Annotated in this window: 416 protein-coding genes, 11 tRNA genes, 1 other RNA gene, 1 pseudogene and 1 riboswitch (2 of these 430 running past the window's edge); of the genes and pseudogenes, 217 read left to right on the top strand and 212 right to left on the bottom strand. The window is 35.1% G+C overall.

Features of this window, described 5'->3' with window-relative positions:
* From RHP76_RS12695 to RHP76_RS12660, 8 genes are all read left to right on the top strand, one after another.
* Positions 1–258, top strand: the 3' end of a protein-coding gene (locus RHP76_RS12695) for an energy transducer TonB (RefSeq protein ID WP_062675757.1). The gene continues 585 nt to the left of window position 1, outside the view; the window shows 258 of its 843 coding nt (coding positions 586–843); its start codon lies beyond the left edge, outside the window; the stop codon is at positions 256–258.
* Positions 259–333: 75 nt separating this feature from the next.
* Positions 334–531, top strand: a complete 198-nt coding sequence (locus RHP76_RS12690; RefSeq protein ID WP_171006307.1) for a DUF308 domain-containing protein — start codon at positions 334–336, stop codon at positions 529–531.
* Entirely contained in the window at positions 521–1,393 is an 873-nt protein-coding gene (locus RHP76_RS12685) for a PstS family phosphate ABC transporter substrate-binding protein (protein WP_311228345.1), read from the top strand. The genes RHP76_RS12690 and RHP76_RS12685 overlap by 11 nt, the downstream gene beginning before the upstream one ends.
* Positions 1,394–1,484: 91 nt before the next feature.
* Positions 1,485–3,137 (top strand): tetratricopeptide repeat protein, encoded by a 1,653-nt coding sequence (locus tag RHP76_RS12680; RefSeq protein ID WP_311228344.1) that lies wholly within the window; start codon positions 1,485–1,487, stop codon positions 3,135–3,137.
* Between the two features lie 82 nt (positions 3,138–3,219).
* Entirely contained in the window at positions 3,220–3,939 is a 720-nt protein-coding gene (gene bshB1 / locus RHP76_RS12675) for a bacillithiol biosynthesis deacetylase BshB1 (RefSeq protein WP_062675760.1), read from the top strand.
* A 35-nt stretch (positions 3,940–3,974) separates the two neighbouring features.
* Positions 3,975–4,050 (top strand) — tRNA-His (locus RHP76_RS12670).
* A 256-nt stretch (positions 4,051–4,306) separates the two neighbouring features.
* On the top strand, positions 4,307–6,622 hold the full coding sequence (locus RHP76_RS12665; protein WP_311228343.1) for a hypothetical protein: 2,316 nt from the start codon (positions 4,307–4,309) through the stop codon (positions 6,620–6,622).
* A gap of 37 nt (positions 6,623–6,659) precedes the next feature.
* Positions 6,660–8,942, top strand: a complete 2,283-nt coding sequence (locus RHP76_RS12660; protein ID WP_311228342.1) for a hypothetical protein — start codon at positions 6,660–6,662, stop codon at positions 8,940–8,942.
* A gap of 124 nt (positions 8,943–9,066) precedes the next feature.
* Here the strand turns inward: RHP76_RS12660 and RHP76_RS12655 are convergent, their stop codons facing one another.
* Together RHP76_RS12655 and RHP76_RS12650 are read right to left on the bottom strand one after the other, a co-directional pair.
* Positions 9,067–9,402, bottom strand: a complete 336-nt coding sequence (locus RHP76_RS12655) for a DUF3276 family protein (RefSeq protein WP_002976288.1) — start codon at positions 9,400–9,402, stop codon at positions 9,067–9,069.
* A 99-nt stretch (positions 9,403–9,501) separates the two neighbouring features.
* Complete coding sequence (locus tag RHP76_RS12650) at positions 9,502–11,163, bottom strand: ABC transporter ATP-binding protein (protein ID WP_311228341.1); 1,662 nt, start codon at positions 11,161–11,163, stop codon at positions 9,502–9,504.
* Positions 11,164–11,254: 91 nt separating this feature from the next.
* On the opposite strand from RHP76_RS12650, the gene RHP76_RS12645 reads away from it, so the two are divergent.
* From RHP76_RS12645 to RHP76_RS12625, 5 genes are all read left to right on the top strand, one after another.
* Positions 11,255–12,160, top strand: coding sequence for a transcription antitermination protein NusB (locus RHP76_RS12645; protein WP_062675764.1), 906 nt, complete (start codon positions 11,255–11,257; stop codon positions 12,158–12,160).
* A gap of 1 nt (position 12,161) precedes the next feature.
* On the top strand, positions 12,162–12,668 hold the full coding sequence (locus tag RHP76_RS12640) for a DUF1573 domain-containing protein (RefSeq protein WP_120232725.1): 507 nt from the start codon (positions 12,162–12,164) through the stop codon (positions 12,666–12,668).
* Positions 12,669–12,678: 10 nt separating this feature from the next.
* Positions 12,679–13,041, top strand: coding sequence for a preprotein translocase subunit YajC (gene yajC / locus RHP76_RS12635; protein ID WP_062675766.1), 363 nt, complete (start codon positions 12,679–12,681; stop codon positions 13,039–13,041).
* Between the two features lie 183 nt (positions 13,042–13,224).
* A complete protein-coding gene (locus tag RHP76_RS12630; protein WP_288440985.1) occupies positions 13,225–13,959 on the top strand; it encodes an SDR family NAD(P)-dependent oxidoreductase in 735 nt (244 codons plus the stop codon).
* 274 nt (positions 13,960–14,233) lie between these two features.
* Positions 14,234–15,079, top strand: a complete 846-nt coding sequence (locus RHP76_RS12625) for a mechanosensitive ion channel family protein (protein ID WP_062675768.1) — start codon at positions 14,234–14,236, stop codon at positions 15,077–15,079.
* A 54-nt stretch (positions 15,080–15,133) separates the two neighbouring features.
* Here the strand turns inward: RHP76_RS12625 and ligD are convergent, their stop codons facing one another.
* From ligD to RHP76_RS12610, 3 genes are all read right to left on the bottom strand, one after another.
* Complete coding sequence (ligD, locus tag RHP76_RS12620) at positions 15,134–17,005, bottom strand: DNA ligase D (RefSeq protein ID WP_311228340.1); 1,872 nt, start codon at positions 17,003–17,005, stop codon at positions 15,134–15,136.
* 71 nt (positions 17,006–17,076) lie between these two features.
* The gene (locus RHP76_RS12615) at positions 17,077–17,682 is read right to left on the bottom strand and encodes a DNA polymerase ligase N-terminal domain-containing protein (protein ID WP_062675770.1); all 606 of its coding nucleotides are present in this window, start codon (positions 17,680–17,682) and stop codon (positions 17,077–17,079) included.
* Positions 17,682–18,467, bottom strand: a complete 786-nt coding sequence (locus RHP76_RS12610; RefSeq protein WP_311228339.1) for a non-homologous end joining protein Ku — start codon at positions 18,465–18,467, stop codon at positions 17,682–17,684. Before RHP76_RS12610 ends, RHP76_RS12615 begins: the two co-directional genes overlap by 1 nt.
* Positions 18,468–18,613: 146 nt before the next feature.
* On the opposite strand from RHP76_RS12610, the gene RHP76_RS12605 reads away from it, so the two are divergent.
* Together RHP76_RS12605 and RHP76_RS12600 are read left to right on the top strand one after the other, a co-directional pair.
* On the top strand, positions 18,614–19,183 hold the full coding sequence (locus RHP76_RS12605) for a Crp/Fnr family transcriptional regulator (protein WP_062675772.1): 570 nt from the start codon (positions 18,614–18,616) through the stop codon (positions 19,181–19,183).
* Positions 19,184–19,355: 172 nt separating this feature from the next.
* Positions 19,356–20,627, top strand: coding sequence for an adenylosuccinate synthase (locus tag RHP76_RS12600; RefSeq protein WP_120232731.1), 1,272 nt, complete (start codon positions 19,356–19,358; stop codon positions 20,625–20,627).
* A gap of 66 nt (positions 20,628–20,693) precedes the next feature.
* Here RHP76_RS12600 and RHP76_RS12595 read toward each other — a convergent pair whose 3' ends face one another.
* The 3 genes from RHP76_RS12595 to RHP76_RS12585 form a co-directional block, all read right to left on the bottom strand.
* Positions 20,694–22,025 (bottom strand): M12 family metallopeptidase, encoded by a 1,332-nt coding sequence (locus RHP76_RS12595; RefSeq protein WP_277693463.1) that lies wholly within the window; start codon positions 22,023–22,025, stop codon positions 20,694–20,696.
* Between the two features lie 516 nt (positions 22,026–22,541).
* Positions 22,542–24,296 carry an aspartate--tRNA ligase gene (aspS, locus tag RHP76_RS12590; RefSeq protein WP_062675775.1) on the bottom strand — a complete coding sequence of 585 codons (1,755 nt, stop codon included), beginning with the start codon at positions 24,294–24,296 and terminating at the stop codon, positions 22,542–22,544.
* Between the two features lie 138 nt (positions 24,297–24,434).
* Positions 24,435–24,797 carry an ankyrin repeat domain-containing protein gene (locus RHP76_RS12585; protein ID WP_120232733.1) on the bottom strand — a complete coding sequence of 121 codons (363 nt, stop codon included), beginning with the start codon at positions 24,795–24,797 and terminating at the stop codon, positions 24,435–24,437.
* A gap of 112 nt (positions 24,798–24,909) precedes the next feature.
* Here RHP76_RS12585 and RHP76_RS12580 point away from each other — a divergent pair, with 112 nt between their 5' ends.
* Both RHP76_RS12580 and RHP76_RS12575 read left to right on the top strand, forming a co-directional pair.
* On the top strand, positions 24,910–26,304 hold the full coding sequence (locus RHP76_RS12580; RefSeq protein ID WP_288440998.1) for an MATE family efflux transporter: 1,395 nt from the start codon (positions 24,910–24,912) through the stop codon (positions 26,302–26,304).
* A gap of 120 nt (positions 26,305–26,424) precedes the next feature.
* Positions 26,425–26,544, top strand: a complete 120-nt coding sequence (locus RHP76_RS12575; protein ID WP_065119703.1) for a 30S ribosomal protein THX — start codon at positions 26,425–26,427, stop codon at positions 26,542–26,544.
* A gap of 58 nt (positions 26,545–26,602) precedes the next feature.
* Here RHP76_RS12575 and RHP76_RS12570 read toward each other — a convergent pair.
* Positions 26,603–27,262, bottom strand: a pseudogene (locus RHP76_RS12570) (DUF937 domain-containing protein).
* A 111-nt stretch (positions 27,263–27,373) separates the two neighbouring features.
* Entirely contained in the window at positions 27,374–27,883 is a 510-nt protein-coding gene (locus RHP76_RS12565; protein ID WP_120232735.1) for a DUF2480 family protein, read from the bottom strand.
* A 78-nt stretch (positions 27,884–27,961) separates the two neighbouring features.
* Between RHP76_RS12565 and lpxB the strand changes: the two genes are divergently transcribed.
* The 12 genes from lpxB (at position 27,962) to RHP76_RS12505 (ending at position 48,154) form a co-directional block, all read left to right on the top strand.
* Positions 27,962–29,065 carry a lipid-A-disaccharide synthase gene (lpxB, locus tag RHP76_RS12560; RefSeq protein WP_123279063.1) on the top strand — a complete coding sequence of 368 codons (1,104 nt, stop codon included), beginning with the start codon at positions 27,962–27,964 and terminating at the stop codon, positions 29,063–29,065.
* 39 nt (positions 29,066–29,104) lie between these two features.
* Positions 29,105–30,196 (top strand): glycoside hydrolase family 99 protein, encoded by a 1,092-nt coding sequence (locus RHP76_RS12555; RefSeq protein ID WP_311228338.1) that lies wholly within the window; start codon positions 29,105–29,107, stop codon positions 30,194–30,196.
* 141 nt (positions 30,197–30,337) lie between these two features.
* The gene (locus RHP76_RS12550) at positions 30,338–32,110 is read left to right on the top strand and encodes a ComEC/Rec2 family competence protein (protein ID WP_311228337.1); all 1,773 of its coding nucleotides are present in this window, start codon (positions 30,338–30,340) and stop codon (positions 32,108–32,110) included.
* A 145-nt stretch (positions 32,111–32,255) separates the two neighbouring features.
* The gene (locus RHP76_RS12545) at positions 32,256–32,918 is read left to right on the top strand and encodes a succinate dehydrogenase cytochrome b subunit (protein WP_062675783.1); all 663 of its coding nucleotides are present in this window, start codon (positions 32,256–32,258) and stop codon (positions 32,916–32,918) included.
* 15 nt (positions 32,919–32,933) lie between these two features.
* Positions 32,934–34,946 (top strand): fumarate reductase/succinate dehydrogenase flavoprotein subunit, encoded by a 2,013-nt coding sequence (locus tag RHP76_RS12540; RefSeq protein ID WP_120232739.1) that lies wholly within the window; start codon positions 32,934–32,936, stop codon positions 34,944–34,946.
* Between the two features lie 24 nt (positions 34,947–34,970).
* Positions 34,971–35,738 carry a succinate dehydrogenase/fumarate reductase iron-sulfur subunit gene (locus RHP76_RS12535; protein WP_062675785.1) on the top strand — a complete coding sequence of 256 codons (768 nt, stop codon included), beginning with the start codon at positions 34,971–34,973 and terminating at the stop codon, positions 35,736–35,738.
* Positions 35,739–36,046: 308 nt separating this feature from the next.
* A complete protein-coding gene (locus RHP76_RS12530) occupies positions 36,047–37,588 on the top strand; it encodes a TlpA family protein disulfide reductase (protein WP_062675786.1) in 1,542 nt (513 codons plus the stop codon).
* A 108-nt stretch (positions 37,589–37,696) separates the two neighbouring features.
* On the top strand, positions 37,697–39,109 hold the full coding sequence (rlmD, locus tag RHP76_RS12525; protein WP_311228336.1) for a 23S rRNA (uracil(1939)-C(5))-methyltransferase RlmD: 1,413 nt from the start codon (positions 37,697–37,699) through the stop codon (positions 39,107–39,109).
* Positions 39,110–39,140: 31 nt separating this feature from the next.
* Positions 39,141–39,617, top strand: a complete 477-nt coding sequence (locus tag RHP76_RS12520; protein ID WP_123279067.1) for a DUF6452 family protein — start codon at positions 39,141–39,143, stop codon at positions 39,615–39,617.
* The gene (locus tag RHP76_RS12515) at positions 39,583–40,248 is read left to right on the top strand and encodes a DUF6048 family protein (RefSeq protein ID WP_120232742.1); all 666 of its coding nucleotides are present in this window, start codon (positions 39,583–39,585) and stop codon (positions 40,246–40,248) included. The genes RHP76_RS12520 and RHP76_RS12515 overlap by 35 nt, the downstream gene beginning before the upstream one ends.
* Positions 40,249–40,526: 278 nt before the next feature.
* The gene (locus RHP76_RS12510; protein ID WP_311228335.1) at positions 40,527–43,559 is read left to right on the top strand and encodes a reprolysin-like metallopeptidase; all 3,033 of its coding nucleotides are present in this window, start codon (positions 40,527–40,529) and stop codon (positions 43,557–43,559) included.
* 167 nt (positions 43,560–43,726) lie between these two features.
* Positions 43,727–48,154, top strand: a complete 4,428-nt coding sequence (locus RHP76_RS12505) for a GEVED domain-containing protein (protein ID WP_311228334.1) — start codon at positions 43,727–43,729, stop codon at positions 48,152–48,154.
* Between the two features lie 138 nt (positions 48,155–48,292).
* Here the strand turns inward: RHP76_RS12505 and coaE are convergent, their stop codons facing one another.
* Genes coaE through ruvB form a run of 4 tightly spaced genes read right to left on the bottom strand, consistent with a single transcriptional unit; the run spans position 48,293 to position 51,487 of the window.
* Complete coding sequence (coaE, locus tag RHP76_RS12500) at positions 48,293–48,922, bottom strand: dephospho-CoA kinase (protein ID WP_216443816.1); 630 nt, start codon at positions 48,920–48,922, stop codon at positions 48,293–48,295.
* An 8-nt stretch (positions 48,923–48,930) separates the two neighbouring features.
* On the bottom strand, positions 48,931–49,797 hold the full coding sequence (locus RHP76_RS12495; protein ID WP_062675793.1) for an MBL fold metallo-hydrolase: 867 nt from the start codon (positions 49,795–49,797) through the stop codon (positions 48,931–48,933).
* A 13-nt stretch (positions 49,798–49,810) separates the two neighbouring features.
* Complete coding sequence (locus RHP76_RS12490; RefSeq protein WP_062675794.1) at positions 49,811–50,422, bottom strand: FMN-binding negative transcriptional regulator; 612 nt, start codon at positions 50,420–50,422, stop codon at positions 49,811–49,813.
* A 42-nt stretch (positions 50,423–50,464) separates the two neighbouring features.
* Positions 50,465–51,487, bottom strand: a complete 1,023-nt coding sequence (ruvB, locus tag RHP76_RS12485) for a Holliday junction branch migration DNA helicase RuvB (protein WP_062675795.1) — start codon at positions 51,485–51,487, stop codon at positions 50,465–50,467.
* A gap of 259 nt (positions 51,488–51,746) precedes the next feature.
* Between ruvB and hutI the strand changes: the two genes are divergently transcribed.
* The 3 genes from hutI (at position 51,747) to RHP76_RS12470 (ending at position 55,395) form a co-directional block, all read left to right on the top strand.
* Positions 51,747–52,970 carry an imidazolonepropionase gene (gene hutI, locus RHP76_RS12480; protein ID WP_062675918.1) on the top strand — a complete coding sequence of 408 codons (1,224 nt, stop codon included), beginning with the start codon at positions 51,747–51,749 and terminating at the stop codon, positions 52,968–52,970.
* A 73-nt stretch (positions 52,971–53,043) separates the two neighbouring features.
* Positions 53,044–53,964 (top strand): formimidoylglutamase, encoded by a 921-nt coding sequence (hutG, locus tag RHP76_RS12475; protein WP_123279070.1) that lies wholly within the window; start codon positions 53,044–53,046, stop codon positions 53,962–53,964.
* A 138-nt stretch (positions 53,965–54,102) separates the two neighbouring features.
* On the top strand, positions 54,103–55,395 hold the full coding sequence (locus RHP76_RS12470) for an aldehyde dehydrogenase family protein (protein WP_120232746.1): 1,293 nt from the start codon (positions 54,103–54,105) through the stop codon (positions 55,393–55,395).
* A gap of 205 nt (positions 55,396–55,600) precedes the next feature.
* Here the strand turns inward: RHP76_RS12470 and pyk are convergent, their stop codons facing one another.
* The 6 genes from pyk to RHP76_RS12440 all read right to left on the bottom strand — a co-directional run bounded on the left by pyk (position 55,601) and on the right by RHP76_RS12440 (position 62,220).
* Positions 55,601–57,046 carry a pyruvate kinase gene (gene pyk, locus RHP76_RS12465; protein ID WP_062675798.1) on the bottom strand — a complete coding sequence of 482 codons (1,446 nt, stop codon included), beginning with the start codon at positions 57,044–57,046 and terminating at the stop codon, positions 55,601–55,603.
* Positions 57,039–57,512: an IPExxxVDY family protein gene (locus tag RHP76_RS12460; RefSeq protein WP_311228333.1), complete on the bottom strand. Its 474-nt coding sequence runs from the start codon at positions 57,510–57,512 to the stop codon at positions 57,039–57,041. Before RHP76_RS12460 ends, pyk begins: the two co-directional genes overlap by 8 nt.
* On the bottom strand, positions 57,490–58,254 hold the full coding sequence (rnc, locus tag RHP76_RS12455) for a ribonuclease III (protein WP_311228332.1): 765 nt from the start codon (positions 58,252–58,254) through the stop codon (positions 57,490–57,492). Before rnc ends, RHP76_RS12460 begins: the two co-directional genes overlap by 23 nt.
* Before the next feature lie 9 nt (positions 58,255–58,263).
* On the bottom strand, positions 58,264–59,508 hold the full coding sequence (gene fabF, locus RHP76_RS12450; protein ID WP_311228331.1) for a beta-ketoacyl-ACP synthase II: 1,245 nt from the start codon (positions 59,506–59,508) through the stop codon (positions 58,264–58,266).
* A gap of 35 nt (positions 59,509–59,543) precedes the next feature.
* Positions 59,544–59,783 (bottom strand): acyl carrier protein, encoded by a 240-nt coding sequence (locus tag RHP76_RS12445; RefSeq protein ID WP_002976354.1) that lies wholly within the window; start codon positions 59,781–59,783, stop codon positions 59,544–59,546.
* A gap of 757 nt (positions 59,784–60,540) precedes the next feature.
* The gene (locus tag RHP76_RS12440) at positions 60,541–62,220 is read right to left on the bottom strand and encodes an NUMOD4 domain-containing protein (RefSeq protein ID WP_311228330.1); all 1,680 of its coding nucleotides are present in this window, start codon (positions 62,218–62,220) and stop codon (positions 60,541–60,543) included.
* 208 nt (positions 62,221–62,428) lie between these two features.
* Between RHP76_RS12440 and RHP76_RS12435 the strand changes: the two genes are divergently transcribed.
* The 3 genes from RHP76_RS12435 (at position 62,429) to RHP76_RS12425 (ending at position 66,552) form a co-directional block, all read left to right on the top strand.
* Complete coding sequence (locus RHP76_RS12435; RefSeq protein WP_311228329.1) at positions 62,429–63,655, top strand: MutS-related protein; 1,227 nt, start codon at positions 62,429–62,431, stop codon at positions 63,653–63,655.
* A 153-nt stretch (positions 63,656–63,808) separates the two neighbouring features.
* A complete protein-coding gene (locus RHP76_RS12430; protein WP_311228328.1) occupies positions 63,809–65,263 on the top strand; it encodes a lipopolysaccharide biosynthesis protein in 1,455 nt (484 codons plus the stop codon).
* Positions 65,264–65,451: 188 nt separating this feature from the next.
* Positions 65,452–66,552: a serine hydrolase domain-containing protein gene (locus tag RHP76_RS12425; RefSeq protein WP_311228327.1), complete on the top strand. Its 1,101-nt coding sequence runs from the start codon at positions 65,452–65,454 to the stop codon at positions 66,550–66,552.
* 233 nt (positions 66,553–66,785) lie between these two features.
* On the opposite strand, the gene RHP76_RS12420 is transcribed toward RHP76_RS12425, so the two are convergent.
* The 8 genes from RHP76_RS12420 to RHP76_RS12385 all read right to left on the bottom strand — a co-directional run bounded on the left by RHP76_RS12420 (position 66,786) and on the right by RHP76_RS12385 (position 76,475).
* Complete coding sequence (locus RHP76_RS12420) at positions 66,786–68,939, bottom strand: peptidase domain-containing ABC transporter (protein WP_311228326.1); 2,154 nt, start codon at positions 68,937–68,939, stop codon at positions 66,786–66,788.
* 55 nt (positions 68,940–68,994) lie between these two features.
* Complete coding sequence (gene gwsS, locus RHP76_RS12415) at positions 68,995–70,098, bottom strand: grasp-with-spasm system SPASM domain peptide maturase (protein ID WP_311228325.1); 1,104 nt, start codon at positions 70,096–70,098, stop codon at positions 68,995–68,997.
* A gap of 185 nt (positions 70,099–70,283) precedes the next feature.
* A complete protein-coding gene (gene gwsG / locus RHP76_RS12410; RefSeq protein WP_311228324.1) occupies positions 70,284–71,270 on the bottom strand; it encodes a grasp-with-spasm system ATP-grasp peptide maturase in 987 nt (328 codons plus the stop codon).
* A 78-nt stretch (positions 71,271–71,348) separates the two neighbouring features.
* Positions 71,349–71,522 (bottom strand): hypothetical protein, encoded by a 174-nt coding sequence (locus RHP76_RS12405; protein WP_165790574.1) that lies wholly within the window; start codon positions 71,520–71,522, stop codon positions 71,349–71,351.
* Positions 71,523–71,615: 93 nt separating this feature from the next.
* On the bottom strand, positions 71,616–71,789 hold the full coding sequence (locus RHP76_RS12400) for a hypothetical protein (RefSeq protein ID WP_165790575.1): 174 nt from the start codon (positions 71,787–71,789) through the stop codon (positions 71,616–71,618).
* A 93-nt stretch (positions 71,790–71,882) separates the two neighbouring features.
* Positions 71,883–72,056 carry a hypothetical protein gene (locus RHP76_RS12395; protein ID WP_165790574.1) on the bottom strand — a complete coding sequence of 58 codons (174 nt, stop codon included), beginning with the start codon at positions 72,054–72,056 and terminating at the stop codon, positions 71,883–71,885.
* A gap of 103 nt (positions 72,057–72,159) precedes the next feature.
* A complete protein-coding gene (locus RHP76_RS12390; protein ID WP_311228323.1) occupies positions 72,160–74,538 on the bottom strand; it encodes a TonB-dependent receptor domain-containing protein in 2,379 nt (792 codons plus the stop codon).
* Positions 74,539–74,759: 221 nt separating this feature from the next.
* A complete protein-coding gene (locus RHP76_RS12385; RefSeq protein ID WP_311228322.1) occupies positions 74,760–76,475 on the bottom strand; it encodes a helix-turn-helix domain-containing protein in 1,716 nt (571 codons plus the stop codon).
* 203 nt (positions 76,476–76,678) lie between these two features.
* On the opposite strand from RHP76_RS12385, the gene RHP76_RS12380 reads away from it, so the two are divergent.
* The 4 genes from RHP76_RS12380 to RHP76_RS12365 all read left to right on the top strand — a co-directional run bounded on the left by RHP76_RS12380 (position 76,679) and on the right by RHP76_RS12365 (position 82,116).
* Entirely contained in the window at positions 76,679–76,849 is a 171-nt protein-coding gene (locus tag RHP76_RS12380; protein WP_311228321.1) for a hypothetical protein, read from the top strand.
* Between the two features lie 12 nt (positions 76,850–76,861).
* On the top strand, positions 76,862–79,039 hold the full coding sequence (locus RHP76_RS12375) for a prolyl oligopeptidase family serine peptidase (RefSeq protein WP_311228320.1): 2,178 nt from the start codon (positions 76,862–76,864) through the stop codon (positions 79,037–79,039).
* A complete protein-coding gene (locus RHP76_RS12370) occupies positions 79,039–81,261 on the top strand; it encodes a lantibiotic dehydratase family protein (RefSeq protein ID WP_311228319.1) in 2,223 nt (740 codons plus the stop codon). The genes RHP76_RS12375 and RHP76_RS12370 overlap by 1 nt, the downstream gene beginning before the upstream one ends.
* A gap of 75 nt (positions 81,262–81,336) precedes the next feature.
* Positions 81,337–82,116, top strand: a complete 780-nt coding sequence (locus RHP76_RS12365) for a thiopeptide-type bacteriocin biosynthesis protein (RefSeq protein ID WP_311228318.1) — start codon at positions 81,337–81,339, stop codon at positions 82,114–82,116.
* Positions 82,117–82,209: 93 nt separating this feature from the next.
* Here RHP76_RS12365 and RHP76_RS12360 read toward each other — a convergent pair whose 3' ends face one another.
* Both RHP76_RS12360 and RHP76_RS12355 read right to left on the bottom strand, forming a co-directional pair.
* Positions 82,210–83,412, bottom strand: a complete 1,203-nt coding sequence (locus RHP76_RS12360; RefSeq protein ID WP_311228317.1) for an IS256 family transposase — start codon at positions 83,410–83,412, stop codon at positions 82,210–82,212.
* 250 nt (positions 83,413–83,662) lie between these two features.
* Positions 83,663–83,914 carry a helix-turn-helix domain-containing protein gene (locus RHP76_RS12355; protein ID WP_105704237.1) on the bottom strand — a complete coding sequence of 84 codons (252 nt, stop codon included), beginning with the start codon at positions 83,912–83,914 and terminating at the stop codon, positions 83,663–83,665.
* Between the two features lie 671 nt (positions 83,915–84,585).
* Here RHP76_RS12355 and RHP76_RS12350 point away from each other — a divergent pair.
* The 3 genes from RHP76_RS12350 (at position 84,586) to RHP76_RS12340 (ending at position 91,475) form a co-directional block, all read left to right on the top strand.
* The gene (locus tag RHP76_RS12350; RefSeq protein WP_311228316.1) at positions 84,586–87,453 is read left to right on the top strand and encodes a SusC/RagA family TonB-linked outer membrane protein; all 2,868 of its coding nucleotides are present in this window, start codon (positions 84,586–84,588) and stop codon (positions 87,451–87,453) included.
* 109 nt (positions 87,454–87,562) lie between these two features.
* The gene (locus RHP76_RS12345; RefSeq protein ID WP_311228315.1) at positions 87,563–88,948 is read left to right on the top strand and encodes a RagB/SusD family nutrient uptake outer membrane protein; all 1,386 of its coding nucleotides are present in this window, start codon (positions 87,563–87,565) and stop codon (positions 88,946–88,948) included.
* On the top strand, positions 88,935–91,475 hold the full coding sequence (locus RHP76_RS12340) for an alpha/beta hydrolase family protein (protein WP_311228314.1): 2,541 nt from the start codon (positions 88,935–88,937) through the stop codon (positions 91,473–91,475). The genes RHP76_RS12345 and RHP76_RS12340 overlap by 14 nt, the downstream gene beginning before the upstream one ends.
* 38 nt (positions 91,476–91,513) lie before the next feature.
* On the opposite strand, the gene RHP76_RS12335 is transcribed toward RHP76_RS12340, so the two are convergent.
* The 4 genes from RHP76_RS12335 to RHP76_RS12320 are packed head-to-tail and all read right to left on the bottom strand — an operon-like array spanning position 91,514 to position 93,734.
* On the bottom strand, positions 91,514–91,783 hold the full coding sequence (locus RHP76_RS12335) for a DUF6520 family protein (RefSeq protein ID WP_050022320.1): 270 nt from the start codon (positions 91,781–91,783) through the stop codon (positions 91,514–91,516).
* Positions 91,784–91,806: 23 nt separating this feature from the next.
* Positions 91,807–93,312, bottom strand: coding sequence for a MauE/DoxX family redox-associated membrane protein (locus RHP76_RS12330; protein ID WP_311228313.1), 1,506 nt, complete (start codon positions 93,310–93,312; stop codon positions 91,807–91,809).
* 9 nt (positions 93,313–93,321) lie between these two features.
* On the bottom strand, positions 93,322–93,489 hold the full coding sequence (locus RHP76_RS12325) for a hypothetical protein (protein WP_311228312.1): 168 nt from the start codon (positions 93,487–93,489) through the stop codon (positions 93,322–93,324).
* Between the two features lie 17 nt (positions 93,490–93,506).
* Complete coding sequence (locus RHP76_RS12320; RefSeq protein WP_311228311.1) at positions 93,507–93,734, bottom strand: hypothetical protein; 228 nt, start codon at positions 93,732–93,734, stop codon at positions 93,507–93,509.
* Between the two features lie 305 nt (positions 93,735–94,039).
* Between RHP76_RS12320 and RHP76_RS12315 the strand changes: the two genes are divergently transcribed.
* The 9 genes from RHP76_RS12315 (at position 94,040) to RHP76_RS12275 (ending at position 101,252) form a co-directional block, all read left to right on the top strand.
* Positions 94,040–95,686, top strand: coding sequence for a helix-turn-helix domain-containing protein (locus tag RHP76_RS12315; protein ID WP_311228310.1), 1,647 nt, complete (start codon positions 94,040–94,042; stop codon positions 95,684–95,686).
* A gap of 67 nt (positions 95,687–95,753) precedes the next feature.
* Positions 95,754–96,605 carry an RteC domain-containing protein gene (locus tag RHP76_RS12310; protein ID WP_311228309.1) on the top strand — a complete coding sequence of 284 codons (852 nt, stop codon included), beginning with the start codon at positions 95,754–95,756 and terminating at the stop codon, positions 96,603–96,605.
* A gap of 163 nt (positions 96,606–96,768) precedes the next feature.
* Entirely contained in the window at positions 96,769–97,029 is a 261-nt protein-coding gene (locus RHP76_RS12305) for a helix-turn-helix domain-containing protein (RefSeq protein ID WP_311228308.1), read from the top strand.
* A 19-nt stretch (positions 97,030–97,048) separates the two neighbouring features.
* The gene (locus RHP76_RS12300; RefSeq protein ID WP_311228307.1) at positions 97,049–97,585 is read left to right on the top strand and encodes a hypothetical protein; all 537 of its coding nucleotides are present in this window, start codon (positions 97,049–97,051) and stop codon (positions 97,583–97,585) included.
* 23 nt (positions 97,586–97,608) lie between these two features.
* Positions 97,609–97,860 (top strand): DUF3853 family protein, encoded by a 252-nt coding sequence (locus RHP76_RS12295; protein ID WP_311228306.1) that lies wholly within the window; start codon positions 97,609–97,611, stop codon positions 97,858–97,860.
* A 2-nt stretch (positions 97,861–97,862) separates the two neighbouring features.
* A complete protein-coding gene (locus tag RHP76_RS12290; protein WP_311228305.1) occupies positions 97,863–98,570 on the top strand; it encodes a hypothetical protein in 708 nt (235 codons plus the stop codon).
* A gap of 56 nt (positions 98,571–98,626) precedes the next feature.
* The gene (locus tag RHP76_RS12285; protein ID WP_311228304.1) at positions 98,627–98,833 is read left to right on the top strand and encodes a hypothetical protein; all 207 of its coding nucleotides are present in this window, start codon (positions 98,627–98,629) and stop codon (positions 98,831–98,833) included.
* 66 nt (positions 98,834–98,899) lie between these two features.
* Positions 98,900–99,997 (top strand): hypothetical protein, encoded by a 1,098-nt coding sequence (locus tag RHP76_RS12280; protein WP_311228303.1) that lies wholly within the window; start codon positions 98,900–98,902, stop codon positions 99,995–99,997.
* A 421-nt stretch (positions 99,998–100,418) separates the two neighbouring features.
* Positions 100,419–101,252: a DUF8464 domain-containing protein gene (locus RHP76_RS12275; protein ID WP_311228302.1), complete on the top strand. Its 834-nt coding sequence runs from the start codon at positions 100,419–100,421 to the stop codon at positions 101,250–101,252.
* Positions 101,253–101,334: 82 nt separating this feature from the next.
* Here the strand turns inward: RHP76_RS12275 and RHP76_RS12270 are convergent, their stop codons facing one another.
* From RHP76_RS12270 to RHP76_RS12255, 4 genes are all read right to left on the bottom strand, one after another.
* Positions 101,335–102,174 carry an IS3 family transposase gene (locus RHP76_RS12270; RefSeq protein WP_311228301.1) on the bottom strand — a complete coding sequence of 280 codons (840 nt, stop codon included), beginning with the start codon at positions 102,172–102,174 and terminating at the stop codon, positions 101,335–101,337.
* A gap of 23 nt (positions 102,175–102,197) precedes the next feature.
* A complete protein-coding gene (locus tag RHP76_RS12265) occupies positions 102,198–102,626 on the bottom strand; it encodes a transposase (RefSeq protein WP_311228300.1) in 429 nt (142 codons plus the stop codon).
* 85 nt (positions 102,627–102,711) lie between these two features.
* Positions 102,712–104,382 carry an IS1182 family transposase gene (locus RHP76_RS12260; RefSeq protein WP_311228299.1) on the bottom strand — a complete coding sequence of 557 codons (1,671 nt, stop codon included), beginning with the start codon at positions 104,380–104,382 and terminating at the stop codon, positions 102,712–102,714.
* Positions 104,383–104,477: 95 nt separating this feature from the next.
* A complete protein-coding gene (locus RHP76_RS12255) occupies positions 104,478–104,654 on the bottom strand; it encodes a BF3379 family histone-like protein (protein ID WP_024568772.1) in 177 nt (58 codons plus the stop codon).
* A gap of 760 nt (positions 104,655–105,414) precedes the next feature.
* On the opposite strand from RHP76_RS12255, the gene RHP76_RS12250 reads away from it, so the two are divergent.
* The 21 genes from RHP76_RS12250 to RHP76_RS12150 all read left to right on the top strand — a co-directional run bounded on the left by RHP76_RS12250 (position 105,415) and on the right by RHP76_RS12150 (position 121,948).
* The gene (locus RHP76_RS12250; RefSeq protein ID WP_311228298.1) at positions 105,415–105,813 is read left to right on the top strand and encodes a single-stranded DNA-binding protein; all 399 of its coding nucleotides are present in this window, start codon (positions 105,415–105,417) and stop codon (positions 105,811–105,813) included.
* 245 nt (positions 105,814–106,058) lie between these two features.
* Positions 106,059–106,277 carry a DNA-binding protein gene (locus RHP76_RS12245; RefSeq protein WP_311228297.1) on the top strand — a complete coding sequence of 73 codons (219 nt, stop codon included), beginning with the start codon at positions 106,059–106,061 and terminating at the stop codon, positions 106,275–106,277.
* 3 nt (positions 106,278–106,280) lie between these two features.
* Positions 106,281–106,745: a hypothetical protein gene (locus RHP76_RS12240; protein WP_311228296.1), complete on the top strand. Its 465-nt coding sequence runs from the start codon at positions 106,281–106,283 to the stop codon at positions 106,743–106,745.
* 11 nt (positions 106,746–106,756) lie between these two features.
* Positions 106,757–107,311, top strand: a complete 555-nt coding sequence (locus tag RHP76_RS12235) for a PRTRC system protein E (protein ID WP_311228295.1) — start codon at positions 106,757–106,759, stop codon at positions 107,309–107,311.
* Complete coding sequence (locus RHP76_RS12230) at positions 107,308–107,481, top strand: hypothetical protein (RefSeq protein ID WP_311228294.1); 174 nt, start codon at positions 107,308–107,310, stop codon at positions 107,479–107,481. The genes RHP76_RS12235 and RHP76_RS12230 overlap by 4 nt, the downstream gene beginning before the upstream one ends.
* Positions 107,482–107,509: 28 nt before the next feature.
* Positions 107,510–107,728, top strand: coding sequence for a PRTRC system protein C (locus RHP76_RS12225; RefSeq protein ID WP_311228293.1), 219 nt, complete (start codon positions 107,510–107,512; stop codon positions 107,726–107,728).
* A 78-nt stretch (positions 107,729–107,806) separates the two neighbouring features.
* Positions 107,807–108,997: a hypothetical protein gene (locus RHP76_RS12220; RefSeq protein ID WP_311228292.1), complete on the top strand. Its 1,191-nt coding sequence runs from the start codon at positions 107,807–107,809 to the stop codon at positions 108,995–108,997.
* Positions 108,998–109,008: 11 nt separating this feature from the next.
* A complete protein-coding gene (locus RHP76_RS12215; RefSeq protein ID WP_311228291.1) occupies positions 109,009–109,200 on the top strand; it encodes a hypothetical protein in 192 nt (63 codons plus the stop codon).
* Between the two features lie 46 nt (positions 109,201–109,246).
* Positions 109,247–109,537, top strand: coding sequence for a hypothetical protein (locus RHP76_RS12210; protein ID WP_311228290.1), 291 nt, complete (start codon positions 109,247–109,249; stop codon positions 109,535–109,537).
* Complete coding sequence (locus tag RHP76_RS12205; protein WP_311228289.1) at positions 109,534–109,914, top strand: hypothetical protein; 381 nt, start codon at positions 109,534–109,536, stop codon at positions 109,912–109,914. Before RHP76_RS12210 ends, RHP76_RS12205 begins: the two co-directional genes overlap by 4 nt.
* Before the next feature lies 1 nt (position 109,915).
* Positions 109,916–110,167: a hypothetical protein gene (locus RHP76_RS12200; RefSeq protein WP_311228288.1), complete on the top strand. Its 252-nt coding sequence runs from the start codon at positions 109,916–109,918 to the stop codon at positions 110,165–110,167.
* Between the two features lies 1 nt (position 110,168).
* Positions 110,169–110,462, top strand: a complete 294-nt coding sequence (locus RHP76_RS12195) for a hypothetical protein (RefSeq protein ID WP_311228287.1) — start codon at positions 110,169–110,171, stop codon at positions 110,460–110,462.
* A complete protein-coding gene (locus tag RHP76_RS12190; protein WP_311228286.1) occupies positions 110,396–113,755 on the top strand; it encodes a tape measure protein in 3,360 nt (1,119 codons plus the stop codon). The genes RHP76_RS12195 and RHP76_RS12190 overlap by 67 nt, the downstream gene beginning before the upstream one ends.
* A complete protein-coding gene (locus RHP76_RS12185; protein WP_311228285.1) occupies positions 113,742–116,936 on the top strand; it encodes a hypothetical protein in 3,195 nt (1,064 codons plus the stop codon). Before RHP76_RS12190 ends, RHP76_RS12185 begins: the two co-directional genes overlap by 14 nt.
* 101 nt (positions 116,937–117,037) lie before the next feature.
* Positions 117,038–117,865, top strand: a complete 828-nt coding sequence (locus RHP76_RS12180) for a hypothetical protein (RefSeq protein WP_311228284.1) — start codon at positions 117,038–117,040, stop codon at positions 117,863–117,865.
* Positions 117,865–119,673 carry a glycosyl hydrolase family 28-related protein gene (locus RHP76_RS12175; RefSeq protein WP_311228283.1) on the top strand — a complete coding sequence of 603 codons (1,809 nt, stop codon included), beginning with the start codon at positions 117,865–117,867 and terminating at the stop codon, positions 119,671–119,673. The genes RHP76_RS12180 and RHP76_RS12175 overlap by 1 nt, the downstream gene beginning before the upstream one ends.
* Positions 119,674–119,682: 9 nt before the next feature.
* Complete coding sequence (locus RHP76_RS12170; RefSeq protein WP_311228282.1) at positions 119,683–120,162, top strand: phage holin family protein; 480 nt, start codon at positions 119,683–119,685, stop codon at positions 120,160–120,162.
* Complete coding sequence (locus RHP76_RS12165; RefSeq protein WP_311228281.1) at positions 120,134–120,634, top strand: hypothetical protein; 501 nt, start codon at positions 120,134–120,136, stop codon at positions 120,632–120,634. The genes RHP76_RS12170 and RHP76_RS12165 overlap by 29 nt, the downstream gene beginning before the upstream one ends.
* Positions 120,631–121,041: an N-acetylmuramoyl-L-alanine amidase gene (locus RHP76_RS12160; RefSeq protein WP_311228280.1), complete on the top strand. Its 411-nt coding sequence runs from the start codon at positions 120,631–120,633 to the stop codon at positions 121,039–121,041. Before RHP76_RS12165 ends, RHP76_RS12160 begins: the two co-directional genes overlap by 4 nt.
* A gap of 159 nt (positions 121,042–121,200) precedes the next feature.
* The gene (locus RHP76_RS12155; protein ID WP_311228279.1) at positions 121,201–121,386 is read left to right on the top strand and encodes a type II toxin-antitoxin system HicA family toxin; all 186 of its coding nucleotides are present in this window, start codon (positions 121,201–121,203) and stop codon (positions 121,384–121,386) included.
* Between the two features lie 160 nt (positions 121,387–121,546).
* Positions 121,547–121,948, top strand: coding sequence for a type II toxin-antitoxin system HicB family antitoxin (locus RHP76_RS12150; RefSeq protein ID WP_311228278.1), 402 nt, complete (start codon positions 121,547–121,549; stop codon positions 121,946–121,948).
* Between the two features lie 145 nt (positions 121,949–122,093).
* Here RHP76_RS12150 and RHP76_RS12145 read toward each other — a convergent pair whose 3' ends face one another.
* From RHP76_RS12145 to RHP76_RS12135, 3 genes are all read right to left on the bottom strand, one after another.
* Positions 122,094–122,555, bottom strand: coding sequence for a hypothetical protein (locus tag RHP76_RS12145; protein WP_311228277.1), 462 nt, complete (start codon positions 122,553–122,555; stop codon positions 122,094–122,096).
* Between the two features lie 8 nt (positions 122,556–122,563).
* Positions 122,564–122,812, bottom strand: coding sequence for a DUF8108 domain-containing protein (locus tag RHP76_RS12140; RefSeq protein ID WP_311228276.1), 249 nt, complete (start codon positions 122,810–122,812; stop codon positions 122,564–122,566).
* 90 nt (positions 122,813–122,902) lie between these two features.
* Positions 122,903–124,063 carry a tyrosine-type recombinase/integrase gene (locus RHP76_RS12135; protein ID WP_311228275.1) on the bottom strand — a complete coding sequence of 387 codons (1,161 nt, stop codon included), beginning with the start codon at positions 124,061–124,063 and terminating at the stop codon, positions 122,903–122,905.
* Positions 124,064–124,350: 287 nt separating this feature from the next.
* On the opposite strand from RHP76_RS12135, the gene RHP76_RS12130 reads away from it, so the two are divergent.
* The 6 genes from RHP76_RS12130 to RHP76_RS12105 all read left to right on the top strand — a co-directional run bounded on the left by RHP76_RS12130 (position 124,351) and on the right by RHP76_RS12105 (position 131,182).
* Positions 124,351–125,592 carry a tyrosine-type recombinase/integrase gene (locus tag RHP76_RS12130; RefSeq protein ID WP_311228274.1) on the top strand — a complete coding sequence of 414 codons (1,242 nt, stop codon included), beginning with the start codon at positions 124,351–124,353 and terminating at the stop codon, positions 125,590–125,592.
* 15 nt (positions 125,593–125,607) lie between these two features.
* Entirely contained in the window at positions 125,608–126,342 is a 735-nt protein-coding gene (locus RHP76_RS12125) for a hypothetical protein (protein WP_311228273.1), read from the top strand.
* Between the two features lie 80 nt (positions 126,343–126,422).
* Positions 126,423–126,701, top strand: a complete 279-nt coding sequence (locus tag RHP76_RS12120; RefSeq protein ID WP_311228272.1) for a helix-turn-helix domain-containing protein — start codon at positions 126,423–126,425, stop codon at positions 126,699–126,701.
* Positions 126,702–126,775: 74 nt separating this feature from the next.
* Positions 126,776–128,014, top strand: coding sequence for a primase-helicase family protein (locus RHP76_RS12115; protein ID WP_311228271.1), 1,239 nt, complete (start codon positions 126,776–126,778; stop codon positions 128,012–128,014).
* 343 nt (positions 128,015–128,357) lie between these two features.
* Positions 128,358–129,335 carry a DUF8464 domain-containing protein gene (locus RHP76_RS12110; protein WP_311228270.1) on the top strand — a complete coding sequence of 326 codons (978 nt, stop codon included), beginning with the start codon at positions 128,358–128,360 and terminating at the stop codon, positions 129,333–129,335.
* A 686-nt stretch (positions 129,336–130,021) separates the two neighbouring features.
* Positions 130,022–131,182 (top strand): hypothetical protein, encoded by a 1,161-nt coding sequence (locus RHP76_RS12105; RefSeq protein WP_311228269.1) that lies wholly within the window; start codon positions 130,022–130,024, stop codon positions 131,180–131,182.
* A gap of 84 nt (positions 131,183–131,266) precedes the next feature.
* Here the strand turns inward: RHP76_RS12105 and RHP76_RS12100 are convergent, their stop codons facing one another.
* Entirely contained in the window at positions 131,267–132,241 is a 975-nt protein-coding gene (locus RHP76_RS12100; protein WP_311228268.1) for a hypothetical protein, read from the bottom strand.
* Positions 132,242–132,396: 155 nt separating this feature from the next.
* Between RHP76_RS12100 and RHP76_RS12095 the strand changes: the two genes are divergently transcribed.
* The 5 genes from RHP76_RS12095 to RHP76_RS12075 are packed head-to-tail and all read left to right on the top strand — an operon-like array spanning position 132,397 to position 141,104.
* Positions 132,397–132,837: a T9SS type A sorting domain-containing protein gene (locus tag RHP76_RS12095; protein WP_311228267.1), complete on the top strand. Its 441-nt coding sequence runs from the start codon at positions 132,397–132,399 to the stop codon at positions 132,835–132,837.
* Positions 132,838–132,852: 15 nt separating this feature from the next.
* Complete coding sequence (locus tag RHP76_RS12090) at positions 132,853–139,389, top strand: polymorphic toxin type 23 domain-containing protein (protein ID WP_311228266.1); 6,537 nt, start codon at positions 132,853–132,855, stop codon at positions 139,387–139,389.
* Complete coding sequence (locus tag RHP76_RS12085) at positions 139,383–139,928, top strand: hypothetical protein (protein WP_311228265.1); 546 nt, start codon at positions 139,383–139,385, stop codon at positions 139,926–139,928. Before RHP76_RS12090 ends, RHP76_RS12085 begins: the two co-directional genes overlap by 7 nt.
* 24 nt (positions 139,929–139,952) lie before the next feature.
* The gene (locus RHP76_RS12080; RefSeq protein WP_311228264.1) at positions 139,953–140,408 is read left to right on the top strand and encodes a hypothetical protein; all 456 of its coding nucleotides are present in this window, start codon (positions 139,953–139,955) and stop codon (positions 140,406–140,408) included.
* 51 nt (positions 140,409–140,459) lie between these two features.
* The gene (locus tag RHP76_RS12075; protein WP_311228263.1) at positions 140,460–141,104 is read left to right on the top strand and encodes a porin family protein; all 645 of its coding nucleotides are present in this window, start codon (positions 140,460–140,462) and stop codon (positions 141,102–141,104) included.
* A 263-nt stretch (positions 141,105–141,367) separates the two neighbouring features.
* Here the strand turns inward: RHP76_RS12075 and RHP76_RS12070 are convergent, their stop codons facing one another.
* Entirely contained in the window at positions 141,368–142,462 is a 1,095-nt protein-coding gene (locus RHP76_RS12070; RefSeq protein WP_311228262.1) for a hypothetical protein, read from the bottom strand.
* Position 142,463: 1 nt separating this feature from the next.
* The gene (locus RHP76_RS12065; RefSeq protein WP_311228261.1) at positions 142,464–143,279 is read right to left on the bottom strand and encodes an RNA polymerase sigma factor; all 816 of its coding nucleotides are present in this window, start codon (positions 143,277–143,279) and stop codon (positions 142,464–142,466) included.
* Between the two features lie 346 nt (positions 143,280–143,625).
* On the opposite strand from RHP76_RS12065, the gene RHP76_RS12060 reads away from it, so the two are divergent.
* The 6 genes from RHP76_RS12060 (at position 143,626) to RHP76_RS12035 (ending at position 149,370) form a co-directional block, all read left to right on the top strand.
* Complete coding sequence (locus RHP76_RS12060) at positions 143,626–143,865, top strand: helix-turn-helix domain-containing protein (RefSeq protein ID WP_311228260.1); 240 nt, start codon at positions 143,626–143,628, stop codon at positions 143,863–143,865.
* Positions 143,866–144,121: 256 nt separating this feature from the next.
* Positions 144,122–144,361, top strand: coding sequence for a helix-turn-helix domain-containing protein (locus RHP76_RS12055; RefSeq protein WP_311228260.1), 240 nt, complete (start codon positions 144,122–144,124; stop codon positions 144,359–144,361).
* Positions 144,362–144,604: 243 nt separating this feature from the next.
* On the top strand, positions 144,605–145,615 hold the full coding sequence (locus RHP76_RS12050; RefSeq protein ID WP_311228259.1) for an IS110 family RNA-guided transposase: 1,011 nt from the start codon (positions 144,605–144,607) through the stop codon (positions 145,613–145,615).
* A gap of 221 nt (positions 145,616–145,836) precedes the next feature.
* Positions 145,837–146,118 carry a helix-turn-helix domain-containing protein gene (locus RHP76_RS12045; protein WP_080780217.1) on the top strand — a complete coding sequence of 94 codons (282 nt, stop codon included), beginning with the start codon at positions 145,837–145,839 and terminating at the stop codon, positions 146,116–146,118.
* A 254-nt stretch (positions 146,119–146,372) separates the two neighbouring features.
* Positions 146,373–147,602, top strand: a complete 1,230-nt coding sequence (locus tag RHP76_RS12040) for a DUF4297 family anti-phage-associated protein (RefSeq protein WP_311228258.1) — start codon at positions 146,373–146,375, stop codon at positions 147,600–147,602.
* A 4-nt stretch (positions 147,603–147,606) separates the two neighbouring features.
* Positions 147,607–149,370, top strand: coding sequence for an ATP-binding protein (locus RHP76_RS12035; protein WP_311228257.1), 1,764 nt, complete (start codon positions 147,607–147,609; stop codon positions 149,368–149,370).
* Positions 149,371–149,944: 574 nt separating this feature from the next.
* Here RHP76_RS12035 and RHP76_RS12030 read toward each other — a convergent pair.
* The 3 genes from RHP76_RS12030 to ssrA all read right to left on the bottom strand — a co-directional run bounded on the left by RHP76_RS12030 (position 149,945) and on the right by ssrA (position 151,544).
* Positions 149,945–150,235: a helix-turn-helix domain-containing protein gene (locus RHP76_RS12030; RefSeq protein WP_311228256.1), complete on the bottom strand. Its 291-nt coding sequence runs from the start codon at positions 150,233–150,235 to the stop codon at positions 149,945–149,947.
* 156 nt (positions 150,236–150,391) lie between these two features.
* On the bottom strand, positions 150,392–150,904 hold the full coding sequence (locus RHP76_RS12025) for a hypothetical protein (RefSeq protein WP_027380793.1): 513 nt from the start codon (positions 150,902–150,904) through the stop codon (positions 150,392–150,394).
* Positions 150,905–151,142: 238 nt separating this feature from the next.
* Positions 151,143–151,544, bottom strand: a transfer-messenger RNA (tmRNA) gene (gene ssrA / locus RHP76_RS12020).
* 270 nt (positions 151,545–151,814) lie between these two features.
* Here ssrA and rpsU point away from each other — a divergent pair.
* From rpsU to RHP76_RS11965, 11 genes are all read left to right on the top strand, one after another.
* Positions 151,815–152,012 carry a 30S ribosomal protein S21 gene (gene rpsU / locus RHP76_RS12015; RefSeq protein ID WP_034693154.1) on the top strand — a complete coding sequence of 66 codons (198 nt, stop codon included), beginning with the start codon at positions 151,815–151,817 and terminating at the stop codon, positions 152,010–152,012.
* Between the two features lie 78 nt (positions 152,013–152,090).
* A complete protein-coding gene (locus tag RHP76_RS12010) occupies positions 152,091–152,978 on the top strand; it encodes a tyrosine-type recombinase/integrase (RefSeq protein ID WP_311230261.1) in 888 nt (295 codons plus the stop codon).
* Positions 152,975–153,265, top strand: coding sequence for an HPF/RaiA family ribosome-associated protein (locus tag RHP76_RS12005; protein ID WP_047435429.1), 291 nt, complete (start codon positions 152,975–152,977; stop codon positions 153,263–153,265). The genes RHP76_RS12010 and RHP76_RS12005 overlap by 4 nt, the downstream gene beginning before the upstream one ends.
* Before the next feature lie 109 nt (positions 153,266–153,374).
* Positions 153,375–153,448: transfer RNA gene (locus RHP76_RS12000), tRNA-Thr, on the top strand.
* Positions 153,449–153,466: 18 nt separating this feature from the next.
* Positions 153,467–153,547: transfer RNA gene (locus tag RHP76_RS11995), tRNA-Tyr, on the top strand.
* Positions 153,548–153,635: 88 nt separating this feature from the next.
* Positions 153,636–153,708 (top strand) — tRNA-Gly (locus RHP76_RS11990).
* A gap of 87 nt (positions 153,709–153,795) precedes the next feature.
* Positions 153,796–153,872: transfer RNA gene (locus RHP76_RS11985), tRNA-Thr, on the top strand.
* A gap of 18 nt (positions 153,873–153,890) precedes the next feature.
* Positions 153,891–153,971, top strand: a tRNA-Tyr gene (locus tag RHP76_RS11980).
* A gap of 85 nt (positions 153,972–154,056) precedes the next feature.
* A tRNA-Gly gene (locus RHP76_RS11975) sits at positions 154,057–154,129 on the top strand.
* 42 nt (positions 154,130–154,171) lie between these two features.
* Positions 154,172–154,243: transfer RNA gene (locus tag RHP76_RS11970), tRNA-Thr, on the top strand.
* Positions 154,244–154,350: 107 nt separating this feature from the next.
* Entirely contained in the window at positions 154,351–155,607 is a 1,257-nt protein-coding gene (locus RHP76_RS11965; protein WP_311228255.1) for a tyrosine-type recombinase/integrase, read from the top strand.
* A 32-nt stretch (positions 155,608–155,639) separates the two neighbouring features.
* On the opposite strand, the gene RHP76_RS11960 is transcribed toward RHP76_RS11965, so the two are convergent.
* From RHP76_RS11960 to RHP76_RS11785, 36 genes are all read right to left on the bottom strand, one after another.
* A complete protein-coding gene (locus RHP76_RS11960; RefSeq protein ID WP_311228254.1) occupies positions 155,640–156,419 on the bottom strand; it encodes a GLPGLI family protein in 780 nt (259 codons plus the stop codon).
* Between the two features lie 67 nt (positions 156,420–156,486).
* Positions 156,487–156,696, bottom strand: coding sequence for a hypothetical protein (locus tag RHP76_RS11955; RefSeq protein ID WP_311228253.1), 210 nt, complete (start codon positions 156,694–156,696; stop codon positions 156,487–156,489).
* A gap of 61 nt (positions 156,697–156,757) precedes the next feature.
* A complete protein-coding gene (locus RHP76_RS11950) occupies positions 156,758–156,988 on the bottom strand; it encodes a hypothetical protein (protein ID WP_311228252.1) in 231 nt (76 codons plus the stop codon).
* Between the two features lie 311 nt (positions 156,989–157,299).
* Positions 157,300–157,845, bottom strand: a complete 546-nt coding sequence (locus tag RHP76_RS11945; RefSeq protein ID WP_311228251.1) for a glycoside hydrolase family 19 protein — start codon at positions 157,843–157,845, stop codon at positions 157,300–157,302.
* On the bottom strand, positions 157,835–158,380 hold the full coding sequence (locus RHP76_RS11940; protein ID WP_311228250.1) for a hypothetical protein: 546 nt from the start codon (positions 158,378–158,380) through the stop codon (positions 157,835–157,837). The genes RHP76_RS11945 and RHP76_RS11940 overlap by 11 nt, the downstream gene beginning before the upstream one ends.
* Entirely contained in the window at positions 158,349–158,852 is a 504-nt protein-coding gene (locus RHP76_RS11935; RefSeq protein ID WP_311228249.1) for a phage holin family protein, read from the bottom strand. The genes RHP76_RS11940 and RHP76_RS11935 overlap by 32 nt, the downstream gene beginning before the upstream one ends.
* Positions 158,849–160,723 carry a pectate lyase family protein gene (locus tag RHP76_RS11930; protein ID WP_311228248.1) on the bottom strand — a complete coding sequence of 625 codons (1,875 nt, stop codon included), beginning with the start codon at positions 160,721–160,723 and terminating at the stop codon, positions 158,849–158,851. The genes RHP76_RS11935 and RHP76_RS11930 overlap by 4 nt, the downstream gene beginning before the upstream one ends.
* Positions 160,724–160,831: 108 nt before the next feature.
* Positions 160,832–161,509, bottom strand: coding sequence for a hypothetical protein (locus tag RHP76_RS11925; RefSeq protein ID WP_311228247.1), 678 nt, complete (start codon positions 161,507–161,509; stop codon positions 160,832–160,834).
* A complete protein-coding gene (locus tag RHP76_RS11920) occupies positions 161,493–162,890 on the bottom strand; it encodes a phage portal family protein (protein WP_311228246.1) in 1,398 nt (465 codons plus the stop codon). The genes RHP76_RS11925 and RHP76_RS11920 overlap by 17 nt, the downstream gene beginning before the upstream one ends.
* Positions 162,817–163,110 (bottom strand): hypothetical protein, encoded by a 294-nt coding sequence (locus RHP76_RS11915; RefSeq protein ID WP_311228245.1) that lies wholly within the window; start codon positions 163,108–163,110, stop codon positions 162,817–162,819. Before RHP76_RS11915 ends, RHP76_RS11920 begins: the two co-directional genes overlap by 74 nt.
* A 9-nt stretch (positions 163,111–163,119) precedes the next feature.
* Positions 163,120–163,713 carry a hypothetical protein gene (locus tag RHP76_RS11910; protein WP_311228244.1) on the bottom strand — a complete coding sequence of 198 codons (594 nt, stop codon included), beginning with the start codon at positions 163,711–163,713 and terminating at the stop codon, positions 163,120–163,122.
* A 27-nt stretch (positions 163,714–163,740) separates the two neighbouring features.
* A complete protein-coding gene (locus RHP76_RS11905) occupies positions 163,741–164,766 on the bottom strand; it encodes a hypothetical protein (RefSeq protein ID WP_311228243.1) in 1,026 nt (341 codons plus the stop codon).
* Between the two features lie 3 nt (positions 164,767–164,769).
* On the bottom strand, positions 164,770–165,147 hold the full coding sequence (locus RHP76_RS11900; RefSeq protein ID WP_311228242.1) for a hypothetical protein: 378 nt from the start codon (positions 165,145–165,147) through the stop codon (positions 164,770–164,772).
* 9 nt (positions 165,148–165,156) lie between these two features.
* Positions 165,157–166,071 (bottom strand): ATP-dependent Clp protease proteolytic subunit, encoded by a 915-nt coding sequence (locus RHP76_RS11895; protein ID WP_311228241.1) that lies wholly within the window; start codon positions 166,069–166,071, stop codon positions 165,157–165,159.
* 68 nt (positions 166,072–166,139) lie between these two features.
* A complete protein-coding gene (locus RHP76_RS11890) occupies positions 166,140–167,717 on the bottom strand; it encodes a terminase large subunit domain-containing protein (protein WP_311228240.1) in 1,578 nt (525 codons plus the stop codon).
* Position 167,718: 1 nt separating this feature from the next.
* Positions 167,719–168,132, bottom strand: a complete 414-nt coding sequence (locus RHP76_RS11885; protein WP_311228239.1) for a hypothetical protein — start codon at positions 168,130–168,132, stop codon at positions 167,719–167,721.
* A gap of 9 nt (positions 168,133–168,141) precedes the next feature.
* Positions 168,142–168,351, bottom strand: coding sequence for a hypothetical protein (locus tag RHP76_RS11880; protein ID WP_311228238.1), 210 nt, complete (start codon positions 168,349–168,351; stop codon positions 168,142–168,144).
* Positions 168,352–168,353: 2 nt separating this feature from the next.
* Positions 168,354–169,244 carry a GREB1-related protein gene (locus RHP76_RS11875; RefSeq protein WP_311228237.1) on the bottom strand — a complete coding sequence of 297 codons (891 nt, stop codon included), beginning with the start codon at positions 169,242–169,244 and terminating at the stop codon, positions 168,354–168,356.
* Complete coding sequence (locus RHP76_RS11870) at positions 169,234–169,842, bottom strand: ParB N-terminal domain-containing protein (protein WP_311228236.1); 609 nt, start codon at positions 169,840–169,842, stop codon at positions 169,234–169,236. Before RHP76_RS11870 ends, RHP76_RS11875 begins: the two co-directional genes overlap by 11 nt.
* A gap of 100 nt (positions 169,843–169,942) precedes the next feature.
* The gene (locus RHP76_RS11865; RefSeq protein WP_311228235.1) at positions 169,943–170,527 is read right to left on the bottom strand and encodes a type II toxin-antitoxin system HicB family antitoxin; all 585 of its coding nucleotides are present in this window, start codon (positions 170,525–170,527) and stop codon (positions 169,943–169,945) included.
* A gap of 5 nt (positions 170,528–170,532) precedes the next feature.
* A complete protein-coding gene (locus RHP76_RS11860) occupies positions 170,533–170,790 on the bottom strand; it encodes a type II toxin-antitoxin system HicA family toxin (RefSeq protein ID WP_311228234.1) in 258 nt (85 codons plus the stop codon).
* Positions 170,791–170,883: 93 nt separating this feature from the next.
* Positions 170,884–171,321 (bottom strand): ASCH domain-containing protein, encoded by a 438-nt coding sequence (locus tag RHP76_RS11855; protein ID WP_311228233.1) that lies wholly within the window; start codon positions 171,319–171,321, stop codon positions 170,884–170,886.
* 103 nt (positions 171,322–171,424) lie between these two features.
* Positions 171,425–172,753: a PcfJ domain-containing protein gene (locus RHP76_RS11850; protein WP_311228232.1), complete on the bottom strand. Its 1,329-nt coding sequence runs from the start codon at positions 172,751–172,753 to the stop codon at positions 171,425–171,427.
* Positions 172,754–172,756: 3 nt separating this feature from the next.
* On the bottom strand, positions 172,757–173,194 hold the full coding sequence (locus RHP76_RS11845) for a Cas9 inhibitor AcrIIA9 family protein (RefSeq protein ID WP_311228231.1): 438 nt from the start codon (positions 173,192–173,194) through the stop codon (positions 172,757–172,759).
* Positions 173,191–173,439, bottom strand: a complete 249-nt coding sequence (locus tag RHP76_RS11840) for a hypothetical protein (protein WP_311228230.1) — start codon at positions 173,437–173,439, stop codon at positions 173,191–173,193. Before RHP76_RS11840 ends, RHP76_RS11845 begins: the two co-directional genes overlap by 4 nt.
* 2 nt (positions 173,440–173,441) lie before the next feature.
* A complete protein-coding gene (locus RHP76_RS11835) occupies positions 173,442–175,961 on the bottom strand; it encodes a DEAD/DEAH box helicase family protein (RefSeq protein ID WP_311228229.1) in 2,520 nt (839 codons plus the stop codon).
* A 13-nt stretch (positions 175,962–175,974) separates the two neighbouring features.
* Positions 175,975–176,421 (bottom strand): RusA family crossover junction endodeoxyribonuclease, encoded by a 447-nt coding sequence (locus RHP76_RS11830; RefSeq protein WP_311228228.1) that lies wholly within the window; start codon positions 176,419–176,421, stop codon positions 175,975–175,977.
* A 66-nt stretch (positions 176,422–176,487) separates the two neighbouring features.
* A complete protein-coding gene (locus RHP76_RS11825; RefSeq protein ID WP_311228227.1) occupies positions 176,488–176,898 on the bottom strand; it encodes a hypothetical protein in 411 nt (136 codons plus the stop codon).
* Positions 176,886–177,113, bottom strand: a complete 228-nt coding sequence (locus RHP76_RS11820; protein WP_311228226.1) for a hypothetical protein — start codon at positions 177,111–177,113, stop codon at positions 176,886–176,888. Before RHP76_RS11820 ends, RHP76_RS11825 begins: the two co-directional genes overlap by 13 nt.
* Before the next feature lie 2 nt (positions 177,114–177,115).
* Positions 177,116–178,120 carry a PD-(D/E)XK nuclease family protein gene (locus RHP76_RS11815; protein WP_311228225.1) on the bottom strand — a complete coding sequence of 335 codons (1,005 nt, stop codon included), beginning with the start codon at positions 178,118–178,120 and terminating at the stop codon, positions 177,116–177,118.
* A gap of 2 nt (positions 178,121–178,122) precedes the next feature.
* A complete protein-coding gene (locus RHP76_RS11810; RefSeq protein WP_311228224.1) occupies positions 178,123–178,830 on the bottom strand; it encodes an ERF family protein in 708 nt (235 codons plus the stop codon).
* The gene (locus RHP76_RS11805; RefSeq protein WP_311228223.1) at positions 178,817–179,113 is read right to left on the bottom strand and encodes a hypothetical protein; all 297 of its coding nucleotides are present in this window, start codon (positions 179,111–179,113) and stop codon (positions 178,817–178,819) included. Before RHP76_RS11805 ends, RHP76_RS11810 begins: the two co-directional genes overlap by 14 nt.
* 51 nt (positions 179,114–179,164) lie before the next feature.
* Complete coding sequence (locus RHP76_RS11800; RefSeq protein ID WP_311228222.1) at positions 179,165–179,476, bottom strand: hypothetical protein; 312 nt, start codon at positions 179,474–179,476, stop codon at positions 179,165–179,167.
* 4 nt (positions 179,477–179,480) lie between these two features.
* The gene (locus RHP76_RS11795) at positions 179,481–179,858 is read right to left on the bottom strand and encodes a hypothetical protein (RefSeq protein ID WP_311228221.1); all 378 of its coding nucleotides are present in this window, start codon (positions 179,856–179,858) and stop codon (positions 179,481–179,483) included.
* 56 nt (positions 179,859–179,914) lie between these two features.
* Positions 179,915–180,112: a hypothetical protein gene (locus tag RHP76_RS11790; RefSeq protein WP_311228220.1), complete on the bottom strand. Its 198-nt coding sequence runs from the start codon at positions 180,110–180,112 to the stop codon at positions 179,915–179,917.
* 1 nt (position 180,113) lies between these two features.
* Positions 180,114–180,356: a hypothetical protein gene (locus RHP76_RS11785; RefSeq protein ID WP_311228219.1), complete on the bottom strand. Its 243-nt coding sequence runs from the start codon at positions 180,354–180,356 to the stop codon at positions 180,114–180,116.
* Between the two features lie 120 nt (positions 180,357–180,476).
* Between RHP76_RS11785 and RHP76_RS11780 the strand changes: the two genes are divergently transcribed.
* The 7 genes from RHP76_RS11780 (at position 180,477) to RHP76_RS11750 (ending at position 190,136) form a co-directional block, all read left to right on the top strand.
* Positions 180,477–181,172 (top strand): LexA family transcriptional regulator, encoded by a 696-nt coding sequence (locus RHP76_RS11780; RefSeq protein ID WP_311228218.1) that lies wholly within the window; start codon positions 180,477–180,479, stop codon positions 181,170–181,172.
* A 10-nt stretch (positions 181,173–181,182) separates the two neighbouring features.
* Positions 181,183–181,701 carry a DUF4468 domain-containing protein gene (locus tag RHP76_RS11775; RefSeq protein WP_311228217.1) on the top strand — a complete coding sequence of 173 codons (519 nt, stop codon included), beginning with the start codon at positions 181,183–181,185 and terminating at the stop codon, positions 181,699–181,701.
* Positions 181,702–182,371: 670 nt separating this feature from the next.
* Positions 182,372–183,052 carry a response regulator transcription factor gene (locus tag RHP76_RS11770; protein ID WP_047435426.1) on the top strand — a complete coding sequence of 227 codons (681 nt, stop codon included), beginning with the start codon at positions 182,372–182,374 and terminating at the stop codon, positions 183,050–183,052.
* Positions 183,053–184,417, top strand: a complete 1,365-nt coding sequence (locus RHP76_RS11765; RefSeq protein WP_288441015.1) for a sensor histidine kinase — start codon at positions 183,053–183,055, stop codon at positions 184,415–184,417.
* Positions 184,418–184,636: 219 nt separating this feature from the next.
* Positions 184,637–185,878, top strand: a complete 1,242-nt coding sequence (locus RHP76_RS11760) for a TolC family protein (RefSeq protein WP_288441017.1) — start codon at positions 184,637–184,639, stop codon at positions 185,876–185,878.
* A 4-nt stretch (positions 185,879–185,882) separates the two neighbouring features.
* Positions 185,883–186,968 (top strand): efflux RND transporter periplasmic adaptor subunit, encoded by a 1,086-nt coding sequence (locus RHP76_RS11755; protein ID WP_062675920.1) that lies wholly within the window; start codon positions 185,883–185,885, stop codon positions 186,966–186,968.
* Between the two features lie 69 nt (positions 186,969–187,037).
* Positions 187,038–190,136, top strand: coding sequence for an efflux RND transporter permease subunit (locus RHP76_RS11750; protein WP_311228216.1), 3,099 nt, complete (start codon positions 187,038–187,040; stop codon positions 190,134–190,136).
* 80 nt (positions 190,137–190,216) lie between these two features.
* Here the strand turns inward: RHP76_RS11750 and RHP76_RS11745 are convergent, their stop codons facing one another.
* The gene (locus RHP76_RS11745) at positions 190,217–191,716 is read right to left on the bottom strand and encodes a DUF4394 domain-containing protein (protein WP_288441021.1); all 1,500 of its coding nucleotides are present in this window, start codon (positions 191,714–191,716) and stop codon (positions 190,217–190,219) included.
* 327 nt (positions 191,717–192,043) lie between these two features.
* On the opposite strand from RHP76_RS11745, the gene tuf reads away from it, so the two are divergent.
* From tuf to RHP76_RS11600, 29 genes are all read left to right on the top strand, one after another.
* A complete protein-coding gene (tuf, locus tag RHP76_RS11740) occupies positions 192,044–193,231 on the top strand; it encodes an elongation factor Tu (RefSeq protein WP_062675815.1) in 1,188 nt (395 codons plus the stop codon).
* 63 nt (positions 193,232–193,294) lie between these two features.
* Positions 193,295–193,365, top strand: a tRNA-Trp gene (locus tag RHP76_RS11735).
* Positions 193,366–193,377: 12 nt separating this feature from the next.
* Positions 193,378–193,584 carry a preprotein translocase subunit SecE gene (secE, locus tag RHP76_RS11730; RefSeq protein WP_002976410.1) on the top strand — a complete coding sequence of 69 codons (207 nt, stop codon included), beginning with the start codon at positions 193,378–193,380 and terminating at the stop codon, positions 193,582–193,584.
* 19 nt (positions 193,585–193,603) lie between these two features.
* A complete protein-coding gene (gene nusG / locus RHP76_RS11725; protein WP_002976412.1) occupies positions 193,604–194,146 on the top strand; it encodes a transcription termination/antitermination protein NusG in 543 nt (180 codons plus the stop codon).
* Between the two features lie 494 nt (positions 194,147–194,640).
* Positions 194,641–195,261 carry a hypothetical protein gene (locus RHP76_RS11720; protein WP_062675816.1) on the top strand — a complete coding sequence of 207 codons (621 nt, stop codon included), beginning with the start codon at positions 194,641–194,643 and terminating at the stop codon, positions 195,259–195,261.
* A 13-nt stretch (positions 195,262–195,274) separates the two neighbouring features.
* Positions 195,275–195,922, top strand: a complete 648-nt coding sequence (locus RHP76_RS11715; RefSeq protein WP_123279078.1) for a hypothetical protein — start codon at positions 195,275–195,277, stop codon at positions 195,920–195,922.
* A 7-nt stretch (positions 195,923–195,929) separates the two neighbouring features.
* Positions 195,930–196,598, top strand: coding sequence for a hypothetical protein (locus RHP76_RS11710; protein WP_123279079.1), 669 nt, complete (start codon positions 195,930–195,932; stop codon positions 196,596–196,598).
* Positions 196,599–196,863: 265 nt separating this feature from the next.
* Positions 196,864–197,307: a 50S ribosomal protein L11 gene (gene rplK / locus RHP76_RS11705; protein WP_047435399.1), complete on the top strand. Its 444-nt coding sequence runs from the start codon at positions 196,864–196,866 to the stop codon at positions 197,305–197,307.
* An 11-nt stretch (positions 197,308–197,318) separates the two neighbouring features.
* Complete coding sequence (gene rplA / locus RHP76_RS11700) at positions 197,319–198,011, top strand: 50S ribosomal protein L1 (protein ID WP_002976422.1); 693 nt, start codon at positions 197,319–197,321, stop codon at positions 198,009–198,011.
* 17 nt (positions 198,012–198,028) lie between these two features.
* The gene (gene rplJ, locus RHP76_RS11695) at positions 198,029–198,616 is read left to right on the top strand and encodes a 50S ribosomal protein L10 (protein ID WP_062675819.1); all 588 of its coding nucleotides are present in this window, start codon (positions 198,029–198,031) and stop codon (positions 198,614–198,616) included.
* Positions 198,617–198,662: 46 nt separating this feature from the next.
* Complete coding sequence (gene rplL, locus RHP76_RS11690) at positions 198,663–199,031, top strand: 50S ribosomal protein L7/L12 (protein WP_062675820.1); 369 nt, start codon at positions 198,663–198,665, stop codon at positions 199,029–199,031.
* Between the two features lie 273 nt (positions 199,032–199,304).
* Entirely contained in the window at positions 199,305–199,775 is a 471-nt protein-coding gene (locus tag RHP76_RS11685; protein WP_311228215.1) for a hypothetical protein, read from the top strand.
* Positions 199,776–199,905: 130 nt separating this feature from the next.
* Positions 199,906–201,039, top strand: a complete 1,134-nt coding sequence (locus RHP76_RS11680) for a phage tail-like protein (protein ID WP_120232788.1) — start codon at positions 199,906–199,908, stop codon at positions 201,037–201,039.
* A 34-nt stretch (positions 201,040–201,073) separates the two neighbouring features.
* Complete coding sequence (locus RHP76_RS11675; protein ID WP_311228214.1) at positions 201,074–203,668, top strand: T9SS type A sorting domain-containing protein; 2,595 nt, start codon at positions 201,074–201,076, stop codon at positions 203,666–203,668.
* Positions 203,669–204,109: 441 nt separating this feature from the next.
* Entirely contained in the window at positions 204,110–207,931 is a 3,822-nt protein-coding gene (rpoB, locus tag RHP76_RS11670; RefSeq protein ID WP_062675824.1) for a DNA-directed RNA polymerase subunit beta, read from the top strand.
* Between the two features lie 122 nt (positions 207,932–208,053).
* Entirely contained in the window at positions 208,054–212,319 is a 4,266-nt protein-coding gene (rpoC, locus tag RHP76_RS11665; RefSeq protein WP_120232790.1) for a DNA-directed RNA polymerase subunit beta', read from the top strand.
* An 87-nt stretch (positions 212,320–212,406) separates the two neighbouring features.
* Positions 212,407–212,712, top strand: coding sequence for a DUF3467 domain-containing protein (locus RHP76_RS11660; RefSeq protein WP_027375539.1), 306 nt, complete (start codon positions 212,407–212,409; stop codon positions 212,710–212,712).
* Between the two features lie 261 nt (positions 212,713–212,973).
* Positions 212,974–215,811, top strand: a complete 2,838-nt coding sequence (locus RHP76_RS11655) for a T9SS type A sorting domain-containing protein (RefSeq protein ID WP_288441027.1) — start codon at positions 212,974–212,976, stop codon at positions 215,809–215,811.
* A gap of 3 nt (positions 215,812–215,814) precedes the next feature.
* Positions 215,815–216,285, top strand: coding sequence for a hypothetical protein (locus tag RHP76_RS11650; RefSeq protein WP_311230249.1), 471 nt, complete (start codon positions 215,815–215,817; stop codon positions 216,283–216,285).
* Between the two features lie 13 nt (positions 216,286–216,298).
* Positions 216,299–216,862: a hypothetical protein gene (locus tag RHP76_RS11645; RefSeq protein WP_311230248.1), complete on the top strand. Its 564-nt coding sequence runs from the start codon at positions 216,299–216,301 to the stop codon at positions 216,860–216,862.
* Between the two features lie 23 nt (positions 216,863–216,885).
* Complete coding sequence (locus tag RHP76_RS11640; protein WP_311230247.1) at positions 216,886–219,072, top strand: TonB-dependent receptor; 2,187 nt, start codon at positions 216,886–216,888, stop codon at positions 219,070–219,072.
* A gap of 193 nt (positions 219,073–219,265) precedes the next feature.
* Positions 219,266–219,916 carry a Crp/Fnr family transcriptional regulator gene (locus tag RHP76_RS11635; protein ID WP_062675830.1) on the top strand — a complete coding sequence of 217 codons (651 nt, stop codon included), beginning with the start codon at positions 219,266–219,268 and terminating at the stop codon, positions 219,914–219,916.
* A 125-nt stretch (positions 219,917–220,041) separates the two neighbouring features.
* On the top strand, positions 220,042–220,884 hold the full coding sequence (locus RHP76_RS11630; protein WP_120232794.1) for a DUF5777 family beta-barrel protein: 843 nt from the start codon (positions 220,042–220,044) through the stop codon (positions 220,882–220,884).
* Between the two features lies 1 nt (position 220,885).
* Positions 220,886–221,233: a hypothetical protein gene (locus tag RHP76_RS11625; protein ID WP_065119704.1), complete on the top strand. Its 348-nt coding sequence runs from the start codon at positions 220,886–220,888 to the stop codon at positions 221,231–221,233.
* 10 nt (positions 221,234–221,243) lie between these two features.
* Positions 221,244–221,789 (top strand): YceI family protein, encoded by a 546-nt coding sequence (locus RHP76_RS11620; protein WP_311230246.1) that lies wholly within the window; start codon positions 221,244–221,246, stop codon positions 221,787–221,789.
* Positions 221,786–222,310, top strand: a complete 525-nt coding sequence (locus RHP76_RS11615; protein ID WP_311230245.1) for an ankyrin repeat domain-containing protein — start codon at positions 221,786–221,788, stop codon at positions 222,308–222,310. The genes RHP76_RS11620 and RHP76_RS11615 overlap by 4 nt, the downstream gene beginning before the upstream one ends.
* Positions 222,311–222,314: 4 nt before the next feature.
* Positions 222,315–223,100, top strand: coding sequence for a T9SS type A sorting domain-containing protein (locus tag RHP76_RS11610; protein WP_311230244.1), 786 nt, complete (start codon positions 222,315–222,317; stop codon positions 223,098–223,100).
* A gap of 175 nt (positions 223,101–223,275) precedes the next feature.
* Positions 223,276–224,121 (top strand): GNAT family N-acetyltransferase, encoded by an 846-nt coding sequence (locus RHP76_RS11605; protein WP_311230243.1) that lies wholly within the window; start codon positions 223,276–223,278, stop codon positions 224,119–224,121.
* Positions 224,122–224,231: 110 nt separating this feature from the next.
* Complete coding sequence (locus RHP76_RS11600; RefSeq protein WP_311230242.1) at positions 224,232–225,515, top strand: alkaline phosphatase family protein; 1,284 nt, start codon at positions 224,232–224,234, stop codon at positions 225,513–225,515.
* Between the two features lie 270 nt (positions 225,516–225,785).
* Here the strand turns inward: RHP76_RS11600 and RHP76_RS11595 are convergent, their stop codons facing one another.
* Complete coding sequence (locus RHP76_RS11595) at positions 225,786–226,664, bottom strand: NAD(P)H-binding protein (protein ID WP_311230241.1); 879 nt, start codon at positions 226,662–226,664, stop codon at positions 225,786–225,788.
* Between the two features lie 82 nt (positions 226,665–226,746).
* On the opposite strand from RHP76_RS11595, the gene RHP76_RS11590 reads away from it, so the two are divergent.
* Complete coding sequence (locus RHP76_RS11590; protein ID WP_082798840.1) at positions 226,747–227,175, top strand: winged helix-turn-helix transcriptional regulator; 429 nt, start codon at positions 226,747–226,749, stop codon at positions 227,173–227,175.
* A gap of 52 nt (positions 227,176–227,227) precedes the next feature.
* Here the strand turns inward: RHP76_RS11590 and RHP76_RS11585 are convergent, their stop codons facing one another.
* A complete protein-coding gene (locus tag RHP76_RS11585) occupies positions 227,228–228,283 on the bottom strand; it encodes an NAD(P)-dependent alcohol dehydrogenase (RefSeq protein ID WP_311230240.1) in 1,056 nt (351 codons plus the stop codon).
* A gap of 257 nt (positions 228,284–228,540) precedes the next feature.
* Here RHP76_RS11585 and RHP76_RS11580 point away from each other — a divergent pair, with 257 nt between their 5' ends.
* From RHP76_RS11580 to RHP76_RS11570, 3 genes are all read left to right on the top strand, one after another.
* The gene (locus tag RHP76_RS11580; RefSeq protein WP_216443832.1) at positions 228,541–229,443 is read left to right on the top strand and encodes a helix-turn-helix domain-containing protein; all 903 of its coding nucleotides are present in this window, start codon (positions 228,541–228,543) and stop codon (positions 229,441–229,443) included.
* A gap of 316 nt (positions 229,444–229,759) precedes the next feature.
* Complete coding sequence (locus RHP76_RS11575; RefSeq protein ID WP_311230239.1) at positions 229,760–231,100, top strand: carboxylesterase family protein; 1,341 nt, start codon at positions 229,760–229,762, stop codon at positions 231,098–231,100.
* A gap of 240 nt (positions 231,101–231,340) precedes the next feature.
* A complete protein-coding gene (locus tag RHP76_RS11570) occupies positions 231,341–231,508 on the top strand; it encodes a hypothetical protein (protein ID WP_157885789.1) in 168 nt (55 codons plus the stop codon).
* Positions 231,509–231,566: 58 nt separating this feature from the next.
* Here RHP76_RS11570 and RHP76_RS11565 read toward each other — a convergent pair whose 3' ends face one another.
* The 6 genes from RHP76_RS11565 to lpxK all read right to left on the bottom strand — a co-directional run bounded on the left by RHP76_RS11565 (position 231,567) and on the right by lpxK (position 237,484).
* A complete protein-coding gene (locus RHP76_RS11565; RefSeq protein ID WP_062675840.1) occupies positions 231,567–233,039 on the bottom strand; it encodes an alpha-amylase in 1,473 nt (490 codons plus the stop codon).
* A gap of 44 nt (positions 233,040–233,083) precedes the next feature.
* Entirely contained in the window at positions 233,084–234,181 is a 1,098-nt protein-coding gene (gene dinB / locus RHP76_RS11560) for a DNA polymerase IV (protein WP_311230238.1), read from the bottom strand.
* Positions 234,182–234,383: 202 nt separating this feature from the next.
* The gene (locus tag RHP76_RS11555) at positions 234,384–234,839 is read right to left on the bottom strand and encodes a GNAT family N-acetyltransferase (RefSeq protein WP_277695579.1); all 456 of its coding nucleotides are present in this window, start codon (positions 234,837–234,839) and stop codon (positions 234,384–234,386) included.
* Positions 234,840–234,927: 88 nt separating this feature from the next.
* Complete coding sequence (locus RHP76_RS11550) at positions 234,928–235,443, bottom strand: TlpA family protein disulfide reductase (RefSeq protein WP_311230237.1); 516 nt, start codon at positions 235,441–235,443, stop codon at positions 234,928–234,930.
* A gap of 216 nt (positions 235,444–235,659) precedes the next feature.
* Positions 235,660–236,475: a purine-nucleoside phosphorylase gene (locus RHP76_RS11545; protein WP_311230236.1), complete on the bottom strand. Its 816-nt coding sequence runs from the start codon at positions 236,473–236,475 to the stop codon at positions 235,660–235,662.
* Complete coding sequence (gene lpxK / locus RHP76_RS11540; RefSeq protein ID WP_123279095.1) at positions 236,459–237,484, bottom strand: tetraacyldisaccharide 4'-kinase; 1,026 nt, start codon at positions 237,482–237,484, stop codon at positions 236,459–236,461. The genes RHP76_RS11545 and lpxK overlap by 17 nt, the downstream gene beginning before the upstream one ends.
* A gap of 108 nt (positions 237,485–237,592) precedes the next feature.
* Between lpxK and truA the strand changes: the two genes are divergently transcribed.
* The 3 genes from truA (at position 237,593) to RHP76_RS11525 (ending at position 240,672) form a co-directional block, all read left to right on the top strand.
* A complete protein-coding gene (gene truA, locus RHP76_RS11535) occupies positions 237,593–238,324 on the top strand; it encodes a tRNA pseudouridine(38-40) synthase TruA (protein ID WP_062675846.1) in 732 nt (243 codons plus the stop codon).
* 29 nt (positions 238,325–238,353) lie between these two features.
* Positions 238,354–238,698: a hypothetical protein gene (locus RHP76_RS11530; protein ID WP_062675847.1), complete on the top strand. Its 345-nt coding sequence runs from the start codon at positions 238,354–238,356 to the stop codon at positions 238,696–238,698.
* 216 nt (positions 238,699–238,914) lie between these two features.
* Positions 238,915–240,672, top strand: coding sequence for an ABC transporter ATP-binding protein (locus RHP76_RS11525; RefSeq protein ID WP_062675848.1), 1,758 nt, complete (start codon positions 238,915–238,917; stop codon positions 240,670–240,672).
* Between the two features lie 94 nt (positions 240,673–240,766).
* On the opposite strand, the gene RHP76_RS11520 is transcribed toward RHP76_RS11525, so the two are convergent.
* The 5 genes from RHP76_RS11520 to RHP76_RS11500 form a co-directional block, all read right to left on the bottom strand.
* Positions 240,767–241,381 (bottom strand): class I SAM-dependent methyltransferase, encoded by a 615-nt coding sequence (locus RHP76_RS11520; protein ID WP_062675849.1) that lies wholly within the window; start codon positions 241,379–241,381, stop codon positions 240,767–240,769.
* A complete protein-coding gene (locus tag RHP76_RS11515; RefSeq protein WP_311230235.1) occupies positions 241,378–241,971 on the bottom strand; it encodes a hypothetical protein in 594 nt (197 codons plus the stop codon). The genes RHP76_RS11520 and RHP76_RS11515 overlap by 4 nt, the downstream gene beginning before the upstream one ends.
* Complete coding sequence (locus tag RHP76_RS11510; protein ID WP_123279098.1) at positions 241,961–242,431, bottom strand: RNA polymerase sigma factor; 471 nt, start codon at positions 242,429–242,431, stop codon at positions 241,961–241,963. The genes RHP76_RS11515 and RHP76_RS11510 overlap by 11 nt, the downstream gene beginning before the upstream one ends.
* Positions 242,431–243,282 carry an alpha/beta fold hydrolase gene (locus RHP76_RS11505; RefSeq protein WP_311230234.1) on the bottom strand — a complete coding sequence of 284 codons (852 nt, stop codon included), beginning with the start codon at positions 243,280–243,282 and terminating at the stop codon, positions 242,431–242,433. The genes RHP76_RS11510 and RHP76_RS11505 overlap by 1 nt, the downstream gene beginning before the upstream one ends.
* A gap of 216 nt (positions 243,283–243,498) precedes the next feature.
* Entirely contained in the window at positions 243,499–244,173 is a 675-nt protein-coding gene (locus RHP76_RS11500; RefSeq protein WP_311230233.1) for a DUF4919 domain-containing protein, read from the bottom strand.
* 218 nt (positions 244,174–244,391) lie between these two features.
* Here RHP76_RS11500 and RHP76_RS11495 point away from each other — a divergent pair, with 218 nt between their 5' ends.
* Positions 244,392–244,607, top strand: a complete 216-nt coding sequence (locus RHP76_RS11495; RefSeq protein WP_311230232.1) for a hypothetical protein — start codon at positions 244,392–244,394, stop codon at positions 244,605–244,607.
* Between the two features lie 59 nt (positions 244,608–244,666).
* On the opposite strand, the gene RHP76_RS11490 is transcribed toward RHP76_RS11495, so the two are convergent.
* Entirely contained in the window at positions 244,667–245,959 is a 1,293-nt protein-coding gene (locus RHP76_RS11490) for an MFS transporter (RefSeq protein ID WP_120232929.1), read from the bottom strand.
* Between the two features lie 112 nt (positions 245,960–246,071).
* The gene (locus RHP76_RS11485; protein WP_062675924.1) at positions 246,072–246,824 is read right to left on the bottom strand and encodes a hypothetical protein; all 753 of its coding nucleotides are present in this window, start codon (positions 246,822–246,824) and stop codon (positions 246,072–246,074) included.
* Positions 246,825–246,994: 170 nt separating this feature from the next.
* Here RHP76_RS11485 and RHP76_RS11480 point away from each other — a divergent pair, with 170 nt between their 5' ends.
* Positions 246,995–249,079: an outer membrane beta-barrel protein gene (locus RHP76_RS11480; protein ID WP_311230231.1), complete on the top strand. Its 2,085-nt coding sequence runs from the start codon at positions 246,995–246,997 to the stop codon at positions 249,077–249,079.
* 116 nt (positions 249,080–249,195) lie between these two features.
* Here RHP76_RS11480 and RHP76_RS11475 read toward each other — a convergent pair whose 3' ends face one another.
* The 26 genes from RHP76_RS11475 to RHP76_RS11350 form a co-directional block, all read right to left on the bottom strand.
* Positions 249,196–250,194 carry a T9SS type A sorting domain-containing protein gene (locus RHP76_RS11475; RefSeq protein WP_062675855.1) on the bottom strand — a complete coding sequence of 333 codons (999 nt, stop codon included), beginning with the start codon at positions 250,192–250,194 and terminating at the stop codon, positions 249,196–249,198.
* A gap of 134 nt (positions 250,195–250,328) precedes the next feature.
* Complete coding sequence (gene ribB, locus RHP76_RS11470) at positions 250,329–250,976, bottom strand: 3,4-dihydroxy-2-butanone-4-phosphate synthase (protein ID WP_311230230.1); 648 nt, start codon at positions 250,974–250,976, stop codon at positions 250,329–250,331.
* Between the two features lie 92 nt (positions 250,977–251,068).
* A riboswitch (FMN riboswitch) is annotated at positions 251,069–251,195 on the bottom strand.
* A gap of 147 nt (positions 251,196–251,342) precedes the next feature.
* Entirely contained in the window at positions 251,343–251,696 is a 354-nt protein-coding gene (locus RHP76_RS11465) for a DUF2200 domain-containing protein (protein WP_311230229.1), read from the bottom strand.
* A gap of 9 nt (positions 251,697–251,705) precedes the next feature.
* The gene (locus RHP76_RS11460) at positions 251,706–252,482 is read right to left on the bottom strand and encodes an alpha/beta fold hydrolase (protein WP_311230228.1); all 777 of its coding nucleotides are present in this window, start codon (positions 252,480–252,482) and stop codon (positions 251,706–251,708) included.
* A gap of 102 nt (positions 252,483–252,584) precedes the next feature.
* Positions 252,585–253,424: a hypothetical protein gene (locus tag RHP76_RS11455; RefSeq protein WP_311230227.1), complete on the bottom strand. Its 840-nt coding sequence runs from the start codon at positions 253,422–253,424 to the stop codon at positions 252,585–252,587.
* 642 nt (positions 253,425–254,066) lie between these two features.
* Entirely contained in the window at positions 254,067–254,840 is a 774-nt protein-coding gene (locus RHP76_RS11450; protein WP_311230226.1) for a hypothetical protein, read from the bottom strand.
* Between the two features lie 57 nt (positions 254,841–254,897).
* Positions 254,898–255,401 (bottom strand): DinB family protein, encoded by a 504-nt coding sequence (locus RHP76_RS11445; protein ID WP_062675861.1) that lies wholly within the window; start codon positions 255,399–255,401, stop codon positions 254,898–254,900.
* A 36-nt stretch (positions 255,402–255,437) separates the two neighbouring features.
* Entirely contained in the window at positions 255,438–255,821 is a 384-nt protein-coding gene (locus RHP76_RS11440) for a 5-carboxymethyl-2-hydroxymuconate Delta-isomerase (protein WP_311230225.1), read from the bottom strand.
* Positions 255,822–255,952: 131 nt separating this feature from the next.
* Entirely contained in the window at positions 255,953–257,563 is a 1,611-nt protein-coding gene (locus RHP76_RS11435; protein ID WP_311230224.1) for a serine hydrolase, read from the bottom strand.
* An 84-nt stretch (positions 257,564–257,647) separates the two neighbouring features.
* Positions 257,648–258,082: a hypothetical protein gene (locus RHP76_RS11430; RefSeq protein WP_311230223.1), complete on the bottom strand. Its 435-nt coding sequence runs from the start codon at positions 258,080–258,082 to the stop codon at positions 257,648–257,650.
* Positions 258,079–258,588, bottom strand: a complete 510-nt coding sequence (locus RHP76_RS11425) for a hypothetical protein (RefSeq protein ID WP_311230222.1) — start codon at positions 258,586–258,588, stop codon at positions 258,079–258,081. Before RHP76_RS11425 ends, RHP76_RS11430 begins: the two co-directional genes overlap by 4 nt.
* A gap of 23 nt (positions 258,589–258,611) precedes the next feature.
* Positions 258,612–259,403 (bottom strand): hypothetical protein, encoded by a 792-nt coding sequence (locus RHP76_RS11420; protein ID WP_311230221.1) that lies wholly within the window; start codon positions 259,401–259,403, stop codon positions 258,612–258,614.
* 21 nt (positions 259,404–259,424) lie between these two features.
* Positions 259,425–259,964: a dihydrofolate reductase family protein gene (locus tag RHP76_RS11415; protein ID WP_062675865.1), complete on the bottom strand. Its 540-nt coding sequence runs from the start codon at positions 259,962–259,964 to the stop codon at positions 259,425–259,427.
* A 91-nt stretch (positions 259,965–260,055) separates the two neighbouring features.
* Positions 260,056–260,823 carry a phosphodiester glycosidase family protein gene (locus RHP76_RS11410; RefSeq protein ID WP_311230220.1) on the bottom strand — a complete coding sequence of 256 codons (768 nt, stop codon included), beginning with the start codon at positions 260,821–260,823 and terminating at the stop codon, positions 260,056–260,058.
* 44 nt (positions 260,824–260,867) lie between these two features.
* Complete coding sequence (locus RHP76_RS11405; protein WP_311230219.1) at positions 260,868–261,584, bottom strand: netrin-like domain-containing protein; 717 nt, start codon at positions 261,582–261,584, stop codon at positions 260,868–260,870.
* Positions 261,556–262,197: a DUF6563 family protein gene (locus RHP76_RS11400; RefSeq protein WP_288441090.1), complete on the bottom strand. Its 642-nt coding sequence runs from the start codon at positions 262,195–262,197 to the stop codon at positions 261,556–261,558. The genes RHP76_RS11405 and RHP76_RS11400 overlap by 29 nt, the downstream gene beginning before the upstream one ends.
* A gap of 104 nt (positions 262,198–262,301) precedes the next feature.
* Complete coding sequence (locus tag RHP76_RS11395; protein ID WP_216443845.1) at positions 262,302–262,850, bottom strand: hypothetical protein; 549 nt, start codon at positions 262,848–262,850, stop codon at positions 262,302–262,304.
* A 32-nt stretch (positions 262,851–262,882) separates the two neighbouring features.
* The gene (locus RHP76_RS11390; protein WP_288441092.1) at positions 262,883–263,395 is read right to left on the bottom strand and encodes a hypothetical protein; all 513 of its coding nucleotides are present in this window, start codon (positions 263,393–263,395) and stop codon (positions 262,883–262,885) included.
* Positions 263,396–263,492: 97 nt separating this feature from the next.
* Positions 263,493–264,152 (bottom strand): DUF2461 domain-containing protein, encoded by a 660-nt coding sequence (locus RHP76_RS11385; protein ID WP_311230218.1) that lies wholly within the window; start codon positions 264,150–264,152, stop codon positions 263,493–263,495.
* A gap of 97 nt (positions 264,153–264,249) precedes the next feature.
* Entirely contained in the window at positions 264,250–264,846 is a 597-nt protein-coding gene (locus RHP76_RS11380; protein WP_120232826.1) for an SMI1/KNR4 family protein, read from the bottom strand.
* A 35-nt stretch (positions 264,847–264,881) separates the two neighbouring features.
* Complete coding sequence (locus tag RHP76_RS11375; RefSeq protein ID WP_216443848.1) at positions 264,882–265,577, bottom strand: hypothetical protein; 696 nt, start codon at positions 265,575–265,577, stop codon at positions 264,882–264,884.
* A 135-nt stretch (positions 265,578–265,712) separates the two neighbouring features.
* A complete protein-coding gene (locus tag RHP76_RS11370) occupies positions 265,713–266,363 on the bottom strand; it encodes a DUF4919 domain-containing protein (RefSeq protein WP_216443849.1) in 651 nt (216 codons plus the stop codon).
* Between the two features lie 89 nt (positions 266,364–266,452).
* Positions 266,453–267,001: a hypothetical protein gene (locus RHP76_RS11365; RefSeq protein WP_311230217.1), complete on the bottom strand. Its 549-nt coding sequence runs from the start codon at positions 266,999–267,001 to the stop codon at positions 266,453–266,455.
* Between the two features lie 30 nt (positions 267,002–267,031).
* The gene (locus RHP76_RS11360) at positions 267,032–267,964 is read right to left on the bottom strand and encodes a Kelch repeat-containing protein (RefSeq protein WP_147367611.1); all 933 of its coding nucleotides are present in this window, start codon (positions 267,962–267,964) and stop codon (positions 267,032–267,034) included.
* Between the two features lie 147 nt (positions 267,965–268,111).
* Positions 268,112–269,044, bottom strand: coding sequence for a Kelch repeat-containing protein (locus RHP76_RS11355; RefSeq protein ID WP_311230216.1), 933 nt, complete (start codon positions 269,042–269,044; stop codon positions 268,112–268,114).
* A 69-nt stretch (positions 269,045–269,113) separates the two neighbouring features.
* Positions 269,114–269,659: a hypothetical protein gene (locus RHP76_RS11350; protein ID WP_311230215.1), complete on the bottom strand. Its 546-nt coding sequence runs from the start codon at positions 269,657–269,659 to the stop codon at positions 269,114–269,116.
* 454 nt (positions 269,660–270,113) lie between these two features.
* Here RHP76_RS11350 and RHP76_RS11345 point away from each other — a divergent pair, with 454 nt between their 5' ends.
* The gene (locus RHP76_RS11345; protein ID WP_062675879.1) at positions 270,114–270,542 is read left to right on the top strand and encodes a CBS domain-containing protein; all 429 of its coding nucleotides are present in this window, start codon (positions 270,114–270,116) and stop codon (positions 270,540–270,542) included.
* 323 nt (positions 270,543–270,865) lie between these two features.
* On the opposite strand, the gene RHP76_RS11340 is transcribed toward RHP76_RS11345, so the two are convergent.
* From RHP76_RS11340 to RHP76_RS11275, 14 genes are all read right to left on the bottom strand, one after another.
* Positions 270,866–271,501, bottom strand: a complete 636-nt coding sequence (locus RHP76_RS11340; RefSeq protein WP_311230214.1) for a hypothetical protein — start codon at positions 271,499–271,501, stop codon at positions 270,866–270,868.
* 135 nt (positions 271,502–271,636) lie between these two features.
* Positions 271,637–272,086: a hypothetical protein gene (locus RHP76_RS11335; protein WP_311230213.1), complete on the bottom strand. Its 450-nt coding sequence runs from the start codon at positions 272,084–272,086 to the stop codon at positions 271,637–271,639.
* A gap of 26 nt (positions 272,087–272,112) precedes the next feature.
* Entirely contained in the window at positions 272,113–272,520 is a 408-nt protein-coding gene (locus RHP76_RS11330) for a helix-turn-helix transcriptional regulator (protein WP_311230212.1), read from the bottom strand.
* A gap of 123 nt (positions 272,521–272,643) precedes the next feature.
* On the bottom strand, positions 272,644–273,459 hold the full coding sequence (locus RHP76_RS11325) for a DUF6602 domain-containing protein (protein WP_311230211.1): 816 nt from the start codon (positions 273,457–273,459) through the stop codon (positions 272,644–272,646).
* A 282-nt stretch (positions 273,460–273,741) separates the two neighbouring features.
* Positions 273,742–274,623 carry a hypothetical protein gene (locus RHP76_RS11320; protein ID WP_311230210.1) on the bottom strand — a complete coding sequence of 294 codons (882 nt, stop codon included), beginning with the start codon at positions 274,621–274,623 and terminating at the stop codon, positions 273,742–273,744.
* A gap of 206 nt (positions 274,624–274,829) precedes the next feature.
* Positions 274,830–275,189 (bottom strand): hypothetical protein, encoded by a 360-nt coding sequence (locus RHP76_RS11315; protein WP_311230209.1) that lies wholly within the window; start codon positions 275,187–275,189, stop codon positions 274,830–274,832.
* A 597-nt stretch (positions 275,190–275,786) separates the two neighbouring features.
* Positions 275,787–276,206 carry a hypothetical protein gene (locus RHP76_RS11310; protein WP_311230208.1) on the bottom strand — a complete coding sequence of 140 codons (420 nt, stop codon included), beginning with the start codon at positions 276,204–276,206 and terminating at the stop codon, positions 275,787–275,789.
* 217 nt (positions 276,207–276,423) lie between these two features.
* Positions 276,424–278,349 carry an RNA-dependent RNA polymerase family protein gene (locus RHP76_RS11305; protein ID WP_311230207.1) on the bottom strand — a complete coding sequence of 642 codons (1,926 nt, stop codon included), beginning with the start codon at positions 278,347–278,349 and terminating at the stop codon, positions 276,424–276,426.
* 229 nt (positions 278,350–278,578) lie between these two features.
* A complete protein-coding gene (gene groL, locus RHP76_RS11300; protein ID WP_062675889.1) occupies positions 278,579–280,204 on the bottom strand; it encodes a chaperonin GroEL in 1,626 nt (541 codons plus the stop codon).
* Between the two features lie 103 nt (positions 280,205–280,307).
* Positions 280,308–280,586 carry a co-chaperone GroES gene (gene groES, locus RHP76_RS11295; RefSeq protein WP_002976538.1) on the bottom strand — a complete coding sequence of 93 codons (279 nt, stop codon included), beginning with the start codon at positions 280,584–280,586 and terminating at the stop codon, positions 280,308–280,310.
* 116 nt (positions 280,587–280,702) lie between these two features.
* Positions 280,703–281,494 (bottom strand): MeeY/MeeF family manganese export membrane protein, encoded by a 792-nt coding sequence (locus tag RHP76_RS11290; protein WP_311230206.1) that lies wholly within the window; start codon positions 281,492–281,494, stop codon positions 280,703–280,705.
* Complete coding sequence (locus RHP76_RS11285; RefSeq protein ID WP_311230205.1) at positions 281,481–282,692, bottom strand: cation:dicarboxylate symporter family transporter; 1,212 nt, start codon at positions 282,690–282,692, stop codon at positions 281,481–281,483. Before RHP76_RS11285 ends, RHP76_RS11290 begins: the two co-directional genes overlap by 14 nt.
* A 46-nt stretch (positions 282,693–282,738) precedes the next feature.
* Positions 282,739–284,001: a CitMHS family transporter gene (locus RHP76_RS11280; protein ID WP_311230204.1), complete on the bottom strand. Its 1,263-nt coding sequence runs from the start codon at positions 283,999–284,001 to the stop codon at positions 282,739–282,741.
* A 48-nt stretch (positions 284,002–284,049) separates the two neighbouring features.
* The gene (locus tag RHP76_RS11275; protein WP_062675893.1) at positions 284,050–284,742 is read right to left on the bottom strand and encodes a DUF2490 domain-containing protein; all 693 of its coding nucleotides are present in this window, start codon (positions 284,740–284,742) and stop codon (positions 284,050–284,052) included.
* 296 nt (positions 284,743–285,038) lie between these two features.
* Between RHP76_RS11275 and RHP76_RS11270 the strand changes: the two genes are divergently transcribed.
* Positions 285,039–286,007 (top strand): sensor histidine kinase, encoded by a 969-nt coding sequence (locus tag RHP76_RS11270; protein WP_288441124.1) that lies wholly within the window; start codon positions 285,039–285,041, stop codon positions 286,005–286,007.
* Entirely contained in the window at positions 286,000–286,698 is a 699-nt protein-coding gene (locus RHP76_RS11265; protein WP_311230203.1) for a LytR/AlgR family response regulator transcription factor, read from the top strand. The genes RHP76_RS11270 and RHP76_RS11265 overlap by 8 nt, the downstream gene beginning before the upstream one ends.
* Positions 286,699–286,754: 56 nt before the next feature.
* Here RHP76_RS11265 and RHP76_RS11260 read toward each other — a convergent pair whose 3' ends face one another.
* The 4 genes from RHP76_RS11260 to RHP76_RS11245 all read right to left on the bottom strand — a co-directional run bounded on the left by RHP76_RS11260 (position 286,755) and on the right by RHP76_RS11245 (position 290,581).
* Positions 286,755–286,889 (bottom strand): hypothetical protein, encoded by a 135-nt coding sequence (locus RHP76_RS11260; protein WP_262486832.1) that lies wholly within the window; start codon positions 286,887–286,889, stop codon positions 286,755–286,757.
* 234 nt (positions 286,890–287,123) lie between these two features.
* On the bottom strand, positions 287,124–287,261 hold the full coding sequence (locus tag RHP76_RS11255) for a hypothetical protein (protein ID WP_167348788.1): 138 nt from the start codon (positions 287,259–287,261) through the stop codon (positions 287,124–287,126).
* Between the two features lie 286 nt (positions 287,262–287,547).
* Positions 287,548–289,935, bottom strand: coding sequence for a M1 family metallopeptidase (locus tag RHP76_RS11250; RefSeq protein ID WP_277695538.1), 2,388 nt, complete (start codon positions 289,933–289,935; stop codon positions 287,548–287,550).
* A gap of 67 nt (positions 289,936–290,002) precedes the next feature.
* Positions 290,003–290,581: a HupE/UreJ family protein gene (locus tag RHP76_RS11245; protein ID WP_120232843.1), complete on the bottom strand. Its 579-nt coding sequence runs from the start codon at positions 290,579–290,581 to the stop codon at positions 290,003–290,005.
* A 151-nt stretch (positions 290,582–290,732) separates the two neighbouring features.
* Between RHP76_RS11245 and RHP76_RS11240 the strand changes: the two genes are divergently transcribed.
* Together RHP76_RS11240 and RHP76_RS11235 are read left to right on the top strand one after the other, a co-directional pair.
* Positions 290,733–293,948, top strand: a complete 3,216-nt coding sequence (locus RHP76_RS11240; RefSeq protein ID WP_311230202.1) for a S8 family serine peptidase — start codon at positions 290,733–290,735, stop codon at positions 293,946–293,948.
* Between the two features lie 80 nt (positions 293,949–294,028).
* Complete coding sequence (locus RHP76_RS11235; protein ID WP_311230201.1) at positions 294,029–294,544, top strand: DUF6702 family protein; 516 nt, start codon at positions 294,029–294,031, stop codon at positions 294,542–294,544.
* A 5-nt stretch (positions 294,545–294,549) separates the two neighbouring features.
* Here RHP76_RS11235 and RHP76_RS11230 read toward each other — a convergent pair whose 3' ends face one another.
* Together RHP76_RS11230 and radA are read right to left on the bottom strand one after the other, a co-directional pair.
* Complete coding sequence (locus RHP76_RS11230; RefSeq protein WP_311230200.1) at positions 294,550–295,143, bottom strand: acyl carrier protein phosphodiesterase; 594 nt, start codon at positions 295,141–295,143, stop codon at positions 294,550–294,552.
* Positions 295,144–295,265: 122 nt separating this feature from the next.
* Positions 295,266–296,615, bottom strand: a complete 1,350-nt coding sequence (gene radA, locus RHP76_RS11225; RefSeq protein WP_062675900.1) for a DNA repair protein RadA — start codon at positions 296,613–296,615, stop codon at positions 295,266–295,268.
* 138 nt (positions 296,616–296,753) lie between these two features.
* Here radA and RHP76_RS11220 point away from each other — a divergent pair, with 138 nt between their 5' ends.
* The 3 genes from RHP76_RS11220 (at position 296,754) to yidC (ending at position 301,134) form a co-directional block, all read left to right on the top strand.
* A complete protein-coding gene (locus RHP76_RS11220) occupies positions 296,754–297,323 on the top strand; it encodes a YceI family protein (protein ID WP_120232846.1) in 570 nt (189 codons plus the stop codon).
* A gap of 225 nt (positions 297,324–297,548) precedes the next feature.
* Complete coding sequence (locus RHP76_RS11215; RefSeq protein WP_110008139.1) at positions 297,549–299,156, top strand: CTP synthase; 1,608 nt, start codon at positions 297,549–297,551, stop codon at positions 299,154–299,156.
* 178 nt (positions 299,157–299,334) lie between these two features.
* Positions 299,335–301,134 carry a membrane protein insertase YidC gene (gene yidC, locus RHP76_RS11210; RefSeq protein WP_062675903.1) on the top strand — a complete coding sequence of 600 codons (1,800 nt, stop codon included), beginning with the start codon at positions 299,335–299,337 and terminating at the stop codon, positions 301,132–301,134.
* A gap of 132 nt (positions 301,135–301,266) precedes the next feature.
* On the opposite strand, the gene RHP76_RS11205 is transcribed toward yidC, so the two are convergent.
* Positions 301,267–301,851 (bottom strand): ribonuclease HII, encoded by a 585-nt coding sequence (locus RHP76_RS11205; RefSeq protein WP_120232847.1) that lies wholly within the window; start codon positions 301,849–301,851, stop codon positions 301,267–301,269.
* A gap of 487 nt (positions 301,852–302,338) precedes the next feature.
* Between RHP76_RS11205 and RHP76_RS11200 the strand changes: the two genes are divergently transcribed.
* From RHP76_RS11200 to argS, 3 genes are all read left to right on the top strand, one after another.
* Entirely contained in the window at positions 302,339–305,290 is a 2,952-nt protein-coding gene (locus RHP76_RS11200) for a SusC/RagA family TonB-linked outer membrane protein (protein WP_120232848.1), read from the top strand.
* A gap of 8 nt (positions 305,291–305,298) precedes the next feature.
* Complete coding sequence (locus RHP76_RS11195) at positions 305,299–306,726, top strand: SusD/RagB family nutrient-binding outer membrane lipoprotein (protein ID WP_120232849.1); 1,428 nt, start codon at positions 305,299–305,301, stop codon at positions 306,724–306,726.
* Positions 306,727–306,855: 129 nt separating this feature from the next.
* Positions 306,856–308,613, top strand: coding sequence for an arginine--tRNA ligase (gene argS / locus RHP76_RS11190; RefSeq protein ID WP_062672545.1), 1,758 nt, complete (start codon positions 306,856–306,858; stop codon positions 308,611–308,613).
* Positions 308,614–308,709: 96 nt separating this feature from the next.
* Here the strand turns inward: argS and RHP76_RS11185 are convergent, their stop codons facing one another.
* The 5 genes from RHP76_RS11185 to ccoN form a co-directional block, all read right to left on the bottom strand.
* Complete coding sequence (locus tag RHP76_RS11185) at positions 308,710–309,651, bottom strand: YihY/virulence factor BrkB family protein (protein WP_120232850.1); 942 nt, start codon at positions 309,649–309,651, stop codon at positions 308,710–308,712.
* 1 nt (position 309,652) lies between these two features.
* Entirely contained in the window at positions 309,653–311,980 is a 2,328-nt protein-coding gene (locus RHP76_RS11180) for a translocation and assembly module lipoprotein TamL (RefSeq protein WP_311230199.1), read from the bottom strand.
* Positions 311,980–317,013, bottom strand: a complete 5,034-nt coding sequence (locus tag RHP76_RS11175) for a translocation/assembly module TamB domain-containing protein (protein ID WP_311230198.1) — start codon at positions 317,011–317,013, stop codon at positions 311,980–311,982. The genes RHP76_RS11180 and RHP76_RS11175 overlap by 1 nt, the downstream gene beginning before the upstream one ends.
* A gap of 291 nt (positions 317,014–317,304) precedes the next feature.
* Positions 317,305–318,192, bottom strand: a complete 888-nt coding sequence (locus tag RHP76_RS11170; protein WP_062672552.1) for a cbb3-type cytochrome c oxidase N-terminal domain-containing protein — start codon at positions 318,190–318,192, stop codon at positions 317,305–317,307.
* 19 nt (positions 318,193–318,211) lie between these two features.
* Positions 318,212–320,491 (bottom strand): cytochrome-c oxidase, cbb3-type subunit I, encoded by a 2,280-nt coding sequence (gene ccoN / locus RHP76_RS11165; RefSeq protein WP_120232932.1) that lies wholly within the window; start codon positions 320,489–320,491, stop codon positions 318,212–318,214.
* 184 nt (positions 320,492–320,675) lie between these two features.
* On the opposite strand from ccoN, the gene RHP76_RS11160 reads away from it, so the two are divergent.
* The 10 genes from RHP76_RS11160 (at position 320,676) to RHP76_RS11115 (ending at position 332,173) form a co-directional block, all read left to right on the top strand.
* Entirely contained in the window at positions 320,676–320,969 is a 294-nt protein-coding gene (locus RHP76_RS11160; RefSeq protein ID WP_062672554.1) for a type II toxin-antitoxin system RelB family anti-toxin, read from the top strand.
* Between the two features lie 287 nt (positions 320,970–321,256).
* Positions 321,257–324,223, top strand: a complete 2,967-nt coding sequence (locus RHP76_RS11155) for a sensor histidine kinase (protein WP_311230197.1) — start codon at positions 321,257–321,259, stop codon at positions 324,221–324,223.
* Positions 324,220–324,834, top strand: a complete 615-nt coding sequence (locus RHP76_RS11150; RefSeq protein WP_062672558.1) for a response regulator transcription factor — start codon at positions 324,220–324,222, stop codon at positions 324,832–324,834. Before RHP76_RS11155 ends, RHP76_RS11150 begins: the two co-directional genes overlap by 4 nt.
* A 384-nt stretch (positions 324,835–325,218) precedes the next feature.
* A complete protein-coding gene (locus RHP76_RS11145; protein ID WP_034696101.1) occupies positions 325,219–326,637 on the top strand; it encodes an amino acid permease in 1,419 nt (472 codons plus the stop codon).
* Between the two features lie 224 nt (positions 326,638–326,861).
* Entirely contained in the window at positions 326,862–327,494 is a 633-nt protein-coding gene (locus RHP76_RS11140; RefSeq protein ID WP_062672539.1) for an HdeD family acid-resistance protein, read from the top strand.
* A gap of 321 nt (positions 327,495–327,815) precedes the next feature.
* On the top strand, positions 327,816–328,856 hold the full coding sequence (locus RHP76_RS11135; RefSeq protein WP_311230196.1) for a hypothetical protein: 1,041 nt from the start codon (positions 327,816–327,818) through the stop codon (positions 328,854–328,856).
* Between the two features lie 40 nt (positions 328,857–328,896).
* Positions 328,897–329,352 (top strand): hypothetical protein, encoded by a 456-nt coding sequence (locus tag RHP76_RS11130; RefSeq protein WP_311230195.1) that lies wholly within the window; start codon positions 328,897–328,899, stop codon positions 329,350–329,352.
* 530 nt (positions 329,353–329,882) lie between these two features.
* A complete protein-coding gene (locus RHP76_RS11125) occupies positions 329,883–330,146 on the top strand; it encodes a hypothetical protein (RefSeq protein WP_311230194.1) in 264 nt (87 codons plus the stop codon).
* A 12-nt stretch (positions 330,147–330,158) separates the two neighbouring features.
* Positions 330,159–331,346 (top strand): tyrosine-type recombinase/integrase, encoded by a 1,188-nt coding sequence (locus RHP76_RS11120; RefSeq protein WP_311230193.1) that lies wholly within the window; start codon positions 330,159–330,161, stop codon positions 331,344–331,346.
* A gap of 530 nt (positions 331,347–331,876) precedes the next feature.
* Positions 331,877–332,173, top strand: coding sequence for a hypothetical protein (locus RHP76_RS11115; RefSeq protein WP_311230192.1), 297 nt, complete (start codon positions 331,877–331,879; stop codon positions 332,171–332,173).
* A gap of 32 nt (positions 332,174–332,205) precedes the next feature.
* Here RHP76_RS11115 and RHP76_RS11110 read toward each other — a convergent pair whose 3' ends face one another.
* Both RHP76_RS11110 and RHP76_RS11105 read right to left on the bottom strand, forming a co-directional pair.
* Positions 332,206–332,793, bottom strand: coding sequence for a recombinase family protein (locus RHP76_RS11110; RefSeq protein ID WP_311230191.1), 588 nt, complete (start codon positions 332,791–332,793; stop codon positions 332,206–332,208).
* A gap of 59 nt (positions 332,794–332,852) precedes the next feature.
* Positions 332,853–333,395: an antirestriction protein ArdA gene (locus RHP76_RS11105; protein WP_311230190.1), complete on the bottom strand. Its 543-nt coding sequence runs from the start codon at positions 333,393–333,395 to the stop codon at positions 332,853–332,855.
* 516 nt (positions 333,396–333,911) lie between these two features.
* On the opposite strand from RHP76_RS11105, the gene RHP76_RS11100 reads away from it, so the two are divergent.
* The 10 genes from RHP76_RS11100 (at position 333,912) to RHP76_RS11055 (ending at position 348,089) form a co-directional block, all read left to right on the top strand.
* Positions 333,912–335,003, top strand: a complete 1,092-nt coding sequence (locus RHP76_RS11100; RefSeq protein ID WP_311230189.1) for a hypothetical protein — start codon at positions 333,912–333,914, stop codon at positions 335,001–335,003.
* On the top strand, positions 335,000–336,733 hold the full coding sequence (locus RHP76_RS11095) for an ATP-binding protein (RefSeq protein WP_311230188.1): 1,734 nt from the start codon (positions 335,000–335,002) through the stop codon (positions 336,731–336,733). The genes RHP76_RS11100 and RHP76_RS11095 overlap by 4 nt, the downstream gene beginning before the upstream one ends.
* A 326-nt stretch (positions 336,734–337,059) precedes the next feature.
* Positions 337,060–337,269: a hypothetical protein gene (locus tag RHP76_RS11090; RefSeq protein WP_311230187.1), complete on the top strand. Its 210-nt coding sequence runs from the start codon at positions 337,060–337,062 to the stop codon at positions 337,267–337,269.
* A gap of 3 nt (positions 337,270–337,272) precedes the next feature.
* Entirely contained in the window at positions 337,273–337,731 is a 459-nt protein-coding gene (locus RHP76_RS11085; protein ID WP_311230186.1) for a hypothetical protein, read from the top strand.
* A 20-nt stretch (positions 337,732–337,751) separates the two neighbouring features.
* On the top strand, positions 337,752–338,099 hold the full coding sequence (locus tag RHP76_RS11080) for a hypothetical protein (protein ID WP_311230185.1): 348 nt from the start codon (positions 337,752–337,754) through the stop codon (positions 338,097–338,099).
* A 404-nt stretch (positions 338,100–338,503) separates the two neighbouring features.
* Positions 338,504–340,039, top strand: coding sequence for a T9SS type A sorting domain-containing protein (locus RHP76_RS11075; RefSeq protein WP_311230184.1), 1,536 nt, complete (start codon positions 338,504–338,506; stop codon positions 340,037–340,039).
* A gap of 5 nt (positions 340,040–340,044) precedes the next feature.
* Positions 340,045–343,311, top strand: coding sequence for a hypothetical protein (locus RHP76_RS11070; protein ID WP_311230183.1), 3,267 nt, complete (start codon positions 340,045–340,047; stop codon positions 343,309–343,311).
* Positions 343,312–343,316: 5 nt separating this feature from the next.
* On the top strand, positions 343,317–346,853 hold the full coding sequence (locus RHP76_RS11065; RefSeq protein WP_311230182.1) for a DUF6443 domain-containing protein: 3,537 nt from the start codon (positions 343,317–343,319) through the stop codon (positions 346,851–346,853).
* Between the two features lies 1 nt (position 346,854).
* Positions 346,855–347,415, top strand: a complete 561-nt coding sequence (locus RHP76_RS11060) for a hypothetical protein (protein WP_311230181.1) — start codon at positions 346,855–346,857, stop codon at positions 347,413–347,415.
* A gap of 407 nt (positions 347,416–347,822) precedes the next feature.
* Complete coding sequence (locus RHP76_RS11055; protein ID WP_311230180.1) at positions 347,823–348,089, top strand: hypothetical protein; 267 nt, start codon at positions 347,823–347,825, stop codon at positions 348,087–348,089.
* Positions 348,090–350,361: 2,272 nt separating this feature from the next.
* Here the strand turns inward: RHP76_RS11055 and RHP76_RS11050 are convergent.
* The 5 genes from RHP76_RS11050 to RHP76_RS11030 form a co-directional block, all read right to left on the bottom strand.
* Positions 350,362–351,891, bottom strand: coding sequence for a hypothetical protein (locus RHP76_RS11050; RefSeq protein ID WP_311230179.1), 1,530 nt, complete (start codon positions 351,889–351,891; stop codon positions 350,362–350,364).
* Between the two features lie 73 nt (positions 351,892–351,964).
* Entirely contained in the window at positions 351,965–352,378 is a 414-nt protein-coding gene (locus RHP76_RS11045) for a hypothetical protein (RefSeq protein WP_311230178.1), read from the bottom strand.
* Positions 352,379–352,444: 66 nt separating this feature from the next.
* The gene (locus RHP76_RS11040) at positions 352,445–352,753 is read right to left on the bottom strand and encodes a helix-turn-helix domain-containing protein (RefSeq protein ID WP_311230177.1); all 309 of its coding nucleotides are present in this window, start codon (positions 352,751–352,753) and stop codon (positions 352,445–352,447) included.
* Between the two features lie 195 nt (positions 352,754–352,948).
* On the bottom strand, positions 352,949–353,212 hold the full coding sequence (locus RHP76_RS11035) for a helix-turn-helix transcriptional regulator (RefSeq protein WP_311230176.1): 264 nt from the start codon (positions 353,210–353,212) through the stop codon (positions 352,949–352,951).
* A gap of 631 nt (positions 353,213–353,843) precedes the next feature.
* Positions 353,844–353,917, bottom strand: a tRNA-Gln gene (locus RHP76_RS11030).
* 100 nt (positions 353,918–354,017) lie between these two features.
* Between RHP76_RS11030 and RHP76_RS11025 the strand changes: the two genes are divergently transcribed.
* From RHP76_RS11025 to RHP76_RS11005, 5 genes are all read left to right on the top strand, one after another.
* A complete protein-coding gene (locus RHP76_RS11025) occupies positions 354,018–355,046 on the top strand; it encodes an AMP-binding protein (protein ID WP_311230175.1) in 1,029 nt (342 codons plus the stop codon).
* Positions 355,047–355,076: 30 nt separating this feature from the next.
* Positions 355,077–355,469 carry an alternative ribosome rescue aminoacyl-tRNA hydrolase ArfB gene (gene arfB / locus RHP76_RS11020; RefSeq protein WP_311230174.1) on the top strand — a complete coding sequence of 131 codons (393 nt, stop codon included), beginning with the start codon at positions 355,077–355,079 and terminating at the stop codon, positions 355,467–355,469.
* Positions 355,470–355,517: 48 nt separating this feature from the next.
* The gene (locus tag RHP76_RS11015; RefSeq protein WP_148045392.1) at positions 355,518–356,159 is read left to right on the top strand and encodes an outer membrane beta-barrel protein; all 642 of its coding nucleotides are present in this window, start codon (positions 355,518–355,520) and stop codon (positions 356,157–356,159) included.
* Between the two features lie 296 nt (positions 356,160–356,455).
* The gene (locus RHP76_RS11010) at positions 356,456–356,836 is read left to right on the top strand and encodes a GreA/GreB family elongation factor (RefSeq protein WP_123279149.1); all 381 of its coding nucleotides are present in this window, start codon (positions 356,456–356,458) and stop codon (positions 356,834–356,836) included.
* 307 nt (positions 356,837–357,143) lie between these two features.
* Positions 357,144–358,118, top strand: a complete 975-nt coding sequence (locus RHP76_RS11005) for a deoxyhypusine synthase family protein (RefSeq protein WP_047097747.1) — start codon at positions 357,144–357,146, stop codon at positions 358,116–358,118.
* A 149-nt stretch (positions 358,119–358,267) separates the two neighbouring features.
* Here RHP76_RS11005 and RHP76_RS11000 read toward each other — a convergent pair whose 3' ends face one another.
* A complete protein-coding gene (locus RHP76_RS11000; RefSeq protein WP_183037440.1) occupies positions 358,268–358,414 on the bottom strand; it encodes a hypothetical protein in 147 nt (48 codons plus the stop codon).
* Positions 358,415–358,487: 73 nt separating this feature from the next.
* Here RHP76_RS11000 and RHP76_RS10995 point away from each other — a divergent pair, with 73 nt between their 5' ends.
* On the top strand, positions 358,488–358,784 hold the full coding sequence (locus tag RHP76_RS10995) for an MGMT family protein (protein ID WP_062676292.1): 297 nt from the start codon (positions 358,488–358,490) through the stop codon (positions 358,782–358,784).
* Positions 358,785–358,873: 89 nt separating this feature from the next.
* Here RHP76_RS10995 and RHP76_RS10990 read toward each other — a convergent pair whose 3' ends face one another.
* Positions 358,874–359,266, bottom strand: a complete 393-nt coding sequence (locus tag RHP76_RS10990; protein WP_062676291.1) for a helix-turn-helix transcriptional regulator — start codon at positions 359,264–359,266, stop codon at positions 358,874–358,876.
* 391 nt (positions 359,267–359,657) lie between these two features.
* Positions 359,658–361,550 carry a molecular chaperone HtpG gene (gene htpG, locus RHP76_RS10985; RefSeq protein ID WP_311230260.1) on the bottom strand — a complete coding sequence of 631 codons (1,893 nt, stop codon included), beginning with the start codon at positions 361,548–361,550 and terminating at the stop codon, positions 359,658–359,660.
* Between the two features lie 158 nt (positions 361,551–361,708).
* Between htpG and RHP76_RS10980 the strand changes: the two genes are divergently transcribed.
* Together RHP76_RS10980 and RHP76_RS10975 are read left to right on the top strand one after the other, a co-directional pair.
* Positions 361,709–364,603, top strand: coding sequence for a S9 family peptidase (locus RHP76_RS10980; protein ID WP_311230173.1), 2,895 nt, complete (start codon positions 361,709–361,711; stop codon positions 364,601–364,603).
* Positions 364,604–364,744: 141 nt separating this feature from the next.
* Positions 364,745–366,178, top strand: a complete 1,434-nt coding sequence (locus RHP76_RS10975) for a hypothetical protein (RefSeq protein ID WP_311230172.1) — start codon at positions 364,745–364,747, stop codon at positions 366,176–366,178.
* Positions 366,179–366,489: 311 nt separating this feature from the next.
* On the opposite strand, the gene recA is transcribed toward RHP76_RS10975, so the two are convergent.
* Positions 366,490–367,491: a recombinase RecA gene (gene recA / locus RHP76_RS10970; RefSeq protein ID WP_062676286.1), complete on the bottom strand. Its 1,002-nt coding sequence runs from the start codon at positions 367,489–367,491 to the stop codon at positions 366,490–366,492.
* Positions 367,492–367,975: 484 nt separating this feature from the next.
* The gene (locus tag RHP76_RS10965) at positions 367,976–369,160 is read right to left on the bottom strand and encodes an oxygenase MpaB family protein (protein ID WP_311230171.1); all 1,185 of its coding nucleotides are present in this window, start codon (positions 369,158–369,160) and stop codon (positions 367,976–367,978) included.
* 158 nt (positions 369,161–369,318) lie between these two features.
* On the opposite strand from RHP76_RS10965, the gene RHP76_RS10960 reads away from it, so the two are divergent.
* A complete protein-coding gene (locus tag RHP76_RS10960; RefSeq protein ID WP_123279154.1) occupies positions 369,319–370,209 on the top strand; it encodes a hypothetical protein in 891 nt (296 codons plus the stop codon).
* An 84-nt stretch (positions 370,210–370,293) separates the two neighbouring features.
* On the opposite strand, the gene gap is transcribed toward RHP76_RS10960, so the two are convergent.
* The 4 genes from gap to RHP76_RS10940 all read right to left on the bottom strand — a co-directional run bounded on the left by gap (position 370,294) and on the right by RHP76_RS10940 (position 373,692).
* Positions 370,294–371,298, bottom strand: a complete 1,005-nt coding sequence (gap, locus tag RHP76_RS10955) for a type I glyceraldehyde-3-phosphate dehydrogenase (RefSeq protein ID WP_047096698.1) — start codon at positions 371,296–371,298, stop codon at positions 370,294–370,296.
* A 32-nt stretch (positions 371,299–371,330) separates the two neighbouring features.
* Positions 371,331–372,317: a 6-phosphofructokinase gene (gene pfkA / locus RHP76_RS10950; RefSeq protein ID WP_062676282.1), complete on the bottom strand. Its 987-nt coding sequence runs from the start codon at positions 372,315–372,317 to the stop codon at positions 371,331–371,333.
* A gap of 83 nt (positions 372,318–372,400) precedes the next feature.
* Complete coding sequence (locus tag RHP76_RS10945; protein WP_288441178.1) at positions 372,401–373,279, bottom strand: DUF4846 domain-containing protein; 879 nt, start codon at positions 373,277–373,279, stop codon at positions 372,401–372,403.
* 62 nt (positions 373,280–373,341) lie between these two features.
* Positions 373,342–373,692 (bottom strand): winged helix-turn-helix transcriptional regulator, encoded by a 351-nt coding sequence (locus tag RHP76_RS10940; RefSeq protein ID WP_311230170.1) that lies wholly within the window; start codon positions 373,690–373,692, stop codon positions 373,342–373,344.
* A 94-nt stretch (positions 373,693–373,786) separates the two neighbouring features.
* Between RHP76_RS10940 and RHP76_RS10935 the strand changes: the two genes are divergently transcribed.
* Positions 373,787–374,587 (top strand): DNA alkylation repair protein, encoded by an 801-nt coding sequence (locus RHP76_RS10935; protein ID WP_311230169.1) that lies wholly within the window; start codon positions 373,787–373,789, stop codon positions 374,585–374,587.
* A 323-nt stretch (positions 374,588–374,910) separates the two neighbouring features.
* Here RHP76_RS10935 and RHP76_RS10930 read toward each other — a convergent pair whose 3' ends face one another.
* Together RHP76_RS10930 and RHP76_RS10925 are read right to left on the bottom strand one after the other, a co-directional pair.
* Entirely contained in the window at positions 374,911–375,669 is a 759-nt protein-coding gene (locus tag RHP76_RS10930; protein WP_311230168.1) for a TIGR03915 family putative DNA repair protein, read from the bottom strand.
* A gap of 146 nt (positions 375,670–375,815) precedes the next feature.
* A complete protein-coding gene (locus RHP76_RS10925; RefSeq protein ID WP_311230167.1) occupies positions 375,816–377,075 on the bottom strand; it encodes a putative DNA modification/repair radical SAM protein in 1,260 nt (419 codons plus the stop codon).
* A 156-nt stretch (positions 377,076–377,231) separates the two neighbouring features.
* On the opposite strand from RHP76_RS10925, the gene RHP76_RS10920 reads away from it, so the two are divergent.
* The 3 genes from RHP76_RS10920 (at position 377,232) to RHP76_RS10910 (ending at position 380,185) form a co-directional block, all read left to right on the top strand.
* Positions 377,232–378,560, top strand: a complete 1,329-nt coding sequence (locus RHP76_RS10920; protein WP_311230166.1) for a hydroxymethylglutaryl-CoA reductase, degradative — start codon at positions 377,232–377,234, stop codon at positions 378,558–378,560.
* 229 nt (positions 378,561–378,789) lie between these two features.
* Positions 378,790–379,797 carry a hypothetical protein gene (locus tag RHP76_RS10915; RefSeq protein ID WP_311230165.1) on the top strand — a complete coding sequence of 336 codons (1,008 nt, stop codon included), beginning with the start codon at positions 378,790–378,792 and terminating at the stop codon, positions 379,795–379,797.
* 1 nt (position 379,798) lies between these two features.
* On the top strand, positions 379,799–380,185 hold the full coding sequence (locus RHP76_RS10910; protein ID WP_216443887.1) for a DUF423 domain-containing protein: 387 nt from the start codon (positions 379,799–379,801) through the stop codon (positions 380,183–380,185).
* 221 nt (positions 380,186–380,406) lie between these two features.
* On the opposite strand, the gene RHP76_RS10905 is transcribed toward RHP76_RS10910, so the two are convergent.
* From RHP76_RS10905 to RHP76_RS10895, 3 genes are read right to left on the bottom strand one after another with little or no spacing between them, the layout of a single operon-like run.
* A complete protein-coding gene (locus RHP76_RS10905) occupies positions 380,407–381,810 on the bottom strand; it encodes a TolC family protein (protein WP_311230164.1) in 1,404 nt (467 codons plus the stop codon).
* A complete protein-coding gene (locus RHP76_RS10900; protein ID WP_216443889.1) occupies positions 381,794–383,107 on the bottom strand; it encodes an HlyD family secretion protein in 1,314 nt (437 codons plus the stop codon). Before RHP76_RS10900 ends, RHP76_RS10905 begins: the two co-directional genes overlap by 17 nt.
* A gap of 4 nt (positions 383,108–383,111) precedes the next feature.
* Entirely contained in the window at positions 383,112–384,782 is a 1,671-nt protein-coding gene (locus RHP76_RS10895; RefSeq protein WP_277695517.1) for a peptidase domain-containing ABC transporter, read from the bottom strand.
* A 455-nt stretch (positions 384,783–385,237) separates the two neighbouring features.
* On the opposite strand from RHP76_RS10895, the gene sucC reads away from it, so the two are divergent.
* Positions 385,238–386,428 carry an ADP-forming succinate--CoA ligase subunit beta gene (sucC, locus tag RHP76_RS10890; protein ID WP_062676270.1) on the top strand — a complete coding sequence of 397 codons (1,191 nt, stop codon included), beginning with the start codon at positions 385,238–385,240 and terminating at the stop codon, positions 386,426–386,428.
* 381 nt (positions 386,429–386,809) lie between these two features.
* On the top strand, positions 386,810–389,011 hold the full coding sequence (locus RHP76_RS10885; protein WP_311230163.1) for a reprolysin-like metallopeptidase: 2,202 nt from the start codon (positions 386,810–386,812) through the stop codon (positions 389,009–389,011).
* Positions 389,012–389,066: 55 nt separating this feature from the next.
* Here RHP76_RS10885 and RHP76_RS10880 read toward each other — a convergent pair whose 3' ends face one another.
* Positions 389,067–389,951: a mechanosensitive ion channel family protein gene (locus RHP76_RS10880; RefSeq protein WP_062676268.1), complete on the bottom strand. Its 885-nt coding sequence runs from the start codon at positions 389,949–389,951 to the stop codon at positions 389,067–389,069.
* A gap of 94 nt (positions 389,952–390,045) precedes the next feature.
* Here RHP76_RS10880 and RHP76_RS10875 point away from each other — a divergent pair, with 94 nt between their 5' ends.
* Complete coding sequence (locus RHP76_RS10875; protein WP_277695515.1) at positions 390,046–390,681, top strand: peroxiredoxin; 636 nt, start codon at positions 390,046–390,048, stop codon at positions 390,679–390,681.
* Between the two features lie 99 nt (positions 390,682–390,780).
* Here the strand turns inward: RHP76_RS10875 and RHP76_RS10870 are convergent, their stop codons facing one another.
* From RHP76_RS10870 to RHP76_RS10860, 3 genes are all read right to left on the bottom strand, one after another.
* Positions 390,781–391,371 (bottom strand): outer membrane beta-barrel protein, encoded by a 591-nt coding sequence (locus RHP76_RS10870; protein WP_047435061.1) that lies wholly within the window; start codon positions 391,369–391,371, stop codon positions 390,781–390,783.
* Between the two features lie 269 nt (positions 391,372–391,640).
* Positions 391,641–392,156, bottom strand: coding sequence for a hypothetical protein (locus RHP76_RS10865; RefSeq protein ID WP_311230162.1), 516 nt, complete (start codon positions 392,154–392,156; stop codon positions 391,641–391,643).
* 102 nt (positions 392,157–392,258) lie between these two features.
* Positions 392,259–394,544 carry a TonB-dependent siderophore receptor gene (locus RHP76_RS10860; RefSeq protein WP_311230161.1) on the bottom strand — a complete coding sequence of 762 codons (2,286 nt, stop codon included), beginning with the start codon at positions 394,542–394,544 and terminating at the stop codon, positions 392,259–392,261.
* 180 nt (positions 394,545–394,724) lie between these two features.
* Between RHP76_RS10860 and RHP76_RS10855 the strand changes: the two genes are divergently transcribed.
* Positions 394,725–395,780 carry a Gfo/Idh/MocA family oxidoreductase gene (locus RHP76_RS10855; protein WP_311230259.1) on the top strand — a complete coding sequence of 352 codons (1,056 nt, stop codon included), beginning with the start codon at positions 394,725–394,727 and terminating at the stop codon, positions 395,778–395,780.
* A gap of 124 nt (positions 395,781–395,904) precedes the next feature.
* Here RHP76_RS10855 and RHP76_RS10850 read toward each other — a convergent pair whose 3' ends face one another.
* Positions 395,905–397,797: an ABC-F family ATP-binding cassette domain-containing protein gene (locus RHP76_RS10850; protein ID WP_288441191.1), complete on the bottom strand. Its 1,893-nt coding sequence runs from the start codon at positions 397,795–397,797 to the stop codon at positions 395,905–395,907.
* 216 nt (positions 397,798–398,013) lie between these two features.
* On the opposite strand from RHP76_RS10850, the gene RHP76_RS10845 reads away from it, so the two are divergent.
* Together RHP76_RS10845 and RHP76_RS10840 are read left to right on the top strand one after the other, a co-directional pair.
* Complete coding sequence (locus RHP76_RS10845; RefSeq protein WP_062676310.1) at positions 398,014–398,526, top strand: 5' nucleotidase, NT5C type; 513 nt, start codon at positions 398,014–398,016, stop codon at positions 398,524–398,526.
* A 121-nt stretch (positions 398,527–398,647) separates the two neighbouring features.
* The gene (locus RHP76_RS10840; RefSeq protein ID WP_311230160.1) at positions 398,648–400,303 is read left to right on the top strand and encodes an alpha/beta fold hydrolase; all 1,656 of its coding nucleotides are present in this window, start codon (positions 398,648–398,650) and stop codon (positions 400,301–400,303) included.
* A gap of 138 nt (positions 400,304–400,441) precedes the next feature.
* Here the strand turns inward: RHP76_RS10840 and RHP76_RS10835 are convergent, their stop codons facing one another.
* Positions 400,442–401,305, bottom strand: coding sequence for a glycoside hydrolase family 25 protein (locus RHP76_RS10835; protein ID WP_311230159.1), 864 nt, complete (start codon positions 401,303–401,305; stop codon positions 400,442–400,444).
* Positions 401,306–401,371: 66 nt separating this feature from the next.
* On the opposite strand from RHP76_RS10835, the gene RHP76_RS10830 reads away from it, so the two are divergent.
* The 5 genes from RHP76_RS10830 to deoC all read left to right on the top strand — a co-directional run bounded on the left by RHP76_RS10830 (position 401,372) and on the right by deoC (position 405,866).
* Positions 401,372–402,634, top strand: coding sequence for an NAD(P)/FAD-dependent oxidoreductase (locus tag RHP76_RS10830; protein WP_311230158.1), 1,263 nt, complete (start codon positions 401,372–401,374; stop codon positions 402,632–402,634).
* Positions 402,631–403,302 carry a tRNA (guanosine(37)-N1)-methyltransferase TrmD gene (gene trmD / locus RHP76_RS10825; RefSeq protein ID WP_062676259.1) on the top strand — a complete coding sequence of 224 codons (672 nt, stop codon included), beginning with the start codon at positions 402,631–402,633 and terminating at the stop codon, positions 403,300–403,302. Before RHP76_RS10830 ends, trmD begins: the two co-directional genes overlap by 4 nt.
* 382 nt (positions 403,303–403,684) lie before the next feature.
* Positions 403,685–404,620: an endonuclease/exonuclease/phosphatase family protein gene (locus tag RHP76_RS10820; RefSeq protein WP_311230157.1), complete on the top strand. Its 936-nt coding sequence runs from the start codon at positions 403,685–403,687 to the stop codon at positions 404,618–404,620.
* Between the two features lie 27 nt (positions 404,621–404,647).
* Entirely contained in the window at positions 404,648–405,118 is a 471-nt protein-coding gene (locus RHP76_RS10815; RefSeq protein ID WP_002976659.1) for an Lrp/AsnC ligand binding domain-containing protein, read from the top strand.
* Positions 405,119–405,122: 4 nt separating this feature from the next.
* A complete protein-coding gene (gene deoC / locus RHP76_RS10810; protein ID WP_123279170.1) occupies positions 405,123–405,866 on the top strand; it encodes a deoxyribose-phosphate aldolase in 744 nt (247 codons plus the stop codon).
* A gap of 50 nt (positions 405,867–405,916) precedes the next feature.
* On the opposite strand, the gene dusB is transcribed toward deoC, so the two are convergent.
* Entirely contained in the window at positions 405,917–406,912 is a 996-nt protein-coding gene (dusB, locus tag RHP76_RS10805; protein WP_110008089.1) for a tRNA dihydrouridine synthase DusB, read from the bottom strand.
* 149 nt (positions 406,913–407,061) lie between these two features.
* A complete protein-coding gene (locus RHP76_RS10800) occupies positions 407,062–410,289 on the bottom strand; it encodes a DUF8818 domain-containing protein (protein ID WP_311230156.1) in 3,228 nt (1,075 codons plus the stop codon).
* 156 nt (positions 410,290–410,445) lie between these two features.
* Here RHP76_RS10800 and RHP76_RS10795 point away from each other — a divergent pair, with 156 nt between their 5' ends.
* Both RHP76_RS10795 and RHP76_RS10790 read left to right on the top strand, forming a co-directional pair.
* Positions 410,446–411,219: a T9SS-dependent surface endonuclease, AS87_RS02955 family gene (locus RHP76_RS10795; protein WP_311230155.1), complete on the top strand. Its 774-nt coding sequence runs from the start codon at positions 410,446–410,448 to the stop codon at positions 411,217–411,219.
* 156 nt (positions 411,220–411,375) lie between these two features.
* Entirely contained in the window at positions 411,376–412,185 is an 810-nt protein-coding gene (locus RHP76_RS10790) for a T9SS type A sorting domain-containing protein (RefSeq protein WP_311230154.1), read from the top strand.
* 63 nt (positions 412,186–412,248) lie between these two features.
* Here RHP76_RS10790 and RHP76_RS10785 read toward each other — a convergent pair whose 3' ends face one another.
* The 8 genes from RHP76_RS10785 to RHP76_RS10750 form a co-directional block, all read right to left on the bottom strand.
* Positions 412,249–415,071, bottom strand: coding sequence for a gluzincin family metallopeptidase (locus RHP76_RS10785; RefSeq protein WP_065119727.1), 2,823 nt, complete (start codon positions 415,069–415,071; stop codon positions 412,249–412,251).
* A 53-nt stretch (positions 415,072–415,124) separates the two neighbouring features.
* Positions 415,125–416,504, bottom strand: coding sequence for an orotidine-5'-phosphate decarboxylase (gene pyrF / locus RHP76_RS10780; protein WP_120232887.1), 1,380 nt, complete (start codon positions 416,502–416,504; stop codon positions 415,125–415,127).
* 121 nt (positions 416,505–416,625) lie between these two features.
* Complete coding sequence (locus RHP76_RS10775; protein ID WP_062676251.1) at positions 416,626–416,967, bottom strand: YkvA family protein; 342 nt, start codon at positions 416,965–416,967, stop codon at positions 416,626–416,628.
* An 82-nt stretch (positions 416,968–417,049) separates the two neighbouring features.
* Complete coding sequence (locus tag RHP76_RS10770) at positions 417,050–417,589, bottom strand: TlpA family protein disulfide reductase (RefSeq protein WP_288441207.1); 540 nt, start codon at positions 417,587–417,589, stop codon at positions 417,050–417,052.
* Between the two features lie 9 nt (positions 417,590–417,598).
* Positions 417,599–418,162: a thioredoxin family protein gene (locus tag RHP76_RS10765; RefSeq protein WP_216443899.1), complete on the bottom strand. Its 564-nt coding sequence runs from the start codon at positions 418,160–418,162 to the stop codon at positions 417,599–417,601.
* Between the two features lie 17 nt (positions 418,163–418,179).
* On the bottom strand, positions 418,180–419,250 hold the full coding sequence (aroC, locus tag RHP76_RS10760; RefSeq protein ID WP_311230153.1) for a chorismate synthase: 1,071 nt from the start codon (positions 419,248–419,250) through the stop codon (positions 418,180–418,182).
* Between the two features lie 50 nt (positions 419,251–419,300).
* Entirely contained in the window at positions 419,301–420,935 is a 1,635-nt protein-coding gene (locus RHP76_RS10755) for an LIC_10190 family membrane protein (RefSeq protein WP_311230152.1), read from the bottom strand.
* A 55-nt stretch (positions 420,936–420,990) separates the two neighbouring features.
* Positions 420,991–421,542 carry a glycine zipper domain-containing protein gene (locus RHP76_RS10750; RefSeq protein ID WP_062676246.1) on the bottom strand — a complete coding sequence of 184 codons (552 nt, stop codon included), beginning with the start codon at positions 421,540–421,542 and terminating at the stop codon, positions 420,991–420,993.
* Between the two features lie 352 nt (positions 421,543–421,894).
* Between RHP76_RS10750 and RHP76_RS10745 the strand changes: the two genes are divergently transcribed.
* Positions 421,895–422,335 (top strand): hypothetical protein, encoded by a 441-nt coding sequence (locus RHP76_RS10745; protein WP_288441215.1) that lies wholly within the window; start codon positions 421,895–421,897, stop codon positions 422,333–422,335.
* Positions 422,336–422,788: 453 nt separating this feature from the next.
* Here the strand turns inward: RHP76_RS10745 and RHP76_RS10740 are convergent, their stop codons facing one another.
* The 9 genes from RHP76_RS10740 to thrA all read right to left on the bottom strand — a co-directional run bounded on the left by RHP76_RS10740 (position 422,789) and on the right by thrA (position 432,287).
* Positions 422,789–423,622, bottom strand: a complete 834-nt coding sequence (locus RHP76_RS10740) for a glycosyltransferase family 2 protein (protein ID WP_062676243.1) — start codon at positions 423,620–423,622, stop codon at positions 422,789–422,791.
* Between the two features lie 959 nt (positions 423,623–424,581).
* Positions 424,582–425,025 (bottom strand): CPBP family intramembrane glutamic endopeptidase, encoded by a 444-nt coding sequence (locus tag RHP76_RS23440; RefSeq protein WP_062676241.1) that lies wholly within the window; start codon positions 425,023–425,025, stop codon positions 424,582–424,584.
* Between the two features lie 90 nt (positions 425,026–425,115).
* Positions 425,116–425,186, bottom strand: a tRNA-Cys gene (locus RHP76_RS10735).
* A 58-nt stretch (positions 425,187–425,244) separates the two neighbouring features.
* On the bottom strand, positions 425,245–425,754 hold the full coding sequence (locus RHP76_RS10730) for an RDD family protein (RefSeq protein WP_062676240.1): 510 nt from the start codon (positions 425,752–425,754) through the stop codon (positions 425,245–425,247).
* Positions 425,755–425,808: 54 nt separating this feature from the next.
* Complete coding sequence (locus RHP76_RS10725; RefSeq protein WP_311230151.1) at positions 425,809–427,173, bottom strand: DUF4403 family protein; 1,365 nt, start codon at positions 427,171–427,173, stop codon at positions 425,809–425,811.
* Positions 427,174–427,209: 36 nt separating this feature from the next.
* Positions 427,210–427,578, bottom strand: coding sequence for a dihydroneopterin aldolase (gene folB, locus RHP76_RS10720; RefSeq protein ID WP_311230150.1), 369 nt, complete (start codon positions 427,576–427,578; stop codon positions 427,210–427,212).
* 4 nt (positions 427,579–427,582) lie between these two features.
* Positions 427,583–428,887: a threonine synthase gene (thrC, locus tag RHP76_RS10715; RefSeq protein WP_311230149.1), complete on the bottom strand. Its 1,305-nt coding sequence runs from the start codon at positions 428,885–428,887 to the stop codon at positions 427,583–427,585.
* Between the two features lie 15 nt (positions 428,888–428,902).
* The gene (locus RHP76_RS10710; RefSeq protein WP_280213859.1) at positions 428,903–429,829 is read right to left on the bottom strand and encodes a homoserine kinase; all 927 of its coding nucleotides are present in this window, start codon (positions 429,827–429,829) and stop codon (positions 428,903–428,905) included.
* Positions 429,830–429,839: 10 nt separating this feature from the next.
* A complete protein-coding gene (gene thrA / locus RHP76_RS10705) occupies positions 429,840–432,287 on the bottom strand; it encodes a bifunctional aspartate kinase/homoserine dehydrogenase I (RefSeq protein WP_311230148.1) in 2,448 nt (815 codons plus the stop codon).
* A 41-nt stretch (positions 432,288–432,328) separates the two neighbouring features.
* Here thrA and RHP76_RS10700 point away from each other — a divergent pair, with 41 nt between their 5' ends.
* From RHP76_RS10700 to RHP76_RS10685, 5 genes are all read left to right on the top strand, one after another.
* Entirely contained in the window at positions 432,329–432,505 is a 177-nt protein-coding gene (locus tag RHP76_RS10700; protein WP_157885798.1) for a hypothetical protein, read from the top strand.
* A gap of 117 nt (positions 432,506–432,622) precedes the next feature.
* The gene (locus RHP76_RS23435; RefSeq protein WP_062676234.1) at positions 432,623–432,817 is read left to right on the top strand and encodes a bacteriocin-like protein; all 195 of its coding nucleotides are present in this window, start codon (positions 432,623–432,625) and stop codon (positions 432,815–432,817) included.
* 46 nt (positions 432,818–432,863) lie between these two features.
* The gene (locus RHP76_RS10695) at positions 432,864–433,034 is read left to right on the top strand and encodes a bacteriocin-like protein (protein WP_157885797.1); all 171 of its coding nucleotides are present in this window, start codon (positions 432,864–432,866) and stop codon (positions 433,032–433,034) included.
* Positions 433,035–433,073: 39 nt separating this feature from the next.
* Positions 433,074–433,271, top strand: coding sequence for a hypothetical protein (locus tag RHP76_RS10690; RefSeq protein ID WP_062676232.1), 198 nt, complete (start codon positions 433,074–433,076; stop codon positions 433,269–433,271).
* 68 nt (positions 433,272–433,339) lie between these two features.
* Entirely contained in the window at positions 433,340–433,549 is a 210-nt protein-coding gene (locus RHP76_RS10685; protein ID WP_062676231.1) for a bacteriocin-like protein, read from the top strand.
* 263 nt (positions 433,550–433,812) lie between these two features.
* On the opposite strand, the gene RHP76_RS10680 is transcribed toward RHP76_RS10685, so the two are convergent.
* The 4 genes from RHP76_RS10680 to RHP76_RS10665 form a co-directional block, all read right to left on the bottom strand.
* Entirely contained in the window at positions 433,813–433,974 is a 162-nt protein-coding gene (locus RHP76_RS10680; RefSeq protein ID WP_157885796.1) for a bacteriocin-like protein, read from the bottom strand.
* A gap of 51 nt (positions 433,975–434,025) precedes the next feature.
* Entirely contained in the window at positions 434,026–435,045 is a 1,020-nt protein-coding gene (gene nadA, locus RHP76_RS10675; RefSeq protein ID WP_034694934.1) for a quinolinate synthase NadA, read from the bottom strand.
* A gap of 104 nt (positions 435,046–435,149) precedes the next feature.
* Positions 435,150–435,713 carry a guanylate kinase gene (gmk, locus tag RHP76_RS10670; RefSeq protein WP_311230147.1) on the bottom strand — a complete coding sequence of 188 codons (564 nt, stop codon included), beginning with the start codon at positions 435,711–435,713 and terminating at the stop codon, positions 435,150–435,152.
* Positions 435,714–435,795: 82 nt separating this feature from the next.
* The gene (locus tag RHP76_RS10665; RefSeq protein WP_082798853.1) at positions 435,796–436,653 is read right to left on the bottom strand and encodes a YicC family protein; all 858 of its coding nucleotides are present in this window, start codon (positions 436,651–436,653) and stop codon (positions 435,796–435,798) included.
* Between the two features lie 174 nt (positions 436,654–436,827).
* Here RHP76_RS10665 and miaA point away from each other — a divergent pair, with 174 nt between their 5' ends.
* Positions 436,828–437,748 carry a tRNA (adenosine(37)-N6)-dimethylallyltransferase MiaA gene (miaA, locus tag RHP76_RS10660; protein WP_288441225.1) on the top strand — a complete coding sequence of 307 codons (921 nt, stop codon included), beginning with the start codon at positions 436,828–436,830 and terminating at the stop codon, positions 437,746–437,748.
* A 233-nt stretch (positions 437,749–437,981) separates the two neighbouring features.
* Here miaA and RHP76_RS10655 read toward each other — a convergent pair whose 3' ends face one another.
* The 4 genes from RHP76_RS10655 to RHP76_RS10640 form a co-directional block, all read right to left on the bottom strand.
* Entirely contained in the window at positions 437,982–439,394 is a 1,413-nt protein-coding gene (locus RHP76_RS10655) for an efflux transporter outer membrane subunit (protein ID WP_311230146.1), read from the bottom strand.
* A gap of 169 nt (positions 439,395–439,563) precedes the next feature.
* A complete protein-coding gene (locus tag RHP76_RS10650; RefSeq protein WP_241280119.1) occupies positions 439,564–442,746 on the bottom strand; it encodes an efflux RND transporter permease subunit in 3,183 nt (1,060 codons plus the stop codon).
* Positions 442,747–442,786: 40 nt separating this feature from the next.
* Positions 442,787–443,947, bottom strand: a complete 1,161-nt coding sequence (locus tag RHP76_RS10645; protein ID WP_062676224.1) for an efflux RND transporter periplasmic adaptor subunit — start codon at positions 443,945–443,947, stop codon at positions 442,787–442,789.
* 363 nt (positions 443,948–444,310) lie between these two features.
* Positions 444,311–444,907: a TetR/AcrR family transcriptional regulator gene (locus RHP76_RS10640; RefSeq protein ID WP_034694942.1), complete on the bottom strand. Its 597-nt coding sequence runs from the start codon at positions 444,905–444,907 to the stop codon at positions 444,311–444,313.
* Between the two features lie 303 nt (positions 444,908–445,210).
* Here RHP76_RS10640 and RHP76_RS10635 point away from each other — a divergent pair, with 303 nt between their 5' ends.
* The gene (locus RHP76_RS10635) at positions 445,211–445,765 is read left to right on the top strand and encodes a thioredoxin family protein (RefSeq protein ID WP_311230145.1); all 555 of its coding nucleotides are present in this window, start codon (positions 445,211–445,213) and stop codon (positions 445,763–445,765) included.
* Between the two features lie 89 nt (positions 445,766–445,854).
* On the opposite strand, the gene RHP76_RS10630 is transcribed toward RHP76_RS10635, so the two are convergent.
* Both RHP76_RS10630 and RHP76_RS10625 read right to left on the bottom strand, forming a co-directional pair.
* Positions 445,855–446,145, bottom strand: coding sequence for a DUF3892 domain-containing protein (locus tag RHP76_RS10630; protein ID WP_311230144.1), 291 nt, complete (start codon positions 446,143–446,145; stop codon positions 445,855–445,857).
* Positions 446,146–446,236: 91 nt separating this feature from the next.
* Positions 446,237–447,142 carry an AraC family transcriptional regulator gene (locus tag RHP76_RS10625; RefSeq protein ID WP_311230143.1) on the bottom strand — a complete coding sequence of 302 codons (906 nt, stop codon included), beginning with the start codon at positions 447,140–447,142 and terminating at the stop codon, positions 446,237–446,239.
* A gap of 123 nt (positions 447,143–447,265) precedes the next feature.
* Here RHP76_RS10625 and RHP76_RS10620 point away from each other — a divergent pair, with 123 nt between their 5' ends.
* From RHP76_RS10620 to RHP76_RS10610, 3 genes are read left to right on the top strand one after another with little or no spacing between them, the layout of a single operon-like run.
* Positions 447,266–448,495 carry an MFS transporter gene (locus RHP76_RS10620; RefSeq protein ID WP_062676222.1) on the top strand — a complete coding sequence of 410 codons (1,230 nt, stop codon included), beginning with the start codon at positions 447,266–447,268 and terminating at the stop codon, positions 448,493–448,495.
* 2 nt (positions 448,496–448,497) lie between these two features.
* A complete protein-coding gene (locus tag RHP76_RS10615) occupies positions 448,498–449,979 on the top strand; it encodes a trehalase family glycosidase (protein WP_311230142.1) in 1,482 nt (493 codons plus the stop codon).
* A gap of 23 nt (positions 449,980–450,002) precedes the next feature.
* Positions 450,003–452,444, top strand: a complete 2,442-nt coding sequence (locus RHP76_RS10610) for a TonB-dependent receptor (RefSeq protein WP_280213869.1) — start codon at positions 450,003–450,005, stop codon at positions 452,442–452,444.
* 365 nt (positions 452,445–452,809) lie between these two features.
* On the opposite strand, the gene RHP76_RS10605 is transcribed toward RHP76_RS10610, so the two are convergent.
* Entirely contained in the window at positions 452,810–453,448 is a 639-nt protein-coding gene (locus RHP76_RS10605) for an MBL fold metallo-hydrolase (RefSeq protein ID WP_311230141.1), read from the bottom strand.
* 70 nt (positions 453,449–453,518) lie between these two features.
* On the opposite strand from RHP76_RS10605, the gene RHP76_RS10600 reads away from it, so the two are divergent.
* Entirely contained in the window at positions 453,519–454,736 is a 1,218-nt protein-coding gene (locus tag RHP76_RS10600; RefSeq protein WP_311230140.1) for a type IX secretion system plug protein, read from the top strand.
* A gap of 353 nt (positions 454,737–455,089) precedes the next feature.
* Positions 455,090–457,042 carry a M4 family metallopeptidase gene (locus tag RHP76_RS10595; protein ID WP_123279192.1) on the top strand — a complete coding sequence of 651 codons (1,953 nt, stop codon included), beginning with the start codon at positions 455,090–455,092 and terminating at the stop codon, positions 457,040–457,042.
* A gap of 79 nt (positions 457,043–457,121) precedes the next feature.
* Here RHP76_RS10595 and hemH read toward each other — a convergent pair whose 3' ends face one another.
* From hemH to RHP76_RS10580, 3 genes are read right to left on the bottom strand one after another with little or no spacing between them, the layout of a single operon-like run.
* Complete coding sequence (gene hemH, locus RHP76_RS10590; protein WP_062676217.1) at positions 457,122–458,150, bottom strand: ferrochelatase; 1,029 nt, start codon at positions 458,148–458,150, stop codon at positions 457,122–457,124.
* A 15-nt stretch (positions 458,151–458,165) separates the two neighbouring features.
* Positions 458,166–458,693, bottom strand: a complete 528-nt coding sequence (locus RHP76_RS10585; RefSeq protein ID WP_311230139.1) for an NADPH-dependent FMN reductase — start codon at positions 458,691–458,693, stop codon at positions 458,166–458,168.
* 10 nt (positions 458,694–458,703) lie between these two features.
* Complete coding sequence (locus RHP76_RS10580) at positions 458,704–459,582, bottom strand: NifU family protein (RefSeq protein ID WP_062676215.1); 879 nt, start codon at positions 459,580–459,582, stop codon at positions 458,704–458,706.
* A gap of 156 nt (positions 459,583–459,738) precedes the next feature.
* Between RHP76_RS10580 and RHP76_RS10575 the strand changes: the two genes are divergently transcribed.
* Complete coding sequence (locus RHP76_RS10575) at positions 459,739–460,275, top strand: gamma carbonic anhydrase family protein (RefSeq protein ID WP_034694954.1); 537 nt, start codon at positions 459,739–459,741, stop codon at positions 460,273–460,275.
* Between the two features lie 179 nt (positions 460,276–460,454).
* Here RHP76_RS10575 and RHP76_RS10570 read toward each other — a convergent pair whose 3' ends face one another.
* Positions 460,455–460,907: a hypothetical protein gene (locus RHP76_RS10570; RefSeq protein WP_311230138.1), complete on the bottom strand. Its 453-nt coding sequence runs from the start codon at positions 460,905–460,907 to the stop codon at positions 460,455–460,457.
* 82 nt (positions 460,908–460,989) lie between these two features.
* Between RHP76_RS10570 and RHP76_RS10565 the strand changes: the two genes are divergently transcribed.
* Positions 460,990–461,373, top strand: partial view of a helix-turn-helix domain-containing protein gene (locus RHP76_RS10565; protein ID WP_311230137.1) — the 5' portion only. Its footprint extends 1,743 nt past the window's final position; the window shows 384 of its 2,127 coding nt (coding positions 1–384); its start codon is at positions 460,990–460,992; its stop codon lies off the right edge, out of view.

Below are 461,373 nucleotides of genomic sequence, written 5' to 3'. Positions count from 1 at the left end.
AGAAAGTTCCTGGGTGATAACTTTGATACTTCTTTGATGGAAGGAGGTGAAGGAACACTTAAAGCGAAGCTTAAGTTCGTTGTAGAAAAAGACGGTACTGTTTCGAATGTAACGATTGAAGAGAAATCTCCAAACGGCGACTTCAACAGTGAAGCGATGCGTGTAGTTAAGAAACTTAAAAAATGGACTCCTGCGAAAAGAAACGGGGAGAGCGTTAGATCTTACTATAGCGTACCATTTACTATGAACTTTGAATAAGACTTATTTATTCAAAATATAAATAAAAAGAGAGGCTTATGCTTCTCTTTTTATTTTTTTTGGTATTTTTGTTACATGATGTTCAATTGGTTATCCCTGGTTACGGGATTGTTTTATATCGTTTTAGGAATTGTAGTGATTGTCTACAAATTCTTCTTTACTATTTTAGAGCCAGCTGTTGCTTATGCATTGGGAGTGGTGCTTATTATTTATGGTATTTTTAGAATTTACAGGGCGATCTCAAGAATTAAAAAATCGAGAAATGAAGAATAGTTTCAAGCTTGCAGTAATTTTTGTATTGACTATGATGCTTGCAAGTTGCAAAAAGGAGAAAAACACTCCTTCTTATCACAAAGGTGATCTTACAATTTTTACTGACGAATCTTTTCAAAGCGTTACAGAAGCATTAGCTGACGGCTATATGATCAACTATCCTGAGACACACATCAAAGTAGAAACCAAGAAAGAAGATTTAGGACTTCTTGATCTTTTGAAAGGAAGTGCTAAAGTGGTAGTAATGTCCAGAAATCTTAATCCTGAAGAAATAAAAACATATGAGGAAAGAACAGATTTAAAGTTTCTTCCTGCTAAATTTGCTGCAGATGCAGTAGTTTTTGTTGTTCCTAAAGATTCTCCGAAAGAAAGTATTTCAATAGAAGAAATCAATAGCGGGTTGATGTCTGATAAAAAGGAATTTATTTTTGATGGAACGAACTCCAGTAACCTGAATTTTGTTGCTGAGAAATTAAAAAAACAGCCAAAAGACATGAAATTTTCCATTATTCCGGGAAATCAGAAGATTATAGAGGAGTTAGGAAAATATCCCGATAAAATAGGCGTTATTGGATTGAATACTTTTAGCCGTCCTTATGATAAAACGTCTGAAAAATTGAGAGAAATGGTAAAGATTCTTCCTGTGGTTGAGAAAGGAAAATTATACAATGCGGATTTTGAAGGACTTCGTACAATGGAATATCCGTTTACAAGAGTGCTTTATTTCCTGATTAACGAGGGTAATTTTAATATTGCCAATGGATTTATAAGATTTTCATGTACCCATTTAGGTCAAAAAATTGTACAGAAAGAAGGGTTGCAACCTTATAATATTTATAAGAGAGAAGTGCAGATGCGTTAAAAAATATTAAATTCACAATTTATCCTCATTAAAAATTTTGATTTGGTCTGAAAATTGTGTAGAATAAAACTCAATTATTTGAAAATATAAAATGAAAGATATAATGAATATGAATGTAAAGAAGATTGCTTTTGGAGCAGCCGTGGTATTTTTTACCGGTTTTGCCTCTGCACAGACATTGCAGGATGGTATCAACAGTATAGACAGTGATAAATTTGCGCAGGCAAAAACAAACTTCACTGAAATGATCGCTAAAGAGCCCACAGCTGATAACTACTTCTATTTAGGAAATACTTTCTTAAGACAAGGAGAGCCAGATTACGCTAAAGCAACTGAAAATTTCAATAAAGGCTTAGCGGCTGATGGTAAAAGCTATCTGAACAAAATTGGTTTAGCTGCTGTTAAATTGGGTAAAGGTGATAAAAATGCCATTGCTGAAATTCAGAAAGTAGTTACTGATTCAAGAGAAAAAGATGCTGAAGTTCTTTTCAGAGCAGCAGAAGCTTTAACTTTATTCGAGAAAAACAGTTCACCGGACCTGGCAATCCAGTTTTTGACTAAAGCTATTGAAAAAGCTGAGAAAAAAGGTGTTCCTGCACATTATTATTATACATTAGGAGATGCTTACAGATTGAAAAGATCTCCGGGAGAAGCCATGTCTGCTTACGACAAGGCGTTACCTGTAGCAAAAAATAAAGCTTCAGTTTACACGAGAATGGCTACTTTATGGATGGCTGCTCAAGTGTGGCAAAAAGCGAAAGAAAGCGTTGATAAAGCAATTGCTGTAGATCCTACATACGCTCCTGCGTACAAAGCATTGGCTGGTTACGATATCAGATACCAACAGAATGCAAAAGCTACACAAGATCTTATTAACTATACCAAATATGCTGATGAAGATCCGTATACTCAATTAGAAATTGCAAAACTATACTTTACAAACGAAGATTATGCAAACTCTAAAATGGTATTAGATAAGATTTTTGATAAAATTGATGATCCTATCAAATTCAAATTGAGAGCTTATAATGCATATGCAGATAGAAATTATGCAGACGCCAAGCAAAATATGGATACTTTCGTTTCTCAGGCAGAGAAAACAAGAGTATTGCCTGCAGACCAAGGTTTACAGGGACTTATTGCTGCCGGTTTAGCAAAAGATGAAAAAGATGCTGCTAAAAAATCTGCTTTAATGGCTGAAGCTCAGCAAAAAGTAGGTATTGCAAAAGCTGCTAAGGATGAAACAATGAAGTGGGATCTTGAATTGGCAAACATCGCAGGTGGTGGTGGAGCTTCTCAGGCAGAAGCTGATAAAGGACCTACTAATCCTGAAATTGAAGCATTGAAACAGAAAGTTGCTGCCAACAGCCAGGATTCTGATTCATTATTTAAGTTAGCAACAGCTTACCAGGATGTTAAAAACTGGAATGGAGCAATCCTTACATGGCAAAAAATGTCAGCACTTCTTCCTGATTGGGCTCCGGCATATTACAGCCAGGGATATTCTTACCAGCAGGCAGGATACAATGAAGCTGCAAAATTGGCTTATGAGAAATTCATCAGCACGGTAAAACCTGCTGATCAGGAAGCTAACAAACAGACTCTTGCTTACGCTTACTTTGCAGTAGCATACATGAGCAAAGATTCTGATATGGCAAAAGCAAAAGATTATGTAGCTAAATCTTTACAGCTAGACCCTACTTATCAGGATGCCGTAAAACTAAATGCCGAAATCAACAAGTAATTTAAAATTTAAATTATAAATATTAAAACTTCCCATGCGTAATGTTTGGGAAGTTTTTATTTTAAATCCTATCTTTGAGTTTATGAAAACTGATATACTTGCTTTTGGAGCGCATCCTGATGATGTAGAATTGGGGTGTGGAGGAACTATTGCCAAAATGGTTTCTGAAGGAAAAAAATGCGTTGTTGTAGATCTTACCAGGGGAGAGCTTGGAACAAGAGGTACAGATGAAACCAGAAAGACTGAAGCAGCAGATGCAGCCAAAATACTTGGGCTTTCCGCAAGAGAGAATCTTGGAATGAAAGATGGATTTTTGGTAAATTCCGAAGAATATCAAATGAGGATTGTAAAAATGATCCGCAAATACAGGCCAGAAATCGTCTTGGCTAATGCAATTGATGATAGACACCCGGATCACGCAAAAGGAGCGAAATTAGTATCGGATGCGTGCTTTTTGTCCGGACTGAGAAAAATTGAAACCGTACTGGAAGGCGAATCTCAGGAAGTGTGGAGGCCAAAACATATTTTTCATTATATTCAGTGGAAAGATATTAAACCGGAATTTGTTATTGACATTTCAGAATACCTGCCTAAAAAACTGGAAGCTTGTATGGCGTACAAAACTCAGTTTTATGACCCAACTTCTAAAGAACCTGAGACTCCCATTACCACAAAAGACTTTTATGAAAGCTTAACCTACCGGGCACAGGATTTAGGGCGGTTATCGGGAGTTGCTTATGCTGAGGGCTTTACGTCTGAAAGATTAATTTCTTTGAAAAATTTTGATGGAATTGTTTGGTAGTTGAGGAAATTGTCCTATATTTGCACTCAGAAAACGGTGATTGTAGCTCAGTTGGTTAGAGCGTCGGATTGTGGTTCCGAAGGTCGTGGGTTCGAGACCCATCATTCACCCAAAGAAAGTACACTTTTTGAAAGTGTACTTTTTTATTTTGTACTAATTTCAGCAGTCGTTGAAAGTTTCTTTTTTTACTTTTTTCTCTAAAATTTTTCATGTATTAAGTTTATAATCTTGAGCCAACGCATAAAAATGGTATTCTTTGATCCTTTAAAATAAATTCATGGATTGATGATTGAAACTTTTATATTTGTCTAGCCGGCTTCAAGGGAAATATTTCTCTTTAAGATGATCAAAAATCAAAACTATTACTATGAAAAAACTCTTTGCAATTCTCACGTTATTATTTGTTCTACAGTCTTATGCTCAATCTTACTATAAAAATCTATTTGATGAGAAGCATTATGATACATCTTTAGGCAATTCAGACAGCCCTGATCAGGCTGAATTTGCTTGGGGTGTACCTGCCCATATGGAAGCATTAGTATTAATGTATGAAAAAACGCATGACCCTAAATATGCTAATACTTTGATACAATGTATGGGTAATGTAATTGATAGAAGGGACGATCTTAGAGGCCAGGTGCCTGGTCTAAATCAAATTTTTGATTATCGTAATGTTTCAGGTGCTGCCTGGTCGCATAATCACTACAATTATCCAAAGGCGGATTCGGGAAAGACTTACGCTCATTTAGTACATAGTGCAAACATAATTTATCCTATGGCTAAGTTTGCTGCTATTGTTAAAAATGATAGTAGTATTCAAAATATATTATATCAATCAGGAGGGCGTTATAATGATATGACTTTTAAAAATATTGCTGATGATCTTAAACAAAAGATAAAAGAAACGCTTCTTTATCACAAAGGCCAATGGTTTACAGAGTATAATTCTAATCCTAATGATAGTATAGGTTATTATAAAGAAAGAGATTCTCTTAATGTTAATAGTAATCCTCCAATAAAGTATAAAGGTGTAATTGCTCCCTTTAATATGCAAAGCTCTATGGGAAGGGTTTTGGTACAAATGTATAGAGCAACAGATGATCAAAGTTATCTTAAACAGCTTAATAAAATTGCTAATTTTTTAAAATTAAATACTTCTGTTAATAATAATCTGGGGTCATATACTTGGATGTATTGGAATCATTTTTATTTACGTGATGATATATCCCATGCAGGTTTAACGGTGAGTTTTCCATATGAATGCTATAAATATAATATAAAGAATAACTCCAACGATTCTCTTTATACATCTTTAGATATGGAGAGATATGTTAAAACTTATACAAAAGATATTTATCAGGGACCTTTATCAATAAATGATGCAGTGAATTATAATGGGTTAAAATGGAATATTAAATATAGTACTATAAATAATCTTCCAACAGATATTAATACTAAATATGGCGCATATATTTCCTACATGTGGTTATATCTCTCAGCGGAATATGATAAAAAGATATATCAGATAATCGCAGACTTACAAGCGGCAAAAAATTATTATGATCATATCAATGTAGAAGGGTCTGCTTTGACACTTGCACTTTTAGCAACTTATGAAAAATTTATTGTACCTGTGAATACTTATCATTTGTGGGGAGAAGATTCTGATTGGAGAGGTGTGGCAAAGGGTAATTTTGATGGAGACAGTGATGATGAGTTTGTGAAAATCAGGAATTATGATGGGTTGATAGGTACTTTGGAACCTGATGGTAAGAGCTTTCATACTGTTACAAACAGCATCGCTTATGGAGGTAATTATAATTGGAAAGGATTGGGTGCTGGTGATTTCTTTGGAGATAGTAAAAGCGAAATCATTGCATTAAGTGATCATGCTGATTTTAATAAGAATGGCTTTTATATTTTTAAAATTGAAAATAACCAAATTGTTGAGCAGTCAAAACTTACAGGGTTTGGAACAGACTCAGATTGGATAGGAACCACTGCCGGAAATTTTATCAGTGGAGGCAAAGATGATTTTGTTGCAGTGAGAAATTATAACAAAGAAGTAAGAGTGTATAAATTTAATGGTACTGATCCTGAATTGGTTTATTTTAATCAGCTCAATCTGCCTGCAAATTCTAAAATTAAAGCGGTGGCAGCCGGTAATCTTGATGGAGTTGGTAAGGATGAAATTGTATTGCTGGTTGATGCTGATGATTATATGCAGAATGGGGTGTATGTTTATAGTATTGATGATAATGGAGTAATGACTCTTATTGATAAATCTATAGGGTTTGGGGCAGCTTCAGACTGGAAAGGATTGGCTGTTGGAAATCTGGATGGTGATGAAGCAGATGAAATTATTGCTCATAGAAACTTTGATGGAGATTATAAAGTTTTTAAAATGAAGGAATCAAATGGGGCTAAATATTTAGATAATATTGGGCTTGAAAGCTTTCCTGCAGTGCAAACCCAAAATAATGTAATGTGTTTTGGAAACTTCGATTCAAGTTCAAAAAATGATGAACTGGTTACTCTTAGAAAAGATGGCGGTATAGTGATGTTTTCGGCTGCAAAAGTTGTCAAAAATCCTCCTGCTGCCAGTAAGCAAGCAGATCCATGTCAGAATGAGGTACCGGAAGTATTATTTAGCTTCCTGAATCCGGATTACTATAATAACTAAATTGCTCTAAAATTCATTTGAATTTTAAAATTATAATATGAAAAAACTTTTTACCGTTCTCACCTTATTATTGATATTAAAATCTCATGCTCAATCCTATTATAAAAATCTATTTGATAGTAAGCAGTATGATGTTGTGCCTCTTAATTCAACAAGCCCCAACCAAGCAGAGTTTTCATGGATTGTATCTGCTCATATGGAAGCATTGGTGTTGATGTACGAAAAGACACATGATGTAAAATATGCTAATGTTTTAATAGGGACTATGGGCAACGTGATTGATAGGAGAGATGATCTTAGAGACCAATTACCACCTAATATAGGTGTAAGTAATATTTCCGATTACCGTGGAATTTCTGGTGCAGCCTGGTCTACCAATCATTATAATATAACCCCGGATTCAGGAGGAACTTATGCTCATGTAGTACATAGTGCTAACATAACTTATCCTATGGCTAAGTTTGCAGCTATAGTAAAAAAAGATACTACTATTCAAAATACAATGTATAATTCTGGTGGCCGTTATAATGGGTTGACTTTTAAAGTTATCGCTAATGACCTTAAACAAAAGGTAAGTGAAACACTTATTTATCATAAAAATCAATGGTATACAGAACCCAATAATATGATAGGTTACTATAAAGAACGTAATGATAATCCACCAATAAAGAATGCAGGTGAAATTTTACCTTTTAATATGCAAAGTGCAATGGGAAGAGTATTAGTACAGATGTATCTGGCAACAGATAACCTGGATTATCTTACACAAATTAACCAAATTGCCAATTTTTTAAAAGCAAATACTTCTTTTAATGCTAATTTGCAGTCTAATAAATGGACCTATTGGAAAAAAGATACTTCGCGGGAAGATATTTCTCATGGTGGTTTAACCATATCTTTTCCCTATGAGTGCCATAAATATGGTGTTTTGAATGGTAGTACACCTATATATACGGATTCTGATATGAATGCCTATGCTAATACTTTAACGAGAGATATTTATCAATCCCCTTTGTATATAAATAATGGAGTAGATTATTCACTAATTTCTTGGAATGTAAAGTCTGGACCTGCTAGTGGCGTGGACATAAGTACCTATACTTGTTTTCGATGGGCGTGCTTATCTGTATATGATAAAAAAATATATCAATTACTTGCTGAGATACAAACGGCAGAAAATTATTATACGCCATTAACACCTGAAAATTCTCCCTTAGCAGTTGCTTACTTAGCTTATTATGAAAACTTAATTGTACCTGTCAATACGGAACATGGGTGGGGGTCGGGCTCTGATTGGAGAGGAGTAGCAAGTGGTAATTTTGATGGTGATGATGCCCATGAATTTGTTGTTATTAGAAATTATGATGGGATGATAGGGACTATGGAACCCTATGGTAAAAAATTTCATTCTGTTACAAACGATAAATATTATAATGGTCAATATAATTGGCGAGGCATAGCAGCAGGAGATTTTTTTGGTGACAATAAAAGTGAGATTGTAACATTAAGTAATCATGCCGATCCTGGTAATAATGGAGTCTATATTTTAAAAATTGAAAATAATAATATTGTTGAACATACAAAATCTACCGGTTGGGATGGACAATCTGATTGGGTAGGTACTGCAGCAGGAAACTTTATTACCGGAGGAAAGGATGATTTTATTGCTGTCAAAAATTTAAATAAAGAAGTACTTGTTTTTGATTTCAATGGGACTACTCCTCAACTGGTTCATACTAACGCTCTCAATCTGCCATCGAATTCTAAAATTACGGCGGTAGCATCAGGTGATCTTGATGGTGCAGGTAAAGATGAAATTGTTTTGCTTGTAGATGCTCAAGATTCTGCTTATAATGGGATCTATGTTTACAATATAGATGATAATGGTGTAATGACAAAAATAGTTCAATCTACAAATTGGGGTTCAGGTTCAGAATGGAGAGGATTAGCTGTTGGAAATCTGGATGGTAATGGAGCAGATGAAATTATCGTTCATAGAAATTATGATGGTGAATATGTAGCGTATACACTAAATGGGAATATTTTGAATAGTACAGGTGTTGAAAGATTTCCTATCCTACAGACCCAAGACAACATCATGTGTACTGGAAATTTTGATTCAAGTTCAAAAAATGATGAACTGGTTACTCTTAGAAAAGATGGCGGTATAGTAATGTTTTCTGCAGCCAAAGTTATCAGAAGTAATTCTAGTAGTAATAAGCAATTAGATCCATGTAAGAATGAGGTGCCGGAAGTATTATTCAGCTTTAAATCAGCATCTTTTAAAAGGGACGATATAAAAGAAATATCTGTAAGATAACAAGATGCGGGAATAAAAATATAATATTAATAGAACGGGCTGAAGCCCGTTTTTTATGCATAGATAGTTTTAGCGCATAAAAAAAGCATCTTTTTCAGATGCTTGTGTTTTTAGATATTCTTTTTTAAACCTCGTCGTCAGAATCTATTGTGTAAGATCTGCTTTTGAAGTCTTTGTCATGTTTTTCTGAAATTACATCCTCACCCTTTTCATTAATGATGAAATCTGTGGACTCATTAAACATCTCCTGGAAACTCTTAAAATCTTCCTTGTAAAGGTAAATTTTATGCTTCTCGAATGTAGCTTCCCCATTCTCTCCGAAATTCTTCTTACTCTCAGTGATTGTAAGATAATAATCTCCTGCTTTCGTCTCGCGCACATCAAAGAAATAAGTTCTTCTCCCTGCTTTTAACACCTTCGTGAAAATCTCATTTTCATGGCGTTCCTTGTATTCACTCATTGTTAGATATTTTTTAATCTTGTTAAGAACAAATATAAAAGAATTCTTTTAATCACAAAATTTTTTTTATGATTTATTTAACAATTGAGAATGAAATGGCTAAGCGGTTACAGAATTAGCAATTTCGGTTAGGTTGATAATCTGATGGGCTTTTTGTGCGCTAGACTCTCTGTGTGTGATAATTATGGAAGTTGCGTTACTGATTTTTTTGTCAATATTTTCCAGAATATTCTGCTCCGTTTCTGTGTCTAAAGCGGAAAGAGAATCATCAAAAATAATGATATTAGGATTCTTAATTAAGGCTCTTGCGATACAAATTCTTTGCTTTTGCCCCCCCGAAAGCATGACTCCGCGTTCACCTACAAGTGTTTTATATTGGTCTTTAAACTCTATAATATTTTTGTGAACATCCGCAATATTGGAATACTCTACTACTTTCTCGTGAGAAGGATGATCAATGGCAAAACCAATATTATTTTCAATAGAATCAGAGAATAAGTAGCTCTCCTGAGGAATATATCCGATAAAGTTTCTGTAGTTCTCCAGATTATGGTCTTTCAGGTTTTTACCATCAATTAAAATTTCCCCTTCTGTAGGATCTATTAATCGGCATAATAGCAAGGCAATTGTTGATTTTCCACTACCGGTTTTCCCCATAATAGCTAATGATTCTCCGGCTTTTACTTTAAAACTTAGATTGTCCAGGGCTTTGATTCCTGTATTTGGATATACGTAAGAGACATTTCTGAATTCTATATCTCCTTTGATTGGATAATTTTCAAAATTAGTGTTAATAATCTCCGATTTTTTATCCATAAATTCATTGATCCTCTGCATGGATGCTTCAGCTCTCTGGTTGACAGAAGTTACCCAACCTACCATGGAAAAAGGGAAAATCAGGGTGTTGATATACATAAAAAAATCAGCAATCTTACCAATGCTTAATTCTCCGGCAATATATTTTGTACCTCCAATCCAGATAATAGCAACATTTAATAATCCGATGACAAAAAGAATAATGGTGAAGAAATAGGCTTCTGTTTTGGCAAGATCTAAAGCTTTATTCTGATAATCGGTGACTTTGATTCCGTAGTTTTTTTCAATGTATTTTTCTCTGGCGAAAAATTTTACCACACGGATTCCGGAAAAACTGTCCTGAACAAAAGTTGAAATCGCAGACTGGCTTTTCTGCATGATCTTTGATTTTTTATTGATAATAGAACTTACCTTATAAATGGCAAAAGATAAAATAGGAAGTGGAAGTAAAGTCCACATCGTCATGGAAGCATCCGTTTTTACCATGTAAATAGCTGTAATAATTACCAGTACAATGAGGTTGGCTACATACATTACCCCGGGACCAAGATACATTCTTACTGCCACCACATCTTCACTTAATCTGTTCATCAAGTCTCCGATAGTAGTTTGTTTATAATCCGTTAAAGATAGATCCTGATAATGTCTGTAGATTTTATTTTTAAGTTCGTATTCTATTCTTCTGGATGCAACAATGATGGTCTGTCTCATCATAAAGGTAAAGAATCCGGTTAAAAGAGAACATCCTACAATAATTCCAACATAAATCAGAACCTGATTGTTAAAGCCAAGATTCCCATTTTTTGTAAGTTCATCCACAGATTTTCCTACAAACTGAACCTTATATATATTAAAGAAATTACTGGCAATGATAAAGAGTACCCCCCAAAACAATAGTATTTTGTGTTTCCAAAAATAGGGGTTTAAGGTTTTAAGCGCTTTCATATAGTTGCACAAAATTACAAAAATGTCATCACACTACGAATTTCATCAATTTTAAATTTCGTATCTTTGCAGCCATAAAAAAGCTCTTTGAATGTTAGGAAGACGACAAATCCGTGAAAAAGTAGTACAGACCGTGTATTCTTACTACCAAAATCCTGTAAAATTTGATGTTTTAGAGAAAAACATGTTTGCCGGGATAGAGAAAATCTATTATCTATACATCTATCAGCTCAACTTTTTGGTGGGTTTGAAAGATTTGGCAGAAAATCAGATCGAAATTGGTAAGAATAAATTTCTTAAAACTGATGCTGATATTAATCCTAACCAAAAATTCATCAACAACCAGGTATTGCTTAAGCTGGAAGAAAATCCTGAAAGATTATTTTTTACAGGGCAGCACAAGCAGTTGAAATGGGATATGCATGATGATTTATTGGTAAAAACTTTCCAGAGAATTACTGCTGGGAAACGTTATCAGGATTTCATGAAAGAAGAAGGATATTCTTTTGAAGAAGATCAGAAATTTATAGGTAAATTATTTCTAAGGTATATTGCTGAAAATGAAGATTTTCATGACTATTTAGGTGATAAGGAACTTTCATGGTATGATGATATCCATATCGCCAATTCAATGGTACAAAAAACAATCGGTTTCCTGAGAGAAGATGAAGAAAGCAGAACTCTGATCAAAATGATTAAAGATGAAGAAGATAAAACATTCGCTTCAAAATTGCTAAGAGATACCCTGAATAACTGGGAAAACAATGAAAAGAAACTGGAAGAAAGACTGGAAAACTGGGATCTGGAAAGAGTTTCTCTAATGGATAAAGTAATTTTATCTACAGCCATTGCAGAGCTTGATAACTTTGCTTTCACACCTTCAAGAGTGATCATTAATGAATATATTGAAATTGCAAAAGTATTTGCTACAGACCGTTCCAATATCTTCATCAATGGTATTTTAGATAAATATTGTAAAGATCAAAATAGAATATAAAATGAAAAAGACGTTATCAATTATCGCCTTGTCAATTATAGGCTTTGGGTTAGTTTCATGTAAAAAAGAAAACAAAGAAACTCAAAGTGCTGAAACTGCAACTATTGATTCTGCAGCTGTTGCGGCTCCGGTTACCACTGATTCTGCAGCAGCACCTGTAGCAGGTGAAACAGTTGCTCCGGTTTCTAACGAACCATCTACTTCTGTAGCTTTATCTGAAAACAGCTTCGATTTTGGAAAAATCAAAAAAGGAGATAAAGTAGAGCATGTGTATGAAATTACCAACACAGGTAAAAACCCATTGATTATTTCTGAAGTGAAGCCAGGATGCGGATGTACAGCTCCTGATTTTACAAAAGAGCCTATCATGCCTGGTAAAAAAGGAAAAGTTACTTTACACTTCGATTCTTCAAGCTTCGACGGAAACGTTCAGAAGTATGCAGACGTTTTTGCTAATGTAGAAAAAGCTCCAATCAGATTAACTTTCACGGCGAACATTCAGCCATAATATTTTAAATATGTTGACACTATTTTTACAGGCACAGGGTGGTTCTTCACCTATGATGCTGATCATGATGGGGGTAATGTTTGTAGGATTTTATTTCCTGATGATCAGACCTCAAATGAAAAAGCAAAAGCAGGAGAAAAACTTTCAGGAAAACCTTAAAGTGGGAACAAGAGTAGTTCTTACATCAGGCCTTCACGGAAGAATTGCTCAGGTTCAGGATGACGGTTTTGTTATCGAAACATTATCCGGAAAACTGAAATTCGAAAAAGCTGCAGTTTCAAGAGAAATGACTGAGGCTCGTTTTGGAGATAAAGCAAAAACTGCTGAAAAGGCAGATGACAAAAAAGAAACAGCAACTGAAGAAAAGAAATAATTCAGTCTGAAAATATTAAGCTGCGGCGGGTGAACAAAGTTCACCCGCCGCAGCTTTTTATAAGATTTTGATCTCATAAGTCGTATTTACTTCCCATATTTTTAATATGTTTGGCTGCTTTTGGGTCCAATTGTGAAAGCAATGAGTGGGAATAGTGTTTAATAAAAAAATTATCTTTGCTTCATGAAGCAAAACACAAACAAAACGGTTCTTATTCTGGGAGCCAATTCAGATGTAGCGAAACAATGTATAATACAATATGTTGAAAAAGGATTTTCCGTAATTGCAGCTTCCAGGAATATAAACTCTTTGAATGATTTTATTGGATCAAACAATCTGGACCGCTCCAAAGTTTCTGTTTTGTATTTTGATGCTGCAGATTTTGATTCTCATCATCAGTTTTATTCCAGTCTTTCTGTACAACCTCATATTGTGGTTTATTCCGCAGGTTTTTTAGTAGACAATCAAAAGGCGCTGGCTGATTTCAAGGGAGCCAGACAAATGATGGAAGTCAATTATATGGGGGGAGTTTCTATCCTGAGTATTATTGCAATGGATAAAAGCAATACCAACCTGGAAAGAATAATCGGACTCTCTTCCTTGTCAGGAGTAAGAGGAAGAAAAAGTAATTTTGTCTACGGAAGCACAAAGGCTGCATTTACTCAGTTTCTTGCGGGATTGAGACAGGAACTAGCTTCCCGAAAAATAATTGTGAATGCCTTGGTTATTGGTTATATCAGAACAAAAATCAACGAAGGGCTGGAACTGAATGAATCTCTGATCATGGAGCCGGATTATGTGGCGAAATTTATTGTCAATGCTGGAAATTCCTTTACCATTGTTCCGAATTTTAAGTGGAAAATTATCTACCATATTCTTAGGCTTTTACCGGAAAGTCTGGCTGCAAAATTACCTTAGAGAATGTTTCTTGATATTATTTTCTTTGAAAACACTCACACTTCGGTATCGTTTTTGTAATTCTATGACCCAAAAATTATTTCTTCCTGCAAGATTCAATTTCTGAATGATTATTGAGTAAAGCAGAAATATTCTTTTCTGCTGTCAATCTATTTTTAAGGATAAAATATAATTTACTTTCACTCTACAGTGCAAGGTGAATTTCTTTTTTTTCGGATCCTGCAGAAGATGTCAATGCTTCATTGATATAAATAGTAAAACACATAGTATAAAAATGGACGATTTAGAACTGAACAAGATTCAACAACACTGGGATACCTTAATTTCTTCAGCAATTTCATGGGCACCGAGAATCTTTACTGCAATCATTTCTGCATTATTAATTTATCTTATCGGATCATGGATGATCAGAATGATTAAGAAACTGGTGGAAAAAGCTTTCAAAAAAAGAAATATGGAAGCTTCACTGCAGCATTTTCTTTTAAATATTATCAACTGGGGACTTAATATTCTTTTGTTTATTGTAGTTGTAACGCAGCTTGGAGTACAAACCTCTGCATTTGTTGCAATGATTGGTGCCGCAGGTTTAGCGGTTGGTTTAGCTTTACAGGGGTCCTTAACAAATTTTGCAGGCGGAATCTTAATTCTACTATTAAAACCTTTTAAGATTGGTGATTTTATTTCTACCAATTCAGGGGTTTCAGGGACTGTAGATGCTATTGATATTTTTCATACAAAGCTGATCACCCCACAAAACCAGCTGATCGTTATTCCTAACGGAGTAGTTTCAAATAACAGTATTACCAATTTTACCCAACTGGGTACAAGAAGAACATCACTGGATATCGGAATTGCCTATGATGCAGATCTTAGACATACCAAGGATATTTTAATGAATGTTATTAAGAATAATCAATATGCTCTTGCAACACCTGCTCCACAAGTGGTAGTTACTGAATTGGGAGACAGTGCTGTCAATGTATCTGTAAGAGTAAGTGCTTCCACTGAAAATTTCTGGACGATGAATGAAGAACTAATCATCGGTTGTAAAGAAGCTCTCGATAAAGCTGGAATCGGAATACCTTTTCCTCAAAGAGATGTGCATATTTACAATCAATAATTATATTTAATTTTTTTAAGAAACTCCTGCGTTATACTATGTGGGAGTTTTATTTTATTCCATATTCTGCAGGAGTTCCAACGCCTTCATCATATCAATTCCCTTACCCAAAACCGGTTTAAACAAATCTCCTTTCTCCTTAATTCTGTCAAGAGCATTGTTAATAGTAAAATCTGTTGGTTTCACACCAGGCTTCAACTCATCCCAATCCAAAGGCATAGAAACGGAAGCACCTTGTTTAGGTCTCAGGCTGTAAGCACTTGCCAGAGTCTGCCCCGTTCTGTTTTGCAGGTAATCAAGGTAAATTTTTTTGTTATCCCTTTTTTGAAGACTTCTTTCCAACGTGGTAATCTTAGGCAGTTTTTCGTTTACCTGTTTCATGAGAATATGGGCGAAATCTTTTACCTGGTCAAAATCATAATGAGCTCCCATAGGAATATAGATATGAATTCCTGTACTTCCGGAAGTTTTACAATAGCCTTTTATTTTAATAGTTTTTAAAACTTCATTCACCTGAAGTGCTGTTTCAATCACCTCATCAAATGTATTTTTTGAAGAAGGGTCAAGGTCTAAAACCAGATAATCCGGATGCTCAAGATCTGGTAAAGAACTGTTCCATGGATTGAAATCAATGCAGCCTAAATTATTAAGATAAGCCATAGTAGCTTTGTCATTACAGTAAATATAATCGATATGTTTATCATTGGATTCCGAATATACCTGTGTGGTTTTTATCCAGTCAGGAACATGATCTCCTGCATCTTTCTGATAAAAGCTCTGCTCTTCAATTCCATTGGGAAAGCGGTTGAGAGAAAGCGGACGATTTTTTAAATAAGGGAGAATATAACGTGCTACAGACTGATAATATTCAATAACATCTCCTTTTGTAATGCCATCTTCAGGAAAATATACCTTATCCTGATTGGTAAGCTTTACGGAATGCTTGTCTAAGGTAATCTCTTTCTCTTTTTCAGAAGTCTTTGTCTTTTTTGATGAAGCTTTCGTATTCATATCTTTAGATTTTTCGGTGAAGGATGGAGCTTTAGTATCTTCCGGGCTTTTGTCATCCCTGATTGTGATAAAAACCGGATGTCTGAAGATTCCGTCCTTGGTAATTTCAGAATATTTGATTTCACATACTAGCTCGGGTTTTACCCACGTTACCGGCATATTGGTCTTCGGAGCTGTTTCGAATGGAGATGACTTTACAATTATTTTCTGAAGTCTCTCATACACTTCTTTCAAAGAAGCCGTATTGAAACCTGTTCCTGTATGACCACAGTAAGTAAGCTCCCCATCAATAAATTTTCCTAATATCAATGCTCCGAAGCTTTCCCGTGATCCTCTGGGTTCTGTAAAACCACAAATAATGACCTCTTCTGTATTGGAAAACTTGATTTTAAGCCAATCAGTGGTTCTGTGATTTTCAACATACAGACTGTCTGCCCGTTTTGCAATCATTCCTTCCAGCTGCATTTTCTTCATTTGTTCAAAAAATTCAATGCCCTTTTCAGGAATATGATCACAATATCTGATCCGTTCGGTTTCAGTTAATGCTTCTTTTAAAAGTTCTTTTCGTTGAATTAAGGGAAGATCTTCTGTAGAATGTCCATTGAGCCATAAGATATCAAAAACCTGATAGGCAAGGGCGGCACCAGGGTTATCCCCAATTTGCTGTAAAAGCTGAAAATCAGGCTTTCCCTGTTCATTATAGACCACAACTTCGCCATCCAGGATCATACGATGCTTTTGTTGGCCGAAGTCCTGAGCAATTTTGTCAAATTTAGATAAAAATGAAATTCCATTTCGGGAATAGAAAAGCGGAGGATCATGGCTGAGGTCTGCAATAGCTCTGTAGCCATCCCATTTTATTTCAAAGATCCAGTCTTTATCATTGAAGGCTTCCTCTGAAAGTTTAGCCAGCATGGGTTTAATGAAAGACTTAAGCTTTTTTTCATTCGTTAACGAATTGAAATTCCTGAAGGTTTTTTCAGAAGTTATGACTTCTTTTTTTCTCTTATTTTTAGGCTTTTTTTTTCCTCTAAAAATTGAGTGACCAGTGATTTTGGTGAAGTATTTTCTTCGGCATTATAAGGACTTTCTGCAAATTCATCCTTATGTTTGATAAGCAACCATGAGTTGTCATCCGTATTTTTCATTTTTACAAGAGCAAATTCACCTTTCAGCTTTTTACCGTGTAAAATAAATTTTAAAGAACCGGCATGAAGTTCCTTCAGAAGTTCTTTTTCATCAGAAAGTTTTGAATTCTCCTCCAAAGGTTCATAGGTTCCGCTGTCCCATACTTCCACTTGTCCGGCACCATAATTTCCTTCCGGAATATTTCCTTCAAAATCTTTATAGTCGTAAGGGTGATCTTCTACCATCATGGCAAGACGTTTATCTTTTGGGTCTAATGACGGACCTTTCGGAACGGCCCAGCTTTTCAGTACACCTTCCATTTCAAGCCGGAAGTCATAATGAAGTCTGGAGGCAGCATGTCTCTGAATCACAAAAATCAACTTTTCTTTGCTTTTCTTTGTTTTTCCTTTAGGTTCGCTGGTTTCATCGAACTTTCTTTTGTTATGATAATCTTTGAGAGCCATTATGATGCAGATTTGGATTTAGAAGTATTCAGGCTGGCTTTTAACTGCGCCATAAGGTCAATCACTTTACCTTCCTTAGCAGGCTGCGCTTTTTGGGCTTTTACGTTTTTGCCTTTTGCTTTCTGCTTGATGATCTTCATCAGCTCATCAGAATAAGTATCTTTATACATTGCGGGATCAAATTCCTGGGAAAGCTGCTCAATCAGGCTGACAGCCATCTTCAACTCTGCAGGTTTCGGAGCTTTTTGGGCAGGAATTTTTAAATCTGAATAGTCTCTTATTTCCTGATCAAATCTCAAACGATTCAAAACAAGTATGTCGTCATTATAAGGACGAATCATGCCAATGGCTGCACTGTCACGAAGCACAAAAGTTCCTATACCTACCATGGCAGTTTTTTCAAGAGCTTTTAATAAAAGTCTGTAGGCATTTTCACCATTTTTCTGAGGTTCCAGATAATACGGAGTCTCAAAATACATACTGTCTACTTCTACTTCCTTTACAAACTGGTCAATAGAAAGTATTTTTGTTTTTTCAGGGCTTGCTGCTTCGTAATCTTCTTCGTCAAGAACAATATATTTGTCGTCCATGAGATAACCTTTGACGATATTTTCCCATTTTACTTCTTTCCCCGTATTTTCGTTTCCCCGTTTGAAACGGATGTTTGAAAAATCAGATTTGTCGAGCATATCGAGATCCAATTTTGTGGTTTCCGTTGCGGAATAAATTTTAACAGGAATGTTGACTAATCCGAAGCCAATTGCGCCGTTCCAAATTGCTTTCATTGTCTTACGTTTTTAAAAATCAAGCAATTAATATGCCGGCAGAAGCCCGTGTGGTACCTTTCATGGACTTTGTTGCCAAATGACAATTGTTTTTATCCGCGACTTTTATACCTTTATATTTCCGCAATCCGTGGTTATATCAAAATATGGAAGAGCTTTTTACTTATATCAAAAAATTCGGGACACTGAATCCTCAGGACGAGCTGTTGATTGCTGAAGGAATTCAGGAAATAACGGTCAAAAAGGGAGATCCTTTCATAGAAGCCGGAAAAGTAAGTCAGAGAATTGCTTTTGTGAAGGAAGGTGTTTTCCGGTCTTTGTATTATAACAAGCAAGGTGATGATTTTACACGGTATTTTATTTATGAAGGACGATTTATTGGGGACTTTCAGGGCTTTACCGATCAGCTGCCAGCGCATGAAGACATTGAAGCGATTACCGATGCTGTATTGCTGGTCATTGACCGTGAGCATTTTAAAATCCTGGAAGAGAAAATTGCGGTATGGCCTATTTTATTTGCAAGAATTCATGCCTTTGTAGTAGAAAATAAACTGAAGGTCGCCAGTATCATGCTTAATCAGGATGCGAAATCACGGTACATTCATTTTTTAAATCACTATCCCGGCCTCGCCAACAGAGTTCCGCAATCTATGCTGGCTTCTTATCTTGGCGTGACACCTTCTTCACTTAGCAGGATCAGAAGAAATATAGTTTAAGATTATTACTGATAGATGATAATTGATTAATGATGTAAGTGGGAGTGTTGTGAATTGCTTCTAGGCTCTAATATTTAGCTTCTTATTTCTGGTCAGATCTCTTTTTGTCAAATGGCAATGGTGTTTCATGCTGACTGTCATAGCTTTGCTTCATAAAATTTAAAGTACGAATATGGATATTGTATTAGGACTACAATGGGGAGATGAAGGAAAGGGAAAGTTTATTGATCTGATCAGTGAAAATTACGACATTACAGCTCGTTTTAACGGCGGATCTAATGCTGGGCACAGTATTGAAAGAAACGGACGCAGAATAACGCTTAAAATGATTCCTTCGGGAATCTTTATGAAAGGAGTACAGAATGTGATCGGTACGGGAACTGTTATTGATCCGGTAAGTTTTAAAAAAGAAATTCTGAATCTTCAGGTATTTGATAAAACCGTTCAGCCAGAAAACAATATCATTATTTCCCAAAAAGCACACCTGGTAATGCCAACGCATAAGCTTCTGGATATTTTTATGGAGGAAAGTCCCGAGTATACCACTATCGGAACTACAAAAAATGGGATTGCTCAGGCGTATTCAAACAAAATATTAAGACAGAATCTGAGAGTAGGGGATATATTTTCATCGGATTTTCAAAGCAGGGCACAGCACATTTTGGATAGAGATTACAGAATGCTGGAAGAAGAAGGAATGCTTGTTTTGCCTGCTTTGGAAGAAATCAGTAAAGAGTTTTTTGATGCGGTGGAATTTCTTAAAAAATTCAATTGTACAGAGACTGAAATTTATATCAACAAAGCTTTATCTGAAGGTAAAAAGGTATTGGCAGAAGGATCTCAGGCAGCGATGCTGGATATTGATCATGGTACTTATCCGTATGTAACGTCTTCCTCCACGACAGCATCAGGGGCGAGTAGCGGTTTAGGTGTGTCACCGAAAAAGATCGGTGAGATTTACGGTATAGCAAAAGCGTATTGTACCCGTGTGGGAAATGGTATATTTCCAACGGAACTTTTAGATGAATTTGGAGATGATCTCAGAATGAAAGGAAATGAATTTGGTTCCAATACAGGACGTCCTAGAAGAACCGGATGGCTGGATTTACCTGCTTTAAAATATGCGGTAATGATCAACGGGGTTACTCAGCTGGTTCTGACAAAAGCGGATGTTTTGAGTGGATTAAAATCTGTAGCAGTCTGTACCCATTATGAACTGGAAGATGGAAAAACAGTGGATGTTTCAGGTTTACTTCCTGAAAATGGAAAACCTGTATTGAAATGGATGAATGGCTGGAATGCTGATTTCTCTGCAATGAAAAGTCCTTCTGAGCTGCCAAAAGAAGTCCTCGGGTTTCTGTCATTCCTGGAAGAAGAATTGGGAATTCCTGTGGCTTATCTTTCAACCGGGCCGGGAAGAAATGAAATGTTAAAATTACTCTAATAAATAGTAATAGAATAGAAAGAGGTTAGAAAATTTATTTCCTAACCTCTTTTTGTATGAAGAAATTTAGTTAACTTTTGTAAGGATGAAGCGTTGTTTTGTAGAAGGCTGAAGCGTTTGATCAGTTGTTCCGATTACAATAGGGGTAAGATTGGTTGTTGTGCCATTTTTTACCTCTAATCTCAATGCTGGTGCATTCTTCGGAGCAAATCCAAATCCATTATTTCCTAAGTTGAATAATAACCATTTTTGAGAATCCGTATTGGCATTGGTTCTTAATTCAACAGCTGTTCCATTCGTTGTCCCATTACTTTTCACGGTTAACACCTTGGTAGGATCCAATATGGATTTGATGGTATAGTAACCATGATCTGATTTGGTGAAAGTAAATCTCTGGTTATTCCCTGTAGAAGCAGAATACAGAATGATGCTGGTGCCGTCTGTAGTTGAACTTCCTGAAACATCTACATTTTTATCACTTGCTAAAGCTGTTCTCATTGTATACGTTCCGTTGATGGCAGAAGTAGCATTAACAGGTCCGTACAGATGATTGATACCAGCATAATCACCTGCAGACAATCCTGTTCTTTGCTTAGTGAATGTGGAACCATCCAGCTTAGTCATTACAGGCTGACTTGAGTCTATAGCAAAGTCTGTAGACTGATACATCATAACTGAACCGAAATCAAACGCCCCGTGTCCTGCGTAATCATTGTAAAGATTGAAGTTATGACGGCTTCCTTCTACGGCTTTATTAACATCTACAATGATGTACTGATCCCTATCCGGGCGGCACTGCTCGTGCATGATTCCCATCGAATGCATGATTTCGTGAGCAATAATTGCCGGATAAGTGATATTATAGATTTTAATACCATTAACTCTATTTTTCTGCCATCCAAGCGGAGAGCTGTTGGATGTTGTATAGGTAAAAGTAATATATTCTGTTTGGTTGGTTCGTTCAACAAACTGCATACTGGTTTGTGAAGAAATCATATCAAATGCTTTGTTGATATTGGTCAGGAACGTATTATAATTCTGGGTACTCAGACTTCCCTGGCTGGGTAATGTATAATAGACGGTTGCATTCGGCCATGTCTTAATAAAAGAGCTTACAATGGTACTTTTCTCTGCTGTTGATGTTCCGGAGTTGGCCTGCTTTTGTAATACATTAAACTGTTCGGGGCTGATCGTAATATCTTCTGCATAAAAATATTCACCATTTATTTCATTAACATAAGTGAATTTTCCGTCAATAGATAATTTGTGAATCTTTGCATTGTCGAGCTTCGTGGTTGCAGGATCGATTGAATCAGCTTGAGGATTTTCAATGTCTGACCTACATGAATTCAGTGCCAGAACAAGGCATCCTGATAATAGTAATAGTTTGCTTTTCATATTATTTAATATTGGTTTGGTGATCAAGGTTTAAAATATGAACAGCTATATTATTATCATACGCATGAGATTATAAAAATACATCAATTTCTAAGTTTTGATTAAGTCTTCATTATAATTCAGCTGTGTAACGTAAATATATTAATAAAAATCATATTTACATATAACATAATATAATGATTGTTTTGTTGTTTTTTTATTTGAAAAATGTATTTATTTCGTTAATGTAATTGTTTTAATTTAATTTTTACTATTAAATTTTAAATTAGATTATTTCACGAATATTTGACATAGTGTGTAAAAATGTATATTTCACTAGTGTAAAGTTTGTTTTGTTAGTAAATTGATAAATTACAGTGGAATTTGTAATGTTTTTTGATTCTAAATAATACTACTTTATTACTATTTGTTTTTCAAAAATAATATTGTCAGTATAAAGCATCAGGAAGTTCAGGGTAAACTTAAGGCTCCTGTATAAGAATATAAAAAAAGCGAGGCATTTGCCCCGCTTTACATTTATGCTTTTAAATTCAATTGTAATTCTAATTCGTCGAGCTGTGCATCAGCAATCGAAGCAGGCGCATCGATCATTACATCTCGTCCTGAATTGTTCTTAGGGAAAGCAATATAATCTCTGATTACTTCGTTTCCGTCAAGAATCGCTACCAAACGGTCAAATCCGAATGCTAAACCTCCGTGTGGTGGTGCTCCGTATTTGAAGGCATTCATAAGGAATCCGAACTGAGCTTCTGCTTCTTCTCTGGTAAATCCTAATAAATCGAACATTTTAGACTGAAGATCTCTGTCAAAAATTCTGATAGATCCACCTCCGATTTCGTTTCCGTTCAGAACCATATCATAAGCGTTAGCCCTTGCTTTTCCAGGATCAGTTTCCAATAAGTGGATATCTTCCGGTTTTGGAGACGTGAAAGGATGGTGCATTGCATGGTATCTTTCGGTATCTTCATCCCATTCCAATAGCGGGAAGTCTACTACCCAAAGTGGAGCAAACTCATTTCCTTTTCTTAATCCCAAACGGTTTCCAAGTTCCATTCTTAATGCAGAAAGCTGAGCTCTTACTTTATTTTCGTTTCCGGAAAGAATCAACATCAAGTCACCTTCTTTTGCTCCGAATTTTTCGATGATCTTTGCTAAATCTTCTTCGTTGTAGAATTTATTTACCGATGAGGTTTTTACACCATCATTCTGGAATTTTGCCCAAACCATTCCTGAAGCACCAATCTGAGGACGTTTAACCCAATCCACAAGTTCATCAATCTGCTTTCTTGTATAGTCTGCACACCCTTCTACATTGATTCCGACTACTAATTCAGCATCATCAAATATCTTAAAGTCTTTTCCTTTTACCAGTTCATTCAGTTCTACGAACTCCATTCCGAAACGGATATCCGGTTTGTCATTTCCATATTTTCTCATCGCATCTGCGAAAGTCATTCTTGGGAAATCTCCGAATTCCTTACCTGTAATGTCTTTTAATAGAGTCTTAGTCATTCCTTCGAATACGTTCATAACGTCTTCCTGCTCTACGAAAGCCATTTCACAGTCGATCTGCGTGAATTCCGGCTGTCTGTCTGCTCTTAAATCCTCATCACGGAAGCATTTTACAATCTGGAAATATTTATCCATCCCACCTACCATCAAAAGCTGTTTGAAAGTTTGTGGAGACTGTGGCAATGCATAAAACTGTCCAGGATTCATTCTGCTTGGTACAACAAAATCTCTTGCTCCCTCTGGAGTAGACTTGATCAAAACAGGTGTTTCCACTTCAATAAAACCTTCTTCAGATAAATAATTTCTTACTTTCTGTGCCATTTTGTGGCGGAAGATCAGCTTATCTTTTACCGGATTTCTTCTGATATCCAGATAACGGTATTTCATTCTTAATTCTTCACCACCATCCGTTTCATCCTCAATGGTGAAAGGTGGAAGCTGAGAATCGTTCAGAATAGTCAGTTTTTCTACCAGAATTTCAATTTCCCCGGTTGGAATATTAGGGTTTTTGCTTACTCTTTCAATAACTCTTCCGGTAGCCTGAATCACAAATTCACGGCCCAGTTTTTTAGCTTCCTCCATCAATTGAGCAGAAGAGCGGTCCTGGTCAAAAACCAGCTGGGTAATTCCGTAACGATCTCGAAGATCTACCCAAATCATAAATCCTTTATCACGGATAGTCTGTACCCATCCTGATAGTGTAACTTCTTCATTCAGATTTTTCAGAGATAGCTCTCCGTTGGTGTGTGATCGAAACATAATTATTTGTTTAAAGTTCAATGTTTAAGGTTCAATTCCGAACCTTGAATTTTTCGTTGGCAAAGATAAGATTTTTGCAGGTTTTATAAATAAAAAAAACTCCCTTTCGGAAGTTTCATATATTGTTTTTGGATTTTTTTAAATTCTGTTACCACCTTTTGCGATCAGAATTCTCTTTACATCCTCACTGCCTTTTGTTTCATCAGCTACTTCAAGAGGTGTTTTATTCTGACATTTTTTATTCACATTTGCCTTATTGTCCAAAAGGAAGTTGATAATATTCTTTCTGTCAGACATTACACTGAAGCCAAGGGGTGAATAAAGTATATCTCCCACAAGAAAACATTTGTTGTAATCTCCCGGAGCAAACTGTTTTTTAAATGTTGCTATATCATCAGAATAAATGGCTTTCATCTTTTCCTGACTCATCTTCTGGGCAGAGAACATGCTGCCGGACAGTAACATTCCAAATAGAAAAGTAGTAGAGATTATTTTTTTCATAAGGATAATTTTTAAGAATATACAAATCTAAATTAAATTTTATTACCAATTGCTAAGTTTTTCTAATAATTGGATTTGTATTTTTGGGATTACATAAAATATTAATTGCGAAATGACAAAATATATTGAATTTTTGAAAAAAGCATTCAGTGGTGAAGAAACTGATTTTACGAAAGTGAATATCAGAAGTGCTGTGCTGCTTTTAGCCATTCCCATGATGCTGGAAATGGCTATGGAATCCGTATTTGCTCTTGTGGATCTTTATTTTGTCGGCCATCTGAAAGAAAGCGGTTTTGCGATTCAAACGGTAGGGCTTACCGAATCTGTACTTTCGATAATGTATTCTATTGCTATTGGGATGAGTATGGCGGCCACAGCTTTGGTAGCGAGAAGAATTGGTGAAAAAAATCCGGAACAGGCTTCCAGAAGCGCAGCACAAGTATTACTCGTTTCCTTTGCGATTACTTTTATTTTAAGTTTGCTTGGAGTAATTTATGCTGAAGAAATTCTGATTCTGATGGGCTCAAAACCGGAAGCGGCTGCTTATGGAAAGAGTTTTACCAGAATTATGATGGGAAGCAGCACGATTATTATGCTTTTATTTTTAATTAATGGGATTTTCAGAGGGGCCGGAAATGCTATGATTGCTATGAAAAGTTTATGGATCGCGAATATTGCGAATATCATTCTCTGTCCGATTCTGATAAAAGGCCTTGGGCCTGCTCCTGCTTTGGGACTAACGGGAGCTGCTTTGGCAACAACAATAGGACGTAGTATTGGTGTTATTTATCAGCTGTATCATCTTTTGGTTGCTGATACTCAGATAAGAATTAAACTTCCTTATTTTAAGCCGAATTATTCATTAATTAAATCCATTATAAAAATTGCAACTCCCGGAATTTTTCAGTTTGTCATTGCCTCATGCAGCTGGATTTTCCTTGCAGAACTTGTAGCAACTACAGGAGGAGAGAATGCATCGGCTGGTTATCAGACTGCTTTAAGACTGATGATGTTCTTTATGCTTCCAGCTTGGGGATTGAGTAATGCAGCATCCACTTTGGTAGGACAGAATATGGGAGCAAATGAAATGCTGAGAGCAGAACAGTCGGTGATGAAAACCGTGAAATATAATGTCATTTTTATGCTGGTGGTAAGTTTAATTTTCCTTTTTATGGGGAACTTTTTAGTTAGTTTTTTTACTCAGGAAATGGCGATTAAAGATTTTGCTAAAAATGCACTTCAGATTATGAGTATAGGATTTATTTTCTATGGAATCGGGATGGTGATGATCAATGCCTTTAATGGAGCTGGTGATACATGGACACCTACCTGGGTTAATCTTTTTGGTTTCTGGCTGTTTCAGATTCCGCTGGCCTATTTTTTATCAAAATATCTTGACCTGGGACCCAAAGGAGTTTTTATATCAATTCCAGCCGCAGAAACATTGATTACCATTGTTGCCTTTATCTTATTTAAAAAAGGAAAATGGAAGACAATAAAAGTGTAGAAAGCGTGGGTGATGGAATTCTCCAGCTTTCCTCCCTAATTTATAAAACTTTAACAGCTTCACTAATTGGATTTTAGTATTGTATTTTCTAAATTCGTGGTACAACAAATACATAATACTATGGGAAAAGGAGATAAAAAATCTAGAAGAGGGAAAATCAATTCAGGAAGTTATGGTAAAAGAAGACCTAAAAAAGCCTCAAAATCTTTTGCTGCTTCTGAAGAAAAATCTAAAAAGTAATCAAAAATAAAAAGACCGAAGATCATATCTCCGGTCTTTTTTATGAAAATTAAATTAATTATTTACCTCCCAAAATATTACCAAGGATGCTGCCTAAACCACCGCCGCCTTGTTGTTGGTTTCCACCACCACCCAATACACTTCCCAGTATATCGTTCAGTGGATTTCCTGATGATTATGATTGTCCGCCACCTCCTAAAACACTTCCAAGAATGTCATTCAAAGGATTAGACTGCTGAGCTTGTGCCTGATTGGAAGCATTACCAAGGATCCCTCCCAAAAGATCTCCCAGGCCGCCTGCTCCTACATTGCTCTGTTGTTTCTGCTGTCCGATGTAACCCATTACTACTGGTGCCAGCATCGCAAGGATAGGACCAATTTTGTCTATTGAAATTCCTGTGTTCTGTGACAGTTGGTTTTCAACGTTGCTTTTTTGCCCACCGAAGATATGATCAAGAATAGATCCTCCTTCAGCCTGTCTTGCTTCAATTTGTGAAGCATCATTTAAAATACTTCCGTTGTGGTCTTTATCTAAAGCATTATTTAAAGCTTCTGCTTCTTTAGCATCCTGAGATTTATTTCTAAGATAAGAAATGATAAGAGGGGTAGCAACAGCTAACAGGGCAATTACCTGGTTTTTACTGATTCCGAATTTGTTTTCAGCCTGTTCAGCAACCTGATTGCCTGTGTTCCCTGTAAGTAGGTCAATTAAACTCATTTTTTGTGTTTATTTAGTATTAAGTACACCAAAGTTATCAAAAAATATGCCTCACAAAATCACCGCCCTTCATAATTATTGTTAAAGTTTCTGAGCGTGTTTCAGAAGACCTTAGTTTTTAATGATAGGAACGTTTGAACACGCTTCTCCGAACATCAGAGATTTTACAATAGGCTTTAGCTGTTCTACCAATTCGATATAAGCATTTTCAGGAATTTCTTTATCTGAACATCCTTTCACCAGTACTCTTTTTCCTCTCATTTCTTCAAAATCATGAGTCTGGATGGCATTATGCATTAAAATAACTTCCAGATCCTCGCGGTTTCCAAAAACTACTTTCTTTGCGACATCGGTAATTTTTGCTGTTAAAACAAAATAAGCCCATAGAGGAATAATAGTGTCTACAGAATTGTAAATATATACGTAAGCGTCTTTATATTTTTCCGTATCGATAGCATCTACCTTTTCGCGGAAATCTTTTTCTTTCAGGATCAATTCCTGAAAAAGGAAATCTTTAAGGTCTATACCTTTTCTTTCCCCTTTTGGCAGTAAAGTGGTAAGGTCAAAATTGATAAGGCCGCTTTCTGCAACTTTATTCCGGATTTCAAATTCTTCTGACATTTTTTATCATTATCTTTGAACAAATTTACGAATTAAGATCATATCTGTCTTAATTTGTTCTCTATCCTTACTATAGAAATGAAGTATTATATTATTGCAGGAGAAGCTTCCGGTGATTTACATGGAAGCAATCTGATGAAAGCCTTAAAACACAAGGATCCCCAAGCGGAATTCAGATTTTGGGGTGGCGACCTGATGAAAGCTCAGGGCGGAACGTTGGTGAAGCATTACCGTGATCTTGCTTTTATGGGATTTCTGGAAGTGGTGATGAACCTCCGTACTATTCTGAATAATATTAAATTCTGTAAAGAGGATATTCAGAAGAACAGACCTGATGTTTTGATCCTGGTGGATTATCCTGGATTTAATCTGAGAATTGCCAGATTTGCCAAGGAATTGGGAATCAAAGTCGTTTATTATATTTCTCCCCAGCTTTGGGCTTGGAAAGAAGGCCGAGTAGAGATTATTAGAAAATATGTGGATGAAATGATGGTCATCCTTCCATTTGAAGAAGACTTTTACAGAAAACATGGAGTTCACTCCCATTTTGTAGGTCATCCTTTGCTGGATGCTATTTCAGACCTTGAGGAAATAAGTATTGAACGTTTCAAATCGGAGCATGGCTTGAATGAAAAAGAAATCATTGCATTGCTTCCTGGTTCCAGAGAACAGGAAGTAGAAAAGATGCTTGAAATAATGCTTTCCGTAAGACCGCAGTTCCAAAACTATCAGTTTGTGATTGCCGGTGCGCCAAGTCTTCCAAAAGAATTTTATCAGAAATATGTAGATGATAATGTTCATTTTGTTTCTAATAAAACCTATGATCTGCTAAGATGTTCAAAAGCTGCTTTGGTGACTTCCGGAACAGCTACGTTGGAAACCGCTTTGTTGAATATACCTGAAGTAGTTTGCTATCGTGGAAGTAAAATTTCCTATGCTATTGCTAAAAGATTGGTGAAAAATATCAATTATATTTCTCTGGTTAATCTGATTATGGACAGAGAAGTGGTGAAAGAATTGATTCAAAATGATCTCAATACCAAAAATCTGGTTGAAGAGCTCAATAAAATTTTGTCAGGAGAGAGAAGGGAACAGGTTCTGAATGACTATCATCTTCTCAGAGAAAAGCTTGGCGGAAAAGGAGCCAGCGATCATGCTGCTGAGGTGATATTGAAAGTGTAGTTTGTATTGATTTTCTGATTATTAATCTACTTTTTAACTATGAATTATTGTAACCGTTTTCTGTTATTACTGACTTTTACTTTGTTTTTCACAAACAGTTTTGCCCAGCAGAGCAGTGTAAGAGATAAAGTCCAGATATTTTATTACGGCTGGTACGCCAATCCTGCAACAGATGGAGAGTATCAGCATTGGAATCATGAGATCCTTCCTCACTGGAGCAATCCGAAGTGGAACAATCTGGGACATCATAAAGGAGGAGATGATATCGGAGCTAATTTTTATCCGGCTCTTGGCAATTACAGTTCCAACGATGCGAAAACCATCGAGCAGCATATGAAAATGATCAAAGACTCAGGAGCAGGAGTGGTTGTCGTAAGTTGGCTGGGAAAAGATTCGTTTACGGATAAAAGCCTTATCAAATATCTGGATATTGCAGATCGGTATGATTTAAAAATAGCATTTCACATTGAGCCATTTTATAAAAACACTTCAGAATTAAAAGAGCAGCTTTCTTATCTGGTAAAAACGTATTCTAATCATCATGCATTCTATAAAAAAGAAGGGAAACCTCTGTTTTATGTCTATGATAGCTATAAAATACCTAAAGAAGAATGGGTGAAAATACTATCTACAAATGGAGAAAAAACAGTCAGAAATACAGATTTAGATGCCCTTTATATCGGACTTTGGGTTGAGAAAGATGATGCTGAATTTTTTGATTCGGCAGGCTTCGATGGTTTCTATACCTATTTTGCCAGCGAAGGATTTGTATACGGAAGTACAACTTCGAATTGGGATTTTATGGCAAACTTCGCTAAAGATCACCATCTGATTTTTATTCCTTGTGTGGGTCCTGGTTATTCCGATACAAGAATTCGTCCATGGAATGAAGCGAACTTCAAAAGCAGAGACAATGGAAAATATTATGAGAAAATGTTTGATGCTGCTATTAAAGTAAATCCGGAGTTCATTGGCATTACATCATTCAACGAATGGCATGAAGGAACACAAATAGAGCCTGCTGTTCCTAAAAAAGCCGGTGATTTCAAATATGAAGATTATGGGAAAGATCCTTTATTTTATATCAAAGAAACGAAGCGTTTAACGGATAAATTTTTGAAAAAGAGATAATATACTTTTAATCCTAATTTTTAGGAAAAAAAATTAAGCGTTCTGTTAACATTTTTAATGATGACAGAGCGCTTATTTAGTTTTTAAAGAGATCATGAATTTCCCATTCATTGCCTATTTTAAAAGGATAATTAATGGATTTTGAACAAACAGCCTCTTCTTATTTTGGCAATATGCTTTATTCTTGGAATTCTTTTTCAGGATAAAATGGTATTGCCAGAGACCATTGTTGGTGGAGTTGGAATGACCTGCTCAATATTGTTGATTTTAATCTGCTTTCATTCTTATCTTCTGCATAAAACCAAAACAGTTTTCCTGATGCTTCTGCTGTTCGGAGCAGGAATTGTTCTTCATTTCTATAACACTTCTTCACTAGTTGGTAAACATTTGGTGAAGAAGCATGAAACGATTTCATTTAAGATCTCTCAGAAATTAAATTCTTCGGAAAAATATAGAAAATATGAGGGCATTGCACAGTCAGATAATGCATGTTTCACTTCAATTTTTTATGTTCCAAAAGAGAGTAAAGAGCTGGATTTTATTCACTACTACAAAGCTGAGGCTTACATTACACAACCTCAGGTTCCATCGTATGATTTTCAATTTGATTATGCTCAATATCTGAAAAGAAAACATATTGATTACCAGGTTTATCTTTCAAAAGAAATTATATCTGCAGAACGGAATGATTTAAAGTGGGCAGATCAGCTTAGGCAGTATAGGTTTGAGGTTCTTAACAAAATAGATAAAACAGAAATTTCTGAGAAAACTAAAGAATTTCTAAAAGGTATTATTCTGGCAGACCGAACAGAGATTGACACGGGTACTGTTAGAGATTTCAATAGATCAGGGCTGGTTCATTTTCTTGCTATTTCCGGAACTCATATTGTGGTTGTTTTTGGGATATTCTATTTTTTTCTGATTCGGTTTGCTCCTTTACAATTCAGAAAATATGCTGCTATTTTTAGTTTGATTTTTATCTGGTTGTTCGCCGCTTTTATTGGATTTGGGAATTCAGTATTACGATCTTGCATTATGCTGAGTGTTTATTTCATTTTTGTTTTGCTTCAGCGAAAGACGGATTTGCTTCACTCACTGGCCCTGTCTGCTTTTTTTATTCTAATCGGAGATACACAACAGCTTTTTGATGTAGGTTTTCAGCTTAGCTTTTCGGCTGTTTTAGGCATTTATTGGCTGAATCAGCCTTTGTTGAAATACTTCCCAGAACAGGATAATTATATTAAAAAACTCTTGTTTAACACAATTACAATATCTTTATCCGCACAGTTGGTAACTCTACCTCTGGTGTTGTATTATTTTCATCAGTTTTCATTGATATCAATCCTTGCCAATTTTGTTATTGTTCCTTTTTCTGAATTAATTATTATTTTCTCTTTTTTAATAACAGTTCTTATTTCTTTTGGGATTGATTTTGAACTTATAAATGGTCTGTATGATGAGATTATTCAGGTTTTACTGAAGGTGATCCATTGGTTTGCTGAAGTGGATGTGCTGTTCTTTGAAAATATTCCAATGAATGGGGTAGAAGTGATGTCCGTATCAATGTTTGTCTATTTACTAAGAGCAGCGATACTGAAATTCAATGCGAAAAACACGATGAGGCTGATGATGGCAGCAATACTATTTCTCATGATAAGAAACGGAATCACAGCTTTTGAAAATCGGAAGGAAGAGATATTGGTTCATCATTTTAACAGAAACAAAATTTTTTCAGTGAAAAATGGTGACCGAGTCTGTTTCTGGATTTCGGATATGAAAAATAAGACGAAGATTTTACAGTATATAGTCAATCCATATTGTGCTTCCAGAAGAGTAGATCATTTTGAGATAAAAACCTTGTCACCCTCCATTCAAAAAGTAGTTTTCAGGAATAAGATTTATGATCTGAAATGATGGTTCTGAATTTAGCCATTTTCCTGTATTTATAATGGGTGAAAATCTTATTTAGAAAGATTACAAACTGTCTATTTGTGAGATTTCTCACTTTTCGATATTGTTAAACTTTCTTAATTTTGTGGAAATTCAAATTTAAACTTATATGGCAGGTTTAACGAGTTCTACGATAGGTAGAAAATACGCTATGGCATTATCAGCTCTATTTTTGCTGATTTTTCTTATACTGCATTTGACAACCAATTTGTTATCAGTTCTAAACAAGGATGCATTCAATACAGCATCTGACTTTATGGGCTATAATCCTTTTGTGCAGTTCTTAATGCAGCCTATTCTTGGTTTTGCAGTAATTTTCCATTTTGTAATGGGATTTGTGCTTGAGATCAAGAATAATAAAGCGCGTCCGGTAAAGTATGCAGCAAACAATGCATCAGTGAATTCTTCATGGATGTCCAGAAATATGATTATTTCAGGAGCTGTTATTTTAGCTTTCTTGGCGCTTCACTTATATGATTTCTGGCTACACGAAATGAATTACAAGTATGTAGAGGGATTGACTCCTGATGCAGAACGTTTCTGGCCTGAGCTTCATGAAAAGTTTGCTGACCTTTGGAGAGTAGCTTTATATGTAATCTCTTTTGTTTTGTTAGGATTACACTTAGCTCACGGATTCCAGTCTTCATTCCAGTCTATCGGTGCCAGACATCCAAAATATACGCCGGTGATCAAAGCTTTCGGGAAATGGTATTCAATTCTTATTCCTGCAGGATTCATCATCGTAGCAGTTTTCCATTTTATAACTCAATAATATCAATATACTAATATGAGTAAATTAGATTCAAGAATTCCAGCGGGTCCTCTTAAAGACAAGTGGAAAAATCATAAAGACCATATGAACCTTGTTGCACCAAACAACAGAGATAAGATTGATATTATTGTTGTAGGTACAGGTTTGGCAGGAGGTTCTGCTGCAGCTACATTAGCTGAGCAAGGATACAACGTAAAAGCATTCTGCTATCAGGATTCTCCAAGAAGAGCTCACTCGATTGCAGCTCAGGGAGGGATCAACGCAGCTAAGAATTACCAGGGAGATGGTGACTCTACTTACAGATTATTCTACGATACCATCAAAGGTGGTGACTATAGAGCAAGAGAAGCTAACGTTTACAGATTAGCTGAAGTTTCTGCAAATATTATTGACCAGTGCGTTTCCCAAGGGGTTCCTTTCGGAAGAGATTACGGTGGTCAGTTGGATAACCGTTCATTTGGTGGGGTTCAGGTAAAAAGAACTTTCTACGCAAAAGGACAAACCGGACAGCAGTTATTATTAGGTGCTTATTCTGCAATGAGCCGTCAGATCGGTAAAGGAAGAATCAAGATGTACAACCGTCATGAGATGTTGGATCTTGTTATTGTTGACGGAAAAGCAAGAGGAATTATTGCAAGAAACCTTGTAACAGGAGAAATTGAAAGACACTCTGCTCACGCAGTGGTAATTGCTTCAGGAGGATACGGAAACGTATATTTCCTTTCTACCAATGCAATGGGATCTAACGTTTCTGCAGCATGGAAAATTCACAAGAAAGGAGCTTACTTCGCAAACCCATGCTACGTACAGATTCACCCTACTTGTATTCCTGTTCACGGAACACAGCAGTCTAAACTGACTCTGATGTCTGAATCACTAAGAAACTCAGGAAGAATCTGGGTTCCTAAGAAAATTGAAGATTCAGTAGCGATCAGAGAAGGTAAATTAAGACCTGAAAATATTAAAGAAGAAGATAGAGATTATTATCTGGAAAGAAGATATCCTGCATTCGGTAACCTTGTACCTAGAGACGTTGCTTCTAGAGCTGCTAAGGAAAGATGTGATGCCGGATACGGAATTGAAAATAATGATACTAAAGAAGGTGTTTACCTTGATTTCTCTACAGAGATCATGAAAAAAGGTAAAGAAGCCGCTATCGAAAAACATATTCATAACCCTACAGATCAGCAGATCTATGATCTTGGTAAAAAGTGGGTTGAGGAGAAGTATGGTAACCTATTCGTAATGTACGAAAAAATTACAGCTGATGATCCTTACAAAACTCCAATGAAGATCTATCCTGCAGTTCACTATACAATGGGTGGTGTTTGGGTTGATTATAATCTTCAGTCTACGATCCCTGGATGTTTCGTAATCGGTGAGGCTAACTTCTCAGATCACGGGGCAAACAGATTGGGTGCTTCTGCATTGATGCAGGGTCTTGCTGATGGATATTTTGTACTTCCTTACACGATTGCAGATTACCTTTCTGCAGATATCAGAACAGGAGCTATTCCTACCAATTCAGCAGCATTTGACGAGGCTGAAAAAGGAATTAAAGAGAAAATTAATTTCTTCTTAAACAATAAAGGAACTCATTCTGTTGACTATTTCCACAAGCAGTTAGGAAACATTATGTGGAATAAAGTAGGTATGGGAAGAACTCCTGAAGGGTTAAGAGAAGCGATCAAGGAAATTGAAGAAGTAAGAAACAACTTCTGGAAAAACGTAAAAGTTCCGGGAGAAGGAGAAGGAATGAACACTGAGCTTGAAAAAGCATTCAGAGTAGCAGACTTCCTTGAGCTTGGACAATTAATGGCTATCGATGCACTGCACAGAAACGAATCTTGTGGTGGACATTTCCGTGAAGACCATTCAACTCCGGACGGAGAAGCGGAAAGAGACGACGTAAACTACAAATACGTCGGAGCTTGGGAATATCAGGGAGACGATATCAACGCGGAAGTGTTGCATAAAGAAGAACTGATCTACGAGAACATCGAGGTTAAAACTAGAAGTTATAAATAATCTCCAACCTATAAATATAACATTATGAGTGCAAAAAAAGGCTTACATCTTACGCTGAAAATTTGGAGACAAAAAAATAGTAAAACTAAAGGTCAGTTTGAGACCTATAAAATATCAGATGTATCTACAGACTCTTCATTTTTAGAGATGTTAGATATCCTGAACGAAAATTTAATTAACGAAGGAAAAGAACCAATCGCTTTCGACCACGACTGTCGTGAGGGAATCTGCGGTATGTGTTCTCTTTACATCAATGGTAGAGCTCACGGACCTGATACAGGTATTACAACTTGTCAGCTTCACATGAGAATGTTCAAAGATGGTGAGACGATCGTTATTGAACCTTGGAGAAGTGCTGCTTTCCCTGTAATCAAAGATTTGATGGTAGACAGAAGCGCATTCGACAGAGTAATGGCAGCAGGAGGATTCATTTCTGTGAACACTTCCGGTAATACACTGGACGCTAACGCGATTCCTGTGCCGAAAGAAGATGCAGATAAAGCAATGGATGCTGCAGCTTGTATCGGATGTGGAGCTTGTGTAGCTACATGTAAAAACGGGTCTGCAATGTTATTCGTTGGAGCAAAAGTTTCTCAGTACGCATTACTTCCACAAGGTAGAGTAGAAGCTAAGAGAAGAGTTCTGAACATGGTGAAAGCTATGGACGAAGAAGGATTCGGAAACTGTTCAAATACCGGAGCATGTGAGGTAGAATGCCCTAAAGGTATTTCTCTTGAAAACATTGCGAGAATGAACAGAGAATACATGGCTGCTCTTGTAGATCAAGGATAGAATTGATTCAAATACATAGAAAATCGTCTTCATTTTTGGAGGCGATTTTTTTATGGAAAAGTTAACCCTGTTAAAGTTTGTTAACTTATTAACTGATCTTCGTTATTCTTTATTTATTAAGTATATATTTGAAAGGTAATTGAATCGTTTTCTGAAAAAACTTTCAAATACTTTTTACCTCCAAAAAGATGATTTCCAATAATTGGAATATCTCTTTTTAATGGTAATAATAAAATTTTTAAAAAAAATAATTAGTGTGAATTAGCAAGCCCTAAAAAGCGTATTTTTGTGTAATATTAAAAATTGAAATGAAAAAATATCTTTTATTGTTTATCATCACATTCTTTGTGATGTCTTGTTCAAAAAAAGTAGAAGTAAAAGGAAAAATTACCGGAAGCTCACCATTAGAAAGAATTGAATTTGTAGAAGCTTCAGGAGTAGGAACCCTGCCTTTGATTAATATAGGTCTTGATAAAGACGGAAACTTTTCAGGGAATTTTGACGCTCCTAAAGATGGAATGTACGTAATCAATTACGCGGGCAGACAAAGCCTGATTTATCTTGAAGGTGGCCAAAAAGTAAATATCTCAGGAAACGGAGCTACTTTCCCAAATGAATATGTGATTACCGGAGATGCTAAAAAGAATAATGACTTCCTTACGGCAAGTATGAAGTTCTTGGCAGACTATGGAGGTAAAGTTAATTTACCTGTATTAATGGGTGGTGACGAAGCTGCATTTTTGAAAGGTATGCATAAAATTGAAGCAGATATTAATAAAAATGTAGATGACCTTGCCAAGAAAAATAATCCAAGCAAAGGACTTTTGGAATGGAAGAAAAACGATGTGAAAGTAACCATTCTTAACTTGCTTGCCAACTATGAAATGTCTCATGGTCCAATGTCAGGGAACCCATCTTTCAAAGCTTCTAAGGCCTTCAAAGATTACGAAACTCAGCTGGAAACAGACAAAGATGGAATGGTAAAAACTATTCCTCTTTACAGACAATATCTTCTTGTAAAAATGACTCCTGATTTCCAGAAATATGCTGAAGCAAACAGCAAAGGAAAAACAGGGATTACAACTTCTGAGATGTTCGCCCAGTATTTAAAAACAAAAAAAGATTTATCTCAAACTGCAAAAGATTATCTTCTTGCATTTGTAATGGCTCAGGCTGATATTCATCCAACAACTCCAGCTGCCAATATTGACAAGATTAAAAAGATCATCGATTCAGATATTAAAGATGCTACGATTAAAAGTGACCTTTTAAAAATGCAGGTAGCTATTACAGGACTTAAAATCGGAGAGACAGCTCCTGAAGCAGCGTTAGCAAAACAAGACGGAAAAACATATAAACTTTCTGAAAACAAAGGAAAACCTTATATGTTGTTCTTCTATGCTTCATGGAATCCTTACATTAGCGAAGCTACAGTACCTGTATTAAAAGAAGTGGTAAACTTTTATAAGTCTAAAATGAATTTTGTATTTGTAAACGTAGACGATACAAAAGATCAATTCATTAAGACAAGCAATTCTTTATTAAAAGGAATTCAGGGAGTGAATGTTTATGGAGAAGGAGGATTGAACTCTGACATCGCTAAGAAATATGGAGTATACGGGTTCAAGTTACCTTGCTTTGTCATTATCGATAAAGATGGTAAAATTGCCAGCAGATCTTTCGTAAACCTTGGTGAGCAGGAACTAGTGACTATTTTGGATAAACAAACAGGTCTTTCAGCTCCGAAGGTAGATCCAAATGCACAAATGCAGCCACAATTACAGCTTGATCCATCTGCAATGCAACAAGCGCCACAGCCAGCAAATCCACAGCCGGCTCCAACAAAATAATAAACTTTAACACAGTATAGAAACCTTATCTTCGGATAAGGTTTTTTTTATTGTATTTTTGCAAACCGGAACGTAAAAGTTCCCATTAGGAAAATAGAAAATTTTAGAATGAGTAGGAAGAAAAAAAGAGATCTAACTCTTGAAAATATAAAATTGTTGACAGCCGGAGCAAAAGGCGTGGCAATAGGAAAAACAGAGGAAGGTAAAACGGTAATGGTAACAGGCGCAATTCCAGGTGATATTGTGAATGTGAGAGTGAAAAAAGCAAAGTCTAAATACTATGAAGGCGAAGCCATTGAAGTACTTGAAAAATCACCGTACAGAGTTGAGCCTAAATGTATTCATTTTGGTACTTGCGGAGGATGCAAGTGGCAGAATATGAGCTATGAAAAACAGCTTGATTTTAAACAGGAAGAAGTCTATAATAATATCAAAAGGATCGGAGGAATTGATGACTTTGAAACGGTTCCGATTCTAGGATCTGAAGAACAATATTTTTACAGAAATAAAATGGAGTTTTCCTTCTCCAATGCGAGATGGCTTACTCAATATGAAATAAGCTCCGAAGAAAATTTCGGGAGCAAAGATGCCTTAGGTTTTCATATTCCGGGAATGTGGAGCAAGATTCTTGATTTGAAGGAGTGTTTCCTTCAAGAAGATCCTTCCAATGCCATTAGACTGGCTGTAAAAGAATATGGCGTTAATACTGGCCTTGACTTTTTTGATGTGAGAAATCAGGAAGGATTCTTAAGAACCTTAATGATGAGACAGAACTCCAAAGGAGAATGGATGGTTCTTTTCCAGCTTTACAGAGAAGAAAAAGAAAACAGAGAGAAACTTTTTGAATTCTTATTAGAAAAATTCCCACAGATTAAAACATTGGTATATGCCATTAATCCTAAACAGAATGACTCTATCTATGATTTAAATATCAACGTATATTTCGGAGAAGGGTATCTTATGGAAGAAATGGATGGGCTGAAGTTTAAGATTGGACCGAAATCATTCTTCCAGACCAATTACAAACAAGCGCTAGAATTATACAGAAAAACACTGGAGTTTGCAGACCTGAAAGGTGATGAAGTAGTATATGACCTTTATACAGGAACAGGAACAATTGCTCAGTATGTAGCAAGAAATGCAAAACAGGTAATCGGAATAGAATCTGTACAGGAAGCAATAGATGCAGCAATAGAGCATGCAGCATTGAACGGTTTAACAAATACAACGTTCTATTGTGGAGATATGAAAGACATTTTCAATGATGAATTCATGGCCAGCCACCCTAAAGCAGATGTATTAATCACAGATCCGCCAAGAGACGGGATGCACCAGAAGGTTGTAGAGCAGATTCTTAAGCTTTCACCGGAAAAAGTAGTTTATGTAAGCTGTAACTCTGCTACACAGGCAAGAGATCTTGCTTTAATGAAAGATCATTATACTTTAGTAAAGATCTTACCAGTAGATATGTTCCCACAAACACACCATGTTGAGAACATTGCATTACTGATTAAAAAATAAATTTATTTAAATTTGAATTTCAAATCTTAATATGAAGTACTTTAAATTTCTTATAGCGATCTGCTTTTTAGGAATGCTTGTTTCCTGTGGGGGTGACGATGATATTTGTGAAAGCGGAGAAGGAACTCCCAGAATGAAGGTGGCCTACAGAGATAAGGATAGTGGAAAAGAGACTACTCTGGATTCACTCTATGTTGCAGTAGATTATGGTGCAGGAAAGGTAGATCTCGGAGTCGCTGTAAAGACTGATTCAAGGTTAATTCCTCTACGGGTAGACAATTCACCTTATACAGACGTTTATTTTAAACTTACTAAAAAGGGGAAGGAATCTAAAGTAAGAATTAATTATACTACAAAGTCAACATACGTTTCTCCCGGATGCGGAATCAAAAAGTATTACGAGAATTTAACTTCAGAATTAGTAACTCCGGATCCAGTTCAGAAAGTGGAGGTCGGACAAAATCAAATCGAAAATGAAGACAAGACTAATCTTTACCTTTCTTTTTAGTTTATTTGGAATAATAAGCTGGGCACAAGACAAAAAAAAGGAAGCAGAGAAGAAGGTTCAGGAAAAATATGAACCTAATTTTATGGTTGGCCTTGATGTATTGAATACCGGAGCCGGATTTTTTTCAGATAGAAAACTGTATCAGGGATTTATTTCCTCCAAGATCAAAGGAAATGTTCATGCTATTGCAGAAGCAGGTTTTGAGAAAAACGTATATCAGAAAAATGGCTATGATGCTAAGGCAAACGGACCTTTCGTGAAGTTAGGTGCGTTCTATATGCTGGCAAAAGATGCTGAAAATGAATTCAACGGATTTTATGCCGGAGGAAAAGTGGCAGGATCATTCTATAATCAGGAATATATGGCGATTCCTGTTCGTGGATTTGGAGGAAGTAATTCTTCTGAAGCATTTCCTTCATCCTCGCAGTCTTCTTTTTGGCTGGAGGGAACTATTGGAGGTAGAGTACAGTTATTCAGCTCTAATTTTTATATAGATGTGAATCTTCAGCCAAGATATATGGTATACACTACCAAGCAGGATGACATCTCTCCGATGATAGTTCCCGGGTTCGGAAAAAGTTCCTCAAAGTTTAATATGGGATTTGCATGGAATATTGCTTATAAGTTCTAGAAATAACTGCTCTTACCGTTTAAGATAAAAAAAACACAAACTTTAGATTGTTCTAAAGTTTGTGTTTTTTTTAATGAATGTTACTTATAATTTCTATAAATGATAATTCTTGAATTGTACAATAATATAGAATATAAAATTAATCATATTCTTTGATTTGTATTTTTTTTAATGAATATGTTTGTTAGGTGTATAATATTAAAAAATATTAAGTTATTTCATTTGTGTGATTTATAAAATAGCTATATTTGGCGGAAATTATAATTGTGTTTTAATTTATGAAAAAAGTATTTACTGCTTTAATGTTTACTTTTATAGGAGGAGCAGTGTTCGGCCAATGGACACCCACCTCTCTTAAAAAAGGAGACGATAACAAAAGAAGTACAGGATTTAGAGTAGATCAATCTAATGTAAGAAGTAACGGGTATTATAAACTGGACCTGAACTTACTAAGATCTCAGCTGAAGAATGCACAGGAAATGGGAGCAAATTCCACTCCTGTAGTAATTTCTCTTCCTACAATGAGCGGGAAGATTGAAAGGTTTAATGTATATAGTTTTCCAGTAGTTGTAAAAGAACTGGCAGACAAGTATGAATTAGGATCTTATGTTGGAACTAGTGTCGATGACCCTACCAAATACTTAAGATTCAGTATCGCTCCTAATGATTTTCAGTCAATGATCATCCATGGAGATAAATATGAATTTATAGACCCTACAGCCGCAGATAAAACAGTGTATGCTGTTCATCCTAAAACAAAAAAGGAAAAGAACGGTTTCTTGTGTTCTACAGAAGAATCTCCTGCTGCTAAGAAGGAAATAGATGCTTTATTAAAAAATGAACAGTCGTTCACTAATCAGCCGACAACTTTTAACAAAAGTTCTGATAAGAAATACAGAACAATGAGACTGGCAATGTCTGTTACAGGTGAGTATACGCAATACTTTATGGGACTTGCTGGTGTACCTGCTACTGCTACGGATGATCAGAAAAGAGCTCCTGCACTTGTTGCTATCAATAATACTCTAACCAGAGTAAATGGAGTTTTTGAGAAAGACTTTGCATTGCATTTGAATTTACAGAACTTTCCTAATGTAATTTATATTGATCCTGCTACTGATCCATATTCTGCAGCTGCAACCGGAGCACAGGGAGCGTGGAACGCGCAGTTACAATCAGCTTTGACAGCCAATGTTGGAAATACCAACTATGATATCGGACACTTATTCGGTAAATCTGGAGGTGGAGGAAACGCCGGATGTATCGGATGTGTATGTATTAATCCTACAACTTCAGTTCCTAAAGGAAAAGGTTCAGGATTTACTTCTCCTGCGAATGGAATTCCATCAGGCGATAGCTTTGATATCGACTATGTAGCCCATGAGATGGGTCACCAGTTAGGAGCTAATCATACTTTCTCTCATAATCTTGAAGGAAGTGGAGTAAATATGGAACCTGGTTCTGGAACTACTATTATGGGATATGCTGGTATTACCGGTCCTGATACAGATGTTCAGCAAAACTCTGATCCTTATTTCCATAAAGCAAGTATCGGTCAGGTACAAGCGAACTTAATTGCAAAAACTTGTGACGTAGAAACGACAATTACCAATAACCCACCGGTAATTGCTGATCTGCCAACATATACTATACCAAAAGGTACTGCTTTTGCTTTGACGGGTAGTGCTACAGATCCTGAAAATGACCCAATGACTTATTCTTGGGAAGAGGTAGATGATGCCTTGGTTTCTATTGATAAATATAACTTAGGAAACACAACATCAGGAGCTTCATTCAGATCTGCTGCTCCAAATGCAAGCCCAACAAGATATTTCCCGAAATTTACGTCTGTAATGAACGGAGTATTAAATAATGCAAACAATACTTGGGAGGCAGTGTCTACTACGGCAAGAACTACAAATTTTGCATTAACGGTAAGAGATAATAATTCCAATGTAGCTCAACAGCAATCTGCTTTTAAAGTTCAGACTATTGTTGTAGGAGATAATGGTCCTTTCAGATTAGCTAACCAATATGCTGATGTGAATACTCCAACTCCAGTTCAATGGATTGTTGCCAATACCAATGCAGCTCCTTATAATGTTGCTAATGTAAAAATTGATTACACTACAGATAACGGAACAACCTGGACGGTATTATCAGCATCAACACCTAATGACGGATCTGAAAACTTCACTTTCCCTTCTTCATTGAACGGTCAGACAATTAAAGTAAGAGTTTCTTCAATAGGAAATGTTTTCTATGCGGTGGGACCTGTAAGTATTGCACCTCTATCTGCTTGTAGCAGTGCTGCTCCAACCAACGTTGTTGTAAGTAACATTACAGTGTCTTCAGGAAGTGTATCCTGGATGTCTTATACAGGCGCAACTTATAAAGTACGTTACAGAAAAGTAGGTACAACTGTATGGACTGAAGCTGATACAGCAGTTCCTTCAATCAACTTAAGTAACTTAATTGATGGTACAACGTATGAAGTTCAGGTAGCTTTAGTTTGTGGTACTACAGTAGGAACATATTCTGCATCCGTAAACTTCAGTACACCTGCACTTGCTTACTGCGCAGCTGCTTCAACAAGTTCAGACTATGAGTATATTGCCAATGTGACACTTGCGAATGTAAATAACACTTCTGTAAATAGTACATATACAAACTATACAACAAATACAGCACTTCAAATTAACTTAACAAAAGGGAATGTTTACCCTATGTCTGTTACCGTAGGGAACTCCGGTAGTGCTGATTATGATACGGTAGCTGCATTTATAGACTTTAACAAAGATGGTGTTTTCAGTGATTCAGAAAGAGTATTGAATTATCCTGTAACATTAACGCAGCCATCAACTGTAGTAAGCGGAAACGTTACAATTCCAGCGAATGCAGTAGAAGGACAGCCATTAAGAATGAGAGTTGTAGCATTCTATGTAGGTGCTGGAACTGGAGGGGGTAACGTTGGTTTATCATTACCTTCAGATTATGTTTGTGGAGAACTTTTCGATGGTGAGGTTGAGGATTATAACGTAGTTATTACGGGTAACCTTGCTACTTCTGAAAATACTATTAAAAATAATGGCATTCAGATTTATCCAAACCCTGCAACTGATGTTCTGAATATTACTAAGGTTTCAGATAAAGCAACTTATAAGATCTATAGTGCTGCCGGACAATTAGTAGATAGAGGAAATATCAATAATGGAAAGGTTAATGTTTCAGCTTTAGTTAAAGGTGGTTACATTATTACAATAGATGATAAAGGAATTGAACAGTTCAAATCTAAATTTATCAAAAAATAAAGATAACCTTTAAATATTAGTAAATCCCCGGGAACTCCCGGGGATTTCTTTATTTAGAGCATAAGTGATGAATTTGTTATTTTTTTATAAAAAAAACATAAATGCACTTATAAATTAATAATAAAAAATGATTAGATTTGTGTGATTAATATTATAATGAAAACATTATGAAGAAATTCTTTACCTCTTTAATTCTGTTTCTCTGTTTGATTTGTACAGGCTTTGTATCCAAAGTCTCGGCTCAGGCAGGACAGATCGGGACAGGAACGGGTACCTCTGTGTATCTCCCCATACGTTCCTATTATGGGTATAGTTATTCCCAGCAGATTTATACAGCTGCGGAACTTACGACTGCCATTGGTACGTCGAACTATATCACAGCTATAAAGTTTTATTCTACCACCGTCGCAGCCTCTCAGGCTGTTTATAAGGATTGGGTGGTATATATGGGAAACACCACCCAGAATAGCTTTACATCCAATACAAACTGGGTTCCGGTAAGTTCTATGACTCAGGTGTTTGACGGAGTTTTACCTAACTTAACGAATGGAAGCTGGGTAACTCTTCAATTGTCTACACCATTTTTATGGAATGGAACAGACAATCTTGTGGTTGCTGTCAATGAAAAAACTCCCGATTATGCATCTTCTCCAGGAACGGCTTGGGGATCATATAATGCTGGAGCGAACCGTGGGATCATCTATTATGAGGATTCTACAAATCCAGATCCTGCATCACCGCCTTCTGCAAAAGACAGGCTTGCAGATATTCCGAGAATACAGTTGGAAAGCCACCCGCTTCCAGCTTGTTCAACGGCGCCACCTACCAACATTACAGTTTCAAACCTGACAACAACTTCTGCTAATGTAGGATGGTACCTTTCCTCGGGTGCCACTTATGTGGTAAGATACAGACCTGTTTCTGGGGGAGCCTGGACAACAATCAATGTTACAACTCCTATGGTCGCAAACCAGATTATTACCGGATTAACTGAGCAGACTCAGTATGAAGTTCAGGTAGCCACTGTCTGCGGAGGGACACAGGGAGCATTCTCTTCCAGTGTCAACTTTACAACTCCGGCTCTTACATATTGTACTTCCGGTGCTACAAGTACCTATATTGACGGATATATCAATCAGGTTTCTGTTAATGCACAAGGTGCTCCGTCTATGTACAGCAACTCTGGTCAGAGTGGATATACAGATTACAGTACGGATCCTACAAGAGTAGTTACTTTGGTAAGAGGAGGTACAGCTACCGTTTCAGTTTCAAAAGCTTGGCCAGGTACTCAGTATAGCTTCTTAACAGGAGTTTGGATTGACTTTAACCGTAATGGTGTTTTTGAAGCAACTGAAAGAGTGCTTACTTCACCAAGTAACACAACTACTCCGGTTACCGCTACATTTACAGTACCCAATGGAGGTGGTGTATATACAGGAAACCTGACTACAAAAATGCGCGTTGTATTAAATGAATACAGCCCTATTAGTGCTTGTGGAACTTACTATTATGGTGAAACTGAAGATTATGCTGTGAAACTGATCGATTTGGCAGGATGTTCTACAGCCCCGCCATCTAATATTATGGTTAATAACGTAACTCCTTCTTCAGCGAATGTTACTTGGACATCTACTACAGGAGCTACTTATATAGTAAGATACAGAGTGTCTCCTTCAGGAGCATGGCAACAGATTGCAGTAAATACACCATTAATCAGTAACCAATTACTTACGGGATTATTGGAGCAGACTGCATATGATGTACAGGTTGCTACTGTTTGTGGAGGTACTACAGGGGCATTCTCACCAACCGTTACCTTTACAACACCTGCTCTTACTTATTGTACAGCAGGTCCTACAAGTAATACTGCAACAAGCGGATATATTAATAATGTAACTGTTACTCCTACGAATACTCCTATTATGATGAGTAATTCCGGATCTGACAATTACAAAGATTATACAGCGGATGCTACAAGAGTAGTAATCTTTGAAAGAGGTTCTGCAAATAATAAAATTTCTGTAAACAAATACTGGCCGGGTTCTCCTTCTTCATATGCAGTTTCAGCATGGGTAGACTTTAACAGAAACGGAACATTTGAAACCAGCGAGAGAATTCTTAATACAACCTATAATACAACTACACCGGTAACAGCTACTTTTGCAGTACCTACGGTGGCAAGTGGTAACGTGTATACAGGAAATCTTCCTACCCGTATGCGTGTAGTAATGAGATATTTTGATAATGCTAATCCATGTGGAACATTCACTCAGGGAGAAGTAGAAGATTATGCAGTAAAATTTGTAGATGCTCAGCCTTGTTCAACAGCTCCTCCAACAAATATTACAGTAAATAATATTGGGGCAACTACTGCAACAGTGTCATGGGTTGCTACTGCAGGGGCTACTTATAATATCAGATGGAGAGTTTCTCCAAGTGGGGTTTGGCAAACTGCTACAGTTCCTGCTGGTCAGAACTTCTATGGAATTACTGGTCTTACAGAGCAGACTAATTATGATGTTCAGGTTTCTACAACTTGTAACGGTTCTACAGGATCTTACTCATCAACAGTAACATTCACAACACCTCCATTGACTTACTGTCAAATGACAGGTACCGGTACAAATGACCATATTTCGAATGTAACAGTTACCTCTTCGAACCTTGGAGTGCCACCAATGAATAATACTTCGGTACAAACCAATTATACCAGCTATACTACTCCGGAGACGCTTATAACTTTAGATGTAGATTCTCAGAATAATAAAATCTCTGTAGCGAAAGGTTGGACAGGTGCCACAGGTAACGATGCTGTAACAGCATGGATCGACTTTGACAGAAACGGACAGTTTACAGATGCCGAGAGAATTTTAATTTCTCCAGCCAATACAACTACTCCGGTAACGGCTACTTTTGCTGTTCCTTCAAATTCTTACACAGGACCATTGACAACTACAATGAGAGTTGTATTAAAACGTACAAATGCTCCAGTAATGTGCCAGAATGCAGTGGATGGGGAAGTGGAAGATTATAGAGTAAGAATCAGACCTTGTAGTAATGCAACTCCTAACGCTCCAACATTTACAACTACACATACAACAGCTACTGTTACCATCACGGGAGCAGGAGTGAGCTATGTGGTGAGATACAGAGCTCAGGGAACAACAGCTTGGACGCAAGTATATGCTTCAGCACAATTGGGTAACCTTCCGTTAGTAATCACCGGACTGACACCAGCAACTACTTATGAAGTAGAGGTAGCAGCAATTTGTGGAGATATCGTTGGAACAGCAACACCAATCAAGACATTCACTACAAGATGTGATCCTACTCCTCCAAATGTAACAGTAAGTAACATTACTCCAACAACAGCATTGATTACATGGGCTCCGCTTGCAGCAAGCTCTACGTATACAATGAGATGGAGAAAAGTAGGTACTACTACATGGGCAACTATAAGTTTACCAGCAGCTCCTGCAAATACTTATGTATTGGGAAGTGCAACTCCTTTAGAGCCATATACAACTTATGAAGTACAGATTGCTAACCAGTGTAATGGTGAAACAACATTGAATCCATATTCTAACCCTAAAGTATTTACTACAGAAAGAATATGCCAAATTCCGCCTCCAGGATTGACAATTACTCAATTGCTTCCTACATCAGCGGCAATTCAGTGGGATCCGTTCCCTGGAGCAACGTATGTTCTTAGATATAGAAAAGTAGGTATTCCAAGTTGGACAGAAGTACCATCATTAGTTAATAACCTTGTATTGACAGGTCTTACAGAATTAACAAAATATGAAATGCAGGTAGTGAATATCTGTAACGGTACGCCAGGAAACTATACTCCTCCTTACTACTTTACAACACCTACAGTAATCTACTGTAAGATGAAAGGTGAAAACTCTACAGGAGAGCATATCTCTAAAGTTACTGTGAAGCCTACAGGTAAGAAAACAATGGAGAATGAATCCGGAGCTTCTACTTATACAGATTATACTGGAGTTCCTAAAACATTTATCGAGATGATCCAGGGATCAACTGACAATGAGATCATCATTGAGAAAAAATGGACAGGAACTACTTACAATGAAGGAATCGCAGTTTGGATTGACTTCAACAGAAACGGAGAGTTTGACATCAACGAAAGAGTATTTACTTCTTCACCTAATTCAAACAGCCCTGTTTCAGGTAAATTCAATGTACCTGCAGATGCTTTTGTAAGTATGACAGATTATAAGTATGTAGTGATGAGAGTAGCAATGTCTAGAGACGGTATCCCTGTGAACTGTACTGACTTCAAAAACGGAGAAGTAGAGGATTACACGGTAAGAATCTCTAAACCGACTGTTGCTAATCCAATTGATCAGACAAGTGTTATGATTTATCCTAACCCGGTAAGCTCAGTATTGTTTGTGAAAAATGTTAGCAAGAGAGCTAAATACAAAATCTACAATGCTGCTGGGCAGGTAATTGCTGACGGTATCTTACTAAACAACCAGATCAATGTAAGCAGATTGATTAACGGTGTTTATGTAATTGATATCGACGATAACGGTAATACTACCCAAAAGAAATTTATCAAAGAATAAGTCATTTAAATTTCACATAGAATAAGCCTCCATTTTTGGAGGCTTATTTTTTATTAAATTATCTCATTGGAATAATGTCTCAGAAATTATTTTTTTGCAGAAAAAAACTCGTTAGAAAAACTTCTAACGAGTTTTTATTTATTCAATACTGAAAACTACTTTTTCAGTTTGTTCTTTTAATTCTTCGAGATTGGTATTGTTATAGATAATACAATCTGCCATTTTTATTTTATCCCTTTCAGGCATCTGTTTTTCCATGACAGCTTCTACCTCACGATAAGTTTTGTTATCCCTGTCCATTACTCTTTTAATCCTGATATTATCCTCGGCTGTTACCAGAAGAGACTTATAACATTGTCTGTTAAGTTTCAGTTCAAACAATAAAGCTGTTTCTTTAAAAACTAAATATTTGCTTTGTTTCTTAACCCAGTTTTCAAAATCAATTCTTACAGCGGGGTGGATGATCTCATTCAATTGCTGAAGCAGATCTCTGTTATTAAAAACTTGATCAGCCACAAATTTTCTGTCATATAACCCATTTTCATCATAAGATTCTTCGCCAAGAAGTTCCTTGATTTTTGTTTTCAGGTCTTCACTCTCATTAACAATGGCTTTAGCTCTGTCATCGGAATAATAAACCGGAAAGCCGAATTCCTCTATAAAGCGCGCTACTGTGGTTTTTCCAGAACCTATTCCTCCTGTTAAACCAATGATCTTGGGTGCTGGTTCCGGCTCTGTCTGCTGTGTTTCTGAATGTAATTCTTCCATGATTAAAATTAATATCCAAAAACATCATTAAAGCTAAACGTCTCATCAAGTCTCACTCCTTTTTCGGTCATTTTAAGACTTGCCAGCTCATGATGAGCATCGTGTTCAAAGAACAGTAAATATTCATTGTCTACACATTGCTTCAGGAACTTTGCTTTCTCTTCCATTGTTAAAAGAGGCCTGGTGTCATATCCCATCACATACACCGGGTTGATATGTCCTGCTGTAGGAATAAGGTCAGCCGCAAAAACAACAGTTTTTTCCTGATACTGGATGACCGGAAGCATTTGTTTTTCTGTATGTCCGTCTACAAAGATAACGTCCATTTTAAGATCAGGAGCGAAACCGTAGTTTCCGGTAGTAGGAAGTGGCAGATAGTTAAGTTGTCCGCTTTCCTGCATTGGCATAATGTTTTCCTTCAGGAAACTTGCTTTTTCTCTTGCATTGGGTTCTGTTGCCCATTGCCAGTGATTTTCATTCGTCCAGAAATTAGCATTTTTAAAGGCAGGTCTGTATCCGGTTTTATCGTCATTCCATTCTATCGCTCCACCACAGTGATCGAAGTGAAGGTGAGTAAGGAATACATCCGTAATGTCCTCCTTTATAAAGCCATATTTTTTAAGATTCTTATCAAGAGTATCATCTCCCCAAAGAGAGTAGTGACCGAAGAATTTATCATCCTGTTTGTTACCAAGACCACAGTCTACCAGGATCAGTTTTTTTCCATCTTCAATAAGCAGAGAACGTGTCCCCAGCTCAATCAGGTTTTTTTCGTCTGCCGGGTTCGTTTTTTCCCACAGACTCTTCGGGACGACTCCGAACATAGCACCGCCGTCCAGTTTAAATTTTCCACATTGTATTGGATATAACTTCATATGTATATTTTGATTATTTCTTTATTAATTTCATTTTCTCTGCAATTTTTCTCGCGTTATCATCAGATTGCTCAAGTTGAGTAATGATGTTGTTAAAATCATCCTCTTTTCTGTTCTGAGAAAGTTTTTGCTTGATAAATATTTCGGTTGGAATAACTTTAATCCCAAACGCGCCCTTCATTTCCTTTTCCACAAATTCCTTTCCCATATCTTTTACCATCATGGGACATTGCTGAAAACTTTCATATTTGGACGTTAATTTATCCAAATGAGCATATAGCTCATCATGATTCATTATTTCAACTTTTCCGTGAATCTGTACTGCCTCATAATTCCAGGTGGAAACATTGATATGATCATACCAGCTGCTGGATATATAAGTATGAGCCCCTAAGAAGTCACAAAGAACTTCATCACCATTTTGTAAGGCTTTGGCCTGGGGATTAGCTCTTGAAATATGAGTTTCAATATAGGCATTTTCAGGATCATCTTCATTAAGCATCATCATAGAATGAGTAGCCCGTATCTTACCGACAGAAGAAATCAGTAAAGCAAAAGAATTTTCTTTGATAATCTCTCTCATCAAATCGTAATCTTCACTTCTGTATAATTTAGGTATAAACATAAACTAATCAATTCTCATTAACCTTAAACCTTAAACTTTGAATTAAAATAACTCTCCCGGGTTTTTAGGTCTTGTAATGTTTAAATGTTTGTAAGCTTTATCAGTAACTTCTCGCCCTCTCGGAGTACGGATAATAAACCCTTCCTGAATCAAAAATGGTTCATATACTTCTTCCAGGGTTTCCGGATTTTCAGCAATAGATGTTGCAAGAGCCGAGATACCAACTGGTTTTCCTTTAAAATTTTCAATCATGACGCGCATGATTTTATTGTCCATTTCATCCAGACCAAATTCATCCACATTTAAAGAGTCCAAAGCATATTTTGTAATCTTGATTTCAATTTCACCATTCCCTTTGATCTCAGCGAAATCACGTACTCTTCTTAATAATGCATTCGCAATCCTTGGCGTTCCACGGCTCCTTCTTGCAATTTCTATTGCTGCATCTTCATATATAACTACGCCTAAAACCCTTGCACTTCTCTGAATAATCATAGACAGAAGTTCAATAGAATAATATTCCAGCCTGCTTTGAATTCCAAATCGGGCAAGCATTGGTTTTGTAAGCATACCACTTCTTGTCGTAGCACCTACGAGAGTAAAAGGATTTAGCCCTATCTGTACACTTCTGGCATTAGGGCCTGTTTCCAGCATAATGTCAATCTTGTAATCTTCCATTGCAGAATACAGGTATTCCTCTACCACAGGAGAAAGACGGTGAATCTCATCAATGAAAAGAACATCATTTTCTTCCAGATTGGTCAGTAAACCAGCTAAACTTCCGGGTTTATCCAATACAGGGCCCGAAGTAACCTTGCAGTTTACCCCAAGTTCATTAGCAATAATATTGGCTAAAGTCGTTTTACCAAGTCCCGGCGGACCATGTAATAAAACATGATCCAATGCTCCTCCACGTCTTTTCGCAGCGGTAACAAAAACCTCAAGGTTCTCCAGCGTCTTTCTCTGCCCCGCAAAATCTTTAAAGCTCTGTGGACGGATCTGTTCTTCCTGCATCAGCTCCTCTCGTGAGTAGTTTTCCTTATCTGGATGTAAAAAATCTGGCATTAATTCATTTCATTTACTTCAAAGATAGCAAATTTAGACAAAGGTTGAAGGGCAGATTGAGAAAACGTTGAGATTGATAGAGAGGTTTAAGCCAGGGTTGAAAATGAGAACAGCTAAGATTTAAATAATTGGGATATTTTAAGTATTTTTGAGAGAAGAAATTATTAATAAAAATTAATGAAATTTTGAATGTTTGGAAAATTGAGTTTGATATAAAATGGATCAGCTTACATCTAAACATCGCATTAACTTTAAACTAATGAAATTAATAGGCCCATTTAAACAGGTGGTAACGCTTGCCAACTTACCTTTAAGAGGAAAAATTTCTGATGAGCAGCTGGAAATTATTGTAGACGGAGGAATTGTAGTAGATCAGAATACCATCAGGAAAGTTGGAAATTTTGAAACATTGAAAACAGAAAATCCTACTATAGAAATCGAACAGATTGAAGGAGAACAGATTGTTCTTCCTGCTTTTGTAGATTCACATACCCACATTTGTTTCGGAGGAAACCGTGCGAATGACTTTGCCATGCGTAATGCAGGAAAAACCTATCTGGAGATTGCGGAAAGCGGTGGTGGAATCTGGAGTTCCGTACAGCATACAAGAAATGCTTCAGAAGAAGAATTGTTAAAAACTTTAGGAGAAAGAATCAACTTTTTGATTGATCTGGGAATTACGACCATTGAAGTGAAAAGTGGATACGGTCTGGATGTGGAAAACGAGTTGAAGATGCTTAGAATTATTAAAAAAGCACAGAATGTAACCAAAGCCACTTTAGTTCCAACCTGTCTTTCAGCTCACTTAAAACCAAGAGATTTTGACGGAAGCAATCCCGAATATCTGCAATATATCATCACCGAAATTTTACCAAAAGTAAAAGAAGAGAGCTTAGCGAACAGAGTAGATATCTTTATTGAAAAGTCTGCTTTTCAGCCGGAAGAAAGTAAAGAATTCTTGCTTAAAGCAAAAGAATTAGGTTTTGAAATTACGGTTCACGCAGATCAGTTTACCCCTGGAAGTTCAAGAATTGCCGTAGAAGTAGGAGCGAAGTCTGCAGACCATCTGGAAGCAACAATAGATGAAGATATTCAGTTTCTGGCAGAATCTGATACGGTGGCAACAGCCCTTCCGGGAGCGAGTTTAGGATTGGGTGAGAAATTTACCCCGGCAAGAAAATTATTAGATGCAGGAGCTATTGTAGCTATTGCTAGTGACTGGAATCCGGGATCTGCCCCAATGGGAAATTTAATTACCCAGGCTTCTATTTTAGCCACCTTCCAAAAGCTTACTACAGCTGAAGTTTTGGCCGGGATGACCTTCCGTGCTGCTTATGCATTGAATCTTGAAGACAGAGGACAACTGGAAGTAGGGAAAAAGGCAGATTTTGTCACTTTCAAAACCAACAATTTCCAGAATGTACTGTATAACCAGGGAAGCCTGAAAGCAGAACAGGTTTATATTGATGGAAATCTGATATAAAATTATAAATTAACAATATTTGTTCTTCAATCATAATCGATTGAAGAACAGACAATAGGCAAATGACTGAATAATGAGTACTATTTGGCAAGGCAGATTGGACGGAGAAGAACTTCTCTATCACAGATTATTTCAAAGAGTTAAAGAAGAACGTAATTACGACAACATTGCTGCAGGAGATTTTGCATTGCATGGTTTTGCTGTGGATGAAGGAGTAAGGAGAAATAAAGGCCGTCAGGGAGCGAAAGATGCTCCTGATGTGATCAGGAAAAATATGTCTAATTTTCCGGTAATTCTTCCGGATTTTTCTCTGCTGGACTTTGGAAATCTTACCTGTGAAGACGGTAATCTGGAAAACGCTCAGAATAATCTTGCTAAAAATGTCTCAAAAGTCCTTCTAAAAGGAGGAAAATCCCTTGTTTTGGGCGGAGGACATGAAGTTACCTATGCTCATTATTTAGGCGTTAAAACAGCCTTCCCGGAACAAAAAATTGGAATTATTAATATTGATGCCCATTTCGATAACCGACAACCAGAAAATGGAGTAGGGCCAAGCTCAGGAACCGGATTCTGGCAGATTGCCCAGGAAGGTCCCATTAATTCTTTGCATATCGGAATTCAGAGAAACTCCAATACACTTAAGCTTTTTGATACAGCTCATCAGCATGGAATGAAATATATCCTGGCAGACGAATTATTTTTTGAAAACCTGACCTCCATCTATCAGCGTATTGATGAATTGCTGGACAATGTAGATTATGCCTATCTAACAATTTGTATGGACGTTTTTAATGCATCAATCGCTCCCGGAGTTTCGGCTGCTGCTTATAATGGTATCTTTGCAGATGCTGCATTTATGCATTTTTACAGGCATATCTTAAAAAATAAAAAATTGGTGGCGCTGGATGTGGCAGAAGTTAACCCTTCTTTCGATATCCAGGACAGAACAGCAAGACTGGCAGCATGTCTTGTAAATGAATGGCTAATGATGTAAGATAAAGTTATATTCTTCCGATAGAGAAAATCATTATTTTATTAACCCTTAAGGAATGGAATTTGCTGATTTCACCGTGCTTTTAAAATAAAAGCGCTCATAAATTCATTAGCTGAATTTAAAACAGAAATTTATATTATGGAACAATTAATTGAAAGCAAGCTTATTAAAGCAGATAAAGCGTTTTCAGTGTGGAGAAAAGTGCCGTTTGAGGAAAGGCAGAAGTTAATTGCAAAAGCAGCGGAAATTTTAAAGAATAATTCGGAGAAATTTGGGAAAATAATTACTACAGAAATGAATAAACCCATTTCAGAATCTATTGCTGAAGTGGAAAAGTGTGCTTTAATGATGAATTATTATGCCACTGCTGAAAATATATTAAAACCAGAAAAAGTTGAATCAGAATTTTCTTATTCTGAAGTTCATTATGCTCCGAAAGGGGTAATCTTAGGTGTAATGCCTTGGAATTTTCCTTTCTGGCAGGTGCTGAGATTTGCTACTCCTGCGATTTTAGCTGGGAATACAATCGTTTTGAAGCATGCTTCAATTTGTTTCGGAAGTGGAAATGCCATTGAAGAAGTACTTCTGGAAGCAGGTTTTCCTGAAGGTATTTTTCAGAATCTTGAAGTAGGACATAAAGCTGTAAAAGAAATCCTTGAACATGATACTGTAAAAGGAGTAAGCTTGACAGGCAGCGGAAAAGCCGGAGGAGAAGTAGCTTCAATTGCCGGTTTAAATATTAAAAAATCTTTACTTGAATTAGGCGGAAGTGATGCTTTCATTATTTTCGAAGATGCGGATCTGGAGGAAGCAGCAAAAGCAGGAGCAAAATCCAGACTTCAAAATTGTGGACAAACCTGTACTGCAGCAAAAAGATTTATCATTGATGAAAAGATTGAAGATGCGTTTTTACCAATATTCATTGAAGAATATAAGAAATATGAGATTGGAGATCCTTTAGATAAAGAAACCAAACTGGCAGGAATGGCAAGACCCGATCTTGCCGATGAATTGGAAGCTCAGTTCAACAGGGCATTGGAAAACGGTGCAGAAATTATTATTCCTTTGGAAAGAGTTTCTGAAAATGAATTTAATCCTGGTTTAATCAGAGTTCAGGAAGGAAATCCTATTTTAAAAGAAGAACTTTTTGGTCCTCTTGGTATGGTGATGATTGCAAAAAATGATGAAGAAGCTTTACAGATGGCCAATGATATTCCTTTCGGACTTTCCAATTCTGTATGGACTAAGAATAAAGACCGCCAGTTATTTTTCATTGAAAACCTTGAATCTGGAACAGTCAATATCAACCGTATGACAAGTTCTGATCCACGTTTTCCATTTGGAGGATCAAAAGCTTCAGGATATGGAACAGAACTATCTTTATTAGCTTTAAAAGAATTTGTGACCGCTAAGACGATTGTAGGTAACTAAATCAGGTATAATGTCATTCTTGGGAATCGAGGAATCTCAGAGGTTTTTCACTTCAATACGTTTCGTTCAGAATGACAAATTATCACACATAGAAAAAAAACTCCCGGAAATTCATTTCCAGGAGTTTTTTTATGCTTTGACAAAAAGTAATTTTGCTTATTGCTTATTGCTTATTGCTTATTGCTTATTGCTTATTGCTTATTGCTTATACTGTAGTAAGTCTCAATGTATTCGTTTTTCCACCTTCATATGATGGAGTAGCATTGATGTTGATTACGAAGTCTCCGGTTTCAATATAACCATAGTTGTGCGTTAGCATATTGACCTGGATGATCGTTTCGTCAGTAGACTTTTTCATATCATAGTAATAGGCATGTACACCCCAAAGAAGGTTCAGCATCGTAATTACTCTTCTGTTACCACTATATACGATGATGTGTGAGTTGGGTCTGTGTGCTGCAAGCTGGAAGGCTGTATATCCTGAATGAGTAAGGGTTACAATAGCAGAAACATTGGTTGTTTTAGCAATTCTTACTGCTGCAAGACAAACCCTGTTGGTAATGAATCTTTCATCAATACAGTTATAATCTTTCTCGATAGGCTCATTTTTGTGTTGGTAGAAATGAGTAGTTTCGATATTTTTTACAATTTTAGCCATGTTTTCCACAACCTGTACCGGATATCTGCCTACAGAAGTTTCTCCGGAAAGCATTACCGCATCAGCACCGTCCAATACAGAATTGGCAACGTCATTTACTTCCGCTCTTGTTGGTGTTAAACTGTTGATCATGGTTTCCATCATCTGAGTAGCAATAATTACCGGCTTGGAATAGAATCTTGCTTTTTCTACCAGGTTTTTCTGGATCGCAGGAACTTCCTCCATAGGAACTTCTACCCCAAGGTCTCCACGTGCAACCATTAATCCGTCGCATTCAAGAAGGATTTCATCAATATTTTTAACGCCTTCAGGTTTTTCAATCTTCGCAATAATAGGAGTCTTGAATTTACCGTTCGGGTGGTTTGCAATTAATTCTTTCAGGTCAATAATGTCCTGTGCGTGACGTACAAAAGAAAGAGCAATCCAGTCTACCTCCATGTCAAGCATGAAATTAGCATCCTGAACATCTTTTTCTGTCAAGGCAGGAAGAGAAACATTTGTATTAGGTAGATTAACTCCTTTTTTAGAACTTAACGGACCTCCCTGAATAGTTTTTGCTTTTACAGTATCTTTTTCATTGGTTTCGATAACCTCCAGCATTAGTTTCCCATCATCAATAAGGATTCTTTCACCTACTTTTACGTCTTGTGGAAACTGTTGGTACGTCATGTATACCTTTGTGGAATCTCCCTCCATCTTTTCATTAGTGAAGGTAAGAATATCACCTGGGTTCAGGTAAGATCCCTCCTTTACAACTCCCACTCTCAGTTTAGGCCCCTGAAGGTCTCCAAGGATTCCTACAGAATAACCATACTCATTGTTTAGCTCTCTAATTATTTCAATATTTTTTCGAACTAAGTCGTAATCTGCATGGGAAAAATTTATTCTGAAAATATCAACACCCGCTTTCATTAAATCTAACATTACCTCCTTCGACGATGAAGCAGGCCCTAGTGTTGCGATAATTTTTGTCTTCTTTAAATACTTATTCATAATACTGGATAATTTGATAAAGTTCCTCATCAGAACTCAATGTATAATCTTGAATTGGAAATACAAGATTTTCAGGGAGCAAAATTACGGAAAAATCAGGAAACTGTTCCGAACTATGCAGAATATATTCCACATCTACCTGATTATTTAATAAAAATTTAATGTTTTCTTCTTCTGTAAAGAGTTCTGTCTGAATTTTTTTTTGCTTACTTTCAGAAGATTTATTGGAAATGAAGGTAAAACAAGTCTTCGTATACTTGTGGTAGGCTTCAAATCTTGGAAAAAAATAATCATAATAACCTCCATGAAAGACAAGATCTTTCTTTCTTGAAAAATTGAGGTTGTTGATTTGATTTATTTTGTAGAAAAACTCGTGAGCAGGTATATCTTTGGCTAATCTTACCAATCCTATGGCAATATCTTCAAATTCTATATCATCAAGATCATAAAGTTTTTGAATTTCCAAGTATATTTTCTTTTTTGTTTAAAATATAAAATGCTCTCTGTGCTGCTTTTTCCTCTGCTTTCTTTTTGGAAGTCTCTGTTGCATTAGCAATTTTTTCATCTCCCAGCCATACATGGCATCTAAATACGATAGATTTATTAGCCTGTATTTCTTCGCAGGTTTCGTACTTTATATTGACCTTCTTCTTCTGACTCCATTCGAGCAGGAGACCTTTATAACTTACAATTTTGTTTTCAAGCTTATTGATCTCGGAAGGGGTCAGCAATTTTTCCAAAATAATCCTTTTACAGGTATCATAATGGAAGTCTAAATAAACGGCACCGATTAAGGCTTCAAACAAATTTCCAGAGATATTTTCTCCTAAAGCTGATGAGCTGTTTTGCTTTTGCAAAAGGCTGGTAAGCTTGAGATCTTCTCCTAATTTATTGAGGTTTTTCCTATTAACAATCTTAGATTTCATTTGTGTCAGATATCCCTCATTAGCCTGAGGGTAAGTCTGGAACAAATGACAAGAAATAATTGTACCCAAAACAGAATCTCCCAAAAATTCAAGTCTTTCGTAATTGCTGTCTTGATTTTTAGAAGAATTTTTCAAAGAAAAAGCTTCACGGTAAAGAGCGATATTCTGTACCTCTGTACCCAAAACTTTTCTAAGCTCGGTAATGAGAAAATATTCTCTCTCCGTTAATTGTCTTTTTCTTTTTTTGAGAAGGAATTTAGAAAAGTATTTCTGTAACTCCATTCATTGAATTTAGATTTTCTTAAATAGAACGCAAGCATTATGCCCGCCAAATCCAAAAGTATTGCTCATGGCTACTTTTACATCTTTCTTAACAGCAGTATTGAACGTAAAGTTGAGTCTGCTGTCAATATTTTCATCATCAGTAAAATGGTTGATGGTTGGAGGAACAGTACCATGAATAATAGTTCCCAATGCAGCGATAGCTTCAATAACACCTGCAGCACCTAAAAGGTGGCCAGTCATTGATTTTGTAGAATTAATCTGAATGTCATAAGCATGCTCGCCTAATAATTTCGAAATTGCATTGGATTCTGCGATGTCTCCTAATGGAGTAGATGTACCATGCATGTTGATATGATCTACTTCATCAGCAGTTAAGCCTGCATCTTCCAAACAGTTTTTCATTACCAGATAAGCGCCAAGGCCTTCAGGATGTGGAGCAGTCATGTGATGTGCATCAGCACTTAAACCACCTCCCAGTAATTCTGCATAAATTGTAGCACCACGTTTTACGGCGTGCTCATATTCTTCAAGAACAATACATCCTGCTCCTTCACCTAGCACAAATCCATCTCTGTCTTTGTCAAAAGGTCTTGAAGCTGTTGTAGCATCGTCATTTCTTGTAGAAAGTGCCATCATTGCGTTGAATCCACCGACACCACTTGCTGTAACGGCTGCTTCAGAGCCTCCGCACACAATCACGTCTGCTTTTCCTAACTGGATCAGCATTTTGGAATCAATTATAGCATTTGCTGAAGATGCACATGCAGATACAGTCGTATAGTTTGGTCCGTGGAAACCGTATTCAATTGAGATATGTCCTGGAGTGATATCCGCAATCATTTTTGGGATAAAGAAAGGGTTAAATCTCGGAATTTCGGTATTGGCCCATCCTAACACTTCAGTTTCAAAAGTCTCTAATCCTCCGATTCCGGAACCCCAGATTACACCAACTCTGTTTTTATCTACATTGTCTTCAATAATGCCGGAATGCGCTACTGCTTCTCTTGCAGCAACAAGTCCCAATTGAGTATTTCTATCCATTTTTTTAGCCTCTTTCTTATCGAAATGCTGTAACGGATCGAAATTTTTTACCTCGCAAGCGAACTTTGTTTTAAAGTTTGTGGCATCAAAAAGAGTAATCGGAGCGGCACCGCTCTCACCTTTCACAAGATTTTCCCAGTATTCTTTTGCATTATTTCCTATTGGTGTTATTGCTCCAAATCCGGTTACAACTACTCTTTTTAATTCCATAAACTTTGTTTAATTTCTTTTTTTGTTGAAGAATATTATTTATTTACTACTTCTTCGATGTAAGCGATAGCGTGTCCTACAGTAGTAATTTTTTCAGCTTGGTCATCAGGGATCTGAATGTTAAATTCTTTTTCGAATTCCATGATTAACTCAACTGTATCTAGTGAATCAGCTCCTAAATCGTTAGTGAAGCTAGCTTCAGGAGTTACTTCTGTTTCTTCAACGTCAAGCTTATCAGCGATGATAGCTTTTACTCTTGATGCAATGTCTGACATAGTAAATTATTTTTTTAATTGTTAGATGGTGCAAATATATAAAATTCTTTACGATAAAACATTTTTTTAGTCTTTTTTGTGGACCGGAAGCTTTCATTTTAGATTGTTTTGCTTTAGTCTTTTCGTTTTCAGGAGGTTATATTTATAGTGTTCAGGGAATATAAAATCAATCATGGAATGACTGAGAGAGAAATGGAAGATAATTCTTTTGAACTTCATTATTGTTAGGTTTGATTGATGAATAGCAGGTCAAAAAAATACGCGTTACAATAAAAAACGATTTCAAATTGGGTTTATCAATCTCAACAATTTTTTTATAAAGTCATCATACATATATATAACAGTTAGTTTTATTGTTGAAGTTTGAAATAAGCTTGTTTTAAAGTAAAAAACCACTGAATAATCAGTGGTTTTAGTGGAGTTGGAGGGTTCCGAACTGTCTCTTTAAATCTCTTTATTTATCAACCTTTTTAAAAGATGAGGCTTCGGCTACTCACCGAATTACTCACTTTGAAAATGTAGGTTTATGATTCGTTTTGTATGTCAAATATAATAATTTCCACTGTATTTTAAGGAATAACTACTGAGGTTTTTAAGATTACAACTTGATCGAACTCACAATTGCAAGTTTTTTGCTCCAATAATTGTATGAAGCAAGGTTTGAAAAATTCTGGAATGCATCTTATCTACTGCTTTACTTTCTATGTAATATTAGATCATCTGTCAGATCAGAAAGATTTTGTGAAATTTTCCTATTCTACTTTTTAATTATCGTTTTATTAAATGCATCCGCAATAGAGCGTAATGATAACTTTGACAGATCTATATCCCAGAGAGGCTCATTTTCATTAATTACCCGCAATGTTTTATCATTAAGATCAAATTGTTCGACAAAGCAATAGTAAAGCAGCCGTAAAAGCATTTTGGGGCTTGTATCTTCCTTTGGGTGCAACTTAAAATAAAGGTAACCGGATTTATCTTTCTTTATGACGTTGAGTGAGATAATCTGTTCTTCTCCGTAAAATTGATACCCCGCGCTCCAGTCACTTAATCGTTTTATTCTTCCTTTATTTGAAATTACATATTTCCCTTCAAAGCCGGGTAATGGTTTCCATTGTTCATCCGGCAAGTCTTTTATCGATAAATTGAAAACAGCAGGTGGATTCTTCTTATTAATTTGTGGCTTACCCAGCTTTTTCCAAAGCGAATCGTTAAATACTTTTTTGGAATTAAATATTGTTCTCACCTTAATCACACCAAAATCTTTATTTCTCTCTCGAAGAACATAAGAAGCGGGACGTAATGAAAGTTTTGACAGGTCTATATTCCATTGCGGATTACTCTCATTTACCACAGCAAGCCTTCTATTTTTAAGATCAAACTTTTCTACAAAACAATAATAAAGTAATTTGCTCATTACAGGCAGGACTTCTTTACCTTCATTATTTAATCTGCAATATAAGGAATACGTTGTATCGCTATTGCGTATCATGAACTGGGATAATATCTGTTCTTTCAAAAATATTTTTCTTCCTTTTGAAGTCCAGCCTTTTAACCGTTTTACTCTGCCTTTGTTAGAAATCATAAAACGATTTTCAAAATTTGGGATTGGTATTGGAATCCAGGATTCTCCGGGAAGATCTTCAAGTGACAGATTCATGCATGGAGGAGGATTATCTTTGTCAATTAAAGGTTTACCCAGCTTCTCCCAAAGAAACTGATTAAATGAGTCAGCTGAAATATCTGATGGTGTAGCGATGATAAAGTCTTCTTTTTTAGGAGGATTACTTTGCAAAAACCATCGAAATGTTCCTGCTGTTAGAAATCTTTTATTAACTACATCCAAAATGCTTTCTGGGGCAATACCTAATTTTTTTCCTGCAACGTAAATACTTTTAAAATCAGCGATGAAAACTCCTTCAGCAGTGTATTGGCTGATGGGCTGTAGGTAGTCAACATGTAGATTCCTTGCTCTATTTTGGCGAAAGGTTTTTAGTCTTTTTTCGCTGGCTGAAATTTTTTCTAGATTATTGCAATGTATATGAAGGCTATTTCCATCTTTACATGAAATAACAATTAAACGGTTATTCAGGTCAAATTCTTCAACAAAATGATAATATACCAAACGTGCTACTGATCTTGTATGCTTACGACCATCCCATATAAATCCACAATGAACATTAAAAACATCAGCTTGAAGATAGTTATTAAACTGTTTTACAAAAGTCAGCTTTCTTATAATTTCCGGAAGCCAGCGTTCTTTACCGAATAATGACAAAGATATACGTTCTAAGCTCTTCACCCGTCCATAGTTAGAGATCGCATAATTCTCAAAACCTTTAATCAGCCTCCATTCTTCGTCCGGAAGATCTTCTAAAGATCTATTATAGAGTACTTTTTTTACGTATTGGTCTTCTAATTCAGGAGGTAGCTTCATGGATTCATCTCTTTATTCATAAAATTAGTGCTATTCGCATGATAAAAATAAAGAAAAAGTACAAAATCGTAAGCAAATAATAAATATCCGATCCATTAATCACTAGTGAAACTAAAAGTGTCTCATTAATATAATTTTAGGATTTTTTTAAAACATGCTTGAGATTTAATTACATAGTTTTACATATATAAATTCAACTACATGAATCATGGAAAACATTGCTGAAATAATAACCCATTTTACTTTTACTCAGACAAGAAAATCTAAGCAATATTTAATATCATTTTTCAATCAAAAATCCTTTAACAAAAAACAGACACTATATGTCCAACAAAAGCTGAAACTGTTCTTGGATAATTTTCAAATTATTAATAGTTATGAAATCAAGGAGAATAGAGTTTCTGCAATTCAAAAATTTTTGGATGAAATTGATGTCAGCCAATACAATTATTTCACAAGCATTAAATACCGAGAATATTTTAAAGAAATAAATACTAATATTTCTTTGTTAATAGACTTTTTTTATCATTTCGGATTATTATTAAGAAATTTCCAAAAGAAAGAAACTTGTCTAGAGTATTCTTATGAGATTGAAAAAATGATTGTGTTCATCAACTCACTGCCCATCAATGAGTTTTATAACAAAGAACTTGATTTTAAACAAAGAAAGAATATTTTAGTCAAAATTGCACCCGAAATTGATAAGGGCAATTTTGACTTATTCTGGGATTTTTTTTACATGTTTGATGTATATTCCAGTATTGCGAAAGGAATTAAGTTGAACAATTTGATATTTCCACAATTCAATTCTGAAAATACTTTTGCAATTGAAAATTTCTACCATTTAGACCTTACCAATGCTGTTAAGAATACTTTAAATGTAAAAAATAAAACTATTGTTGTTTTCACGGGAGCCAATATGTCTGGGAAATCCACTACAATGAAGTCGATTAGTATTATTGTTCTACTCGCTCATTTAGGAATTGCGGTTCCGGCCGAATACTGTAATATCCCTTTTTATGACAGTATTTTCCTTTATTTTTCCGTTAATGATAACCTCAAAGAAGGTTATAGTCATTTTGCTCAGGAGATTATAAATGTAAAAGGTGTTTTATTAGAACTAAAATCTAAAAATTGTTTTGTTGTATTTGATGAGATTTTTAGCGGTACAAATATAAATGATGCTGCGCAGATTACTGTAAATACAATAAATGGCTTATCAAAATTTAAAAACTCTCTCTTTATTTTTTCCACACATTTAAATCTTATCGAAGATCATTTAACTGAAAATGAGAATGCTTTATTGCTTCATTTAGAATGTTTTTTAGAAAATAATGAACTGTCATTTACCTATAAGTTAAAAGAAGGCTGGTCTAAACTTGAAATTGGAAAATTATTATTTGATCAATATGGCTTGAATGAACTTTTAAAATGAATACATATAATCAAATGTTATCAATCTTAGGGGCTAACATTTAATTTAAGTAAATTTCAACAGACCAGTAATATTTTTTTATTTTAGTAAAAAATATTTCTTTGAAAGTCCAGTAAATTAGATAGGCGTTTTTATTAAAAACAGTAAAAAGAATTGTTAAAAAAATTATTTTATCAAACCGTAACTTATGGTTTTAGTACAGTTTTGGTCAAACTATTTCCATTTATTATATCTCCATTTATATCCCAGAGGTTTGGCCCAAGTGCGATAGCTCCATTTGTTGATTTTTATTCTGTGGCGGGTATCATAATTGTTTTGCTAACACACGGAATGGAAACCTCTTTTTTTCGTTTTGCTCAAAAAAATATTAGCTCTAGAAAGCTAATATCGACAGCTTCCTTAAGTGTTATTGGAGCTTCGTTATTTTTCATTATTATTTCTTTATTTTTCAGGCAATCATTAGCAATAGCATTTAAAACACCGGATCAGGTTAGTTTTTTAGTAATAATGCTAATTATATTAGGTGTAGATGGAATATGTGCCATGCCTTTTGTAATTCTTAGAAAAGAAGGAAGATCAAAAAAATATACATTAGTTAAAACTGTGAATGCAGTTATGAATTTTTTATTTGTTATTTTCTTCATTGTTTTGTTTCCAAAATTTTCTAATGGGCTATTTGGATTTCACTATGATCAAAAATTCGGAATTGGTTATGTTTTTATAGCTAACCTAATAGCCAGTATATTTTCTTTAATTCTATTATTTGGTGAGTTTAAAAAGATAAATATAAAAGAGTTTGATTTTAATTTATGGAAAGAAATGTTATCCTATTCCTGGCCTATAATGCTTGCCGGTTTATCCGGGGTTGTTAATGAAACAATGGATAGACAGTTTCTAAAATACCTCTTGCCTAATGGGGAGAATGTAATTCAAATGGCAATTTACGGTACTGTATGTAAGTTAGTAACATTTATTACTTTATTTAGACAGGCGTATTTGCTTGGCGTAGAACCTTTTTTCTTTGCACATGCAAAAAATGAGAACTCTGCTCAAACATACTCCAAGCTAATGACTTGGTTTATTATTGTGAACTGTGTGATATTTTTAGGATTATGTGTTAACCTCAACTGGATTTCAGAACAGTATATACGAAACTCCTCTTTTTATGTTGGTTTACCTATTGTTCCAATTGTCTTGATTGCAGCTGTATTTTTAGGTATATACTTAAATCTTTCGATTTGGTATAAACTTTCTGACAAAACCAGATTTGGTGCATATATTTCAATTATTGGGGCAATAGTAACAATAAGTATTAATTACTTTTTTATTCCCTCATATGGTTATTGGGCTAGTGCTTGGGCAACATTTGTCTCATACTTGATAATGATGATAGTTTCTTACTATCTAGGACAAAAGTACTATCCAATACCATACGAAATAAAGACCTGTATTATTTATGTATGTTCAGGAATTGTAATAGCATATATTTCTTATTACTTATTGAAAGGGAATATTATCTATGGGAATATTTTGTTTCTGTTATATTTGCTATTTATATTTTTTGAGCGCAAACTTATTATAGGCGCAAAAAATTATATAAAAAAATAACTCCACAAAAGTTCTCCAACCTTTAAATGTGAGGGTAAAAAAAACTATCAGTTGCAAATGTAAAATTTTATAAATTAATCATGAAATTTGTATTTTAATGAAATGTGTTTAAAATTAACACCGATATCATTAGTATAAATGTGTAATGTATGACTTGATTAATTTTATTTTATGAAAAAATATAATTTATGAAAAAGTTTCTATTTTTGTTTAATCTCATTTTGCTGTACCCCTTAAATGCAGTTGCACAGAATTATCTTGATAAGGCAACTGTAATAAGTAAGAAAAAAATTGAACTGTTTTGCAAACAGAATGATATTCCAGGAATGGCTATTTCTATTTCATATAGTGGGAAATTTATTTTATCGGAAGGTGTAGGCTTTGCAGATTTAGAGAAGAAAATTAAAGTAAATCCGTCTTCAACAAAATTTAGAATAGCAAGTGTCACAAAGATTATTACTGCCCTTACATTAATGAAGTTAAATGAATTAGACTCCCTAAATATAGACAATTCAATTCATTTTTATTTGGACAATCTTCCACATGACAAATATAATTTTTCACTAAGACAGCTTGCAGGTCATCTTTCAGGGTTAAAGAGAAACCCCAGTAAAGAAAGATGGGATAGTTATAATACATATAGCGAAGATGATTTATATCAAAGCTTGAAAGATGATGACTTGGATAGTAAACCAGGAGTCCAGTTTTCGTATAGTAATTATGGTTATAAAGTATTGGGCTTAATAATTGAGAAAAAATGCCACAAGACGATAGTTGAATGTCAGGAAGAGTTTATCCTTAATAAATTAAATATGACTAATACTATTCCTGATACAGGCTTATCCAGTCCTAATACTACAAATTTTTACCTAAAAAAAGATGGGCTAATCCAACAGGCCCCATATATGGATTGTAAGTTAAAGTACGCACAGGGATGCCATCTGTCTACTTCGGAAGACCTAATGCATTTAGGAAATCTTTTTTTTCAGCCTAACCTAGTTTTTAATAATATTAGACCATTGCAAATTATGACTAAGCAACAAGTTTTGTTTTCAGGAAGTAAAACCGGTTACGGACTGGGAATTATATCTAATAAAGATATGTATGGAAATTTTTTTTTAGGTCATAATGGGTTAGAAAATGGATCAAGAGCTATTTTCAGAGTGTATCCTAAATATAATCTGGTTATCTCAATACTTATAAATAATCAGGAACCTCCATTAGAAGATTTGATTACTGAAATAGCGTATATTTATATTGAAAATTTAAAGAAAATTAAAAAAAATTAGTTTAAAGGAAATATTATTATGAATTTCAGAGAATGTAAATAAAAGAAAAGGATAACTTGACAAAAATGTAAGAAAAAAAGTCCCTTAGCTTCATTAAAATTGCGAGAAATAAGAGGAATAATATTCCACATGAAAGATATATAATACAAAATTGAGTATTAATGAGATATAAGCTAAATGTAAGCTGAAATATTATTATGAACCACGATAATGTAAGATTTAATAACTACTTCTTAATTGCCAAGCTCCAGTTGATTTTTGACCAAACGATAGTATTCACCTTTCAAGGTTACCAGTTCATGATGATTTCCTTCTTCAACTACCTTTCCTTTATCCAACACAATAATTTTATCAGCATTTTTTACTGTAGAAAGACGATGGGCAATAATTACTGCTGTTTTACCTTTAAGAAATGGTTGCAATTTTTCATGAATATGCTTTTCGTTATCAGCATCTAAGGCACTGGTTGCCTCGTCGAAAAATAAGTAATGAGGATTTTTATATAATGCACGAGCGATCAAAATACGTTGTTTCTGTCCTCCGGAGATTCCATTTCCTGAAGCTCCTATTTTTGTTTTGAGGCCGAGTGGAAGTTCATCTACAAAAGCTTTTATATTGGTTATTGTTAATATCTCATTTAGTCTTTGATAATCAATGCGAACATCATTGGTCGCAATATTCCGTTCAATCGTATCAGAAAAAATGAAGCCGTCCTGCATCACAACACCGCATTTTTTTATCCAGTTTTCAAAAATATGGTCCTTTAGATTGGTCTCGCCGATAGAAATGCTTCCGAGGTTTGGAACATAAAATTTCAGCAGCAGTTTCATTAAGGTTGTTTTCCCGCTGCCACTTATTCCGACAATTGCTGTAGTTTTGTTTCGGGGGATCAGCAGGTTGATATCTTTTAAAATATATGCCGAATTTTTTGTTTCGTACTGAAAAGACAAGTTTTCGATTTTGATATCCGAGTGTATTGTTTCATCTTCAGCAAAACCGTCTGTGGGAGATTCAGTGTTCTGGTAATTGTTTATTTCATTAATTCTTGAAAAGCTAAGTTTAGCATCCTGCAATGATCTGAAAAAACTTACGAGATGACTTATGGGAGAGTTCATTTCTCCAATGATATAAGATATACTTAACATGCTTCCCAGGGTCAGGTGCCCGGAAACTACATTCTGAGCAACGATGTAAGTGACAATAATATTTTTTAGACTGTTGATACATTCATATCCAGATAACTGTATTTGATCAATATTCAACACCTTAAAATTAATTTTAAACAGTTTTTCCTGAGTATCTTTCCATTTATTTTTTTTGTAATCTTCAAAGCTGTTCAGTTTTATTTCCTGCATTCCGGTAATCAATTCCAGTGTATTTTCTTGGTTTTCAGAATTAAGATTGAATTTTTCATAATCAACAACCTTTCTTTGCGACTGGAAATACAGTATCCATAAGATAGACAGTCCTGTAATGAAAACGTAGTATATGAGTATTGTCCAGTCGTAGTATGCCAATACAAAGAAAAAAACACAGAAATTAATCATCGAAAATAAAGTAAGAATACTTTGCGAGGTCAGGAAGTTTTCGATTCTTTTATGGTCATAAATTCTCTGTATAATATCGCCCACCTGTTTAGAATCAAAAAACTGCAAAGGCATTGTCATCAGTTTTCCTAAGAAATCCGAGATAATATTGATATTTATTCTGGATCCGAGATAAATTGATATTCTACTTCTGATAATTTCTATAATGGTTTGACCAATAAAAAGAGATAATTGAGCAATCAGAATTAGGAGAATAAAGTTGAGATCCTTATTGTTTATACCTTTGTCTACCAATTTTTCTGTTAGGAAGGGGAAGGCGAGGGTAAGAATACTGCCTAAGATTAAGGTGATGAAAATCTTTGATAATTCCCATTTGAAAGATTGTACATACTTTAATAAATGCTTGGAATTAATCTCTTCAAGATTATTATCATTACTGTAAAATTGTTCAGTAGGCTCTGTATATAATGCAAATCCGGATCTAGTGTCGGCCCATGATTTTTTAAAATTAGTTTCATTTAATCTGATAAGACCATGTGCCGGATCAGCTATATAAAATGTCTTTTTTGGGGTAAAAATGTTTTTTCCTATCTTATATAGTATGACAAAATGTTTCTCGTTCCAGTGTAATACGCATGGAAGCATATCTTCATCAATAAGACTATTCAGGTCTGTTTCTACCACAGCATTATCTATACCTAGCTCATGGAAAGCATCGGAAATATTCAGCATGCTAACCCCTTCCCGTGAAACGGCAGAAATTTCTTTTAAATAAGTATATCCAAATTCTTTTCCGTAATGTTTACAGATCATGCTGATACATGCAATTCCACAGTCCATCTGATCTTTTTGAGGGACAAAAGGGAATTTAGAAAAAAAAATGGATTTTACTATGTTACTCATATACTTTGCCTCTATTCTTTAATGGATTAGCACTCCAATCTTCCCAAACACATGTTTCTGGGTTGTATCCGCATTTTAAAGGTTTACTGTATACATCACTACTATCCTGTAAAAAAGCTCTGCAGTCTGTACATGCATATCTGAATTCACAATCCTGGCAGACTGCGATCTCATCTTTTTTTATGTTTCCAAAAAACTGGAACTCATCCTGTTTTATAATATTTTCTATAAAGGCATTTTTAATATTACCATATTTTTTTTTCATGGATGGGCAGTTTTTAATGTTGCCCTCTTTGTCAATCGTTACTTTTTTATAAAGGCATCCATTTTTTTGCTTAAGTTCATTGTATTTCAAAATGTTGTCAAAATTCATAGATTCTTGCGTAATGATTCCGCAGCAACTTCCACTGTTCAGAGGAGTCTGGGCGTAGTAAATATTTCCGAGGAGCAAAGGATAATAATGATCATGCTGAATCTTATGCTGATATATTCTGTTCTCGGGTGCGTTATAGACAAAAATATGAGAGAGGGAAGGGTAGTCCTCAATCAGGCTGAGCAGAAATTCTCTACTGATTTTTTCATCATATTCGAAATGGAGTTCTATATAATTAATGTCCGTATTATTTATCGAACAGAGAAGTTCATGAATAAAATCTGTAGAAAATTCCGAATATAATCTTAGCTGGATATCATTGCATCTCAAGCTGTTTAATTGCTGAACTGTTTTTGAAAAAACGTCTGCAATAAAATTTTTAGGGTCAATTTCAATAATAGAATCTCTGATGAGTTCAAAATCATCAGTTTCTTCGGACAGCTGAGGAAATAATTCCGGTGTCTTGGAAAGCATGATGATTTCATTTTCCAACAAATATTCTATAAACTCAGAAACAGAATTGTGATCTTCAGAATCTACCATACTAAATGCATGGCTTACTGGTTTTCTATCGATTTCTTTCAGTAGTTGATAATAATCGTTCGAAATAAAGAAAAGTTCATTCCTTAAATAGTCTACAATAAGACTTCTGCTTTTTCCTTTTGTAATCTTACAGCTTGAGGTAAGAATTATGGTTTCATTGGTGTAGGTACTACTCTTCATTTTCAAAAAGTTTAAAATCTAATGTCTTGCAGATTCTTCGGCTGGAATAATAATGGCGCATAAACGAACATTGAAGAATTTCATTATGTTTGAACAGCTTCATTTCATCATTAATATTGGTAACTTGGTTATAATAGATTGTTTTAAAGAAAAGCGGCAGGTTATGAATTTTTTCTTTCTTTAATTTAATTTTCTGTAATCCTTCCATTGATTAGATATTTAGCTATTTTTTTGTCTAATGAGTAATTGCATGGATCAGATACCATTCCATACTGACCAACAGGGTTTATTTCCAGAAAAACAAATTCATTTTGATCATCTAGAATCAGATCTACGGAGCCGCAATTCAGTCTCAGTTCTCTGAACATATCGGTTATTTTTTCTTCAATTGAGGCGGGAAGTTTATAAGGTTCCACCTTATTGGGCTTTTTATGGTTGTACTTTCTGAAATCTATACTGGTCTGGTCTGATGATTGTGAAAAGATAGCCATCGAAAAAAAATGTCCTTCAATGAAAAAGACTCTGGCCTCCATAGTTTTCTTTATAAGATCCATTTTCAATGATGGGAATAGAGGAGCTTTTACATCTTCTTCATATTCAATAAGTTCCGTGTATGAGTAAAAACTGTAATTATTGACTACTTTATAAATTCCGTTCGATATAGCCTTTGTTATGCTCAGGTCATTTTGCTTTATTTGATCGGTATTTGTTATGATCTCGTAATCAGGAGTCTTCAGACCGCAATTTTGAGCAATATTCATGGTGATGAGTTTATTCAAATTGAATTTTGGCCGTCCAAGATTTATTTCTGTATTCTGGTAAACGGAATGGTAAATAAAATTCTTGAGATCCTCCGCTTCATTACTGATTAGGTCTTTTTTTATAGAGGTTAGATCAAAATCATTCATCATTAGTTCTTGATAATCAGAATCATGAAGGAACGAGTTTTTGCTGATTCCATTTCTTCTCCACCAACAGCTTTTGGCATCAAGTAAATTAATGATAGCGGACGATCTTGTATTTTTGAAAAATATTCCTTTGCTGTCTATTTTAAAGAGTTTGTGCAGTCCATCATCGGAATTAATACGCACTACTTTTTCGCCATAATGAGTCAGCCATTTAATGACGTTCGATGTAGAGAAGTCATTTTGGATAGTAAATATTAATATCATAGAAATAGTGTTGGGAATAGTAAGAATAAGTGAGTAATATTTCTATTACTCACTTATAGAAATTTTGACATGATTTGATTAGTCGCTATCGTGTCTGCTTCCGTCATGATCAGAGCCTGTACAAGAAGTAGAGTGTCTGTTTGATTGAGTAGAACCTTCTTCAAGCTCCATTTCCATCTGCTTTAGACCTCCTTTAATACCTCTTAGAGTAGCCACAGATAGCTGATCTTTTTTGAATTTAGATAATTTCATATCGGTACATTTTGTGATTAGACAATATTCTTTCTTTTTATTTAGGCAAAGATTCTTCCTTAATGTTTTTTTAGAAATTTTGACATGATTTGATTAGTCACTATCATGTCTGCTTCCGTCATGATCAGAGCCTGTACAAGAAGTAGAGTGTCTGTTTGATTGAGTAGAACCTTCTTCAAGCTCCACTTCCATCTGCTTTAGACCTCCTTTAATACCTCTTAGAGTAGCCACAGATAGCTGATCTTTTTTGAATTTAGATAATTTCATATCGGTACATTTTGTGATTAGACAATATTCTTTCTTTTTATTTAGGCAAAGATTCTTCCTTAATGTTTTTTTAGAAATTTTGACATGATTTGATTAGTCACTATCATGTCTGCTTCCGTCATGATCAGAGCCTGTACAAGAAGTAGAGTGTCTGTTTGATTGAGTAGAACCTTCTTCAAGCTCCATTTCCATCTGCTTTAGACCTCCTTTAATACCTCTTAGAGTAGCCACAGATAGCTGATCTTTTTTGAATTTAGATAATTTCATATCGGTACATTTTGTGATTAGACAATATTCTTTCTTTTTATTTCGGCGAAGACTCTTCCTTATGTTTTTTAATTAGGAGAAAATTATCTGATCTCCTTTTTATTTATAACCTGCTTTGCTCTAGGTTTTCTATTTTTTTGTTAGTGGTTTTTATTTTTTTGTTTCCAAAACTGTAGCTTATTGATAAATTGAAACTTCTCATATCGTTGTAAATGGTAGAGAAATAATTATACGTAGGATAGTATTCCGTATTTTTATTTCTGTTCTGAGCAAAAATATCGCTTATTAAAGCATTAACCTGTAAACTTTTATCCAGGAACATTAATCTTAAACCTAAATCTAAGCTAGCCCTGTTAAAAGATTTAACGAAGCCTTCCTTGGTAGGTAAGTTTTGAAAAAAGTTCAATACCAAGAATGATGTTTTTTTATCATTCAATGTAAAGGTATTTTTTGTTGAAACAAAGGCTCCATATCCACTAAAGCTAGGTATTGTAAGCTGTTCCATATAAGATTTTGAATCATTATAATATCCGCTTAAACTATTATAACTATTGAACCATTTATAAGGTTTGTAGGTATAGCTGATATCTAATCCCAATGTATTTTGATTGTAAAAATTCATTGGTTGTGAAATCGTCGCATTAGAATTATCTGAAACAGTTGTGATATAATCCTTACCTTGTGCCAAACGAGATCCATACAATGTGACAGAAAGGTTGTTTTTATACAAATAAGACAATTCTATATTATGAGTGTAGGAAGGAATCAAATTAGGATTCCCTGAATCATAGGAGTAAAAATCTGTATATATTCTGAATGGATTCACTTCATAAAACCCAGGTCTGTCAATTCTTTTGGAATAGGCAATAGAAAAAGAGTTGTTTTTGTTAGGCGTGTAGGTTACAAATACACTCGGGAAAAAATTGTCGAATTTATTGTGTTGTGTTTGGTTAAGTGTTTTTGAATATCCTCTGGTAGAGGCGTTCTCGTATCTAAGTCCTATCTGAACTTCCCATTTTTCTGCAATTTCCTTTGTGGCTGAGAAATATAGAGCGAATATGTTTTCTTTGTAGTTAAATTCGTTACTCTTAGATGGATTAAAAATAGAGGCTCCGTTTATTACATTGAAATAGGAAATGTCACTATTATTTGTGATAGAAGTATATTTTACTCCGGCTTCTATATCTGCGAACTCATATGGTAGTGTAAAATCTGCATTTCCTGAATATATACTGTAATCTGCCTTTGATCCGTATAATGCTGCATTATTTAAACTACTGCTGGTTGTGGTGGAAAAATCTCTGTCAGATCTGTTATTTTTCCCAAGATAATTAAAATATACACTCATTTTTTTTCCCAAGGTGTCTAATTTTAAATCATAATAAGTGGACAAAGAGTGATAATTATATTTTGTCACATTCTTATAAGGAGAATGCTGCAATGAGTCAAGTTGGTTAAGAGGTTTTGACATAAAATAATTCATAATATTCCCTTTCTGATCGTTCTTGATAAAACTGCCATTGTAAATCAGACCGATGTCATTCTTTTCATTGATGGAATAGTTAATGTTCATATTTGAATTTACTCCTGTATAATTTTCTTTTTTCTGTTCAGATGATTTTCTGTAAGTTGAACTAAATTCGATTTCTCTTCCAGAGGTTGGGCTTTTAGCCTCTGCATTTCCGGATAAACTAAATGCTACGCTTAATTTTTTACCGGTGTAATATAAGTTTGCTGAAGGCGCAATTCCAGCATAGGATCTTTGGGTGTAGGAAAGTGAAGTATTTCCTTTCCATCCTAAATTTGCATTTTTCTTCAACACGATATTAATAAGGCCACTATTTCCTTCTGCGTCATATTTTGCAGGGGGATTGGTAATTACCTCTATTCTGGCAATATTATCAGATCTCATAGATTTGATATAGTTTTCCATATCAGCTCCAGTTAGATTAAGAAGGCGTCCGTTTACCATTATTCCTACACTACTTTTTCCAATAAGTTGAATACCTCCCCGTGAAAGATCTATTTTAGGTGTATTCTGCAAAACTTCTATTCCGTTTACTCCTTGGGATATAATACTGTTTTCCACATTAAAGATCAGCCGGTCTACCTTCCTCTCAATAAGCTTCTTTTTTCCTTGTATAACTACTTCTTTTATTTCTTTTACGTTTCCTGCTTTTATGTTTCCAAGATTAATATTACTTTCCAGGTTAACATTTCGTGAATAAATAATATCTTTTAAATGTTTAACTTGCAAAATATAGTTGGAATTGGCAGTTCGTATAGAAAATATCCCTGCTGCATTTGAAAGTTCACTTTTAACAGCTACAGAATCTTGGTTTAAAAGCAATATTTCTGCAAACTCAATTGGATGATTTTTTTCATCAACAATTTTTCCTGTTATTTGAAACTGTTGTGAGAATAAAAAATTACATAGAAATAATCCTGTAAATAGAATGCTTATTTTTAGAGTCATTTTCATTTTTTATTTTAATCTAAATATAAAAATTTACCATTTAAACTTATTTAGAAATTAAATCTCTTTCTACATGGTTTTTATATAATGAAAATTTTTGTTTCATCTTGGACAAACTTACATCGGAATTGTTCGTAAAAAAAGCATATGTATAATGGATTTATAAATTCATATTATGAATTTATAAATTGTTGAAATTAAAAACAGTTGAAAATCAGTTTGTTAAACTATTTTTGAGTCTCGATTTCTTTAATATAAATTGATGGGGTAGTTCCGGTTTTCTTCTTGAATGCAGTTGCAAATGCCTGCACATTATTATAACCAATTTCTTCCGCAATAGCCGGTAATTTATAAGTACGGAATTTTTTATCTTTTACAAGTCGCTCCAAAACATAATCAATACGCAGATCATTAAGATAAGAAGTGAAATTCTTCCCTTTATGATTATTGATCGTTTCAGACAAATAAGATGTGTTAGTTTTTATATTTTTTGCAAGACTGGCTAATGTAATGCCACTTTTTAGAAAAAGCTGCTTATTTTCAAAGATTTCCAATTCCTTTAGAATAAATAGGGTCACCTCTTCAGGAGCAGTCTTAGTTATTATATTTTCTGTTTCAGCATGTTCAGAAATTTGAGACAGCTCGGGAATTTCTTTTTTAATATCTGTAGTAGATTCAAAATTTCTTTTTTCAATACTATGAATCAGTTCCTGGGCAATTTTCCGGTGTTCTTTTGCTGTTTTCTTTGCTTTATAATAAAGATAAAGAACCAATAAAAGAATTAATAATAAAAAACCAATAGAAGCATATAAAATTATTTTCCTGTTTTTTAAATCGTTGATAATCTCTTCTTTTTCTTGTAAAAGATTAGGGGTATCATATTTCTTGGGTAGTTCTGTGGACAAATATTGAAACTGCTCATCAAGTTTTTTGTCTACTTTTAAAAATCGATCTATATAATACAATTGTTTTTCTTTATCATTCTTTTCTTTGTAATAATCTATAAGATAAGTATATACTTCTCGAAGCTCTGGGAAAGTGATATTAGTTTTTTGTATATTAGAGTCTAATCTGATAAAATATTCAACAGCCTTTTCTTTATTATTTAATCCATCATAACATTTGCCCAAACTATATAATGCATAATTGGCATTATTATCATTGATACTGGAAAAAAAATTGTAAGTCTTGGTTAATTCGTTTATGGCAATTGTATATTTTTTTTGTTTAAGATTAGAATATCCAGAAAAGTATAAATATTGATTAACACTATATTTGCTTTTACCTGTAAACGGAGATTTTTGACCTTCTTTGATTAAAATATTGGCAGAATCCAATTTGTTAAGCTCAATATAACAATTGATAAGACTTACCCTTATTTGATTATGCTGGGATTCATTGGTTATATTATTAGGATTATATAGGTAATACCTGAATGTTTTGGCAGCTTCTGCATACTTACCCAAGTAATTATTTAAATAAGCAATATTTATATTAGCATAAGCAATTTGCTTTTGATCTTTTTGGTCTTTTGCATACTGTAAAGCTATAATATAATTGTCTAATGCTTTCTTTAAATAATCATACTTGAAATATAAATTTCCTTTCATCAAGTATGTTCTGGTAGGGTATAAGTTTCCTTTTATGTTTTTTGTAATAATCTCAAGACTATCAATATATTTTAAGGCTGTAGGAAAGTCTTCATTAAAATGTATTAGGATATAGCCTTCCGCAATTTGGAGGTTGTTTTTCTCTTTCTTTGCTTTTTGTAAATAGTATTGTGCAATTATTTTAGATTCAGAAACTTTATCATTATCATAGTAATCATCAAACTTACTTTTCAATTGAGAATAATTGAATTCACTTAAAGTATCAACTATATTTTTTTGAGCATAAATAAAGCCACTCAATAATAGTAAAATATAAAATATTACTTTCATCATTTTTGTAAAATACTACAAATTTACACTTTTCTTAATCAATAAAGTTATTAATGTAAATTCTCTTGTGAGTGTATATAAATATTTGAAAATTAATTTATTATGATTTGTTTTAATAGGAAGGATTTATAAATCTATAGTGCAATTTTATTGATAATTTAAAAAATATCCTTTTATTTGCATGTAAATTTAAATATAAATTACAAATGAAAAAACAAGTCAAAAAAGAAAAAAAATTATCTTTAAACAAAGTTCGTTTGATGAAGATTACTGACATGAAAACAATTAATGGAGGTAGTGGAGCCCAAGCAGGTTTTAATCTTGATGGAAATGATGACCAACATCCTACCATTCGTAATACTATGGGTCAACAATAATTTAAGTTTCTAATGAAAATAAAAATATTTATCATTATTTGTTTTTTTTCGATTTTTTCTTATTCCCAGAAAACTAACTTATCACCTTCTAAACCAGTCACAGAAAGTTATTTTGGAACTAAGGTCATTGATGAATACCGAAATTTGGAAAGTTTAGAAGATCCTAATACTATTAATTGGATAAAATCTCAAACAGCTTATACCAACACAATTCTTGATCAAATTCCCAAAAGGAATTATTATGTAGAGAAAAGATTAGAACTTGATAAAAGGCAAGGATATTCTGTATCTGATTTGAAAATAACAGGTAATGATAAATACTTTTATTTAAAGAAAAACGAAAATGAAAAAGTCGCTAAGCTTTATTATAAGGATGGACTTTCAGGAAAAGAAGAATTGCTCTATGATCCTGTTAATTATAAAAATAACAAACGCAATCATGATTTCGTTATTAATTACATAAGTCCTAGTTGGGATGGTAGTAAAATTGCTATTTCTATGTCTGAAAAAGGGAATGAGTTAGCAGATGTAATTATTATGGATGTTAAAACAAAATATATTCAGCCAGAAATTCTTACTAATACAGCACCTGCTTCTTTTGATGGAATTAAATGGCTAAATGATAACACTGGCTTTTTTTGCGTAGCTTTTTCTACAATTGATTCTAAATCTAAAGATTTTTATAAAAATACACGAACTGTTTTATACAAAATTGGGACAGATCCAAAGAAATTAATAGAAATTTTTTCTGCTAAAAATAATCCTGAATTAAAAATAACTGAAGATCAGTTCCCAATGCTTTTAGATTTTGATCAAGAAGATCAGTATTATATAGGTATGGTTGTTGACTATAGTTATTACAGAAAAACCTTTATCATTAGCAAAAAAGATTTATTAGAGGGTAAAAAAAATTGGAAGCCTTTATCTGATCCAAATGATAAAGCAAAAAATTTAGAGATATGGAATAATGACATTGTTTTTGTTTCAGGCTATAATTCATCTTTTAATAAACTATGTAAAACGAGTATTAATAATTTCAACTTTAAAAACCCAGAAGTTTTAGTTCCTGAAAAAAAAGGTGAAATCATTAAAAGTTATAGAATCACCAAAGATGGTATTTATTATACCACCACCAAAAACGGAGTAGAAGCAAAATTATATGTATACAAAGATGGAAAAGATAGTCCTATTCAGCTTCCTTATCCATCTGGAAATATTAATTTAGAAAATAAAGGAGTAAATTACTCTGATTTTTGGATAACATGCTCAGGCTGGGCAAATGAGGGACAACGTTTCAAATATGATGTAAAGATTAATGCTTTGAAGCCTGAGAATCTTACACCTATTACAGAATATCCTGAATTCAAAAATATAACAGTCAATGAAATTTCCATAAAAGCTAGAGATGGAGAAGAAATTCCGGTATCATTAATATATAGTAAGAATCTCAGAAAAGATGGTAAAAATATGGTGCTTATTGATAGCTATGGTTCATATGGAATATCCTATACTCCTTTTTTCGCAAAAATGTATTTATTATGGATTAGTCAGGGAGGAATGGTTGCAGTAGCTCATGTGAGAGGTGGAGGAGAAAAAGGAGAAAAATGGCGTTTAGGAGGATACAAAGAAACAAAACCTAATACTTGGAGGGATTTAATAGACTGTACAGAATATTTGATAAAGGAAAAATATACCTCAAAAGATAAAGTTGCTATTTGGGGAGCCAGCGCAGGAGGAATTACAGTAGGAAGAGCAATGACGGAAAGACCAGATTTATTTAAGGCGGTTATTGCAGAGGTTGGCGTAATGAATCCTCTTAGAGATGAGACAACACCGAATGGGCAGCCAAAAGAATTTGGTACAATAAAGGATCCAAAAGAATTTAAAGCTCTGCTAGAAATGGATTCTTATCACCATATTAAAAAAGGAGTAAAATATCCTGCAACTTTTATATCTGGAGGAATAAATGATCAGAGAGTTACCGTTTGGGAACCTGTAAAATTTGCAGCAAAGTTAATGGCTAATAACGCTTCTAATAATCCTACTTTATTGAAAATAGATTTTGAAGGAGGTCATGGAGGTAATATTCCTCCTGCACAACGATACGCTAATTTAGGAGATATGTTTGCCTTTGCATTCTGGCAGTTGGGACATCCTGATTACCAACCAAAAGAAAGCACAAAAAAATAATGTCACGTTTTCCGTATCAATTTTTTGATGAGTATGTAGTGCGTACTCATTCATTTTCACGCAGAAACTTTCAACAAGCAATAAGTAGTAAAGGTGAAATTACAGATGCAGAACAGAAAGAAATCTGCACTAATCCCATATTTCAGGAAGCTATTTATTTAGCTTCACCCAATCTGTATGAAGAATTAACTAAATGGATTAATTCAGAAAAACAGTTTTTACCAAAAGAACATCAAAAACTAAAACATACTCTATTAAAATATTACAGTCGAATAAGTACACGATGTACTCCATTCGGCTTATTTTCAGCAGTTGGGTTGGGAAACTTCAGTTTAGACATTCCCAACACTTTCAATAACAAAACTGAAAATCATCAATTCTCAACTGATAATCTCTTGCGGGATACCAAGCTGGATATGTACTTTCTTGTTTCCTTAGCCCAATATTTTGTGCAGCAACCGGAGATAAGAAACAAGCTTTTGTTTTATCCTAATAACAGTATTTATAAAGTAGGAAGCAGGATCCGCTACATAGAATACCAGTACACCAGAGGAAAAAGGGAATATATTATTTCTTTAGCCCCACTTTCTGAGGAATTACAGCAGATATTGAATTTTTCTAAGGAAGGAAAAACGATACAGCAAATTGCAGAAATTTTGATTAATGAAAAAATCACACAAGAAGAAGCAATAGAATTTGTAGAAGAACTCCTTGATAATCAGGTTTTGATAAGTGAATTGGAGCCTAATGTTTCAGGAAACGATTTCTTAGATGAAATAATTTCTGTTTTAAATAAAATAGAAGCTAAAGATGCAGCCGAAATTTTAATTTCGATAAAAAATAAACTGAATGAATTAGACCAAAACATTAGTAATCCAATCTCCAGGTATGCTGAAATTGATGAATTAATACAATCTTTTGCAATAGAATATGAACGAAAATATCTTTTTCAAGCCGACCTTTACAATAAAGCGTTGTTTCATTTGCCTCTTGAATGGAAAAAGAAATTAAAAAAAGGAATAAGCTTTTTGAACAAAATCACTTTGAGTCAAAGGGAAGGTGAGTTTTCAAAATTTAAAAAAGCGTTTAGCGAAAGATTTGAAGGACAGGAATTGCCATTGCTGTATGTTCTGGATAATGAAGTAGGTATTGGCTACAAACAAAATGTTTCCTCAAAAGGTATTCACCCTTATTTAGAAGATCTTATATTTCCGGCTTCACTGAAAAATCAAAACAAGAATATTGAGCTTACTTCGGTTCATCAGATTCTAAATGAAAAAGTGCAGGAAGCTTTATTTGAGAATCAATACAGTATTGAATTATCTGACGAAGACTTTAAAGATTTTGAAGAGAACTGGGATGATTTGCCGGATACGATTTCCATCATGACAGAAATTTTTTCGGATAATAATCAGGAAAAATTATTCTTTAGCAGTATTATCGGAAGTACTGCTGCTAATTTTCTCGGACGATTTTGTTCAGAAAAATCGAAAGTTCGGAACCTCACAAAAGACATTACCAAAAAAGAGCAGGAACTCAATCCTGAAGAGATTTTGGCAGAAATTATCCATTTGCCGGAAGCAAGAATAGGAAATGTAATCAGAAGACCAACTTTAAGGCAATATGAAATTCCTTATTTAGCCCAATCTCTTTTACCTGCCGAAAATCAAATACCCGTAGAGGATTTGTATATTTCTTTAAGAAATGACAGGATTGTTCTACGTTCAAAAAAGCTGAACAAAGAAGTAAAGCCCTATCTTACCAACGCTCATAATTATTATACAAATACGCTCCCTGTTTATCATTTTTTGTCTGATCTATATTCTCAAAATATTAGATCCGGACTTTATTTCAGTTGGGGTGGATTAGAACATATTTATACATTTTTGCCAAGAGTAGAATATGATAATATTATTCTTTCAAAAGCCAGGTGGAAGGTTACTGAAAAAGATATTTCTTCTTTAGAATTGTTAAGTTCAGACAAAGAGGATTTTTTACTGGAACTAAAAAATTGGAGAAGCAAAAGAAAAATTCCTGCATGGATTCAATGGGTAAAGTTTGATAATACGCTAACAATGAATTTAGAGAATTACGATATGGCAAAGCTTTTTATTCAAGCTGTAAGAAATGAAAAGTCAATTATTATAGAAGAATTCTTATATAATGAAAATGATGATTTTAAAAGAGAATTCATTTTCCCCATGTATAGAGAGAAGAAATAAGAGCAAAGAATTATGGCTACAAAAAGAAAATTTGTTCCGGGAAGTGAATGGCTGTATCTTAAAATTTATACAGGAGTGAAAACTGCCGATCTCATTTTAGAAGAAGCAGTACAGCCCTTAGTAGGATATTTACAGGAAAATAATTATATTTCAAAATGGTTTTTCATCCGTTATCATGATCCGAAGCCGCATTTGAGGGTGAGATTTAGGTTAAATAATACTAATGATTACGACAAGATTCTTAATAAAATTAACAAAAGTCTAAAAGAATATATAGAAAGTGGAGAAATTTCGAATATTCTGATTGATACTTACAACCGGGAAATTGAACGTTATGGTGAAAATACCATTGAAGAAGCTGAAACCTTATTTTGTATAAACAGCGATTTTATCCTACAATGCCTACATTACGATGATGAGGAAAAAATCATTGTTTCTCTTTTTTATATTGACGAAATTCTGAGTAGGCTCAATCTTTCAGTTGAAAAAAAACTAGATTGGATAAAAGATTTTAATACGGCCTTTAAACAGGAATTTAATACAGATAAAAAGCTTAACTCACAGCTTGATAAAAAATATAGGAATTTTAAACCAAAATATTTATATTTTACTCAATCAGCAGAATTTTTGGAAGAGCGGAATGTAATTATCTCTAATATTGAAGAGAGCAATTTAGTATTACAGAATATTATCAGCCATGAAGAAAACGAATCTTTGGGAATGTCTTTGCAAAGCTTTTTCAGTAGTATATTCCATATGAATATTAATAGACTTTTTGTTTCTAATCAACGATTGTTTGAATTGATGATTTATGATTATTTACTGAGATACTATAAAATGAAATTGTATTGTTAGGAAAGTGCCACGAGCTGTGTCAGAGATAATTTAGTTATTTCAAAAAGACACTCTCCCATAAAGTGTGTAAGTTAAAAAGTTATGGCTTGGATTTTATAATCTGAGCCTTTCTTCAAAAATAAGCATAAATTGGTTGAGAACAATGCCCCAATTTTGGATAGGCATTGTCCATTTCTTAGTGGCTTCTTTTAATGCCAGATACACTGATTTCATTACGGCCTCATCAGTAGGGAAAGACATTTTATTTTTGGTGTATTTTCTTATTTTTCCGTTGAGATTTTCAATTAAATTTGTGGTATAAATGATCTTACGGATCTCTAAAGGAAATTCAAAAAATACAGTAAGCTCATCCCAATTATTCCGCCAGGAGGCGATAGCATAAGAATATTTGCTTTCCCATTTTCCTGCAAAATCATTGAGAGCTGCTTCAGCCGCTTGTTTTGTTGGGGCGGTGTAAATATGTTTCATATCTGCAGAAAATTCTTTTCTATCCTTCCAAACCACATATTTGCAGGCATTTCTGATCTGATGAACGACACAGATTTGGGTTTGAGATTGTGGGAAAACTGAGCGAATAGTCCCAGTAAATCCGTTCAGATTATCTGTTGCCGTAATGAGGATATCTTCCACGCCGCGAGCTTTGAGATCCGTTAAAACACCCATCCAGAAGCTCGAACTTTCATTCTTACCGAGCCACATTCCAAGAACTTCTTTTTTCCCTTCACGATTTAATCCTACTGCCAAATAGATGGTTTTGTTAATGACCTTGGAGTTTTCACGAACCTTGAATACGATCCCATCCATCCAGACAATTAAATACAAATCTTCTAAGGGGCGGTTTTGCCAGCTCACCACTTCGGTGGCAACGGCATTGGTAATCCTGGAAATGGCAGAGGAAGATATTTCAAAATCGTATAGTTCTTTAACCTGCTCTTCGATATCGCTCACACTCATCCCTTTGGCGTAGAAGGAGATAATAATATTCTCCAAACCTTCGATGATGTTATGCCTTTTTGGAACTAATGCAGGTTCAAAACTGCTTGCCCTGTCTCTGGGAACTTTGATTTCACTCTCTCCAAAAGAGGATTTTATTTTCTTGGTTCCATGTCCATTGCGATAGTTCCCTTCTTTGGTTTTTTCATGTTTTTCATTGTCCAGATGAGCATCAAGTTCTGCTTCCAGCATATGTTCAACGGCACGTTTGTGCATCTGTTTGAAGAAAAAGGTTAAATCTTCTCCATTTTTAAAGGACTTATAGAAATCCTTGTTGTTTAATAATTCTTCTTTGTCGATCATAACTATATAGGTTAAAATTAATAAAAAGTTATTTCCGAAAATTATTTTTGAGCTTTAGAGGGCTCAAAAATTTTTCAGAATAACTTTTTAACTTACACAGTTAGTGAGACACTACCTTCAAAAATTACTTAATGCTGCCTTCAAATCGGACTTTATTATTATAGGCAATAAAAGTTTTCACATTATAATTTTAGGAGTTTGTTTTTTATATGATATTTTACAAACAAAAACTCCAAACTTTCGTCAGGATTTAATCTTCTATTTTGTATTTTGTGATATCAAGTTCAAAATCAAATAATTCTTTTGGATGAACTTGTAATGCAACCGCAAATTTTAGAAGTGTTCTTAATGTTAAATTTATCTTGCCCGATTCGTACTTGCTTATATCAGCTGTATCAATTCCTGTTAAAAATCCCAACTCTTGTTGGGTTAGTTTCTTTTTAGTTCTAATAATTGAAATTCTCTTTCCAATATGAATTCTCAAGTCTTTACTAATATCCATACTTGCTAATATTTAAAGCAAAGTGCAATATTTTAATAAAAATTATATTGGGATATATCCCAATATTGGAAAATATTATTATATTTGTAAAACATTATATCAAAAAGATGTAATTTTGCGATACTTCAACGAAAAATAGAAGCTATTGCTTAGAATCTCAATTCGAAAACTGGTAATTTTTACATGCGAGAGGATAAGTAAGTAAGCTCACGACCTAGGCGTGGGTTTCTTCCTCTTATCTGCATGTAGGTATACCAGTACCCCGAATTAGATAATGTAGAGTACCCATGCCGTTTTTGTTTCTATGCAGTTCCATACATTCTACACTATTAAAAACTCTAAGTTCAACTTTTGAAAATATAAGAGTATGCATTGACAGGTACAATGGTTGCGCAGCCATTGAGAGCTTTACAGGCTTTTTAAGAAAAACATACATGTTAATATTTTTCGGAGCTTTCTTAAGCTGCCGATGCTAAGGAAGTATCTGGAATTTTTGCAAAACATAAAGTAACCATAAAAAACCCATGAAAACGAGTATAGAATATAACAACGATTCGTAGAAGCCAATTATCAGATTGATCAGAAAATAGAAAAGCCCTTTCCGCAAAAGTTGACAGCTGGTGCAGGAAAGAGCAGTTAGTTATAATAAGTTTATTAAACCCAACAAATTTATGAAAAAATCCTATACCAGCATAGGGCGCGTTTTATGTGTCCTTATGCTGACGGTAGCAGGCGTCTCTTTTCATGCACAGGTACAGAGCAATTCTGATACTATTTCCCGAAAGAATACCCCTGAAGCTTCCGTAATCAGGGAAAAGACCGATACCTTATCCCCTTTAAATAAACCTCTTTCGGAAAAAGTAAGCAGCATTGAAGAAGTACTGCTAAATGCAGGATATTATAAGGTCAAAGATAAAGAACGCACCGGAAGCATAGCCAAAGTTTCAGCTAAGGATATCGAAAACCAGCCCGTCACCAATGTGCTATCCGCAGCTCAGGTAAGAATGTCAGGAGTAAGCATTACCCAGAACACCGGAACTCCCGGAGGCGGATTTGATATCCAGATCAGGGGAAAGAACAGTATCCGTCGTGAGGGCAATGAGCCTTTATATATTATAGACGGTGTTCCCCAGGCTTCCGAAACCCCTTCGTTGTATTCTAATAAGATCCTTCCGTGGTCCTCTATCAATCCCCTGAATGCTATCAATCCGAATGATATTGAGAGCTTTGAGATTTTAAAAGATGCTGATGCAACAGCCATTTACGGATCAAGAGGAGCCAACGGGGTGATCATTGTAACCACTAAAAGAGGAAATAAAGGACGATCTGAGCTCAAGCTTAATACCTCGTATTCCTTAAGCAGGATTACCAGGTCTATGGAAATGATGAACACGGAGCAGTACATCAGTATGCGCCGGCAGGCATTCCAGAATGATAATGTAGCCTATCCCGCTACCATGTATGACATCAACGGAACCTGGGACCAGATGAGGTACACCAACTGGCAGAAGGAACTGATCGGAAACATGGCAGATGCCTACGGCGTTCAGTTGTCAATGAACGGGGGGGGTGAAAATTTTTCTTACCAGATCAGTTATGGCCATAATGAGCAGACCTCTGTTTTGCCTGCTGATTTCAGGTATAAAACCAATAACATCAATGCCAATTTCAGTTATCTTACTCCCGACAGGAGAATAGAATTTAGCCTGGTAAATACCTTCTCTTTTCAGCAGAACAATGTGCAGAATGATGACCTTACCTTGAAAAGTATTATGCTGAGCCCCAATGCTCCGGCACTTTATACCGCAGACGGGAGCATCAACTGGGAGAACGGAACATTTAACAATCCCGTGGCTTCGCTTCTGAGCGAGTATTCAAATAAGATCGCCTACTTTAATAACGGCCTTAATGTGTCCTATAAGCTGTTTCCTTTCCTATCATTAAAAATGAACGCCGGAATCAGCTATCAGAATTTCGAAGAACGTTCGATAAAGCCCCATACGATCAATAATCCTTCATTCGGACAAACCAGCATGAATTCTACCTCTTCCAGGAATAACCAGGTCAATTTTTCCTATATCCTCGAACCCCAGCTGGTGGGAGCCTACAAAATAGGAAATCACCAGTTTGAATTTTTATTGGGAGCAACCCTGCAAAAAACACAATCGGAACAGGGAGCTATCCAGGGAAAAGGCTTTGAGAGCAACACTTTGATTGATAATATCGGAGCCGCCAGCGTAAAAACCATCTCCGATCAGGTTCGCAGCCAGTATAACTATACAGCCGTTTTTGCCCGCTTTAACTACCAGCTGAAAAAAAGATATATTGTGAATCTTACCGGAAGGCGTGACGGTTCCAGCCGTTTTGGAGCTAATAACCGTTTCGGAAACTTCGGAGCCGTAGGCGCGGCGTGGCTTTTCTCAGAAGAACCATTTCTGAAAGATGTAAAATGGCTGAGTCTGGGTAAGCTTCGGGGAAGCATCGGAACCACAGGAAATGATAAAATAGGAGATTACCAATATCTCAATACCTATATTATTTCATCGGGTATCTATAACGGGCAGACCGGTTTAAATCCGGCCCGTTTGTATAACCCTGATTTCAGCTGGGAGAAGACTCTGAAAAAAGAATTGGCTCTGGAATTAGGGCTATGGAATGGACGCTTTAATTTTTCCACGGCCTATTATGAAAACATTTCTTCCAACCAGCTGGTGGGTATTCCCCTTCCTGCCACCACTGGCTTTCCTTCCGTGCAGTCCAATCTTCCGGCAAAGATCAGGAATACAGGCTGGGAATTCGATACCTCGTTGCAGGTTTTGCGAAAAGGAAAATTCAGGTATGAAACCTCTTTTAACCTGAGCATTCCTAAGAATACGCTTGTAGAATTCCCGAATCTCGAAGGCTCTACATATTCCAATCAGTATGTGATCGGATATCCTACCACCATTGCCAAAGTCTACCAGTATGAAGGCATAGACCCTGCAACCGGGCTTTACAAGTTTACAGATTTCAATGGTGACGGCAAGATTACTTCCCCTGACGATAATAAGACAGTAGAAAAGCTGGGTGTCCGGTTTTTCGGGGGATGGTCGAATCAATTCAGATGGGGAAACTGGTCAGCATCTTTCCTGTGGCAGTTTGTAAAACAGAGAAACTGGAATTACAACCGCCAGATGCTTCTGCCCGGAGCACTCAGCAATCAGCCTGTAGAAGTACTGGATGCATGGTCACCATCTAACCCGGGAGGCAGCTATATGGAATATTCAGCAGGGTACAACCCCCAGAAGCTTTCCCTGCATGGGTTCTTCCAGAACTCAACAGCGGCAATAAGTGATGCTTCCTATATCAGGCTGAAGAATGTACAGCTTAACTACCGCATTCCCATGCAAAAGCTGGGCATCAAAGAAGCTATGATCTATGTGCAGGGACAAAACCTTCTGGCCATCACCAATTATTTTGGAATGGACCCGGAGTTTTATCTCGTAGGCTACCTTCCACCCCTTAAAACCTATTCCCTGGGATTCCAGGTGACTTTTTAACGATTAAGATTGATGATTAGTGATTAAAAATTAAAGATAAAGATTTGGGATCATTAACGATTGAGATGATTGAAGATTTATATGTAATAACTCCAAATAACCAACAACAATGAAAAATATTATAGACTCTATCATAGCGCTTCTTTTGATGCTTTATGCTGCTTTAAGCGCAGTATCGTGTGAGAAATTCATAGAAACAGATTTTCCGAACAACCAGCTCGCCACAGAGCAGGTATTTGAAGATGAGAAAACCGCAGATGCTGCGCTCACGGGACTGTACTCAGGACTATGGACCGGTTCAGTGATCAGTGGCACGACAGACGGTTCCGGTGCTTTACTGGGAAATTATACCGATGATATTATCTGTGTTTTCACCACTGCCGGAAACGGAATCCTGGATATCTACCATAACCAGCCACTGGCAACCAATGCTACCGTGAGCCAGGTATGGACGACGGCTTATCAGCAGGTGTATATGGCCAACAGCATCATAGAAGGCGTAGAAAAATCCAAAAGCCTTTCTTTAGCAGCAAAACACAGGATAAAAGGCGAAGCCATGCTGATCCGCAGTCTTATTTACCATTACCTGTACCAGATGTATGGTGAGATTCCCTACACTACTATGACAGATTATGTGTATAACTCAACCTTAAGCAGAATGCCTAAGACTGAATTCCTGTCAAGGCTGGAAACCGATATTTCGGAAGCGGTGAACCTTCTGCCTTCAGCATACCGAAATGCAGAAAGAATTTATGTGAACAAAGCAGCAGGCTTGGTTTTACAGGCCAAAATGAAAATGATGCTGGGAAAATGGCAGGAAACAGAAGCTTTATGCCAAACGGTCATCCAGAATACTGACTATGTTTTTCAAAATGACCTTTCCAAAGTATTTCAGAAAGCAGGAAAGCATATTATCTGGCAGCTGAAACCTAAGAACAATACTGACCCGACAAGCGAAGCTGTACTTTATAATTTTGTGGGCGCACCTACCTCATTTATTTTGAATCCGGATCTTATAGGTTCTTTTTCAGCCATCGATCTTCGAAGGCAAAACTATTTTACCCCTGTCGTATTTGGTTCGCAGACCAATTATAAGCAGACTAAATACAAAGTAACAACCACTACTAACATGACAGAGTATTCCGTCATTTATAGACTGGAGGACGTGTACCTGATGCTGGCAGAAGCTTTAACCATGCAGAGCAAAACAGCCCAGGCGGTTCCTTTGATCAATCAGACAAGACAAAGGGCAGGATTAGCACCGCTTGGTACTGCCATTTCACAGACTCAGGCGATGGAAGAAATTAAAAATGAAAGAAGAAAAGAATTTTTTGCAGAACACGGAAGCCGGTTTATTGACCTTAAAAGATGGGGACAATTGGACCTTTTACAAACGGTAAAGCCTAACTGGAAAACAACCAATCAATATTTGCCGTTGCCGCAGAAAGAAATGCTTTTGAATAGTCACTTAACACCACAAAATGATGGATATTAAGGCGTCACATATTGATTATATCACTTTCAAATCTTTCCTAAGGCGAAATTTCTCTGTAGTAGTATGGATATTATGGATATTTCTTCTCTTTATTATACCACAAAACCTTTCAGCCCAGCGGTATGAGCATCTGGAAAAGCTGGTTAAGGATACCGAAGAAATGAAATTTCCCGAGGCTTCTGATAACGGTAAATGGCTGGCATGGTATATATTCTCTGCTGACAGGACAAAGAATATGATACTGCAAAGCACAGGGGAGAAGGGTTATAGATTGGAAAGAAAAAATATTGATTTTATCATGTTTGTGGGGAACGATCTCGCGATACAAGAAAAAGTTACATTGGAGTATCTTAATCCCGAAACCGGAAAATCCCGTTTTTTTCAACACGTAAAAAAGTTTATCTACAATAAACAGCAGCATACCTTTATGGTGCTGTATACTGAAAAAGATGGAAGCAGGCTGGAAGTTTATGATACTGATCTTAGCTTTCGACAAAGTATTTCCGGTATTCAGCATATCTATTCTGAAGGGGATGAGACCATTGCCAGGAGAAAGACAGGTGATCTGAATGAAGCATTAATTTTAAAGAATGGAGTTTTTGAAACGATCTTTTCGACCCATGATGAGCTGAGCAATATTTTACCTTCAGGAATGAAACAGAAAGGCTTTGTGATTCAGACCCGAAAGAAAGGCAAGACCAACCTCTATTATGTTTCTCAGGATAAAAAACAATATGTGTTTGACGGAAGCAGGTACGCTGACTATGATCAGATGATGCTGAATCCTTCGCGTTCTGACAATAGTGTTGTTCTTAAGTTAGGAAAGAGAATCCCGCCTGCAAAAGGAATGGTTGATATCTGGTACGGAACGGACTTCGAACTTAAGAAACATGCAAAGGCGGTAACCGAATACATCCAGTTGGACTGGGACCCGGTAAGCGGGAGACAGGTTCTGATAACCCGTCCCGGATATTTCGGGGAGACTGCTATCGGGAATTCACGCTACCTGATGTATGAAACCGATAAGCAGCAGGTGGATAAAATGGATAAAGCAGGAGGAAATAGCTTTGACAGGCTGTATCTCTGGAATGCGGTAACCGATACCTATACCCTGATTACGGACCTGCAGAAACGGATGGTAATCTCACCATCCGGTCAGTACCTGTTAATTCAGAAGGAAAAAAACTGGCAGCTGTGCAATACGCTAACCCTGGTGATGGAAGATGTAAAGGTTTCTGCGGCCATGGTTCCTTATTTTACCTCCGAGAAAGAGGTTGTGTGGGTAGGAGGAAACAGGATTACTGAATATAATCTGGCTACTCAGAAAATGAAAGAAGTATTTATCGCAGGCGAAGAATCTGAAGTTGAGCTGGTGGATTTTACAAGAGCCAGTACGGAATTAGGATACGGTAGAGACTTCAGAACCGTAGATATCAAAAAGAGCTTGCTGTTAAAAATCACTGATCCGAAGACCAGTCATATCACTTATGCCGGTTTAAGAAACAGGCAACTGCAAATCATCCAAAAGCCTACCCCTAATGAGATCACGGCATTTAAAAAGCTGAATCAGGGTGAAAATTATTACTGGATTGAGGAAAGCTATAATAAACGGCCAAGGCTTGTAGTAAAGAAAGAGAAAGAAAATCCAAAAGTTCTTTATGTTTCAGATCAGAAGAATCAGAAATTTGAACAGGCAGAGCTTATTAAAATTTCCTACAAAGGCTCGGATGGAAAAACCATAAGCGGAGCTTTGTATATGCCGATGAATTATGACCGCTCAAAAAAATACCCCGTTGTTATCCATGTGTATGAGAAGCAGGATTATATGACCAAAAGATTCCTGCGACCTTCCTTCTCGAATCCCACAGGGCTGAATATCCCGCTGTTGATGGAGGAGGGCTTCGCCGTACTGCTTGCTGATATCTCGCAATCTGATAAAGGAGCAGGAATTTCATCACTGGAAAGCATTAATAATACCTTAGACGAATTACAAAAGATTAGGAATGTAGATATGACAAAGATTGGACTCATGGGGCAATCTTTTGGCGGGTATGAAACTAACTTTATTGCGGGTCATTCAAACCGTTTTGCAGCCTATGTCTCAGGATCAGCAGTTTCTGATGTGGTACGGACTTATTATGCGTACAATTATCATTTTAATGCTCCCGACTATTACAGGTATGAAGGACGCCAATATTGGTTTAAAGCTACACTGGCAGAAAATCCTGAAAAATATATCAAAAATAATCCGATAATGTTTGTTCAGAATGTCAGTGCGCCGATGCTGTTGTGGACAGGGACTGATGATGGAAACGTAAGTCCTGAAGGGACCAAATCGATGTTTATTGCCTTAAGAAAATACCGGAAACCGGTTATTGCCTTGTTTTATGATAAAGAAGGTCACAGTCTGAGTAAGGCAGAAGCACAGAAAGACCTGACCCTGAAAATTCTGGATTGGTTTAATTATCATTTAAAGGATGAAAGAAATATCCCCTGGATACAGAAATACATAAAGGGTGCTCAATAAAGTGCACCCTTCTTTTAGTAGTTAGTAATAGCTAACAGTTAAGGAATTCTGAATAATTCTGTTTCGCAACTGGATTCATACAGGTCATGGACACCAGAAGCGTCACTTACTGTACAGACAATACCAGTATTATCTGTCGTACAAAGCTGACTTGTCATGACACAAGGCTGTTCCGGATTTTCAAGATCAATTTTCCATCCAGGAATATCAGCTTTTTTAGTCTCTGATGCTACATTAGTAGCATACGCGCTGCCTGCTCCGATTAACAGGATAGCCAATGGCAATGCGATTTTTCTCATTTTTTTCATTGTTATAAATTTATTATTGGTGCCTACTCTTTGTACAGGTTTTCGGCTTCCCCTGAAATGAAATTTTGAGTGATGTTTTGCGCAAAACGATATCTGATCAGTTCATTTTCTATCATTACATACAATTGGTTTCCCTGTATGGTAAATTGTACACGTTGCTCCTTATTTCTGTTGGGAATACTGATACTTCCAAGGTACTTCTGCTCGTGAATGGAATATAGATCAAGTATAATGGCTTTTTTACCCCTGTCTTTTTCCAGCTTTCCTTTGCGGTCCGACTCCACAAACAGAACTCCTTTATAGGCAATTGACCTTTTGTTGACCACCAGCGGATTGTTAAGCTTTCTGCTGCCATCGGCTAAGTGGGAAAGACCTAGCTGCGGGATGCTGACGGTATCAATAGTCCTGAATACATGTTTTGATTTCAGATTTCGATCAGTAACTACAAACATGTTCTTATAATGGTAAACATAAACAACCTTACCAGTAAAAGAATCATAATTTAATTGCCCATCGGGTTCAAAAAAACCTTCTTTATTCTTTTCCAAAAGCTCTGGATTAAACATTACAGAATCCTTGTTTCCTCTACTGATAGTCCCAAGGCTCTGAATCTGCTTTTTGCGGTGGAAAGCACCTATGAGAAAGTTATTATGATCAATTCTTTTGGCTTTCCTGAAATAGGTCTTTCCTATATTTTGCTCAGTGAGCTTATTGCTTCCGGTTGTTCCTTCAAAAATGATCGGGATTGTTCCGTCATATAATGTGATTAGCCCGTTTGTTACTTCAAGTAGGGGGGATCTGAAATTAATGTCTGTACGGTTGAGTTGCAGATTCCTCCGTTCTATTCCTGTAAAATGGGTAATCTTTGTGAGTGAGAACGGTGCTGTGTAATTCCCAAGATATAGGGTATCGCTTGAAAAGCCGGCAAAATAATAGGAGTTCAGTTTTAAATCATACGTACCATTTTTAAGAATAGGATGCTGTAAAAATCTTCTTTGAAAACCATTATCTTTCTTAAGAATATATTCTGACTTTTGATACATGATGAGCATTGCGGTGATACAGAGCCCTGCTGTGATTAGAAGGCTGAAGAAGAGCTTTCCTTGTTTTTTGTGGTTTGCATACGTGTTGATACTAAGGGCAACTACAGCAACCAGGACACATATCAGATTAAAAATGAGATGTGTTTGCCAATCCATTTTTTCAAGAATTCCACCGCAGGAACAGGGAATAAACTCACTATAATTGAGGATAAGATAAATATAGATACTAAAGAGAAGCATCAGTATGTAGGAACCGTACAATCCAATGAATCTCGTTTTATCAAATATCAAAAAGAAGCAGACCAAAAGTTCAAGGAAAAGTATTCCATAGGTAATTATTATAGCATAAGCACTTAACAATGGAGACTGGGCGATTTGAACCTGAAAGTTTTCAAAATCAAATATTTTGCTGATGGCTGCGTAGCAAAACAGAAGGATAAAAAAATAAGCAATCCATATGGCAAGTTGTGTCAGTTTCTTTTTCATAATAAGATTTTAACAATGGTATAACAATATCCAGCGTACTTTTACGCCACAATAGGTAGGCATAGCAGATTTTTCGTTTACCGTGATAGTCGTAGTGAAAGTCCCTGTGATTTTCCATATTCCACTAACGGGACATTCTTTTCCCGATTCAATGATGAGTAGCGGCTGAGTTTCCATATTGGTTCAAAGTTTGGTTACTTACTGATTTTCCAGTTATCCCGATCTTTTGGAGGGTCGGTTTCACCGATTTCCGATTCTTTTTCAAGTTGAGCACTGTCTGATTTTAAGACGATTCTTTCAGTCGTAATGATAGGTACATCCGGATACGGAATATGCGGTAGGCTTTCTTCGCGACAGGATGAAATGACAATTGAAAGTAAAATTCCTGCAACAATATGCAGTGTTAATATTCTGGTTTTCATGATTAAGGGATTAAAAAATTAACAATCCCCGGCCGGTAGTTTTTTAGAATTCTGAAAGCGAATTTAGAGCATGAATTTTTCGAAAAAAAAGGTTGATAGAGCCCATTTATAAATTTTTAGGAGCCTATTTATAAATAGGCTCCATATGTAGTAATAATATAATTAATTGTAAATCAGATGTTTTTATTGAATTTGTTAAGTGTAATTCCTAAAGTGAAGAAATAATTTTTTGCTTGATTCATTTTGCTTAATTTTGAATGATATTTATAATATCATTGACATTATATTGTTAAATTGTTTTTATTTTGAAAATAATATTCTGTTTTTTCGTGTTCTTTTCCTTTTTAGTTAATGGTCAGGAATATTCTGATTACAGGGTACGTTATGATAATTTTGAAGAAAACGATGAACGTGCTCTTGAGTTTGTCAATGCATATATTAAAGAAGCGAAAGTATTTAAAAATTATAAGGAGCTAACCCAGGCGTATCGGGACGCTGTCAGCTTTTCAAGAAATAAAAAAATAGAATATGCAGATAGTGCTGTATGGGCGGCATCCCAAGCAAGTGACCCTGATCTTATTGGAAATTCCTACCTAACAAAAGGAAGTGTTTACTATTTTACCTACAGAAAGTATCAGAAGGCTCTTGATGAGTATCTGAGGGCTTGGCAATACTTAAGCAAAAGTAAGGATCCCTATCTGTATTATAAAAATATGTACCATATAGGAGTTGTCAAAAGTTATCTTGGATATTATGAAGAAGCTTTTACCCTTTTTTCAAAGTGCCTTTCTTATTATAGAGATACAAACATTCCTGCGGAATTTTCCAACCTCCGGTATAATATGAAGAAGGGATATCTGAACAGCCTTCACCAGATGGCTATTTGCCTGTTTTATATGAAAAAAATAAAAGAAGTTTCCCAGCTCATTAATGAAGGATTACAAGCTTCAGCCGGAGATAAAAATTTTTATATAGAAAGAAGCTATTTTTATAAGCTCAGCGGGATTTTAGCTTATCTAAGGGAAAATGACAAAGAAGCCTTATATGACTTTAACATCGCTTTAGCAGGGATTGAAAAGAAAAGTGATTTTACTAATACATCGCTGATCTATTATTTAAAAGGTAAAATTCTATTAAGAAGCCGCAAAGAAAATGAGGGTATGAATTATTTAGAAAAAGTAGATAGTATTTTCCTGAAGCGAAATTTTGCCCATCCTTCGGTAAGAGAGGTGTTTGAGCTGCTTATCACACATTACAAAGATAAAAATGACAATAAAAAAGAATTGTATTATACCAAACAATTATTGCAGTTTGACCAGGTGATGCATAATGATTTTAAATACCTCTCAGGAAAAATCATTAAAGAATATGATACCAATGACTTACTTACATCCAAAAAAAGACTGGAATCCTCAGCATTTTACGGATATATTGTGGCCGGGATTTCTTTCGGAGCTTTGCTTTTAATTTCTGTAAGATATTTCAAGGTGAAAAGAAGGGTTAAAAAGTACCAGATTGCCGGTGACCAGACTTTAGGAGAAGAGAACCATAAAGATATGGTTTCGACCAAACTATCTAAGTTGCCTGAGAACCTAGCAGATGAAATATTGGATAAGCTCAAAATAATGGAACAAAACAAATTTTATTTAGAAAAAGGGCTTACCCAAAATGAGCTTGCAAAAAGGCTAAAAACGAATACTGCTTATTTATCGGCGGTTATTAATGAATATAAAGGAACAAATTATAATACATATCTTAATAACTTGCGGATTGAGTATGTTAAGGAAATGCTAAGAACCAATGCGCAATGGAGGAAGTATTCCATTGATATCATAGCTTATGAATGCAGATTTTCGAACAGATCCCATTTCGCCAAAATCTTTACTGAGTTAACTACTTTCAGTCCCCTGGAGTTTATTCAAAAAATTAAGGATGAGACCGGTAATCCTTAGCTTTATTATGGCTAATCACCAATTTATCATTTTTAACAATTAAAAATTTCTACTTTTTATTTAAAATATGCAGACGAACTTGTTTTTTAAAAAGTGTAAGCGATTACAACTGAGTTTAGAGAAAAGACTTGAACAGATCGGTTTTGAGCAGAAAAATAATCCTATTGATTTATATGAGAGATCATTGATGGAAATTGATTCTGTAATAAGAATCATTAAACAGGAAGTAAGCTTATATGAGTTTTCAACTGTTGCAGACGAAGTTTATTTCTTCAAGGAAATCAAACCTGCTTTTATTTCGCAGTTTATTTATTTTTCAAAGCTTTTGTCGATTGAAGCCGCTAAACCTAATGCAGGAGAGTTAAGCCTGAAAGAATATTTTGAATGCGAATTGGAAGTATTGAAAAGCTTTTATGAAGATCATATCGATTTTTATGAGTACTATAGGCGTAAAGCCACCTATCTTGATCAAAAATATTTTGTCCGAAATCAGTTTGATCTGAAAACAAAAATAGAATCCGGTCTTTATGATTATGATGAAAAATTTGCTACCTCACATGACCACCTTATTTCTCAAATCATTGCCAATGATCGATTGGAAAGATATCTTTTGAAATCTATTGCTGAAATTAATGTATATGTATATGAAAAGATAGCTGATAAATCCCCGCTCCAATGGTCGGCTTCAAAATCTGCGCTGGTGGAACTTTTGTATGCGCTCCACAACACCCGGTCATTTAATGGGGGCAATATTGAGTTTAGCGAGATTATTAAATTTACTGAAAAGTCACTCAATATTAACCTGGGAAACTTTTATAAGACACTTCATGAGATAAAAAGCAGGAAAACCAACCCTACTAAATTCCTTCAGCTGCTCAGTGATCATTTGAATCAATCATTCCAGGATGGTGATCAATAGGCGTTTTTCCCTGTTTGTACACAATAAATCAAATTATTAGTACTTTTCCCACAATTCCTTTATTGATAAGGGGTATATAAAAATCTTTCGGTAGTACCGAAGACCTACCGAAAGAAATCCAGCCTGATTCCGAAAATTTGTCAAATAAACAATTTTTGAAATCATGGCAGTATCCATTATCACCAAAGAAGACCTTCAGCAATTCAAAATAGATCTGCTGGAAGGGATTAAAGAATTACTTCAGGTAAGAACGACAGAACAAAAATTATGGCTCCGTACTTCGGAGGTCAAAAAGCTTCTGAATATCTCTTCCGGGACCTTACAGAATCTTAGAATCAACGGAACCCTTTCTTATACGAAGATAGGGGGGATCTTGTATTATAATTACAAAGACATTGAGAAGCTGCTTACGGATTCTAAATAATCACAGAAAATAGGAAATCATGAATCAGACTAAAGATATCATTAGTTTTTTTGCGCATGTGATTAAAGATAACCGGCTACATCCATCCCATATCAGTATTTATGTTGCACTTTTTCAGTGCTGGAGCATGAACCGGTTTCAAAGCCCCTTTCGTATTTATCGTGGTGAGGTCATGAGATTGGGTAAGGTAAAATCCCTTGGAACCTATCATAAGTGTATTAAAGAATTACATCTGGCAGGATTCATTATGTATTCCCCTAGTTACGACCCTTATATTGGAAGCCTGGTTGATATTGTTGACTTTGAGGAGTCTGGAATTTCTGTACATAAAGCATTTCCGGAGCAAGAATTATTACTACCAAAAGAAAACAACTTTTCTGCACCTGAATTTCATGAAGTAGAATTATATTTTAATGAACGTGATCTACCTTCTGCTCAGGCATATGGGTTTTATTCGTTTTATGATTCTCAGGGTTGGAAATTAAGTGACGGGAAATTAATGAACAGCTGGCAGGCTGCTGCAAGGAATTGGATTTCTAAGGAAAAAAATAGGTAGCTAAAATCAATAAAAGAAAGTAAATGAAAAAGATAGATCCGCAAACACCCCTTTGGAAGCTGACGGTCGAGGAATTTTTGGAAATTATCAAAAACTTTGATTCGGAAAACAGGCATGAATACGGGCTCAAAGGATTAGCAAAAGTTCTGGGATGTTCCGTTTCAAAAGCTTCGGAAATAAAATCCTCCGGAATGCTGGATGAAGCCATTATCCAAAAGGGGAAAATTATCATCATTGATAAGCAAAAAGTACTGGAAATTTTTGGCCGGAAGTAGCGATGTATTATCAGGAGCTTATACAAAAATTTTGGGAATTTGGCCCAAAAGCGCAATTGGGTACCACTGCTGTTGCAATATACCTGTATCTGCTGAAATTGGCAAATGATAATAACGGATACGATGTTACTGTTTCCGACGTAGCGATTGGTAATGCACTAGGACTAACAAGAAAAACGGTAAAATCTGCAAGAGAAGCGCTGCGGAACTCAGGGCTGGTCCGGTACGAAAGTAAAAATGGGTACTCCTCTTCTTACAGAATAGTTCCAGATTATCCTTTATCAATCCAAAAGGATAAAGAAGACCAAAAGGCAAAAAGAAAAAATAACCCTCGGATTCCGGTAATAGAAAAAATTGAAAATTTACCATCGGTTGGTTTATCTATAAGTATTCCTGAAACTACCGGGCAAAAAGTGAAAGCATCTTTTGATAATGATGCTCCTCAGCCTTTTAAAACAGTAGTCGGTAATCCTTCTTTAGAGGAATTTATGGCATACGCCTATACACTGAGTGGTTATGAAGAATCTATGGAATCTGATATTAAGGAAAAATATGCTTTGTGGGCAGGTCAAGATTGGTGCAATAATTTAGGAAAACCGATAACTAACTGGAAATCCTCATTGAAAAATCTTTTGCCCTATATAAAAAACAGGACTGATAATGAACAACTGTCTTTAGAGTCAATCCCTGTTATTAAACCTCCAAAGTGATCCTTAAAAAATGTAAGTGTTGATGTTTATCTATTTAAAATTTTAAAACTGTAAAAATGAAACTATCAGAATTAAATCCTGGACAGAAAGTAAGTCTCAATGGAATTCTTGCCCAGTATCAGGGAATTCAAAAAGTTAGAATACCCAATTTCGGGAAAGTGGAGAAAAGAGTTTTCAGGGCAGATGAGACAGGAGATTACCTGTATTATAATCTTAATGAGGGTTCAAAAACATTAAAAAGTGAGAAAATTAAATTGCTGTAAGATTTTTCGATCAGAATGAAGTTACCCTAAGCAGAACAAAATTAAAGTACACAACAAAAATAGATTATGGCTATTCCGGAAAAAGATTTAAGACTTGTTAGAAAGATTTTTGAGGATAAAGACGAGAGAATTCCCGAAAGAATACGCCTGGGTAATCATTTTGTGGACGATTTTATTTTTGAAGGCCAAGAGGCCGCTGATATTCCCATCAATGCGCTTCGTGTTATTTTTAATATTATCTCGATTATCAGTAGTGAGCAGTTCCGCCCTGAAGACCGTCCAAAGCAGCTCTCTTTATTTGATGAAGAATTTGAAACCGAAAATAATATTTTTGCCTCTATTAAAATCAGGAACAGTAAAATCTCTCCGAGTGGCTCAACCAGGCAGGTTGTGGAAGCCTATGAGTTTCTTGCCCGGTTCAAAATGGGCTGGTATAAATCTGTAAACTCAAAAGGAAAAGAGATTAGAACATTCGGTGGGCTTATTTCCAACCCGAGTTACGACCAACGTGGATATACCAGCTTTCTGATCAGCAGCTACTGGTTGAAAAAGCTGATGATTATACCTGAGTATAACTACATCCTTTACAATCTGGTGTATAACATCAGAAACAACAAGCATATTATTTTTGCCATCTGGCTTTCAAAACTTCCAGAAGGTGGAACCACCATGAAACTTTCGTCACTGAACAAAAAGTTTGGGCTGAACTATAAAACCGCGAATGATTTTTGTTTCAAGTTCCTCAAAACTGCAAAAATAAATTTCAACAGGTATAATACTCTTTCATTCAATTATCATTACAAAGATGATTCTATTTTCATTCATCCTTTTTACAATAAAATAGTAGGCGGTACCGATATGTCGGAGCAGACAGCAGAGAAATCAAAAATTGCAAAGAGGCTCTATTATTTTCAGAAAAGGTATGGCCTGGGACAACGGGAAATGCTCCAGTTTTCCTACCAATACAAGACTATTCCGCAAACCCGTCAACTTATAGAAAAGGCTTTTGGCGAATTTATAAGGATGAACAGGCTGAAAGGGACAAAATCCACGAATTATCAAGGAACGGCTTTTTTAAACAAAATACAGGAACTTATTATACGGCTATACAGGGAAACAAAAATGGGGGAAATACTGCCTAATGGTTATCCCGTGATTCTCTGATTTCGGAATTGCGCTCATCCGTATTTCGGATTTGTACTCATTCTGAATTCGGAATTGCACTCACTGAAGTTAAGAAAATGTTAAAATTAGACATTTTATGAAGCTGATTTCGGAATTGCACTCATTTCGGAATTGTAAAGCTGGTGAAAATGGTAGATAAAGTGAAAACAAGAGATGAAATTAGGATTCTATTCGGAATTGCACTCGTCTGATAAAAGACATTTTTTCGGAATTGGACTCATCTATCTTTCGGATTTGTACTCATTTGGAATTCGGAATTGCGCTCATTTGAAAATCATTGCAAACGCTTTGCGACAGGCAGATACCACGAACTATTAAAAGTTTATTTAAAAGATAATAAAAGTCTTTTTTTTATTAAAAGGAAAATCCAGGGTAAAAAATTGCTTTAAAAAGAAAAAAAATGAATTGCGAAAAAATCAAACAAAAAGTCGGAATCCGGACGGTTTTAGAATCCTTCAATCTTTTTCCGGTGAAAGAAAACGGGAAAACTGCCTTTTATTTTGCGCTCGACAGGGACGAAAAGATTCCCAGTCTTTCTGTCGATTTTATAAAAAATGTTGCATTCGACTTTGGAACAGGAAAGAGTTATGATGTCATTTCTATTGTTCAGCAGGTAAGTCAATGTTCTGTTTCGGAAGCTTTGAAATACCTTGGAAAATTTGATTTTTCAATACAGGATCAAAAACAAAAGGAAGAGATTACAACACGGCCTCATTACAGGATATTGGAAGTAAAAAGAATCGGGCATCCGGTTTTAATTCAATATCTGAAATCAAGGAAAGTTTATCAGCAGGTAGATCTGGTTAAAGAGTTGCATTATGAATTAAATGGGAAAAATTATTTCGGAATTGCCTTTGAAAATAATTCAGGTGGTTTTGAAATCCGCAATGCGTATTCAAAAATCTGTTTAGGTAAGAAAGATCTGACTTTGATTCAGGGCGAACAAAATAATAAAGAAATTGCAGTATTTGAGGGTTTTTTAGATTATCTGACCTTCAAAAATATAGAAAAAACTAAAAATTCTGATTATCTGATTCTTAATTCTACGGTAATGCTTTTCAAAGCAATGAAAAGGCTTAATGAATATGACAAAATTTACCTTTTTCTTGATAATGATGCTAATGGAAATATCACTAAAAACAAAATATTAACGAAGTATGAAAATGTGGAAGATTGTTCTTTAATTTATCGAGATTTTAAGGATCTTAATGAGTGGTTTTGCCAAAGTATATAATGAGTAACTAGTCTTGAATGCTTATTATAGAGTGTTGTAACGTCCTGAAAAACTGATACAGGATTAAACAAATAAAAAATATTTATTGAGCAGTGCAGATACTTTTATTTGCACTGCTTTTCTTTTTATAAGATTTTGGTATTAGAACCTGCTGCTGATGCATCTGTGTAGGTGTTAAATAATGATTTGATAAGTGAGGTCTTAGCTCATTATAAATTTTAACTACCTGTTCAACCAAAATCTTTTGGGTATTCAAATCTACATTAAATTTATCAATATCATACTCTTGTTTTAAAATTCCGTTGACCCTTTCCGCTATGGCATTCTCATAAGGGTCAGATTCCTGGGTCATGCTGCAAAGGATCTTACTTTTGTTCAGTATCTTTTGATAATCATTAGAGCAATACTGTAAACCTCTGTCTGAATGATGGATAAGCTTTGTTGGTTTTTCTTTTCTTAAAGCCGTTTTCAAGGCTCTCAAAGCAGATTCTGTTGCCAGAGAATCTGATACATCATAACCGACAATTTTTCTGGAATAAGCATCGGTTATCAGACTTAAATACGATGGGTTTTCCCTATTTCCCAGGTAAGTAATGTCTGATACCCATACCTCATTTGGCTTTTGAATGCTGTATTCTTTGATCAGATTTTTGTGCTTTTTAAAACGGTGATACGAATTGGTAGTCTTATGATAACTTCTTTTAGGAATGACCAACAAATGATTGGCCCTTAATATATCAAAGAATTTATCTCTGCCTATTCTCAGATTCTCAAGCTTGTTTCTTAAAAGAAAATACAGTTTTTTGCCACCCATTTTGGGGTGAATCATTCGTAATTGCTCTACCCAAAAGACAATGTCCTGTGCCATTTGCCTTCGGCTGTTTTTGCGTTTAACATTGCGGTAATAAACCTGTCGGTCCACCCCGAACAACTGACAGGCGAAACTTATGGTTTCTTTTTGTTGTTTCCGGAAAGATTCGATAGTTCGGGTGGTGAGTTTTTTCTTATGTCAATATGGTATTCCTGCTCGGCAAGTTCAATCATCATATCGAAGATGATGGCCTTCTTATCGGCTATATAAGATTGTTTCTCAAGTAGTGTTTTCTGTTTTTCCAAAAGCTTTACTTTCGCTTCCAGCTCCATGACTTTTTGTTCCGGTGATTTTGGCATATTCGATGGTGTTTGGTTTTCCCAATCAAAGTTACCAAATTTTCTGAGCCAGTTTACAACCGTGCTCCTTGACTGAATGCCATATTTGCGACAGACCATAACAGTCGAAACTTCACCTGACTCAATTTCCCTTACAACGCCAAGCTTAAATGACATACTGTAATCGCATTGAGTACGTTTTACATAATTTGGTTTTTCTTCCATAATAACGATTCTTTTTTTTGTATCGCTATTTCAGGACATGACATGTTACAAAAATAAAGAGGCTGTCCAAAAAGGGCAGTCTTTTTTATGCTGCGTATTTTTCACATTGTAAATTATGTTTTGCTTTTTTTCTTTGTAGTGTCTGAAAACGTACAATAAAAAATATTTCTGTTTTTAAAACGATGCCTGAGCCTTCTCTTACAATTTTTCTGTTAATTTTCATGGCAGTGCCCCCTTTGGCTGCCATTTTTCTGAAGTTATGTCCAAGAGCCATCAGTAAAAACTCCATTTCTACTTTTTCTAACCCTTTAAAGGTAAACCGGTTAAATTTATTGTTTGATTTCAATTGCCCAAAAACGGCTTCTACTTCTACAGGACGTTTACTTCGGTGTTTAAGTCCTTCTTCTCCGGTGAGTAAATTTCGGGCTCGTTCCTTTAGTGCCTTCAACCGATGATTGACTTCTATTCTCCGGTTGCCTTTTGCATTATGGCAGCTCCCACGAAGTGGACAATTATTGCAGTTTTTAGCCTCATAATATGTGATTTGAGATTCATAGCCATTGCCTGATCTTCGCTTTCCCGTGCCTGCATTTTCCATTCTTTGCCCCATCGTACAGACATAAAAATCCTGTTCCTTGTTGTAAAACAGATTTTGAACCAGAAAAGGATTGTTTTTCATCTTCTTTTTCTGTTCAGCATGGAAATAATTATACTTCACATACGCTGTAATATCTTTATCTTCAAGCATTTCATAGTTTTCTTCACTGCCATATCCTGCATCAGCTACCACTTCTTTGCTTTGTTTTCCGTAGGCTTTTTCAAAACCGTCAAGATGGGGTTTCAGGGTCGTGGTATCGTTTGGCTTTTGATGGATGGAAGCATGGGTGATGAATTGATTTTCGGTCGAAATTTGAGGATTATAGGCCGGTTTGAGCTGTCCGTTTTTCATGTGGTCATCTTTCAGACGCATAAAAGTAGCATCAGGATCGGTTTTGCTGTAGGAGTTCCTTTCTCTTAAAACGGTTAAGTCTTTTTCATATTTCTGTAATTTGGGCAGGTGTTCTTCCTGTAGTTTCTGAAGTTCCTTTGTTTGCTTTTTGGTAGGTTCTTTGAGCCTTTTATTGAGTTCGGATAATTTTTCTTTGAGTTCTTCGGAATTGATTCTTTTTGGCAGTTCTTCCTGGTTAAGCTCCTGATTATCGGATTGAATACTGTTTTCGATGTCACATAAAACAGTATTAATTTTCAGCTCTAATTTTTCTTTGTATTTTTCTACTGAGCCCCGCCAAACGAATGTGTATTTGTTAGACTTCGCCTCAATTTTTGTTCCGTCAATATACTGAACATCAAGGCTGATGTAGCCTAATTGCACGAGCATTTTTACCACTTCTGCAAACAAATCTTTGATTTTTTCTTTCAAAATTTTTCCTCTAAACTCATTAATCGTTCTAAAGTTGGGGGTATAATTGCCCGAAAGGTACATAAAGTGGATGTTTTCGGTAAGGGCTTTAGCGATTTTCCTGCAAGAATAAATGTTGGACAAATAGGCGTAAAATATCACTTTTATCATCATTCTCGGGTGATATGCTGAACAGCCTCCGCCTAAATAAAGATTGGTAATTTCACTGATAACCAACTGATTAACAACGGAATCTACTAAGCGGGAGGGATGATTTTCAGGGATTAAATCAAATATATTGATGGGAAAAAGTTCAGGAAAGTTGCCCGGTTGTGTTTTAAAGCTTATCTTAGCCATAGTTGTGTATTTGTGCAACTCTAAGATAGCTTTTTTAGAGATAATCTCAACAAAAAAATTGAGGCTGCCCAAACTTTTTGGACAGCCTCTTTTGACTATTTCTTGCTTTCTTCTACAGAAATTTTTCTAAAATCTTTTAGAATCTTTGCTAATTCCAAAGCAGCTTTTCTAGCTCTTGTTCCGGCCGCTTTGTTTCCTTTTTCAAGCTGAAGATTGGAGTCTGTTTTAAAAGTTTCAAATTCTGCGTTGATTTTTTCTAATAGTTCTTTCATAAAAAATGGATTTTTAAGGTTGCAAATATAGAATAATCTTGTTTATTTCCATATTTGCAAATAATTTACTTGTGATTTTTTATATACCAGTCTTCTAATTCAGGAGGTAATTTCATGAGTTGAAAATTTTTTTCAAATTAATATACCTAATTTTTTCAGGTTCATCAGCTAACAAAAATATAAAACCTTCAATAAAACTGTTAATTTTTAGAATTTCGGTCTTGAATGTTGATGAGGTTGATAAGAAAATAGACTTCAAAATCACATCAACACAAGGAAAAATCCAATTATTCATTATTGTTTTAGATCATTCCAGGGTTAAATATCACCTATTCAATTCATATATATAACTGTGGTTTTTCACTTTTTACTGTAGCAAATGTAGTACAGGTCATTCACTCAAAAAAATCTTTTTGGGTTTCTACAAAAATTCTCTCCACTCCGCTCCAACAATTTTTCCAGACACTCCTGAATCCTTCGGACAAAAAGATTTCGGAGCCTTCATTTCATTTTTCCATTCAGGTTTTAAGTGCCTGATCCTGTACTATGGTCATTTAGCAAAGAAAAAGTCGGAACCTCAGTTATACGAATCAAACAGTCGCTCTTTAACATAAGAATAATCAAACAAAAAAAATAAATAATGCTTTTCCCATTGGAAAAGATGAAAAGAAAGAAGCCGAGTGTCCTCGATACCGAATCAAAGCACTCGAAATTTTACAACTGTAAAAAAAATAATGATTAACAATTAAAACAAAATATTATGAACACAATTGTCGGTAGAATTACCAAAAACGCAGAAATCAACACATTGAATAACGACAGACAGGTCGTGAACTTTTCAATAGCCATCAATGACAGCTACAAGACCAAGCAGGGGGAACGCAGAGAGCTGACCACGTATTACAATTGTTCGTACTGGATAAGCCCGAATGTTGCCAAAATCCTTACCAAAGGAACTTTGGTAGAATTAACAGGCAGGGCAAGCTCAAGCGCATGGATAGGGAAAGACGGTGAAATCCGTTCAGGATTGAATTTTCATACTTCATACATTCAGGTTTATGGAGGTGGAAGAAATGTTGAAAATGAACCGAAGCAAAATGCAATGCAGGAATCAAGTAACCCTTTTGCAGGGGACACAGATGATGATTTACCATTTTAATAATTAACCCAAGATTATCTTAAAAAAGCATTTATGGAATCACAATATAATTTTCAGATGAAGTCCCGAAATGACCGAATAGAATGGGAGCAGGTATCAATATACCTCAAAATCCATTGTGACAGGACAACAGCGATACACTATGCAAGAAGCTTGTCATTGAAATTTGGCAAGGAAATCCGATTGACACAGGGTGCAGACCCTCTCAAAACAAGTGGAACATATATTTATGAAAATCCCTGAAAATGAAAACAAAATCAAGAACCGAAGCCAAAAAATTGGCAAAAGCGTATAGCTATAATAAAGAGTACGCAGATGTGCCTGTATATATCATTTACTGTAACCGATCAGAAAAGTATTATGTGGACACGAATAGCTTAATACAGTCTTGGGAAAGACTCATAGGCTACTGTATCAATGGGGTTTTTACTCCTGAAAAGCAAAATAATAACATAAAAAAATAAAAAATGAAACGATCTGATATACCAACGGAATATTTACTTGTAAAAGCAAAAACCAACAGTGAATGGGATGCTTGCGACTTTGCCATTATCAACATTACAGGGGAGTGGAAACAAATCCAAAAGAAACGCCTTGAAGTTATAAAAATCATTGAAAATGATGAAGATATAAAATCGCTGAACTATTTTGACACCTATGTGGAGTTCTTTAGATTTTCGAAAGTATATTATCCTGTGGTTGAAGAGTGGCTCTCTGAGAGAAACAGAGTTTTCATTGAATTAGAGAAAGAGGATTTAAAAGAACTGAAACAACCTAAAAATAGTCTGTGTCATTACCAAATGCAGGTATCTAAGGATGGAAATGCCATTTATAAAGCCTATGGAAAGCATACGGAAGAAGAATTTAGGACGGTGGAGTTTTCATTACGGGAACTAATAGACTTCAATACTCATTTAGTAATTAATCCATAACCCAACAAATTATGCAAACCAATTTTTTCAATCTGATAGCCAAAATGGATATTAACAGTAAGCTGATTCTAACCATTACCAAAGCCAACGAAAGCCAAATAGTAGCTTCCATATTAGTACAAAATGATGGATGTGGAGATAAAGCAAAAAATATCATTCCTCCTCTTAATCTTAAAGGAACGGCAGACGAGCTTGATGCCGGATTTTTTGAACACATTAAAGCCCCATTACAAACTGCTTCAGGACTGATGGTCGATATGGAAAGCTTTATGAAGCAATTAGAAGAAGCCAAAAAGCAATCCGTAATGGAAAAAGAAAAATCCGATAAGGAGAAAAAAGAAAAGGAAGCCAAAGAAAAAAAATGCAAAGATGCTTTTCAAAAAGCCGAAGAACTCGAAAAGGAAGGCAACTACAAAGGCGCATGGTCAGCACTTCCAAAGGCTTCTGAATATCCCGACTATGCAGAAACTATCCGCACAAAGCAAGATGAATATGAAAGACACTTTGCACATAACCTTTTCAGTGAGGAAAAAACGGCTACCACAACCATTAATCCACAGCCATGATTATAGAAACCTATATAGCAACCTTACAACATGGTAAGGGTAGAATAAGATTCCAAATAAATTCTATGAGTGGAAAACAGGGAGCCATACAACAGATAATGGCAATAGAAAATTGCCCAATGAGAGCCATTATCGGACTAAAGATGAAGGGCAGGAAATTAGTAAAATAAAATACATCAAATCAGAAAATCAACAATTATGTTACTTGCAACCCAATTAGAAAGAGTTTTTATCCTGAGAGATAACGGACAGGAAATTCGATTGACAGACCCCGAACCGAAATGGAGTGTAGAAGCCGTGATGAGCTTTTATGCTAATACTTACCCCATTTTAACCACAGCAAAAGTCTCTGCACCACAGATCAGGAATGACACGGTAGAATACCGTTTTGAAAGTGTAATGGGTACGAAAGGCTGATGCATTATTATGGTTGGATTTTTAGTAATCTGCTTTAAATCCAACCAATATTTACGAAATATCAATCACAAAATTATCATGAATGCAACGAAAAATCATATCGGGAAAAATACAGCTTCCCGAACAGCAAAAACAAAGGCAACTACACAAACAGTTGGGAGAGTTCGCCCATTGGATGCAAAGACCAAAGGATGCAGGCGAAATACAGAAAGACAAAATGAAAGCAGTACCGATAGCAATGCTACCCATGCTTTTCTAAAATGTTCATTTCTGCCAAAGCTGAAAGACACACCATCCATACAGGATTGGAAGGAAACAGACAAAATGGGAAGGGATTTTTATCAGTCCCTTTCCCAATTGACTGAACATTACGGAATCATACCTACACCGTCAAAACATTTAGGTTTTCCCTATAATATTGCTTTTGCTTTAGAGGATATCAAAAAGCAGTTAAAAATTAAAGTAAAGAATTGGGAGAAAATTCGTTTGGTACAGGATAAAAAGAAAACGTATTTGTTGAGCGAAGAAAAATATAATACAGGAGCTACATTATATTACATTCCGATAGTTCCCCTGTACCGATTATCTAAAAATCCCAATTATAAACAGGCTGCACAGCTTTTACAGTCCGTTTGTTCATACCTGTATCACATTGCAGATGTCCCTTATTACAGAAAGCAGGACAGCTACCTGTACTGGATGTACGAAATGATTTCGGAATGGCTCATTAATGACGAAAATGAAGATACCCTTGAATATTTACGTGAAATGAAACAAAGTGAATGGATTGGTGACTATATGGAACAAAAAATATTTAATCCTCAGAATTTAACCTTGTTTAAAGAGAGAATCAATCGTTTTGAAAATAGAGATTCTTTTGAAACCGATTGTCTTTTATTAGCCTGTAATTCCCTCGCTCTTTACGAAATGTTTCCCAGTGCTACTATTTACAGAAATATTCAACAGGACAAAAGAAATGCAGATAAAGTATCCGTATCGGAGCGAACGCCGGAAAAAGAAGGTGATTACTTCTGTGTAATAGCTAATGGACCATCAATCATGACTTGTAGAAGCATGTATTTTGAAAGGTTTAAAGGTATTACCCACTGGCTGGAAGAAAAGCCAGACTATGAGGATGAGATGAAGGAGATGCTGGAAGAATGTCAACTTCAATTGGAACATTTAAACAATCCAAGTCGTGGGACTACAAACTCCGTTTTATCTAGGCTTGAAACTTTACTAACCAAACTAAGCAACTTTAACCAATAAATAATAAAGCAATGAAAGTAAAATTATTAATAACAGAAAAACGACTTGGAATCAAGGAGGGTCAGATATTTTCCGCTGAAAAATATTCTTTAGATCCGGGTAAAGTCACATTGAAGCAACGTTTAGACAAGAGTGGCAAGCCAGTAGGCAAGCCTGTAATGTGCAATGAATACTTGTGTAATGTAATAATATTAGAGGATTAACCTTTAACCCCGTGCCATCTTAGGGTGGCACTTTAATACAAGAATTATGGAAGAAAAGAAAATAAAAATTATGGGACTTGGTCTTAGTGCGGTTTCAATTGCTGCAACATTGCCAAAAAGCATTCAAGTAATTGCCACAGATTTAGAACAGGAAAGAAAGAAGGTAGAAGATGCTGGAATTAGAAGTATTAATAAGTTGAATCAATCCGCAATTGAAGATACATTCAATTCTCTTTCAAACATATATATACCTCACAAATCACACGTTAGTACAGTAAAACACCGTCTTGGAAATAATTCAAAAAGACCCAAACCACGTAAAAAGAAAAGAAAATGATAGCACCACAAGAACTTAGACAGAATAATTTAATAAGAGATATTGAATCCGGAAGAATCGGAGCGGTACTAACCATTGGAGAAAAGAAATGTACAATAAAAATGCCTTACTCTAAATTGAGTCAATCATATGAAGAGTTTGAGCCCATAGAGCTAACAGAACACTGGCTTTTGAAGTTTGGCTTTGAGCATACTACGCCGGACGGTTGGTTATGCCTCAATATTTGTAATTACTGGACTTTTCTATATTGGCAAAAAGGCTTATTAGAACTATCTGTTAATAGACATTCTGTCGTTTTACAAAAAATATTATACGTCCACCAACTTCAGAACATTTTTTTCGATTTCACAGGGGAAGAACTTAAAATTAAAGAATAACATGGAACTATTTATAAAATTTCCAGATCAGTCACAAAGCTTTTCTGCAGGTGTTGAATACGGTAGACTGTATGGTAGAATAGAAAAAGGTGATCCTGTTGTAACAAATGATGGTTTTCCTGTTAGAATCGAAAATAAAGAACTGCTACAGAATACATGTACTAAGTATGGATATACTTGCAATTTTGGAGCTGAATATTATGGTGAATGGATAGAGTTCACGGCTATAAAAACAACAAATTCAAAAAATTAAAATGAAACAGCTAGAGATAAAAACAAATAAAAGACTCCTTATTGTGGAGACAGATATGGCGGAATTTGTCGCATCATTGCTAATAGGGGATTTCTTTCCAAAATACGAATTAGAATTCATCTGCAAAGGCTCCGATCTTACTGAGGATATTGCGAAGGGATTTCTGCATCAGTCAATTCACACTGGTCTATTTGCTCATTATGTAAAAGATATTCCCGTAAATACCTATTGTTACAAAACGGCTTTAGAAGCATTTGGCGCTGTAATTTACGCTTCCGGCTTACGGATATCTTAAAAGGTGTTGTAGGTGCTAGTGCTATCGGTAATATTGCCAATGGAATTGTTGGAATTGCTACAGATGCATATGAGACTGTAAAAGCGTTAGATGCTCAAAATCTAGCGTTAAAAAGCGTGTTTGAGACTGAAGCTCAAATGGCATTCCAGAAAGAATATCTATCTGAATTAACCAATAAGTATGGATTAGAGCTTGTATCTACTACAGATGCTTATGTGAAGTATTCGGCCGCTGTAAAAGGTACATACCTGGAAGGTGAACAGGCCCGAAAAATATTTGATAGCTTTTCCGGCGCTTCTGCAAAATTAGGATTATCAGCTGAACAATCTACTGGGATATTCAAGGCTTTGGAACAGATGATTTCCAAGGGCAAAATTCAAGCTGAAGAATTACGCGGGCAGTTAGGCGATAGAATGGCAGGTGCATTCAAATTGTTTGCTGATGGTATGGGAGTTTCCACGGCTGAACTGGATAAAATGTTGAAAGCGGGAACTGTTGTGGCAGATAATGTACTTCCTCAGGTAGCGGAAAGACTTTCTGAGGTTTACAATTTAGATACTGCAGGAAACATTGACACGATTGCCGCCGCTCAAAACCGTCTAAAAAACGAGTGGACATCTTTCTTAAGTGATTTCACTGATAATAAAGATAATGTAGATTTCCTCGCTGGTAGTATAGATGTTTTGTCATATGGGGTTAAATTCTTACTTGACACACTAGTTAAAGACGGTTCAGCGGGTAAAGAAATAGTTACAGGTTTAGTTGATTTGTTGGGGGCGTTGTTTGAGGTTTTAAATGCATCTGCTGGAATCACAGATACTACTTCCACAAAGATGGAAAAGTTTCAAGCTACATTGCAATTTGTAAGTGCTGATGTTAATATTTTAGCATCTGCTATTAAATACCTTACAAGTATTGTTTCTAACTTCTTTTCAACAATGTTTGAAGAGAATGGCTGGGATAAGTTCAGTCAAAAGATGGAGAAAAGTGCCGACAGCCTTATAAATTCGTACAAGAAGTGGGATAAACTGACTAATGATGCAGACAGATTGTTTTCCGGATTAACCCCAAATGAAAGAGCTATACGACAAAGAGAAGAAGAAACCAATAGGTATAAAAAAGCTTGGGATGATGCAAAAGCTTCTAAGGCAGCATACTTTAACTACCAAGGCAAATATTTCTCCACTTCAACAGGTAGAAATACAGGTAAAAGCCTTGATGAATACATTGATAGAGGAGATAAGCTTGAGAAAAAAACAACAGCAAAAAGAACCGTTTTACCGGGCGATAAAAAACCAACAAGGCAAAGAGGTTCATCATTGACAGGAGGGCAAAAAGATTTCCTCATGACTTTGGATGGTGAAAGGGATATGGAATTGGCAAATCTGGAACGTAACCGCCTTGAGTTAAAAATCGGTTATGAAGATTATCAGCAAGAGAAAGAAAACATTGCTATCAGATATGATCGAAAACTCCAAGAATATTTAAAAGGATCAAATGCGAAAGAACTTAAATTAAAAGGCGCTTCTTACAAAAAGGCTATTGAAGCTGCAGTACAATCAAACGAAAAACTATATAACGAAAGATCTAAAAACTTAGAAACTAATTTTAATAAGGAAAAAAATATTATTGAGGGTAAGAATAGAGATATTCAAAAAAACCAAAATATAAGTGATGCTGATCGGCTAAAGCAGCAAATTGATATTGATTCTGAACTTATTCAGAAAACAGCTGATTCCTATGAAAAAAGAATCCAGCTGGCGGCCAGTATGGGACAAAGAGTGTTAGAGCTGGAACGTGACAGGGATGAAGAGATTGCTAAAATAGAAGATCAAAGGCTTCAGCGTATGGCTGCTATTCCTGAAGCGATCAGAAGTGAGATAGAATATCAAAGTGAAATTCTTTCTGCAAACAAGGATGTTTCTTATGAAAAACAAAGACAATTAATCCTTACCAATAAAAAGCTAAATGCGGAAGAAAGGTCTTATCAGTTAGCAGTTCTGGATAAGCAAAACCAGATCAAAACGACTGATCAGGAAATTGAAAAGCAGAAAAAACTTAGAGATTCAATTACTAACCGTTTGCTTGCCGAAAAGTCAATTGGATTACCTGGAATACCGACCAAAGAAGATATTAAATTACTGGCCGAATATGGAGCTGAAATCGAAAGGCTTACAAGTGAAAACATTCAAAATACGAAAGATCTTGATCTTTTAAACTTTGAAAAATTAGCAAAGGGATTTGAGCCTATTGTGAACATGATTTCCAGCGGATTAAATGATCTGGGGCTAAACCGGGTTTCGGATCAGTTCACTAAAATGTATCAAAAAATTCTGACTGAAGGAAAAGACTTCTCAATGTCAACAAAGGAAATTTTTGAGGCTGCAGGAGCTGTTGTTGCTGACTTTGCTCAAATTTTCACTAATGCTCAAAAAGAGCGAACTATTTCGGCGCTGGATGAACAACTTGCTTATTCACAGCAAACCACCGAACAGGAGCTTAAGTTTGTTAATGACAGGCTGGAAGCATTAAATCAACTTGATGAACTAACGGCTGAACAGATCAGTGAAAGAAACAGGCTTGAAGATGAAGCAAGAGTATATCAGGATCAACAAAGACAACGTGAAAAGCTAATCGAAGCTCAAAAGGCAAGAGCTGAACAAAAGGCTGCAGCGCAACAGGCTTTGATAAACGGTGCTTTGGGGGCTTCATTAGCTATTGCAACCTATCCTTTCCCTGCCAGTTTAATTCCGGCCGGTTTAGCATTCGGTTTTGGTTTAGCCCAATCGATTGCCATTATGTCTAAAGATCCGGTTCCGAAATACTGGAAAGGTAGAACAGGAGGTAAAGCAGAATTCGCAATTACCCAGGATAGAGGGCGTGAGATTATTGCAGGTGAAGACGGACGTATTAAATCATTAGGATCTGATTCCGGTGATAAAATGACATGGCTTGACAAAGGTGATACAGTTTATACAGCTGATGAAACAAAGCGAATCCTTAAGACAATGGGTCCGTCAGCTAAAATCGGGAACAAAATATTTAGCAACATAGCAAGAGAAAGCATGATAGCCCCTCAAGTTTCCATCATAAATAATTACCGGGATAATTCGGATGCTATCGCAGAAAAGCTAGGGAAAAAGTTTGATAGATCATTTGAGAGGTATACACACCCTACTGTGATAGAAGTTAACGGTAAAATTATTCTATATAGGGGAGCTAATCACGGGCAACTTATAGCTTATAGAGACGAAAATGGAGAATATAAATCAGTAAATAATGATACCAATTAAGCATATATTATTAGAAAACGGAGTTAAGGAGATTTTTAAATTTATTGTTCCTTCCGGAACTTTTCAGGGCGAATATATCATAGATAAGCCAGGCGGATGGGATGAAGTAGATTCTGTGGTTAATATTGATGATGAATCAATGAACGTTAACGATTTTATCATCGGAAATAACACAAAGCTTAGGTTTTATCAGGAAAAAAGTAAAACAGCATACAACCTGCTTAAAAATGTTTATGCTGAGCAGCAGGGTGATGGACGTATTATTTTTAAATGGTTAGCGGTGAAGGCTGGAATCGAGTACGATTTACTCAAAGATAATTTTGAGGTGAATATGAATAAATATTATCATTCATATGATAAGTTCTATTTTAAAATTGAAGTGGAATTAATCAAAAGCGAGTCTCAGAATAAGCTTATAAACAGGGATGATGTAACGATTGATTTATTCGCTGATAAAGATCTGGATGAAAACCCCATTACGCCAGTTGAAACTTTTAATCTGGGATATAAAAAAGGTGCTGCAAAACAGTCTAATTTTTATTCATGGGATGTGTCTCAGTTACATGTAAACTTTGATCCAAGAACAGCGCATTTCTATTCTTTCCATAGATCTGATGATTATCAGTTTGGAAACAATACCAATGAATATGCAGGAATAAAACCTGTTACTACAACACAGACTATTGATCAGGGACCATTTGTATCAACAAACATTACATTAAAATCTATTAAAATACGCATTAGTAATATGCATATCATATGTGGCAGATTAGACAACAATATTCCAGTTCCGCCCGATGTCGGGTTGTATGCTGTCGTTTCTGGAGCCGGGTTCTATTATACTCAATTGCTCCAAAAATTTACGTCACAGGAAGGTAATTCTTCTATAATAGAAATAGACAACAAAATTTTCAACTTCCATATAAACAATAGTTCGAATCTGATGTCGGGGCAAAATCTGAGCTTTCTAATACTGAGTAATAGTGTTGGAGATAAGTTTATTACAACATCCTTAAAACTAAATACCAGTATCGAGATCACTACTAATATGGAATCTCCAATTGTCAGTACAAAGGGAATTCGTTTGATTGACAGTATTAAGCAGGTTGTGAAAAATTATACTGCTTCCGGGCTTGGTGTATTAAGTAATTATATAGGGTCTGGCGGAATTTATTACAACACATCAATTTCAACAGGAATTTATTTGAGGGGATTGCCTGACAAATATACTACAGGTCAAAAAGTAAAAACTTCATTTAAATCTCTCATGACTGATGGAGCTTCTAAATTATTGGCTTTAGGTTATGATATTTTAGATCAAAATATCATTATTGAAGATATAGGATATTTTTTCAAGGACGTGAAATGCTATGATCTTTCGGATAAAAAATTTATTCAGGATGGATATAAATTTGAAAATGACAAAGATGTCGTTTATAACACCATGATATTCGGGTCAAAGAAATACTCTAAAAATGTTAAGGATGATATTCAGAATTATATTACTTCAGCAGAATTTACAACACCGATTGTAAGGGCAAAGAACAAACTGGATAAACAAACCGAGTTGATTATTGATGAATACAAAATACAAGAGCTGATAGAGGACAAAAGTTCATCAACCAATGACAATGATGATGATCTGGTTATGATTGATATGGTTGAAGAAACTAATTACTCCGATACAGGCGTTTTCGAAAACTGTGTTCATGCCAATAAGAATGGAAAATTAGTTCTTACATGTACCTCAATAGCATTCGACACAACTTTTATGGAAGTAGGAAGTACAGTTAATATAAACGAAGGACTTAACCAAGGAGGTCCATATAACATTCTTAATATAAATAATATAGAACTAACATTAGATAAATCTTCAGGAATCCAAGAAGGTATAAATGATACGCCTATTACATATACAATCCCTTCACTAATTAAGAACAGATCTATAAATGATGGTTTTACAGAGCCTTCTTATATTAGAGATCCTGCAACTTCTACAAATGCACGTCATAATCCAAAATACCATATGGCAAGATGGTTTCAGTGGTTTGGCAGCGGTTTAAGAAAAAAACAAAATGGTGAATTTATAAAAGTAACAAGTTATAAGAACAACGAAAAAGCCAGAATGAAGGCGAATTCAGGTGATCTTTTAAACGAACTTCCGGGATTGGTAGAAGTGGGAGCAAACGAACCATTAAGCAGATTAAGAAGTTATAAGACGCCTTTCTTTTCTGGTGAAGTCATAGAAATTAAATTCTTAAATGTCACCTTTCAGGAATTCATTATGATGTACGAAAATTGGAGATATGGAATTTCAGGAGATAGGTCGACCAGCCGTGGATATTTAACAATACCAACACCACAAGGTATTTATGATGCTTATCCTTTCGGTGATGCTGCGTTTTCTCATGATAGAAAGACAAATGTATTAAGCTTCAAGGGAAAAATTAAAAGTAAATCTGCAGAAGATCCGGTTCTTTTATCTGTCGTTCAGGACAGCAAAAATACTGTTACTCTTCATTGGGACTATACAGATGATTATATTAATCCGATAGTTGATGTTCAATATAGTATTGACGGTGTAAACTGGATTACCATTAGACAGTTTGGGAACACAAAGCAAGGCGTTATTGTAGATGATGCATTTTTAGAAATCCTTTCTGGAACAAATGTTAGTTTCAGACTTATAGTAAATACTTTGGATTTCATTAATAAGATATCAAATACAATATCTGTAAACTGGAAGTATAATCCTTATGCCATAGTAGCCCGTAATAAGTCTGAAAACACAGATTGTGGATATAGTAGAATTGTTTTTGATTTGAAAGGGAAAGCTAATTTTGAAATTGAATACAGCTATGAATTTACTCCAAGTGGTGGTAAACTTTGGGCAACCAATCTAAATGGAACAGGCGGCAATTTAGTTGTTGAAACTAATTATGGACAAACATCTGTAAATGGAGTAGAGACCAGAAATATAAATATAGATGGAAGTGATGTGAGATTATATATCGACCTATTCAACTCTGATAAAACAGAAGCATTACAGCCTTTAAATTGTACTTTTGGAGATTATCAATATTCCGCATCTGGTATTCTAAATATAAAATTCACAGATACTATTACCAATACAATCCAAAATTTTGATTTAAAAGCTGAAACTATAAAATTGTACAGCTAACCAGATCGACTATCCTCATAAGAACCACAATGACATAATTCTAATTTTGTTTCATGCCTAGGATGTTTTCATATTATAGCCCTGTCAGATTTTACAGGACAATGGAGGAACTGGAAGATATGACCAATCCGGAAAACGCTCAGTATTTCGGACATAAAGAGCCATATCCATTAGAGGTAAATGCATACCATAGATTTTTAATTCCTCAGTACAAAAACGAAGTTGATACAACAGAGTTAAAATTGTTTTTGGTTGGGGATGAAGAAACAGAGATTGATTCCAGGTTAACTATTGATAATAACAAATTGTTTGTTGTTACATTAATATCATTTGAAGAAATTCAGGGGCATTTTGAGATAAGAGATTCTTCAGGTACTGTCCTTTTCTATTCCAACTGTGTTAAATTCGTGAACAGCACGGATAAAGAAGGTAGGAAATATATCAGGATAGCAACTAAATGTACGTACAATAGGAATCTATTCTCTTATTCAGATGGTGAACATGACTGGATGATTACAAATTTGCCAGCTTATTGCCTGGGAGAATTTGAAATAGATGAAGATATTACATTGGAGCGTACCGGCAATTTATTAGGTTCTGAGATTTCGGGATCGTGGTACGAAGAGAATGTTAAGTATAGAATTTTAGCACAAGGAGATAATAACATACTTGCATTCATTGCCGTACACTCGGCAAATCAAGACTTTTACATTGATGGAACAAAAATGACCCGAAAAGAAAAGCCAGAAGTTACTGATAACACACAGGAAGTAATTATGAAATTTTCTTATCAGAAAGATGAAAACGGTCTGAATATCATTCTGGATGAAAAAAAAATATTTTCAGATGCATTTAAATATGCATTAGGAAATAAAGAGAAGACGAAAGTTTATGTATATGACAATAACAAAGCTATAAAAACAAGATAATGGGAAATTCAATTCCAATACCATTTTTAGAGGTGGAATCAATAGATGGACTACCTGAAAAAACATCACTGGAACCAGATGGTAACATGTTGTATCAAGCTGCAGATGGTAAAGAGTACAGGATAAAGACAGATTCATTCTACCAATTGATTCATAGTGTTGCAAAACCTATTTTGCCCTCTGATTCAGGATCATTTATTCCCAATTCATGGTACAAACCTTCTGTATATTCAGCAGATCCAGGCACAAATTATCCTAATGCTGGAAACCTTAAAGCAATTGAAGGATTTGACACTCTGTTCTATTATAATGGTAGTACGTGGTCTAAAGTAGTTAATAAATTACCCATTGATCAAGATCCCCGAAAGGCCTTAAAGAGTTTTATGTACCCTGAAGGAGATGGTCCATGGGTATCAATGGCATTCCCATCAAACGAAAATCAGGGATATATTTTGAATCAAAATGGCGTTGGGGAAGTTCAGCCCAATGGAGCTTACGGAGATATTTACGCCTCCGATCTTGTAGGAGTTTCTAGTCTAAGGATTACAGCACCTGGGATGGATCAATTTGGAACAACAATATCATGGTGGATAGGCTACCGAGCTAATAATACATTTGACGTTTTAAAGAGTGGTATTATAGTTAACGGAATAGCTCAAATAAACACAGATCCACAATACACACGTTATAAGTACTCACGTCCTTTAAATGGAGCAGTGCTTGAGAAAAGATCAAAGGTTGCGTTACCTGTAGAAGAAGATAGCGTTATAAAGGCGATAGAATCTATGGGATCAGGCTATTCTGGTGTACTGGATTTAACGACTTTAGGTGTTAGTACAAGTAACACAGCGGTTCAAAATACAGAAATTATCAACACTGCTTTGGAAGCTGAATATTCAAACCCAAATCCTCGAACTTTAAAATTACCCGCTGGAATATTTAAAGTAAATGAAATAATTTCAAAGCCGGGTATAGAATTGAGTGGTGCGAGTAATCTTAGAACCACACTTACTACAGATGTTGGAAGCAACGCAAGATATATTATCATGTTACCTGACGGTCTTATAGGAAGGGGATTTATAAATAACTTGGTAATAGATGCGAGAAATACAACAGAAGGAGGTATATATATTAATAACACTTTTGATTTTCAAATACGCAATTGTGCGATTTTCACCAATGCATTAGCAGGGATAAAATTAAAAGGATGCTTATATCATGCTATTTCAGACATATACTTTGATGGTGGTGATATAGGCTTACAAATTATAAATGCTCAAGCTTCAAGTTCAACGGCTATGGCTACCAATCTTATTAAATATGACAGGTTGTATTTTGTTAAGTCGAAAAAGAAATGTGTAGAACTTAATGCAGGTTCAAATTATGTATTTAATTCCTGCAACTTTGAAGATAGCGGAATTTCAGGAGATGATACTACAGGCGGTGTACATGCTATAGGACTTTCTCCAGGAGGTGAAGGGGTTGATGTTGCCTTTAACAATTGTTGGTCTGAAGGAATCAGAGGTGGTTTCATTTACAAGTTTGATAATTGCAAAGGAAATTCTGTTATACGTGATTGCATGATGGGCAAAGGCGGTAATGGTACTGGTACTATTTCAAATGCGATAATTAATATCGGTTCAAGATTAGTTTTATCCGGTGCTACCAGATTTTCTACAGCTCCGCATTTTAACGCATTTCCAACTAATATCCGTACGGAATCAGGGGGGATTACTCTTGTCGACAATCCAAACATCAATACAGGAGTTAACAATGTAGGAGCGTTCAAAATAGCTCAATATTCATAAAAAAAATAAATGGAAAAAATATTTGTAATAATTTGGATTTTATTTGGCCTCAATATCGAGGTGTTTTTAATCGTAATGGCAGATCTTTGGTCTGGAGTCCGGAAAGCGAAAAAAAACGGTGTAGCGAGATCGAGCTATGGATTTAAAAGAACGGTTGAAAAGCTCGGAAGATATTACAATGTTATGTTTGCGTTGATGGTTATCGACTCAATGCATATGACAAGCATTTGGTATCTAAATTCTTTCCATGGGTACAATTTAATATTCTTTCCTTTTATTACGCTTTTAGGATCGATTGGGTTAAGCCTTATTGAATTGAAATCAATATATGAAAAAGCTGAAGATAAACAGCGTTTTCATGAAGCCGGGGCCTTAATTACCACAATAGCAAAAAACAGAACCGATATTGAACAAATAGCACGTGAAGTGCATGAGTATTTAAATTCTCAAAAAACAAACGATGAAAGCAGCAATAGTACTACTGATTAGCCTTTTCCTCATTGGATGTGGTTCCAGGTCAAGAAATGTTTATAAGACTGAAGAAAAAACAACTTTTGACAATGAAACCAGTATACAAGAAACTAAATCAGTCACATCAGAAATATCATCCATAACAGATATCAGAAATTTTCTGTTTAGCAACGGTTTGAAAATAAAATCAAACGGGCAGAATTATGAGTTAAAATATGGTGATCTGACTTTTTCCGGATCTGCAGATATTGAATTTTCTCAGAGAAAAGAAGAAAAGGTTATACATAATGTATATAAAGTACACACAACTTACATAACTGAAACTAAATTTCAAACAAAAACCTTTTTCAAAACTGATAAGACAACCAAAAACCTTAATGTAGAAAGAAGTGGAGTTTCTTTTGGCTCTATGGTATGGATTGTTATTTTTTCTTTGATATCCGGTGTTGTTTTATGGGAATTAGCTAAACGATTAATCTTAAGAAAATGAGAAATATAAATTACCTGGTTGTGCATTGTACAGCAACACAGCCAGATGTTAAAATAGAGAGTATTAAAAGGTACTGGAAGGAAAACCTGAAATGGAAAAGCCCAGGCTATCACTACATGATAAAAGCAGATGGTGAAATAGTCAACACATTACCCATAGATCAGGTATCCAATGGAGTTGCAGGGTGGAATTCTCAAATTATCAATATCTCATACATTGGAGGTGTTGACAAAAATAACCAGCCAAAAGATACAAGGACAGTTGAACAAAAAGCCTCTCTATTGAAGCTGTTAAAAGAATTAAAATCAAAGTTTCCTAAAGCTAAAATTCAAGGACATAGAGATTTTCCAAATGTGCATAAAGCTTGTCCCAGCTTTGACGCAAAGAAAGAGTATTCTGGTATATGATATTTATTAATGGTTAAAATAAAATCTTGTCAGGAATGATGAGATTTTTTTGTTTTAAAAATTTAGATTAAAAAAAAGTAACAAAAATGTTTCTAAATATTTGGAAGTAACAAAAATGTTACTTATCTTTGTACTGTTATAAAAGATGATCTTTAAATTATGAAGTCGAATGAGATGTTAAAAATCCTTAAAAAGGATGGGTGGGAGTTGTTGAGACACGGTAAAAAGCACGATTTGTACGTGCATCCCACCAAAGACGGAGCGATTCCAATTCCCAGACATCCGGCAACGGAACTTAAAAAAGGAACTGAGGAATCCATTTTAAAAGCTGCAGGGTTAAAATAACCCTGCTTTTTAAAGATCTTTTTAAATAACAGAGATAATAATAATTAACAACAAAAAATCAGAAAAATGGCAGTAAAATCAAAAATTAATTTTAAATCACGAATTTAAAACAAACATCAATCAAACAGAAAAATTCCTAACAAATCAAACACCCCAAAAAATGGACATCAAATTGATCTTAGAAAAAAGTTCAACTGGATACAGTGCTTTTTCTGAGAATTTACCAGGACTTGTAACTGCTGGTGAAAACATCGATGAAGTAAAAGAAAACTTCAAAGAGGTTTTAGAAATGCAAGCAGATTATTTAGAAGAGAAAGGTAAAAATAAAGAATCTGAAGAATTAAGAAACGCAAATGTGACTTATTATTTAGATCTTAAGACGTTCTTCGAGTATTATTCTTTATTTAATAAAAGTGAATTAGCTAAATACTTGGATATAAATCCAAGTTTACTAAGGAGACTTTCATCCGGAAGGGAAGAATTATCAGATAAAAAAGCCTTGCAGATTAAAAATGGTTTACATAAATTAGCCTCAGAATTAAATCAGTTCGACTTTGCTTAATTTAATTCAGTAACAATACATCTTTATAACAAAATTGAGTGCCAATATTTTTGGCACTTTTTTTTGTGAATAACTTTTATAATAGTCCAGGACTACAAGGCCGTTTTTAAATAAAGAATCCCCACTATTAAGAGGGGATTTTGTTTTATTGTTTGGTTCCGATTAAAATCATGTCATAAAATCCACCTTTTGATGGGTATGAGATCCTAAATTCAACCTGACCTGGATGTAATGAAGATTTTTGACAAGCAATAGATTCTGGAATATTGTTAATATATATCGTAATCATATCAGATAAATTGCCTGAGCCAACTTGTTTAACCGAAACTTTATTTACTGTACTAACTCCACCGAATTTATTACCATCTTTATATTCTATTGTATTATCAGAATTAAACTTGATATAAGCTCCAAATGAGTTACCATCATATTCATTTCGATCATTAGCAAAAGTAGCAATGTTAATCTTCCAAGTTCCAATTAATTCAGCCGGAACTTCTTTATTAACAGGCCATTCTTCTTTGACGTCTATGTTATCTCTGTCACTAGAACAGCTATACAATGTCAAAGCAAACGTAAATGAAATTAAAAGTAATATATTTTTCATAATAAAATTTATTGAACTAAAATTGTTATAGTTTTTGATTTATTACTACTTGTAAGTAAAACTAGTGCATAAATTATAAGCCAAAACCCTGCTGTAAGTAATGACAGGACTATATGTAGGCCATGATTAATTTTACTTTTCTTCTCTAAAACACACATTCTGGTTTCATCATTTTTATCCACAATGGTGTAGCCTTTAGCAATCATATTTGAAACTTCAGTATTAAATTTTTTTAGTTTTTCGTAGTCTTGTACCATTTGTATTAGTTTTGTAATTAAACATGGACAAATATAAAAACTTTAAAATAAATCAAAATTACGGGAACCCGTATTGATAAATATTTTATTTTAATTAAATTTTGGCATTAATTTTCTGGCTATTTCAAATTCTTTTTCTTGATGTTTAGTTGCATAAATTTCAGTGGTTTTTTCCTTTGAATGCCCAAATATCGTGGCAATTACCGGTATTGACATACCACATCCTTCTTTATCATTCGCTCCTTTATGCTTAAACCAGTACATTTTTTTGTGAATATTAAGAATTTTATGAACATTATCACGCCACATATTACCTGCAACATTTACAGAAAGCTGATAAGGAGAAACAATAAATAATTTATTTTTTCTTCTACAATAAGGGCTTTGTATTCCAAACAGGAAATTATCAGAATTAGAAAGGTCTATTTTTAGTAAATCTTCTTTAAGATCATAAGAGAAAGGGACCTTTCTTGCTTTTGTTTTTGTAATTTCTTTTGGTAAAATAAAAATTTGTTTGTTCAAATCTATCATTGAACATTTTATCTGTCTTATTTCATTAGGTCTAATTCCACACTGATAAATAATCTTTAGAAATACATTAAAGCTAGGACAAACAATTTTAAAATGATTAATTATTTCAGTTTGTTCTTTGTCAGTAATAACGTCAATAAATTGAGGTTCTTCATCTTCTAAATATTCCAGACCTTGAGCCGGATTGTTTTTGACAATGAATTCTTTTTTCAAGACTGAAAATATTGAACGTACAACATTAGATCCTTTGTTATATCTAATATTTGACCAATTTTGAGTTTGTTTTGTGGCTTCTAATAATAATTTGATATGGTATGTTTCAAATTCTTTTATATTGTGATTTTGCCATCCTAATTTAATTATTTCGGGTTTAATTGCTCTATAAATAGAAGTGTAATCTTGACAAGTTTTTTTTGCAAGTTTTTTATTGAATACATCAAATGCTAAATCAAATGCCTGGATAATATTATACCCCAGATCTTCCGGTTGTGGTAGTGTTTTACTTATACTTTTAGGAACCCAACCTTTTTTTAATCGATCAGCAATAACTTCTGCAAGGGCTAATCCATATTGTTCGCGTTCTTGATAGTCTTTAATTTCTTTAAGACCTTCCTTTACTCGAATGGGATTACCACCATTGAATCTAAACCATACATACCATTCTTTACCACTTTCTAAAGGGTAAGTTTTTAATTTTGGAGTTGTCCATCTGTTTTTCATTCTCTGAATTTTTTTAATTTCAGATACCGGGGGCGGTGAAAATCAGATATATTGTGCACTTTGTGCTTTTTTGTGCTTTTTATCTTTGTGGCCACTATCAAAAACGTAGTATTAATAGTGGTTTACAAAGATATTGTGGAGTTGGAGGGAAATGAACCTTATTAAAATTATCATAACTTATTTTGTATAAGTATGTTGTTTTTCAGTATTTTACATATATTTGTGTAAATCTATATACTTCGTTTTTATGTCTAATTATAGAAGTATTAGCACCTAAATTGGCACCTATGAATTATACATTTAAATTAAAAGAACCGAACTCCCAAAAAGAAACTCTAATTTATTTTCGGTCATATTTTGGTAATGAAAATAAGAATTTTATTTATTCCACAGGTGAAAAAATAATACCAATCGAATGGGATTTTGAGAACAGACAACCTAACGACCTTAATGGACGAACCAAAAGGGCAGAAAATCATCGAAGCATAAAAAAGCAATTGGATAGGTATAGTGGTTTTTTTACAGAAATCGTCAATCGTTATAAAAATATTAATGAGGAAATGACAATCGATATTGTAAGACAACGGTTTGATGAAGAATTTAAGAAAGCTACAATTAAGGATGATTTTTTTAGAATATATCAGGAATTTCTGGATGAGAAAGAGAATGATTATACAGGCAATGCAATTTCAAACTCAACACTTAAGAGATATAAATGCAATAAAACCTTGCTTGAAGATTTTCAAAAGGAATACAAAATTAAGGTTACACTGGGCAAGTTTGATGATAAGATTTATAATAAGTTCTTAAAATATTGTATTGAGAAAAAAGAACATTCAGCCAATACGGTACACCGTAACGTTGGATTATTAAAAACCTTTTTGTCGTGGGCATTAGAAAAGAAATATACATATAACAACCGTTTTCTTACTTTTAAAAAGCCTCCAAAATTCCGCACTGATGAAATTGCATTAAATTATCAGCAGGTTGAAGAGATATACCAATATGATTTCAGTAAAAACAAGAGACTGGAAAAAGTGAGGGATCTTTTTATTTTTGGTTGTGTAACCGGATTGCGTTTTGGAAATTATAGTCGTGTTTCAAAACAGGATATTCAGGGTGATTTTATCAGAGTAATTGATTTGAAAAGTAAAACAAAGAATCTATCCATCCCCCTCAACAGTATTTCTCGTGCTATTTTAGAAAAATATGATTATGAGCTTCCCAATATTTCCAATCAAAAAATGAACGAATTTATCAAAGAAGTCTTTCAGGAAATGGAATTTACGGATGAAATAAAGAAAACCATGAGATATGGGGATGAATTGGTAGAAAAGAAAACAGAGTTCTATAAACGAATTTCATCTCATACTGCAAGAAGAAGCTTTATTACGATCATGAAAAATAAAAGGGTTCCGGATAAAATAATTATGTCTTACACAGGTCACAGAAGTTTGGAGGTTTTCAATAATTATTATCGGCCAAGTGAAGAGGATAAGATAAATTATATGAATGAGGTTTTTAAATAATCATTAATTTTGATTATGGATCAAAAGAAAGTATACGGACGGTGGAACTTTTGGGAAGAATTGGCAGGTTATCCCATGATGATCTATTACTGGATTAAGGGTGAAAGAATTAAGAAAATGCTTTCTAAACGGATTGAAAAGGCAAGATTTCGAGCCAATCAAATTATTTTGACAGAAAAAATAAAACAGGAATTTATAATTGATTACAAAAAGACAGATAATTTCTTTAGCTATCATTTTAAAAATATTGATGATTCGAGAAATCATAATTTTGAAGAAAAGATTACCTATTGTTTACAGCAGTATAGAAAAGAATCATCGAGGCTTATAAGTTCAAGCAACCTGATGAAGCTTCAGGAGAATTTTTTGAGTGGAGCAGAAGCTACCCTTTTTCTCTATTTTGCTTTAAATCATAAAGTAAAAAGAGAAATCCGATTGTCAGACATTATGATCGGAGAAAACAGCTCACGAATTTTTACCAACTTTTTGAAAGAAAAAAAATTCATAGACGAAAATCATAATTTGCTCGTAGACCAAAAATCTTCACTGATAAGAATTCATAGATTCTTAAAAGATAATCTTATTATTAATCCAGAATTTCAGGATATTACGATTATCGAAGCTATGGAAAATGAATACAATACCAATTTCGATAAAGGAACATTTTCAAGAGCTGTCATTGTTAAACCTACTGATTTTGAAGAAGGTATCTATAAAGAATTATCTAAATTGCTTAATATCAAGTCTTAAACTTTACACAATTGAGTAAAATTGCATAATTAGTTATTTCAATCACACACTTTTGCCTGCAAATTTAAATACTACAAATTATGCAGACAACCAACCCATTTCAAACCATTCTTGACGAACTAGGAGAAATAAAAGACTTAGTTTTTTCCCTAAAGAAAGAACCTGAAATTGAGCTAAAAAAGAAATTTTATTCTATCAAAGAATGCTCAGAAATTCTAAAGCTCGATTATCAGACCGTACGCTCCCACATTTTAAAAGGCAATATCAAGGCTGAACAAATAGGGCGGTTCTACCGAGTCAATCATTTAGACTTGATGAACGCTTTACATGAAGTGAAATCACTTAAATACAAAAGGTAAACAGTTTCAATTGTTTATTTGAACCCCTATTGTTTAACGATTCGTATTTCCTGTACGGAATTAAACCTTCAAAAATGAGCGAAAAAATTCCTTATCTGAGAGTTGGAACCGTCTATTATAAGACAATAGAAAAGCCTTTGATCTCAGGTGATAAAATATCCATCCTTGTTCGCTGGAACCGTGAAACCATTATCGGCGATCATGGAAAGGTATATGTTTCAAAAGTCCCAAAATATGACGGATTCTGCTGTATACCATCCCATTTGCAGTATCAACAGATTATTGCAGATTTTTATAATCTTTACAATGAAATTCCCTTCCAGCCCATTAAAGAAAATATCAGTCCGGCTTCCCTTGTAGAAAAGATTCCGTTTTCCCTTATGTTTATGGAACATATTTTTGATGAACAGCTGGAACTGGGGTTAGATTATATCAAAATCCTGCTTCAGTATCCTGTGCAAATGCTTCCAATCCTCTGTCTCGTCAGTAAAGAAAGAGCCACCGGAAAGTCCACATTCATTAAATGGCTCAAAGCAATTTTCGGACTTAATATGACCTATATTAAAGGGGATTCCTTCAGTAGCCAGTTTAATTCAGACTGGGCTTCCATGCTCCTTGTTGCAATAGATGAAGTATTCTTCGACAAAAAGGAAATTACCGAACGGCTAAAATATCTTTCCACCACCAATAAAGATAAGAAAGAAGCCAAAGGAAAAGACAGGGAAGAAATAGAATTCTTTGGAAAATTTATTTTGTGTTCCAATAATGAAGATAATTTCATCCAGATTGATGAGAACGAAATCCGCTTCTGGATCATCAAAGTAAAATCCATTCAGACTGAAAATATCGAGTTCCTACAAAATCTAAACAAAGAAATCCCTTATTTCCTGCGCTATCTGATTGAGCGCCCATTTCACAGTCATAATAAAACAAGAATGTGGTTTACAGATTCTCAGATCAGAACCAAAGCCCTTGAAAAGCTAGTCTGGAAGAATAATAACAAACTGGAATCAAAGATCATTGAGCTTATGTACGAATTTTTTGAGAGTACAGAAGAGCTTGTAATTCATTTTATCCCACAGGATATTTTCAATATGCTGGGTAAAATGTTCAGGAATCAATATTGGACAGTTAACGATATCAGAAAGCTCCTGAAAGAAGTATGGAAACTGGAACCTCAAAATAACTCATTGGCCTACGTCAAATATGATATTGATTATAGCGGAAGCTTTTACCAGCAGAATAGAACCGGAAGATATTTTACAGTGGAAAAGAATTTTATTCTCCAAAAATTTGATGAAATGATGAGTTAATTGATAATGAAAAGAAAATCAATCAATTACATCACATTAAAAGCCTCATCAAATTTTTAAGACCCTGAATTTTGATGAGGAACTGATGAGCAGAAAAAGATGACTTTGATGAGATGATGAGGGTTTGATGAGGGAGTAACTTTGTGTATTACAGCGAGATATAGTGTATTCTTATCAATTTATCAAAATTTCCAAAATTCAAACCCGGACACACAAACCACTATATTACCTGAACCATTCAGACAAAATCAGTGTACCCGGAAATTATAATAAAAGGTTATAAAAAAATCAAAATACATAATAGTATAAAAGTATAAATCAACAATTACATAATTATATCAATATGAACTGCAAACAATTTAACATCATTCCGTTGGAAGAAGTCCTCCTTTCTCTCGGACACCTTCCCACAAAACAAAATGAAAAAGAAGCTTGGTATCTCAATCCATTTGCCAAAGAATACCAAGCCTCTTTTAAACTGGATAAACGCCAGAACCTTTGGTTCCTTCACTCTGAAGGTATTGGTGGAAATAATACCGATTTTATGCAAAAATACCTGAATGCTTCCGTAAGTGAAGTTTTATCATGGGCAGAAAAACAGAATTTTTCTTCTTTTCACCAGCAGGATAAACTATTAACCTTTCCAAAAACCATCCAAAAACCTGAATATCAAATTGCAGGAATTCATGATCTACAAAATCAGAATCTTAAAAACTATCTTCAGGAAAGAGGATTTTCACCATTTGTCTATCTATTTATAAAGGAAGTACATTTTACCATTGGTGATAAAAATCTTTATGCGATCGGTTTTGAAAACCAATCAGGAGGTTTTGAACTGCGAAATTCCTTTTATAAAGGATCATTACTGAAAAAGGATATTTCGATCATTAAGATGAACAACGAACATAGTTATTATCAAGGAAAACGCCAAAAAACAGCCGTTTTTGAGGGCTTTATGGACGCATTATCTTTTATTGAGATGAAAAAGCACGCCATTGGAGATATTATTGTCATGAATTCCATTGCGCTTATCGGCAAAGTCAAAGAGCAGTTGAAAAACTATTCAATAATAGCTCTCTACCTTGATAATGATCATGCAGGACTTCAATGTAAGAATGAGATTTTACAATCTTTTCCCCATGCTGTAGATTGCTCGGAACTATATTCCAACCATAAAGATCTCAACGAATATTTGATACATAAAATTAAAACAGAAAAGAATCTTAAAGCTGAACACCCGTCCGAAAGCTTACAGGAATCCAGAGAAAAAATCGAAAAGCAGGAAGAAGAAAACAAACAAAGTTTTAAAAGAAGAAGATGATAAAACACGTGCTATATTTTTTACCAACTATCTGCAAATTTTTGTGCTCAGTGCTTAGTGCAAAAAGTACCCAAAGTTTACAATAAGCATAACCGCTGATTGTAAAATTGAGATTTTTGGTTTTCTCCTATCGTCGAAAACAGGAATTATTCTGTACAGAGATTTATGAAAACTCGAAAGATGAATAAAACAAAACGAACAGGCGGGGTGCATCAAATTACGCAGGGATATAGAAGGAAAAGATGATAAAGCGTGTGGTATGTTTATTACCAACTGTCTGCAAAAGTTAGGAGCTCATTCGCAACTTTGAAAGTCCTTACGTCCTAACAAAGTTGCTGCTTCGCTCTGCCGAGGGTTTTTTAACCTAAATTTAAGACAATATAGGAATTATTTTTCTGAACGTGCGTAAAAATTACCCACCTTTTTGTATAACGTGCGTAAAATAGTATAGGGTTATGATCTAGGGTGAGTAAAATATATACAGGTTGTTTCAGACCCTGCGTAAAAATTACCCACCTTTTGGTATACCCTGCGTAAAAAAGATATAGGTTATCTCTGAGCCTGCGTAAATGAGTATACCACCTCTCTTTAAATGTATAAAATGAGTACAGCCTATTGAGGTAATATTACAATAATCACTATGATAGGAATATATAATAATGTAAAAGTACAAATATGTAAATCTCATGAAAACCTCCATTAATTTTAAAGCCGTAAAGTCCGATTCTGAAAGCCATAATTTCAGGAAAAAGACTTTTGATTATATCCGAAAAGATTTAACTCCAAAAAATGAATACTGGCTCGAAGATAAAATAGCCGACCGACAAAGAAAGATTGAAACCTATTGCAAAGAAAAATCGGGTAGAAAATTACAGAAAAATGCTTTTCCCATTCGTGAAGCCGTTGTAGTTATCAAAGAAAACACTACCATGCAGGATTTGCATAACCTTTCCAAGAGACTTGAAAAAGAATTAGGAATCAGGGTGTTTCAGATTGCCATTCATAGGGATGAAGGACATTATGATAAAGATACTAAAGAATGGAAACCTAACTTACACGCTCATCTAGTTGCCGACTGGCAGGATGTAAAGACCGGTAAAACCTTAAAGCATCACCCTCGTGAATATTCCAAAATGCAGGATATTACCGCAGAATGTCTGGAAATGGAAAGAGGAATTTCGGGATCAAGAAGAAGGCTGGAAGCCATTGAGTTTAAAATCCAGAAAAAGGAGGAGGAATATAAAGCTCTGGAAGAAAAAATTGAAGCTATAAAAACTGAATTATCTTCCACCAAATCCGAAGATTTAATTGTAAAAGAATCTGATTTTCTAGGATTCCAGCATATTAAAACGGATAAAACCATTGAAAATTACAAAAAAATGTTTAAGACTTATAATGCTCAAATTTTGAAGAATAAGGCTGAGCTAGAATCCAAATCAAAGCAGATTGCAGGGCTTCAAACTAAAATTGACAGTTTAAAAAAGGAAGTCAGTATGCTTAAAAATAAGAACTATGTTCTATTTTCCAATCCAAATATTTTTGCTGGTGAAAGAAAAAAATATCTGGATTCTGTTTTAAATACCCTTGAAAAATCAATAAGATATGAAAGGCTTAAAAATCCTTATCTCGATCGGGAGGATTCTCAAAAACTTCTTGACGAAATAAGCCTGATCTGTAAAAAAACAGCAGAGGACAACAATATCTCCTTATCTGCTTTTAATGAGATTCTTAAAGATTCCAAAATTGCAGGAGCTCTACTGTCTTTGTTAAAGTTTGGGTATCAGAAAAATCAGCAACAACCCGAAGAAGCTCCGGATCAGACAAGGAAAAGGAAGTTAGGGCGGTAATTTTTAAGTCTCCTTTGTTTGGAGGCTTTTTGTATCTATCAACTTATAATGTCAAATTTTAGCAACAGTAACTACATGAAATTATTATAATCTTATCTCTATAAGCCTTCTCAATTCATTTATTTTTTTATACATTTTATTGAAGAATATATTTCTGGCTTTATTATTAGCAGAAAGGAGCTCAGAGTTTTTCAGAATTAGTTCGAGGCTTTTTTCATAATTATTACAAACTCTTTCATCCAATGTATAATAATAGCTTAGAATATTATATGGTAAAAAAAGCATTTTCTGATCTAGAAACTTTATGAAAACCGTATTATTCATAATTAGCAGATCATTCTGATATAGTTTAAAATATACCTGTTTTCCATCTTTCCTCTCATTTACGGCTTCATTTTCTATCTGTTTCAGAACTTTCATCACTTCATCACAAATTTTCATCACACTTTGTGTACTAATCATCTCTAATTGATGAAAATAGATAAGCTGTTCAAGCATGGCATAAATGGTGACATTACTCCATATTTCTGTAGAGCTTACATCATGGTATACTTGGGAGAGTAGAAGTCCTTTTTGTTTAATCTTTTCAGGTACTTCAAACTCTTCAAAACTTATTCTTTTTGAAAAAAACTCAGCATCCATAAGCTTCAGCCATGTATAAATTTTGAATTTCTGCAAATTCTCAAACTTCATAAAATAAAAAAGAGGTATATCTTTAGCTGCGTAGATGAACTCGACCTCAGGAGTTGCTTTCACTTTTTGAAGATTTCCTATAGAAGATTCAAAATATTTTTCCAGATCATCTATATTATAAATGTCATGGACTTTGCTAACTACAGCATTATTAACATTGGAATCATGGATTGAATCTAAAGAAACACCAAAATGTGAAGCCAAAGAAATCCCTTCATTGAGTGTAATATGGCTTTTCCCACTGATTCTTCTATAGGCAGTATCATTGGATAATGCCAGCTTATCAATCATAATGTCAACTAGCTCCTTTCTTCCTCCAGATTCTTTTAATAGCAGATCAAAAAGATTTTTTTGATAATTTTTCATGTCTTATTGTGTTTTATTAGCAAATATATCTAAAAAAACAGAATAGTATTTTATTTTTTAGACAATTTGTCTATTTGATAATATTGGTTAAGACGCATTGTCCTTTTATAAACTATTTATTTTAGTGATTTTTGCATGTATATAAAATCAATTACATGGGAAAAAACGTATTTTTTATTTTTCTCTTATTAACATCAATAGGAGGATTGAAATCACAAACACTTATATTTGAGTATGAAGACGGAGGAAATCAGGTTATCAGGCAATACTGTGCCACCTGCTCTCCAACCAATAAATCTGCTAATAAAACAAATTTAGTGGACAAAAAAGAATTTCCACCCGCAATTTATCAGGTTAAAATTTATCCCAATCCTACTAAGGATAAAGCTAATCTTGTTTGGTCTCCTGAGTTGGGAGATATGATTCAGAAAGTTGAATATGTAGCGTATAACTTTACACAATACCGAGAAATTCCTTTTAATAAAAGGGAAAATAAGGTCACATTAGATTTATCTGATCAACCTATAGGAATGTATATAGTCATTTTTCATCTGAATACAGGAGAAAAACTGACCTATAAAGTTTTAAAACAATAATCCAAATTTAAGAAAATGAGAAAAGAAAATTATTTTTTACTTGCCTTTTTCTTTCTGGCAAGGCTGTTGAATGCCCAAGCAGTGGGACAGACAACGGGTGAATTCTCTGTATCTTCAACAGGAGGTGCTAACTATACCATACCTATTGCCAATCTTCCAAGTGTAAAGAATGCTGTACCTAATATCACTTTAAACTATTCCAGTCAGAGTAAGAATGGAATTGCTGGCTGGGGTTGGAATGTGTCGGGAGCATCCTCTATCACCAGAATTCCGGCAACAAAGTTTCATGACGGAGTAATTGATGCAGTTAATTATAATGATAAAGACAGATTTGCATTAGATGGTCAGAGATTAATATTGAAGTCTGGAACATATGGCGGAGACGGAGCAGAATATCAAACCGAAAATTATTCTAATATTAAGGTAAAATCTTATGGAGTTTCTTCTTACGGAGCAAATTACGGTCCTTCTTATTTTATAGTGTATTATCCCAATGGAAATACTGCTATTTATGGGAATAATCCAAATTCCCAGAATCAGCTTGAATGGAAAGTCAATCACATTGATGATGTAAAGTACAACAGAATAGAATTTTCCTACTTCAAAGACAATGATAATATTTATCTATCTTCTGTTAAATATGGCGGAAATCCATCTGTTGGATCTTATACTCCTGTGAACACTGTAAATCTTGTCTATAAAAATAGAACAAGAAACGAGCAAATGTATGTGTATGGAAATACCAGTTATGTCATTACCAAAGAATTGGATAAGGTTGAAGTTTTAGGAAACGGACAGCTTTTCAGAAAATACCAGCTTACTTATGATACAACCTCATTGGGCTACGAAAGATTAACCCAAGTACAAGAGTTTAATGGAAATGGGGAATCTGTAAAACCAATCATCTTTGAATATGATACTACTGAAAACGGAGTTATTAATAATCCTAATGCTGTTATCAGTAATGTTACTCCTGCTTATGATTCTAATAACTGGAAATATCTGGCAGGATATTTTGATAATGATGCTTCAATAGATTTCTTTACTTATCCTAATTCAAAGGATAAACTTTATAGATTTAATTCAAGCCAATTATTAACAACGAATTCTAATGTTTCGGGAAACCTTATTAACGTAGAAAAGTTTTCTGATATTTTTCCAACAAAACTACTTTTAACCAATAATAAATTTAATAATCTTGATGCAGTAACTACAATTGGAACGGGAAGTATTGTCAGTGGCCAAGAGGTTATAAAAGTTAATAACTATGTTTCCAATTCAGGCTACAGCTCTTTGGATTTAATAGATACTAAAACGTATTCTTTTCCTGTAGCACAAAATCAAAGTTGTGTAATTATTGGAGGTAATGATACGAGATATGCAACAATTCCAAAAAAATTCTTCACAGGAGATTTTAATGGTGATGGGTTGTCAGATATTATTGCACTTACGTTACCATATAACCAAACTTATACCTACTACTGTGGTAGTACCAAATTAGACCCTAATGGACGTCCTGACCCCAATTGTTGTGAAGGAAACTCTACCATTGAATATTCTCAGGCTTATCTGTTAGACTTAAAACCTAATTCTCCACAGGTCCCTATAAGCATTGGAGGGAATTACGTTGTGAAATCTTCTTCCAGAATTTATGTTGGAGATCTTGAAGGAGATGGAAAAGCAGATCTATTTATTCTAAATGGAGGGCAGATAACAGTATATGGTGTAGAGAATAATGCTCTTGTTCAAAAAACGGTAGTCAATAATTCTGCCATCAATTTTGATTATCCATCTTACCTGACAGATTTAAACGGAGATGGAAAAACAGATATTGTAATTCCTACTGCTGAGGGTAGCAGTAATTGGTTTCATTTAATATCCAATGGACAGTCTTTTACCCAAGCTACAAAGGATATTTCAATGGTTTTTAGAAAATCTTATGTTAAAAATACTTGCTATGATGCAGCTAATGGTAATCTGGACTGTGGTTATGTCCAACAAGTCATTTACTACAATTTTGCTGATGTCAATGGCGATGGGAAGGCAGATTTATTCTATCATTCCATTTTTGCTCCTTATAATTATGATGTACCAGGAGGGGCTCAGTGGAATTATCCATATAATACGTATGGAGCTAACTACGCTATCAAAGAATTTGGAAGTGTAAAATACAATATGAGTAATAATCCGGATGGTACAGCTAATTTCTCAGGAGAAAACATCATGTGGAATAATATGTACACCTATAATGGTTGTACAGCTAATGGAACTCCCATGTTTTTATCTAACCAGAATATTGTAAACCAAAACTTAGATTATGCCTTTTTTGGAGGAGATAAAATAAAATATATTTCCTTTAAGAAAGATAACAGAGTAGATACTTCTTTAAAAAGAATAAAGGAGAATGACCTTGTAACAAATATTACGTATGATTCTGTTATGGATAATGGAACTTCCTCCGGAGCTTATGTTTCGGACAATTCCGAGCAATATCCAAATATCAGCCTTAATCTTGCTCCATCCATAAAGCTGGTAAAGAAAATAGAGAAAAGCTTTAACGGAGAAATCAAGATACAGGAATACAGATATAAAGGAGCTGTAGTTAATATGGAAGGTTTAGGATTCATAGGATTCAAGGGACTTGCCAGATCATCTGTATATGGGGGGAGTGTTCAGCCTTTTTGGACAATATCTTTACAAGATCCTCAAAAAAGAGGAGCTGTGTCCGAAAGCTATGTACTAAAATCTGTTGTTGATTTTAACTCACCAACCTCATTTATATCAAAAACCATCAATAGCTATAATACATCTTTATCACCAAATAAGGTTTTTACCAATCTACCGGCACAGGTACAACAAATAGACAATTTATCAGGTGTTACAACTAATCAGTATTATGATATTTACGATATTTATAATAATCCTAAAAAAATAAGAACTGTAGCTAGTGGAGGTGAGAAAACAACATTAATTGATTATGAAGATAACCCTTCAGGAGTCAGTAATCAATATTATATTGGAAGACCTGTTAAGAAAACAGAAACTCAAACGTTGGGAAATGATACTTTTTCTACGGAAGAACTCTTTTCTTACACGAATGGTTTACTAATCCAAAGTAAGAAAAAGGGCAATAATACAGATTATATCACCGAAGATTTTGTATATGATGCTTTTGGTAACAATATAGAGAAAACACTATCTGCTACTGGTGTTTCTCCAAGAACAGAAAAAAATCAATACGATCCTTCTGGTAGATTTGCTATTAAAACAACTAATATTCAGGGAATCTCTACTTCATATAATTATGATAGTGCCTTTGGTCTGCTGCTTTCAACAACCAATCATTTAAATCAAACATTATCATATACTTATGATAACTGGCAGAGAAAAGTACAGGATAAAGACATTTATAATAATATTACAACATACTCTTACGAATGGATTACTTCAGGTGATTTTTCGGGTGGAATCAAATTAAAAGCAACTGAAGCAACCGGAGCGACTAAAGAAACGTTATCCGACAACTGGGGAAGAATACGTGTAGAAAGAGGATTGTCACTTAATGATAAATGGATAGAGAAAAGAACAGATTATGATATTTTGGACAAGCCTTTTAAGGTAAGTGAACCTTATTTTTCTACTTCCTCCCCTAGCAAATGGACTGTTACAGAATATGATGATTATGGAAGAATTATAAAAACCACCTATCCAACAGGAAAAATTATTATTTCTTCTTATAATGGACTGTCTGCTACTGTAGTTGATGGGCAAAAAACACAGACTATTACAAAAGATGCTTGGGGTAATAAGATAAAAATGTCTGACAATGGAGGTGATATTAACTATACCTACTTTGCTAACGGAGGTTTAAAGTCGTCAAACTATGCAGGGCACGTTGTAAGTGTTGAACAGGATGGATGGGGCAGAAAAACAAAACTGTCAGACCCCTCTGTAGGAGGAGATTATACCTATTTATATGATAATTTAGGACAAATCCTAAAAGAAGAAAATCCTAAAGGTAAAACAGAATATACCTATGACCAGTATGGAAGAGTAAGTAAGAAAAATGTTATTGGTGACAATACAGATATAAAAATCAATTATAGTTATAATGCTCAGGGGTTGATAGAAGCCGAAACAGGAACATCCAATGGGGTAAATAACTCATATACTTATAAATATGACAATTTCTATCGTTTATCTGAACGAGAAGAAAACAATGGAATTGCCATTTTCAAAAAACGCTATACTTATGATAACTTTGGTAGAGTAAAGAAAGAAATCAAAGAAACCCTTTATGGCTCTGCTTCCAGTATTGTTGAAGCTCAAAATAATTATGCCTTGTGCGGAATGCTGGAAAGTATTACCGACACTAATGGAAAATTAATTTGGAAGTTGAGTCGCATTAATGAGAAAGGACAGGTATTATCTGCAATCTTTGGAAACGGAACAGAAATTAACAATACTTATGATGGAAATGATTTTTTAAGTTCAGTAAGACATAAAAATACTGTAAGTGGTATTATTTTAGGAAATGATTATACTTTTGAAGCTCCTACAGGACTTCTGAAAAATAGAAATAATATTGCTGTTCAGAATGGTTGGTATGAAAGTTTTGAATATGATAGTTTACAACGATTAATATCATGGACTGATCCTAATGGTACACAATCTCAAACTTATGATAATTACGGAAGAATTGACAATAATAGTGATATAGGAGATTATAAATATGTAGATGGGAACAGATACAGAAAAAAAGAAATTAATTTAAATCTGTCTGGTAATGCCTATTACAGTGTAAATCAACTACAGAAGATTTCCTACAATTCTTATAAAAGCCCAGTCAGCATCATGCAGGATGGATACGAGATGGTAAAGTTTGATTATAATATTCATCAGACAAGGTCATCCTCAATGTATGATTATGATAACGGACTTTTACTATACAAAAAAAATAAAATTTACTCTGATGATAATAATGTTGAAATTATTAACTATTCTTTTATTGGGAAACCTTCTAAAGATTTTGTAAACACCAGAATTGTTACTTATATTGCGGGTGATCCCTATTCTGCGCCGGCAATGCATATTAAAGAATATACGGCAGGAGGATCAGTTAAGGAAGGAATACACTATTTACACAGAGATTATCAGGGTACTATTTCTGCTATTTCAGATCAGGCAGGAAAAGTTGAAGAAAGAAGGCAGTTTGATGCGTGGGGAAATTTAGTATATCTTGAAAGAAATGGATTAAAAGTTGATCTGAAAAAAGAAAAGCCAGATTTATTGATTGAAAGAGGTTATACTGGTCATGAGCATTTCTTCCAGGTAGGATTAATTCACATGAATGGCAGAATGTATGATCCAAAACTGCATACTTTCTTATCAGTTGATAATTATATTCAGGATCCGTTTAATACACAAAGTTATAACAGATTTGGATATGTACTGAACAATCCATTAATGTATACCGATCCTAGTGGTGAGTTTGTTTGGGCTGTGGTGTATGTAGCGGCTATAATAGGTGCGATTATGGGAGCTACCAGCTATGTAGGTCAGGCAATACAAACAGGAGACTGGAGCTGGGGTAAATTTGGAATGTCAATATTAGGAGGTGCCGTCTCAGGAGCTATTATGGGAACGCTAACAGCAGCAACCGGAGGAGCTGCAGCCGCGTTATCATGGGGAGCCATTGCGGGATATGCAGCCACAGGATTTGTAGGTTCTTTTATGAGCTTTAATGTAGATTTAGGAGGAGGTTTTAGCATAGGAATTTCACCAGCCATTGCTTTTGGCAACAGCTTTAGTGTTGGAGCTAGCCTTAGCATAAGTTATAGAAAAGGAAATTTAAGCTTCTCAGCTGCTATTGCAGGTACTTATTACAATAAACATGCTGGAAGTGGTGTTGCAGGATGGGGATACAGATATTCTGCAATGATAGGTTATGACAGTAAAGATTTCAGCATTGGAGTTGGCACTAATATATGGAAAGGTGTTCATGCACAACAGACAGGAATTTTAAGATTGGGAAGTGGAGATTTCTCTCTAACTTATGAAAATGATGGTAGCCCTTTTGATAAAGTAGGAACAGGTATTTTAGGAGATGGTCACGATAGATGGAGAACAGCAGCCATGACATTTAATTATAGAGATTTTCATGCTGGATTCAATTTATTTACTGGCGAAAGGCTTAGTAGTAGCTATGAAGAAAATGGTGGTGAAGATGCTGCAACAATGGCCGGGTGTTCTAAACCAGGTTTTTTCCGGAAATTATTTAATACTGTTCCTGATGGTGCTGGCGGAGGATATGGGGCTAAACATCCATACGGAAATGTAGTTGAAATTGGACCTAGATATAGGTTAGGAGCAGCGTATATAGGCTGGGGTAATTATAGAGCAGGCATAGATTCGGATAGGTATGTTCGACACCCTATTCAGGATATTGGAGCTCATTACTATGTTTCTCCACAACCTGGTTTTGAAGTATTATCTGGTGGTGTGAAACCATATTTTCAATATCAAACAATAAACCCATTTACATCATGGTAAGAAATATTTTAATATTATTAGGCAGTATTCTTTTTATTCAATCATGTGCACAAACAAGAAAATTAGAGAATGGCACAAAAGTATTCACTAAGCAATTTAAAAATATTGATAAGTTTAATAAATCAATATTAGATAAAATAGATATTAATCATTTTTATAAAAAAATTGATTATTATATGGCTGATAAAAACTTTAATAAGGTAAGGGATATAGGGAGTGATGTTGATAGGAAAATTCAATTTTATGAAAATGGGAGAGTTAGATTTTTTAGTTTGGGCGAAGAAGACCCCAATCCAGAAAATGCAGGTAGAAGAGGAATAATTTACATGAAAAATAATTCTCTGAAAATTGATACCCAGTTTGCAAATCAAGATGGAAATCTTTCAAAAGGGACTTATAACGTAAAAGTTGTAGGTGATAAATTATATCTTCTTGAAAGTAATTTTTCTATTTTTCCTCCTTCAGAGAATATATGTTATGTATATCAGAAATCAGAAGAAATACCTGAAGATTGGAAGCAATATAAGGCAGATTGGTAATGCAACACTGAATCCTTTTACATCATGGTAAACAATAATATAATTAAGATGCTATTGGTGCTTTCATTTATGATTTTTGGAAGTGGTGTTATAAATGCACAAAAAATAAAAAATATTAAATATTTTAATAAATCAGAGCTAATAGCTTTTCCGTTTAACAGAACATTTATCTGTTCAACTATTTATAAAGCTAATAAAGACTTAAAAAAGACAAGACAGATTGAATTGAACTATGATATGTCCATCCTCTTCAAAGAGGATGGCTATATTGAAGCTACCAACTTTGGAACAAGTAATAAAGATGGACAAACAGGTATAATTTATTCAAAAAAAGGAAAAATAAAAGTGGATATAATAACCCTACTATCAGACAGAAGCCACACAATTAGAACGTATAATTTAAAGATTGTTGATGGGAATATACATCTGATAGAAGATAGATGGATTGGAGGAGATAACCTTAGTTACTTAATTTTTTAAACTGATAAATAACTTCTTATAAACATGAACAAACAATTTTAAAATTAAATTATGGAAAAAATAGTATTAATAAGCTTTTTAGCATTAGCAAGTTCAATTTCTGCCCAAATAAAACCTAAATATGGACTTTCTGCCGGATTGAACATTAGTAGTTTTTCTGGTTCAGATAAACCTGATGGATTTTCTTCTAAAGCAGGATTTCATGTAGGAGGTTTTTTGTGGAACTATCTGTCCGATAAAATCTCCATAGATGCAGAACTGTATTATTCTCAAATGGGGAGTAAGTTTGAAACTACTGTTCCAACTATAGATAATACTACATTTACTCTTACTGGAAAAGTAAAGAATGATTACATTAGGCTTCCGATCCTTTTTGATTACCACCCAACAGAAGAATTTTCTATTGCATTAGGTCCTGAAATTGGGGTTTTATTAAAAAATAAAGTTGAATATGACAAGGTTATTAATGGATCAACCACGAGTAATCCTAAAAATGTACAGCAATTTGATGTGGGTTTGAAAGCAAAAGTTCAATATATTTTCGCAAAACATTATCTGGCTTCGGTAGGGTATTATTTTGGAATGACAAAAGTTTATAAAAATACAACGGTTTATCAACAAAATTCAATCCTGATACAAGAAGCTCCTAAGATTTATAATGCTAATTTGGGGATTTCTGTCGGGTATATCTTTTAATATTACTGATTTCAATGAACATAAAATGTAAAGGAGACTGGTTTTTGCAACCAATCTCCTTTTCACATTGCAAAGAGACTTAATCTTTAGAATTTGTATTACAAGGTCTCTTAATAAACTTTTCTCTTCTGGTCAACTGTTGGGTTTTGAAGGTAGAAATTATAGAAAAAAAAGTGACCCACGCCGTTGTATATACTACAAAAGTATTTAGTGAGTGTTCAAGACCTCACCCTACGGGTGTACAAGCACCCTCGTATTTTTTTCTATCCAATTATCAATTCAATTCCAGCTTTTTCAGCCTTGTATTTTATTTTGGTCTGCAATTCATAATAACTCCAATTGCGAAGAACAAATTCCTGTTCTTTTGCAATACCTATTTTGTCTTCGTGATTTTTAAGAATAAGTGTGCTTGCTTGTTGACGGATGCAGAAATCTATAAGCTGCCGACTGTACACGTGAAGACGATTGCTTACGTATCTGCTCTCAAAATTCTTTGTTTTATATAATGCCTTTTGTTTTCTTTTTACTCCATTTCCTGAACGGGTATAGACAATGCCTGCCTGAATCCTTTTTTGACTTGCCTGAATTGCAAGCCTGCGATACAAAAACTCTTCTTTTGAACCAATATTGATTCGTACATTGTTTGCTTTTGCAACTATTGGATGTTCCAGAGACAGGGAAGCTTCGGCTATGATTTCAGGTTTTAAAATATGCTCTTCCTTTTCAAATTCAAAAACTGCAAGCCAAAAGATTTTTCTGTCTTTCAATTGGATCTGTGAGTTGCAAAGCTTTATTTCTTCTTTTAGCAGGCGTTCCATAATCACTCGCTTATCAGTATAGTCTTTTCCTAAATATGTTTTGACAGGTATCGCAAACATATTGAAACAAAAGGTTTTCGTTTCTTCTTCATATCTCATTTTACTTATGCATTTAACCGGAAGCGGGATTGGAATGTCTCTTTTATAATTTCTCAATGATTTTGTTCCCTGCCAATAGTCGGATTTATTTTTAGAGAATGTTGACTGAATTGTATTGTTCAGGCTTCCCAGGATATCTGTGGGGATTTCCCCTTTGAAACGGTCAAACACCATTCTTGCTGTGCTGTTTGTTTTCGAACGATCAAACATTCCCATCTGATCTTTTTTTTCATCAGCTAACTTGTATTGTATTTCTTCGGTGAGGTAAAAGAAATCTTTGATCATTTCCTGAACATATAAATGGGAAGCAATTAAGTTAGCAGCTCGGAAACATCGGTTCTGATATCTGTACAGTTTTTCCCACATTTCATTTTTTTGATCTGATGGAACATCAATCAGCAACTGTATTTTTCGGGTCAGTGACATCGTAGATTTTTCCATATCAAGTAACTATTTCAGAGTTATTTCGATTCTGCAAATACTGATAAGCATAAAGAAACTCTTGATGGACTTCTTTTTCAGAAAGTTTGAGTTCTCGTGCAATGACTGCAAAAGAAGATTTCTGTTCAAATCTTCTTTTTATAATGTCGAGTTGCTGACTACTGAGTTTTTCAGTTTGCTCTTTGTTGCCGAAATTCTTTTCCTGTGGCTGTTCTAAAGAATTTCTATTAAGGATTTTCCGAAGATCATTTATAGCTTTGCTCACCTCATTGCTAATGTCCTTAACACTACTTCCCATTGCTTCTGCAATAGGTTTGTATCGGAAGCCATATTGAAGGCATAGCTCAATCAGATGCTTTCTTTTGGGATTTATTACCCTTAAAACCTTATTGACTTCATCAAATTTCTTTTGTTCAGATTCCTGATTGAGGAGATTCTCTTTATCGTTCTGGGGATCAAAACCTATAAGATAATCCTGATAGTTCTCGAAACTTTCAAGTGAAGCCGTTAAGCGTGCGAATTTATTTTTTGGAGCAGTAAAATATGATATACAGTCTCTTTTCAATACAAACCGCAAAAAGCCAAGAATATGATTTGGAGTTTCAATGGAGTCACGGTGTTGCCAGAGCTTAAGAAATGTATCTTGCACAAGGGTTTCCACCACAAAATCATCATCGAGCATTTGTTTTCCAAGCCAGAAAAGGAGTCTATTGTAACGTAAATAAATATGTTCTAATGAAGTTGGATCACCTTTTTTCAGTAGTTCATATAATTGAAAATCAGTTAGCTTTCGGTGCTGTGAGTTTGTACTTTTCATAAGCGGTATTTTTCAGCTTAATGATTGCTAAAAGAAACTGCTTAGATAACCAAATGAACTATCTGTACCACTTTATGCACTATCTCACTACATCTTGCCTCCAAATAAATGGCGTGAAACTCAACATATCCGAACTGGGGCACTGGTATACCTTATATGCAGATAAGTGAGCTCTTTAGTTTTGCAGTATCCTTTTTCTTCTCATAACTAAGCGCTTCATTATTTGTTTCAAATATATAAAATTATTTTTAAAAAGATACTAATAAGATGTATCTTTTTAGTGGTAACATAAGTGATGGTTATTTATAAGCTTTGTAATAATTAATTCATTATAAAACTTATAGATATGGCAAGTGAATTTTCTAAGGAAAAAGTATTAAAGAAATTAGGTAAAAGAATAAAAGAGATAAGAATCAGTAAAGGATATTCCAGCTATGAATATTTTGCTTACGAGCACAACATATCTCGTGCTCAATTTGGTCGATATGAAAGAGGAGAAGATTTAAGATTTAGCACCTTAGTTAGAATAATTGAAGCTTTTGATATGAGCCTAGAAGAATTTTTTTCTGAAGGATTTAATGATTAGAGGTCTTAAACAAGGCAAGATCTATTCTTTTAATGATTGTAATAAATATAATATAAACGATTGTTTAATCAAGTTAACAAACCCTTTAGTTTTGCAGTATCCTTTTTCTTCTCATAACTAAGCGCTTCATTATTTGTTTCAAATATATAAAATTATTTTTAAAAAGACACTAATAAGGTGTATCTTTTTAGTGGTAACATAAGTGATGGTTATTTATAAGCTTTGTAATAATTAATTCATTATAAAACTTATAGATATGGCAAGTGAATTTTCTAAGGAAAAAGTATTAAAGAAATTAGGTAAAAGAATAAAAGAGATAAGAATCAGTAAAGGATATTCCAGCTATGAATATTTTGCTTACGAGCACAACATATCTCGTGCTCAATTTGGTCGATATGAAAGAGGAGAAGATTTAAGATTTAGCACCTTAGTTAGAATAATTGAAGCTTTTGATATGAGCCTAGAAGAATTTTTTTCTGAAGGATTTAATGATTAGAGGTCTTAAACAAGGCAAGATCTATTCTTTTAATGATTGTAATAAATATAATATAAACGATTGTTTAATCAAGTTAACAAACCAGTAAAGGCGCATTATAACGTGAGAATAAATTAACGATTTAAGCGTGGGTTTAATCCTTTACTGGTTCTTTGAATAAGTTTCATATAGAAAATTAGGATATAAGACCTATTATAAGGGCATGAGTATATTCAAAGATTGTTAGCTATAATAACTATAAAAATGGAAATCAATCATTTTATTGGAGTAGATGTATCCAAAGGAACTTTGGACTTTTCTTTAGCTCAATTGGGCAAAGTTGTTTATCATCTTAGAGTTCCAAATAGTAATACAGGAATTGTATCTTTTATTAAAGAAATAAAAGAGAACTTTAATGTTGATCTTTCTTTTACTATTTTTTGCATGGAGCACAATGGTATATACAATAATATACTTCTGTCATTTTTAAAAAAGCTAAAAACAAATATATGGGTAGAATCCGCCTTACAGATTAAGCAATCTCAAGGAATGATGAGAGGCAAAAATGATAAAGTTGATTCCGGCAGGATTGCAATGTATGCTTACAGATATCAAGAAAATTACATTCCTTGGAACCCTCCAAGGGAAGTTATTATACAAATAAAACAACTATTAGCTATTCGCTCAAGAGTCGTTGAAGCTATTAAGCAACTTAGCACTCCCATCGGCAAAGACGCAGAGATATTTTTTGCAAAAGGTGATCTAAAATTGTCAAGAAAATGCTGCGATTGTTCTATAAAGGCAATGAAAAAAGATGTTAAAGCCATTGAAAAACAAATAAAGGATCTGATTCAAAGCGACACATACCTGAACAATCTGCTAAAAATAATTACTTCTGTAGATGGTATAGGATTAATGATAGCTACAACAATAATAGTAACAACAAACGAATTTAAAAACTTTTCGTGTGCAAAAAAGTTTGCCTGTTATTCTGGAGTTGTTCCTTTTGAACACAGCTCGGGTAGCTCAATTAAAAAACGGCCAAGAGTGTCACATTTAGCAAATAAAACGGTAAAAAAAATGATTCATCTTGCAACTCTTACCGGAATTAGAAAAAACGGAGAGTTCAGGGATTACTATGAGAGAAAAAAAGCTGAAGGCAAACATACCATGTCTGTTCTAAATGCTATTAGAAACAAATTAATATTAAGAATTTTTGCTTGCGTAAGAGACAATAGATTATTTGAAAAAAAACATCAAATTTTACTTGCATAAAACATAGAAACCCACGCCTAGGTCGTGAGCTACTTTACTTATCCTCTCGCATATTAAAAATTACCAGTTTTCAGTTCGAGATTCTAAGCAATAGCTTCTATATTTCTTTGAAGTATCGCAAAGTTACATTTCAATAACTTATTTTACAAATATAAAAATATTTTTCAAAATATGTACTATAGTACATAATATTTTTTGCTGTTTTTCATTCACTTTGATTTATGAATGAATCATTAGACGAAATAGAAAGATATGTTATAAAACGTGTTAAAGAAATACGAGAATCAAAGAGTATTACCCAAGAGGAGCTTTCTCTTTCTATTGGGAAGAATATTGGATTTATTTCACAAATAGAAGCTCCATCTAAAAAAGCAAAATATAATTTAATCCACCTAAATTTAATTGCAATAGCTTTAGGATGCTCCATTAAGGATTTTCTTCCTGATGAACCGATCCGAGATAATAAATACGATATTAAAGCAATTAAAAGTAAAAAATCCTGACGATAGTTGGGATTTTCTTTTTTAAAGATAATTCTTTGAAAATTAAGTGAAAATACTGAGTTCTCATTTTGAAGTTATTTTTAAATTTATGCATTTACGGATTTCCGTAAATGCATAAATATAGTATTTAATAAATTTGATAATAAATTGTGTATAGTAAATTGTAAATAATATACTTTCGTAAGTTTAAATAATTTATTTTCAATGATGTAGATTACATAATAAGTTACAGGCAATTTTCAAAGACATATACTATGGCAACAAGAGCTGCAGATGCAACCATTAAAGGTTACTACTATCAATTTGACACTTCTATCTTGAAACTTCTGGAATTGGGGACAGATACAGACACTATCACAATTGAAGGGATCGAAGATATTGATATTACTACGGCAACGGATGCTACTACAATTCAATGCAAGTACCTTTCAAAACCACGATTTATTAATTCAGCAGTAAGAGAACCAATAACTCTTATGTTAGATCACTTTGTGAATCCGTCTACTCCGGACAATTATAATTATGTTTTATATGCTCACTTTGAAAACGAAACTCCAGGTAATGAACCAGTAATAGATATTGCAAAACTTAAAGCGATTTTAACATATACTGAAAGCAAGGTTGAGAAGCAGCATCATATTGACAACGGAATCACAGATGCCAAACTTAGTTCTTTTATCGCTCAATTCAAATTTGTTTTTGGAAAGAAATTCGAAATACAACAACAAGAAGTAATTCAAAAGTTAATAACTAAATTTAATTGCTCCGAGTTTGAAGCTGACACTTTATATTATAACAATGCACTGAGAATTGTAATTGACAAAGCTATTAAGAGAACGACAAGCCAGAGACTGATCAGTAAGGGAGATTTTATCAAGGCAATTGATTGTAGCAAGAAATTATTCAATGAATGGTTTATAAAACTTCGCTCAAAAAAAGAATATCTGAAATTAGCGGCGCAAGCACTTAAATCCACAAGAGCGCTAGACCCAATCAGAACTAAAGCAATTTTAATTGGTAAAGAAATCCTTCGGGCAGACAATTCGGAACTACCAATTGAATCATTCATTGATAATTTAGTTTTTAGATATTATAAATTAAATTCGGCTTTGCGAGATGCAAAACCTATTACTATAGTGCTTGATTGCGATTTAGCATTATTGACCAATATAAAGAGAGTTTTAATAAGTAACGAACTTTCTTTCAATGATGGTTACGAAGGAATTCATTTCTCCAGTCATTTTTTTAATAAAGAACCAATAATAAATACAACTGCGAACGCAGCGAAAATTTTAAAATCGTCATACTCTGTGAAGTTGATTTCCAGAGCCTGTTTGATTTCAAACGTTTCGACAATTCAACAGTGGAGTGTTTTACTCAACTTCTCTAAAGAAGACTTACCAAGCTCATTGTTAAACGGACAATATTTTGATTTTAAATACTGTGAAAACTTAAAAGATATTTATAAACTATTAGCACCATAATTATATGCCAGCGAACTCTACAGAAATATTTAGAATACTTACAGTTGCACCAAATCTTATTCAGATCGAAGTTATGGATGCTGACCAATTTAAACAAGATGCCAATGATTTTACAATTGGTAGTTATTTGAAAATCTCAGATGATTCAAATACTTCAATCATTGCTTTAGTACAGAGTTTTAAAATAAAGGAAACTTCTTCAGGTGGAACAGCAGATAGCACAAATCCATCTTTTATTTTGGATGCACAGCCAATTGGCTTTTTGGACGATGATGGCAAGTTTAAAAGAGGAGGTCAGCAAATCGCAATTCCTCCAAACAATGTTTCAATTGCAGACGATACCATACTAAAAGGAATTTATGAGTCAGTTGATGAGGATAAAAAATTCTGCTTTGCAAACTTGGCTCAGAAACCAAGTGTTGAAATTGCAGTTGATGGAGATAAATTTTTCAGCAAACATATTGCAGTAGTTGGTTCAACTGGTTCTGGAAAATCAGGAACAGTTGCAAGAATTTTACAAGAAGGAATAAATCCAACAGACGACCAAACAGAACGAGGTGTTTTAAACAATACTCACATTTTGCTTTTTGATTTGCATGGTGAGTATAAAACAGCATTTCCAAAATCGAAGAAACTTGACGTAAACAGTTTGGTACTTCCGTATTGGCTAATGAATTCGGAAGAATTGGAAGAGATGTTTATTGAAAGCAATGAAAACAATTCTCATAATCAGGTTTCTCAATTCCGCTATGCAGTAATCCAAAATAAAATTAAATATAATCCATCAGTTTTAAACCCTTCCTACGACTCACCTTTATATTTTAGTCTGAAAGAGGTTCATACCTTTCTAACAAACTTAAACAATGAGGTAGTGGGGAAAATAGATGGCGAAAATGCTAGACCAAAACTTTCTGATGGAACATTGGTCGATGATAGATGTACGCACTACTTTGATGAAAAAAGAACCTTTGTTGTTCAATCAACAGCTGCAGCCACAAAAGCATCAAACGGACCCTTTAATGGTGAGTTTGATAAGTTTGTAATGCGGCTTGAATCAAAAATAAATGATAATAGGCTATCATTTTTGCTAAAGCCTAAGAAATCAGAAACAGAAGAATTTAATACTTCTGATTTTCCAAAAATTCTTAAACAATTTATTGGTTATGACGAAGCAGAAAATGATAACATAACTATCATTGATTTAAGTGGAATTCCATTTGAAGTTTTAAGTGTTGTTGTTTCACTAATAAGTCGTTTGGTTTTTGATTTTTGCTTTCACTACAAAGCTGTGAAACCATTATTAACAGAAGTACCTTTTCTCTTGGTATTAGAAGAAGCACACAATTATATTCCGCAAAGTGAAGGTGCAAAATATCAATCAGTAAAGAAATCTATTGAAAGAATTGCAAAGGAAGGTAGGAAATACGGTTTGTCATTAATGATTGTAAGCCAAAGACCATCCGAGATTTCTGAAACCATTTTTTCTCAATGCAATAATTTTGTGGCAATGAGATTGACTAACCCCACAGACCAACAGTATGTCAAACGCTTAATGCCTGACAGTGTAAGTGCAATTACTGACACGCTGCCGGTTTTAGAAAGACAAGAAGCATTGATTATTGGTGATTGTATTCCAATTCCTACAATTGTAAGAATAAAAGACCTAAGTGATAAACCCGATTCAAATGATATTCATTTTAGAACTGAATGGAAAAAAGATTGGGTTGATATTACTTTTACAGAATTAATTAAAAAGATAAAGAAATAAGAATAAAAGCCTGCTTCTTAATGAATGTTACAAAAACTATAAATTTAAATCAAGTTATTTTAACATATAATAAATACTTTGACTGCACAGCTGCAACAATAAAACTGGTGTTGGGATAATAGAATAAATGAAATACAAGAAATTAAATTCACATAGCAACAGTTGCTAAAAAACATAGGTTCATTGTTGAGTAGGGATTCTTGCTCAGCATCTTATATAGATACCGGAATAAATTTCAGAAGAGTAAAAGAGAAGTATAAGAGAAGATTAGTAAAATGATTTTTTTGCGGAATTGAGGGGGCTTCTCTCACTAAAACTTTAATTATAAACTAAATAATTTTTTCACAAAATCTTCAACAATAAAATCATTTATTAGAAAAGCAATTTGTCATATAGATTTAATGATTTATGCGAAAAAATTCTTTGAAATTGTGTAATTCTGAAGCTGATTAAAAAGTACATGGGACATACACAACTTGGATTGCTTTATGCAACGATAATAAATTAAATTTTAAAGAAGTATTAAATGATTTACTAGATAACAAAATCCCATCTTAATACAGATGGGATTTTGTTAAATTTCAAAAATTTCGTTGAGAAATTTATTCATTGAGGGCGCTAATAAATTATAAAGCTGCTTCTTATCATCTGGAATATCCTTTTCTGAAATAGTTAAAAAATGCATTACCGGAACTGGTACATCCACAACCTTTGATATCTTCTCTAAGGTTTCTGGGGTTGGACTATATTGTCCTTTTACTATTTGAGAAATAGCTGTTGTACTTTTGCCAATTTTTTCGGCTAACTGCAACTGAGTAATATTCTTTTTTTTAAGCAATATTTTAATAACTTGTCCTATTGTCATTATTCAGGTCCTTTAATGATATTAGTTGCCACTATAGCAACATCTTTAAAAATTGAAATTAATTTAATCCAAAGATCAAATTTTTCATCGCTATTAAGATCCTTGTTCAATTCATCTTTAATATTTAATAGCAATTGTTTCACTTCCACTGGCATATCACAGTGTATCAGTACGTAATTTATTTTTTGAGATAACTCTATTTTGGAATTCATTTACTAAGATTTTAAAATTAATACTTTCATCTATTGAAATATTAATTTTAAAATCTTCTTCTTCTACAATATTTTTTATGTTATTTTTAAAACTGCGGATAATTGCTCTCATATCTAAAATATTTAAGAATTGAATTTTAAACTTCAAAAGCTTTGCTACAATTTTAAGCTTTATCAAATATTTTTTTACATGTATTAGAGTGTCATCTTCTGCCGTCACCTTTTCAAGAAGATCAATTAATTTAATAATGTCTTCTGTAGAAAGTATTCTGCATTTTTCTGACGCAGAAGTTTGAAAAGCTGATATGATTTTTTCAGAATAATCAATATTGTAGATGCTAGACGCATTCTGAATTTCATTTAAGGCATTTTGTAGGTCATTACCTGAAAGATATGAAGTTCTATCAACATACATGCATTTACGATTTAATAAACTGTCTTCACTGATATGGTTCATTTAAATGAATTTGTTATTGAATCAAATTTAAGTAAAACTTATATAAAATGCAAATATTTATTAATATATTTAATTTGTTGTTGTCTGTCGTGGCTGTATGGTTTCCTATAGTGGAAAGCTTTGATAGTTGTAATAATTGGAAAACCAATTTTATATTAGTTTTATATAAAATGTAAATAGCACCTAAAGTAGCACCTTTAAATAAAAAAACCTGTAAATCAACAATTTACAGGTTTTTAAGTGGAGTTGGAGGGATTCGAACCCTCGTCCAAACAAGCAATACATAAGCTTTCTACATGCTTATTCTACCATTGGTTTTCGACTGGAAGCAGAGGATAGACACCCAACTACCAGCTTATCTTCTGAAATTTTCGAGCTTTAGCCAAAGCTTCTAAAGCCTTATTTCTGCATTCCTATATCCCAGGATCAAACACCGCAGAACAGAGCATTTGTGGAATATCTTGCTTCCCTACTGAAATCTTCGGGAAAACGCTTGATCTACTATACTTCGATATTAAGCTGCAAGAGCGAACTCTTCGTTGCCAGTTAAAATTTTGTAGCAAGGGATTATAGAGATCGCGCTACGGTTCTCTGCATGCTTACTTACCCATTGGTCTTGCTGTCGAAACCAGTCAACCCCATGAATAAAGTGAATGCAAAGATAATGCTTTTTGTTTACATTTCATTAATGTAGATGGTTTTAATAGAAATTAGGAAATAAAATGAGTAACCTGAAGGTAGTAAGAATTGAATATCCAGTAATTGTGGATAAAAATATTATTGTTTGCTAACAGGCTTTAATACGGGGTTTTTTAACAGTCATAGGGTGGAGTAGTGATTGTTTATGGCAATATATTTTGTGTTCTCATAAAAATTGTCTAGTTTTGCAATCCAAAATGAGATGTAAAATATGTTAATAATTCCAGTAAAAGATGGTGAATCCATCGACAGAGCTTTAAAAAAATACAAGAGAAAATTTGATAAAACAGGAACTGTTCGTCAATTAAGATCTAGACAACAGTTTATTAAGCCTTCTGTAACTTTGAGACAAGCTAGACTAAAAGCGGCTTACAAACAAAGAGCGCTTAGCAAAGAAGAGCAGGCTTAAGATTTTTTCTTAACCATATATTAATTCACTTCTTAAATTATTATATTTGAGGAGTGAATTTTTATTTTTATACCTATGATGCTGGAAAAGTTTTTAGAATACTTACAATTCGAAAAAAGATATTCTCCTCATACCATCACAAGCTACAAAAAAGACCTTGAAGACTTTTCCCATTTCTTTCTCCGAACGGAATCTTCCGACAATTTAGCCAAGGCAGACAAAAAGATTATCCGAAATTTTATTGTTGAACTCAGTGAAAATGACATTTCCAAAAGAAGTATTAACAGAAAATTATCCTCGCTCCGTAGTTTCTATCTTTTTCTTTTAAAAATAGGGGAGATTAAAGTCTCTCCTACCGAAGGTATTTCTTCTCTGAAGTTTTATGCTGAAAAACAGATTCCTATGTCTAAAGAGGAAATGGAAGACCTTAATGGAAGGGTTTTCGAACAGGTACATGGTGTGCTTGAAAAATGCATTATGGAAGTTCTTTATCAGACAGGAATGCGTAAAGCTGAACTTTGTGGCCTGATATTTGAGAATGTTGACTTATATGAAAATGAATTAAAAGTAATAGGAAAAGGGAATAAAGCAAGGGTAATTCCTATTTCCGATGAACTGTCTGAACTTCTAAAAAGTTATCTGGAAATAAGAAATCCACAGACAGAATTTAAATCATATTTTTTCGTGAATAAGAAAGGGAAAAAACTCAGTGAAAAATTTGTTTATGTGGTAGTTAATAAGTACCTTAGTCTTGTAACAACGAAAGAAAAAAAAAGTCCTCACATCCTTCGGCATAGCTTTGCTACTCACGTTTTGGATAATGGGGCGGAGATCTCCAAAGTGAAAAAAATATTAGGGCATTCCAGTCTTGCCAGTACTCAAGTCTATACGAATGCTAATATTGAACAATTGAAAAAAGTGTTTAATCAGGCTCACCCTCGAGCATCAAAAAAAGAAGAATTATGAAGATTTCAGTTCAATCAATCGGTTTAACACCACACGAACCACTAGAGTCACACATCGACAAAAAAGTTAGCAAATTGGATACCTTCTATGACAAGATTCAGGAGTGTAAGGTATTTTTGAAAGTGGAAAATAATGCTGACAAAGCAAATAAAACAGCCGAGATTATTTTGGCGGTTCCGGGAGACGATATCGTAGTAAAGAAGACATCTACAAGTTTTGAAGAAAGTTTGGACCTTTGTGTTGATACTGCTAAAAAGCTATTAATCAAGAAAAAAGAAATGGCATAGAAAAAAAAGTTAAAAAAAGTTTATAAAATATTTGAGAATTCAAAAAATCCGTTCTATATTTGCACTCGCAAAAAAGGAACAGCGATCTTTTGAATTCTTTTTTATATTTGCCTCCATAGCTCAGTTGGCCAGAGCACGTGATTTGTAATCTCGGGGTCGTGGGTTCGAATCCCTCTGGAGGCTCATAAAATATAAACTTTTGGGGAGATTCCAGAGTGGCTAAATGGGACTGACTGTAACTCAGTTGCTTCGGCTTCGTAGGTTCGAATCCTGCTCTCCCCACTTTATATTTTTGTAAAAAAAACTTGCAAGATTAAATAAGTTTTCTTAGTTTTGCACAGCGTTTACCAATAGTTTTGGAAACAAAATTGCGGAAGTAGCTCAGTTGGTAGAGCGTCAGCCTTCCAAGCTGAATGTCGCGGGTTCGACCCCCGTCTTCCGCTCAAAGAAATCACCATAAAAGTGATTCTTTTTAACACTGAAATGTGTAGAGTAGAGTTTCTCGATCAGTTTCAGTCCTTTATTAAAATGCCTCCATAGCTCAGTTGGCCAGAGCACGTGATTTGTAATCTCGGGGTCGTGGGTTCGAATCCCTCTGGAGGCTCCATTTTAATATAAAATATCTGGGGAGATTCCAGAGTGGCTAAATGGGACTGACTGTAACTCAGTTGCTTCGGCTTCGTAGGTTCGAATCCTGCTCTCCCCACATTTTATATTATAAAAAACTTGCAAGATTAAATAAATTTTCTTAGTTTTGCACAGCGTTTACCAATAGTTTTGGAAACAAAATTGCGGAAGTAGCTCAGTTGGTAGAGCGTCAGCCTTCCAAGCTGAATGTCGCGGGTTCGACCCCCGTCTTCCGCTCAACAAAAAATCATACTGCTTAGTATGATTTTTTTAGTTGATGCCGACTTAGCTCAGCGGTAGAGTGCTTCCTTGGTAAGGAAGAGGTCACGGGTTCAAGTCCCGTAGTTGGCTCTAAAGGAAAACCGTTCCTACATTAGGTTTTCCGATTTTTATAGCAGCTTTAACAAAGGTAGAAAATGTTTGATGTCAACATTAAAGTCAACATTAAACCTACCAAAATGAAAAGAAGAAACACAGAAAGAATTAAACTTTCTAATGGTTGCACAAGAACCGGAGTTTATTTCTTACCAAAAGATTGTATGGATTTTACTGCAAAAGATAAATATCCAAAAGAATGGGCAGTTGAGTGTCGGTTCTATGATCCAAGGTTTAAGAAAGAGAGACCCAATGGTAAACAGTACCGAAAAAAGTTTACTAAAGATTCCCTTAAAGAATTAAGAATTTTTGCTGAAATCTATAAAGAAGAAATGGAAAGAAAATTGGATGAATTGTTTTATAATCCAATTACCAAAAGTTATATGAATACAACTTTTGAAGAACTTAATCCAGATCTGCTTTTTATTGATGCTCTTTGGAAAGTAAGGGATAAAATGAATTATTCGGAAGATTACATTAGTCTATCAAGGCAATTATTAAATCTCATTGAAGGTGCTATACCGAAACTTGGTTATTCAGATTTAAAAATTAATGAGACTGAAATTTTCCACATGAAAAACATTCTTGAAAAAATTTATACTACAGAATCAGTATTCAATAAACATCGTTCTTGCCTTAAAAATATGTTTGATGAGTTACTTGAATATGGATGTGTTAAATTTAATCCTATTTCATCACTTAAAAAGAAAGTTGAAAATACGAAAGAAAGAGTATTGTATAAAGATGATAGAGAGGTTTCTGTAGTCTTACAATATCTTCATGATAAATACCCAACCTTTTATCGTTATACCAATATTTTCAGGTATTCTGGTGGCCGATCCACAGAGTTATTTAGAGTACAGAAAAAACATGTTGACATAAATAATCAGGAGTATAAAGTTTTGATTAAAAAAAGAAAGAAATATGAGTGGGTTACAAAGATTATTATACCAGTTGCTATACCATATTGGAAGCGAGTATTAATAGAATGTAAAAGTGAAGATGATTTTTTGTTTTCTAAAGATCTTCGTCCTGGACCAGTTCAAATTGATTCAAAGCAGATCGATAGACGTTGGAGAACCAATGTAAAATTAGCTAATGATATTATTGATCCGATTACTAAAAAAGCTATTAAAATAGAAGTAAATTTTTACACATGGAAACATATGTTCCTTGATAAATTGGATGAGCTGCAGAATAATGCTGAATTGGCTCCAATAGTTCCTATTAATCTAGCTCAGGGTATGGCTAACCACCTTTCCCCTGAAACTACTGGAAAATATACCCTTGGAAAACAAAATAGAAATAATGAATATTTAAAGAAGATTGATTTAAAATAAAATGAAAAAGCACCATTATAGGTGCTTTTTATCTATTCAATACTTAATTCTATGGGATTATAATTTTTTACTGCAGCTTCAGCATTTCTTCTCATATATTCCCTATCTTCAATATTCTCTATGTATTGTTCGTTTAATTTTAATTTTCCAGCAAGCCTATTTTTAAAAATTTCAGCTACTTTTTCTTTTGGTAGATTTTTAACATTCGTAGCGACATTAGCAGATTTACATGTATATTTTCTTTTTCTAAAAGTATAAAGAGTATAATGATAATCATCTTTAGTATCATATACCTCTGCAATTAAGCCGGGTAACCCATTAAATTTGTATGGACCAAATGGGAAAGGTATGTCTGTAGTAAACCAGGCTATCCAGGCTCTGCCATATCTTACGGTTTCTGCCTTTTGGCATTTATAGCCAGCAACGGTTTTAAATTCATTTTTAATTTTCCAATTTATATTATTGGGTTCTTCATATCCATAATAAGAATAGTTAATTTCATCTGTAACATATAGTTTTGCGGAAGTTGTCCCAATATATCCACGGAAATCTGTATTATACTTCATTGCTTCTTCAATTGTATTAAGTTTTTTTTCAACCATCAAAGAATCTGAAAAGTACCTACGTAAATCTTTAAAAAAAGAAGAATTTTCATTTATAAGCAATGCGAAAGTTGTCTCTTTTTTAAAGTTATTTGAATTTGATAATTTATAATTTAACTTATAGTCTGCTTCATAAACTACATCAAATTTTTTTTGCGAAAAACTGAAGGCGAAAATTAGCAGATTAAATAGTATAATAATTTTTTTCATTGATATATTTTTTTTAAATATAAAAAAGACCGCCAATATATGGCGGCCAAACATTCATTAATAGTTTTTAATGATAGTAAATGTGTACAGCTACAGGACCAGATCCTGGGCAGGCTTGACCATTTACATCACCAAGGTAATCACCAAGTTGATCTAATGTCATGTTATTAGCAATTGTTTGGCTAATTTGTAGAACTTTTCCACATGAAGTTCTGAAAGGAAACGCTGAAACAATACCGGCTATCAATAAAGCACCTAATAAAATTGTTTTTTTCATAATTGTTTAATTTTTAAATTGTTATTGTGATTGCAATCTTTACAATTATACATATATTTTTTTAATCACACTTACGGGAATCCGTATTTACTAAAACTTTTTTATTATATAGAATATATGCAAGGTGAAACAATGTTTTTGCTTCATAAAATTCTTTGATTTTATTAATTCGCTTTTCAACCGAACTTAAACTGCATGGTCTAAAATCACTTTTTTTTAACTGTTCAGATATTTCGTATTGATTCAAACCTTCTTGAAGGTATTTAATTATTAATTTTTCGATCTCATCCATGAAATAAAATTATTACACTTTAATCTTTAATCATTACGGAATTCCGTATTGATATACCTTTATAATAAAATAGTTTTACATAAAAATGAAAGAATTTATTAACAATTGTATGCTCTTTAAAATTAAGGATAAAGAGTTTAGAATTATAGGAGTAGTATCTTGGATTTCTTTAATCGGAATGTTCAATTTACTATATTATATGTTTTGGTTTTTCTATAATAAAAATCCCGGAACACGTCCGGGATAGATAAAAAACATCTCATTTTTTTAAAGTGGTCGAAATCGAGCACTTTGGTTAGACAATAATTCTATTAAGATAATATTTTCTCGAAAAGTATTGCATATCCCGCAATCAGTTCTTTTCTGTCTTCACCGTTAATGCAACGCCTTGCCTCTTCATAATCTTTTTCCTTATCATTAATATAGTCACTTATTTTTTTTCCAGTAAAAGCACCTGTTCTAAAACCGTCTATTAATATTTTGAATGCATATTTCGGGATCATTACCAAATCTGGATTCTTTACGAAGTCTTCTCCGATACTTTTTGAGAACTTAAAATAATTATCCTTCCATGTTATTTGGACATACCCACGGCCATAATAAGGGTAATAGCGTAAGTTTCTTTTTCTCCAGTCTTCTGATAACCAAAAAGCCTCTTTAACAGGTAGAAATGTTGCTTTGGTTTCATGGAAGGTAGTAGCAAAAATGTAAGCCCATTGTGGAACTGAAAACATTTTCCAGGAAGCGTCAGCAAAGTCTAAAAAAACTGTTATAGCATTTACTTCAGATTGATCTAATTTTCTATTGGGATCAAGAGTTGATCTGTAGCCGTCAAAGAATTTTTTTCTATTTATCATTGGTATTAAATTTTAAGAGTTTTAGAAAATTAATCGGTAAATATTTCTTTAGGATTTCCCACAAAGCAATTATCAAAGGAATCAATATAGCCCAGAAATACCATGGATAATCTATAGTTACAACCTTGGTCTTAGTTCTTATCCGATAGATTATCTGTTTCTTCGTAATAAGAATCCACTGGCGAATTCTTTTTTCTATGGTATAAGTCTTAATTACCGTTTTCTTTTTAGATTTAGTCTTCTGATTTGAGAAGTTGATTGCGCCGGTTGTACTTCCGGTTATTAGTTTTCCTCCGAAATTAAAAGTAAAATCTGCAATTTTTCCCGGATTCGGAGTAATTGAGAAATTTACATTTTCATTCATTGAAACACTCTCTGATCTTGTTTCTGAATTGGAATTTAATTCTGTTGATTCTTTGCCCTTAAATTGGGTTTCAGTTGTTATTTTTTGAAATTCTTTAGCTTTATTTTTCTCAACTGAAGCACAGGAAATTGTGATAATACTAATTATCAGAAGGTGTATTAATTTGTTCATCTTTTTTAACGGTATTAATTAGATCAATAATTGAATCTTTTCTATCAATAAGATCGAATAGTCCATTGATAACTTCTTGTCTTGACGTATCTGTTTTTCTTCTTAATTTTTGATCTGCTTTTTCACGGACAGACTTTGCTTCTGTCAACACCAAACCTGCAGCACATAATATTGAAAAGAATGGAGCTACCTTCAGGACATAAGCAATATTCAATGATATTGATACCGGAAGAAATAGTGTGTCAAAAATCAATGCAAAGAACATCATGGAATAGTAGAATGCGAATTTCTGTATACTCCTTCTAAAGCCTTCAGAAGTTGTGTGTTCTCCAATGGATTTTGATTTTTGTATCCCGAAATATAAATCAATGAGCATTGCCACTAATACACAGATCCAGGCCCCACATACCATAAATAATTTTGCAATGATGATCTTGTAAGCCTGATCATCTAATCCTATAATTTCTATCATGTGTATTGAGCTGTTTTAAATGTTCCAACATTGTTAATACCTGTATTTATGTTAGGGTTATCAACAAGCGTAGTTCCGCCACCATCAGTACGAATATTTGTAGGAAATGGCTGAAAATGTGGTGCTGTTGAGAATCTAGTTGCACCAGATAGAAGCAATCTCGAACCGGTATTAACTATCGCATTCGTGATAGTTCCTGTTCCATTACCACCTAACCCCATCATACAATCACGTATAACTGAATTCCCTTTACAGTTTTCAAACTTGTATATGAATCCGCCTCTAATACCTTCTGACCAACAATTGTTGAATGCAACGTCAACACCTTCACCCCCTGGTGAAAGCCCAATTGCATGCACACCTCCGGTAGTCTCATCACCCGATAGTCCGCTATCTTCAAAGTTGCAAGAATTGAATACATAATTTGAACCTGCATTAAGTTCTACACACTTCTTTTTTGATTTTACAAAATATAATCTATCATACTTAATTAAGTTGGTAGCCATAGCAGAAGTATTGGTGGCTTGTGCATTTATAATCTGTAAACCGATATCACCTCCATCAAAATATATATCTGAAATAGTATGATATAAACAGCCTTTTAATTTTATCCCAAATAATGCGTTAGAAAAAATTGCACAATTGCGTATTTGATAATCAAAGGTATTGTTAAGATAAATACCACCTTCAGTTGTATTCCTTGCATTTAGAACCAAATTATTTATAAAACCTCTCCCTATTAAACCATCTGGTAAAGTAAATATATATCTCGCGCTACTACCAACATCAGTTGTCAGCACTGTATTTAAATTACTGGACCCACAAAATTCTATACCTGGCTTTAATATGATCTCGTTAACTTTGAATACACCGCTAGGCAACTTCAAGGTCCTAGGGTTTGATTTAGTTGATTCAGATTCAATGGCATTATTGATTATATCGGTATTCTGCTGTGCTGTATTACTTGTACTAACACCTAAAGTAGTTAAATCCAGTATACCTGAATAGCCTGCCCCCTTATTTTCAATTGCCTTAATAACAGAATCTTCCTCAACAGGCAATGCAACCTTTGATCTTTTCTCAAGGACAGCACCATTTTTTGGTCGTGAGTATTTATATCGTACATATTGTGGGTCTACATTTATTTGCGCCACACCATTCACGATGATTCCGCTCTTTAATACATCGAAAGTATTATCTGCACGGTAACCCATCCACCAAGATATTGTTGTACCAAAAGTATCCATTCCAGGTCCAGTGATCCTAAGGCTCGAAACACCTACAAGATTAGAGGCGTAAATGTCTCCATATGCTCCGTTAGGCTGAACTTCTCCAACGCCGTTTTGATTGAGTATAAATCCTACGTTTTCTCCACTCGGAAAAGACATTGCTTGCCAAGGCCCGTCTCCCACCGGATTAACTAAGCTCTTTAAAGCTACAAGTGTTTTGTCCCATCGATCAGCCCCTGCCTTCATAGTTGAAGGATTGACATTGTCTGTATTGTCGTAAACTTGTTTTGCAGTAGTTCCAGGAACTGTAATTTTTGAATTATGCCATTTTATTCCGTCAAAGTAAGCTTCATTTATTTTACCATCAACTGCGGTTATTGTTGTAGTATTCCCATTTTCGTCAACAGCAGGAGTAAGATTAATATAATTTCCAAATTCAATAAGCTTATACAAACCTTTTACCCAACCTCCAACCGGCTGTGTATCTTGAATTTTTAATGAATCTTTATAGCCAGCTGAAATAGTTTCAATTTTTGTTCCGATTAATTGGAAAGAATCTCTTACATCTTTGGCTGTAATTTTTTTCTGATTATTATTGGGAAGCTTTAGTCCTATTAAAGCTAAAATATCTTGTATTATCATAACTTCTTAAATATCAAAATCATCTGAAAAATCCTCTGAAAATGCTCCCTTTAAAATATTGACAGCACATTTACAGACTAGTTTAAAAAAATCGTAATAGCCCATGATTTAATCTTCATAAATGTTAAAAGCCCATCCGACACCGACTGTTGACTTAACTTCATCACTTTCGCATTCCGAACATGCTTTTTTGTAAAGAGGAAAGTGATTTTTATGTCTACATAGCCATTCATGCATAGATATAAGTAGTGGCTGTATTCTCTCTAAAACAGCATTATCCATTTTGAATTTTACATCTTTAGCGCTTCCACTTGCTACACCTGCAGAATTTCCAATTGAATTTGGATTTTTCATTTGTTGGCCCGATGCAGTTGTTTCAAGCCAGCTCGGAACAATTGTCATAGCATCTACGCATTCAGCAGTAATCTTCCATAGATATTGTTTCCAAAGAGTTTTATACCAGTCATTGTTAACGAACTCTATCGCATTGATAATCTTTCCTTCCTTCAGCAATAAATCAGGAAACTCAGTATTATCCTGGGCATAGTCGGCTTTTATTTTTTGAAGAAGATCATTTTTATTTGAAGCCGTTACTTCAACATTCTTTTTATTTATGAAATCCTCGTAAAATTCATAACCCAATTCAGATTTAATCCATCTTTCTTCAGCTACAATAATATTTTGGAGTATCATTCTTTCTCCCTCGCTGCCATCTGAAGGTGAATGAAATCTAACTTCATCCGGAGTAATGAGAGTATTTCTTGCAGTATTATTTATCCGATACATCTTTTTTTGCTTTTTGGTTGGTTGAAATAATTACGGTTCCGGCATTATTTGGTAAAGGTTCTTTTCCGAAAATTTCACGACCTTCATTTACTGTAAGGATTGCGTTTGCATCAATATCTCCGGCAAAACTTTCTGGAACTACAGGAATGAAAGAAAATTCTTTTTCACTCCATTTTGTGCCCATCCAATCATCGTATATCTCAAAAAATGGGATGATGAAATCTTCAATAATGACTTCTCTTGTAGGTTCAATAACTGTTTTATTTTTGATATCGAAAATGGTTCGTACATAAGCATTCCCCCCATTTCCTATTCCCTTACTTATGTTCTGTCCGAAGAGTGCAGCATCCCAATTGTTTGAGCTAATTATCTTTTGTTCCACCTTTTCATCCATTGCAAGAAAATCTCCATCAGTCTGCTTTTTCATATCATGAACTTCAGCTTTTCCTTGTTTACTTGATATAAAAGCATATCTACCTCTTTTCCCATCTCCTGTATGTTGTAGGGTGATTTTCTTAGCAACTTTATTCAATTCATCGTCAGTGTAATTTCCTTCGAGCGTTACAATCCCTCCTAATACAAGGTTATTGTCAAAGTTGTCTATATTATATCTGGCTGCTTTGTATTCCAAAATTTGTTGAGGTAATGAAGCTACGTTCTCAGGCATTCCATAATAATCATAACCAGGCATTTCATTCTTAACATGGATAATGCAATGTTCTGTTCCTTGATCCAAATCCTTATACCACTTAGTATCTGCTCCATCATATATTGGAAGTTCTATTGCATCTTTTTCAACATCGATGGACCAATCGTTATTGTTACTTCTAAATTTTTTAGAAATATAAACGGATTGAGAAACGTCATTTTCATCAGCTTCTGACAATCTGCATTCTAAAAACTTTCGAGGAAAAGCCATCACCTTTTTGGTATTTCCTACTTTTGATCTGATAATCTCAATAAAATCATTACCAACTCTAAAATACTTGTTGAATAAACCATCAACAACCTTACCCATACTTTGGCGTTTATTGTTGATTCTTTTTTGGATTTTTTTAAATTCCTTCACTTCTGCATCGGTACCGTCTTTAATTGTTAGACCTTTACCAGCGCAAAAAAAGACTTTGGAATTTATACATGAGTTGGTTGTAGGACTTCCTAAACTGGCCTCAAAAAGAACCTGAAAGAAATTATCTTTTGGGTTTAGGAAGGGGATATAAGGTTTTTGTTTTTCAGGTAATAAAAAAGCAGCTGAGCTGCCTGAAGGTTCAAATGGAATAGGATTTACCACATCCAATTTAACTTCATTATTGGCTTTCAGATTCTGCTTTTCTTGCCTTTTTTGTCGGTTGTTTCTCGATGATGGCGTTTGTGGATTCATTGCCTGAAGGTTTTGTTTCTTCTAAAATTTGATCTTCTTTTATTTTGTCAAATTCTGATGAGGTAGGAATTTCTTTAAAATAGCTTTGTAATCGCTTATTATTGCTTTTGGTTGCTATTTCAAATAAGACATGAAGATCTTTTCTATTTCCTAATGGAAGGGATGAGTTATTAAATCCTACCACGGTATTTAAAAACTCATCCTTTATTTCAAGTTCCATAGTCTACTATTACGGTTTATCAATAAATGCTTCTAAAGCAGCTCTTCCGCCAGTAAACTCTAATGGACCACGGGAATAGACTCCTTTTAAAGATAGAGCCGCCCCATTTTTACCATCGAAGGCTTCTTCTAAGTGAATTTCAGATCCATCATGCTTCATTCTGAACTTTGAAATAGCCAAATCATTAACATACTTTTCAGCAACAATATGAATTGTGCCTGTATTGTCAATAATGACTAATCCAATGTTAGAACATACGCTTGCTGCATCAAGTCTGGCAAAGAAGTTTGTTAAGCCATTGCTTACTTTTGCAATTTCTCCAGTTGTTTCATACTCCCATTTTGTAGAACGACCGTTAATAGTCTGTTTAACAACAAATTTACCGGTCTGATCTTCTAGGTCTATTGGAAATAATTTTGCACCAGCAGCTGTTGTTGCCCCTTCTCTTTGTTCTATTGCTGTGTATGGTGGTAGAATTAAAGCTGGAGAAGGAGCTGCTTGGGTAAAATTAAAATCCTCTGGATCGAACCAGTATAATTCAGCTATACCTCCTGAAAGAGTTCCGCATGGGGTTTTATAAGATTGTCCTTGAAAACTTAACATGTTTATAATATTTAAAGTTAAAATTAATTATCCAACACCGTTGGTTTGGGCGATAACAACATCTTTCGGAGATACGATTTCAGTTCCACCAACAGCTTCAGCCAAATATTTCCAGGTGAATTCATCCTCGTCATACCAAACCTTCATAGCTTTACCTTCAAGTAAACCATGATTGTAATCTTTGTTTGTTCCCCAGATGAAGTTTTTTCTTAGAGTTAAAACAGCTGAGTGAGCCTGTTCTCCATTACCTAATTTTTTAAGTAAAGGTTTAAATGTTGGTTCAATCAATACCGGGATATCATCGATTTTTAATGCTGGCTGACCTTGTTGATAAAGGTTTAAGCTTCCTGCATTTTCTCCAATGGATTGGTAGTATCTCCAAAGTCCTTTTGCCATATCGTAGTCACAAGTAAAATACTTTTGCATACCAGTAGCATTTTCAAGATTTGTTGTCTGTGCATCAATCATATCTTTGAATACACCATAGCACTGAGCTGGGGTTAAAGTACCCGAAGGTATTGCTGGACCTAAAGTTGGTTTGTAATCTGGATTATTAAGAGCAATATAATTTCTTAATTTGATGAAAATACCATCTACAATGTTCCAGGAAAAGTCACTATCTGAGGCTCTTGTAACATCTCCGAAATAGGCATTTGTTGCAATATCTTGTCCTAATGCTCCTTTGAAGAATTGTAGGATGAAATCTCTAAATTTAGGATTGCCTTCTGTGAAATCTTTTAAACATCCTTGATAGAATTCTCTTTCACAAATTTTTGTAGCACCATACATCTCGTCTACAGTAATTTTTCTGTTTCCGGATCTGGCGATTTTGCTCCAATCTACTTCACAATTTTGATCTGCTCTTCTTAGGATATTTGCCTTTTTGAAAATATCAAGGATCGGCGTACCCTTCATCATTGAAACATTATCTACCAAGGTAAACTCTTGTAGAGTACCAGCATATGTACCATTAAATTCAGGTAAAAGATCCTGAAAATGTGTATGGATAAGGAATAAGAATAATGCTTGCGGGGTTAATGTAAACTTTTTCATGTTTTAATTTTCTTGATTAATTGTTCCGGAACCAGAGTTAAGTGCCAAACCAACTCTTCTTACTGTAAGTGTTATCGTTTTTCTTGTTGAAGAAACTACGTTCACAGCAATCGAAAATCCTTCATTGGTATTGAAGCCAGTTGACAAATCAAATGTTACATTTCCTTCAGCAGCTCCAATTTTTTTTGAAATTTCATTTCCTTCACTGTCGATAACCCAAATATTTACAGCTGAAAAACTTTGACCAGCTGGAAATGTTGAAGCATCGGTTACGGTTAATACTTTAGTTTCTGCATTGAAACTATACTCGATTGCTGGGTTGAAATCAGAAGTTTCACACCCGCAAAATGTTCTTAATGCTTTATTTTCAAATGGATTCATAATAGTTGATTATTCGAATGAAATACCTTCGTATTTTTTTGATTCATCATTTTCAGGAGTTTTTGCTGGTTTAAATCCGTTAGAGATTTTTCCTTCTATGTCTCCAATTCTATCTACTGTATTTTTCCAATCTTCTGACTCTTTGAAGTCTACTGGCTTTACAGAGTCACTAATCTGAGTGAGAATATTCTCCGGTAACCCATTTGTGAAGAAATTGGAAATTGCATTCTGAACCTGCTCATCTGTGGGAGCTGGAGGTTCATATCCCTCTAATGCCGTGGAAACAGCATTGGTAATGGTTTCAGGAGTGAAATTATTTTCAGCTCCTTCACCTTCTTTTGGAACGATATTAAAATTTGCTAATGCAGTATTAATAGCATTCCCGATAAGTGTTGCTAGATTTTTCATATCTAAGTTTTGATTAAAATTTTTAGGATCTTCAACCGGTACTGGAGGAGTTGCTGCAATTGAATTAAATACATTCAATGCATTTTTATTTTTGAAACTCCAATCAGCCTGATTTATAGGCTTAAATTCCTCTTTCTGATCGGTTGTTTTGCTGACAAAGCCATTTTCAACAGCCTGTGCTCCTGTAAACCATGTTTCATTATTCATCCATTCTTCAATGGTTTCCTTGGATTTTCCTGTCAGATTTGAGTAAAAGTCACGAATTGTATTGTTGAAGTTTCTTAAATTCTTGGCTTGTCTTTCTACTTCGTTGACATCTCCCCAGGCAAAACCGGATACATTGTGTATCATATACCAGGAATTCGGTGATATTTTAGAGTTTTTTGCAGCCGATAACCCCATTGTATTCTCTACCCTGATAGATAACATAGGGGTGTCTTTCAATAGTTCAGCAGTCTCTTCCTTAGCCTGTGTAAGGATCTGTATTGCTGCTAAAGTTTTATCTTCTTGTGACATAAGAATTTGATTTTGTTAATATTAAAGTGTAAAGTTAGTGAAAAGTAATATATTATAGTACTATTTAATTAGAAATTTAAATATTCTGAGTAATAATCATCATCTGAATAATCAGACCCCGTTCCTGAAGACAATCCTCCGGATCCGGTTTGGTTCACTTCATAATCAAGAAACTCAATCATCATTAAACCGTCCATAACATCAGGTGATTCTCCGTTAAGATAATTTTTCATTTCTTTTTTCGGAATAACACAAAGTTTTCCATCATTATCTACTTTATCTCTTTTTATGGCCTTACGTTCATATAGCATACGTTGTTTTAAGGTCATTTTATCATCGTATCTTTTGTTAGCTGCTTCAGGGGTGACATATATTTCCCCACGATTAACTGACTCTCCGGATTTAAAAAAGCATTGCGATTTTAGATGATTGTAGTTTTCAATGACTTTAGTCTCATTATTAGGTAGCGGGCGAGCTCCGTTATTGAATTCTTTCGCTCCATCAATAAATCCGTCAACGAACTGGCCGACCCCATCATTATCAAAAACAATATTAGAGTAGGGAACGGAATATGCAAAAGCATAAGATTTAATCATGTCTATTACTTCGTTTCCCTTTGATTTATCCATGACATGAAAGTCTATAAGTCTTTTACCTGACCAGACATAAATAATGAATTTATCAGAGCCTTTTAAAGCGATATCTGTTGTTATTGCTTTTACTCCTTCAGGAACATATGAATTGGTGAAAATGTCATTGAACTTGTGGAAATCGTAGATATCATTTCCTTTTAGAGATATTTTCCAGTTACCACCAAGTAAACGGAGCTTTTCTTCTTGGCTTTGAGCGTTGAGGTTTCCCAGATAACCGGGATTAATTTTTAACAGCTCTTTGTTTTCATAGATAGAACCTCCAATAAAAGTAAAGGACTTGATGAAGTCAGCCGGAGAAACTAATCCTCCGGACTTTTCAATTTCACTATCTAGGAAATCTTTACATTTCTCGTATACATCCTCAAAAGTATCACCCCAAACAATATTGTCATTCTCATTCGTAAAGTATCTAACTACTCCCTGTCTTTCCGGAATAGGATAACCATAATTAGAGGAGTTTGGATCTTGTTCAATATACCATTCAATAAAGTCAGCAACCCAGCTGTCAGGATCTGGATTACATGTAGCTCGTATATATGGTTTAATTCCACATGTAGAACGGTTACGAGATAGCATATACAGAAACATTGACTTACTGAAGTGTGTCAACTCATCAAACATTATCAGCGGTATCTCCGCCCCCTGCCAGTCAAACTTATTCTCTTCATATTGCATGTGAGAGAATTTCAACTTTGTTCCTGCAGGTTGAAACTTCCATTCTAAGATTGAGCTACGAGGATCGGCTTTGCTGACTTTTCTATAAAGCTTTTCCGAGGCATCCCAGAGTCCACCCTCAGCTCTTATCATTGGAGAAGTCCTACGAAAACAGACAGCTCCAAATCCTTTTACATGAATATGCCTTAATGGTTCCAGCAGAAGAGAGAATGTCTTACCTGCACCCGCAGCACCTCCACCGATAACGATGTCCGCAGATGAAGAAAGGGCTTTCATCTGATAGCCCTCCTGTGGTTTTATGACATTTATATTTGACAAATTAATCTCTGTTATTATTTGGAAGTTCGAAAACAGTAACCTGATTCTTTATTTCGATTGGGTTGTCTTCCTGCCCTCCGTGGTTTACCTTTTGAGCCACTTTCCCTTCTGTTCTGTCTAGGAACGTAGTAATTGCTTTGTTGTCTCCTTGGATTGCATTTTTAGTGATCGTAATGGCTATTAACTGATTTATGGAAGCTGCACTTTTTATTGAGCCTTTCTGGACTTTCTTTTTTCCATCTTTCACAACAGTTATTTCAAAAGTAACTTCATTACTGTCTCCGTACTCCTTTAAGAATTCTGTAACAGATTTTGATTTCCTTCCATTGTTCTCAGGTTGGTTGTCTGAAGAGAATCTATTTCCTTCAGAATTTCCTTTTGCGAACTGTCCGTTGTTATTCCGTTGTTTTTCCATCGGTGTAAATTATTCATCAGTCATTCCTTCGATTAAATCAATAATGTCTTCCCAGGCTTCAATTTGGGCTTTAACCTCAACATATTCCTGTTTCTGTCTTGGAGTAGCGGAATTCCCATCAATTAGGATTTCCAGATCTTTCTTTTTGTCTTTGGCTCTTTTAACCTTGCTTTTTAAAACTTTTTTTAAGTCCATTAGTTCTTTATTTTCGGGTTTCATACCTAAGATTTTTTATCGAAGGTAGTAATATTTTTAATTTCCATTCCATAGTTGTTTATTCCCTTTTGAACTTCTACAGGCTTTCTGATCATCTTATTTCGTTTAAACGGTGTGTAATCAACATGATGGTGAATACGTTTGAATTTGTGAACAATTTTAGAGTACTGAGGGTATACGTCAACAAGCATTTTAGATTTTGGATAAGTTCCCTCTTTTGCGTAAAATTCTTCTGTGTTTCCTCCCTTCAAAACCTGCGTTCTTAGTTTCTCTTGTAAGAAGGCATAAAACTGTACAGTGCATAAGCCAGCTGTAAGAATGTCAAGTGAAAGAATTGTATCTTCATTGTATCGACCTCTCCATCTAAATGGGATATCGTTTCTGATCAGGTTACAGCTATAAATTCGTGTGTTGGCTGTGAATGGTGGAGTCTTTTGTTTTGAACATGCAAACATGAAATAATTCGGACCGGCCATCACTACATTCTCATATCTCATACAGAAATCTTCCATTGCTGCGAAAATAGCTCCGGTTTCAACTCTGATTTGCTTATTACGATTCCAGCGGTAGAAACTCTGTATATTATCATCCATTACCCAATGCCAGGGAAAACCATTTTTTATTGAGTGATCCCACGCAAAGTTTCTGGCAGCTCCAGGACCTTTACTCTTTGTACTTCCAAGATTATCCAAAGTTTCATATTCATCCTGAAAAGTTTTATCTAAAATCAAGAGTGTTACAAGAGAATTTCCTTTCGTGTGCTTCCAATACTGATCATATTCCTGCTCTTCAATGACAATATAGTGATCCAGCTTCATTCTGGTTAAACTTTCACTTGTTAGTCTGGTTTCATATCGACCTTTTGAAACAATGTATATAGGAAATTTATTCTTCATCTTTATATCTGAAATCTTTTACGGCTTCCGGTTTTTTCTCTGGGAACCAAATTGATTTTGTGTCCCTGGTCATTTTTATACCTATCAGTTTTGCAAAGGCGAATCTGTCATCATCATTTTCAAAAGAAACAATTACTCTGTTCTTGGCTAAAAGATTCTCCTGCTCAAACTCTGGCATGTCTTCCCATTCTTCAGTAGGATTGTTTTCTCCAACTCCCTTTGGTATGAGGTCAATTTTTTCAAATCCGATATCTTCAAGAAAATTAATGTCGAAATCATCAGAAAGAAGTTCAAAATCAAACTCTGATTTGTCAGTGGCTAAATTATCAACTATGGCCAGCTGTTTTCTTGCATCATCATCTGTGGCTAAATCTGTTCTTTTTACAGCTATTAGGGTTTTACCGTCCGTTTCAATGATCTGGATTGGAATACCCAATTTTTCAGCCTGCGTAAAGGTTTCATTTCCTGCAATAATTTCATCTTCATTGTCAAGAAGAATAGATCGGCCAGTACCCAGCTCTAAAAGGGAGTTTTTGATTAACTCCTGATTTTCTTCGCTGTGTTTACGGTAATTTCGTTTGTCTTTCTTAATTCCCATTTTGTCAATAAATTAATATACAAATATACGGAAATAAGTAATATAATATAGTACTTTTTAAAAGCTAAAAAAGCCACAATGAGTGGCTAGTTATGAATTGTTATTTTTTACTTTCTTCATGGTGACCATGTCTAGGGTACTTTTTGATAATGTTTTCCTTTGCTACACGAGATACATGTCGTGTAGACTTATAAGATTTCGGAAAAGCCATTAGTTCAAATCTCTTACGATCTTTTTTTGTAGCATAACATGCTGGTCCTGCTGCATTCCACATAACTGTTCCTGGTGAAACAGTTACATAGCCTTTAGTTTGAGGAGCATGTACCATCTCTAATACTGGAAAATCTGTTCCCTTAGAAAGGGCAGCAAGATAAAAATCAAAAGCTTCATTTATTACTGCATTCAATTTAATACCTCTTTCTTCCGAAATTGTAAACAATCTCTCATGATTTTCAGGTGAAGTTCTAACATTGAAAACGCCTTTGTATTCTTTTTTAATTGGCATTTCATTTTCTTCGCACATCTGAATATAATCTTCAACCGCAGTAACAAAATTTTTGGCAAACTCTTCTGCGTTCTCAGCTTCATACATAACAAGACCATTTACTCCTATTAGTTTTCCAAAAAACATTGTAGTTTCTTGATCAAACTCTACTGTTCCTTTGATGTCTTTATGTTCAAGCATAATACTTAAATTAAATTGTTGTTTTGTAGTTCTTCTAAAATTGCTTTGATTTGATAATGTTTTAAGATATCAGGGTTATGAGGTTTATGTAACATTATTACACTTCCAGTTGTTTGATTCAAAAATGATACCGCACTTCCTGAAGTTCCCCCTTTATTATTTTCTTCATATCCTAAAGATACTAACAAAGTTCTCAGTTCAGCGTATTCAAAGTCTTTAGGTTTTGATTTAAAACGAGTGATAAGTTTCTCTTTTTTGGACATCTCATTTTTTGTTTATACAAATGTAACTAAAATTTAGTTACAATCAAAATATTTTTAATGCAAACAAAGAATATTTGAATCTTAAGTACGATATTAAAGTACTTCAAAGTCCCAAAAAGATAATTTTCCTTTCACATTTAGAATAGGTTTTTCATAATGAACAGCGTTCGCTAAAACCCAGTTGTAAATTGGTTTATTTCTTGTCAGATCAAAGAATCCTGAATGAGATGGAACTGATTTTTCAGCCCAAATACTCTCATGATTGATAACACAGTCAACTATATCTACTTCTCCAATAATTGCTGAGGTTATACTTAATTCTGATATAAATCCGTTATCCGGATGCCATATTCCATTTTCAAATAATTCGGCGGTTTGGGATGTGTTAAAATCGACTTCCTTAATAATTGCTGCAGAAGCATGAATGTATGTTCTTCCCCTGAAGTTAGTTTTCCAGGTCCGGTTTTCTATTGGTTTTATATTGAGGGTAATCAGAGATGCCCACGGCTGTTTTACAGATAATGCTTTCATTTTAATAAATATATTAGCGTTGTTTTTATTGCTGTATATCCCATAATTAAAATAAGGAATAGTACACAGAAGAAAATTATTTTCTCGCTTTTATTTTTTGATTTCATGATGCACTCTTCTGTTTTTTAGATTTTCTTTTTCTGATGATTACTAAATCCCGAACTTGTTTAATGTTGTTTTTAATTAGGTTGATTATCCTTTCGCTGTATTTGCTTTTTTTATGACCTAATCCATGATTCTGCAAAATTCTGAATGTTTTGAGACAAAGCTCTACAGTTTCTACTCGTTGACCCTTCACAGTTGCAGAAAATAAAAGACTGTTTTTTTTCTCATAATATTTATTAGTAAAAATGCAATGTTTCAACGTTTCGCCCTCTTCCAAAAACTCATGTACACTCATTAATGGACGAACTTCCACTTCTTTATCTTTGAAAAATAAATCAAAGAATTTTTTCTTTTGGAAAATATACTGAGGGTTTACATTATCACATTTCTTTTTGTTACTTGCAAGAGTTTTTCCGATCTCAGCTTTACGTTTTTCATGTACATAAAAGTCGTGAGCTTTAATTAAATCTTTAGGACAAACGTAATGAGCATTGTGAAGATCTTTATCCAGATAGGCCATTGCATCTAATAAGTCTTTATATATATTCGGATCTTTAATTTTATACTTATTTCTGAAACAGATTTTTAAAGCATTCCAATATCTATCAATAATATTACTTTCCCAGGCTCCAACAATATTGTGATAGTTTAATTTGATAAGAGTTTCTATTTTTGGACTATAATTTACCAGATCTACTAATCTCGAAAACCTAATATCTTTGAGAACTTTATAATTAATGCCTCTTTTTTCATATTCAGGTCTAAATTTTGAATGTGGATGAAAAAAGTCCGGAAATGGATTATAACTATTATTGTTTGTATAATATCCATAAACAAGCCTATTGTGTTCTCTAATTTCCATATCTCCGTTATAGTTTCCATAGCTGCTCAAAATCCTTGAATTGACAACTCGTTTTCCTTTTACTTCATACCAATTTTGACAAATTTCCCAAAAGAAAACTCTCTTTTTTTCGCCCTTTTCGTAGTAGCATCGGAATTCAAAATTTCTGATCACTTGAAAATCATATCCCATTGAAGTTACAAGCTCTGCCATTCCCATTGTTCCCCACCCGCTTGTAAACTTTCGTTTACGAGACATTTCTACTTTTAGATTTTCCCCACAGGAATTACAGATTACTCTATTTCTGTTAATATCCTTTACGTTGATATCAGATCCACACTCTAAACAAAATGCCGTGCTTTTGGTAGCAAAACACAATTTTGGAAACATTTTGTTGATTGCATAGTCTTGCTGTTCCTGAGTAGGTTTAAGAAGGAATTTAGCAAGTCTATTTACTTCTACTTGAATTTTGGTTTTTGGTTTCATAAATTATTGCATTAAGTCAAATAAGGATAATTGAGTTCCGTCTACAGGCTTTTCTTCTTTCTTTACCTTTTTCGGTTTTGGTTCTTGTTTTGGAGCTGGAGTAGCTGCTGCAACATTTGCGCGTTCTGGAATCTTTTTCGGTGGATGACTTTTATTAATTTCTGCTACGGCTTCTGGAGTTCCGCCAACTACTACATGGCCCGAAACTTTACTAGGCTTTTTCAGATCTTTAGTTACATAATACTTTTTTGCCATTGCAAAAACTTCATCATTGGTCATGGCTGAAACACCTAATTTCTTCACCTCTTCCATGATGTATGAACAACAATCTGTAAGATTTTTATCTGTACTAAGGACCGCTACAGCCAAGTCCTGATCATTTTTTACTTTAGCTTCGATATATGTTTTTATCGCTGTTTCAAATGGATTAGTTGCTTTCATATTAAATTTTCTAAGAATTCTACTTCTGTTTTAATAATTATTAGAAGATTTTCATTTTCTAATTTTCTTTTTATCGCCTCCGGATGATTACTTTTTGAATAAAATGTGATAGAATTTTGAAGTGTGTTCAGCGCATTTTTATAACCATTCATTTGGAGAAGCGTTTGAGCTTCATCTGCGTTTAACTTGCTTATGATATCCTGTTTTGGTAAGTAGTTGAGTTTTCTAAATAATTCTATATCCATGATTAAAAGTCTAAATGTTCAATAGTTTCAAAAAATTCATTTACATCATTGATGTAGCTTAAGTCAATTCTCTGGAAGTCTTTGTAATTACCATAGTGGTAAGCATTCTGAATCCTGATTATTTTACAGTATACGGTGGTTCCGGCTCTTTCAAATGTGCAGCCAGGTAATATGATTTCTCCTGTAAGTTGAAACTTGGAATTGTCTCTGTTTTCAAAGAAATTATCCAACCTTTTTTGCATTGAAGGACCGTTTGGAACAATAGCCAGTATTTCTCCGCCGGAATAATGAAGGTGCTTACAGGCTTTTATAACATGTTCCATTGCCGTTTTTCCAGAGAAACCAAACGGCGGGTTCATTGCTATTTTGTTGAACTTATTACTGATATGGTAGTTCTCAAATGATGTGTTGTGGACTATTCCATTGGTATTTATTGCCAGCTCTGATGCTAAATAGTGGCTGGGCTCAATAAAATGATTCTTAGTATATCCGGGAAAGAATCTACCTATCGCACCGTGTCCAGCTGAAGGCTCCAACATATCATCATTTGGTTCCGGTGCAAGCCATTCAACCATTTTCATTCCCAGTGGTTCCGGTGTAGCAAAGTAATCAACACCTTCTTTAGCCTTATTTCCGGAGGTCTTTTTCCCGCGGGCGAAATAGAATGTCTTTGCTTTATCAAATTCCGATATTGTAAATAAAAATCTGTCAGCCTCTTTTCCTCCAGTACCTTGATTTATATTTGGCTCATCTGTATGAGAGTTTTTATAACCTTCCTTGAATGCTGTTTCCAGATCTCGTGCGAGATTTCCCATTGCAAGATTTTCAGCAGTTTTTGATCTTTGGGCAATCTTGGTAGCGAATGCTATTCTTTCAGTCGTTGTTTGTATCGTAGCATACTCATAAATCGCATTACTCTTTAAACCTTCACGATATATCCTTCCTTCAGTTTGGATTGCCTGAGTGGGTGCTGTTGGAAGTCCTAGGTTTATTAGAACTCTTTGGTATTTCCCTGATCTGTCGTGTAGTGAAATCCCTTCCTGTCCAGCTTTAATTTGAACAATAATCAAATTGGTATCTGAAAGATCTTCATTAAAATCATTTACATACTTGCTACGAAGCTTTTTATTAATGGTCCCATTGAATTCTTTTGCTTCTGGAAAATATCTTTTTATCGTTTCCCTGACATTGATCAGGTCCGTCAGATTTAGATTCCAATAATGTTTGTATTCAGTTCTGAAATTTGAAATTTCTTCCAACAGGTCGGAATTACTTACCTCATCTTTTTCCAGGAATTCATCAAGAGTAAATTGGAAAGGGTGGGAGGGAAGAGAGTTATTGTAATTATGAAAAACAACTACCTTTCTATCCAATTCCAAGTGTTGAAATATTCTTTTGGGTATCTCTCTTGCTTTTATACATTCCAACAGCTGGGTAATATACAGATGATTATGTTTTTTATGAATACGATCACTCAAAGTTGGATACTTATCACAAAATTTTTGATCCCAGAACAGCTCAAAACCATCCTCAATTTCTTTTCCAATATCTGAATCCAAAGTGATAAATTCTCGAGAATAATCATAATCAAGATTTATTTGTCTGGTGGACATCACACCTTGTTCTTTATGATTTTCAAAGAAATTTCTTTCCAGTAAATTTTGATCTACGCCGCTCTCCGGAATAGTACATTTGTTGTACCTCATCCGATATCCAAAATTTTCAACCATAAATTTGCTGAATCCTGTTGGTATATTATATCCTCCATCATAATCCGGCTCTTCAATCTGTTCATAGATATCCCAAAGACAGCCATCTGCATACAAAACAGATTTATGATAAGCGAACGGTGTTGCAGAAAGAAAAACTACTTTGGTGCGTTCCACAATTTCAGAAACTATTTTTACGAAAAGATCTTTGTTGAATACCTCTCTATCATACTCATTCACGGAATACAAAACTGGAAGATCTCTCACTTTCCTTTTTACAACTGAAGGTACTTTTACAATTTCCTGATGCTGCAGGTAATATGAAGTATATGCTCCTTGCGCATTTTGATTCAGATAATGGCTTTCATCGTAGATAACTAGATCAAAATCTCTCAATAAAAGTGCTTGATTTTGATAAAAATTAGCATATGTGGTTACGGTGACTTCATTTCCAGGATCGTTAATTCCGGATAAATGATGGACTTTAAGGTCAAATATTTCAGCCTCTTCTTTCCAGTCAGTACATTTTTTCTCTGTAGGTACAACTATCAAAATATTTCTTTTATCCTGTGCGTAGAATCGTTTAGCAATACCTAATCCGACAAAAGTTTTTCCGGTACCGGTTCCATTTGTGAATAAATATCCTTTTCCAACTTCAAAGCGCTTTTCTGCAAAACTTATATCTTCTGCCTGAGTATCAAAAAGGAATGGCATCATATTCTTTATATTCCCAGGATCACCCAGAATAATAGAGGAAACATTTTCTTCGTTATCAAAATCAAATGATAATTGTGTGTACTTACCTTCAAACATCGTTTTTTTTTAATTAAAGAGTCTCGAACTCTATCTCTATTCTTGGAACTTCTCCGTAAATTTTTTCAACGTTGGAAATTTTGCATATTTGAGAATCATTCAAATAAACAATCCCTTGCAGTGCATCAAACAGTGGTTTGTTGAGGTTATCTGTAAGATCTGGCTTTACATCTTTGTAAAATACTTTGCCTTGCTTTAATTCGTTCAGTTTATATTTTGGCCAATTTTTTTGTGGTGCAAAAACATAGAGAAGCTTTTTCACATGTATAGCTCCCGAAAAAGGAATAAATCCAGCTGGTAACTGACTTTTTACATCAAATGCAATATTTTTTTCATTTCTTTTAACATCAGCAGTTTGATAATGCTGCACATATGCCTTTCCGTTTTTAGTTTTAGCAACTCTTGATCTTACTGATTGTTTAGGTTGCGGTGTACCTAAGATTTGTAATGTCAGATTCATTTTTATGGTTTTTGGGATTTTAATAATCTGTTTTTAGCATAAATAAATTTCATAGCTTCCATTGCTTCAGCTTTTTCTAAGCTGGTTAATTTCTGCCCGGAGCTTTGCATTTTCGGCTCTAAGCTGGAAGCATTCTCTGCTTCTTCTGTTTTTGATTTCATAAATATTCTCAAGTATTGATTTAATGTAAGTCAGGTCGTAACTGGTGTTTTTTAAGTTTTTATACCAAGACTTTTTTTGATTTTCAAACATGGCCAGTACTTCTTTCTCAAGGGCTTCATTACTTCCTGGAACTAAATTTTTGCTGGCAATACTCATTGCCTTTTGATCGCTTTTATGAAGAAGGTCTTCAATGCATTTAAAGGCTTTCATAATTTTTTCAATGACAATCTGCTGAGTTTCTATATCATCCTGAGTGACAATGTCACGATCCCATTTCACAAGCCATTGCTTAAAATGGGCAATCATCGTAACCATCCGTACTTTTCTTGCATTGGCTCTTCCAGAACATTTCCATCCTGATCAACAGGAACAAACATTTCCAAAGTTGGAGACCGACTTATGAATAATGCATATTTCCTTATTTTGCTCAGAATATTAACTTCTAAATCATACCAATCGATCTGAGCTGTATCAAGTGTTGATGTTTCTTTTTGCAGTAGAACGAATTCTACCATTGATTGTAGCTTCATAATTATTCTTCGTTAAAAATTGAGTGATCAAATCCTGGAGCCCATTTTGGTTTGTAGATGACAGGCTGCCGGCGGAAGAAACTATAAGACTTATCAAAGGCTTTTTTTGCAATCATGTGATCAAGGCAACTGATCATGAAATCAACCTTTCTTTTGCAGTATTCAACATATGCAGAATCAATAGGGTATACACCATAGTTTCCAACAGCATCATAAACAATATGCTTTACGCTTGGATTGAAATTTCCGTATAGAACTTCAAATCCTATAGCATATACACCGATTTGGATATCGTAGCAGAATTTTATCAGGTCTTTTTCAAATTTTTCAGGACTACAATCTGAAGCAAATTTCAAGTCATGAAAACCATTCTTATGGTACGTATCAAGAAAACAGATGAAGTTCCAACCTTTATATGAGAACTCAAGCTTTTTCTGAAAAGATTCCACTTCCGCAAGCTCGTCACATACTTCATCAGCGTTTTTAAGTTTTTCAACAATCTTTTTTGCTTTATCATAATCGGACTGGGAAATAACCTGTTTTCCACTAATTAAAGCCTTAATAAATCCTTTCAAATGATTTAAAGAATCTGAAGAGCCTTTTTTATAACATTCAGAATATGCTTCCTCAAATTTTTTCTGAAATAATTCCTGGTCATCATAAGATTCCAAATTCATTTTATCAAGAACAGTCTGAACAAAATTGGATTGGAGGTCAGTTGTTGGGCTGCTTTCAACGATGCAGAATTCTTTATCAAACTTTTCCTCAGTAAGTAATAGACAGTCTACTAAGGTTCCTAATGTCATACCTTCATTTTTGGTTTTAGGTTCCAACATTGCGTTGATGAAGTTAACCGGGCTTGTAAGGTGTTTTAGTTTAGAATAGGAAAGGCGAAAATCCTTATTGATCAATCTTTGAATTAAGTTGTTTTTCGGATTACTTTCATATTGTACAGGAATTGCATTTTGCTCCTGTTGCTCTATTGCTGTATTTTTCATTGCTCCCATGACTATTGAATTTGAAATTTGGTTTTAAGAAGTTCTATTGTCTTTGCAGCAAGTCTGTATTTTTTCTGAATCGCTGCCAATGTTGGTTTTTTCCCACCTTCCTTTAATGCAGTTTCAAGATTTTTCCAGTTCTCATCATTTTCATTTAAGTAAGGCAAAGGTTTATTTTGTTGCGCTGGAGTAGCGGGCTTATTTTCCGGATTTACTGTTGATGTTGAATTTTGATGTTTTTCTTCATCTACCTTTTTTCTAAGCTCATTATCTATATCATCTTCATCAGTTGGAATATGAAAGAATTTGAGGAAAAAATATCTTTCTGCATATGTAAGGGCGGAACCAAGTCCCTTTTCCCAATCATTTTGACCATTTGCTCCGAAAATATTTTCATCTTTTTCTCCAGTATCAATATCAATCCAAGTAAAACGCATCATTACTTTTGATAGAATTTCAGACTTTGGTTTTTCATATTCGACCTGTTTATTCTGTCCGTTAACTTCCTCCCATCTTTTACCTGTAGTACTATAATCTTGTCGGGAATTTTCAATCGAGATAATTTCCTGCTTCAGGATTAATCCCAATTCATTCATTAATGGACGAACAAATTCTAAAACTTTTGCTCCGGATACATAACCATATTGAAATGATTTACTGTCTTTTCCAAGTCCATTGATTTTGCTCTGAATCTGGTGGAGTTTTTTATATATTGACATTTTCGATATGATTTCTAAATTTTAGTAATTCATTTATTGCATTGTCAAGCTTTTCAATCATTTCCTGTTTTCCTTCCGGATCAGTAATCTGATTATGCCATCTTATAGAACCGTGGCAATCTGAAAGTCTGGCGATGGCTTTACCATCTTTGTAAACCTTACAGTGAATAGCACTCATGGAATCAATACTGTTAGGTGCTATGAATGATTTTCTATTATATTTCATCTTAGTAGAATTTGCCTTTGTACCAATATTGATTAAAGTATCTGCGAGTATTGACATTGAGAAATGTTACTTTTTTCCCGAACATCATTGCGATCATTCTTTTCATAGCTAAGCAGTTTTTGAAATTTTTGATCTAAGGTTTAGGACATTATTCATTTCACTGGCATACTGCTCTGCTTTTTCTTTATTGTCAGTCCAAACTGTATGAGTATTGGAAGAAAGAACTTTTGAAGGGTCAAAGGATTCTTTTAAGGATAGATACAATGTGCTTTCACTTTCGGTACCCCATACAGGATCTAATCCCGAAACAAAAAGACATTTGCCTCCAACATATAATATTTTCTGTTCTGTAACGTTCGGACAATTTGTTAAAAAATTGATTCCTACTTCGTAAACTGTTTGTTCTACTATATAACTCATAATATTAAATTCTTCCGTAACCGTAATTAGACCATAACTCGTTATATTCAGCGATATATTCTTTGTGAGACTGAATCCCCCTTTCTTCTGAACCAAGTTGATCCTCTATAAAATCATCTAACCTTGCCTCAAGATCTTTTCCTACTGTGCAAATCTTTTCATCTTCAAGAAAAAGCGAGTAAGTGCCTCTGTGGCTCATTTGAATTGTCCAGTAAGCATTGTTATCATCGAGATACAACCCGAACCAATTATTTGTTTTTACATTTTCATCGATTCCAAAATCATTGAATTCAAGATTGTTTGCCAGTTCTACAGCTTTTCTGAAATTTTTTTCTGTTGGAGAATTTGTTATCTCCTTTTTGTTTTGTACTTTTGTGTTCATTCTGTTTGACTTTTATTGGTTAAACTTTCGCCATCTGTTACCGCAGGTGGCTTTTTTTATTTTCTTTTATGGAATTCAGCTCTTGCCTTTTCCTTTATTTTTTCTGCGCTAGTTTTTTTTTGCTTCCCTGGGGCAGGTCCTACGCTACCCCGAGAAGCTTTCATTTCAGCTTTAACAAAGGCAGATAATGTTTCTATTTGTTCTAATGCGGAGAGAATGACTCCAGCTCTTTCAGGATTAATTTCTCCAGTCATATTATTCACTTATTTCTATTTCAAAAATTTCTTCATTTTCCCAGCCTGTATGCTTTCTGAAGGATTCAATGAAAAAATAATTCTCTAAAACTTTAGAGTTTCTGTATGCTGCCATATATAAAGCTGATTCCCTCATTTTAATATCTCCAGCAATGGCTAACCTTAATTCATAATCTTCTTGAATTTTACGGGAAACCTTACTATTGATTTTTGTTGGATTTGCTATATTTGTTCGCTCTTTCATTTTGTAATTGTTTTTTGTAATAACAAATTGATATAGCAAAAGTATAGCAATGCAATTTAATACGCAATAGCAATGCTATACTAAAAGTGTTAAAGTTTTGTTAAATTTTTAAAAATATTTATGAGCGTAAAAGAGAGACTCAAGGAATATCTTGACAGAAAAGGAATAAAACACAGGGATTTTACCGATTCTATAGGTGCTTCACAGGGATATATTAACTCAATTAGGAAATCAATATCAATGGATAAGATTCCACTTATTAAAAAACATTATCCTGATTTAGATATTGATTGGTTGCTATTTGGAAATGAAGGCAATGCTATACAAAAAGATGTGGTTTTTAAAGATGTTATCCCTAAAGTATACCCTACACATTTAGAGGTAAGGCTTGTAACAGTAAAAGCAAGAGCGGGGTATACAGATAGTTATTATGCAGAGGAATTTTTAAATGATTTGCCAGTGGTTTTAGTAGAAGCGGATAAGGAATATAAAGGTAAATATTTAGCTTTTGAGGTAGATGGAGATAGTATGGAAACTGAATATTTTCCTGGTGATATCGTAATATGTAGAGAGGTAAAGAGAGATTTATGGCAGTATAAATTACATTACAAAGACTATGATTTTGTAATCGCTCACGGAACCAAAGGTATTATGCTAAAAGAAATTATTGATCATAATGTTGAAACCGGAGATATTGTATGCCATTCATTGAACGAAAAGTATAAAGATTTTACTCTTAATCTTAAGGAGGTAAGTTTCTTATATAATGTAGTAGAACACCGTAGGAGCGGAAAAAATAAAAGACGATATAGATAAAATTATAAATATGAGAAAAATATTCTTTGTCCTGGTTTTAATTTCTACAATGAGTAGTGCTCAAAAGTTAGAATTTCAATCTATTGATTCCTTAAATGCTAAAAAGGAAATTTTATTTTCTGGAGCAAAGTCTTGGGTATCCAATACTTTTAATTCTTCAAAATCCGTAATAGATATGGATGATAAAGATTCAGGTAGAATAATAGGAAAAGCGTTTCTCCAAGATTCTAAACAGCATAGGTGTATGAGCTATTATGAAATAAGTTCTGTTAGTTTTAAGTTTACTATTGATGTTAAAGATAATAAGTATAGAATAGTGCTTTCTGATTTCAATCACTTGGGTAAGCAAGTTAGTGCAGGAAGTTTGGATTCTGATCAAGCACCAGCAGGATTTGGCTTTGGATGTGGGAAAAAGAATGCCCAGAGAGTATACGATGAAATTAAATTAAATGTAAAAGATCAGAGCGAAAAATTGTTTAAAGATTTTAGAGATAAAATGGTTGAAGCTGTTAAAAAAGATGATTTTTAAATCAAAGAATAAAAAATATGCTATATACATCAGATAGAATAATATTGGAGTTTGTTCAGAAGATAAAGGACCAAGGAGAAATTAGATTTGATTCTGATTTTTATTTACCTATAGGGATGACAAAGCAGCAATTTGCTAGTATTAAAAATCAAAATAAATATCCGGAAAGGCAATCTTTCCATTTTACTGCAGAACATATAGAAAAAATATGTCTTGTTTTTGGCTTAAATGCAAATTATGTTTTCGGATTCTCCGATCAGATCTATATAAACCAAAAAAGTAAAGGTAACATCAAAGGTAACATTAACCATAATTGATCGATTATTATTATTTTCTTTGAAAATTATAAATAGTTGATATTCAATTGTTTTTAAATTTTGTTAGATATAGCCCTTCCTTGGTAAGGAAGAGGTCACGGGTTCAAGTCCCGTAGTTGGCTCTCGATTTTCCCGAATCTCTTCGGGATTTTTTTATGCCCAAAAGAATTTAATTTTACTATCTGATCATTTTACAGTTAAACATCTGCTTAGATAAATCCTAAAATTATTTCCTTCTTCAATTTTTTTTTCAGATTCGTTTCTTGATGATAGCGCTATCATGAAAACTTTTACTTCATCTTTAGAATCACAATCATAAAATTTTCTTTAAATTCGTGTAAAATAAATTTTTGATGAATATTCTTTTACTGGAAGATGATCTTATTCTGTCTGCAGAATTGTGCAGATTTTTAGAATCAAATAATTTTAACTGTGATAAGATCTATGACGGGGAGACTTTTCTTCGTCAGATAAAAAATAGTACTTATGATCTGTATTTACTAGACATTAATGTTCCTAAAATAAATGGACTTGATGTCTGTCAGACGATCCGTTCTTTTGATAAAAATACTCCTATCATTATCATTTCTGCTTATGGGGATATCTCTGATAAAAAAGATGCCTTCACCAGGCTGGCTGATGATTATCTTGTAAAGCCATTCCAGTTTGAGGAACTTCTGTTAAGAATCAATTCACTATTAAGAAGAAAAGCACCTTCTGATAATTCTGATCAGGATATTTTAAGAATTGATGATCTTATTATCAACAAAACAGAGCAGAAGGTTTATCGTGGAGGAAATGAAATAACCCTTACCTTAAAAGAATTCCAATTGTTGGTTTATCTTGCGGAAGCGCAGGGAAGAACGGTTTCCAAGCAACAGATCACAGAACATGTCTGGGAACACAATTTCAATACAAATACCAATACAGTGGAAGTTTATATCAATTTCCTGAGGAAGAAGATCGATAAAGATTTTAAAATAAAACTGATCCACACCCGTTCAGGTTTCGGATATTACCTAAGTCCATTATAAATGTCTTTAAAAAGAAAGATCGCTTTAACAATAAGTATTGCCTTTTCATTATTATTTGGAATGGTGATGGCGGTCATTTATTTATCTTTTAATGATTTCAGAAGAGATGAGTTTAAAGAAAGATTCAGGCAGAGACTTGAGTTTACTTCTCATTTCATCTCAAAATCCAAAGACTTTGAAGAGGAAGCACCCGTTTTTTTCAATGAAAATTCAGATAACATTCTTTTGAATGAGAAGATTTTAATTTTCAATGAAAAAAAAGAATTAATCTACAGTACGATCAAAGACAGAAATGTCATCTGGGACAGTGCAATGCTTAAAGAGCTGGATAAAAAGAAGATTATCTATACCGAAAAAACCGTTCCCGAAATCTATGCAGCCCTCAGGAATATCAACGGTGAAAATTATTATATCCTTACAAGTGCTTTTGATACCAATGGGAAATCCAAATTGGGATATCTTAAATATCTTTTGATTACAGCTTATGTGATGAGCACTATGCTTATTGGGTTCTTTAGCTATTATTTTGTGGAAAAGTTCCTACGTCCTTTGGAAGATCTGAACAAAGAAATTTCTGAAGTTACGGCTCATAAGCTTACCACACAGATTCCGGTAGAGCAATCCAATGATGAAGTAAGTGTTCTTGCAAAATCTTTTAATACAATGATTGGGAGGCTGGATGATGTATTTCAGTCACAAAAAGATTTTACGGCCAGTGCTTCACATGAGATCAGAACTCCTATAACAAGAATGGCATTTCAGCTGGAAAACCTTATCAAGTTTGAAGAGCATTCTCCGGAAACTCTGTCTTCTTTAAAACAAATTCAGAGAGATGTCTATCAGCTGTCGGATCTGACAAATTCACTTTTACTGCTTACAAAATTTGATAAAGAAAATATCCAGAGTATTTATGAGGGAGTAAGGATTGACGAAGTTATTTTTGAAGCTTTTGAAGCGGTGGAGAAAAGTTATCCGCAACTTAAGCTGGATTTTCTGATTAATGAAGAAAGTTCTGAAAATGCTTTTCTGACTATAAAAGGAATTCAGTCACTATTGGTAATTGTATTTATCAACTTGTTTAAAAATGCAGCGGTGTACTCAGATAATACAGAAGTGAATGTTCTCATCACTGAAACCAATGATAATCTTTCCATCGAAGTTATTTCCCATGGTAATACTATTTCTGAAGATGAGCAGGCTAAACTGTTTGAAGCTTTCACGAGAGGGAATAATGCACAGAATATAGCAGGATCAGGATTAGGTCTTAGAATCGTCAAAAGAATTCTGGAATATCATGATGCAGATATTGTATATTCTTCACCTGAGGATTATATGAATAAGTTTACCTTATTTTTTAAAAAATAAAATGAAAAGCAACTGATATGAAAAACAGTTGTTTTTTTTGTTAAACTCCTGATTGAAATTTTTAATAAAAATTCAATAGTTGGAGAAAAATTCACTGCTTTTTGTATGATGGGTTATTGCATAAACAGCTTGTTCAGGCCTATTTTAATATTTTTTTAAGCGTCATTTAAGTTTCTTTTAATAGCATCAAAGCAATTTTGTAATTTAAAAAGAAAAATAATGAACAGAATTGCAGTGCTGTGCCTAGCCGTTTCCTCATTCATGGCAGCACAACAGCAGATGTCTCTTTTGGATTGTGAAGAAGCTTTCCAGAAGAACAACCTCCAGCTGCTCGCCGAACAGTACAATATCAATATGGCTGATGCGGATATTCTGCAGGCTAAAATCTGGGAGTTACCTCAATTAAGCGGGCAGTTCAATGCTTATAATCCTCAGGACAAGAAGTTTTTTGATGTAGGACATTCTAAAGGAGCGGGTATTACTCAATTGATTTATATGGGGGGGAAAAAGAAAAACGAAATCGCTTTTGCCAAATCCAATAAAGAACTTGCGCAGCTTCAGTTTTCACAATTGCTGGTAGATTTAAGATCTCAGCTCCGTTCTACCTATTTCAATCTTTATTATGAAAAACTAAAACTGGAGAATACCAACAGGCAGCTGGGGTATATGAATGATCTTTTAAATGCCTATCGTGTGCAGTCAGCAAAAGGAAATGTTTCCCTTAAAGACGCTGTAAGACTGCAGAGTATTGTGATCCAGCTAAATCATGATAAACTGGAGATCAATAAAAATATTCTTGATTTTGAACAGAATTTGAAAGTTCTGACAGGAGTTACTGAAGAAATAGAGCCTACGATGTCTGAAACCGAAGCTAAAGAAGCTCTGGTGGCACAGCCTTTCGGTGATGAAGAAGAACTGAAAAGCAAAGCCCTGGAAAATAATGCGGATTACCGATATAATTTGAAACTTATTGATAACAGTAAGTTGTATGCACAATGGCAGAAATCATTGAATGTACCGGATGTTACCGTAGGTGCTGCATGGGACCAGGCAGGCGGAACCTTCAATAACGAAGCGAATCTTACCTTGGGAATTCCTTTACCGCTATGGAAAGCCAATCAGGGAAATGTAGTGAAAGCAAACTATGCTATCCAGCAGAATCAGAAAAATGCAGACTTTCAAAAACTGACTTTGGAAACTAAAGTTCAATCTGCCTATAAAACCTGGAAAGCACAATATGACCAACTTCTGGATGTGAAAACGACTGACCTTCAGAATATGGAACTTGTTTACAACGGAATGCTGACCAATTTCAGAAAAGGAAATGTCAGCCTGATTGAATTTACAGACTTTATGGACAGTTACAGGGAGACAGCCCTTCAGATCTATGATATGAAAAATGAAATCATGCAGTCCGCAGAACAGCTTAATCAACTAGTACAAACGAAAATCTTCTATTAAAATGATGAAAACATATATTATTCCCGCATTGATGGTCCTTTCATTAATGGCCTGTTCCAAAAAAGAGGAAGAGAAAAATATTCACCCCAAAAAAGGGTTTGAGCTCAGTAACACCATGCTGAATTCTATTTCCCTGGCGAAAGTTGAAAAAAAGAATATAGAAGATGAATACAGCTTTTATGGAAAGATTTCTGCAGACAAAAACAGCTATATAGATGTATACCCATTGGTTGGAGGAAATGTGATGAGTGTCAATGTAGAATTGGGTGACTATGTCAAAAAAGGGCAGGTACTGGCAACCATCAGAAGTACTGAGCTTGCAGAAATTCAAAAGGATGTAAGTGATGCAAAAACAGATCTTGTAGTGGCCAAAAATAACCTCCGTGTTGCAAAAGAACTCTACGAAGGAAAGCTTAATACGGAAAGAGATGTCCTGGAAGCTAAAAGCCAGTTACAAAAAGCGGAAGATCAGTTGCAGAGAGCAGCGGCTGTAAGTACAGTTTATAATGTGAAGACCGGAAATATATACAGTGTTGTAGCACCTATCAGCGGTTATATTGTTCAGAAAAGTATCAATAAAGATATGCAGCTGAGAAGTGACAGAAGTGATAATATATTTGATGTGGCCAATACTACCAATGTATGGGCGATTATGAATGTCAATGAATCTGATATCGATAAGATTAGTCTTGGAATGAAAGCCCAGGTATCCACCCTGTCTTATCCGGACAAAGTTTTTGATGGAAAAATTGATAAAATATTCAAAATTATTGATCCACAGACCAACGCCATGCAGGCAAGAGTAGTATTGGACAATGCCAACGGACTTTTAATCCCGGAAAGTAAAGCCACAATAAAAGTTTCCAGTCTGGAAAGCAACGCTACACTTACCGTTCCATCAAAAGCTGTGATTTTTGATGATAATAAAAGCTTTGTGGTGATTTTTAAATCCAGAACAGATGTAAAGATCAGAGAAATCAAAGTATTAAAGCAGGTTGGTGATGTTACTTATATTGCAGACGGTCTGAAAGAAGGAGAAGAAGTGATTACCAACAACCAGCTGCTGATATACCGCTCGCTGAACAGCTAGTCTTATTAAACCATTAAGAATGTTTGCATTTTTCTTTAACGGCTTTTTTAGGTCATCAATGTATCTATCATGAATAAATTCATAAAAAATATAATCGCTTTTTCATTAAAAAATAAAGCATTTACCTTTATCTGGGTAGCGATTTTAGCCATCTCCGGTTTTATAAGTTTCAAAAATATGCCTATTGAAGCTTTTCCGGATGTAACCAATACCCAGATTGTCATCATCACCCAATGGAATGGACGTAGTGCAGAAGAAGTAGAGCGTTTTGTCACGACACCCATTGAATTGGCGATGAGCCCGGTTCAGAAAAAAACAAGTGTAAGAAGTACCACCATGTTTGGGCTTTCTATTGTTAAAATTCTGTTTGACGACGGGGTGGACGATACTTTTGCCAGAAATCAGGTCAATAACCAGTTACGAACCATTAGCCTTCCTGATGAGGTAGATCCCGAAGTACAGCCACCCTACGGGCCAACCGGTGAGATTTTCAGATATACACTGGAAAGTAAAACAAAAGATTCCCGTGCATTGCTTACCCTGCAAAACTGGGTAATAGATCGTGCTCTAAGAGGTGTTCCCGGTGTGGCGGATATCAACGTTTTCGGAGGACAGGATAAAGTTTTTGAACTCAGTATTGATCCGAGAGCATTGGATAAATATAACCTGACTCCGCTTCAGGTATATGATGCCGTTACCAAGAGCAATCTGAATGTAGGAGGGGATGTGATTGAAAAAAATGGTCAGGCTTATGTGGTAAGAGGTATTGGTTTGGTAAAATCTGTTGCGGATATTGGAAATATTACCATTCAGAATGACAGTGGAAACCCTGTTTTGGTAAAAAATGTAGCAGAAGTTCATGAAAGCTCCATGCCTAGAGTGGGACAGGCTGCACTGAATCATCATGATGATACCGTGGAAGGAATCGTTGTGATGAGAAAAGGGGAGAATCCAAGAGAAGTACTGGTAGGAGTAAAGGCTAAGATTAAAGAGCTTAACGAAAAAGTACTTCCAAAAGATGTCAAAATGGTCACTTTCTATGATCGCGACAATCTGATGGACTTCACAACCCATACCGTAATGCATAATCTTATTGAAGGAATTGTTCTGGTAACGGTAATCGTTTTAATCTTCATGGCAGACTGGAGAACTACGCTGATTGTTTCCATCATCATTCCTCTGTCCTTGCTATTTGCCTTTTTATGTTTAAAACTGGCCGGGATGAGTGCCAATCTACTTTCCTTAGGTGCCGTAGACTTCGGGATTATCATAGACGGAGCCGTCGTCATGGTGGAAGGTCTATTCGTGATGCTCGATCATAAAGCGAAGCGCTACGGAATGGAGAAGTTTAATAAACTCGCAAAAGGAGGCTGGATCAAGCAGACCGGAACCGGATTAGGAAAAGCAATCTTCTTTTCGAAATTAATTATCATTACCTCCCTGATTCCTATTTTCTCATTTCAGAAAGTAGAAGGAAAAATGTTCTCTCCACTGGCATTTACATTGGGATTTGCATTAATGGGGGCGTTGATATTTACATTAACATTAGTTCCTGTTCTTTCCCATATTCTTTTAAATAAAAACGTAAGAGAAAAAAATAACCCTTTTGTTAATTTCTGGGACAGAATTGTTTTGAAAGGTTTTAATTTAACTTTCAAGCACAAAAAGATGAGCATGATTGTAGCGATCTCTTTTCTGGCTGTTACATTATTTTCTGGAAAGTTTTTAGGAACGGAATTCCTGCCTCAGTTGAATGAAGGTTCATTGTGGATCACTGCAGAAATGCCGATGAGTTCCTCCTTAAAAGAATCTCTGAAAACAGCTGATCTTTTAAAGAAGGACATTATGAGCTTTTCAGAAGTGACAGATGTGCTTGCCCAGACGGGAAGAAGTAATGATGGAACAGATCCCAACGGATTCGGATTTGTACAGTTTGCGGTAAATCTTAAGCCAAGAGAAGAATGGAAGCGTAAAATTACTTATGATGAACTGATCAATGAAATAGACAAAAAACTCAGAAGTTATCAGGGAATTACGTTCAACTACTCCCAGCCGATTTCCGATAACGTAGCAGAAGCAGTGGCTGGTTTTAAAGCTGAAAACGGAATCAAAATCTATGGTGATAACCTGGAAACCCTTGACAAATTAGCCCACGAAGTTTTGCTTAAAATTAAAGACGTACAAGGCGTGAAGGATCCGGGAATTATTAAAAATATCGGCCAGCCGGAAGTAAGCGTGGTTTTGGACAGAGATAAAATGGCCGCTTATGGAGTGATGCCCGCAGATGCTCAGGCTGTGCTGGAAATGGCATTTGGTGGAAAAACGGCCTCTGAAATGTTTGATGGGGAAAGAAAGTTCCCGATCCGTCTTCGGTATTCTCAGGAATACAGAACCAATGAAAATGACATTGCTGCTTTGATGGTTCCTACACAGGATGGAGCAAAGATTCCTTTAAAAGAAATAAGCACCATTGTTAAAGATAACGGAGCCGCATTTATTTACAGAGACAATATCAAGCGATACATCGGGGTTAAATTCTCCATCCGTGACCGGGATTTGGGAAGTACGATTGCGGATGCACAGAAAAAAGTAGAAACGATTGAACTTCCAGACGGTTATTCAATAGGATGGACAGGTCAGTTTGAAAATCAGCAGCGTGCCTCACACAGACTGGCGCAGGTAGTACCGGTGAGTATTCTGATGATTTTCTTCCTCTTGTTTATTCTGTTCGGCAATATGAAAGATTCTCTTCTGGTATTAGCGAACGTACCTTTTGCTTTGATTGGAGGAATCATCGCTTTACATGTTACCGGAATCAATTTTGGAATCTCTGCCGGAGTAGGAATGATTGCTCTCCTGGGAATTTGTATCCAGAACGGGGTAATCCTTATTACAGAATTCCACCAGAATGTTAAAGACGGAATGGATATCGATACCGCTATATTAAATGGAGTAAAATCCAGGACAAGACCTGTCATTATGACAGCGCTTATGGCTTCCATCGGATTGATGCCGGCAGCCTTGTCTACAGGAATCGGATCGGAGTCTCAGAAACCTCTGGCCATTGTTATTATCGGAGGATTGATTACAGCTACAGTACTTACCCTGCTTATTTTTCCAATTATTTTCTGGATCTTTAACAGGACAAAAAAGCTCAGTCAGATTTAAATTATCTTTCATTTATATTAGTAAGAAGCGCGGAAAACTTTGTTTTCCGCGCTTCTCGATTATTGAAATAAAGAATGAGTTTAAAATCCTAATCCCAGCGTAAAAGCTTTTACGGTATTGGGATAATCGGAAACAGAAGTGGCTGCTCCTGTCATTGTATTAATAGAATAAATTCTTGTAGATAAACCTACTGATGCTATTAAGTAAGCCTTTTGGCTCATACTTCCAATATCAAAACCATTAGCATTGGTAATGTTGATTCCTAAAGAACCTGTTTCGACTAAAGTTCCGTTATTGGGTGGATTTTGCTGATATAATTTATCAGTATTATGATCAATTACAAATAAGGTAGTTGAGGTAGCTCCGGCAAAGTTGTTGGTATAGGCCGCTGCACTTATCATTGGACTTCCCGGATTCAGTGTGAGATCTGCAGCAGCAATTGTTCCATCGTTAGGATTCAGGCGGAGATTTTGTCCTGTATTACTTACTACTCTTATTCTGTCAACTGTTGGATTGAAGTCAAATCCGAAATCCGTGCCCGAAAGCAAGGTAGAAAATGGAGATGCTCCCACAGCAGTGGCGGCACCTGTACCTAAGTTAATTGTATAGATTCTGCTTGAGCTTCCCAAAGCATACAATTGTCCGTTCGCAGGACGGAAATCTATTCCTAAAATACTCTCACCGCTTTGTAATCCGGCCACTGTTTTAGAAACAGGCACAGGATTGTTGGGATTGAAAATCTGGAGATTATTTGAATTGTCAATGGCATAAGCTACCGGTTCTGTAGGGATAGCCATATCGATTATTCCCTGCTGGAGTGATCCTATGGAAGTTGCTTTTCCATTATTCAGATCCAGAATATGCAGTTTGTCATTAAAAGCTAAAAGAGCAGTACTGTTATCGTATTTGATGTCAAAAGCTGCCTGTCCTGTAAAAGTAGTTCCAAGACTTCCAACCTCTACCAAAGTTCCATTGTTGGGAGGATCCTGTTTATATAATTTTCCCAGCATCGGATCAATATCATATAAAATAGTAGTAGCAGCGCCTGCTTTACTGTTGGTATAGGCTAATCCTGTTATGGAAGGACTTCCTGTTCCATTAATAGTAATATCAGTAGCAGCAACAGCTCCGGTTTCCGGATGTAAACGCAGATTTTGTCCCGAATTACTCACCAGACGAATTCTGTCAACGGTAGGATTGAAATCAATAGAAGCTATTGTTCCGGAGATCATAGGCGTAAATGCTGTTGAGCTTACTGTTCTTGCTGAAGCATTGGAGGTATTGATGATATATAATTTGCTTGCATTGGATAAAGCATACAATTCACCTGTTGCAGGTCTGAAGTCTATACTTAATAATTTTTCTCCTGAGGCGACACCGGTTACGGTTGTTTTTGAAGTAAAAATTTTGGGGTTGCTGGCATTAAAATAAACAAGCTCGTTCATTGCCGTTATTCCATATACCATAAGATCCGGGCCTTGAGGTATATTTTCTGACATACTGTTTTCATCGGAATGATCGCATGAAAATAATGTTGTAATAGCAAACAAGGCTAAATACATGTGTAATAGTTTTCTCATAATATTAATTTTAGTTGTTATCTTTATATGTACGAGAAAAAACTACACTAGGATTTATGGATACGGGTAATGATCAATATTTTTTTTTGTCTGTATATCCTGTTCATAATTAACGAGATAGTTTATATTTTAAATAAAACGTTTCTAAGGATTTTTTCTATTCGGAAAAATGTGTAAATTTGCAGTCTCAATACGTTAAATATAAGGTTTGTCCTTCACTGGATGAGAATATTGAAAGTTTTTTTAATAAAAAGTTTTTGGTATTTAAAAATTCATTATATTTGCACACCGAAAATTTGAAAAACAATAAATAAATAATTTTAAATCATGGCAAAGGAAACGTTTAATCGTAACAAACCACACTTGAACATTGGTACTATTGGTCACGTTGACCATGGTAAAACTACACTTACTGCAGCTATCAGTAGTGTATTAGCTAACAAAGGTCTTGCTGAGAAAAAAGACTTCTCTGCTATTGACTCTGCTCCAGAAGAAAAAGAAAGAGGTATCACTATTAATACAGCTCACATCGAGTACGAAACTGAAAACAGACACTATGCACACGTTGACTGTCCAGGTCACGCCGACTATGTTAAGAACATGGTAACTGGTGCTGCTCAGATGGATGGAGCGATCTTAGTATGTGCTGCAACTGATGGACCAATGCCTCAAACTAGGGAGCACATCCTACTTTGCCGTCAGGTAAATGTACCAAGAATCGTTGTTTTCATGAACAAAGTTGATATGGTGGATGATGCTGAGCTTTTAGAGCTTGTTGAACTTGAACTTAGAGATTTATTATCTACTTACGAATATGACGGAGATAACTCTCCAGTGATCCAAGGATCTGCTCTTGGTGCTCTTAACGGAGACGAGAAGTGGGTTAAGACTGTTGAAGAATTAATGGAAGCAGTTGATACATGGATTGAGCAGCCTGTTAGAGATCAAGATAAAGCATTCTTAATGCCAATCGAAGACGTATTCTCTATTACAGGTAGAGGTACTGTAGCAACTGGTAGAATCGAGGCTGGTGTTATCAACACTGGTGATCCGGTTGATATCGTAGGTATGGGTGATGAAAAATTAACTTCTACTATTACAGGGGTTGAGATGTTCAGAAAAATCCTAGACAGAGGTGAAGCTGGTGATAACGTAGGTCTATTGTTGAGAGGTATTGAAAAAACTGACATCAAGAGAGGTATGGTTATCGCTAAGAAAGATTCAGTTAAGCCACACAAAAAATTCAAAGCTGAGGTTTATATCCTTTCTAAAGAAGAGGGTGGACGTCACACTCCATTCCACAACAAGTACCGTCCTCAGTTCTACGTAAGAACTACTGACGTTACAGGTGAGATCTTCTTACCAGAAGGTGTAGAAATGGTAATGCCTGGTGATAACTTAACAATCACTGTTGAATTACTTCAGCCAATCGCTCTTAACGAGGGTCTTAGATTCGCGATCAGAGAAGGTGGTAGAACAGTAGGTGCAGGTCAGGTAACTGAAATCATCGACTAATCCACATCTAAAACAATATAAAAAGCTTCCGTAAGGAACACTCTTTACGGAGCTTTTTTAACTACGGGCATCGTCCAATGGTAGGATACCGGTCTCCAAAACCGTTGATCAGGGTTCGAATCCTTGTGCCCGTGCAAATATAAATTATGAGTTCATTTGTCGATTTTTTAAAAGGTTCTTATAACGAATTCAGACATAAAGTTGAATGGCCAAAATGGGCTGACCTTCAGTCTTCTACAATTGTAGTGACTATTGCGACAGTTATTCTGGCTTTATTTACCTTTGGAGTTGATGAATTGTTTTCAAAAGCAATCAGCAACATAATAGGAATGCTAATCAACTTGTTCAATTAATAATTAAGTATTTTCCATAATGAGCGAATTGAAATGGTATGTGCTGAAAGCAATCAGCGGACAGGAAAATAAAGTGAAAAACTATATTGAGACAGAAATCAAACGTCTAGGGTTTGAACAGTACGTTACTCAAGTGGTTATTCCTATGGAAAAGGTAATCCAAATTAGAAACGGTAAAAAAGTTCCTAAAGAGAGGCCTTACTATCCTGGATACTTGATGATTGAAGCTGACCTGATGGGAGAGATTCCTCACGTTATTAAAAATATCCCTGGAGTTATTTCTTTCTTAAGTTTAACAAAAGGAGGTGATCCTGTTCCAATGAGAAAATCAGAGGTGAACAGAATGCTTGGAAGAATGGATGAACTTTCAGAATTTGCAAGCGATGTTGAAATTCCTTATGTAGTAGGTGAAAACGTTAAAGTAATCGATGGACCTTTCAATGGATTCAATGGTACAGTTGAGAAGATTCTTGAAGACAAAAAGAAAATTGAAGTTTCTGTATTGATCTTCGGTAGAAAAACTCCAATGGAATTAAGCTACATGCAAGTAGAAAAAGTATAATACATTACTTATAAAATATAAAAAGACTGCTTTAAAGCGGTCTTTTTTTATATATATTCTTTTCAAATTTTTTTTGGTGATGAATTGCTTATTATTTAGTAATTCTGTAATCCTATTAATTCATAATGAAATATTTGAACTTAGTTTTTATATTTTTTCCCTATTGTTAGAGTTTTTTTAAGTTTATTAATATTATTTTGTTGATTCTCAAATTTCGCAACTCTGTGGGTTACTTCTATAGTGTACTTTGCTTTAATTTAATTATCACCATTCAGTGATCATACTTTCTTTTTAAGCATTGAGTTTTTTTTAATTGCTTATTTCACCTTCAGATGGCATACTTCTTGCAACCAAGCTGTTAGCTAATCCATAAAATTTTATATTTTTTATTTCATGCACTGGTAACAGAGGTATGGGTAATTTATGTTATTAAATAAATATAAAATTCGGATCAGTTATTCAAAACACAAGCTTTTATATAAACACATAACCCAATGACAAAAATTATTTCGATGATCACTCTGGTGGGTACATCTGTGCTCATAAGTGCGCAGGTTGGTATCAATACTACGACGCCGGAAAAGGAACTTACCGTGAATGGTACTATGAAGACATCAGGAATTGTTTTCAAGCAACCTCTGGAAAAACTGAAAGCGGACGAGAATTACACTTTCATTATTAAGTCTCCGGCTCCGGAAAACAAAATTACAGCGTACAATGATTCTTTTGTACCTAATTCACCGGCACCTATTAATCTTATTCAGTTCAAAATTACCTGTGATCCTACAGATAAGGATTGGGTGAATCAATTTGACACAAAGATCAATTCCAGTAAGTTTTTGGTGGTAATCTCTTCCTTTGGATTTACACAGCCTACAAGAACGTATTCTGCAGATTGGCTTACACCAATGCCTCAGATTTTTGCCTACTCTTCAGGAGGAACATGGAAGCTTAAGGCAGATTACCAGGGATTCGCCCCTGATAATTCTTTTCCTACAGGTGTCTGGACACTGAACTTATTGGTGTTTGACAGATCGTATGCCAAAGATTTTAATTCAACACAAAGCCTTAGTGGGGCAGCTACTGGTGCTGCAACAGCTCCATTAATTCAATAAAAACATAAACTCTATGAAAAAAATTATTGCGATACTCTTCACGGGTTTTGCTGCTTTAAGCATAAATGCACAAGTAGGAATCAATACTGCAACACCTAAAGGAACTTTGGATGTTGAAGGGGAAACATTAGTAGAATCCTATTTAATAGATACAGAAAATACAAAGGCAGGCGGAAATTATCTTCTTCTTACCCGATCAAAAGATTCTTCGCCGGTAGGTAAAGTAAAGCTGCTGGATATATCGCTCCGTAATGTAGCACCTGTAAATATGTATAATGTTGTATTGAAAAATGTGAGACAGGATGAAGTTGTGAATCTCAATACAGGATTAGATGCGAGTAAATATGTGGTGGCTATTACAGGTGCTGTTTTTACTGGAGCGGTTTCGGCAGCGAATACCACCACCAGCCCAAAATCGTACGGTTCCTATGCCACTGAAATTACACAGGTAACCAGTGGAGGTAAAAAATACCATGCTATTAATTTAGCTTTTAAAGGAGCAGGAACTGTTTCCTCCATCAATGGAACCTGGACACTTACTTTAAATGTCTTTGAAAAATCATTAGTGAAAGACTGGGGAACTTTTAACGGTTCTGTTTCTTCATCTGCTTCACCAGGATATTCTGGAGTATCAACCAATACGCCTTTAGGGCTTCAATAAAAAAACTATGAAAAGAAAAATTTATATCACAATAATCATGTGCCTTGGGATATTTTTGAATGCCCAAAAAGGAAAAGTAGGGGTGAATACAGCTAATCCTACAGAAACACTTGATGTTAACGGAAAGACCTATACGAATTCTTTGTACTTGAGAAATCCGGGAGAGCCTACCATGACAGGAGGTAGCTTTTTAGCAACTTCTCAGAATGCTTTACAGTTGTATGATCCGGCTCTGGAAAGCAGCGGACTGTTCAATTACCTTAAGCTTACTCTTACTGGTGTACCTGGGACAGGAATTACAGATTATGATACTAAAATTGATGCCACCAACTTTTTGGTTATACTTCACAACTACTCATTTAAGCTGAATGATGGAAATACCAGCGTAATGCTTGATTACGGAGATAATGGTGTGAATGACAATAAACAGGGCTCACCGGATGTAGTAGCCTTCAAAAGTAACGGAACATGGCATATAAGAGCAAGATTTACGGATAGCAGAATGATTGCAACCAATACAAGTACACCATCAAGAACTTATAACAACTTTACGGTTGACCTTTACCTGATGGCCTATAGAAGATTGATTGAAAAACAAAATATTAACGACATCAATGATGATCTTGGAGGAAATGACGGTTCTACAAAAACAATTAATAAACCTTCCGGTTTTTAATCAATCTTTCCTTTTAAAAATAAAAAACGGTTATTTAATGCAAATAACCGTTTTTATTTTTCTGGCTGTATTTTAAATTATACAATAATGGGTAATGATTTTTTTTTCTAAAACTTTTTAAAAATCAGCAATTTCCGTTTGCTATTTCAAAAATATTTTATACTTTTGCAGTCCAAAAAGTAGGTTTATTGTTATGTGAGTGCATAACCTACTGAATAATAAATGCTTCCAAACTCATTAATTATTCAAATTTAAAAAACAAACAATGGCTAAGAAAGTCTTTAAAATGGTAAAGCTTCAGGTGAAAGGTGGCGCAGCTAACCCTTCTCCACCAGTAGGTCCAGCATTGGGTTCTGCAGGTGTGAACATCATGGAGTTTTGTAAGCAATTTAACGGAAGAACCCAAGATAAGCCAGGGCAAGTTTTACCTGTAGTAATTACAGTATACGAAGACAAATCTTTTGAATTCGTTATTAAAACTCCACCTGCAGCGATCCAGTTAATGGATGCCGCTAAGATCAAGGGAGGTTCTGGTGAACCAAACAGAAACAAAGTAGGTTCTGTAACTTGGGAACAAGTAAAGAAAATCGCTGAAGATAAAATGGCGGATCTTAACTGTTTTACAATGGATTCTGCTCTTTCTATGGTTGCAGGTACTGCCAGATCTATGGGATTAAGAGTAACAGGAACAAAACCAACTAACGCTTAAAACTTAAAGAAATGGCAAAATTAACTAAAAAGCAAAAGGAAGCTTTAAGCAAAGTAGAAAAAGGAAGAATCTATAACCTTGAAGAAGGTTCAGCTCTTGTAAAAGAAGTGAACACTACAAAGTTTGATGCTTCAGTAGATATCGCTGTAAGATTAGGTGTAGACCCAAGAAAAGCAAACCAAATGGTAAGAGGTGTTGTATCTCTTCCTCACGGTACTGGTAAAGATGTTAAAGTATTAGCTCTTGTAACTCCAGATAAAGAAGCAGAAGCTAAAGCTGCTGGTGCTGACTATGTAGGTCTTGACGAATATTTACAAAAAATCAAAGAAGGTTGGACAGATGTTGACGTAATCGTTACAATGCCAGCTGTAATGGGTAAATTAGGTCCATTAGGTAGAGTATTAGGTCCAAGAGGTTTAATGCCAAACCCTAAATCAGGAACTGTAACAATGGAAATTGGTAAAGCAGTAACTGAAGTTAAAGCAGGTAAAATTGATTTCAAAGTAGACAAGTATGGTATTATCCATGCTGGTATTGGTAAAGTATCTTTCGATGCTGCTAAGATCAAAGAAAATGCTCAGGAATTAATCCAGACATTGATCAAAATGAAACCAACTGCTGCTAAAGGAACTTATGTGAAGAGCATCTATTTGTCTTCTACAATGAGCCCAGGTATTGCAATTGATACTAAATCTGTTAACTAATAATAATCCTTAAGACAATGACAAAAGACCAAAAAGTTGTAGCAATACAAGAGATCAAAGATTTGCTTCAGGATGCAAAAGTAGTATACGTAGCAGATTTAGAAGGTTTGAACGCTGGTAAATCTTCAGATTTCAGAAGACAAGCTTTCAAACAAAATATCAAAGTGAAAGTTGTAAAAAATACACTTTTACAAAAAGCAATGGAGCAAATTGAAGGAGTAGATTACTCTGAAATGTTCCCATCTTTCAAAGGAAACTCAGCGTTAATGATTGCTGAAACAGCAAACGCTCCTGCGAAATTGATCCAAGGATTCAGAAAGAAAGAAGAAAAGCCAGCTTTAAAGTCTGCTTTTGTTCAAGAAACTTTCTACGTTGGTGACAATAACCTAGATATGTTGGCTAACATCAAGTCTAGAGAAGAAATGATCGGTGAAATCATCGGATTACTTCAGTCTCCAATCCAGAGAGTTGTTTCTGCTCTTCAAAACAAATCTGAAACTGTAGAAGCTCAAGCTGAAGAAGCTGCTCCTGTAGTAGAAGAAACTCCTGCTGCTGAAGCTCCAGAAGCTGCTGCAGAAAGCACTGAAGAAACAAGTGCTGAATAATTACACTCAAAAAATTAAATAAATAATCAACAAAAACATTACAACAATGTCAGATTTAAAAAATTTAGCTGAAACGCTAGTAAACCTAACTGTAAAAGACGTAAACGAATTAGCTGCTATCCTTAAGGATGAGTACGGAATTGAGCCAGCTGCTGCTGCTGTAGTTGTTGCTGCAGGTGGTGCAGGTGATGCTGCTGAAGAAAAGACTGAATTCGACGTAATTCTTAAGTCTGCAGGTGCTTCTAAATTAGCTATCGTTAAATTAGTAAAAGATTTAACTGGTGCTGGTCTTAAAGAAGCTAAAGATATCGTAGACGGAGCTCCTGCTGCAATTAAGCAAGGTGTTTCTAAAGACGAAGCTGAAGCTCTTAAGAAGCAATTAGAAGAAGCTGGTGCTGAAGTAGAATTGAAATAATTTCAATTGTATTATAAATATAGAAGCCCGGGCATTTGCCTGGGCTTTTTTTTATATGTAAGTAATTGTAAATGTGATTCTTATTTTGTAACAGTATTTCAATATTTTTATTTCTGATTTTAATATATCTTTTTACGGTTGAATATTATTTAATAATTAACATAATATTTTAATAGTATTTTTAATATTGGTTATTTTGTGTGAATTTTTATTAATAAAATATTGTTTTGGTTGAAAAAATATTATATTTGTATCGAAAAAAACACAATATAATTGGATAGAAATTATTTTCTTTCCTACGGCCATAAGATTACACTTTTGTTGCTTCTGGCAGCTGTAGGAAAATTAAACACTAAGTTGATATCTGTAATGAGAACAAAACCTGAGTTATCATATCGTACAGATATTAAAAATCATCTGCAGGATTACTTAGCCGATGTTTCTGTTCATCTGTGCTCTGAGACCAAAAATGACGGGTCTGTTTCCGAATGTCTCTCTGCTCATCAAAAGGAAACTCATATATTTTATGATGAAGATTCTCAGTCTAAACTCCCTATCTTTAATACTACAAAACTTGTAGCCATATCAAATAAATGGAGCTATTCGTATCAGCAATATACGGAGGACGTTTGCCCAATATTTAAAGGCATTAAAAAGTTCTACAGCAATTCCATAAAACTGGTTGACGGTTTTAAATTTATCATCAAAATTCCTGATAAACCAGTTCTTTCCCTTATTCCATAACATTCCTTACAATTTTAAGCACCTTCTTACAGCATAAGCTGTTATTTCATTTATGATTTAGATGAGAATGCCTGAGAATTGCCCTTTCAAAAAAAACACATTTACATAAAAACAGCAAACATCATTAGAAATGAAAAACAAATTATTAACCATCGCTCTGTTATCACTAAGTTTTCCAACATTCGCTCAGGTAGGGATTAATATTAACCAACCACAGGCAACTTTTGATATCGTAGGATCACCTTCTAATCCGGGCAAACTTGACGGTGTGATTGCCCCAAGACTTACAGGAATACAATTGAAAGCTAAAAACTATACTGCAGCCCAAACCGGAGCAATAGTATATGTTACAGCAGCTGAGACTACACCTACAGGACAAACTGTGGATGTTGTTTCATCGGGCTACTATTATTTTGACGGTTCAAAATGGAGCAGCTTAAGCGGTAGCTGGCGGCTAGTAGGGAATACTGGCACAACAGCAAGTACTGCAAACTTAGGAACTGACATCACTGCTGGAAATTACCTGGGAACAAATGACGGTCAGAACTTGGTTTTAGCAACCCAGAAAAACGTAAAAGGAATTCTGGATATTAACGGAACCTTGCAGGGAGGAAATTCTAATTCTGCATCAGGTCCTTATGCTTCATTAACATGGGGATCAAACAATACCCTTACCAACAGTACTTCCTCAAATATTGCACTGGGAAAAGATAATACCGTTTCAGCACAGGGAAATTTTCCGGCTGTAGCTATTGGATTAAACAATGCCGCAAACAATGGAGCTAAAGTAATAGGAAATAATAATACAGCAACAGGCGCTAATAACCTTGTCTTTGGAAATCTGAATACAGTAACAGGACTCACAGGGCTGACCATCGGAAATAATCACAATAACAATGGTGGGATTGCCATTGGGAGCGGAAATACCACTTCATTAAACAATATAGCTGTTGGCTCAGCAAATACAGCGACAGGGACTGAAGCTTTTGCTATAGGATTTTCAGCTCAGGCTGCTGCGGGACAAATGGTGTATGCCAATAAGGAACATGTTTTCTTCAATAAAGGAAACGGAACAGATACCATACTGGGAATTAATATGGCTCCTACAGCGGCTACTTCTACAGGGGCCGCCCTTCAGATGAAAGGAATTGCTTCCGGCGCCAATGCGGTATGTACAGCAGCGGAAGAAGGTGCAATCCGATATAATACAACCGCTAAAGTTCATGAAGGCTGTAACGGTTCCAACTGGAAGGCGCTTTACTAACTCAATAAAAACACAAACCTTAAAAAAATAAAAAATGACCAGAAAATTATTCGAAAAGTTAGCTGTGCTGCTCATGATATTGATGATGTCTGCAGGAGTTTTGGCACAGCAGGGTTATGAACCAATCCGTGGGATGGGTGTAGAAGCAAAACCTGTCAACAATTCAGGGATATGTCTTGCCTGTTATAACGGAAGTATGAATCCCGTCGTGGATGCCAGCCTTGATAATAATGTAAGTATGGGTAATTTCGCTTCTCTTTTAAGTGGAAACGGAATCTCTGTAAAGAATAAAAATACAACTTATCCCGCGGGATATATTACCGGTTTCAATGTAGATATTGGAACAAGTTTTATCACGATAGATCTTTTGAGTTCTTTAAGAATCAGTACTTATAAAAATGGGATTCTTCAGGAAACAACTACCAGCAGTACGCTTTTGTCAGTACCTGCATTCGGAGGAAGTAAAAACAGAATATTTCTTCATTTTAAAACTTCAAAAGAATTTGATGAAGTAAGATTATATCAGACCAATGCTCTTTCTGTATTCAGTGCAATGAATGTATATTATGCATTTGCATTTGATTCTGCAAAAGTACCTACGGATAATAATGGTATTTGTGATGATATCATTGCGGGAAGCGGTGTGGATGGAAATGTATCCGGAAGCAGCAGTTTTCTTGCTCCGCTTTCCTATGTTCAGAATAAAGAAAAAATAGGTGATGGGAACAAAAATTCTTATGGATCAATTGTTCTGCCAGTGGGATTATTGGGTTCTTATTCAGTAGGCGTTTTAGATAAAAATCAGACCTACCCGGCAGGAAACAGAACAGGTTTTGTAATAGAACCGGATGATCAGGGTAAACTGTTAAGTGCAGAGTTTTTAAAAAATATTACCATAGAAACTTATCTTTTTGGACAGCTTCAGGATTCAAAACAGTTGTCTGACGGAGGAGGCTTGATTAATATCAAAGTATTAGGTTATGGCTCAGGAAAACAAAAGGTTACCTTGACGACTACTAAACCTTTCAATGAAGTAAGGTTAAAAGTTACTCAAACCCTAGGATTTAATTTAGGAGCCCTGAAAGTATATTATGCATTCGAAGAACCTGTTACTTGTGATTGTGATGATAAAATCCAGACCAGTGGTTCTGCTGTACCGGGAAATCTAGTTGCAGGTACTCCATGGACTTCCGGACCAGGATTCCTCGGTCTTATTTTAGCTAAAATGACCAGTCCCGAAGCGATTGTAGATAATAATCCTTCCAATTATGCTACGGCTACTGTTCCGGCTGCCTCTATTTTCAGTCTTTTCTCAGCGTTTGCTACGGTAGGAACTAATGCAGTGCTTCCTGCCAATACAATGGCTGGATTTACTGTAGAAAAAGCAGGTAATCTTCTTGGAGTAAGTGTTCTGGAAAATATCACTGTGACATTGTACAACGGAAATATCTTGACAGATACTTTTACGAGTTCAGGAAGTCTTATCAGTGGAAATTTCTTCACAACGGATTCTAATAAATTCTATGTTGGAGGGAAATCAACAAAACCTTTTAACCGTATTAAAATCACTTTCAACAGCGGAACGGCTATTCGTATTCCTCAAAACTATTATATCTACAATGCTTTTGCAAGCAGAGATGATGATAATGATGGAGTTCCGAACTGTTTTGATCAATGCCAGGGAGGGGATGATAGCATAGATAATAACGGAAACGGAATTCCTGACTGTGCGGAAGGATGTACAGCCGTAAATGACAAATCTCCTGCACTCGATACAGATGGTGACGGAATTGTAGATGCCTGTGATCTGGATTCTGATAATGACGGAATTCCGGATGCAGTAGAAGATTTTGATAAAAACGGCAAGTTTCAGGATGATGATAATGAAGGAGACATTCTGCTGACGCCGGTATTGGGAGATTCTGTTCCTAATTATCTTGATCTTGATTCTGATAATGATGGTATCCTGGATTTATTTGAGTCTGGAATTCCGACCTCAGTCATCAATCAGATTGATTCTGATCATAACGGTATTATTGATGCAAATGTTCCGGTAGGTAAAAACGGAATTGCAGATATTCTGGAAACTTCCCCTGATTCAGGCATATTGAAATATCCACTTAAAAATACAGACGGAGATGATAAACCGGACTTTCTGGATATTACTTCCAATGGTTCAGATCCTGACCTTTATCAGATCGGAAAAGCAAACCTTGATACATTAGGAGGAGGTTTTATCTCAATAATTAATGATAAAGAAAAAGATGGGATTCAGGCTGTTGTAGATACAGATCTTGTAAAAAGAGGATCTCCGGATTCCCCACTTTCACCTTATGCTTCATTATTGAAAAATGCATCCAGTACGGCAAAAATTACCTCCGCAGAAATTATCGATGCAGTGAATGATGTAAAAGTATATCCGAATCCTGTAAAAGTAGGAGAAAATCTTAGAATTATATCAGGGGAGGAAGGTGTATATACTTTGTTCTCTGCACAAGGACAGGTTGTTAAGACAGATCGTTTTAATGCTCATACAGGTATTGATACTTCTTCACTTCCTACAGGAGTGTATATTATTAAAATAGAAACTAAATCAAAAATAAAATCTTATAAGGTTATTGTGAAATAATCATAGGATTAGCTTGTGTTGTGGAGGGGTTGCTCATATTTGGGCAGCCTCTCTTGTTTTAAGAGTCTCAAAATGAGAGGTTTTATTTGTTATTGTGGATAACTTTTTGTATCTTTGCCCCTCTTTTGGCGCGAAAAATTGTTTGTAAATTTATAAAATACTGAAAATCAACTCTTTCATTGTGTAAAACATGGAAGGGATTTCGTGTATATAAATACTGCGGTAATACTGCCTCAAAAGTAATAAAAATATTTTGCATTACGCTGTGAAAAGATATACCAGTGTTGCAGTTAGAAAGAACTATGTACAAAGTTTAAAAGAGCTTAAGGTCCTTTGTGAGCGCCAAAAACACTTTTACCTTTTACTTTTATCTTGTTTGTTGTTCTTTTCTGATATTTTTTAATGAATCAAAATATTTTTTAACCCTTTCTTAAAAGTTTTATGAGTAAAACAAAATCAACAACTCAAGGAAATCCGAGAATTAATTTCTCATCAGCGAAAGGAAAAATCATCACTCCGGACTTTTTGGATATCCAAATTGAGTCTTTCAGAGAATTTTTCCAGCTTGATACACTTCCTGAAGCCAGAAAGACAGAAGCTCTTTACAAGACTTTCCAAGAGAATTTCCCAATTACGGATTCAAGAAACCAATTCGTATTAGAATTCTTAGACTATCTGGTAGATTCTCCACGTTATTCAATCGATGAGTGTGTGGAAAGAGGACTTACGTATTCAGTTCCTCTAAAAGCTAGACTTAAATTGTATTGTACTGACCCGGAACACGAAGATTTCCAAACAGTGGTTCAGGACGTATACTTAGGTCCGGTTCCTTATATGACGCCAAGTGGTTCTTTTATCATCAATGGTGCTGAAAGAGTTATCGTTACGCAGCTTCACCGTTCACCTGGTGTATTCTTCGGACAAACTTACCACGCAAACGGAACCAAACTTTACTATTCAAGAATTATCCCTTTCAAAGGATCTTGGATGGAATTTACAACAGATATCAACAGCGTAATGTACGCGTATATCGACCGTAAGAAAAAATTACCATTAACAACTCTATTAAGAGCGATTGGTTATGAATCTGACAAGGATATCCTTCAGATCTTCGACCTTGCTGAAGAAGTGAAAGTTTCTAAAGCTGCCCTTAAAAAAGTAGAAGGGAGAACATTGGCTGCGAGAGTATTGAACACTTGGTTCGAAGATTTCGTAGACGAAGATACAGGTGAAGTAGTTTCTATCGAAAGAAACGAAATCATCTTGGATAGAGAAACTATTCTTGAAAAAGAACACTTGGATCTTATTCTTGATGCTGGTGTGAAATCAATCCTGATTCACAAAGAAAACAGCAACGAATTCTCTATCATCCAGAATACATTACAAAAAGACCCTACTAACTCTGAAAAAGAAGCAGTAGAGTATATTTATCGTCAGTTAAGAAATGCAGATCCACCAGATGAGGAAACTGCAAGAGGAATTATTGAAAAATTATTCTTCTCTGAGCAAAGATATTCATTAGGTGAGGTAGGACGTTACAGATTGAACAAAAAGCTAGGTCTTAATATTCCAACCACAACTGAAGTTCTTACAAAAGAAGATATCATTGCTATCGTAAGACACTTAATCGAGCTTGTAAACTCTAAAGCTGAGGTTGATGATATTGACCACTTATCAAACAGAAGAATTAAAACTGTTGGTGAGCAATTAGCTGGACAGTTCGGGGTAGGTCTTTCAAGAATTGCAAGAACAATCAAGGAAAGAATGAACGTTAGAGATAACGAAATCTTTACTCCACTTGACCTTGTAAATGCTAAGACATTAACATCTGTAATTAACTCATTCTTTGGTACCAACCAGCTTTCTCAGTTCATGGACCAAACCAACCCTCTATCAGAAATTACTCACAAGAGAAGATTATCTGCACTAGGGCCTGGTGGTTTATCAAGAGAAAGAGCAGGTTTCGAGGTTCGAGACGTTCACCATACTCACTATGGAAGAATTTGCCCGATTGAAACTCCGGAAGGACCAAACATCGGTTTGATTTCATCCCTTGGTATTTATGCTAAAATCAACAGACTAGGTTTCATCGAAACTCCATATAGAAAAGTAGAAGAAGGTAAGATTAATCTTAATGCTGATCCTATTTACCTTAATGCAGAAGACGAAGAAGACAAAGTAATTGCTCAGGCAAACGTTGAATTGAGCGATAACGGTGATTTCTTAACAGATAGAATTATTGCAAGATTAGATGGTGACTACCCTGTAGTGGAGCCATCTCAGGTTAACCTTATTGATGTTGCACCAAACCAGATCTCTGGTATTTCTGCATCATTAATTCCGTTCCTTGAGCATGATGATGCGAACCGTGCATTGATGGGATCTAACATGATGCGTCAGGCCGTTCCTCTATTGAAGCCACAGGCTCCAATCGTGGGTACAGGGCTTGAGCAACAAGTTGCAAGAGATTCAAGAATTTTAATTAACGCTGAAGGTACAGGTACAGTACAGTACGTAGATGCTGACAGAATCGTTATTAAATATGAAAGAAGCGAAGACGAAGATTTAGTACAATTCGAGTCTGCTACTAAAACATACAACCTTACTAAGTTCAGAAAAACTAACCAGAGTACAACCATTACCCTAAGACCAAACGTAAGAGTAGGTGATGTAGTGGAAAAAGGACAGGTACTTTGCGACGGTTATGCTACTGAAAAAGGAGAATTAGCTCTTGGTAGAAACTTAGTGGTAGCGTTCATGCCTTGGAAAGGATATAACTTCGAGGATGCCATCGTAATCAACGAAAAAGTTGTACGTGAAGACTGGTTTACTTCAATCCACGTGGATGAATATTCTCTTGAAGTTCGTGATACTAAATTAGGTATGGAAGAGCTTACAGCAGATATTCCAAACGTATCTGAAGAAGCTACTAAAGATCTTGACGAGAACGGTATGATCAGAATCGGTGCTGAAGTGAAGCCTGGAGATATCATGATTGGTAAAATTACTCCAAAAGGTGAATCTGACCCGACTCCTGAAGAAAAGCTTCTTAGAGCAATCTTCGGTGATAAAGCTGGTGATGTGAAGGATGCTTCATTGAAAGCTGACTCTTCATTAAGAGGAGTTGTTATCAACAAGAAATTGTTCTCCAGAAACATTAAAGACAAAAAGAAAAGAACTGAAGAAAAACTTAAACTTGAAGAAATTGAAAACACTTACAAGGCTAAGTTTGACGAGTTGAGAAATACTTTAATTGAAAAATTAAACACACTGGTAAGCGGTAAAACTTCTCAAGGGGTACAAAATGACCTTGACGAAGAAATCATCGGTAAAGGTGTGAAATTCACTCACAAGTTATTAACTTCAGTTGAAGATTATGTAAACGTTAGCGGTTCAGACTGGACAGTAGACGCTGACAAGAATGAATTGATCAAACAATTGATTCACAATTACAAAATCAAATATAACGACATCCAGGGAGTTAAAAACCGTGAGAAATTCGCAATTTCAATCGGAGATGAGCTTCCGGCAGGGATCATGAAGTTGGCTAAGGTTTACATCGCTAAGAAACGTAAACTGAATGTAGGAGATAAAATGGCAGGACGTCACGGTAACAAAGGTATCGTTTCAAGAATCGTTCGTGAAGAAGATATGCCATTCCTTGAAGACGGAACACCGGTAGATATCGTATTGAATCCACTAGGGGTACCTTCTCGTATGAACATTGGTCAGATCTACGAAACCGTTCTTGGATGGGCTGGTAGAAAATTAGGATTGAAGTTCGCTACGCCAATCTTCGACGGAGCAAGTCTTGATCAGATTACTGAATATACTGAGAAAGCAGGTCTTCCTAAATTCGGTCACACTCACCTTTATGATGGTGGTACCGGAGAAAGATTTACTCAGGCTGCAACAGTAGGTATCATTTACATGTTGAAACTAGGACACATGGTAGATGATAAGATGCACGCACGTTCTATTGGTCCTTACTCATTGATTACTCAGCAGCCGTTAGGAGGTAAAGCTCAGTTCGGAGGTCAGAGATTCGGAGAGATGGAGGTTTGGGCACTTGAAGCATTCGGTGCATCTAACATCCTTAGAGAGATCCTTACTGTGAAGTCGGATGACGTGATTGGTAGAGCAAAAACTTATGAAGCCATTGCAAAAGGTGAATCTATGCCTGAACCAGGTATTCCGGAATCATTCAATGTATTACTTCACGAGTTACAAGGTCTTGGATTAGACGTAAGATTGGAGGAGTAAGATATCAGATGTCAGACACAACATGTCAGACTACGACACTCTAACAATTTTATAATCCTTGAATTTGGAATGATGATTTCTTCTGAAATCTGAAATCTGAAATCTAAAATCTAAAAAAAATTATGTCAAATAAAAATAAATCAAGTAGATTTAATAAAATAACCATCGGTCTAGCTTCACCGGAGTCTATTTTACAAGATTCAAGAGGGGAGGTTTTAAAGCCGGAAACTATTAACTACAGAACTCACAAGCCTGAAAGAGACGGGCTATTTTGTGAGAAAATCTTTGGTCCTGTAAAGGATTACGAATGTGCTTGTGGTAAATACAAGAGAATTCGTTACAAAGGGATCGTTTGTGACCGTTGTGGAGTAGAAGTTACTGAGAAAAAAGTAAGAAGAGAGAGAATAGGGCACATTAACCTTGTAGTTCCAATTGCACACATTTGGTATTTCCGTTCATTACCAAACAAAATCGGATACCTTTTAGGAATTCCTTCTAAGAAATTAGATATGATCATCTACTACGAAAGATATGTAGTGATTCAGCAGGGTATTGCTAAAAAATTAGACGGTTCTGATTTTGAAAATATGGAATTCCTTACAGAAGAAGAGTACCTTGACATCATGGAAACTCTTCCTGTAGAAAACCAGTATCTTGATGATTCTGATCCAAACAAATTCATCGCCAGAATGGGTGCTGAAGCTGTAGAAGATCTATTAAAAAGAATTGATCTTGATGCATTGTCTTTCGACTTGAGACACAAAGCTCACAACGAAGGTTCAAAACAAAGAAGAACAGAAGCTCTTAAGAGATTAAACGTTGTAGAAGCATTAAGAGGTGCTAATACAAGAATGATCAACAGACCAGAGTGGATGATCATGCGTGTACTTCCTGTTATCCCACCAGAACTAAGACCATTGGTTCCATTGGATGGAGGACGTTTCGCTACTTCTGACTTGAATGACCTTTATAGAAGAGTTATCATCAGAAATAACCGTTTGAAGAGATTATTGGAGATCAAAGCTCCTGAAGTAATCTTGAGAAACGAGAAGCGTATGCTTCAGGAATCAGTAGATTCATTATTCGATAACACAAGAAAATCTTCTGCAGTAAAATCTGAATCAAACAGACCATTGAAATCACTTTCTGATTCATTGAAAGGTAAGCAGGGTCGTTTCCGTCAGAACTTACTAGGAAAAAGGGTTGACTACTCTGCGCGTTCGGTAATTGTTGTTGGTCCAAACTTACAGCTTCACGAATGTGGTATTCCTAAAGATATGGCAGCTGAACTTTACAAACCGTTCATCATTAGAAAGCTAATTGAAAGAGGTATTGTAAAAACAGTAAAATCTGCAAAGAGAATTATCGACAGAAAAGAACCGGTAGTTTATGATATCCTTGAAAACGTGATGAAAGGTCACCCTGTTCTATTGAACAGAGCACCTACGCTTCACAGACTGGGTATTCAGGCTTTCCAACCTAAGATGATCGAAGGTAAGGCAATCCAGCTACACCCGTTAGTAACTACGGCCTTCAATGCCGATTTCGATGGTGACCAGATGGCGGTACACTTGCCACTAGGACCAGAAGCGATCCTTGAAGCTCAGTTATTGATGTTAGGTTCTCAAAACATCTTGAACCCTGCAAACGGTTCTCCAATTACAGTACCATCTCAGGACATGGTTCTTGGTCTTTATTTCATGACTAAAGAATTAAGCTCTACTGAGACGATGAAAGTAAAAGGAGAAGGTCTTGCATTCTATTCTCCTGAAGAAGCAGAAATTGCTTACGCTGAAGGTAGAGTATCTTTAAATGCTAAAGTAAGATGTAGACTACCTATCAAAGAAGATGGAAAAATCGTTACAAGATTAATCGAAACTTCTGTTGGTAGAATCCTGTTCAACCAGATTGTACCTAAGCAGGTAGGATATATCAATGAACTTCTTACGAAGAAATCATTGAGAAACGTTATCGGTAAAATCCTTGCTGATACAGATTTCCCTACAACAGTGAAGTTCCTTGATGCAATGAAAGACCTAGGGTATTCAAACGCATTCAAAGGTGGTCTTTCTTTCTCACTTGGGGATATTGTAGTTCCTGTTGAGAAAAAACAGATGATTGCACAATCAATTGAAACTGTAGACGAAATTAGAGCCAACTATAACATGGGTCTGATTACCGATACAGAACGTTATAACCAGGTAATCGACGTTTGGACAAATACCAACGCTGGGTTAACTGAAATGATCATGAGCAGAATGAAAACTGACCAAGGTGGTTTCAACTCTGTATATATGATGCTTGACTCTGGAGCGAGGGGTTCTAAAGAACAGATCCGTCAGTTATCAGGGATGAGAGGTTTGATGGCAAAACCGCAGAAAGCCGGTTCTACCGGAGCGGAGATCATCGAAAACCCGATCCTTGCCAACTTTAAGGAAGGTCTTTCGATTCTAGAGTACTTTATCTCTACCCACGGTGCTCGTAAGGGTCTTGCGGATACCGCTCTTAAGACAGCCGATGCTGGTTACTTAACGAGAAGATTGGTAGACGTTGCACAGGACGTTATCGTTACGGAAGACGACTGTGGAACATTGAGAGGTACAGAAGTTACTGCACTTAAGAAAAATGACGAGATCGTTGAAAGAATCTCTGAAAGAATCTTAGGTAGAGTATCCCTTCATAATATTTACGATCCTGAAACTGACGAACTTATTGCAAGCGCAGATCAGGTGATCATTGAATCTTTGGCGAAGAGAATCGAAGAGGCAGGATTAGAAGCTGTGGAGGTTCGTTCACCATTAACTTGTGAAGCTAAGAAAGGTATCTGCGCGAAATGTTACGGTAGAAACTTAGCAACAGGTAAAGTGATCCACATGGGTGAAGCGGTAGGTGTAATTGCAGCACAATCCATTGGGGAGCCAGGTACTCAGCTTACGTTGAGAACCTTCCACCAAGGGGGTACTGCAGGTAACGTATCAGAAAACCCATCTATCGTTGCAAGAAGAGATGGTATCGTAGAAATGGATGAAGTAAGAACCATTACTTCTGAAGATGAAAACGGTAATACAGCTGAGGTTGTAGTTTCCCGTTCAACAGAATTCAGATTAGTTGCTGATAATGAGTCAAGAACTCCATTAATGGTAGCTAACGTACCTTACGGATCTATATTATCTGTAAAACCAGGTGATAAAGTGAAGAAAGGTGATACAATCTGTAGATGGGATCCGTATAACGCGGTTATCATTGCTGAAACTTCAGGTAAGGTAGAATACGAGGATATCATCCAGGGTATTTCATTCCAGCTTGAAATTGACGAACAAACAGGATTCGAAGAGAAAGTAATCTCTGAATCCAGAAATAAGAAAGCCGTACCTACCCTGAAAGTGGTAGACTCTAAAGGAGTTGAGCAAAAAGCTTACAACTTACCGGTAGGAGCCCACTTAATGGTAAACGATGGTGAAAAAATTAAGGCTGGTAAAGTCTTAATCAAGATCCCAAGAAAATCTGCAAAAGCAGGGGATATCACCGGAGGTCTTCCGAGAGTTACCGAATTATTCGAAGCAAGAAACCCTTCAAACCCAGCGGTTGTTACTGAAATCGACGGGGTAGTTTCTTACGGAAAAATCAAGAGAGGTAACCGTGAACTTATTGTTGAGGCTAAAACTGGAGAAAGAAAAATTTACTTAGTAAAACTTTCTAACCAGATTCTTGTTCAGGAGAATGACTTCGTAAGAGCAGGTTCTCCACTTTCTGACGGTTCTATCACACCGGAAGATATCTTAAGAATTAAAGGCCCAACAGCCGTTCAGGAATACTTAGTAAATGAGATTCAGGAAGTTTACCGTCTACAGGGGGTAAAAATCGACGACAAGCACTTCGAAATTATCGTAAGACAGATGATGACGAAAGTATCTATCGTAGATGGAGGTGATACTCAGTTCCTTGAAGGAGCTCTTGAGCACAAGTATGATTTCTTGGAAGAAAACAACAGAGTATTTGGTCTTAAAGTAGTAGTAGATGCTGGTGATTCTAAAGAATTCAAACCAGGTCAGATGATTACTGCAAGAGAATTAAGAGATGAAAACTCTAAGTTGAAGCGTGAAGATTTAGCATTGGTAGAAGTAAGAGAAGCTCTTCCTGCTACTGCAACTCCTGTACTGCAAGGTATTACAAGAGCTGCCCTTCAGACTAAGTCATTCATGTCTGCAGCATCGTTCCAGGAAACAACTAAAGTTCTTAACGAAGCAGCAGTTGCTGGTAAGATAGACGATCTTAACGGTCTTAAAGAAAATGTAATTGTAGGACACAGAATCCCTGCAGGTACAGGTCTTAAAGAGTATCAGAACGTTATTGTAGGTTCTAAGAAAGAATTTGAAGACCTTAACTAAAATTAATGATTTGAAATTTGGGATTTGAAATTATTTTTATATTTTCACAATCTCAAATTTCGAATTTTAAAAACATAATTTATAACAATGGACAACAATCAAAATCCACAAGACGGAAACATCAACATCGAATTAAACGAAATGGTAGCTGCTGGTATCTATGCTAACCTAGCTTTAGTAAACCACTCTCCATCTGAATTTGTAGTAGACTTTATTCAGTTGATGCCAGGTGTTCAGCAGGCTAAAGTAAGATCAAGAGTAATTCTTGCTCCACTTCACGCTAAAAGAGTATTAAGCGCTCTTCAACAGAACATCGCTAACTACGAGCAGCAGTTCGGAGAAATCAAAGAAGTTGAGCCTTTCGTATTAGGAGGAAACAACGTTCAAGCGTAAGATTTCTTTTACATAAAATAAAGGATACCCTGGTTTTTACCGGGGTATTTTTTGTTACCTGCTTTTGCATATCATTCACTAATCAGTTTCTTTTTTTCTTTTTTTATATTTTTCGCAATTTTATTTAAAAAACATATAAAAAAAAAACAAATTATTCAATTTAATGTATAATGTTAATTTTTGCTGTAAATTATTGATAATTAATTTAAATTGGTTGAATAATTAATTTTCTTTATTAAATTTGTAAAAAAATTGAATGAAATGAAAATATACCCTATTGCAGCGGTTCTACTCTGTATGAATGTGTATGCACAAAAGCAAAATACACTTAAGGACAATCAAAAACACCTGCAGGAACTTTATGCTAAATATGACAAAAACCTTAAAAAGGCTCATAAAATTGCAAAAGCAGCAGGAATACCTCCTAATTTATACAATGAAGAGGATTACAAAAGAACAATGGATCCTGTAACAGGGAGAACCAACTTTGAAGGACTGGCAAAGGTAAATGAGGACATCTTAACAGGTAAATATCAGCCTTCACAACCTATGTCTTTTATTTCTAATCACAATACCTCTACTACGGGCAAAATAGTAGACGAGCCCTGGATTGAAAGAGGACCATATAGTGTAGGAGGAAGAACAAGAGCAATTATGTATGACCCAAATGATCCTACAGGGAAAAGAGTTTTTGCAGGAAGCGTTTCAGGAGGGCTTTGGGTAAATCAGGACCCTTCAGTGGCAGCCAATGAATGGCAGCCATTAAGTACATTCTGGGCCAATACCTCTGTTTCAAGTATTACGTATGACCCCAATAATCCACAAATTTTTTATGTAGGAACAGGAGAAGCTCCAACCGGTGATGCAGTAGGATCAGGAATATGGAAATCAACGAACGGAGGAACCACCTGGACGCAGATTTTCACCATTCCAGTAACTTATTCTTCTTCTGGAGTAAGAAATGGTAATTTCTATATCAATGATATTAAAGTAAGGAATAATAACGGCGTTTCAGAAGTATATGCCGGAGTAAGTGGTGCTTATGTAGGAATTTCGTTTAATGACGGATGGCAGGGATTAAGCCAGGCTGGATTGTACAAGTCTACAGATGGTGGAACAACATTTACAAAAAATAACAGCTTATTAGCTCTTAATACAACTACTGGCGTGACCAGCACAACAGGATATTCTATTCAACAGATAGAAATTGGAGCAGACAATGCAGTATGGGTTTCTACCAGATCTTCCAGATTTTCCAATATAGATTCCGGAGGACGAATTTTTAAATCCACAGATGGAAATACTTTTAATCAGGTATATAATGTAGGAAGCAGTGGCTCGAGAGTTAACTTTACTCTTTCAAGAACAGATGCCAACAAAATATATGCATTTATGCAGGGTGCATCTTCTGCAGAACCTATCAGAATAGCAAAATCTGCAGATGGCGGAACAACTTGGCAGGCAACAAATGACGCTGCGCCTGTTTTGTCGCTACCTACTGCAACCGATACTAGTATTCCTGCTAATGACTTTACAAGAGGACAATCTTTTTATGACCTGATCATTGCAACAGATCCTCTGGACGATAATACCTTGTATATAGGTGGTATTGATCTGCATAAATCTACCAATGGAGGAACAAGCTGGACACAGATCTCAAAGTGGTCCAATAATAATAACATGGCAGCCCTACAGGTTTCACAGGTACATGCTGACCAGCATGAAATTGTATTCAATCCTTATAATAATTATGCAACAGGGCAAATGATGTTTGGTAATGATGGAGGAATCTATTATGCTGCCAATAAAGCTAATGTCGGAGCTGTTGGTGGGCTAGCCTCCAGAAATACCAGATACAATGTAACGCAGTTTTATTCTGCCATGCTGAACCCCACAAAAACACCGGCAGATGAAGAACTATTAGCAGGAGCACAGGATAATGGCTCATGGTGGCTGTATGGTGTACCACAGGCTAATAATTTCCTTACCAGCCAATCGGCTACAGGTGGTGACGGGATGTATACAGAATATGATGATCAGGATAACTACGAAATTGCAAGTTATACAAACAATAACCACTATTTATTGACAAATAACGCATATAACCTTATTACTACCAGTGCTAACAGAAGTTTAGGGCACTTTGTGAACGAAATAGCGCTGGACAGAATAAATGATGTCTTCTATTCTTACCGTTCCGGTCTTACCCTTTTCAGAACAAGTGGACTTTCTGCATCAGCAACATCTTTTACCAATAATGTGGTGACAGTAGGAACCGCACAAACAAATGAGCAGATTTCATGGATGAAAGTATCTCCTTATACAACCGCTTCTACAACACTTTTTGTAGGAACCAACCTGGGGAGAATATTTAAAGTAACAAATGCCAACACTACTGGATATGCAGCTACCTTGTTGACCTCACCCATAACAGGAACTGTTTCTGACATAGAATTTGGCGCCAACGAAAATGAAATTATCGTAACCTTATCCAATTATAACCTTACCAGTGTTTTCTACTCTACAGACGGAGGAACTACATGGCAGAACAAAGAAGGGAACCTTCCTGATATGCCTGTAAGAACTGTATTAAGGAATCCCGACAATCCAAATGAAGTAATACTAGGAACAGAAATGGGAGTTTGGGGAACAACTAATTTCCTTGCAACAACTCCGGAATGGGCTTCAGTAACAGGAAATATAGGAAATGTAAGAATTACCAACTTAGATTACAGACCTGTTACCAAAACAGTTTTGGTTTCTACATATGGTAGAGGAGCATGGACAACCCAGAATACACTACCTGCTTTATCAACAGCTGAAACCAAATCAAGAAAAAACATGAACATTATATATCCGAATCCTTCAAAAGGAATTTCTCATCTGAGATTTGATACTGCTAAATACAGCAGTGTGGATATAAGCATAGTGGATAGCTCAGGAAGATTAGTATACAGTAAGAAAAATGTAAAGTCTGATGAAGAATTCGGACAAAAACTTGTTCCTGGAAATTATATTTTGAAAGCGGAGTTTAAAGGTGAAATCGTTTATAGTGGTAACTTCCTTGTGTTAGGACGGACGGGAGGTGATGATGATTAGAAAATGAATAATCAATTGTATTTAATATTATTTTGGATGCTGGCTTTCTGCGGGATGCCGGTATCCTCTTTATACCAGGATAAGAAAGTATCTGTGATCTCTGCTGAAAAATCAGAATGGATAGGAGGAAGAGCAGGAGTAAGAGGAGCTGTATATATTGTTAAACTGAAGAAGAACAATAACAGTGTCATCACTGTAAAAGCTTTTAGAGCGGAAGGAAATACCATTCCGTTTGTACAGAATAATTCAGGCAGTACGATCATAATAAGAGGAAATCTTCCTTACAAAAATGGTGTAGATACAAAGACTGCTGATCAAATGCAGGCTGGAGTACCTGTAGAAAATTCTGTTCCGCAAAAATTAAATCCAAAAGACAATTGGATAGAGTATACTGTCCAGGGATCTCAGGTACCGTATAAAATTAATATTTCAAAATTTACCTTTGTGGTGTCTTCAGAAGAACCTGCCCCTTAAATTTTTCCATTTTTTGAACAAAAAACTACTTTTTATTTTTCTATGTATTCCGGTAATCATATTATTCAGTAATGTGATGTATTCTGTAGTTGCTCATGTTAAAAAAGAATTATATAAGAAGACGCAATACTGTATTGCGCAAAATCATTTCAGAAAGTACGAAACCATATGTTTTACTGAAAGAGACCTGGCAGAAGCAGAATGGAAAGAAGTAAACGAATTTAGCCTTCACGGAGCTTCTTATGACATTATCAAAATAAGTATGGTTAATGGTGAAAAATATTTTTTATGTTATATTGATAAAAAAGATATTATCATCAATTCTTTGTTGAGCTTTTCGAAAAAATTTGCATTCAAAAAAAAATACTTAAAACTACAGATTGATCTTCCCGGTCACAACAAAAATATACTTAAGATATCAGGTTCCTTTGCCGTTTTTGATGAAAAAGAATTCAGTTTTTTTTCAAATCATTTCTTAGAAACCATTTCAAAATATTACAATCAACAAAAAAACACTCATTATTTAGCCATTATTTTTCCTCCACCGGAAATGAGCTTTGCGATAAAAAGAATGTAGTATTAATGGAAAAAAAATAAATAATGAAAAAATATATATGCATTGCAGCTTTGCTAGGCTGTACTATTGCACATGCTCAGCAGACACAGGAAGGATCAATTGATGAGGTGAATATCCTTGGCAGAAAAAAAATTAAACAGGAACGGGCAGAATTCAAAAGGCATGCACAATCTGTAGAAACTCTTTCTGAAGAAGATCTTAATAGAAATAACCCTGCGGCAATAGATCAGACGTTATCTACCATGCCAGGACTTCAGGTGGATAAACGAACAAATTTCGGAGGGCAGAGACTTGTGTTGAGAGGATACGGGAATGATCAGAAATTTAATAATTGGGGAGTAAAAGCGTATTGGAATAATATACCTTTAACAAACGCTGAAGGGATTACTGTACTGGATGATGTGGATTTTGCTTATGTAACCAATGTTGAGGTGATCAAAGGTCCAGCAGCTACTATGTACGGTGGAGGCGTAGGTGGAGCAGTCCGCTTTTATACCCGTCCGGATTTTACAAAAGGAGCATCGGTTTCAGAAAATGCGATGTTTGGGGCTTTCAAAACCTTCCAGTCCAGAACACAGTTGAATGTTGCAGATGATAATTACTCGATAAGTGCAGCGTATGGACATCTTGAAACAGACGGATACAGACCTAATGGAGGAGGACTGAAAAATTTCTTCAATGTAAATGGTACCGTGAAATTAAGCAAAAAAGATCAATTAAGTTTCTTTGCAAGCCAGGCTTACTCGTACGAGCACACTTCAGGACAAATTTCATATGACGATTATTATGCAGGCATAGATAACGGAAACCCAGCATATATCCGTAAAAATTCAGGAACAAAAATAAAATCAACAAGAGTAGGATTGAGTAATACAGTAAGTCTTACTTCAAACTTAAGAAACTATACAACCTTGTTTTATTACAATGCAAATACAGAAAGTGTTTCAGCAGGAGCTTATGGAATTACAAGTTCTCCGAATGTAGGGTTGCGTTCCACTTTTACCTTAAAGAACGAGTTTAATGATTTTGAAAACCGATTGGATTTTGGAGCAGAAATACAAAACTCTGTTTCTACTACTTCAAGTTACAGGTTTACAGGCTCAGAAACAGAACCTTTACAGACAACAGGCATGAACGGTGCCTCATATTTTAAATATAATAATAATCAATCCACCTATTTTGTGATCGATTATCTTTCTTATAAACCTTGGGGACTTACATTATTAGCCGGAATAAGTGGTAACAGAACCAACTATGACAGGAAAGATCTTTTTGCTTTGCCAGGATTGGTAGCGGGACGTAAGGACCAGTCTTTCAATAAGAAATATGACATGGCCTATACTCCTCACTTTGCCTTGCAAAAAGAATGGAAGCATCAGATCTTTAATCTAAGCTACAGTGAAGGCTATAATTCTCCTACGGCAGCTTCTTCATTTATTACAGCTACAAATACAACGAATGATGATTTAAAACCTGAACGTGCAAAAATGTTTGATTTCAGTGTACATGGCCTTTTACTGAATACAAAGCTGGATTACCGTATTTCTGCATTTAGAATAGACTATTCCGATAAACTTACACAGCTGCTTTTACCAGGTAATACAAGCGGGCAAACGTACTGGGCTAATACCGGAAGTCAGAAAAATACAGGACTTGAGTTTAGTGTAGGATATCAGTACAGAACAGAGAACTCATTTATTGAGAGAATTGTTCCTTTTGTAAATCTTTCTTATTATGATACAAAATATAAAGATTTTTCAATCTATGATCCTAAATATCAAGATCCTGTTACAGGGAAAACTGTAGGAAAACTAATGGTGTACGACCATAAGACAGTAGTAGGAGTACCAAGAAATAAGTACGCTGTTGGATTGGATATCTTTACCAAACCGGGGTTCTATCTTGTAAATACCTATAATTATCTTGGAAATGTATATTCTGATTTTAATAATACAAATCTCGTAAAAGGATTCGGACTTCTTAATTCCAAGCTAGGATTTAAAAAATCTTTCAATAATTTTGATCTTGATTTATATGTGATGGGAAATAACCTTACCAGTCAGATCAATTATACCTTCCTGTTCTTAGGAAACAGCATCAATGATTCTGATACAGGAAATGGTTATCCCAAAGGAGTAAGTACAGATCTTAATCCGGGACCAGGAAAAGCATATTTCTTTTACGGATTCAATGTTAAATACAGATTCTAAATTCAAAATCTTACTCTATAAGCTTGTTTGATAATAAAATACCTTGGTTTTTGCCAGGGTATTTTTCTTGGATGAATGTAAAGAAAGATGTTAATATGGATTAATTGTTAATTTTATTTAATAAGATGAAAATATATAGTAACGATATATCAATTTTATATCTTTGTTTAAGAAAAAGCAGAAAATATAAGATATGATTGATAACTCGTTCGCTGTAAGTAAATTTGGTTTTTTAGGTGCTGAATTTTTATCTGAGCTTGAAAAACATGCTGTTGCTATTGATATAAAAGCAAAGACTGAAATCATTAGAGAAGGACAGAAAAATAAATTTGTTCCTTTCTTAATAAAAGGTTCTATCAAGGTTTTTACCCTTAATGATGGAAGAGAACTTATCTACTATTATATTAAACCGAAAGATAGTTGTCTGATGACCTTTTCATCTATTCTGACAGATTATATCAGCAGGGTATATGCCGTTGCAGAAGAAGATTCGGAAGCGATTCTTATTCCCGTTTCTATTATGCACGAATGGCTTACCAGATTTCCGGAGATTAATAAACTCTTTTACCATGAATATGACCGAAGATTTTCAGAAGTGATGAACATGGTGAATGATGCTGTTTTCCACAGGCTGGATAAGAGGGTTCTGAACTATATTAAACAACAGATTTCATCCACAGGAAACAATCCTATTAAGATTACCCATCGTGAAATTGCCAATAGTTTGGGAACTTCCAGAGAAGTGGTGAGCAGAGTTTTAAAAAAAATTGAAAGCGAAGGTGAAATTGTTCAGACTAAAGAGGGAATAAAAGTTCCTGTAAATGAAAATGTTAGAATTGTCTAATTTCAATTGTTTGAAAAGTTTATTTCTGTCATTGATAAAAACAATTTGACTGGTGACTTTTATCACCTATTTTTGAATTGAGAACTCAATAAGTTTGTTGTATTATAATTTAATTCAAATTGTATATGACAAAAACTCTCTTATTTTTGTCAATGTTTTCTTCAGGTCTTGTCTTTGCACAGGAAGATCTGCTGAAAGATATTGACACTGTTAAAACCAATACAGAAACCTCACAACCGGCCTTCAAGGCCCTTCAGATTGTAACAGGACAATCTACGAAACTAGCCGCCAAAAAAGAATGGTACATGATTGTTGCCCACAGATTTGGTGACATAAGTGCAGGATTTAAAGATTTCTTCGGACTGGATAATGCCTCAACCAAATTAGGTGCTATCTATGGTATTTCAGATGCTGTTTCGGTAAGCCTGTCCAGAGAAACAAATATGAAAACCTTTGAAGGAGCAGTGAAGTACAGGCTGGTAAAACAAAGTGAAAACTTTCCGGTGGATATTGTGGGGTATAATGTAATGGGGGCTAATACTGAACTGGATAAAGATACTTATCCACACCTTACATTCAGTGACAGGCTTTCTTATCTTACCCAGGCATTGATCTCAAGAAGATTCAGTGATAAGCTTTCAGTACAGCTTACACCTTCCTTTGTTCATAAAAACCTTTACGAACCGACCATTGAAAACAAAAATCAGTTTCTGGCAGGTTTGGGAGGACGCTATAAAATCTCAAAAAGAGTTTCTCTGAATGCAGAATACTTTGTGAATTTTGACGATCACAGTTTTTATAAAAACCCTTTATCATTGGGCGTAGATATAGAAACAGGAGGACACGTGTTCCAGCTTTTACTCACAAACTCCCAGATAAATTCAGATATCGGATATCTTACCAATGCCACAGGAGCATGGGGAAAGGGACATATTTTCTTTGGGTTTAATCTTTATAGAGTTTTTTAATATGAAAAAGCTAACATCCTTATTGATATTGTCGTCAGCAATCATACTGACGGCTTGTGACAGCAGAACGTATGAAGAGATTTCTGATAACACACCGATCACGGCATCTGTAAAATATACAGCAGATGTAAAACCCATTATGGATAACAGCTGCGCAGGCTGTCATTCTGCAGGAAGTTTTAAACCTTTGGTTACATATGATCAGGTAAAAAATAATATTGACGGAATTCTGGATCGTATCCAAAGACCTAATGGTGATCCGGAGAAAATGCCAAAGGGAGGATCTATGTCCGCAGCTCAAATCAATATGTTTATCAAATGGAAAGCTGACGGACTAAATGAAAATTAAAAAAATTGATATGAAAAAATTAGCATTATTAAGCGTATTACTTCTTTCTGCAGGGTACGCTTCAGCACAAAAATATAGCTCCAAAACAGGGAAAGTAACTTTTGAAGCTTCGGTACCACTGTTTGATGATATTTTTGCTCAGGATGACAACAATGTTGTCATTCTCAATGCAGACAATGGTGAAATGGCGTCAGTTTCAAATGTCAAAAACTTTCATTTTAAAACAAAATTAATGGAAGAGCATTTCAATGAAAGCTATGCTGAATCTGCAAAATATCCGAAAACCACTTTCAAAGGAAAGATTGTCAACTTTGATAAAACAAAGCTTACCACAATTCCTCAGAAATATACGGTACAGGGAACATTGAACTTTCATGGAGTAGATAAAGCCGTTACCTCTGCTGCCACTTTATATGCCAAAGACGGGAGAATCTATATGCAGGGAGGTTTTGTAGCAAGACCTGTAGATTATAAAGTGACTATTCCCAAAATGGTTACCAAGAAAGTGGCTGAAAATGTCAATATTGAATACAACTATGTAATGGTAAAACAATGAGACATTTCATCTTAATATTAGGACTGTTCCTGAGTTCAGTATTATCTGCTCAGGAAAAAGCGAAATCAATATTTGATATTGCAAGAAATGGGACTGTAACTGAAGTACAGGAGTTGATGAAGCAAAATCCGGATGTGATTAATCAGATCAACGAGAACGGATTTTCACCCCTTATTTTAGCATGTTATAGAGGGAATACTCCCGTTGCTGAATTTTTAATTACGCACGTTAAAAATATGAATTATGCAAGTGGAGAAGGAACGGCTTTAACGGCTTCTGTATTTAAAGGAGATAGAAATCTTACTCAGAAATTATTACAAAACAATGCTGATCCAAATGTAGCAAACAGCAGCGGAGTAACTCCATTGATATACGCTGTACAGTCTCAAAACAAAGAAATGGTTGAGTTGTTACTAAAGAATAAAGCCAATAAGACATTATCAGATAAACAGGGAAAAACTGTTTTTGAATATGCTTTATTTTCTAAAAACCAAGATATTATTAACCTATTAAAAAATTGATCATATGAAATTAAAAACTACCCTAGTATTATTGATCGGATTTTTTGCTTTTTTAAATGTAAAAAGTCAATATTCGACAGGAACTGTACCTCTCTTTTCCACACCGGGAGGAGCAGATTTGGCTTATTCAGTTAAGATAGACCTTAGCCCTTCTTTAGTTACCCTTACCCTTGTTGGTCCTTCTACAGGATGGCTTGGAATGGCTTTTAATACCACAAATATGGATGATATCGGAAAGGATGTCGTAATTTTTGACGGAACGAATTTAAGCGACAGAACATTTAATGGACAGGGAGTGGTTCCGCCATTGGATGGAACTCAAAACTGGACGGTAACATCCAACACGGTTGCAGGAAGTGTCCGTACTGTAGTTGCTACAAGAGCTTTAAACACAGGAGATGTTAATGATTATGTCTTTACTGTTCCTCCCACAAGTCCTCTCAACGTTACTTATGGACGCAGATTATCAAATTTTACTATTGGTTATCATGGTTCTAACAGTTGTGGTACTACAGCCCTTAATTTTGCGACTACTCTCGGAACTAGTGAAACAGCTTTAGAAAGTAAGAAAGTAGCTCTTTATCCAAACCCCGCTAAAGAAACTGTAAACTTAAAAAATGCTGATAAAATAAAATCTGTTGATATTTATGAATCTGCCGGAAGAAAAGTAAGAGCTGTAAAACTTGAGGGAGAAAATGTTAGTATCAGAGATTTAAAATCTGGTATTTATTATTTTGAAATCACATGGAAAGATGGAACCACATCTTACGAAAAATTGATTAAAGAGTAATTTTTCAGAAAAAACACACCTCAATATTTAATAATGAATACCTCTGATTTTTCAGGGGTATCATTTTTTTCTTAAAGTCCCAATTTCAGGGAGTTTGCTTTAAAATTCATATATTTGTGTAGATCCTGATTCTTAATAAAGGAAAATTTTTTGACCTTATAATTTTTACGACCCTATGGAATTCAAAACCTTAGCAGATATCACAATAGATGAACTCTTATCCGTATTCAATTACTCATTTTCTGATTATGTTGTTCCTTTTCACTTGACAAAAGAAGTGCTTGTTTCAAAAATTGCTGCAGAAAAATTAGATCTTAGTTTATCTGCCGGAGCATTTGAAGATGGAAAACTGGTAGGCTTTATTCTTCAGTCTGAAAAAATTGAAAACGGGGAGAAAATTATTTACAATGGCGGTACTGGAGTAGTTCCGGAAAGCAGAGGTAAAGGCTTGGTAAGAAAAATGTACGATTTTATCATTCCTGTTTTAAAGGATAGAAATGCCAATACCTTACTGCTTGAAGTAATTGAAGGAAATCAGCCTGCTATCAGGGCTTATGAAAATTTAGGTTTTACAATTGTCAGAAGACTGCTTTGCTTTAATGGGAATATTAAACAGGAAAAAGGAAATACTGAAGTATCCATACGAGATTTGAAAGACTTTCAATGGGAGTTGTTATGTTCTTTCTGGGATATTGAACCTTCATGGCAGGGATCTGTTTACGTATTGGAACCGATGCCTGAAAATTATGTGACTTTAGGGGCTTATGAAGGGGAAAAGCTCGTCGGATATATTGTTTATGGTCCTGCATCGAAAAAAGTATACCAGTTTGCTGTAGATAAGAATTACAGAAATAAGGGAATTGGTACAAAGCTCTTTAATGCTATCAGAGAAAAAAATCACGGGCAGGCGATAGCGTTAAACAATGTGGATGATTCTTCAGAAAGTACAGATAAGTTTCTTAGCGAAAGAGTAGGACTGAACAACTGGTTGTCACAGTTTGAAATGAAAAGGTCTATTTAACAGCGATTAATTTTGATTCAAACAAAATAAGAGGTTTTAATATACTTTTAATCTCTTAAACTTTTCAGGGAGAAGGATAGGATGTAACTTTGCCGAAAATTTTTAAAATAATGAAGCGAGGAATCCATTTTTTACTGCTGCTCATTTCCTTTACGGCTTTTGCCCAGCAGGCCAATATTGATACTGCCCAGGTTGTAATACCAGGAAGACAAAACAGTACTGAAGCACAGTCGAAACCTTATGTGATTATGATATCAACGGATGGTTTCCGTTATGATTATGCTCAGAAATACAATGCTGAAAACCTTTTGAAACTAGCTAATAGTGGTGTAAAGGCTGAAGCCATGATTCCAAGCTATCCAAGTATTACCTTTCCAAACCACTGGAGTTTAATTACCGGGCTTTATCCTTCTCATCATGGTTTGATTGATAACTTTTTCTACGATTACAAGAGAAAAGAAGGCTATGCGATGAGCAGTAAGAAAAATGCTGAGGACGGAAGCTGGTACGGAGGAACTCCGCTTTGGGGGCTTGCTGAAAAACAAGGAATGGTATCTGCCTCTTTAATGTGGGTAGGATCTGCGAGTGACGCCGGAGGAATGCGACCTACTTATTATTATCCTTATCACGAAAAATTTACCCCTTCAGAAAAAGTAGAAAAAGTAGTCAACTGGCTGAAATTACCGGAAGATAAAAGACCACACTTTATTTCATTATATTTCCCGGAAGTAGATGGAAGCGGACATCATTATGGTCCAGATACCAAAGAAACGGAAACTGCTGTTCATCTCATAGATCAGGCTATTGGCGATCTTGTTCAGAAAGTAAATGGTTTAGGATTAAAAAATGTCAACTTTGTTTTTGTTTCCGATCACGGAATGATTAAAGTAGATGGAGGTACACCGTTGGAAATTCCGGCTCTTCTTTTTGATAAAAACAGATTTGATTTTTACAATTCTCAGACTTTATTAAGAGTTTATGTTAAAAACCCTGATGAAGTAAAAGCGGTTTATAAACAACTGAAAGCCAATAAAACAGACGACTACGAAGTATATCTTGATAAAAAACTTCCCAGATACCTGCATTTCGCTACAAGAGATGACCAGTACAACAGAATAGGGCAGATTCTTCTGATTCCGAAAGCACCAAAGATTTTCCTGGAAAAAGGTAAGAAAACATCAGTGGGGAAACATGGTTATAATCCTAAAGTGGTACCGGAAATGAAAGCTACTTTTTTTGCCTGGGGACCGGAATTTAAAAACAATCTGGTGATTGATGAATTTGCGAACATCAATGTTTATCCTTTGGTGGCTGAGGTTTTAGGATTAAAAATTGATCAGCCTATTGACGGGAAACTGAAAGTTTTAAAAAGAACTTTAAAAAACAAAAAATAGTATTGATTTAAAGATATTATAAAACAAGATTCGGCGCACCAAAGGTGCGCCGAATCTTGTTTTATAAATTGACTTAGGGATTAAAAGCGTTAAAAAAATAAGTTTTGTGAGCGTTAAGAAAATTCTACTGTTTGAAGCGCGGGAATTAAATTCGATACTAAATTAATAGTGAAACCGCGCGAGTTTAGAATTTTTAGAGAACAAAAATTATTTTTAGCATTTTAATTCCAGTCTTGAACTTTTGTTTCTTTTGTTTCAAGACAAAAGAAATTAAAATTGAGAAGCAAACTCCTTTGCAAAATCTTCTAATTTAACACTTCCTGTAACCGGGGAACCATGATCAATAAAATCTTTCTGTACAACACCGGTTCTTATTCCTCTTCCCATTTCAACATACAAATTAGCCATATCTTCAGGTAATCCCGCCTGAAGCATTCCGTTTAAAGAATCTTCATCAGAGAATTCTACCCATGGAAGTTCCGGCTTATTAACAGCAGAACCCAAAACTTTAGCAAAATCAGATGCTTTTCTTATATCGCTTACAATATATCTGATCGTATTGGTATTTCCTTCGTTTACCAGTTCTTCGGCAGCAGCTTTCGCAATATCAGTTGGATGTACTACAGGTACTTCAATATCTGCAGGATAATTTCCTCCAATGATTCCTGCATTTTGAATCAAAGGAATATCATTGAAAAAATTATTATAAAAATATCCGGCTCTTAAAAAAGTAAAAGAAGTGTTTTCTACTTCATTGTATATTTTTTCAATATTGTGAAGACCCGCAATAGGACCGTTTTCTACCGGAGATTCTGCACCTACACTGCTTAACATAACAGCTCTTTTTACATTCGTATTTTTCAAAGCTTCAGCATAATTTTTTCCTGCATTGGTCGTGTTTTCCACAATTTTATCCGGGCTGATCGCTGGAGGGGTCATCACAAAAACTGCATCCGCTCCATCAAATGTTTGCGTTAAAAAATCAACGTCTGTGATAGACCCAATGGCCGGAGTTGCACCCAGAGATTCAATATCCTGTTTTCTGGCATCGCTGCTGCTTACTATGGTAATATTGTGCCCGTCGGCAATTAACTTTTTTGCTAATGGTTTAGCTACATTTCCTAGTGATCCTGTGATTACAATTTTCATATGTGAATATTTTTTTATTTCTGAGAACAAAGTTATATTTGTACTTACTTTTATACAAGTACTTACCCTAAAGTATGTAACTATGACAGCCATCAAAGAAAGTTCAACCATTCAGGAGAATAAAAAAACAGTGCAGGATTGTCCTGTAATGTACGTTATGGAAAGAATTGGAGGATTCTGGAAACCGATTATCCTGTTCAATCTTTCCACAGGAGAAAAAAGATACAGCGAATTGAAAAAAGCAATTCCTGCTGTAACAGAAAAAATGCTTATCCAGCATTTGAAACAGCTTGAAACAGACGGACTCATTATCAGAACAGCAAAACCTGTAGTGCCACCTCATGTGACCTATAAACTGAGTGAAGCAGGGAATGAACTGGCTCCCGTGATTGATGCCATGGCAGCATGGGCTTTTCAGGATATGGAAAGAAATGATAATAAATGTGCTGAAGGAAACAGATATATAACGAATCAGGATCAAAATGCTTTTAGCCAAAACCTGAAAAAATAAAACAGGCTCTTCAATCTGAAGAACCTGTTTCTGTTACTATTTTATAGAAGAATTATAAAGACTGCATATCAATAACGAAACGGTATTTTACATCGCTTTTAAGCATTCTTTCATATGCATTGTTGATATCCTGCATTTTAATCAGCTCGATATCAGATACGATATTATGTTTTCCACAGAAATCTAACAGTTCCTGGGTTTCTGCAATACCTCCGATCAAAGATCCTGCTACAGAACGGCGTTGGAAGATCATAGGTCTTGTACTTACCTGCGTTTCCTGAAATTCACCAACGAATCCTACAAGAACCAGAGTTCCGTTCAGAGAAAGAGTCTGCATATAAGGATTGATGTCATGTTCGTAAGGTACCGTATCGATGATAAGGTCAAATTTACCTTTTACAGCATCCATTTGGGAATCATCCGTAGAGATTACAACGTGATCTGCTCCAAGTTGTTTCGCATCATCCGTTTTTCCCGGAGTTCTTGAGAATAAAGTAACTTCTGCTCCCAGTCCTTTTGCTAGTTTAATAGCCATATGACCTAAACCGCCTAATCCTACAACGGCTACTTTTGAACCCGGACCAGTGTTCCAGTGTCTTAACGGTGACCATGTGGTAATTCCTGCGCACAGAAGGGGTGCTACTGCTGCCAGATCTAAATTTTCAGGAACACTTAAAACAAAATGTTCATCAACAACTACTTTTTGAGAATATCCTCCAAAAGTATGACCTCCAAGGTGCTTATCTTTTCCGTTATAAGTCCCTGTAAATCCATTCTGGCAATATTGCTCCAGATCTTGCTGACAACTGTCACAATGTCCGCATGAATCCACCATGCATCCTACTGCTGCCAGATCTCCCGCTTTAAATTTGGAAACCTCACTTCCTACTTTGGTAATTCTTCCTACAATTTCATGTCCCGGAACTACAGGATACAAAGATCCACCCCAGTCGTTTCTTGCGGTATGAAGGTCAGAGTGGCATACTCCACAATATAGAATTTCAATCTCTACATCTTTTGCGGTTACCTCTCTTCTTTCAATATTCATTTCTTTCAGATCTGCTGTGGTAGACGCTGCACCATAAGCTTTTACTGTGATTGTACTCATTTTTATATTTAGTTTATTTAGGGTTATAAATTATGATATTCAATATGAACCTATGCTGTTCCTTAACAGAACTCATCTGAAAAAGCTTTTCCCTTTTTGAGGAATGTCCGTATTAAAAGTTTCTATAACGATACAAAAGTCGAAACTTTCCTGTAAACAAAACTTATACAGATTACCGAATTACTTACCAATTTTACAGGCACCATTTCAGTTCCAAATGAAAGTGGTAATTTTGAATAGCAATAAAAATATACTTCATGGAAAATCAGGAGGTTGAAATTTATAACACGGTCTCAGAGTATAATAAAATGGCGAATCATGAAACCCTGCATCCGCTGGTAAGTATCATTGATTTTTCCAAGTCTGATCCTATTTGTCAGTATAGAAGAAAATTTGGATTTTATACCGTTTTTCTGAAAGACGTCATGTGTGGTGATATGCAATACGGAAAACACAGCTACGATTATCAGGAAGGAACATTAGTTTTTATTGCTCCCGGCCAGACCTATGGAATTTATAATAAAGACAGATTTGTTCAGCCTGCAGGTTTTGCCCTGATTTTTCATCCGGATTTAATAAAAGGAACCAATTTAGGAAAGAATATGAAAGATTATTCTTTTTTCTCCTATGATGTACATGAAGCCCTTCACCTGTCAGAAAAAGAAAGAGAAGTGGTATTGGATTGCTTTAAAAATATTAAACTGGAACTGGAACAGTCTATTGATAAACACAGTAAATCTTTAATTGTTAATAATATTGAACTCTTTCTGAACTACTGTATGCGTTTCTATGACCGTCAGTTTATTACAAGAGATCATATCAATCAAGGTGTCATCGGTAAATTTGAAAATCTGGTGGATGATTATTTAAAATCTGAAAATCCGAAGAATATAGGTTTTCCTATGGTGAACTATTTTGCGGAAAAGCTAAATCTTTCTGCCAATTATTTCGGAGATCTGATAAAAAAAGAACTGGGAATTTCCGCACAGGAATTTATCCACAATAAACTTATTGATATTGCCAAAGAACAGATTCTGGATCAGGCAAAAACAATAAGTGAAATTTCTTATGATCTGGGCTTTAAATATCCACAGCATTTTACAAGGCTGTTCAAAACCAAAGTAGGAATTTCTCCCAGCGAATATAAAACCCTCAACTAGTTTTTTAACACGAATAACACTAATTTTTACACGAATCACACAATAATGGTTTGTGGATATTAGTGCTCATATTTGTGAAATTTGTGTTTAGATTTTTTCAACACTAATCACACTAATTTTTTCACTAATCACACAATGTTGTTTGTGAATATTTGTGCCTGCATTTGCGGAATGGATGGCTAAATTATTTTTAACACGAATAACACTAATCTTTCCACCAATGACACCATAATTAATAGTAAATATTTATGTACTCATTTTTGAAATTTGTGTTTAAATAATTAAATTTAAAGAGAAAAGTTTTCACAGTTTTAAGATGACACCAAATCACCAAGACACTACTGTTTTTAATATCAGATTCGGGAGAATTACAGCACTAAATGAACAAGGAATTATAAGGATTAAAAGTATCCGTTACGCCCATTCTGAAAGATTTAAAAAACCAGTCGCCGTAGAAGCTTCTTTATCTTCAATCATTATTTCTCCGGGAAAAACTCCGGTGTGCCCGCAGGCTTTAAGTCCGCTTGTGGAAAAAATGATCGGAGCGACACCTGTTGAAAGTTTTGAAGCAGATGAATCTAACCAGTATCTTTCCATAACCCGGCCGCAAATTATATCTGAAAATGAAAAACTCCCTGTTGTTGTCTGGATCCATGGAGGCTCTCATGAAATAGGCTGTGGAGATCTGGCCACTGCTGATCCTGCAGAATGGGTGAAAGAGCAACATATTATTGTAGTTACCGTTTCCTATCGCTTAGGATTATTTGGTTTTTTAGGTGGTGATGAAAAAAGGCCTGCCAATCTTGGATTGCTGGATATCATTGAAGCCTTAAAGTGGATTAAAAACAATATTGCAGATCTGGGAGGTGATGAAAAAAATATCACCCTTCTCGGGCAGTCTTCAGGAGGTGATGCTATTGCCCATTTAATGATATCAGAAGGAGTGGAGGATTTGTTCCAGCGCTTGATCATCCAGAGTGCTCCATTAGGATTACGTCATAAAAGACAAAAAATGTCTGCAGAATTTCTGAAAAAAACAGAAGTGCTGAAAGAGGAAACCGATGTTTTAAAAATGATGGATGAGTACAAAGCATTTGTGCCTTCCATAATAAAATACGGTTTGAAAGCTGCGATGCCTTTCGGAACTCAATACGGACATTTTCCTTTGTGTAAAGAAGAAGATTCTGTGGAAATGTGGAAAAAAAATGCTCAGAAATTTGATGTCCTGATTGGTTTAAATAATGATGAAACGGCATTCTATCTTAAAACCTCAGAAGCTTTAAATAAATATTTCGGAAAAGGATTAGGTTTAAAAATCATGGATAAAACGGTTGAAAAAACTACAGCACTGATCTATGGAAATCCGGCAAGACAGTTTGCCCGGAATCTGGCGGATGCCGGTGGAAATGTCTATCTATTCAGAATTCATTCAAAACTGAAAGACAACCATATCGGAGCACCGCATTGTATTGATCTTCCTTTAATTTTCGGGAATGAATCAGCCTGGAAATCTTCCGAATTGCTGAAAGATATTCCATGGAGCCGTATTCATGAGAATGGTAAAAAACTGAGAGCGCTCTGGGCTGAATTTGCCCGCACCGGAAAAATATCAGACACCTCCGAAAGACCGGAAATCCTTGAACTCCGAAAAATGTAAGTAGAGATCAAGCTCATCTAATCTTAACAAATATCCCAACTAAAGACGTAAGAATTCGGCTCCCTTGGAATGGTGGCAAAAATTCTTTGATCTTTTGCCGGGGTGTTTCATCATATTCTCAAAATTTATCTTTAATAATTAATATTATATATACTTAATCAAGTGGTTGGTATTGAATGTTTATTCATAATTGTGATTTTTAATGTATATTTAATAACTAAACCATAAAAAATAACAATTATGAAAACGTACAAAGAAATCAAAGTAAAAAAATTGAACCGTCAGGAATTAAAGAGTTTAAAAGCCGGAGATTTAAATTGGGGAAAAGTATGCTGTACTTCCAACGAAGATGGACAATGCTGTGAATGGGCTATAGATGTTTGGAATTGTAGATATATTTACTGCTAAATCTTAAAGACCCCTGTCAACGTTCCACGCCTTGACAGGGGTTTCTGATAAATTAATCTTATTCAGGAATCCAGACACTCACATTTCCTGCCGGAGCAGGAAAATCTCCCCAGCCGTTTTCATCAATCATTACTTTCTCTTTGAATCGTTTCAAAATATCTTTAAATTTTTTCCCAGCGTAAAGCGTTCCCACTTCCATAGGCTTATTGTAAGCATCCTTATTACTTAAAACTACGACACATCCGGTATGTTCATCATCTCCTGTACGTACCCAGCCAAGACAGTTGGCATCTTCAAAATAATCATGCTGCTCACCGTAAGCATGATCCTTCCTCGCTTTTAATAGCTCTTCAATACCATCTACTTTTGGCATAAATATTTCCTGATCATTACCTTCTCTGTCTTTGTCCACATAATGAGCACCATAAAGATCGGGGTAAAATACACAGGGATAACCGTCTTTTCTCAATAAAATAAGGGCATAGGCAATTGGCTTGAACCAAGGTTCTACGGGAGCTTCAAGATCCTGTAATGGCTGAGTATCATGATTGGCTACTAAACTTACAGAATGCATAGGATCTGCCTGAGTAAGAGTTTCATCGAAAATTCTTCGGAGATCATAAGAATCACCTTCTCTGGAAGCTGTATGAAAGTTATTTTGCAAAGAACTGTCGAAAAGACTCATGCAGCCTTCCGTGACCTCAATATACTTTTGAAGAAGATGAAGATATCCCGGAGCCCAGTATTCTCCTACAGCAAAAATATCTTTTCCGGAATTGGAACGGAGCAGTGTGAGCCATTCTTTATAAAAATCAAAAGAAATATGTTTTAAAGCATCAAGCCTTACCCCATCAAAATCGGTCTGATCAAAATACCATTTTGCCCAGGTGTTAAGTTCTTCCCGTACAAAAGGATTCCGGTGCTCAATGTCATTATACATCAGGTAGTCGTAATTCCCTTTTTCATCATCAATCATTTCCTCCCAGTCGTTTCCGTATTCTGACTGTATTTTGAAGATATGGGAATCCATCCCTTCAGCATAATCTACACCACTGAAACAGGTGAAATTCCATTCAAAATCTGAATATTTTTTTCCTCTTCCCGGAAAGGTAAATTTCGTGTAAGATTCTATTTCGATCACTTCGGAAATCACCTTTTCCCTGTTTTCCTCATCTACTTTGACAACCTTGAATTTCTCCAGCTCATCACCTCCTGCTTTATGTCCCAGAACAATATCTACAATGATCTGTATATTTTGCTTCTTTAAGGCTTTAATGGCTTTTGTGTAATCTTTTTTAGTACCATATTTGGTAGGAAGAGTTCCCTTTTGATCAAATTCTCCGAGATCATACAGGTCGTAGGCATCATAACCGATGGAATAGCCGCCATTTGTCCCTTTGTAGGCAGGAGGAAACCATACAGAAGTAATTCCAAGTTTTGCTAAATATCCGGCCTGTTTTTCGGCTTCTTTCCACAATTTTCCGTCTCCTTCAGAATACCAGTGGAAAAACTGGATCATGGTTGGGTTCATAAATTTGCTGATTTGGTCGATACAAGGTAGCAAAAAAATATGATTTAATCATTTTCAAATTCTTCAAACGGAATTTTTAGTTGAACCGAAACCTGCTTTTTTTCTTCTGTATTCAGGTGAGAGAGAGATAATCCGAGCAAACGAACAGCTTTATCAAAAGGACGAAGTTCCCAAAGTTTTTTTCCGGTGTTATAATACTGTTCCGGTGATGAAAAATAATCTTCCTTTGTGATACTTCTTGTGAAAAGAGAGAAATCTTTGTATTTTATTTTTAACGTTAAAGTTCTACCCAGAATATTATTTTTCTGTAGCCTTTGATGAATTTCTTCTGCAAGACTTTCCAGTTTTTCATTGATCTGTTGTTCATCCAGTAGATCTTCAAAAAAAGTTCTTTCTACAGCCACACTTTTCTGAATCCGATGAGGTTTTACTTCAGAAGTATGAATTCCGCGAACCACATTATAATAGTGCTGGCCGGATTTTCCAAAAAGTCTTATCAGATCTTCAAGTGATCTCTTTTTTAAATCTTTTCCTTTGTAAATTCCTAAACTAAACATTTTGTTAGCCGTAACCTTTCCAACGCCGTAAAATTTTTCTACAGGCAGCTCTTCCAGAAAATGCTCCATTTTATCAGGATGAATGGTTTTCTGGCCGTTCGGTTTATTAATGTCGGAAGCTACTTTAGCTAAAAACTTATTGACGGAAATTCCTGCAGAAGCTGTTAATCCGGTCTGTTCAAAAATTTTCTGACGGATTTCTTTGGCGATCAGATTCGCAGATTCCATACATTTTTTATTTTCGGTGACATCCAGATAAGCTTCATCCAGAGACAGAGGTTCTACCAGATCCGTATATTCATAGAAAATTTCCCGGATTTTTTTGGAGATCTCTTTGTATCGGGCAAATCGGGGAGGAACAAAAATAAGCTGCGGACATTTTTCTTTGGCTGTTTTACTGGGCATTGCAGAACGAACACCAAATTTTCTGGCTTCATAGCTTGCGGCTGCTACTACACCACGGTGCTGTCCTCCTACGGCGATGGGCTTGCCTTTCAGTGTGGGATTATCATGTTGCTCCACAGAAGCATAGAATGCATCCATATCCACATGAATAATTTTACGAAGAGGCAAAGAAAAATCCATATACAAAGATATGGATTCCTTTATTGACGGTAAATTTTTTGTAGAAGGTAAGTTTTTTATAAAAGTTTGTAGCAGGAGGCCGGAAGTTAATAAGTATGATATGGAAATTGATGACCTGTTTATTGAAAATTAATTTAAAAAAATAACAGATTATTCAACGTACTAAGATTACTTCCATCTCCCATCTTCTTTCTTCCGCCTTTTAAGCCTTCAGTCTCATGGTAAGAAGATGAGGTTCAAAACCTGCCTTTTCATACGCTTTTATGGCAGATTCATTTTGTGCATACACATCAAGTCTTACCTCATTGATTCCCTTTGATTTTGACCAGGAAATGAGTTCATCAGTAATGACTTTATTGATTCCTTTTCCCCTGTGTTCTGGCTTTACATACATAAAACCGAGATAGGCATATTCTTTAAACTGATAATAATCTTTTGCCGCTTTCTTAATCAGAGCATATCCTGATGCAATGATTTCATTATTTTCTTCGGCAACAATTACGGTTGCTTCGGGAGATTGTATCAGATGTTTTAAATCGTAATAATGAATCTCTCCTTCAATCAATGTACTGTTGAACGGTCTTTCGGCAGTAACAACTCCCTGTTCAAATTCTAAAAGGATTGCTAAATCCTGTTCTGTGGCTTCTCTTGTAATCATGGTGCTATGGGTATAAAATTTGAAACCCACTGAAAGTTTTTGGTTTTCAATGAGTTTTTTATGTTTTTTCGGATTAGATAAATAATAATTATTTTAAAAGCCTGTCTATGGTTTGTTGAAGTTCAGGGTCTTCAGGAGATATTGCATAATATTTTGCAATGGAAGATTTCTGATCAATCACCATATATCTCGGGATCCAGTTTAGATCTACATAATTATTGAAATCGTTCTTCCAGCCTGTAGAAAACCAATAGTTTTCTTTGTCTTTCATATCAAATCTTTCCAGACTTTTTTCAAACCCTTCTTTTGAACGGTCCAATGACAGAAATACAAAATCAATATTCTTATTCTTTTCTTCTAATTCTTTGGCTTTTGGAAGTGCATTTAAGCAATCTCTACACCATCCTGCCCAAAAATCAATCACTAAAACTTTTCCTTTATGCTGAGCCAAAATCTGTTTGATGGTAATGGTTTTTCCATTTTCATCTTCCAGTTTCTGCTGTAAAGCTTCTTTTGAAAATCCCGTTTTAAGGACGGCAGGCACTTTTTGTGAATAGCTTATTCCAAAAATACCTATCATAAAAATTAGTATCAACTTTCTCATCTCGTACAATTTCATTTGTACAAATCTAAACAATGAATTGCAATCTGATATTGATTTCTCCTGGAATTAGGAAAAATTTATAATATTGATGGATTCTATGGGATGGGAGAGTGGGAGTATGAAAACCACCCCGTCAAAAATTCTTTAAATTTTTGCCAACCCTGCGTGGGAGGGGAATGTTACGCCTTCAGTTGTAATATTTCTGATTGAAGTTTTTTAATGATAGTTTTTAACCAAGCCTTTTACAACGGCAATTACGTTGGGCATTGCTTTGTTGGCTGCATTCAGAACCTCTTCGTGAGAAACGGCAAAAGCTACATCCGGCCCGCCAAGATCCGTGATCACAGAGATACAGAAAACATCCATTTCCATATGTCTGGCAACAATAACTTCGGGAACGGTACTCATTCCTACCATATCACCGCCGATGGCTTTAATCATTCCATATTCGGCAGGAGTTTCAAAAGTTGGTCCTTGTAGCGCTACATAAACTCCCTGATGAATTTTAATCTGGTGGTCAGCAGCAGCCTTTTCCGCTGTGGCAATCATTTTTTTGTTGTAAGGTTCGCTCATATCTACAAAACGAGGTCCGAGCTCATCTATATTTTTCCCACGTAAAGGATGCTCAGGCATCATGTTGATATGATCTTTCAGAATAACGATGTCTGCAACATTGTAAGCTGGGTTTACACCACTACAGGCATTGGAAAGAATAAGGTTTTGAATTCCCAGCAAATGAAAAACTCTTATGGGGAATGTCACCGTTTCCATAGAATGTCCCTCATAATAATGGAAACGTCCGCTCATCATCAGTACTTTTTTCCCTTCCAGAATTCCGTAAATCAGTTTTCCGGTATGTCCGGCCACTGTAGTCTGTGGAAAATGAGGAATGTCTTTGTACTCTAAAACATGGATCGGTTCTATTTCATTTTGTAATTTACCAAGTCCGGATCCTAAAACAACTGCAAAATCAGGGGTTTGCTGAATAATATTTTTAATAAAATCTGCAGTTTCTTTAATTTTTTCTAACATAATCTAAGATTATTTGATTGAATTCTTCTTTCTTATCAATCAATACATTGATAGGCCAGTAGTAAACAATTTCTCTAAGATAGTCAAAAGTTTTCAGACGTACATAGTCTTTCTCTGTGGTTAATATCAGTTTATATTCCCCTAATTTTTTATACTCGGCAAGGATTTTTTTAATATCATCATCCGTGAAATTGTGATGATCTCTGAATTTTAAATGCTTTACTCTTTTTGAGAATTTAGCCAGATGTTCCAGAAGCGGTTTAGGATTGGCAATTCCGGTGATCAGTAAAATATCATAATAATTCAGGTTATTATCCGGAAGCATTTTATCTTTTCCGTATACATTTTCGTCATAACCGATGGATGAAAAGAATACTTTCTGTCCGTAAGAAGGTCTTATTCTTGAAATATAATATCTTTTGGTTTCCTCTGTCAGTTCATCAGGGCATTTGCTGACCATGATGATGTCGGCCCTTTTATATCCGGCTCTTGATTCTCTAAGATCTCCGGCAGGAAGAAGGTAATCCTTGAAAAAAGGATCATTAAAATCAGTCATCAGAATATTGAATCCGGCTTTGATAGCTCTGTGCTGCATGGCATCATCCAATACAAGAACTTCAAGATCCATATCGTCAATTACTTTTTTGGCCCCGGGAACACGTTCTTCGGAAACGGCAATTACGAAACGGTTTTTAAAACGTTCAAAAAGCTGCATCGCTTCATCACCCACCATTTTGTAGTTGCTTTCGTAATTTGTTACTTCATAACCTTTGGTAAGCCTTCCGTAACCACGTGAAAGTACTCCTGTTCTGTAATGTTTGGATAAGAATTGAGCAAGATACATCACCATGGGTGACTTCCCGCTTCCACCCACAGAAAGGTTTCCGACATTGATTATCGGTGTCTTGAATTTTGTCGACTTAAAAACTCCCAGATCATACATTGTGTTCCGGATACCCGTTACCAAATGATAACCGAGGGAAAAAGGATAAAGGTACCATCTTTTCATACGATTGCAAAAATAGGAATTTTCATAAGCATTGATGTAATATTCTCGAAGACTTTTCGATAAATATTTCGTTAAATTAAAGTATTTTTGTGGAGTTATTACAATACATTGAGATACTTTATTGAATTTTCTTACAACGGAAAGAATTATTTCGGCTACCAGATACAGCCGGATGCCATTTCTGTGCAAGAAGAACTGGAAAAAGCGCTGTCTACCATTTTGCGCGAAGAGATAAAAACTACAGGAGCAGGAAGAACCGATACAGGCGTTCATGCTAAAAAAATATTTGCCCATTTTGATACGGAAAAAGAATTGGATGATCAGCTTGTAAGAAGACTGAACAGTTTTCTTCCTCCTGATATTTCCATTAAAAAAATTTTTCCGGTAAAAGATGATTTTCATGCCCGTTTTGATGCCACGTACAGAACCTACGAATATTTTATCTCATTGGAAAAAAATCCCTTCACTCAGGAATCTGCATGGCAGCACTGGAAAAGAGGTCTGGATGTGGATGCGATGAATGAGGCCTGTAAGATTCTTTTTGAATATGAAGATTTCACCAGTTTTGCCAAGTTAAAAACAGACAACAAGACCAATATCTGTAAAATTTATAAAGCAGAGTGGGAACAGAACGGAACGGAATTGAAATTTACCGTTTCTGCCAATCGTTTTCTGAGGAATATGGTTCGCGCAATTGTCGGAACGATGGTAGAAATAGGAACAGGAAAACTGAAACCGGAAGATCTTCGTAAAGTAATTGAAGACAAAAACCGCAATGCTGCAGGTACCTCAGCGCCGGGACACGGGCTGTATCTGGTAGATGTAGGGTATGAATTTTAAATAAAAAAACTAAAAACAAAATAATAATCATGTTATCAATTTTTATTCTTATCGGTGCCTATCGATATTATGCCCAGCTGGCAGAAAGATTTGGAAAAACAAAATGGCAATACGGTGTTTTAGCTATTGGAATTTATCTGGGAACCCAGATTGTATTAGGTATGGGTTACGGTGTGTATTTGGGAATAACAGATCCTGAGTCCGTAGATAATGTAAATTATACAGGCTTTTCCGGAGTGAATATTGTAGGTTGGCTCATCTCTATTGTTGCCGTTTGGGGAGTTTATAAATTCCTTGAAAATAAATTTATAAAAGAAAGACCGGCAAAGACCATCGAAATTGAAGAGATAGGGAAGACTATTGATCAGCAGTAAGTATCACATCGTCTCTTTTTCCTGCATTGAGAAATAAGAGAAAAAAGTGGAATATGTACTGGATTGGATATAAAATGATGTTTAATATATTCATATTGTAAATGGTAGGTATCTGATATTTTCTATGACGATTTGCAAAAGTTGTAAAGGCAGTCCGATTATAATGTCTTATTTTTGCATAGAATTTTATTTTAATTCTTTCTTTCGATTCGTACAATGAAAAAACAAGATACCTGGGGAATTATAAAAAGGCTGTTCTTTATCGGAATGAAATTTCGTTCTTGGTTCATCCTTACCCTTATCATTTCCATATTCCTTTCCATCGTTTCTACTTACAGACCTTATCTTACCATGCAGGTGGTGGATAATGATATTACAAAGCTGCACGATAAAGCTTTGATGATGAAACACATCTACTTCCTTGTGGGATTGGTGTTTGCTGAAACTGTATTAAACTTTTTCCTGGTTTATTTTTCAAATTTTATCTCGCAAAATGTGATCAGGGATATCAGAGAGCGTTTATATGCTAAACTGATTTATTTCAAAACTTCATTTTTTGACAAAACACCTATCGGGCAGTTGGTGACGCGTGCCGTAGGAGATGTGGAAACCATTGCAACAGTATATACAGACGGTTTCCTGATGGTATTCGGAGATATTCTGAGAATTCTGTTTGTATTGGTGATGATGTTCAGCACCAATGTTCACCTGAGTTATATTACGTTAGCTATTTTACCTTTAATGGTGGTAATTACAAGATTCTTTCAGAAAAGACTGAAAAAAGCTTTCGGCGATGAAAGAAACTGGACGGCCAATCAAAACTCATTTGTTCAGGAAAGACTGGCAGGGATGTCGATCATTCAGGTCTTCAACAGACAGGAATCTGAGTTCAAAAAGTTCGATGATATTAATATTACGCTGAAGGGAGCATTGCTGAGAACTGTGTTTATTTTCTCACTGTTCTTTCCTGTAGTAGAACTTATTTCTTCACTATTCATCGGTTTTATCCTTTTCTACGGAGGCTATATTACGATCAGTGCCGGTGTGGTGATTGCCTTTATCCAGTATATTTCAATGCTGATCCGTCCTTTGAGACAGATTGCAGACCGTTTTAATAATATCCAGCGAGGAATTGTAGGAGCAGAAAGAGTATTGGGATTAATGGATGAGGAAAACTCAATGCCTAATAACGGAACGGTGAAGAAAGATCATTTTGCCGGAAAAATTGAATTCCAGAAAGTACACTTTGCATATGATGAAAAGCAGGAAGTGCTGAAAGGAATTGATTTCAAAGTAAACCCTGGAGAAACTGTAGCGATTGTAGGAGCAACAGGTGCCGGAAAATCTACTATTATCAGTTTGATTACAAGATTATATGATATCAACTCCGGAAATATTCTGATTGATGATGTGGATTTAAAAGATTATGAGCTTTATAATCTCAGAAGTCATATCGGAGTAGTATTGCAGGATGTATTCCTTTTCCATGGAAGTATTTTTGAAAACCTTGCTTTTGGGGACGACAGTATTACCCTGGAGAAAATAAAAGCAGGAGCCAGAGAAATTGAAGTTGATGATTTCATTCAGCAGCTTCCTGGCGGATATGATTATGTAGTGAGCGAGAGAGGTTCGTCTATTTCTCTAGGACAGAGACAACTCTTGTCTTTTCTGAGAGCCTATTTATCAGATCCGAAAATTTTAATTCTGGATGAAGCTACGTCTTCCATTGATCATGAAAGTGAAAAGCTTATTCAGAGAGCAACGGAAAAAATTACCAAAAACAGAACTTCCATTATTATTGCCCACAGACTTTCTACCATTGAAAAAGCTGATAAGATTATTGTAATGGAACATGGTAAAATCGTAGAAGAAGGGAAGCATCTTGAACTTCTGGATAAGAACGGATATTATGCGACGCTTTACAAAGCTCAGCTTCGCCATGAAGTGGAAATGCAAGAAGAAAAAGAGTCATAATCAGAGAGAAATCATTCCTTTGAAATGAGATAAACAAAAAAGAGAGCCAGAAATGACTCTCTTTTTTGTTATTTAATTAACTACATACAATTCATTACTGCTTTTTAAAACTGCAGAATACAAAATTTTGAACAGTGTCAAAAGGAGTGGTGTGATCTTCAGTAATACAGTTTACTTTTTTAAAACTTTTTTCAAATTTTTCGGATAATGATTCTTCATCATACTGCTGAATATCCAATCCACTGCATTTCGTAGGACCGTTTTTCGAAAAAGTTCCGAGGATCATAAAGTTATTCACATTCTTTTCTGCAATATCGATGTATTTTGAGACCTGCTCCGAAGTTGTCAGGAAGTGAAAAGCAGCTCTGTCATGCCAGATGTCATAGGTTTCTGTAGGTTCGAAGGCCGTAATATCTGTGACAATCCATTTTACTTTACCGGCTGCATCTCCCAGTCTTTTCTTTGCTTTTTCCAGAGATTTGGCAGAGATATCAAGCACTGTAATATTTTCGTATCCTTCTTCAAGAAGAAAATCAACAAGGTTACTGTCTCCACCACCAATATCAATAATGCTGGCATCTTTTCCCAATCCTGAAGAAAGAATAAAGTCAAGCGAGGTCTGTGGCTTTTTCTGGGTCCAGCTTACCTGATCAGGATTTTTGGTTTCATATACATTTTCCCAGTGGTTTTTGTTGTCAGAAGAAATCATGATTCTTTTAATTGATTATTGATCTCTTCAAATTTATTAATTAATTCGTTAAGTTTTCTCTGCTGTTTCTTTATGGTTCGTGGCCTCAGGTAAAACCAGTTGAAAGCGATCCATGCACATGTTATAACATAGGTTAGAATACCAAAACCAAAGGACATCCTCGATGTGTATTCATACATATATAAACAAATTCCCAGAAAGAGCATTATAAAATACAGATTGAGTATCGTAGTCTCTATCCATTTCTGTTTGCTTTTTACCACATATAAACTTTGAAGATATTCACTGTTCGTTTGGGTCTGATCAATCTTATAAAATACCATAAACATTTTGTTATAGGCCAGAAGAAAGATGGCCATAGCCAGAATAACAAGTACAATTCCAATTTTTGTAGTGATCATCTGAGGCTGGTAAATGTACCAGATAAAAGCAATTAATATGGAGGTGGTGACTAAAGCTACATTGGCGAGAATCAATTTGCGAAGGTTCTGGTTTCTGAATTTTTTCAGTTTTCCGAGAAGTTCTTCCAGATTGGGTTTGTTTGAAGTTTGCTGCTTCCATATATTTTTGAAATCGATATTAGTATCCATTGTCTTTAAACTTTTGCGTTAGTTTTTCTTTTATCCTGTGAATCTTTACTCTGATATTAGACTCTGAAAGTCCTACTATATGGGCTATTTCAGCCTGCCTTATCTCTTCCAGTTCCAATGAAATAATAATTCTGTCTGTTTCAGGCAACTCTGAAATAAACTGATAGAGCATTTGAATCTGAGGTTCCATAGATTCCTGTTTTTTTTCTTCCAGGTTGATGGGTAAATCTGTTTTGGCAAATTTCTTTTCCTTTTCAATCTGCCGGAGACAGTTGTTAGAAGCTATTCTGAAAATCCATGTCCCTATGCTGGATTCATTCCTGAATTTCGGGAGCTGCTGCCAGACTATAATAAATGTCTCCTGGGCAAGATCCTGAGCGAGTTCAGTATCATTCACATATCCCATACATAACCGGAATATCCTTTGCCAGTAGAGTTCGTATATCTCTTCGAAAACCATTATTTCGCAGATAAAAAGTTGTTAAGCTGGCTAAAATACCAATCCTTATCATCGTACATAATGAAATGTAATCCTTTTGAAGCATACTGCATATTGGCATTCTTTAAATTTTTGTATTGCCCTTCAATATTGGGTTTAAGGTTAACAAAAAAGGATTCCAGAAGAATAAGAGAAGGGCATTGGATGGTTTTTATCTTTTCTCTGAGATCGGTATTGTAAAAATCGCAGTACATTTTAGCAAATGTTTTTCGGTCAGATTTCATGCTCCAATTGATCACGGTTTCCTGCATCGAAGTATCTGCTAAGAGACGTGGCATAGCCTGAGTCTGCATTTTTCGGAACTGTTCATCATTCATAGCTGTTAACTGAGTTATAGTAGCCGAGCAGTCATTTTTTTCTTTAGAAGTAAAATTAGGATCAGATAAGGCCGCCAGGCAGGGTAATGTGTCTACAATAATAATTTTACCTACAAGTTCGGGATAGTCGGCTGCTATAGCTAAGGCAAGACCGCCTCCCATACTGTGTCCGATGAGAATAGGTTTGTCTATTTTATTATTTTTGATGTAAGCAGCTATTTCTTTTTCCCAGTCTTTAAAGCTGGCATCTGCCTGTGGTTTTGTTCCGGCAAATCCAGCCATCGTTAAAGTATAACAGGTGAAATCTTTTTCAAACTTTGCAGTGGTTTCATTCCAAACATCTCCCGAAGATGCAAATCCCGGAATGAATAGTAAAGATTGATTTCCTTTTCCGGTTTTCTTTACTTCAAAAGGATAAGTTGTTTGTTGACCGAATATATTGCATACTGCTAAAAAAAATAACATGATAATCAAAAGGAATGTGAATTTTTTCATGATTTCTAAAGTTTTAAAGTTTATTTGTCTTTTAGAGACGAACCTTAAAAAAATGTTACACAAGATTTAAATTTTTTTTGAAAAAAATATTTCTCCTCCTTCCAACCCCTTTTGTTTAGGGTAAAATCATATGAAATTTATTTTTATAAAAATTGATATCGGTTATTTTTGAATAGTAAAACGTGATGAAATAATGAATACAATATCAGGAAATTATTAATCTAATATCCTTCCATAGAATCTGCTGATGTCAAAATAAAATCCAGGAACTTTGTATTTGCCCTTTTCAAATTCCTGATAGTCACATTTTCCTTTCAGACTTTGTGATTTTGTTTCCATTTGAAATCTGTTTAAAAGGACATACTCATCTGTTACGGCAATTACATGAAAGCCTGTTTCACAGGTCAATCCATCACCCGAGGTAAGAATGGCATTTAATAACCCGTGGAAATTTCCTGCAATTTTTTCAGCAGTGGCGTCATCATTGTTTAAATGATACAAATAGGCGAGATAATTCATGGCCCTAAGATCCAGCGGATTTTCATCTAGCGCGCCCAAAAATAACTGGATTCCCTTCGAAAGATCTTTTTGTGAAATACTTTCTCCACGATAATATTTGGCAACTTCTTCAGACTTCTTTCCCGTTTTATAAGGCTGATACTCTTTTTGGAAGGTATATCCGAAGTAAAGATGACGATATTGATTGCTTGTAAGAAGGGTATCGTTCTGTTTTAACCTCTTTAAAAGTTTCGGATAATAAAATTCTGAATTTTTATCCTCAATATTTTTTTGAATTTCCACATAATCCGGTGCTTTAAATTCCATTTTCTGACCATGCAGGAAAGTAAGCAGTAGTAAAAAGAATAAAGAGAAAAATGCTTTATTATTCATGGTTTGTATAGGGTTGTTACAATTTTTTTTGAAGTTAAAAATACGAAATATGCATCAATCGAATAATATCGACTTACTATTTGTAAAAAAAATAATAAAATATTATCAAAGTGTTACTTTGTGTCAATAAATTTACTAACTTTATTCGGAATTTGAGAGGTTACCCCTAACATTTGAAGGGGTGAATGGAATTTTTAACTAAAAAACTATAAATATTAATGAGCAGTAGTATCCAAGATGAATTTAAAGTCTTCAAAGACGAATTAAGAAAGTTGAATATCGAAGTACAGAAAGTTGTAAAAATAGGAAACGGTAGTATGGATTTCCACGAGGTTTTCTACAAATCACCGAGGTATGAAGAGGTAAAAAGTATCTACGTCCAGCGTCACAATCTGGATAGTATGATTGAAAAATTTAAACAGGCCTATCATTAAAAAATAGAACGAGCGCCACAGATTTTCTGTGGCGCTCGATTTTTATAGTATTTCTGATATTAGTCTTTATCCAGTGTAGAAGTTGTCTTGGTGTCTTTCATTCCAACATAAACAACCAGAGAAAAAAGAATACAACCGGTAATGTACCAGTAAAAATATTCTTCAGAACCAATCTTTTTAAACCAAAGTGCAATATATTCTGCAGTTCCTCCAAATACAGCTACGGTAATGGCATAAGGTAAACCTACACCCAGTGCTCTGATTTCGGAAGGAAACAGCTCAGCTTTTACGACGGCATTAATGGATGTATAGCCGCTGACAATAATTAATGCTGCCATAATCAGGAAAAATGCAGTCCAAATGGACGTCGTTGCACTCAATGCTGTAAGAAGCGGAACGGTGCATAAGGTTCCCAGAATACCAAAACCTAAAAGAAGCGGCCTTCTTCCGATCTTGTCGGATAATCCACCAAATACAGGCTGAAGGCAGGCGAAAATAAATAACGAAATGAAAGAAACTAAAGTAGACTCTTCCTTGGTAAGATGTACCGTATTCACCAGAAATTTCTGCATATAAGTTGTATAGGTGTAAAATGCCAGCGTTCCTCCTAAAGTCAGCCCCACAACGGTAAGCAGAGCTTTTGGATGTTTCAGAAGTTCTTTTACGGTTCCTTTTTTCTTTTCGCTGACTGTCTTTTTATTTTCAAAAGCTTCTGTTTCGTGAAGATTCGCCCGAAGATATAATGCAATAATAGAAAGGAGTGCCCCAATTACAAAAGGAATTCTCCAGCCCCATTCTTCCAGCTGAGCTTCTGTGAGTAATAGTTTTTGTAAAATAAGCTGAATTCCTAATGCTATAAGCTGTCCGCCAATCAAAGTGACATATTGAAAACTTGAATAAAATCCTCTTCTGTCCTGAGTCGCCATTTCGCTGAGGTAAGTTGCGGAAACTCCGTATTCACCACCCACACTTAATCCCTGAAGTAATCTTGCCAGTAAAAGCAATATAGGAGCAAGAATACCTATAGATTGATAAGTAGGAGTAAGGGCAATCAGTAAAGATCCGAAAGACATCAACAAAACAGAAAGTGTCATAGCTTTTTTTCTTCCGATTTTATCTGCAATACTTCCGAACAGCCATCCGCCGATAGGACGCATCAGAAAACCTACGGCAAATATTCCTGCGGTATTCATCAGTTGTGCATTCAAATCAGAATCAGGGAAAAAAGAATGGGAGAAATAAATGGCAAACGCTGCATATGCATACCAGTCATACCATTCAACAAGATTTCCGATAGATCCACCTATAATGGCTTTGATTCTTTGACCTGTGGTAATAGCTGTTGAGTCCATACAATGTTGTTTTCCTGAAAAGTTTTTTAATAATGGGATCCAAGATACAAATTTCAGGAAAAAGCAAACCGCTCTGGAAAAGAGCGGTTTCATAGTGTATAAAAGTGAGTCTTTAAAATCTATATCCAATCGAAAGCCCGCTTCTGAAGCCTGCCCAAGGTCCGTCTACTTTTATTCTGGCGCCATTGGCATTGGTTTCTACCGTATATTTTACAAAAGGAATATCCAGATTTTCAATTTCTTTTTTAAGCTGTGCCTGCATATCCGGGGTTAATACATAATCTGAGGTCATGGTAAAATCTCCTTTTCCGCTTCCGTAGTGGGCGCCTGCGATCCAGAAATCCAATACAAGATTCTTGCTTCTGGTCAGAAAGAACTGTACACCAACCATTAAACCTCCACTATTTCCTTTGGTATCTCCATGTCCTTTAAGTGGGATTGGATAAGTCACTCCATTCGGACCATTATAATCATAATAAAAATCAAAAGTATTGGAAGTCACACTTGAATACCGGTAATAAGGAGCAAAATAAAAACCTTTTCCATAACCTTGTCCAATATAAAACCTTGGCTCTATGGTAAAATTAGTCGCTTTTACTCTTAGATTCTGGAATCTTTTTTCATCTTCATCTTTCAGAAAAGCATTGATAAAAGGTACTTTTCCTTCTGTCATCGTTCCAAAGCCAATGTTCACAGAAAACCATTGGTTGATAGCTCTTTCATAAGACAGATTGATATTTCTGAATGCATATGCCGTGACATTGGTCTTGATGATATTCATCTTTTCTGCCTGGCTGTTCTGAATTTCCTGAGCTCTCAGAAAAGAAAACAGGAAGCATGGAATTAATAGGACTGCTTTTTTCATGACTCTATATTTTGTGATGTAAGAAATACCAGCAAAAAACGGGCTGAATTTAACATAATAATTAAAGTTTTTTAAAGAAAACAGATTGATCATTTTTTGATCGGTTTGCCATTACAAATGTAACAAACATTGAGAATTGATTGTTTTAATTGTATAATTCATCTTCAGATATGAAAAAAACTATATATACCATCTTCTTTCTTTGCGGCGTCTTTATGTTTTCGCAGGAGAAGAAAAATGATACAGTTGATGCAGTGGCTATTAAAGAGATTCAGGAAGTTATTCTGAAATCACAACGTAAAAAACAGTTTGCAGATAAAGCTGTTTATACCTTTGATAAAGAAGCACTGGAAAAAGCACGATACGCAAAAGACTTGCTCCGTACCCTTCCGGAATTACAACTGGATCCGATAGCTAATACCATTACCAGTACGAAAGGGGGAACTACGCTATTTCTTATCAACGGGATTGAAGCTACTGATATGCAGATCCGAAGTATTGCACCCAGTGAGGTTGTAAAGGTAGAGTATTATGATATTCCACCTGCAAGATGGGCAACAAGAGCAGATACGGTAGTGAATATTCTGACAAGGTCTACAGAAACAGGGTATGTGTTCGGAGCTGATGTTTCCACAGCTTTGAATACAGGATTTGTGAATGGTTCTGCCTATGCAGATTATACAAAAGGAAAGAATAATTTCGGACTGGAATATTCCCTGAATTTTAGAGATTATAATGACAGAAGGGTCAATAGTATCTATGATTATCAGCTGAACGGGAAGCATTACCGGTCTGATGAAAATAGAAAAGATCATTTCGGATATACTTTCCAGAATATTGCGTTACGATATACCAGACTTGTTGCTGATGATTACGCTTTTCAGGCTAAACTGAATATGGATGTCTTCAACAGGTTTTCAAAAGGCGTGGGGCAGAGTGTTTTTACTGAGGATAATCTGAAGGAAGAGCACAATATGTTCAAAAATAATGGTTCAGATTATGTGATTCCTAAGCTGGATCTTTATTATTCTAAAAAGATTGGGGAAAAAGATGAGTTGAGTATTAATGTTGTAGGCTCTCATTATACTGCCAATACTACAGAAACGGCCAGAGAATGGATTGTAGGTTCAGGATTATCGGTATATGATAATGATATGGTATTGAAAGCCAAGCAGACGAGTCTGGTAGGAGAACTGGCACATGCTCATGATTTTCCTGCAGGAAAACTTTCATCGGGATACCGAATTTCAAGGTCTTCTATTTCCAATGATCTGAATAATCTTGCCGGATATTCCCAATACAGTGTCAGTTATCTGGAACAGTATTTTTACACCGAATTTGCAGGGAAAGCAGACAAATTAAGCTATCGTATTGGCGCAGGCCTTACCAATATTCACAACAAAAGTGCAGAAAATACTTTTGATGAATGGACTTTTACTCCAAAGGTTATTTTAGCTTATCAGATTAAAAATAATCAGAACGTTCGTTTTACAGCAAGTTATAATCCTGTAAGTCCCTGGAGTAACGCTTTAAGTAGTAATGTGGTGCAATTAGCTCCTAATATTGTTCAACGGGGAAATCCCTTTTTAAAATCCCAACAAATCTTTTCTAATAATCTGACCTATTCTTTTAATAATAAGTATTTTGATTTTAATGCAGGTTTATTTTACCGATATACCAACAGGGTGATCAACCAGTATTACGTTCAGGATGAGGCATTGAATGGATATGCACTGACTTATGAAAATGGAAAAAACGGACAGCGATATGGAGTACAGCTTACCGGTTCTTATAAACCTTTTGGGAGCAGTTTATTGGTCATAAAAGCAGTGATCACACCTACTTCTGAAACTGTAAGAACAAGTAAAGGTGCTTTGATAAAAAATAATTATTTAGGAAATTATTTCTCGCTTTCTTCAGAATACAAATCTTTTTCCGTTCAGTATCAGTTCAATATCCCGGTATATAGTCTCAATGGCGCATTCCTTAATACGAATGAAAATCAGAATAATATTTTTGTAAGCTATAAACATAAAAACTGGACATTTTCCACAGGAATGTACTGGATAGGAATGCCTTCAGAATACAAAACGAAAAGTTTGCCGGAAAGTCTGGTAGACTATAAAATTCATACACAGATTATGAACAATAAATCGATGTTTGTATTAGGGCTGAGTTATGATTTCTCAAAAGGAAAAAAGACAGAAATTCAACGGAAGCTTAATAACGAAACTGCTCCCGCAGCTACTTTTTAAGAGTTGGTTTTAGGTGGAAAGAGGGAAGCAGGAGGATGGGAGTATATATCCAACCTCCATCCTCCTGCTTCCTTACAAAACAAATCCCCGCTCATTGGAGCGGGGATTTGTTTGTATTATTTCTTGATGAATTTTGTATTCTTTGTTTCTGCGGCATTTTTTCCACTGATCTCAATGAAATAAGATGCTGGAGGAAGATCTGAGATCTGTATGTTTCCAGATTTTACATCTGAAGTTTTAACCAATTTGCCATCCAGACTGTAAATGTTTGCTTTAGAATAATTATCCGTATTTCCTTTGAAACCGATAAAATCCTGAGCAGGGTTTGGATACACCACTAAGTTTTCTTTTTTCACTGCATTGTTCACGGCCAGGAATGTTTCACTTAATGCAAATGTAGTTTTTACATTCTGGTTGATGCTTAATAGTGGAATGCTGATGTTTCCACTTGTAGAATTAAGCAGTGCATATCTGTGAGAAGCATCGTAATAAGAATAGGCTGTATTGACTATTGCTCCGATAGGGTTAGAATAAGTAACATCCAGTGATGAATATAGATTAAGATTCTGTGTGAATTTTACTCTAAGAACATTGCTGTATGTTTGATTACCTATAATTAAAGTTCCGTATGCATCAGCAATGGCAGTCATTGTACCGCTAAACAGTCCACTTGCAGAAGATGAGGAGAAAGTACCTTTGGCAGTATCGTTTTGAGCCGGTCCGTAAGTTGTTGGGTAATTAATATGAGTACCGTTGTCCACACTAAAGTTTAAAGTTGCCTGTGGATTTACCATTCCTGTGATTTCCAGTTTAGCTGAAGAGGCTTTATAGTAAACTGTTGTTGCGCCATCTACCATTTTAAGAGTAGAGCCCGGGAAAGTTGCTATTTCAGTGGCAGTAGGAGTTGAATAGGTTGTTTGTGATGCCGCTCCCATCGTAAGACCTCCATTTGAAAATGTTGTGTTTGGTCCTGTTGCAGAGTTGTCTACGGTGCCAGCTGTGTTATTATAATTGACAACGTTTCCTGAAATAGGGTCATTGGCTGTTTTTGTAAGTGTGATCTGCGCAGAAAACATCGCAGATGCTCCTAATAAAAGGAATAAAGATTTTTTCATAGTCAAAATTTTTTGTTAAAAGTAAATAAAAAATAGTATTCAATTATCAAATTAATGATTTTTTAGTTAAATTTTTAACAAAAACGCCTGTTGATCGGATCAACAGGCGGTCTGTGCGTTAAAAAAGTTTATGTTTAATTGCTTATTGCCATTTTACGGTAAGCGTAAATATCTTCGATAGTCACTACACTCATCTCTTTTTTGATGGCAAAATCAACAATCTCCGGAAGTCTTGCCATAGAACCGTCTTCATTCGTCAGTTCACAGAGCACAGCATCGTCACCCAGGTTGGCCATTTTTACAAGGTCTACGCTGCCTTCAGTATGGCCGCGTCTTTCAAATACTCCACCTTCTCTTGCAACCAGTGGGAAAACATGTCCGGGGCTTGCAATATGCTCTGCCTGTGCACCTGATGCTACAGCTGTTCTGATTGTTGTTACACGATCTTTTGCAGAAACACCTGATTCCACCCCTTCTCTGGCTTCAATGGAAATGGTGAATGCGGTTTGATTTTTTGAATTGTTGTTTTCCACCATCGGACGAAGGTTGAGGTGCCGGCTTTTTTCCTCAGAAATACACAAGCATACGATACCGCTGCATTCGCGGATAAGAAGTGCCATGTCCTGTTCTGTAATAGTGGAAGCGGGAAAGATGATATCGCCTTCGTTTTCACGATTTTCGTCGTCTACTAAAAGAATACCTTTTCCCTGTTGTAATGTCTGAAGTGCTTTTTCTACACGTTCTCTGGAGGTAGCTCCGAATTGTTCTAATAATTTTTCCATGTTATTTTACTTTTAAAAGTTAAAATACTCTTCGGTACATGGAAATGAAATACAACACAACAAGAGTCCATAAGGAATCTTATTGGTCATCTCATTTTCTTCTCCCATCCAGACTTTAACTGTCGGTTCCGGAATTTCACCAGATCAGTCCTTTTCATAAGAAAGGAGTCGCGGACTGTAACCGCCGGTAGGGAATTTCACCCTGCCCCGAAGAAAACTTATACTAAGTTTTACTGTATGTTGTAATTTAAATTTTTATTTCATTGAATAGTATTTAACGCACAGACCGCTAATTTCGGGAAGTTTTTTGAAATGGGGAAGTGTTTCAGTCATATTTATAAAATGATTCTTTTTGAATTGATATCTTTAGGTTGTTCTTAGTATTTTTTCCATCTTCTTCCCTTTTGCTAATTCATCGATCAGCTTATCCAGATAACGGATATTTCGCATCAATTCATTTTCAATTTCTTCCACGCGATATCCGCAGATGACACCTTTTATCAATGAAACATTGGGGTTGATCTGAGGAGCGTGTTCAAAGAAAGTTTTGAAATCAGTTTTATTGTTTAATATTTCCTGTAATTCTTTTTCTTGATATCCGGTGAGCCAGAATATGATTTCATGTACCTCTTCTTTGGTACGTCCTTTTTTTTCGGCTTTTTGAATGTAATGGGGATAAACACTGGAGAATGCTGTTGCAAAGATTCTGGTATTCTGCATCTTTAAATATTATATTAGTTTTTGGATAACTCCATCAAGAATAGTATTGAATTCAGCAGGATTTTCCAGCATAGGATAATGTCCAACACCTTCAATATTAACATAATCATAGTCTTTTAAATATTTGCGGTTAGCTTCAATATCAGTAGGAGAAGCATCGGAATTGATGGCTATAACGGGCACTTGAACCTGTTTTGCAAAAGCTTTGAAGTCTGTTTTATATAAAGGCCGGAGCGCATTGATTGCCAATTCAGGTTCGTTATGAAGAAATTCATGCTGTACCCTTTCTTTTACAGCACTAGGTGTTCCTTCAACAAACAAAAATTGAGGCAAAAAGTTTTCAACAGTGTATTTGAAATCCTTTCTGTATTGGGAAAGTACCTCTTCGGTTTGTTCCTTGGTAAAGGATTCGTCCAGGTTTTTCAATGTATCGATCAGAATTATGGCTTTTACTTTTGGTATTTTCAATGAAGCTTCCAGAACATAAGCTCCGGACATGGAATGTCCTACAAGGATTATTTCATTTGAATCGATAGCATCAGCCACAGCTTTGATGTCGTCTGCATATTTTGCACTCGTCCATTCCTGCCTTGAAGCATCTGATTTTCCATGCCCCGCAAGATCCAATTGTACAATATGATATTGACTGCTGAAATATTTTTGCTGGCCTGCCCACCATTCTGTATTCCCGAGCCATCCGTGGATGAAAATTAACGTAGTACTTCCACTTCCGGATTCTTTATAGTGAATTTTCTGACCGTCCGATGATATTGTGTATTTTTCCATATGAAATTGAGTGTATTGGTCTATTGTATTGTAAAGTCTAATGTACGAAAAGGCTTATAAAGACAATGTTTTTATTAGTCATAAACGACGAATAATTAAACACTACCATGATGCAGTTTTACCTGATAGTTTATTTTTTCGATTTGATAGTAAAAATAACCACTCCATACGGATTTCCGGAAGTGTCGCTGACCTCACATTTGAAATAAAAAGATTTTTTAAATATCGTTGGTGAAAGACTTCGGTCAGGAAAATGATTCCTGTTGGTAGTGCATTAGAGGCGTACCCTTCAAAACTTTCTATTTCGTATGACATTTCATTACCTAGAAAATTAAATGTTTCATTTAAAATACATTGAGTTATAAACACAAATGGTACAATAGGGTGATTTTCAAAATGCCCTTTGCATTGATTAGGAGTAAAAGGTTCTGTTAAAATCGTAAAATGATGAGGCTTTTCTGTATTGATTATTTTACTCTCGGGAAGATTTTTGTCATGATATTCTACCGGAACCGTACTAAGCAGATCTTTATAAAAAAGTTCGAATGCTTCACGGGTGATAATATAGTAATCCAGCTCTGCAGAATAAAGCAGCTCTTTGGAATAGTTGTCTCTTATATGAATGTGAGATTTGCCTTTTCTATCAGATTCAAGAATGCTCTCGCTGGCGATAATTACTGATTTTGGTTGATCATATGATAATTTTCTGATCCTGATTTTTTCGCCAAGGAAATAAATTTTTTCTTTACTCTCATCATTAAGAGCTTTATACAGGCTGAGACTTCCTAATGAAAATAATAATTTGATCAGTTGGGCATAATTTTCATTCTCAAAATTCCATTCACTTATTTCTGTCTCGATCTTATGATTTCTGAAAATACAGTTTTCAGGAATTGAAATGTACGGTGCTGCTTCCCCAAGGTAAGGGATGATGTTTTCCATGATGTCTGTTGTTGTCATTTGAATGAGGGTATTGGGTTATTGTATTTTTCATTGTGGATAACTTTTTCATCATGATGTATAATACTATTTTCAGGTTTATACTTTTTTGTGTTTGTTGATTTTTAAGTGAGCATTCAGAAATGGTAGATTATATTTTCATTACATTAATGTTGTTTTTTGTAAATATGTTTTTAATTTACTGAATTTAATTCACTTATGTAAATTATTTCTTTCATTGGTGATTTGTTTATAATGCAATTTATAAAAAAATATTCATAATAATTGATGAATAAATATTTGTTATTTAGAATTATTGAGATGGAATTAATGAAAAGTAAGACCTAAAAATTGTGGATAACTTATCCACAGAACTTATCCACATGGTTTTCTATTGTGGAAACCCCTAAAAAATAAATAAGTATTTTAAATTATAGATATATAGATAGTTATAAGCTTTTTTTACTAGCTGAAAAAACTTATCCATACTTTATCCACAAGGGTAAATTGGATTGTTAAAAGTTATCCACAACTATTTAAAGATGTGGATAACTGAATGATATTATTTTAAATTATTTAAAATCAATAATTTAATAGTTGTTCTGTGGATTCTCTGAAATACAGTATAAGACTTATCCACAAAATTTAAAATTCCAATGGATTAATGATTATAAATGATTTTTTATAGACTTGGTAAAAACATCCATTTTCAGTAGGCTGAGCATTTTTAAATTCAGAACTTATTTGACTGAGCTCCCCCGAATGTAGATTCCAGACAAGAAAACTAGTTTTGTCTTTATAGGTTGAATGAAATACAATATTGTCCGCTTTTGAAGATACAGATTGAGCACCTCTGCAAGCAGATGGAATTTCATAACTGACAAGATTGAAAGTGCCTACATCCAATTCCTGCAAAGAAAAATTTCCATAACCATTAAAAACTATTTTCCCATTTTCCAAATTGGCAACACAATAGCAATCGATAAGCTGGTCTTGTAAATTACTTGAATTAAAACCAAAAACCTGTTTCCCATTAAGATTGAATATAGCCAATGCATCACAGTCAGGTTTATCACCTTGTAAAACACCTTCATCAAAATACGAGACTATTATTTTTTTACCATTTATCTTAATATCGTTAATTGAAGTTCCAATATTAAATTTTACAAAAGGCTTCCCTGTATAATCAATGATTAAAGCATTTTCTATAGAGGTTGGACGATCAAGTACAATTAAAATTTTTTCTTCATCAATGATTCTAGCCATTAAGATATCAACTCCTGGCTCTAATGGTGTTTCTGCGCCAGAGATTATAACTCTGTTCCTGGAGGTGATAGCAATAAAATTTCCGATCTCATTAGTTGAAAGGTGTTTGATGTTCTCCTGAAATAAATCGAGTTCTATGGTTGTAGTGGTCATAATGATGGGGTCAAACTATACATTTTTATCTTTTTAAGTGACAGAAAAGATATAGCTTTATTGTTTGTCTTTATAAATATTCCAGAAATTAAAATCCGTCATAGGAGCATCAGTGATTCCTATATTTCTTCCCATCGTTACGATCTGTCCTCTGTGATACGTTCCGTGAAGAATAGCATGCTGGATATACTCGTATTTCGAAAAATCACACTGAAACCATTGGGATTCTATCTTTACATTTTTTGAAAGATCTTCTTCAGATAAACTTTCCACATAATCTACCAGTTTCTGCGAATTGTTTTTTATGGCATTGAAAACATCCTCTTTGCTGGTAGTTTCTGCTGTTTTTACAAAATCAAAATCATCTTTTTCTGAAATGTGGCTCCACCAATATTCCTGAGTTTGCCAGATGTGGTGTAGTGTTTTTAAAATAGTCGGAAAACTGGAAATAGTTTCCTGGTTAAGCTGCTCATCAGACTTTGTGGATAACCAGTCGATATATTTATTGACTACCCAATTGTTGTACTGCGCACTTTTGCTGACTAATGTTTTTAAGCTCATATTATTAATGTTTAGTTGTGTGTGTAAAGGTGAATGTTATAAACCAAAATGCCTGTCCTGGTCTGAATTTTCAGGATTAATGAGTGCTTTGTTGCTGTATGTCGCTGCTTCGAAATCATTGATATTGACAGAAAGAAAAGAAATATCAGGCAGCAATTCTGAAATCTGGTTACAGATCTGCTTCGAAAGATCTGCTTTTTGTTCTGTATTGCGCCCCTGCATGATATACCCAAACACATGTAGAAAATTTTTCTTACCTGTGCCTAATTTGTAATACTGATAGGGTTGAAGTCTTACTTTGATGCCATTGGGAGCAAACAGTCCTGTTCCGTCTGCCGCTTCATAAACTGCATCCATCAATTCATCGGGTGTTCTCTGCTGAAGAATATCCTGTGAACAATCTATTATAAAATGGGGCATAGATTCTATTTTGTGTTTGATTTTGTGTAAGATAAAAATAATAAAAAATAGTAATGGAAATTAAAAATAAAAACCGTTTTGAAAACAAAACGGCTTTGAAATATGTATTTTTTACTTTGTGAATACTGGTTTTATGGATTTGATTTTTTAATGCTGTATTGTGGTTGTACAGCGTTGGTCATGTCAAGAACAATATCATAAATTCCATCTTCATGGATTGGGAAATCATAAGCATCGAAGGCAATACTTTTATTGTCATTATTCAGCCCCAGGTTGTATCCCCAGTCATTATTAAACCTGAATTTTAAATTACCTTTTTTTAATGTATAGTTTTTCAGAAAATAAATATTCGGATTTTTAGGATCTGTTTGTAGCAGTATATCTTTTCCGTCCCAACCATTCGGAGTAGCATTTCCAATAATTCCCCACGCAAGAGTATTGGTCTTTCTTTTTGCTGTTTTTACAGTTCCATCCCAGAAATGAATGACAAGAGTATTTATTTTTCCGTCTTGATCCCGTTGAAATGTACAGGTGAATTTTTCATCCAGCTGGAAAGATGTTTTGCTTTTTGGTAACAACGCATTTCTTGGATAGCTGCCTTCTTTGAAAACAAGTTGTCCATCGTTACTGGTGATATAAAAATTTGAATTTTCTGTAGAGTAAACACCTTCCAGCTTTTTTAAATCTTCTGCACTCACTTTTGCAATGGACGGAATGCTATAAGGTTTATTGTACAGTATTTTTTCTACTTGAGGAATAATAAAATCGGAGTGAGAAAGCTCTGAATTGGAAATTAGAATCACACAAATATCATCATCCAGAACTCTGTAATATCGGCTTCTGTAGCCAGGTCCGCCACCATCATGGCCAATCCTTTTTTTATCAAAATCCATAGAGATCTGGAAACCTAAGCCATAATGATCTTTAAGATAAGGTGTAAAAGCTTTGTCTGTGGTCTCTTTTTTAAGAAGGGTATAGTTTTTTAACGCTTCATTAAATTTAAAAATATCTTCCACCGTAGAATACATCGCTCCCGCAGCAAAAGGATGATCGGTTTTGAAACGCAACGCTTCGTTCGACCTTTTAGCTGATAAAAATTCATATCCAAATGCCTTGTTTTCATCCGTTACATTATTGAAGTTGAATCCGCTGTGATTCATTTTCAGAGGTTTCAGGATATTATTTTCTATGACCTGATCATAATTCAGGCCTGTAACTTTCTTAATGATATAGCCGAGAATATAATATCCTGAATTGGAGTAATTCCAATCTTTACCAGGGGAAAAATTCAAAGGTTTTGCAGCAATATATTGTAAAAATGTTTCCTCATTTAGAGTGTATTCAGAGTTGGTATCATTGGGAATTCCTGAAGTATGGGAAAGCAGCTGGGCAATGGTAATGCTGTCACCTTTCGGAAAGTCAGGATAGTATTTGGAAAGTTTGTCATTCAGAGATAATTTTCCCTGTTCTTCCAACTGAAAAATAACAGTTGCCGTGAACATTTTTGTGGTGGAGAAAACTCTGTAAAGACTGTTATTGGTATTTTTCTCTTTTTTAGGAGCATTTCTATAGCCATAGCTATTTTCAAAAATAATTTTTCCTTTTTCGGCAATCAAAACAGAACCACTGAACAATCCTGCTTTTTCATACGTTGAAAATAACTGTTCCAGTTTTTGAGATTTTTGTGAAAGAAGAGGATGTATCGCAAACATTAAAACGATACAGGTGAGAATAGATTTCATGTAATTTTTTTAAATAAGACACTTTTGAGTGTGATAATGTTACATGGGTTTTTAAAAATGTTTTTATTGAAGAAGGGTAGAGGATTATTTAATCTGAATTAAAGTCTTAACACCATACACCATGATCATAGATGCTTTTCCTGTTTCAATAAAATATTTTACAGTTTTTCCATGTTCCAGAATGATTTTTCCGAAAGTAAACTTCTCATTTCCGTGTCCTTTAAAATTTCCATATAATCCATTTTTTGCATCTATAATGAGTCCGGATTCTAAAACCCCATTTTCTAGTGTGATCAATTTCTGTGTTGTCAGAATACTGTAATTATCTAAGTCGATAATAGTAGAGCAGATCAGAAGTTCTTCTTCTTTTAATTGGATTGGGATGGCAGGATATGCTTCATAAAAAGAATGATTTTCTTCATAAAACTTTGTCCATTGAAAGGCATCATAAGGTTTAATGGTGGTTCTTTTTATCTTTGAGATACAGATGCGGTGTTTTGATTGATCGGTGTTTTTCATTTTAATACCACTTGTTTTTTTATTTCATTCACTATTTCACTGGCTTTGGTTTCGGTGATCCAGTTGATAACTCTTATTTCGTTGCCATTTTGTATAAAAACAACAGAATAGGTTGAGCCACTCAGAGAAAGATGATAACGAACTCCGAATTTATATTTTTCTACCTGAAAATCTTTTACTAAAATCTGATCAATTTCTTTTTTTAAATAGATTCTGGGACTGGTAAACAATTTGTTTTTATATCGCATTGTTATTTGTTCAGGCTCAATAGTAAGGATTGTTTTACCGAAGGTATTCCATAACCAGATATATAGAAATAGTATAAAAAATGCGGCAAAAGGAGTAGCAAATGAAATGTAATTTACAATAAAAAAGACACCTTCCGCCTGAAGGCTTACAAGAGGAATAATAATCAGGATAATAAGAGAAAGGATAAACAAACCTAAACCCAATATAATGGTCACTATCCAATTGGTTCTGTTTTTTACTTCAATGGTGATGGACATAATTGAGTGTCATCTTTTTCAAATTATATTTTTTCAAAGTACTTCCCTTTGAACTGATAACGGATTTTCTTTTCTGTAATCTTAGAATCATCAAGAATTAACGGAATACTGATGATTTTCTTTTTAGGATCATATTGAATATCCAGGTTTTCAAATGCTTTGGTTTTGACAGAGTTATTGGTGTTAGAAGATGCGGTAAAATCTAATTCATAACTTAGCTCATTCTGGATTCCGGAAGCGGTTTTTATAAGTTTAGCATTGCTGTTCAATTTTCCATTGTCAATAGAAAAAACTTTTACTCTATAGTAATAAAGGGCAGTGCTGTACACAGAAATGTTTTGGGCCAGATAATATTTTTTATTCTGTGATACAATATCATTAATCTGATAATAATTGGATTCTGCATTCTGCTCCATATCGCTTTTCAACGTTTCACTCTGTACTTTTTTACCGGATTCATACTGGAAAACACTTCTGTAAAAACGCATTGTTCCTCCGGTTAGCGTATTCCAAGAATAGATTCTAAATTTACCATCTTCCGAGGAACTGATAGATAATCCACTTTTTGTAAGTGATTTAAAATCATGTTTTAAGGTTTGAGGATTGGATGATGTATAGTGATGTAATAATTTTTCGAACTTTCTATTGGCAGCGTAAAGAGAGTCCTCGATGAGGATATTCTTGCGGCTTGTATCATACCAGTATTGAATCCTTTGAAAAGAACGGTTAAGTTTTTTTTCAATGACAGAAATATTTTGTCCGGACATCGTACAGGAAGTCACCAGACAAAAAAAGATTCCTATTATTTTTTTCATGATTTGTTTGATTATTTTTATTTAAACCTCATAAATAAGCTGTACTACACCGGATTTGAAAACATTGGTTTTGACCAATTTTAGATTCAGTCTTTCTTTTAAATCTTCAAAAAGAGGCTTTCCTTTTCCCAGAGCAATTGGGTGAACAGATATTCTGTAGGTATCAATAAGATTCTCCTGAATAAATGTTTTAATAAGACTTGCTCCTCCATACAGCCAGATGTCTTTTCCTCCCTGTTTTTTTATTTCTGAAACTTTTTCCACAATATCAGAACTGATAAAAACGGCATTCTCATCTTCTCGGTTCTGACTGGAAAAGACAAATTTATTCTTTGAGTGAACTGCTTCCCAAAGTTTTTGCTCTTCTAAACCTGCATTTTCTTCCGGTTGATAATTTCCCCAAGCGTCATAACTTACTCTTCCGTAGAAAATAGTGTCTATGCCGGAAAGAAACCCATCAAAATCCATATCATCATCCATGATACACCAGTCGGTTTCTCCGTTGGGTCCTTCAATAAATCCGTCTAATGTAGTGGCAAGGTCTAGTATTATTTTTTTCATGTTGAATAAGATTGATTTAGGCGTTGAGTTTCTTAAAATGAGAGGAAAGATAGGTATATTTTACCTCTTCATTATGAAATGAGGATAACTTTTATTTTTTAGATTCCGTGACTCCTATCATTATACCGAAGTTTCCATCTTTCTGGATCCATTTTTTTTCCGGAAGATAAGTTCTTGAAACATATCCATCAAGATATAGAGCGTCTTTACAACCCGAATTTTTGAAAAACTCTGCCAGATTATAAAAATTGATTTCTTTTTTAGACATCACAAAAAGGAGATCCCCATTTTTCAGAATTCCTACGCCGTTTCTGATATTCAGATTTTTAGAATTTTCCTGAAAGATCGGGTTGATTTTTCCATTTGTTATAAGCATGGGGCCAGATTGTGTGGCATATCTGACCTCTTTATTTTGTACGTATTTTTTAGTTTCTACGATTCCTGCCCGGTTATTTCGGGTTAAATAAAATATTCCATTAGGCTTAAGATAAAAGTTCCCGCTGCCCTTCAATGTATCTATGGATTTTAGTATTTTAAAATCTTCAATATAAAGACCTTTTGGAGAGTTGTCGGGTTCAAACATTCCTCCGTTCATAGCGAATACTAATTTTTTATTTTTATACTGAACATCAGTAATCAGATGATCCAGACTTTTCAGGAGCTCACCTTTGTCACTTTTCCAATACAGCTGTGTGTTTTTTTTCTGAGGATTCACCTGATAGGTTATAAAACGACTGTTATCCTTTACTTTTTCTTTACAGCAAAAACTGCAGAAGAGCCAAATGAAAAGAAGAAAATACCAGATTGTTTTTAAACTACTGCGTGGGCTTTTTATTTTGGAGAAGAAAATATTAATCATGATGTAGTTTTCAGAACAAATATATTGCTTTCTTCTTATTGATTTCAATGCCGTGTTTTTCTGCGCAGGAAGATTAGAGTTATAAGAAACATAACGATGACAAAAATAGAAATATAAATAATGATTTTATATCTATTATTTTGTTGGTTGAGTGATGATATTTCTATTTTTTGCTCATTGACCTTTCTATCGGAATGGTTGAAATCATCCACAATCAAATCTGTAAGTTCAGGATTACTGGATGTATCAGAGTTTTCAGATAATTTTTTATACTGAGAACTTAAAGATTCCAGTTCTTTTAATTCTTCCGGAGAAAGCTCATCCAGTTTTTTTTGAATAAAACATTGGTCAGAGTAGAGAAATCCGGTATCTTTTTCATCATATGCAAAAATCAGATATTCCCCTTTCTGGGTAAAAAGAACATCACAGGAATGCAGCGGAGATCCGAAAAGGGTAGCATTGTGTGTATAAAATCCATCATAGGAATCCGATTTGTAGGTCTTATTGATTTTTACTTTACTTAGAATATTCTGGACCGTTTTAAACCCAGATGGAACTTCTGTAATATCATATACTTCCCCAATAAAAACAAAATCAGCATTTTCAAAAGAAGATTTTAAAGTAGGAGTACCATTGCATTTACAGGCAGCAATTTTCACAGAAAATAATACTAGAAAAAGTAAAAAAAGCCTGGATTTTACAAGAATTATAAATTGAAGCTTGTTCATCAGCTTAGCGATAAGGCAGATTAATTTCTTCAATTTTTGTTCTCAAATCTCCAATGGTGAAGGTTTCTGAATTACATTGAAATTCAGGAAGGTCATGTTTGGATAGAAAGTCATTTAAATCATCACAGTTTTGCAGAATATTGAATTCTTTATTGTCTAAATCTAAAACAATTCCTTTGGTTTTTCCATTGATAGAGTAGGCTAGAGGAGTTAATGCTCCTAAGAGTGCCTTCGACCATAAGCCTTTCATGTTTTCTTCAAAATAAATGAATCTTCCATAGTTCAAAACTTTGCAAAATCTCGAATACTGGTCAGGATCATATCCATTGTCTTTCTTATTGGTATATTTTCGATAGGTCTGAAAATACATTTCTCCTTTATGCGAAACAGCTAATGGAACTTTTACCCTTTTATTTTTTTGTTTGAAATAAAAGAATGCTTTTTCCGGCATGTCAAGAGAATCACATTTTTCACAGGCTCTGAAATAGACCTCTTCGGTTGAAGATGGTTTTTTATTTAAAACATCTTCCAGAGTCATATAAATGCCTTCCGGAAAATCTCCTTTTTTGATGGATGGATATTCTTTTTCTTGTGCGGTTACTATGCTGGAAATAAAAAGAAGAGCAAATAAAATATACAGTTTCACGGGTGTTGTTAATTTTTTGGCAGAGCAAAAATATAAAAAACTTAATGGGAAATCCTTATTAGAGAGATTTTATTCAATACCATAGAAAATAATTCTCAGTTATATTATTTTCTAAATTGTAATGTCTGAATTGCCTTTAAAAGTTCTACCTGACTTTCTTTCTTCAGATTAATGCCATATAAATTGAACTTGATATTTCCTATTGATTCAGTTTTAAGGCTGTCGATATAAACTCCTGTCATTCCTTTGCCTACTTGTTTGGGCTCTACTATTTTTGCTTTATATCCATCAATTTTTTTATAGGATATTTTACTTTTGACAAAATCTTCTCTACTAGCATTTTTATCAATGACAATAAATTCTGTTGTATCAGCCTTTGGATTCACGGTTAGAAGTTCGTTGAGATCTTTTCTGTTAATAATCGTTACATTTTCTTCTAATGAATAGGAATAAGGTCCGTAATCGTAGAAAATCGAATCATTATTTTTCGTGATGATAATTCCGGCATTACTATCACAAGCTTCCGGTTTCAATTTTTTCCAACTTCCTGGAGCCTTTAATCTAAAATCACCAAAATCTAGTGAACGTATTGAATTCTCGGAACAACTCAATAGTATAAATGAAGCGAAAATGAATAAAGATGCTTTTTTCATAGCTTTATTGGAACATGTTTTATAAAGGGTTGTTATTCCTTTTTTAGCGGTATTTTATTTTTTGTAAATCCTATTAATACATTGTGTTCAATACTATACCGGGTAGAATCTGTTTTTAAAATTATTTTTCCGTTTTCATAGTTGCAAACTCCTTCCAGAAATGAAGTCGAACTTCCTGGATTTACAGATTCTGTCATCATAAATGTATGATCGGGTTTGTGAATACTAATATTGTAATTTTTTGCATTGTGATGAAAGCTATAGCTGATCCAAATTTGATTTTGGTGTCTTCTGATAGCATTTGGCCAAAGAAAACTGGCGATCGCAACAGAAACAACAGAATTGATGATAAACAACCTAGATAAATTTTTTTTCTTTGTTATCCACAAAATACCTCCGGCCAGCAGATTAATAAAAAATAATAAAGGATACATTATTACAACAGCAATAGAAATACTGGGATCAGGATCAATATCGTAGAACCAGATCCAGATGACTAGAAAATCAATGATGGATAAAATTAAAATTTGCAGGATTCGTTTCATTTTTAAAGATAATATTACTTTTTATTGGACTGTTAGGTTCAGAATGACATACTGAATTTTCCTGTTCTTATAAAGAGTACATAAAAAACTTCCGGTTTTAAAATAAAGGCTCCCCATTCATATCCGTGGTCAGAATTTCACTCATATAATCAAAAAAAGGTCGCATGGCGAGTAAAGTCAGGAGGACTTCTTTTTGAAAATTGTCTGATAAAACCTCCGTATCTGTAAATTTCCGCATCACAAGGAATTGTTTTTTCCTGATCAGATCAATAGTCGGATGATTTTTATCAAAACCTCGCGGTGCTGTTTTTACAGAGTCTCCTTTAAGTTCTCCGAAATATTGTATAAAAGTTTTATCAGCAATAATTTTTTCAATTTCTGTGCTGCTGATTTCAAATTCTTTACGGATGCGAAGTAAATCTTTGGCTTCAGGCCCCCAGAATCCACCACCTACAAAACTGTTGCCTGGTTCCAGTTGAATATAATATCCGCCTCTCAACATGGGCTTCGAGCGGGAATATCCAACGCCAAAATTGGTTTTATAAGGCGTTTTGTTTTTGGAAAAACGTACGTCATTGTAAATTCTAAAAATGTGAATTCCTTTAAGCTGATCATACTCCTGAAGTTCCTGATATATATGATTAAAAAAAACTTTATTTTCTTTTACAATGATATCATATTCAGATTTATGCTGAGTAAACCATTCCCGGTTGTTATTTTCTTTTAAATGGGTGAGAAATTCAAATGCTTTTTTCATGTTGTATAGATGTTTTTTACTTCTGAATATTTACAGAAATCTTCCGGCTTCTTGTAATGTAATGATTGGAGTAGCTAAGTAGAACTATTGAGTTAAATTACCCAATTTTTTTGTTCCAGAATGAGCTTGTATCAATTTTCTTTTTTTCAGCATGACGAATTGGAAAAATATCTTGTGCAATTCCTTTTGCTAAATTGCCACCCCAGAATATAATGTCACTACCAAACATTGAAAGAACATTTTCTTCATGATCCAGTATTAAAAACCGATGTCCTAAATAGGGGATAATTGGAGGTACACTTTGGTTCTTCATAATATCTTCCGTCACACGGTTGGCTTCCATGGTCAGTTTAATTCTTGCTTTTATAGTGGGAATGTCATCAGGATAGGAATAAAATATAGGACCAAAATCAATTTCTCCTTCACCACCATTATTATCTATTCCCGGTTTATCAAGACCATTCATCGTTCTGTAATAGTTTTTTAATGAGTCCGGAAAGGTGATGTTCAGTTGTTTCTGGAAATCTTCTAATTCAGACTCTGACAATCCTTTTTTCCATTTGCTTCCTTCCTGAATCTGGAATCCCCAGCATTCCATCATATCTACTTTCTGCCAATATCTTTCACTTTTCTTTTTTATCCATTGAAAGCTTGAAATTGAATTGTCCAGTTTTTTAAATTGCCTTTTTTTCATAACATTTCTTCTAATATTGATACAAGGTCCGGGGTTTAGAGCCGTGGGTTATTATTCTTATTATCGATCAATCTTTGTTTTAAACTTTCAGATAATAAATTGTTTTCTAGTAAGTAGTGGGTCATCATTTTCAGAAAATACCGGCATTTCTTTAAATAATCTTTATCCGGTAAAACATTATCGGTGTCATTTAAATAAGTGTTCGCTCTGTTGATAAATACTCCGGCCCCTTCAAATTCTTTGCTGATGAAGAGTGTTCCAATCAGAGAGATGTAAGAAACAAATTTATATTCACTGTGGTTTCTACGTAAATATTGAGGAGGCATATTTTTGTTCATATTCTGAAAATAGGATATAATTCCAATATCTTTCAGGTACTTTTCCTTCTCAATTACAAACCAGTCGTCCACTATTTCGCCATCAAAATCCATTTCAAGATCATAATACCCGATGGGTTCTAAATTTTCAACATACGTTTCCTTTTCCACACAAAGACTTATTCTTGCCCGGATAATGGGTTCCTGGTATCGCTGTTCAATCAGATATTGGTATCCCTCAAATACAAAAGTAATTTCATGGCGGGCAAAGCCTCCTATCAATTCTTCAGGATCTTCTGAAAGTATTTTTTGGAGCGTGTGAAACGCTTCATTTTTGAGATGAAATTTTTCTGCTCTTTCGGTGAGTAATGTTTGAAGTTCCTGAGCGTTCATAGTATGGTTATTGGTTTTCAAATCTACGAATTAGCATAATATCTTATCCATGCCATGCGGCTTACCTTAATAAGGTACATTAGTATGTGAATTGATAGGAAGGGATGTTGCAGAAAAGTATGTAATTGCTGCCTATTTTTACATCATTGGAAGTTATTAAAAATATCCGCCAACCAATTTTACAAATACTTCTCTGTCTCCAATTTTATAAATGGTTAGAATGCTTCCGTCTGAAAGTTGTCTCATTTTTTGACTAAAGTCTGCTCTCGGTCCTTCGGTAACGAGATTTTCAAGTTGTTGTAAAACTTCTCCAGGAGTTAACACACAAATTGCTGTTTCTTCACTTTTCCCATCACCACTTTTTTCTATCGTTTGAATGATGAGATCTTTTTGCTTGGCACATAATTCTCTTTTTTTATGGTCATCAAGTGCACTATAAATATTCATCATATCATCCAGTAAATCTTTGTTGAGAGGATTGATGGCGTATTTTGATTCTGCTTCAGCCACCATTTTTTCTGCTTTACTTTTTGACAGTCTTTTTTGGGCAGGTTTCCAGAATGTTCCGGATTCACTGTTATAATTTCCAATGGTGTAATCATTTTTTATGAATTTACTTCCGTAATACAATTGATTCAACTGCTCCTGCGTCAGTTCAGAAGGATTTACTTTGAATACGTCTAAAAGTTTATAAAAATTTTCCTGCGGGTTTTCAGAGACATTCTTTTTAATAAGGTCAGTGTTTATCTGTGCAGATAATGCCTGGAATATTAGAATTAGAATCCCTGAAATAATATGTTTTCTCATTGTTTTTTATTTAAATTTGATTGTCAACCTGTGTTAGTTATTGTTTTTGTTTATCATAAGGAATTCCATCTTTTCTGATTTTTAATTTTTTATTCGTCTTTTGTTTTCCAAAGTAGTATTTCCATATCATTCAATACTTTATATTGATAATCTATTTCATTCCAGAAGTTGATGATGATATCTTGTTGTTCTTTGTTTTTCAAAACAGCTATAATATGAATTTCTACATCATAGTCTTTAGAATAATACATGTCAAAATCAACACTGGCCCAACCATTAGTTATAATTTGGCATAATCTGTCAACATCATCAGTATTTACATACTTTCTCCTTACAATTCCGGCTTTAATGCTTTCAAAAGTATTGATGATTCTGTATTCATCAAAGAGATTGTCTGGCAAATGTTTGTAATAATGCGCATTGTTTGATCCGGAACCCAAAATGGTATAATTCTTTTGTGATTTATCAAAAACAATAGGTCCGACTCCAATTAACTTTCCTCTTTCATCATCTTTATCATATTTTTTATGCTTCCAGAAAATAAAAATATAAGGCTCTGTTTCATAATATTTGAAGATGGTATAATCAGGATGAATTTCATCTTCAATCATTTTTTGTACTAGAATTTCGTCTATCATTAAGTGTTTTATTTTGAGAATGTTGTGTACTTAATTTTCTTTTGTATCCTGTGCACTTTCAGTAATATCAGCTGCTTGTAAGCTTTTAATAGCTGATTTGGTGGATGACGTTGTACTTCCGCCGATGATGTATAATTTATTGTTATATACCTCTGCAGCAGCATGTCTTCTGGGAATCATATTAGAGGATAACTGATGGAATTTGTTGGTTGTCGTATCAAAATAAGCCAGAAAAGCCTGATTATTATAACCTCCTGCCATAAAAATCTTATCACCGGATACCGCTAATGAATGTCCGGATATTCCGGCAGGCATTATAAACTGATCGGTCCAGCGATTAGTATTGAGATCGAAAACATTGATCAGACGGGATGAAGTACCGTTAAAACCACCAATGACATACAATTTATCATTCACAATTTTACCTTTTGCTTCTCTGGCGTTGGGCATATCCGGTAGTGGATGCCAGGTATTGGAAGCAATATCATAATATTGAAATCTGTTAGAAAATACAGTGGTTGCAGCATTGTTGAGTCCGCTGCCACCGAACACATATATTTTTCCGTTATGGATAGCAGAACCAGCATTTCCAGTATAGGAACGGTTAACAGCTCCCTTCGTTACTTTCTGGGTTTTAAGGTCTACAATTTCAAGATGGCTGTTTCCCCAGCCGTTAAAAATATAAATCTTATGATCGTACGTCTCCGAATTTGCAAATTTTTTGGGACTTAGAGTCGCATTGAGAACACTCCATTTATTATCGGTAATATTATATTTTTCAATAAAATTGGCATTGCCTCCGTTTTGCTGATATCCATTGCTCACATAGATATTATCATCCACGATGACACTTGTTATGGCACCTCTGCCTGCAGACATATTAGCGAGAGTTTTAAACTGAAGCGTTTGTGCATAGATGAACAGTGAGCCCAAAAATGAAAGGAATAATAATTTTGTTTTCAATGGTAGTAAGATTTCGTGTTTGTTTTACCTATTTATAGAAACAAATATATGTAAAAGCTGAATCTGAAGTGGAAGACTTCGAATTTTATTTTTTGATGGCGTCAGGTCTCCCGACTTTGCGGAGCTGGGTACTGATAGTTTTGTCGTCTATGGAGATAACGGGATATTCAGATTGAACATTATTTCATTAATCTCTGCAACTTGTGTACTTTTAATAGAGGAAGAGGGTAGAGTACTTGTATTTCCTCCAATGATATATAATCTGTTGTTATATACTTCTGCAGCTGCGTGTCTTCGGGGACTCATATTGGATGATAGCTGGTAGAATTTATGGGTGGTAGTATCAAAATAGGCCAGAAAATCCTGATTATTATAATCACCTACAATGAAAATCTTATTATCGGCTACTGCCAATGAGTGGCCGGATATCCCAACAGGCATTTTATACTGATCGGTCCAACGATTCGTAGTAAGGTCGTAAACATCGATCAGATTAGAAGAAGCTTCGTTAAAACCACCAATGACATACAGTTTATTATTAACAATTTTACCTTTTGTTTCTTTGGCTATAGGCATATCCGGTAATGGATGCCATGTATCTGAAGCAATGTCGTAATACTGAAATTTATCAGAATATATAGGCGCGCCGTTTAATCCGCTGCCTCCAAACACATATATTTTCCCATTATATATGGCAGAACCGGAACCGCCGGCATAATAAGGATTAATGGCTCCTTCGGTTACGGTATTGGTTGCAAGATCTAAAATTTCAAGATGACAGTTCCCCAAACCGTTAAAAATATAGATCTTATTATGGTAAGCCTCAGAATTAGCAAATCTTTTGGGACTTAGAGTAGCATTGAAAATACTCCAGCTGTCATCGGTAATATTATATTTCTCAATATAATTGGCTTCTTTATCTGCTGTATAGCCATTGGAAACATAAATATTATCATTCACTATTACACTTGCTATGGCCCCTCTGCCTGCAGACATACCGGCGAGCTTTTGAAAATGAAGCGTTTGTGCATGGGCTAGCAAGGAACCCAAAAATGACAGGAATAATAATTTTGTTTTCAATGGTAATAAGTTTTAGTGTTTTTGTTTTATAGGCTTAAAATCAGGAGGTATAAACTTGTGTAAAACTCATCAGGATTTTCCTTCGTTGATATATTCCAGATAATCCTGTTCTAAATTATTAATTTCTTCAATTAGAAAATCGTAAATATTTCCTTCAAATACTTCATAATCTTCCTCATCGTATTTGTCATACTCAATTTTTATGATTCCGTTGTCGGTATAGGCTCTGTAGAGGTTTCCACTGCGTTTAAAAAATAGTTGTCCCAGTGGCTTTTCCTTATATTCAAGGGCTTCCTGATGTTTTTCTTCAAACCCCATCCATGAAGGCATCTCTTCATCCTGCGAAAGTCCGTACACAAAAAAGCCATACCCGAATTTCCAGCTTGGAAGAACATCAAACTCCTGAGGACGTTTCCAGATCTCTTCCTTGACTTCAAAAAGTAAGGAACCAAATGAGGTCAGAAAATCCTTAACATCTTCACTGAAGGTAAACCCTGTGTTTTCTTCATATTTTTTAATTTGTTCTTCGGTCGCAGGTTTGGCCACAGAGCCCATGACGAAGAAATCATCATTTAATTTCTTTTTCCTGTCCCAGAATTCTTCTTTTGTTGCCATATTTTGTTTTGGTGTTACATCGTCAGCATTGTTCAGATCGTTATTGAAACAAAGATAAGAGAAAGTTTGGGGATAAAAATTAGAGTGTGGGTGGATTTTGTTTTTATTGACGCAAAGTCGGGAGAGTTTGGGGAACGGGGAGAATCTCTAAAAATGCTTTTAGTTAAGTAAAGATATTTTTCTACAAAATTATTATCTACTTGTCTGTCTGCAAAAGACAAGTTGTTTTTTTTTGTAAGTTATTGAAAATGATATAATAAAGTTAGAAGTTTCTTTGGAAAAATACAAAAATGAAGTTATGATATTTAACATATCATACAGCGGGGAAAATTGATAAATATCAGCTGTAATAGTATGATGAGGCGGGTGTTTCTTCGCTAACTTTGAGTATGAAAAAGGAATTTATGGTTCGTTTTTCATTGTTAATTTTCACAATAATCTAAACAAAAATGGTATGAAACAAAGAGTTCCAATTTCCCAAATTATGACGAAAGACCTGATTACACTAAATCTTACACAATCATTGTATGAGGCTGAAAATTTATTTAAAAAAAATAAAATCAGGCATATTCCGGTTGTCGAAAATCAAAAGTTATTAGGCGTATTAAGTTATAGTGATTTATTGAAAATCAGCTATGCGGATGTAGAACAATCGGATGATGCGGAAGATGTTCCTGTATCAGCAGTGGTATACGACGTATTTACTATTTCGCAGGTGATGACAAAAGCTCCTCTCACAGTAAATCCTGAGACTACCATAAAAGAAGTGGCAGAGATTTTATCCGAACACAGTTTTCATTCTGTTCCGGTGGTCGAAAATGGTGACCTAAAAGGTATTGTCACTACTACAGATATTTTAAAGTATTTATTGCAGCAGTATTAAATGGCCCAATATTCACTTTAAATGCCCATTTATACTGAGTTCCTTACATTTTGCGAATTCAAAGTAATTGGAATTTGTATACGTATAAGAAACCCAAAGTCAAGACTTTGGGTTTCTTTATTTTTTAGAGGCTGCTGAATGTCCTCCGATACTGCAAGAATCCTTTCGTGCGGTTATAATATTATCAATTAAAGATTCTTATAATATGAAATCAAAGCCACAGGATACAATTGTACGGCAGCAGGCGAGGAGCAAAGTCCGGAGACCTTGTGGAGCAAGGTTACTGTCTTCTACAATGGTAAAACTCCAGTTAGCAACAGTTATTATTTTAATTGAATTTCAATCTTTTTATCTTCCATAAATAACTTTATCCAATTCGGAACTTCATTATTTCCTGGAATGCATTCTATTAAACTTTTATTATTTTTATAATTTTCTATAGCTTTTTTTCCAAACTTGATTTTCATTTCATAAATTTCATTGCCATTATGTCCAATCCAGGCTTTTGTTATTATTTGCTTGTTGTTTTCAATATTATGATAAAGTAAAGATTTTGTGTCTTCGGGTAAATGGTGTATACCATCACACCAAAAACTCTTAGCATAATATTTTATATTTTCATTTTCAATGTTTTTAAAATCCAGAGACCATTCTAAATGACTGCAAAATTCTAAATTAAACATGGGTTCATTAAGATTATAATTAAAAGCACCACAATTGGGACATTCAATATATTCTCCATTCAATTTTTCAAACTCACATTCTGTACATCTGCCATTTCTATTGTTTACATGTTTAATAATAATTTTTGCTTCATTTTTGTCCAAATTGAATTCGTCAATTAATTTTTTTTCAGCAAATAATTTTAAATCGTTTTGCATCAAAATATAAAGATCAAGCTTTTGTTCTTCAGAAAAGTTTAGAATAATAACTTCATTTTTACATTTGTTGCAATTCATTTTCATTCTTAATTTGTTTTTTTTTACAAACATCCAAATTTAGATATTCAATTAACATTTGAGAATATCTATATGTTCAAATTTAAATAGGGAGCATACAATCGTGCGGTAGAGGGGATGAAAATATATAAAGTCTTATTTAGTATAATCCCCTGCAACAATAGATTTTTCCATTGTACTTACGATCTCAGAAACAGGAATCGTAAATATTCCGGCATTTCCTTTATCGAATTCTTTTTTCCAGTAAGAATATCCGTCCATTTCAAGGGAATCCGGTTTTTTGCTGGTCTCACTTTTAAGAGTGGTGACGCTTTTGTTTAAAGCTTCTTCTGATATGGGAAGATGGCTGAGGTTTTCTGCATACCCGGTAGGGCTGGCAGGGTTTTTCATCTTCAAACCGCTGACAGAAATATGAATCACTTTTCCGGTTTCAGGGTAGTCTTCAATCTTTAATATGCTAAGGGTAGAGCTTTTTTCTGTGGGGCGGGTTTTGTAGTTCCATTCCTGGCCGACGCTGTATTGGTCTTTTTTTGCACAGCTGAAGGACAGCAAGAATAATGCTGCTATGAAAGTATAGAGTTTCATGAAGGATTGGTTATTAGTTTGGATTTTTATTTCTGAATCAACTGCTCCAGTCTGGCCATCATTTCATCTTTTTCTTTCAGCATTCTTTCGTACAGCGCAATTTTTTCTTCGTGCAGTTGCAAAACCTTATCTATAGGATGAAATGAAGGATTATGATTTATACCATTAAGTATAGAACCATTATCAAATGTATTAGCAATAATATTAACTGCTTGTTCCTCATCCATATTCTCAATAGCTTCCACAGGAACTTTCAGAATCTGGGAAATCCTTTCTAAAATATCCTCTTCAATAGTTTCTTTCTGCTCCAAAAGCGAAATCTTCTTCTGGTTCCAGTCTTCACCAAGATCAAAAGCCAAAGCCTCCTGCTTGATGCCCAACATCTCCCGAAAACGCTTAATATTTCTCCCCTGATGTATTTTTTTGTTTTGCATATTTGTGTACGTTATAGAAACAAATATAAGTAAAAGTTGGGGGATAGGAAATGGGGGAGTGGGGGTATTTTAGATGGTGTTGGGATATAAAGAATCCGAAGTCTTATGACTTTGGAGAGTTTATTAGTTGGGAGATTTTATGGAGCCGTGTTTATTTTTTACTATTGTCGATTCTAAGTAGTCCATAAAATGAGCTCCGATATCTCCAAGAGAATAACTCCTTTCGTCAAGTCGGTAGTATGAATTCTGAATGAGATTGTAATAAAAATCGGCTAAAGGTGTTCTTTCTTGAATGCAGGTTAAAATATGATTGTCCTTAATTATTGATTCATATTCTTTGTAAAGTTTAGAACTTGAATTTTCCTCAAGTGGTTCAAAATGGACTAAGCTGCCTGAATCACTTTTAGAATCATTTCTAATAATAGAAATGTCAAAATGATTAGTTAAAGGTAAGCAAGTTGAAAAATAGGCATCTTCAATAGTCGTCAATTTAGTCGAAATTCGATATGCTACTAAAATAAATTCAGGACACGACCAAATTCCCATTTCACTTGGCCATATTTTACTAAGTAAATCCCGAATTTTAGAAAAGTTCGACTCTGTTTTTATTAGATCTTTTTTGGTAAGATTTGTTTTTATCTCAATTATCTTTAGAACAGCGTGACCCATAGCCAAAACTGTTCCATCTGCATTATAACCTAGTAAAGGGTATCGGCTGTCGAGAATTAGTATATCAATTTGTGGAGATCTTAATTTATCCGGCGTTAGGAAATGACCTGAAACAGCTTTTAAAGTTGGCGGCAAATAATTATTTAAGAATGTGATTAACGGTATTTCGCCATTTCTCCCAATAGTCTGTGAGTTTTTTGACGATGCAATTGCTTTGTCGACTGCTGAAAGAATTACTTTTTCCTCTTCTTTAAAAATTGGTTCAGTCATGCGTAGCTTTCTAATATTATTTATTTTTTGATTTGTGGTTTTACCCCTATTACCGTACGAATCCTTTCGTGTGGTTACAGGATTATAATTATATAATTTTAACCGAGCCACACGATACAATCGTGCTGTAGCGGGGTTAAACTAAATCTTTACTTTCAAATTCTCGTAAAAAATGCCAAATATTGTCATTGTTTTATATTTATTGGTAATTTAATTCCAGACTAATTGCTACCAGCAAAAGAATCGAAAAAAATCTTTTGATTTTACACAGCAGGGAAAAAATTAAAGTTTCGTATTCTCATTAACTAAATCATATATATATTTAATATCGTCTGAATTGTTGATTAGGGTTAGTAATTCAGAGGTTATTTTTGCGGTTGGTTGTTTCTTTTCATGTTGGTTTTTATAAGCATATGAACCTATATATATTGTATCTTCTTCAAATTTACCTGGTTTAATTGTTTTTAGATTTGTTAGACCAAACTCTCGTAAATTATTAATTAAAGTTTTTAATATTTCAACACTTACATTTGATCCAAATGAAAGTAAAAAAATAGGAGGAGATTCATGATGGTCAGTATCGCCAAAGTATCGGTCTATTTTTAAGTCTAATGAATTGATTTTGTTTAAGATATCTTTAAATCGTGAAAGTTTTAAATTTAAATAAATTTGATTTTTTGTGCCATCTATAAAAGTTTTAAACTTTTTAGTCTCTGTATTTGATATTACTTCTGAAGAAAAAATTGATAATTCCTTTTTATCAATTATGCTTTGTATCTTATCATTTATTTCAGTAATGTTTGCTTGGGTAATTGAGGTAAGTTCAATTAATTTTGTATCTGTATTATGAACTAATTCATTTATGATTGATTCTTTTAATGTGGATTCTTTTTCTAATGTGTTTATATTTAGATATTTAGAGTAGTATTCATCTTCTTGCATCTGAGGGCGAAATCTAGTCTGTAATAAAAATATTAATATCAAAAACAGTGGAATAATGCATACTGCTGAAATGCTAAAAAATGCAGGTATCCAGTCTGGAGTTTTAATTGTAGCTGCACCAGTAATAAGTGCTGAAACAAGTAAAATTAATCCTACTAACCAAACAGCAAGTAATTGTATTGGTTTTGTTATTTTTTCGGGTTTAATGTTGTTTTGATTCATTAATTATTAATTTTTTTTAAATATAAATAAAGAATATGAGAATTAAAACCGCCCTATAAAATAGAGCGGTTAGTATATTAAATTGTCTTAGCGATATGCCGTTAAATCATTCTTAGTATTCTACCCCTTATTGGCATAGTTGGGCTGTTAATTTGATGTCATATTAGCCATTTTTCTATAAATTCGAATTGATAGTATTTTTTATTTTAATTTTGAAACGTTTGTTTTACTGTTTCTTCTCTATCTATCCCTATTATTGCATCATCAAAATTATCTGCTAATTGATTAAGCAAATCTGTACAGTCTCCTTCGACATTTTCAAAATCAAAACTTAATGGTTGCCCATCTTGTCCCCAAAAATCTTTAAGTAACTTTATTTCTTTTTCACTACGGGTTACCACTTCAGTTTCTGTAAAAATATTAGGATATTGGTCAAGTAATTTCTTGAGTTTTATTGCTTCTACTTCTGTCAGAGTTGATAATTTAGATTCTGCATGTTTATACATATAAAACTTTTTCCCATTATATATTTTGTTAGTAACTCTTGTTAATACTGAGTGTGTCATTTTATTTTTACGATATTTGTTTAATTGTCTTGTATTTGCTTCTTACATCCTATTATACAGATGTTTAAATTCGAATGCAAGTTAACATGTTGAAATGTTTTTTCCTTACGGGAAACCGTATCCAACAAAAAAACCGTTCTGCAAGGCAGAACGGTTAGTATATTAAATTTGTCTCAACAACACGTTGTTACATCATTCTTGGCATTCCACGACCCATTGGTATAGCTGGTTCAGCGCTCTTCACTTTAGTGATGACACATTCTGTTGTAAGAAGCATAATTGATATTGGATGATTTTTTATGTATTTGTAAAAAGTTTTTTAATCTTCTCAATTACAGTTTGTAGAGAGGTTAATTCATATCCAGTATGTTCACAATGTAAAGATTCTAAAAATTCAGGTAAATTGGAATATATGTTTACTTTTAACGTTGCGATTTTTCTATTTTGATTGTTGAATAGGCTTATAAATTCTCTGCTACCGCACGAATCCTTTCGAGTGGCATTATAAATTAAATATAATCTGAAAGCAAAAGCCACACGATACAATCGTGCGGTAGCAGGGAATTTCGGAGATTTTTATTTTTAAAGGGATTGTTTTTATCTCCTAATTACTGTTCTATTAGAAATATTTTCGTCATAGTTGCTTATAAAAATATCAATTTTTGATTCATCCAGCTTTCCATCGATAATAACTTCATTTTTTAATAGTAATTTGAGAGCTTTTCTTGTATCACCACCAGAAATTTCAAGATTTTTACCAACTGTTAAAAATCTAATTATAACATAATCGTCAGAAAGTTCCATATGTGTTCCGCCATCGTTAGAGATTAGAGATAGAAATGGTTTATTTGAGTCAAGAGGAGATATGTCATATCCAACAGCGCCAAATGTACCGATCTTTTCTATATTAAATGACTCTTTACCATCTATTAATGCTTTGCTTTTTTTGAATTTAACATCTTGGGCAAAAGAAATTAATGGTAGAATAAGTGCAAAGAAAATGTTGTGTTTTTTCATAATTTAAATTTTTTAACGGCCAAATATATGAATTTCATAAGAATATAAAAACCGCTCTACAAAAGTAGAGCGGTTAGTATATTAAATTTGTCTTAGCGACACGCTGTTACATCATTCCTGGCATTCCGCCACCCATTTATTTTTGCGCAAAGTAGTGAGACTTTAAACGCGGTTAATTTTTTACATATAGCTTTTTTGTAATTTGAGTTAGTGTAATTCAGTTGTTAATAGTTGTAATTTTGAGACTATTGTTGATTTTTTCAATTAAATGAATTAAGTTATTTCTATATTCTATATATTCTTTTCTGCTAACAGTCCAATTTTCCATTAGCTTTTCTCCTGGGTGAGAGATATTGTTTTTGTTTCGCATATCAAAAAACTTCAGTGAGAAATTTATATATTCAATTGAAAAATTAAGACTATCTAGAAAATCTGTAATATTATGTTGATTATAATATTTTAATTCTCCATTAAAATTTTTATCAGATATTGAACAGTAAAAATGATAAATATTTAATAAATGATTGAATGCAACATTATACTTACCATCAATTTCAGCTAGATTTAATAGTTTTATTTGTTGAACTAATATGTCGTGCGTTTTTAAGATTTTATCTGGAATTGGAAAGTCAACAATATTTATATCAAATGTATTATTGTTTGTTATAGATGCTTTGATTAATTTATAATAACTATTTTTTGAACTAATACTATTAAATTTTCTTTTTTCATTTGAACTCAAATTGTTGTGAAGTATAAACTTCTCTAGTAAATAGTAATACTGAGGTGTATCATATTTATTAATATTTGTAATTAAAAAATTAAAAATCTCCTTGTTTTTTGATGTATTACTCATTAAAAAATATAAAGCCTGAGGATTTACTAGGTTAATTAAATGAATCCAATCTTTAAATGCTTTTTCTAATTTAGCAATAGCTAAATTTGACTTCAAAAATTGTTTGAAATTTTTCTTAAAAATTTCGTTTAATTTATTGTTATCCTCAATTGTTAGATAAGTGCTCCCTTTCTTTTTGTATTTCTTTTTTAGATCTTCTATTATTTTTAATACCTCTTCTAATTTTTCCTGAGGAGATACGTCTTCTTTTAATGATTCAGGAATACTTATAACCTTCTCTTTTTTTATGAAATCTTCTAGATCAGAATCATTACAAATAATTAGATTTTGAGTCTTTAGGTTATTGATTTTTAAGTTTAACTTCGAAGAAAGAAATTGTGTTATTTGACTAGATAAGTTAAATATATCTGTACCAATATATTGATTTGATTTACCTTTATTTTCTTTGTAAATAATATAAAAATCATCAACATATCTTGAATATAAAAAATCTTTTGTATTTAGAAATTCACTGTTTTGAATAAAATTGTCTAACTCGTATAAGTAAATATAGCTCAAAAAATTTGAAATTAAATTCTGTGAGAATAGAGGAACTCCAATTTTATCTTTATTTATAAAAGTAAAAATATTTTTGATTTCATCTTTTGTATTTTCATCAAATTTTAATTTTTTAGTTTTTGTATTTGTAGAATATTTACTTAATATTTTTAAAAGAATATCAAAATCAATAGTTTTAAAATAATCCTGTATATCTAGCTTAATTATGACAGCTTTCTTATTCTCTGAGATTATTTTTTCAATTTTATCATTTACAGAATTATTGAATTCAACATAATCCGTAAAATAATTTAGATTCGATTTTAGCGGGTTGTCAAAATCTATTTCACAGCCATAAAAGGTGAAAATATTATTTCTTTTCTTTTTTTTATCCTCAATAGTTTTAAAACAGGTTGATACTAAATCAAAACAATAAAATCCTAGAGCATAATAAAGGATAAGGTTTTCAAAACTTAAATAATTAAATGTTCTAACACCAATGATTCCTTTAGGTATTAGGTATTCTAAATTAAAAAAAAAGTTTTGCTTATTGTAGAATATGTCTTTTTCTATGTAATTCTCATAATAATGATCTAAGTTAAAATTTTTTATAGATTTGTTTTTTCTGTAGATTAATAGCTCTAAAGTTTTACCAGAGTTACTATCATCATCTATTTGGGCTGAAATAAGTTTTAAAGCTTTCTCAAAATATATTTTCTTTAAATAATACCCAGTGTTAAAATTATTCATGGATCGGTTATTAGTGTTATTTAAATCTACAAATTATAGTAATGCAAACTAATAACTTTTTTAATGATTTTTACGTATACCATCAAATATAGTTAGTTGTTTGATAATTGATTTTTTCTAAATTATGATATTATAACAATATTGCTTTACGGTAAACCATAATTCAAACAAAAAACCGCCCTACAAAAGCAGAACGGTTTATATATTAAATTGTCTCAGCGACACGCTGTTACATCATTCCTGGCATTCCACCGCCCATTGGCATAGCTGGTTCAGCGCTCTTCACTTCAGTGATAACACATTCAGTAGTAAGAAGCATTCCAGAAACAGAAGCTGCGTTTTCAAGGGCAACTCTTGTTACTTTAGTTGGGTCAATGATTCCTGCTTCAAGCATGTGAACATACTCGTCAGTTTTCGCGTTGTATCCGAAGTCTCCTGATCCTTCTGCTACTTTAGCAACGATTACAGAACCTTCACCACCTGCGTTGGCAACGATTTGTCTTAATGGCTCTTCGATAGCTCTCTTAACGATTTTGATCCCTGTTGTTTCATCAGCGTTAGATCCTGAAAGATTGTCAAGTGCAGAGATGGCTCTTACTAAAGCAACACCACCACCGGCAACGATACCTTCTTCAACAGCTGCTCTTGTAGCGTGTAGGGCATCATCTACTCTGTCTTTTTTCTCTTTCATTTCTACTTCAGAAGCAGCACCTACGTAAAGTACAGCAACACCACCAGCTAACTTAGCTAGTCTTTCCTGAAGTTTTTCTCTGTCGTAGTCAGAAGTTGTAGTTTCCATCTGAGCTTTGATCTGAGCTACTCTTCCTTTGATTTTCGCTTCGTCACCACCACCGTTTACAACTGTAGTGTTGTCTTTGTCGATCGTTACTTTCTCAGCAGTTCCAAGCATATCTAAAGAGATGTTTTCCATTGTGAAACCTTGCTCTTCAGAGATTACCTGTCCACCTGTAAGGATTGCGATATCTTCTAGCATTGCTTTTCTTCTGTCTCCGAATCCTGGAGCTTTTACAGCAGCAATTTTAAGAGAACCTCTTAGTTTGTTGACTACCAAAGTAGCTAAAGCTTCCCCTTCAACTTCTTCAGAGATAATTAATAGAGACTTACCACCTTGTGCAATTGGCTCAAGAACCGGTAACAATTCTTTCATTGAAGAGATTTTCTTCTCTACTAAAAGGATATACGGGTTTTCTAGTTCAGCTAACATTTTCTCAGGATTCGTCACGAAGTAAGGTGACTGGTATCCTCTGTCGAACTGCATACCTTCTACAACGTCTACGGTTGTATCAGTACCTTTAGCTTCTTCTACTGTGATTACTCCTTCTTTACCTACTTTTCCGAACGCTTCAGCGATTAAAGAACCGATAGTATCATCGTTGTTAGCAGAGATAGAAGCAACCTGCTTGATTTTTTCTGAAGAATCTCCAACCTCCTGAGATTGAGATTTAAGGTTTTCCACAACAGCCGTTACTGCTTTGTCGATCCCTCTTTTAAGATCCATAGGGTTAGCACCAGCCGCTACGTTCTTAAGACCTTCTCTTACGATAGCTTGTGCCAATACAGTAGCGGTAGTAGTACCATCTCCTGCGATATCGTTGGTTTTGGAAGCCACTTCTTTTACCATCTGAGCTCCCATGTTTTCTACCTTATCTTCAAGTTCGATTTCTTTTGCTACAGAAACACCATCCTTAGTTACGTGTGGAGCACCGAAAGATTTTTCGATTACTACGTTTCTCCCTTTAGGACCTAAAGTTACTTTTACTGCATTAGCTAATGCATCAACCCCTCTTTTTAGAGCGTCTCTTGATTCAATATCGAATTTTATTTCTTTTGCCATTTTTGATTAGATATTAGATGTTAGATGTCAGATATTAGACAACTAACAAAAGTTTTTTTAATTTGATTTTTAATCTGAAATCTGATGTCTGTGATCTGAAATCTTAGCCAATAATTCCCAATAAATCAGCTTCTCTTACGATCAAATAATCTTTACCTTCCAACTTCAATTCAGAACCTGAATATTTACCATAAAGTACTTTGTCACCTACCTGAACCGTTGTAGGCTCGTCTTTTTTACCAGGACCTACTGCTACTACAGTACCTTCTTGCGGCTTTTCCTTTGCAGTGTCCGGGATAATGATTCCTGAAGCTGTTTTAGTTTCTGCTGCGATTGGCTCTACCAGAACTCTGTCTGCCAATGGTTTAAAGTTTACTGACATAATATATTTAATTTTTTAATTATTTCTGTGTTGTAATTCTCTAAATGTATGCCATGAGACGCTGATGGCTGAAATGGCAGGTTTTTATTTCCGAATGTGAAAATTTGGCAGAAAAATTATTTTTTGCGGGCAGGAAATCCCAAAAGATAACTGGTTGCTACCGGTACTACAAACAACAGAACGGTAATGGCGGAAACTAAAATTTCCATGGTATGGCTGCCTAAGAAATGAGCGAATGCCGTAGCAGGGTAGAAGTGCTCGTATAAGGACAGACTTAATTTAATTCCTAAAATGGCAATTACAATAAAAGCTGCCGTTTCCAGGAAAGGAAATACCTGCATCAAACGGACAAACCACTGCGCAATAAATCTCATGGCTAAAATTCCTATAAAAACACCCAGTGTGATTAAAAGTAAATTGTCTGAAAACGCTACGGCAGCAAAGACATTATCTATAGAAAAAGCAAGATCCATCACTTCCACAATAGCAACCGTTGCCCAGAATTGACCTAGCAATCCGATGGAATTTTTATACAGCCAGCTGGATTCTTTCTTCGGGCTTTCCTCAGGATTTTCTTCATCATTTGTGTTTTTAATTTTTTTGATGAACCAGTCAAAGGAAATATAAATCAGATAGAATCCTCCCAGTGGTTTCAGCCACCAGACGGAAATGAGTACGGAGGCGAAAATAAGAGCAAGCCCGCGAAATACATAAGCTCCAAGAATCCCATATTTCAGGGCTTTTTTTCTTTGATGTTCGGGCAGGTCCATGACGATTGTAGCCAGTACTGCTGCATTGTCTACAGAAAGAAGGCTTTCGATCAGAATAAGATTGCCGATAATAGCAATGGATTTTGCCGGGTTTTCTACGATGTCATTGAAAAGGTGTGTAAAATCAGGAAATATCATTTTTTAAGGGAATAGAATTTTGATTAAGTTTTGAAATAATGGCAGCCGAAACTGAAATGCCAATGAAATTGGTAACCGATCTGGCTTCGTTCATAAAGCGGTCTATGCTATATAAAAGCGCAAGATCCGTGGTGGGAATTTTTCCAAACCTGCTTAGGGTAAACATCAGCGCAAGGAAGCCTGATCCTGGAACCCCGGAAGCTGTTTTGGAAGCAATGGAAATCGTTATAAAAAGCCAGAAATAATCCATTGGCGCAAGGGAAATATTGTAAAGCTGGACGAGGAAAATACATGAAATAGAAAGATAAATGCATGCTCCTGCCAGATTAAAATTGTACCCAAGAGGAATAATAAGACGAAGAATTTTCCGGTCATAGCCTTGTGATTCCATTTTATCAAAAATCATTGGGAAGGCAGTTTTTGAAGAAGAAGTGGCCACTACAAGAATGATTTCTTCTTTGATGCTGATCAGAAAATCCCAAAGATTAATTTTAAAGTAAGCTGTTATAACACCTAATATACCAAAAATGAAGAATACACTGGTAAGATATACTGTAGCGACAATTTTACTTAATGGCAGTAAAGTATTAATTCCATATACCGAAATGCCATAAGCGATGTTGCAGAAAATGACTATTGGCAGAAACAGGTACACATATTTGATGAGCCTGAAAAACAGATTTCTTCCTGCGTCTAAAGCTTTAAAGATGTTATTTCTCTTCTTCGAAATACCAATCACAACTCCCGCAGATATGGATATGAAAAGAAAAAGTACATAGTTGCTGATATGCAGTGGGTTGCTGGCCGTTGTTAAAAATCTTTCCGGAAGTGCCTTGTGCGAAGAAATAATAATTCCCGTGTTGGCTCCCGGCTTTAAAAGAAGGCCGGACCCGATTCCCAATACAATGCTTATGGAAGTGATGATTAAAAAATACAGAACCATCTGGATTACAATTTTAAAAGCATTTTTAGTGCTGAAAATATAGCTTACGCCATAGGTCACCGCAATGAAAATAACAGGAATGATCAACACTTCAAGAAGCATAAAAAAGTAACTGCTTACCTTTTCCAGCTGTTTACCGACTTCCGGAAAATAATAACCCGTTAATGCGCCACAGATAATAGCTGTGAAAACATACAGGGTAAGGTTTCTTAAATACGAGTCTGTAAATGTTTTTTGCTTAACAGTTTTCATCATTCACTTTTTTATAGATAATAAGATTACGAAATTCAAAGATATAACCTTATATAATACCAAGAACCAATGCACTCAGCAACATGATGACTGATGATCCCAAGGCCCACTTTAATGTATATTTCAAATGATCTGAAAACTCCACACCCGCCAGCGATACCAACAGATAAGTAGACGGAACCAATGGACTCAGAAGGTGAGAACCCTGCCCGATAAGACTTGCTCTTCCCAATATTTCCGGTGAAATTCCCAATTGGTGACCGGTAGCAACGATAATAGGCAATATTCCAAAGTAGTAGGCATCATTAGACAGGAAAAAAGTAAACGGGATACTGAATAAGGCTGTCACAATATTCATATAACCGCCCCAGCTCTTAGGAACTATTTCTATCATACTGTTTCCCATTGCCTGCATAATACCCGATCCGTTCAGGATTCCCGTAAAAATTCCGGCCCCAAAGATCATTCCGGCCACTGATAGGGCATTTCCTGCATGTTTGGAAATTATTTTCTGCTGGTCTTTTAATTTTGGATAATTGATGATGGAAGCGATACAGAAAGCAATCATAAAGGCAATCCCTAAAGGAACAATATCAAGAATCATGACTACCAAAAGGGTGATCGTAAGGGCAAGATTGATCAGGATCAGTTTCGGGCGGCGGAGTGAAGGATCTGCTTCGCCAATAATATCATTGCTGTTGTAGCGTGTAAACTTACCATGTTTTGCAATTCGTATTTTTTCTCTTCTGCCCAAAATATAGGCAACAAATATAACCCACAGAATCCCTATAGCCATAATAGGAATCATAGGCACAAATATTTCAGTGTGGCCAAGCTTCAGGGAACTCATTACCCTTGCTGTTGGTCCTCCCCAGGGAAGAATATTCATAATCTGCCCGGCAAGCATAATAATACAGGTAAGAATCAACGGATTCATCCCTTGTTTTTTATACAACGGAAGCATAGCAGCCACGACAATTAAATAGGTGGATGAACCATCACCATCCAATGAAACCAATGCTGTAAGAACAGCAGTTCCTATTGTTGTTTTGATGGGATTGTCTCCAACTGCTTTTAAAATTATATTCACTAACGGTTCAAAAAGTCCCGTGTCTATCATTAAACTGAAATAAAGGATCGCAAAGATCAGCATAACACCGGTCAGAGCTATTTCTTTGACACCGTTTTTCATCATGTCTCCCAACTGAGGACCAAAGCCTGCAAAAAGGGCTATGGTTACCGGCACAATGACCAAAGCGGTGAGAGGAGTCATCTTTTTGTTCATGATGAGAATCATGAAGATGAAAATCATTAAAAAACCAAGAAATGTTAGCATAGTTATCTATAAATATTAATGAGGTTATTGTTGTTTCTTTTTTCTCCAGTCAAAACTGTTTCTGAAGCCTATAAATCCGTAGTTACTTGTTTTTCCGGTTTCCATCTGATTGATAAAGGCCAGTTCCAGAGCAGAATTTTTTCCCACTTTTATTCCAAGGCCTGCGGTAATACGATTACTGTCGAAAGGCTCTGTTTTATCCACATTCATTCTTATTTCATTTTTAAGAATACCATAGAGTTTTTCTTTTTCTCCTTTTTTGTTGAAGGGAATACGGACAGAGATCAGATACCGGAGTCTTACCTCAAATTCATCGGGATTGCTGAGGAAACGTTCTTCCACTCTAAGGCGGTTAGAGATGGAGGTTCTCCCGATGAAATACTCCGCAGTTACCTGCTGGAAAGGTCTTTTTTCATATCTTATCTTTTTAGAATCGTCGGCATTATAAGATTCGAGGATCAGAAACATTGCTCCTGCTGCAGGTCTAATATTTTCAGCTACTTCATAATCTACATAGGCATTTACCAGAAAAAGTCTTGTATCATAAGCCAGATCGAAGGAACGGTACTGGGTAAGTGCAGTTAAAGTACTTTTATCGGTAAGCTTTGCCGACATCAGGTACTGAAACCACATATTGTAATTATCTTTACTCTGACTATAAAGTCCGTTGAATAAACATAATGATAAAATAAGAGTTAATTTTATATTGATTTTCATATAATATTGGGTTAATATTGTACTTTTTCAAATATATTTATTAGAAAGAGCGGCTCTGGAATTTTTCAATCAATGACAGTTTTTCTCAACGAACTGCATTTTGAGGCAAAAAGATATTTATATTTGAGGCGTTTCAAAATAAGGTATGGACTATGTTTTTAATCATTAATTTTATTATTATATTATTGATTATCAGAATTTTATTTAGTGGTAAGATTCTGGAAAGTCTTATGAAATACCGTTGGAAATTTTTGTTGAGGTTTCAGCACATTTTTTTCCTTTTTATCTTCATTTTGATGACTTATTTCACCGAAAACTACTTCCTGGATTCAAATCAGTTGGTGATAAGTATTATTTTGAACACCATTTTCAATGTGGGAATTTACTATCTGGTGTACTATTATCTGGTTCCCCGGTTCTATTTGTCCAATAAATACCCGGAGTTTATTCTCTATGCTTTAATTCTTTTTTTAGGGTCAAGTCTTTTCAGGATATTGTGGGAGCCTGCAGTTTTCCAGATGGATTTCAGCAGAGAAGGTTACCATGTCGGGTTTCTGTATAATGTTTACATTTCACAGGGAATTATCATTCTGGTGGGTTCTTTTTTGGGAATTACCAAAGACAAATTTTTAATAGAACAGGATGTGATCAGCCTTGGAGAAGAAAAAGATCAGCTTTATCTTGATTTGCTGAAGTCTAAACTGAACCCTCATTTTTTGCTGAATACCCTTAATAATATATATGCCAACAGTTTTACCCATTCAGAGAAAACATCTGATTCTATTTTGCAGTTGAGCAAGCTTTTGAAATATATTATTTATGACAGCGGGAAAGAAAAAGTAACCGTTTCTCAGGAATTTTCTTCCCTGAAGGCACTTGCTGCTTTGTATCAGCTTAAATATAATAATCAGCTGGATATTGTTATGGATATTGAAGATCAGGAAGAATTTGACATTGCGGAAATCCCGTCTGCTATACTTCTTACTTTGTTTGAAAACGCTTTAAAACATTCAGCAATTGGAGAAGATGCTCACGCCTTTATAAAATTATTCTGTTATATTGAGCGCTCTGAACTGTATTTTGAAATTATAAATTCTGTCGGGAAAGAGAGAACTCTTGTCGCTGAATCTGATTATCACGGATTGGGTAATGAAGCAATTATTCATATATTGGAAAAATTTTATCCGGATCAGTATGAGTTTTATTCCGGCCCGAAAGAAAATGATCAATATAAAATAGCTTTAACAATTACTATCAATGGCTAATCTGACTATCGTAAATGTAGATGATGAATATCCTGCATTGCAGCTTGTAAAACAATATTGCGATCAGCTTGAAGAGGTTGAACTGCTGGCTTCATTTCAGAAACCGGAAGAAGCACTGGCATTTCTGAAAACCAATAAAGTAGATCTTGTTGTTTTCGATATCAATATGCCTGGTATTAATGGAGTAGAGCTTTTGCAGCAGCTTCCTGATCCGCCGCTATGTATTTTTCTTACGCTGGAAACAAAATATGCAGTGAAAGCCTTTGAGCTGGATGTTGTTCATTACCTTATCAAACCTGTGGATTTTGATACCTTTAAAAAAGCAGTCCATAAAGCAAGGGATTTTGTTCAGTTTAAAAGCTCAGCCAGCAGTCAGCAGCAGGAAGACTTTATTATGTTCAAATCCAATTATGTGATGAATAAAGTTTTTCTAAAAGATATTCTCTGGATACAGGGATTCGGAGAATATATTGTCCTGATGACGCCGTTGAAAAAGTATATGATTCTGGAGAGAATGTCCAATTTTGAAGAGAAGTTTCAACATTTCGGTTTTATCAGAATTCACAAGTCTTATATTGTGTTATCAGAACATATCAATTCGTATAATTCCAGCCATGTTTTTTTGAAAAACGGCGATGAGCTTCCGTTAGGGAGAACTTATAAAAAGAATGTAAAAGAACATTTAAGTTAAAAAATAAAGCCGGAATATTTCCAGCTTTATCTTAAATTGTTATCTAAGGATTGGAACTATGGGCAATATTGTCCCGGTCCGATCCACAGGATACATTGTCCTTTGTAATTGTACTCACAGCAAATACGTCCTGCTGCTCCGCCATTGACTGATTTCTGAGCATCTCTGCTTAATAATTTAGCGTTTTTCATAGTTAATAATATTTTGGTTTGTATATCCCTGAACATTTAAAGTCAATCAGGATTTTGACATTTGGTGTAAAAGAAGTGAATCAAAGATAGTATTTTTCTTTATTGTGTGATATATTATAGTTGATTTTTTTATAATAAAATTTTGATTATCAGGTTGTAAGTAAAATATATGATAAGAAAAAAGATAAAGCCGGAAATTTCCGGCTTTATAAAAATTGTTATCAGATGACAGAACTAAGGACAGTTTTGTCCAGGTCCGATCCATAAAGTACATTTTCCGTTGTCGTCGCGTTCGCAGCATACGAGTCTGGCAGCAAGCCCGCCATTGATGGTTTTCTGAGCATCTCTGCTTAGTAATTTGGCATTTTTCATAAGTAATATTTTGTTTTTTTTGAACCCTGAGCATTTATTGTCAATCAGGTTTTTGACATTTGGTGTTATGGTGATTCAAATATAAAACTTTTTAAGTCAGGTTGTTATATTTTTTATAGACGAAAGAAAGGTGTTGGTATTGTAAGGTAGTTCAATGGATGAATGAACTTGGGATGAAAAGGTTTAAACAAAAAAATACTTCATATTAAAAAGGTTATAAGAAGTATTCTTTGCCCTTTTAATATGAAGTAGTGCTGTATTACTTAAAAGTTACAACCTTTTGATTTTAACTTTTTCCTGCGGCCTGCATTGGATTAACCTTTCCGGTTGAACCTCCTCTTACAGAACCTCTTCCCTGTTTTTGTTTGAAAAGTTGGAATTTTGAAGTTTCAGTACCCGTTCCGGTGCTGCTCCAGAAATTATTGGTTGTATCAATATCAGCAGTTTCTCTCATTGGATCCAGCTGAATAGATTTTAATTTCTTATCAAAATAATACGTCTTGGAAACTTTTTGTTCATTCAGTCTCCAGATCTGTGCTGCAGATTTGTCATATACTTTTGATCCGTCTTCAAACGTGAATTCAAGAATGATTGGCATTACCAGACCACCTTTGTTCACAAAATCGATCTGATATCCTGTAATATTTTTGAATTTCTCTTTATCCTTTGCATCTAAAGGAAGACCTGCCTCTGTTTTGATGGTGTATTGCTTATTATTATCAATCTTTTCCTGACCTCTGTCATATTTGTAATAGAAATCCTGAACATCTTTATCACCATCTACATAGAATTTGATATTCTTATCTTCTCTGTTTCTGATTTTTGAAAGATCCTCAAAACTGTTTACCAATGGTTTTTCAACCTGATATTGTACTTCAGCAGCAGCTTTTGGATCACTCTCAAGATTAGGAACAGCAACCGTTACTTTATCAATAGCAATATCTACAGGATCTGTACCGTAGAACCAGCCTCTCCAGAACCAGTCAAGGTCTTCACCACTGGCATCTTCCATGGTACGGAATAAATCTGCGGGTTCAGGATGCTTGAATGCCCATCTTTTGGCATAGGTTTTAAATGCTTTGTCGAAAAGTTCCCTTCCCATGATTGTTTCACGAAGAATATTCAGTCCTGTAGCAGGTTTTGAATAGGCGTTCGGACCATACTGAACAATATTTTCAGAGTTACTCATGATAGGTTCCAGCTGATCTTTCGGAAGTTTCATATAATCTACGATCGTCCATGCCGGTCCTCTTTTGGATGGGAATTTATTATCCCACTTTTCTTCTGTAAGATATTCTGTGAAGGTATTCAGGCCTTCGTCCATCCATGCCCATTGTCTTTCATCAGAATTGATGATCATTGGGAAGAAGTTGTGTCCAACTTCATGAATAATTACTCCAAGCATTCCGTTTTTGGTTCCTTCAGAATAGGTTCCGTCTTTTTCGGTTCTGCCAAAATTGAAACAGATCATCGGGTATTCCATTCCATTGGCTGCTTCTACGGATTGTGCTACAGGATATGGATAAGGAATCGTAAATTCTGAATACGTTTTAATGGTATGAGCTACCGCTTTTGTAGAAAACTTTCTGTAAAGGCCGTAAGATTCTTTCGGATAGAAACTCATAGCCATTACTTTATTGTTGTTTTCAGGAATCGTTACACGCATTCCGTCCCAGACAAACTTTCTGGAAGAAGTCCATGCAAAATCACGAACATCTTTCGCTTCGAAAACCCATGTTTTTCTTTGTTTTGAATGATTTTTCTCCGCTTTTTTAGCTTCGTCTAACGTTACAATTTCTATAGGTTCAGAAGCATTTTCTGCTTTTCTGTATCTTGAAAGCTGATCAGAAGTTAATACCTGATCATAATTTTTACATTCTCCTGTTCCGCCAACAATATGATCGGCAGGTACATTCATGGAAACCTTAAAGTCTCCAAAGACCAAGGCAAATTCACCTCTTCCTGTAAACTGGTGGTTTTGCCAGCCCTGGAAGTCACTATACACGCACATTCTTGGGTACCATTGTGCCATAGTATACAGGTCATTGCCATCTTCAGGGAAGTTTTCAAAACCTCCTCGGCCTCCCATTTTAATTCTGTCAGAGATATTGTAATTCCAGTCTACTTTGAAAACGAATTTCTCTCCCTTTTTCAAAACTTTTGGAAGATCAATACGCATCATCGTTTTGTTCACCGTATACTTCAATGGATTCCCTGAAGCATCTGTTACTTTTTCAAGACTTACACCATAACCGTTATCTTTTACAGGAAGTTCAGAAACTTTAAGCTGCTGGTCCGTAGTGGAAGAACGAAGTACAGATGAAGTGTCATATCCTGCATTTCTGATGCTTGAGTGTTCGTTTTCATCAAGCTGCAGCCAGATATAATCCAACTCATCGGGAGAATTATTGTAGTAAGTCACCGTTTCTGAACCTTTCAGATTTCTTTTATCTTCATCCAGATAAGCAGTGATGTTGTAATCGGCTCTGTTCTGCCAGTATCCGTGACCGGGAGCTCCTGAAGCTGTTCTGTAGATGTTGGGTGTTGGCAGAATAGTTCCCAGCTGCTCAAACTTATTGCCGTGATTGCTGCCCGGGTTATTCTGAATATTTTGTGCGGTGAAACCTGTATATGCAAATACAGAAAGTGAAAGTATAACAACTTTTAGTTTCATAACCGAAATGATTTTTTAATGATCAAAGATAGTAATTACCTGTTGAATTAATGAGAATATTTAACTTTTAAAAAGGAATTCTTTCCAAAGTCATTTTTAAGGATAAAGCAAATACTCCGGAAGAAACAAAGAGTATCCAGTCTTTTTTATTCACTTTAAAAAGATTGAGTGAAATGAACAGGATGATTAAAATCGCAGCAACAATTACAATCTGGCCAAGCTCCAAACCAATATTAAACCCAAGGAGAGGTAACGCAATACTTTGGCTTTTAGCAATCATTACTCTTGCTGTGTTGGCGAATCCCATTCCATGAACCAGGCCGAAGATCAGTGCAAGATAATAATTAGCCCGCATCAAAGTCTGTTTCTGATTTTTCATGATAATATTATCCATGGAAGTAAGAACAATCGTTAAAGGAATTAAAAACTCCACCCAGTCAGAAGGAACTCTGAAAACATCCAGAATGCTTAAAGCTAAGGTAATAGAATGCCCGATTGTAAATGCGGTAACAAGAATCAGGATTTTTTTCCAGTCACTGTAAGAGTACACAGCTATCAAAGCTAAAACAAAAAGCTGGTGATCCAGTGCATCCAGAGAAATAATATGTTCCCATCCAAGGTTTAAATAAAAAATGAAATCCTGCATTTTGATTAAAAAATTTTATATTTTGAATATATTGTTAAAATATTGTTGATTTTATTATTTGATTTAATTTTTACACTTAATCTTTATTGATATTTTGCATTATTTATGTTTTAAATAAAAATTGTATAATTGTATTGCTTAAAAATGAAATATGGATATCAAAAAATTATTTTTTACAAATGTAAACATTTCACGTGGAGGAGCGAAGCTTCTTAGAAATGCTACAGCAGCCTTTTTGGGATTGTATTCCTACGCTTTTTACGGGCAGGTACAGAAACTGGATTCACGGTTTGATCTTTTATTGAAAAATAAAGAAAGTATTGCTAACGGAAGAGCTATAAAAGAACTGGAACGTCCTGATATGAAACTTGACCAGCACCTGGTGGTGACTTCAAAAGGAGCACAGACTATGTATTCATGTATAGTTTATACTAAAGAGCCTGAAAAATTAAAAGCAGACGGATTTCTTATACAAAGCCAATTTCCTGCTTTTTCCACAGCTTTGGTTACCATTGAAGATATTGAAAAACTGACTCAGCTTCCGTATGTAACCTCTGTAATGGGACCGGAGTTTGATGCACTTCATAATGATGTGAGCCGAGCTCAGTCCGGAGCAAGTCTTTTGCAGGATGGTGTTTTCAATAACACAGCTTATAATGGAACAGGAGTGTTGGTAGGAATTTATGACAGTGGAATAGACTGGAAACATCCGGATTTCAGAAAAGCTGATGATCAGACCAAGAGCAGAATTGTTTCCATTTGGGATCAGACTTTAACTGCCCAGGCGGGAGAAACTGCCCCGGTAGGGTTTGCTACTGGCGTAGAATATACGAAAGCACAGATCGAAGATGAACTGGATGGGACACCCACGGGGTTTGTTCGTGAAAATGATACCAACGGCCATGGAACCCATGTTTCAGGTACAGCAGCTGGAAATGGTTCTGCTTTTACCGATAAAAGACATAAAGGATTTTCATCGGATGCAGATATTGTTTTTGTGAAAGGAGGAAACGGATCTTTTCCTACAACAAATACCATTAATGCTTTAACCTATTTTAAAAATGTGGCAACGGCACTTAATAAACCTATTGTTGTCAATATGAGTATTGGTGGCCAGAGTAGTGCTCATGATGGAACTTCAAGCCATGAAGTAGCGGTTAATAGCTTTACCACTTCAGGAGCGGGAAGAGTTGTTGTGATTTCAGCAGGTAATGATTACGGAGCTAATCTTCACAGAAAAGTTGATATTGCAGCCGGTGCGGCACAGACATATAACTTTACTGTAGCAAGCAACACTTCCGCAGCTTCAGTATTCTCATTCATTATGTATGCCAATGACAATACTCCCGTTACTGCAAAATTAACCACTCCGGACGGACAGCAGTATACGCAGAATATCAGTACAAACACCGCTCATACTATATTAGGAGGAGGTCTTACCGCAACTATGTATAATTATTGGAGTAACGACAACAATAAAAGATATGTACAGTTGGTAGTGACCAGAACCTCCGGAACCACCAATGTCCAAGGGAATTATTCATTGGAAATTACCAACAACGGAACCCAGCAGATCACAGCCCACGGCTGGCTGTATAGTCAGGGAGTGCAAACCACCTTACAAAACGGAGATAATGAATATATTGTAGGAAGCCCGGGGAATGCTTCCAACGCCATCACGGTAGCTTCTTATATGGGAAGACCAAGTTGGTATAGTACGGGAGCTTATTCTACCACAACCCCACAGGAATCTATCTCTTCATTCAGTTCACAGGGACCAAGAGTGGATGGGGTTCAAAAGCCGGATATCGCAGGTTCAGGCCAGAATGTTATTTCATCAAGATCCAGCAATTCTGCTCCCGCAGCAACAGACATTATTTCAGGCACCAATTATTACGTGAAAAACCAGGGGACAAGTATGTCTTCACCGGGAGTAGCTGGAGCAGTAGGGTTATTACTGCAGGCTAATCCTTCATTGACGGCAGCACAGGTGAAAGCCCGTCTTACAGCTAATGCAAGAATGGATGGTGCCACCGGTGTCGTTCCGAATATGAGATGGGGATATGGTAAATTGGATATCTATAAAGCTGTTACTGATGAAATAGGATGTGTGAAATCCAATTTTGAAACAGTAAGTTACGATGAGCCATACATTGTAGCCAATACAGAATTTAATTATTATTTTGATAATATGGCTCTTGCGGTAAGATATACGCCTACATTAACAGGGAAACTTGGAGGGTTCTCATTTGTATCAGGATCTTCAATTCCTTCAGATATCCCGGTGGATATTCAGATCAGAAAGGTAGATGCTAACGGAAATCCCGGGGATATTATTGCTACTAAAACCATTACTTCATGGCTTAATAATATTCAGAGATATACCTGGAATTACATCAATCTTTCAGATTTGAATGTACAGATGGTAACCGGAAAAGAATTTTATATTGTTGTTAATGGATTAGGAGGAAGAATTGCCATGAAAGCAGAGAATGCTGTACTGAATAGCAGATCTAAAACTTCTACTGACGGTACTACATGGACTTCCAGAACATTTGATCTTAAAATGAGAGCGGTAATCTATGAAAATGTTGCTGAAGTAAAGAATTTAGCAACTTCTAACCAGACGAAAACCAGTACGGTGGCGAATGGCTATAACTACTTTACAAATTCCTGCCAGCTTATCTCAAGGCTAGAAAAAGAAACAGCCAGTACAGTAACAGGAAATGTAACCTCAAAAGTATGGGTAGATAATGCACAGCCAAATTATGTTGCAAGAAGATATGAAATCAATTCAGATGCAAATACTACTACGGCTACCGGAAAAGTAACTTTATATTTCAAGCAGAGTGATTTTGATGCTTATAATCTGACTAATGGAGTGAAATTACCTACTTCACCCACTGATGTTGCTAACAAAGCCAATCTTCTTATTGAAAAATATAGCGGAACAAGTACTACAGGAACCGTAGCTTCTTTTGGAGGAACCGCCACAGTTATTACTCCTGATATAGCAGATATTATCTGGAATGATACCTACCAATACTGGGAAGTGAGTTTTCAGACGACTGGTTTTGGCGGATATTTTGTTAAAACAGGAACAACATTAGGAACAGCGGATGTTAAAATAAATTCAGAAGTGAACATCACTCCGAATCCTGCAAAAGATTTTGTAAACGTGTCGTTAGGCAGATATTCTAAAGGTGCAGTAAGTGTTTATGATGTTTCTGGGAAACTGATTAAAACCGTTAATGTAGATAAGAACTCCGGTAGAATTGATGTTTCAGAATTTGTAAGAGGAACATACCTGTTTACCATTACATTGGAGGATAACACAAAAATCACAAAAAAAGTAATGAAGCAATAAATCTTCATCTATGATATTCAATGAAAAGCAGCAGTTTTTATAATTGCTGCTTTTTTTATATTTGCTGTAAAATAAAATTCATGTCGGGTAAGTTTTTTTGGGGATTACTTTTTTTGATGACGATTATTTCTCAGAGCTTTGTGAGCAGTGATGCGGTTCATCCATACCATGTAGGATCTGTTGAAATTAATTATAATTCAAAATCCAGAACCTTTGAAGTAACCGGAAGATTCTTTCTTGATGACATGGAAAATGGCCTGGGGAAAAAATATGGAGGTGCTTTTCATTTTAATGACGAAAAATATAAGGCGAAACTGAATGATGCCCTGCAGAAATACTGTTCAGAATATTTCAGGCTAAAGGCTGATAATAAATTTTTAAAAGTAAATTATATCGGTTATGAAGAAGATCAGGAATCTGTAGATATCTTTCTTGAGTCAGAACCTGTAGCTACTCCTAAAAAAGTAGAAACTGCCGTAAGTTTTCTGTATAATCTTTTTGATGATCAGATCAATATTGTTCATATTATTGTAAACGGACAAAGAAACAGTGAAAAACTTACCTATCCTAACCGCTATCTGTATAAACAGTTCTGAGAATATTAATTTTCCAGCTGAAGCAACGTATTAATTCCTTTTGCGTGGGCCAGCAGATCAGGAAAAAAATCATCGTAACACTGCTGAAGATGATCTTTGTTCTTTAAAAAAGCTTCAAAAACGGGAATATCCTTATCGAGGTACTTTGCTTTATTCAAAACATTCTGAATGCTGAATTTAATTCCCCAGTCTTCACGGTAATTATAAAGCCAGTCATCATGCTCCATTTTTACAAGCATCTTTTTGAAATTTTCAGGAAGCCATTGTTCATAGGCATTTAAAACACGATAAACTTTAAGGGAATGCGCTTTCCATTCCGGAAGAGAATTCAGAGAAAGATCCTTGGCTACAAAATGATCCATCGAGACATCTACAAACGCACCTGCATACAGCCTTACCAAAGGAGCGAATACCTTTTTGGCTTCATGCATGGCAGGATGAGAATCAGTGTAAGTATCAATAGCTCTGTGCAGGGTAATTCCGTCCTGAATTTCCTTCGGGAAAGAAAAACGATCTCTGTTGCGGATGAAATCTTCGAGAAATTGCCCCACGATCTGCCCGTCAGTAAAAGAAAGAAAAGAATGAGCCAGATAATTCATAATTTAAAGGTATGAATTAAATGTGGATAGTGAAAGGTGAAAAGTGAATTCGCTTCGCTTGTGAATTTTTTATCGTGATATTAATTGACTATTGACTTGCGAAGCAAAATTGACCATTCACTCTAGAACAGTCTCTCATGAAAATCTTCAATTTTACTCACTTCTTCAATCTTGATTCCAAATTTTCTTTTCGGGATTTTATTAAGATTGGATACAAATATTTTCTCATACCCCAATTTTTCAGCCTCAGTAATTCTCTGCTCAATCTGTGCTACCGGACGAATTTCGCCACTTAATCCGATTTCTCCGGCAAAACAGTAATGTTCAGAAATAGCAATATCTTCATTGGAGGAAAGAACAGAAGCAATGACCGCCAGATCCAGTGCCGGATCATCTGTTTTTATTCCTCCGGTAATATTTAGGAAGACGTCTTTTGCTCCCAACTGAAAACCAGCTCTTTTTTCCAGTACGGCCAAAAGCATATTCAGCCTTTTGGAATCAAAACCGGTGCTGCTTCTTTGAGGAGTACCATAAACGGCAGTACTTACCAATGCCTGTATTTCAAGAAGCATCGGCCTGTTTCCTTCCAGAGTTACCGCAACAGAGTTCCCTGAAAGTTCCTCAAATTTTTTGGTAATCAATATTTCAGAAGGGTTTTTAATCTCTTTTAATCCCTGTGAGATCATTTCATAAATTCCAATTTCGGAGGTAGAACCAAAACGGTTTTTATTAGCTCTCAATAATCTGAACAGATGATTTCGGTCTCCATCAAAATTCAGAACAACATCTACCATGTGCTCCAGTACTTTTGGTCCGGCAATTTGGCCGTCTTTGGTAATATGTCCTACAAGAAAGACAGGCGTATTGTTTTCTTTGGCATATTTGATGATCTCATTGGAGCATTCCCGGATTTGGGATACGGTTCCCGGGGAACTTTCTATCAATTGAGACTGCAGCGTTTGAATGGAATCAATGATCATGAAATCCGGCTCCAGTTTTTTTGCCTCATGAAGAATTTTTTCCAATGATGTTTCTGTGAAAAGGAAACAGTTCGGATTTTGAATATCCGTAAGTCTGTCTGCTCTCATTTTGATCTGAGAAGCACTTTCTTCACCAGAAACATAGAAAACTTTTTTCTTCATTTTCAAAGCAAGCTGAAGCAGAAGGGTAGATTTTCCGATGCCCGGTTCGCCACCAATCAAAGTTACAGACCCCAAAACGATGCCGCCTCCTAAAACACGGTTCAGTTCTTCAGAAGGGGTTTTTATCCTAGGTTCTTCGCTGGTTTCTACTTCAACAATATTGATAACATGTTGTTTCGTTTTTGAAAAGGGAGGAGTTTTATGAGAAGGTTTCTCTACAACCTCTTCTACTAAAGTGTTCCATTCTCCACAGTTTTTACATTGTCCCAGCCATTGAGGATACTGGGTTCCGCAGTTTTGACAGAAATATGCTGTTTTCAGTTTTGCCATACTGCGAAGTTATAAAAAAGCATTTTTTTTTCAGAATGTAAATGGGTTTAATATAAAAAAACTAATACGTCTGCGATAGAAATATCTTTCATATCTTAGCCTGATTCAATTAAAATATTAATGTAAAATATCATTACAATGAAAAAAGTATTTTTATCTTTCGTGTTTGTGCTGTTAAGTGTTGTAGCTTTTGCACAGGGAACCTGGCAGGTAGACCAGATGCATTCATCGGTTAACTTTAGTATCAAGCATATGGGGATTAGTTTTGTACAGGGAAGGTTTGATAAATTTGACGGAAAAGCAGCCACTGGTGGTGCTAATCTGGATAATGCTGATTTAAACTTTTCTATCAGTGTTCCTAGTATTAATACCGGAGTGGATATGAGGGACAGACATCTTATCAGCGAAGAGTTTTTCGATGTTGCCAAATACCCTACGATTGAATTTAAGAGCTCTTCCGTTACAAAAGATAAAAACAATAACTATATCGTTAAAGGGAAACTAACCATGAAGGGAGTAGAGAAAGAAATCACTGCTCCGGTTACATTGGGTGGGATTACAAAAAATAAAGATGGAAAAGAGGTCATGGGAATTCAGACAAAATTTACAGTAAACCGTCTGGATTATGGAATCAAATATGACCCATCAGGAGCAGGTATCGCGAAAGATGTTGAGGTAACTGCTTATTTTGAGCTTGTAAAGCAATAATATTTCAACGTATAAAATATAAAAGGTTTTCCATGTGAGTGGAAAACCTTTTTTGCTGATAGATGAAAATCCTTTTGGTTATAGCTTTGTTTCATTTGTTTATATCAATCTTAATAAAAATTTTTATCTGGTTTTATAGTTGTTTGAGGGATGTTTTATCATTTTCAAAATGTAAAAGATTGCTTTGTATTTCTTTTTCCCCTAACTTTGCACAAACCTAATCTAATGAGTAAAAAGAATACAAAGTACATCTTTGTGACAGGAGGTGTAACTTCATCTTTGGGAAAGGGAATCGTTTCTGCTTCTCTGGGACTTCTACTAAAATCACGCGGCTTTAATGTAACGATCCAAAAATTAGATCCTTATATCAATATCGACCCAGGAACTTTGAATCCTTATGAGCACGGAGAGTGTTATGTGACTGAAGATGGTGCAGAGACGGATCTGGATTTAGGCCACTATGAGCGTTACCTTGATGCTCCTACATCCCAAAACAATAACGTTACTACAGGAAAAATTTACCAGACTGTAATTGAAAAAGAAAGAAAAGGAGACTTCCTTGGAAAAACAGTTCAGGTAATTCCTCATATTACTAACGAAATCAAACGTAGAATTAAAATCCTTTCAAAACAGAACTACGATATCATTATTACTGAGATCGGAGGAACTGTAGGGGATATCGAATCTTTGCCATACATTGAAACTGTTCGTCAGTTGAAGTGGGAATTGGGAGAGAGCAATTCTATGGTGATTCACCTTACTTTACTGCCTTACCTGGCTTCAAGTGGAGAATTGAAAACAAAACCATCCCAGCATTCCGTTCGTCAGTTGATGGAAAGCGGAATTATGGCTGATGTTTTGGTTTGTAGAACAGAACATAAAATTCCTAAAGATCAGAGAGCAAAATTAGCTCAGTTCTGTAACGTTCCTTTAGATAACGTTATCGAATGTAAAGATCTTGAAACGATTTATGAAGTTCCAATGTATCTTCAGAAGCAGAATTTCGATGATGTAGTTCTGAAAGAGCTGGATCTGAAAAGTGATAAAGATGCTGATCTTAAAGACTGGAAGAGTTTCCTTAAAAAATTCCAGAATCCTAAGAAAACTGTTGAAATTGCATTGGTTGGAAAATATGTTTCCCTTCAGGATTCTTATATCTCTATTGCTGAAGCATTCAAACATGCAGGTGCTGACCTTGAAACTGAAGTAAAAGTAAGATGGGTATACAGTGGAGATATTACGGAAGAAAATATCAAAGATACACTGAAAGGTGTGAATGGTATTCTTGTAGCTCCAGGTTTTGGAGACAGAGGAATTGAAGGAAAAGTTCTTACTGCAAAATATGCAAGAGAAAATAAAATTCCAATGTTGGGAATCTGTTTAGGAATGCAGATTATGACGATTGAATTTGCAAGAAATGTTTTAGGACATACCAAAGCAAACTCTATGGAATTTGATACCGCTACTCCTGATCCTGTAATTTCTTTGATGGAAGAACAGAAAAATGTAGTAGATAAAGGAGGAACAATGCGTCTTGGAGCATGGAAGTGCTCATTGAAAAACGGTTCTAAATTATACGATATCTACGGAAACAAAAATATCTCTGAAAGACACCGTCACCGTTATGAATTCAATAGTGATTATCTTCAGGAATTTGAAAAGAATGGTTTCCTTGCTACAGGTACCAACCCTGAAACAGGTTTGGTAGAAGCGCTGGAACTACCTGATCATCCATTCTATGTGGGAGTTCAGTATCACCCGGAATATAAGAGTACGGTAGCAACACCGCATCCGCTATTCAGAGCTTTCATCAAAGCTTGCGAAAAGAAATAAGGTAAAATTTTATCATAAACGTCTACCCATAAACTCAGGCTGATTATTCTCAGCTTGAGTTTATTATATAGTAACAACGTAAAGCATAGAGTTTTGATAAAAAAACAGTATTTTTGTCAGCTCAAATTATGTACACCCGTACGTACATTTTAAATTTAAAATTTTAATATAAAATAAAATGCAACAAAACAACGGAATCGATAAGAAGCAAATGATTAGTTTCGCGGTTTTATGCCTTGTTCTCTTCGGTTTTATGTTCTATTTCCAGAACAAACAAACAAAAGAAGCGGAGTTGAAAGCTCAGGAGCAGAAAACGGAACAGGCAAAAAATGCCGTAAAGCAAACTCAGGCAAGCAATATCAATCCAAATGTAACTCCTAATGCAATCCAGACAGCAAGTCTTGGAAATAACGAATTAAAACTTGAATTTTCAAGCTTAGGAGGACAGGTTTCCAAAGTAGAACTTTTAAATTATAAAGCCTACAACCACAAAACAGACAATGCAGATCAGCCGCTTTATCTGATCACTAAGAATAACTCAAACTACGGTTTTCAGTTTAAAGATAAAACAGGAAAAATCGTTAATACTAAAGATTTAGTTTTCTCACCAGCTGTTAATGGAAATGCGGTAACCTTAACTGCAGATTACAATGGTGCTGTCATTCAATTCATTTACACGCTATTACCCAAATATACTCTGGATTTTAAAGTAAGAACTCAGGGGCTTTCTAAAATTACTTCTGATAATAAAGCAGATTTTATCTGGGATTATAATGTAAGAAATCTGGAAAAAGGTAGAGCTCAGGAGCAGTCTCACTCAGAATTTTCTTATGCTTTCAATAATTATAAAGATTATGATTATGATGGTAGAACCACAATGGAGGAAGAAAAAGAAACCCTTAACTGGATTGGTGTAAAGCAGCAGTTTTTCTCTTCAGTCATTGAAGCTAAAAACGGATTTACCCAAAGTAAAGGAAACCAGGAAAATGTTGAAGAAGGAGAATATCTGAAGAAATTTAACTACGAAGGTTTCGTTCAAATGACCGGAAGTGAGCTGAACCAGGATTTCACATGGTATTTTATGCCATTGGATTTACCATTACTAAAATCTTATGATAAGAATTTTGATGAAATTCTTCCTTTAGGCTGGTCATTTATCGGAGCAATGAACCGTTATTTCTTCATGTGGTTATACAGCATTATTGCTGCATGGGGATTATCAGCAGGTTGGGTGATTTTTGTAATGACGATCATTGTGAAGCTGATCCTTTCACCAATTATGTATAAGCAGCACAAGCTAAGTGCAATGATGAAGGTAATTCGTCCTGAAATTGATGAGGTAAATGCGAAGTTCAAGGATGCAGATCCGATGAAGAAGCAGCAGGCAACGATGGAAGTGTACAGAAAAGCAGGAGTGAATCAGATGGCGGGATGTTTACCGGCGTTAGTTCAGATTCCAATCTTCTATGCTTTATTCCGTTTTTTCCCGAACTTTATTGATCTTAGAGGCCAAGGGTTCTGGTTTGCCAAAGATTTGACAGCGTATGATGATTTGATCAAGCTTCCGTTTAAAGTTCCTTTCCTTGGAGACCACTTAAGTATTTTCGCTTTAGCCTGTACAGTTGTTATTTTAATATATACTGTTATGACTTCAGGAAATATGCAGCAGCCTCAGCAGGAAGGAATGCCAAATATGAAGGTATTAATGTATATCTTCCCGATTACATTCCTGTTCTTCCTTAATACTTCGGCTTCAGGACTTTCATGGTATTATTTTGTATCGAATGCGATTAACATCCTAATCATCCTTGTTATTAAATATTTGATCCTGGATGAAAAGAAAATCCATGCCCAGATTCAGTCTAATAAGGAAAAACCGAAAGCAGAGGGAAAATTCCAGAAGAGAATGAGAGAAATGATGGAGAAGGCTCAGGAGCAGCAAAAAGCTCAGGAACAACAAAGAAATAAGAAAAAATAATTCTTAACTATAAGCTAAAAAAGAGAAGCAATTTTAATAAATGCTTCTCTTTTTTTATTTGAAATTTATTTAGAATAATTTTAAATTCTCAATCAGTGGATGAAAATTTAATAATTGAAAAATCATTTACTTTTAATCATATTTCAGTCTGAAAGACTGTCTGTGATATCGGGTCGGTCCATGTTTAATAAGCGCTTCCTGATGTTTTTTTGTGGCATAGCCAAAATTGGTGTCCCAACCATATTCAGGATGTTCTTGATGAAGTTGAATCATCAACTTGTCTCTATAATTTTTGGCAAGAATAGAGGCTGCAGCAATAGATAAAACCTTGGAGTCCCCTTTGATAATGCATTGATGCGGGATGTAGTTATAAGGATGAAATTTATTTCCATCCACCAAAATAAGCTCAGGAGTTATTGTCAGTTGATCCAAAGCACGGTGCATTGCATGAATACTTGCATTAAGAATATTATGTTCGTCAATAAAGGAAGGTGGTAATTCTGCGATAGCATAGTTTTTCACATTATCTTTGATGTAACTATCCAGTTCCATACGCGTTTTGAACGTTAATTTTTTGGAATCATTCACCAGGTTTTGTTTGAAATCATCATCTAAAATTACCGCTGCAGCTACCACCGGACCACTTAAACATCCTCTTCCTACTTCATCACATCCGGCCTCAATATAAAGATTTGACCAGTTTTTTATTAGCTCCATGAATTGTATCTATACTGCAAAAATATAAATTTTAGAGGAAAGTATTTTATGCAATTTATAATTATCATTATTTCAGTTATTATTTATTTCTATTCGGATTCTGGTAATTAAATATGTTATTTTCTCAATTTCTGGATGATTTATTCTGTTTTTGTGGTAGGAAATATTCTATGTATTGCATTGTATTTTGACTTTTTTTTTTTTTTTTAACTTTTTTATGCTATGTAACTTATTGATAATTATTTGATTGATGTTTTTTATGTGAATTTTTTTATAGATAATATAAATATTTATTATTGTTAATATTTCTTAAAAAAATATAATATCTCAATGTTTTATTTTTGTTAAAAATGTTTTTTTTAACAAAAAATAGTATTTTTTTGTCTGTTTTTTTTGTTTAATATTGAAATATTGACAATTTTTTTGTTTTTTTCTTTGTGTTATTAAGAAAGTTTTACAAATTTGTAGCGTACAAAATTAATTTGATATGAAGAAAATAACAATGAGTCTTCTTGTTGTTGTATTATCTTCTTCCGTTGCGATTGTAAATGCACAGCAGAAGAAAAATGATACAGCTACTCAGACAAAGGAGATTGAAGGTGTGGTGGTAACTGCACTTGGGATTAAAAGAGAAAAAAAATCTTTGGGGTATTCCACACAACAAATTAAGGCAGATGCTATTACTGAAGGAGTAAATACTGGTAATATTGCGAACCAGTTGGTTGGTAAAGCTGCAGGTCTTAATATTTCAACAACAACAAACTTTGGAGGGTCCGCTAACATCGTTATCAGAGGGAATAAGTCAATTGTCTCTAATAACCAGGCGCTGATTGTTGTTGACGGAGTACCGTTGGATAATAGGAATAATTATAGTGACAGATATGATTATGGGAATAACCTATCGGATATAAATCAGGCTGATATCGAAAGTATAAATGTTCTGAAAGGTGCAGCGGCGTCTGCCCTTTATGGTGAAAGAGCTGGAAATGGGGTATTATTGATTACTACCAAAAAAGGTCGTTCAAAACAAGGTAGAGTAGGTGTTACTTTATCTTCTGAAATACAGGTAGGTACTATTGATAAAACTACATTTGCAAAATATCAGGATAAATATGGAGCTGGTTATGGGCAATATTTTGATGAAGATGATGCCGGAAACTTATATGCACCTTTTTATGATGATGCGTCAATAGGGATGCCGTTTGATCCGAAATTAATGGTTTACCAGTGGGATTCATACGATCCTAATTCACCTAACTTTGGAAAAGCATATTCATGGACGGCAGCAAAGCATACCCCTGCATCTTTTTTTGAAACAGCAACAAACTATGTGAATACTGTAAGTTTGGAATCCGGTAGTAACGATTCTAATATTTTAGTTAACTACACCAATTTCCTTTCAAATGGTGTATTACCTAATTCAGAACAAAAGAAGAATACAATTTCTGCAAAATTTAATCATAAATTTAATGATAAGTTTGATGTTACTGCCTATACATCCTTAACGATTCAAAATACAAAAGGTAGAAACTCTACTGGATATGGAGATAATATCATTACTGGATTTAGACAATGGTGGCAGAATAACGTGGATGTTTATTCACTAAGGGACGCTTATCGTAATTCTGGAAGAAATATAACATGGAACAGAACCAGTGCAAATGATGGTAATCCGAAATATTGGAACAACCCATATTTTGACCGTTATGAAAACTACCAAACAGATGATAGAACCCGATTCTTTGGATATGTATTGTTAAACTATAAAGTAAATCCAAACCTTACTATTACCGGTAGAGCTTCTTCTGATTCTTATGATCAAAAGAATCAAACAAGAAAGCAGTTAGGAAGTATGCCAGAATCATTTGGACTTTCAGGAAAATCCGTTTCATCCGGTTATGAGCTTGAAAATCTTAGATCTTCTGAATTAAATTTTGATTTATATGGAGCTTATAACAAAAAATTTGAAAATGAGTTAAGTTTAAATGGATTGTTAGGTGCGAGCTATAGAAGAAATAGTATGGAAGGAGTGCGTAACTCAACTGAAGGAGGGCTAATATTACCCAATGTATGGGCTTTAAATAATACGGCAGAAGCTCCATTGCCTACTCAGGAAGATTTAGCAAAAAGTGTTACAATGGGAGCTTATATCCAGGCTGCCTTAGGATATAAAGATACCTATTTTATTGAAGGGTCATATAGAGTTGACAAATCTTCAAATCTTGGACAAAATAACAATGTATATGGTTATCCTTCTGTTTCTGCATCAATTATTTTATCTAATCTAATTAATCAGGACTGGCTTTCTTTCTTAAAATTAAGAGGAAACTTTGCCAAAGTAGGAAAATCTACAGATAATTACAGATTACAGGACCAATACAGAATCCTAGGTATTTTTGGAAAAATTCCTATGGTTAGTAACAGTACTGTTAAGAATAACCGTGATCTTAAACCTGAATCTTCTAACGAATTTGAAGTAGGTGTAGAAGCAAATTTCTTTAAAAATAGAATTGGCTTTGACGTTGCTTATTATGATACTCGTACTACAGATCAGATTGTAAGAGCTGATGTTTCTACATCTACCGGTTATGCATCAAAATGGATTAATGCTGGAGAAATCCAGAATAAAGGTATTGAAGTTGCCCTTAACGCGACTCCATTCAAATCTGACAATTTTAGCTGGGATATTAATATTAACTGGTCTAAAAACAAGAGTAGTGTATTAAAGCTAACTGAAGGATTAGATAACTTATTATTACAGCAGGTACAAGGAGAGGTTACTTATAATGCATATGTAGGACAGCCTTTTGGAATTATTAAAGGGACTGATTATGTATATGTTAATGGGCAACCTGTTGTAGAAGATGGTGTATATGCAAGAAAAGAAGATCAGGTTATTGGTAATATCAATCCTGATTGGATCGGAGGTATAAGAAATACATTTACATACAAAGGAGTTAGCTTAAGTTTCTTAATAGATGGACAAAAAGGAGGAGATATTTTCTCTACCGACCTTTATTATGGAATGGGTACAGGAATTTATCCTGAAACAGCTTTCCCTGACAGAAATAATATAGTATTAGCGGGAGTGAATCCTAATGGAACACCTAATACAACTCCAATTCCAATAGCAGATACAGGCGAGCTTATGGGAGGAATTTCTGTAATGCCGGCAAAAGCATTTGTTTATGATGCATCATTTATTAAGTTAAGAGAAGCTTCTTTAACATTTAATCTTCCTAAAAAATGGTATGATAGAACATTCATTAATGATATGAAATTCTCTATCATAGGAAGAAACTTATGGATTATCCATAAAAATTTACCATATGCTGATCCAGAGTCTGGATTGAGAGCAGGTTTACTGTCGAGAGGTTACTCGGTGGGAGCAATGCCAACTGTAAGAACGTTTGGATTTAATTTTACGGCTAAATTTTAATAGAAATTATGAAAAAGATATTTTTAATACTTGGAAGTGCTTTATTGATGTTAACTTCTTGCGACGGCGATCTAGAGTCTTTGAATGTTAACCCAAAAGCTCCAATAGACAATCCACCTAGTGGATACTTATTTTCTTCCGGAGTTGTTACTGGGATGAATCAAATGAATACCTTAAATGTTAATAGAAGTGTTTTCAGACATTTGACTCAGCAATTAGCTGATGTAACTTATAGAGAAGGTACAAGAATGAACTTTAGAAGGAGAGATGTTGCAGATGCTCATTGGAATCAGTTATATTATGCATTAAATTCTTTAAATACCTCTAAAATTATAATAGCTAATGAGCCAGTAGATGCTAATGTGAAAAAAAACAGGTTAGCTATGGTAGATGCTATGCAGGTGTATTTCTATCAGATATTAGTTGATAGCTATGGAAACATCCCCTATTCTCAATCATTAAAAGTAGATGAATATCTATCACCAAAATATGATGATGCTAAAACAATTTACTTGGATCTCTTAGCAAGAATTAATGCGGATATTAGTGCTCTTAATACTTCATCCGCAGGATTTGGCTCTGATGATATTATATATGGTGGCGATATTGTTAAATGGAAAAAGTTGATGAATTCTATAAAGCTAAAATTAGGAATGAATTTAGCCGACGTAGATGCTGCACTTTCTAAGAGTACAGTTGAATCTGCTTATAACTCTGGAGTTTTTGCTTCTAATGATGACAGTGCTATAATCAAATACCAGCCTACAGGAGTATTTACATCTCCTCTATATGAAGACCTAGTGCTTTCAGGGCGAGTAGATTTTTGTGCTACAAATACAATTATTACTTATCTGAAAAATAATAATGACCCGCGCATAGGTAAATATTTCACTACTGCAGCTAGTGGTGATAATGCAGGACAATATGTTGGAGGGGTATTTGGATTAAATCCAACTGCAGCCCAAACTTTATCACTGATAAACCCGTCAATATCTGTAGCAGATGGCTTAGGATATTTAACTGATTATGTTGAAATCAAATTTTTATTAGCTGAAGCGGCTGCTAGAGGATATGCGGTGGGAACAGCAGCTATGCATTTTGATCAAGGTATTGCTGCATCAATGGATCATTGGAAAGTAAATACTGTGGATAAAACAGCTTATTTAGCTACACATAATTATTCTGTCCAATCGGCTAGCGGTCAGCCATGGAAAAAAATTATTGGAAATGAAGCTTGGATAGCAATGTATAACAGAGGATTTGAAGCTTGGACTTTTAACAGAAGACTTGATAATATGGCCTATTCACCTCTTCCTCCAGTTAGAGTTCTATACCCTATTAAAGAATATTCTATTAATAGTACAAATGTTGCGGAAGCGGCAACTGCAATAGGGGGTGATAAACAAACTGTAAAACTTTTCTGGGATAAGAATTAAAACGTATTAACAACATTCATATTATACCGCCTTCGGGCGGTTTTTTAATTTCCGTATATTTGTACTTCAAAATTTTGAAATGAAATACGGGCTATCACATGTGGCCTTTGAAAAAATAAGTATGAACACATGAATATTAAAGATATTATAGAACAAAAACTTTCGGAGGTCATTTTAAATGTATATCAGTTAAAAGACATCAAGCTGGAAGTTCAGGAAAATAAAACGGAATTTGAGGGTGATTTTACCATTGTTACCTTTCCGTTGGTAAAACAATTGAAGAAAAACCCTGAAAGCATTGGGGTTGAATTAGGTGAAGCTTTGACAGAAACGGATCTTTTTGAAAGCTTTAACGTAGTAAAAGGCTTCCTTAATGTGAAGGTGAAAAATCAATTGTTTGTGGATAACTTTAGATCTGTAAGCAAGAATTTCTCCACTATAGAAAAGAAAAATGCTACGGTAATGGTAGAATATTCTTCACCGAATACCAACAAACCATTGCACTTGGGACATATAAGAAATAATTTATTAGGATTCTCAGTTGCTCAAATTTTAAAAGAAGCTGGATATGATGTAATCAAAACTCAGATCATCAATGATAGAGGTATTCATATCTGTAAGTCTATGCTGGCTTGGGAGAAATTCGGAAAAGGAGAAACTCCTGAAACTACCAATACAAAAGGAGACAAATTTGTTGGAAACTACTATGTAGAATTTGACAAAAACTATAAAAAAGAAATTGCAGAGCTTGTAGAACAAGGGGTAGGAGAAGAGCAGGCTAAAAAGGACGCTCCGGTAATGAAGGAAGCTCAGAAGATGCTGTTGGATTGGGAAAATGGAGATGAAACAGTAAGAGCACTTTGGGCAGAAATGAACTCATGGGTTTACAAAGGATTCAATGAAACGTATAAGAGATTAGGTGTTGACTTTGACCAGGTTCAGTATGAAAGCAATACGTATATTTTAGGAAAAGATCTTATTCAGGCTGGGTTGGATAAAGGCGTTCTGTATCAGAAAGAAGACGGTTCTGTTTGGTGTGACCTTACAGATGAAGGGCTTGATCAGAAGCTGTTACTTCGTTCAGACGGTACTTCAGTCTATATGACTCAGGATCTTGGAACGGCAGTTGAGCGTTTTAAGCAAAATGATATTCAGAAACTGATCTATACTGTAGGAAACGAGCAGGATTATCATTTTCAGGTTTTATTTAAAATCCTGAAAAAATTAGGATATGAATGGGCAGATCAGTTGTTCCACCTTTCTTACGGAATGGTTGAATTGCCTGAAGGTAAAATGAAATCCCGTGAAGGAACTGTAGTAGATGCAGACGACCTGATGCAGGAAATGTATGAAACAGCAAAATCTAAAGCTCAGGAATTAGGAAAACTAGAAAACCTTTCGGAAGAAGATAAAGAAGTATCTTATGAAACGGTAGGACTAGGAGCATTGAAATATTTCATGCTTAAAGTAGATCCTAAGAAAAAAATGCTTTTCAACCCTGCAGAAAGTATTGATTTCAATGGAAATACAGGTCCGTTTATTCAGTATACCTATGCACGTATTCAGTCATTATTGTCAAAAGCAGGTGCTTTACAGTCTGAAACTGCTGATATTGAATTGAATCAATCTGAAAAAGAATTGATTATGCAGTTGACCAACTTTAAAACTGTAGTGGCTAAATCAGCGGAAACATTAAGCCCTGCTTTAGTTGCCAACTATGTTTATGACCTTGTGAAAGCATACAACTCTTTCTATCAGAATAATCCAATCCTGAATCAGGAAGATGAAAATGTAAAACAATTCCGTTTGAATATTTCAGATATCACAGCAAAGACGATCAAAAAATCTTTAGAATTGCTGGGAATCGGAACCGTAAACAGAATGTAAAAATAGAAAGCCTCCTGAATTTTTCCAGGAGGTTTTTTTATATCAATAATCACGTATCAGGAATATCTCAAAAATCTCGAAGCCCGCAACCCGAATCTACTTTTTATCATTACTTTCACCGTGCATCTGTTTCAAACTATCCGCATACAACTTAGCAGGAGTCCAACGTGCATGTTTGGAAAGAACTACTTTATATCCCTTTTTGTAAGTATATACTTTAGTAAATTCTGCGCCGAAGAATATTAGCATACAGGAATAATTGATCCACATCATAATCAGAATAACTGTTCCGGCAGCACCAAAGGCTGAAGTAGGTTTTACCTGATTGAAATAAAGACTTAATAAAAATTTTCCAAGGGTAAATAAAACAGTAGTTAGAAAAGCTCCTTTCCATACCGGTTTCCAGCTGACCAAAACATCAGGCAGAACTTTAAACATTAAAGCAAATAAGAGCATGACAAGTCCAAAGCCTACAGCGAAATTCACGGTTTCTACCAGCATATAGGTTTCAAAACCAAAATATTGGGTGATAATCGTATTAAACAGACTGATCAGAGAAGATAAAATCATGGTAATCATCAGAAGAAATCCCAGGATAAGAATCATCCCTAAAGAATTGGCTCTGTCCAGTAAAAATTTGAGTAATGCTTTTTTGGGTGCAGCTTCTACTTCCCAAAGTGTATTTAATGAATGCTGAAGCTGAAAGAAGAGCGTAGTAGAACCGAAAACCAATGATCCGACTCCAACCGCCTTCATAAAAATATTCTTTTTATCAATAAGAGCACCAGCGAGCATACCTTCAATGCTTTTCGCTACATCCGGTCCCATAATACCACTGATCTGGCTACTGATTTGCCCACGAATGGCTTCTTCCCCAAAGAAATTTCCAAGAACCCAGATAATAATGATCAATAATCCCGGGATAGAAAAGATGGCATAATACGCAAGACTTGCTGAATCTTTTGATGCAGTAGAATTGTTCCATTCAGTGAATGTGTCTTTCAGAACTTCCCAGAAAAATTTAGCAGTATTGATCATATTAAAATGGATATCCGATGGCAATATTTAAAACAAGATTATCTTTTCTCCAGCTTGAGTCTCCGAAATTGATTTTATCGAAGGCCCATCTGTCTCCTTTCTGATAGTAAGGAACTCTCAGTGGCATTGCAAGATCCAGTCTTAGAATCAGGATTGAAAAATCCAGTCTCAGACCTACTCCGGCACCCACCGCAATTTCATTTAAAAAGTCTTTTGAAAATTTAGCGCCCGGTCTGTCTTTGTCATCGTGAAGCAGCCAGATATTTCCGGCGTCTACAAAAACGGCAGCATTTAAAAATTTATAAAGATTGGCTCTGTACTCAGCATTTAATTCCAATTTGATATCTCCAGACTGGTCAAAATAAGTACCAGGCTCCAGAGTTCTCGGATCAAAACTTCCCGGGCCTAATGTTCTTGCGCGGAATGCTCTGATACTGTTGCTTCCTCCTGAGAAAAATTGTTTTGAGAAAGGAACAAATTCTGAATTTCCGTATGGATAGGCGATTCCTCCGATAAATCTTGTAGCCAATGAAGATTTTTCAGTGAACTTATGATAGAATCTGAAATCATTTTCCATCTTTACATACTGGCTGAAAGGAATACCAAATATTTTCTTTTCCTTATCTTTTTTTACATCTGCTCCTGTTACCAACCCTGTAATATTTCCTGCAAGATCAAGCGTCCCTTTATAATAAATGGTATTGGTCTTTGGCAGCATGGTATTGGTATAGGTATAAGAATACGTTGGTCCAAAAATTAGCTGTTTATCAACAATTCGCTGCATAGCTGGATTTTTGGAAGATTTAACTTTATATTCATCGGTAACATTTGCCGGAGATACCAATGTAATATCAATCACTTTCAGATCATGTTCTTTTCTCGCATTTTCTTTCCATAGATATCCGAATGATCCGGTGAAGTTATTTAAGGTATAATATTTTGTTCTGTTCTGGAATTCATAGCCCAAAGTAATATTCGTTCTCGGAACAAACTCACTTGAAGAATGAAAACGGAAAGGTGCCACAATTCTTGGAATGGAAAGTTGTGCATTCGCTCCAGCACGGAAAATATTATTGGCATCCTGAGCACCTCCCATCTGGAAATCAAAAGCTCCGAAGATCGCTGCTTTGAATTGTTCTGCGCCTCTGAAGAAGTTTCGGTGGGTCCAGTTCAGATTCAGCTCACTACCTGCATAGTTGGCAGAATTGGTTCTTCCCAATGCTTCCAGACGAAGCGACTGGATTTGTCTTGGCGTTAATAAATAATACGCATCAAACTTATGACTTAACGAATCTGATACAATGAATTCATTTTTTACAAACTTGAAAACACCAAGGCTGATCAGTCGGTTTAGCGTAAGATTGTGATTGGAACGGTTGTACAGATCACCTTTTTTGAAATATAATGCTCTGTCAAAAATTTTCGGTTTGAATTTATGCTGAGGATCAATAACGTAAATATCATCAAAAGCATATTTGGAAAGAGAATCTTTATCCATTGGGATACTGTATTTTCCCTCTTTTACATCCTGGATATTATAATTAGGAAATACAATAACGTTATTAATGCTGAATTGCTGCGTTGCTAAATCCGGAGTATTGTCTTTCAGTTTTACGTTAAGCTCTACCTTATGATCTTTGCTTACTGTACTGTCTGCCTGCACGATAATATTATCAGGATGGAAGTAATAAAAACCTCTTTCCTTTAAACCATTATCAATTCTTTCTCTTTCTGCTTTGATGACATCAAGATCAAATGGTCTTCCGTTTTTAAGTAACGTTCTTTTTGTTAGACCCTGAATTTCCTGGTTCACCAATGTAGAATCTTTCTGGAACTTTACCCCGTCAATCAGATATCTGGAACCTGGTCTTAAGGTATAAATAACCTGAGCTTTTTTATTTTTTGAAACCGTATCATAAGAAGCTTTAGCATTGAAATACCCTTTGTTTTCAGAATAATTGACAATGATATCTTTATTGAACTCACGGTCTACATCACCTAACAATACAGGCTTTTCACCTATTTTATATTTAAGCCAGTAATTAAAACCTTTATCCTTTTTAGGCTCTTTAGCAATATTATAAAAATAAAGTTTAGGACGCATCCCCAAAAATGTAGAATTGGGTTTTGGCGTAAGGCTCTCTTCCAGTGCCGTCTGAAGATCTTTTTTTTCTTTTTTGGAAATTGTGTCGTTTTCAATCTTTACTTTGGCGCCTGTGTAGAGCATCTGGCCTTCTTTCAAAAACCTGGTATTGCTACACGAGACTACTGTGGATGCCATTCCGGAAACCAACAGATACTTACAATATATGTGGAACTTATTACTCATTATTTAAATTCTACCACTTGGTTATTTTGATTTTTTTTCGGTTTCTTCTCTTTTGATTTCTGGAAAATCTCCCGGAACTTGTCATAATCCAATGTAATAATAAATCCGACGCCGGTCTCTATGATCTGTCCTTGAAGAGCTACCTGATATTCATCTTTACGGTAAGCACGAAGCATATACCTTCCGTCTTTGGAAAGGCTGTAATCTACAGAAACATTCCCTGCAATATTCGTCATGTTTTCATTCTGACGAGCCTGGCCTTCCAGTCCGAAATTACTTCCTACCGTCACTTTCAGGCGATCGTTCAATAATTTTTTGCTGATATCTACATTCAGATCGGTTCTGGTATTTTTCTCTCCAGTGGAATAATCTTCCGTAGAATCAAGACCGAAGTTAAGATCTACTCCTTTAATCAGTCCGGAAGCAAGGTTATTCAGCTGTTGAGAAAGAATTTTACTTACACTCTGTCTTGCCATAGTCTCCGCAGACATTCCGGCACTGCTTTCAAATGGATTTTCCCCGATAAAACGGTTCAGAAGCAATAAGGCAAATACCTGTTTGTTCATTTCAGACTCCTGGGTTCTGAGCTGGGCAAGTTTCTGATCGACAACATCTTTTACATTCGTGGATACGGAATTATTCTTTTCTTCCGTAGTAATGTCAAACGTAAGCTGAGGTTTCAGAAGCTCTCCTTTCATTTTCAATAAAGCATTGAATGGTATTCTCTGTTTAAATTGATTCATGAGAGAAGTTCCGCCATTTTCTGTGCCCACCTGTTGTTCTACAAGATCAATAGGTGCTGCTTCCGTTTTATAAACTGCTGTAATATCCATTTGGGCCATCGTTGGCTCACCAGTCCAGGTGATCGTACTGCCTTTCTGAATATCGAATTTACGTTTAAGCAAACTTACAGAAAGATCGTAGCTTCCTTTTTCAACTTCATAAACGCCTACTAATGTCATTTTTCCTGAAGGATCAATTCCACCGGTCAATTCTGCTTCTCCCTGAAGTTTGACAAAATCACCGTTTACTTTATCAATAATAATAGAAAGTTTGGCTTCTCTGCTGACTTCAATGTTGACATTCACATCCATTCCTTTAATGCGGCTTTTGGAGTCAAGAGAATCTGCTTTAATTGTTTTATTTAAAACTACCTGATCCTGATCCACAAATTCTACAATTCCATCTCTTTCCTGTAAAGATGGGGAAGATTGAGGAAGTACGAACGTGAAGTCTGTGTTGTCTGCCACATTCAGTTTTCCGTCTACTTTAGGGAGATCCAGATTTCCGCGGATATGAAGGCCGGCATCAATAGCCAGAATACCATACATCATCGCGTCATTGGTCTTTTCTGAATTGACAACTTTAAAGTCTTTGGCATTTACATCCAGATTAAAAGCGAAATCTCTGTACGTTTGGGTAAGAACCTGCCCGTCCACAACAAGAGCATTTCCGTCTTTATCTTTGACCTTGAATTGATCAAACTCAATTCCACGGCTGGTAAAATCTATTTCATCACTCAGATGTCTGAAATCACTTCCTGTTTTGGCAATTTCCAACCCTGCATCATTGAATTTTACTTTTCCTAAAATATTTGGTTTATCTGTAGTTCCGGTGATCTTTAAGTTTCCTGAAAGATAACCTTCCGTATTGGTAATGGCATTCATAGAAAACCCTTGAATACTCTTCATCTGAAGCTGGTTGATCGCCATATTCAGGTCGAAAGTACTGGAAGAAGTATTGTAATCTCCAAGGATTTTTACGTCATTGTTATTTCCGGAAAGAGCAATATCTGCATTTAAAATCTTCGGTGAGGCATTATTCACTTTTACCGCAAGGTTTCCGACAGGACTTCCATAGACAATTAAGTCCGAAATATTCAGGTCGGAAGTGAATGTCATATTTTTAGTAACATCACGAAGCTGCGCTGTTCCGTTGATGGTTCCTCTTGCCAGAACCGTATCTTTTTTAATCAGTTCCGTAATGGTTTCGATTTTAAAATCTTTCAACGAAATATTCAAAGGACTGCTTGGATTACTGCTTTCAGACTGAACCGCAATTTGGCTGTTTCCATTGGAGAGAATGAAGTTATCTGCCAGAATACCTTTGTTGCTGACCTGGATTTTATTATTCTCTGCAACATTCCAATCTGTATAATTCAGTTTCAATCCGTTCGGGTTCAGAGATATTTCAGTAATATCATTCAACGATTTTGCACTTCCTGCAATCAGGAACTGGGTAGCATCTTTTTCGTCTTTTGTGGTGACGTTGTATCGGATGGTATTGTCTGCAACATCTCCGTCAATATTGATTTTGTTTAAAGAAAAACTTGAGCTTTTCAAGGCAGCAACATTCAGGCTGTATTGTAATGCCTGATTTTCATTCGTTACTTTTAAAGCCCCTTTTTCAATGGTATTTTCACCATATAATAATCGTGGAATTTGTCCGTCAATTTCAATTTTCTGAGAATCGGCATCATAATTCCCGACAAGATTGATGGTTTCAAAATCTTTCAGATCCGGCACAAACTTTCTGATCAGATCATCATTTTTAATTTTTGCTGTAAAAGTAAAATGTTGCCCAGGATCAATCTTCTGTTTTTTATCCGGTTTCTGGAACTGGTAATACTGATTTACGGTTTTCGTTAAAGCACCAAAAATCTGAGTCAATTTATATTTACCTTTCAACTCCACATCTGCAATCTGAGAATTGAAAATAATCTGAGTAGAATCTGTAGTAGAGGAAGCTTTCAGATTGACTTCCTGTACGGGATAAACCTCTTTGGTATCTGAGAAAGCAAAATCTTGAAGGTTTAAATATCCATTCAGATTATTGGGATCTAAGCTGGTGAAATCTCCATCAATTTTTCCGGCAATAATCATCGGTTTTTCGTAGAAGCCAAGTTTGTTGACATCCAGTTTGATAACTTCTCCATTCACTTTTACCGTAGGATTTTTTTCATCATAAACACCCGAAGCGGTCAATTGTAAACTGGCATTCGGGTCTTTTGAATCCAAAATCACATGATAAGCTCCTTTTTTGATCTTTCCGGTAAGGTTCATATTTTGATAACGATATCCTTTGTAAACTGCGGAAGCAACATGACCTTTTAAGTCTGCATTGGCATTTTTAAAATCAAAGCTTTCTCCTTTCGCAGCAATTTGGGCTGTGAGAGGACCAATATCTTTATTCTGAATAATTTTTCCAACCTGTATACCCTGAAGATTGGCTTTTACATCATACAATTCATGATTTTTTCTTCGCATGTCTACCTGTGCGATGATCGCAGCGTTCCCCAAAGTAGAGTAGAGGTTGAGATCTGTATTCACTACTTTCGTTGTTCCTTTCGCATTTCCTTTAATGCTGAAATGGGAAGGAAGGGAAATATTGGAAGGAATTGTATTTTTAGGAATAAGATTAAATATCGTTTTGGCATTGGAAGAAAATTCCCCGATTCTCAAATCATAATACAACTGATCAGGATTCATCGCATTCTTGATTTTTCCGGAAGCCATTACTCTCAGCTGATCAAGCCCGGAAACCTTAAGATCCTGAATTAGAAGATCATTAACACTTCCTTTTACATTTGCATTGACATTGAGAATAGCGTTCGGATATTTGTTGAACGGAACCGTATTTTTTAAAGTCGGAGCCAGATTCAGAATGTCAGAAAACCCTATTTTTGAATCTTTAATATTGGCTGAAATCTTGACTGCACCTAAGTTTTTGCTAAGTTGATCAATGGAGTTATAGTTTAAAATAACCTCATCACGCGATAGCGTTTTAGGAGTTTGAAGATAAAGATCTTTGAGATAGGCTTCTTTTTCTGCGTACACAAAATCCGTATTGAATTTCTGGATATCCAGTCCTTTGCCTTCTTTGATTTCTGCCGAATTCACGGTTCCTGCAAAGGTATTGTTCTCCATTTTGAAGCTTCTTACCTCAACATTCATTTTTGAAAAATTGAGGTGATTGAAGTCCATTCCCTGTTTAGTTGGAGCAATGGCAGTATTGTTATAATTGACTTTTACATCGTTCAAAACAAGTTTTCCTAAGAGAAGTTTCATGGCTTTATCCTTATCAGAGGTTTTGGAAACTTCAGGTTCTTTTGTTGTTTTAGGATTGGCATTCTGAGCCGGAAGATAAAGGTTGGCATTAATATCTGCGCCGGAAAGGAATACATTGGCTACATTGTAAGTATTGTTTTCAATATCCAGTTTGTTGACCTTTGTGCTCAGTTCTTTGAAGATAACTTTTGCAAATGTTTTGGTATTTTCATCACCGTAATCAATGTCGAAATGAGTAAGTTTTATTCCTCTTAAGCCAATATTCATAGGCTTCTTTTCATTGAGGGAATCTACTTTTTTCTCTACCTTTTCTGCAACTTCTTCTACCAGTCCCTGCTTTAACTTTAATTTTAATCCGTCAAGGTTGATATCATTAACGGCATATTTGTTTTTGCTGAGATCAAAAGTTTTGACTCTGGTATCAAACAATTTAAAATAAAGTTGAATATCATTCTTAGATTGCTGGTCGTTAAATGTTACCCCAACATCTTTTAAATTGATTTTATCAAGAGAAATGATAAATGGCTTAGAAGGACTTTCTTCCTTATCACTGGACGCAAAAGCATCAATAATATAATCAAAATTGAATTTACCATCCGGTTTCCGTACTACATTAGCACGTGCACCTTCCATATTGACTGAAGTAATATCTGCTGTAGAATTAAGAAGCTTCATCATGTGCAGACCTACATCCAGCTTTTTGACGGCCAGAAGAGTGTCTACATCCTGTCCTTTGAGGTAGAGGTTTTCCATGACAAGGCTGTTGGGAAATCCTATGTAAACCCTTTCAAGGCTTACTGGAGTTTTGATTTTTTTCTCCAGATAAACAATGAGCTTGTCTTTGATGAAATTTTGGACGGCAGGAAGCCTTAAGCTTAGGATCAACAGGGTAAGAAGAACCAATATTGAAATAAAGGTTATTGCAATACGCCTTAAAAGTTTGGTGGTGTTGATTTTCAGTTTCAAATGCGATTAGGTTTCTAACAAAGATAATAATACTATTTTATTTGGTCTTTGTTGTGGTGCCCTTTTGCGAATGCAAAAATCCTGCCTTGGCTGTCTTTTTATGGAATTTCTAGTTTGTAGTTGTCAAGTGAATAGTTGAGTAAGACAGCCAAAGTTAGGATTGTTATTTGTGAAAAACGCCCCCTTTTATCATTTTTTTAATGTTGAAAAGGTTAGTTAGCAAAAATGAAATTCAAATGTTAGTAGTGTTGAAGGGGGCGTGGCATGGTTTATATGATAGATAATAATAATTTAGTTGTTTCCGTTTTCCCATTTCACTTCTTCTCCCTGAGGAGCGGCACCGCCTTGTGCTGTAGTGATAGGAGCAGTTTCCTGGTTGATGTGATAAATATAAGCGGCAATCTTTTCAGCATCTCTTCCGGTAATGGTTCCTTCTTTGATGAAAGGTCTCATGGTAGGGTTATTTGGTGAGCCGTTTTCAAGCATCCAGAATACATTTTTAAATAAGCTTTTTTCTTTAATATTAATCCAGTGGGTATCGGTAAGGTTAGGACCTATACCACCTTTTCCTCCGTCACCGTGGCAGGTAACGCAATTTGTTTTAAACAATTCTTGTCCTTCTGCAATATTATCAGCACTGTATTTCGCAGATTCCAGATTGATTTGAGGTGCAGTTTTCTCATACTCAGCAATGGAAGCTAACATCGTTTTTGTCTCTTTGGTGTATTCTGCTTCCGGATGAGCATAATCTGTGAAAGAAAAAGCAAACAGGTACACGGCACAGAAAATACATCCGAACCAGAACAGACCGATCCACCATTTCGGAAGGGAGTTGTCAAGTTCTGTAATGCCATCAAAACCATGGTCGATAAGAATATCTTTTTCTTCCGTAGCGGTTTGTTTTTTGAAGGCTGAATTCCATAATTTCTGGTAATAAGGAACTTTCTTTTCTTCCAGATATTGTTTCTTTTCTTCCTCGGATAATCTGTTGAAACTTTCATTTTCTACCAGGTCTCCAATAGAGTTCATAATCAGCAATAGGATAGTGGCAATTAATATCAGCGCCCAGAAAAAAGGAGAAGAAAAATATCCTGAATCTCCGGCGAACATTTCAAAGGCCATGATCGTTAAACCTATCGTAGTTGCGATATATATTGAAATGGGGGTTCTCGTTTTCATTGCAGTTTAATTTTAAATGTTACTCTACGCTTGCGGTTTGTACCTGTGTTGTTTTAATGTCTGTACCTAATCTTTGCAGGTAAGCAATCATTGCCACAATTTCTCTTTGTTCAAGTGGTACATAGGCGGATCCTTTTGCTGTTTTTTCTTTTACCATCTGATCTTTTACATCTGTTGCTTCTGCGTAAATTCTCTGTACAATTGCTTTGGACTGGTTATCCGCCCATTGGTTAGCAGAATCAATCTGAGCTTTTGTATAAGGGACACCGAAGGCATTTTTCATCAGTTTCATTTTGTCCACCATTTGGGTTTTATCCAGTTTATTGGTAATTAACCATGGAAAACGTGGCATAATAGAACCGGCAGAAGTAATTCTTGGGTTGTACATATGTTTGAAGTGCCATGAATCCGGGTTTCTTCCTCCTTCTCTGTGAAGATCCGGTCCTGTTCTTTTAGATCCCCATAAGAATGGTCTGTCGTATACGAATTCTCCCGCTTTGGAATACTGTCCGTTTTTTCCTTCAAATCTTACAACCTCATCACGGAACGGTCTGATCATTTGTGAGTGGCATGAGTTACATCCCTCGCGGATATATAAATCTCTTCCTTCCAGTTCTAATGGTGTATAAGGTTTTACTGCGGTAATTGTCGGAACACTCTGCTTCAGTGACAGGGTAGGAACAATTTCCACCAATCCACCAATTGCTATAGTGATGAAAGCTAATACAGAAAGGAGAGTAGGCGTTCTTTCCAACCAAAGGTGTACGCCTTCGCCTTCTTTTCTTGTGCTTCCAATGTTGGCTAATGCCGGAGCTTCTGCAGGAACGTTTTTCTGGAATGAACCAGCTTTAATTGTTTTGATAACATTAACTACCATTAAAATTGCCCCAGATAAATAAAGAACACCTCCAAGGAATCTCATTTTAAAGTATGGAATAATTGCAGTTACTGTATCCAGCCAGTTTTTCCATAATAAAGTTCCGTCCGGATTGAATTGCTTCCACATTAATCCCTGTGTAAATCCTGAAATATACATAGGTACTGCATAGAAGATGATCCCTAAAGTTCCTAACCAGAAGTGCCAGTTGGCTAATTTTTTAGACCAAAGGGATGTTCTCCACATGATCGGAACCAGATAATATACCACTCCGAATGCCATGAAACCATTCCATCCAAGAGCTCCTAAGTGTACGTGGCCGATAACCCAGTCGGTATAGTGACCTATTTTATTTAATGATTTTGTTGCTAATAAAGGTCCTTCGAAAGTAGCCATACCATAACATGTAACTGCTACTACAAAGAATTTAAGAATCGGATTTTCTCTTACTTTATCCCAGGCTCCTCTTAATGTAAGAAGACCATTCAGCATTCCTCCCCATGATGGAGCTATCAGCATGATAGAGAATCCTGTTCCTACCGCCTGAGCCCATGCCGGTAAAGCTGTATATTGCAGGTGGTGAGGCCCGGCCCAAAGATATACGAAGATCAGCGACCAGAAGTGAATAATGGATAATTTGTATGAGAAGACCGGTCGTTGAGCTGCTTTTGGCATAAAGTAATACATCAGACCTAATACAGGGGTGGTTAATACGAATGCTACCGCATTGTGCCCATACCACCATTGTACTAATGCATCTTTTACACCTGCATATACAGAATAAGATTTCCAGCTTGTGAAAGATAACGGAACTTCAAGATTATTGAAGATGTGAAGCATTGCCACAGCAATCCAGGTTGCCAGATAGAACCAGATCGCCACATATAAATGTCTTACTCTTCTCTTAGCAATAGTTCCGAACATATTGATTCCGAAAATGATCCATGAGAATGCAATTAAGATATCGATTGGCCATTCATGTTCGGCATATTCTTTAGAAGTATTGATTCCCATAAGGAAAGTAATAACAACGCTCACAATCATCAACTGCCATGACCAGAAGTGAATCCATGAAAGGGTATCACTGTACATTCTGGTTTTAAGAAGTCTCTGCATACTGTAGTAAGCACCGCAGAAAAAAGAGTTACATACGAAAGCAAAAATTACCGCACTGGTATGAAGCATTCTGATTCTTCCGAAGCCCATGGCTCCCTGAGTATTGATCAGCCCCTGAATATTACCCGAAGCTAAGCTTTTAATAGTTGTATCATCCGTACCGAATAAAAATTCAGGTAATTCAGGATAAAAAAGCATCAATGCAGCTGTAAGCCCCAGCAGAAATCCTACAAGTCCGAATGCGATAGTCGCATAGAGGAATGCTCTGACAATATTATTGTCATAATTAAATTTTTGCGTCTCCATAAATTCCAATAGTGTTTACCGAAGTGATATTTTCTCTGAAAAAAAGCGTATTTTTAAGTCTTTTTTATGCCGAAAATAAATATCATGTAACGTGTGTAATGTTTTGCCAAAGGTATTTATTAACTTTGTTAGAGGCTAATAGCTAATCTTCTAAAATATACCGAAAACTACTAAAACAAAAACGATGAAAGTATGTGGACAAAATATCAGGAAAATACGTAGGAGCAGAGATCTTACGCAGGAGTACATGGCCTTTGAAATGGGCATTTCCCAAAAGGCATATTCCGATATTGAGAATTCCAAGGTGAAGATCAACCTGGAGATACTGACTAAAATATCCGATATTTTAGATATCAGGCCATCAGACATCTGTAGTATTTCGCATAAGTGTGGAAATGATGAATATGAAGATAAATACCAAAACCTTTTGGAATACATGAAAAAGAATAATATTTCTGTTCCGAAAGAATTTTTATAGCCTATAAGAATTTCACTTTTACTTACATATTAACTATCATAGAATAATGATCTCCCCGGACAGAAGGAGATCATTTTTTTGTGAACAAAAAAGACTGTGTTTTTAGTATGCCTGATGACCATGACATTGATGAGGGAACAAATGTTTGGTTTTTCAAATTTATTATAATGAATACATTATTCATATCTAATTATGTAGAAAAAAATTCACATAATTGTGGATAAATGTTTACAATAAATTTAATTTTCTATAATATATTTGCCTTAAATATAACGCTGCCCTACTGAATGAAGCTTCTCTACTTTATTTCATTTCTGTTTTTTCTAAGTGTCAACGGGCAAAACTATACTACCCAATGGTATAACACGGATAATGGCCTTCCTCAAAACAGTATCAAGGATATTGTAAAAGATAAATATGGATTCATCTGGCTTTCTATGGAAGGTAGAATTGTACGGTATGATGGAAGCAACTTTGTTCAGTATAATAATTTCAAACTTAAAAATTTAAGCTTCGGTGATTTTTTCGGAAATATAAAAAAGGATAGTATTGCCGTTTTTAATGCTTCCGAAAAAGATCTTATTCTGGTTTCTCAAAGAAAACCGATGGCAGTATCATCCGTTCAGATTACTGAGCCTGGGGGAACAGCCAATCAGAAAGTCTATAAACAACTTGTTAAAAATAATTTTACTGTAAGATTTATTTCTTACGTCGATTCTTATTTTATCAGGATGAAAAGTGGCTCTTACTATTTTGAAGATAACGGAATTACTTACGTTGATAAGAAAAGTAAGAAAAGTAAGAAAATTAATCTGAATTTTCCCCGTAGTAAACTAAGAAGGTTATTCATTCATGGAGATTACGTTTTTGTTGCTGATGCTGAGAATAAAAAAATACTTCAGTTGTATCAAGGAAAATATTCCTATATCAGTACTCCGTCAATGTATACTGATGCTGATACTAAAATCTATTGGCAGCAGATCACCGGACAGGTATTCATAATCAGTCATGGCAAAATATACAGAAGTGAGTTTTTAGATAAAAAGTTAAAGCTTACTTACCTGTTGGATTATAAGGATATTGATAAAGAAATTTCCGGAGCGATGTTTTATGATGAAGCAATGAACAAATTATACCTCGGGAGTTCTATTAATGGTCTTAAAATCTTAAGTCTGTCCGATTTCTCTGTTTCCAGAAAAAAATTACCGTATCAGGATGAGGTCTGTTATGCAGGGATTTCTTATGGTGGTAATTCCGTTCTGACTCAGGAAGGGATCAGATACTATTCCAATACTTCAGAAAGAATATTTCCAGCTTCTCAATCTTATGATAAGCGCTACATTTTGCAGGATAACACCGGAAATCTGATTTATCGGGAGAATAATACCATTCATATAAGGTATAAGAATACAGGATTTACAAAGTACGATTCCATTTCTTTTCAAAATAAGGAAATTGATGGCCTGTATAAAAGTGGAGGGCTGTATATGGCATCACTGGTCAGTGGAAAAGAATCTTATCTCTATCTGTTTAAGCAGGATCGTTTTAAAGAAATCGAACGAATTATTCCTTGTAAAGATAATATTGATTCTGTTTTAAGATATAACAAAGATCTGCTTTACCTGGGAAGCAGCGGCGGAATCTATGTTTATTCTCTTATCGGAAATAAAACAGAGAAACTGATTGGGAAAGGCCTTCCTGTAAAACAAATCATCCGGACCAAAGATGGGAATATCTGGTTTACGACATACAACAGAGGACTTTACTTGATAAAAGATCAAAAAGCGGTCAGAGTTCCATCCGATAAAAATGATTTTCTGGCGAATGCTCACTCTTTGATGGAGGATAGGAATTCCAATTTATGGATTTCTTCCAATAATGGGTTATTTAAAGTCAATAAAAATATTCTTTTGCAACACATGAAAACTCCGAAAGGAGACATTACTTATTACCGTTATACCAAAAAGCAGGGACTGTCGAATAATGAGTTCAACGGAAGTGCGAATCCCTCTGCTCATGAGCTGAAAGATGGGCAGCTTGTATTTCCTTCCATGGAAGGTTTTGTGTTTTTTAATCCTGAAAATATCAAAACCTATTATCCCGGAAGTGAGGATTTTTATCTGGAAAGGGCAAGAGTAAAAGGGAAGATGATTCAGCTGAAAAATAGTCTGTTTCTTGAATGCGGTTATAAAAACGCAGAAGTTTATATAGACATTCCTTACTATTCAGATCTGGAAAATGTCTATTTACAGGGTAAACTTGATACTGAAGACAGTTCATGGGTAAATATCAAAAATGATAAAACATTCCGAATAGCTACTATTGAACCTGGTACTTATAATCTTCTCGTTAGATTTTTATCTTCCGAAACCGGGAAATTCGTTTATAAAACATTCCCTGTAGAAGTGGAAGCCTATTTCTATCAAACTTTATTCTTTAAAATCCTGATTACAGGGAGTATCATTTTTATTATTCTGGTGATTGTTCAGATGAGGACAAATTTTTTAAGACTAAAAAATAAAGTCCTGAAAAATACCCTTGATCATAAAGATAAAGAACTGCTTGAAACTAATAATAAACTGAAAAATGAATCTGATTATCAAAAAAAACTGGTTGAAAGCATCAGCCATGACATTACCACCCCTGTAAAATTTATTGCCCTTCTTTCACAGGAACTCAATCAGTCTGAAGATCTCAAAACTCAGAAAAAATATTTTGACAGCATTTATAAAACTTCAGAACAGCTGTATAAATTTACATTGAGTCTTAAAGAATATACAGAATTATACAAACAACAAAATAGTGCGGAAGAAGAGTATTCCATTTATGATCTTATTGAAACCAAAAGATTATTATTCGAAGAAATTGCAGCTCAGAAAAATACATTTATCTACAATTTTTGTGACCATCAACTTAAGATTAAACTTAATAAGAATGTTCTCCTCGCAGTTTTCCACAACATCATAGATAATGCAGTAAAGAATACTTCAAATGGAGAAATTACCATCACATCAGCTTTTACAGGATCACATGTAGAAATCCATATTGCTGATACCGGTACCGGAATGTCCGATGAACAGATGATGTATTATTCCGGGTTATTTAAGAAAAAAGAGAATGAGTATATGATTTTTAAAAATTATGGTTTAGGTCTTCATATGGTTGTTCAGCTGCTCATAAAGATGAATTCCGAAATGACTTTTCATCAAAATACTCCGCATGGAACCCTCATTAAAATCCTTATTAAAATATGACAAAAAAAATACTCATTGCAGATGACCATCATGTGGTAAGAATCGGAACAGCTATGATTCTGGAGAAAAACTTTACTCACCTTGAAGTTGATTTTGCAGAAACTTATAGCGAAGCAAAACAGAAAATTGAATCCGAAAAATATGATCTGGTCATTCTTGATATTGAACTTCCGGGAAGTCTTTTCAAATCAATGGTCAAAGAGATCAAAGGAATCTCTGAGGATACTCTTATCCTCATATTCACTTCTTACAAAGAAAATATTGCACTGCAATACATTGAAGAAGGAGCCAATGGATTTCTGAATAAGCAGAGTGATCCCAAAAATTTTGTCAAAGTGGTGGAAGCTCTTTTCAAAGACGGTCATTATTACACACCGGAGATCATGAATGAATTGCTCAAAGGAAATAAAAAGCGAAAAGCAATTGAAAATCTATCCGAGAGAGAGCTGCAGGTTTTTAATCTTCTGGCAAAAGGAAATGGAAACCTTGAGATTGCAAATGCTCTTGACATTGAGGAGTCTACCGTAGGAACTTATAAAAGAAGGGTTTACCAGAAATTAAAAATTACCAATTTGGTTGAACTGCTGGAGATCTACAGTGAAATTCATTAATACCGTCTCTTTAAAGTCATAACATCATTACAATGCTGTGGAAAAATACCTACAGCATATGTTCGTTAGGTAGTTGTTTTGAGCGGTAAGTTAGCATCTCATTAACTTCTGTTAAACAGAAGAAGCTAATAGAAAAGTACTTTCAAACTAAGATAACAATTCAGAAAATATCATTTATGCAGTACCAACAAACTAAACAATTGATACTGATTTAAAAGCTCTTCCAGAAGTAGATCAATGATTTTATTATTTATGTGCAGAAAAAGCCTTAGCAAATTGTTAAGGTTTTTCTTGTCTGCTTAATAGCAGATTCTCAATTTACCCCATGGAATGTGAATTTCTCTGAAAAGTTTTTATATATTTAGCGACCGAATAATTCATTCAATGAGCAACGAAAATAAAACAGGACAAAACGAGACTTTAGTTAGAGGATTAACAAATCGACATATACAATTAATTGCCCTTGGTGGTGCCATAGGAACAGGGTTGTTTCTGGGAATTGGACCCGCTGCGGTACTGGCAGGACCCTCTGTAATCTTAGGCTATGCTTTGGCAGGAATTATTGCCTTTTTTATTATGCGTCAGCTGGGTGAAATGGTGGTTCAGGAACCTGTTTCGGGAAGTTTTAGCTACTTCGCCTACAAATATTGGGGGAATTTTCCAGGATTTGCTTCCGGCTGGAATTACTGGATTCTCTATATTCTGGTAAGTATGGCGGAACTTACCGCTATTGGACATTATATTCATTTTTGGTGGCCGGAAATACCACTCTGGGTTTCCAGTTTATTCTTCTTTATAGTCATTAATGCACTTAACCTGGCTTCTGTAAAGGTTTACGGAGAAACAGAATTCTGGTTTTCCATTATCAAAGTGGTGGCTATTATTGCCATGATTATTTTCGGAGTCTATCTTTTGATAAGTGGTACAGGAGGAGAAAAAGCGACAATTACCAATCTGTGGAATGACGGAGGTTTTTTTCCAAAAGGATTATTTAACAAAACAGAAAACGGATATTCAGGACTATTTGCAGCCATGGCAATGATCATGTTCTCATTCGGAGGCCTTGAACTTATCGGAATAACAGCTGCAGAAGCAAAAAATCCAGAGAAAACGATTCCACAGGCAACCAACCAGGTAATCTACAGAATCCTTATTTTCTATGTAGGAGCTTTGGTTATTCTATTTTCATTAAGTCCCTGGAGAGATATTACGGAAGGATCAAGCCCGTTTGTAATGGTATTTCAAAATCTGAATGGTCTTGAATTCAGCCTTTTTGGTAAAGTCATTCAGTTCAATACATTGATCGCAAATGTGCTTAACCTGATTGTTTTAACAGCTGCTTTATCAGTGTACAACAGTAGTGTTTACAGTAACAGTAGAATGCTTTTCGGATTGGCTCAGCAGGGAAATGCTCCAAAATTTCTCAAAAAACTGAATAAAAACTCAGTGCCTACCAATGCAATCATTATATCTTCATGCTTTGCAGGGATCTGTATTATCATCAATAAATTAGTTCCGGAAAAAGCTTTTGAATATCTGATGGCTTTAGTAGTATCCACACTGATCATCAACTGGCTGATGATATGCTACACCCACTTAAAGTTTAAAAAATCAATTAATGCAGAAGGAATTCAATCAAAATTCCCGTCTATATTTTACCCGATATCCAACTATATCTGTATTGCATTCTTAATCCTGATCTTAGGATTGATGAGCATTACAGGAATGGAGATTCAGGTGATTCTGATTCCTATATGGATTGGATTTTTGTTCGTGATGTACAAATTGTACAAACCGAAGTAACAATATTAAAACATATTTCAACATGTTTTGGAAAGGTGAAAATCAAATGGTTTTCACCTTTTTTTGTTTCTTCATAGGATAGATGCTTCAGATTTCCGCTTATTTTTCGTATATTAGTAAGAGGTTATATTTCAAATTAAGGTGAGAATTACAATCTGTTTGCAATACCTGCGGAGAAGCCGAAAACCGTTATAAAAAAGTAGGCATTATCAAAAAAGACACCTATGGCCAATTTATTTCAAACCCTTACCAATACCGTAAAACATTGGTATATTCCATTAATCTTTGGAATTCTTTTCCTTATCTGTGGTTTTTACGTATTCAGCGTACCACTGGCAACGTATGTTACACTTTCCATTTTTTTCAGTGTTTCCTTTTTATTTTCAGGAATTACAGAGATATTCTTTTCTTTACAAAACAGTAAATCCCTGCAGGGCTGGGGCTGGTTTCTTGTGAGTGGATTATTAACCACTGCAATAGGAATTTATCTTATCGCAAATCCTCAGATTTCCATGGCGGTACTTCCGTTTGTAATCGGATTTACCTTGCTGTTCCGTTCTTTTCAGCTATTAGGTTTTGCCTTTGACCTGAAAAGTATGAGAATAATGAGCTGGGGAAATGTTGCCCTTGCCAGTGTCGGAGGAATTATCTTTTCTCTACTGCTGATATTTAATCCGGTATTTACAGGATTCTCACTGGTTACCCTTACCGGTGTTGCTTTTATCTTCATGGGAATTGCTTCTATTATGCTGGCCTTAGATTTAAGAAAAGTCAAAAAGATTCCGGGGAAAATAAGTCAGGAATTGAGAGACAGGATCAAATCTATACAGGAAGAAATTGATGAGCTAAAAAAATAAAGAATAGCAGTATTTTAAATATAGAAGGCCTTGAAAAAGGTCTTTTTTGTTTACTATTTTAAAGGAGTGATTAAATAATTATAATTATATTCGCCTGAATTTTATTACGACAAGTCCTGTCGTTTTGTACCAATATCTTTGTATACAAGTGATAAAATTCATGACCAGCCATGAACATTTTGAAGAAGTAGGAATTATTCATATGAATAGAAGATTATATGATCATTACTAAGAAGATTCTTAAATGCAGATGAAAATATTCAGGATCCAACCAATACACAGAATTACAATAAATATGGATATGTATTGAATAATCCTCTCATGTTTAATGATCCAACCGGAGAAGAAATTTTTACATTAGCTGCTATTACTGTAGCTGCTCTTGTAAAAGCTGTAATTATTGGTGCTGCTGTAGGATTAGCTGCTTATACATTAAGTCTGGCAGTAACGGGTAATTTTGACCAGTGGAATTTATTGGGAGCCTTTAAAGCAACCTTTACAGGTGCTGTTTCAGGAGCTGTTACTTTTGGGATAGGAAGTTTGTTTACTGTGGCTGGACAAGCAGCGACAACGTTAACTGCTCTTGGTAATAGTATTAAAGAAGCTGTAGGAGGATTTGGCTTGGCAGTAGTACAGGCGGGTACTCATGCTATATCTCAAGGAATATTGAGTGTAGTACAAGGAGATACTTTCTTAAGTGGGGCAGCAGGAGGCTTCTTTGGTAGCTTAGGAACTGCCGCTTTTGGAGAGATTGTAAAAACGGGTACCGCTAGAGTAATAGGAACTTTAGTTTTAGGATCTCTTTCAGGAGGTATTGGAGCTGAATTTGCTGGAGGAAACTTCTGGCAAGGTGCAGTGATTGGGGGAGTTGTTGCAGGATTAAATCATTTAGCACATGCTTCATATGGTCCTGGAGATGATCCCAAATCTAAGAATAATGTGAAAAAAAAGGCAGCTACAACAAAGAATATACAGCCGTTAGTGAAAAAAGCTGCACAAGTAGCAACTGTAATTGATGTTGTAGGTGATATGCCAGGAGGTGGAAAACTATTAAAATTGACTGGTAAGTCCGCAGGTAAAGCATTCCCGGTATTAGAAACAACATCAAATGTAATGGAATATTCAAATGGAGATATAAGTGGTCAGCGTTTATCATATAGATCTGTAGGCGTAGGGACCTCGATAGTAGTTGGAGCAGAAGTAGGTTCTATATTTCCTGGATACGGTTCTGCAGCAGGTGCAGTTGTAGGTGGAATATTTGGGACAGCGGAATTACTATACGATCAGTTTAATCAATATGTTAAACCAGTTATGCAACAAAAGGTGAATAATTTTAGTAATCAACTTAAATTTGCGAGATAGTCTAATGATGCAATTTCTTTTTAAAAATAAAATTTCTACATTGGGAACATTTTTAATTGTAGGATCAATTAGTTTAATATTTTATAATATTTATAAGTTTGAAAATATTAGTATAATAACTGATAGCAGTCAAAATGTTTATATTGAGAAAGAGAAACAAAAAGGTGAATTCAAATATGGTGAAACAAATTTAAATGTTTTATACCTGTATATTGAACTGAAATCAATCAGTAAAAGATTTTATATATATGAAAATGTAGGAAATGATAATGACAGTTCTTATTTGAATAATATCAAGGATAATATTTTAAAAGGAACTAAAATAAAAATTTGGGTTGATAACGATGAATTTAAAAATTATAAAGATGTAGAAATACAAAAATTAGAAATAGGAAGTACGATATTTCATAGTTTTTTTAATTATAAATATATTTTTATTGCAATTATTAGTGGTATTATATTATTGATTATTAGTAAAAAATATTCAAATTCCTAGAAGAAAAGGTAAGTTGTCCTACCGTGTATTGCAATTACACATAGACTTTTTTCATCAAATGAGATAAGAGTGGAAGAAATTCCACTCTTATTTTTTTCATTTTATAGCTTTTTTGCCTACTGAAAATGAAACTTCAACTTTATAATCTTAATTTAAAAGATAGATTATTAAACTAGAAAACGCTTTCCCCTGCGATCTAGTTCAGAAGAGGTGAAAGACGGAACATTTTTATTTTCTGATCAGTTAAACTTTTGCACTTGATCCTTTTTGTTTAACCTCCAACTTTTACGCTTGATTTAAAAAAACAAAAACCACCCTTAAAAAAGGATGGTTTGTAGACTCACAGGATATAACATTTTATATTTATATGCCTTTTATAAGATTTATCTTTCTATTTAATATACTGACAAACATCTAATTAAATTTTATTTGATGCAATTAAATTTAAATGCATTTAAAAGTTAGGGTGACCAAAATGGTGACCTGTTTTCAGATTTTCCGTATATTTGTTATATGAAATTTTTTATTTTATGGCAGTAGCAAAGAAGTACAGTAACGAAACAGGAAGCGTTAATTTTAGATTGAAAGAACCTGCAAAAGAAATTTCCCGAATCATGGGGCGGTATTCGTTCAAGGATTTGAAAGTGGATTTTTCAACAGGTCTAAAGGTTACTCCGAGCAATTGGGATTTCGATTCTAAAACTGTCACATCTGGTGGAGATAAAAGAGAAATCAACCAAAAACTCGCTAAATTCAAAACATCTATTGTAGATGCTCACAAAAATTTCAATTAGCATTATAACCGTATGCCGACAAAGGAAGAATTAAAAACCATTATTGATAATGCAATGGCAGGTAAGGAACTTACGACTGTGCAGAAAAAGAAAAAATCTTTTGATGATGTTTTTCAGGAGTTTATGAAAGTAGCTGAACTTAAAATTATACGTGCTGTTACATCAGGTCAAAAACCCCTGCACAGAAGTTACTTGTCATCTTTTAATGTCATGTATCAGGATTTAAAAGATTTTTCCAATGAAAATAATATCTTTTTGGATATTGATAAATTTGATGAGGTGCAGTGTTTGGAGTTTCAAAATTGGTTACTTGATACGGAAAGAGTAAAATCATTAAATACACTCAAAACCCGAATTAAAAGATTATCTGCTATACAAAAACGTGCATTTGAAAAAGGTTACACGGATAACAGAAGCTATATGCAGGATGAATACAAGGTTAAAGTACCACCAACTTTCCACACTGTTTTAACAGAGCCAGAAATCAAAATATTGTATGAGCATGATTTTTCTGATATTCCGAGACTGGAAAAAGTTCGTGATATGTTTGTTTTAGGCTGTCATACTTCGCTAAGATTCGGAGATATTACACGTATTGAGGGCGGACATATTGACCATAGTAGTAAAACAGTTAACATATTATTGAAAAAAGGTTCAGGAGTAGACAATTATAAAACAGTGAATTTCTCTTTTTTTGGCTATGCAGGTGAAATCCTAAGTAAATACAATGATGATATTAAAAGTATAGCCATATCCAACCAAAACACAAACGAATACCTAAAAGAATTATTTAAGGCTGTACCGTATTTCAAAGAAAAAATAATCACACGTGAACGCCCAACTAATGAGGGAGTAGTGTTTGATAAAATTAATTTTGCGGATAAAATAGCGTTTCATGATTCTAGGAGAAGTTTTTGTACCAACCGCTATATAGAGGGTTGGGACTTATTGGAGATATGGCAGTACACAGGTCATACGGACGAATCTGTTTTCAAAACGTATTTCAAACCGACCTTTGAACATGAGCAGATTAGAAAGGAAAGTATCAAAGCCAGAAATGAGAAATTACAAAAGGCAGATTTACAGACTAAAGAAATTGAAGTACTGAAAGCCCAAATGCAAAAAATGCAGGAACTCATTGAGAGTGGAAACATGGAGCAGTTAGCCGAAATCATTAATATTAACAAAAATGTTTCTTAAATATTCCAAAGAAATTAATTATTGTAAAAACACCATTTTAGACATATAGAATATATAAGGAGCTGGAATTTTCAACATTGGATTTAGTTCTTTTTTAATACTTTTATTTATCGTAGAAATAAACAATTCAATTTTCAGGAGTGCACCACACTTTTGTTTTGACATATTAATCCTTTGATTCGTTTTTCAATAGATACATCATTGCATAATCAATCATACATACGAAAACTCTCATATAGATATTTTAAGAGCCTGACCTATTTCAATTGCATAAATCAGGCTCTTTTATGAGTATTCAAAATCTTAAAAATTGCGAGATCTTATTATTTTGAAAAAGCAACAGGTAACTAAATTGAGTACCATTTTAGATATATAAATAATAAAAGCAACTATCAATACTCCCATAGTAAAAACAGCTTCTTTTACCTTATTTCTGATCTATTGATAGTGATAATTCCATTTTCCTTGAGTGATCCATCCCAACCCATTGAAATAAATCATATATTTGAATTAAGATAAAAAACAAAATTATGTCAAAATTATTACCCCAAGTAGCCCAAACTTCAATTACATTTCTTGAAAAATCACGTACAACCCCAAATGATAATATTCTAGTATCAGGAATCCTAAATGTGACTAGAAATGTAGTATTATTAAAAGACTCTGAAAATGGTTATCGTATTGGACAAATGAAATTACTTCTTGAAACTTATAATGAGGAACTATCAAATGGTAGCATCCTTGATGCAAAATCAAAATCAATCGTACATGATTTATATGATGAGCTAATTGGAATTTTAAAATCTTATATGCCTGTTGAGGGCTAGTCAATTTAAATTACGAACAGTACAAAAGGAACTTATAGATTATTTTTAACCTTCTGTACTGTTCCTATACTGACCAAACAAATTTTAGCCGTATCCCTGATAGAATTTCCTTTCTTTAGGCTCTTAATCACTTCTTTATACTTAGATAGAAAATCGTCTACACTCTCCGTAGAACCTTTCTCACGCCCTTTATAGATGCCCTTAGCTTTTGCAAGTGCGATACCCTCACGTTGACGCTCTAAAATGGTTTCACGTTCCATTTCGGCTATATTTGCCATAACAGAAATAATAAGTTTGAATGCCTGGTTCTCTTTTCCTTTGATAAGGCTTTCTATTCCTAGATTATCCACTTTGAGAATAACGCCCTTTTCTTTGAAAAATTCCAGAGTCGTAAGAATGTCGTAAAGATTACGTCCTAACCTGTCAATAGAACTTACGGAAACGTAATTAATCTCATTATTTTCAATTGCTTTTATAAGTTCCTTCCCTTGTTCTCTATCCTTAAAAGGAGTAGAACCGCTAACAATATCAGTAAATACTCTTTCGCCCTGCGCTTGTCTCTCTTCCTGTCTTGCTGTATTCTGTGCTCCTGTTGAAACTCTTATATATCTTGCTTTCATTTTTAAAATAGTTATAAAGCACCCTGCATTTAAGCAAGGTGCAAAGATTGTTATTGTTGTTAGTTTCGGAAGTAATACCCGTTAGAACTCATATAATCATACATTAAATGTCTGGCGGTTGCTTCCCAATCAATGTAAATGTAAGATGGTAGGTTTTCAGGTATTGAACCTTCCTGTTCTAAAGTACACTGCGCAAAATCCTCGTCTGAACTGTACTCACCATAATAAGAATCTGAAAGGCTCTCTAATAGGTCGCTTACGTCCTCATGATAATAACTCATGCACTCTGCATAGGCTTCTATAACCTCGAAATTATAATCTGAATCATTGATTTGTTCGGCTATCCCATAAATGTCTGCTGAAATGTGGCACTCGCTGATTAGCTTTTGTTTGATAAAGAACTCTGAACATTCATAATCCTGAAACATATATTCGGGGTCGTCTTCATCTTGGTGTAGTTCCTGCATAGCTTGTAAAAGCTCGTCATAATTTGAATAATCCGAAAGGTTTAACCATTCCCCATAGATTGAACCTTCATTGTACTTTTTGTACGTTCCGACATAGATTTGGAAATCTTCCAAACAATTTTGTAACTTTGTCATTGTAGATAAGTTTTTGATTGAACACTGAAATTTATTTTACACACTCCCCATTCAATATTAGTAGTATTGATGGGGTTTTTTGTTGCCTTTTAGTAGTCGAAAACCGTGCCAAATGTTATAAAAATAGGGTGATATTCAATGAAATAGCATAAATATTTTGAATTCGTAAAAAATCTCTTCAAACCTGTACTAACTCTAGGCAGTAGTCTAAAAATATTAAAAAAAGTGACCAGGTTTTTAGACCGCCAGAAAACTTCCAGTCGGCTTTTCAAAGGTGGGGGGGTATAGCAAAAACTCGCCTTCCCCCCTCCCCCTAAGACTAATATGGGTACTCTTCAGAGACATCTAAAATAATTTTTAATACGACGACTTTTGTCGTATTACCATAAGAAATTTGAATAAAAGTAAATAAAATGGTGAAATATGTGGAAAACCCCATACTGTGAATAGTTTTTTTTTACTATACTTACGCATTTATTAACAAAATGGTTGAGATTAAACTTATTAATATTGTAAATGGCTAAAGGTAAGATAGATAGCAACTCAGGTGTTCATGCAAATGTAGGCTTCGATTTTCAGAGGAATACATGTGTTTACATTTTCTTAGAAAAATATGAGACATTAAAATCTCAAGATTATTTTATAATGCTTGAACATTATGACGACATTGTTTTTGGTTTTTTAAATGATAAAGGGGAACTGTCACAAGTAACAACTTACCAAGCAAAAAAATCATCTACGGTCTGGACAACAAACCAAGTTTACGAAATCATACAAAAAATAAGTGATATTGGCATTGAAATATTTAAAGACCCATTAGAAAAAACTAAAAATTACATACAGTCACAGCATTTCATTACCAACAATACAATTGCATTAGATTATAAATGCTCGACAAGTAAAAAAACTAAAAAAGTTTACATTAATGAAACTAACGAGTCCATCGCTTACTCTGCACTTAATAAAGATTGTCAAGATAACCTAAAAAGGGGAAATTCTGAGGTTACTTTTAACAGTGAACAAACTAATCATTTTGATAACCTTAATTTTACATTTATTGATTTAGGTAGAAATACAAAAAATCAGTTAGAACTTTTAAGTGGTAAATTTAAATCTGTTTTCGGAAAATCAATAGTAGACCATGATGCGGCTAGAGATACATTTATTAAGCGTCTCAAGGAGATTGAAGGTACATTTAATCAGGGAGGTGTGCTCAGACTTGATAATAAGAAAAAAAGAATTGAATCTTCTCAAATTGATGAAATTTTAAGAATATTAACAACAAAAAATTTAGCATTAGAATTTTGTAGAAAAAAAACTGAAAAAATATGTGAAGAACTTTCGGTAAATGTTTATGAAGCAATGTCTTTCGAACTAAACTTTGAAAACAGCTTGGATGAATTTAAAGATTTGACACAAGGTGAACACCAAAAAATAATCCGTTTCATCGAAAATAAAAAAGGTACATTTCATAATTTCACTAACGATGTACTTTGTATTAAAGCATTATATGAGTCATTTCTAACCGAACAAAATTCAACTTTAAGTCCATTACAACTAAAAGCATCTATATCTGCAGGATACTTTTTAACACTTATGCAACAATGAAAACATATCTGACAATTAACCAAATATTTATTCATAGCGAAGCCAACAATAAGAGCTTTTATACTAGTTTTGGTAAAAAACTCAATGTAATCTACGGAGCAAATACTGCTGGAAAAAGTACATTAATACAACTAATCCTGTTCACATTTGGTATAAATGACAACAAAGCTAAACTCACAAAAATATTAGAAGAAAATATTTTCATAAGGCTCGATGTTGCTGTTAAAAAAAATAATGAGATAATCGAATATGTTTTTATAAGAAAAGACGAAACTATTTACATTAAAGATTCAAAATCAAAAAAAGTATTAACATTCAATGGCATAAGTGGAAACACCTCTGTTGAACATGCAAAACTAAAAGAGTTTTTTAACGAACTTTTAGACTTTAATTTAATATTAGAATCTAAAAATGGTGTATCTAAAGCGCCCATAGAAACCATTTTCCTACCTTATTACGTTTCTCAAGATGTCGGATGGGTTTATTTGAGAAAATCATTTAGCAATTTGGATTTTTATAAAAATTTCAAGGATGATTTTTTAGATTACTATTTAGGCATTACTAAACTTGAAAACAAGGAGCAAAGAAAAGAATTAGAAAATGTGCTAAGTGAAAAAAAATTTCAATATAATTTTTACGTCAATTTTGAAAGAAAAGACCAAGCGATTATCGCTTCAAAGTTAGTTGATGATTCATTTAAGGGAAAAGGACAAGAATTTATTGATATAATAGCTAAAAGAAAAAAGGATTTGTTACAGCACGAAAATAGTTATGTAAAAAAAACTAATTTATTGACTTATAACAATCAAAGACTTTCAGTGATTTCAAAAGTAAGTAGAAATCATAGTAAACAATTTCCTGGAAAAGATAATTGTCCAATATGCCAGCAAGTATTACCCAATGATACTAAACAAATCTATGAGTATTATCAAGAGGAAAATGATACTATTAAAATTAAACAGAGAATCCAAACAGAGAATAAAAAAATCCAATCTGAATTAAATTCTTTAAACAAAAAAATTAACGAACTAAGAAGTATTTTAGAGGATGATTATCGTAAACATGTAATTTATTCCAATAATAATGTAACGCTTGATGAATGGATAAAAGCCCAAGCTGACATTAAGCTTGAGAATTCAATTCATGAAAACATTGGAGTTTTAGCAATTGATATTGAGGAAATTAAGGAACAACTTAAAGATTTTAAAAATGATGATGACATTGAGAGCGAAAGATTAGCCAAAAACAAAGATTTTAAAAAATATTATAATTTCAACAATCAAAAACTAGATGTTTCTATTTTAAATGATAGTAGATTTAACTACGTCTATGAATTGTCAAGTTTCCCTTTTCAAGGAGTTGAGTTACACTTAGCTGTTTTAAGCTACCATTTTGCATTTAATAAAATTATTAATGAGACAGAATCGATACATAGACTCCCCTTCATATTAGACAGTATTTTTAAAGAAGATTTAGAAGGTAATAGTAAAAAGAAAATTTTGGAATTTATATGTAATAACTTACCATCTGATACCCAAACAATTATTTCAATTGCTGATAATAAAACAAAAGACTCTAAGATTGAGGATTATCGCAAAGATTTTTTTGCCAATAACACACAACTAATATGTATTGGAGACTCAACAAATAAAGAATCTATTTTAAAACCACACAGTCAAGAATTAGATGAAGTATTAAATGAAACCTTTGAAATAATGGAGTTTTTATAAGATATGGAACAATTGTTGAAGAAATTTTCTCATTTTTGCAAACTATAAACATTAAAACGGTTTAGTTATTGATATAGAAAAATTTATCTAAACGGCTATAATGCTATTTTAGAATAACATCGAAGAATAAAAGCGTAAAGCTATCGCATTGGTTACTGAAAACTAGGAATCTTCAAGACAACCAAATCCGATTGATTTACGCTCATGCTCCATACGGGCGTGGGCTAAGTCTTTCTGGTTGTCGGGTATCCTAGTACCTCAGTAACAGATTGACTTCAGTACCACGCTTTATTTTTTGCCCAAACTCAAACAAAATTTATAAAAATATGAGCAACACAAATGAGAGCGGATGTTTACCCGCATTTGCATTTATTCTTTATGCGGTCGTAATTATTGGTTCAGGAGTTCTATCCTGGAACTGGACAAGCCCAGAATCTTTCATTGGAGCCATCGGATTTATGATCGTCTGGGGAATCTTATCCTACATTGGTCACTTCATTCTACTTGGAATCATAGCCTTACTGTCTGAAAAATAGCCAATGAGAAGGATTTACCTATTAATGGCTTTTTACGCAGTAACTGGCTGTAAAAGGCAAGACACTTTGCAGGGGACTTATCCAGATATAGATTCTGCAAGCATAGATACTACTTATCAGGCTTCCACACCTACTTTTAGCGATTCCACAAGCTATATTCAGGACACTGTATCAAGTATTTCACTAAAACCAAAGTACGCCATTATAATGGCAGTAATAGCGCCTGATACTGATTCGGCACTGGTTAGAGAGAACATTTCCCGATATCAAAGTGTAGGAAGCGATATTATAGAAATGATGGATGTGAGCGAAGATGCAAAGTACAGGAAGATGGATGAGTTTGAGAAAACACTCTATAGAGAAGGCGCTGTTGCTTCAGGAATGAGCGTAAGAAAAAGGAAGATACTTGTATTTGACTCTTACGCCGAAGCCTCAAAGCAAAGAGAAGAATTTATTAAATAATAACAATCAAATAATTTACAATGAAAAAACTGATTTTTACTGTACTGCTTGCAGTACCAACACTTTATTTTGCGCAGGAAACAGGGAAAGACAAGAAATGTGACCTTCCACCCAATTATGTAGAACCAGCTCCTGATAAAAAGGTACAATCTTTTTTGAAAAAAGTTGATGCAACGATTGAAGACCTTAGAAAACACGTTGCAATAGACAATGATTGCGAGGAAAAAGATGTTGTCTTCTTGCGAATTTCAGAGCAGAAAGGAAACGGATTGTATGATTTGTGTGTAAAAAGTAAAAATATCAAATATAAGCGCATGGGTTCTGTTTACATGAAGGCAAACGAAAACCCTTTTGATACTGCCAAATGATACTGAAATTACAGATGCAAACAACCTGTTTTCCAGCAATCAAATTTAGAACATACAGCATTTGGGGTGATGTATGGCTTATTTTGATGATGGTTTCAATACTTATTTTGTACATGGTTTGTGCTTATTACTTTATGAAAAGTTTGAGATCCACAATCAATGCAATAAAAGAATATTTCAAAAAGGAAAAATGCTAAATACTTCTATACCTGATTATAACACGACAAGTTTTGTCGCTTTTGAGGTATACCTTTGTCATAAGTTAATTTAGAACAGATACAAAACACTGAAAGGTGATAATTTTCATATTCACTTAATACATAAATCTTTCTAAGCAGATGTAAAAGCAATATTTTTACAATGATTTAAAATAAGTAATTAACAACCCAAAATTCAACACAAGTATGAAGAAACTCTACTTTAGTGCATTAACTCTATGCACTACCGCTGTATTGTACTCTCAGAGTGTGATATGGCAGAAAGACATCAAATCCAGTTCGCAGGATTTTCTAAGCCAAATTACTACGACTATTGACGGGCAGTACCTGATCACAGGAAGCTCTATACAGCCACCCAAAGCTGGAAGTAAGCAAAATAACGGCTATGATTTTCACCTTGTAAAGCTGAATCAGCAGGGAGAGCAGGTTTTTGAAAAATATTTTTCAGGAAACAATCACGACTATCTATCTTCAACGGTCACTACTCAGGACGGAGGATTCCTTATTTCTGGAACATCCTATTCAGGTAAAGGTCTTGATAAAAAGGAGGATTCTAAAGGCGGATCAGACATCTGGCTAATTCGAATTAATGAATTTGGAGACGAGCTATGGCAAAAAACTATTGGATCAAGTTCTGATGAAGAAGCAAGAGCTGTAATTCAGACTACAGATCAGGGATTCTTTGTTGCGGGTAATGTTCAGAACTCCCCTAAGGGCTACGGTTCAAAAGATGTACTTATCGTTAGATTAGATAAAGACGGAAAAGAACTCTCCCAATTTATTTTTGGATCGAAAGGATTAGACGAAATTGAGAAGATGATTCCAACACGAGATGGCGGAGCATTACTCGGAATTTATTCCAGAAGCAGTGTCGGTGGTACCAAGAAAACAGAAAACTACGGTGAAGGAGATTACTGGATTATAAAACTTTCAAAAGACGGAAAAATTGACTGGGAGAAAAACTTTGGAGGAAAAGGTGATGACCATGTAAGAACAATGGCTTTAACTTCATCTGGCTACCTCATAGGTGGAGAATCCAGATCAGAAAGATCAGGCAATAAAACCGTAGGAATAGAAGAAGGAACTGACCTATGGCTTATTGCATTAGACCAAAACGGAAATGAGCAGTTCCAAAAATCCTACAGCTTTGGAAACAGGGATATTCTGATGGGAATGAGCGTGATTCAGTCTTCCGATGATAAGTTATCTAAAGGCGTATTATTAGGTGGTTATACGCAGTCTGAAGACAGGATAAAAGCCGATGACGAGACATTTTGGTTATTGTATATTGACCAGTTAGGGAATGAATTATGGAGAAAGCATATAACAGGAGAATCCAGAAAAAAAGAAGAGAGATTATCTGATTTAAAGCTCAACCGTGACGGTTCGATTTTGATTGCAGGAACCAGCGCAGAAGAACTGGGAAAAGAAAACTGGAAGATTGTAAAATTGGGAGACAAGCAGGTAGACCAGCTGATTGAAAAACAGGACATCAAGATCTATCCAAATCCTGTATCTGATTATGCTTATGTAGAAATCGGCTTTGATTTTAAAGAGGCTGATATTCTGTTGTATGATATGAGCGGAAGACAGCTTCAAAACATTACTACCAAAAACAAAGTCACCAAAATCAATACCCAGGCACTGATTCAAGGTGCTTATCTGGTAACCATTAAAACTGACACGAATAAAACGGCTAGTGCCAAACTAATTAAGAAATAAACACGATGAAGAAAGAAAAAATAAAAATTGCCTTAATCTTATCATTTTTATCTGCAACCAGTATCCAATTTAATGCGCAGACCTATTGGCTTGACATGCAAACCATTAATGCTAACAGACCTAATGTAAGCAAACCAGAAACCAGCGGACTAACTCAATTCAAAATTTCTGATCAGCAGGTTGATTTGAGTACAGGAATTGTAAGACCATCAATAGCTATTGCTGATATCTCAACAAAGTCATTAAGTGAAAATGTATCCTTAATATATGACAAAGGTAAAGGAATAAGAGTAAATGATATCGCTTCAGATGCAGGATTGGGATGGGAAATTGAAGCTGGTGGATATATTAGCCGTAAAGTCAATGGTTTTCCTGATGATATTACTATATACACGAATGCAGCCGTAGGGGTCGCAGGCACCATAAGTACTCCAATGCCCAATAACCAGAAAAGTATTAATGGCTGGCTGGACTATGCCAACTGGAACCCTAAAATTTTTGCAACACCTTATAACGGAACTTTCATTATGGCTGAAAAGCCTTATAATAATCAATCACTTGGTGGTGCATTGCAAGGGCTTGCTATAAATATTAAAAATGGTGTTAATGTCGATAAATTCCGTTCACTTCTCGCTCAGCCCGTTGGTGGGCCTGCTCCCAATATATCAGATGGATACCTTATTGCTGATTTAGCGGCTATGCTTGGGGTAGGCTGGCAGATTCTTAATGTTGATGGTGAACCTGATGAATTCTATTTTAAGGTAGGAAAATACTCAGGCAAATTTATTTTTGATGGAGACAGAAACCCCGTTACCATACCACACATACCAGGATTAAAAATAAAAGCACCTTTTGGCTCTACAGACAACAAATGGGTGATCACTACCCCCGAAGGGATCGTTTACACACTTCCAAATACCCCTGAATATACAGAAAGGCTGTATAGCGAAACGGAAACAACCCCAGAACATGATGACAGTTGGGGGCTAAATACCCCTGACAGAAATGAAGGGATTGACGCTAATGAATACACTTCTAAATGGTATGTAAGTAAAATGGAAGGTATAAGTGGAGATTATATGAACTATGCCTATGAAACTTTACCAGATCTTATTTACAATGAAAAATCTTTTATAAAGCAAAAATTCTTTCCTGGAGGTAGTTATACAGCAAATCCCCCAAACTATTTTATATTTTCAGGAGATCCAGGCTTTACAGAACGTGAAGTTCCAAGAAATACAGACTTTAGACTCAAGTCACCAAAAAGAATTTCTGTAATCACAACGTCAGATCAAAATAAGATCAGTCTTTTTTACAATGGTCCTGAAAGACAGGATATTGACCAAAGCCAGAATGGAAACAGCAAGAGAAAAAGTCTATCATCGGTAGAAAAGTATGATTTTAATAACAATAGAATCTCAAAAATGGAATTTGTTCAGTCTTATTTTACGGGATCATGCAATGATTATAAATGTAAAAGATTAAAACTTGGTAGTCTTAAATCTATCGGAACGTCAAATGATCAGATTGCTTCGACAGATTTTGAATACAACATGACAGAGAGCCTTCCTTCACGAAACGCTTTTCAGCAGGATTTCTGGGGATACTTCAATGATAATACTGCTATGACCTTAGTTCCCGAGGTAATAAGCGCATCCTATGGCTGGAATTATGCTGGCGCCAATAGAAGACCTTCTGAAAACAGATCAAAAGCAGCAGTATTAACCAAGATTGTATATCCCACAAAAGGCAGTATATCTTACGAATATGAACTGAACGACTTTAATACAGGTGGAGCATCTTATATTACCAATAACAAAACAGGCGGACTTCGTATTAAAAATATCATTAAAAAAGAAAACAGCCAATCCCAACCAGTTACAACTACTTATAAGTACCTCCTTGCTAATGGACAGACCAGTGGAGAAATTCATCCAGAACTTCTGCAGGTAGCTGCATCCTTCAATAATAATGGAGCAGGAAGGCTGTCTGAAATTCAAAAGATCACAGTAAATGAAAATAATGGGAACAGAAGCCGATATATGGTTATATATTCTAGTCCCAAATACATGTACACAGATGATCTGATCAGATATTCAAGAGTAGTGGCTGAGACTGATGGAAAAGGTATAAAAGAATATACATTAAGTGCATTCTCCACTCATCCTGATGATGAAAAAGTAGGAAAAACATGGAAAAGCGCAGGTGCAAGTAATGGAGGTTTTACGCTCGATCCTCTGTATTTTTCCCCATATTTCTCAAAATATGCTACATGGGCTGCTCCCACTATTCATCATCCAGACAAAAGTTATCTAAGAGGACTTATTCTAAATGTTAAAGAGAAAGATAATAACGGAATACTTCTAAAAGAAATAGATAACCATTACCAGATCAATCCTTCGGGATTTACTCCTGCTACTGTCTACTCTTTGGGAGTTAATTCAAAAGATGTATTCCTTGCAGAAAACTCTGAAGTTAGTGAGATCAGCTATGAGGTCAGCAAGTTTACTGGAGATTATGTGTTTATGAATGATTCGACAGTAAAGGACTATATGAATAACACGACAGTAAGTTCGCTGGAAAACAATGCATTTAACAGCCTTTGTTTCCTGGCAAATAAGAATATAAAATATTCTGATAATGAACTCATGGAGGTTAACTTTAAATACCCTACAGATAAACAAATCAATAAACTGATCCTTGCTAATATCATTAGTGAGCCAGTAGAAACTGAAGTGAAGAAAAATGGAAAGATCATCAGTAAGCATGAAATAAAATATGACAATCCTTCTCACTTATATCCAAGTTCAATTATAAAAGAGGATCTTCTTGGAATTGCCACAACTGAAATTACATATGATCAGTATGATAGTGGAAACCTAACTCAGTATACAGATAAAAATGGATTAACTACGTCCATTATCTGGGGTTATAAAAATACTCAGCCGATTGCAAAGATAGAAGGAGCTAAATTAACAGATATTTCACAGTCGCTGATTGATTCCATTGTTACAGCTTCCAATACAGATGCTTCTGCTATGGCTAACAATGATGAGTCCGCATTTTTATCAGTGCTGAATACCTTTAAAAACGCTCTGCCAAACTATCAGATCACTACCTATACCTATGATCCTTTAATTGGAGTAAGAAGCATTACCCCACCGTCAGGAATCAGAGAAAACTACATTTATGATTCCGCAGGCAGACTTCAGAAAGTAGTAGATGTAAACGGACAGGTGCTAAAGGAAATGAAGTATAACTATAAAAACTAAACACAATGAGAAAAATAATAATACCAATAAGTGCTTTGCTTATAACAGGTACTCTGCAGGCACAGCTTACTACGCTTCCTAATACAGAAAACTATATCCAGAGTAAAACTTACTTCGATTATAATGGCACCACCGCTACAAAGTCTTTAGAAACTGTCCAGTATTTTGATGGTCTGGGAAGACCAAAGCAAATAGTCAATGTAAAAGCATCGCCACTAGGAAAAGATGTGGTTACTCCTATTGAATATGATCCGTTTGGAAGACAGGTAAAAGACTATCTTCCTGTTCCACAAGGAAACACTTTAAACGGAGCTATTACTCCCAACCCTTTAAGTAATCTATCCAGTAGCCCTTATGGCAATGAAAAGATCTATTCTGAGAAAGTCTTGGAAAACTCACCTTTGGACAGGATTCTGGAACAGAAACAAGTAGGCAATGATTGGAACGGAAAATCTGTAAAGTTCAGCTATGACACCAACGGATTGAATGAAGTCTATCAGTATATTACAACCACAAGTTGGGTAGATGGGGCTACAAAAAGTTCTCTGAGCTTATCCTCAACTACGGTGTATGCCCCTAACCAGCTTTATAAAAACTCTGTCAAAGATGAGGATGAGAATGAAACCATAGAATTTAAAAATGGTAAAGGTCAGGTTGTATTAGTTCGAAAAATAAAGAGTTCTTCGGAACATATTGATACCTATTATGTGTATAATGAATATGACCAGCTGGCTTTTGTCATTCCTCCTATGGCTGTTCATAAACCTATTACGGATGACCTTCTCAATACCTTATGCTATCAGTACCGTTATGATGGAAAGGGAAGACTGGTTGAAAAGAAAGTGCCAGGCAAAGGCTGGGAACTGATGGTGTATGATAAGGCAGACAGGCTGATGCTTACCCAAGATGCTAATATGACAGGAAAATGGTTAATGACCAAGTATGATCAGTTTGGAAGAGTTGCCTATACAGGAATATTCAACTCAAATGACAGTAGAGCTACAATACAGGATCAGATCAAGAATCTTGCAATTACTGATACCAGAGATTCTACAGGTTTTGTAAGAAATGGAATGAATATTTATTATACGGCTGTATATTTTACCCCTGAAAGTATCTTATCTGTTAACTATTACGACTCTTATCCTGCCTACAGTTTTAATCCTGCATTCCCTTCGGATATTCAGGGAGAATCTGTACTTACTGAAACTCCTACTTCTGACGGAAGGAGTACTAAAGGGATGCCTGTCATGAGCCTTGTAAAAAACATTGAAGACGACAGCTGGACAAAAGACTATACCTATTATGACAGGAAAGGAAGAGCTATTGGAAGCCACTCTATCAATTATGTGGGAGGATATACCCATACAGAATCCAAGCTGGATTTTGCGGGTGTTACCAAGCTGGCTATTACCCGACATAAAAGATTAGATACTGATACAGAAAAAGTGATTACAGAAACATTTGAATATGATCACCAGAACAGACTACTTTCTCATAAACATCAGGTTGATAACAATCCAACAGAAATTCTTGCGCAAAATACGTATAACGAAATTTCCCAGATTACCAATAAAAAAGTGGGAGGAACAGATATTGCAAACCCACTACAATCTATAGATTACAAGTACAATATCCGTGGATGGCTTACCAAAATCAATGATCCAGCTTCTTTAAACGGAAAACTCTTTGGGTATGAAATCAGGTATACTAACCCTCAGTACACCAATTTAGCTTCAGGAAGGTATAATGGAAATATTGTAGAAGTAGATTGGAGAAACGCTTCAGAAGATGTTTTGAAAAGATATTCTTACACTTACGATCCTCTTAACAGGCTGAAAGATGCTATTTATACAGAACCTGGAGCTACCAATCCGTATAATAACAACTTCAATGAACACCTGACTTATGATATGAACGGAAATATCATGACCCTGAAAAGAAATGCTTATCCTGTATCAGGAACTACAGCCACACAGGTAGATGATCTTGAATACAAGTACACAGGAAACCGTTTGAATCAGGTGATAGAACATTCCACTAACAGCTCAGGATATGAAGGAGGAAACAATATCATTGCTTATGATCTTAATGGCAATATGACTGATATGAAGGATAAAGGAATCCAATCCATTGCTTACAATTACCTTAATCTGCCTAATGCTATTTCAATCCAGAGTTTTGATTATATGGACAGGCCAATTAATACAGGGATATCACACCTATACCGTGCCGATGGGGTAAAGCTTCGTAAAACAATTTCACAGCAGTTTTATATGGGACTTCCTACCAGCCGTATGACAGACTATCTGGATGGGTTCCAATACTCATTTGAAGACAATGGCGGTACATGTTTAACCTGTAAAACTGAGACGGCATTTGAAGTACAAGCTTATTCCAAAAGACCACCACTGTTTCCTCCTACAGCTGAGTGGAAATTAGAATTTATACCTACCGCAGAAGGATTTTACAGTTTTGCAGAAAACCGCTATATTTACCAATACAAAGACCATTTAGGAAATATAAGAGTAAGTTTTGCTAAAAATAACGGTGGAGTGCTGGAATCTATAGATACTAATAATTATTATCCATTTGGATTAAACCATATAGGGGGATCTTCACGTTCAAACTTTGGAGGTTATTATAACTATAAATTCGGAGGTAAAGAACTACAGGAAACTGGATGGAGTGATTTTGGAGCAAGAATGTATATGAGTGATCTTGGTAGATGGGGAGTTATAGATCCACTGGCGGAAAAGATGACAAGACATAGCCCCTATAATTATGCCTTTAGTAACCCTGTTAATTTTATAGATCCTGACGGTAGAGAGGGGTTAGGTTGGATACATCAAATTATAGATGGACAACATAAATTGACCTATAATGCCAATATTAATACAACGCAAGAGGCAATGGATGCAGGGTATGCAAATGTATACGGTGTCGCAGAAACAGGCGAAGTTACAGATCAAACTACAGGTGATGTCAAATATACCTTAAATGCAGACGGAACTTATACTGATGCAAACGGCAACACTTCTTATGGAGCTACAACAACACCTGGAGGAATGTATATAAAAGGTCAAGGTGCTTTTGATCTTACCAGATATCTTTCTCATTTAGGAAATGAAGGTGGTAACTTTTATACAAATTTAGGAGGTGCTGGTCCTTTAAACCATACTAATCCTTTCTTTAGAGGGGATATTGATAAAATTGTAAGCTTGGATGGTTTTATGGGAGGAATGGTTAATAGTTTAAGCAGAGGAAATGATTGGAAAGATATTATGGCTTACAGGGTTGATATTATGGCATTGGGAGATTTAGCATATACATTTTTAGGAGGAAAGGTGCAACCTGTCAATAAAGATACAATTATTAATGCTACGGTACCACTTGATAATAAAGATACTATTATGCAATTTAAAGTGCCAAAAACAGGAAATATATATCAGAACTGGCATACAGGAAATAATTATGACGAAATTTCAAATCCATATGTAAAGGCAAAAATTGATAGTGTAATAAAGTCTAAACAAAAATAATATGAAGAACTTAGGTTTTACGATTGGGGTAATTATTCTTTTGCTACAGTCTTGTAAAAAAGAAAATTATGTTGAATGGATTAAAACGAATGAGACTAATACAAAAGCGACATTCAGTAAAGGAAGATTAGTAAGTTCAGAAGTTTTTGATAAAAGTGCCAAATTAGATAGTAAGTATATCTATCATAATGGAACTGTAATTAAAATTTATAAATATTATCCAAATCAAAAGATAAGTAGCTACTCCTATTTACATAAAGCACCTAATCATTTTACTTCAACAATCTATTTTAATAATGGAAAAATCGCAAGTGAGGGAGAAATAGATTTTTATAAAGGGGAAAATTTATACTTAAAAAGGGGGGCTTGGATTTTTTACAGTAAAACAGGAGAGCCATATGCTGTATATACATTTACTCATGATAATAAAAATCAATATATAAAAGGTGAAATGCTTTTTGATACGATTAAAAAGAAAATTACTCGAGATGTAATATTTGATCCTCCTGTTTTAGCAGAGAAAGAAACAAAAGAAGTTGTTCATCTTTTTAACCCTAAATAATGTTATGATGTCTCAATGAGATTCTTCAATAAGTACAGATGATGATCTGACTAATAGCAAAGAACCCATCGCAATTGCGGTGGGTTTTTTGTTTCTAACAAGGTATAGAAGCTTACAAAAGTGACACTACTAATCATATTCCTGATCAAATTGATCAACTATAACTCATTTTTGAAATTTTCCACACTCCAAGAATGATCAGAATTTAATATCTAAACTTTGTAATATCAATAACATAATCTGCCTAAATAAGACTTATTTATACTTGATCAAATTAATTATATCTCTTTTAAAGTAATTTTTTTTGCATTAATTTTAAATGTAGAAAATAAAAATCCTGAAAGTATAAAAAAGCTTTGTACAGGACTATTTAAACACTTTTTTTAAAATAATTATAACAATCTAATATGAATCAAGAATCAAAGGGTTTTCCCGAACAAGAAAGAATAATTGAAGAGATATTAAAGGATGTAGAAGTCGAAACTGGCGTTAATAGATTAGATTTTATTTCTAACTCAGGGAAAAGAATTTACTTGGAAGCAAGGAAAAAAGCAGCAAAGCGTTTAATTGTCGAAGCTCATATGTCAGACGAAGGAATTGCAAAAGTTTTAGGAGTTTCAAGAAGTACCGCAAACACTTATAGGAATAGTCTGGGTTTTCATCGTAGATATTAATTAAACGATGACATTTAACCAGGAAAGTATTATATAAAATTTAAATCTCAAAAGATTAAGTTTAAAATGACTTATATTCCAAATAAATTGAGTACCAAAACCATTTTTAAAATATTGATTTTAGAAAACCGTTTCAGATAAGGTCTTTGAGCGTTATAAACATCTATACACAGCTGATCAAATTGCATATGCTACATAAAAAACAGGCTCAATTTAAAAATAAAAACAGTAATTTTGGATTAATCTAAAATAAGTGATATAAGAAGCTAGGAAAGTAAAACTTGGCTTTAATTATGTCTGAATTATTTTTTAAATACTTATCTATTGGTCTCTTCCAGCGGTAAAATACCGCTAGGAAGGGGATAGAAAAAGTTACTGCCGTATGATTTGATAACAAATGTCCAAAGAGATGGCTTTTTTCGTGTCTTATGTTTCGTTTAGTAAGCCATCTCAAGGACATATCAGATTAGCTAATAATTTGAATTGATCTGCAAAATAAAATGTATTTCTAAACCCTTTTTACTTCCTGCAATAGTCTCCCTAATCGGGAGGCTTCTTTATTATACAAGACTGCATTAAATATAGAGACAAGTAAAAATAAGCTTGTGATTTTTTTTCAATTCAATAAGCACTTTTTTTTCAAACATATCTTCTGGCAAATTAAGGCTCATACAAGTCCTTTATTTTACAGAATTATCGGAAAATGACCCCCATATACCATTCAAACAATAAACATTATTAAAACAGCTCTTTACAGCCTCTAAATGCCTGTTTGTAGCTATAATATAGCCACTAAGAATCTCACTCCTGCACTCTTTGCTGATTATTTTGCCAGCAAATTCATTCAGAGTGCAAAGCAAATTTTAAGCCTCCTTTTACTTTGAATCAGCCCCATTTTTTGAAGATTTTACAAGTTGATTTAACAGCACCAAAAACCCTTACTAGAAAGGCTTTTCCAGTTTTTCTGCAACATAAAGGAGCCAATTACTATTTTACTATTAATACATTTTATATATATTATTACTATACATTATTAATTATTATATCAATTATAGATCTGGTTTTATAGGAATTATTACTAAAAAAAAATGCTGTTTTTACTTTTCAATAAAAATTACTGACATTTTTAATAAAAACGTTTTGTATTTCTTTTTTTGCTGTAATTAAACTGATAAATTCTGGTATTATTAATCATATGTCATCAAATAAACCTTTTTAACCACCTCAAAAATAACCTTAAATCAAATCGAGATATTAATATAACACGAAACCATTAAAAGCTTTAAAAACCACCTTAAAAGACGTTTAAAAGCATTTTTAACATATAGATCTCAATTTGCTTTATCATCAAAACTAATCCTTCCATAAAAGCATGTATCTTAAATTATTTACCCCCCATCTGTTTATTTTCGAATCTATTGCGGACTTCCCTGTAATGGGTTTCTATTGTCTTTTTGTTCTTTCCAGATACTTAATCTTCTCGATTTATTTTCTACTAGCTCAATTGTTCCTCTTAGCTTATAATTTTTCATAGCTATTTCTTCTACCACACCCTCACCTAGAGGTGTGGCAAACTACCGACTGTTATAGCTCTGTAATAATGATATAGTAATTCAAAGCTATATGTGGGTTTATTGAAATAATACGCCATCAAACAAACCTTTTTAAACGCCTCAAAAACACCTTTAAATTAAATCACAACATAAAATATACTACAAGGCGCTTGAAAGCCCTAAGAACAGTCTTAAAAGACGTTTTAAGACGCTTTTACATACAGATCTTAATTTGCTTTATCTTAAAGCTCATAAAAAGCACGTATTCATTTACATAAGTGAATTGATTCTTATTTTTCCCCCATTTCGGTAGTATATATTAGTATGTCCATCGAATTGGGGGAAAAATTGGGTTGCAAGTCTATTTTAGCTTCGGGGTCTTTTGTTTCAAAAGATAATGCTGTCACATCATCATTGCAAATGCGCACTAACAAGTATTGCTTCTATCAAATTGGTGTTTAATTTACCTAATAAACACCCACTCAGCAATGTTTCGCAATCTTTTTTATTTGAAACTGGACTCAAAGTATTGAAATTACAAGCAGATTATTTGATTTTAATCAATCACTTTTTGCTCTACACCTAAAATACTTTCCACCTGTTAAAGAAAAACGCAACCTTTGTATCAACAAATCAAGGCTCAAATAAGCCTTTTTTCCAGGTTATCAATAAAGTCGAAACAAAAACCATAGCTTCAATGACAACGCCATTAAATCTCCTTAATAACCGTTATAAGCATACCATTCGGGATGTAATTCTACTTGTTTCTTATAATCAGTCTGATAATCGTGCATTTTCCATTTTTCTTCTTCTATTTTAGGCATTAAACCTGTGTATTCATACACATAGCGAGGCATAAGAGTTTTCAAAATATCTCCATACTCAACCGTTGTACTTACGGAATCATGTATTGTAAACAATGGCATTTCGGGATATTGTTCTGCAATTTTCTTTGTTACATAATCAATAATGCACTCCGATTCAATATTTTGTAGCAATTTGGAAAAATCAGAGTTCTTTTTCATCTTGAAAATCTCTATCAATTCAACTAAATTCGGAAAAGCTCGTTTCAAGGTATGATAATGCTTGTCTTTTGTTTTTACTCCACAGAATAATAGCGTAAAAAATACTCCTTTCATCATATCTCGTTGACTATAATTTGTTTCTCTAACTTTATACTTTAGTCTTTCATCATATTTGTAGGTATAGTACCTACCCAAATGCTTGTCAGGTGAAATTATGTCGGTCATATTTTCATAAATCCTGCCATCAAGAACCCAATTTTTAAAGGTCATATACTCTTCTTTGAAACCCTCTGTAGAAAGGCATTTACAGATTTTCTGCAACATAAAGGAGCTTAATACATTTTTATTATATATTCTATCTAATATTTTATTAATTATATCATTATTATTAATAATAGAATCTATTAAAAATATCATAAAAAACGGTTGTGAATTTTTTAAATCATACCCTATAATTTCTTGACCATTATAAGTAACAAAAGGTTTAAATATTTTCTTCAAGCTTGTTAAACCTGTATGTAAGCGAAAATCACTTTCCTCATTTCGGGTTGCATAAAAAACTTTATAATGTAAAGCTGATATTTGATGATTCCAGCGAATTTTTTTTTGTGTTAAATCAAAAATTTCACCTTCAAAATAGGATAAATCTTCAATATATTTTTTAGCTCCTTGGAAATCTATTATCAATTTATCATCAAACCATTTTAAAAGATGCTCATTATCTTTATATACAGGCAATTGCTGAATGGATTTTGAAACGATAACAGTGTCAGATTCTAACGCTTCCATTTCAACTATTTCGGAACTTGAATCCTCTTTTAAGGACTGCAAAATAAAATCTGCAAAACAATATTTATTTGAAGAACGTCCAGGCTCATAATTTTCAGCCTTGAAAATAATTTCTTGCTCAATAAGCCAATTTATATACTCATTATAATCGGATTTAATCCCTCTGAGAATCGTTGCATTAAGTGCTACTGAGATATTCTCCAGCGCTTTATTTTCATAAGTATTTTGGCGCTTTATTATCGTTGTAATGATATAATAGAAAAACTCAACTTTTAGCTTGTATTTGAAGTTTGGACGATAAACTTTAACAAGCGTGTCTATATAATTTTTGATTGCGGAAGGGATTAATGCCAGATTCGCAATAGTGATTCTGTGTTTTTCGTTTCTAGTTAGTTTTCTTGCTGTTTTATTTTTAGATAATAGTTTTTTTGACATAATGTTGTTTTTTTAGCAATGGAAATCCCAACAACCTAAAAAAAGAAGGGATTTCCATTGTGGATTAATATTTTTATTGCTGATCTTTCCAGTGTTCAAGATCTTTACTTAGGCATGACTCACTAATTTCAAGCTTTTCATATTGCTCTCTAGTCCATTCATTAAATAGAAAATCACGGAGTTTCTTTTCAACTTTCTTAAATGTGACATTGGAGTAAGGGCTAATATTTATTGTAACATTAATTTTGTTTTCCCATTCTCCCTCATTATAAACATCAGCTACTATTTTAGAGTCTTTATATACCCATATTTGCTCTTCGCAATCCATTTCAAAATATAAGTCTTTGGCTTCGCTTCTTAGGCTTTTCTCTAATTCAAGATGATAGGAGATTTCAGCAAGTATTAACTCTTGTTTAAGTTTTTTATTTTCAATTGTTTTCATGTTTTTAGTGCTGCTTTTAATTTTGTTGTTGTTAAAATCTTTCATGATAAAATATTTATTTGTTAAAGTTTGGGCATGACAATACCAACCTAAGTTTCTATCTAAGGAATATTAGTTTACAGGAATAAGCGATTTTAAAATTTCAGATCTCTTGAAATAAACTTGCGCTCCAATCATATATTCTGGAATATTATCCGCTTTTCTCATCCTCCAGAGCGTAGCGGTGCTAACCCCTAAGAATTCAGCAGTTTCTTTGATTGATAAAAGGTTTTCAGCGGTTTTTTCGTCAATAACATTTATTTTAGTAATCAGATCAGCGGTTTTCTCACTTACAATTTCTTCTATTTCATTTCTTAACTCCTCCATTACAGCAAGTAGTAACATCTCAATACGGCTGTTTTTAATTTTGTTTAAATTCATAATTAATTGATTTTAAGTTATTTATATTTTTGTTTCTTAAAATTTGGACATGACAATTCCTCCCGCAATAATTATTACAGATATGTTTTCACGTTGAATTTTTTTATTTTTTAAATTATACTAAGTGGAAATTTTATAAGTTTCTTCAGATTTTATTTATAAAATTCTGCCTTATAAACATTCTCATTTTTCCTTCTATTTACATGCTAAAACTTCCTTTCTATCATAATACACTCTGTGCCCGATCTTTCTCGGTACTAAAATCTTTTTCTTATTCCAGTTAAAAAGCGTGGAATAGGTAACACCTAATAGCTCCATCACTTCTTTTCTCGTGTAAAGCTCCTTTTCGTCTTCAGGTTGCCCACTGATTTTAAGGGCTTCCAATACTTTAATAACCACTTTTTCAATTTCAGTAATTAATTCGTCTTTTGGTACATGTACCAGTTGTAATGTGTTCATTGTATATAATTTTTAATATTAATTCTATTTAATACATAGCAAATTTTTGGGTATAAAAAAAAGACCCCCCTTATTAAAAAGGTCTTTAATCTATCTTCAATTTTATATGTCTGTTATTCTTTTTCTACTATTTTATTTAAATCATTTTTAATTAAAGGACATAATTTTCGTGTTAGACAATAAAAATTTTACTTACTGCCTTTAAAGCAAAAAACCTATCAATGCTAATGTAACATTTATAGGTTTTTCACAATATTTTGACTTTTATTTATAAAAATATTTAATGAAAGTTAATTTATACTACTTTTTTTTGTAAAAGTATTGTTTAACTTTCTAATTAAACTCTTATCAAAAACCGTGCCAAATATTTTATTTTTAAAAAAAAATCATTAATACCCTAAATTACGGATAAATTTAACGGTTGATAGTAGTAATGGTGTGGTAAGAAATATTTATTAAGTGAAGAGGGTATTATTCCTTTGATGAAAATACAATTAGATTCAAGTAGATTTAATGAAGTTCACTCCGAGCGTTTTTTATAAAAAGGGTGACTAAAATGGTGACCAAACGCCAAAAAGTGACTAAAAACAAAACGCAACTTGCTGTAATTTAGCGAATTGCGTTTATTAAGTGGTAGACCCACAGGGATTCGAACCCCAGATGACTGAACCAAAATCAGTAGTGTTACCGCTACACCATGAGTCTGTGTTTGTTTTAGTGGTGCAAATTTACAGCTTTTTTCTTTACATACAAGAACTTTTTGATTTTTTTTTTAAATTTACTGTAGAATTTATTCACGGAAAATATGCTGATAGACTTCAATAATCTCAATATTAATCAATTATCATTCGATACTGAATTTGAAAAGAAAGTAAAAATTTTTCTGGAAGAATGGTTTTCAGAAAAAACAGGAGTAAATGTCCAGACATCTGGTTCTACAGGAGTGCCGAAAATTTTTGAAGTTGAAAAAAAGAAAATGGTCAATTCAGCAGTGATGACCTGTAATTTTTTAGGATTAAAAGAAGGAGATACGGCATTGCTTTGCCTGCCTGTAGAATACATTTCCGGTAAAATGATGGTTGTCCGTTCTATAGAAAGAAAATTAAAATTAATAATTACCAATCCTTCTTTAAACCCTGTTGAAAATCTGGAAGAAGAAATAGACTTTTGTGCCATGACGCCTCTTCAGGTAGAAAACTCACTGGAAAAACTCCATCTGATTAAAAACCTGATTATTGGTGGTGCCGCCGTTTCAGAAAGCCTGAAAAGTAAAATTCTGCAGATGAACCTTAGTCCTTCCAACCGGATTTTTGAAACCTATGGAATGTCTGAAACCCTTTCTCATATTGGTTTGAAACAATTGATGCCTGAGCAGGAAGATTATTTTACCGTTTTTGAAAATGTATCTATTTCTTTGGATGAGAGAGGTTGTCTGAAGATCTTTGCTCCGAATATAAATGCTGAAGAATTGCAAACTAATGACTTAGTTAACATTAAGAATGAAAAACAGTTTAAATTTCTCGGAAGAATTGACAATGTGATTAATTCCGGTGGTGCAAAGATTTTTCCTGAAGCCCTTGAAGCTTTGGTAAAAAAAGAACTCCCGAACGAAGCCATATTTGTAGGGCTTCCGGATGAAAGTTTGGGTCAGAAATTGATATTGATTATAGAAGGAGATGAATCTGATGAGGTGAAAAGGAAAGTTTCAGAAATACCATTTGAGAAAAATTTCCACAGGCCGAAAGACATAATTTTCATCAGGGAAATTCCGAGAACTCCCAACGGGAAGGTAAACAGATTGGATTTGTATAAAAATTTAAATAGAGATCTCTAGTTGATTTCGGTATCTCAAAATCTTAAAAAAATGAAAGACTTTTCAAAAGAGCTTAGTTTCAAAACTTCACGCAGCAGCGGTGCAGGAGGACAAAACGTCAATAAGGTCGAGACTGCCGTTACCGTACTTTGGAAAGTAGATGCATCAGAATTTTTTAATGAAGACGAAAAAGTATTGATTCAGCTTAAACTGAAAAACAGGATCAATGCAGACGGTTTTTTATTCCTCTCAGTATCTGAAAGCAGAACACAACTGATGAATAAAAATAAAGCCATTGAAAAAATACTTGAAATAGTAAACAAAGCACTCATTGTTCCCAAAAAGAGAACAGCAACGAAACCTTCAAAAGGGCAGAAACAAAAGAGACTGGATAATAAGAAAAAGCTTTCTGACAAAAAAGAAAACAGACGTTTCAGGTTTTAATTGGTTTCTCCAGCAGAAAACTTTATTTTTGCCGGAAACTTTAAAACCATGATAAAAAAATTAATCTTGGCTGGAGTATTCTCAATCTCCGCCATGTCTTTCGCTCAGAAATTTTCTATCAGGCCTTCTGTAGGGTATGCATGGAGAACAGCAAAAACAATTTCCGGACTTAGCAAGGAAGAAAAAGACTATGTGAAAGGCCTTAAAAACGGACTGAACTTTGATATAGCTGCCCATTATGAGGTAAATAACGGTTTTGGACTTGGGCTAAAATACTCTCATTATAGTGCATCCAGTGACGGGTTTTTGCTTGGCTATGTAAATGGAATGCCTGTATCTGTTCCTGTGACTACAAAGGATAATATTACATTTTTTGGAGTTTCCGGACTTATTTCAAATGATAATTCGACTACCAGACATAAAGTATTTGCAGATATTGCATTGGGAGTACTTTCTTATACTACCAAAACTGGAGATGTAAAAGGCACAGGAAGTACTTTCGGGGCAGAAATTGATTTTGGTTACCGATATCAGATCAGTAAAAATTTCCTTATTGGACCAAAAGTTGGTTTAAGTGGTGGTACTCTGAACAAAATGAAGTTTAACGGAGTAACCTATAAATTTGATGATGACCAAAAAGAAGGTTTACATAGGGTTTCTTTAAGTGCAGCCGCTACATTCCGTTTTTAAGCTGTATCTTTGTTTGAATTAATAATAATTGATAATGACAGCAACAATCTTTTTATCTGCAGAACACCGCCGGCCAGGATTGCTGCTGTCTTTACTTTACCTTCATACAGATTCTTTTCTGAAAAGTTCTAAGGACTTCATTATCTAAGCCCTGTCAGGATCCAAGACAGGGAATCAATCCGGATTTTATATATCACTTTTTTGCAGTTTTCTAGAGAAGAAGGCTGTCATACGTCTGTATTCTACATTGGATCGTCAGAGAATAACTGCATTTTAATTAAAAAAAATAATGAAAAATGTCCAATCATATTATTGTAACTACCGGAATTTATGATGCTATAAAAGATACACTCAGAAGAAAAAAAGTGAGTATAGGAGAAGAGAAAAGATTAGCTGAAGAGCTTAGAAAGGCAAAACAAGTGCTGAGAAGAGATCTTCCTGCCGATATTGTAACGGTTGAAAGAAAAGTAACATTAAAAGATCATACATTAGATTTTGAGCACGAATATATTTTTGTGGCATCTACCAAAGAAAAGCTTAAAAAAAATAAACATTCCATCCTGTCGGATATTGCGCTTGCAGTAGTAGGGTATAAAGTAGGAGATATTATCAACTGGCCTTTCAAAGACGGAGAAAGAAAAATTGAGATCCTGAAAGTGGAACGCTGGGAAGGATAAATCTCTGTGAATATTATTAAGTTCAATGATAATGAAAGCGTGGCTCAATTTGGGCTGCGCATTTTTTTGAATACTATATGTTATAAGGAGCAAATATTTGATCTGCGGGAATATTTCAATAAAAATTAAACTTCATCCTTGCTGAACATTTAATATTGCTCGAATTTGAATGCTCTTGCGCATTTATGTATCCAACAAAACAGCTTTAGGATTTAACAAATGATAAAAAATACTCCTCTATCACACTTTCTTCAAGTGCTTTGATTACATTCCGTTTTTAAGTTTTATCTTTGCAAAAATTTAAAAAATGAGCAAACCGATAACTGAATTCATAGAAAAGTATTACCTGCACTTCAACGCAGCTGCATTGGTGGATGCTTCTAAAGGATATGTTGCACATCTTAAAGATGGCGGAAAAATGATGATTACTTTGGCTGGAGCAATGTCTACTGCTGAATTAGGGAAGATTCTTGCTGAAATGATCCGTCAGGGAAAAGTAGATTTTATCTCTTGTACAGGTGCTAACCTTGAAGAAGATTTAATGAATCTTGTAGCACACTCTCACTATGAAAGAGTTCCTCATTATAGAGATTTAACAGCTCAGGATGAGTGGGATCTTTTGGAAAGAGGTCTGAACAGAGTTACAGATACTTGTATCCCTGAAGAAGAAGCTTTCAGAAGATTACAAAAACATATCGTAGAAATCTGGAAAGATGCAGAAGCTAAAGGAGAAAGATATTTTCCTCACGAATTCATGTACAAAATGATCCTTTCAGGAGTATTGGAGCAGTACTATGAAATTCCTAGAGAAAACTCCTGGATGATTGCAGCTGCAGAAGCTAACTTACCAATCGTGGTTCCGGGATGGGAAGATTCTACAATGGGTAATATCTTCGCTTCTTACTGTATCAAAGGAGAGCTTAAAGCTACTACAATGAAATCAGGAATCGAATATATGACTTACCTTGCTGACTGGTATACTAAAAACTCAGGAGGAAAAGGAGTTGGATTCTTCCAGATTGGTGGAGGTATTGCAGGTGATTTCCCAATTTGTGTAGTTCCGATGTTGTATCAGGATATGGAAATGCATGACATTCCTTTCTGGTCTTATTTCTGCCAGATTTCTGACTCTACTACATCTTATGGTTCATATTCAGGAGCTGTTCCAAATGAAAAAATCACTTGGGGTAAACTGGATATCACTACACCGAAATTTATCGTTGAAAGTGATGCTACCATCTGTGCACCATTGATGTTCTCTTATATCTTAGAAAACGCTTAAGAATAAACATCTCCTAAGAGATTACAATATCAGCGCTTCAATTTAATTGGAGCGCTTTTTTATTTTAGAAGTGAAACATAGATATGTTTTAAAAACTAAAAACAATTAAGATTATTTGTGGAAATCTGTGGAATCTGCATAAAAATAAGTCAATCTAATGAATTCACCAGTACAAAATAACGATACGCCAGAATTCCCTTTTCCATCTTAGTCAGATGATTAGGATCTTTATGACTCAGTTTTGGAAGAACTTTTTTATTAACTGCATTCAACAGCCTGAAAAATGATTTTTTCATATCTTTATCTTTTAATGAAACATCATCGAGTTTGATAGAATTCAAAAATGATGCAAAAATATAGAAAACAAATATGGACGAGATTTTTAAACAACAGGTCTACGAAGTGGCAAGACTTATTCCCAAAGGAAGAATATCCACTTATGGCGCTATAGCAAAGGCTGTTGGCTACCCTAATCATTCCAGACATGTAGGAAAAGCTATGGGAGGATGTCCGAAGGATGTTCCAGCTCACCGGGTAATTTCCAGTTCAGGAGTTCTGTCTGTTCCGGAATTTCAGTCTAAGCTGGAAGCTGAAGGGATCACTGTGGAAAATCTCAGAATAAAAAATTTCAAAAAACTGTTCTGGGATCCATTGGAGGAATTGTAATTTGATGAAATTTAATCTCATTATAAAAAAATGTCACTCCATACATTAATATGAAGTGACATCAATATTTTCTACAGTTTGAAACTGTATTATTTTCTTCCTCTTGGGAGACCTTTCAGTTCCTCTTTCAGTCTTTCATTTTCCTCTTTTAGCAAAGTGATATAGCCTTGAAGATTTTCAATAATCGCTCCCGGAATATTATCATAATTATTCTGGTTAGTAATTACTCCCGCAGAAGATGATCTGTCATTAAATACAGGATGATCATTATTGATAATTACTGCAGGTTCATCCTCTTCATAAATGTCCTCAAATGGTACATCCAGAAAACGGGCAAGTTTGTCCCATTCATCTTTTACAATTCTTACATCACCGCTTTCTTTTCTGCTATAATTGGAAACATCTGTTGCGATAAAGTCAGCTACCTGTTGCTGAGTATAGCCTTTTTGCTTTCTGATGACGCGTAATTTTTCTTTTTGCATGACCGACATTTTATACAAAAATGGCAAAAAAGCAGAAGCTATACAATAGAAAGTAGAAAAAAATATGTGATAAAGAATAAGATTAACGATAAAAGAAAACCAGACTTAAAAAGACCAATATTATCTGATATAATTGTTGAAAATTTTCTTAGTGCTAGCCGTTTATTTCACAATAACTTCCGATTGATTAAAGATTATGGAAGAGTTGGTATTTAAACCTTATAGGTTTCTAAATCCAATAAGTTTTGGATTAGCAGCACACAATTTTGTCAAAAACAAAATCCTTACGTGCTAAAATATTTAGTATTCAAAAAAAACAGCACCCTTGCGTTTTTCCAATCTTTCTTCAGATAAAAAAAGACTGCTTCAAAATGAAACAGTCTCTTGTAAATTATTTTTCAAGTTGCTTATAGCTTCTCTGTATAAAATCTGTCAGGTCTTTTCCTTTCAGTAAGTTTTGTGAAAGCTTGGCAAGATCCAGAGCATATCTGATTAAACTTTCCTTCTCTTCAGCATTTTCAGTCTTTAAGATCTGACTGGAAAGCTCACTGTTTGAGTTCACCACAAGATTGTACATCTCCGGGAAACCTCCCATTCCGAACATACCGCCTCCGCCTGTAGCCTGCATTTCCTTCATTCTTCTCATGAATTCAGGCTGGGTAATAGTGAACGGAGCATCATTGCTGTCAAGATCTTCAAGCTGTACCGTAAATTTTGAATCCTGAATAGCTTCTTCTACATTCTTTTTCAATGATTCTTTTTCCGTTTCATTCAATTTTGAAATTACCGGCTCGTCTTTTTTGATAAGGTTATTAACATGATCAGCATCTACTCTTGCAAACGAAATATTTTCTTTTGAAGTTTCCAGTTTCTGAATCACATGCGAAATAATAGGAGAATCTAATAACAGAACTTCATATCCTTTATCTCTCGCAGACTGGATGTAGCTATGCTGTTCGTCTGCATTGGTAGCGTACAGTACAACCAGTTTGTTATCCTTATCGGTTTGGCTAGGTTTGATTTTCTCTACCAATTCATCCCAAAGGAAATATTTGCCATCTGTGGTAGGATACAATGTGAATTTGTCTGCCTTTTCAGCAAATTTTTCTTCAGTAACGATTCCGTATTCAATAACTACCTTGATGTCGTTCCATTTTTGTTCATAATCTTCACGGTTTTCGTTAATCAGAGAAGCCATTTTATCGGCTACTTTTTTCGTGATGTAAGATGAAATTTTCTTTACAGCACCGTCTGCCTGAAGATAAGAACGGGAAACGTTCAATGGGATATCCGGAGAATCAATTACACCTCTCAGCAACATCAGGAAGTCTGGAACAATCCCTTTTACTTCATCCGTTACAAATACCTGGTTTTGATATAATTGAATTTTATCCTTATCAATATTCAAATTGTTGCTCAGTTTCGGGAAGAATAAAATTCCGGTAAGGTTGAAAGGGTAATCAACATTCAGGTGGATGTTGAACAACGGTTCTTCAAACTGCATCGGATAAAGCTCGTGGTAGAACTTCATATAATCCTCATTGGTCAGTTCGCTTGGAGCAATCGTCCATGCCGGTACCGGATTGTTAATGATATTGTCTACCTCTTCTGTTTCAGCCACAGCATCTTCAGGAGCATCTTCAGGTAATGGAAGTGTATGGGTTTTAGTCCCGAATTTAATCGGAACAGGCATAAACTTGTTATATTTTAATAACAATTCACGGATTTTTGCTTCTTCTAAAAATTCTACAGAATCTTCTGCAATATGAAGAATGATTTCCGTTCCTCTGTCTGTTTTATCTGTTGTTTCTTCAAGAGTAAATTCCGGGCTTCCATCGCAGATCCAACGTACTGCCGGTTCATCTTTGTAAGACTTTGTAAGAATTTCTACCTTTTCTGCCACCATAAATGCAGAGTAAAATCCAAGACCAAAATGTCCGATAATCCCGGAATCTTTTGCAGAATCCTTATATTTTTCCAAAAACTCTTCAGCACCTGAGAAAGCAACCTGGTTGATATATTTTTCAACTTCTTCAGCCGTCATACCAATTCCCTGGTCGATGATGCGTAGAGTTTTCTGGTCTTTGTCGATCTTAACTTCAAGTTTTGGATTTCCATATTCCACTTTTGCTTCCCCAATGCTTGTTAAATGCTTCAGTTTTAGAGTAGCATCCGTTGCGTTAGAGATTAATTCTCTTAAGAATATTTCGTGGTCACTGTAAAGAAATTTTTTAATAAGCGGGAAAATGTTTTCCACAGATACATTAATATTTCCTTTAGTCATCATATTTTATAATTTTTAATTTTCAAATATTTCTCAAAAAAAATACCATCCGGAGGAATGTGACAGATTGACATTTTTTCCAATTTATAGCCCAATAGGGATATCCTATGGATTTTTCAAAGAAATACCTTATTTTTAATTCTTAAAATATTTTAAAAATGAAGTTGAAATGTACAGTTTTTATTCTGCTCATCATGACTTGTTTCGTGTATGCGCAGAAAAAGCCTTTAGACCATTCTGTTTATGACAGTTGGCAAAATATCGGCTCGAGAAAAATCTCAAATGATGGTAAATGGGTTGCCCATTCTGTGGATGCTCAGGAAGGAAATTCTATCCTTTCTTTATTTTCTGTAAAAAATAAAACAACAAAGAAGTTTGAAAGAGCTACAAAAGTAGATTTTACCAATGATTCCAGGTTTGCTGTGTTTCAAATCAGACCTCAGTATAAAGATATAAAAGCGGTAAAAGATAAAAAATTAAAGAAAAATAAATTAACGAAAGACAGTCTGGCTATTGTTGATTTCGTCAATGATAAAACAGAGAAAATTCCTAATGTAAAGGGATTTAAAATTCCCGAAAAAGCGGGTTCTTATGTTGCTTATCTTTTGGAAAATATAAAAGACAAATCTTCGGATGATGCTTCTGATAAAGAAGACGGAGACGAAAATAAAGACGAAGACAAAAATGTAAAACCTTTACAGCTTGTAGTGCGAAATCTATTGGATGGAAAAAGTACAACCTATGATAATGTTGTACGCTACGAGTTCAGTAAAAATGGAAAGCAGCTTGTTTTTGTGACAAAAAAGCCAGACGAAAAAAAGGATAAAAAAGAAGGAAAAGAATCAACAGATGAAAAATCTGCGGATAAAAAAGATACTGATAAATCAAAGCCGAAGAAATATGCATTGCAAACCGTACAGGTAGTAGATCTGCAAAAAGGAACTGTAAATAAAATTTCTGAAATGGAAGGTGACTTTTCCCAGTTATCTTTTGACGAAGATGGAAATCAGTTGGCCTATGTAGGTACTTCTTCTGCACAGAATGATTTGGTGAAATTGTATCAGTTGTATTACTTTAATTTTAAAGGAAACAAAAAAGAAATTGTCACCAATGAGAATGCTCAGATGAAAAAGAATTGGGTGATTTCTGAAAATCGATTACCCCTATTCAGTAAAAATGGAAAACAGCTGTATTTTGGTGTTGCTCCAAAACCTGTTGCAAAAGATACGGCATTGATTGCGAATGACCATGCTGTAGTAGATGTCTGGAACTATAGAGATGACTATTTGCAAACAGTACAGCTAAAAGAATTAAAAAATGATCTGAAGAAATCATATGCAGCAGTAATGCAAACAGAAAAACCGGATTTCTTCAGAAATATTGATGGTGAAGACTTAGATACTTTACGATTGGTGAATGAAGGAAATGCAGAATTTGCATTGGGAATTACCAGTATCAACAACCGGATTTCTTCACAATGGGAAGGGGCAACAAAGAAAACGTATTTTCTGATCGATAATAAAACGGGAGACAGAACCGAAAGTATTCAAAACCTGAATGGAACAGCAGCTGTATCTCCGCTTGGTAAATTTGTTGTGATCTTTGACAGAGAAAAAGGGAAATGGTTGAGCTATAATGTGAAGACAAAACAAACCCTGCCATTGAATACAGGCCTACCTGTTTCCTTCGTTGATGAAGAATTTGATATGCCGGATTTTCCAAATTCTTACGGGATTGCATCCTGGACAGATAATGATGAATCTGTAATTATCAGAGACCGTTATGATCTTTGGGAATTTTTCCTGGATGGTTCAAAAAAGCCAAGAAATATTACCAATGGATTTGGACGTAAGAATAAGATAACATTCGATACTTACGATTTGGATAAAGATATTAAAAGCTTAAACCGAAAATCGACTATTTATTTATCAGCGTTTGATAATACAACTAAGGCGAACGGTATTTTTAAAACATCCATTCAGAAGAATTCTGATCCTGTAAAAATTCAGATGGAAAATGTCTGGGGGTACAGAACCCTTCAAAAAGCAAAAAATGCTGAGGAATATATTTTGGTAAAAGAATCGTACACAGATTCTCCCAATATTTTTGCAACATCAGATTTCTCAGAACAACAAAAACTAAGCAATACCAATCCTCAGCAAAATCAATATAACTGGGGAACAGATGAATTGGTAAACTGGACAACACCAAAAGGAAATACTTCCACAGGAGTTTTATACAAGCCGGAAGATTTCAATCCAAATAAAAAATATCCGATGATTGTTTATTTCTATGAAAAACTTTCGGACAATCTGAACCGTTATGTTGCACCAGCTCCCACGCCTTCAAGATTAAATATTTCTTATTTTGTGAGCAACGGATATCTGGTTTTCACACCTGATATTTCATATACAGATGGTTTTCCTGGAGAATCTGCGATGGAATACATTAATTCAGGAGTTGAAAAGCTAAAGCAAAATTCCTGGGTAGATGGTACTAAAATCGGAATACAGGGACAAAGCTGGGGAGGTTATCAGGTAGCCTATCTTATTGCTCACACCAATATGTATGCGGCTGCATGGAGTGGGGCTCCTGTTGTTAACATGACTTCTGCCTATGGAGGAATCCGATGGACTTCAGGAATGAACAGACAGTTCCAGTATGAGAAGTCACAAAGCAGATTGGGCAAAAACTTATGGGAAGCACCGGATCTTTATATTAAAAATTCACCGCTTTTTACCATTGATAAAGTTCAGACTCCGGTAGTTATTATGAGTAATGATAAAGATGGAGCTGTGCCATGGTATCAGGGGATTGAAATGTTTACCGCACTACGCCGTCTCGGAAAACCGGTATGGCTTCTGAATTATAATGGTGATGATCATAACCTTATGAAACGGCAGAACAGAAAAGATATTCAAATCCGGGAACAGCAGTTTTTTGATTACTATCTTAAAGGTGCTAAAGCTCCGGTCTGGATGACAAAAGGAATCCCGGCAACCCAAAAAGGAAAAGATTGGGGATTTGAGCTTACAGATGATAAACCTAATTAATAAAATTCCGGCGGAGCCAAAGGCTCCGCCGGAATTTTTTATTCTCAAAACAATAAAGAGCACACTGACACAATGGCATTTTTTTTATGTTGGGTCTGTTGAGCACTTTTATTATATTTACCGCCAATTATAAATAACAGTATGGGAATCTTTGATTTTTTTAAGAAGAAAAATAACAGTCAGGAAAATGTAAGTACTCCGGTTCAGGAAATGGAAATGCCGGAAGAAAAAGTAGTAGAGGAAGTGGTGGAAGAAGTTGTGCAAACAATACCGGAAGTCTCTTCGCAGCCGGTAGAAGAACCGAAAGTAAATGAAGAATATGAAAAAATCAGGATTTATAATGATTATATCGTGTATTCTATTGCCCTTCAGCTAAGAGGAGAGTATACGCCTATTTCTGCTTTTGAAAAAGAAAACGGGGAGGTAGAAGGTTTTGCCTATATGGTTACTGAAGATGCTTATGCACTTTCTCCACAACAGGCGATTGCACAAATGGAAGAAAAGTTCGAAAGTGAACTTCAGGAAGGAAAGATTAAATCTTATGTTATCCTGTATCATTCTCAGTTTGATCATAACGGTAATCACACTCCGGCCATTCAGGAAGGGGAGTTCAAGGGAATTTCACTTGCGTATCACTTTGCGGGTGATGAAAAGAAGAAAACAGGGTTGCCTTATATTTTCGAAAACCAGAATATTACTTACAAAGGTTTTGCAGAGTTTTCTCATGAAGAAAATAATGCAATCATGAATCATCAATTGATTGAGGGACAAAATTATTTCCAGAATACAGAAGGAATTGCAGCTCCTGAAATGACGAATGAAGCAGGAATCATCATCAGAAAATCGAACGTTCATAACATGATGAATACATGGAGTGGAATTTTTGGTCATCAGAATTTCCAGACTAAAGATTACGGTCAGTATCTGAATGCTATTCTTACACAGTCTGAATCTTCTGATCCACCAGTGGATATTAAGAGCAAAACAGAATTTGATGGGGTAACATTTAAAACTACTTTAACGGAGGAATTAAGCATTATCATTCCGGAAGTAACAACGGATTATACATTGGATTTTGAAACAAGATCAATCAGGGAATGGGAAAATGCCTTGAATTTACAGGCGATTGTAGCAGGACCTGCCAGAGAAACCTTTGGTGTTTGGTTCTTTGCGACAGATTATGCTGAAAACAAAAATACCTACATGACACAGCCTCATCTGAAGGTAAATATCAGTGGAATTGTTTTCATCCTTGATATTCATACCAATACAGATTTACCTGACGGGACGAAAATGAGTGAAGATTTCACAACCTATGCACCAAGTCAGGATCTTCCTAATTATGCATGTTTTGATTTTATTGGTCAGGTGGTAGACTTTAAGGAAACTGAATTGCTTGAAGATAGAAGTGTTAAAGGATATATTTTGAAGTTGAAGCTGATCACCAATGAAGAGAATGAAGATTTCTTCACCATTGATGCTTTTGTGAACAAAGAGAACATAAGAATGGAAACGCTTACAAAAGGAATGAAGGTTACCGGAGCCCTTCAGCTTCAGGGTAAAATTGCTGGATAATTTTAAAAAAGATAAAATTCAAGAGGTTGTTCTACGGAATGACCTCTTTTTTTTATTTTCTGATCCTTCATTTAATTTAATCACAAAGAGTATATGATTCGAAGGTGATTATAGGGGGATCAAAAGATTGCGACTTTGTTGCTAAAGGAGTGAGGCGTTTGCTTAGTACGAATCAATGAAATTGATTCCACTCTTTGCTCCCCTAAAAGTATTACAACAGCATACAGATGAAACCTTTGCGTTAAACAATCTTGATTTTGAAAACAAAAAAGGCAATCCGAAGACTGCCTTTTCTATATTTTTATGAAAAATTATTTGTTTTTCATTTCTTCCTTGATCTTAGCTTCCAATTCTTCAGCAAGATCCGGATTGTCTCTTAAAACATCTTTTACAGCATCACGTCCCTGACCCAATTTAGTCTCTTCGTAGCTGAACCAAGAACCACTTTTCTTCACAATTCCCATATCTACAGCAGTATCAAGAATTTCTCCTACTTTAGAAACTCCTTCTCCATACATGATATCGAATTCTGCCTGCTTGAAAGGAGGTGCTACTTTGTTTTTCACAATTTTCACTTTCACACGGCTACCGATAGCTTCATCACCTTGTTTAATAGGTGCGCTTGCTTTTCTGATATCAATTCTTACAGAAGCGTAGAACTTAAGGGCGTTACCTCCGGTAGTCGTTTCAGGGTTTCCGAACATAACACCGATTTTTTCTCTCAACTGGTTGATGAAGATTACAGTACATTTTGTTCTTGAAATTGTAGCGGTAAGCTTTCTTAATGCCTGAGACATCAATCTTGCATGAAGACCCATTTTGGAATCCCCCATTTCACCTTCAATCTCTGCTTTTGGTGTAAGAGCAGCAACAGAGTCAATTACAACGATATCAATAGCTCCTGAACGGATTAAGTTATCTGCAATTTCCAAAGCCTGCTCACCGTTGTCCGGCTGAGAAATGATCAGGTTTTCAAGATCAATTCCTAATTTCGCAGCATACGTTCTGTCGAAAGCGTGTTCAGCATCAATGAATGCTGCAATACCACCTGCTTTTTGAGCCTCAGCAATAGCATGAAGGGTCAACGTTGTTTTACCTGAAGATTCCGGACCATATATCTCAATGATTCTTCCTTTTGGGTATCCGCCTATTCCTAAAGCAATATCTAAACCTAAAGAACCGGAAGGAATTACTTCGATAGTATTGTCTATAGATTCATCACCTAAAGTCATTACTGTTCCCTTTCCATATGTTTTATCTAGCTTGTCAAGCACTAAAGCGAGTGCTTTTTTCTTATCATCAATGTTACTCATCTCTATTAAAATAATTTCTCAAAAATACATAATTTATATATCAAAAGCTAATATTATTTATTCCTGAAAGCTGTTTTTAGAGTTAAAAAATGATAAATTTTTACGGCTGATCTCATTCATAACGAAGCACATGCGGAATGTAATATCTAAAGTGTTTTTAAATGTTTTTTACTTAAGTAAGATAAGTTGTTTTTATTTGAAATCGCAAAGGCGCCATTCTTTTAATATAGATTATGCTTTAAGGCGCAAGGATTTTATCCCCGATAAAATTGAGTAGTGTATATGTTTTTTACCTCACGCTGATTTTGCTGATTACGCAGATACTCATAAAAATCTGCACTATCTGTTTGATCTGCGAGAATATTCTAAAAAATGAACTTTCTCCTTCCTGAAAATCTAATATTGAGCGAGTCGAAATGTTCTTGTGCCTTAAAAGTTTCCATAATGCATGAAAACTCTTTGCGCCTTCAAACCAAATAACATTTTAATGAAAATTTGAACCTTTGGTAATTGCAAGATAATCTTCCAGTACTTTCATCTGGTCCTTGTTTCCTCTTTTTATTCTCGATTCTCGACTGACCAGTTGATCATAAATTGTATTGAAAAGTATTTTTGATTTTGGAAACAGATTTCTGTAAGGAACTTCCGGAATTTGTAATCTTTTACACACTTCGTCATCCAAAAGAAACCAGGTACAGCAGACGTGTAGATATTTTAAATTTTTTCTTTGAAATTCAAATTTTAAAATGGGATTTTCCAGTGATTCATCCAGTAGAGAATGAGCCAGAAGAACAGAATCTTTATCTGAAGGGGCCTGAACAGAAGTCCATAAATAAAAATATTCCGTTGCCTGTTTTTTATCGTCAGGAAGAAGCTGCTCCGGAATTCCCAAAAGATAACCTACGTATTTCCAGAGATGAAAAATTCCCTGTTCTTCTTCGATGGAAAAACGATTTCCCAATTTCTGAAGACTATGAAGAAATACCAGACTGAACCCGATATACGTTGCCATCATATCCCATGAATTGATAGGCTCACCCCAGTTTTCTGTATCCCAGTCTTTATAATGTTTTTTAATGGAAAGTCTTGCGTAGGAATGGATCAGACGGGTTTTTATCGCAAATTCATATCCTTTTGCATGAACTTCCAGCGCATTGTATCGGGTTGCATTTACCCAGAAATCCAATGTTTCCGAAAGACGCTTCACTGCACCTTTTTTCAGTGCTTCTGTGACAATAAGGGGTTTGTTGAGGTAGGCATAATCATAGCCGCCAATCAGACAATAGTCTCTCAGGGAGATCAGAGAATCCAAATTGCTTCTCATACAAAGTTCAGCACCGCTTTTAAGAAGTTTATAATCGAGCCAATCAGGAACTTTTTGAGTTTGGCTGAACAATTTTTTTACACTTTCAGGAACATCATCATTTTTCGAAACTCCATTTCTGATATAGTGTTCAATCTCTCTTGAAGCCTCATGAAATTTTTTAGTAAAATAAACATCTTTTACTACCTCATCTCCCGTTTCATCCGTATGATAAAAATAGGGCGCAAATTTTTCAAATTTTTCAAAGCTCACTTTAGCTCCGGAAAATTCAATAAGCTGCTTTCCGTTACCATGTTCCCAAAAGTCTCTGAAATGGGGAGCATCTTTAAAACGAGGTTGTATCATGTTTCATCCTTTACCTATAAAAGTACAAGTTTTATGCTGAAGTTCTCCGGTGAGATTTATCAGCTATTCAGGAAAAACTTTTATGAAAAATACCACAAACGGGTAATTTACTTGTGTCTATATAATTTGAAACTTTGTGTAAAACAAAATTAATAACCATGAAAACTTATTTATTACTACTATTTCTGCTTGGGTGTGTGGGAATGGTTTTTGGACAAGAAAATTTTAATGTAAGATATCGCATCTATGATAAATTAGGTGATTATACTCTAAAAAAGAATATAAAAACGAGTTTTGAAAGTTTATCTGAGGGAGAAAAGCGCAAAATAAAAGAAAAATATAAGATCGGAGATAAAATATCTGTTGAAGATAAAGTTATTATTGACGGAAAAGAAATAAAAGTAATAAGAGAGATTACTATTGATGATAAATTCTTTCAGGAGTATCAGATTGATAGAGTTGTTGATGCAAATATAGGAGGTGTAGAATGTGGAAATGTGAAAGTAGAGGAGAATAAATTGCTTGTTAATCTGTTGTTGAAAGATGGAAAGAGTAGCCCAGTTTATTTTTATGAATTACAAAACAGAAAGAGCCCTGTTTTATACTTTACTTCTATGACTTTGAATGCTTTAACAATACCTATCAAATATAGATTTAGAGGTAAGAATGGACTTGATGAAGAGTTCTCTACGGGAATTAATGGTAATCTATTCTGGGGTATATATTCATATGGAGGAACTACATTTTTCTATAAGGACGAAATTGAGACCAAAGAGAATACATGGCGGATTACTGGAGGATTGTTGGTAGGAGCATCTTCTGTTAAGCTTAATAAATCAAATACAAACCTCGCGGATCGTCCTATTACTGATGATACTGAAATTACTAAGGGACTAGGATCCGTTGCTTTGGGAATTACTTTTATGTATAATAGTATCAACATTGGAGTATTTTTAGGTGTTGATTATGCTATTGGAAAAGATGCTTCCATCTGGAACCATAATAAGAAACCTTGGCTAGGGGCAGGCTTGGGATATAAAATATTTTAAAGTGTTATAGAAGTTAATGTCTGACAAAAAAACCTTCCCATCGGGAAGGTTTTTTATTACTTATTGCTTATCGCTCATTATTGCTTATAAAGAAGCCGCGTGTACAAGCATATCAACTAACTTGTTAGAGTAACCCATTTCGTTGTCATACCAGGAAACAAGTTTCACGAAGTTAGGAGAAAGCATGATACCTGCATCTTTGTCGAAGATAGAAGTTCTCTTATCTCCTACAAAGTCCTGAGATACTACTGCCTCTTCAGTATATCCTAGGATACCTTTCAATTCACCTTCAGAAGCAGCTTTGATTACTGAACAGATTTCTTCATAAGAAGCAGCCTTTTCAATTCTCACTGTTAAATCTACTACAGAAACGTCAACAGTTGGTACTCTGAAAGACATACCTGTTAATTTTCCGTTTAGTGAAGGGATTACTTTTCCTACTGCTTTAGCAGCACCTGTAGAAGAAGGGATGATATTGTTCAGAGCAGCTCTACCACCTCTCCAGTCTTTCATTGAAGGACCGTCAACAGTTTTCTGAGTAGCTGTTGTAGCGTGTACAGTAGTCATCAAACCTTCTACGATTCCGAAGTTATCGTGGATTACTTTAGCTAAAGGAGCTAAACAGTTTGTTGTACAGGAAGCATTTGATAAGATTTTGATATCATCAGTAAGTTCCTTGTGGTTTACACCCATTACGAACATTGGAGTATCATCTTTAGACGGAGCAGAAAGGATTACTTTCTTAGCACCTGCAGTAATGTGTTTTGCAGCGCTTTCTTTATCTAAGAATAAACCAGTAGATTCTACTACGTAATCTGCACCGATTTCATTCCACTTTAGGTTGCTTGGATCTTTTTCAGCAGTTACTCTGATTTTTTTCCCGTTTACAACAAGATCATTTCCTTCTACAGAAACTTCACCTGGGAAAATACCGTGTACAGAGTCATATTTTAACATGTAAGCCATGTATTCTGCATTGATTAGGTCATTGATTCCTACAACTTCAATGTTGTCTCTTTCAGTCATTGCTCTGAAAACAAGACGTCCAATTCTACCAAAACCGTTGATACCTACTTTAATTGTTGACATAATAGTTTGTTTTTATTAGATTATAAAAATAATTAGATTGCTAAAATTTCTGAAATCAGTAAAAGATCTTTATTGATTTCGTTATGTTTTTTAATGGCTTCTTCTATTGGCGTATACGTCAGATCGTTGGAACGCATTCCTGCCATTACATTGGTTTGTCCTTCCATTAATCCGGTTACAGCACCATACCCCAGTCTGCTGGCCAAAACTCTGTCTGCACAGCTTGGAGAACCTCCTCTCTGCATATGTCCCAAAATCGCTACACGAATGTCATAATCAGGGAAGGTTTGTTTGGTTTTTTCTGCAAGCTCATAAACGTTGGCTAGTTTTTCACCTTCTGCAACCACCACAATACTTGATGCCTTTCCGGTTTTTTCAGCATCCCTGAATTTTGTGAAAAGCTCATCAATACTGTCTTTTTTCTCAGGAATTAAAATATCCAGAGCTCCTGTTGCCAATCCACTGTTTAAAGCAATAAAACCAGCATCACGACCCATTACTTCCACAAAGAAAACCCTGTTGTGGGAAGTTGCTGTGTCACGGATTTTGTCAATGGCATCCATTGCAGTATTCAAAGCAGTGTCGTAACCTATGGTATTGTCTGTACCGAAAATATCGTTATCAATAGTTCCCGGGATACCGATTACTCTGATTCCGAATTCTTCATTAAAGATTTTGGCACCGGTGAAAGTTCCGTCTCCTCCAATACATACCAATCCGTCAATTCCTAGTTTTACACAATTATCGTAAGCTTTCTGACGGCCTTCTTTTGTTCTGAACTCAGTGGATCTGGCAGACTTTAGAATGGTTCCACCCTGGTTGATTATATTTTTTACGGAACGAGCTCCCATTTTCAGGAAATCATTGTTGATAAGACCATTGTAGCCTTCTCTTACTCCGTAGCATTCGATATTATAATAATTGGCGGTTCTTACTACCGCTCTTAATGCCGCATTCATACCCGGAGAGTCACCTCCTGAAGTAAGAACTGCAATTTTTTTTACAGCACTCTCTTTCATCAAGTAAAAAATTTCGAACACAAATTTACAAAAACAAGTTCAGATTATCGTAGTAAGTTTCCAATAGTTTTGAATATAAATTATTAAAAGCTTCTGAAGTTTGTAGGTTTAAAAAAATATCGTGCAGTTTTCGTCTCCTCAGCATGGATATCAAGGTCGTACCAGGGTGTAAAATAGGGATTAAACGGATTTGAAAGTACATGAACCGATTGCGCCGGGGTGAATCCTTCACTTAATAAGAATAATCTTTTTCCTTCCTTATTCCGGCAGACACCGGAAATAAAAACAATGTGTCCGGGACTTCCCGGTGTGATTAAAATATCTCCTGTTTTCAGATCTGAATTTTTTGTGACCGGTTTGGTTTCCTTATTTAATGAAATTGTTCCTGCATAATTGAAAATCAGGTCCAGATAATTTCTGAAACTTTGGTAAGAATCATCAAAAGGCATGGTTTTTCTAAAGCTGACTGAATTTCCGCTTACAAAAGCTCTCGTTCCGTTTTTATAATCATTCCAGCTGAAAAGATCACCGCTTGTAAAATGAAATTTAATTTCGTTAAATTTTTTTGCCTTATAAAGATATTCAGCTCTCATTCGGATGGCGGCATCAGCACATTGCTGCAAATCTTTATTTCCGGTATCAATATCAAAAACTGCTTCATGAAGATGTTGGGTAGAAATAGGTGTTCCGTCATATTTTACAATCTGGCTGCCGTAAGGTTTGAGTTTGAAATTCTCAATGAAATGCCCGAAAGAGCCAGGTTTTTCTTCCATCCACTCATAACCTTCCGGAGGTGAAAATCTTTCCCTGATGGTATTTTTACCTTTATTGATTTTTAAAGCATTTTCAGCAATTAAATGCTCATTTTTATCTGGTTCAGGTAATAAACGGTCTGATATTTTTTCTTTTGTACAGCCTATGTAAATGAGAATAACAATGATTCCTGTGATAACTTTTTTCATGCGTTTTAGTGAGCACAAATATCATTTTTTTTCACCTATCTGCCAATATCTTATTTGAAAATTTATTGGTTCAACGACTCCTCTTTTTCAGGAATCAATAATTTTCCCCAATCATTCAGCTGCCAGAGGATTTTCACCAGTTTTTCCCCAAGTTCTGTCAAAGTATATTCTACTCTTGGAGGAAGTTCATTGAAAGACTGTTTCGTTAAAATACCATCTTCCACCATTTCACTCAGCTGCTGATTGAGAACCCTGCGGTCCACTTTAGCAATACCTCGTAAAAATTCACTGGGACGTTTTTTTCCTTCATTGATCTGCCAGACAATAGGAATTTTCCATTTTCCACTGATGGTATTAACAGCAACTTCCAACGGACATATTTTATTTTCTTCAGCTCTTTCCTTTGTTTCCATAAAATTGACTTTTTTATCCCAATGGGGGAAAAATGTGCGGTATTGTTTTTCTCCACCCACTTTCAGACTTTTGTAAAGGTAATCATTAAATAGTATGACAGAAAAACGAAAAGGAGCCCGCTCCATCAAAGATATTCCAACGGATATTCTGGAACAGCTGAACAGAGGAGAAATTGAAACCGCCAATCTTACGGAATGGCTGGCAGTAGATCAAAGGCTGCTGTTGGAAAATCTGCTTTTACAGAATGATCGTAAGGAATATTTGACACCCGTTTTAGAAAATGTAAACCAGCTGAAAAAGCAAACTGTCAATACCATTAATGAAACAATAGGAATTGGCTTACTTAATCTGGCTGTGAAAAATAAGGATAACGAATTTCTTTTGAAATTGTCAGTTCATCCCGCAGATCTGGTACGTTGCTGGGCAGCTTATACGATTGGAAGAAATAACGATTTACAACTTAAGGAAAAATTAAACAAAATTCAGCCATTTGCTTCTGACTCTCATTTTGGAGTGAGGGAAATCTGCTGGATGACGGTGCGTCCGGATATTTCCAAAAACCTGGACGAAAGTTTATCTATATTAACAAAGTGGACCGCGCATGATAATGAGAATGTAAGACGTTTTGCCAGCGAATCCACAAGGCCAAGAGGTGTGTGGTGTGAACATATTGATGCTTTAAAACAGAATCCAGGGCTTGGACTGGAAATACTGGAATCTTTACGATCTGATTCCTCCAGATATGTACAGGATAGTGTTGGCAACTGGCTGAATGATGCCAGCAAATCTCAACCCGAATTTGTAGTGGAAATCTGCGATGAATGGCTTCGGGAAAGTCCGACAAAAGAAACACAGTATATCGTAAAGAAAGCTCTGCGAACCCTTAAAAAGTAAGAGTTATCCACAAAATAAAAATGTTGATTTAGTTTTTGATTATATAGGTCACAGATTTACATGGCTTTATGTCATATTTATATATTCCTTTTTTCCCGGGAAGTGTCTTTATTTGCTTAATTTCTGTATGAAAAAGAACACTGATATATTTTCAATGTTAACTATATGTTAACTGGAAAAAGTTATCCACAATATGAGTTTTCAATTAATGTGGATTCTATCTTGCAGTAAAATAATGATTTACATAAAAATTAAAAAATAGAAGCTGGAATTACAGTCTTTTCTTCGCTGAAAAAAAAGTTATCCACAATGTGGGATTTTACTTACCATTTTTCAGTCAGATATTTCCAGTACCTTTTCGGAACATGCTGAATATGCAGTTTCATATTTTTTCTTTCCACAATATTGGTTTTCGTGAAATAACGCTGCCAAAGTAGCTGATAGCTCTTTTCCTCATCATGGAACTTCTGTTGATAATGGTTAAGATCAAGTTTTTCATCAGGATAGAAAAATTCACAATCGTTCAGATTATATAAAAGGCCATAGTTTCTTCGAAGATCGTAGATCATCCATTTCTGATCCTGATATCGGTCTTTAAAATGTTTTCTGATTAAAGGAAGAACATTGAAATCGGGATCTATTTTGGAGAAAAAAACACCATCCTGCATTTTTTCAAAGCGGACAAATGCAGTCATCCTATGCCTTTCCCTGTTTACCGATTTGCAGATTTTTGAAATTTTTAAAACATCAGAATCGGCAAAGTTTTCAAGAATATTAATTTCAGGTTTTTTCACCGACTGCCTTACTGCGGATAAGATGAGGTTTTCCAGATCCGGATCTTCAGATAAAAAAACTTTTAAAAGTTTGTAAACGCCCTGTTTACCAATATTCTGCTCCAGTTTATTCAAAACCCTTTCAGACTTGTCTGGTTGAGTAATTACTTCGTGAATTTCTGCAAAAATGTTTTCCTGATGAAATCTTTCACTGCTTTTGATTTCCACCTCTTGATAACGGTATTCGAAAACTTCAAATACTGCAGTGAAAAGACCATCGAAACTTCCATCGTAGAGTAGGGTTGTCATGTGTTGAATTAAAATTTGCATGTGCTTGTCATTCTGAACGAAATAAAATGAAGTGAAGAATCTAGAGATTCTTCCTTCGTCAGAATGACAGTCGTGCTGTATTATAAATTAGTGTCCATTTATGAAAATATTTGTGTGATTTGTGTTTAAAACAATGTCAATTGTTGTGAAAACTGGTTATGAAACTTTGAAGAACTTCCTCCTATTAACAGCTTCCTGAAATTTTTATCCGTCAAATATTTCAGGTAGGCATTTCCCGCAGTAAAATCAATAAAATATTTTGCCCGGTTCACAGCTGCTCCGAGTTTTTTCAAATGATCAATGGTCAAAATCTGAAAACGTCTTGCACTCACAATTTTCTGAGCTGTTTTCACTCCGATTCCGGGAATTCTTAAAATCATCCGGTATTCGGCAGTCTGGAGATTCACCGGGAACTGATCCAGATTCCGCAATGCCCAGCTTAATTTAGGATCCATTTCCAGATCAAGAAAAGGAACATTCGGATCTAAAATTTCTTCCGCTTTAAAGCCATAAAATCTCATCAGCCAGTCCGACTGATACAGTCGGTTTTCCCGAAGCATTGGAACTTCCGTCGTTAAAGAAGGCAGTCTCTGATCTTCCAAAACCGGAACATATCCGGAATAATACACTCTTTTCAGATTGAAATTTTTATAAAAATGATCGGCAACTTTGATGATCTGCAGGTCGTTTTCATTGGTTGCTCCTACGATCATCTGTGTAGATTGTCCGGCAGGCGCAAACTTGGGAACTTTTTTCAGAATTTTCTTTTCATCCTTATACTGAATAATTCCTTTTTGGATATATCGCATCGGGCTGATCATATCGTGTCTGTTTTTTTCAGGGGCCAGCAATTTTAATCCACTTTCTGTAGGAATTTCAATATTTACGGATAACCGATCTGCATACAACGCGGCTTCCTGCATCAGATCATCACTTGCCCCGGGAATAGATTTCAAATGAATATACCCGTTAAAGTTCTCTTCCAAACGTAGCTTTTTGGCAACTCTTACAAGTCTTTCCATGGTTGTATCTGCATTTTTGAAAATTCCTGAGCTTAGAAATAACCCTTCAATATAATTTCGACGGTAAAAATTGATGGTAAGATCTACCACTTCTTCTACCGTAAAAGCAGCTCTTTTGATATCATTGGAACTTCTGGAAACACAGTAAGCACAATCATAAATACAGTGATTGGTCAATAAGATTTTAAGCAAAGAAACACATCTGCCGTCTTCTGTATAGGTATGACAGATCCCGCTTGCAGAACTATCTCCTAATGCTCCTTTTTTATTTTTTCTTGTACCTCCGCTTGATGAACAGGAAACATCATATTTCGCTGCATCAGCAAGGATTTCCAGCTTTTCTTTAAGACGGTCAAAATTCATATTTAAAATGCTTTGATATATTTTGTATCTGGATTGTAATTTAATTTTGTTCAAATTTAGTTCCAAAATTGATAAAAGTCAATCTTTTTTCATATAAGTTATCAACAAAAAAGAGTCTCAAAATCATTATATTTACGGCTCATTAAAGTTTATATCATGAATCATAAACCAATCGAAGGTTTTTCCAAGCTTCCAAAGCAGGGGAAAATCGAATGGCTCGTAAACGAATATCTTGAAGGAAACCAGGAATATCAAAATATATTAAAACAATACTGGAATGATGATGCAGATCTTCAGAAGCTTCACGAAGAATTTTCTGAAAATACCATCTCCAATTTTTATATGCCGTATGGAATTGCTCCAAACTTTTTAATCGATGGAAAACTGTTGGCGCTTCCAATGGCTGTTGAAGAAAGTTCAGTAGTAGCGGCTGCTTCCAAAGCTGCCAAATTCTGGATCGATAAAGGAGGTTTTAAAACAACGATTATCAATACTGAAAAACTGGGGCATACCCACTTTATTTTTAATGTAGAACCTCACAAATTATTACATTTCTTTAATTTCAGTTTAAAGAAAAAATTATTTGAAGCCACAGAAGATATTACCACGAATATGAGAAAACGCGGCGGAGGTATTTTAAACATCAGCCTGGTGGATAAAACAGCAGAAATGCCGAATTACTACCAGTTGAAAGCAAGCTTTGATACTGTGGATTCAATGGGAGCGAACTTTATCAACTCATGTCTTGAGCAGTTCGGAAAGACTTTGAGACAGGAAGTTGCTACCAGCGAAGATTTTACTCAGGAAGAAAAGAATTCACTACAGATTGTAATGAATATTCTTTCCAACTTTACACCTGACTGTATTGTGAGAGCTGAGGTTTCGTGTAAAATGGAAGATTTAAAAGATGACAGTGGAATTTCTCCGGAAGAATTTGCTTCTAAATTCAAGCAGGCCGTTACCATTGCAGAAATAGAACCTTACCGTGCGACTACTCATAATAAAGGAGTAATGAATGGAGTAGATGCCGTTGTAATCGCTACCGGAAATGATTTCAGAGCTACGGAAGCCTGTGCACATGCTTATGCAGCAAGAGATGGCCAATACAGATCTTTAACACACTGTACAACAGATAACGGAATCTTCAGATTCTGGATTGATCTTCCTATTTCTGTTGGAGTTGTGGGAGGACTTACCAATCTTCACCCTTTGGTAAAATTCTCACTGGCACTTCTTGGGAAACCTTCCGCACAAGAGCTGATGAGCATCATGGCAGTTTCAGGACTTGCACAAAACTTTGGGGCTTTACGCTCTCTGGTGACCACAGGAATCCAGAAAGGACATATGAAGATGCACTTATTGAACATTCTGAATCAATTGGGAGCCACTGAAGAAGAAAAACAGCATTTTGTCACGTATTTTAAAGATAAAACGGTGAGCCACCATGAGGTGATCAACGAGTTTAACAGAATGAGAGGAAACTAATGTTACAGATCATTTTGCCCATAGTATTTCTTCTTTTTGGATTTTTTCTAAAGAAAACAAACCATGAAGGTTTCAGAAGTTCCAAAAAATTCGCCAATATGTTTATCATACTGGGTATTTCTACATTGGTAGCCAAGTTCATTTTAATGTACTTAAAATCAAAATAGTGAAAAGGAATATTGTATTTTTTTTATTGATTTCGGGGTTAAGTTTTTCACAACAGCAAAAAGTGAAAATAAGTAATCTGCAGCCTAAAACTGAAGATACCGTTTTTCCGGTTGTTTCTTATTCTGAAAATCCTCGGGTAGAAAATAAAATCAATACGTTTCTTCAGGTAGATCAGCTGGAATATGTTCCCGGATCTGGCGGAAATCCTTTTAAACTGGCTTCTACAGCCACCAATTCCTATTCAAACTATCTTTATTTTTATAGTTGGGATAAGATTGAAACGCCTAAGAATATTCTGAGTATTGCCATAGATGGTGAAGCTTCGGGCGCTTATCCGGAGGGTTTTCTGATCTGGAAGAATTTTGATCTGAGAACAGGAAACTTTATCAATGCCAAAGATTTATTTCAACCGGGTTCAGTGAAAACTGTTGAGGGAATTATTCAGAAAAGAGTAAAGAAAAGAATTTCTGATTTTCTTGTTACACTGAAAGCTGAGAAAAACCCGGCAGAGGAAACTCAAGATCAGATCGCTATGTATGAAGACTGTTTTACGGAACATACTTTGGACGGTATCCGATATTTCTTTGGGAAAGACAAGCTGACTTTTGTTGCCGGAAGATGTTCCAACCATGCCATGAGAGCTTTGGACGACCTGGGCAGTCATGAAATAGAATTTTCCTACAAAGAGCTGGAAAAATACTGGAGTCCTTATGCGAGAAATTTAATTTCCGGTTCTGAAAAAACAGAGATGACCAGTCTTACTAATAAATTGTATAAGGGGAAGATTGCTGGAAAGTACCCCATTACTGTTTTGATCAATGAGGTATATGATGATGGTTCATTTTCTGCAAAATACTGGTATGATAAAAATAAAAAACTGATTGAGTGGAACGGAAAGATAAAAGGTAATCATATCTCCATCATAGAAAACGATTATTATAGTGAAGAAACCAACCAATGGATTTTCAAAGCCTTGGTGGAAGCAGATTTGCAAGGCAGGAAAATTATAGGAACCTGGCAGGATCATAAAACAAAAAAATATTTAACCCTAGAATTAGAAGAGTTATAAAATGAAAACAATTACTTTAGTTTTTGGAGCAGTTTACGGAATGGTTTCTGTAATCCTTGGTGCATTCGGAGCACACGCTTTAAAGAAAATATTAGCTGTGGAAAGACTGGAAAGTTTTGAAACAGGCGTAAGATATCAGATGTATGCAGCTTTTTTCCTGCTGATCATCGGGTATATCTTAAAATTTGAAACCTCTGCTGAAAAATGGACTTCCATTTTAATGATTGCAGGTACTCTTTTATTCTCAGTAAGCATCTACTTCCTGAGCATGCAGGATTATTGGGGAATGAATCTTAAATTCTTAGGCCCCATCACTCCGCTTGGAGGTCTGATGATGATCTTAAGCTGGGGAATGCTGATCTTATATTTTGTTAAAAACAGAATATAAGAATGAAGATTAACAGAAGAAAAAGGTTAATACGAACATTCAATCTCTTAGATTAACCTATCAGATTCAATCCGTTTGTATTCAGCCGCCCTTTTTTATGTGGGCTGTGACTGGTCTGGTGGGCGGTAATAGTAATATTGACTTATAAAACAATTTCTGGTGTATTTTTAGACCAGAATATCAATAAAAAAGTTCAGGGAGTTTCCTGAACTTTTTTGGTTTTATAAAGAGAAATTTTCATTCATCCATTTAAGTTTATTAAAGCTTTTAAGAAATTTCGCTTTGATGGAAATGAATTTTTCCTGTGCTTCAATCATTTTATTTTCCCTTGAATTGATCAGGAAAAGAGAACTCTCACCGTTCGCATACTTTGTTTCTTCTGCAGTAAGAAGTTGCTGGTAATTCACAAGATTATTTTGTGAAAGGGCTATCTGGGTATGGTAATTTAAAAGTTCGTTTTTATAGGTTTCAATTTTCGTGGTAAGCTCTCTTTTCTTGAATTCAGTATCAAGTTTATTTTGTTCTATTTTAATTTTGGCCATTTGATAACTGGCTTTGGCTTCCCTTTGAAATACCGGTATTTCAAGTTTTAATCCATATTGAAAATTATTGTCAAAAAGAGGAAGGTAATCTGACTGATAATTCTCTTTGTTGAAGAAATTATAAGTAAAATCAAACTTGGGAAGAAAGCTCTGCCATTTCAGCTTCCGTTCACTTTCTAAAATATGATGTTTCTGAGTATAATACTGTACAGACCAATGGTTGGTGGTTTCTTTTGTTTTAATTTCCTGCAGAAGAAATTCAAAATCTGAGTAGGCGGTATGATCTGAAAGATGATCTGCAGGATAAATAAGTTGTGAGATTTCATAAATTTCACGATTATCTTTCCATAAAAATAACTGCAGCTGCTGGGTGTTTTTAACAAAATTTAAATAGGCTTCTTTCTGCTGAAGTTCAAAGCTCTGTAGCTGAGAAGCTGCTTCAACAGTATCGATAGCTGCTCTTTCTCCATATTCAAAAGTTTTCCGGGTGAGCTGCAGACGTTTTTTGCTGACCTCAACCGCTTTGTTTTGCAACTTGTAAATTTCATAACTTTGTACCCATTCCCAATAGGTGTTTTCTGCTTCAAGAAGAAGTTCATTGGTAAGTACAGTCTGTTCAGCTTCCGTCATTTTCGAGGCAAATTTCGCCTGATCCAATGCTGCTCTTCGTTTATCATACAAAAGATTTTTAGCTAAAGGAACAGTAATTCCCATGCTGTAAATACCACCTTTGGTTTCACTGGAGTTGAGTTTTTCACCATCCAGATATTGATATCCTGCTGTAAGATCAATTCCGTACCAGGTAGGAATACCCAGTTCAATATTTTTTTGTCTGTAATATTGTACACCGTCAATGTTCTTTTCGCCCAGTTTTCCTCCTAAAATAGGATCAAAATTTCCTCTTGCTTTAGTAATCTCAGATTGCGCAATTTTGTTTTGCAGTTGATATTTCAATGCCATTGGATGATAATTTTTTACCACCGCCAGAAATTCATTTGCTGAAATCATGAGAGAATCCTGTGCTTTATGATACTGGAAAAAAAGAAAGATCAATATAAAAAGAAGTTTACTTTGTTTTCTCATACTTAGCAGTTTGATCATTTTTTACTTCATAATAATCTGGTGGAAAACCGTTGATATTTCTCCACAGTTCATACCAGATAGGAACATCATTAAGAATGGCAATTCCCTGTACACCTCCTCCCATTTTAATTTTTGGAGGCCATCTTTTTTCCTTTTTATCTTCAATAATCAATGCTTTAAAAAGTCCGTTTGCACTGATATTGCTTTCCACGGCAACCACCTTGCCTGCAAATGTTCCGTAGCTGGAATTGGGCCATCCCGAGAATACAATGGCAGGAAATCCATCAAAAATGCACATCACACGCTGACCTTCTTTCACAAGCGGGAGATCCACAGGTTTTATATAAATCTCAACTGCATAATCTACTGCTGTGGGAACAATTGTCCCAATATTTTCACCATCTTTTAAAACTTCACCAATTCCTGTTTTATTAAGCTGTACAATCTGACCGTCCTGTGAGGCAATAATGAAATATAAGCCCTGTCTTGCTTTGTAATTGGCCACTTGATTTTCGAGCTTGGCAATTTCACCTTCACTGCCCTCAATCTGCCCCATGTTTTGAAAACGGTCTCCTTCTATTTTACTGAGTTTCTCTGTGTAATCCTGAATCACAGAATTCTGTTCAATTCCTATATTGATAATTTCCTGACGGGTTTGAGCCACTTTATTTTCTGATGCTGTTTTTTTGGCAACAGCATTTTGATAAGAAATACTTCTCTGTTGAAACTGGGTAAGAGAAACCAAACCTTCCTCATACATTTTTTTCTGCCGCGCAAACTGGTCTTCTGAAAGCTTAAGTTCATTACTAGCAGCGGTGAGTTCTGCTTCTTCACCGGTAAGTTTATTATTAAGCTGGCTTATTTTTATTTTGAGCTGATTCAGTTTTAAGTTTCTGGCCGAATGTAAGGCTTCAAGCTGGGTTTTCACTGTTCCTGCTTTTGCTTCATAGAAATTTCTTACTCCCTTTTTAGCATTTACCTGTTCCTGTGTTCTCTGTACCAAAAGCGGATCTAAATAATCATCTTTTATTTCGGAAAGCTGCAGTAAAGTATCTCCTTTTTTTACATAATCTCCGTTTTTAACATACCATTTGATGATTTTTCCCGGGATAGGAGAGTGAAGTTGCTGTGGACGCTGTTCCTGATAAAGAGAGGTTACATTTCCTTTCACTTTAATATTCTGTGTCCAAGGGAGAAATAAGGTAATTATACCGCCTATGAAGATAAACAGAAACCATCTTTTTACCCGTGACTTTTTATGAATATGATAGATATTGTCAAACGACTGTAGTTTCATTTTACTAATTGTTTTGAAGTGTTTTTAATGTTCCTCCTTCCAGATGAAAATGCTGATCGGCATATTGTAGCAGTTCTGTATCCTGAGAAACAATAATAATAGTTGTGTTTTCCTTGATTTTCTGGAGATATTTTATCATTTTGTCCTGATATTCTTCACGGATTCCTGCAAAAGGATTTTCCAGAATGATAAGTTTTTTGTTACCGAGGAGAGCACGAAGCAGCAGTATTTTTTTCTTTGAACTGAATGTGATTTCAGGATCAGTTTCACTTACTTCTGTAAAGAATCCGCTGCTGAACATACTTGAAATATTTTCTATACCCATATTTTCAGAAAGCTCAAGAATATCTTCTGTGTGGCTCTGGCTGCTTCCTAATAGGATGTTTTCTTTAACGGTTCCCTGAATGATCTTCATATTTTCCAGATAAAGTCCAACATTATTTCTCCAGTGTTTTTTCTCTATATTTTTTAATGGAATTTTATCAATCAGAATTGCTCCTGAGCTGGGCTCGAAGAATCCTGTGATCATATTAAGCAGAAGGGTTTTTCCCGCTCCCAGTTTTCCTGTTAGAATGTTCAGACTGTTTTCTTTGATTTTGAAATTAAGGTCCGAAAGGATGGGAGTATTATCATTAAATGAAAAGCTTACATTTTTAAATTCAATTTCTGTCCCTTTTTCTTTCTGAGATAATGTGATTTCTCCGTTGGGTTCCTCTTTAAGTTCAGTGATTTTAGAGAGTTTGGCAAAAGAAGCAATCAGATCATAATAACTTTCAAGGCTTACAATAAGCTTTTCTACAGCAGACATGATGCTTAGAACAACAATTTCTGTGGCAATGAATGCTCCGATATTCAGCTTTTGATTAATCAGAAGATAGGTTCCAATGGCCAGCATTGCTAAAGTAATGATGACTTTAAAAGCAATAATTGTTTTATACTGAAAAACGAGTACTTTAAAATGAGCTGTTCTGTGCTTAAGATATTCTATCACTCTTTCATCGGTTCCTTTTAAATGAGAATCATCTTCAGAATGCATTTTAAATGTTTTTACAGAACCGGCGATATCCTCTATCCATGCTGCCGTATCGTATTTTTTGTTGCTCTCTTCAATGCTGGATTTGATTCCGCTTTCCATTGTATATCTGAAAATAATTACAACAGAGAGAATAACCAGACCTCCGAATGCTAAAAACCAAGGATGATAAAAAGAGAGCAAGAGAATCCCAAAAACAATCTGTATTAAAGCAGTAGGAATTTCCAGTAATATTTTTGAAATTCCTTTCTGAAGATTCTGAATATCAAAGAATCGGTTGACAAGTTCCGGAAGGTAGTATTTTCTGGTGTAGGAAAGATCTGCTTTGGGGATTTTGTCTGCTATGGCGATGGAAAATTCTACAAATATTTTCTGCTGTATCTTTTCAATTATCTGGATCACTTTTAATCTGAAATATCCGGCAAGCCAGGTTCCGATTACGACAAAAAATATGAGGATATAAATGGAAGTTGTCATTGTAGCTCCCATCACAAAGCTTACAATAGACTGTATTCCTAAAGGTACGCTCAGCAAGACTAAACCATTCAGAATAGCATAGAAATAAATATTGGTAACATCTTTTTTTTCTTTTGTAATGTAGCGGATGAGCCTTTTTCCCTGTTCATTAGCTGGTATTTCCATTTTTCTTCTTTAGTAAAAGATTAACTGTTTTTTTAAGTTGTGAATTTTCCTTTGAATATCATCTGTTGTCACTGGAAACAGCTTTTGTTTTCCAGGAAATTGATAGGATTTGGTGATCACTTTTTCTGAAATAAGGACTTTACCTGAATTGAATTTCATCTGAAAATTCATGAAATAGGTATGTTTTATTTCCGGGCTTCAAAGATAATAGATGGGATTTGTTAATATTCTTATCTACATTAGAATGACATTAAAATGTCATTAGAATATGATCGTAAGATTTAGTTTTTTTATGATCATTATCATATTATTCATAGATTCACCGCCTTGAATCTGATAAGATCGCATATAAACTTACAGAATGCGTTAAAAGTTCTATAATTTTCTTTTTAACCTTATTCATTTTTAGTAAATTTGTCAACCTTTAAATATTAAAATAAAATAATAAAAATAATATGAATCTTCACGAGTATCAATCAAAAGAGATTTTATCAAAGTATGGAGTAGCTATCCAACGTGGTTTCGTTGCAAACAACGTAGATGAAGCTGTAGCTGCTGCTGAAAAACTAACTGCTGAAACTGGCGCTCAAGGGTGGGTAGTAAAAGCTCAGATCCACGCAGGTGGTCGTGGTAAAGGTGGTGGTGTAAAGTTCTCTCCAAACATGGATAAGCTTAAAGAAAACGCTCAGAACATCATCGGAATGCAGTTGATTACTCCACAAACTTCTGCTGAAGGTAAAAAAGTAAATTCTGTTTTGGTTGCAGAGGATGTATATTATCCAGGTGAGTCAGAAACTAAAGAATTTTATGTTTCTATTCTATTAGACAGAGCTGAAGGTAAAAATACAATCGTATATTCTACTGAAGGTGGTATGGATATTGAGCACGTTGCTGAAGTAACTCCTCATTTGATCCACAAAGAAATCATTGATCCTGCTTTAGGTCTTCAGGGATTCCAGGCTAGAAAAATTGCTTTCAACCTAGGTCTTGAAGGAAATGCTTTCAAAGAATTTGTAAAATTCATCGGTTCTCTTTATAATGCTTACACAGGTATTGATGCATCTCTTTTCGAAATCAACCCTGTATTAAAAACTTCCGATAACAAAATTATCGCTGTAGATGCTAAAGTAACTTTAGATGACAACTCATTGTTCCGTCACAAAGACTTAGCAGAATTGAGAGATACAAGAGAAGAAGATCCAATGGATGTAGAAGCTGGTGAAGCAGGTCTTAACTTCGTAAAACTTGATGGTAACGTTGCTTGTATGGTAAACGGAGCTGGTCTTGCAATGGCGACTATGGATATCATCAAATTATCTGGTGGTAACCCTGCAAACTTCCTTGACGTAGGTGGTACTGCAGATGCTCAGAGAGTACAGACAGCTTTCGGAATCATCTTAAGAGATCCAAACGTAAAAGCTATTTTGATTAACATCTTCGGAGGTATTGTAAGATGTGACAGAGTTGCTCAGGGGGTTGTAGATGCTTACAAAGCTATGGGTAGCCTTCCTGTTCCATTGATCGTAAGATTACAGGGAACTAACGCTGTAGAAGCTAAAAAATTAATTGACGAGTCTGGTCTTCCGGTACACTCTGCAATTACTTTAGAAGAAGCGGCAAACAAAGTAAAAGAAGTTTTAGCGTAACCTAAAATTTTAAATAAAATAAGAAAACCGTTCCATTTTTTGGAGCGGTTTTTTTTGTGTTTATCTATTATAATTCCAGCAATCAATGTAAAAATGAGGAGCTGATAACTGTTTTTGGGGATAACAACTGGAAATTGGGTAGTTTTTAAGCTATTTTTAAATTTATCATAATTAAATGTTATTGTAAAAATAAAAATAGAAAAAGAAAAATGTATTGTGTAATTAAATCAATTTTTGAAAAAAAAGTTTTTTATTCTTAATTGCTTTTATTTTTAATAAATGTTGTATTTATAGGAAGTTATGATACGCAAAAAGGAGGTTCATTTTGTATTGAATTCTATTGCGGAGCATATCAATGTTTAACACAAATAATGAAAATCTATGAAAAACAAAACATTTATTTTTTTCGGTTTGTTGGGTGCAGTATTAACTTTTGGACAACAAAACTATTGGAAAAAGACGGATGGGGAGAAAGAAAAAGAGCTTGCTCCCAGAAATGTAATGCCGAAAACATTTTCCCTGTATAATCTTGACCTTGATAAGATTAAGGAAGAACTGAAAAAAGCTCCCGAACGCTTTTCTGATGACCATAGCCTTGTTCTGAAATTTCCGGATGCTGATGGAGAGTTTCATGATTATATTGTACAGGAAGCTTCAATAATGGAACCTGAGCTTCAGGAAAGATTCTCCGATATCCGTTCTTACACCGGGTGGGAAGAAAATCATCCGGAAAATACAATACGTTTCAGTACCAGTCCGGAAACAGGAATCAGTATAATGTATTTCAATGGATGGAACATCAGCTATCTGGATGCCTATACCAAGGATAATACTTCTTTTATCTATTATAAAAGAGAAGATTTACCGGAAAATCCTACGCCTTTCAGATGCAGCATACAGGAAGATGCCGATCAGCTATTGGGTAATGATCAGCTGTCAGATAATTTTGTTTCCGGCAGGCCTATGGTTTCGGACGGGGTATTCAGAACGTATAAGCTGGCATTGGCAGCTACGGGAGAGTATACCAAATATCACGGCGGAACAATTCATGGTGCAATGGCCGCAATGGCTACCACAATGACAAGAGTAAACGGAGTATATGAAAAAACGATAGCCGTTACCATGGTGATGGTGGCTAATAACCATCTTCTTATTTACAGAAATCCGGCAACTGACCCCTATACCAATGGGGATGAGGATAAGATGCTTAATGAGAATGTAAAAAACATCAATAATGTGATAGGATTTGCACATTACAATATAGGTCATGTTTTTGGAGTCAACAGTGGCGGAGTTGCAGGGTTGAGGGTTATATGTTCTAAATTGAAAGCACAGGGGGGTACAGGTTCCGGTACTCCCATTAATGATCCTTTTGATATAGATTATGTTGCCCATGAAATGGGACATCAGTTTGGAGCCAATCATACCTTCAGGGCTAATACCGTAGCTTGTAAAGGAAATGTAAATAACAGAACAGCGTATGAGCCGGGAAGTGCCAGTACTAATATGGGATATGCAGGAATATGCGGAGGAAATAGTATTCAGCCGCATAGTGATGCTTATTTCCATGCTGCCAGCGTAAAAGAAATGTATTATACTATATCAAGGGATATCGATTGCTCTGCTAAAAGACGAATGGTTAACAGGGTTCCTACTGCTAACACAGGCCTGGATTATTCTATTCCTAAAGGAACTGCATTTGTACTGACAGGTCAGGGAACAGATCCGGATAATGATCCGCTTACCTATTTATGGGAACAATATGACAACAAAAATAACATACAGCCGCCACTTCCTTCTAATGTCCAAGGCCCTGTATACCGATCGAGATTACCAAAAACTGAGAATATGAGATATTTCCCGCATTTGTCAGCTGTTTTATCTAATAACTTAACTCCTATGTGGGAAGTTACTCCTAACGTTGCAAGAACTTTGAATTTTTCACTGCTTGTTAATGATAATAGAGCAACGGGAAATCAAACGGCTCATGATGCTATGGTAGTAACCGTAACGAATGCCGGACCATTTAAAGTAACCTCGCATACAGGAAACTCATATAGTCCGGGTACCCATACCATAAAGTGGAATGTGGCAGGAACGGATACAGGAGCTGTAAACACAAAGTATGTTACCATTCTTCTTTCCAAAGATGGAGGCTATCATTTTGATACTGTTCTTGCAGCCAATGTTCCTAACAATGGCTCTGCTGTAGTTAATTTTCCTAATGAAAATATTGGAACAGCAAGAATTATGGTGAAAGCCGTGGGAAATATTTATTTTGCTGTGAATACAACTAATTTTTCCATAGCGAAAACAGCTTCGCAGGTTAAAAAGGAAATAAAGGCAAATCGTTTTGCTGTTTATCCTAATCCTTCTCATGATGAAGTGAATATCAGACTAGATGATGAAAATAGTGAAGCTCAGTACAGCCTGATGGATAGTTCAGGAAGGATTGTGAAAAAAGGAAATCTGAAAGGTTACGCAAAAATTCAGGTTCATGATTTTGCTGCAGGAACTTATTTTGTAACTGTCAATACAACAAACGGTAAGAAATATACAGAGAAACTTATTATCAATAAATAAAATGAAAACTTCTTTCTGGAAGTGTCATGGTCGGAGGAAAAATTCTTCCGACCTTTTATTTGTCGAGATTTTCCGGCAAGTTAGTCTCGCCATTGGTAATACTGATACTCGTTGGCGTTACCAGCTGAATTTTATCCGTATCAAAGCGTTCTTTAATCCCTAAATAGGCCTGGCTTCTTACCTGCGCAAGATTAGCCCCTACTTTTATCCAGAATTTTACCTGGAGGTTAAATGCACCTTGCTTCAAATCTGTAAAAATCACTTCTACAGTGTCAAGCTTATCCACATTATCAAGGTTTTTAACCACATCAAGAATCCCTTTCTGAGCTTTAGTGATATCTTCATCAGCCGGAATTTCAAAGTTTAAAATAATTCTGCGCTGTGGCGAAGCGGTAATATTGTAAAATGGAGCATTGAATACTACTTGATTGGGTATATAAGCTTTCTTTCCGTCATCGGTAAGAATTTTTGTAGTGAGAAACCCGATTTCCTGTACTGTTCCTGAATGGGTTCCGATCGTAATATAATCTCCTACCTTGTAAGCTTTGTCAATTCCAATAAGCATTCCTGAGAAAATACTGGATACCAGGTCTTTCAGAGCAACCCCGGCAATAACCCCCGCAACTCCTAAGCTTCCGATAAACTTCCAAAGAAAGCCACTGAAACCCATTATTTCAAGAGCAATAAAGGTTCCCATCAGCATGATCAAAAATCTGAATACACTGATTAAGGTGACTAATGAACTCTCTTTGCGACTTTTAGGAAAAAATTTATGGAATAATTTTACCGCTGCCTGGCTTAAATATTTGCTGGTAACCAGGAAAAAGGTAAATACTAAAATTCCAACAATCAGCTTGGGTGTAAGTTCAGCGAAGGTGATATACCAATTTTCCAATACCTTGTAAACAAGATCTACATACCTCAGTCCGGTTTTCTCCATGAATAAAATTTTAATTAAAGATATAAATTTTCATCAAAAAATTTGCCAGTTCCAAAAAGTCTACTAAATTTGTAGACTATAAAGAAAGAACATTATGTCAATCAAACTAGGAGATACAGCGCCCAACTTTCAGGCAGAATCATCAGTAGGCGATATCAATTTTTATAATTATCTGGGAGATTCCTGGGGAATTCTGTTTTCGCATCCTGCAGACTACACACCGGTATGCACAACAGAGTTGGGATATACTGCAAAACTTCAGTCTGAGTTTGATGCCAGAGGTACGAAAGTAATTGCCCTGAGTGTAGATGGGGTAGAAGATCATCAAAATTGGGTTAAAGATATTAATGAAACTCAGAACACCCAAGTTCAGTTTCCTATTATTGCCGATAAAGACAGAAAGGTTTCAGAACTGTATGATTTTATTCATCCTAATGCTTCGGCTACCGCTACAGTACGTTCTCTTCTGATTATTGATCCTTCCAAAAAAGTAAGACTGATTATTACCTATCCGGCCTCTACAGGAAGGAATTTTAACGAGATCCTTAGAGTGCTGGATTCTTTACAGTTGGTAGATAATTATCGTGTAGCCACTCCTGTAAATTGGAAAACCGGAGAAGATGTTATTATACCTCCAACCATTTCTACAGAAGACGCACGAAAAATATTCCCAAAAGGTGTAACGGAAATAAAACCGTATTTGAGATACACTCCACAACCTAATACATGATTTATTTGATTTTTTATAGTTTAGTTTTAATTTGTACGAAAAGCGCCCCGGAAATAAATTTCCGGGGCGCTTTCATTTTTTTTATAAGTATTTCAGTGATTACTTAACGTCGTTGATGATTTGTTTTGCTTTAGACGTTGGAAGATAAATCTGGAAACCTAAACCAAAAGTAATTTTGTTAGTGTATCCACCGCTTCCGAATCCAGCGTTTGCATCATATTTCACTAAACCTTCCAATCCGATGTTTGGAGTGATGAAGTAAGAATATCCAGGTCCGAATCCAAAGTTAAGACCGTTAGAAGAAGAACCCCCTTTAGAGATTGACATCCCTCCAACACCTACGTTACCTTCGAAGAACCATCTTCCGTGGTGTAGTAAGTTGTTTACTCCTTGCTCTCCCGGATTAAGATAATAACGTCCTAATGCTCCTACGTTATAAGTGAAAGTAGTGGGTGCATCTTTAGCTCCTTTGAAACCTAAATCTACATATCCCCCAACTGCGATATTATCTTCAATGAAATAGGCTCCTTTAGGCTGAATTGCAAAGTTGTATCCTGCTCCTTCATTTAAACCAAAATTTGCCCCTACAAGGTTACCCCCTACCATCCAATTACCTTTCTGAATTTGAGCGTTGGCAGTTGCTGTTAAGCCTGCTACGGCTAATATTCCTGTTAAAATAAGTTTTTTCATAATTTATTATTTTAATAATTAAATGTTTATTATTCACGAATTATAGAAAAAACAATAAATGTGCCAGACTCTTAATTTTACGTAATTTTTCTAAATAAACGTTAAGATTACCAGTGAGATATAATTTACTTTTTTAACAGATTAACTGAGGATATCATAATGATAAAGAAAATAAAACAGGCGTTTTGGAATGAAAATGATAAAAACAGATGTTATTTTGTTAATGTTCCAAATTGCTGTTTTTTCTTTTGATCTGCCTTCCTATTATATTAAATAAACAAAAGAATGATGGAAATGATCAAGCCGGCAATCGTAAACTTGATTCCACGTTTGAATGCTTTTGTCTTAGGATTAAACATCCAGAAACTTGAGATGACAAAAAAGAAAAGGGAAACTCCGAAGAATACGCTTAGAGGAGATATAGCATCTTTAGATTGTGATTTGTGAAGAGAAACCATTTTATCCAATACAAAAGGAAGTTCCTTCTTAGTGTATTTGGCTTTTCCGGTGGCACTGTCATAAGTTCCCTGTTTAAAATAAAGAACGCTTCCTTCTGTTTTTTCCACTTCCAGGCCTTTCATCTTCAGTTCTTTTTTCAGTTCTTTCTCTGAAAGATTGGCCGCAATGTTTTTTTCATATTTTTTTTCGCTTTTCAGAAAATCAGTGTCTCTGTACACCAGAAGGATTCCACTTAACGAATATATCGCCATAATTCCGGCAAGGAAATATCCCAGATAACGGTGTGTAATTCTCATGAAACTTCTTGTGTCTTTAATCTTATCCATATCTATTGTTTTGTTTTTGTTTAAAATTTCAAAAGTGGAAACTGCAAAAATGCAATCTCCACTTTTAATGAAAGAATTATTATATAAAGAATTCTAGAAATTCTAGAGTCTGTATGTCAATGTGAAATAGTAATTTCTAGGCGTAATAGGATTCACTGAATAATTCTCGTGAACATTGTAGTTTACAACATCAAACAGGTTGCCCACTTTCCCCTGGATAGAGAATTTTTTCCACTCGTAGCCTACTGAAACGGAAATAGTCGTATAATCTTTCAGGTCAAACATTCTGCTCACGTTATTTCTACTTGTGTTTGTAGATTTTGTATCATTCCATCCGGCAATTCTGTCCCCGATGTAATAAATTCCAGCTCCGATTTTCAATCCTTTTACGTAGTTTGTAAATTTATAGAAAACAGAAGCATTTGCTGTTGTTGCCGGTGTTCTTACCAGTCTTTGGTTTTCAATATATCCTTTTTCAGGAGTGTCGGTATAAACCGAATTGTTATAAGAAAAACCTCCGATTATAGACAAGTTTTCTGTAGGATTTCCTGTAATGTCCAGTTCCACACCACGGCTTCTCATATTTCCTGCAAATTCTTTAAGATTGGTGTCTGTGGAATTTACCGGTGCCCCGTTTGGAGCAGAAGCAAACCAATACGTTTGATAGTAATTATTGTACATAATCTGGTAAGCCGTTAAGTTAACAGCTAAAGCATTGTTCCAGAAATTCTTTTTAATACCGATTTCATATTGATCAACAGTTGATGGCTTTATGCTTTGTTTTGATAAAGTATTTAACTGAGCTTGAACATCTGAAGCAGATTGATTGGTATTTACTGTTCCAAATTGATCTGAAGTATATCCTGCATTGGCTGCAAAAGAATTCGTATAAGTTGCGAATACTGAAAGGTTTTCATTTGGAGCATACACCAAACCTACTTTTGGAGAAAATGCATTGTCAGACGTTGAAGAATTAGCGACTTCAATTTTATCATTTAATGTGAAGCGGGTCGTCAGCGTAGGCATGTTTTCTATATAAGACCATCTTAAACCTGCAATTACTTTTAATTGTTTTGTTAAGCTGATATAATCCTGTGCATAGATCCCTATTCTTCTTGTATTGATTCTATTTCTCGTACTAAGAGTAGAATTAGGCATATCAATACTTCCCCACGTTGACGGATCATCTAAATACAGAAGATTTCTTGGAGCCGCAATAGTATAAGCATAAGCATCTGCCTGGCCGTAATCAGCATCTGCCCCAATTAAAACTTTGTGGCTGATTTTTCCAGTATTGAATTCACCATTGATGTTTACCTGTGCTGAAGTATAATTTTGTTCGTTGTAAGTTCTGCCAAAAGGTCTTTTCCATGACAATCTGTTAGGATCTACAGTGGCATCTTTAGTATCATATATCCATTGTACTCTTTCAGAAGAAAAATAATCTTTCGTATAGTTCTGGTAAGAAGCAATCGCATTTAAAGACCATCTTTCGTTGAACTGATGATTAAAAGTTATATTCGCAGAAGCTTGCTGTACATTTTGATATTGCCAGTCAGTTCCGAAGAAAGTGTTTCTGGAAACAGTATCATTCAATCTATAGCTTTGGTCCTTTTCCGTAATAGAACCAAGCCCGAAATCGGGAGTAAAATTAGTTTTAAGATAATCCGCTTCCACAATCAATTGTGATTTTGGGCTTAAATTGAAAAGGAAGGATGGATTGAAATAATATTTCTCTGATTCTACAACATCTCTGAAACTTTCAGCATGCTCATAGGCTCCGTTTACTCTGAAAGCAATATTTTTAGATAAAGGACCGTAAATATCAACTGTTGGTTTATAAGAATTCCAGCTTCCGCCGTTTAGCCCGATACTTCCACCAAAATTGAATTTAGGCTTTTTTGTAATCATATTGATAACACCACCAGCTGCTGTATTTCCAAAAAGCATGGCATTGGCGCCCTTTAAAACTTCTACTCTTTCCAGACCACTTACTTCAGGGAAAACACCGCTGTTTACTCTTGAACCATTTTTAAAAATATTATCATTTCCTAAAATGAAACCACGTCCACCAAAACTATCCTGAGAATTTCCTCTGGATGAAGTGATGTACAATCCGTTTACATTCTGAAGAACATCACTCAGTTGCTTTGCCTGCTGCTGCTCAATGATTTCGTGGGTAACAATAGCAATGGGCTGGGGAGTTTCCATTATCGTCAGATTCGACTTTGTCGATAATGGTCTTGCCTGGTTAGGATTTCCCGTTTTGTGAAGGTTGATATCCTCAATGGTCTGAGTTCTGATAGTATCTGTTTCAACGTTTTTCAGCTGTGAACTTGCTGAAACAGCGATGAATAGAAGACCTAAAGAAAGTAATTGTCTTTTCATTTTATTTTTATGTAGAACAGTTTTAAATAAGGCGCAAATGTAAGTATTTGTTTAGAATAGATAAAAATAATTTTATGATTTAAATCATATTCTTAGTGTTGATGAGATGGATTATTTCTATAGCCGCTTAGACTAAGGGATAGAAAATTTTTTATGAATATATTTGTTAAAAATTATAATATGCAATTGGTAAAAGCAGGGCTTTGCGCCTTTGGAATGAGTGGGAAAGTATTCCATGCTCCCTTCTTAAAAGAACATCCGGGATTTTTTATGTCTGCTGTGGTGGAAAGAAGTAAGGAAGAATCGAAGGAAAAGTATCCGGAAGCAATCATCTACCGTTCCGTGGAAGAAATGCTTCAGCATGGTGATGTAGAATTGGTGATTATCAATACCCCGGTTCAGACTCATTATGAGTACGCCAAAAAAGCACTGGAAGCAGGAAAAAATATTGTTGTGGAAAAACCCTTTACAGTAAATGTTTCTGAAGCAGAAGAGCTGGTGCAATTAGCAAAAGAAAAAGGATTGTTTTTAAGCGTATATCAAAACAGAAGATTTGACCGCGACTTTCTACAGGTTCAAAAGATTCTTGATGATAAGAAAATAGGTAATATTAAAGAAGCTGAAATTCGTTTTGACAGATTCCGTACAACCGCCAGTGGAAAACAGCATAAAGAAAGTCCTGATCAGGTGGGGGCAGGATCACTTCACGATCTGGGGGCACATCTTGTAGATCAGGCGGTGCAGTATTTTGGATATCCTGAAAAATTGTTTGCAGACGTGTTTTCTATGAAAGGAACTGAGTTCGCTAACGATTATTTTGAAATTCTCTTATTCTATAAAGATAATATGAGGGTAAGACTGAAATCATCTGTTTTCAGTAAAGAAGGACATTATGCTTACACTATTCATGGAGACAAAGGAACTTTCCTGCAGGAAAGAACCGATAATCAGGAAAATGAACTGGTAGCAGGTGCTGTTCCTGAATATGGTAAAGAATGGACACAGCCTCTGAAAGAGCCGGACGGAATTTTAAACTTCCTGAATGATGATTCTGAAACAGAGAGAATTCTTACCTCCAGTGAAGCCGGAAACTACATGAATTATTACCAGCAAATTTATGAACACATCGTTTTTGGATATGCTTTACCATCTCCCGGAAAAGAAGTTATTCAGAATATGAAAATCATAGATACTTCTCTTAAAAGTGCAAAAGAAGAAAGAATAATAGAATTATAAATGATGAGTTATGAATTATGAATGAATTCAAGATTCAAAGTTGATAACAGTTGTGATGAGAAGTCTTCAATTCGTTTACTCTAAAACTCTAAAACTCTTTGAATTCATTCATAATTCATCATTATTAAAGGAGTTCCTGAAGCTCCAGCCATCTCATTTCATGGTTCTCCAGTTTTTCTGAAACGCTTTCCAGTTCTGAAGAAAGTGTGGCTATCTTTTCGTAATCAGCTTCGTTGTTGAGCTTATCCAGAATTTTAGTACGTTGTGCTTCCAGTTCAGGCATCTCTTTTTCAATGGTTTCCAGTTCCCTTTGTTCTTTAAAAGTGAGTTTTCTTTTAGAATTGGCAGACTGAGTACTTTCTATTGTAGAAACAATTTCTTTTACAGGCTCAGGTTTTACCACTGCATTTTTTTCTAAGGCTTCTTCACGGCTTCTTGCTTCTCTGTATTCTGAGAAGTTTCCTACAAAATCTCTGATTTTTCCGTCTCCTTCAAAAGCCAGAACGTGGTCTACAATTCTGTCCATAAAATACCTGTCGTGGGAAACGATAATTAAAGATCCCTGAAATTGCTGAAGGAAATTTTCCAGCACTGTTAATGTAGGAAGGTCCAGGTCATTTGTAGGTTCATCAAAAATTAGAAAGTTAGGATTCTGATACAAGATATACATCAGGTGAAGTCTTCTCTTTTCACCACCCGAAAGTTTAGAAATAGGAGAATATTGTGTCTGATCATCAAATAAAAATAATCTTAAGAACTGTGATGCCGATAAACTTTTGCCATTAGCTAAAGGATAAAATTCTGCAATTTCTTTGATGAAATCTATTACACGCTCATCTTCTTTATATGTAAGCCCTTTTTGTGAGAAATAACCGAAAGAAATCGTTTCTCCGGTTTCAATTTCTCCTTTATCGGCTTTTTCAAAACCTTGAATAATATTAAGTAAGGTAGATTTTCCCGCCCCATTTTTTCCAATGATTCCCACTTTTTCTCCACGCTGAAACTGATAGCTGAAATCTTTCAATAAAACTTTAGGTCCAAAACTTTTATCAATATGTTTAAGTTCAAGAATTTTATTTCCCAAACGTTTCATCTCAAAATCCAGTTCAAGTCCGTCTTTTCTGGTATCGGTTTTGGCAACCTTTTCAGTCTCATAGAAAGCATCAATTCTGCTTTTTGATTTTGTGGTTCTGGCTTTCGGCTGTCTTCGCATCCATTCCAGTTCCTTTCTGTAAAGGTTATTGGCCTTGTCAATTGTAGCATTAAGATTTTCCTCACGAATCATCTTGTTCTCCAGGTAAGTAGCATAAGAACCGTTGTGAACATACAGATTCTGATCTTCCATTTCCCAGATACTGTCACAAACACTGTCAAGGAAATATCGGTCGTGGGTTACAAGCAATAAAGTGATTTTTGCTTTGTTCAGATAATTTTCAAGCCATTCTACCATATCCACATCCAGGTGGTTGGTAGGTTCATCCATGATAAGAAGTGTATGCCTGTGCTCGGCTCTTGTTTCTGTTAAAAGTTTAGCCAATGCTACACGCTTGATCTGCCCTCCGGAAAGAGTACCCATTTTAGCATCCAGATCAGTGATTTTTAGCTGGGAAAGAATCTGTTTCATTTCATTCTCCAGATCCCAGGCTTTATGAACTTCCATATCAGCCAATGCTTTCTCAATAAAATCATTATCTGTAGAATGGAGTGATTTGTGATAGTTTTTAAGAGCGAGGATAGGTTCGGAATCAAGGGTCATCATGAATTCCTCAATGCTGAGCTTAGGATCATAATCAATTTCCTGGTCAAATAACACCACCTGGATATCTTTATTGATGATCACAGTTCCGCTGTCTGCAATTTCTTTACCCATTAATATTTTCAGAAGGGTAGATTTTCCACTTCCATTTTTGGCAACAATCGCTATTTTATCTCCTTCATTGATGTGGAAAGAAATATTTTTAAACAAAACTTTGATGCCGTAAGATTTGGTAAGATTTTCTGCAGAAACGTAATTCATTGGGAATTAATAGTTTGATTTTATTTTTTAACTAAGTCGCAAAAATACGAAAATGTAGCCATAAAATTTTCCGGAACGCATCTTATAAGAATGAATATTTATGATTTTTTAATAGATAGTGTCCCTTGCCTGAAAAAACTAATCAGTAAATTTGATCAGCCACAATGAAATACACATTTTAATAGTAATAAATAATACAAAAATCTGATGGAAACAATGAAAAAAGTTATTGTCGACATGGACGGGGTAATGGCGGATGTATATCATCAGCTGGTACAATTTGAAAAAAGAGATACAGGAAGAGAAATTGAAATCAGTGATTTGGCTGGTAAGCCTGAAATAGAATCTTTTCCCAATGGAAAAAAGCACGTGAATGAAGTAGGTTTTTTCAGAACCTTACCTGTAATGAAGGGAAGCCGTGAGGCAATGGAATATCTGAATAATAAATATGAACTCTATATTGTATCTGCCGGAATGGAGTTTCCAAACAGCTTAAGGGAAAAATATGATTGGCTGGCAGAGCATTTCCCATTCATTACCTGGGAACAGATTGTTCTTTGTGGAAGTAAAAAAGTAGTGTCCGGAGATATCATGATTGATGACTATCCTAAAAATTTAGATCATTTTTCAGGGCAGAGACTGATATTTACCCAACCTCATAATGAGCTGATAGAAAATGATACTTACGAAAGAGTGCATTCCTGGGAAGAAATTATGAGTATCCTTTAAGTAGGAAATATTTATAATTAGGAAATATTTAAAACAACTTTAACTAAAGGGAGAATAATTTTAATAAAGTATTGGGATATTGGGCTGTTGAAAATAAATAAGTTTGCTTTAAACTTTTAACATGAAAATAGGTCATACTTTATTCTTCCTTTTCACAGCCTCTGCTTTCCATGCCCAGGTTATTTCCGGAACTGTCATTTCTAAAAATGAAAATCATCCAATTCCTTATGTAAAGATTGGAATTGAAAAAAAATCAATCGGAACAATCTCTGATGAAAAAGGAAATTTTTCAATTGATCTTTCCGATACAGATCCCCGGCAGAAAATAAAAATAGAAGTACCGGGATTTGAGCCTTACCAGGAAACAATACAGGATTTTAAAAAAAATGATCAGCAAAAAATATTTTTAACAGAGAAAACTAAAAATATTAAAGAGATTACCATTAAGCCTAAGAAACTTGTTGATAAAAACTGGGGAGTCAATACGAAGACAAAAAGTGTTATGTACTCGGTAAATCCACACCTCAGAAAAGAAGATTTTCTTGGTGAAACCGCATTGGCTTTTAATGCTAAAAAGAAATCAAAGATTAAGAATATTAACCTGAATATTGCCAGCTATACTGCTGATAAGCCTGTCATCATGCGGTATACTATTTATAGTGAAAAAGATGGTTTTCCGGATAAAAATATTCTTGATGAAGAAATTACCGTTGAACTAACCAGTGATATGATTAAAGACGGAACTTATACATTGGATGTGAATGACCGTAATATCTGGGTACACGGAAGGGTTTTTATAGGAATTCAGTTTTTAAAAGAATTTGAAGGGAGAGTCAATATAAGTGCAGCATTGTTCAAAACAGGATTTATAAGGAAATTTTACGGAGAGTGGACAAAAATGACTCTCGCCGCACCTGCCATTAATATCGATGTGAAAATGGATAAAAACGGAGACAAAAATACGGATGATGAAAACGGTTTTGCAGATGACAGCGCAGAAGCACTGATGCCTGATGTGTCAAAATATATCCAGGAATCGGAGCAAACAGTGTATGGGCAAAATAAAGCCGTAGGAAACTATCTGAAACTTCAGGATACCAACCTTTATTATGAGGTGTATGGTGAAGGAGAACCATTGATTCTGCTTCATGGCAATTCAGGAAGTATTAAAGATTTTTATCAGCAGATTCCTGTTTTATCAAAGCAGTATAAAGTAATTGCTATAGATACAAGAGGACAAGGAAAAAGTGTAGATTCCTCTAAAAAGGATTTTACCTACAAAATGTTTGCTGATGATGTAAAAGCAGTCGCAGATCAATTAAAGCTCAATAAGGTAAATATCGCAGGCTGGAGTGATGGTGGAAATACCGGACTGGAATTTGCCCTGAAATATCCTGAAAAGCTGAATAAGCTGATTGCAATTGGAGCCAATGCATTTCCTGATGGAGTGGATGACAGACTTACTGATCATTTTGAAAATAAAATGCTAGTGATGAAAGAGCTGAAGGATCCTGAAAAGTTTAATGAACAAAGGCTATTGAAAATTATGTTGACACAGCCACGCATTGCGAAGAAAGATTTAAATAAAATCGGAAGTAAAGTATTGGTTATTGCCGGTGAGAATGATGTTATTAAACGTGGTCATACTGAACTTATTGCAAAAGAAATACCCAATGCTGAACTTAAAATCTACAACAAGGCTACCCATATGATTCCTTTTGAAAACGCAGATCAGCTCAATACGGATATTCTGAATTTTTTAGGAAAAAGTAATTAGATAAAGGCTGGAAGCAGGGAGATGGAGAATGGAAGTGATATCCATTAGCTAATTTTGTAAGTTGACTCATTGAAACATATCATACGGGATCAATGAACTTCATCAGCTCTCATCTTCTTGCTTCCTTCTTCCCTTCTTTTAATCCAGTGTCAGCCTTTTTAATGACCACGAATTACCATTGTAAATATCAAGATCCACTTTAGCGTTGATACCATGAACAATCCCGTTTTCTGTAAACTGCCAGAAATCCCACTCATCATCAGGAGAAGGAGACGGAACATCATTGTAATTGGCAAGCCATAAAGGATAATCTTCAAACTCGCCTTTCAGAAAGTCTTTATAATAATGGTAGTAGGTGTAGATAATCGGCTTTTCACCATAGGAATCTTCTACAATTTTACACCATATTTTCAGATCTTCAATCAGCTTTTTGCTAGTTTTACGCTTGGGAATTTTTTCAATATCAAGGATCGGGGGAAGATCTCCGCTCTCAAGTTTTACATTCTCTAGAAAATTATTAGCCTGGATCACAGGGTCTTCATCAGCTCTGTAAAAATGATAGGCACCACGGATAAGATCATGCTTTTTAGCACTTTCCCAGAATTCGTCAAAATGCTTATCGGCACTTCTGTTTCCCATCGTTGCACGCATGACAACAAATTCTAATGGAATCGTTTTATTTCCGATGCTGAGACTGTCCCATTTGATATCTTCACGATTCTGATAATGAGAAACATCAAAACCATAGGTTTTATCAAGGTTGCTGGCTAGTATTCTTTGGATTCTTGCTGCTTCTTTTTCACTGTTATGAAGCTTTTTATGCTTAAATTTATTAAAGTACAGCGCATAGTAATAACTGATAGACTGTCTTAAATAAAGCCCTGTTCCTACTAATGCTATCATTAAAATAACCAATATCACCCATCTTCGGAAAAAATACTTCTTCCGTCGCGATTTATGGACTTGTTTGGCAGTTTTTTTGGTGTACTTTTTTGGTGTCATAAAGTTTTGCAAAACTAACTTTTTTCACTGCTAAATGCTAAAATAAAATCAGTAAATTTGTGTATTATGGAAACACGCGAAAAAATCATCATTATTGGAGGAGGATTTGCGGGGCTGCAGCTTGCAAAAACATTGAATAACAAGAACAAAAAGGTGATTGTTCTGGATCGGATGAACCACCATATGTTTCAGCCGCTTTTTTATCAGGTAGCCTCAGGAAGGATAGAACCTTCCAACATTTCCTTTCCCTTCAGAAAGATTTTTCAGCAGTCCAGAAATACACAGTTCCGTATGACTGAAGTCAAAGAAATAGATCCTGCCAACAATAAGGTTATTACTGATGAAGCAGAATTTACCTATGATAAACTCATCATTGCAACGGGCTGTAAAACTAATTTTTTCGGAAATAAAGAATTGGAAGGCAAAGCTTTCGGAATGAAAAATACTCAGGAAGCCATCAGTATCAGAAATCATGTTTTGATGACCTTTGAAAAACTGATTATTGAAAAAAGCCGAAGCGATGACGGAAACTGGAATATTGTTATCGTGGGAAGCGGTCCTACAGGAGTAGAACTGGCAGGGGCTTTTGCTGAAATGAAAAAAGATATTCTTCCAAGAGATTATCCTTATATGAACTTTGATCATCTGAAAATTATTCTGGTGAGTTCTACCGAAAAACCACTTGCAGTAATGAGTAGTGAGGCTCAGGAGAAGTCAGAAAAATATCTTAAAGATCTTGGGGTAACTTTTATGAGTGGAGAAGTAGTGACGGATTATGACGGAGATAAGGTTCATTTGAAAAGCGGAAAAGAAATTTCATCCAATAATGTGATCTGGGCAGCCGGAGTTACAGGAAATGTTGTAGGAGGTTTTCCGGAAGAAAAATTAGTGAGAAACAGATATATTGTTGATCGATATAATAAAATACAAGGTTACGATAATATTTATGCGATCGGGGATATTGCCTATATGGAAACCCCTAAATATCCACATGGGCATCCTCAGGTAGCCAACGTAGCTATTAATCAGGCAAAAAATTTAGGTAAAAATCTATTAAAGAAAAGCCACGAAGAATGGAAAGAATACGAGTATGATGACAAAGGCTCATTGGCGACTATTGGGAAGCACAGAGCAGTTGTAGATCTGCCGTTTATAAAATTTCAGGGATTTCTGGCATGGTATTTCTGGATGTTTCTCCATTTAATGCTAATTTTGAGCGTTCGAAATAAACTTGCCATATTCTTCAACTGGATGTGGAGTTATATCAACAAAGATTCTTCTTTAAGATTAATTATTATACCTACTAAGAAAAACGGAACATTACAATGAGAATTGACATAATAAGCGTACTTCCGGAATTGATGGAAAGTCCGTTCCAAACCTCTATTTTGAAAAGAGCAATGGACAAAGGACTGGTAGAAGTACATTTTCATCATCTGAGAGACTGGGCAATCAATAAGCACAGACAAATTGACGATGAGCCTTACGGAGGCGGTGCAGGAATGGTAATGATGGTTGAGCCATTGGATAAATGTATATCAGAGCTTAAATCTCAAAGAAATTATGATGAAGTAATCTATCTGACTCCGGATGGGGTAACTTTAAACCAAAAAATAGCCAATTCATTGTCTATTAAAGAGAATTTAATTTTTCTTTGCGGACATTATAAAGGAATAGACCAAAGGGTAAGAGATCTTCATATTACCAAAGAAATTTCAATTGGAGATTATGTTCTTACAGGAGGAGAACTGGCTGCCTGTGTTCTGGCAGATTCCGTTATCAGATTGCTTCCCGGAGTTTTGAATGATGAACAAAGTGCTTTAACAGACAGTTTTCAGGATGATCTTCTTTCACCACCCATCTACACGAGACCTGAAAGTTATAAAGGCCTGGATGTTCCTAAAATCCTGTTGAGTGGGAATTTCGGAAAAATTGAAGAATGGCGTCATGATGAAGCCGTAAGAATTACAAAGGAAAAACGTCCCGATTTATTGTAAACGAAAATCGTCAGAAATGATCTAATTTTCTGCTTCCATATTTAATTCCATTTGTTATAGATAAATGGAATAATATTTGTTGTAATTTCAATAAGTGTGAAAAATATTAATATTTCTGGTTTTAAGTTAAAAATTTATTTCTATTATTCCATATTTTATATATTGTCTCAATTTTGATTAATATGTCGAAACTGTGGGATAGTTGAAAAATTAATTCATAATGACTTATTTCATTAGTATTTTTTACTATATTTGAATTGTTTTTTATTGGAAATTGATTTACTGTTTTAGAGGTAAATCACTAAAATTTGAAAAAAAATAATAAATTTACATCTTAAAGTAAAAAGGACATAATAAATTAAAAGTATAGAAATTAGTGTAGATGGAGCTGTTCTCTTTTTATAATGTTGAAAATTTATTTTTACCCGATCCGAAACCTGTCCATAAATTAGATCCTACCCGGTCAGGATTAAGGAATTGGGATGAAAAGAGATATAAAAATAAGCTTTTTAAAATCTCTCATGTATTTCAGTTGATGAAGGAGGATAATGAAGTATTACCATTTGTAATAGGATTATCTGAAGTTTCCGGAAGGAAAGTTTTGGAAGATCTAGTAGAAATGGAGCCCTTTAATTCGGAATACGGAATTGTTCATTACAATTCTATGGACGAACGAAAAGTGGATGTAGCCATGTTATATGATAAAAATAAAGTAGAGGTACTCGATTCAGAAACCATTACTTTCTTTTTTGAAATAGTAAATAAAAACACAGAAAATTACGACACAACTCGAGACGTACTTTTTTCAAAAATTAAATATAAAGGGGAAATTATTAATGTCTTTGTCGCCCATCTTCCCTCTAAGCGCGAAAAAGATATCAATAAACCTAAAAGAACCTTTATATTGAATGAAATACGGGAACGGATTATGAAAATTGTAAATGCTGATAAAGAGCATGTTATATTGTGTGGTGATTTTAACGAAAACCCGGATGATGAAAATTTAGTACAGATTCTCTATGACAATGACCATGAGAAGGTTTTAATGAACCCTTTTCAACAATTGTTTTCTACAAGAAATTATTCTACTTTTCATTATAAATCTGGATTGCTGTATGATCAGATCATTATATCAAGATCTTTGCTTGATAATAAGACGCTGGCTTTTCAGGATGCCCATATATTTAATTCTGAAAAAATCCGCAGCAGAACCAGAAATTTTGAAGGACGGCCATTCCGAACTTATGCCGGTACCCGGTATTTAGGTGGATATAGCGATCACTTTCCGGTTTTTGTAAAATTTAAAAATTTACATTAAAAAACATAAATAATAAAAAAGTAGAAAATGAAAAATTCGAGCAACACAAGCTACCATTTAGATTCTATTGACAAGGAAATCATCTACATGTTGATGGATAATGCTAAAACTTCTTTAGCCCACATTTCAAAAAATGTCGGAATTTCCACTACTGCAGTGCATCAAAGAATCAAAAAACTCGAACATGCAGGAGTTATTGAAAATTCAATTTCATTTCTTAATCCTAAGAAAATTGGATACAAAGTGATTTCCTACATCGGTGTATTTCTGGATCAGCCAAGCCATTATCCGGAAGTGGTAAAGTCTTTGCATGATATCAACGAAGTAGTGGAAGCCCACTATACTACAGGAAATTATACCATTTTCCTGAAAGTGCTTTGTAAAGACAATGATCATTTAATGCAAATCCTTAGTAAGCTTCAAAAGCTGAAGGGAGTAACAAGAACAGAAACTTTTATATCTTTAGAACAAGGTATTTACAGACAATTGAAAGTATAATAATATGAACATAGCCCAATATTTGGATTCAACTTACCTGAAAACACCAGAACAGTCAGGTATTTCCCACGAAGAAACACTTCAAAAAGATAAAGAACTTGCTCAGGAAGCAATAGACAATGATATTTTTGCCGTGATGATTCGGCCGGATTATGTATCTGAGATCAAAAAATTTATTCAGGAAAGAAATTCAAATGTTGTAGTAGGAACTGTAATAGGTTTCCACGAAGGAACGTACTCTATTGATGAAAAAATTGCAGAAGCTTCAAAAGCAATAGAAGACGGAGCAGATGAATTAGATTTTGTTATTAATTACACGGCTTATCTGCAGGGAGATATAGAACTGGTAAGAGAAGAATTTGTAAAATGTACAAAATTATCTCTTGAACATCAAAAAGTTGCAAAATGGATTATTGAAATTGCAGCGTTAACAGATGAACAAATTGCAGATCTTACTAAAAAGATTTCTACCTGGGCAGAAGAGAATTTTTCTGAAAATGAGTTGTCGAAAATTTTTGTCAAATCATCTACAGGATTTTATCAGACTGCCGAAGGAAAGCCTAACGGAGCAACCTTTGAAGGAATAACAATTATGCTCAGCAATGCCGGGAAACTTCCTGTAAAAGCAGCAGGTGGAGTAAGAACTCCTGAAGATGCTGAAAAAATGATTAAAATGGGAGTTAAAAGAATTGGAACCTCTTCAGCTCTGGGATTAATTAAAAACGAATCTTCATCAGAAGGATATTAATATTAAATTCTCAATATAAAAAAACCATCAGCTTTGCTGATGGTTTTATTTTATAGCTGTGCCTGATATTCTTCGTAGAATTGTTGGGTTTCTTTGATCAGGCTGTCCATTTCTTCCATAGTGAAAACTTCAAGGAATTTTTTTCTGAACTCCTTGAAATGAGGAATTCCTCGGAAATAGTTGCTGTAATGTTGCCTCATTTCAACCAATCCTAATCTTTCTCCTTTCCATTCTGCACTCCATTCTGCATGCTGACGAACAGCCAGTAACCGGTCTGAAATAGTAGGTTCAGGTAAATGCTCTCCTGTTTTAAAGAAATGCTTGATTTCATTGAATATCCATGGATATCCAATAGCAGCACGACCGATCATAATACCGTCACAGGCATACTTTTGCTTATATTCTAATGCTTTTTCAGCAGAATCTATATCACCATTTCCAAAAATTGGAATTTCAATATTAGGATTTTGTTTAATTCTTGAAATATGTTCCCAGTCTGCTTCACCCTTGTACATTTGAGCACGCGTTCTTGCATGTATGGTAAGCGCTTTGATTCCTGTTTCCTGCAGACGTTCTGCTACTTCATCAATATTAATGCTGGTACTGTCCCATCCTAAACGGGTCTTTACAGTGACAGGAAGATGAGTAGAGCTTACAACAGCCTTTGTAAGACGCACCATAAGATCAATATCTTTCAAAACACCAGCTCCTGCTCCTTTGCATACAACTTTTTTTACAGGACATCCAAAATTAATGTCTACTAAATCCGGATTTACCGTTTCAACAATTCGTGCAGACATAGCCATAGCTTCTTCGTCACCACCAAAAATCTGTATCCCAACGGGTCTTTCATAATCGAAAATATCCAGCTTTTTACGACTCTTGATAGCGTCACGAATCAACCCTTCGGAAGAAATAAATTCCGAATACATTAAATCTGCACCATGCATTTTACACAAACGTCTGAACGGAGGATCACTTACGTCTTCCATCGGAGCCAGCAAAAGCGGAAATTCCGGCAGTTCTATGTTGCCTATTTTTATCATGGTGCAAATTTACAAAATTCTGAACATTCATAATTATGATATTATCTATCGGCCTAAATGATTGTTTTGTTTGGAAATTGGAGGATAGAAAAAGACTTTAAATAGTGAATATGAGATTTGATTGACTCCCCACTTCCAGTTGTCCACAATTAGAAGCTTGCTTTTACCTGCATACTTCCGATATGAATGGTTCGGTCACCGGAGTTTCTTCCTTCGTAATTAAGGTTCAGTTGGATAAACGAGTTGATAGCCTGTTGGATAAACACACTCCACACCTGGTTTTTTCCAGGTTTAAGCCCATCCAGCATCTGGTTTCCTACGATACTGAAATTGTTTCCTGTAAAATCGTTATTGATAAATGAGAAGTTTCCACGGATAGACGTTTTTCTTCGCTCCCACTGGATGGTTCCTGTAACATCAAAAGCCTTAAGAAGTTCTTCGCCATCCAATCTTTGTTTCTGACGGAAAGCAGAAGATAATTCAGCCTGAATGGCATCGGTGAATTTATACGTTGCTTTAGGCTTGGTTTCAAAATTATTCAGACGATAATCTCTTGTTTTAAATAACTGTGAAGAGTTTTGGATATCATGAACCGAGTTTTCCCAATCCACTCTGAATTCTTTATTGAACCAATATCCTATGTTCAGGAAATGAGAAGTCTGTTCACGTTCTTCATTACTGAAATTGGCATTGATGAGATTATCATTGGTGATAAATCTGTAATTTCCGTTCCAGCCTGATTTATCAGTTGGATTAAACTGTACGGAAGCAAGAATATTCTGATTTTTAAGGATTTGGTCACTGTTCTTTTCAAAAGGATTCAGAACAAGTACTTTTTCCTTTTTGTAGAATGAGTTTTGAGAATTTAATGAAATATTAAAATTCCAACGTTTTAAAAATCCATTCTCAGAGTTGAAAACAATGGCCGGATTGACAAACAAGGCCAATTGCAGTTTATTTTTATTGGAAGGAATATATCGTACAGAATTAGTATATACACGGATGTATTGCGCAAGATCGGAATATTCGGCAATTTCAAATTCGTCTAGCTGCTGAACGCCATCTCCGTTATAATCGGTCCATTTATAAACACCTTGTCCGTCCGTTACTTTAATGTACTGAAATTCTCTCTGGGCTTCCTGTCCGTTCCCCAATTCATAGAAAGCCTGAAGACGCATACCGTTTCTGAAAAGCTGTTGATTGTATAAGATATTTCCAACAACAAAATCATTATTACGGGTTACTTCACCTTCTGCACCTGAGTAGAAGAATTTTCGGTAGTGAATTAGAGCATTTAAACTGGTTCTTTCAGTCTTGATAATCTGACTTTCAGCCATGATCCCCAAAATATTGTTCATATTCTGAAGTCTGTTATCGCGTACTGAGTCGTTATCTCTCATATATACTTTCGCCAATAATTTGGTTCTTGTACTGTCACCTATTTTCTTCTGCAAAAATATTTCTTTCCAGCTGAAACTTGTGACATCCAAAAGCTGGGTATCATTGTACTTTTTCTCGTTATGCTCCATGCTTCCACCAATGGCCCAGCTTCCTTTTTTACCGGTAAATTCTGTTGAAACTCCACCACGGATGAACTTTGTATCCTGAAGAGTAGCATTGGTACTCAGATAAGACAGATTCCCTTTCGTAAAGAATTTTCCCGTCAGCCAGCCGAAATCAAGGTCATTTTTAATCCCTTTGTAAGAATCCTGTTCATTCAGGTAATTGATGCGGTAATTCAGTGTAGATTTATTATTCCATTTATTGAGGAAGCTGAAGGTAAATCTATTTTGGGTCTTTTTATTGAATTCCTGGGTAAGGTTGAAATCTCTGGAGAATTCCACATCATTAATACGATCAAGGATATGAAACTGTCTGTCTATATATTGATATTCAAAACTTGGAGTTCCTTTCCATGTGTTCTTTGTGAAGCTTTTATTTCCATAAATACGCCATGCATACCCCATGTTCTGATCAGAATCTTTTGATGAAAATAAGTTGACATCATAGTTACTCAGAGAGATATCAGCACCTATTTTTCCTTCATTTAACAGATATTCTGAGTTCAGAGAGTATACCTGCGATTTCTGAGGGGAAGGAAGTTTTCTTACGGCTCTGTAATCTCCGCCATTAGGGCCTACATATTCAAAAACACGCCCGTTGTTGGTGGTCTGTGCAATTTTATAATCTCCCTGATTAGCTCCGAAATAGGTAAAAGATACCTGATAAAGCGTTAAACTGGAATCCGTAGAATATTCATAAAAATTACCTGTGGGACTTAATTTGTATAAAATCTTATTGACATCATATTCGGTTACAACTCCTGAAGGGGCATACATCAGGTCAGGATTATTTCCAGCTTCTGCAAGAATTTGCTCATCTTCTTTAGATAGATTTAAAGAAAGAGGTGCGTTCTTATTGTCATTTTCCATAAACCAGTTGAATCCCACTTTGAATTTCTCTCTCTGGTGCTCAAGCTTTCCTGTAAACAAATACCTTGAATAATTTCTATTGGCGTAGTTGTATGAAATGGTGATGAAATTCTGCTGGAAAATAGGACGAAAACTGGTAAAGGTAACTTCACCGGTATTGTAATTGATAATATAATCCTGGTTTTCACCGCGCTTCATTAAGATTCCATCAATAAAAACCTGTTCAGAGCCAGAGATCAGCGTAATAAATTGTTCACCGTTCTTACCCGTCAGACGGTAAGGTCCCTGGTTACCTTCAACCCCCTGAAAACGTATTCTGTGGAATTCACTTCGGGCAACACCTGCAGAGATATCTACGAATGTCTTATTCTCTTTACCGAATTCTGTCTGGAACTGAAGTCCCATACTTCTTCTCTGGTATTTGGCAAAATAATTCTTAGCTTCTACAAGATCAAGATGTCCTGCTCTGAGGATAGACTTATCTTTAATATTAAGCTGCATATAGATTTTGTCAAACTCCTCTAAAGTCTGGGTATAACCATCAGCCTGTATGGGCAGGTTATGATCTGAAATACTCGCTAAAATCGTTACATCTTTTGACAAACGTCCGGAAATCTGAAGATCCATAGAACTTTGTACAGATTGCCCCTGATTATTACCAAAAGTAATCCCTCGGATAATAGAACCTTTTGAATTAAGTTCTCCTAAAAATCTCTTTTTATCATTCTTGGCCAGTACGGCTTCATCAATAATGATCTTATTATGCGTTCTTATGAAATCAAGAGTGTCCTTTGCAAAGATGTCCTGTTCCAGTTTTGCTGCAAGAATACTGTCTCTTTTGATGCTGTCCTCCGGAACGTTGGGGTTTTTCCACGAAAAGACCTGAGCATTTCCTGAAAATATGCCTAAGAAGAATAAAACGAATAGAATGACAAAATTCCGCAATTTTTAAAAATAATTCGTAAAAATAATTAAAAAATGTTAACATTAAGAGATCAACTATAATTAACAAAAACTTAACCTCTTTATTGTCCTCCAAAAAAAAATAGAATGTAGTTTTGTTACGGAAAAAAAATTATTAATAACAAAAAAATTTAAATCATGAAAAAACTTTATTCGTTATTTGCTACAGTAATGTTAGCAAGTGGAATTTTTGCACAAACAGTCTTCAGTGCTACATTTGATGATGTAACAGGAACAGGAGGAAATGATGGTGCTTGGAGTGGAGGCATTGCATCAAGTGGATTTGCTGATGGATCCAGCTCTTATACAACTGGCGGAAACTGGACTTTTACTAAAATTTATAAAGGAAACGGATGTCTTAAGGCAGGTACAAGTAGTCTAAAAGGGTCAATTACTACTCCAACTTTTAATTTAACAGGATCAGCTACGTTAACATTCAGAGCAGGTGCATGGGATGGGGCTAGTGAAAAAAGTACTTTAAATATATCTGCAACAGGTGCTACTCTGGATCAGGCAAGCGTAACTATTGTAAAAGGAGCTTTTTCTAACTATACCGTAAATATTACAGGCTCTACCGGAGCTGTAACTCTTACATTTGAAGGATCTGCAGCTGCCAATAACAGATTCTTTATTGATGATATCATTGTAAGCACAGGAACTCTTGCTGTTCTTGATACTAAAAATGTAAAATCAGCCAACTTTGTAAAGAACTCTTTCGTTAAAAATAACGAAATCGTTTTCGGATCTGATGTAAAAGACGTAAAAGTGTTCAATATGTTCGGACAACTTGTAAAAGAAACTTCAGTAAAACAAAACGAATCTGTAAGTGTTGCTGAATTGGCAAAAGGAAACTATATCGTTACAGGTACAGTAAACAATCGACCGGTTTCTCAGAAAGTACTTAAAGACTAATCTTTTATTAATAAAAATATAAACAGCCGCTTCAACGAAGTGGCTGTTTTTTGTGATTGTTTGCTGATTTTTAAGTTTTTGTATCCTATATATTTTTTAATTTGGTGGTATTGTTTTTGATGTTTTATTTTTAATCCATTTCTTAAAATTATTACAATGAAAAAAATCTTTACTCTTGTTGGACTTACTTTATTAACTTCCTTTTCCAATGCCCAGATTGTGATTAATGAGATCTATGGTGGAAATGTCAATTCAGGGGCTGTATTGAAGAATAATTATATCGTCCTTAAAAATATCGGAACTACTTTGGTCTCTTTGACAGGAGCAAGTATTCAATATGCTCCGGCAATAGGTGCTTTCACAGAATATCATACGCTGCCGGATCTTACTTTAGGGCCGGAAGAAACCTACTTAATTCAGGAGTCAGCAATTGAAGGAGGTATTGAAAATCTGCCAACACCGGATTTTATTGCCACCCAAATAACTAATTTTGACGGAACGCCTAATCCATCTTCAGGGCTGAAAATTTCCAGTGTGTCAGGAAAAGTAGCTTTAGCCGGAAATATAGTGCAGGTGACAGGGCCTTCTGCATCCAATGTACTGGATTTTGTAGGATACGGATCCAATGCTGATCAGTTTAAAGGAGACGGACCAGCTCCTTCTCCCACAACAACTACAGCTATCAAAAGAACTTTGGTAGGCAGTAACGATAATATGGCAGACTTTTCTCTTGAAGGAAGTGTGAAATCAGGTTTTGTACAGAATCCATTCATAAAAGACAGTAAAGTAGTGTTCGGAACTGAGGTGAAAGATGTGAAAGTGTATGATACATTCAGGCAGGTCGTTAAAAAATCACCGACGAAACTGGCCTCCACTCTTGATATTGCTGAGCTTCCGAAAGGAACTTACATTGTCACAGGAACCATTAACAATATTCCGATCTCACAGAAAATAATAAAAGATTAGTTTTAAATAAGAAAGGACAACCGAAAACAGGCTGTCCTTATTTTTTATTTTTCAGAATCTTACTTAATACCAGCCTCTTCTCGCTGCATTAATTATTGATCCGAGATTAAGAATTAAAGTGTATCTGATACGCTTTCCATAATCTTTGAATGAAGGTTCAAAACCTAAAGAAGACTGTATCGGGAAATATACTTCCAGAAAATCCGGGATGATTCTTACCTTAACTCCGGTGTCCCAAATGAATTTGGCAGGAAGATCTTTGTTTTTATAAACTCCGGCATCTGCATATACGTGGAATATTTTCCATACGCTTGAATCTACATTGGCAGACGTAATCCATTGATTCACTGTTCCCGGAAGAAAAGATTTAAAACCACCATCAGCCAATATAAACTGCTGGGAAAGAAGGCCGCTGCTGGCACTTTCTCCTAAAAGCGTATAAGAGAATGAATAGTTGGAAACCCTCGAAATTCCATAATCGAAAAGGTTATTTCGGGTGTTGTTTCTTAAGAAGTAACCGGCAAATAAACGTAAGCTCAGCTTTTGTTTAGGAGCAAATTCCCATCTGTAGAAGCCTTCAGCTGTTATTTTATTGAAATCTTCCATTCCCTGGGTACTTAGGCTGAAGCTTTTTTCATGAATCATCTGGCTGTCGCTATAACCATATCCAATACTCCAGAGGTTATATTTGCTGTAATCGTTATTGGCAATCATTGTAGGGCTCAGATCCCTTTCAAAATAATTATAGGAAACTCCCAGACTTCTGCTTACTGTACTTCTTGGGTTCTTTCTGAAATTGATAGAAGATGATATTGAGGTTTTTCTGTAGGCCAGATCATAATCATAATGGAAATAAGATCCTGAGAGTCCAAATGTCAGACTTCGGATAATGCTTTCTGCAGGCAGAATAGAGTAGGAGACAGCTCCTGAACCGGTTAGTTTACCTGTTCCTGTGCTATAAGTTGGAGTCACCGAATACAAAAACTTCTGATCAAAGAAAGACTGATTTTTAAAATTGGCTCCCAAAAGAAATTTATCATACGTATTGTTGAAACGTACCCTTGGGCTGATGTAAATTTCATTGTATTCCGGGTTGGGAATATCTTTTATTAATTTAAGTTTAATTTTTTTTGCATTGGAAAATAATCCTTTCGCATACAGGAAGTTGTCCCTATAATTGGATTCAGGAAAGATATAGCCACTATTTAAGGTGGTTTTGTAAATATTCTCTGATGCAGGAAGTGACAGGCTGGTGGTACGTTCATTTTCCTCCGTATCTATCCAGTACGTTTTCTTTTCTCCTTCTCTGGTTTCCGTTTCCAGTTTTACGGGAATAGAAATGTCTGTATTTCTTACAATTTTTATTTGCAGAGAGTCATTGTCTTTTCTAATGTTTTTCAATTTAAAATCAACCCTGTTTTTCTGTTTAAAAAAGTTGGAGAGATAGGCTGTTGATGTATTGTTTTCAGCAAGGGAAGAAAGGAATTCATCAGGATTAATTTTTTTTCCGGAATTCTGAGAAATATAGTTTTTTAGAATCCCATTGAATGGTTCATATCCCATTTTGTCGGCCGAATAATTGAAAAGACTTCCTGTTTCAAAGCTGCTGATAGCCATGTCATTAAAGTTACTCAAAACAGGGAAATGTTCATCGATCTTCTGATCAAGGTTTTGCAGCATGATGTACTGATAGGAAAGTCCATAGCGGTCCAGAAGTTTTACTTTGGAGGCATGGAATAGCTTTAAAGGTTTAAGCCCAAAGATTCTTGTCTCGGGAAGTGTCCCTAAAAGTTTTGTATCAGCGTAGAATTTTTTGAGGTACTGAATTTCAAGATATGATTTTAAACCATTTTTAAACCAATGGTCTTTTTCTTTATCTGCAATAACGCCTTCGTCAAGAATTTTCTTAGCAATGATCCCGAAATAATCCATATCGGTTTTTTCGGTCTCGGTAAACAGGCGGAATCTGAATTTCCAGAAAGTAATATCATTATTCCCGAAAAAGTCTTCTTTAGCTCGGAATTTATCTGAGATAAAAATACTTTTCGGAAGATACCCGATGCGTTCCTTGATAAATTTTAATTGTAAAGGAAGATAAAACTCCAGGTTTTGTTTTTCTTCCGGTTTAAGATTATAACCAAACTTGATTTGGATTTCATCTCCATCAACATTGGTTTTGATGGATTGAAATGCTGTCGGAGAAATCAAAAATTCAGGATCTGAGTCAAGGTATCCCTTAAATGAATTCATTTGAACCTGTGGAAGATTTCCTTCAACAAAATTATTAACAGGAAGATCAAAATTGACGGTCCAGAAAGTATTAAAACTTACCTGTTCCTCAATATCGTGATAGTTTCTTTTGGAAATATTGTCCGGATCAAAATGATCCGGAACAATAAAGAAATATTTTAATAGAGTATTCTGTGCAGATGTTCCGTATCCCGTAAAGTTTTTATCGGGAAGCTGCATCCTGTATTGCAACTGTAAAGTAACGCTTTCGCCAGGTTTTAATACATTTTTCAGAGGAATAAAAAGATTTTCATCTGAGAGTGTATTGACAGGAAGGGCTTCATTGTCAGAATTTTTAATATTCAGTTCCAGAAGTTTTCCCAATTGGTCATTTTTTGCAAAATGCAAATCATTATTCCGGTCTTCCAGTTTTCTGTAGACTAAAGAAGTTCCCCGTTTATTGTACGCGGCGACCCAATTCAGGAGTTTTACGGTTTGAAGGTCTTTTCCGGAGTGATTGTAATAAACAATTTCCTGGCGGACATCAAGGTTCTTTTTGTCAGGAGACAGTTTTGTTTCGATGTATATACTGTCTGTCTGTGCAGAAACCTGTACAACTCCACATAACAAAATAAGGCAAAGGCTGATCTTTTTCAAATATTCGTGATAAAGCTCAAATATAACTTATTTTGTATATACTTTATAGTATTTTAACCTTGAATTGCTTTTTTTTCCAAAGAATTAATATAAGCATTCCATCCCTCTGTTTTATAAGTGATGGCAGATGCTTCAGGATCATTGGATTTGTAGATTCCTCTTCCTACGATGATAAAATCTGTGTGCAGTGTTTTGAAAACATGTTCCGGTGTGTTGTACTGCTGTCCTTTGCCATCTCCTGAATCTGCAAGGTTTACCCCAGGAGTGAACAATAGCAGATCCTCAGGAATTTTATTCTGAGATACACCACCAATTACATTAGGATGAGATAAAGCTACTTTTAAAGCTTCTTCACGATAGCTGGCTGTTGTTAAAGCACCTTTTGAAGACATTCCAACGATGGCTACCACTCCTACATTTTTGAAACAGTCTAATGATTCAAAACCTCCGATCACCTGAGAAGTCACAAAATCTGCCCAATCTGTAATTTTGAAAACTCCGCTTGTGAACTGAAGCTCCTGTGTATTTCCGATATCAGCAAATTTTCTGTCTTCCATGAGTAAGAACTGGTGTTTTGCTGCAATAGCTTTTAAAGGAGTGATGGTTTTTTCATAATCAAAATCAGAAATGATATCGATATGTGTTTTTAAAGCAATAACGTGTGGCCCTACTTTTTCAGCAAGTTCCAATAGCTCCTGAGTGGTTGTAACATCAGCAGAAGCAATAAGGTTTGATTTTTTTGCCAAAGCGGTTTCCAGTAATTTTTTGGAAACGGAATGCTGTGTCACCTGAAGTTTCTGTTCATAAGATGATCTGGTTTCTTCTTCAAACTGAATGTGGTTCCCTTGAAGGAAGTCCTGAATTCTTTTTACTTCTTCATCTGACAATTCACCTGTTTCCTGAAGAATATTGCATACTTCCGAAATATTGAAAAGAGTATGTACTCGATATCCTTTACCTTCCAATAATTGTTTCCCTCCCTGTTCTCTGTCAAGTACCACCACAATATCAGAAACTTTAAGATCTTCCTGTTCTATTTCAGGAATGGTTTCCAGCAAAGATTTTCCTGAAGTGATTACATCCTCTACCAAAAGACAGTTTTGTCCTTTCTGGTAAATTCCTTCAATCAGCTTCTTTGTACCATAGCTTTTCGCTTCTTTTCTTTTAATAATTAATGGAATATAACTTTCCAGAGACATTGCAGTAGCCATAGGAAGAGCAGCATAAGGAACTCCACAAATTAAATCGAAATTATCCAACGGAAGCATTTCCAGTAAATAATTAGCAAGATTTTTTAAAATTTTAGGATCTGAAGCCAAAGGTCTCAGGTCTACATAAAAAGGACTTTCAATGCCGCTTTTCAGGGTAAACCTTCCGAATTTGATGATTCCTAGTTTGTAGCACTCTAAGAAGAATTCTTTTTTACTTTCCATTATTTTTTATTAGATACTGCAAATTTAAGGAATTGAAATAAGGCTTAAAAATTTATCGTCCATTTGTCAACAAAAAACCATCCCGGATTGGCCGGGATGGCGTGAAAAATATAATAAACTATTATTTTACGATTTCAGCATCAATGACTTGGGCACTGCTGTATTTTTGCTGGGCTTCCCACAATAAAAATTTGTCAACCTCTTTGATAAGCTTAGGAATGGTAAGTGACAATACTGCCAGGTCATCCATAACTCCAAGAACCGGTATTACAAATTCAGGAAGCAGATCAATAGGAGAGAGTACATATAAAATTCCAAGTAAAGGAAGAATAATGTCTATGGATTTCATTGGGTAAATTCCTTTTCTCCACATTTTGACCATTCTGAAAATATCAGGGATCTTTTTGATAAAGCCCTTATGATTGATGGCTTCTTTTGCAAGATTTAATTTTGAATATTTCATTTTGTGTTTGGATTAATAAATTTTTCAACGCTATAAAATTCGCAAATCCTGTACCAACAAATTATAAAATTTAGTTAAAATATTATTTGATAATATTGTCAATAAACTGATGCACAGTCTCTGTGTTCCAGTCTTTTGTAGCATCCTCTTTAATAAGGATTCTTCCATGTTTATCCAGCAGGAAAGTGGTAGGAAATACCTTTGGAAGAATTTTTTCGGAAATAGGACTTTGAGCAATATATACAGGAACGGTATAATTATTTTCTTTCAAAAACTTCCTTACATCCTCTTCTTTATCATTCATGGCAATTAAAACAAAATCAACATGATCTTTTCTTGTATCATACAGTTTCTGAATAGAAGGCCATTCTTTTCTGCAAGGCGGGCACCATGTTCCCCAGAAGTTAAGGAAAACACCTTTGTCCTTAAAATTCTTAAGATTGGTGCTTGGTGCATTAATGCCTTTAAGTTCTATATCATAATCCTCTTCACTGATGTGAACAGCATTTTCAATAGTGGCTACCGGAAAAAAAGTATCCTTAAGGAAATTTCTTATTCCCGGTACAAATGCAACAACGCCAATGGTTGCTAGGATTACAATATAAATGATACTTTTTTTCATATCTATTGTTTATAGAAGATCCAAAATTTCCTGAACAGCATCTTTTCCTCTGTTTTTGGCATAATAAATCTGCAGATCATTATAGAAAGTATCTTTTGGATAGGCTTCAGGATCGGCTTTATATTTCATCAGAAGTTCATATCCATATTTGGGACGTGGACCCCATGAATTTTTTACATTCAGGTCTTTGTCAAGGATAAGTACTTTCGGAATGGATTCTGTACCGTTCGTTAAAAATTGGTTGATTAAACTTTTATCACTGTCTCTCAGGAAGACTCTTACTTCATTGTGTCCTTCAAAAAATCTGAAAAGAGCAGGTACTGTTGCACTAGCATCTCCGCACCATGCTTCAGAAATGATTAAAATCTTTCCGTCAAAGTTTTTGGCAGCCAGTTCTTTCAGCTGATCTTCATCCGGAACGTATTTTTTTACTGTTCTGTCCATTCTCTGAAGACCCAGCTCGTAATATTGTTTATATTCAACTTCCTGCTGGTTGGCAGGATGCTCTAATCTTTCTTTTGCAATCTGAAGATATTCTTCAAACGAAATTCCTTTATCCCAGTAATTTTTCATTACCAAAAATATTTATGTTAAAAATTATTGATATTTCTTGTTTTGTTGATCAAAAACAGGTCTGCCAGTACAAATGCCGCAAGACTTTCCACTACAGGAACTGCTCTTGGAACTACACAAGGATCGTGACGTCCTTTTCCTTCTACAATGACTGGATTTCCGTCTTTATCAATACTGTCCTGAGGTCTCAGAATAGTAGCTACAGGTTTGAAAGCCACACGGAAATAGATATCCATTCCGTTGGAAATTCCACCCTGGATACCTCCGGAAAGGTTAGACTTTGTAGTGAAATCCGTATTGAAGGCATCATTATGTTCTTTTCCTGTCATTTTAGCTCCGCAGAAACCGCTTCCATATTCAAACCCTTTGCAGGCATTGATATTCAGCATAGCTTTTGCCAGCTCAGCCTGAAGTTTTGAAAAGATAGGTTCACCAATTCCCACAGGAACATTTTTAATCACACAAGTGATGGTTCCTCCGATTGTGTTTCCTTCTTTTTTGATCTCCTTGATTCTTGCAATCATCTTTTCTGCCGTCTCAGTATCCGGACAACGAACATCATTGCTCTCTGTTTGGGAGAAGTCTAAAGCCTGATAAGGCTTTTCACAGAAAATAGCACCTACGGAAGAAACGTAAGCATTGATCTCAATGTTGGGTAAAAGTTGTTTGGCAAGGGCTCCTGCCACTACCCAATTCATTGTTTCTCTTGCAGAAGATTTTCCGCCACCACGATGATCCCTGAAACCAAATTTCTGGTCATAAGTAAAATCAGCATGGCTTGGACGATATGCGCCAGCAATGTGATCATAATCTTTCGATTTCTGATTTTCGTTTTCAATGATAAAACCGATGGGCGTACCTGTTGTTTTGCCATCAAAGATTCCTGAAAGAAACTTTACCGTGTCGCTTTCCTTTCTTTGTGTAACGATTGCCGACTGGCCAGGTTTTCTTCGGTTCAGTTCATACTGAACTTTATCGAGATCTACCGTTAAACCTGCCGGAAAATTATTAATGATACCGCCATAAGCCACTCCGTGACTTTCTCCAAATGTTGTAAGACTAAGAAGATTACCTAATGTGTTGAACATGATACAAAATTACCTTTTTTTCTTCAGATAATAAAGTTTCTGGATTTGTTCTATTTATCATTGTTTTTGATAGTATTGATAACCTTCTGGGCTTCCTCTTTTTCTTCAGAAGTCATTTTTTTCGGGATAAACCCTTTTTTAATATCATTTTTATCTGAAAGCTGTGGAAAAATACCTGCATTTACATCATCAAAAAGATAAGCCGGAGTAATTGCAGGAAGTGGAGTATCAAAACTATAGGGGTAATGTTGAGAAACATTAAACTTTAAATTCCCTACTTTAAATCTGTCAAACCGCTGATATTCATAGGTTGAAGGTTTGTATATCTGCTCTTTTTCAAATCCGGCCATAAAACTTCCCACCCGGAAACTTGGAATATATTTTTGAATAATTCCTGGAAAAGATAATATTGAAATAAAGAATAAGCTAAGTGTTGAAAAGACAATAATGGATTTTTTCTGATCAAAATAGTCGTAAAATAAAATAAAGGATATTGCAAAAAAGACATCTGTAAAAAATCTGTACTGGGCTGAAAATGCAAGAACTATTATACTTTTTATCAACAATGAAATGCAGATCAGGGTGATAAGTTTTTTCTTTTTTATCCAGGCGAATACTATGAAAATAATTAAGCTCAGAATAAAGATAATATTGATTTTGGATTTTATTCCTTCCAGAGAAAACCAGTTTTTGATATAATCCCATGTTGAAAAATTTTGGATTTCCTCATAGGTATACTGCATATCATAGGTTTTCATGATCGCAAACTGAGAAGAAATTTTTAAAACTTCGGAATTGGGCTTCCAGGATAGCCCCAGATCTCCTATTGCTATAGGAAAGACAGGATATCCGAATGTCCAGATGTTTTTAACGAAGAATAAAAACAGAATTGAACTCCCTAAAAGAAATTGTTTAAAGTTGCTTTTAAAAATAAAAACAAAGTTTAAGAAAACCAAAATAGGAAGCCATATCATCGTAGGTTTTATGGTAAAGACAAAAACTGAAAATGCAAAGAGGAGCGTAATATTTCTGTTTCCAGCTATAATTTCATTTAAAATAATCACAGAAAAGATAATCACAGGAAGGTCCGGGCTAGGAGACTGTGAAAACAGTAATAAGATGGGTAGAAAACAAAGATGTATCCAGTTTTTCTTTTCAATACTATAAATACTGTAGATGATAAGCAGTATGGAATTGATTCTTAAAAATGGATCAGAAAAATTCGAAAACCCTGCCTGAAAAATATGCCACACAGACATTTGTCCTAAGGTGAGGTCTATATTCGAGATGCCTTTTATAAGTCCATATTCTGTAAGCCATTTCAATGTAGGAATATAATACCCAAAATGATCCAATATATAAGGATAGAAAGACCCTGCGAATATAACAGTCAGAGAACTTACACTTAATATTATAAAATCCTTTTTTGAAAATTGACGAAAGTCCTGATAAAGTTTATTTATAAAGAAAGAAAATAGTCCCAATAGTATTGAAGGTACTTCCACCTCGATATTTAAGGGAATAAAAAAAGAAATCACTGTCCATATAATACTGATTCCCATAATTCCGGCTAAAATTTTTCCAGAGATCCCGTGAAATAAAATTCCCCATATATTTTCCATGATCTTTCCCCAGCCCATCAGGGCAGGAATGATGAAAATGGAAGAAAACAGAATCATTATCATAAAAAAAGATTGCTTAAAAGTAAGCAATCTTTATATTTTATCATTAAAATATTTATTAGCGGGGTTGTACCCTTCCGTCTTTTCTATCTTGTGATCTACCAATGGTATATCCGGTTGCACCACCTACAACACCTCCGATTACAGCTCCTAATCCTCTGTTTTTCTTAGCAACTATGGCTCCGACAGCAGCTCCACCTACAGTACCAATGACGGTCCCTTTGGCAGCTTTACTCCATCCTTTTTTCTGAGTAGTTCCCTGTGATGTACCACTTCCGTTATTGGCATAACTTCCGTTGCTGCTTCCTGAGCCAGAATTAGAGTTTCTGTCTCTATATATTGTTCGTGTTTCTCTGATCACCTGTGGTTTTGAATTATTTTCAGCAGCAGCTCTCGCTTTTTTGCTTTCTGATACACTATCTGCTTTTTTCTGCGCTTCATATACCATTTTTTCCTTTTCAATAGCCAGTTTTTGTTTTTCTATTTCAAGTTGTCTGGCCTGAAATTCAAGTTTCTGTGCTTCCAGTGACTTTTCTGCAACACTGTCATCTTTCTTGCAGGCCGTCATTAAAAAGACGGATAAAAAACCTGCTAATACTATCTTTCTCATAATTCAAATTTTAATACGATAAAGCCAAAATGACTTTGATTTTAATTCTATTTTCAATTATGAAGCCAAATTTTAGTTAATAAGTGTTAAAAGTGATAATTGAAAAGAGAGTTAATTTTATATAATGATCAGTTTTGTACTATTGATGGTAGATTTCAAAGGTTGAAAAATAAAGGTTGATTATTTTAGGTTGTATGATTTTTTAGGATAAAAAAAAATAAAGTAAACATTATACATATGCTTTCAATTTTCTTTTTTTGTTTTTAAAAGTATTTGTAAATTTTATTTCATTGATAGTTTTTATTAAATTCATATAAGTTGAGTATTTTTGAATACCAAATTACTTTTTAATATGAAAAAATCAATTTTTACAGTATCAGCATTTATTGGATTGCTGGCTGTTACAACATCGTTTTCCTCCAAGGAAATAACAGAACCCCATAAAGGCAGTTCAGAAATAGCTGATAAATCACCAATAACTCAGACTTATAAGATCCGGTATGGCCTTCTTTCTAAAAACGGAACAAAAATTCTGTCAGGAAATTATGATGTAGGAAGTTTCCTTGCAGAAAATATGACGACCGGAGAAGTGTATGATACATATTATAGTGGCGGATTTCAATCTGTTCCACAATATTATAATGGTCTTCCTGCGGGAACTTATACCTTTTCGGCAATGCAGGGACAAGGAGGATGGGTTGGCTATGGAACAGTAGTTGCAACAGTTTCTGATGCACAGGTAGATTCTGATGGATATATTACCATATATATTCCGATCATTTGGGAAGAATAAGCCTTGTGAGCAAACAAATATTTAGCTAAATTTACCCATCCCAGAGATGGAGATATTTTCGATCATTCAATAATTTTATATGGTTTTTAGATTGAGTATAACCTATAAAGCATTTTCGCAATGCGGATTATTTTTGATTATTCTTCGGAGGGCTGCTTGATTCTAATATAAAGTATTCATTCTTCTGTTGTGATATTGTATTATATTTTCTGCTTAGAAAATGTAAAATATATTGATGATACTGAATGATTCTACAATATTCTGTTTGGATTTTTCTAAATAGATTTTTTTCATCATTTGTGTTTTTTAGGCCTCCTGACGGAGGCCTTTTCATTTTATTGCTTTTTATGATTTTACGCATATAATAATTGTTCAAAAACGGATACTTTTATTACAAACAATTTCATTCCATATTTTATAATCAAAGGCTGCTCTATTTGAGCAGCCTTTGATTTATATATTATCTAAAGTAACTTTTATTTTACTCATGATGCGGTGCATTCTGTTGGTTTGGTAATTCAGAAGATTAAAAATTTCATTTGAACTGGTAAAAAACTCAGGAACTATTTTGTTGTTAATGGTTTTTATTCCCCGCCTTTTCATCGTTTCATGGATTACTCTTGCAAAAGAATCTTTTGCACTTTGTTTTGCTTTATCCTGAGAAATTCCATTGGAATGGAGTCGGTAGAGATACAAAGGTTCTTTGAGGTATTTTACTTCCCCCTGCTCCAGTATTTTCAGATAAAGATCCTGATCTACCGCATTTTTAAGATTCGGATTAATTCCTTTAGTTCTTAAATAAATCTCTCTTTTAAACGTGAAAAAGTGGGCAAACTGAATAGGATAGTTGAAGAAATAGCGATTGTTATAAATTTGTTTAGTACCTGTATAGATTTTTTCCGGAACAAGGTCCTCGTTGCAAAGTATCATTTGAGAATATACGGCAGCAAGATCATCTCTGTCTGTAAATTCCAGTGTTACTTTTTCCAGTGCCTCAGGATGAAGAGCATCATCAGGGTCAAGATACGCACATAGATCTCCCTGAGCATATTTCATGCATTGGGCTTTCGTAGATCCACAGCCTTCATTAAGAACATTATGATAAAGCTTAAAGCGGGAGTCATCTTTGATCAGAGACTCTATAATTTCAACCGAATTGTCTGTAGAAGCATCGTCAATAATTATTACCTCCCAGTTTTCATAGGTTTGATTGATTAATGAATGATAGCACTCCTTGAAATACTTTCCATTATTATAGTTTGCTATAAGTATAGAAAAATTTGCCACGGTCTTTTTGAATTAATAGTATAAAATTATAAAATAATATATAGGGAAAACATAACTTCAGTCATTATATATTTGATTTTTTTTTCTTATATTTTGCACACCAGGGAGTGTGTTATGTTTTTTTTAAAGAATAAGATATTTCACCCCGATAACCATTATCATGTAGATTTTGATTATTGTCTTTTTTGAGAAATAAAGTGTGTGGCCTGAAAATTCCGTATTTAAAAGAAATAATAATTTTATGATTATACTCATAAAATAAAAAAAAAGACTGGTATATCTTTGGCTAAGAATTAATAGATAAAATAATTTTTATCTCTGATATAAAATTTTTTTTCATCATTTGTGTTTTTTGAGGCCTCCATTTTTGGGGGCTTTTTATATGAAGGATTGATATGATCTTTTATATCATGATGATTAATATTTTTTTTGATGGATGTGGCGAGTGTGCCAATTTGTTATTAGAAATACTTTTTATGGCAGATCAGCTCTTTTTAAATTTTTTTTATGTCTTGAATGTAAATTTTTTTTATTAAAATGTAAATTATTTTTTTTTTTAATACTTTTGCCGGAGCATTAGATTTATCTGAAATTATTAAAGGTAATTATGAAGAGGTTTTTAAGTGATCAGTAAAATCTGTTTTAAATGTTGAATTGGTGAAAATTGTGTCACAACAAGAAAATAATTTTTTTTCTCAAAATCATTATTCTTGGCACGATTTTTCAATATAGAAATGTAACTCATGTTTAATTTGAGTTTTCATGGTTATTAGTTTTTATCCTCGGAATTTCCGAGGATTTTTTTTGCCCTAATATGACGCTACTCATAAAAGTATGTTGGATTAATCCTCTATTTTTGAAGAGATAATTTTCTATCCATCATTACTTTTTACATTATTTATCAAGCTCTTCTGTGATCTGAAGGGCTTTTTTTGGATCATTAAAAGAGGCAGGTTATATTACATTATAAATAAAAAGCCGTACAGATTGAATAACCCGTGAAAGAATACTGTCAGCATAAAACTGTAGGCATGGGCGTGCCTGAAATAATAAATATAAAGATTGTTTAAAATGATGCCTCCAAAAAATGTCATAACAATATATAGCCCGTTATAATAATGCATGGAGGCAAAAATGATACTCATGATGATAATACAAAGTACTCTATTCCTGATTCTCATCCATTTGCTTAAAACTAGGTAGGGGAGATATTGAAATAAAAAAGTTTCCAGAAAAGGGGCGATAAATATTGCAATGAAGTTTAGTTCTTCTTTCGAAATATTCTTGTTTCTATTTTGATTGACATCAAAATGAAAATAGGTATCATTAAGGAAATTAAAAAAATATCCATTCAACAGAGCAAGAGCAAATGAAATGAAGAAGAAGACTAGTAATTTTTTCATAGGTTCTATTGATGATAAAAAGAATGGAATACTAAAAAAGCTAAAGTATAAAAACAAAAAAACCTCTAAATTATTTAGAGGTTTTTTTTGAGGTACCTAGCGGATTCGAACCGCTGTAGATGGTGTTGCAGACCACTGCCTAGCCGCTCGGCCAAAGTACCATTTTTACCATTTTTGAGGTGTGCAAATATAGTAAAATTTCTTTATGAACAAAAGTTTTTAAGCAATTTCTTTCTTTCCAAGATCCTCAATTTCGCTTTTTGCTTGAATTTCAGCTTGATAATTTTTCATGTTAATTACCCTTGTTTCACTCCATTTGTCATGCCAGCCATTTTCTCCGAAAAAGGAAAGCGTATCAAAAGGAACAATTCTTGAAATATTCCTGATGAGATAATCATTAAAAGTAGGCTCAGTCCCATCTATACAAATAACTTTTGTTCCAGTAATATATTTGCCTATGGATCGTCCTTTAGTAAAATATTCTATCAGAAAAGTATACATAAAGTAGATAAGAGAGGTTATTAGTATATCAAGAAATCTATTCATTTCAGACATTTTATAAACAATGTTGATAAGAAAGTCAATATTGGCAAGGCTGTACAGTAAGGAAGCAATAAAACCTAAAGCAAGAAAAAAAACTGAGATTACAACTCTGTCAATAATAAAATTAGCAAATCTGGTCAGCTTTTCAGCTCTGTTTCGATCTACAATTACTAAATATTTTCTCATGGTCGGTTATTAGTTTTTGGTTTAGTTTTTTAGTTTAGTTTTAAGTTTAAAATTTTAGAACCCATTGACAAGAAGCTTTAATGAGGCACTCGTATCAATAACTGCAGTAATTCCTGTATTACTGAGCAGAATTTTACTAGGTTTAAGATTGAAAACTTTTCCGTTCATCTTTAATCCTTTATAATACTCTTTGTTGAAGGCTTCTTCAATGCTTTTTCTTGAAGTTTCTTCCATTTCCTGAGTTGGAATACCATATTCTTCTTCAATCATTTTTACGATTTTCCCCTGAAACAGGAGGGAAGCGGTTTTCTGCAGAATATTGGTAGTTTTCAGTTTGAATTTGGTTTCTGACAATACAATTTTTCTTTTGGTTTCGTCATACACCGGAATTCCTGAAATAATAGAAGTACCTTTTATATAGCCATCAGTCTGAGCCTCAATAACTACTCTATTATCAACACCGTACACTCTGATGTCTGTTACTTTTACTTTGGAGTCGCGAATATCAAATTCCTTATTCAGGAAAGTTTTTCTCGCCATATTGCTTGCTTCTGTAAAAGGAATATTGGCTGTAGTCTGCAGAATAAACTTGTCAGCAACTGTAGGGGTTGTATTAAAATTGGCAACACTGGTTACCGGGGAAGAGGCGGCAGGTTTATTCCCTGTAAAAGTTTCAGAAAAGATATCCACACCAAGAGTAGCATTGATCTGGTTTCCATAAAACTTTAAAGGAGTGATATTGACACCTACAGGACTTACTTTCAGCCATGTATTATATTCCTCAGAAATATTGAAGGGCTGAAGGAAAGTATTCCATGCCATCAAGGCATATTGCTTGAAATTCAGCTGTGTAGCCATTTGCTGATCAATAGTTTTACAGAATTTTTCCTGTTGCTCTTTTAAGCTTTTTTCAACAATGGAGGTAATAGGAATCTGTATTCTTCCATAGTCCAGAACAGGTTTTGTTACCCATCTGAAGCCATTGGGCCTGGTATTCGTAGTAATGGTCCAGTTATTTTTAAAAGTAACAGTGGTATTGAAAGACATTACCGTTTCGAAAGTGGTATTTTGATAGGTATATACTCCTAATGTACCAATTCCTTTTTCTGCCCATATTTTTAAAGGAACTTCAATCAGCAGATTCTGGCTGGTTCCTCCTACAAGGCGGATAGGTCTGGTCTTCCACACTTTTACCTTAAACTGATCATTATTATTGTCTGTATAAGAATCATCCTGGTACACCAGATCTTTCACGGAAGCATTGATCATGTTGCTGAGTTCCGAAAGGGGGATGGTCACAGGCATTGTAATACTGGATCTGATCTTCGGAAAGTTATAAGCCGCCAACTGATTGTCAACACCGGCTTGACCAAAAACGCTGATTCCCGCTACTAAAAATAATATTTTAACGAATTTCAATTTGTATGTTTTTTTAATGAAACGAAAATAAGTAATTTAATTTTCTGGTTTAAAGCTTTTTTCCAACTCAATACTTGCACCTTTCATTTCTCCCTGCATAGGTGGAGCTGTTTTGGTGATTTTTAATTTAATATAATCGACCTGTGGAAAGCTGTCATGAATTTTTGTGATGATTCTTCCTGCTACATGTTCCAGTAATTTGGATTTTATTTTCATTTCACCGTGAAGAATATCGTTGATATCTGCATAACTTATCGTGTCATGCAAATCGTCGGAAGTGGCTGCTTTCCACAGATCTGTATGAAGTTCTGCATTCATAATATAATAGGTACCGATGATATTTTCTTCAGGAAGTACGCCATGGTAAGCGTATATTCTTACATCTTCAAGATATATTTTGCTCATTGCTTCAGATTTTATGAAGCAAAAATCGTTTTAATTCTTCAAAATCTGAATTTATTTCTACAGTTTTTTTCTCCTTTTTCATGAGCTCATTCAACGATTCAGGAATTTCAATCTGAGTATGAATTGCTTTTTCCACTGCATCAGGGAATTTTACCGGATGAGCAGTACCCAGGATAAATCCTTTTTGATTGGGATTTTCTTTTAGATATTTTTCCATTGACGCAAAGGCTACGGCACTGTGAGGCTCCAGAACATATCCGTATTTGGCATAAACTTCTGTGATAGTGCCCATGGTTTGGTCATCATCAATGGAATAAGCCGAAATTTTATTTTTTACAGTTTCAAACTGATGCCCGAAAAGCTCCAGAACTCGTACAAAATTACTCGGATCTCCTACGTCCATAGCATTGGATAGAGTAGCAATCGCTTTTTGGGGCTGGTAGTTTTGAGTTTTAAAATAGTCAGGAACTACCTGGTTAGCATTACAGGCCGCAATAAAATGGCTGACAGGTAAACCTCTGAAATAAGCCAAAAGCCCGGCACAGATATTTCCGAAATTACCACTTGGTACACAGATTACGGGATGCTCTTTATGCTGTTGAATCCATTGTTTCAAAGCTATTAAGTAATAAATCTGCTGGGGAAGCCATCTTGCAACGTTGATAGAGTTGGCAGACGTCAGAAATAACTGACTGTTGATTTCTTCATCTGAAAAAGCCTGCTTGACAAGATTCTGACAATCATCAAAACTGCCATTGACTTCTATAGCCGAAATATTTTCTCCTAATGCTGTCAACTGTTTCTCCTGTACCGGACTTACCCTGTTTTTAGGATATAAAATAACGACATTAATCTGCGGGATTTTATAAAATCCATGGGCAACAGCACCTCCGGTATCGCCGGAAGTGGCAACAAGAACAGTTACTTTTTTCTGCTGATTTTTCAGAAAATAAGACAGGCAGCGGCTCATAAATCTCGCACCAATATCTTTAAAAGCCAGAGTAGGACCATGAAACAGCTCCAATATAGATATCTGTTCATTAATTTTTACTAAAGGAATCTCAAAACTCACGGTTTCTGCTACAATTTCTTTGAGTATTTCCGAAGGAATATTATCTCCTGCAAAGTCTTTCATACATCTGTATGCAATTTCTTCATTGGAATACTGATGAAGATTTTGAATAAATTCTTCATTAAACTGAGGAATGTTTTCAGGAAAGAACAATCCTTTTTCTTTTCCCTGGCCTTTTATTGTTGCTTCTCTGAAATCAATTTTTTCCAGATGGTCTTTTAAATTGTAATATTTCATTTCTGTTTTTTAAGGTTAATTTTCTTCAACAATCTGAATTCCTGCCGGATTTATTTTTGATACATATACAAAACTTTCTATATCAATTTCATCATAGACTGATTTCATCATCTGAGCAATTTTTTCTGCCGTTTCTTTTTGTTCAGACAGCATGAAAATGGAAGGTCCTGATCCGGAAATTCCTCCTCCCAAAGATCCTATCTGTAAGCTTTTTTCTTTGATTTCGTCAAACTTCGGAATCAGAATACTACGGATAGGTTCTATAATCACATCGTTGAGGCTTCTGCCAATCAACGGGAAATCATTTTTCTGAATCCCGGCTACAAGTCCGGCTATATTTCCCCATTGTTCAACAGCGCTTTTTAAGGTGATATTTTTCTTTAAAATCTGTCTGGCATCTGAGGTTTTAACTTCCACCTGCGGATGAACGGCGGTTACGAATAAATCAGGACTGTTCAGAGGGATGATATCAATTGGTTCGGTAGATTTTACCAAGGTGATTCCGCCATAGATGCATGGTGCGATATTGTCTGCATGGCGCACTCCTGAAGCAAGTTCTTCCCCAAACATGGCAAAATAAACCATTTCCTCTTTGGAAAGTTTGTTTCCTAATAATACATTGGCTCCGAAAGCGGCTCCGGCGGCACTTGCCGCACTGGAGCCGAGCCCGCTTCCGGGCTTTATATGTTTATGAATAATAACTTCAAAGCCGTTTTTCAGATTAAGGTGTTCCTGAATTTTTAAGAGAACAATCCCGGCAACATTGCTGGAAGGCTCTTCAGGAAGTCCGAAAGAGTCTGTATGTTTTATAATAATGTCAGGAGTTTCCAATAATCTGAACTCCATCTCATCATAAGGATCATGGACTGCCATTCCTAAAATATCGAATCCACAAACCAGATTGGCCACGGTGGCCGGGACTTTTAATTTTACTTTTTTCATAACTCTGTTTTTAAATAGAACGGATTATATCTGCAAAAACTCCGCTTGCCGTTACCTCAGCTCCTGCACCAGCTCCTTTTACAACCAAAGGCTGCTCAGAGTATCTCAGCGTTTTAAAAATGACAATATTGTCCTTTCCATATAAGTGAAACAGATCACTTTCCGGAGCAATATGCTGCAAGCCTACCTTGGCTTTTCCGTTTTCAAATTCTGCGACATATTTTAATATTTTGCCCTCGCTTTTAGCTTTATTCAATAAGTTTTTGAAGTGATCTTCATATACTGTAAGCTTTTCGTAAAAACTTTCAACGCTTCCCTGCATGCATTCTTCAGGCAGAAAACCAATGTTTTCAATATCTTCAAACTGAAGCGGATATCCTGCCTCTCTTGCCAGAATTAAAATTTTTCTGGCTACATCCGTTCCGGACAGATCAAGTCTTGGATCCGGCTCTGTATATCCTTCTTTCTGAGCTTGTGCCACAACTTCAGAGAATGTTCTGCTGCCGTCATACTCATTAAATACGAAATTCAATGTTCCACTCAGTACAGCTTTAATGGATTGAATCTGATCTCCGCTTTTTATGAGATCATTAATGGTTCCTATGACCGGAAGCCCAGCTCCTACATTGGTTTCAAAATAGAAATTACAGCTGTGGTTTCGCGCGGTATTTTTTAAAGTTTTATATTTTTTGAAATCTGAAGAAGCTGCAATTTTATTACAGGCTACGAGGTTCACACTTCTTTTTAATAAGCTTTCATACACTTCAGGAATGTCAGCGCTTGCTGTTACATCAATGAAAACCGAATTTCTAAGGTTTCGACGGATAATTTCATCAGCAAATTCTCTGGCAGAGGCTTTTTCACCATGTTGTTCCCAGTTAGCATAGCTGTTTTTTGATATTCCCTGATCTGAAAACATCATATGACGGCTATTGGAAATGCCTGCAATTCTCAGGTTGATCAAAAAGTTTTCTTTTAAATAATCATTTTGGTTATAAATCTGCTGAATCAATTTTAAACCTACATTTCCTGTTCCACAGATGTACAGATGGATTTGCTTTATTTCAGATTCAAAAAACTCCTCATGAAGCACATTAACTGCTTTTTTACTATCCTTTTCTGAAATGACAATGCTGATATTTCTTTCTGAAGACCCTTGTGCAATCGCTCTAATATTGATTCCATTATTTCCGAGACATCCAAACATTTTTGCACTCACACCACTTCTACTTTTCATATTTTCTCCTACTAAAGCTACAATGGAAAGTTTTGTCTCAATCTTTATATCATAGACTCTCTTAAGGTTAATATCATCTGCAAAAGAAGAGTTGATAGCATCTTCAGCACGCAAAACTTCTTTTTCTTCAATAGCAATGGTGATAGAATGTTCTGAAGATCCTTGTGTGATAAGAATTACATTTATTTTTTCATGACTTAAGCATTGAAATAATTTTGCTGAAATTCCGGGTATTCCTACCATTCCACTGCCTTCAAGGGTAAGCAGGGCAATATTGTTCATATTTGAAATTCCTACTGCAATCTGCTTTGTATCTTCTGAGCATTTCAGTTGATCAGAAATTAAAGTTCCTGACGCATCCGGATCAAAAGTATTCTTGATGATCAGGTTTGTGTTTTTTACCATCACAGGCTGAATAGAAGGCGGATAAAGCACTTTTGCCCCAAAGTGTGATAGTTCCATTGCTTCATGATAAGAAATTTCAGAAATAGGTTTAGCATTGGAAACCAGACGTGGGTCAGCAGTCATCATCCCACTTACATCTGTCCAGATCTGAAGTTCTTCTGCATCAACGGCCGCCGCCATAATAGAAGCAGTATAATCGGAACCTCCTCTTCCTAATGTGGTTGTATTATTTTTTTCATCATGAGCAATAAACCCAGGGCCTAAAATAATGCGGTTGGGGGTTTTATTCAGGAAATTGACAATGTTACTATCAGTCCATTTAAAATTTACTTTTGCATTGGTGAAATTACTGTTTGTTCTGATCAGCTCTGCAGAATTCATCCATATACAATCTAATTTTTCTTGTTGGAGTCTTGCTGCAATAATATTTGAAGACAGAAATTCTCCGTAAGAAGCAATTTTATCTTTAATTCTGTCTGTCAATTCACCAAGAACAGCAATTCCGTTGCAGAGCTCTTCGATATCATTAAAATGTTTTTTTACAAAACTTAACCATGAACTTTGTTCTGCGATTGGAAAAAGTTCTTTTACCAGATTTATGTGTTTTTCTTCAAGATTTTGAACCGTTTGAATATAATTTTCATCTTTTACAGAAGCATATTCCGCAGCTTTAATCAGTTGGTCAGTAACACCATGAAGTGCTGATACAATAACAACAACTTTGCTCTTTAAAGATTCTCTTTGTATGATTTTTTCCACCAGTAATATATTCTGAGAATGGGCGACTGATGTTCCACCGAATTTTAAAACTTTCATCAATTATTTTTTGAAGTTGGGTAAATAGAAATGGTTACTCTTTGAAAAAAAGAGTACGGGTACCGGGAATAATATGTGAAAATCTACCCCGTTATGGGGTAATTGTTGTAGTGCCAAATGTAGAAACAGAAGATATGCCTGAAATAAGTGATTTCAGAGCAGAAATATCAGATATGTTTCTTAAAAAATTCATTGTAACAGAACAAATGTACAAATAATTTTGAAACAGACAAGTTTTTAACAAAATAAAATTATATTTCCTTTTTATGAGATATATTTTGGTGTAATTGATTAAAAATGTTACATTTATAATATTAACTAATAAGAAATTAATCATGAAAAATTTTAAGAAATTAAACCGAAAAAATCTGAAATCAATCAGTGGAGGAGATGTGAATAACTGTTTTGAGAATTGTCCTGCCGGCCCATACGGACCAGGCGAGCCAAGGTCATGTGCTGATTATTATGCATTACCTGAGTGCTGTAAAGGAAGAGTGTTAGTAAGCTTTGAATGCTTTGGTCCTTACTGATTTACATCATGAATTCATTATTACAGAATACCAAAATTATTACCATATGAAAACAATTAAAAAATTATCAAGGGAAGACAAGAAGAACATCAAAGGTGGTTTCACTGATATTCAGATTGAAGCCTGTGGAGGCGAGCAGTTTGTTTGTTTCCGTGGAGGCGGGAATTGGGGATGCTGGCTGAAGCCGGGAGGAACCTGCTATGCACCAATGCTGTAGTATTGAATAGACTAAACTCAATTTAAAAATTAAAGTACTATGAAAAATTCAAAAAAATTAAATAGAGAAAGCTTAAGAGCTATCATTGGAGGAACAGGAGACAGCTGTGCGGTAGATCTTGATTGTGGACCGAAAGGTTGTGCAATATGCACAGATCTCAAAGGACGTAAAGTTTGTCTTTATCTTTTTCCTTATGATCCATCCATTCCAGGCAGCTGTATGGTTCTCGAAGGCTAGAAAAATAGTATGTAAAAACCATCAATTTGTTATAAGAACATAAAATCAAAATTTAATTTAAAACTACTATGAAAAATCTAAAGAAATTAAACAGAAAAGAACTTGAACAATTAAATGGAGCAGCAGGTCCTTCAAGATGTGCAGGGTGTCCTCAAAATGCTACGTTTGGAGATGGACCCGAATATCAATATCCATGCTCTGCTTATCAGGGACTTCCTGACCACTGCAAGATGTGTGTTCTGGTAAGTATGGAATGTGTGGACGGAGGAGTTTCTTAAAAGATAATTTGACTTTATGAAAAAATTAAAGAAACTGAACAGAAGAGATTTGGAACAAATGAAAGGTGCTGGTATATCAAGGTGTGATGGTTGTCCTACCCATCTGGTTTTTGGACCAGGCTCTTCCAGTGATCCTTCGTGCGATGCATATTGGACATTGTCCGAAAATTGCAGAATGTGCGTTGTTGTGAGTGCAGATTGCTTTGTTGCAATCACTGCATAATAAAAATAAAAAAGCACTGTAAAAACAGTGCTTTATTTTTTTAACAGTTATCCGGAATATACATTCCTCTGGGTACGCAGATTAATTCTCCATTACATCCCGCTCCGCAGGTTTCATGTATTTCGCAGTTTAAGTTACATATGTTACTTCCTCCGTTTACATTTTTAAGACTTCTTCTGTCTAATTTTTTTAGATTTTTCATATTTATTATTAGTTTAAGTTTTAAATATAATAAATATTCGTGATAAAAAAATTATTTTATGCTTTTGGAAAGATCAAGCATCGCTTCAATAGGTTTTAATGCTTTTAATCTTAATTCTTCGTCGATAAGAATTTCTGGAAGCTCATATTTCATACATAAATACAGCTTTTCCATGGTATTACGTTTCATATAGAAACATTCTGAACAATTACAGCTTTCATCAAAAACCAATGCAGGAATCAGTTCCTTGTGAGGCGCACGTTTTCTCATTTCGTGAAGAATTCCTTCTTCTGTAGCGATGATGAATTTCTGGCAGTCATCTTTTTCTACATAGTTCAAAAGGGCAGAAGTGGAACCGATAAAATGGGCCAGTTTTAAAACTGCTTCTTCGCTTTCAGGGTGTGCAATTAGTTTTGCATCCGGATTGTCAGCCAATTGCTGGGCAATTCTTTCCATTGAAAATGCTTCGTGTACCACACAGCTTCCATCCCAAAGGATCATATCGCGGCCTGTTTTCTTAGAAAGGTATCTTCCCAGGTTTTTGTCAGGTGCAAAAATGATCGGTCTGTCTTTCGGAAGTGCTTCAATCACTGTTTCAGCGTTTGAACTTGTAACGATAATATCACTTTCAGCTTTAGTTTCTGCATTACAGTTGATGTAAGTGGCAATTAAAGCATTCGGGTGCTGCTCACGCATTTTTCTCAGTCCTTCTCCGGAACAACCATCTGCCAGTGAGCATCCGGCCATGGTATCAGGAAGAACTACTTTTTTAGTTGGATTCAGAATTTTAGCGGCTTCTGCCATGAAATGTACTCCACAGAATACAATCATGTCAGCATTGGTATCTTTAGCCTGTCTTGCCAACTGTAAAGAATCTCCAAGGAAATCTGCGATGTCCTGAATTTCTCCGGGCTGGTAATAATGGGCAAGAATAACCGCATTTTTTTCTTCTTTTAGTTTGAGAATGGCCTTCACCAATTCTTCACCCTGAGGAATAGCAATATCTTTTATATCCAGAAATCCTCTGACAGGAATTGCAGATTTAGCTTTTTCTAATGTTTCGGTACTCATATCAACCTCAATTTTTTATGATCAGAAGCTAGAGGTTAGAAATTAGAAGTTAGATTTTGAGTGTAGTATTTTACTCCCATCCTCCTTCTTCCATCTTCCAGCCATTAATTACTGATAAAACTTTTTATTAAACTTTCTATTTCTTTTTTAGCTGCATCAAGATCTTCATTAATCACGATCTTGTCAAACCCGCTGGCGTAGGTCATTTCTTCTTCTGCCTTTGCGACACGCGTTTTTATGGTTTCTGCATCATCTGTGTTTCTGGAGATCAATCTTCGTTCCAATTCTTCAATGGAAGGCGGTTCTATAAAAATAGACAGCGCTTTATCACCGAAATATTTTTTTAACGAAATTCCTCCTTTTACATCTACATCAAAAATAACTACTTTTCCCTGATTCCAGATTTTTTCTACTTCAGATTTTAAAGTACCGTAATATTTGTCAGTATAAACTTCTTCATATTCTACAAAAGCATCTTCGGAAATTTTCTGTCTGAACTCCTCCGGTGTCAGAAAATGATAATCTACGGCATGTACTTCACTTCCTCTTGGCTGTCTTGTCGTACATGAAATTGAAAATTCCAGTTCAGGAAATGTCTCCAGTGAATGCTTTACCAATGTAGTTTTTCCGCTCCCTGATGGTGCTGAAAATATAATTACTTTATCCATTTTTTTGGGTTTCGGGTTACGGGTTTCGAGTTTGGTGATCTATTCTTAGAACAACCACGCATCTCGTACCCCGTATCTATCATTACAATACGTTTAACGTTTGTTCTTTAATTTTTTCAAGGTCGTCTTTCATCATCACCACCAGTTTCTGGATTTCTGCGTGATTGGCTTTAGAACCCAGTGTATTGATTTCTCTTCCGATTTCCTGAGAAATAAATCCCAGTTTTTTTCCGTTGAAAGACTCATTGTCCATTACTTCTTTATAATATTTCAGGTGTTGGGCAAGTCTTACCTTTTCTTCAGAAATATCAAGTTTTTCAGTGAAATAGGCCATTTCCTGATAGAAACGTGTTTCATCAACATTTTCAAATTCTTTCAAAGATTTCTGATAACGTTCTTTCACGCTCACAATTCTTTCTTCTTCAAAAGGAATCACTTCGCTAAGATATTTGTCGATATTCTGAATATTTCTGTTGAGTTCTTCGTGTAAGATACCACCCTCAGTTCTTCTGAATTCTTCGAATCTGTCTACGGCATTATTGACAATCTTAGCCAGAGCTTCCCATTCACCTTCCGTTAATTCGTCAGGTCTTGAAGTGATGGCATCAGGAAGTCTTACTGCCATTTTAAGGTATTCGAAATTGGGACCGTCAGAAGCTATGTTTTTAAGTTCGTTAATATAAGAGTCAATTAAGTTTTTATTGATTTTTACATCGTTGGACTCTTCAAGATTCTCGATATTAACGTAGCAGTCTACTTTTCCACGGATAATTCTATCGTTAAGAATTTTTCTGATTTCAAATTCTTTTTCTTTATAACGTAAAGGAATTTTAATATTTAAATCAAAGCTCTTGCTGTTCAGAGATTTAATATCAATAGTAATTTTTTTTCCTTCAAAAACATCTTCGGCTCTACCGAATCCGGTCATTGATAAAATCATAGTTTTTTATTGTTCTACAAAGATAAACATTTAAGTCTATAGTTTAACTAATGTTGAATGGCTGGAAGATGGAGGCGAGAAGCTGGAAGGTTGTTGTAAATATATAATGAGATTTAATTAACCTCCAACCTCAGGCTTCCAAATTAAATAAACCCATTTTCGTAAATTAGCGCTGTGAAAAAGAAAAATTTAATTTCTGTAGTAGGACCCACCGGAATTGGAAAAACTAGATTGGCAATTGATTTGGCGAAACATTTCAATACGGAGATTATTTCCTGTGATTCCCGTCAGTTTTTTAAAGAAATGAAAATAGGAACGGCAGCCCCTTCGGAAGAAGAACTGGGGCAGGCACCTCATCATTTTATTGGAAATCTTTCAGTGGAAGAGTATTATTCTATCGGGCAGTATGAAGAAGATGCTCTTCAGAAACTCAATGAACTTTTTACTGCTCATGACACGGTAATTCTTGTTGGAGGAAGCATGATGTATGAAAAAGCGGTGATAGAAGGTCTGCATGATCTTCCGGAAGCCAATGCTGAAAACCAGGAAAAGCTTCAAAATATGATGGAGCAGGAGGGAATAGAAAAACTTCAGGAGATTTTAAAAGAACTGGATCCTGAATATTTCAGTGTGGTGGATATTCACAATCACCGCAGGCTGTTGAGAGCTATTGATATTATCTGGCAGACGGATAAAAAATATTCTGAACATATTTCGGTTTCTCAAAATGGAAGAGATTTTAATGTCATCAGAATCGGGATAGAAGCTCCAAGGGAAGAATTATATGAAAGAATTAACCGCAGAGTGGATATCATGATGGAGAACGGCTTGCTGGATGAGGTGAAAAGTCTTGAGAAATTCAAAGGGTTGACAGCTTTGAATACTGTAGGTTACGCTGAACTGTTCAAATATTTTGATGGAGAATGGGATCTTGATTTTGCGGTTTCGGAAATTAAAAAGAACAGCCGCAGGTATGCGAAACGCCAGCTGACGTGGTACCGAAAGGCGGATGATATTCATTATTTACAGTTGGGATATTCTCAGGAAGACTTTGAGGCTCTGTTAAAATGGATTGCTGAGCAATTTCATGAATAAATTAAGCACTTAGTTTGTCATTCTGACGAAGGAAGAATCTCATCGATTGTTTTTAAAGATTCTTCATTCCACTTTGTTTCATTCAGAATGACAAACCGGACCCTTCATTTATCCATACATTGTGTCATTCCTTAGGAATCCAAGTTTAAATTCATATTGTAGATAAACAGAAACAATACAAAAAATGCGGCTCTGAAAAGAACCGCATCTTAAAACAAATATAATTTAATTTACTACTTCCAACCGCCGCCTAAAGCTCTGTATAAATCTACAATGCTGCTTAATCTCTGTCTTTTTATGGAAGCCAGATTCAACTCTGCCTGTAGGGAATTCCCCTGTGCTGTAATCACTTCCAGGTAATTGGCTGAACCTCCTTTGTAAAGAAGTTGTGCACTTTTAATTCCATCTTTTAGTGTAGTTGCCTGTTCTGTCGCTTTTTGTTCCTGAACTTTTAAGTTTTCATTGGAAACCAAGGCATCAGAAATTTCTCCCACAGCATTTAATACCGATTGACGGAATGCAAGAACATTTTTTTCTCTTTGAATTTTTGCTACTTCCAGATCTGTTTTCAATTGTCTTTTCTGAAAAATAGGCTGGGTAATTCCTCCTAAAACCGATCCGAATAACGAAGCCGGAATCTGGAACCAGTTATCAAATTTGAATGAATTTACTCCACCATTAGCAGTAATTTTCAATGCAGGATACATATTTGCCTGAGCAATTCCTACCATCGCATTGGATTCTAATAAAACCAGTTCCTGCTGACGAACGTCTGGTCTTCTGCTTACCATAGCTGCCGGAAGTCCTGCAGTAATGTTTTGAGGCAGTGAAGTATCAGACATTTCAATGGTTCTGTCGACTTTATTGGGAAGTTCTCCAACCAGAATACTCAGTGCATTTTCCTGGATGGCAATATTCTGCTCCAGCTGGGCTATCAGAAGTTCTGTAGCCTGTTTCTGTGCTGCGGCCTGCTGAACTCCCAAAGAAGTATTATCGCCGCTTTCCCACATTTTTTTGGTCATTAGTAAGGTATTGCTGCTCAGTTCCAGGTTGGATTTTGCAATAGCCAATTGTCTGTCAAGCATTAACAAATTATAATACCCTTGTGCAATAGCTGCTACTACCTGAGTCTGAACTGCTTTTGAACCTTCATAGGTCTGAAGGTACTGCATTCTTGAAACTTCCTGCTGGTTTTTGATTTTTCCCCAGATATCCGCTTCCCATGAAAGGTTGAAGGCTGCGTTATAGTCTTCAACATGGCTTGAACCTAAAAATAAATTTAAGCTTTGCCCGTTCATGCTGTTTTTGGATGGTCTTGAAATCTGTCCGCTTACTCCAAACCCAACATCCGGATACTGCATATATTTTGCCTGTTTCAGTTTTTCCTGTGAAGCAGCCACCTGCTTTAAGGCAATCTGAAGATCATAATTATTTTTAATTCCTTTTTCAATCAGTCCCTGTAAAATAGGATCACTGAAAAACTGTTTCCACTCCAGGTTAGCTATACTGGCTGTGTCTGCAGTGGCAGTGTACTGGAATTTTTCCGGAAGTGGAAGCTCAGGCTCCGTGTAGGCCAGTTTAGACACACACGAAACAGAGCCGATGGCCAGCACAAATGTTAGAATAATATTTTTTACTCGTTTCATAGTTTTTAAACTTTTAATTGAAGACAAAACTTAGAGAGGTTTCTGTTGATGCAAAAATTTCTTTAGTAGGAGAAAATAGTTAGTTTTTAAAACCATTAAGAACAGGCAGGTAAATAGGTAAACCTATGATCTTAAAATTTTCTCTAAGTTTTTGTCATTCATTTTTTTATTAGTGACTAGCAGCTAAAAGTTCTTCCTCCATTTGTTTTTTCAGAAGTCTTTTCTTTTTTCTGCTTGGCATTTTTTCATGCAGGTACTGGAACACTACATACATTACCGGAATGATAAAGATCCCGAAGATTACCCCTGTAAGCATTCCTCCTACGGTACTGTAACCGATAGAGTGGTTTCCTTTTGAAGAAGCACCTTGCGTCCATACCAGTGGAAGCATTCCCACGATGAAGGCAAAAGAGGTCATTAAGATCGGTCTTAAACGTAATCTTGATGCCTGAAGTGCAGATTCTATCAATGTTTTACCGGCTTTTCTTCTCTGTACGGCAAATTCTACAATCAGGATGGCATTCTTCGCTAATAGTCCTACAAGCATGATCAATCCTACCTGAACGTAAATATTGTTATCAATTCCTGCTAATCCTGTGAAGGCAAATACTCCAAAAATCCCTGTTGGAATGGTAAGAATAATAGCAAACGGAAGGATATAACTTTCATATTGGGCTGCCAGTAAGAAGTAAACGAATAGAATACTTAAGAAGAAAATAAAAGCAGTCTGTCCGCTTGTTTTAATTTCTTCACGGGTAATCCCTGTCCACTCATATCCATATCCTCTTGGGAGTGACTGTTGAGCAACCTCTTCAACCGCTTTGATGGCATCTCCGGTACTGTAACCAGGTTTCGGAGTTCCGTTAATCGTAACAGCATTGAAAAGGTTATTTCTTGTTACTGTTTCAGGACCGAAAGATCTTTTTAGAGTAACCAGAGTTTTGGCAGGAACCATTTCTCCCGATTTATTTTTTACATAGATTCCTTCGAGTGAATTAACATCCGTACGGTAAGGAATATCTGCCTGAGCCATTACTCTGTAATACTTCCCGAATCTGTTGAAATCCGATACAAAGCTACTTCCGAAATAAATCTGCATCGTCTGCATCAGTTCTGTTACAGAAACGCCCAGCTGGTTAGCTTTATCAGTATCCACATCAATAGTATACTGAGGGTTTCCTGCGGCATACGTTGTGAAGGCAAAAGCAATTTCAGGTCTTTTCATCAGTTCTCCGATAAACTGCTGAGTGGTTGTTCCCAATTGTTCAAAAGAACCATTCGTTTTGTCCTGAAGCATGAATTCAAATCCGGAAACGTTACCGAAACCTTGTACAGTGGGGAAGTTAAAGAAGAATGCGTTGGCATCTTTTACCTGGCTTACCTTACCTGTCAATGTTGCAGCAATCTGATCAGGATCTTTCATTTCACCACGCTTGTCATAATCTTTAAGCTTAATGAAACCTGCAGAATAGGGAGAAGCGTTGGCATTACTGATGAAGTTCATCCCGTCCGCTACCCAAAGGTGGTTGGTTGCTTTTTCACCGTTGATAATTTTATCAATTTGAGCCGTAGCTCTGTGTGTTCTTTCCAGTGAACTTCCCGGAGGAGTATTCACCGCATACAATACGAATCCCTGGTCTTCCGTAGGAATGAATCCTGACGGCGCTTTCTTGATTAAAAATACACTTGCTGCTGTGATGATAACAAGACCTCCTATCGCAACCCATTTGTTTTTAATTAAAAACTTAAGGCTGTAAATATATTTTCTGGTCATGCTGTTGAAGCTCGCATTGAAAGCATTGAAGAACCTTGCTCCAAAACCTTTTTTATGACCGTGCTCCCCATGTTCTCCCTGAGGATCATTTAAGAACATCGCACATAATGCCGGACTCAATGTTAATGCATTCACTGCTGAAATTAAAATCGCAATCGCCAATGTGAAAGCAAACTGTCTGTAGAAAACTCCTGCAGGTCCCTGCATGAAACCAACCGGAATAAACACGGCACACATTACCAGTGTAATGGAAATAATGGCTCCTGAAATTTCACTCATCGAGTGCATGGTAGCATGCTCTACAGGCATTCCCGTCTGTTCCATTTTAGAATGGACGGCTTCCACCACCACAATGGCATCATCCACTACAATACCAATGGCGAGTACCAATGCAAATAAGGTAAGCATATTGATACTGAAACCAAATAACTGCAGGAAGAAGAAGGTTCCTATAATCGCAACGGGTACGGCAATAGCCGGAATTAAGGTAGATCTGAAATCCTGAAGGAAAATAAATACTACAATAAATACCAAGATGAAGGCGATAACAAGTGTTTCCACAACCTGATGGATAGAAGCATCCAGGAAGTCTTTAGAGTTGTACATGATGATTGGCTTCACTCCTTTTGGAAGAGTGGTTTCCATTACTTTCACCTGCTTTTCAATTTCCGTAAGGATTTCGTTGGCATTGGATCCGGCTGTCTGCAGGATAGCAAATCCGGCAACCGGTTTTCCATCTACCCTGTTGGTCGCAGTATAGGTATAAGAACCGAATTCTACTCTTGCAACATCTTTTAATCTTAAGAAAGATCCATCACTGTTTGCTTTGATGGCGATGTTTTCATAGTCTTCACCCTTATTCAGTTTTCCTTTATATTTAAGGATATACTCGTAGGTTTCCTTACTTCCCTGTCCAAGACGGCCCGGAGCAGCTTCAAGGTTGTGGTCTTTAATGGCTCCCAAAACTTCCTGTGGAGAAAGATTATTAGCCGCCAGACGATCCGGTTTCAGCCAGATTCTCATGGAATAATCCCTTGTCCCGAATACCTGAGCCTGTGCTACCCCCGGAATACGCTGTATCTGTGGAATAACATTGATCTTCAGATAGTTTTGAAGGAATAATTCATCATATTGTTTTGCATCTTCACTGGTCAGTCCCATGAACATAATCATACTGTTCTGAACCTTCTGGGTTGAGATCCCGGCCTGTACCACTTCCTGAGGCAGCTGGCTCATCGCTTTCGATACACGGTTCTGTACGTTTACTGCCGCATTGTCTGCATCGGCACCCTGTTTGAAGAAAACACTCAGGGTCATGGTACCGTCGTTACTGGAGTTTGAGGTCATATAAGTCATGTTCTCAACTCCGTTTACAGCTTCCTCAATAGGAGTGGCTACCGAACGGGCTACGACCTCAGCATTGGCTCCAGGGTAGAATGCCGTTACCTGAACGCTTGGTGGAGCGATGTCCGGGAAAAGGGCAATCGGTAAATTAAAGAGAGACAAAGCTCCCAATAATAAGAGTATTATGGAGATGACCGTTGAAAGGACTGGTCTTTCTATAAATTGTTTTAACATAAGAAGTTTATTTTTTTAAGTCTTCTGTATTCGGAAAGAACTATAATGGTTTTGCTTTTAACAAGCTGTCCGAAGAAATATTTTTCGGCTTGATAGAAGCACCGTCTTTCAGGTTTCCAATTCCCGTGAATACAATTTTTTCTCCAGGCTTAAGCCCTTCAGAAATAAAATAATAGCTATCCGTTTTTCCTGATATTTTGATCGGTCTCCCGGTTACCTTCTGGTCTTTACCCATTACATAAACATAGGTTTTATCCTGAATTTCGAAGGTTGATTCCTGAGGAATTACAACTGCATTTGAAATGAGCTGTGGCATACGTACTCTTCCTGTATTTCCGGTTCTTAAAGTTCCGTTGGCATTAGGAAAAACAGCACGTACACTGATGGCTCCGGTAGTTTTGTCAAACTGGCCGTCTACAATGCTCAATCTTCCTTTTTCAGGGTAAGTACTGTTGTCGGCAATCACTAGATCTACCATGGGCATATTTTTCAGTTTTTCTTCTAAGCTTGCTCCCGGATATTTATTCTGGAAAGCAATGAAGTCAAGCTCACTTAAAGAGAAATAGGCATAGATTTCACTGATATCAGATAGTAATGTCAATGGATTCACATCTGTTCTTGAAATCAGACTTCCTTTTTTGTAAGGAATTCTTCCGATATAACCGCTTACAGGAGCTGTAATGGTGGTAAATCCTACGTTGATTCTGGCGCTTCCTACAGAAGCTCTGGCCTGAGCAGCGGCAGCAACAGCCGCTTCATAATTGGCTTTTGCGGTTTTAAGCTGTACATCAGAAACTACTTTGGCAGCCACCAGCGGCTGAAGTCTGTCTACTTCTACTCTTGCTTTTTGAATATTGGCATTAGCCGCCTGAAGATTAGCCTGAGCCATATTCATCTGTTCGCCATAACTTCTTGAATCTATTTTGAATAACGGTTGTCCTGCTCTTACATATGCTCCTTCTTCTACGTAGATTCTGTCAAGGTATCCATCTACCTGAGATCTGATTTCTACGTTGTTTTTCCCTTCCAAAGCAGTTGGGAATTCCTGATATGTCGTAGCGGGTGAGGTGATAACGGTATAAACCGGAAGTTCTGGAGCTGGAGGTGCGGCATTGGTTCCTTCTGCGGCTTTTGTGCAGCTCTGTAAAAGAATTATACTTGCAATAAGTACAATAAACCTTGTTTTTCCAGGTAATTTCATTGTTGGTTTAATTTTTTTAATGAAGTGTTAGAGGTAAGTAAAAAATGTTTTGATAAATGCTGTATTTTTTCCTAACAGTGTTAATGATTTGTTCAAAAAAAATTACAGAATTTTTAATGTCCGATGAGGTCGATTGCTTCCATAATTGAAATTTTTTTAATGTATTGAAGTGTATAATGATGGTGTAAGGTGTGTTAATTTTACTAACAGTGTTAATTAGTAGACAAAAAATCACTAATTTTAACAACTTAAAATAATGAATGGCTTCATAAATGTTTGAGTTTTTAGTCAGGATTAACAGGAAATATATATTAATTCAGTGTTAATTTTCCTAACGGTGTTAATTTTTAATTCAAAAAAAATCTATAAAGACTTAATAAAAGCCGAAACAGTTTCGTCCAAAGTCGTTTTATTCATTGTTGAAGGGATATCAGCTGTACGCATCATCATAATAGAGATCATTCCATGTACGGCAGAAAACAGAGCATGAGACATATGACAGGCATTGTCCGGATTGGATCCGTTTTTCTTTATAATCTCATAAGTACATTCATAAATAAGTTCCTGGAATGACGAGAATTCTTTTTTCATCTGTCCTTTTCCACAACATTGCATTCCAAGACCAAACATAAGCTGGTAATATTCCTTATTTTTAAAAGCAAAGTTCCAGTACGCATCCACAATGGCAACAAGCTGCTCTTCCGGAGTATCGTGCTTCTGCTGAGCTTTTAACAGTTCAATGTGTAACTTATGAAAGCCATCTAAGGAAATTTCAAATAGAATAGCTTCTTTATTTTCAAAATAATCATATACAACGGGAGCACTATACTCAATAGCATCTGCTATCTTACGCATAGAAAGCGAACCCCAGCCTTCAGTTTTCGCCAACGTAAAAGCAGCCTGCAAAATATTTGCACGGATGGATTCTTTTTCTCGTTGACGGCGTTCATGTAGACCCATGATTTTTATTTACTAACAGCGTTAGCAAAACTACAAACTTTTTAATATAACTTCCAAGGGATATTGTAAGTTTTATAGGTTCGTCTGCTTTTTAAAGAAGATTAATTAAAGGCTCGAAGCTGGAAGAATGGGTGCTGGAAGTTATTTTGAAGGTTAAATAATATAATAATAGAATTTGACTATAACTATTTTTGAGGGCTAACAATCTTCATCCTCCAGCTTCTTTACTTTATTAAAAATGAAAATGTCTTCTTCCTAATTAACAAAAGAAATAATTATCTTTGCCGGTAAAGAAATAAGGATATGAATACTCCCTCAAATATGTTGGCATTAGGAACAAAAGCTCCGTTTTTTGAACTTCCTAACCCGTCAAAAACGAATGAACTTCAGTCTTTGGAAGAACTGAAAGGAGAAAAAGGTACTTTGGTGATCTTTATGTGCAACCACTGTCCGTTTGTTCTTCATGTAATTGACAAGATCAATGAACTATACGAAGATTATAACGAGCACGGAATTGAATTCATCGCCATCAATGCTAACGATATCGAAAAATATCCGGCAGATTCTCCGGAAAAAATGATCGAATTTCAAATTGAAAGAAGATTTGATTTCCCTTATCTGTTTGATGAAAGCCAGGCAGTAGCAAAAGCTTATGATGCAGCTTGTACACCGGATTTTTATTTCTTTGATGATAAGCTTGACCTTGTATACAGAGGTCAGATGGATGATTCAAGACCTGGAAATAATAAAGATGTAACCGGAGAAGATCTAATTATTGCTTTTGAAAATCTTTTGGCTGGAGAACCTCAGGAAGAAATTCAGAGACCTAGCATGGGATGCAATATTAAATGGAAATAATTTTAGATAATCACTAATTATTACTTATATAATATAAAAGGCTGTTCTATTAATTAATAGGACAGCCTTCATTTAATAACTTTGAACCTTTATTTACATTCAGGGAGTGATAATAAATTATTTTTTGTTGTATTATCTGCCTCAGTTTTTAAATATTTGGTACCATTATAAGTTTCAGCTGTGATAACCTTTACTTGGTTTTCATAACTATCAGTAACATAAGCTAATCCTCTTTCATTTTTTATCCAGTTATATATTTCTAATCGAGTACTTTTTCCTGGTTTTCCATCATCTCCAGTCCATCCTAAATGAGTGATTGCTAAGTTTGGATTTTCATGATATCCGTTGTCTTTGTTGATGCAAGTAATTCTAATTGCCATGGTTTGTTATTTTAAATTGTTTTACGAAAATAACTTATGTAAGTTGCTTATCCTTACGGTTTACCATAAACAGATTTTTGATTACAAAAAATTAAAAGCTTACTTTGGCTTTGACCTCCTTTTCAACCTTCAGATCCACATTCACTTTATTATGAGAATAATTCCTGATGAACTCTGAAGGAGTCTTCCCCGTATATTTTTTAAACATCCTGTTAAAATAGGTCACATTATTAAAGCCACACTGGTAGCTGCATTCTGAAATAGATCTGTCCTGCGCCATCAGCAGACAGGCTTTATTAATTCTATAACGGTTCACAAACTCTGTAAACGTAATCTGAGTCGCTTTTTTAAAGAAATTACAGAAAGCTGGTAAAGTCAGGTTAGCTAGTTTTGCTACTTCTTCAATATCAATTTCCTTGTCGTAATGATGTTCTACATAGGTAAATATATTCTCAAGACGGGTTTTATTTTTAGAAATAATGGTGTAGGGCATGATTTCCTTGTTTAAAAGATCATAATCCTCACATTTTGAAAGTTCAAAAAGAATTTCAAGCAATAATAAATATCTTTTGTAGCCTTCAGATTCCAGCATCAGTTTCAGCCTGGGAAGCATTACCTTTTTTACTTTATGATGAAAATGAATCCCGTACTTTGAAAGTTCCAACAGGTTTTTAATAGATCTCGATTCTACTTCCTGCTCGGGAAACTGAAGGATTTCTTCTTTGAACTGAAGTACAATTTCTTCATGCGGATCAATAGAATTCAGACCGAATCCGGAGTGGGGAATATTGGACCCGATTAATACCAGATCTCCGTTCGTATAATTACTTTTATGATAACCCACGTGACGGGTTCCATTCCCGGAAATAACACATACCAGCTCAATTTCGGGATGATAATGATACTCCCATTTGAATTCTGAAATGGGAGAATTATTATGAATGGTGCGGAATGAGCTCTTTTCATTAGGGATTACCCTTTCAAAAGTAACTTTCATCTAATTAATCATATTTATTCACTAAAAATACTAAACATATTAATATAGTTCAAATATTGATTTACTGTGTTAAATTATCGTTAACAGAAATGCATCTATCTTAGCCAACAAGAAATCACCTGAATGAAAAATCTTAACATCAAGGCCGTTTTATTTTTAAACTATTTTGTCTTTGCCATTCTTCTGAATTCTGTAGGAACAGTCATTCTACAGGTACAGCAGAATTTTGGGATTTCAAAATCTTCGGCAAGCGTTCTGGAAGGCTTCAAAGATCTTCCAATCGCCATATGTTCTTTCATTCTGGCTTCATTTCTTCCGAAGATAGGAATCAAAAAATCAATGCTGATTGCTTTATTGCTGGTAAGCTGCATGTGTTTTGTAATGCCTTTTACCAATGACTTCTGGGTATTCAAATTATTATTTGCAACCGTAGGAGTTTCATTTGCATTAATCAAAATATCGGTTTTTACTTCTATTGGGTTGGTAACGGAAACAGATAAAGAACATTCCAGTTTTATGGGATTTCTGGAAGGGTTTTTCATGATCGGAGTACTGGCTGGAAATGTTTTATTCAGTTTATATATAGATGATCATAATCCGAAATCTACTGAATGGCTGAATGTGTATTGGGTGCTGGGAGGACTTTCAAGTTTGTCTTTTTTATTTTTATTCTTTTCAAAACTGAACGAACAGGAAGCTAAAAGTGATAAAACAGATCTCTTGGGAGATTTAAAAAATAGTGTAAGCTTATTCAGCTATAAAAAAGTATTATGTTTTTTATTATGCGCTTTCCTTTTTGTATTGGTAGAGCAGAGCTTTCAAACGTGGACGCCCACATTTTATAAAGAGATTTTAAAAGTGCCTACCTCTATGAGTATTCAGGCGGGAGCGGTTTTAGCGGGAGCTTTTGCTTTGGGAAGATTTTTATCAGGATTCTTCTCTAAAAAATTCAGCTGGATCTATGTAGTTTCTTTCTGTGTGGTAGGTTTTGCTATCAGTTTATTGCTGGTTTTGCCCCTGACCCATAATATTCATATTGATACAAATACAAACTGGTTGAATGCTCCTTTGGTCGTGTATTTATTTCCTTTGATGGGAGGTTTGCTGGCACCGATTTATCCAAGTATTAATTCTGTGATTCTGGCATCAATCCCTAAATATCTGCACAGTGCGATGTCAGGATTGATCGTTGTTTTCTCAGCAATCGGGGGAACGATAGGTTCTATCATTACCGGTTTTGTATTTCAGGAGTTCAGCGGGCAGCGGGCATTTTACCTTTCCCTGATTCCGCTTTCATTACTGATCACTTCGGCAGTGTTCATGAATAAATTAAAAATTAATCCTAAAAAATAACAATGAGTAATCAGCTTTATATAAACGAAATTCAAAGTCTGTTTGATAATGTACAGAGATCTGAAATTTTTGAGGATCAGAAAATGATGACGGATGCAGTTCCTCTTTTTCCCATTGCAAAGATCAATGAGGATTATGAACAATCCAAAAATACGGAAGGTTTTGATCTGAAAGATTTTGTGATGACTCATTTTGACTTTTTAGGAGCAAGAGTTTCTGTTCAGAGACAAGATCAGCTCCCTATTGGTGAACATATCGAAAAGTTGTGGGATGAACTCACCCGTACAGCATATGAAGAAAAAGGGACCCTTTTAAAATTGCCAAAGCCTTATATCGTTCCTGGTGGTCGTTTTAATGAGTTTTTCTATTGGGACAGTTATTTTATCATGCTAGGATTACAGGTTTCGGGAAGAGTAGAAATGATGGAAAACATTATTGAAAACTGTTCTTATCTGATCCAAAATATAGGATTTGTTCCGAATGCAAGCAGAACTCACTTCCTGAGCAGATCGCAGCCTCCTTACTTTTCATTAATGCTGGATCTTCTTTTCGAAACGACAGGAGACAAGGTGATTTATGTGAAATACCACGAAACACTGGAGAAAGAATATGCTTTCTGGATGAATGGGGAAGAAGGACTTGAAAACGGGTCCAGTGTAAAAAGAGTGGTAAAAACAACAGAGGGAGATATCCTGAACCGTTATTACGATGCAGAAAATACACCAAGGCCCGAAAGTTATCTGATCGATATTGAAGATCATGAGAAAGCTTCAGGTGATGAATTTTACAGAAATATAAGAAGCGCCTGTGAATCGGGTTGGGATTTTTCCAGCCGATGGTTTGCAGACGGAGAAAATATACAGACAATAGAAACGCTGAATCTTGCCCAGGTTGATTTGAACTGTCTTTTGTGGCATTTGGAAATGACTTTGGCGAAATCTTCAGCACTTCAGAATCTGAGTGAAAAAGAAAATTATTTTTCAGAAAGAGCAGCAAGCCGAAGACAGATGATCAATAACTATTTCTGGGATGGAAATACTAACAATTATAAAGATTATCACACTAAAAAAAACACAAAAACACCGTCTGAACATATTGCTGCTCTTTACCCTTTATTCCTTGAAATTGCAGATCAGGAGCAGGCTGAGGCAGTTGCTAAAGCTGTTGCTGAAAAGTTTCTTTACCAGGGTGGTCTTGTTACTACAACTAAAAACTCGGGTCAGCAGTGGGATCTTCCCAATGCGTGGGCTCCTTATCAATGGTTAGGATTTAAAGCAATGAAAAATTACGGCTTTGATGAGCTGGCAGAAAAAATTAAAAACAACTGGTGTTCCAATGTAGAAAGGGTCTACAAAAACACCGGAAAGCTGATGGAAAAATACAATGCATTAGACACAGAAACAATAGCAGGCGGAGGGGAATACCCTAATCAGGACGGATTCGGTTGGACCAATGGAGTGTATTTACAATTACAACAAAACTGAAACTAACAATAAAAAATAAGGCTATGAAAAAAAAATCGATCTTTTTAATCGCCGCAACAGCTACGTTATACTTTAATAATGCTTATGCCCAGGAAACACCGCAGGATTCTGCAAAAGTTTCTTCCATCGATCAGATTGTCATTACAGGAAACTCAAATCCAAAGAAAAAAATAGAATCCAGTACAGCAATTTCCACATTTAGCTCCAAAGAAATTCAGAAACAGAACCCGATCAGTGCTGCTGCTTTATTGCAAAGAGTTCCGGGATTTGCGGTGGAAACTTCAGGTGGGGAAGTAGGAAACAACCTTTTCGCAAGAGGAATTCCTTCTGCAGGAGCTTATGAATTTGTACAGGTACAGGAAGACGGTCTTCCGGTTTTCGAAGACGGAGCACTTCAGTTTGCCAATGCTGACAACTTTTTCCGTGTAGACAATTCTGTCAACCGTATGGAAGCGTTGAGAGGAGGGTCAGGTTCTATTTTTGCAACCAATTCACCTGGAGGTCTGATCAACTTTATTACCAGAGAAGGAACCAATGATTTCAGAGGTACGGCGAAACTTGAAACCAGTACCTACGGATTGATGCGTACCGATGTGAATGTAGGAGGCGCTTTGGTTCAGGATAAATTGTTTTTTAATGTCGGTGGTTTTTACAGAACAGATGACGGAATCAGAAAAACGGGTTTCAAAGCCAATAATGGGGGGCAAATCAGAATGAATCTGAAATATGTGTTTGATAAAGGCTATGTAAAAGTATATTACAAAAAACTGGATGACAGAAATACATTCTTCCTTCCGATTCCTTTAATCCAGAACGGAAATAAACTGAAAGGATTCCAGGGATTTGATCCTAATTACGGAACATATAGTTACAGAGCCATCAGCCAGCTGAATATTCCACAGGCCGGAGGTGGATTTTTCAACAGAAATCTTGAAGATGGAATCCATCCGAAAGTTGATGTATTGGGTGCAGAGTTTAAATATGATCTTGGAAATAATTTCAGTGTTTTAAACAAAACGAGATACACCAATATCAATATGAATTATACGGGGATTTTTCCGGCAGGAGGTCCAAAGCTAGCTTCTAAATATGCTACTGATGCCGTGAAAGATGGTGGGCTTGGAATGAGCAATTATCAGTATTCTCTCGTAAGCAACGGAGCTGTTGTTAATCCTGAGTATGTACAAAAATTAGGATTCTGGGCAATCGACAAACAGATGAATAATTTTGTGAATGATTTACAATTCAGTTATAAATTTGACAAAGGAAATGTTACGGCTGGTTTTTATAAATCCAACTGGAAATCTCAGCAATACTGGAACTGGAGTAATGTTCTGGCAACTGCTACAGATAGACCTGAACTTTTAAATCTGGTAAACCCGTCTATGAGCCCGTCTGATGATGGATATTCTAAAACCTACAATGGTGTTATGGATATGACATTTTTACAAAGAAGAACTCAGACTCAGGGAAGTTTGAATGATCTTTATGTAAACTTAGACTATAACATTACCGATGCTTTAAGTGTAAATGGAGGCCTTCGTTACAGCCATGATTATTATAAAGGAAATTTTGCCAATACCACCACTTCTAATTTAAATAATTCTGGATTAACAACTGATGGAACTCATGGTTTCAACACGACGACGGCTGATGATAATATGAGTGTATTGGGAAATAAATACACCTATTGGAACTTTAATGTGGATAAAGTTTCCTTTACATTAGCTGCCAATTATAAAATCAACAGAGAGAATGCGGTGTATGCTCGTTTCTCCAACGGTTTCAGATCTCCGAATGAAGAAGCTTATTACAACTATTTCTCCACTCCAAACCCTGATAAACCTTTAAAATCAGTAACCACCAATCAGTTAGAAGTAGGATATAAATATTACTCGCGTACCTTTGACATAGCGGTGATTCCATTCTATTCTACCTTGAATAATCTTTCATTTACAGATATCTTCTCTGATGGAAAATCTGAAAATACTTTTGCGAATACACAAAACTATGGAGTTGAATTTGAAGGATATGCCCGTTTATTCAATAATATTTTAGAAGTTGCATTCAATGGAACCGTTCAAAGCCCGAAATATAAAAACCTTGAAGCCGGAAGTGTACTTGAAGGAAATGTGGTAAGAAGAATGCCAAAGTTTTATTTTAATATCTCACCGGCGGTGAACATTACCAAGTCATGGAGAGCCTATGTAAGTATGAATTATTATGGAAAACGTTTCCAGGATGAGAAAAATGTACAGACCCTACCTTCTTTTACAGAATTTGGAGCGGGAATGTCTTACCAGTTAGGAAGAATACGTTTTGCAGTCGATGGTACCAATATCTTTAACACTATTGGTATTACAGAAGGAGACCCAAGAGCCGGATCACCGAATGGAGACGGAATCATCATGGCCAGACCTATCATGGGAGCTGCTGCCAGAGCATCAATCACACTGGATTTCTAGACTCTATTTCTTAATAAAAACAAAACCGTCAGAATTTCTGACGGTTTTGTTTTTATTACTAGTACTGTCTGATAAAGAGGATAGATATATTGAAAACAATATTTACGTCATAGATTAACAGGTCGCTCCTGCGGAGCTCTATTTTACCGGTGCCTCATTTTTTCTACTAACAGTTGATCCCGATGGGATCAAATACAGCTCCAATAGAAGCTAACTGTTAATGCACGGATTTGTTTTAAAATTATAGCTCCGTAGAGCGACCTGTTAATTATGTTTAAATTTAATCGGACAAAATGATTTTTATATAAGTATCAGACTTAAGTTTTGATTTCAGGCGTTGGTACAATTCAATCCCTCAAACCTTTTTACTTTAAAAACGGATTATACTGTTTCTCAAAACCAATCGATGTAGGATTTCCATGTCCTGAGAAAACCTGGGTATCATTATCCAGAATGAAAAGTTTTGATTTAATTCCTTCAATCAGCTGATCATAATTTCCTTTATACAGATCTGTTCTTCCTATACTTCCTTCAAAAAGAACATCACCGGAAATCATGAATTTCTGATTTTCATTATGATAAACAACACTTCCTGGAGAATGTCCCGGAACATGATATATTTTGAATTTTTCTCCATCCAGATCAAGTTCATCACCTTCCTTTATATATTCTACATTCACTTTTACAGGATTGATCTGCATTCCGAATCTCATCCCGCTTGCCTGAAGCATATCCAGTACTTCCTGGTCTTCCTGATGCATATTCACAGGTACCTTAAATTTATCAAAAGCCCATTGAAGTCCCAATACATGATCAATATGAGCATGGGTCAGGAGTATTTTCCGAATCTTCAGTCCTTTTTCAGTAATGAAGTTATCAATAGCCTGAGTTTCCTGAGCATTCATATTTCCCGGATCAATTAACCAGGCATTTTTATTTTTGTTATAAAGGATATAAGTATTTTCGCTCGCAAAGTTGAATACGAAACCTTGAATCTGAAGCATATCTGAATATTTTTTATTCAAAAATACGATATTATTAAGAAAATGGCTATTTTTCGTTATCTTCGTCATAATGAAAACTTTGCGAATACTCTTACTTTCTTTGGGCGGACTGGTTTTGGGACAAAATATCCAAAGTATTCAGCTGTTCAATCCTCAGACCAATGATGAGACTCCGGTCATTAAGATAGGCGAACAACTGGTTCTGGGCTTTGATGATCTTACGAATGGCAGTCAGATCTATAGATACACATTCAAACATTATGACAGAAACTGGAATGAAGATAATCTGTTTTTTACAGAATTTGCTACCGGAAGTATGAATGCACTGCTGGATCAGTTTCAATATTCTTTCAATACGTTACAGGCGTATACCCACTATAAACTTGTTTTCCCGAATGATAAAATCCAACTGAAAGTCTCCGGGAATTATGAACTGATTGTCTACAAAGATTCGGCAGACCAGCCTCTGTTCAAAAAACGATTTTATCTTGTGGAAGATGTAACATCCGTGGGCTTAAATATTTCAAGATTTGCAGACGCAAAAAATCCAAATCTTAATCAGAGGGTAGAAGTGAATGTTTCGCCGAAAGGCGGAGATATTTCTTCCAATGTTAATTCAATTACCATGAATGTGATGCAGAATAACAACCCGAATATGGTGATATCCAATCTTAAACCGAGCAGTGTTTTAGGAAATCAGGTTTTGTTCCAGCAGATGAATCTTACGTTCCCGGGAGATAATGAGTTTTATTATTTTGATAATAAAAATATGAATATGGCCGCGGATATGGTGCGTGCTACCGAAATAAAAGATGATGTCAACCAGACGTATCTGCATCCGGTATGGGCATTTCCTTTAAACTATCAGTACCAACCCGATGTCAATGGAGCATGGTATTACAGAAGGAACGACTTAGGAAGAGAGAGAGATGCAGAAAGAGAAGCGGATTATTCTTGGGTACATTTCTACCTGGATTCCGATCCTGTGGATAAAGAAATTTATGTGTTGGGAGGATTTAATAATTTTAAACCCAGTAAGGAAAATCAAATGCAGTATAATGCTTCTACCAAACAATATGTGGCAAAAATATTCCTTAAACAAGGTTTTTATAACTATGTTTTGGTAACAAAAGATGGAAACGGTTTGAATTTTGGAGAAGTAAACGGTAACTTCTGGCAGACAGAAAATCTTTATCAGGCGTTTCTTTATTATGCACCATTTGGAAGAAATTATGATGGGTTAATGGGATATGGAGAATTCAGAACACCCATTGCGAATAAACGTTAAGTAATTATAATTTAAAATATACATAAAAAATAGGGCTGTCTCTTAAGATAGTCCTATTTTTTTGTCCTTATTGAAAGAATTACTCTCTCAAATCTCATATTATGACTAATTTTCTTATAATATAATGCACTGCATAGTGAAAAATATTAATTCACAAAATTTTGATTTTAATTAATTTTTTTAACATGAAATTAACATTGTGGAAAAATTATATTTAAATAATTTTCTTTTTTTTAAAATCATTATTGTGTTTTATTTATTGATTTATAATATCAATTGAATTTTACTCATTGTTTTTGTTGTTTTATTGTGAAAAGTTTATAAATTCGTTACCACAATCAACCAATATTAATATGAAAACTAAATTTATCTTAGTGGCAAGCGTTGCTGCCTGCTCTTTTGTGTTTGGACAAAACACTCCATCGAAATTAGTTCCGGGTAAAAGCGGACTACATGCTGAATTTATGAGATTTGAAAAAAATGCACCTGCGTATCAGGGAACTCCTGTTTTATTTGACGAAGCTTCTCAGAGACTTTCTCCGGGACAAGCTCGCAAACTGGGGCTGGAAAAAGATGCATTGGGTTTTGAAACTCAAAGATTTCAACAGACCGTTAATGATATTCCTGTAGAATACGGAATGATGGCTGTTCAGACAAAAGACGGTAAAATTGTAGGACAGTCCGGAAAATGGGTTGTTAAAGTTCCGAAAGGGCTTGACAAAAGTGCCGGTCTTGCTGAAAATGCAGCATTGCAGAGTGCTTTATCCTTCGTAGGTGCTGACGCCTATAAATGGAAAAATAAAGAAGAGGAAGATTTTCTTAAAAAAGAAACAGGCGATCCCAATGCAAGCTATGCTCCTAAAGGTGAATTAGTATATTATTCAGATCCTGATGATGATAAGCTGAATGATTTAAGGCTGGCATATAAATTTGATATCTATGCGGAGAAGCCATTAAGCAGACAATATGTTTTTGTAGATGCTAAAAATGGAAAAGTATTAGGAGTAGATGCAATCATTCATGAAGTAAATACCCCGGGAACAGCAGTTACCGGATATAGCGGAACACGTAGCATCACCACAGATTCTTATAACGGAAGCTATCGCTTAAGAGAAACCGGAAGAAATGCAGGAACTTCAGTAGAAACGTACAACCTGAAAAAAGGAACCAGCTATGCTTCTGCAGTAGACTTCACAGATACAGATAATAACTGGAATAATGTGAACACCAATAAAGACCAATATGCTACCGATGCGCATTGGGGAGCAGAAATGACAGTGGATTATTTCTATACAAAATATGGACGTAAGAGTATTGATAATAATAATTTTGCTATTAAATCTTATGTTCACTATTCTACAAACTATTTCAATGCATTTTGGGATGGTTCCAGAATGACTTATGGTGATGGAAGTTCAACAACAAATGGTGGAAAACCTTTGACAGCAATAGATGTATGTGGTCATGAGATTACACACGGATTGACTTCTAAAACAGCTAATCTTGCTTATCAGAGAGAATCCGGAGCATTGAATGAAGGTTTCTCAGATATCTTCGGAAATACCATTGAGCGTTGGGCAAGACCTACACAGGCAAGCTGGACACTGGGGGAGGATTTCAACTACGTGATCAGAAATATGGCGAATCCAAATGCTTATAGCCAGCCGGATACCTATATGGGAACCTACTGGAAAACTACTACCACTTCCGGTTGTGTTACACCAAGCCAGTCTAATGATTATTGTGGAGTTCATACCAATTCAGGTGTCCTTAACTTCTGGTATTATCTGCTGGTTACAGGAGGTTCTGGTACAAATGACAAAGGTTTTGCCTATAATGTTTCAGGAATTGGTCTGGATAAAGCCGGAGCAATTGCTTACAGAACATTAACGACTTATCTTACTTCTTCTTCTACCTATGCAAATGCAAGAACCTATTCTCTTCAGGCAGCAGCAGATCTGTATGGAGCAGGCAGTAATGAAGTAACCCAGGTTACCAATGCATGGAATGCTGTAGGCGTAGGTGGTGGAACTTCTCCGGCAGGAAAAGTGGCAGCCGCAGATACAGCTCTGTACACCATAAGTCCAAATCCTGCAACAGACAGATTTACCATCAATTTTGAAGGGAAAGCTGGAAAAGGAATTGTAGAACTGGTAAGCCTTACAGGTAAGAAAGAAATTTCTGAGAAAGTAGAAATGACTGATGGAGCCAATAAGCTTAACATCCAATTGCCTTCCAATATTCTTCCGGGAGTATATATTGTATTGGTAAACGGAGAGAAAGCAGGAAACCTTATTAAAAAATAGCACCAAACTTTTTAATATATTCAACAAAAAGGCCGCAAGTTAATTCTTGCGGCCTTTTGTATATTTTTAACTAAAAGAATTAAACTAAATAAAAATCATTCAGTTTTTCTTCACAAAGTATTTTTACCACTTCAATCCATCGATCTTCGTCATTCAGACATGGAATATAATGGAAGTTTTCACCGCCGCCATGCATAAACTGTTCTTTTCCTTCTACTGAAATCTCTTCCAGGGTCTCAAGGCAGTCGGAAACAAATGCCGGACATACAACAGCCAGGTTTTTTATTCCCTTTTTACCAATGGTTTCCAGGGTTTCGTCTGTATATGGTTCAATCCACTTGTCTTTTCCTAATCTTGACTGGAATGAAACAATCGTTTTTTCTTTAGGTAAATTCAATTTATCAATGACAAGCTGTGTCGTTTTATAACATTGATGACGATAGCAAAACTGATGACTTGGATTATCTTCCCTGGAACAACAGTCGTTAAGGTTACAGGTCTTGGTGGGATCTGTCTTATAAATATGTCTTTCCGGAACTCCGTGGTAAGAAAACTGCAAGGCATCAAAATTTTCAGGAAGCTTTTCTTTAATACTTTCTGCAAGGCAGTTGATATAAATATCCCTGTTGTAGAAAGGCTGAATATAATTGATCTTTATAGTTGGAAAATTCTTTTTTCTCACTTCTTCCGCCTTTTCAATCACGGTTTCCGTGGTACTCATTGCATATTGAGGATATAATGGAAAAAGAACAATTTCAGTGACTCCCTGATCAACCAGTTTCTGGATACCAGCTTCAATGCTTGGTTGCGCATATCTCATTCCGATTTCCACAGGAACATCTACCACTTTCTGAAGTTTTTTCTGAATTTGTTTAGTAATAACAATCAGCGGAGAACCTTCATCTGTCCAAACCGTTTTATAGGCTTCAGCAGATTTTGCAGGTCTTGTTTTCAGAATGATTCCCTGTACAAGAAGTGCACGAAAGATCCAACGGTAATCAATCACCCTTTCATCCATCAGAAATTCATCAAGATATTCCTTTACGTCGTTTACAGAAGTTGATCTCGGTGATCCGAGGTTGACTAGTAAAATTCCTTTCTTATTCAATATTCTAAATTTTAATTATGAAACAGAACTTATAAAATCTGTTACTAATTTTGATAATTTGACAAAGGTATTACTTTCCAGTAAGCCATTGCCGTCAAATTTACCTTTTATCCCTTTTATTAATGCCTGATGTTTATCATCTGTTACAGCTCCAAGAGTTTTTAAAATTAATAATAACTCTTCGTGACCTCTTTCTCCACTGGCAGAAGCGGTAATCACAGCAACTGGTTTTTCTGAAAATACAGTTGTAGAAACACACCACTCCAAAAGATTTTTCAATCTGCCCGGGATACTGAAAATATATTCTGGTGTGGAAAATATAACACCTGAAGCGTTTTTAATATCTTCTCTGATTTTCAGAACTTCTTCCGGAGTATGATCATCCGTTAATGCCGTATCAAAATGTGGAAGAACAGAAAGATCAGTATACATCTGAAAATCTGTAGTTCCCATATTTTGCAGCACCTGTTCCAGCAGTTTCTGATTGCTTGAATTTGCCGAAGCACTTCCTATAATCACCAAAATTTTCTTTCCGGGAGGCATTTCGGCAGTTTTATCCGTTTACAGCTTCCACTCTTTCTACTAAGTCCGGAACGAATTGTTTTAAAATATTTTCAATTCCGTTTTTCAAAGTAGCTGTAGAACTCGGGCAGCCGGAGCATGCACCCTGTAGTAGCATTTTTGCCGTTTTATTTTCCTGATCGTATTCCATCAGAGAAATTTTTCCCCCATCATTTTCTACAGCAGGAGCTACATATTCATTTAAAATGTCAGAAATTTTCTGCTCATCTTCAGTATAATCTCTGTTGATAATTTTCTCAACAGGGTTTTCATGTTTCTGAGGTTCTATTTTTGAAATTTCACCTCCGTTCTGAAGATATTCAGCGATAAGTGCACGAACAGTCATCATTACCTGGTGCCATTCAACTGAATTATCTCTTGTAACCGCTACAAAATTGTCCGAAATGAAAACTTCTGTTGCAAAATCAAACTCTTTAAAAATAGCCTGTGCTAAAGGAACTTCTTCAGCCGCTTCTTTCGATTTTACTTCCACAAAACCATCCATCAGTAGTTTGCTCGAAACAAACTTCATTACATTTGGATTCGGAGTCATTTCAGCATAGATCTGATACATTTCTTTTTTCTTTTGAAGATAAATTCTAGGGTTAGCCAGTAATTCATCCTCAATTACATTTTTCAGACTTTCAGCGACATGTTCCCATTCTATGGTATCCTGTTTTGCTACTGCTACAAAATTAGCGGTAATGAAAACTCTTTCCACAAAAGGATAATTGAAAAGTTCCTGTGCCAGAGGAATTTCCGAAATATCTGAATTTCTGTCCAGTTCTAAAGACCCCGGGATGAGATTGTAATCTGCTACAAATTTCATCACTTTTGGGTTTTCAGTTGGTTCTATAAGTACGGTACGCATTTTTTCGTTAAATTTGAGATACAAAAATACGCATTAGAAGTTAGAAGCTGAAAATTGAGAGTTAGATTTTTGCTATCACTGTAATTTAGAAGTTAGATATCAGAAAAGATAGTGTAATTTTCAATTGGGCACATTTTTACATTTCAAATAAATATTATGGCACTAATAAAACAGCTTTTAGGAAAAGCACCACAGATCGGAGAGAATACTTTCTTAGCAGAAACAGCAACTATTATTGGCGATGTTACAATGGGAAAAGACTGCAGTGTCTGGTATAATGCAGTGATCAGAGGTGATGTTCACTATATCAAAATGGGTGACAAAGTGAATGTTCAGGACAATGCAATGCTGCACTGTACGTATCAGAAATATCCTTTGAATATCGGGAACAATGTTTCCATAGGACATAACGCGATTGTTCATGGATGTACCATTAAAGATAATGTACTGATCGGAATGGGAGCTATTGTGATGGATGATTGTCTGGTAGAAGAAAACTCCATTGTAGGAGCAGGTTCTGTAGTGACTCAGGGAACGCACATTAAATCCGGAGAAGTCTGGGGAGGAGTTCCTGCAAGAAAAATAAAAGATATCAATGCTCAGTTACTGGAAGGAGAAGTGAACAGAATTGCAGATAACTATGTGAAATATTCATCATGGTATAAGGAGAATGTGAAGGATCATCAATTTTAGAATGTCAAGTGAATAGTGAATAATGAATAGTCAATTCGCTGTGCTTGTCAATTTTTGCGATCAGAATTCACCATTCACTTGTGAAGCAAAATTCACCATTGATCTATTTAAAAATAAATATAAAAGCTCTGTTCTGAAACAGAGCTTTTTCGATTTGATATAGAACCTTTGCTTTATTGTTAATTATTATCCGGTGTAATAAGTCTGATCTTGCCATTGACACATTTGAGTGATGTAGGTGGCTCGATCATCATACAGTCAGACGTAATATTATACTTTTCATTAAAAGCTTTCACTTTATCCGTATACTCATTCACCCTTGGTAAGAAAGTCGCTTCTATTTTCTTAGGGTAGGCAATGTATTGCTGAGGTCCACCGCAGGCTTTTGATCCCATAGGAGCAAATGCCCATTGGCTGGCATCCGTACATTTTTCTCCTGATACTTCAGATTCAATAGAAGCTTTTAATCTATCCAGCTGTGCCTGTTCATATTTCTGACTGTCTTCGTCAGCAGGTCTGTCTGCAATATCAACAGGAAGATTGGTATTGGCACTCTTTGATGTATTACACGAAACTAAAGTTAATGTAGTACACAATACTATTGCCGGGATATTAAAGAATAATTTTTTCACAATAAACTTTTTTCTTTTTAAGAATTTTCAAAACTTATGCCAAGGTAAGAAATTCAAATTCATTTCCGTATTTTTGACGAAGATGAATAATCATTTTTTTGACTTAATAGAATATACGAACAGAAGCGTTTTTTTAACCGGGAAAGCCGGAACAGGAAAGACGACATTTCTTAATGATTTTGTAAGGCGTACAAAGAAAAAGCATATTGTAGTGGCTCCCACGGGAATTGCTGCCATTAATGCAGGTGGAGTTACAATCCATTCCATGTTTGGGCTGCCGTTGAGAACCTTTCTTCCTACTACAGAAAGGATAGATACCAGTTTGGCTAATAATATTGCCGATCTGATGCCTCATTTCAAATACCGTAAAGATAAGCTGAAGCTTCTGAGAGAGGTTGAAATCATTATTATTGATGAGGTTTCAATGTTGAGGGCTGATGTTCTGGATATGATGGATTTTTCTTTG

Source organism: Chryseobacterium sp. SG20098 (assembly GCF_031844745.1).
GTDB lineage: Bacteria > Bacteroidota > Bacteroidia > Flavobacteriales > Weeksellaceae > Chryseobacterium > Chryseobacterium cucumeris.
This window is presented reverse-complemented; position numbering and strand designations above follow the sequence as displayed.

Excerpts from the sequence above, each read along its gene's own strand:
- RHP76_RS12690 (WP_171006307.1), top strand. The coding sequence starts at position 334 with ATGATGTTCAATTGGTTATCCCTGGTTACGGGATTGTTTTATATCGTT.
- RHP76_RS12685 (WP_311228345.1), top strand. The coding sequence starts at position 521 with ATGAAGAATAGTTTCAAGCTTGCAGTAATTTTTGTATTGACTATGATG.
- RHP76_RS12680 (WP_311228344.1), top strand. The coding sequence starts at position 1,485 with ATGAAAGATATAATGAATATGAATGTAAAGAAGATTGCTTTTGGAGCA.
- bshB1 (WP_062675760.1), top strand. The coding sequence starts at position 3,220 with ATGAAAACTGATATACTTGCTTTTGGAGCGCATCCTGATGATGTAGAA.
- RHP76_RS12665 (WP_311228343.1), top strand. The coding sequence starts at position 4,307 with ATGAAAAAACTCTTTGCAATTCTCACGTTATTATTTGTTCTACAGTCT.
- RHP76_RS12660 (WP_311228342.1), top strand. The coding sequence starts at position 6,660 with ATGAAAAAACTTTTTACCGTTCTCACCTTATTATTGATATTAAAATCT.
- RHP76_RS12655 (WP_002976288.1), bottom strand. The coding sequence starts at position 9,402 with ATGAGTGAATACAAGGAACGCCATGAAAATGAGATTTTCACGAAGGTG.
- RHP76_RS12650 (WP_311228341.1), bottom strand. The coding sequence starts at position 11,163 with ATGAAAGCGCTTAAAACCTTAAACCCCTATTTTTGGAAACACAAAATA.
- RHP76_RS12645 (WP_062675764.1), top strand. The coding sequence starts at position 11,255 with ATGTTAGGAAGACGACAAATCCGTGAAAAAGTAGTACAGACCGTGTAT.
- RHP76_RS12640 (WP_120232725.1), top strand. The coding sequence starts at position 12,162 with ATGAAAAAGACGTTATCAATTATCGCCTTGTCAATTATAGGCTTTGGG.
- yajC (WP_062675766.1), top strand. The coding sequence starts at position 12,679 with ATGTTGACACTATTTTTACAGGCACAGGGTGGTTCTTCACCTATGATG.
- RHP76_RS12630 (WP_288440985.1), top strand. The coding sequence starts at position 13,225 with ATGAAGCAAAACACAAACAAAACGGTTCTTATTCTGGGAGCCAATTCA.
- RHP76_RS12625 (WP_062675768.1), top strand. The coding sequence starts at position 14,234 with ATGGACGATTTAGAACTGAACAAGATTCAACAACACTGGGATACCTTA.
- ligD (WP_311228340.1), bottom strand. The coding sequence starts at position 17,005 with ATGCTGGCTAAACTTTCAGAGGAAGCCTTCAATGATAAAGACTGGATC.
- RHP76_RS12615 (WP_062675770.1), bottom strand. The coding sequence starts at position 17,682 with ATGGCTCTCAAAGATTATCATAACAAAAGAAAGTTCGATGAAACCAGC.
- RHP76_RS12610 (WP_311228339.1), bottom strand. The coding sequence starts at position 18,467 with ATGAAAGCAATTTGGAACGGCGCAATTGGCTTCGGATTAGTCAACATT.
- RHP76_RS12605 (WP_062675772.1), top strand. The coding sequence starts at position 18,614 with ATGGAAGAGCTTTTTACTTATATCAAAAAATTCGGGACACTGAATCCT.
- RHP76_RS12600 (WP_120232731.1), top strand. The coding sequence starts at position 19,356 with ATGGATATTGTATTAGGACTACAATGGGGAGATGAAGGAAAGGGAAAG.
- RHP76_RS12595 (WP_277693463.1), bottom strand. The coding sequence starts at position 22,025 with ATGAAAAGCAAACTATTACTATTATCAGGATGCCTTGTTCTGGCACTG.
- aspS (WP_062675775.1), bottom strand. The coding sequence starts at position 24,296 with ATGTTTCGATCACACACCAACGGAGAGCTATCTCTGAAAAATCTGAAT.
- RHP76_RS12585 (WP_120232733.1), bottom strand. The coding sequence starts at position 24,797 with ATGAAAAAAATAATCTCTACTACTTTTCTATTTGGAATGTTACTGTCC.
- RHP76_RS12580 (WP_288440998.1), top strand. The coding sequence starts at position 24,910 with ATGACAAAATATATTGAATTTTTGAAAAAAGCATTCAGTGGTGAAGAA.
- RHP76_RS12575 (WP_065119703.1), top strand. The coding sequence starts at position 26,425 with ATGGGAAAAGGAGATAAAAAATCTAGAAGAGGGAAAATCAATTCAGGA.
- RHP76_RS12565 (WP_120232735.1), bottom strand. The coding sequence starts at position 27,883 with ATGTCAGAAGAATTTGAAATCCGGAATAAAGTTGCAGAAAGCGGCCTT.
- lpxB (WP_123279063.1), top strand. The coding sequence starts at position 27,962 with ATGAAGTATTATATTATTGCAGGAGAAGCTTCCGGTGATTTACATGGA.
- RHP76_RS12555 (WP_311228338.1), top strand. The coding sequence starts at position 29,105 with ATGAATTATTGTAACCGTTTTCTGTTATTACTGACTTTTACTTTGTTT.
- RHP76_RS12545 (WP_062675783.1), top strand. The coding sequence starts at position 32,256 with ATGGCAGGTTTAACGAGTTCTACGATAGGTAGAAAATACGCTATGGCA.
- RHP76_RS12540 (WP_120232739.1), top strand. The coding sequence starts at position 32,934 with ATGAGTAAATTAGATTCAAGAATTCCAGCGGGTCCTCTTAAAGACAAG.
- RHP76_RS12535 (WP_062675785.1), top strand. The coding sequence starts at position 34,971 with ATGAGTGCAAAAAAAGGCTTACATCTTACGCTGAAAATTTGGAGACAA.
- RHP76_RS12530 (WP_062675786.1), top strand. The coding sequence starts at position 36,047 with ATGAAAAAATATCTTTTATTGTTTATCATCACATTCTTTGTGATGTCT.
- rlmD (WP_311228336.1), top strand. The coding sequence starts at position 37,697 with ATGAGTAGGAAGAAAAAAAGAGATCTAACTCTTGAAAATATAAAATTG.
- RHP76_RS12520 (WP_123279067.1), top strand. The coding sequence starts at position 39,141 with ATGAAGTACTTTAAATTTCTTATAGCGATCTGCTTTTTAGGAATGCTT.
- RHP76_RS12515 (WP_120232742.1), top strand. The coding sequence starts at position 39,583 with ATGAAGACAAGACTAATCTTTACCTTTCTTTTTAGTTTATTTGGAATA.
- RHP76_RS12510 (WP_311228335.1), top strand. The coding sequence starts at position 40,527 with ATGAAAAAAGTATTTACTGCTTTAATGTTTACTTTTATAGGAGGAGCA.
- RHP76_RS12505 (WP_311228334.1), top strand. The coding sequence starts at position 43,727 with ATGAAGAAATTCTTTACCTCTTTAATTCTGTTTCTCTGTTTGATTTGT.
- coaE (WP_216443816.1), bottom strand. The coding sequence starts at position 48,922 with ATGGAAGAATTACATTCAGAAACACAGCAGACAGAGCCGGAACCAGCA.
- RHP76_RS12495 (WP_062675793.1), bottom strand. The coding sequence starts at position 49,797 with ATGAAGTTATATCCAATACAATGTGGAAAATTTAAACTGGACGGCGGT.
- RHP76_RS12490 (WP_062675794.1), bottom strand. The coding sequence starts at position 50,422 with ATGTTTATACCTAAATTATACAGAAGTGAAGATTACGATTTGATGAGA.
- ruvB (WP_062675795.1), bottom strand. The coding sequence starts at position 51,487 with ATGCCAGATTTTTTACATCCAGATAAGGAAAACTACTCACGAGAGGAG.
- hutI (WP_062675918.1), top strand. The coding sequence starts at position 51,747 with ATGAAATTAATAGGCCCATTTAAACAGGTGGTAACGCTTGCCAACTTA.
- hutG (WP_123279070.1), top strand. The coding sequence starts at position 53,044 with ATGAGTACTATTTGGCAAGGCAGATTGGACGGAGAAGAACTTCTCTAT.
- RHP76_RS12470 (WP_120232746.1), top strand. The coding sequence starts at position 54,103 with ATGGAACAATTAATTGAAAGCAAGCTTATTAAAGCAGATAAAGCGTTT.
- pyk (WP_062675798.1), bottom strand. The coding sequence starts at position 57,046 with ATGAATAAGTATTTAAAGAAGACAAAAATTATCGCAACACTAGGGCCT.
- rnc (WP_311228332.1), bottom strand. The coding sequence starts at position 58,254 with ATGGAGTTACAGAAATACTTTTCTAAATTCCTTCTCAAAAAAAGAAAA.
- fabF (WP_311228331.1), bottom strand. The coding sequence starts at position 59,508 with ATGGAATTAAAAAGAGTAGTTGTAACCGGATTTGGAGCAATAACACCA.
- RHP76_RS12445 (WP_002976354.1), bottom strand. The coding sequence starts at position 59,783 with ATGTCAGACATTGCATCAAGAGTAAAAGCTATCATCGCTGATAAGCTT.
- RHP76_RS12440 (WP_311228330.1), bottom strand. The coding sequence starts at position 62,220 with ATGAAGCTACCTCCTGAATTAGAAGACCAATACGTAAAAAAAGTACTC.
- RHP76_RS12435 (WP_311228329.1), top strand. The coding sequence starts at position 62,429 with ATGGAAAACATTGCTGAAATAATAACCCATTTTACTTTTACTCAGACA.
- RHP76_RS12425 (WP_311228327.1), top strand. The coding sequence starts at position 65,452 with ATGAAAAAGTTTCTATTTTTGTTTAATCTCATTTTGCTGTACCCCTTA.
- RHP76_RS12420 (WP_311228326.1), bottom strand. The coding sequence starts at position 68,939 with ATGGACTGTGGAATTGCATGTATCAGCATGATCTGTAAACATTACGGA.
- gwsS (WP_311228325.1), bottom strand. The coding sequence starts at position 70,098 with ATGAAGAGTAGTACCTACACCAATGAAACCATAATTCTTACCTCAAGC.
- gwsG (WP_311228324.1), bottom strand. The coding sequence starts at position 71,270 with ATGATATTAATATTTACTATCCAAAATGACTTCTCTACATCGAACGTC.
- RHP76_RS12405 (WP_165790574.1), bottom strand. The coding sequence starts at position 71,522 with ATGAAATTATCTAAATTCAAAAAAGATCAGCTATCTGTGGCTACTCTA.
- RHP76_RS12400 (WP_165790575.1), bottom strand. The coding sequence starts at position 71,789 with ATGAAATTATCTAAATTCAAAAAAGATCAGCTATCTGTGGCTACTCTA.
- RHP76_RS12395 (WP_165790574.1), bottom strand. The coding sequence starts at position 72,056 with ATGAAATTATCTAAATTCAAAAAAGATCAGCTATCTGTGGCTACTCTA.
- RHP76_RS12390 (WP_311228323.1), bottom strand. The coding sequence starts at position 74,538 with ATGAAAATGACTCTAAAAATAAGCATTCTATTTACAGGATTATTTCTA.
- RHP76_RS12385 (WP_311228322.1), bottom strand. The coding sequence starts at position 76,475 with ATGATGAAAGTAATATTTTATATTTTACTATTATTGAGTGGCTTTATT.
- RHP76_RS12380 (WP_311228321.1), top strand. The coding sequence starts at position 76,679 with ATGAAAAAACAAGTCAAAAAAGAAAAAAAATTATCTTTAAACAAAGTT.
- RHP76_RS12375 (WP_311228320.1), top strand. The coding sequence starts at position 76,862 with ATGAAAATAAAAATATTTATCATTATTTGTTTTTTTTCGATTTTTTCT.
- RHP76_RS12370 (WP_311228319.1), top strand. The coding sequence starts at position 79,039 with ATGTCACGTTTTCCGTATCAATTTTTTGATGAGTATGTAGTGCGTACT.
- RHP76_RS12360 (WP_311228317.1), bottom strand. The coding sequence starts at position 83,412 with ATGATCGACAAAGAAGAATTATTAAACAACAAGGATTTCTATAAGTCC.
- RHP76_RS12355 (WP_105704237.1), bottom strand. The coding sequence starts at position 83,914 with ATGGATATTAGTAAAGACTTGAGAATTCATATTGGAAAGAGAATTTCA.
- RHP76_RS12350 (WP_311228316.1), top strand. The coding sequence starts at position 84,586 with ATGAAAAAATCCTATACCAGCATAGGGCGCGTTTTATGTGTCCTTATG.
- RHP76_RS12345 (WP_311228315.1), top strand. The coding sequence starts at position 87,563 with ATGAAAAATATTATAGACTCTATCATAGCGCTTCTTTTGATGCTTTAT.
- RHP76_RS12340 (WP_311228314.1), top strand. The coding sequence starts at position 88,935 with ATGATGGATATTAAGGCGTCACATATTGATTATATCACTTTCAAATCT.
- RHP76_RS12335 (WP_050022320.1), bottom strand. The coding sequence starts at position 91,783 with ATGAAAAAAATGAGAAAAATCGCATTGCCATTGGCTATCCTGTTAATC.
- RHP76_RS12330 (WP_311228313.1), bottom strand. The coding sequence starts at position 93,312 with ATGAAAAAGAAACTGACACAACTTGCCATATGGATTGCTTATTTTTTT.
- RHP76_RS12325 (WP_311228312.1), bottom strand. The coding sequence starts at position 93,489 with ATGGAAACTCAGCCGCTACTCATCATTGAATCGGGAAAAGAATGTCCC.
- RHP76_RS12320 (WP_311228311.1), bottom strand. The coding sequence starts at position 93,734 with ATGAAAACCAGAATATTAACACTGCATATTGTTGCAGGAATTTTACTT.
- RHP76_RS12310 (WP_311228309.1), top strand. The coding sequence starts at position 95,754 with ATGCAGACGAACTTGTTTTTTAAAAAGTGTAAGCGATTACAACTGAGT.
- RHP76_RS12305 (WP_311228308.1), top strand. The coding sequence starts at position 96,769 with ATGGCAGTATCCATTATCACCAAAGAAGACCTTCAGCAATTCAAAATA.
- RHP76_RS12300 (WP_311228307.1), top strand. The coding sequence starts at position 97,049 with ATGAATCAGACTAAAGATATCATTAGTTTTTTTGCGCATGTGATTAAA.
- RHP76_RS12295 (WP_311228306.1), top strand. The coding sequence starts at position 97,609 with ATGAAAAAGATAGATCCGCAAACACCCCTTTGGAAGCTGACGGTCGAG.
- RHP76_RS12290 (WP_311228305.1), top strand. The coding sequence starts at position 97,863 with ATGTATTATCAGGAGCTTATACAAAAATTTTGGGAATTTGGCCCAAAA.
- RHP76_RS12285 (WP_311228304.1), top strand. The coding sequence starts at position 98,627 with ATGAAACTATCAGAATTAAATCCTGGACAGAAAGTAAGTCTCAATGGA.
- RHP76_RS12280 (WP_311228303.1), top strand. The coding sequence starts at position 98,900 with ATGGCTATTCCGGAAAAAGATTTAAGACTTGTTAGAAAGATTTTTGAG.
- RHP76_RS12275 (WP_311228302.1), top strand. The coding sequence starts at position 100,419 with ATGAATTGCGAAAAAATCAAACAAAAAGTCGGAATCCGGACGGTTTTA.
- RHP76_RS12265 (WP_311228300.1), bottom strand. The coding sequence starts at position 102,626 with ATGGAAGAAAAACCAAATTATGTAAAACGTACTCAATGCGATTACAGT.
- RHP76_RS12260 (WP_311228299.1), bottom strand. The coding sequence starts at position 104,382 with ATGGCTAAGATAAGCTTTAAAACACAACCGGGCAACTTTCCTGAACTT.
- RHP76_RS12255 (WP_024568772.1), bottom strand. The coding sequence starts at position 104,654 with ATGAAAGAACTATTAGAAAAAATCAACGCAGAATTTGAAACTTTTAAA.
- RHP76_RS12250 (WP_311228298.1), top strand. The coding sequence starts at position 105,415 with ATGAACACAATTGTCGGTAGAATTACCAAAAACGCAGAAATCAACACA.
- RHP76_RS12245 (WP_311228297.1), top strand. The coding sequence starts at position 106,059 with ATGAAAACAAAATCAAGAACCGAAGCCAAAAAATTGGCAAAAGCGTAT.
- RHP76_RS12240 (WP_311228296.1), top strand. The coding sequence starts at position 106,281 with ATGAAACGATCTGATATACCAACGGAATATTTACTTGTAAAAGCAAAA.
- RHP76_RS12235 (WP_311228295.1), top strand. The coding sequence starts at position 106,757 with ATGCAAACCAATTTTTTCAATCTGATAGCCAAAATGGATATTAACAGT.
- RHP76_RS12230 (WP_311228294.1), top strand. The coding sequence starts at position 107,308 with ATGATTATAGAAACCTATATAGCAACCTTACAACATGGTAAGGGTAGA.
- RHP76_RS12225 (WP_311228293.1), top strand. The coding sequence starts at position 107,510 with ATGTTACTTGCAACCCAATTAGAAAGAGTTTTTATCCTGAGAGATAAC.
- RHP76_RS12220 (WP_311228292.1), top strand. The coding sequence starts at position 107,807 with ATGAATGCAACGAAAAATCATATCGGGAAAAATACAGCTTCCCGAACA.
- RHP76_RS12215 (WP_311228291.1), top strand. The coding sequence starts at position 109,009 with ATGAAAGTAAAATTATTAATAACAGAAAAACGACTTGGAATCAAGGAG.
- RHP76_RS12210 (WP_311228290.1), top strand. The coding sequence starts at position 109,247 with ATGGAAGAAAAGAAAATAAAAATTATGGGACTTGGTCTTAGTGCGGTT.
- RHP76_RS12205 (WP_311228289.1), top strand. The coding sequence starts at position 109,534 with ATGATAGCACCACAAGAACTTAGACAGAATAATTTAATAAGAGATATT.
- RHP76_RS12200 (WP_311228288.1), top strand. The coding sequence starts at position 109,916 with ATGGAACTATTTATAAAATTTCCAGATCAGTCACAAAGCTTTTCTGCA.
- RHP76_RS12195 (WP_311228287.1), top strand. The coding sequence starts at position 110,169 with ATGAAACAGCTAGAGATAAAAACAAATAAAAGACTCCTTATTGTGGAG.
- RHP76_RS12185 (WP_311228285.1), top strand. The coding sequence starts at position 113,742 with ATGATACCAATTAAGCATATATTATTAGAAAACGGAGTTAAGGAGATT.
- RHP76_RS12180 (WP_311228284.1), top strand. The coding sequence starts at position 117,038 with ATGGAGGAACTGGAAGATATGACCAATCCGGAAAACGCTCAGTATTTC.
- RHP76_RS12175 (WP_311228283.1), top strand. The coding sequence starts at position 117,865 with ATGGGAAATTCAATTCCAATACCATTTTTAGAGGTGGAATCAATAGAT.
- RHP76_RS12170 (WP_311228282.1), top strand. The coding sequence starts at position 119,683 with ATGGAAAAAATATTTGTAATAATTTGGATTTTATTTGGCCTCAATATC.
- RHP76_RS12165 (WP_311228281.1), top strand. The coding sequence starts at position 120,134 with ATGAAAGCAGCAATAGTACTACTGATTAGCCTTTTCCTCATTGGATGT.
- RHP76_RS12160 (WP_311228280.1), top strand. The coding sequence starts at position 120,631 with ATGAGAAATATAAATTACCTGGTTGTGCATTGTACAGCAACACAGCCA.
- RHP76_RS12155 (WP_311228279.1), top strand. The coding sequence starts at position 121,201 with ATGAAGTCGAATGAGATGTTAAAAATCCTTAAAAAGGATGGGTGGGAG.
- RHP76_RS12150 (WP_311228278.1), top strand. The coding sequence starts at position 121,547 with ATGGACATCAAATTGATCTTAGAAAAAAGTTCAACTGGATACAGTGCT.
- RHP76_RS12145 (WP_311228277.1), bottom strand. The coding sequence starts at position 122,555 with ATGAAAAATATATTACTTTTAATTTCATTTACGTTTGCTTTGACATTG.
- RHP76_RS12140 (WP_311228276.1), bottom strand. The coding sequence starts at position 122,812 with ATGGTACAAGACTACGAAAAACTAAAAAAATTTAATACTGAAGTTTCA.
- RHP76_RS12135 (WP_311228275.1), bottom strand. The coding sequence starts at position 124,063 with ATGAAAAACAGATGGACAACTCCAAAATTAAAAACTTACCCTTTAGAA.
- RHP76_RS12130 (WP_311228274.1), top strand. The coding sequence starts at position 124,351 with ATGAATTATACATTTAAATTAAAAGAACCGAACTCCCAAAAAGAAACT.
- RHP76_RS12125 (WP_311228273.1), top strand. The coding sequence starts at position 125,608 with ATGGATCAAAAGAAAGTATACGGACGGTGGAACTTTTGGGAAGAATTG.
- RHP76_RS12120 (WP_311228272.1), top strand. The coding sequence starts at position 126,423 with ATGCAGACAACCAACCCATTTCAAACCATTCTTGACGAACTAGGAGAA.
- RHP76_RS12115 (WP_311228271.1), top strand. The coding sequence starts at position 126,776 with ATGAGCGAAAAAATTCCTTATCTGAGAGTTGGAACCGTCTATTATAAG.
- RHP76_RS12110 (WP_311228270.1), top strand. The coding sequence starts at position 128,358 with ATGAACTGCAAACAATTTAACATCATTCCGTTGGAAGAAGTCCTCCTT.
- RHP76_RS12105 (WP_311228269.1), top strand. The coding sequence starts at position 130,022 with ATGAAAACCTCCATTAATTTTAAAGCCGTAAAGTCCGATTCTGAAAGC.
- RHP76_RS12100 (WP_311228268.1), bottom strand. The coding sequence starts at position 132,241 with ATGAAAAATTATCAAAAAAATCTTTTTGATCTGCTATTAAAAGAATCT.
- RHP76_RS12095 (WP_311228267.1), top strand. The coding sequence starts at position 132,397 with ATGGGAAAAAACGTATTTTTTATTTTTCTCTTATTAACATCAATAGGA.
- RHP76_RS12090 (WP_311228266.1), top strand. The coding sequence starts at position 132,853 with ATGAGAAAAGAAAATTATTTTTTACTTGCCTTTTTCTTTCTGGCAAGG.
- RHP76_RS12085 (WP_311228265.1), top strand. The coding sequence starts at position 139,383 with ATGGTAAGAAATATTTTAATATTATTAGGCAGTATTCTTTTTATTCAA.
- RHP76_RS12080 (WP_311228264.1), top strand. The coding sequence starts at position 139,953 with ATGGTAAACAATAATATAATTAAGATGCTATTGGTGCTTTCATTTATG.
- RHP76_RS12075 (WP_311228263.1), top strand. The coding sequence starts at position 140,460 with ATGGAAAAAATAGTATTAATAAGCTTTTTAGCATTAGCAAGTTCAATT.
- RHP76_RS12070 (WP_311228262.1), bottom strand. The coding sequence starts at position 142,462 with ATGGAAAAATCTACGATGTCACTGACCCGAAAAATACAGTTGCTGATT.
- RHP76_RS12065 (WP_311228261.1), bottom strand. The coding sequence starts at position 143,279 with ATGAAAAGTACAAACTCACAGCACCGAAAGCTAACTGATTTTCAATTA.
- RHP76_RS12060 (WP_311228260.1), top strand. The coding sequence starts at position 143,626 with ATGGCAAGTGAATTTTCTAAGGAAAAAGTATTAAAGAAATTAGGTAAA.
- RHP76_RS12055 (WP_311228260.1), top strand. The coding sequence starts at position 144,122 with ATGGCAAGTGAATTTTCTAAGGAAAAAGTATTAAAGAAATTAGGTAAA.
- RHP76_RS12050 (WP_311228259.1), top strand. The coding sequence starts at position 144,605 with ATGGAAATCAATCATTTTATTGGAGTAGATGTATCCAAAGGAACTTTG.
- RHP76_RS12045 (WP_080780217.1), top strand. The coding sequence starts at position 145,837 with ATGAATGAATCATTAGACGAAATAGAAAGATATGTTATAAAACGTGTT.
- RHP76_RS12040 (WP_311228258.1), top strand. The coding sequence starts at position 146,373 with ATGGCAACAAGAGCTGCAGATGCAACCATTAAAGGTTACTACTATCAA.
- RHP76_RS12035 (WP_311228257.1), top strand. The coding sequence starts at position 147,607 with ATGCCAGCGAACTCTACAGAAATATTTAGAATACTTACAGTTGCACCA.
- RHP76_RS12030 (WP_311228256.1), bottom strand. The coding sequence starts at position 150,235 with ATGACAATAGGACAAGTTATTAAAATATTGCTTAAAAAAAAGAATATT.
- RHP76_RS12025 (WP_027380793.1), bottom strand. The coding sequence starts at position 150,904 with ATGAACCATATCAGTGAAGACAGTTTATTAAATCGTAAATGCATGTAT.
- rpsU (WP_034693154.1), top strand. The coding sequence starts at position 151,815 with ATGTTAATAATTCCAGTAAAAGATGGTGAATCCATCGACAGAGCTTTA.
- RHP76_RS12010 (WP_311230261.1), top strand. The coding sequence starts at position 152,091 with ATGCTGGAAAAGTTTTTAGAATACTTACAATTCGAAAAAAGATATTCT.
- RHP76_RS12005 (WP_047435429.1), top strand. The coding sequence starts at position 152,975 with ATGAAGATTTCAGTTCAATCAATCGGTTTAACACCACACGAACCACTA.
- RHP76_RS11965 (WP_311228255.1), top strand. The coding sequence starts at position 154,351 with ATGAAAAGAAGAAACACAGAAAGAATTAAACTTTCTAATGGTTGCACA.
- RHP76_RS11960 (WP_311228254.1), bottom strand. The coding sequence starts at position 156,419 with ATGAAAAAAATTATTATACTATTTAATCTGCTAATTTTCGCCTTCAGT.
- RHP76_RS11955 (WP_311228253.1), bottom strand. The coding sequence starts at position 156,696 with ATGAAAAAAACAATTTTATTAGGTGCTTTATTGATAGCCGGTATTGTT.
- RHP76_RS11950 (WP_311228252.1), bottom strand. The coding sequence starts at position 156,988 with ATGGATGAGATCGAAAAATTAATAATTAAATACCTTCAAGAAGGTTTG.
- RHP76_RS11945 (WP_311228251.1), bottom strand. The coding sequence starts at position 157,845 with ATGATAAATAGAAAAAAATTCTTTGACGGCTACAGATCAACTCTTGAT.
- RHP76_RS11940 (WP_311228250.1), bottom strand. The coding sequence starts at position 158,380 with ATGAACAAATTAATACACCTTCTGATAATTAGTATTATCACAATTTCC.
- RHP76_RS11935 (WP_311228249.1), bottom strand. The coding sequence starts at position 158,852 with ATGATAGAAATTATAGGATTAGATGATCAGGCTTACAAGATCATCATT.
- RHP76_RS11930 (WP_311228248.1), bottom strand. The coding sequence starts at position 160,723 with ATGATAATACAAGATATTTTAGCTTTAATAGGACTAAAGCTTCCCAAT.
- RHP76_RS11925 (WP_311228247.1), bottom strand. The coding sequence starts at position 161,509 with ATGTATCGGATAAATAATACTGCAAGAAATACTCTCATTACTCCGGAT.
- RHP76_RS11920 (WP_311228246.1), bottom strand. The coding sequence starts at position 162,890 with ATGAATCCACAAACGCCATCATCGAGAAACAACCGACAAAAAAGGCAA.
- RHP76_RS11915 (WP_311228245.1), bottom strand. The coding sequence starts at position 163,110 with ATGGAACTTGAAATAAAGGATGAGTTTTTAAATACCGTGGTAGGATTT.
- RHP76_RS11910 (WP_311228244.1), bottom strand. The coding sequence starts at position 163,713 with ATGTTAAGTTTTCAAGGACAATCTTATAAAACCCCATGCGGAACTCTT.
- RHP76_RS11905 (WP_311228243.1), bottom strand. The coding sequence starts at position 164,766 with ATGAAAAAGTTTACATTAACCCCGCAAGCATTATTCTTATTCCTTATC.
- RHP76_RS11900 (WP_311228242.1), bottom strand. The coding sequence starts at position 165,147 with ATGAATCCATTTGAAAATAAAGCATTAAGAACATTTTGCGGGTGTGAA.
- RHP76_RS11895 (WP_311228241.1), bottom strand. The coding sequence starts at position 166,071 with ATGTCACAAGAAGATAAAACTTTAGCAGCAATACAGATCCTTACACAG.
- RHP76_RS11885 (WP_311228239.1), bottom strand. The coding sequence starts at position 168,132 with ATGGAAAAACAACGGAATAACAACGGACAGTTCGCAAAAGGAAATTCT.
- RHP76_RS11880 (WP_311228238.1), bottom strand. The coding sequence starts at position 168,351 with ATGAAACCCGAAAATAAAGAACTAATGGACTTAAAAAAAGTTTTAAAA.
- RHP76_RS11875 (WP_311228237.1), bottom strand. The coding sequence starts at position 169,244 with ATGAAGAATAAATTTCCTATATACATTGTTTCAAAAGGTCGATATGAA.
- RHP76_RS11870 (WP_311228236.1), bottom strand. The coding sequence starts at position 169,842 with ATGGGAATTAAGAAAGACAAACGAAATTACCGTAAACACAGCGAAGAA.
- RHP76_RS11865 (WP_311228235.1), bottom strand. The coding sequence starts at position 170,527 with ATGCTTGAACATAAAGACATCAAAGGAACAGTAGAGTTTGATCAAGAA.
- RHP76_RS11860 (WP_311228234.1), bottom strand. The coding sequence starts at position 170,790 with ATGTCCAAAAAAGAGAAACTTATCACTCGTTTTAAATCAAAACCTAAA.
- RHP76_RS11855 (WP_311228233.1), bottom strand. The coding sequence starts at position 171,321 with ATGAAAGCATTATCTGTAAAACAGCCGTGGGCATCTCTGATTACCCTC.
- RHP76_RS11850 (WP_311228232.1), bottom strand. The coding sequence starts at position 172,753 with ATGAAACCAAAAACCAAAATTCAAGTAGAAGTAAATAGACTTGCTAAA.
- RHP76_RS11845 (WP_311228231.1), bottom strand. The coding sequence starts at position 173,194 with ATGAAAGCAACTAATCCATTTGAAACAGCGATAAAAACATATATCGAA.
- RHP76_RS11840 (WP_311228230.1), bottom strand. The coding sequence starts at position 173,439 with ATGGATATAGAATTATTTAGAAAACTCAACTACTTACCAAAACAGGAT.
- RHP76_RS11835 (WP_311228229.1), bottom strand. The coding sequence starts at position 175,961 with ATGTTTGAAGGTAAGTACACACAATTATCATTTGATTTTGATAACGAA.
- RHP76_RS11830 (WP_311228228.1), bottom strand. The coding sequence starts at position 176,421 with ATGAATCTGACATTACAAATCTTAGGTACACCGCAACCTAAACAATCA.
- RHP76_RS11825 (WP_311228227.1), bottom strand. The coding sequence starts at position 176,898 with ATGGTTACGATGATTGCCCATTTTAAGCAATGGCTTGTGAAATGGGAT.
- RHP76_RS11820 (WP_311228226.1), bottom strand. The coding sequence starts at position 177,113 with ATGAAGCTACAATCAATGGTAGAATTCGTTCTACTGCAAAAAGAAACA.
- RHP76_RS11815 (WP_311228225.1), bottom strand. The coding sequence starts at position 178,120 with ATGGGAGCAATGAAAAATACAGCAATAGAGCAACAGGAGCAAAATGCA.
- RHP76_RS11810 (WP_311228224.1), bottom strand. The coding sequence starts at position 178,830 with ATGTCAATATATAAAAAACTCCACCAGATTCAGAGCAAAATCAATGGA.
- RHP76_RS11805 (WP_311228223.1), bottom strand. The coding sequence starts at position 179,113 with ATGTCAATACTCGCAGATACTTTAATCAATATTGGTACAAAGGCAAAT.
- RHP76_RS11800 (WP_311228222.1), bottom strand. The coding sequence starts at position 179,476 with ATGAGTTATATAGTAGAACAAACAGTTTACGAAGTAGGAATCAATTTT.
- RHP76_RS11795 (WP_311228221.1), bottom strand. The coding sequence starts at position 179,858 with ATGAACACAAAAGTACAAAACAAAAAGGAGATAACAAATTCTCCAACA.
- RHP76_RS11790 (WP_311228220.1), bottom strand. The coding sequence starts at position 180,112 with ATGACTGGAGAAATTAATCCTGAAAGAGCTGGAGTCATTCTCTCCGCA.
- RHP76_RS11785 (WP_311228219.1), bottom strand. The coding sequence starts at position 180,356 with ATGAAAGAGCGAACAAATATAGCAAATCCAACAAAAATCAATAGTAAG.
- RHP76_RS11780 (WP_311228218.1), top strand. The coding sequence starts at position 180,477 with ATGAGCGTAAAAGAGAGACTCAAGGAATATCTTGACAGAAAAGGAATA.
- RHP76_RS11775 (WP_311228217.1), top strand. The coding sequence starts at position 181,183 with ATGAGAAAAATATTCTTTGTCCTGGTTTTAATTTCTACAATGAGTAGT.
- RHP76_RS11770 (WP_047435426.1), top strand. The coding sequence starts at position 182,372 with ATGAATATTCTTTTACTGGAAGATGATCTTATTCTGTCTGCAGAATTG.
- RHP76_RS11765 (WP_288441015.1), top strand. The coding sequence starts at position 183,053 with ATGTCTTTAAAAAGAAAGATCGCTTTAACAATAAGTATTGCCTTTTCA.
- RHP76_RS11760 (WP_288441017.1), top strand. The coding sequence starts at position 184,637 with ATGAACAGAATTGCAGTGCTGTGCCTAGCCGTTTCCTCATTCATGGCA.
- RHP76_RS11755 (WP_062675920.1), top strand. The coding sequence starts at position 185,883 with ATGAAAACATATATTATTCCCGCATTGATGGTCCTTTCATTAATGGCC.
- RHP76_RS11750 (WP_311228216.1), top strand. The coding sequence starts at position 187,038 with ATGAATAAATTCATAAAAAATATAATCGCTTTTTCATTAAAAAATAAA.
- RHP76_RS11745 (WP_288441021.1), bottom strand. The coding sequence starts at position 191,716 with ATGAGAAAACTATTACACATGTATTTAGCCTTGTTTGCTATTACAACA.
- tuf (WP_062675815.1), top strand. The coding sequence starts at position 192,044 with ATGGCAAAGGAAACGTTTAATCGTAACAAACCACACTTGAACATTGGT.
- secE (WP_002976410.1), top strand. The coding sequence starts at position 193,378 with ATGAGTTCATTTGTCGATTTTTTAAAAGGTTCTTATAACGAATTCAGA.
- nusG (WP_002976412.1), top strand. The coding sequence starts at position 193,604 with ATGAGCGAATTGAAATGGTATGTGCTGAAAGCAATCAGCGGACAGGAA.
- RHP76_RS11720 (WP_062675816.1), top strand. The coding sequence starts at position 194,641 with ATGACAAAAATTATTTCGATGATCACTCTGGTGGGTACATCTGTGCTC.
- RHP76_RS11715 (WP_123279078.1), top strand. The coding sequence starts at position 195,275 with ATGAAAAAAATTATTGCGATACTCTTCACGGGTTTTGCTGCTTTAAGC.
- RHP76_RS11710 (WP_123279079.1), top strand. The coding sequence starts at position 195,930 with ATGAAAAGAAAAATTTATATCACAATAATCATGTGCCTTGGGATATTT.
- rplK (WP_047435399.1), top strand. The coding sequence starts at position 196,864 with ATGGCTAAGAAAGTCTTTAAAATGGTAAAGCTTCAGGTGAAAGGTGGC.
- rplA (WP_002976422.1), top strand. The coding sequence starts at position 197,319 with ATGGCAAAATTAACTAAAAAGCAAAAGGAAGCTTTAAGCAAAGTAGAA.
- rplJ (WP_062675819.1), top strand. The coding sequence starts at position 198,029 with ATGACAAAAGACCAAAAAGTTGTAGCAATACAAGAGATCAAAGATTTG.
- rplL (WP_062675820.1), top strand. The coding sequence starts at position 198,663 with ATGTCAGATTTAAAAAATTTAGCTGAAACGCTAGTAAACCTAACTGTA.
- RHP76_RS11680 (WP_120232788.1), top strand. The coding sequence starts at position 199,906 with ATGAAAAACAAATTATTAACCATCGCTCTGTTATCACTAAGTTTTCCA.
- RHP76_RS11675 (WP_311228214.1), top strand. The coding sequence starts at position 201,074 with ATGACCAGAAAATTATTCGAAAAGTTAGCTGTGCTGCTCATGATATTG.
- rpoB (WP_062675824.1), top strand. The coding sequence starts at position 204,110 with ATGAGTAAAACAAAATCAACAACTCAAGGAAATCCGAGAATTAATTTC.
- rpoC (WP_120232790.1), top strand. The coding sequence starts at position 208,054 with ATGTCAAATAAAAATAAATCAAGTAGATTTAATAAAATAACCATCGGT.
- RHP76_RS11660 (WP_027375539.1), top strand. The coding sequence starts at position 212,407 with ATGGACAACAATCAAAATCCACAAGACGGAAACATCAACATCGAATTA.
- RHP76_RS11655 (WP_288441027.1), top strand. The coding sequence starts at position 212,974 with ATGAAAATATACCCTATTGCAGCGGTTCTACTCTGTATGAATGTGTAT.
- RHP76_RS11650 (WP_311230249.1), top strand. The coding sequence starts at position 215,815 with ATGAATAATCAATTGTATTTAATATTATTTTGGATGCTGGCTTTCTGC.
- RHP76_RS11640 (WP_311230247.1), top strand. The coding sequence starts at position 216,886 with ATGAAAAAATATATATGCATTGCAGCTTTGCTAGGCTGTACTATTGCA.
- RHP76_RS11635 (WP_062675830.1), top strand. The coding sequence starts at position 219,266 with ATGATTGATAACTCGTTCGCTGTAAGTAAATTTGGTTTTTTAGGTGCT.
- RHP76_RS11630 (WP_120232794.1), top strand. The coding sequence starts at position 220,042 with ATGACAAAAACTCTCTTATTTTTGTCAATGTTTTCTTCAGGTCTTGTC.
- RHP76_RS11625 (WP_065119704.1), top strand. The coding sequence starts at position 220,886 with ATGAAAAAGCTAACATCCTTATTGATATTGTCGTCAGCAATCATACTG.
- RHP76_RS11620 (WP_311230246.1), top strand. The coding sequence starts at position 221,244 with ATGAAAAAATTAGCATTATTAAGCGTATTACTTCTTTCTGCAGGGTAC.
- RHP76_RS11615 (WP_311230245.1), top strand. The coding sequence starts at position 221,786 with ATGAGACATTTCATCTTAATATTAGGACTGTTCCTGAGTTCAGTATTA.
- RHP76_RS11610 (WP_311230244.1), top strand. The coding sequence starts at position 222,315 with ATGAAATTAAAAACTACCCTAGTATTATTGATCGGATTTTTTGCTTTT.
- RHP76_RS11605 (WP_311230243.1), top strand. The coding sequence starts at position 223,276 with ATGGAATTCAAAACCTTAGCAGATATCACAATAGATGAACTCTTATCC.
- RHP76_RS11600 (WP_311230242.1), top strand. The coding sequence starts at position 224,232 with ATGAAGCGAGGAATCCATTTTTTACTGCTGCTCATTTCCTTTACGGCT.
- RHP76_RS11595 (WP_311230241.1), bottom strand. The coding sequence starts at position 226,664 with ATGAAAATTGTAATCACAGGATCACTAGGAAATGTAGCTAAACCATTA.
- RHP76_RS11590 (WP_082798840.1), top strand. The coding sequence starts at position 226,747 with ATGACAGCCATCAAAGAAAGTTCAACCATTCAGGAGAATAAAAAAACA.
- RHP76_RS11585 (WP_311230240.1), bottom strand. The coding sequence starts at position 228,283 with ATGAGTACAATCACAGTAAAAGCTTATGGTGCAGCGTCTACCACAGCA.
- RHP76_RS11580 (WP_216443832.1), top strand. The coding sequence starts at position 228,541 with ATGGAAAATCAGGAGGTTGAAATTTATAACACGGTCTCAGAGTATAAT.
- RHP76_RS11575 (WP_311230239.1), top strand. The coding sequence starts at position 229,760 with ATGACACCAAATCACCAAGACACTACTGTTTTTAATATCAGATTCGGG.
- RHP76_RS11570 (WP_157885789.1), top strand. The coding sequence starts at position 231,341 with ATGAAAACGTACAAAGAAATCAAAGTAAAAAAATTGAACCGTCAGGAA.
- RHP76_RS11565 (WP_062675840.1), bottom strand. The coding sequence starts at position 233,039 with ATGAACCCAACCATGATCCAGTTTTTCCACTGGTATTCTGAAGGAGAC.
- dinB (WP_311230238.1), bottom strand. The coding sequence starts at position 234,181 with ATGGATTTTTCTTTGCCTCTTCGTAAAATTATTCATGTGGATATGGAT.
- RHP76_RS11555 (WP_277695579.1), bottom strand. The coding sequence starts at position 234,839 with ATGATTACAAGAGAAGCCACAGAACAGGATTTAGCAATCCTTTTAGAA.
- RHP76_RS11550 (WP_311230237.1), bottom strand. The coding sequence starts at position 235,443 with ATGAGAAAGTTGATACTAATTTTTATGATAGGTATTTTTGGAATAAGC.
- RHP76_RS11545 (WP_311230236.1), bottom strand. The coding sequence starts at position 236,475 with ATGTTAGAAAAAATTAAAGAAACTGCAGATTTTATTAAAAATATTATT.
- lpxK (WP_123279095.1), bottom strand. The coding sequence starts at position 237,484 with ATGAAAAGATGGTACCTTTATCCTTTTTCCCTCGGTTATCATTTGGTA.
- RHP76_RS11530 (WP_062675847.1), top strand. The coding sequence starts at position 238,354 with ATGTTATCAATTTTTATTCTTATCGGTGCCTATCGATATTATGCCCAG.
- RHP76_RS11525 (WP_062675848.1), top strand. The coding sequence starts at position 238,915 with ATGAAAAAACAAGATACCTGGGGAATTATAAAAAGGCTGTTCTTTATC.
- RHP76_RS11520 (WP_062675849.1), bottom strand. The coding sequence starts at position 241,381 with ATGATTTCTTCTGACAACAAAAACCACTGGGAAAATGTATATGAAACC.
- RHP76_RS11515 (WP_311230235.1), bottom strand. The coding sequence starts at position 241,971 with ATGGATACTAATATCGATTTCAAAAATATATGGAAGCAGCAAACTTCA.
- RHP76_RS11510 (WP_123279098.1), bottom strand. The coding sequence starts at position 242,431 with ATGGTTTTCGAAGAGATATACGAACTCTACTGGCAAAGGATATTCCGG.
- RHP76_RS11505 (WP_311230234.1), bottom strand. The coding sequence starts at position 243,282 with ATGAAAAAATTCACATTCCTTTTGATTATCATGTTATTTTTTTTAGCA.
- RHP76_RS11500 (WP_311230233.1), bottom strand. The coding sequence starts at position 244,173 with ATGAATAATAAAGCATTTTTCTCTTTATTCTTTTTACTACTGCTTACT.
- RHP76_RS11495 (WP_311230232.1), top strand. The coding sequence starts at position 244,392 with ATGAGCAGTAGTATCCAAGATGAATTTAAAGTCTTCAAAGACGAATTA.
- RHP76_RS11490 (WP_120232929.1), bottom strand. The coding sequence starts at position 245,959 with ATGGACTCAACAGCTATTACCACAGGTCAAAGAATCAAAGCCATTATA.
- RHP76_RS11485 (WP_062675924.1), bottom strand. The coding sequence starts at position 246,824 with ATGAAAAAAGCAGTCCTATTAATTCCATGCTTCCTGTTTTCTTTTCTG.
- RHP76_RS11480 (WP_311230231.1), top strand. The coding sequence starts at position 246,995 with ATGAAAAAAACTATATATACCATCTTCTTTCTTTGCGGCGTCTTTATG.
- RHP76_RS11475 (WP_062675855.1), bottom strand. The coding sequence starts at position 250,194 with ATGAAAAAATCTTTATTCCTTTTATTAGGAGCATCTGCGATGTTTTCT.
- ribB (WP_311230230.1), bottom strand. The coding sequence starts at position 250,976 with ATGGAAAAATTATTAGAACAATTCGGAGCTACCTCCAGAGAACGTGTA.
- RHP76_RS11465 (WP_311230229.1), bottom strand. The coding sequence starts at position 251,696 with ATGCAGAATACCAGAATCTTTGCAACAGCATTCTCCAGTGTTTATCCC.
- RHP76_RS11460 (WP_311230228.1), bottom strand. The coding sequence starts at position 252,482 with ATGGAAAAATACACAATATCATCGGACGGTCAGAAAATTCACTATAAA.
- RHP76_RS11455 (WP_311230227.1), bottom strand. The coding sequence starts at position 253,424 with ATGGAAAACATCATCCCTTACCTTGGGGAAGCAGCACCGTACATTTCA.
- RHP76_RS11450 (WP_311230226.1), bottom strand. The coding sequence starts at position 254,840 with ATGACCACTACAACCATAGAACTCGATTTATTTCAGGAGAACATCAAA.
- RHP76_RS11445 (WP_062675861.1), bottom strand. The coding sequence starts at position 255,401 with ATGAGCTTAAAAACATTAGTCAGCAAAAGTGCGCAGTACAACAATTGG.
- RHP76_RS11440 (WP_311230225.1), bottom strand. The coding sequence starts at position 255,821 with ATGCCCCATTTTATAATAGATTGTTCACAGGATATTCTTCAGCAGAGA.
- RHP76_RS11435 (WP_311230224.1), bottom strand. The coding sequence starts at position 257,563 with ATGAAATCTATTCTCACCTGTATCGTTTTAATGTTTGCGATACATCCT.
- RHP76_RS11430 (WP_311230223.1), bottom strand. The coding sequence starts at position 258,082 with ATGAAAAACACCGATCAATCAAAACACCGCATCTGTATCTCAAAGATA.
- RHP76_RS11425 (WP_311230222.1), bottom strand. The coding sequence starts at position 258,588 with ATGTCCATCACCATTGAAGTAAAAAACAGAACCAATTGGATAGTGACC.
- RHP76_RS11420 (WP_311230221.1), bottom strand. The coding sequence starts at position 259,403 with ATGAAAAAAATAATAGGAATCTTTTTTTGTCTGGTGACTTCCTGTACG.
- RHP76_RS11415 (WP_062675865.1), bottom strand. The coding sequence starts at position 259,964 with ATGAAAAAAATAATACTAGACCTTGCCACTACATTAGACGGATTTATT.
- RHP76_RS11410 (WP_311230220.1), bottom strand. The coding sequence starts at position 260,823 with ATGATTAATATTTTCTTCTCCAAAATAAAAAGCCCACGCAGTAGTTTA.
- RHP76_RS11395 (WP_216443845.1), bottom strand. The coding sequence starts at position 262,850 with ATGAAAAAAGCATCTTTATTCATTTTCGCTTCATTTATACTATTGAGT.
- RHP76_RS11390 (WP_288441092.1), bottom strand. The coding sequence starts at position 263,395 with ATGAAACGAATCCTGCAAATTTTAATTTTATCCATCATTGATTTTCTA.
- RHP76_RS11385 (WP_311230218.1), bottom strand. The coding sequence starts at position 264,152 with ATGAAAAAAGCATTTGAATTTCTCACCCATTTAAAAGAAAATAACAAC.
- RHP76_RS11380 (WP_120232826.1), bottom strand. The coding sequence starts at position 264,846 with ATGAAAAAAAGGCAATTTAAAAAACTGGACAATTCAATTTCAAGCTTT.
- RHP76_RS11370 (WP_216443849.1), bottom strand. The coding sequence starts at position 266,363 with ATGAGAAAACATATTATTTCAGGGATTCTAATTCTAATATTCCAGGCA.
- RHP76_RS11365 (WP_311230217.1), bottom strand. The coding sequence starts at position 267,001 with ATGATAGACGAAATTCTAGTACAAAAAATGATTGAAGATGAAATTCAT.
- RHP76_RS11350 (WP_311230215.1), bottom strand. The coding sequence starts at position 269,659 with ATGGCAACAAAAGAAGAATTCTGGGACAGGAAAAAGAAATTAAATGAT.
- RHP76_RS11345 (WP_062675879.1), top strand. The coding sequence starts at position 270,114 with ATGAAACAAAGAGTTCCAATTTCCCAAATTATGACGAAAGACCTGATT.
- RHP76_RS11340 (WP_311230214.1), bottom strand. The coding sequence starts at position 271,501 with ATGAATTGCAACAAATGTAAAAATGAAGTTATTATTCTAAACTTTTCT.
- RHP76_RS11335 (WP_311230213.1), bottom strand. The coding sequence starts at position 272,086 with ATGAAACTCTATACTTTCATAGCAGCATTATTCTTGCTGTCCTTCAGC.
- RHP76_RS11330 (WP_311230212.1), bottom strand. The coding sequence starts at position 272,520 with ATGCAAAACAAAAAAATACATCAGGGGAGAAATATTAAGCGTTTTCGG.
- RHP76_RS11325 (WP_311230211.1), bottom strand. The coding sequence starts at position 273,459 with ATGACTGAACCAATTTTTAAAGAAGAGGAAAAAGTAATTCTTTCAGCA.
- RHP76_RS11320 (WP_311230210.1), bottom strand. The coding sequence starts at position 274,623 with ATGAATCAAAACAACATTAAACCCGAAAAAATAACAAAACCAATACAA.
- RHP76_RS11315 (WP_311230209.1), bottom strand. The coding sequence starts at position 275,189 with ATGACACACTCAGTATTAACAAGAGTTACTAACAAAATATATAATGGG.
- RHP76_RS11310 (WP_311230208.1), bottom strand. The coding sequence starts at position 276,206 with ATGAAAAAACACAACATTTTCTTTGCACTTATTCTACCATTAATTTCT.
- RHP76_RS11305 (WP_311230207.1), bottom strand. The coding sequence starts at position 278,349 with ATGAATAATTTTAACACTGGGTATTATTTAAAGAAAATATATTTTGAG.
- groL (WP_062675889.1), bottom strand. The coding sequence starts at position 280,204 with ATGGCAAAAGAAATAAAATTCGATATTGAATCAAGAGACGCTCTAAAA.
- groES (WP_002976538.1), bottom strand. The coding sequence starts at position 280,586 with ATGTCAGTAAACTTTAAACCATTGGCAGACAGAGTTCTGGTAGAGCCA.
- RHP76_RS11290 (WP_311230206.1), bottom strand. The coding sequence starts at position 281,494 with ATGATATTTCCTGATTTTACACACCTTTTCAATGACATCGTAGAAAAC.
- RHP76_RS11285 (WP_311230205.1), bottom strand. The coding sequence starts at position 282,692 with ATGATGAAAACTGTTAAGCAAAAAACATTTACAGACTCGTATTTAAGA.
- RHP76_RS11280 (WP_311230204.1), bottom strand. The coding sequence starts at position 284,001 with ATGATTTTCATCTTCATGATTCTCATCATGAACAAAAAGATGACTCCT.
- RHP76_RS11275 (WP_062675893.1), bottom strand. The coding sequence starts at position 284,742 with ATGAAAATCAATATAAAATTAACTCTTATTTTATCATTATGTTTATTC.
- RHP76_RS11270 (WP_288441124.1), top strand. The coding sequence starts at position 285,039 with ATGACTTATTTCACCGAAAACTACTTCCTGGATTCAAATCAGTTGGTG.
- RHP76_RS11265 (WP_311230203.1), top strand. The coding sequence starts at position 286,000 with ATGGCTAATCTGACTATCGTAAATGTAGATGATGAATATCCTGCATTG.
- RHP76_RS11260 (WP_262486832.1), bottom strand. The coding sequence starts at position 286,889 with ATGAAAAACGCTAAATTATTAAGCAGAGATGCTCAGAAATCAGTCAAT.
- RHP76_RS11255 (WP_167348788.1), bottom strand. The coding sequence starts at position 287,261 with ATGAAAAATGCCAAATTACTAAGCAGAGATGCTCAGAAAACCATCAAT.
- RHP76_RS11250 (WP_277695538.1), bottom strand. The coding sequence starts at position 289,935 with ATGAAACTAAAAGTTGTTATACTTTCACTTTCTGTATTTGCATATACA.
- RHP76_RS11245 (WP_120232843.1), bottom strand. The coding sequence starts at position 290,581 with ATGCAGGATTTCATTTTTTATTTAAACCTTGGATGGGAACATATTATT.
- RHP76_RS11240 (WP_311230202.1), top strand. The coding sequence starts at position 290,733 with ATGGATATCAAAAAATTATTTTTTACAAATGTAAACATTTCACGTGGA.
- RHP76_RS11235 (WP_311230201.1), top strand. The coding sequence starts at position 294,029 with ATGTCGGGTAAGTTTTTTTGGGGATTACTTTTTTTGATGACGATTATT.
- RHP76_RS11230 (WP_311230200.1), bottom strand. The coding sequence starts at position 295,143 with ATGAATTATCTGGCTCATTCTTTTCTTTCTTTTACTGACGGGCAGATC.
- radA (WP_062675900.1), bottom strand. The coding sequence starts at position 296,615 with ATGGCAAAACTGAAAACAGCATATTTCTGTCAAAACTGCGGAACCCAG.
- RHP76_RS11220 (WP_120232846.1), top strand. The coding sequence starts at position 296,754 with ATGAAAAAAGTATTTTTATCTTTCGTGTTTGTGCTGTTAAGTGTTGTA.
- RHP76_RS11215 (WP_110008139.1), top strand. The coding sequence starts at position 297,549 with ATGAGTAAAAAGAATACAAAGTACATCTTTGTGACAGGAGGTGTAACT.
- yidC (WP_062675903.1), top strand. The coding sequence starts at position 299,335 with ATGCAACAAAACAACGGAATCGATAAGAAGCAAATGATTAGTTTCGCG.
- RHP76_RS11205 (WP_120232847.1), bottom strand. The coding sequence starts at position 301,851 with ATGGAGCTAATAAAAAACTGGTCAAATCTTTATATTGAGGCCGGATGT.
- RHP76_RS11200 (WP_120232848.1), top strand. The coding sequence starts at position 302,339 with ATGAAGAAAATAACAATGAGTCTTCTTGTTGTTGTATTATCTTCTTCC.
- RHP76_RS11195 (WP_120232849.1), top strand. The coding sequence starts at position 305,299 with ATGAAAAAGATATTTTTAATACTTGGAAGTGCTTTATTGATGTTAACT.
- argS (WP_062672545.1), top strand. The coding sequence starts at position 306,856 with ATGAATATTAAAGATATTATAGAACAAAAACTTTCGGAGGTCATTTTA.
- RHP76_RS11185 (WP_120232850.1), bottom strand. The coding sequence starts at position 309,651 with ATGATCAATACTGCTAAATTTTTCTGGGAAGTTCTGAAAGACACATTC.
- RHP76_RS11180 (WP_311230199.1), bottom strand. The coding sequence starts at position 311,980 with ATGAGTAATAAGTTCCACATATATTGTAAGTATCTGTTGGTTTCCGGA.
- RHP76_RS11170 (WP_062672552.1), bottom strand. The coding sequence starts at position 318,192 with ATGAAAACGAGAACCCCCATTTCAATATATATCGCAACTACGATAGGT.
- ccoN (WP_120232932.1), bottom strand. The coding sequence starts at position 320,491 with ATGGAGACGCAAAAATTTAATTATGACAATAATATTGTCAGAGCATTC.
- RHP76_RS11160 (WP_062672554.1), top strand. The coding sequence starts at position 320,676 with ATGAAAGTATGTGGACAAAATATCAGGAAAATACGTAGGAGCAGAGAT.
- RHP76_RS11155 (WP_311230197.1), top strand. The coding sequence starts at position 321,257 with ATGAAGCTTCTCTACTTTATTTCATTTCTGTTTTTTCTAAGTGTCAAC.
- RHP76_RS11150 (WP_062672558.1), top strand. The coding sequence starts at position 324,220 with ATGACAAAAAAAATACTCATTGCAGATGACCATCATGTGGTAAGAATC.
- RHP76_RS11145 (WP_034696101.1), top strand. The coding sequence starts at position 325,219 with ATGAGCAACGAAAATAAAACAGGACAAAACGAGACTTTAGTTAGAGGA.
- RHP76_RS11140 (WP_062672539.1), top strand. The coding sequence starts at position 326,862 with ATGGCCAATTTATTTCAAACCCTTACCAATACCGTAAAACATTGGTAT.
- RHP76_RS11135 (WP_311230196.1), top strand. The coding sequence starts at position 327,816 with ATGTTTAATGATCCAACCGGAGAAGAAATTTTTACATTAGCTGCTATT.
- RHP76_RS11125 (WP_311230194.1), top strand. The coding sequence starts at position 329,883 with ATGGCAGTAGCAAAGAAGTACAGTAACGAAACAGGAAGCGTTAATTTT.
- RHP76_RS11120 (WP_311230193.1), top strand. The coding sequence starts at position 330,159 with ATGCCGACAAAGGAAGAATTAAAAACCATTATTGATAATGCAATGGCA.
- RHP76_RS11115 (WP_311230192.1), top strand. The coding sequence starts at position 331,877 with ATGTCAAAATTATTACCCCAAGTAGCCCAAACTTCAATTACATTTCTT.
- RHP76_RS11110 (WP_311230191.1), bottom strand. The coding sequence starts at position 332,793 with ATGAAAGCAAGATATATAAGAGTTTCAACAGGAGCACAGAATACAGCA.
- RHP76_RS11105 (WP_311230190.1), bottom strand. The coding sequence starts at position 333,395 with ATGACAAAGTTACAAAATTGTTTGGAAGATTTCCAAATCTATGTCGGA.
- RHP76_RS11100 (WP_311230189.1), top strand. The coding sequence starts at position 333,912 with ATGGCTAAAGGTAAGATAGATAGCAACTCAGGTGTTCATGCAAATGTA.
- RHP76_RS11095 (WP_311230188.1), top strand. The coding sequence starts at position 335,000 with ATGAAAACATATCTGACAATTAACCAAATATTTATTCATAGCGAAGCC.
- RHP76_RS11090 (WP_311230187.1), top strand. The coding sequence starts at position 337,060 with ATGAGCAACACAAATGAGAGCGGATGTTTACCCGCATTTGCATTTATT.
- RHP76_RS11085 (WP_311230186.1), top strand. The coding sequence starts at position 337,273 with ATGAGAAGGATTTACCTATTAATGGCTTTTTACGCAGTAACTGGCTGT.
- RHP76_RS11080 (WP_311230185.1), top strand. The coding sequence starts at position 337,752 with ATGAAAAAACTGATTTTTACTGTACTGCTTGCAGTACCAACACTTTAT.
- RHP76_RS11075 (WP_311230184.1), top strand. The coding sequence starts at position 338,504 with ATGAAGAAACTCTACTTTAGTGCATTAACTCTATGCACTACCGCTGTA.
- RHP76_RS11070 (WP_311230183.1), top strand. The coding sequence starts at position 340,045 with ATGAAGAAAGAAAAAATAAAAATTGCCTTAATCTTATCATTTTTATCT.
- RHP76_RS11065 (WP_311230182.1), top strand. The coding sequence starts at position 343,317 with ATGAGAAAAATAATAATACCAATAAGTGCTTTGCTTATAACAGGTACT.
- RHP76_RS11060 (WP_311230181.1), top strand. The coding sequence starts at position 346,855 with ATGAAGAACTTAGGTTTTACGATTGGGGTAATTATTCTTTTGCTACAG.
- RHP76_RS11055 (WP_311230180.1), top strand. The coding sequence starts at position 347,823 with ATGAATCAAGAATCAAAGGGTTTTCCCGAACAAGAAAGAATAATTGAA.
- RHP76_RS11050 (WP_311230179.1), bottom strand. The coding sequence starts at position 351,891 with ATGTCAAAAAAACTATTATCTAAAAATAAAACAGCAAGAAAACTAACT.
- RHP76_RS11045 (WP_311230178.1), bottom strand. The coding sequence starts at position 352,378 with ATGAAAGATTTTAACAACAACAAAATTAAAAGCAGCACTAAAAACATG.
- RHP76_RS11040 (WP_311230177.1), bottom strand. The coding sequence starts at position 352,753 with ATGAATTTAAACAAAATTAAAAACAGCCGTATTGAGATGTTACTACTT.
- RHP76_RS11035 (WP_311230176.1), bottom strand. The coding sequence starts at position 353,212 with ATGAACACATTACAACTGGTACATGTACCAAAAGACGAATTAATTACT.
- RHP76_RS11025 (WP_311230175.1), top strand. The coding sequence starts at position 354,018 with ATGCTGATAGACTTCAATAATCTCAATATTAATCAATTATCATTCGAT.
- arfB (WP_311230174.1), top strand. The coding sequence starts at position 355,077 with ATGAAAGACTTTTCAAAAGAGCTTAGTTTCAAAACTTCACGCAGCAGC.
- RHP76_RS11015 (WP_148045392.1), top strand. The coding sequence starts at position 355,518 with ATGATAAAAAAATTAATCTTGGCTGGAGTATTCTCAATCTCCGCCATG.
- RHP76_RS11010 (WP_123279149.1), top strand. The coding sequence starts at position 356,456 with ATGTCCAATCATATTATTGTAACTACCGGAATTTATGATGCTATAAAA.
- RHP76_RS11005 (WP_047097747.1), top strand. The coding sequence starts at position 357,144 with ATGAGCAAACCGATAACTGAATTCATAGAAAAGTATTACCTGCACTTC.
- RHP76_RS11000 (WP_183037440.1), bottom strand. The coding sequence starts at position 358,414 with ATGAAAAAATCATTTTTCAGGCTGTTGAATGCAGTTAATAAAAAAGTT.
- RHP76_RS10995 (WP_062676292.1), top strand. The coding sequence starts at position 358,488 with ATGGACGAGATTTTTAAACAACAGGTCTACGAAGTGGCAAGACTTATT.
- RHP76_RS10990 (WP_062676291.1), bottom strand. The coding sequence starts at position 359,266 with ATGCAAAAAGAAAAATTACGCGTCATCAGAAAGCAAAAAGGCTATACT.
- htpG (WP_311230260.1), bottom strand. The coding sequence starts at position 361,550 with ATGACTAAAGGAAATATTAATGTATCTGTGGAAAACATTTTCCCGCTT.
- RHP76_RS10980 (WP_311230173.1), top strand. The coding sequence starts at position 361,709 with ATGAAGTTGAAATGTACAGTTTTTATTCTGCTCATCATGACTTGTTTC.
- RHP76_RS10975 (WP_311230172.1), top strand. The coding sequence starts at position 364,745 with ATGGGAATCTTTGATTTTTTTAAGAAGAAAAATAACAGTCAGGAAAAT.
- recA (WP_062676286.1), bottom strand. The coding sequence starts at position 367,491 with ATGAGTAACATTGATGATAAGAAAAAAGCACTCGCTTTAGTGCTTGAC.
- RHP76_RS10965 (WP_311230171.1), bottom strand. The coding sequence starts at position 369,160 with ATGATACAACCTCGTTTTAAAGATGCTCCCCATTTCAGAGACTTTTGG.
- RHP76_RS10960 (WP_123279154.1), top strand. The coding sequence starts at position 369,319 with ATGAAAACTTATTTATTACTACTATTTCTGCTTGGGTGTGTGGGAATG.
- gap (WP_047096698.1), bottom strand. The coding sequence starts at position 371,298 with ATGTCAACAATTAAAGTAGGTATCAACGGTTTTGGTAGAATTGGACGT.
- pfkA (WP_062676282.1), bottom strand. The coding sequence starts at position 372,317 with ATGAAAGAGAGTGCTGTAAAAAAAATTGCAGTTCTTACTTCAGGAGGT.
- RHP76_RS10945 (WP_288441178.1), bottom strand. The coding sequence starts at position 373,279 with ATGAAAAAAGTTATCACAGGAATCATTGTTATTCTCATTTACATAGGC.
- RHP76_RS10940 (WP_311230170.1), bottom strand. The coding sequence starts at position 373,692 with ATGGAAACAAAGGAAAGAGCTGAAGAAAATAAAATATGTCCGTTGGAA.
- RHP76_RS10935 (WP_311230169.1), top strand. The coding sequence starts at position 373,787 with ATGACAGAAAAACGAAAAGGAGCCCGCTCCATCAAAGATATTCCAACG.
- RHP76_RS10930 (WP_311230168.1), bottom strand. The coding sequence starts at position 375,669 with ATGACAACCCTACTCTACGATGGAAGTTTCGATGGTCTTTTCACTGCA.
- RHP76_RS10925 (WP_311230167.1), bottom strand. The coding sequence starts at position 377,075 with ATGAATTTTGACCGTCTTAAAGAAAAGCTGGAAATCCTTGCTGATGCA.
- RHP76_RS10920 (WP_311230166.1), top strand. The coding sequence starts at position 377,232 with ATGAATCATAAACCAATCGAAGGTTTTTCCAAGCTTCCAAAGCAGGGG.
- RHP76_RS10910 (WP_216443887.1), top strand. The coding sequence starts at position 379,799 with ATGAAAACAATTACTTTAGTTTTTGGAGCAGTTTACGGAATGGTTTCT.
- RHP76_RS10905 (WP_311230164.1), bottom strand. The coding sequence starts at position 381,810 with ATGAGAAAACAAAGTAAACTTCTTTTTATATTGATCTTTCTTTTTTTC.
- RHP76_RS10900 (WP_216443889.1), bottom strand. The coding sequence starts at position 383,107 with ATGAAACTACAGTCGTTTGACAATATCTATCATATTCATAAAAAGTCA.
- RHP76_RS10895 (WP_277695517.1), bottom strand. The coding sequence starts at position 384,782 with ATGGAAATACCAGCTAATGAACAGGGAAAAAGGCTCATCCGCTACATT.
- sucC (WP_062676270.1), top strand. The coding sequence starts at position 385,238 with ATGAATCTTCACGAGTATCAATCAAAAGAGATTTTATCAAAGTATGGA.
- RHP76_RS10885 (WP_311230163.1), top strand. The coding sequence starts at position 386,810 with ATGAAAAACAAAACATTTATTTTTTTCGGTTTGTTGGGTGCAGTATTA.
- RHP76_RS10880 (WP_062676268.1), bottom strand. The coding sequence starts at position 389,951 with ATGGAGAAAACCGGACTGAGGTATGTAGATCTTGTTTACAAGGTATTG.
- RHP76_RS10875 (WP_277695515.1), top strand. The coding sequence starts at position 390,046 with ATGTCAATCAAACTAGGAGATACAGCGCCCAACTTTCAGGCAGAATCA.
- RHP76_RS10870 (WP_047435061.1), bottom strand. The coding sequence starts at position 391,371 with ATGAAAAAACTTATTTTAACAGGAATATTAGCCGTAGCAGGCTTAACA.
- RHP76_RS10865 (WP_311230162.1), bottom strand. The coding sequence starts at position 392,156 with ATGGATAAGATTAAAGACACAAGAAGTTTCATGAGAATTACACACCGT.
- RHP76_RS10860 (WP_311230161.1), bottom strand. The coding sequence starts at position 394,544 with ATGAAAAGACAATTACTTTCTTTAGGTCTTCTATTCATCGCTGTTTCA.
- RHP76_RS10855 (WP_311230259.1), top strand. The coding sequence starts at position 394,725 with ATGCAATTGGTAAAAGCAGGGCTTTGCGCCTTTGGAATGAGTGGGAAA.
- RHP76_RS10850 (WP_288441191.1), bottom strand. The coding sequence starts at position 397,797 with ATGAATTACGTTTCTGCAGAAAATCTTACCAAATCTTACGGCATCAAA.
- RHP76_RS10845 (WP_062676310.1), top strand. The coding sequence starts at position 398,014 with ATGAAAAAAGTTATTGTCGACATGGACGGGGTAATGGCGGATGTATAT.
- RHP76_RS10840 (WP_311230160.1), top strand. The coding sequence starts at position 398,648 with ATGAAAATAGGTCATACTTTATTCTTCCTTTTCACAGCCTCTGCTTTC.
- RHP76_RS10835 (WP_311230159.1), bottom strand. The coding sequence starts at position 401,305 with ATGACACCAAAAAAGTACACCAAAAAAACTGCCAAACAAGTCCATAAA.
- RHP76_RS10830 (WP_311230158.1), top strand. The coding sequence starts at position 401,372 with ATGGAAACACGCGAAAAAATCATCATTATTGGAGGAGGATTTGCGGGG.
- trmD (WP_062676259.1), top strand. The coding sequence starts at position 402,631 with ATGAGAATTGACATAATAAGCGTACTTCCGGAATTGATGGAAAGTCCG.
- RHP76_RS10820 (WP_311230157.1), top strand. The coding sequence starts at position 403,685 with ATGGAGCTGTTCTCTTTTTATAATGTTGAAAATTTATTTTTACCCGAT.
- RHP76_RS10815 (WP_002976659.1), top strand. The coding sequence starts at position 404,648 with ATGAAAAATTCGAGCAACACAAGCTACCATTTAGATTCTATTGACAAG.
- deoC (WP_123279170.1), top strand. The coding sequence starts at position 405,123 with ATGAACATAGCCCAATATTTGGATTCAACTTACCTGAAAACACCAGAA.
- dusB (WP_110008089.1), bottom strand. The coding sequence starts at position 406,912 with ATGATAAAAATAGGCAACATAGAACTGCCGGAATTTCCGCTTTTGCTG.
- RHP76_RS10795 (WP_311230155.1), top strand. The coding sequence starts at position 410,446 with ATGAAAAAACTTTATTCGTTATTTGCTACAGTAATGTTAGCAAGTGGA.
- RHP76_RS10790 (WP_311230154.1), top strand. The coding sequence starts at position 411,376 with ATGAAAAAAATCTTTACTCTTGTTGGACTTACTTTATTAACTTCCTTT.
- pyrF (WP_120232887.1), bottom strand. The coding sequence starts at position 416,504 with ATGGAAAGTAAAAAAGAATTCTTCTTAGAGTGCTACAAACTAGGAATC.
- RHP76_RS10775 (WP_062676251.1), bottom strand. The coding sequence starts at position 416,967 with ATGAAATATTCAAAATTAAATCTTGCAAAAGAAGCCATCAATCATAAG.
- RHP76_RS10770 (WP_288441207.1), bottom strand. The coding sequence starts at position 417,589 with ATGAAAAAAAGTATCATTTATATTGTAATCCTAGCAACCATTGGCGTT.
- RHP76_RS10765 (WP_216443899.1), bottom strand. The coding sequence starts at position 418,162 with ATGAAAAATTACTGGGATAAAGGAATTTCGTTTGAAGAATATCTTCAG.
- aroC (WP_311230153.1), bottom strand. The coding sequence starts at position 419,250 with ATGTTCAACACATTAGGTAATCTTCTTAGTCTTACAACATTTGGAGAA.
- RHP76_RS10755 (WP_311230152.1), bottom strand. The coding sequence starts at position 420,935 with ATGATAATGATTCTGTTTTCTTCCATTTTCATCATTCCTGCCCTGATG.
- RHP76_RS10750 (WP_062676246.1), bottom strand. The coding sequence starts at position 421,542 with ATGAGAAAGATAGTATTAGCAGGTTTTTTATCCGTCTTTTTAATGACG.
- RHP76_RS10745 (WP_288441215.1), top strand. The coding sequence starts at position 421,895 with ATGAAAAAATCAATTTTTACAGTATCAGCATTTATTGGATTGCTGGCT.
- RHP76_RS23440 (WP_062676241.1), bottom strand. The coding sequence starts at position 425,025 with ATGAAAAAATTACTAGTCTTCTTCTTCATTTCATTTGCTCTTGCTCTG.
- RHP76_RS10730 (WP_062676240.1), bottom strand. The coding sequence starts at position 425,754 with ATGAGAAAATATTTAGTAATTGTAGATCGAAACAGAGCTGAAAAGCTG.
- folB (WP_311230150.1), bottom strand. The coding sequence starts at position 427,578 with ATGAGCAAAATATATCTTGAAGATGTAAGAATATACGCTTACCATGGC.
- thrC (WP_311230149.1), bottom strand. The coding sequence starts at position 428,887 with ATGAAATATTACAATTTAAAAGACCATCTGGAAAAAATTGATTTCAGA.
- RHP76_RS10710 (WP_280213859.1), bottom strand. The coding sequence starts at position 429,829 with ATGAAAAAAGTAAAATTAAAAGTCCCGGCCACCGTGGCCAATCTGGTT.
- thrA (WP_311230148.1), bottom strand. The coding sequence starts at position 432,287 with ATGAAAGTTTTAAAATTCGGTGGAACATCAGTCGCCCATTCTCAGAAT.
- RHP76_RS23435 (WP_062676234.1), top strand. The coding sequence starts at position 432,623 with ATGAAAAATTTTAAGAAATTAAACCGAAAAAATCTGAAATCAATCAGT.
- RHP76_RS10695 (WP_157885797.1), top strand. The coding sequence starts at position 432,864 with ATGAAAACAATTAAAAAATTATCAAGGGAAGACAAGAAGAACATCAAA.
- RHP76_RS10690 (WP_062676232.1), top strand. The coding sequence starts at position 433,074 with ATGAAAAATTCAAAAAAATTAAATAGAGAAAGCTTAAGAGCTATCATT.
- RHP76_RS10685 (WP_062676231.1), top strand. The coding sequence starts at position 433,340 with ATGAAAAATCTAAAGAAATTAAACAGAAAAGAACTTGAACAATTAAAT.
- RHP76_RS10680 (WP_157885796.1), bottom strand. The coding sequence starts at position 433,974 with ATGAAAAATCTAAAAAAATTAGACAGAAGAAGTCTTAAAAATGTAAAC.
- nadA (WP_034694934.1), bottom strand. The coding sequence starts at position 435,045 with ATGAGTACCGAAACATTAGAAAAAGCTAAATCTGCAATTCCTGTCAGA.
- gmk (WP_311230147.1), bottom strand. The coding sequence starts at position 435,713 with ATGGATAAAGTAATTATATTTTCAGCACCATCAGGGAGCGGAAAAACT.
- RHP76_RS10665 (WP_082798853.1), bottom strand. The coding sequence starts at position 436,653 with ATGATTTTATCAATGACCGGATTCGGTAGAGCCGAAGATGTTTTTGAA.
- RHP76_RS10655 (WP_311230146.1), bottom strand. The coding sequence starts at position 439,394 with ATGAAACGAGTAAAAAATATTATTCTAACATTTGTGCTGGCCATCGGC.
- RHP76_RS10650 (WP_241280119.1), bottom strand. The coding sequence starts at position 442,746 with ATGTTAAAACAATTTATAGAAAGACCAGTCCTTTCAACGGTCATCTCC.
- RHP76_RS10645 (WP_062676224.1), bottom strand. The coding sequence starts at position 443,947 with ATGAAATTACCTGGAAAAACAAGGTTTATTGTACTTATTGCAAGTATA.
- RHP76_RS10640 (WP_034694942.1), bottom strand. The coding sequence starts at position 444,907 with ATGGGTCTACATGAACGCCGTCAACGAGAAAAAGAATCCATCCGTGCA.
- RHP76_RS10635 (WP_311230145.1), top strand. The coding sequence starts at position 445,211 with ATGAATACTCCCTCAAATATGTTGGCATTAGGAACAAAAGCTCCGTTT.
- RHP76_RS10630 (WP_311230144.1), bottom strand. The coding sequence starts at position 446,145 with ATGGCAATTAGAATTACTTGCATCAACAAAGACAACGGATATCATGAA.
- RHP76_RS10625 (WP_311230143.1), bottom strand. The coding sequence starts at position 447,142 with ATGAAAGTTACTTTTGAAAGGGTAATCCCTAATGAAAAGAGCTCATTC.
- RHP76_RS10620 (WP_062676222.1), top strand. The coding sequence starts at position 447,266 with ATGAAAAATCTTAACATCAAGGCCGTTTTATTTTTAAACTATTTTGTC.
- RHP76_RS10615 (WP_311230142.1), top strand. The coding sequence starts at position 448,498 with ATGAGTAATCAGCTTTATATAAACGAAATTCAAAGTCTGTTTGATAAT.
- RHP76_RS10610 (WP_280213869.1), top strand. The coding sequence starts at position 450,003 with ATGAAAAAAAAATCGATCTTTTTAATCGCCGCAACAGCTACGTTATAC.
- RHP76_RS10605 (WP_311230141.1), bottom strand. The coding sequence starts at position 453,448 with ATGCTTCAGATTCAAGGTTTCGTATTCAACTTTGCGAGCGAAAATACT.
- RHP76_RS10600 (WP_311230140.1), top strand. The coding sequence starts at position 453,519 with ATGAAAACTTTGCGAATACTCTTACTTTCTTTGGGCGGACTGGTTTTG.
- RHP76_RS10595 (WP_123279192.1), top strand. The coding sequence starts at position 455,090 with ATGAAAACTAAATTTATCTTAGTGGCAAGCGTTGCTGCCTGCTCTTTT.
- RHP76_RS10585 (WP_311230139.1), bottom strand. The coding sequence starts at position 458,693 with ATGCCTCCCGGAAAGAAAATTTTGGTGATTATAGGAAGTGCTTCGGCA.
- RHP76_RS10580 (WP_062676215.1), bottom strand. The coding sequence starts at position 459,582 with ATGCGTACCGTACTTATAGAACCAACTGAAAACCCAAAAGTGATGAAA.
- RHP76_RS10575 (WP_034694954.1), top strand. The coding sequence starts at position 459,739 with ATGGCACTAATAAAACAGCTTTTAGGAAAAGCACCACAGATCGGAGAG.